Consider the following 461,373-nt stretch of genomic DNA (forward strand, 5'->3'; position numbering starts at 1 on the left):
CGATGACACCCCTCCAGGCCTCGTAGCGAAGAGCCGAGTGGGCCTGCAGCGTTGGCGTGCCCAAGATCAGCCTCATCCTAATGCGGTGCTGAGGCAGAGACTGCTCGTCGAAGCGATTAAAGGCCACCACGCAACGGTGCACTGCCTCTGCTATCGGGACCTCGGAAGGGACGCTGGCCAACTGCGCGGCAAAGTCACGAAGGCTTTGATCGAACTGGCCCCATGGAATGTCGTTCTTGGACGGGAAATACCGGAATAGTGTGCGGCGCCCCACTCCGACCGCTTTAGCAATCTGCTCCATTGTGGTCTCGTCAAAGCCCTGCTCCTCAAACAACTTGAAGGCAGCCCGCTCGATGGACGCATGGTCCGTTACGGCCTTACGGCCGGGAGAGCGGTTCGTGAATACGGTCATCGTGAGAACAATTTAGCAGTCTCTTCACCCACCTCTATCTTTTTGGCGCTGAGTGCCATTATTCTGATTCGTACATCTCCGGGAACTACCTGGAGACATTTCACCGAGGAGAAATGATGGAATTCGTGAACCCGAACCTTGACCGTGCCCAGACCGAAGAAGTGGAACTTGTGGTCGAAGACCTTGTCGAGGATGTGTCCATCGACGGCATGTGTGGCGTCTACTGAAGTCCAGAGGACCGACCGTGGAAACAACCAGCACAGAGCACATGCTCGGCGAGGCTTGGGCGGTGTCGCCGGCCGTCGCCCTTAGGCCAGAGCCGTTCGGTGCGATGGCCTATCACTTCGGAAACCGCAAGCTGACCTTCCTCAAGAAACCCGAACTGGTCAAAGTAGTTCAATCGCTGGAAGAGAGCGCAACGGTACGTGACGCACTGGTTCAGGCCGGCGTTCCCGAACGGCAATGGGGGACCTATCTCACGGCCCTGCGCAGTCTGGCAGCAACCGACATGATCCGCGTACGCGAAGGGAATTAGCAATGATTGACAGCATCAGCACTCCGCTGGCACGCCCTTCCGGCGGGTCCTTGGTGGACCAGTTCGAATTCGGGCTGGACGCCCCCATCTGCCTCACCTGGGAACTTACGTATGCCTGCAATCTGGCCTGTGTGCACTGCCTGTCCTCGTCGGGTAGAAGGGACCCTCGGGAGCTGACCACGCAGCAGTGCGAGGCCGTGATCGATGAGCTGCAACGGATGCAGGTCTTCTACGTGAACATCGGTGGTGGCGAACCGACAGTGCGGCCGGACTTTTGGCATCTGCTTCAGTACGCCGTCGATCATCAGGTCGGCGTGAAATTTTCCACCAACGGCATCCGCATCGACCAGGAGAAAGCCGCTTTCCTGGCCTCCACTCCCTATGTGGACGTACAGATATCGCTCGATGGCGCCACCGCCGAAGTTAACGACTACGTGCGAGGCCCGGGATCCTACGACACGGCAATCCGTGCCCTGAAGAACCTCAAGGAGGCTGGGTTCGAGGACGCCAAGGTCTCGGTCGTGGTTACCCGGCAAAACGTCGGACAGCTAGATGAATTCAAACGAATCGCGGATGAACACGGTGCGACGCTGCGCCTGACCCGTCTCCGCCCCTCCGGCCGGGGCGCGGACGTTTGGGACGAGCTCCATCCGCTGCCCGAGCAGCAACGGACCATCTACGATTGGCTGATTGCCAATGGTGAAAATGTCCTCACCGGCGATTCCTTCTTCCATTTGGCTCCATTCGGCGAGAGCCTGCCTGGCCTTAACCTTTGCGGCGCCGGACGAGTCGTGTGCCTCATTGACCCGGTAGGTGATGTCTACGCTTGCCCCTTCGCTATCCACGAGACCTTCCTTGCCGGAAACGTACTAGATGAGGGGGGATTCAAGCATGTCTGGCGCCATTCCTCACTATTCAGCGAGCTCCGCTCACCGCAGACCTCTGGGGCTTGCACCAAGTGTGCCTTCTTCGACAGCTGTCGGGGCGGATGCATGGCCGCTAAGTTCTTCACGGGGCTGCCGCTGGATGGTCCGGACCCGGAATGTGTCCAGGGCTACGGCGAACAGGCGCTGGCCGGGGACCGCAGCAGGCCGCAGCCCAGCCAGGACCATTCGCGCTCGTCGCTGCCGAAACGAGTACAGCCCGTCATGGTCCAGCTCAGCCTCACCAGACCCGACGTCTCGGCGCCGCCGGTATCCGCCTGCGCCGCCAGCCCGCTGGCAGGCTTTCAGCCCTAGCCACACGAAAAGAATTTTGAAAGGCAACCATGTTTAAGAATCCCTGGGCGCAGAACCCGTGGTTCGAATCCGTCGCCGAGGCGCAGCGCCGGGCAAAGAAGCGCCTGCCGGCATCTGTCTACAGCGCCCTGGTAGCAGGATCAGAACGCGGCACCACCCTCGATGACAACACCACCGCTTTTAGCGAATTGGGTTTCGCCCCGCACGTCGTTGGTCAACCAGAGCACCGTGATCTGGCGACAACGGTCATGGGCCAGCACATCTCTCTCCCGGTCATGATCTCTCCCACGGGCGTTCAGGCCGTGCACCCGCACGGCGAGGTGGCCGTTGCGCGGGCAGCAGCCGCGCGGGGCACCATTGTCGGTCTGAGCTCCTTTGCGTCCAAGCCAATCGAAGAGGTCACGGCCGCCAACGACAAAACGTTGTACCAGATGTACTGGACGGGCACCCGTGAGCAGATGATCAGCCGCATGGACCGTGCCCGTGCCGCCGGGGCCAAGGGACTCATCGTCACCACCGACTGGTCGTTCTCCATGGGGAGGGACTGGGGCAGCCCGGAAATACCCGAAAAGGTCAACCTCAAAGCCGCGATCAGGCTTGCGCCCGAGGTAGCTCTCAAACCCCGGTGGCTGGCTTCCTTCGCCCGGGAACTGCCTGACCTGACCGCCCCGAACCTCGCGTCGGTGGGGGAGAAAGGACCAACCTTTTTTGGTGCCTACTACGAATGGATGAAAACTCCCCCGCCCACTTGGGATGATATCGAATGGATGGTCACCGAATGGGGTGGCCCTGTCATGCTCAAGGGTATCTGCCGGGTTGATGATGCGATTCGAGCGGTCGACGCCGGCGTCACTGCAATCTCCGTGTCCAACCACGGAGGCAACAATCTTGACGGCACTCCGGCGCCTATCCGGGTCCTGCCATCCATCGCTGCGGCCGTGGGTGACCAGGTGGAGATCGTTCTCGATGGAGGCATCCGGCGCGGCAGCGACGTGGTCAAGGCCCTCGCCCTCGGTGCTCGGGCGGTTATGATCGGACGTGCATACCTTTGGGGGCTGTCCGCGAACGGCCAGGCCGGCGTGGAGAACGTCCTGGACATCCTGCGGGGAGGGATCGACTCCGCCCTACTTGGACTTTGTGTGCCCTCCGTACAGGATCTCCGGGCGGAGCACCTGGTTATTCCTCCGGGCTTTGTCCGGGAGTTGGGCGTGCCGATTACAGTCCACTCATGAATGTCAGCCAGCACGAGCTATCCGACCTGGCCTGGCCCGACGTCTCTCACAAACCCGTCGTCCTTGTCCCTGTTGGCTCCACGGAACAGCACGGTCCACACCTTCCACTGGATACCGACACCGTCGTGGCAACCGCCGTCGCAAACGCAGTCGCAGATGCCCTTGCCCGGAGAAGGCCGGAACAGGTACTCGTAGCTCCCGCCGTGAACTACGGCTCCAGCGGCGAGCATCAGTCGTTCGCCGGCACCGCGTCCATTGGCTCTGTTGCGCTCCGGTTCCTGATCGTTGAACTTGTCCGTTCCCTATCCACCTGGGCCGGCCGTATCGTCCTCATCAACGCCCACGGCGGAAATATCGCCGCGCTCTCGGCGGCCATCCGCCAACTGCGGACAGAGCGGCACGACGTTGCATGGCTGCCGTGCATTGCAGACGGCGGCGATCTTCACGCCGGCTGGGCAGAGACGTCGTTAATGCTTCACCTCCGGCCCAACGCTGTCCGTCTGGACAGGTCCGTGGCAGGGGATACCCGGGCACTCGCTGACATCCTCCCTGCCCTGAAGGCAGGGGGGGTCGGGGCCGTCTCGTCCTCCGGGGTGCTGGGGGACCCTGCAGATGCAAGCAGCGCGGACGGCCGGCGATTGCTGGAACTCATGGTGCAGGACGCCCTGCACCGCATCGCCGTCAGCAGCGTGGAGGACAACGGCATGCTCGCTGTCGAAAGCCAATACAAAATTCCGGCTCTGCGCAAGGCAGATAAGCAACTCGGCGCTGGCTGCATACCGAACGCTCTCAGGTGCCGAGTATGACAAAGAAAGGAAGGCCGATGTCCATCGCCATCGCCGACCAATCCAGAGAAGGGTCTCTGTGGCAGTATCGAGCTGGCGACATGGTCGAAACCCACCGATATGAACAGTTCTACCGGCGCGGTCGTGTGGATGATGCGATACCGGACGGAAGTGGCCTATGGATTTCCGCGCAGGGTCCCATAGCTAGAGAGCTCATCTGGCGCGATGAGGGCTTCTCGGTCCGGATGATGCACGCGCACACCACCGAAACCAGCCAAGGGCGGCCTGAAGAGGGGGAGGAATATCCAATTGGGTCTCCGGGCGGATATCCCCGTGATCTGAAGTGAATCCTCCCCAGTCGCGGCTCCCCAACGGTTTCACCGTCCGCCTGAACCGCCGGACGAGATTCGCCGGGGCCGGCAGGGAACTGATTGGTGGATCACCGACACGTGTTCTTTACCTCTCCGAAGCGGCCAGCAAGATGATTGAGGGCCGAACAGCCGTGGTAACCAGCACCGGCACCGGGTTGTTGGTTGACCGCCTTCTCCAGGCTGCCATGGCAGATCCCGTCCTAGAATCGCTGACAGAAGTCGATACGGACTCTGTCACTGTAGTGGTGCCGGTGTTTGGGCGCCCGCATGCCCTGGCCAGGCTGCTGAAGAGCATCGGCCAGGCATACAGGGTCATTGTCGTTGACGATTGTTCCCCCGACCCCGCGGCCATCAGCGCAGTCGTCCACGAGCATGCCGCGGAACTGGTGTGCCTGCCCAGGAATGCGGGTCCTGCGCAGGCCCGCAATGAGGGCCTCCGTCGCGTAACCACCCCATACGTGGCCTTTGCCGATTCCGACGTTGTCGTCGCCCCCAACACCATTTCGCTCCTCCTCAAACACTTCAATGATCAACGTGTTGCACTGGTCGGTCCACGTATATACGGACTGGACAACGGCATTGGCATGAACTGGATCGAACGGTATGAGGAGGCCAGGTCCTCGCTGGATCTGGGCAAACACCCCGCCCCGGTCCGTCCGCGATCGCCCGTATCCTGGCTTCCGGGGGCCTTCCTGGTGGGGCGCGTGGACGCGCTGGGCGACGGATTTCGCGATGGCAGCAGAGTGGGGGAAGACGTCGATCTCGTGTGGCGCCTGGCGCAGGAGGGCTGGAGGGTTAGATTCGAGCCCGAAGCCCGTGTTTGGCACGAGCATCGGCAATCTTTGGGGGAGTGGCTGTCCCGTAAGGCCTTCTACGGAACGTCGGCCCATCCCCTCTCCCTCCAGCACCCAGAAGCGGTTGCCCCAGCCGTCTTCGCGCCTTGGTCGGCCGCGGTCATGGCCGTTCTGCTGTGCCAGCGTTCCTGGTCCCTTCCGGTCGCCGGCGTAATATGTGCCGGTGCCGCATGGCGCATATCCAGGAAGCTCAGCAGGAGCTCACGTCCCAACCGGATTGCCATCAGTCTCACACTGCGGGCAGTGATGGGCTCCCTCACCCAGGTAATGGCTCTGCTTGTACGTCACTGGTGGCCAGTTGCCGTTGGCGGAAGCCTGGTCTCCGGCCGCTTGAGGCGGGCCCTCGTCCTGTCCTGCGTAGCCGACGCGGCCTGGGAGTATTGCCGCACCAGACCGCAACTGGATCCCCTGCGCTTCGCCCTGGCCCGCCGCATTGATGACCTTGCTTACGGCACCGGTGTCTGGTTGGGCGCCGTCAAGGGCCGGTCTGCCCGGTGTCTGCTGCCGGACATTCGGAGGAATCCCAATTAGAACGTACTCCGCAGGGATCCTGCCCAATGATTCGCTCGAGTAAGGAACCATGAAAGCCCAGTATGACGTTCTCATCGTCGGAGCCGGCGCCGCGGGTGCACCCCTGGCTTCGCGGTTGAGCGAGGACCCACAGCGTTCCGTGCTGCTGCTCGAAGCCGGCCCTACCCCTAACAACTCTAAGGAATACCCGCCGGAACTGCTCAACGCCGGCACTGTACAGGGCGCCGCGCCCGGACACCCCAACAACTGGTCATTCAGCGGTTACCTGACCGCCGACCGGCCATACTCCATAGCGCGCGGCCGCATCCTCGGCGGCTCCACAGCGATCAGCGGAACGTACTTTATCCGGGCGCCAAAGCAAGACTTCGACCAGTGGTCGTCGGCAGGAAACGACGAGTGGTCTTGGAACAGGGTGCTGCCGCTCTACAAGCGACTTGAAAACGACCTGCAGTTCGGCCACACCACCAACCACGGCCATCACGGCCCCGTCCCCGTTTCCCGGCTTCGGCAAAGCCACCCGGCCACAACCGCCTTCGCCCGCGCCGTCAAAGAACTGGGCTTCCCCGAGGAGGCGGACAAGAACAACGGAGGTCCCCCTGGATATGGACCGATGCCAACAAACAGCATCGGCGGCCAGCGGATAGACACCGGCAGCGCATACATCAATCCGGTAAGGGGCCGACCGAACCTCACTGTGCAGGGAAACTCTTATGTACGGAGGGTGCTGTTTAATGGCAGGCGCGCTATAGGCGTCGAAGTCCTCCACGCCGGAGTCCTGACAACGATCGAAGCAGACGAAGTTGTACTTTCCGCCGGTGCGGTCAAAACGCCCCACATTCTGCTCCTGTCCGGCCTCGGACCGGCGGCAGAGCTGAAACGGTTTGGAATCCCAGTTATCAACGATCTGGCAGGCGTGGGCAGAGACTTCAGCGACCACCCGAACCTGGCAATCACCTGGCGCCCCCGGATCCCCCTGATCGACTATTCATCGACGCAAGCCATGGCCGACGTCCTCAATTTCACCGCCACTGGTTCATCATGGGTAGGAGATCTGGAAATCATCCAGCTTCTGAAGCCCATGAGTTACATGCTGACCGGTGTAGCGACGTCAGCAGGTGGGCGCCCACCAACCGGCGCGGCCAAGGCCTCAGTGGGACTGTCCCCGCATCACAGCAGTCACGGAGTGCACCATGAAGGGGAACTGGCCTTTCTCGTGTCATTGCAGGCCGAAACCTCCCGCGGGCACCTGTCCCTGGCATCAGCTGATCCCGAAGTCCAACCGCAAATCCACTTCAACTACTTGTCGACCGAGAGCGACCGGAGCCGGATGCGTGAGGCCGTACGGACCAGCACCCGCCTGCTGCAGTCCAACGCGTACAGTGCGATATTCCAGGAGTTCACCCAACTCGATGAAAACGCCCTGCAAAGCGACGAATTACTCGATGCTTGGGTCCGCGCCCATCTGGGGACGGCCCTGCATCTTTGCGGCACGGCCAAATTCGGTTCCCCGGAGGACCCCGCCACTGTGGTGGACCCATACGGCAGAGTTCATGGAGTAAAAGGGCTGCGCATCGCAGACACCTCAATTTTACCCACGGCCCCCAGACGCGGGCCGGCCGCCACTGCCGTCCTGATAGGGGAGCGAATCGCAGACTTCATGCGACGTCAATTGTGAACCTCTGACGATGCCACCCACCCCGGCCTAGCCCATGGCCGCTGCCCCTGGCTAGGAGCGCTATTGGTGCGGCTAACGCTGGGGGGTTCTCTCACGGCCTCCCAGAGCCTGCATCGGCAAATGTCTAATAGAAGTATCAATCTTTCGAAACAAATGGTGCACGCTCGTCGCGCGCAGCAGCAAAGCTAGGAGACTCAAATGCGTGGAGTTGTCATGTACACAGCCGGGGACGTCCGGGTGGAGGAACGTGAGGATCCGAAGATCATCGACCCGACCGATGCGGTCATCCGGCTGACAGCCACCTGCATCTGCGGATCGGACCTGTGGCCCTACCGCGGCATTGAGCCCGCTGACCACCAGGTAATGGGGCACGAATACGTCGGTGTTGTCGAAGAGATCGGCGCCCAAGTGAAGAACGTGAAAGTGGGCGACTTCGTCGTCGGATCCTTCGTCATCTCGGACAACACCTGCGAGATCTGCCAGTCCGGCTTCCAGTCCAAGTGCGTTCATGCCGAGTTCGTCGCGCAGATCGGCACCCAGGCAGAGAAGGCCCGGATCCCTTACGCCGACGGAACCCTGGTGGCCACACCCGGCCAGCCCGACCCGGACCTGATTCCGTCGCTGCTGGCCACCTCCGATGTGCTGGGCACCGGCTGGTTCGCCGCCGTCGCCGCCCAGGCCGGACCCGGCAAGACGGTCGCCGTCGTCGGTGATGGCGCGGTGGGCCTCATGGCGATCCTGGCCGCCAAGGAACTCGGCGCGGAGCGGATCATTGCCATGAGCCGGCACAAGGACCGGCAGGAGCTCGCCAGGTTCTATGGCGCGACGGACATCGTCGAAGAGCGCGGCGAGGAAGGGATCGCGAAGATCAAGGAGCTGACCGGCGGGCTCGGTGCGCACTCGGTGATCGAGGCGGTCGGAACGCAGGAAGCGTTTATGCAGGCCATCGGCGCTACCCGCGGCGGCGGCCACCTCGGCTATGTCGGTGTGAACTACGACGTCCATGTCCCGGGCATCGAACTGTTCTTCGCGGGCATCCACACCCTCGGCGGCCCCGCACCGGTGCGCCGCTTTCTGCCGGACCTGATCCAGATGGTCTGGGACCGGAAGATCAATCCCGGCAAGGTCTTCGACCTCACGCTCCCGCTCGACCGTGCCCCCGAAGGATACAAGGCGATGGACGAGCGCACCGCCACCAAGGTCCTCCTCACCCTCTAAACCAACAGGGCGGGGCCACTGCACCCCCTCCCTTCCTACTTAGGCATAGCGTGAAGACATGAGTAAGAAAGACGACATCCGGAAGTTCCTCGTCTCCCGACGCGCGAACGTAACGCTCGCGCAGGCGGGGCTGCCGGACTTCGGGGACGAACGGCGCGTGCCCGGGCTCCGGCGCGAAGAGGCCGCTCAGCTCGCCGGCGTCAGCGTCGACTACTACACCCGGCTGGAGCGCGGCAACATCCACGGCGCGTCCGAAAGCGTGCTCAACGCGATCGCCCGGGCACTGCACCTGACCGACGTCGAACGCGAACACCTGCTGGACCTCGCCCGCATCACCCCACCTATAACGAACGCCATGGAAAGAACGACGGCGGCCGTCACCGTCCGCCCTTCGGTCCAGCGGGTGCTAGACAATTTGGCCGTGCCTGCCATCGTCTACAACGCCCGCCAGGACCTCATCGCTTCCAACGTTTTGGGGCGGGCGCTGTTCTCGCCGCACTTCGATACCGACCGGCCCAACATGGCTCGCTTCATCTTCCTCGACTCCCGCGCGAAGGACTACTACGCCGACTGGCCGCTCGCGTGCAGCCTGACGGCCGCGATGCTTCGCTACGAGGTGGGCCGGGATCCGCTCAATGCCGAGATCACGGAAATTATCGGCGAACTCGCCACCCGCAGTCCTCAGTTCCGGAAGGACTGGGCCGACCAGGACGTCCACGAGCACCGTACCGGCCGGAAAGTCTACGGCCACCCGGAGGTCGGCGACCTCGATCTCACCTACGACGTGTTCGAGATGCCGGGCGAACCGGGACTGTTCATCGGCACGTACACCGCGGACGAGGGCTCCGAATCAGCGGACAAGATCATCCTGCTCGCCAGCTGGGCAGCGACTCAAGAGTTCGACGCGAACCGATATCAGCCCGACGCCTAGACACAACCGTGAGGTCTGGAATAGCGGGGACCTCCATGACCCGCTGTGCCACCGGGCTGTAGGAATTCACCAGGCGGCCGCACCAAGGCTGGCGAAAGGGCGGCACAGCGAAGGTGCGTTTCGGCACCCGAGCCTTCACTGGAATTGTCATCGTTCCCAAAATGACTATCTTGCAGACGGCAGAAAGGTAACCTCCATGCATGTATTGATCATCGGCGCCGCCGGTGGCATCGGCGTCCGCCTAGCCAAGGCCCTGACACAGAACGGCGACACCTCCACGGGCATCTTCCGGAATCCTGACCATCATGACCGGGTGGAGGCCGCCGGTGCGACCCCGCTCATCGGCGACCTGATTCACGATTCTGTGGATGAGCTAGCTTCCAAGATGACCGGGCACGACGCAGTGGTGTTCTCCGCTGGAGCGCACGGCACCGGTCAGGACCAGACGACACTCATCGACGGCAAGGGCTTGGAGAAGGCGGCCCGGGCCGCCGCGCAGGCCGGCGCCCTCCGCTTCGTGCTGATCTCGGCTTATCCGGAGGCGGCGGCGAACCCCGCCGGGATCAGCGAGGGTTATGCCCACTATCTGCGGACGAAGAAAGGCGCCGAGGTGTATCTGACGGGCACCGACCTGGACTGGATCGTAGTTCGCCCCGGCCACCTCCTCGACGAGCCCGGCGACGGGCTCGTCTCGGCTGGCCCCGCCCTGATGGAGCAAGATGTGCGCCGCGACAACGTGGCAGCTTTCATCATTGCGGCACTGCACAATCCCGATCTGAGCCGCTCGATCGTCGAACTCACCGACGGCACGACGCCAGTAGCCGACGCTGTCGCAGCGGTGGCCGCGTCGGTCGGGCCCCGTCGATAGCCCAAGGACCACACCATCACCGCAGGCCACCACCGCCGTCCTAGATGGACTGCGGGTGGACAAACGGGCTCGGGTCGTGCAGGGAAGTGCACAACCCGAGCCAGTTCTCAATATCTGGAACTCTCGACCTATCCCCGGCTGTTGCGCAGTGCTTCGTTGGGAACGATGTCGTGCGGGCCGAGCCGGTCTGAAGCGGACTTGGCGTGGTGCCAGTAAGGGTAGATCAGCGGTGGTGCGGATACCTTATCCAGGCGGTCGCACTCCTCTTCGGTGAGTGTAACGTCGGCGGCGGCGAGGTTGTCCAAGAGCTGCTGTTCAGTCTTGGCACCCACAACCAGCGACGACATCCCCGGCCGGCGCAGCAGCCAGGCCAGCGAGACCTGAGCGGCCGAGATCCCGCGTGAGTCTCCGATCGAGACAAGCTCGTCCACAATGTCGTACAGCGCGCCCTCGTCACGCACCGGTGGCTCATTCCATTCGGCGAGCTTACGGGATCCTTCCGGTGCCGGTTGCCCACGCCGGTACTTACCCGAGAGCAGACCACCAGCCAGTGGGCTCCAGACCAGCACGCCGACGCCGGCGTCCTCGGCGATCGGAAGCAGTTCGTACTCGGCCTCGCGTGCCTGCAGCGTGTAGTGAATTTGCTGCGAGACGAATGGCTGATACCCCTTCCGCTCGGACACCCCGAGGGCTTTCATCAGCTGCCAACCGGCATAGTTCGAACTGCCGATGTACCTTACTTTGCCGGAGCGCACGAGCGAATCCAGTGCTTCGAGTGTCTCCTCAAGAGGAACCTGTCCATCCCACTCGTGCACTTGGTACAGGTCGATGTGGTCGGTGCCCAGGCGTCGCAGGCTGGCCTCGCATTGGGCGATGATGTGATGCCGCGACAGCCCGCCGTCGTTGGGACCGTCAGCCATACCCATGCGCACCTTCGTGGCGACGAGCGTCCGGTCGCGGCGACCTTTTAGCGCCTTGCCCAGCATCTCCTCAGACGCGCCGTAAGAGTACACGTTTGCGGTATCGACTAGGTTCACCCCGTGATCGAACGCGACATCCAGCAGCCTTTTCGCTTCATCCAGGCCGGTGCTGCCGGCGTAGGCGAAAAAGCCCTTGCCGCCAAACATCATCGCTCCGAGGGTGATGGTGGAGACCTTCAGCCCTGAACGTCCCAAGTAGCGGTATTCCATAATGATTTTCCTTTCTCTTGCAGTAACTATTCGTTTTCCGGCATGCCCGGAGGTTGGAGCCGGAGCGTCCCGGTGAGTACATGTGGCCGTCCATCGCGGATACCGAGTACCGGTTCGAGCCGCACGTTCGCCTCCGTGACGTCGATCCGCCCCGCGGAACTAAGATTCTCGTAACGGACGGCGCCAGCCACCTCGGCAAGGACCGTCACATCGGCCCGCGCGCCGGGCAGCAAGGTGCCGTACTCGGGGTACCTCCCAATAGCTTTCGCGGCCTGACTGGTGACCCCGGCGATGACGGACTCTAGCGGCACCCCGGCGGCCAGCGCCTTCGACATGGTCACCGTGAGGCCGAACACCGGGCCGTCTGTAGACTGCTCGGTTAGATCTGTGGAGATGGTGTCGGGCAGCAGCCCGCGCGCACCGGCGCGGCGAAGCACGTCGAAGCTCAGCCCGCTATGACCACACCCGATATCTAAGATGACACCGCGTTGCTGGGCGGCCACCGCGCTCTGGAAATTGTCCTCAGTGTCGAAGATCGTGCCCTGGCCGGCCCCGTGGAAGGCATGAGTAACGATGTCGCCAGGACGCAACGCTTCCAGCACTTCAGTCAGAGGCAGGATCGGAGCGACCACGTGGATCATCACTCGCGTGCCCGTGCGCTTAGTGATATCCAGCGCAGCCCGAAAGGCCGCTCGCGCCAATGCCACGTCACCGGCGAAAACCCCATGTGAGAGGCGGATCTTGATGCCGAGCAGCACGTCAGGCCGGGCGGTCAGGACCTGTTCGAGTGAATCAAGGTCAATGTACTGCCGGTCGCGCAGTTCGCCGAGGCCGTAGTGGATGATCCCAACCGAGGACAGATTCACGAACGCCAGCGCCCGACCCAAAGATGGGTCGATCACAGAATCGAGCAATCCACTGACCGTGTATGCGCCAGCGGAGCCACCGTCAACGACCAGACTCACTCCGTCACGGAGACTGTGTTCTGCGTAGTCCAACCCAATCGGGGAACCACCCCGGTATATGTGGGTATGGATGTCGATCAGGCCCGGCGTAACCAGATGCCCTGCCGCCTCGACGACGTGGGTTCCGTTCGGTACCGAGGCGCCGGACGGAATGATCCGGTCAATCTTGCCGTCCGCGATGACCACATCGCACACCTCGTCGATGCCGGCCCCAGGATCGATCACCCGCCCGCCGCGGATGACCAGAGACATCAGCTTCCCTCTAACCGGAGCCGGAGGATGTTGCGGTCTCCTGTCGGCTGACTTGGTACGTTCGAGCACCGCCGGTTCCTTTCACTGAGTCAGGCGGTGCAGGATCGCTGCACCGCCTGACCTCCGTCTTTGGTTACTTTAGGCCCCTCTGCCCGGTTGGGCGAGGAGGTTCGAGTGGTTACCCGATGCGGAAGTCGACGGCGCCCGCCTGGGCCGCCGTCGCCAGCAGGCGTTCCTGAGCTGCTTTGTGCTCGGATGAGTAGCCTTCGGCGGGGGATGCTGCCTCCGGCCGGCCTACGTAACCGAGGCGGAACCGGCCCAGGCCCATTTTGAGCAGCTTGGGCAGAACGTAGCTCCATGCACCCATGTTCTCGGGTTCTTCCTGAAGCCAGACGATCTCTTCCAATTCACCCGCGGCGGCCACTTCTCGCATGACCTCCTCGTGAGGGAACGGGTACAGCTGTTCGATGCGGAGCAGGCGAACGCCTTCGCCCAGACGCTCCTTGGCCTCCACGCCCACCTTGCCGGAGCACAGCACAAGCCGGCGGGTCTCCTCACTGGGCGCCCCCGTAGCCAGGACCGGGTGGAAGGTGCCCGCAGTGAAATCCTCCACGCCGGACTTGGCTGACTCCGCCCTCAGCAACGACTTAGGCGTAAAGATGATGTGCGGGCGGGGTTCATCCATCGCGGCGGCGTTGACCAGTGCGTGGAAGTACTGGGCCGCAGTAGTGGGAATCAGGATGCGGGCGTTGTCGCGGGCAGCCAACTGGAGGAAGCGCTCCAGCCGTGCCGAGGAGTGCTCGGGCCCGGCACCTTCCCAGCCGTGGGGGAGCAGCGCCACGAAGCGGCTTTCGCGGCCCCATTTGTCGCGCCCGGCCATGATGAACTGATCGAAGATGACTTGAGCCACGTTTACGAAGTCACCGAACTGCGCCTCCCACAGCTGGAGGGAACCGGTATTCGTCCGGCCGTAGCCGTACTCGAAGCCGACGGTGGCCACTTCGGTCAGGGGGGTGTTCGCCACAAGGAAGGGCGCGCCGCCAAACGTCAACCGCTCGGCCTTGTCTCCGGTTTGCACATCGTGGACCACGATGTGCCTGTGGCTGAACGTACCGCGCTCCACATCTTCACCCGTAAGCCGCAAGGGGACTCCGGCCTGGTTGATGAGCTTAAGGGCAAGCAGCTCCGCCTGGCCCCAGTCAACCACGAAGTTCTGGTCACGCAGGGAGCGCTTCTTGTCGAACTGTCTCATCAGCTTCGGGTGGATGACGACGTCATCGCGGGACTGCTCAGAAACCTCGAGGACCTCGGAGACCCACGATGCGGTGATGGATCCCAGCTTGTCCTGGACATCGGGGCGAGACACGAATTCCTGCGTGACCACAGAATCGAGATCAAAGACCCTGGCTTTGTCCAAGGCTCCAACCAGATGTTTTTTGGCAGTGGCCCGAGTGTCAGCGACGTAGGTGTCCGTCACCAGCCCGGCCGCCGTCAGGGTGGACGCATAGATCTCGTGCACAGGTGGGTGCTCGTCGATGTCGCTGTAGTAGACGGGCTGGGTGTAGCGGGGCTCGTCAGTTTCGTTGTGGCCATGGCGCCGGTAGCCCTGGACGTGGATCACGATGTCCGTGCCAAACCGCTCGCGGTACTCAAAGGCGATCGTGGCCGCCATGAGATTGGCGTCAACATCGTCCGCGTCGGTGTGGATGACGGGTACGTCGAAGCCTCGAATGACATCGGAGGGCCAGGTCGTTGACCGGAGTTGGAAGGGAGTGGCCGTGAAGCCCAGCCGGTTGTCCTGGACGATGTGGATCGTTCCGCCCACGTTGTACGGTTCGAGCCGCTGCAGGTTGAAGGTCTCGTATACCACGCCTTGACCTGTGAAAGCGGCGTCTCCGTGCAGCAGGACGGGGAGCACTTTACGGCGCGCCTCATGCGGGGTGAGGCCCTGCGCCACGAGATGGTCCTGCTTGGCCCTTGCGGCGCCGAGGGCCACTGGGGACACAAATTCGAGGTGGCTGGGGTTCTGCTCCAGCATGACGCCCAGGGACGAACCGTCTGTGTCGGTGAACGTGCCGCTACCGCCCAGATGCTGCCGGACGTCCCCGGAACGCGCGAGCGGTGTCGAATGCGCGGTGGGCAGGAACTCGGCCAGGATCCGTTCCATAGGCCAGTTGAGGATGTGGGCCATGATGCTGAGCCGGCCGCGGTGAGCCATGCCCAGCACAGTTTCTGTGTAGCCCTTGCCGGCGGCCTGTCCGGCCATTTCGGCCAACGCCAGCACCGAGGACTCAAGGCCTTGAACGGACAGTGTTTTCTGCCCGAGGAACTGGGTCTGCAAGTACGTTTCGAAGACGTCGATCTCGGTTGCAAGCCGCAGCGCCTGCAGGCGGCGGCCCGAGGCGGGCTGTGGAGTTCCGTGCCTGATCAGGTCGGCGAGCCAGCTGCGGGCTTCCGGATCGGACAGGTGGGCGAACTCGACTTCGACGCCGTCGGGCAGCCAGGACCCTTCGACACGGGCCCGTACGGGCTCCAGCCGGGCGAGGGCTGCACTGGCTGTGCCGTTGAACTCGGCCAACCGTACGGCGCCGGACTGCGATGACGCCGGGAGGTCAAGCAGGGGGTCAGGCTCATTCTGGAGTATTTCCTGTTCCAGCTGCGCAAGAAACTCCTCCGACCGCAGGAATTTTTCTACGGCTCCTAAGAAGCTGCCGGAGTCTGCTCCCTGAATGGCACGGTGGTCATAGGTTGAAGACAACGTCAAAACGGGGTCTACGGGATGGGTGGCGGCCAGCTTTTCGAGTCCCGCGGGGACGCCGATGGCCCCAGCGGCAACGATGATGCCCGGACCGGCGGGAAGCAGGGGCACACCTGTTGTGGAGCCAAAACGGCCCGTGCTGGTGAGGATGAGGGACGCCCCGCGCAGCTTGGCAACGGCGATAGTGCCTGTCCTGCACTCCTGCGAGAGCTGGCCAAGACGCTCAACCAGTTCCGGGAAGGTGAGATTGGCTGCGTCTTGGATGACCGGCACCATGATGGAGTGCCCAGCCGAAGTTTCGACGTCGACCGCAACTCCGAGGTTGACGCTGCCCTCCTCCACAAGCACGAGATCCGAACCGTCATTTTCTATGCGGCGACGCACCGCAGCAACCTGATGCTGTGCGGCCCGGGCCATAGCGGTCGCGAGCACCGCTGCGATAGGAACGTTGAACCCCTGGTCGCGGAGCCTTTCGCGCCACTCCATGAGACCGGAGACCTCGAACGTCCTCATGGTCGACGCGGTTGGGACGCTGAGACTGGCCTCCATATTGCGGGCCAGGGCAGCGCCCCTGCCCCGTAGAACCCTGCGGGAGTCGGCCTCCGGCGTGGATCCGGACTGTGGCGGGGTGGAGCCGGAAGTACTGGTGTTTTGAAGCATCTCTTTATCTTTCGCGCGGTGCTCGTGTCAGTGCCTTGGGGAGTGTGGCGTGAAGAAGGGGCCAGCTAGGCATCGAAGATGATGTATTCCATACTCTCTGTTATGGATCGGCCTCACCAATACCCATTTGTGATAGGTCCATATCTCGCTGCTATCCCGTAAATTCAGGGGTGCAATTTTTTCGCCGCACCAGATGCCCGCATGCGCGGTAGCGCTGGCGACGGGTGCCTTGTGACCCAGGCCGTGACGACAACGGCAGCGACCGGGGTGCCAACGCAACAACCAGGGACATAGCGGCACGACGCCAGGCGAGGTCTGTCCCCCCGGGCTGGAGGCCAGCGTCATTGCGCGTCAATACCTACCGTTCGTTTCATCCGTTGGCGCCGTTCGGCGGGATGAAACCGAGCGGATTCGGTAAAGAGAATGGTTTTGATTCCGTGGCTATGTATGCGCGGCAGAAGGCTGTTGTTGGGATCTCTCGACAGAATGCGTCCTGCCTTACAGCGACTAAATAGCCAGTGGGGCTAGGCCGCTCCTGTATCCACAGGCACCCACGCTCTCGGCCTGGGGGTAGGGAGGGCGGGGGCGCCTTCTGGTGTCCCGCGGCCATTGGGGGATTGCGGCAGGACTACGGAATCATGCGCTTGTGCGCTTGTGCGAGTCAAACGAAGCACGCCACACATGCGTTGTCGCGGCCCGGAAGACCATGAAGACGTCGCGGCAACTTTACCGCTGGACGCAAAGTGGCTGCCGCGCTTGCGTGCCTGCCACTGGCGCAAATCCGACGCACACTCGGCCGGCAGCCGGTGAACAAGCTGAGGCAAACCGCCCCCATTCGCTCGAGAGGACAGGGGCGGTTTTCGTGTGGTGGCGTCGGCCGGGCCCCAACTTACGGTGGCCCCGGGCCACTCCGCGACGGGTGAACTTGGCGTCAAGTTCGCCTTTGGTCAGCTGCTCGCGGATTTAGCGCACATTGTCATCGGCAAGCGTCACAGGCAACGCCTCGAGGAACTCTCGGGACGGCTGACGTGTCCCGGCGGGTGGTGACTTCAACGGATCCTGGGCTGGCCGGAACGGAATTGTTTTCAGGAAGCGGCCGGCTTGGCCGCCGCCTGTCGCGCGATTCGGGAGGTCGCAAGGGCCAAGATGGAGGCCAGCAGCAGCACCGCCCCACTCGCCGCGAAGGTGCCGCGGTAGCCGATGGAGTCGAACAGGAGGCCGCCCAGGGTGGAACCGACGGCGATGCACGTCTGGACCACGGCTACCATCAGACCGCCGCCCTGTTCGGCATTGCGGGGCATGGCCTTGGCGATCCAGCTCCACCAGCCGACAGGTGCTGAAGTCCCCAGCAGTCCCCACAGGCCCAGGAGTACTACGACGGCGGCGACTCCCGCCCCGAAGGGGATGAGGGCCCCCGCGATGAGCGCCAAGAGGGCAGGAATGGTGATCAGTGTCCGGTACAGGGACGGTCCGAGGAAGCGGCCGATCAGGACGGTGCCGGCGAAACCGCTCACTCCGAGTACGAGGAGAACGAGCGAAATCCCGGGCACGTCGATCTGGGTCACGGTTTCCAGGAACGGGCGGATATAGGTGAACAGGATGAACTGGCCCATGAAGAAGGCGCCGCAGGCCGCCATGCCCCAGGCGATGGACCGGTTCTTAAATGCCGAGAAGATCGTGAAGATATCGCGGACCGCCGTCGAACGCCGGGGAACCTTCAGGGAAGGCAGGCTGATCCATTGCCAGACCAGGACGATCATGGCCACCGGCACCAGGCAGAAGAAGGCGCCTCGCCATCCCATGATGGCGCCCAGATAGCTGCCCAGGGGTGCTGCCAGCACGGTGGCGAGGGCGTTGCCGCCGTTGAAGATCGCGAGGGCGCGCGATAGCCGGGTGGCCGGCACCAGCCGCATGGCGGTGGCTGCCGACATGGACCAGAAGCCGCCTATGACCACGCCGATGAGTGCCCGGCCGATCATGAATAGCAGATAGCCCGGTGAGAGGGCGACCAGGGCGCCGGAGACGGCCATCAGTGCCGTCAGGCCCAGGAGGAGCGTCTTGCGGTTCATGCTGCCGGCCAGTGCGGAGATCGACAGGCTCGTCAGTACGGCGAACACGCCGGAGATCGCAATGCCTTGCCCGACCATCCCTTCGGAGACCTGGAGATCGGCGGCCATGGGCGTGAGCAGGCTGACAGGCATGAACTCGGAAGCGACCAGCGCGAAGGCGCCAAACGACATGGCGAAGACGCCTCCCCAGTGCCCGCGGTGGCCGCTGGATGGTCCCTGTGTCTCGCGTCCACGGACGACGGAAGTGTCAGGCATGAAGTTCCCTCCCGTTGCGGTACTTCTCGATCATCCATCCGATCATGAGCCGGCTCCCGGAGGGAGACCCGCTTAAGAGGGGTACCAGTAGGGCCTCCCTTGGCGGCGCCGGGGTGGTCGTTACCGCCATCATTGTCATGGCGGCCTTACTCGGCCACGATTCCAATGCGAAAACCCCGGACCAGACGGGTGGCACATGGGGTCCCGGCGTCCGGTGCCGCGAGATCACGCTGCTGCCCTCCAGCAGCCCGTCCATTACTGCTCCGTTTCTGCCCGGTGCAGGATGCGTTTGGCCCGCTCGGTTACCGGGCGGTCGATCATCTGTCCGTCCACCTGCGCGGCACCCCCTTCGGCGCCGATCACGGAACGCGCCCACTGAACTTCTGATTTCGTCGGCGCGAACGCTCCGCGCACGGCGGCCACTTGGGCCGGATGGATGCACAGCTTCCCGCCGAAGCCGAAGTTTCGGGCGAGCATGGCGGAATCGGCGACCTTGCCGCTGTCAGCGATCTCGGTGGATGGCGAGTCCAGCGGGGCCGCGATGCCAGCGACCCGGGAGGCCAGGACCAGCTGCGCCCGGGCATGGTCCAGGAACCGGTCTCCGCCGTCGGCATTGATGTCCAGCGCGAAGTCGATGGCGCCGAAGGCCAGACGCGTCACCCCAGGCACCCTCGCGAGTTCCACCGCATTCACCACACCGGCGGCCGATTCGATCAGCGGAACCAAGGCCAAGCGCTGGGGCACTTGAGCGCGCAGCCGCCCCACGGCGCCGGCGTCTTCGGCCTTCGGCACCATGATGCCGAGTAGGCCGGCCCCAGGCGCCTCGGCGGCGGTGAGCAGCGCGGTGATCTCGCCGTCGTAGTGGTCCGAACCCATCGGGTTCACACGCACCAAGGCGCTCACACGCCCGCCGACTTCACCTGGGGCGAGTGCGGCGAGCACAGCGGCCAGCGCGCCGGCCTTGGCGTCGGGTGCCACGGCGTCTTCCAGATCAATTATCACGACGCCGGCGCCCGCGGCGGCCGCCTTCGCGAATCGCTCCGGACGGTCACCTGGAACGAACAGTGCCGTGACCGCCGCCGCTACCGCGTCCGTGCTGTCCAAGTTGGTGTCGGTTGTGATGTTGCCAGTCGGCCCCCTCATTGGGCGTCTCCGATTTGAGGCAGGCTGGACTCGTCGGGGCGAGCAGACTCAACACCGGGCAGATGGCCCTGCCTGTACACCATGAAGGTGCGGCGGTAGCTGATGATGATCTTGCCGTCCTGGTTAAAGCCTTCGGTGGCCACGGTCACCAGGCCGAGGTTCGGGCGGGACTTCGATTCCCGGGTGGCGAGGACCTTGGAGCGCGAATAGATCGTGTCGCCTTCATACACGGGGTTGGGCATGCGGACCTCGTCCCAGCCCATGTTGGCGAAGACGTTCATGGACAGATCGATGGTCGATTGGCCTGTGACCAGCGCGAGCGTGAAGGTGGAGTTGACCAGCGGCAGGCTGAACTCAGTGGCTTTGGCGAAATTTCGGTCCACGTGCGTTTTGGCCACGTTCTGCGTCATTAGCGTGAAGGACTGGTTGTCCGCCTCGGTGACGGTCTTCCCGAACGGGTGGTAGTAGATGTCACCGGGCGAGAAGTCTTCAAACAAGCGGCCTGTCCAGCCGCTTACTACACGGCCTTCCCCGGCTGGCGTCTGGGTTGCATGTTCGGTCATCGCTGCTCTCCTTGGTTTCGCTATATATGCTGCCCGCTTTTGCCGGCAAAGCAGAAAATATATTGGGACTCCCGTCAGTTTGGCCGGAAAATCGCCTGAATGTCAAGGATTTCTGGAGTGCCAGCCACATTCCGCGTCCCTTGTCAGATCTCAATATATTGCGTATCGTCGTGTTCCGGAGGTGACGGAAGGTCGCCAGCCACGATTAGAAGGAGCACCGATGCACACCCTCACCACCGGACTGGACCAGCTGCGCGAGCAGACCCGCCTTCTGTGCGCCAGCTTCCCGGACGAGTACTGGCGAGAGACGGACCTCAACCGCCGCTACCCGCAGGAGTTCGTGGACACCCTCACTGAGGCCGGCTTGCTCTCGGCGCTGATTCCCGTCGAGTACGGCGGCCTGGGCGTGGGGCTGACCGAGGCCAGCGTTATCATGGAGGAAATCAACAAATCTGGCGGCCACTCGGCGGCGTGCCACGCGCAGATGTACACCATGGGCGCCCTGCTCCGGCACGGCAACGCGGCCCAGAAGCAGGCGTACCTGCCCAAGATCGCTGCCGGCGCGCTAAGGCTGCAGGCCTTCTCCATTACCGAGGACAAGGCGGGCTCGGACACCACCAGCATTGAAACCGCGGCCGTACGCGACGGCGACGATTTCATCATCACCGGCCACAAGAGCTGGACCAGCCGGATCGAGGAATCCGACCTTCTCTTCGTCCTGGCCCGCACCTCCGAGAAGCCGGAAGGTAAGGGCACCGATAAGACCCATGGCCTGACGCTGTTCCTGGTGGATCTGCGCCAGGTCCGCGCAGAGCAGCCGGACACCCTCGAAGTTGTCAAGGTCCGTACGATGTTCAATTACGCCACCAACCAGATCTTCTACCGCGGCATGCGCGTCCCGGCGTCGGCCGTGATCGGCGAGGTGGGCAAGGGCTTCCGCTACGTCATCGACGGCTGGAACGCCGAACGCATCCTACTGGCTTCCGAAGCTATCGGGGACGGCTACTGGTTCACCCAGCGGGGCGTGGAGTATGCCAACAGCCGCGAGGTGTTCGGCCGGAAGATTGGCAGGAACCAGGGTGTGCAGTTCCCTATCACCGATGCATACATGAAGGTCCGTGCCGCGGACATGATGCGCTACGAAGCGGCACGGCTCTTCGACGCCGGCGAGGCGTGTGGCGCGGAGGCCAACATGGCTAAGCACCTGGCATCGGAGGCGAGCTGGGCGGCGGCGAATGCATGCCTTGACACCCACGGCGGCTACGGGTTCGTGGACGAGTACGACGTGGAACGGAAGTTCCGCGAGACACGCATGTTCCAAGTGGCGCCGGTCAACAACAACATGATCAAGAGCTTCGTTGCCACCAAGGTACTGGGGTTGCCCCGCTCTTACTAAGGCGTAGGCCCAGCCCTCCAACATCCTCTTGTGCGAGGCGCCCAATCGCTTACGGCGCCTCACCGCGCTGAATGGCCCGGTACAGCTTTCCAGATTCGACTACATCCATTAAGGAGCAAAACGATGGACCTTCAGCTGCAACCAAATTGGCAACGCACTCTCGGACAGCGTGTAGAGATTTGGAGAGACGGGAAATTTGTCCGGGAGGGAACAGTCGAGGCTGTCATGCCGGACAACTCTTTTCTTTGGATTTCAGCGGAGGTCAACTCTTCGAGGCAGATGATCTCTCACCATGACGGATACCGGGTTTTCACGCATTTCCTGCCCCCGCGTACGTCCCGGAACGACCACTAGAAAGTTTCGGGACAGACCTGCAAGGCGCCACCGTCATACAGGATGCGGAGTGGTGGCTTGGCTGCTACACAGGAGTACTTGGAGTTCACGATGAATCGAACAATCTTCAAGTCCAAAATAAGTCGGGCTACTGTCACGCACGCGGACATGCATTACGTTGCACCGTCGATCTGGACCTGCTCGATGCCGCTGACATCCTTCCGGGGGAGCTGGTGAGCATCGTGGATGTGACTAATGGCGCGCGTCTGGAGACATACACCATTGCCGGCGAGCGTGGCTCGGGCCTCATCGGCATCAACGGCGCGGCAGCACAACTGGGTGTATGAAAACGACATCGTCATTCTGATGGCGTATTCCCAGATGACGGCCGGAGAAATGAGGGTTCATGAACCACGGGTGGTCCATGTCGACGAAGACAACCGGGTTATCGAATCGGGCCATGATCACGTCAAGGACCCCGTACCGGGACTTTTACGCCCGCTGCCCGCCCTGAACAACGCCGCCATCTAATCCGGACCGTAGGTTCTAGTAACCGACCAGGATGCCGTTCCCCGGACGGATTCCGCTGGCTGCCCTCGCACATTTGCGACATCAGTCCTGCACAGCAGGTCAGCCGTGGCTGATGCCGTATGTTAGGTCGGGAAAATGATCAGAAAAGAGTGCGCAGACCATGACCAGCCGCAGTCAACGCAGCAACGCACGCCCGCAACTAAGCGAGAGAGCGACCGCCCATATCCGGGGGCTCATTATGTCCGGTGAACTGAGGCCAGGCACACTAGTTCGTCCCGAGACCATTGGCGAGGAGCTGGGCATCTCTACTACACCGGCACGCGAGGCCCTGCAAGCTTTGCGTGTCGAGGGGTTTCTCCAACTGGTGCCGCGGCGCGGATTCGTCGTGGGTCCGCTCACGGGCGAAGACATCCGGGACCTTTTCCAGGTCCAGGCCCTCATCGGCGGGGAGCTAGCCGCCCGCGCAGCCGCCAAGGCGACCGAGCGGGACGTGGCCGAGCTCGAGGCACTGCACCACGAGCTGATTGCGGCTGCCGCCCGGAACGACCATGAACGGCTGGAAGAGAAGAACCATGCCTTTCACCGCGAGATCAACCTGCTCGCCGATTCTCGCAAAATTATCTGGTTGCTGGGCCTGGTTACCCGGTACGTCCCGAGGCAGTTCTACTCATCCATCCCGGGCTGGCCGCGGGCCACCATGGACGACCACGCCGAACTGCTCAAGGGCATAAAGGCCAAAGACCCGGCGGCAACGCGGGTGGCGATGCACCAGCACATCGTCCATTCCGGTGAACTGCTGGCCGCCCACTTCGATGCGCGCGTCGCGGCAGCCGAAGCGGCGGACAACGAGCCGACGTATACCGCGCAGACGAACGCCGGCGGAGGGCTGGCTTCGGCCTAAACTCCGCCATGACCGACAAGGGGGATAGCCGGTTTCAGTGTCATTATCTTTCCCTTTCCGGTTGGAACCAGCGCCACCACGGGTCCCATGCGGCCACCGGGGCATTGAGGGTTCCAAGCGGCGGAAGAGGACTGGTGCCCCGAGGTAGCCTTCAAACTTGCAGCTGGGGTGTGGCCTGGTAAGCCACGAACTTCCAGGAACCCTCTTCGTTCACCCACACGGCGAGGGCACTGTTCTTCATTGTTGTGGGAGTCCCGTTGACGGTCAGGTCTGCGTTCATTCGGACAACGACCAGGGCTGTATTGCCAATGATTGTGATTTTTTCGCTCTCGTGGTCAATTCGGTGGTATCGGACAGCGCCTGTGCGCAGCTTGTCCGTATAGGCTTTCAAGGAATCCGTGTTGCCCCCTGAATGCGTGTATACGAGCTCTGGGTGGCATAGTCCTTCGAAGGTGTCCACATCGCCAGCGAGGACCGCGCTATACCGCTGGTCTTCGAGCCTCTGAACGACGGCCTTTGCATTGCTGCTTGAGTTAGCCATGAATTTTTTCCTTCATGAGTGTGGTGAGGAAAGTCCGTGGGCAGTTCCAGGGGAGCTACCTTCCTGTTAGGACTCGCGGTCGTTGTGAACTATTCGCGTCTGTGACAGAACGCTGTCGAAGCGGGTGGGTGTGCAAATGGACCTCGTCACAGTAGTGCACGGTTGTCCTGTCCATTGTGGGGGGCCGGAGCGCAAACGTTGCACCCCGCCTGAAGCACTTAGCCTCGGAGGCGCTCCTTCACGGCCGGCTTTCGACCGTGAAGGGCGCCCCTAGTCGAGAGCCGTTGGGCCGCAGCGTAGGGCGCGGCTCCGTTCTCTCGGGTATGCAAAGAGCTCCTGATGGGGAGCCGTTGCCTGATAATCAGAATGGAAGCGGGACCAATCCGAATATGATCGCTGCGATAAGCATGATGAAGCTCACGAAACAACCCCATCGCAAGTAGAAGCGTATATGGTCACCAATCTTGACCCCAGTCAGGGCAATGAGCACCCAGAATGATCCGGAGAATATGTGCAGAGGTGCCCCGACAGTGGAGTTGCCGATTAGAGAGGCCATTGCGACAGACTCAGTAGAGAGGCCCAGGTGCTGAGCGGTCTCCGCCAAGATTGGAAGCACGGCCAAGTAGTAGGAATTCACATCGATAAGCAAGGTCAGCGGAGTTGCCAGTAGCCCGACGATTATTGGCAGCCATGGTCCCCACGAATCAGGTACTGATGATGCCAGGGTGGTTGCCATCTCCTGCATCATTCCCGAACCCCTGAGAATACCAAGGAAAATCCCAGCGCTAAAGAGAATTGCCGCGACCATGAGCGGCTCCCTCGCGCGCATCTGGATAACTTCCAGCTGCATTTTGGCGCTTGGGTAATTTATCATCAGCATGATAATAGTTCCGAGCATGAAGACCATCGGGGCAGGAATTACATCGGCAATCAATACTCCGATCACGACCACGATCAGCGCGCAATTCAACCACACCAACCGGGGCCGTGTTAAATCTTCTTCGCCTTCCGTCTGCATCTGTGCTGAAGGCCGAGGAAGTATCGGATCGAGTGTGACCGTAGTGGCGGTGCTAGCACTCGGGGGTGACCCAGTGCCTGCAGCCCCAGACCCAGTGCCCGCAGCCGCAAGCGCGTCCGTGCCCTGCGTAGCGCCAAAGATCTGCCTGCCACCAGATGTAAGAACGGCAGATTCAGCAGCGCCTGCCAGACGCCTCGTCTCGCGCTTACCTAAGACGTAGCCAACCGCCCAGACCGCAGCCAGGCCAGCAGCCTGCACGGGCAGCAGCGGAATCCACAGGTCGTTTACTCCAACATTCAACGATGCTGCAGCCCGTGCCAGTGGCCCTCCCCACGGCACCATGTTCTGCACGCCGAAAGACAGACCCACAAGTGTTGCGAGCACCAGAGGGTTCATGCCTAGCCCTCGGTACAGAGGAAGCATCGCCGAGATAACAATCAGATAGGTTGCAGTGCCGTCACCGTCGAAAGCAATCAACTGAGATAGCAAGACAGTCGCAAGAGCGACTTTCAGGGGGCTTCTGCCGGCGATCCTCAGTATCCGTTCCACAAATGGGTCGAAAGCGCCAGCCTGCAACATGATGGTGAAGAACAGGATTCCGAATACCTGAAGAGCCGCGGTGTTTGCAATGTTTTGCACTCCCTCGGTCGCAAATTTTCCGATGTCCGCCATGCTGAAACCAGCAACGAGTGCGATCACCAAGGGAATGACTGTAAAAGCTGAGAAGGGAGTGGCCTTGTTGGATATCAGAAGAGCCACAATGATGACCAGCATGAGGATGCCGTATAGCGCTAGCATGCATGCCTTTCTTCAATCTGTATCGATTGGTTGACGAACAACTTGGCCGTCTTACGCGTGGATTTTGGTGGTGGGTGCGTTGAGCAGTTGGTTGTGGGCTCCTAGTTTTGGGCCGAGTGAGCGGACTTGGCCTGGTGTGCGTGAGAGGCGGGGTACGGGGGCGGGTACGGTGAATTTTCCGTATTCTTCGCTTTCGACGGGGACGAGGTTGTGTCGGGCGGCGATGTGGGGGTCTTTGGTGATGTCGCTGGGTTTGCTGACTTTTTCGGCGATCACGCCGACGGATTTCAGGCTCGCGACTGCTTCGTCGGAATTTTGCGTTCCGAGCCATGCGCCGAGGGCGTCCTTGATCACTGAGACGGGGATGTCGCCCTCGCCTTTGACCTCGAGGTGCCCGCCTTCCTGCAGGAAGTCCACGACGTTGCCGACGTGCTTTCCGGTGGCGGCGGATACGACCACGAACTTGCCGTCGATGGTCGGCAGAATTTCTGTGATGAACCCGCCGGCAAACGGGAATGATGCTCCTGCGCGGGTGGAATCTATGCCAAGAACGTCAAGGAAGGGCACCTGCCAATCGATCATCCTGAACAGGCCTTCATAGAGGGGCAGGTCGATCATCTGTCCCAGTCCGGAGGTGTTCCGCTCATGGAGGGCAAGCATCACGCCGAAGGCGCCAAAGACACCGGTGACCAGGTCTCCGTGGGAGTAGCCCGGGTGGACGGGCGGGCCGTCGGTGTAGCCGGTGAGGTTCGTGGCACCGCTGAAGGCTTCGCTGATTTTGCCGAAGCCTGGGCGGGCACTGTAGGGACCGGTCTGGCCGAATCCGGAGATCCGGAGCATCACGGCCCGGGGATTGATGGCGTGGACGTCGTCCCAGCCCAGCCCGAACTGTTCCATGACTCCGGGACGGTAGTTTTCAATGATTACGTCCGCGCTTTCGACCAGTTCGCGGGCGAAGGCCGCGCCTTCGGGGCTGCCGAGGTCGACTTCCACACTCTTTTTGTTCCGTGCGCTCACCTCGAACCAGAGCCCACGTGCGTTTTGCGGGCCCATCTTGCGGAGGCTGTCGCCCTGGTTTGGACGCTCAATCTTGATAACTTCGGCACCGTGGTCGCCGAGCAGGCTTGCTGCGAAGGGCCCTGCGATCACGTGGCCGAATTCAAGTACCCGGATTCCTTCTAGTGAGGACATTGCTTCTCTTCTCGTAGTCTTTAGTTAATGGGGCTGGCAGTGAGTCGGTACTCCGAGGCACGTTCAAGCGTGGCTCGGGCTGAAACGCCGTGTGCGGTATCGATCATCTGGCCGTCAAGTGCAACGGCCCCGCGGCGCTCTGCATGCGCGTGTTCGAGAGCCTCGAGGACCCGTTCGGCCCTCTCTATCTCTTCAGTGCTGGGGCCGAAAGTCGTGTTTGCGGCCAGCACATGCGACGGATGTATCAGCGTCGCCCCGGCGTATCCGATATTTCTTGCCTGCTGGAGCTTCTCGTGCATCTCGTCCTCGCCGTGTCCCACTGAGGCCGAGACCATGGCGTAGGTGGCGCAGCCGGCAGCCCGGCCTTCGAGCTGGACGTGGGAAAGCAGGAACAGAGTCTCCAGACCGGATCTCGTGGGCGTGAAGCCGACTGATCGTGCGACGTCTCCGTCCGGGATCGTGCCTGTCATAAGGCTCTTGACCCGCTCATCGCAGCTGCCGAGTTCGAAGGCATTGCGGATACCTGCAGCACTCTCCAGCATGACGTGCACATCAAGTGGCCGGGCCCGGTCCGAGTTTTGCTCGAAGAGCCTGACCGTGTTTATCAGCATTTTCAGGTCGTCAACGCTCTCCGCCTTCGGAACCACCACCCCGGCGCAGCGGGAGGCGACGATGGCCTGAACGTCCTCGAGAAGATGGCCGGAATGTATTTCATTCATCCGGGCCAGCAGCTGCACGTCACCGTGGTCGTCCGCCTCGATTGATTGCAGGGCCTCCCTCGCGGCAGGCTTATCTGCTTCAGCAACAGCATCTTCCAGGTCGAGGATAAGAGCGTCCGCCCCGGCCCGGACACCGCTGCTGATCCACCGCAGCTTGGTAGCCGGGATAAACAGCAGTGACCTGAAAAGCTGACGCGAATTGGTAACAGCAGCGTCGGTTGAGATCGTCATTGGGCTCCCGTGCAAATCGAGATGAACGCCGGCCATTCAACGTCCATCGAGTAGTGACTCCCGGCTTCACTCCGGTGATTCGAGTCACAGGTCATGTATGCCCATCCTCCGCGGTGATGAGACCCGAAGGCAAATGACCATTCCTGATACCTCTATCACCCCCCGACATCAACTCGGGCACCACCACTAAGGGGCTCACCCTCCCCGCACCCCCCGTCGGACAGCAGCCAGGAACGGGCGCCAAGTTCCAAAATGCTCTTCCAGCAACTTAGGACGATATCGGCGGAGAAGCAGCGGAGGGACGCCTCCCTGCGCCTAGCGGTACCGGATTCCCTCAGGCATGGAACCGCGGCCGGGCAAGCGAGGCCGCTCTGACTCGTCCGGTAATTCGAGGTCTCCGTATCAGGGAGCAAGTGCTGAAGAGCCGGCTGCTGCCTCTCAGGGTTCGTTACAAGGGTGCGTTCCACAACCCCAGGAGAGCGCCATGTCGAGCACCTCGCCTGGTCGATCAAGGCTGGGTTGGCGATCGTGGCAGCGGCTGATCACGTGATCCCTGAGCGTGCCGGCGCTGCCCTGGCCCGTGCTAGAGTTCGCACACCGGCGGAGCATCCTCCGCTGACGGGAGGGGCCGATGGGCGGGTCCGGTGGTCGGCGCAAGGGCCGACGGCTTCTGCCTCCAAGAACCCATCTATGGTGCAAGCCCCTGTTTAGATGAGGTGCCTGTGCGGCACTCGAGACTGTGTTGAGTACTTGCGCGTCAAGTCAACCACTGAGTGCTCGGAGGCTCGGGGAGGATCATTCCCCGGCAAAGAGTGCGTCCACGTTCGCTATTGAAAGGGAAGATCCATGGGTGTCAAAGTGCCTAATCCGGAGTTAGTGAAGGCTCTGGTTCCAAGTGGCGTGCTGCGTGCCGCCATTAATCTGGGAAACCCGGTCCTGGCCCAAGGGGATGCAGTTCGACCAACCGGCATAACGGTGATGCTTGCGCGCGAAATGGCGACGTGGCTGCATTCTCCGGTTCGGTTCCTGTGCGTCGAAGCAGCCCGTGACGCTTACAGTGCGATGGCTGAGCGGAGGGCAGACGTGTGCTTCCTCGCCAATGAGCCCAAGCGACGCGAACATGTTGCCTTTACTCCGCCATACGTGGTTCTGGAAGGCGTATACGCAACGCGGCTACATGCCCCATTCGAAGATGCGACGGAGGTTGATAGATCTGGAGTGCGTATCGCGGTACGGCGCGGGTCGGCATATGACCTCTACCTGTCACGCACGATAAATGAAGCGCAAATAGTTCGTGCTAAGTCGGAGACGGACGCCTACGCCCAGCAGGAGTTAGATGTTGTTGCCGGGGTTCGGCAGCCTCTGACGGCTTATGCTTCTTCCTCCGGTGATCGCATCCTTGAGCCGCCATTTATGCGGATACAACAATCGATCGGGCTACCGCAGGGCACGCCTGATGAGGTCGTCGGCGTAGTCGCCGACTGGCTTGACCACATCAAGTCGACGCTGCCGGTGCGCAGGGAGCTCGAGCGGATAAATGAAGGACCGTAGCCTCTTCTATTGGTGCACCTTCAGTCGAGAATTGCACGCATGTCGGAGTGTAATGGTCCCATCAGAAAATATGAATGGTGAGGGGCTTCCATCACGGGCTACTATGGCAATAGTCCGGCCCTAGTGCGGGCATGAATGAGTGTCCGAACACCAAGGGCTGGAAACTAAAAAGTCCGTTTCTACCACTCAAATATAAGAGGAGCTGCATCCCAATGAGGTCTCGGATTCATCACGTGAACATTCCTGCTCTCAAGTTTGAACAAACAATCGCCTTTTATCAGGACATTTTCGATTTGGTCAATTTGAACCCGAACTTCGCGACTGACTACAACCAGCGAGGTGGAACTCGTTTTGTCGGTCCGGAGACAGCGGAAACGTCAGAGGGAGCCGAGTGGCCCACCATTCACATCTCGGAATCTACACCTCAGTACGCGAAGGCCGTGAGCGAGTTGGGGATCAACCCTCGGCTCAATGGGCATATCGCAATTGCAGTGGATGATATTGAGGAAGTGAAGTCCCGTCTATCTACGGCGGGTATCTTCTACGTTGAGGCCGGGCGCTGGGCTGTTCAGGACTACCATCAGATCTACACCTATGACCCCTCCATGAATCTCATCGAGATCAACCAGGCATTCTGACTGTACGGGCGCAGCAGGCCACATTCGGATCGAGGTGTCGGATCGTTGTAGTCCCACTGGACATGCAGTCCGATCCTTCTCCATGCTGCGGAATTCTCGTAGGCTCCGCAGCAGGCCTGCGAAGCAATAACTCACTAAGTGTGGAGAAGTGAATTTATGGACTTGTTATTGGCCGGCAAAAGCGCCATCGTCACAGGAGCTAGTAAGGGGATCGGGCTTTCCGTAGCTACTACCCTTGCTCGTGAGGGCGCTAAAGTTACGATGGTCGCGCGCAGCGGTGATGACCTAGAGCGTGCATGCGCTCAGATTCGCTCAGATGGCGGTCAGGCGCTGACTGTATCAGCAGATACGACAAACGAGGCGGCCATCAGCGTGGTTGTTGCCACGACCTTGCAGGAGTTCGGGAGCGTTGACATACTCGTGAACGCGGCCGCACAGGCTGCCGATGCGACTAAGTCCGCTGCTATCAACGACCTGCGCGGAGCAGACCTGCTGCATGAGATGGACACCAAAGTGCTCGGCTATCTTCGCTGCGCTCAAGCGGTGGTGCCTCACATGGCTAGGTCCGGGTGGGGGAGAATAATCAATGTTGCGGGTCTGGGTGCACGGTCGACGGGGTCTGCGTTCAACTCGATCCGCAATGTCTCTGTCGCAGCCATGACCAAGAATCTTGCAGATGAGCTGGGTGAGTCGGGTATCAACGTGATCGCAGTTCATCCAGGCATGACTGTGACAGAACGGACTGAAGATCTGCTCGAGCGTATGGCCGTAGCGACTGGTGAGGACGTGCCTGCGGTGAAGGAGCGTCTGGATAACGCCATATCTATCGGCCGGATGGTCACATCTGCAGAAGTTGCAGACATCATCACCTTCCTCTGCTCCCCACGCAGCGTTGCTATCACAGGCGACTCGGTACCTGTGGGTGGCGGCCAGCGCGGTGTGATCCACTACTGACGAACCGCCGGTTCATGTCCCCCTGCATCGAGTTCTACCTGCCGCCCGTGAACGCCGAGATGTCGGGCGGCAGGCCGATTCCATGATGTTCCCTCAAAATGTAACGCCTATTGTGGCCACTGGGCCCGCAGACTTCGCCGGCGGACCGGCAGTCCGAACTATCACTAGAAACGCCGCGCCCGTGGCTGCAGGATAGGAGTTGACGTGGCGTCCCTGCCGTTAGAAGGACTCACTGTGGTCGCGCTCGAGCAGGCAGTTGCCGCCCCATTTGCGACGCGACAGCTCGCTGATCTGGGCGCCAGGGTGATCAAGGTCGAGCGCGACACTGGTGACTTCGCCCGCGGCTACGACGACAAGGTCGTCGGCATGGCCAGTTACTTTGTCTGGCTGAACCGCAGCAAGGAATCTATAGTGCTGGACCTTAAGTCAGACGGCGGTTTGCAGGTCCTGCGGCGGCTCGTCGAGGAAGCCGACATCCTCGTCCAGAACCTAGCCCCAGGTGCCGTCGAACGCATGGGGCTCGGCCCAGATGACGCGCTGCAACTGAACCCGCGCCTGATCCACACCTCCATTTCAGGCTATGGCCGAGGCGGCACCTACGGATCGAAGAAGGCCTATGACCTGCTGATCCAGTGTGAATCCGGACTGCTGTCCGTGACGGGCACGCCGGAGTCTCCGACCAAGGTTGGCGTCTCCATCGCCGATATCTGCGCCGGGATGTACGCCTACTCGGGAATCCTTACCGCCCTGATCCAGCGCGGTAAGACCGGACACGGCGACGTCATCGAAGTATCGATGCTCGAGGCACTGGCCGAATGGGTCACACAGCCGTACTTTTACTCCGAGTACGGTGGCCAACCCCCGCGCCGAAGCGGCGCCGAGCACGCTTCGATTGCGCCCTACGGCCCGTTCCCCGCCGCCGACGGAACGGTCTTCTTCGGTGTACAGAACGAACGTGAGTTCAAAGCATTCTGCTCCGATGTGCTTGGCACCCCCGAACTTTTCGCGGATCCCCGCTTCCAGGGCAACGCGGCTCGCGTAGCCAACCGGCTTGCCTTGCACGAGGTCATCATTGCCGTCTTCGCAGGACTACCCTCAGAGAAGGTTCTGCAGCGGCTCGACGATGCCGGGATCGCCAATGCGCGGCTGCGCACCATGGCGGAACTCTCCGCCCACCCGCAGCTGGCCGAGCGCGAACGCTGGCGAAACGTCGAGTCGCCGGTCGGCCTGTTGCGCAGCCTTGTCCCACCGGTGACTTCCCGCGAGTCGACGATCCGCATGGATCCGATACCCGGCATCGGCGATCATACGGCGACCATTCTGGCGGAGCTGGGCATGCCGGAGGCGAAGGCGAGAAGGTGTCCGCCGACCGGTGCGACTGGGGACTGATGATCGTCCGGCTGCAATTGAGCAACCAAGCCTCCGCCAGGATCCGGGGCCTCATCGGTCCAATGGACTTATCCAAGAACGCAAGCGTTCCCCACGACGAGTTGCATGCACCTGGGACTTCTCTAAAGTCGGGCCGCGGAGCTGTCCTCAATCCGCTGTGGGTTGAGACGTTCTGCAGCTGTTGTGACGGTATTGTTACTGCGAGTCCAGGAGCGTCGCGGAGGGCCACTCGCCTGTCACGACCAGCCGCCGAGATACTTGCAGTAGCTCGGTCGCCACAGCTTCGACCGCACGAGGTACCCGAGCCGCCCGCGGCAGACCGATTACCACAGAGCGCGACACACTCGGCTCTGAGAGAGGGGCACCGCTGAGCTTGCCTTGCTGGACGTCTCGGGCCACGCCCGCAGCTGGCAGGATAGCCCAACCTCGACCGGCCAACACCATCTGCTTCTGAACGCTCATCGAGTTGGTCTCGACAATGATTTTCGGCTCAAGAGGGATGTCCGCCCTCGCCTTATCGATGAGGGTGCGTAGACCGTGTCCGACGATTGGCAGGATGAGCGGTTCACGGAGTACCTGCTGCCAGGTGCTCGGTTCTGTTGGTAGTAGGCCCGCTTTGGGGGGTGCCACCGCCCAAAGGAGCTCATTGAGTAGTGGCTTCACACGCATCGACGTAGTATCTGCCACGTTATAGAGCAGGGCGACGTCGACGATACCGTCGTCCAACCATTGTTGGAGATCGCGAGAGACTCCTGACAACAAATGGAGCTCCACCCCCGGGAATTTCTCTGCTACCGAATCGATAAGCGTCGGGACCATGACATCTAACAGGCTCTCCAGCACCCCTACCGAAACTAGCCCCATTACCTCACCCGGCGCTGGTGTCAGTTCGGATCGGGCGCGCTCCAACTCTTGCAGCGCCCGGCGGGCATGCGAGAGGAAGACTTCGCCAGCTGGGGTGAGAACCATGCCATGACGTGTCCGCTCGAAGAGGACGACGCCCAGTTCGTCCTCAAGCGTCTTGATCTGCCGCGTCACCGCCGGCTGCACGAGGTGCAACAGCTGGGCAGCCCTGGTGACACTCTCGACTTCGGCCACGGTAACCATGGCAATGAGTTGCTTCATCTCCATAGGAACTCCTTGGCTTAGGATGCAATGACCCGAACCTATGGATCCAGGGAGCCGCACTCTCCCCAGATGACGGACTACGAAGTCGCAGATTTCTGATCACGTTAGCTGGTGGGAAGGCGCATGCCTACGGTAACACAGGGCCCAAGATATGCATGGGAGGGCTTTGGAACGGCCTCATCCTCCGAATTGTCGCTCCTGCGAAATTCGACTAGGTTCTTCACTAACTCCCGGCCGAAGGGAACTACCGCCGGCGCGGTGTCGTCCGAATCCTATTACGATACATTCCTCGGCAAGCAAGGGTCCGCATGCGCACCGGCAGCCGGGACCCTCTCCTGCGTTAGCTGACCACAATGTCAGGCCGTCCGTCCGATGTCCGGCGGGCACGGGTTTTTATGGCGTGGAAAAGCAGGGCGCCGAACACGACCGCGCAAAGGAGCGCTCCTATGGCGAAGGTCGTACTTATTCCGGACCCAGTTGGGTGCCTTGTCGGCGCCATGTTGGCCGCGAGCACTGCACCGGAGATGGCTGTACCGAAGGAGCTGCCCACCGTTCGCAGGACTTGGTTGAAGCTCACCGAACTGCCCAATTCTGCGGTCGCGACGCTGCGGGCGATGAGCGCCGGCATCGCGGCGTAGCTGGCCCCCATTCCTAAGCCGAATATCAGGGTTCCAACCAGGATTTCCCAGAGCTGGGTGTGGGCAAGCCATAGCAGCATTCCAGATGCCATCACGGTGCCTGCACCGATTGGCAGCAACATCGTAAGAGGAAGCCGGCGTGATAGGCGGCGAACGAGACGGTTCGCGGTGAAGCTTCCCACCGAAAGCGGAAACATCACAAATCCGGCCCAGAACACGGGCAGGGCTATGCCGTAGCCGGTAGAAGCCGGTGCTTGAGCGACGAGGCTCGAAATCGATAGGCCTATGTATAGGGCAGCACCTAGCCCTATTGCTGCACAGTTAGCCAGCAGTACCTCCCCGTTCCGGAGAACACGAAGATTGACCAAGGGATGCCGCTTCCGCAGCCCCGTCCCGACCCAGGCTGTCAATATAACCGCTGTGAAGATAAATACACCAATTGTCCACACTGAGCCCCACCCCCAGCTCGACCCTTCACTGACAGCAAGGAGCAGGCCAGCCAAACCCAAACCGAGAAGAGCCACACCCTGGTAGTCAAACGGCACCCGGGCTGCCTGCGCATCTGTCCCGGTAGGAATAGCCCTGAGCACCACAATGAACGCCGTAACCACGAACAGCGCGGCGAACCAGAACGCGAACCTAAAGTCGAAAAGCCCGGCAATGACTCCTGTCAGGGGATAGCCAACACCGAGGCCGGTAGCCACTGTCACTGACAGGCTGGATATGGAGACCTGTACTTTTTCGGGCGGGACGTATCGGCGGGCGAGGGCGATCGTCACCGGAACGATTGCATAAGTGAGACCCTGAAGTGCTCGTCCGATCAGAAATACCGTGAAATTCGGGGCGGAGGCGGCAAGCACGGACCCCACGAAGATAGCCGCCAGCGAGCAGAGGAGGAGTCGCTTCTTGTGCGGGCCGTCGCTGAGGCGCCCCAAAACAGGAGTCGCAACAGCACCAACTAGAAGGTTTATGGTCAGCATCCACTGCGCCGTGCTGACCGGAACATCCATCGCTGCGGCAATGGACGGTACCAGCAGCATGCCCAACGAGCTGACGACCGCTGTGGAAAGCGCCGCAAAAATCAGCGCTGGCACTAGTCTCAACGGTCACGCCCGCTTCCCTGCGGGAATCTTCCGATCTTAGCTTTCGAAGAATCTGCGGGGTCGCCGTTAGGCCGCCGGGAGGCCCCCGCTACCCCTTCCGGAGAAATGACATCGGAATCAGGCGTCAGCCAGTCGAAGTATTCAAAGTTGTCTGAAAATAACTGACTGACTACGCGCATAACTTCCCCTCGGAGCGTGCTCTGGTTCGTTCTAAAGAAATTTCCGCAAGAACTCGTGGCTCGGGGACGTCGTTGAATGTCGTCGGGGTTAGACTTTAGGGCCAACCCCTTTTTGCCGGGACACTGATGTCCGGAGAGCACTCCCAGTACGTACGGGTTCATCAGAGGCTACAGCCGGCGGGACTATCTCGGGCCCCTACTGCTTGGGCAAAAAGACGCCCTTGCCATCGCTTTGACGGTCGAACCACTGGTACGCCTCCGCCGCCTGGCTCAGCGTCCAGCGCTGGGTAAAGAGGGCGTCGAGATCAATACCGCGGTCCAGCACGAAGTCTGCAAGCTTGGACATCTGCACGGAAGAGAGCGTCCAGGAAGTCTTGGCCGTGATCTGTTTCGTCAGCTGCTCCGTCATGTCCACCTGCAGCCCCGCTCCTCGCCCGATCCAGCACACGGAGCCCCAGAGGCCGAGTACCTGCAACGCTTGCTGGGTGGCGATGGGCGCTGCTGAGGTCTCGAGGCTCTTTGTGGCGCCACGGCCGCCAGTAAGAGCGAGCACTGCATCCTCGACGGAGTCGACCTCGCGGGGGTTGATGGTTTCCGCGGCACCGAACTCTTGCGCCCGCTGCAGTCTCTTCGGTTCGATGTCGAGAGCGATCACCTTGGCGCCCATTGCAGTCGCCAGTTGAGTCGCGGAGAGGCCAACGGGACCCTGCCCGAAGATGGCGATAGTGTCGTCGCCCCGCACATTGATCATCTCGAGGGCACCCCAGGCGGTGCCCGTACCGCAACTTATGGCAGCCGCTGCCTGAAAGGACAAAGCCTCCGGCAGTGGCATGACGGTCGCGAAAGGCATCTTGATGAAGTCGGCATGGCCTCCATGAACATTCAGGGCCAGTGCGCGTAATTCCTGGCGGCAGAGGTGCGTCCATCCCGCGCGGCACTGGTCGCAGCGATTGCAACCGATGTAGTGGTGGATCATCACGGCACGGCCGACCCACGAAGTGGGTACTAACTCGCCGACGGCTACGATTACGCCGGCCGGCTCGTGACCAGCGATAACGTCCGCCGCTGATCCCCGGGGCTTGCGGTACTCGTGCAGATCGGATCCGCACATACCAGATGCGCGCACCTCGACGACTACCTCCTCCGGGCCGGGAGTGGGGTCGGGAAAGTGCTGTAGTTCTAGTTCGCGGTCTCCGCGGAAAACGACTCCTTGCATCGGAATCTCCTGATTCTTCTCAGATGAATGTGTGCGTCCCAACATTGGTTCGCCAAACGAATCGTCGGTTAGTGCTTGTGGTTTCAGGGGAGTGCGTCCTCTTGGGCGCGGGAAGCCGAAGGTCACCGGCGCCGCCGGGACCGAAGGCCGCAAATGGCGCGACCTTTGAGATCCCGCGCCGACTCCAGCGCGACGAGCGCGTGGAGACATTTCCATCCGAACTGGCGGTGCGCTCCTGCCGACCCACCGCGTCCCGTGAACTCTTCTACTCGAACGTGCATCGCCGGACGCTTACCATAGTAGGCGGTGATAGAAGGCTGCGATATTAGTATTTGCTGATGGGGGTATATCAAACCGACATAGCCTTATTTGCCAGGATGCCACGCCCCGCGCCCCGGCCAGGCAGCAGCATGTACCAAGGTGCAGTCACTACTTAGGTGCGTCCAGTAGTGTGGCGGAGGGCCACGCGCCTGAGACCACCAGGTGGCGTGAGACTTGCAGCAGTTCAGAGTTGACGGCTTGGACGGAGCGAGAAATGCGGGGCGTTCGCTGCAATCCCACTACAACGGAACGCGACAGACTGGGCTCCGCCAGGGGCGCACCGCTGAGCTTCCCCTCTTGGATGTCTCGAGCGACGCCCGCTCCGGGAAGGATGGTCCATCCGCGCCCGGCGAGGACCATTTGCTTCTGAACGCTCATTGAGTTTGTCTCGAGGGAGATGTCGGGCTCGATGGGAATATCACACCGAGCCTTGTCGATGAGCGTGCGCAGTCCGTGGCCGAGAATCGGCAAGATCAATGGGCCGCTGAGCACCCGGTGCCAAGTGACGTCCACTGTAGGCAAGAGCCCCGCGTCAGCGGGAGCAACCGCCCACAGACGCTCGGAGAGCAGCGGCTTCACGCGCATCGCCGGCGTATCCGCCAGGTTGTACAGCACCGCAATGTCGACAACGCCGTCGTCCAGCCAATTCTGCAGATAGCCGGAGAATCCTGACATCACCCGTAGCTCGACCCCGGGAAATCTCGCCGCAACTGACTTGGCAAGAGGGGGAACTATCACATCAAGCAGGCTCTCCAGCACACCCACAGACACCACCCCGGTAATTTCACCTGTCTGCGGTGTCAGTTCAGTGCGCGCACGTTCCAGCTCCTGGAGCGCACGGCGTGCGTGAGAGAGGAAGACTTCACCGGCCGAGGTGAGAACCATGCCATGACGTGTCCGATCGAAGAGCACGACGCCCAGCTCGTCCTCGAGCGTCTTGATCTGCCGCGTAACCGCCGGCTGCACAATATGCAGCATCTGAGCAGCGTATGTGACACTCCCAGCCTCGGCCACGGTCACCATAGCAACCAGCTGCTTGATCTCCATGTGACCTCCTTGCCTGATCAGCTGTGTACAGGACATGCGCCCGCCCCGAGCAGCCTCAGCCTCACGCGAACGACCCTGAGTCGCCGCGTCACCTTGCTAGGTCACGGCCGATTGTGAATCGGTACTGTTGCCATGCAACTGACCGGTTCTCGTGGAGAAACGGGAGCCTACGGCGCCAAGAGCACTTTTGAGGCTTGGCGCGTTGCAGTGAGATGGATGGCATGGTCCAGCTCGTCCAGGCCTACTGCTTTCACGTCTATTGCTGCAAGCCCAGTGGCTTTGGCCAGCATTTGCGGCACGTTCTTCCAGTCAGAGATGTCGTGGGCCCGTGCGCCGACGAGGCTTTTCTCAGTCATAGCGAGCCTGCCTGAGTTGATCTCGACAGGGTGCGCAGGGAGCCCCACACAGACGACTGTTCCGCCCGGTGCGACGAGCTCGACCGCTAGTGAAACCGCGGACGCATGGCCAGCTGTCTCGAAAACGACGTCGAAAGTGCCGGCGACTTTATCGGTATCGCGGCCGACGATCCTGATCTCATCCACGCCCATAGAAGACGCGAGTTCCAACTGATGAAGATCGGCTTCGGTGCCGATAGCTGTCGTTGACACGCGCTCAGCCCCCAGTGCTGCGATCGTCATCAGCCCTACAGATCCAGGACCGACAACCGCGACCTTCATACCGGGCCGCACAGACCCTCGCTTCAGGGCGTGCAGGCCGACTGCAAAAGGCTCCGCAAGGGCAGCCACGGTATCAGGGACCTCGTCCGGCACGATAGCAACGTTGCGCTGCGGCACAACGAACCGCTCAGCGAACACGCCATCAACGTCCAAGCCCAAAACTTTGAGACGCTGGCAAAGCATGGATCTTCCCCCCAGACAGGGAGGACACGCGCCGCAAACAACGTGCCCAGATCCTACGACCCTGGACCCGATTGGGAGGCCGCTTCCTGGCCCTGATGCGATGACTCGTCCCAGATACTCATGGCCGATGATCTGCGGGAAATTGGGCCGATATGTAGCCTGCGCTGCTGCGTTCCACTCGACGAAGGACACATCGGTACGACACAGGCCGCCGTAAATCAGTTCTAGAAGAACCTCGTCTTCACCGATCTGAGGCACCGGCATTTCGCGGAGCTCCACACCGCCCGGGGCGGCTTCTTTCTTCACAAGGGCTCGCATTGTTCCTCCTGAACTTAGGTCTCTACGAAGTTGGATGTGTGAGCCGGGAAGAGCAGGGACTGATTGCACGTCACGTAGGAACTGCGTCCCTGCAGCGGTCGATGGTCCTGGCTTCAGTGCCAGCGGCCATACGCCAATGGTCTCGCCTAGATTCACAGCACCCATACTGCCCAGCTATACCCGCCTTCCACAAATAGCGATTGTTGATGCCTTCATCAATTCAACACATGCATCTTGGGGCGCTCAGTGTCCGATGATTGGCGCGGAATGTAGGCGCAATATGGATCTAAGAGAGAAGTTCCGACGTCCGTAGGCACAAGCAGCTGAAGCGATGAGGGGAAATCATGGACCCATCACAAATGGTCATTTGCCGGTCGCTCAGTTCACGCTCCATGATGGGACTAGCGAACTGTGATTGGGGTCACGGACGTTGCAAGGGCATCAGCCCTCTCACCAGAATCGAGTACGCCGGCTTCTCCTCGACAGGGGCGGGCGGCGTTGGATGGAGAAGCAAACAGTATGGCTACCCAGGATTTTTCAGGCAAGGTTGCAATGGTGACCGGCGGCGGGAGCGGCATGGGCCGTTCCACCGCACTCGCCTTTGCAGCAGCTGGGGCGCGTACCGTGGTCGTTGACTTGTCGGAAGAGTCGGCCCGGGCGACCGTAGACCTAATCAAGGAACAGGGCGGTGAGGCAATTGCTCTGCGGTGCGACGTAACACGGAGCGAAGACCTAAAGGCCGCGCTGGAAGAAACGGTCGCGACTTACGGACGCCTTGATGTGGCCTTCAACAACGCTGGCCTCGAACATGGGCTCATCGCCACCGCTGAGATCTCGGACGCTGAGTTCGACCGCATAGTAAATGTGAGTCTGAAGGGGGTCTTCCTTAGCATGAAGCACCAGATCCCTCTCATGCTTGCCAATGGCGGTGGAGCCATCGTCAACAACTCTTCCGCCGCTGGACTGGTCGGGTTTAAAGGGCAGGCCGCCTATACTGCCGCAAAGCACGGCATGGTTGGTCTCACCAAGTCCGCTGCCCTCGATTATGCGCCGGAAAACGTGCGTATAAACGCCATTTGTCCCGGTATCGTCGACACCCCGATGATGGACCGAGTTACGGGCGGCACCTCAGACGGGCGTGCTGCAGTTATCACAATGGAGCCTATTGGGCGCATGGGCCGTCCCGAAGAGATCTCGGCCACCGTGCTGTGGTTGTGCTCCGATGCTGCGTCGTTCGTCGTCGGCCACGCATTGTCGGTCGACGGAGGAATGACCACAGGCCATTTTGGCGAACGCTAATCAATTCCTTGACCACTAGTCGGTACAAATCACCCGAAACTGCCGAGCATAATGAAGGAGAACCTGGTGCGTGCCAGCGAATCAACAATCGAATTCCTGACCAAGTACTACGCCGCCATGGAGGCGAAGGACTTGGTGCGTTGCAGAGCTTATTACACCGACGACATGACAGTGATTTTTGCTAACGCTCCAAAGCTCGAGGGCGCTGACGCCTTCGTTGCAACGCTTTCCGGCCTGCTCGAACAGATCGAAACGTTGCATCATGACGTCGTCGCGGCATGGGAGGAAGGCGATGGCGTCCTGATCTTCGAGTCTGTCGCGACCTGGACACTCCTCGATGGAAACTCCCTAACCATCCCAGCTTGCTCGGTGTGCAGGATTGTCGACGGGAAGTTCGTGGAGCAGCAGGTCTACGTGGACAATGCACCGCTGTTCACCGCCCTCAAGCAGGATGAGACGGTAAAGGCCTGAGAGCCTACCGCTCACGGCCGGGGGACGCCATGGGCCTTCCCACAGCCGTCCTCGGCCCAGGGTGAGGACCACATGGGCCGGCGCGTTCATCACATCTTCACAACCGAAAATTTCAGTCTAGGGACGCCGATGTCTCCTGCCGCTTCGCGAACTCGGCGCCACGGCCCGAGATCGACGGATTCGCCAAGCGTTTGACGCTGAAAAGAAAAGGTACATTGTGCAAAAATACGAACCGATCTCGGAAGTGACCGAGCAACGGGACTCGAAAAATCCGTTATCCGAGCCGGGCCGAGAGAGGGCGCCGTCCGGCCTAATCACCGATCTGAAGTACCGGTTTCCCGGGCGATACCTAGCAAGTTGGGGAGCGCTCGTGCTTGCCCTGTTGGTTATTTCCCTGGTTGTTCCGGTCGCACTTCGCCCAGACGGCCTTAGGGTCGCAACGGCGCTCGCTGGAGTGCTGGCACTTGCGTCGTTCGGGCAAATGCTCGTCGTGATGCTGGGTGCGATTGATCTTTCGCTTCCTGCCGTGATCACATGCTCGGCAGGAGTAGTGGTGCACTACGGAACGCCGGGGTCGAATCTCCTCGCGGTTGTCGGCGGAGCACTCGCGGTCGCCGTCGTGATCAGCCTTTTGAATTGGCTTTTCATCTCTGTCATCCGACTGAACGCCATCATCGTCACGTTGGCCACCTTTGGAATCGTTACCGGCGCAGTGGTGCTATGGACCGGCACGTCCTTCTCACTTACCGGTCTGGCGCCCACGGACTTGCAGAATTTCACCCACTGGTCCCTTTTGAGCCTCAACGCCTCCTTCCTCGTTGCGGTCGCGGTCGGCGTTACTATCGCCCTGGTTCTGTCCAAGACCCGCGGCGGGCGACAAGTTGGCGCCATTGGGGCAAATAGGCGCGCGGCGCGGTTTCACGGCATCAAGGTCCGCCGCGTCGAACTCTTTACTTTCTGCGGCGTCGGACTCCTCTACGGCCTCGCCGGCGTCTTGGTGGCGGGTATCGTCGTGACGCCGGACACCTCGGTGGGCACGCCTTACCAACTCGCTACCATCACCGCCGTCGCCATTGCAGGTACAGCCTTCAACGGTGGTCCCTCCAGCACGGCCAGTGTGCTGTGTGCTTGCTTGTTTTTGCAGCTGCTCGATCAAGCTCTTTCCATCTACGGGTTCGCCGCCGGCCCCCGGGTCGTGGCACAGGGTGTCGCTCTTGTCCTCGCGGTATCGGCGATCACCCTCGGCCAGTTCGCACTCTCTGGGTTGCGCTGGAGCAACCGCGGTATCCACAGGGGCAGCGGACCAAACCGTGAACAGGGCGTGGAGTCGAAGACGACCCCGCCACTCAATATCAAGGAGACAATATGAAAATTACTGGCGCGGGTTGGACTGAATTCCGGCGTACCCGCTTCTCGATGCCCATCGTGGCAGGCACTGTGCTTGCCACGATCCTCACCGGCTGCTCGAGCACCACGGGGGCCAACACTACCGACAAAGCCTCGCATGGTGTCCCCACGGATCTGATCACTGCGTCGTCTGTCGATTCCAAACAACTCGCAGCGACAGCGAAGAAGGCGCTCCTGGCAGATGTGCCGGTCTCTGAGCTTCCCCCGGTCGTGGCTGACGCCTTCGCAGTGGCGTCAAAGCCACTAACTGATGCCCAGCTACAGCTTCTTAAGACCTGCTTGAGGCAGCGCTCCTGTGACACTGGGCAGGGAACCCTGACCGTGGCGATCAACGCCGACTTCACGAACAACCCAGTGTGGAGCACCCGCCGGGCTGAGGCGACGGCACAAGCCCTTGCCTACCCTCAGGTCAAGCGAATTATCTTCACTAGCTCGTCTAGTGGGAACATTGCCGAGGTCCTAGCCAACCTTCGAAGCCTCATCGCTCAAAAGGTCGACATTATTGTCGAAGACCCGGTTTTCGGTGCCGCCATTCTGCCGGCGGCGAGGGAAGCGAAGGCCGCTGGCATCACCTTTGTCACCGCAAACTCGCCTCTTCCCCCGGAGGCGGCGCAAATGGTCTCGGTACAGCTTCCTTACGACCTGTGCGGTATCGGCACGGCTGCTGCGAAGAAGATTGTGGCCGGGGCAGGAACTACGTCAAAGTCATATGCGTTTTACACCGGCGTCCCGGGAAATGCCAACGCCGCTGAATGGCAGCCCTGTGCAGAGAAAGAACTGAAAGCGGCTGGCTGGAACCAGGCCGTATCCGGGTTCACTCAGTGGACCGGGCAGGGGGAGACACAGGCAGCCAATGAGCTTCTTGCCTCGGGTAAGGATGTCGCCGCGATGTTCTACGACTACAGCGCTGATGCCTTCCTACGGCCTTATATCAATGCCGGAAAGACTCCGCCTGCCTCATTTGTCGACACTGCCAACTATTCTGCCTTCGACGTCGCCAATGACGCGAAAAAAGCCGGCCTTAACTCAGCCAACTACGTCTCCAACGGGCACGTTTGGTACGCCCGCATGGGGGTGACCGCCGGCATCGAGATCAAGCTGGGCGTAAACGTCCCGAACAAAGTTCTCGCACCCGTGCCGGTAGTGGCGCTCGCTGACATTCGTGACCAAAACGTGTCGGGGATGCCGTCAAACGTGCCGCTACCAACCCTGCTCAGCCCTGAGCTGGCCAAACTGGCTCTCTCTGCCGGTTGAGTCGTTTGTCCCGAGCCGGTCGGGGTCCGATCGTAGGAAGCCCGACCGACAACCCAAATAACTATGTGGACCTACTCACGTAGGGGAGAACTGCTAATGATGAAAGAACAAATTATGGTGACGCCGGATGGCGGGGCACTGACTTCGTCAAACACTGACTCGGCTCTCGTTCTTACTAATGTGTCAAAATCGTTCCCTGGTGTTAAAGCTCTCACGGATGTCGACTTTGATTGCAGGCCCGGCGAGGTGCATGCCCTTGTCGGAGAGAACGGGTCAGGAAAGTCGACACTGATTAAGATTGCCGCTGGTGTCTTGACGCCGGATAGCGGATCGGTGCTTATCGAAGGAAAATCTCTGTCGCGGGGCGGTATCCGACAGGCCCGCCGCCTAGGCCTTGAGACTGCATACCAGGACACTTCGCTTGTGCCGGAGCTGACAGTCGCAGAAAATGTCGCACTTTCCTTTGACGCCGTTGGTAAAAAGCGTCCCGGCGACCTGAGGAACCTGTTGGCCGCCTACCAACTGCCATTCGATCTATCGGCCACTGTCTCCGCGCTCGGGCCGGGGGCGCGTCAACTCCTTGAGGTAGCTCGAGCGATGAGCCATCGCCCCCGCGTGCTGCTCCTTGACGAGCCCACTGCAGCGCTCGATATGAGGTTGGCCGCTCACCTAGAGGAACTGGTGCGAACCGCACGAGACGAGGGCACTGCCATCGTTTACGTTAGCCATCGTTTGGAGGAGGTTCGTCGCCTTGCCGATCGGCTGACCGTTCTTCGTGACGGAGTCATCCAGGGAACCCACAGGTCCCGCGACTGGCATGTCGATGACATAGTGGAGCTCATGGTCGGCGCACCAACCGAACTGGAGTTTCCTCAGCGTAGCAATCAGCCGTCGCCCAGACCGCGTCTCGAAGTCCGGGACCTTGCCGGGTCCGACTTCGGTCCTGTGTCCCTCGCGGTCAAGGGCGGAGAGATTGTCGGGGTCGCCGGTGCGGAAGGAAACGGTCAGCGCGCCTTGCTGCGGGGGCTCATCGGAATCGGTCGAAGCGACGGCGACATCGCTGTCGACGGCGAGGTGCTTACCAAGCCCAATCCAGCCAGTGCGTTGCATGCAGGCATCAACTTCCAGAGTGGTGATCGGGCCGCAGAGTCCGTCTACGGTCCACTTCCCGTAATGGATAACCTCACAATTCAGTCCGGCGCAGCCAACGGGCCGGGCGGCCTCGCCCTGCTCCGAAGGCTGAAGGGTGCCTGGAACCGCGCGGCGGCTCAGTTCGGTATTGTCGCCGCCTCGCCGTTCCAGCCGATCAGCGCCCTCTCCGGGGGTAATCAACAAAAGATCGTTCTTGCACGGACTACCCTTCGAACGCCGAAAGTCCTGGTTGTTGACGAGCCGACCCAAGGTGTTGACGCACGTGCCCGGATGGACATCTACAGGATGCTCTCGGAGGCCGCCGAAGACGGTACCGCCGTGCTCGTAAACTCGTCTGACTCAGCCGAATTGGCAGGCTTGTGCGACCGCGTCTACGTGATGTCGCGGGGAGAAATCAGCGCCGAACTAGTTGGACCTACAACGGAGGCCGAAATCGTTCGCAGCTTTGTGAGCGCCGGCGGAGTAGCGGAGCGGTCGGACTCAGGGGCCGCTGGGTCGGGGTGGCTCGCCCGGTCGCTGGGCCGGGTGACTCCATACGTCCCAATTATCGTGCTGCTTCTGCTCTCGGCGCTCCTAGCGTTATACACAGGCGCTCATTCGCCCGTATTTTGGACGGGACCGAACCTGGCCAACCTGATGCTCCTTAGCCTTCCCCTCGCGTTCGTCGCGCTGGGACAACAGTTCACCTTGCTATCGGGAGGCTTCGACATATCTGTGGGTGCCACGATGAGTCTCACCGTGGTTCTAGCGTCGATGACGCTTCCCAATCTTAGTGCCGGATCGATGCTTGTCACTGTGCCTCTGGTCCTTCTTGCAGCCGGACTCGTGGGTGCCTTGAACGCGCTACTTATCGGACCACTCAAGGTCAACCCAATCGTCGCGACAATCGCGACGCTTGGAATCATTCAGGGTATCGCCATCGTCCTCCGGCCCCAGCCAGGTGGCCTGATCGCGCCTGACCTGGGCACGGCCTTCAGCATGGGCGTGGGCTTTATCCCGGCGCCGTTCATAATTCTCGTGGTCCTCACCGTCGCTCTTGAGTTCTGGCTGTACCGCACACGCGGTGGCCTCGCGCTCCGTGCAGTCGGTTTCAACTCGCAGTCAAGCGACCGTGTCGGGCGGCGCTCGGTCCTGGTCCGCTCGGCGGGTCTGATCATCTGCGCAATCGGAGCAGTAGCAGGCGGCATCTGTCTCGCCTCGCTCACCGGTATCGGTACCAATGATGTGGGTTCCGGGTATTCACTCCCTTGCTTTGCCGCGGTTTTCCTCGGCGGTGCGGTGCTCACCGGGGGTCGCGGCTCCTTCATTGGCGCTGTTCTTGGCGCGCTCTTCCTTTCCCTAATCGACAACGCGACGCCGTTGCTCAGCATCCCCGACGGGGCTAAGCAGACCCTCTACGGAGCCATTCTGATCATCGCGGTGGCCGCCTATGTGGGAGTGGAGCGCCTGCGAAACGGCGCAGGTCGAACTGGCAAGCGTTCTATACGAAGCACGGAACAGAAGGCTCATGTCTAGTCAGCCAATCTGGATGCGAGTTCCCAACATTCTTGGGTCGAGAACGCGCACCGCACTGGCACTCGTACACCACACAACCGGCTCTCACCACTACCCCCAAGGCGCACGGCTAGCCGGTTTCTGAAACCGCACGCACCACAACCGAAAGGAATACATCATGGCAGGCGAATACCGCGACCTACGTGCACGACGGATCGTGACAGGATTGGATGACCAAGGCCGGTCAACGATCGTCAGTGATGAACTGACCGATACCCGGCTAGTGACCGAGGCCTTCATGCGCAACGACATCTGGCAGGCCAAGGAAGTCCCCGGCTCAGCCCTCGCGGAGAACTCCCTTGCTGAGGTCGCCGTCATTCCACCGCCGCCATTGGGTTACACCTACAACCTCACGGCGTTCCCGCCAGATAGCGAGTGGGACTACGAGGCTGGTTATGCGCAAGCTCTGGCGAACGCGGCCGCCTCCGAGTCGACGAGTCCGACGGATATTCCGGGCATGCACACCACGGAGACCGTCGATATCGTCACGCTCATCTCCGGTGAGCTTTGGGCGATTCTCGAGACCGGCGAGACACTGCTCAAGCCAGGTGACACGCTCGTCCAGCGAGGCACCAAACACGCTTGGCGAAACAAGGGCGACGTGCCGGCAGTCATCGCTGCCATCCAGGTCTCCGCGACCCGCCCTTGAAGCCCCACGATCTCTCTGGGAGCCGAATGGGTTTGTGGCGACGAGTCCCGGAGTCACAGAGCTGTTTAGTCCAGGCGAGATCGGGCAAGGAGCATCTTTATTTTGATTGACGGAATGTCAAAGGTCAGGTGAGAGGAAAACAATGACCACCACACCCCAGCAGAACTTCGCTCCGTCCGAGCAGGCCCGGGGCTTTTTGTCCCGCGATGTGCACCATCTCGTCATCGACGGCCAGAACGTACCGGCCGTGTCCGGGAAGACAATGACAACCATCAGTCCGTCGACGGGTGAGGTCTTGGCGCGGCTTGCTGCCGGCGATCAGGCCGACGTCGATCGTGCGGTCGTGGCTGCACGCAAGGCGTTCAAAGGTCAGTGGAGTACCTGGAGCCCGTACGAGCGCCAGGCGCTGCTGACACGGGTCGCCCAGGTCATGGACGAAAGATTCGAGGAACTGGTCCAGATCGAGGCCATGGACATGGGCGCCCCCGTCTCCCGGTTGTCCAACACCAAGGCCTCCTTGATGAAGATGCTGTCGTTCTTCGCATCGCAGGCGACCAGCATCAGCGGTGAGACGCTGATGAACGGCATCCCCGGCAACGTCACCACGATGACGCTAAAGGCCCCCGTTGGGGTGATTGGTGGAATCATTCCCTGGAACGGTCCGCTCAACAGCCAGTTCTGGATCATCGGTGCTGTTCTGGCCAGCGGATGCACTGCAGTACTGAAGCCGGCCTCCGAAGCTTCGCTGTCGGTGTTGCGGGTGGCCGAAATCCTGCTCGAAGCCGGAGTGCCGGCAGGGGTCATCAATGTCGTCACTGGTTCGGGCAGGGAAGCCGGTCATGCGCTGGCGGCCCACCCGGACGTTGATCGCATCGCTTTCACCGGATCGACGCAGACCGGCCGCAGCATCATTGAGGCGTCCACGGTAAACATCAAGAAGCTGCAGCTGGAACTTGGCGGCAAGTCCGCAGACATCATCTGCTCCGACGCGGACCTGGACAAGGCCGTGCCCGGAGCCGCCATGGGTGTTTTCGCCAATTCCGGCCAGATCTGTTTCGCCGGTACCCGGGTGCTGGTTCAACGGCCCATCGTCGAGGAGTTCACCGAACGGCTTCTGGCGTTCATGCAGACCCTGCGGGTCGGGCACAGCCTGGACACCACTGCCACGTTGGGCCCGGTCATCTCCCAGTCCCAGTTGGACACGGTGCTGTCCTACATCGACATCGGCCGAAACGAAGGGGCTGAACTGCTCTGCGGCGGCCAGCGGCTCGAGGGTGACCTCGGGAGCGGATACTTCATGCAGCCGAGCGTCTTCGGTGGCGTGACCAATCAGATGCGAATCGCCCGTGAGGAGATCTTCGGCCCGGTTCTGTCGATCATGCCGTTCGACGACGTCGACGAGGCCATCGCTATCGCAAATGACAGCGAGTACGGTCTCGGGGGAGCGGTGTGGTCAGAAAGCCTGTCCACCTCCCTTCGGATAGTCCAAGGCGTGCATACAGGTACCATGTGGGTCAACTGCTATGGCTACATCGATCCGCTAGTCGGATTCAGCGGAACGAAGCTCAGCGGCTATGGCTACAAAGGCACTGCAGCACACATGGACACTTACCTCTACACCAAGAGCGTCTACATGCAACTGTGACCTCGTGAGGGTTGGGCAAAAGACTGCCATGATCATGAAGGAGTCACTGAGGCTGATGCGAGCCAGTACGGGCCCGACCTATGAAGTGGTCGGTGCCGCAGTGGTATAGGTCCAACCGGAAAAGGAGACATCTCCGGAGCGCACGGCATGAGCGCCGAGCGTCTCGGCCTTCGCAGCTCCCAACGTCGCTTACCTGATCGAGGCCGCTGGTGAACCCGTAATGCACGCCCAGGCGAGCCAGGCGCCGGTGGACCACAAGACCGGCCGTACCCCGTGGGCCGGCAAGGAGTGGCGGATCTTCGTCAACTTCCTTAGTTCCGTCGGCAGAGAAAGCAGCATGGTCTGGCGGCACCCGGTTTGGGTGTCGTCAGACCATTTCACGTTTCTTGCGGGGGAGGGTGAGCCCCTTAGTGGTGGTGCCCGAGTTGATGTCGGGGGGTGATAGAGGTATCAGGAATGGTCATTTGCCTTCGGGTCTCATCACCGCGGAGGATGGGCATACATGACCTGTGACTCGAATCACCGGAGTGAAGCCGGGAGTCACTACTCGATGGACGTTGAATGGCCGGCGTTCATCTCGATTTGCACGGGAGCCCAATGACGATCTCAACCGACGCTGCTGTTACCAATTCGCGTCAGCTTTTCAGGTCACTGCTGTTTATCCCGGCTACCAAGCTGCGGTGGATCAGCAGCGGTGTCCGGGCCGGGGCGGACGCTCTTATCCTCGACCTGGAAGATGCTGTTGCTGAAGCAGATAAGCCTGCCGCGAGGGAGGCCCTGCAATCAATCGAGGCGGACGACCACGGTGACGTGCAGCTGCTGGCCCGGATGAATGAAATACATTCCGGCCATCTTCTCGAGGACGTTCAGGCCATCGTCGCCTCCCGCTGCGCCGGGGTGGTGGTTCCGAAGGCGGAGAGCGTTGACGACCTGAAAATGCTGATAAACACGGTCAGGCTCTTCGAGCAAAACTCGGACCGGGCCCGGCCACTTGATGTGCACGTCATGCTGGAGAGTGCTGCAGGTATCCGCAATGCCTTCGAACTCGGCAGCTGCGATGAGCGGGTCAAGAGCCTTATGACAGGCACGATCCCGGACGGAGACGTCGCACGATCAGTCGGCTTCACGCCCACGAGATCCGGTCTGGAGACTCTGTTCCTGCTTTCCCACGTCCAGCTCGAAGGCCGGGCTGCCGGCTGCGCCACCTACGCCATGGTCTCGGCCTCAGTGGGACACGGCGAGGACGAGATGCACGAGAAGCTCCAGCAGGCAAGAAATATCGGATACGCCGGGGCGACGCTGATACATCCGTCGCATGTGCTGGCCGCAAACACGACTTTCGGCCCCAGCACTGAAGAGATAGAGAGGGCCGAACGGGTCCTCGAGGCTCTCGAACACGCGCATGCAGAGCGCCGCGGGGCCGTTGCACTTGACGGCCAGATGATCGATACCGCACACGGCGTTTCAGCCCGAGCCACGCTTGAACGTGCCTCGGAGTACCGACTCACTGCCAGCCCCATTAACTAAAGACTACGAGAAGAGAAGCAATGTCCTCACTAGAAGGAATCCGGGTACTTGAATTCGGCCACGTGATCGCAGGGCCCTTCGCAGCAAGCCTGCTCGGCGACCACGGTGCCGAAGTTATCAAGATTGAGCGTCCAAACCAGGGCGACAGCCTCCGCAAGATGGGCCCGCAAAACGCACGTGGGCTCTGGTTCGAGGTGAGCGCACGGAACAAAAAGAGTGTGGAAGTCGACCTCGGCAGCCCCGAAGGCGCGGCCTTCGCCCGCGAACTGGTCGAAAGCGCGGACGTAATCATTGAAAACTACCGTCCCGGAGTCATGGAACAGTTCGGGCTGGGCTGGGACGACGTCCACGCCATCAATCCCCGGGCCGTGATGCTCCGGATCTCCGGATTCGGCCAGACCGGTCCCTACAGTGCCCGCCCAGGCTTCGGCAAAATCAGCGAAGCCTTCAGCGGTGCCACGAACCTCACCGGCTACACCGACGGCCCGCCCGTCCACCCGGGCTACTCCCACGGAGACCTGGTCACCGGTGTCTTTGGCGCCTTCGGCGTGATGCTTGCCCTCCATGAGCGGAACACCTCCGGACTGGGACAGATGATCGACCTGCCCCTCTATGAAGGCCTGTTCAGGATGATCGATTGGCAGGTGCCCTTCCTTGACGTTCTTGGCATAGATTCCACCCGCGCAGGAGCATCATTCCCGTTTGCCGGCGGGTTCATCACAGAAATTCTGCCGACCATCGACGGCAAGTTCGTGGTCGTATCCGCCGCCACCGGAAAGCACGTCGGCAACGTCGTGGACTTCCTGCAGGAAGGCGGGCACCTCGAGGTCAAAGGCGAGGGCGACATCCCCGTCTCAGTGATCAAGGACGCCCTCGGCGCATGGCTCGGAACGCAAAATTCCGACGAAGCAGTCGCGAGCCTGAAATCCGTCGGCGTGATCGCCGAAAAAGTCAGCAAACCCAGCGACATCACCAAAGACCCCCACATCGCCGCCCGACACAACCTCGTCCCCGTCGAAAGCGAAGAATACGGAAAATTCACCGTACCCGCCCCCGTACCCCGCCTCTCACGCACACCAGGCCAAGTCCGCTCACTCGGCCCAAAACTAGGAGCCCACAACCAACTGCTCAACGCACCTACCACCAAAATCGTTGGCCCGGACTCTTCATTGGCGTTGTCGGTAGGGGTCGTAGAGGCGGGCTGATGTCCTTGCGGGAAGCCGGGAAAAGTTTCGGGCATGTCGGGTGGCCAGATGCCAGATGGCAGATGCCAGAGCGGTGAGTTGAGCACGCAGCAGATGTTGGTCCCTGGCAGTGGTCCGTCAGGGATGATGTCGGTGGCGCTGGTGAACTTAGGCATCCGTGCGCTCGGGGCCGTGCTAGTCCACGGCCGGTTGCCAGTGCTTTTGGTCGTTGATCCAGTCGATCATGTGGGCTTTGGCAGCTTGAACGGGGCAGGAAACGGCGAGCTCGGCGCTGGCGGCATCCAGATACCGGAATAACTTCATGGAGGCCCTGGCGCTGTCAGTGCGAACCCGGGACAGCTCCAGCAGATTCTTCGGCCGTTTTACTTCTCAAATTCAGCAGGAATTACTTCTCAAAGGAGAGAGCTTATGACCGGCACCACAGACGAGAGCAGTCTCAGTAGGCTACGTCTCGCTGGAGAACAAGCCGACAGGGGCTTGCCGAAAAATGTCCTGGTAGCCGGGTCGATCGGAACGTTTGTCGAGTACTTCGACCTGGTGACGTTTGGGGCTTTGGCTTCAGTGATGGCCGGAGTCTTTTTCCCAAGCACCGATGAAGGTGTAGGCCTTCTCCAGACTTTCGCAGTTTTTGCGTTGGCATTCGTCGCGCGGCCTCTTGGTGGACTGTTGTGGGGTCCTGTTGGAGACCGAATTGGTCGCAAACGAACGTTGGCGGCGATCATCATCGTCATGACCGTAGCCACGGTGCTGACAGGCATCCTTCCGAGTTTTGCAACGGTCGGCATTTGGGCGCCTATCTTGTTGTGCCTTCTGCGACTCGTTCAAGGAATCTCAGCTGGCGGTGAAGTGCCGGGTGCCGCGATCTTCATCGGCGAGTACTCGCCAAACAACCGCCGGGCCTTCACGACCAGCTTTCTATCGGTCGCCGTTATGGGCTCGCAGTTGGTGGCTTTGCTAGTAGCGACCTTTCTGGTGTCCTCGCTATCCCCTGAGGCAATGCAGAGCTGGGGATGGAGGATCCCGTTCCTCATCGCTTTACCTTTGGGCGGGGTCGGGCTTTACATCCGGTCCCGGCTCGAAGAAACGCCAGTCTTCAATGATATCGAGCAGGAAGGCGCCAAGAGCCGGAGCCCGCTTAAGGCCGTTGTCAGCAATACCGCGGGTTGGAAGATGATGGGTCGCGCCACGCTGTTCAACCTGCCCGTTCAGGTCCCTGGTTTCCTGCTCCTGACGTTCATGCCGTCATATCTAACGAAGTCGGCCGGACTCTCCAGCGGAGGGGCACTGGTCTGCATCTCCATCGCGGTCGTCGTCATGATCGTGGTCCAACCGATTGCCGGCCTCCTCTCAGACCGTTTCGGGCGGCGTCCGATGCTGTTCGCCTGTGTGGCCGTAACCCTCGTGTCAGCGAATCCGGCTTTTGCCCTGATCCAGATGGGCGGGTACGTTCTTCCCACACTCGGACTCGTCCTCATTGCGATCGTGCACGGGATGGGCACAGGAACTCAGCTGGCCCCGCTCCTAGAGTCCTTCCCGACCCGGATCCGCTATACGGGCTTCGCACTTTCACTCGGTCTTATCGTTTCGGTGATCTCCGGGCCAACACCCTACATTGCACAGTGGCTCCTCAGTACCACTGGAAATGTCTATTCGCCTGCATGGCTCATGATGGCGGTCGTCGTCCCCTCGGCGATAGGAGTCTTCTTCATCCGTGAGACGAACAACCGCCCCCTACCCGAATGACAGCGCACCGACTTCATCTCGCCAGTCACGGAGAACCCTATTGCTTCGGTTCCGTAGGGCACACGGGCCAGACATCGAGCGCGCCTTCTTCGCCGCCCACAAAAGCAGCAGCGTACGCCAGTAACCTCAGAATGCCGCGGGGACTGGGTTTGCAACCTCAGGAGAATCACTTGAAGATCACATCTGTCGAGGCCGTTCCATTCACGGTCCCATACCGGAGGGCGTCGTCAAAGGCAGGGGCGAGCGTTTCTCTCTGACGCGTTTCCGGACCTTAGAGTCGGCAACGGTTGGGTGCTTCACTCTTTGTCAAGACCCGCCTCGATATCGGCTCGAATACCAGGTTATAGCTCCGGGCGGAACATATGGGGTTGAGTGGCTGCATCCTGGGCCCGATATTTCGGTCGGAATCCATGCTCACCGCTTGAGTAGCTCTGTTCGACTTCATCAGGGAGGCTAATCCATTGGTGTACGGGGCGACTGCAATGATGCATGGAGATCATGGGCCCATAACAAATGATCATTTGCGAGCCCGCCACTCCATGCCAGAACATGGAACCAATACGTTTGTGACTCGAATCACCGGACTGAAAGCCGTAAGTCATTACTCAGTGGAGGTTGAATGCCAGCTTCCGTCTCAATTTCCACGGGAGCCCAGTGCCGGTCTCAATCCACGCCGGTGACAGCAATTCGCGTGAGCTTTTCAAATCCACCTAGTTCGCGTTCCGAGGACCCCAAACCCCTTTCGCGAACACCGAACAAGTTCGCTCGGTACTTGCTTCGAAGTTGACGCAAACCATACTGTCCATTCCCGACCTGTAAACTCTTCACCGCAAAGTTTAGGACATCATTATGAAAGCAAATTCGATTTTGGAGGATCTGGACGTAAAACGACCGCCCCGCCTTCCCATGAGCAAAAATGCGCGGCGGGCGGCTGTCTCTGGTTTCATTGGCAGCACGCTGGAGTACTACGATTTCTTCATTTACGCATCCGCTTCCGCGCTGATCTTCGGAACCTTGTTCTTTCCCGCCGAGAACGCTTCAACACTCCTTTCGGTTAGCACCCTGGGTGTGGCGTACATTGCTCGTCCTCTCGGTGCTACACTCTGGGGGCATTTGGGCGACAAGATCGGCCGGCGCAACACCCTCGTGGCATGCCTTGGTCTCATGGGGACGGCAACATTCCTTATCGGCTGCCTGCCCACCTACGGCCAGATCGGCATCGCTGCACCGGTTATTCTCGTTGCGCTGCGTTTAATGCAGGGCCTTTCGGCCGGCGGTGAGTCGCCCGGCTCAGCCTCGATGTCGATGGAGCATGCTCCAGACAACCGCCGTGCGTTCACCGTCAGCTTCACGATCAGCGGAGTCATGTTCGGCGTCGTCCTGGCAACTGTGGTGTTCATCCCCGTGGCTATGCTTCCCGACGAGGCCCTGTTCAGCTGGGGCTGGCGCGTACCCTTCCTGATCAGCATACTGCTCACAGGCGTCGCCTTTTGGGTTCGCCGCCGGCTCCCCGAGCCGGAGGTCTTCGAGGAGGCAAAGGCATCGAGCCAGGTGGCGCCCATTCCGGCGGTGGACCTGTTCCGCTACCACTGGCACACTGTCGTTCGCCTCATCCTCAGCGCGACGTTCACCATCTTGAACACTATGCTCAATGTGTTCGGCCTCGCCTACGCGGTCGAGCATGGGATCGACCGCGGGACGGTACTTTTTGCAATTGCCGCTGCCAACATGGCTGCGGTGTTTACTCAACCACTGTTTGGCCTGCTTTCTGATCGGATCGGCCGCAAGCCGGTGTTTATTACTGGCGTGATTGGCGGCGGTGCAATGATGTTCGCCTTCTTCCACGCGATCGATGCCGGGAACATCGTTCTGATGTTCACCAGCAGCATCGTGCTCATTGGTATCTTCTACGCCATGCCGAACGCTGCCTTCATGGCGGCGTTCCCGGAACAGTTTCCCCCAAATGTCCGCTATAGCGGCATGGCAATCAGTCTTAGCGTTGGCCAACTTACGGCGGGGTTCGGCCCCGCGATCGCCGTCGCCATGATTGCCGGCGATACCGCGAACTGGCAGCCGGTCGCGTGGATGTGTCTCGGGTTCGGCATCCTGGCCGCAGTCGCTTTCATGACCTGTGCAGAGACCCACAAGGTTCCCACTCACAAGCTGGGACTACGGAAGGACTAGTTGCTCGCTGCCCTCTATTCCCCGGACTTCATTCTTCTGAACGGATGGTAAGTCCTCTGGCCGCCGCAGCAACGGAGTCGGCGGATTAGGGGACTCGTCCAGTGCGGGTGCACGGGATACCCGAGTATGCCGTGCATCCGCTTAGTGCTGAAGATATCGCCGCGGAGGGCTCCACCGAATATCCGGTTGCTATTAGGTGTGGCATCAAGTGGCCCGCGCGCGTAGCGTCTTTGGCAGGCGATGGGCTCAGATCCCTGTAGCGCGGAGCCGTTGAAGTCAATCCGTTGAAGGAGCCGGGATGGCTGGATGGAATGCTGACACTGCCGCCGGTCCCGTGGGGGTCGGCTCGGTCACCTTGGTTGAGGGCTCATCCTTTTGCATCTCATCAGCCAACGGTGACATCTCCCCGGAATACCCCCACGGGCTGTTCGTCCACGACGCCCGTGTTCTGTCCCGCTGGAACTTATCTGTCAATGGGGCGCCATTGGAACCGCTGGCGGCGAAGGCAATGGAGCCGTATCGCGGCCTGTTTGTCGGACGTGTGGCGCGCTCTGATGGGTATGCGGACAGTCCGCTAATCATTGAACGTCTACGGGAGGTAGGCGCGGGATTCCTGGAACTGATCACTGTTCGGAATTACTCGCGTGAGGCTGTCGAGTGCTTGGTTGCCCTTCAGGTCGAGGCAGACTTCGCGGATCTTTTCGAAGTGAAGGAAGCACGCATACAGCGGCGCTGGGAAGAGTCCCGTGAAACGAAAAGTGATTCACTCACCATTCGGGCGGGGTGGCAGGACATTCGGAAAGGCGTTCTGGTGTCGGCTGAGGGAGCCGACATTGACGCTGATGGTCTGATTTACCGGATCAGCGTCCCTCCGAACGGAGAGTGGAGCGCGACCGTGACCGCCGTACCCCTCGCCGACGGAGGCGGTCCCGCGGCGCCGTTTCTTCGCCCGAACGAAGGAGAAATGTCTCCTCGCGACCGGCGCCGCCAGGAGTGGGTGTCCAAAATTCCCGTACTGCACATCGGCAACCCTTCCATTGAGCGGACACTGCGGCGCAGCTATGACGACCTGGGTGCACTTCGCATTGAGGACCACGACCACCCGGAACGGGTGGTCGTGGCCGCCGGTGCCCCGTGGTTCATGACCCTTTTCGGACGCGACTCGCTTTGGGCGTCCCTCATGGCACTGCCGGTAGATCCTTCCTTGGCCTTCGGAACCATCCAGACTCTCGCCGACCGTCAAGGGGACGTTGTGGATGAGATGAGCGAAGAGGAACCGGGCAAGATCCTGCATGAAGTGAGGTTCGACGTCTCCAGCGGACTGGCGCTGGGAGGTAAATCTACTTACTTCGGCAGCGTCGATGCCACCCCGCTGTTTGTGGCTCTGTTCGGCGAGGTCAGCCGCTGGGGTTTCGCCGCAGAAACCATTTCTGCGTTGCTGCCGCACGTCGACCGGGCATTGGATTGGATCCTCAACTACGGGGACAAGGATGGCGACGGCTTCGTTGAGTACGCGAGGCTCAACGACCGCGGGCTTATTAACCAGGGCTGGAAGGACTCCTGGGATGGCATCAACTTTGCCGACGGCAGGATGGCCGAGCCACCAATTGCATTGTGCGAGGTGCAGGGCTATGTCTACAGCGCGTATTTGGCCCGCTCTTGGATAGCCTACGACGCCGGCGACATGGACCTGGCGGCCGAGTACCGGGACCTCGCGGCGCGGCTAAAGAGACAGTTCAACCAACAGTTTTGGCTGCCCGACAGGGGTTACTACGCCGTCGCCCTGGACGGCCACAAGCGGCCGGTCGATGCATGCGCTTCCAACATGGGCCAATGCCTGATGTTTGGCATTATCGACGAGGACAAAGCTCCTCTTGTTGTCGAACGGCTCATGTCCCCGGAAATGTTCAGTGGCTGGGGCGTACGAACGTTGGCGAGCGACATGGGGGCCTACAACCCTGCGAGCTACCACAACGGATCAGTTTGGCCTCATGACAATGCGATCATCGCTAACGGACTCGTGCGCTACGGGTTCGTGGAGCAGGCGCAGCGGGTTTCCACGGCCCTGTTTGAGGCGGCTGAGTACTCGGAAGGGCGGTTGCCCGAACTATTCTGCGGCTTTAGTCGGGAGCAATTCGACGAGCCCGTCCCCTATCCCACGGCATGTTCACCGCAGGCCTGGGCCGCGACCACGCCCATCCAGTTGGTGAAGAATTTGATGGGCTACTACGCCGACGTTGCCCGCGGCGGCCTCTGGTTGGATCCCGTGCTGCCTGCATCATACGGAGAGCTGCACATCACCAACGCCCCCATGGCAGACAGCCGGATCACCATTGACATCTCCGGTTCCACTGCCAAGGTGCAGGGGCTGCCCGAAGGCATGCTGTTCCACAAGGGAATCCGGCCGCGGGCTGCCGACCTGGCCCAAAGGGCCAAGATCCCTGACGAGGCCTAGAAAGCGTCAGGAACCTCCGGGAGGATCACTACGGGATCTCCTCCGAGGAACATCCGCGCGGAGACTGCCCATTGAGCCAGACCCACACGATCAAGCCATCAGGCGTCAGGTCATCTATGACACCTGCTCCGAGAGCCCGGCCTGGTTCCCGGACTTCCACTTCCTGCCCCGGTTGTAGGCTCTCCCACGCAGCCCACGGTTCAGCAGCATGATCGTTCGTATCCATGCACCAATACGACCAGAGAGGCATGGACGCCGCCGGTTCCTCGCGTGATGGCGGCGTATCCAGACCTGCGTCCGGAGACTGTACGGGCCCTTGTTGTTCATTCGGCAGAGTGGACTCCTGAGATGCTGGCTGAGATGGATGGCGCCAGAACGAAAACAGAAAACGTAAGCAGACTGCGCCGATATGGCATGGGCGTACCGAGTGGCGAAAGAGCCCTTCGCAGCGCTGCGACGCTCTTACTCTGATCTCCGAGGCGCAAATCCGGCCCTATGAACGGGGGGGGGGCTCCTCCAACTCCGGAAAGGCCCGAGAGATGAATCTTCATGCCCTTCCATGGCCCAAAGCCGAACTGGAGGACCTGGGAGAAGTAGAAGTGAAGCTGCGGGTCACCCTCTTATTACATCGAGCCAAATCCATCCAGCAGAGGATGTTCAGGACGATATGTTTACCCTTCTCACGGACTCCGATTCGCAGTTCGGCGGCCCACCGAGAGCATTCAAGACTTTCGAAAACGCATTAATACCCGAGCCCGAACCGAAGGTGAAGCGCGACTTCAAGTCAGCAGTGACTCGGAGCAACGGTGGCTGTTCGCAACGAATCAACAACAGGCGCCAGGGTCGCTGCATACGGACATCTGGACGCGCCCAGCAGTCGAACTCGCCAATAAGGAGGCAATCGCCGTCTATCCAGTCGCCGGATCGTGGAAGGACAGGGGCGCCTTCGATCAGAGTGAACGCGGAGTCGATACTCTCTGGTAGTGAGTATCGAATCACCAAATATTGAAATCGACCTCTGGACTCCTGTCGCCCAAAAGATTGCTCCCGAGATCGTCATAGGCACGTGATCACGAGCGGAAGCGACAATGCGTGCACTTTGGCGTGCGGTGCAGGCTTAGTCGGGTTCGACTAAAGCTGGGCGCTCTTGCTGTTGAGGGAGTCTGCCTACATCACGCGCTCTCGGACACGTCTCGCCGTGAAGGAGCACGTGGAGTTTCTCTGAATTCGACTCACCAGCGGAGGAGGCATCTTTGTTGGACGCGGTGGCGGACGCAGGGGGCAGGGGGAAGCCACAAGCAATTGCAACCAACTCACCCTTTACTCGCCCCAATCAGCAATAAAGGACAACTATTCATTGTTTACCGTTGCCCTCAAAACCGCTAGATTCGGCGTTTGAGAGCCCCAGTTCCGGGCGGCGATTAGCGCCGAAAAATAAAGCGGGGGTCGTCGGTTCGAATCCGACAGGGGGCTCCATTTTTCCTTTGACCTCAGATCGGCCCGGGCCTGCTCCGTTCTGCCGACAGCCATCCAAGCCGTCAATTGTCCCTACTTGCGCTGCCTTTCCGAGCATCAGCGGCTTGGGGGTCGAGGAGTTCGGCGAGGTGCAGGCTCTTGCGTTCCGGGTCCAGCTGCTTGATTTGCATGGCGCAGCTGAAGCCGTCGGCGAGGACCGGTGTGTCTGCCGCCGTTTTGGTAAGGGCGGGTGCGAGGGCCTGTTCGGCGACCTTCATGGAGATGTCGTAATGGTTGGCCTCGAACCCGAAGTTACCTGCGACGCCGCAGCAGCCGGTTGCTTCCTTGACATCGGCCACGCCCAGGGCCGCCAGTGCCTTGCGCTGCACGGTGGCGCCGAAGGTTGAGTATTCGTGGCAGTGCGTCTGGACAGTCACGGCCTGGGGGACGGCGGGCGGCTGCCACCCGCCGTCGACCCAGCCCTTGACGGCCTCGGCGAAGCTTTGGATGCGGTGCGAGACCCGCTTGGCGGCGTCGGTGCCAAGCAATTCGGGGGCGTCCTTTTTCAGCGCGGCGGCGCAGCTGGGTTCGATGACGACGATCGGCGCATCGGTGCCGTCGTCGAGCTTTGCCACGGCCTTGGCCATCATCTTCTTGGCGATGCCCAACTGGCCGGTGGAGATCCAGGTCAGGCCGCAGCAGGCATCGGCTTCGCAGCCGACCTGCCTTCCGGTGCCTTCGATGACGCGGGCGGCTGCCCCCGCCACCTCCGGCCGGAAGCCCTTGGTGAACGAGTCGACGAAGAGGACCGTGTCGGCCGTCCCGTTGTTCGTGCCGAACGGTTCGAGGGCGTCGCGGAGCATCTTGTGGGACGCGAACCGCGGCATGGAACGCTTGGTGGTGAGGCCTCCCGCGGAGGCAACAACCTTACCGAGCGGGCTACCCATGACGGCGTTCACGAGCGGGCTGATGAGCGTGGTGATTTTCAGCCAGCGCGGCAGCCAGCCGAGGGAGAAGTGCGACACGGGCCGCATCTTGCCCTTGTAGTAGTGCGAGAAGAACTCGGACTTGTAGGTGGCCATGTCCACCCCGGCGGGGCAGTCATTCGAGCACGCCTTGCAGGCCAGGCACAGGTCCAGGACCTCGCGGACGTCCTCGGATTTCCAGCCGTCGTCGATGCTGCGGGCACCCCGGACCATGTCCTGCAGGACGCGGGAGCGGCCGCGGGTGGAGTCCTTTTCGTCCCCTGTCGCCCGGTAGCTGGGGCACATGACGCCTCCGGCGTCGGAGCGGCACCGGCCGACGCCGATGCACGCCTGAACTGCGTGCACCCACTTGTCGGCTCCGGCGGCTGCTGCCTTGACGGGGCGGAGTTCGAAGTGGGTTCGCCACTCGCGCTCCGGGATGCCGTCCAGTGCAAGGTTGGAGTCGATCGGGTCCGCGTCGGTGATGGATCCGGGGTTGAGGATCCCGGCCGGGTCCCACAGGCTGCGATAGGTTTCGAACGCGGCGATCATCGCGGGGGAGTACATCACGGGAAGAAACTCTGACCGGGCACGGCCGTCGCCGTGTTCACCGGAAAGGGAGCCGCCGTGGCGTACCACGAGTTCGGCGGCAGCCTGGGTGAACTTTCGGAACACGCTGCGGCCTTGCTCGCTGCGCAGGTTGTAGGTGATCCGGATGTGCATGCACCCGGCGCCGAAGTGCCCGTACATGATCCCGGTCAGGCCGCAGTCCGCCAGGAGGTCCCGGAAGCCGGCCAGGTAGGCGGCCAGGTTCTGCGGGGCGACGGCGGAGTCCTCCCACCCTGGCTGGGATTCCCCGCCGCTGGCGGGCCGGGAGGACAGGCCGGCGCCGTCTTCGCGGACCCGCCAGAGAGTGGCGCGTTCGGTGGTGTCGGGGACGGCGCGGCCGTCGACGAGGCGGCCGTTGGCGGCCAGCCGCTCCAGCAGCCGGCTGGCTTCCTGTGCGACATCGTGGGGGTTGTCCCCGTCCAGGTCGACGTAGAGGTAGGCCTTGCCTTCGGGAAGGCCGAGGACGGAGTCGGAGCCGCGGCGCAGCCGCATGGTGTCGACGATGGCTTCATCGACGCCTTCGACGGCTGCCGGGGAGAATTCGAGGATCGTCTCGATGTCTTTGGCGGCATCCACGACGTCGGCGTAGCCCAGGCACACGAGGAGCGCGCTGGGGGCTTTGGGGACCAGTTTCATGCGGGCCCGGACCACTACGGCGCAGGTGCCTTCGGTGCCGACGAGTGCCCGGGCGACGTTGAATCCGTGTTCGGGCAGGAGGTTGGCCAGGGGGTAGCCCGAGACCTGGCGCTGGATGCGGCCAAGCTCGACGCGGAACGCCGCGAGGTTGTCCTGGGCCAGCTGCTTGAGGTCTTCAGCGAGCTGGAAGGCGACCGAGACGGAATAGGCATCGGCCGGATACGTTGCCCGCAGTCCCGTGGCAGTGGCGGTGAGCCGGGCGCCGCCGGACGTGACGACGTCGAGCTCCACCACATGGTCCGAGGTCCGGCCGTAGCGGACCGAGTGATTGCCGCACGCGTCGTTACCAATGGAACCGCCAACGGTGGCGCGGTTCTTCGACGACGGGTCAGGGGCGAACGTCAGACTCCCGCCCGTCGCCTTCTCAGCCTCCTGGGTAAGGGTGGCCAGTACGACGCCGGGTTCAACGTCCGCTGTTCCGGCTCGTTCGTCGATGCTGATGATCCGGTTCATGTGCCGCGAGAAGTCCAGCACGAGGCCCGGACCGATGGCGTTCCCGGCCATCGACGTCCCCCCGCCCCGGCTGACCAGCGGCGTTCCGGTTTCCCGGCACGCCGCCACGACGGCGACGACGTCTTCAACACTGCCCGGGAAAACGACAGCAAGCGGCGGCACACGGTAGTTGGACGCGTCGTAGGAGTACTCTGCCAACCGGCGGCCCGAGACGTCAACGGGCACGCCCGCGGCCTTGAGCCGAGCCAGGATCGGTGCACGTTCCGGGGCGGCGTGAATATCGTGGGTCATGACCTACCTTAACCTCCAGCGTGCAGCAGATGCCGCGGCCGGGCTATCGGTAAGTCAGGTAAAGCTATTGCATTAATCATACAATGATGTATTTTTAGTGTGCGACCCGGGGCACGTTCAGCTTCCCGGCCGTAGCGCCCCCCACGGCGACCCGGACGGCGCAACTGCCGCCATCAGACCAAAACCACTCTTTCCTCCCCAACCTGCAGGAGTGACGACGATGTCATCCATGAAGAATCCAACAGCCCAACGGGGCCCGGCCTCAGTAGCAAGCAAACGACGCTTCCTCATCAGGATGGTCACGGTCCTGATTGGCGGGATGTTCCTCGACGGCTACGTCCTGGGCATCATCGGACCGGTGAGCGGGACGATGGCCAAGGACCTGCAGCTCACGGTGGTGTGGCAGGGACTTATTGCCGCCGCCGCCCTGATCGGCATCCTTATCGGTTCGCCTTTGGGCGGCTGGGTGTCCGACAGGTGGGGCCGCAAGCCGATCTTCATGTTCGACATCGGCCTGTTCGCGGTTGCATCGGGGATGCAGTTCTTCATCGACTCGCCGGCTTGGCTGCTGGTGGTGCGGCTGCTGATGGGCATCGCGATCGGCACCGAGTACGCTGTCGGCTGGCCCCTGATGGCCGAGTTCTCGCCCACGCACCTGCGGGGCCGGCTGATGGGTGCCATGGGCATCGCCTGGTATGCCGGGTTCATGATCGCGTTCCTGATCGGCCATCTGTTGAACGAGTACACGGATCTCAGCTGGCACTTCATCCTGGGAACGAGCACCTTCATTGCGGTGGCCCTGTTCCTGGCCCGGCTCGGCATGCCGGAGTCGCCGCGCTGGCTCTGGAGCGTTGGCCGCAAGGATGAAGCCCGTGCGCTCGCCTACAAGTACATGCCGGAGGACGCGCTTGACGACGTCCAGCACGAGGACGTCCGCAAGGGCAGCTTTAGGATGCTGTTCTCCAGGGAATACTGGCGCTCGACGCTCTTCATCTCCGGGTTCTGGTTCTGTGCCGTAACTCCGTACTTTGCGATCGCCACCTTCGCCGACAGCGTCCTGGACCAGTATGGCCTCGCCGGGGGCCTCGCCGGCGGCGTCGGGCTCTCCGCCGTCGCCCTGGCCGGGGTGGTCATCACGTTCCTGCTGATCGACAAGGCCGGACGCCGGGTCCTGACCGTTCCAACCCAGTGGCTGTGCGCCGTCGTCCTCGCGGTCATCGGCCTGTGGGCCGGAGCGCCGGCACCCGTCGTGCTCGTCCTGTTCCTGGTCTTCTCGTTCTTCAATGCCGGCTACAACACGTTGACGAACGTCTACCCGGGAGAAGTTCTCCCGACCGAGATCAGGGGGATCGGGACGGGTTTCGCCGCCGCTGTCAGCCGGATCGGGGCCGGCATCGGAACGTTCCTGATGCCGCTGTCGATGGAGAACCTCGGGCCCGGTCCCACCATGCTGATCGCCGCCTTCGTGGCCCTGGCCGGAGCCGCGCTGTCCCAGTGGCTCGCCCCGGAGACCAAGGGCAAATCGCTCACCGAAGCAGCCGCCGGGTACGCACACTAACGACGGCGGTACCCCTGAGGCGCCACCCGCCGTCGTTCTGATGGGGTCAGCCGACATGCCGTGGGCGGGCATTCATCTACTTCGCCGTAGCACTTTTGCGCGCGCGCATAAACCGTTGACAAGGCCGGAAGGGGGCTGTTTAGCTTGCCGCCAGAAGACACCGACGTCGAAGGAGTGACACGTGACCTCCGCTTTGCAGGCCGGGCGCGACATCCGCCCCCTTTCCGAGTCCGACGCCGAAGTGTATGTGGCCTCCGTGTGCTTCAAGACCGGACCGCCGGGTGCTGCCGGGGTGGAGGTCGAACGGCTGGTCCACGACCTCGTTGATCCACAGGCCCCGGTTACGGTTGCGCGTGTGCGCCAGGCCATGGCGCCCTTGGCGGGGGCGCTGCCCGGCGGGGGAACGATCACCTTCGAACCCGGCGGCCAGCTGGAGGTGAGCTCCGGCTGCGCCCCCGGCCTTCCCGCCCTCATCGCCGCGACGCGGAAAGACCTTGCAGCCGTTGAGACCCGTCTTTCGGACGCTGGCCTGTTCTGCGGTCCGGTCGCTTTGGATGCTGGACGCCCGGCGGTGCGGTCACTGGAGCATCCGCGCTACGCCTCCATGGAGCGGCACTTCGACGGCTTCGGTCCCGCCGGACGAACGATGATGTGCTCCACCGCTTCACTTCAGATTTCACTGGAAGCCGGATTCGACAGCCCCGGATCCACCGGCGCGGCGCAACGTTGGGCACGTTTACATCATCTCCTCCCCGTCCTCATCGCCATGTTTGCCAACTCGCCCTTCCTGCACGGCGTCCCCAACGGATGGCACAGCAACCGTCAGCGCACCTGGCTGGGCATTGACCCGACCCGGACCGCCGCCGTCACCGCCGTCCCCGGTTCGGAGGATCCCCGATCCGCGTGGGCGCGCTACGCGCTCGACGCGCTGGTCCTCTGCATCCCGTCACAGGGGCGTTGCTGGGATCCGCCGCCGGGGCTGACGATGCGGGACTGGTTGCGCGGGAGCGGGCCCAGGCCCGCAAAACTGAGCGATCTGCAATACCACCTCACAACCCTTTTTCCGCCCGTCCGTCCACGTGGGTTCATGGAACTCCGGGTGATCGATGCACAGGCCGGCGATGACTGGGAGCCCGTCACGGCGATAGTCACCGCGCTCATGGACGACGAACACGCTGCCGACCTCGCCGCAGACGCCTGCACACCGCTTGCTTCGCTGCATGACCCGATGAGAACCGCCGCCCGCGAGGGGCTGTCGAATTCTGCTCTCGCCGTGGCCGCCCGGTTGTGCGCCGAGGCGGCGCTCAACGCGCTGCCGCGCCTGGGGGCGGACGCCACCACCCGGAGCCGGACCGAAGACTTCATCGAGCGCAATACGGCGCTGGGCCGGAGCCCAGCCCAGGAGCGGCTGGACCTGTGGCACAGAACCGGCAGCTGGTTTGCCGAAGCGGAACCGAGGGAGGCTTACGTTGATGCCAGATGACCTTCCCGGGGCCCCTGCCGACCCCGAAACCCTCAGGACGTTCATCGCCGAAGGGCTGGAACGTGCCCGGAACCGCACCCATGCCCTGACCGACTGCGACGACGAAGATCTGCTCAGGCAGCACTCGCCGCTGATGTCACCGCTGGTGTGGGACCTGGCGCATGTAGGAAGCCAGGAGGAGATCTGGCTGGTACGCGATGTGGGGAAGATGGAACCGCTGCGGTGCGATATCGACCAGATGTACGACGCGTTCCAGCACTCCCGCAGCAGCCGGCCCTCGCTGCCGCTGCTTTCACCGGCGGAGTCCCGCAGGTACATCGCCCAGGTCCGGGACAAGGCGCTCGACATCCTGGAGCGGACGCCGTTGGAGGGCGCACCTCTTGTGCACCGGGGCTTCGCATTCGGAATGATCATCCAGCACGAGCAGCAGCACGACGAAACGATGCTCGCCACGCACCAGCTCCGGACCGGCGCGCCGGTCCTCCACGGCCAGCCCTTGGAGGCCGGCATCCGGCCCTCGGACCTGCAGGTTTTGCCCAAGGAGGTGCTGGTCCCTGCGGGGGAGTACACCATGGGGACGTCGGTAGAACCGTGGGCGCTGGATAACGAACGTCCGGCCCATACCGTGAATGTGCCCGGCTACTGGATTGATACCGTCCCTGTGACCAATGGCGCTTACCGGCACTTCATTGCGGACGGTGGCTACCGGAACTCCTGCTGGTGGAGCCAGGACGGCTGGAAGCACTGCATTGAAGCCGGGTTGGTGGCTCCCAAGTACTGGGAACGCGACGGCGACGGGTGGTGCAGGACCAGGTTCGGCGTCGTGGAACGCGTTCCGGACGATGAGCCGGTGCAGCACGTGAGCTGGTTCGAAGCCGACGCGTACGCGCGCTGGGCCGGGCGCCGGCTCCCGACCGAAGCAGAATGGGAAAAAGCGGCGCGCTATGATCCCCGGTCAGGGCGGTCCCGGCGCTACCCCTGGGGTGACGACGATCCTGCACCCCATCACGCCAACCTTGGCGGGGCGGCGCTCCGGCCGGCCCCGGCCGGGTCCTTTCCCGCGGGAGCCTCGCCGCTGGGGGTGCGGCAGCTCATTGGTGACGTCTGGGAATGGGTGTCCAGCGACTTCCGCCCGTATCCGGGATTCACCGCGTTCCCGTATCCGGAATACAGCGAGGTGTTCTTCGGGTCCGACTATAAGGTGCTGCGGGGCGGGTCCTGGGCCGTGGATCCTGCCGCCTGCAGGGGCACCTTCCGGAACTGGGACTACCCGATCCGCCGGCAGATCTTTACCGGATTCCGCACGGCGCGCGACGCGTCACCGGCGGAGGACCAGTAGCCCATGTGCCGTCATCTCGCCTACATCGGGGAACCGATGCCGCTGGCCGAACTCCTGCTCGTCCCAAGCCATGGGCTCTTGGCGCAGTCGTGGGCACCGCGCCGCCAGCGGTACGGGACTATCAACGCCGACGGTTTTGGCGTCGGCTGGTACGCCCCGGGCGATCCCGTGCCCGCCCGCTACCGCCGTTCCGTCCCGATCTGGGCGGACAGGTCCTTTGCCGACGTCGCCCGGGTCACCTCCAGCGGGGCGGTACTGGCAGCCGTCAGGTCAGCAACACCGGGGATGACCCCGGATGAGTCAGCGGCTGCACCGTATGCGCACGGACCCTGGCTCTTCAGCCACAACGGCCGGGTGGAGGACTGGCCGCATGCGCTGGAAGAACTGGCCGCTTCGCTCCCGCCCTCACGGCTGCTGGCCCTTGAGGCGCAGGTCGATTCAGCGTTCCTGTGGGCCCTTGTTCTGGAGCGGCTCGCCGCGGGCGCCGCCGCGGGTGAGGCACTGATCCAGGTGGTGAACACTGTCTCCTCGGTCGCCGGCGGCAGGTTCAACTTTCTGCTCACCGACGGCACCGCCATCGCGGCTACAGCCGCCGGCGACAGTCTCTTTTGGCGGACCGGCCCCGGAGGCGTGGTCGTCGCCAGCGAGCCTTCCGATGAAGGCCCAGGGTGGCAGGAGGTCCCGGACAATTCCCTCCTGACCGCCGCCCGCGGCCACATCGACGTTCGTCCCATTCCGACTCTCACAAAGGAACACGCAGCCACATGAGCCTCGACGCCGACCGCAGCGACATCGTCCACCACCTGCCCCCGGACCACCTGGAGCGAACCCTGCGCGCCGATGTGTGTGCCGGGCTGGGCTCGTCTCCCAAGACGCTGCCGCCCAAGTGGTTCTATGACAAACTCGGCAGCGCATTGTTCGAGCGCATCACGGACCTGCCGGAGTACTATCCGACACGGGCTGAACGTGAAGTGCTGGAGCTCTTCGCCGCCGAGATGGCGGCCGCGAGCCCGGCGGAAACGCTGATCGAACTCGGCTCCGGATCGTCCAGGAAAACCCCGCTGCTGCTGGATGCCCTGCGGAAGGCGGGACCTCTTCGCCGCTACGTCGCGGTGGACGTCAGCGACAGTGCACTGCTGGATGCGCGCAACGAGCTGGCGCCCGCCTTCCCCGACCTTCGGCTGGAGGCAGTGGCAGCGGACTTCGAAACCCAGTTGCACGTGCTCCCGCAGGATGGGCGCCGGATGGTGGCGTTTCTGGGGGGCACCATCGGCAATTTTGAGCCGGCGGCCAGGGCGCGCTTTCTCGTGGGGATCCGCGAGCTGCTCGGCGAAGAGGGCGGTTCGCTGCTTCTTGGTACGGATCTGGTGAAGTCTCCGCACATCCTTGTTCCGGCATATGCCGACGCCGAGGGGGTCACCGCCGAGTTCAACCGGAACGTGCTCCGCGTCCTCAATGCCCAGCTGGGTGCCGATTTCGAGGTGATGGCGTTTGATCATGTCGCCGTCTGGATGCCCGAGGAAGAATGGATTGAAATGCGGCTGCGGGCGACGAAACCGATGCTCGTGCGTTTGCCGGGTGTGGGCCTGGATGTCAGGTTCGACGAAGGCGAGGAACTTCGCACCGAGATTTCCGCGAAGTTCCGGCTCGAAGGAGTCGCCACCGAGCTCGAAGCAGCCGGTTTTTGCATCGCAGGGCAATGGACCGACAGCCAGAACCGCTATGCCATGACGCTCGCGGAAGCCGTCTAGGCTGTCCTGCTGCGCCCACACAATGCGGCGGAACAGGCCCGCTCACCGAAGGACGTCAACCAGCCGCAGGACCTCGTCTTCGGTGTTGTAGTAGTGCACTGATGCGCGCACCACCGTTTCCGGCACGTACCGGCTCCTGGTAAGGATGGATTGGACCTCGCCTGAGGGCCGCGGAGCCACCGAGACATTGATCCGGTGGTCCGCCAACCGTGCCCTGATGTTTCCCGCCTCCCTTCGCTTCACGGAGAATGTCACGATGCCGCAGCGGGTGATGCCGTGGTCGTGGACAGTAACCGCCGGAACCGCCGCCAGCTTTGTCCGCAGTTGCTCCGCCAGCGAGCCCACGCGCTGCTGCACAGCGTCCAGGCCCAGGTCCAGGGCATAATCAACGGCCCGGCCCAGGCCCAGCCTTCCGGCGATGCTGGCCTCCCAGCTCTCAAAACGCCGGGCATCGCCGCGAACTTCAAGCCCCTCGGCCCCGGAGGAATAGGCAGACAGCCCGTCCAGGGCGAGCGGGTCAAACCTGCCCAGAACCGAGGCACGCACATAGAGGAAAGCCGTGCCACGCGGTCCCCGGAGGAACTTCCGCCCTGTTCCAGCCAATACATCACAGCCCAGAGACTCCACGTCCAGCGGCATCTGGCCCACCGACTGGCAGGCGTCGAGCACAAACAACACCCCGGCAGCACGGCAGCGCCTGCCCACCTCCGCTGCCGGATTGACCAGGCCGTCCGCCATGGGCACATGCGTCAAAGCGACCATGGCCACGTTTCCGCGCTCCAGCTCCCGCTGAAGATGTTCCACATCGACCTGCCCGTAAGGGTCGTCGTCGAGAACCACAATCTGCAGGTCACGTCGGCGCGCGAGTTGCCGCAACGCGATGACGTTCCCCGCATACTCCGAGCGGCCTATCAGGAGCCGTGAGGCGGCGACAAAGGGAAAGCTGTGCATCGCCACAGCCCACGCCCGGCTGCCGCTTTCGGCAAGGGCGATCTCGTCCGGCCGTGCCCCGATTAGCCGCGCTACAGAGGAATAGACATCTTGCAGCCGGCCGGCCACCTCCTCCGCCGCTTCATAGCCGCCGATTTCCTCCTCACGGCGCAAATGCGCCACCACGGTCTCCGCCACGGGGCGGGGGACGAGCGAGCTTCCCGCATTGTTCAGGTGGGCCACGTTCAGAACCCCACGGGTCTGCTCGCGCACCGCGCGCACATCAATTGCCATGAGTCACATCCTGCCGCAAACGGGTAAGGCGATCGAGGGGGCTCTTCCACGCCTCCGGGCCGAAACGTAAGGAGTTTTTGTCCGCGTATCGCGACTTACGAAGGGGTTAGGGGCCATTATCTGGACAAAAACTCGGGAGAGATGAGGAAAGTACGACGCCGGCCGGTCACCTTGTGAGGCGACCGGCCGGGGTCGTTGTGGTGAGGTCAGGCCGATCTGCCGCGGTGGCGCTGCCCCCGTCCGGTCCTCCGTAGCACTTTCGCGCATCAGCAAAAAGCTATTGCATTAATCATACAATGATGTATCTTTAAATTGTGACAAGGGGCACACCCCGCTCCTGGAACGCATTACCCCCATACTTTCCCCGCCGCCGGACGCCTTTCCGAAGTTGGCCCGCCCGGCACCCCGGATTTCCTGAGTAAGAAAGTTCAAAATCATGAAAGATGTAGTGATCGTCGGCGCTGGACTCGCCGGCCTGTCAGCAGCATGGCGGCTGCGGCACTGGGACACCGTTGTTCTGGAGTCCGAAAACCGCGTCGGCGGACGGATCCGCTCGGAGCGCCGGGGTGCCTACTGGCTGAACTGGGGCGGTCACGTCTTCGCCGGCCCAGGATCCTCCACCGATTCCCTGCTCAACGAGGTCGGCGTGACTTCGGTCAACATTCCGGGCTCCCTGCAGGCCCTGTCGATGAACGGAAAGTTCATCCGCAAGGGGCACATCGCCACGTACCCCTTCCGCATCCCGATGTCCCTGTCGTCCCGCATCGACACGCTGAAGGCCGGCATGAAGGTTGTCAGCGGCGTGGCCAAGTACACGGGCGTTGTCCGGAAGCGTGCGGGGGAGTCCGGTGCGATGCGGCAGCAGCGCATCTACGACTTCGAGAACAGCAGCTCGTTCCAGGACTTCATCGGAGACCTGTCAGAGGACGCGGCCGCGCTGTTCAAGACCACTGTCACCCGCTCGGCCGGTGACATGAACGACATCTCCGCCGGCGCCGGCATTGGATACTTCAGCCTGGTGCTGGGTATCGGCCAGGGCCTCAGCCAGGGCATCGTCGGTGGCCCGTCCACCCTGACCGAATCGGTAGCAGCCTCCCTCGGTGACCGCATCCAGCTCGGTGCCGCCGTTCAGGAGGTCGTGCACAAGAAGGAATCCGTCGTCGTCCGCTACACCCAGGGCGGTGTGGACCACGAAGTTGAGGCCCGCACCGTTGTTCTCGCGACCACCGCTGACGTGACCCACCGGGTGGGCGTGGACCTTCCGGAGGACCTGCGCGGTGCGCTCGGCCAGATCAAGTACGGCCCGCACGTCAGCACTGCGTTCCTGACCAACGAGACCTCGGCCCGGCCGTGGGACGACATCTACGCCATCGCGGCGCCGAAGCGCTCGTTCGCGATCGCGCTGAACCAGGCAAGCATCGTCCGCGGTACCGAGTCTGTGCGGAAGCCCGGCGGCAGCTTCATGACCTTCTCGCCGGCCAGCCTCGGGAAGGCCTTGCTGGACAAGAGCGACGAGGAAGTCATCAGGACCCACCTCACCGACCTCGACCAGGTCCTCGGCCACGGTTTCGCCGACAGCGTCGTCGAGGCCAAGACGGACCGCTGGAAGGTAGCGTCCCCCTACTGCTTCCCCGGCAGGGCCAAGCTCCAGTCCACGCTCATGCGGGGCACCGACCGCGTGTTCCTGGCGGGCGACTACCTCGGAACTCTTTACACCGAAAGCTCCATCACCACCGGGTTCTCGGCAGCGCAGGAGGCCGCAAGCCTGCTGGCCACCCACCGCCAGGCGCCACCGCATTCCGGCCTCTCGATCGTCGCCTGAACCTAAACATCGTTTTCCACCTGTACACAAACCACGTACTTAAGAAGAGGAATCATTCATGTCCAACGAACTCCGCGGTGTCCTGACCGCCCTGTCCACCCCCTTCAAGCAGGACGGCGCCCTCGACGTCGACACCCTGCGGCTCATCGTTGACCGCTCCATCGACGCCGGTGTCGACGGCGTCGTCGCCGCCGGATCGACCGGCGAGGTCGGTGCCCTGTCCTCCGAGGAGCGGCTGCTCCTCATCAACACCGTCATCGAACAGGCGAACGGCCGCGTGCCCGTCATCGCCAACACCGGCGCCACCTCCACCGCCGAGGCCGTCCGGCTGTCGCAGGCGGCCGAAAAGGCCGGTGCCGACGTGCTCATGCTCATCACGCCGTACTACGAGCCGCTGTCCCTGGAGGAGACGGTCACGTACATCAAGGACGTCGCCCGGTCCGTCAGCATTCCCGTGATGCTTTACAACATCCCGGCCGTCACCGGCGTCAACCTGGACCCGGCCACGGTCCGTGCGCTGGCCGAAGAAGTAGACAACATCAAGTACATCAAGGACTCCAGCGCGAACTGGGAACAGGCGCTGCAGCTGATCCACCACCACTCCGATGTCATTGGTACCTTCATCGGCTGGGACGTCTACCTCTACAGCGCACTTGCTGAGGGCGCAGCGGGCGTGATGGCCGGAACGGCCAACGTTGTCCCCAACGAAATCGTCGCCGTCAGCCGCCTCATCGCCGAAGGCGACCTCACCGGCGCCCTCGAACTGTGGAAGCAGCTGTACCCGGTCATCGACGCCCTCCTCTCCGTCCCGTTCATCCCGGCCGTCAAGGCCGGCCTCACCCTGCAGGGCCTTCCGGCCGGCTCGCCCCGGCGCCCCACTGCAGACCTCACCGCCGAGGACCTCGCCCGCGTCGAGCAGGCCCTCTCCGCCCTCAACGTAAAGGTGGGATAGTCCATGGCAACGACAGAAACAGCACTGTTCACCGTCCGCCGGACGGGGGACGCGCCCACGCCGTGCCTCCCGCCCTTCGGCCAGTTCATCGGCGGGAAGTTCGTCGCCCCGGTTTCGGATGCCACCGCCGATGTGGTGAATCCGGCCACCGAGGAAACCATCATGCAGGTCCCCTCCGGTTCGGTCGAGGACGTCGACGCCGCCGTCGCGGCTGCCGTAGCGGCCAAGGCCGACTGGGCGGCGAAGACCCCCAAGGATCGTTCCTCGGTCCTGCTGCGCATCGCGGACATCATCGAGGACAGCCGCGAGCTGCTCGAGACCCTGGAAGCTGTCAACACCGGCAAGCCCGCGGCCGTGGCCGAGGACGACATCTCGAGTGCGATCGACACCTTCCGGTTCTCCGCGGGCGCTGCCCGTGCCTTCACCACGCTCGGCGCTGACGACTATGCAGAGAACCACACCTCGGTGGTCTTCCGTGAGCCCGTGGGCGTGGTCGGCGTGATCACCCCGTGGAACTACCCGCTGCTGATGGCTGCCTGGAAGATCGCCCCGATCCTGGCCGCCGGCAACACCCTGGTACTCAAGCCGTCGGAGCAGACTCCGCTGACCACGCTCAAGCTGGCCGAACTCATCGCCGACGAGGTTCCTGCCGGCGTCCTCAACATCGTCACCGGCTCCGGCCGGGTGGTGGGTAACCGTATTTCGGAGCACCCGGACGTTGACCTCGTCGCCATCACCGGAAGCGTTGGCAGCGGCCAGAAGGTTGCCGAAAGCGCAGCCGCCACCGTCAAGCGCGTGCACCTGGAGCTGGGCGGCAAGGCACCCGTCGTCGTGTTCGAGGACGCCCACCTGGAAGCCGCCGCCAAGGGCGTACGGGAGGCAGGGTTCTGGAACGGCGGGCAGGAATGCGGTGCGGCGTGCCGTGTCCTGGTCCATGAGTCGGTCGCGGAGAAGTTCACCGAGCTGCTGATACGCGAAGTGAGCGAGATTTCGGTCGGCGCCCCCGGTGCGGGGGACGACGTCGAAATCGGTTCCATGATCTCCAAGGCCCACTATGAGCGGGTCCTGGCCGCACTGGAGGAGATCCGCAAGGACGGGCTAACGATCGCCGTCGGCGGCAACGCCCTGGAGGGTCCGGGCTACTTCATCGAACCCACCGTTGTCACTGATGTGCCTGCCGGTGCCGCGATTGCGAGCAACGAGATCTTCGGCCCGGTCGTGTCGGTGGAGACCTTCAGCACCGACGAGGAGGCCATCACCAGGGCGAACGAAACCGTCTACGGGCTGGCCGCCTCGGTGTGGACGACGAACTCCGCCCGCTCGCTTTCCGCTCCCCGCCGGCTCGATTTCGGCACTGTCTGGGTCAACTCGCACCTGGTCATTGCCAACGAAATGCCCTGGGGCGGCTTCAAGGGCTCCGGTTACGGCCGGGACCTTTCCATCTATGCCCTGGAGGACTTCTCCCGCACCAAACACGTCATGTACAACCGCGGCTGAGGCTAGCCCGGTCCTTTCGTCAGTACCGCCGAACCGGCCCCGGCCTCATGGTCGGGGCCGGTGGCCCCGGTAGTCCGCCCTCAGACAGGGCGGACCCCCGAGCCGCTTCCCACACCGCCACCCAGCCTTACGCACGCAGTGCCCCTCATTGACCGGGAGGTCAAATTGCGCGAATGCCAGCTTCTCAATGTCGCGAACACGGCAAAAGCCGCCTCGTCCATCCCAACCTGCCAGGAGTGACCATGTCATCCATGAAGAACCCAACCGCCCATCGGAGTACGGACTCATCGGCGAGCAAGCGACGCTTCCTGATCAGAATGGTCACAGTCCTGATCGGCGGCATGGTCCTGGACGGCTACGTCCTAGGCATCATCGGACCGGTGTCGGGAAGGATGGCCGAGGACCTGCAGCTGACCGCGTTCTGGCAGGGCCTGATCGCCGCGTCAGCTCTGATCGGCATCCTGATCGGCTCACCGATCGGTGGCTGGGCTTCCGACAAGTGGGGCCGCAAGCCAATTTTCATGTTCGACATCGGCCTGTTCGCCATCGCGTCGGGAATGCAGTTTTTCGTCGACTCGCCGACCTTGCTCATTATTGTGCGGTTGCTGATGGGCATCGCGATCGGTGCCGAGTACGCGGTCGGCTGGCCCCTGATGGCCGAGTTCTCGCCAACGCACCTGCGGGGGCGGCTCATGGCGGCAATGGGGATCGCCTGGTACGGCGGCTTCATGATCGCGTTCCTGATCGGCCATCTGTTGAACGAGTACACGGATCTCAGCTGGCACTTCATCCTGGGGACCAGCACGTTCATCGCAGTGGCCCTCTTCCTGGGCCGGCTCGGCATGCCGGAGTCACCGCGGTGGCTGTGGAGCGTGGGCCGCAAGGATGAAGCGCGCGCCCTCGCCTACAAGTACATGCCGGACGACGCGCTTGACGACCTCCAGCACGAGGACGTCCGCAAGGGCAGCTTCGGGATGCTGTTCTCCAGGGAGTACTGGCGCTCCACGCTCTTCATCTCCGGGTTCTGGTTCTGCGCCGTAACTCCGTACTTCGCGATCGCCACCTTCGCCGACAGCGTCCTGGAACAGTACGGCCTCGCCGGGGGACTCGCCGGCGGAGTGGGGCTCTCCGCCGTCGCCCTGGCCGGGGTCGTGATCACGTTCCTGCTGATCGAAAAGGCCGGCCGGCGCACCCTGACCGTTCCGCCGCAGTGGCTGTGCGCCGTCGTCCTCGGCATCATCGGACTGTGGGCCGGAGCGCCGGCACCCGTCGTGCTCGTCCTGTTCCTGGTCTTCTCGTTCTTCAACGCGGGGTACAACACATTGACGAACGTCTACCCGGGCGAAGTCCTCCCGACGGAGATCCGCGGGATCGGAACCGGCTTCGCGGCCGCCATCAGCCGGGTCGGGGCAGGCATCGGTACCTTCCTGTTGCCGATGTCCATGGAAGCCCTCGGGTCCGGCCCGACCATGCTGATTGCCGCCGGTGTCGCACTCGCCGGTGCCGCGCTGTCCCAGTGGCTGGCTCCGGAGACCAAGGGCAAAACGCTCACCGAAGCCGCCGCCGGGTACGCACACTAGCGACGGCGTTGCCCACCGCGCGGGGTCAGTTCGCCCACCGCGGCAACAGTCGGGCACCACAACACGAATACGACTTCGCAGTCACCGGCAACGTCTATTTCGTGCGGCATTTACGGGGCTAGTCCGCGTCAATCTCCTCGAGCAGGTCCTTTGCGGCCTTGCGGATGTCGTCGTGATCGTACTGCGCTGCCCTGCTCTCCAGCGAAATAATGGCGCAGCGGTGGACTTTCTTGAGGTCTCCAAAAGGAAAGCTCACACTGCCCTTGGTGCCCTCGGATTTTTCGCTATCTATGCCGAGGTGCCAATTCGAGAACTCGTCGAAGCCGTGCTTGTCGATAAAGGAGTTCTCGTCGTCCGTTGACGGCGCGTGGTCACTCCAGTCATCACGGACATCCCGCTCCACATTCCCCTTCTTCACGAGGCTGCGTGCGTGCTCCAGTGCCTTGCGGTTCAGTTTCGTCGCCATGTGGTGCCTCCGCCTGCCGGTAGTCAGATCCAGGAACAGGTCAAGGCTAAGACCGACGACGGCGCCCCGCCAGTCCGCCCTGCTGTCCGGCCCGGCTCCCAAATGACGCCTGCAAGGCCGCGGAACGGGCGGAAAAGACCGATTAGTGTCGCGTTGGCCACACTATTCTTGACGTGGCCGTTTTATGACCTAAACTGCTTCACTGAGGTGCCTGAATGGCGCTGTGCAGCAACGAAAGTGAACAACGCTATGGCTACCGATTACGACGCCCCACGCAAGACAGAAGAAGAGACTCCCTCCGAGTCTCTGGAGGCCCTCCAGGCGTCCCGCGGCGGCGGTGCCCAGACCGCCGTCATCGACCTCGACGAGAACGACACCGCCGAGGGCATCGACCTTCCGGGCGCCGATCTTTCCAACGAGGAACTGACGGTCATCGTCGTTCCCGAGCAGTCCGACGAGTTCACCTGCGGCTCCTGCTTCCTGGTCCGTCACCGGTCCCAGGTAGCCAAGGAAAAGAACGGCCTGAAGTACTGCCACGACTGCGAAGGCTAAATAGCCCTCCGCGCATTGCCCGCTTTGCGGCAAGGCAGCCTTCATAGCCAGGCAGCGTTCAGAGCAAAGCCACGCGAGGCGCCGGCTCCCGATGGGGAGGCCGGCGCCTCGCTTTTTCCCCACCAACGCCGTTATCCGCGGTAACGGAAACGTGGAGAAAGGGCCACGAACGTCTCTCGAAACCCTGAAAAGAACCCCGGGAATTACGGCCCCGTGACCCGGTTTTTGCGATATTAACGGTTGCGCCCCGAACCGGCCACATCCCTCGTTAAGTGCTTTTGGCGCTCCTATTCTGGAGCTATCCAAACACTCACTCGAAAGGGGTGGCCAAATGAAAAAAATTCCCGCCTGGCTCACAGTCATCCTTATGGCTGTTGGACTGGGCCTGCTGGCGCCGGGCTCCGCCTCGGCGGCCTCCTACTGCGGGCAGGTGTGGGGCTCGCTGGCGAAGGCAAACCAGACCATGAGCACCGCAGCTGTCACCAATGTCCGCACAGGGCAGCACTACTGCTTCGACCGCCTCGTGATCGATCTCAAGGGCAAAGCCAAAGGCTACAACGTCCGCTACGTATCCAAGGTGTCCCAGGAAGGCTCAGGCCAGCCGATCAAGCTCCGCGGCGGCGCATTCCTGCAGCTCACCATCAACTCGCCGGCCTATGACAATGCCACCGGCAAGGCCACCTTCATCCCGGCCAACCGGTCCGAGGTGACCAAGGTGTCCGGGTACCACACGTTCCGGCAGGTCGCGTGGGCCGGCAGCTTCGAGGGCTACACCACCCTTGGCCTCGGCGTCCGCGCCCGGCTGCCGTTCAAGGTGTACACGCTGGACGGTCCCGGCTCCGGCTCCCGTCTTGTCGTCGACGTCGCACACTACTGGTGAGGTGCCTGCGCAGGGGCCGAGCGGCTGGGGATAAAGGGGTCCTCATACGTTCCGTTTCCTGACTGTCAGTCATAAGCAGCGATGCCCCGCTTCCCGGACCAGTTCAGGCCGGGAGGCGGGGCGTCGCTGCTGGTGCAGGCGGAAACGCTATTCGGGAACCACCAGCGCGGGGGTGTCCCTGCGGATGGTGTCGCCGCGGAAGTAGCCGGGCCGCAGGCGCGCCATCACCAGCATGAAGACGATCCCCAGGGCCAGGATCCCCACGCCGAGCACGAACACGAGCCCCACGCCGAAGATCTCCGAACCGCTGCCGAACTCCGGGGCCCAGCTGTCGATGGCGGTCTGCAGGAAAACCACCGTCAGGCCGATTCCGCCCAGCAGCGGGCAAAGCAGCCGCAAAACGAAGTTGCGGGCACTGCTGAAGACGCTGCCGCGGAAGTACCAGGCGCACGCAAAGGCCGTCAGCCCGTAGTAGAAGCAGATCATCAGGCCCAGGGCCAGGATGGTGTCGTTGAGTACGTTCTCGCTCACTACGTGCATCACGGCGTAGAACCCGGCCGAGAGCAGGCCTGCCGCGACGGTGGCGAAGCCCGGCGTCGAGAACTTCTTGCTCATGTGGCTGAACTGCGTGGGCAGTGCGCCGTAGTGCGCCATCGCCAGCAGGCTGCGCGAGGGGGATGTGAACGTTGACTGCAGCGACGCCGCGGAACTGGACAGGACCGCCAGCGACATCAGGATGGCGAACGGGCCCATGACGGGGGAGGCCAGGGCAGTGAACACGTTCGCGTGGTTCTCCTCGTTGTTGAGGCCGATCCCCGTTTCCCCGACGCCGGCGAACATCATGGTGGCGATGGTCACCAGCAGGTAAATGCCAAGGACGACGACGGCCGTCAGGGTGCCGGCGAGGCCTGCGGTCTTCTTCCCGTTGGCCGTTTCCTCATTGACCGTCAGGCACACGTCCCAGCCCCAGTAGACGAAGATGGACAGCGAGATGCCGGCGGCAACCTGGCCGAACGTCTCGATCTTTGTCACGTCGAACCATTCCCAGCTGAACGGGATGGCGGTGCTGGACGTGGACCAGTTGGCGAACGCCAGGGCGACAAAGAGACCCAAAACCAGCAGCTGGAAACCCACCAGCCCGTATTGGACCACCTTGGTGGTGTGCAGGCCACGGTAGCTGACCCACACGGCCAGCGCCACGAAGACGAAGCACGTCAGCACGTTCAGCGGCTTGTTGGCGGCAAGGTCCGCCAGTTCCGGGGACCCGGTGACCTGCGCCAGGAAGAGGTAGAAGAAGTCCACCGCCACCCCGGCCAGGTTGGACAGCACGATGATGTTGGCGGCCAGCAGGCCCCAGCCGCCCATCCAGCCGACCCACGGGCCGAATGCCTTGGTGACCCAGGTGAACGTGGTGCCGCTGTCAGGGGAGTCCGCGTTCAGCTCCCGGTACGCGAGCGATACCAGGATCATCGGGATGAAGCCGATGAGGAAGATCACCGGCAGCTGGAGCCCTGCCTCATTCACGGTGGGGCCCAGGGCGCTGGTCAGCGTGTAAGCCGGGGCGATGGTCGAAATACCTAGGACGACGACGGCCAGGAGGCCCAGCTGCCCGCCCTTCAGGCCCTTCCCGGTGATGCCGTGCGTTGCCTCGCCAGCCGGTGAAGCGTTCTTCCCGCCGGGCTGGATGCTCTGGCGCGTGGTTTGGCTCATGACTGGCCCTTTCTAGATGGCAGCGGGCTGCTGCTGGGTGATGCAGTGAATGCCCCCGCCGCGGGCGAAGAGTTCGCGGGCATCGATCCCCACAACTGTGCGCCCGGGATATGCGTCCGCGAGGATGCGGAGCGCCTTCTCGTCGTTGGGGTCGGAGAACGTGCAGGCGATGACGCCGCCGTTGACCACCACATGGTTGATGTAGCTGTAGTCCACGAAGCCTTCCGGGTCCGTCAGGGCAACGGGCGCCGGCACCTCGATGATGGACCATTCCCGCCCGGCGGCATCCGTGGTGGAGGACAGGAAACCGATGATTTCGCGGCTCACCTCGTAGTCCGGGTGGGCGGGGTTCTGCTGGGAATGGACCAGCAGGGTGCCGGGGGACGGGATGGCGGCAACGATGTCCACGTGCCCGCGCGTTCCGAACCGCTGGGAGTCACGGGTGAGCCCCCGCGGCAGCCAGATTACCTTTTTGGCGCCGATGGTCCTGGCCAGTTCAGCTTCGACGTCAGCCTTGCTCAGTCCGGGATTGCGGCCCGGATCCAGCTGCACCGTGTCGGTGACCAGCACCGTTCCCTCGCCGTCCACCTGGATGCCGCCGCCCTCGTTGACCAGTTCGGACACGAGGTGCCGGGCGCGGGAGCGGCCGGCCACTTCGGCGGCGACCAGCGAGTCCTTGTCCCATCTCGCCCAGTCCTGGGCGCCCCAGCCGTTGAAGACCCAGTCCACCGCACCCAGGGCGCCGTTTCCGTCCAGGACAAACGTCGGGCCAACGTCGCGCATCCAGGCGTCGTTGAGTTCCGCCGTCAGCACCTCGACGGCGGGGGACAGGTAGCGGGCGGCGGTTCCGACGTCGGACGGGTCCACCACCATGGTGACCGGTTCAAACTCGACGGCGGCATTGGCGACGGCGGCCCAGACGGAGCGGGCGGCGTGCGCCTCCGCGGCGGTGTCCCCAAGGGTGTAGCCGCCGGTGGGGAAGGCCATCCAGAGCCGCTCCTGGCGCGCCGTTTCGGCCGGCATGCACCACGTGCTCATGCGTTCACCCACTCGCTGGCTGAGGTCGCGTCCTCGCTGGTTGAGCTTGCCGAAACCCCGCTGGTTGAGCCCGTCGAAACCTCGCTGCCGAACGGCTCCTCCGGGCGGACCGGCTCGGTGAGCCGGGCGTAGGTGTCCGGGCGGCGGGTGGTCAGGAACGGGAACAGCGTCAGCCAGTCCTTACGCTGGTCCAGGTCGAGGTCGGCCACGAGGACGGCCGACTCGTCGCGGGGCGCCTGAACCAGGATGCGGCCGTAGGGGTCTGAGATGAAGGAGGAGCCGTAGAAGTTCAGGCTGCCCTCCTGGCCCCAGCGGTTCGGGACCACCATGAACAGGCCGTTGGCGATGCCGTTGCCCACGATCACCTGCTGCCAGAGGGGCTGGGTGTTAAAGTCCGGGAACAACGGCTCGGAACCGATCGCCGTCGGGTACACCAGCAGTTCGGCGCCGCCGAGGGAGTACATGCGGGCCAGTTCGGGGAACCACTCGTCCCAGCAGGTGGGCATGCCCAGCCGGGCGCCGCTGAGTTCAGCCGGGGCGTGGACCTGATAGGCGTCCTCCGAGGACGGACCCTGGCGGAAGAACTTGTCCTCGTAGTATCCGGCGGTCACCGGGATGTGCAGCTTGTGGGTGCGGGCCAGGAGCTCGCCGGACGGGGACACGAGGATGGAGGTGTTCAGCCCCAGTCCGTCATCCGAGCCGTCCGGGTTGCCGGCGCGCTGGTAGAGCGACGCATGCACGGTGATGCCGTTCCGTCGGGCGGCCTCGGCAGCGAAGCGGAAGGTGGGGCCGGTCAGCAGGTCCTCGGCGGCGTCGGAAGGGCGCGGCCGGTCCTCGCAATGCCGCCCAAGGTCATTCTCCGGAACCTGGTCTGCGGGGTAGCGGGAGAGGGTGAGCTCGGGCAGGAACACCACGGTGGCGCCCAGCCGGGCGGCACGGTCGATGCCGTCGTTGAGTTCCGCGTGGAGTGCGGCGGCGCTGCTGTGCCAGCGGTGCTGCACCACGCCGACCCTCAAGGCTGGACGTCCGGACGGCTCTGTCCGGGCGAGCGAAGCAGGCGCGTTGAGGCAGGTTATTTCGATCATGATGATGATTTCTCCAGTGAGACGACCGTCACTAAATGAATGACGTTCATTTAGTATGCACGCGCTGCGGGGGCGTGGCAAGGGCATATTGAATGCCGCTCATTTATGACCCTTGTGCCTGGCCCGCAAATAGTAAGTAAGCTGATCGTGAAATTCCGGCTCCGGCGCTCCCTGTGCCCTAACGCCTGCGGTAGCGTCGGAACCACTGGACCATTCGAGGAGGATTCATGAAGGCTTCACCGACACTGACCAACAACATGCAGGCCGTCCTGGCGGACCTGATCGAACTGCACATCCAGGGCAAGCAGGCGCACTGGAACATCGTTGGAACCAACTTCAGGGATCTGCATCTTCAGCTGGACGAGATCGTCGACGCCGCCCGGGCCTTTGCCGACGACATGGCGGAGCGCATGCGCGCCCTGCATGCCCTGCCGGACGGTCGCAGCGCCACTGTGGCGAAGGCGACCCACCTTCCGCAGTTCCCCGACGGGCTCATCAGCACCAAGGATGCGATCGACCGCATAGTCGCCGCACTCGAAGCGGCCGTGGGTACCATGCGCAAGGTCCATGACGAGGTGGATGAGGAAGACCCCACCACCGCGGACCTGCTGCACACCTTCATCGAAAAGCTCGAGCAGTATGCGTGGATGGTAGGCGCCGAGAATATGAAGGCGTCGGCCAGCGTCACGCACCCTGACACCAAGTAGCCGGCGCGCCGCGCGCCGCCGGCTGGAGTACGGGCAGCCCCGGAGGAATTTCTCCGGGGCTGCCCGTTGCTGTGTCGGCTGCCGTGGGTGCGGCGCCGGTTACTGCGTCCCGGCTACTTCGCGCGCGGAACGCGGCGAAGTACGACGGCGGCGAGCACCGAGGCTCCCGCCATCAGTACCAGCGCAATCGCCGCTGTGATGTGGACACCCGAATCAAACGCTGCCCGGGCGGCCGTCGTGAGGCCCTCGGCCACCGGGGCCGGCAGCGACCCGACCAGCTCCATGGCGCCGGCCAGGGTTTCCCTGGCCTGGTCTGCGGAGGCCGCCGGGATGGTTTGGGCAACAGCGTCGGGCAGGGAGAGGTGCTGCTGGTATGACGCGGTCAGGATCGATCCCAGGATGGCTGTGCCCAGGAGTGAGCCCACTTCGTATCCGGTCTCCGAGATCGCTGCGGCCGCTCCGGACTTGTCCGCGGGCACCGCTCCGAGAATCAGGTCGTTCGAGATGGTCTCGGCAGATCCCACACCCAGCGCCAGAATAAGGAGGGCGGCCAGCAGTGCTGTGGGACCGGCGTCGTGATTCCCGAACGCCACGAGGGCGTAACCGGTGGCGCTCAGCGCCAGTCCCGCGGCCACCACGAAGCCGGGGCGGACCTTCCGGACCAGCGGAACCACCAGCAGTCCCGCCACCACCATGGCCGTAAGGGCAGGCAGCATCGCCGCGCCGGATTGCGAGGGCGACATGCCTTCAAGCAGCTGCAGGTGCTGGGCCAAAAACAGGATGAACCCGTTGTAGGAGAACAGCGCCAGGACGTTGGCCGTGATTGCAGTGCTGAACACCCGGTTCCTGAACAGCGATAAGTCCAGCAGCGGGGATGCGAGGGCCCGCTGCCGGCGGACGAACACGAAACCCATGCCCAGGCCAAACGCCAGAACTCCGAGGGACTGCACGCCGGGGCCGTGGGTGGCCAGTTCCTTGATGCCATAGACCACCGGCACCATGGTCAGCATGGACAGTGCAATGCTTGGCCCGTCCACCCGTCCCGGGCTGGGGTCCTTGGACTCAGGTATGAGGAAGCGGCCGAAGACCAGCGGCGGCAGCATGATCGGTACGGCCACGAGCAGGACGGCGCCCCACCAGAAGTGCTCCACCAGCCAGCCGCCGAAGATCGGCCCCAGCGCGGCGCCGCCGGAGAACCCGGCAGCCCAGATGGCCACCGCCAGCCTCCGCCTGCCGGGCTCCCGGAAGATGTTGCGGATCAGGGACAGCGTGGAGGGCATGAGCATGGCACCGAAGAATCCCATGGCCGCGCGGCCTGCAATGAGCCATTCGGCGCTCGGGGCGAAGGCTGATGCCGCTGAGACCGCCGCAAATCCCGAAATGCCGACCAGCAGCAGCCGGCGGCGCCCGATCCTGTCGCCAAGGCTACCCATGGCGACGAGAAGTCCGGCCAGGACAAGGGCGTAGGCGTCCACTATCCACAACAGCTGCACGCCCGAGGGGTCCAGGGTGCGGGCGACCGCGGGAAGGGCGAACGTCAGCGCGGTGTTGTCCACGGCCACCAGGAGGACAGGGAACATCAGCAGGGCAAGGGCAAGCCAGTCGCGCGCGCCGCCACCGCCGGACGCCTGGGCGGCAGGTGTGCGCTCCCGGGGAAGGGCTGGGTTCATGGTCATAAGTTAACTATACCGTCTGGACGGTATAGTTACAGATCTCCCGCTGCGAAGGGGCATGATGGAAGCCATGCCCAGAAAACCGGTCGCCCGCGGCGCAGTGCTCGATGCGTTTGAATCCCTGCTGATCGAGGTGGGGGAGCGTGCCGCCACACTTGACGCCGTGGCCGCCCGCGCTGGCGTGTCCAAGGGCGGGCTGCTGTATCACTTTCCGAACAAGGAAGCGCTGATCAGTGTCCTGCTGGACAGGCTGGACGAGTTCGCGGAGGCGGATGCCCAGGCCATGGCGGCGGCTCCAGAGGGTGCTGCCGCCTACTTCATCAAATCGTCCGTCTGGGCGGACACCCCGCTCGACCGTGCGATCGTGGCCGCCACCAGGCTCGCCGAGGTGGCGCACGAGGAGACCCGGCGCCGGTTCGCCCATATCCAGCAGCGGTGGCTCGACGAGATTGCCCGCGACGTCGGACCTGGCCTCGCGAAGGCCGTCCTCTATATGGGGGACGGGCTGTACTTCAACGCCATGCTGTCCATCGGCCCGGCCGCGACGCCGTCGGAGACCGCGGCCGACGTCGAAAGCCTTCTTGCGGCCCTCGACCGGCTGCGGGGGTAAGCCGGCTGCGCGGGTAGTTGCGCGCCGGGGGTGGGCCAGCCCACGCCGCCACAGTTTGCAGACGCGATCCCGGCGTAGGAGAATGGCCTCTGTGACAGCTGTCACCGCTCAACTGAATATGCCTTTGATCTGCGGCGGGAGAGTCCTGCAAGTAGGTACAAGCAGGCGCCGTAGGAGCAAAACCTCCCCAGGAATCTCTCAGGCCCATGTACCGCCGCGGCAAGGCAACTCTGGAAAGCAGCAGGCTGCCCGCATTGAATGTTCCGCCACCGCGCGGACGGTTCAGGGCATGCTGTGCTCACCGACGGTGCAAGCGACGCCATAGACAAGCGTCGCGGAAACTCTCAGGTCCAATACAGAGCGGGGAGGAACCCGAATCACTGTGGCGTACCCTGCGCCCTTAGTTATGGAGTTCCTTTTGACCGTAGATTCAGCCTCCGCCTCCTTCGTCGACCGGCATATCGGTGCCCGCCGGCAGGCCGACGTCGAAGCCATGCTCAAGGCCGTCGGCTACGAGACAGTCGATGCACTGGTTGACACGGCAGTGCCGAAAGACATCCGGCAGGACTCCCCGCTCGAGCTCTCCGCCGCGCTGAGCGAAGTCGAAACCCTCGCCGAACTCCGGAAGCTCGCGGCCAAGAACAAGACCGCCGTCCAGATGATCGGCCAGGGCTACTACGACACCGTCACGCCGCCGGTGATCCGCCGCAACATCCTCGAAGCGCCCGCCTGGTACACCGCGTACACGCCGTACCAGCCGGAGATTTCCCAGGGCCGCCTCGAGGCCCTGCTGAACTTCCAGACCATGGTCCAGGACCTGGTAGGCCTGCCGATCGCCAACGCGTCGCTGCTGGATGAAGCAACGGCGGTGGCCGAGGCCGTACTGCTGATGCGCCGGGCCAACAAAAACAAGGACGCCAAGGACGGCAAGACCGTCCTGGATGCCGACTCCCTGCCGCAGACCATCGCGATCGTCAAGGGCCGCGCCGAGGCGCTTGGCTTCGAGGTCGAGGTCGCCGACCTGTCCAAGGGACTTCCCGACGGCGACATCAACGGCGTCGTCCTCCAGCAGCCCGGCGTCTCCGGCCGCGTCTTCGACCACACCGGGGTCATCGCCGCCGCCAAGGAACGCGGCGCCCTGGTCACGGTGGCCGCCGACCTGCTGGCTCTGACGCTCATCACACCTCCTGGCGAGCAGGGTGCGGACATCGCCGTCGGCTCCGCCCAGCGCCTGGGCGTCCCGCTGTTCTACGGCGGACCGCACGCCGCGTACATGGCCGTGCAGAAGGGCCTTGAACGCTCCCTTCCCGGCCGCCTCGTGGGCGTCTCCAAGGACAACGCCGGCACTCCTGCCTACCGCCTCGCGCTGCAGACCCGCGAGCAGCACATCCGCCGCGAGAAGGCCACCTCCAACATCTGCACTGCGCAGGCGCTGCTGGCCATCGTGTCCTCCTTCTACGCCGTCTACCACGGACCGGAAGGCCTGAAGGCGATCGCCGAAACCGCACACGGCCATGCCAAGACCCTGGCCGCCTCGCTTAAGGCCGCCGGGCTGGACGTCCTGCACCCCAGCTTCTTCGACACCGTGACGGTTTCCGTCCCGGGCAAGGCCGCCGGCATCATCGCCGCCGCCGAAGAGAAGGGCATCAACCTCCGCAGCATCGACGCCGACAGCGTCGGCATCTCCACCGATGAAACCACGACGCCGGCCATCGTTGCTGACGTTCTTGCTGTCTTTGGTGCCACGTCAGTGGGGTCCACGGGCAGTTTCGCCCTGGATGCCGCGGTCGAGCGTTCCTCCGCGTACCTGCAGCACCCGGTGTTCAACACGCACCGCTCCGAGACCCAGCTGCTGCGCTACATCCGCAAGCTCTCCGACCGCGACCTGGCGCTGGACCGCACCATGATCCCGCTGGGCTCCTGCACCATGAAGCTGAATGCCACGGCCGAGATGGAAGCCATTTCCTGGCCGGAGTTCGCCTCGATCCACCCGTTCGCACCGGATTCCCAGACCGAGGGCTGGCGCGAACTGATCGATGGTCTGGAAGCCGACCTCGCCGAGATCACCGGCTATGACCAGGTGTCCATCCAGCCGAACGCCGGCTCGCAGGGCGAGCTCGCCGGGCTGCTGGCCATCCGCGGCTACCACCTGTCCCGCGGTGATGACCAGCGCAACATCTGCCTGATCCCGGCCTCGGCCCACGGCACCAACGCGGCCTCCGCGGTGCTGGCCGGCATGAAGGTCGTGGTGGTGGCCACCGCCGCCGACGGCACCATCGACCACGCCGATCTGTACGCCAAGATCGAGGCACACAAGGACGCCCTGTCCTGCATCATGATCACCTACCCGTCCACGCACGGGGTCTACGACGCCGACGTCCGCGAGGTCTGCGACGCCATCCACGCGGCAGGCGGCCAGGTCTACATCGACGGTGCCAACCTCAACGCGCTCGTCGGGCTCGCGCAGCCGGGGAAGTTCGGCGGCGACGTCTCGCACCTGAACCTGCACAAGACCTTCTGCATCCCGCATGGCGGCGGCGGTCCCGGCGTCGGTCCCGTTGCGGCCAAGGCGCACCTCGCTCCCTTCATGCCCGGCGATGCGGCCACCTGGACCGAAGGCAACGACGTTCCGATCTCGGCTTCGCGCTTCGGTTCCGCCGGCGTGCTGCCCATTTCCTGGGCGTATGTGAAACTCATGGGCGGCAGCGGCCTGACCGAGGCCACCAAGTCCGCGCTGCTCGCCGCGAACTACGTCGCTTCCCGGCTGAACGAGTTCTTCCCGGTCCTCTACACGGGCGAAGGCGGCCTGGTGGCGCACGAGTGCATCCTTGACCTGCGCGAACTCACCGCCAAGACCGGCGTCACCGCTGAGGACGTGGCCAAGCGCCTGATCGATTACGGCTTCCACGCGCCCACGCTGGCGTTCCCGGTGGCCGGCACCCTGATGGTGGAACCCACCGAGTCCGAGGACCTGGGCGAGATCGACCGGTTCATCACGGCAATGATCGCCATCCGCGCAGAGATCGACCAGGTGGCCAACGGCGACTTCACCGTCCAGGACTCACCGCTGCGCAACGCACCCCACACCGCGGCCGCTGCCATCAGTTCCGACTGGGACCGCGCCTACCCGCGCGAGCAGGCTGTCTTCCCCGTGCACACGCTCAAGCAGGACAAGTACTTCCCGCCGGTAGGCCGCATCGACGGCGCGGCAGGCGACCGGAACCTGGTCTGCTCCTGCCCTCCGATCGAAGCGTTCGAGAACTAGATTCGTCCGGTGGTTGAGCCTGTCGAAACCCCGGATTTCGGCAGGCTCAATCAGCAGCCCACGCGCAAAGGATTTCACTCAATGACTGAGAACTACACTGCCCTTTACGAGGAGCACAAGAAGCTGGGCGCCTCGTTCACCGACTTCGGCGGCTGGCAGATGCCGCTCAAGTACGGCTCCGAACTGGCCGAGCACCACGCCGTCCGCAACTCGGCCGGCATCTTCGACCTCTCCCACATGGGGGAAGTCTGGGTCACCGGCCCGGACGCCGGCGCGTTCCTGGACTACGCCCTGGCTGGCAAGATTTCCGCGATGGCCGTCGGCAAGGCCAAGTACTCCCTGATCTGCAACGAGGACGGCGGCATCATCGACGACCTCATCGTGTACCGCCGCCCCTCCGCGACCGAGGGTGCAGGAAACAGCACCGACAGGTTCCTGGTGGTCCCGAACGCCGGCAACGCCAAGGTGGTGGCCGAGGCCCTGGAGCAGCGGGCAGCGAACTTCGATGTCGCCGTCGTGGACGCCTCCGCCGAGACGTCGCTGGTCGCCGTGCAGGGCCCCAAGGCAGAGGAGATTCTCCTGCGCCTGGTCCCGGCAGCCCAGCACGAGCTGGTGACCGGGCTGAAGTACTACGCCGCCGTCGAGGTTTCCTTCCTGGTGGGCGGGGCCAGCCAGGACCTGCTGCTGGCCCGCACCGGGTACACCGGTGAGGACGGCTTCGAGATTTTCGTGGAGAACGACGACGCCGCCGCCCTCTGGCAGTCCATCGTCGCCATCGCGGACGAGGGGGAGCTGACGCCGTCCGGGCTCGCCTCCCGCGATTCGCTCCGCCTCGAGGCCGGCATGCCGCTGTACGGCAACGAGCTCTCGCTGGACGGTGACCCGTTCGCCGCCGGCCTGGGCCCCGTCGTCGCGCTGTCCAAGGAAGGTGACTTCGTGGGCAAGGCCGCTCTGGCTGCCAAGAAGGAAGCCGGAGCCGGCTCCACCACGGGCCGCAAGCTCGTGGGCCTCAAGGGCCTGGGCCGCCGTGCCGGCCGGGGGCACTACCCGGTCCTCAAGGACGGCAGCGTCGTCGGCGAAGTCACCTCGGGCCAGCCAAGCCCCACCCTCGGCCACCCGGTCGCGATGGCCTATGTCGACGTCGCCTACGCCGAACCCGGCACTGCACTGGACATCGACCTGCGCGGCAAGGCGGAGCCGTTCGAAGTCGTCGCACTGCCTTTCTACAAGCGCTCCAAGTAGCCCGGCGGTCCTGTCCTGCCCAACCTTGCCGTCGCCGTCGGCCCGTCGTCCCCGACTCCGGGGCTGGCAAGCCCCAGTTTTCACGCGTGCTGCTCCTTCGTCGCTTTGACGCACGCTTTCGAAAACCGCGGCCAGCCAGCCCCTCGAGAGCAACTCGCCTTGGGTGGCAATCGAGACAGAACCGCTACCAGGATCAAGGCCTTCGAAGCCAAAGGTGCTGGGGGAGGACCGCTGACTGCTGGTTGAGCCTGTCGAAACCAGGCCGGGGCCTCGCCCTCGCAAGCTCGATCATTGGGGGTCGAGCTTGCCGAACCCTCGAGGCCCAGAAGTAGCCAGGACCCCCGCTTTATCTTTCACTGCCGTTGGTTCCTTCCCGGAACTGACGGCCGGGAACGGCAGGTGAGTGGATTCCGGAAGCGTGCGTCAAAGCGAGGAACGAGCAGCACGCGGAGGAATTCAGTCACCTGCCTCCCAACCCGACCACAGAAGTAACGAGATTAAGGAACACAATGGCAAAAGTTGCCGCTGAACTGCAGTACTCCGACGAGCACGAGTGGGTTTCCCGCGAGGACGGGAACGTTGTGTCCATTGGCATTTCCGCCGTGGCCACTGACGCCCTCGGCGACATTGTTTACGTGGACCTGCCCGAGGTCGGCTCGGCCGTGACCGCGGGGGAGACCTGCGGCGAGGTGGAGTCCACCAAGTCCGTATCGGACCTGTACTCCCCGGTGACGGGCGAGGTCACGGAGATCAACCCGGTCGTCGTCGAGGACCCGGCGCTGATCAACAGCGATCCGTACGGTGCAGGCTGGCTGTTCAAGGTGGCCGCCGATTCCGAGGGCCCGCTGCTGTCGGCCGAAGAGTACGCTTCCAAGAACGGCGGCGAGCTGTGAGCGGCGCAGGTGCCGCAGGCACAGAAACAGTCGCTTTCGAGCAGGTAGTGTCCCCGAGCCTGAACGCGGACCTCGCGGACCTGGATCCGGAGATCGCGGCGAAGATCGACGACGAGCTCGGCCGCCAGCGCGAGGGCCTGGAGATGATTGCGTCGGAGAACCACACCGCCGCGGCAGTGATGCAGGCGCAGGGTTCGGTGCTGACCAACAAGTACGCCGAGGGCTACCCGGGCAAGCGCTACTACGGCGGCTGCGAGCACGTGGACGTGATCGAGCAGTTGGCGATCGACCGGGTCAAGGCCCTGTTCGGTGCCGAGTACGCGAACGTCCAGCCGCACTCCGGTGCCCAGGCCAACGCCTCGGTGATGCACGCCCTGATCAAGCCGGGCGACACCATCATGGGCCTGAACCTGGCCCACGGCGGGCACCTGACCCACGGCATGCGGATCAACTTCTCCGGCCGCCTCTACAACGTGATTCCGTACCAGGTCCGCGAAGAGGACCACCGGATCGACATGGCCGAGGTGGAGCGCCTGGCCCAGGAGCACAAGCCGCAGCTGATCGTGGCCGGCTGGTCCGCCTACGCCCGCCAGCTCGACTTCGCCGAGTTCCGCCGGATCGCCGATTCCGTGGGCGCCTACCTGATGGTGGACATGGCGCACTTCGCCGGCCTCGTGGCCGCGGGCCTGCACCCGTCCCCGGTCCCGCACGCGCACGTCACCACGTCCACGACGCACAAGACCCTCGCCGGTCCGCGCGGCGGCATCATCCTGACCAACGACGCCGACGTCGCCAAGAAGATCAACTCGGCAGTGTTCCCCGGCCAGCAGGGCGGCCCGCTGGAGCACGTGATCGCGGGCAAGGCCGTGGCCTTCAAAATCGCCGCGTCCGAGGAGTTCAAGGAACGCCAGGAGCGCGTGCTCGCCGGTGCCCGGATCCTGGCCGAGCGCCTGGTCCAGCCCGACGTCACGGCCGAGGGCATCTCCGTGGTCTCCGGCGGCACGGACGTGCACCTGGTCCTGGTGGACCTGCGCGACTGCGAGCTCGACGGCCAGCAGGCCGAAGACCGCCTCGCTGCGATCGACATCACCGTGAACCGCAACGCCGTGCCGTTCGATCCGCGTCCGCCGATGGTCACTTCCGGGCTGCGCATCGGCACCCCGGCGCTGGCCACCCGAGGCTTCGGCGAAGCAGCCTTCAGCGAGGTTGCGGACATCATCGCCGAGGCCCTGACCGCCGACGCCGGAGCCGACCTGTCCGGACTGCGCACCCGGGTAGAGGCCCTGGCCGCCGCCCACCCGCTCTACCCGTCCGTAACACCGCTCAGCTGACCCAGCGGCTTGTTGAGGCCCGTCGGGTGCGGACTCCTCTGCATGCTCGGTCGCGAAGACGCCCGCTGAGCGGACGTGTCGCTCCCTTAGACGCATGCTGCCGGAGTCCCCACCCGAATGGGCCACATCCCCGGCCATCTCTTGCGGTCCATCCGTCAGCCACTGCCGGTGTGGCGACGGGCGATGGTGGGCGGGTGGATTCCGGAAGCGTGCTCCCCACCGTCCCCCTAGCCTCGCAAGCTCGGCGAGGGAACCCGGACAGCGTGGGCCCAAGCACGCGGAGGAACCCGCCCGGGAGCCACCACCCCGACCACATGTCTAGTTAGGATTGATTATGGCCGTTGGAGTCTTTGATCTCTTTTCCATTGGGATCGGGCCCTCGAGTTCGCACACTGTAGGGCCGATGCGTGCCGCTGCCGTTTTTGCCGGGGAGCTCAAATCCTCCGGGAAGCTGGAGACCGTGGCGTCGCTGCGGGTGGACCTGTACGGCTCGCTCGCGGCAACCGGGCACGGGCACGGCACCATGACGGCCATCCTGCTGGGCCTGGAGGGCTTCCACCCCGAGCTGATCCTTCCCGATGAGGTCGAGGATCGGCTGGCAGCCATTGCCGAATCTGGCACTCTGCAGCTGGCCGGGTCCGTGCCGCTGCCGTACGGGGTCAAGGACATGGTGCTCCGGCCGCTGACGATCCTGCCGCGGCACACCAACGGCATGACCTTTACGGTTTCGGACGCCCAGGGCGACATCCTGCACAGCGCCACGTTCTTTTCCGTTGGTGGCGGCTTTATTGTCCGCGAGGGTGAGGAGGATGCGGCGCAGCAGGAACTGGACGAGTCCAAGAAGGAGCTGCCGCTGCCGTTCCGAACAGCGGCGGAGCTGCTGGAGCACTGCCGCGCACAGGGCCTGTCCATCGCGGACATCATGCTGGTCAACGAGCGCGCATCCCGGTCCGAGGAGGACATCCGGGCGGGCCTGCTCCACATCTACTCGGTGATGGAAGGCTGCGTGGAGGTCAGCCTGAAGCGCGAGGGGCTGCTGCCCGGCGGACTGAAGGTCCGCCGTCGTGCCCCCGACTGGCATGAACGCCTGCTGAAGGAAGGCCGTGACCACGGAGGGGACTACCGGGACCCCAAGTACTGGCAGGAGTGGGTGAACCTGATCGCGCTGGCGGTTAACGAGGAGAACGCTTCGGGCGGCCGGGTGGTGACCGCCCCGACGAACGGCGCCGCCGGCATCATCCCCGCCGTCCTGTACTACGCGCTGCACTTCGCTCCGGGTATGGACAAGGCCAGCCAGGAAGACCGCGACGACGTCGTGGTGAAGTTCCTGCTCGCCGCCGGTGCCGTCGGGGTGCTGTACAAGGAACAGGCGTCGATCTCGGGCGCGGAGGTGGGCTGCCAGGGTGAGGTGGGTTCGGCGTCGTCGATGGCTGCCGCTGGCCTGGCCGAGGTCATGGGAGGCACGCCCGCGCAGGTGGAGAACGCGGCCGAGATCGCGATGGAACACAACCTGGGTCTGACCTGCGACCCGATCGGCGGGCTGGTGCAGGTGCCCTGCATCGAACGGAACGCGATCGCCGCCGCGAAGGCGATCAATGCGGCCAAGATGGCGCTGTGGGGCGACGGCTCGCACCGGGTCTCGCTGGACGAGGTCATCGTGACCATGCGCGAGACCGGCAAGGACATGAGCTCGAAGTACAAGGAAACCGCGATGGGCGGACTGGCGGTCAACGTCGTCGAATGCTGAACCCGGCCCGGAGCTAGTTGTTGGCGGCCGCCCAGAGGTTCAGGCTCGACGCGAAGACGATCCATGACAGGTACGGCAGCATGAGCAGGCCGGCGGTGCGGCGGATCGGTCCGAACAGGAGCACGGTGGCGGCGACAGCCAGCGCCAGCGCAATGATGATGCCCAGCGCCAGCCAGAGCGCGGCTGAACCCCACGCCGGATACAGCCCGAAGAACACGGGCGTCCACGCCAGGTTCAGGGCAAGCTGCACGCCGTAGACGGTGAGCGCCGCCCTGCGCTTCGGGCTGCGGCTCCGCCACACGAGCCAGGCCGCCACTGCCATGGCCGTGTACAGCACCGTCCAGACCGGCCCGAACACCCAGTTGGGCGGGGACCACGGCGCCTTGTCCGCCGCGGCATACCAGCCCGTGACGTTGCTGATCGTTGCCTGGGAGCCCAGCCAAGCTACCAAGGCGGACGGCGCCAGGAAACCCAGGAGCGCAGCAAGTTCGACGGCGGTGCGCCGCGGCTCGGCCCCGTCACCGCTGGTGATGGCGTCGTTTCCGGATCCCGCGACCGGCATGGGGTCCCTGCTTCTCATTCCACTACAGTTGCCAAGGCCGCAGCCAGAGTCAAGGCAGTCACGGGGCCGGACAGATAGACTTGAGGCTGCTTCTCCGGCACCTGCACGAAACGTAAGCGAAGATTGGACACGGCACACTTGCGAGAATTCACTGCCCGCTTTGCCACCTCCGAAGAGGTCGCAAACTGGGACTCCCACGTCACCGCGAATCCGAACGGCGGAAACCTGCTGCAGTCGGAAGCCTTCGCCGAGGTCAAGCAGCACTTCGGCTGGAAGACCCTGCACCTCGTCTACGAAACGGCCGACTACACGAGCTACAACCTGGTGCTGGAAAAGAGCTTCCCGCTGCTCGGTAAGCTCTGGTACCTCATCAAGGGGCCGGACGTGGCCGGCGTCGAGGACATCCCCGGCATTGCCGCGGCAAACGCAGAGTTCGTAAAGCGCGCACGGCTGGGCGTGTTCGCCATAAAGATTGAGCCGGACATCGTCCTCAGCGACGATGCCCGCAGGGTCATCGAGGGTGCCGGGCTGGTCAAGACGCACAACCTGCAGCCCAACGACTCAACGGCCCTGCTGGATATCTCCCCCGAGGAGAACCAGCTGCTCCGCAACCTCCACTCGCGGGGACGGAATGCCGTCCGCCGCGCCATCCGCGAGGGCGTCGAGGTGCACAACGTGGAGCCCAGCGAGGAAAACTTCAAGGCCATGTACGCCCTGATGACGGACACGGTCCAGGCGAAGTCGCAGGTCCGCGTCCGCGAATACGATTACTACCGCCAGTTCTGGACGAACTTCATCAAGCGCGGCCAGGGCAGGCTCATGTTCGTTTACGAAAACGGCGTTCCCTCGGTTGGCGCCTTCGTGATCAACTACGGCCGCAAGGGCACGTACAAGGACGGCGGATCCCTGCAGAAGCGCAACCAGTACGGCGATTCGCACCTGGTGCAGTGGACCGCGATCAACCAGCTCAAGGAGCTGGGCTGCACGGAATACGACTTCTGCGGAACCCCGCCCAGCGACAAGCTCAAGGACACGTCGAACCCCTTCCACGGACTGGGGCTTTTCAAGACGAGCTTCAGTAAGACCGTCACGGACTTCGTGGGCTGCTATGACCAGGTCATCAGCCCGCTGAAGTACAAGGCGTGGATGGCGGCCGGCGAACGCGTCGCCCGGCAGCTGTATACCCGCCGCACCGGGAAGCAGTTCTACTGAGCCGTTGAGCTGAGCCACTAAAGAGAGGGGAGCCCTGATGACGAAACAACCCCGCGGCGCCAACCGGCCGCCCACGGACGGGCTGCCCAAGACGGAGCCGCTCACCGCCTCGCAGCTGCACCAGAACGCGGCGGCCAAGCGCATGCTGCGACGCCTGGTGCAGGGGGAAAATCCGCCGACGGCGCCACTGAGCATCGTGGACCGGCTCGCCGGGAGCCCCTACGCCAATCCCATGATCCAGGTGGGCGGGATCGATGAGTCCGCACGCAAGACGATGGACTTTGCGCTGCATCTTGCCGAGTCGATGTTCCGGTACGGCGCCGGCGCCCTCGAAGTCGAAACGAGCATCATTGCCGTGACGGCTGCGCTGGGGCTGAAAAACATCGAGGTGGACATCACCAACCAGTCCGTGGGCATCAACTACGCAGCCAAGGACCAGACGCCCATCACCCTCCTGCGGGTGGTCCGTTCCTGGACAAACAATTACGCGGGGCTTGCACAGGTCCACCAGCTGGTCACCGACATCGTAGCCGGCGGAGTCGGCCGGGACGAGGCCGTCCGCCGGCTCGACGAGATTGTCCGGCGCCCCAAGCCGTTCCCGCGTTGGATGGTGACGGTGGCGTTCGCGGTGTTCGCGGCCGTGTTCGTGGCCGTCATCGGCGGCGGTCCGGGCGCCTCGGCCGTCGCGTTCGCCTCCAACCTGCTCATCAGCCTGGTGGCCCGGAAGCTGGGCCGCTGGCGGACGCCTGACTTCTTCATCACGGCGGCCTGTTCGTTTGTGGTGACGGTCATCGCGCTGCTGCTGTGGAGGTACGGCAGTCCTGTGGGGATCCGGCTGGCGCCCGCCATTGTGGTGGTGGGCGGAATCCTGCTGCTGCTTCCCACCGGACGGCTCGTGTCCTCGGTCCAGGACGCCATCAACGGCTTCCCCGTCACGGCGGCGGGCCGCTTCCTGTCCACTCTGCTGACGTTCGGCGCGGTGGTGGCCGGGATCGCCGTCGCGTTCGTGGTGGGAGACAGGATCGGCATGGAGCCGATCAGCGTCACGGAGACCTTCCCGCCCGCGTACCCGCTCTGGGTTCAGGTGATCCTGGTGGCCATCGCAGTTGTGGCAATTGGCGTCACGGAACAGACGGACTGGAAGCTGCTGCTTCCGACGGCGGCCGTCGGTGTGGTGGGGCACCTGGTCCTGATCGGCGGCGAGGCGATGGGCATTGGCCCGCGGTTTTCGCCGGCGCTGGCCGCCGTCGTGATCGGCCTGCTGGCCCGCGTGGTGGCTCTGAAGATGGGCGCACCGCAGCTGGTGGTCGCCGTGCCGGCCGGCCTGATTCTCCTGCCCGGCTTGACCATTTTCCGCTCGATGTACGTCCTGACCATCGAGGAGTCCGAGATCCTGCTCGGGGCCGGCGGAATGCTCAGCGCAGGGGCGATTGTGTTCGGCGTTGCCGGCGGCATTGTGCTTGGTGACACGCTGGCCCGGCCGCTCACGCGCAGCCTGGCCAGCAACGAGCGGCGGCGGTCCCGCCGCCGCTAGGACCTGCTGGATCTTCCCGGCGTTAGATCTTGCCGATCGGCAGCTTCTTCTCGGCCTGGAAAACGTCCTCGACGCGGCCCTTGGCCCAGTAGCCGGACAGTGAAACCTGGCTGCGGTCCAGGCCGCGCTCGCGGAACAGCACCTCCCGCAGGCCCTTCATGTAGCCACGCTCGCCGTGGGCAAAAACATCCACCCGGCCATCGGGCCAGGAGGCACTGCGCACGGCGTCCACCAGCTGGCTGCTCTCGCCGGCCGGGATGCCGCCGCGCTGCAGCCAGACCAGTTCGAGACCGGACGGGGCGCTGATCGGCTGGACGTCAGCGTCGGAGTCCACCTCGAGAAAGGCCAGGCCCCTGGCATGCGCCGGCAGGGACTCGATGACGGCGGCCACGGCCGGCAACGCGGCCTCGTCCCCGGCCAGCAGGTACCAGTCCGCGGCCGGATCCGGGTTGTAGCCGCCTCCGGGGCCGGTAAAAATGAGGCTGTCGCCCGGCTGGGCCGTGGCAGCCCAGGGGCCCGCCAGGCCTTCGTCTCCGTGGACGACGAAATCGATGGCCAGTTCTCCGGCCGCGGTATCCACCCAGCGGACCGTGTAGGTCCGGGTGTGCGGCCACTGCTCCCGGGGCATCGTTTCCCGGATGGCCCAGAGGTCCAGGGGCTGGGGGTAGTCCACCGCAGGCTGCGGAAAGACGATCTTGACGTACCGGTCCACGAAGTCGTTGTTGACGTAATCAGCGAACCCCGCGCCGCCCGCGACGATCCGCACCATGTGCGCGGACAGCTGCTCCCGCCGAAGGACAGCCAAGGTGACCTGCGGGCGGGATTTCTTGGTGGCGCTGGTGGTGGCCGGAAGGGAAGTCATGCGGGTAAGCCTAGCCTAAGCTCCTTGAACGGAGCTGAGCGGTGGGATGGCCGGGAGCTCCCAGTCCACAGGCCCGCCGCCCTGCTCCGTCAGCAGGGCATTGGCGCGGCTGAACGGCCGCGAACCGAAGAATCCCCGCGAGGCGGACAGCGGGCTGGGGTGGGCGCTGGCCACGACGGGGGTGCTGCCCAGCAGGGGGCGGACACCCTCGGCGTCCTTGCCCCAAAGCACAGCCACGAGCGGCGCGGTGGTTCCCCCCGCTGTCCGGCGGCCCACGACAGCGGTCACCGCCGCCGTCGTGATCGTTTCCCAGCCCTTGCCGCGGTGTGACCCGGCGGCGCCCTCACGTACGCTCAGCACCCGGTTCAGCAGCAGTACTCCCTGGTCCGCCCAGGCTCCGAGGTCACCGTGGATCCGCGGTGGCAGGTTCAGGTCCGATTCAAGCTCCTTGTAGATGTTGGCCAGGCTGCGCGGGATGGGGCGGGTGCCGGCGTCCACGGAAAAGGCGAGCCCCACAGCGTGTCCGGGGGTGGGGTAGGGATCCTGGCCCACAATCAGGACCCGAACCCCGTTCAACGGCTGCCGGAATGCCCGGAGGACGTTCGACGCCGACGGCAGCACCCGCCGTCCGTCCGCCTCCTCGGCCGCGAGGAACGTCAGCACGGACCTCAACTCGGCCTCCACTCCCGCCAGGGCATCGGCCCAGTCGGGTGCCATGAGCTCGTCGAACGGCAGCCTGGCGAGCTCCGCAAAGTCCGGGCCGGCCGCCGGTGCAGGTTCGAGGTCGAAGAGCGGTTCAGGTTCCGTCACGGTGTCCATTCTCCCGCACCGCTGTCCGAAACCCGCCGCCCCTGTCCGCGGAGTACCGACACGGCGCAAATGACAATGCTGTTATTCCTCCGTAACATAGGGGAGGTACTTTGACCGGATTCAGCTAAGGAGAGCGCAGTGGCCGAGCCGTTGCAGGACCGTCTCACCGAGCGGGAATCACAGTGGGAATCAGGGCGGGAATCGGAGCGGGAATCAGGGCTGGAGCGCGGGCTGCGGAGCCGCTCGCTGCTGGAGGACTTCAAGCTCAGGGACTCGCCGCTGAGCGAACGGGAGCAGCAGATTCTCGCGCTCGAACGTCAGTGGTGGAAGTACGCCGGCGCCAAGGAACAGGCCATCCGGGAGCTCTTCGACCTGTCCGCGACGCACTACTACCAGATCCTCAACGCACTGATCGATACCGAGCACGCGCTGGCCCACGACCCAATGCTCGTGAAGAGATTGCGTAGACTACGTACGTCACGTCAGCGGGCCCGCACAGCACGCCGCCTTGGATCTGACGCGTAACTGCTAGTGCCGGACTGCCGGCGAAAACCAACAAGGACGCCTCTTCACCATGACTAATTTTGCTCGGGACGAATTCGACAGGGTGCCTGAGGTCTCCTCCCGGCAGGGCGTACACCGCGCTGCCTCCGCGCCGTCGCGCCCGAAGTTGTGGCCGATCCTTTCCGTGGGAATCGCGGCGCTCGCCGTCGGCCTGGTTGCTTTCCTTCTGCTGCCGCAGCTGGGGTTCCAGCCCGCCCTCACACCGCCGCCCGCCGCCGCGGCCGACACGTCGGCGGCGTCGGCCAGCCCCACGGCGACGCCCTCTGCAAGTCGGACGCCCAGCGCCACCCCCTCGGCCTCGGCGTCCGCCTCCGAACCGGCCTCCCCCTCCGCGTTGGAACCTGCCGCCTCGGAAACCATTGCCCCTGCAGCGGTGGACAAGTCGCAGCCGGTCGCCATTTTCAACGGAACGCTGACCTCCGGACTTGCCGGACGGGTCGGTGCCACGGTCAAGTCCGATGGCTGGGTGCTAGGTGAAGTGGCCAACTGGCAGGGCGCCCCGCAGCAGCAGTCGGTGATCTTCTACTCGGACGCTGCCCACCGCGCCAACGCCGAGGCGCTCAGCGAGTTGCTGAACATCCCCACACTCGTGGAGAGTGCGGACTTCCCCACGCCCGTTGCGGTGGTGCTCGGCCCCGGCTACCAGTAGCCGTCCCGGTTACGCGTGAATAACTATTGACTCCGCTCCGGGCCGCTGGCCTGCGCCTCCACGGGCACGACTCGATAGAGTGATGGCAGGCTGCAAGGCGTAATTCACGGCACACATCGACGTGGGCCTTACGGAAGCAACCTGAAAGTGTGGGGATCATGGCATTGGGAACCGTGAAGTGGTTCAACGCGGAAAAGGGCTACGGCTTCATCACCGTTGACGATTCAGGCGACGACGTTTTCGTGCACTGGTCCGCCATCCAGACTGACGGGTTCCGGGCGCTGGACGAGGGCCAGCGCGTGGAGCTGGAAGTCGGCGAAGGCGAAAAAGGTCCGCAGGCCGAAAAGGTCCGGCCCGTCTAGTGGCGCGCGCAGGTCTTCGGGTTGGTGCCGTCTGGGGTGCCGCCGGCTGGTGTGCCGCCGCTGCGCTGGCACTCGGTGCCTGCTCCGGGTCCGGCGACAACGCCCGCACGGCTCCGGTTGAAGCGAGCGGCGACGGGACCCTGCGGATCGGGCTGATCCTCGACAACACGGGACCGCAGTCCTTCCTGAACGCCGCCCAGCTGGCCGCCGCCAAGCTAGCCGTCCAGGAGATCAACGCGGCGGGCGGGCACAAGGGCCGGCCTGTGGAGCTGCTGCCCGTAACCACCGGAGCCGACGCCGCTGCCCAGGCCCGGAAACTCGCCGATGCCAGGGCGGACGTCGTGATTGGTCCCACCGATTCCAGCCGGGCGCCGGCCGCCATCGATGTGCTGTCCAAGGCCAGGACCACGCTCATCTCTCCCGCCAACACGGCTCCGGAACTCACCAGTTACAAGAGCGGGGGCTACTACTTCCGCACGGCGGCGGCTGACATCGCACAGGCTCCCGTCATGGTGAAACTGGCCAGGGACGCAGGAGCCAAGAGCCTCGCGGTGGTCTACGAGGACGGTACCTACGGCCAGGCGGTGTCTGCAGCCGTGTCCGCCTCCGCCAAGGCTGGCGGGCTGGACCCCGTCACCGTCTCCGGCTTCAAGGCGGGCGAGGCACAGAAGTCTGCTGCCGCCGCCCGCGACGCAGCGCCGGACGCCGTCGTCGTTCTGGCCCGGGACGGTGCGCAGGGCGCCATCGCCGAGCTCACCAACGCCGGACTCCCGGGCAACAAACTCATCCTGGGTGACGGCGCCTTCAGGCAGTACGGGTCCGCCCTTGGATCCAAGTCGCTGGACGGGGCGCGCGCCCTGGTGCCCGGAGTCTTCCCCTCGGCGCACTTCCAGGCTGAACTCGTGGCCATCGATGCGGGCCTCAAGGACACGACGTTCGCGGCCGAGACCTACGACGCCGTGAACCTCGCGGCCCTGGCCGCGGCTGCGGCGGAGGACGACGCCGGTGCCTCCATCGCCGGTACGCTCATCTCCGTCTCCGGCGGCACTTCGGGCAGCCGGGCGTCCGCCCCGCCGTCCGGCCAGCCGGCCGTCTGCTCGACATACAAGGACTGCCTCGCCGCCATCCGGGACGGGAAGGCCATTGACTACGACGGCGAGTCCGGCCCCGTCCGCTTCGATGCAAACGGGGACGTCACTGCCGCCAGGTACATGGTGTTCACCTACGGAGCCGACAACAAAGCCAAGCTCACGGGAAGCGAGGCCGCCGGCAGGTCTGCCGGCTGATGGCAGGCTGGCCGCTGGCTGATCGCTGGCAGCGAATACCCTCCCCGTTTACGGGATTAACAAGCTCATCTGCTTGCACTCTCCCCGGGGGAGTGCTAATTATTGATTAGCACTCCAGCGTGCCGACTGCTAAAGGGTCGACCGGTTCAGGCCGGCACCGTCCCGGCAGCGGCGCAAGGAGCGAAAGAAACACCTGGTTGGGGTGAGATCCGGACCGTTGGGCGTACATAGGCCTGCGGAAAGAATCGTCCGTCGCGGGCACCACAGCGAGGTTCCTTCTTAACGACTGTCCCGAAAGGACTACTGCCGTTATGGCCAAGATCATTGCATTTGATGAAGAGGCACGCCGCGGTCTTGAGCGGGGCCTGAACACCCTCGCCGACGCCGTCCGGGTCACCCTCGGCCCGCGTGGCCGCAACGTCGTCCTCGAAAAGAAGTGGGGCGCCCCCACGATCACCAACGATGGTGTTTCCATCGCCAAGGAGATCGAGCTGGACGATCCCTACGAGAAGATCGGCGCCGAGCTGGTCAAGGAAGTTGCCAAGAAGACGGATGACGTCGCTGGTGACGGCACCACCACGGCCACCGTCCTGGCCCAGGCACTGGTCAAGGAAGGCCTGCGCAACGTCGCGGCCGGCGCTGACCCGCTGTCCCTCAAGCGCGGCATCGAGAAGGCTGTTGAAGCCGTCACCGCCGAGCTGCTGAACTCCGCCAAGGAAATCGAAACCAAGGAAGAGATCGCCGCCACGGCTTCCATCTCCGCCGGTGACGACGAAATCGGCGCCCTGATCGCCGAGGCCCTGGACAAGGTGGGCAAGGAAGGCGTCATCACGGTCGAGGAGTCGAACACCTTCGGCCTCGAGCTGGAGCTCACCGAAGGCATGCGCTTCGACAAGGGCTACATCTCCGCTTACTTCGTCACGGACACCGAGCGCCAGGAAACGGTCCTCGAAGACCCGTACATCCTGATCGTCAACTCCAAGATCTCCAACGTCAAGGAACTGGTTGCTGTCCTCGAGAAGGTCATGCAGTCCAACAAGCCGCTGCTGATCATCGCCGAAGACATCGAGGGCGAGGCCCTGGCCACCCTGATCGTCAACAAGATCCGCGGCACCTTCAAGTCCGTCGCCGTCAAGGCTCCGGGCTTCGGTGACCGCCGCAAGGCGCAGCTGGCCGACATCGCCATCCTCACCGGCGGACAGGTCATCGCCGAGGAAGTCGGCCTCAAGCTTGAGACCGCCGGCCTCGAGCTCCTGGGCAAGGCACGCAAGGTTGTCGTGACCAAGGACGAGACCACCATCGTCGAAGGTGCAGGCGACGCCGACCAGATCGCCGGCCGCGTTTCCCAGATCCGCGCCGAGATCGAAAACTCCGACTCCGACTACGACCGCGAGAAGCTGCAGGAGCGCCTGGCCAAGCTGGCCGGCGGCGTTGCAGTCATCAAGGCCGGTGCCGCCACGGAGGTTGAGCTCAAGGAGCGCAAGCACCGCATTGAGGACGCTGTCCGCAACGCCAAGGCTGCCGTCGAAGAGGGCATCGTGGCCGGTGGTGGCGTGGCCCTGATCCAGGCCGGCGCCAAGGCATTCGCCAACCTGCAGCTCCAGGGCGACGAAGCAACCGGTGCGAATATCGTCCGCGTTGCCATCGACGCCCCGCTGAAGCAGATCGCCTTCAACGCCGGCCTCGAGCCCGGCGTTGTGGTGGACAAGGTCCGCGGCCTTCCCGCCGGCCATGGCCTGAACGCAGCAACCGGCGAATACGTCGACCTGCTGGCCGCCGGCGTCAACGACCCCGTCAAGGTGACCCGCTCTGCCCTGCAGAACGCGGCTTCCATTGCCGGCCTGTTCCTCACCACCGAGGCCGTCGTAGCCGACAAGCCGGAGAAGAACGCTCCCGCTATGGGCGGCGGCGACGAGATGGGCGGCATGGGCGGCTTCTAGCCTCCCGCTGCTCCCAGCTGGCTCATGAGTGCGGCCCCCTCTACGGAGGGGGCCGCGCTTTTTTGTCTGCTCATTTTTGTCCGTGCAGTCTGGCAGGATGGTTCGGTGACGATTACTGCAGCCGCCGACGGTTCGGCATTGGGAAACCCGGGTCCCGCGGGGTGGGCCTGGTACGTGAACGACGATTGCTGGCGGGCCGGCGGCTGGCCGCACGGCACCAACAACCAGGGTGAGCTGATGGCCGTTCTGGACCTCTTCCGCTCCACGGCACACCTCCCGGACGAGGACCTGCACATACTTTGCGACAGCCAGTACGTGATCAACTCCGTGACGAAGTGGATGCCGGGATGGAAGCGCAAAGGTTGGCGCAAGGCGGACGGCAAACCAGTGCTGAACGTGGACATCCTCAAGGACATCGACCGGGAGCTCGCCGGGCGGAAGTACAGGTTCGAATGGGTCAAGGGCCATGCCGGGCACGAGCTGAACGAAGCCGCCGACGAGCGCGCCAGGGCCGTGGCAAGCGCCTACCAGCTGGGCGTTGCCGCCCGCTCGGGTCCGGGGTTCCCCGACGCCGAACCGGCAACGGGCCGGCGGGCCGTTAAGGAGGGCCGCGGCGAGGGCGGCATCCCGCCGTTGTTTGAGTCCGAACCACCGGCCCGCCGCGTGGCCGGCACTCCCTCCCGTGCAGAGGCCGGCACCAGAGTTCGCCCCGAGCCCGAAGCCCCGGCGCTTTTTGGATCCGACGAGCCGGACCTCTTCAGCGAACTGGGCGTGGACGAACTTGGCGCCGATGCGTTCGCGGAAGCGCCGGAGGGCGCCACGCCGGAAGAAACGGTCGAGGCCCTGGAACGCGAGCTCCTCCGCCCGGATGTACGCCGCGACATCGGGCGGACGGGCCAGCTCCTGCACCCTGACTTCACGGAAATCGGGACAGCCGGGCGCCTCTGGACGCGCGACGCCATGATGATGTCCCTCGAGGAAAGCCCGGCCGGTCCTGTCGATCTGGACGTGCTCAGCGCTGACCGGATCGGCACGGATACGGTCCTGCTGACGTACCGCAGCTACTCCCGCGCCGGCTCAGCCCTGCGGAGCTCCCTGTGGGTCCTGGACGGCGGACAGTGGCGCCTGCGGTTCCACCAGGGCACGCCTGAAGCCTGAGCTGCCACTGAAGCCTGGGCCGGCGCCGAAGCCTGAGTTGCCGCCAAGCCAGAGTTGCCGCCAAGCCTGAGCCCGGCCGCGGGTGGCTGGCCGTAGACGTCAGCTGAAGCGCTGCGCGTTGCCCTGTTCCGCCTGCGCATAGGTGTCCGCAGCCGACGACAAGGCCAGGTTGATGGAGGCGAGTGAGGCCTCGACCTTGCCCTGGGTCAGCGTCCACTCGGCAACGAGCGCCTGGAAGTTGGTGGCAGCCGAGCCGCGCCACGTGGCCTGCAGTTCATCCAGCCCATGCTTCATCGCCTGGACGTCGGCGCTGATCCGGTCAACGGTTGCCTTGACGTTGGCTGATTTCACCTGCAGTAGGTCGGTATCGACGGAAATGATGCTCATGACGGGCCTCTCGACATCTTAAGGGACTGCCCCGGCAGGACAATCGCAATGGTGGGCGGACCGGCCACTCCGATCCGCTACGTCGAGCCTAGGAACCCGCCGGCAGGAGGGGCCAGAGTGCACTCCTCTATGTGGATAAACGGTTCCCGCCGGCAACCCGCTTCCCGATAGCAGCGTCGTCTCCGGATGTCCTGTCCGAGAACGTCCCGACGCTGTCCGCTTCGACGCTGTCCGCTTCGACGCTGTCCGCTTCGACGCTGTCCTCGTCGGGAGAGTCCTCCCGGAGAGGGAGGCTGACCACGAGCGTCGCGCCGCCGCCGTCGGTACCTTCCACCCGGACGGAGCCGCCGTGCGAGCCGATAATGGCGGCCACGATCGCCAGGCCAAGTCCGCTGCCGCCCGTATCACGGGTACGGGAGGTATCCGCCCTATAGAAGCGCTCGAAGACCTTGGTGGCTTCGGTGTCGGAGATTCCGGGCCCGTGGTCCCGGACCTCGAGGACAGCCCGGGCTGAACCGGCGTCGCCCTGCCGGACGCCCACCGCGATTTCGATGGGTGTTCCCTCCGGTGTGTAGCGCAGCGCATTGCCCACCAGATTGCCGATGACCTGGCGGAGCTTCGCTTCATCGCCCAGCACCGGTGCCGGCCCGGCGCTTCCGCCGTGGAGGCCGGTCAGGGTGACGGCCCGCGTCCTTGCACTGGCCTGCGTGTCCACCACGGCGTCGTGGGCGAGCAGCTGCAGGTCGATGGGCTTGCGCTGCAGCGGACGCTGCTCATCGAGGCGTGCCAGCAGCAGCAGGTCCTCCACCATGGACCCCATCCGTTTGGCCTCGCTCTCGATCCGGCCCATGGCGTTGGCCACGTCCTCGGAGGACTGCAAAGCGCCGTGCCGGTACAGCTCCGAGTAACCCCGGATCGTCACCAGCGGGGTGCGCAGCTCGTGCGAGGCGTCTGCGGCAAACCGGCGCATCCGGTCCTCGGAGGCCATCCGTGCCGCGAACGCTCCCTCGATGTGGGCGAGCATAGCGTTCAATGACTGGCCCAAGCGGCCGACTTCCGTCGTCGGATTCTCCACGTCGACGCGGCGGGACAGGTCACCGGCGGCGATGGCCGCGGCGGTCTTTTCCACCCTTGCCAGCGGCCGGAAGGACCGGGTCACTGTCCAGTTAGCGATGAAAAAAGCGAGGATAAGGGCCAACAACCCCGCGCCCACCACAACCAGGGTGGCATGGCGCAGTACCTCATCCACTGATGAAAGCGGCAGCCCGATGACCAGTACTGACCTCCGCTGGTTGCTGTCCACGATGCCGACGGCAACCACCCGCCAGTTCGCCCCGTCCTTGCCGCGGACCTGGTAGGGCTCCAGCCCGCGATCGCGGGCCTCCTCCAAGGAAATGGTGTCGATGGCGGGACGGTGGTTCTCCGTGCCGCCAAGCCGCCGGCCCTGGGCACCCGGGTAGTACACCACCACGGAGTAATCCGTGGGAACGACGGGGTTTGGCACGATGAGCTGGCTGAAGGACCGTTGTTCCTGGATGGAGTCGACGGCGGCCGCGAGCTTGTCGTCCACCTGGCCCTCAAGGTACGTGCGCAGCAGCGTCAGGGTGCCGGCTCCGGTCACCGCCAGGGCCACCAGCAGGAGGGCCATCATGATGGCCACCAGCTGGGACCGGAGGTTGGCTGACTTCCAGCGCTCCAGCGCCGACTTCCATCGCGCCAGCAAGGTCAGCGCTTTTCTGCTGTCCGCAGCACGTAGCCGACACCACGCTTGGTCTGGATAAGGGCCGGGGCGTCGGGATCGATGTCCACCTTGCGCCGCAGGTAGGAAATGTAGGACTCGACGATGGAGGCGTCACCGTTGAAGTCATATTCCCAGACGTGGTCCAGGATCTGCGCCTTGGACAGGACGCGGTTCGGGTTGAGCATCAGGTACCGGAGCAGCTTGAATTCGGTGGGGGACAGCTCGATCACCTTGCCGCCGCGGCGCACCTCGTGGGCGTCGTCGTCGAGCTCCAGGTCATCCACCCGGATGACGGCCTCGTCATCCTCCAGCATCGGCTGCGTCCTGCGGAGCACGGCACGGATGCGGGCCACCACCTCGTCAAGGCTGAAGGGCTTGGTGACGTAGTCGTCCCCGCCCACCGTCAGCCCGGTGACCTTGTCCTCGGTGTCGTCCTTGGCGGTCAGGAACAGGACAGGGAAATGCTTGCCTGCCGCACGCAGCCGGCGGGTGACGGTGAAGCCGTCCATGTCCGGAAGCATGACGTCCAGCACCGCGAGGTCTGGTGCGTGCGCCTCAACGGCAGCAAGCGCCTCCCGCCCGTTCCCCGCGGACACCACGTCAAAGCCGGCGAAGCGCAATGACGTGGAAAGCAGCTCGCGGATGTTCGGTTCGTCATCAACCACGAGGAGCTTCGCTTCGGCGCTGTTCTTTTTCATATTCCCATGATGCTCCCAGAATCTGGGAGTTTTCTGGATGAATGTTGTGTGTTGGTTGAGTCAGCAGGATTCGACGTCCTTGGCGTCCATGATGCGGTAGGCGTAGCCCTGCTCGGCCAGGAAGCGCTGGCGCTTGGCCGCGAAATCCTGGTCCAGGGTGTCCCGGGCAACGAGGGAGTAGAACCGTGCCGCGCGCCCGTCCTGCTTGGGCCGCAGCAGCCGCCCGAGCCGCTGGGCCTCCTCCTGGCGGGAACCGAAGGAGCCGGAGACCTGGATGGCCACCGAGGCCTCGGGCAGGTCGATCGAAAAGTTGGCCACCTTGGACACCACAAGGGTCTGGATGTCCCCGGCGCGGAAGGCGTCAAAGAGCTTCTGGCGGACCTTGACCGAGGTTTCGCCCTTGATGACCGGGGCGTCCAGCCGCTCGCCGAGCTCGTCGAGCTGGTCGATGTACTGCCCGATCACCAAGATCTGCTCGCCGCGGTGGTGGGCCACCAGCTGTTCGGCCACGACGGTCTTTGTCTCGGACGTGGCGCACAGCCGGTACTTGTCCGCATCCTCGGCCATGGCGTACGCCACGCGCTCATCCTTGGGAAGATCCACGCGGACCTCCACGCAGTCCGCGGGGGCGATGTAGCCCTGGGCTTCGATGTCCTTCCACGGAGCGTCGTAGCGCTTGGGGCCGATGAGGCTGAAGACCTCGCCTTCCCGCCCGTCCTCACGCACCAGCGTCGCCGTCAGGCCCAGCCGGCGCCGTGCCTGCAGGTCCGCCGTCATCCGGAAGATCGGCGCGGGAAGCAGATGTACCTCGTCGTAGATGATCAGGCCCCAGTCGTGGCCGTCGACGAGCTCAAGGTGCGGGTACACTCCGCCGCGTTTGGTGGTGAGGACCTGGTACGTGGCGATGGTCACAGGCCGGACTTCCTTGACGGCGCCGGAGTATTCGCCGACCTCGTCCTCGGTCAGCGAGGTCCGCCTGAGCAGCTCGTCCTTCCACTGCCGTGCCGCGACGGTGTTGGTGACAAGGATGAGCGTGGTGGTGGAGCCGGTGGCCATCGCCGCGGCGCCCACGAGCGTCTTGCCGGCACCGCAGGGGAGCACGACGACGCCGCTGCCGCCGGCCCAGAAGTTCTCCGTGGCCAGCCGCTGGTACGGCCTCAGCTTCCATCCCGACTCGTTCAGCATGATGAGGTGGGGCGTGCCGTCGACGTAGCCGGCCAGGTCCTCCGCCGGCCAGCCGATCTTGAGCAGCAGCTGCTTCAGCTGGCCGCGCTGGGAGGAATGGACCACCACGGTCTCGGCGTCGATGCGCGGGCCCAGCAGCGGCTGGATCTTCTTGGCCCTGCTGACCTCCTCCAGCACGGGGTAGTCGCTGGTGCGCATGACCAGCCCGTGCTGCGGGTCCTTCTCCAGCCGCAACCGGCCGTACCGGGACATGGTTTCCTCGATGTCGATCAGCAGCGAGTGCGGCACGGGGAAGCGGGAATAAGTGAGCAGCGTATCCAGCACCTTTTCGGCGTCGAGCCCTGCGGCCCGGGCGTTCCAAAGCCCCAGCGGCGTGAGCCGGTAGCTGTGCATGTGCTCGGGTGCGCGCTCCAGTTCGGCGAAGGCCGCGATGGCGTGCCGGGCCTCCGTCGCCTGCTCGTGGTCCACTTCGAGGAGGATGGTTTTGTCGCTCTGGACAATCAGCGGGCCGTCATTCACGCGGGTAGAACCTTCACTGCTGCATGTCCTCTGCTGCCTCGATATCGATGATCCGGTGGATGGAGAGCACCCGCTCCGTGTCCTTCCCGGGGTCAAACACACGGACGCGTCCGCCCGCCACGGATACCGGAACCACCGTTTCCAGTTTCGCATTCCCCAGGCTGTCCACGACGTTCATCACTACCTTTTGCCGGAGCCTGATGGCCTTATGCAGGGTCTCGAGTCCCAGCTGGGTTGCCTCCTCGCCGCCGGCGGCAGCCGGACGCGAGCCGTTGGGGCTGATGCCGTGCTCCGCATGGCTGCGGAGAATGGCGAGCTGGGCGGTGACGTCGGCGTCGGGAAGGGCGGTGCGCGGCGCGCTGTAGACGGGGCGACCAGTGCCAGGAAGCGGAGCAGTGCGGTTGAGGCGGACGACGGCGGATCCGGCCTCTTCGACGGCAGGTGACAGTCCCAGCCCGCGCAGCACGAGGGCCGTCTGCCGGGGTGAAGCCATGGAGACCAGGACGGTGGGGGCGATCCGGACCAGGCCCAGGGACGAAGCCGCGGCCTCCCGGCAGAGCTCACTGAGCGCAGCTTCGTCATCGCTCTGGATGAAGCTCGCGGCCGCTCCGATCCGAAGCTTGCCGTGCCTGGCGGCTGTATCCTCCACCAGGTACTGCAGCGGCTGCGGCACGGCGGTGGCGGAGTACCGGCGGAGGAAATCGAGGATGGCTGCAGCGTCGTGGCCCGAGTCCAGGGCGCGCCGGATGGACTCCGCGGAGAACCGGTACGTCGTGGCCGGGCCCTGCCCTTCGGCGTCGGCCATCCGCTGGAGCTGCTCGGCAAGGTCGGGGGCGAGGTAGCCGGGAGCCACCGCGGTCAGGTCGGCCTGCAGGAGCACATGGTTGAGGGCTGCCGGGAGGTGTTCACCGAGGAGATCCATGGCGTCGTCAGGCGCGTCCGCGGCGATGGCGGCGCCCAGCTGGCTGAGCGCGCCGGACCCGATCAGCCCCAGCAGCTCCGCCTCGGCAAGCACGCCACTGATCAAGGAACTGAACCGCCGCGCCATTCGGGGCTGCGACCACTCGGCACGCAGCAGCACGGCCTCCGCATTGAGCACCGGCGCCGCCCCGTCCGGCACGTTCGCCTCGAGCGTCAGCTCCCGCAAGATCTCCAGGATCCTCTTGCGGATGACAGGCGCGTCGGACCGCTGCGCCTCGGCAGAGAGGGCGTTGACGGTGGCCGCCGGGGCGGCCCGGTGGTTGGCGGGCCCGGCGGGCTGGCCATTCATGCGCTGCCCCACGAGTGACGGGGCGCGCTCGCTGGCCAGCCAGGCGTTCACGAGCCACAGCCACTGTTCCTGCCGCGGCAGCCCGAGCCATTCCAGCTGGGGTGGCTGCACCCAGCACGAGCTGTCCACGTCCAGCCGGAGCAGGCCCGCCAGGGCACAGAGCTCCAGCAGCACCGCAGTGGTGTGGTGGTCCACGCGGAGCGTTTCGGCGAGCCTGCGCATCTCGCGGATGCCCACCCCGCCGCTCCGCAGGGTGGCCAGGGGCTGGTCCCTGACCGCGTGCAGCAGTTCGCCGGTGAGGCGCAGAGTCTCGGCGATGGCCCCGAGCGCGGCGTTGTGGCGGAGTGCGGCGGTGGTGACACCGAGCATTGGGGCGGGCGGAGTCAGGGAGAAGTTGTTGATGATGGCGCCGCCGCGCAGGGAAATGCCCACGCTGTGCGGCAGTTCCACATGTGCGGCGTCCAGCGGCACCAGCAGGCCCCGGGCCAGCAGCCAGTCGACCGGCCCGACGTCGTGACCTTCAGTGGTGACGGAAGCCTTCCGCTGGGCCTGGGGTACGGCACCCATCGCCCAGTTGCTGAACCGGGCCAGCAGCGCCGTGGTCCTCTCCGGGGCGCCGGCGAGGAGCGCCTGCAGTCCCTCGGGGGATGAAGTCCAGTGCTGCAGCGCCAGTGCTGCGTCCATCGGCGTGGTGGCCGCCTGCACGGCGGCGCCGCTGCGGCGCAGCTCCGCCACAAGCTGGACGACGCGCTGGGCGAATGCCGGCTGCAGCCTGACCAGTTCTGTGTAGCTGCGCCCCAGCCCTGCCGGGTAGATCCCGATGACGTCTTTCAGGCTGCTCACCGGAAGATAGAACCGCTGCCTCTGGGCGCCGGGGCCCGCCCCATGCGGCGGCTCGGCCCGCTGCACCAGGGCGAGATCATGCAGTGACTGCAGGAGCTGGTCGACGGCCGCCACAGTTGAACCTGCGATGGCCTTCTTCAGCACCGCGGCCGATGCGCTGTGACCGGTGTCCGTGTTGGTGCACAGGTGCAGGGTCTCCAGCACCTGCATTTGCGGGCGGTTCAGGCGCTCCAAGGCCCGCTGCACGCTCACCCGCGCGCTGGCACGGGCGGCCAGGGCCGGGAAGTCGGGAACGCCGGGGGAGATCAGGTCCGGCCGCGCAGCGAACAAAGCCCGCAGCGACTCGTCGCTGCGTGCCTCCAGTTCCTTGCTGAGCGCTCGAATGAGGGACATCAGTCCAACGTTACCGCCCGGCGGAGCTTCCTGCCCGGCGGCGGGCGGCAACGCCGTCTGCCACCAGCACGAGCATCAGCAGGAAGGCCGCCGGAAGGCCATAGAGTGCCGTTGACGTGATCCACTGCGGGGCCGCCTGGCCCGCAGCGGCGAGGGCTATGACCGCCCCGACCGCAGCGAGGGACAAAACTGCAAGGAGCACTGCGGCGGCCATCAGTGGCCGCCGGATACGCGCGGATGTCATGAACGTAACGCTAACAGCAGTGCCGCGGCCGCGCCTCAAAGCGGGATTAGCCTGACAGTCAGGATAACCTTGAAGGAACAGACCAACATGGACCAGGCAGTCATACCCTGAACCCGCACATCAGTGCGGATGCGGTGACGGCCGGCCATGTCCCAGAACGTCAGAACGAAGAAGGTTGATTAGGTGCCTACCGGCAAGGTCAAGTGGTACGACAAGGATAAAGGTTTCGGATTCCTCGCAGGCGAGGACGGACAGGAAGTGTTCCTTCCCAAGTCGGCGCTGCCCGCCGGAGTTACGGAACTGAAGGCCGGCACCCGGGTTGAGTTCGGCGTCGCAGACGGACGCAAGGGCGCCCAGGCCCTCGGCCTGCGCGTCCTCGACAAGACTCCGTCCATCGCAAAGGCCAAGCGCCCCAACGCGAGGGATCTTGCCCCGCTGGTGCAGGACCTGGTGACAGTTCTGGACAACCTGTCCGGCACGCTGTCGTCCGGCAAGTACCCGGACGGCAACAAGGGCAAGGCCATTGCCGCTGCCCTGCGTAAGGTTGCCGACGAGCTGGACGCCTAGGCCTCCCGATGAACCCGGAACCTGAACAGGCCGAATCCAAGGTGGAACCCAAGGCACCCCAGCGCCGCACCGGTGTCCCGGTGTGGCGGATGGGGAAGCCCGACGCCGTGCTGGCCGCTGCCGTGGACGCGGCCCGGACCGCCATCGAAGGCATCGCGAAGGCATCCGAAATCGGGGACCACCTGGCCGCCCGGACCGAGGGCGACCGCGTGGTGACGCACCTTTTCGAATCACGGCTGCCGGGGTATCTCGGCTGGCAGTGGTATGCCGTCCTGACCCGCAACTCCCGCTCCAAGGTGATCACTGTCAACGAGCTTGGCCTGCTGCCGTCCGAAGACTCGATCCTCGCCCCGGAGTGGGTGCCGTGGGCCGAGCGCGTACGCCCGGAGGACGAGCAGGAGCAGGACGAGCAGGAAGCGCCGGGGGAGGCGTCCACGGGCTCTGCAACAGAGCCCGACGCCGGGCCGGGGACTGACGTCGAAGCAGAGTCTGACGTCGAAACAGCGACTGACGCTGAAGCAGCGCCTAGCGTCGAAGCAGAGCCCGACGCCCACGAACGCGACTAATCACAACGAGTAATGGTTTGCAACCACTGACGGCGCCGTCCGGCCACAAGCCTGGACGACGCCGTCGAACTTTAAGCAAAGAGTTTTTTGTCCAGATAATGGGGCCAAAAGGCCTTCGAACCCCGATTATCTGCACAAAAACTCCCCGCCGGTGGTTACTTCTTCAGTTCGCCCACCACGTAGTCGATGCACTCCAGCAGGGCGGAGACATCCGAAGGCTCGATGGCCACGAAGGTGGCGATGCGCAGCTGGTTGCGTCCCAGCTTCCGGTAGGGCTCGGTGTCCACGATGCCGTTGGCGCGAAGCACCTTGGCAATGGCGGCGGCATCGATCGAGTCGTCGAAGTCGATGGTGGCGATGACGTTGGAGCGCTCGGCCGCATTGGCAACGAATGGCGTCGCGTATTCGGAGGCTTCCGCCCACTTGTAGATGCGGCCAGCCGAGTCGGCCGTGCGGCCGGCGGCGAAGTCCAGGCCGCCGTTGGCGTTCAGCCACTGCACCTGGGCATCCAGCGTGACGAGCGTGGACAGGGACGGGGTGTTGTACGTCTGGTTCAGCTTGGAGTTGTCGATGGCGGTCTTCAGGTCCAGGAAGTCCGGGATCCAGCGCCCGCTGGCCTTGACGCGCTCAGCCCGCTCCAGCGCAGCCGGGGAGAAGAGGCCTAGCCACAGCCCGCCGTCGGAGGCGAAGTTCTTCTGCGGCGCGAAGTAGTAGACATCCGTCTGGGTCACGTCGACATCGAGGCCGCCGGCAGCCGAGGTTGCGTCCACCAGCACCAGTGCGCCCTCGTCGACGCCGTTCACCCGCTGGACGGGCGCAGCGACACCCGTTGAGGTCTCGTTCTGCGGCCAGGCGTACACATCCACGCCCGCCTCGGCCTTGGGGGCGGGACAGGTGCCGGGCTCGGACTTGATGATGGAGGACTCCGCGAGGAACGGCGCCTTGTTCGTTGCCGCGGCAAACTTGGACCCGAACTCGCCGAAGGACAGGTGCTGTGCCTTCTGTTCCACAAGGCCGAAGCTGGCGACGTCCCAGAACGCCGTGGAACCGCCGACGCCGAGGACAACCTCGTAGCCTTCGGGGGCACGGAAGAAGGTGCTCAGGCCTTCGCGGACGGATCCCACGAGGTTCTTCACGGGGGCCTGGCGGTGCGACGTGCCCAGGAGCGTCGTGGCGGCCGCGGAGAGGGCCTCGATCTGCTCGTGCCTGACCTTGGAGGGACCGGCGCCGAACCGTCCGTCCTTGGGCAGGAGGTTTGCGGGAATAGTGATGCTGGTGTCGCTCACAATGGCTCCAATTTTCGGCATGGAAGTGCGGTTCGGCTGGGTCGGGGCGATGGCCGGCAGGCAACCATGACCGCCACGAAGACCCTCCTTATTCTGCCCGAAGCGCGGATACGGCGGGAACACGCACCCGTCATAGTCCAGTCACTGAGACAGGCCCGCCACCCACCGCGCAGATTATCCGGAGTAATTCAAAATAGGCTAAGCTGGCACTGGACGTACGGGCACACAGCCGGTGCTGCGCCGCCGTCGGATACGCGACCGCCGCTGCAGCTTGCCGGATCCCGGTGCGGCGGACCCGCGGTACGGTGGGACGGACAAGAATACTGGGCTCGAGGAGCTGAGCTGAATGACGGATCTGATCGACACCACGGAGATGTACCTTCGCACCATTCTGGAGCTGGAGGAAGAGAACATCGTGGCGCTTCGGGCACGCATCGCCGAACGCCTCCGGCACTCAGGCCCCACCGTTTCGCAGACCATCGGCAGGATGGAACGCGACGGCCTCGTCGTCGTCTCCGGTGACCGCCACCTCGAACTGACCGAAGTGGGCCGGAAGCGCGCCACCGAGGTGATGCGCAAGCACCGGCTCGCCGAGCGCCTCCTCGCCGACGTCATCGGCCTTGACTGGGCCTACGTTCATGACGAGGCCTGCCGGTGGGAGCACGTCATGAGTGAACGGGTGGAGCGCAGGATCTACGAAATGCTCGACCATCCCACCGAGTCGCCGTACGGCAACCCCATCCCCGGCCTGGCGGCGCTCGGGGGCCAGCCCGCCCGCTCGTTCTCCGACGGCGTGGTGAACCTGCTCGATGCCATGGCCGGCTACGGTCCGGAATCCAAGGTCACCGTCAGCCGCCTGGCAGAACCCATCCAGGTGGAGCCGGAGCTGCTGGTCCAGCTGGATGAAGGCGGGATCCGGCCGGGCGCTGCCGTCTCGCTCGAACGTGTGGGGGAGTACATTTCTGTCCGCGTACCCGGGTTCGAGGGCGCCCTCGAGCTGCCGCCGGAAGTCGCGGCGCACGTGTTCGTGCGGGTCGGTTAGCGCCGAAAGCGCAGCTCCGCCTGACGCCGGCGTCCTGTCTGACATCTGCAGGCAGGATGACCTACCACTTTTGCACAGCGAATATAACGGAATTATTACTGCGCCTCTTAATCGCCTATAGTTAAACAGCAACGCCGATGCAAAAGCGTTACCTGATCTGGAGCCGAACCTTGCCAGCAGATCAGTAGCACGAGTCACCCACTGGCAGGGGCGGGGGAACCACAACCGGCTGTTTCTACAGCCTTGGGGTGAAGTCCGCAGCAGCAAGTCTCTTCCGCAGAAGGAATCCTCCCGGGATACCCCTGTGCCGGAATGGCTTGTTATGGCGGGCCGGGTCCGAACTCTCTGACCCGAATCCGACAGCTAACTTCGCAGGCTATCCAGAGAGGAAGCAGTACTTGTCCATGCAGAATGCCCGGGGCCGCCGCCGCGCGTCCGGTCCCGCTCCTGAGCCGCGCCCTGCGGAGGCCATTGCCGCGGACCGTCCCCGGGACGCTCAGCGCGAGGCGCGCCGCCGCCGGGGTCCGTTCCGGCAGGTTACGGATTTCGCTTCGGCCAGTGGTGTTGGGCAAAAGGCTGGAGTGGCCCTTGCTGCTACCGGCCTGCTGCTGACTGTTACCGTCCCCGCCACCAGCCCCGTCCTGGCTGCCGACGAGCATCAGGGAGGAGCGTCCGCGTCCGCCGCCTCACCGGCCCAGCCGAAGGTCTCGGCGGAAGCGGCAGCGAAGATCGACTTCAGCCGTACGTCCGTCTCCACCACCGGTGACCCGGACGGAAAGCTCAAGCAGCTCCTGAGTGCCCAGTCTGCCGGCAGCATCAGCCGTGCGGCCTCGGTGGGCACCTTGGGCGGGCCGCTGACCACGCTCGTGAAGTCTTCGCCGTTCGGCTACCGGGTTAGCCCGATCACCGGCGGCGCCGGTGAGTTCCACCGCGGCCAGGACTTCGCCGCCCAATGCGGCACGCAAGTGCTTGCTGCGGCCAGCGGCAAGGTCACGTTCGCCGGGTGGCACCCATACGGGGGAGGCAACCGCGTGGTCATCGACCACGGCAACGGCTTGGAGACCACGTACAACCACCTGTCGTCCTCCAGCGTCGAGGTTGGCCAGAAGGTCACCCGCGGTGAGGCGATTGCCCTGAGCGGGACCACCGGCGCCTCCACCGGCTGCCACCTCCACTTCGAGGTGATGGTCAACGGTGAAGTCGTTGATCCCACCGGCTGGCTCTAAGCCAAGCCGAGTGAGCACTCTCATTCCTGTGACATGCCGTGACCTGAATGTGACATTAGCTCCAAACTGCTGTACCGTCTAAACCGCGTCAACTTTTCCGAAGTTGACGCTCTTGAGTGGATTGCCTAGCTCTGCCACCGCTCAAGGTCCGTTCGCATTACATCGTCTGGCAGGGGCGGGGGAACCAATTTTGGTCTTCGCAAGAAGGCCTTGGGGTTAAGTCGCAAAAGCTTCCCAGGAAGCCGAGTGGCCGGGTGCACTCCCATCCGAATCCGACAGCTCACCTCGCAGGCATTGGGAGAGGCTACCTTCGTGTCTTCACGCCACAATGCCGCGCGCCACCGCGCGCAAACGGTTCGTATGAACCCATTGGACTCCGTGTCCAAGGCGGTTAGCGCCAATGCCGGCACAGTAGGTCGCCAGGCAGCTGTTATCGCAGCTGCTTCAGGTCTCATCCTGAGCGTTGGCATGCCTGCCAACGCAGCCGACGCCAACATTGGTGTTTCCGCCTCCTCGGAGACCGGATCCCAGGCCGCGCAGCTTGCTGTGACCGCCGCGCCCACCGCCACTGTCTCTTTCGAGCGTCCTGAAGTCACCACGGTGGCTGCCCCGGTCGCCGAAATCATTGCTCCGCAGTCGAGCGATGAGGGCCAGGCGGGCGATGCAGGCCAGGCCAGCGACGAGAGTGCCGGTGCGGCCCAGGCCGTCACCGCCAAGTCCACCGATGGTGCGGCCTCAGCCGCAGCGTCCGGACTGGCTGCAATCGCGTACACCGGCATCGGTAACCCCTACGTCTGGGGCGGCACCACCCCCAGCGGCTGGGACTGCTCCGGCTTCACCCAGTGGGTTTACGCTCAGGCAGGCATCAGCATTCCCCGCGTCAACGCGTGGACTGCCATGAAGCCCACCTCCACGCCTGCTCCCGGCGACCTGGTCATGCAGAACGGCGGCGCCCACGTGGGCATCTACGTCGGCAACGGCATGATGATCAGCGCGCTGAACCCCTCGGACGGAACGCTCCTGCACGCGGTGTCCGCCACGGGCACGTCCTCCTTCTTCACCCTTCGCTAAAAATCCGATTCGAGACGGGCCGGCTTACCCCCAAGATGCCGGCGCGTCGATAACCCACGTCCTGCTACCGCGGTCCGTGGAACACGAAAGAGAGAAATCTTAATGACTACACGTGCGACCATTGCACGCCACCGCGCCGAGGTCACCAAGACCAACTCGCTGGCTGTCATTGCCAAGGCCGTCGGCGACAACGCCGGTGGTGTGGGCCGCCAGGCCGCAGTTATCGCTGCTGCTTCCGGTCTCGTCCTGACCAGCGGCATCGCCGCCAACGCTGCTGAGACCAACGTTCAGCGCGAATCCGCTCCGGCCTCCACGCTGGAGGTCCAGTCCGCTGCGCCGGCCACGATTTCCGCTGCGTCCAGCATCGCGATCTCCTACGAGAAGCCCGCTGTCTCCACCGCCCCGGCTCCCGTCGTCGAGGCCCCCAAGCCCGTCGTCAAGGTCCAGGAAGCGGCCCCCGCTGTTGAGGCTGCTCCGGTTGCTGAAGCCGCACCCGCAGTCCAGGCCACGGCAGCCGTTGCAACTGCTGCCCCGGCAGCTCCGAAGACCACCGCCGCCAGCGGCAAGGGCGCTGCAATCGCCGCTGCCGCCTACGCACAGCTGGGCGTCTCCCAGGACTGCACCGCCCTGGCCACCAACGCACTCGCAGCTGTGGGCGTCCACTACCACGGCTGGCCGGCAGGCTACCTGTCCCTCGGCCGCACCGTGAGCGCTGCTGAGGCTCAGCCGGGCGACCTCGCCTACTACCAGAACGGCGGCATGGGCCTGGCCCACATCGCTGTGTACGTCGGCAACGGCCAGGCCGTCCACGGCGGCTGGAACGGCGGAACCACCGCACTGTTCAGCGTGAACGTCGGCTCCGGCCCGGTCTTCATCCGCGTCGGCGGCTAAGACCCCCAAGCGTTACGGAAGGACCCCCGCCAGCACGGCGGGGGTCCTTTTTTGCCTTGCACCCGCATGAATTTTCGGCGACACGCCATGGCGATGCTTGTGTTCGATTCGCTCATCTGCCTAGTGAGTGTTTACTCTTATGGTGTCGATCCATAGCCCGGACATGCAGAGGGCAGCCGGCCCTCGCGCCTCTGCCGGGTGCGGCCGTGAAGAGGTATGTGCATGCGCACTCTCGTTCTGAATGCTGGATATGAACCGCTGGCGGTAGTGACATTCCGCCGGGCGCTGGTCCTTGTGCTCACCGGAAAAGCAAGCGTGGTGGCCGAAGGCGACGATCCTGTCGTCGGGCCGCAGGACATCATGGGCCGTCCGTCCGTGATTCTCCTCAACCGCTACATCCGCCCCCGGTACAACATGATCACCGCGGTGAGCAGGCGCGGTGTGCTTCGCCGCGACGGCCACCGGTGCGCCTACTGCGGCAAGGCAGCCCACACCATAGACCATGTCCAGCCGAAATCGCGGGGCGGTGCAGACTCTTGGGAGAACCTCGTCGCAGCCTGCCTTCGCTGCAACAACGTCAAGGGTGACCACACGCCCAGCGAAATGGGCTGGAAGCTCCGGTTTGATCCGGCGCCGCCGGTGGGCACCATGTGGCAGATCAAGGAGCTGGAAAAGCCCACGCCGGCGTGGGATCCGTTCCTGCTTCCGGAAAGAGCAGCCTGACTCTGGTTTGAGCCTTCCAGGCTTACGCTGGGTGGGTGGACTTTGACGCAATAATCCTGGCCGGCGGCCGCTCCTCGCGACTGGGCGGCTCACCCAAGTCTGCCCTGATGTACGACGGCGCCACGCTCCTTGAGCGCTCCCTCGCGGCTGCCGGGGGTGCCCGGCACACTGTTGTGGTGGGACCTGCGGCGGCGGGCCTTCCCGCTGAGGTCCTCACTTCGCGCGAGGATCCGCCTTTTGCAGGTCCTGCGGCGGCAATCGCCGCCGGCCTGGCCGCCCTGCAGGGTGCAGACCCCGCGGGCATGGTCCTGGTTCTCGCGTGCGACATGCCACGCGTGGGCGATGCTGTCCGCGCCCTCCGGGACGCTCTCCCCGGCGCGGGCGCTGACGGCGTCATGGCCGCATCCCCCGACGGGCGGCTGCAGCCGCTCGCGGGTTTTTATGGCACAGCTGCGCTAGAACGCGCCGTGCAGGCTGCCGCGGCGCGCAATACCCTGGTGCACGGCTCAGTCTTCGCCCTCCTTGCTAGTCTTGACGTGCAGGCTGTGGTTGTCCCTGCCGGCTCCACCGACGATGTGGACACCTGGGACGATGCGGCCGCGTTGGGAGTAGCTGTCCGGGAGCAATGACCCGCATTCCGGACCGCCGTGAATTTGGAGGCAGGCATGAAAAGCCAGGACGAAACGCTGGAGGAGTGGTGCCGTCTGCTGCTGCGGGCCTTCGAGCTCGAGGATGTGGACGTGGACATCAACGAGGTGCTATCCGTTGCGGGAGTAGCTGCGCACTCCGTGGTGCGTCCCGCCGCCCCGCTGACCACCTTCATAGCAGGGCTGGCCACCGGCCTCAAATGCGCTGCGGGCCAGGCCCCGGACGTTGCCGCCATGCAGGGCGCGATGGACGTGGCCCGTTCCGTTGCCAAGGCGTACGCGGCCGATGAGGCGCAGGCTGCTGCGGGTACCCCGGCCGCAGGCACGGCCGCAACTTCGGCGCCCACCGGGACTTCGGGGGAATGACAGCCGCGCCCGGGCACCGCTCTACCGATGCATACTCCACGGAGGACGCAACCTCCACCGGGGATGCACCCGCTGACGACGACGCACCTGCCGCCGCCTCCGAAGCCGGGCCTGTGTCCGACACCGAAGCCGGCGCCGACGCCGAACCCGGTGCGGGGGACACGGACGCGCAGGGGGAGACGGGGGCTCAGGGGGAGCCGGACGCGCCGGCGAAGCACCTGGCGCACACCTGGGAGGAGGCCCGGCAGGCCGCCTTCGACTGTGCTGCTCCCATACCTGGGGCACCCGTGCCCTTGCGTGACGCCGTGGGCCGGACTCTGGCCGCGGACATCACCGCCCAGCACGACATGCCGCACTATGCATCGTCGGCCATGGACGGCTGGGCCGTTAACGGATCCGGTCCGTGGATCCTGGACGAGCCGGGGCAGCGTCTGGCACCGCACCAGGCGAGCGTGATTGTGACGGGCGGACTGATTCCCCCGGGCGCCAAGGCGGTGCTGCGCACCGAGAGCGGTGCGATGTCCACGGACGACGACGGCCTGCCTGTCCTGACGCTGGGGGGCGCCGCCCGGCCCGGCGAACCGAGGAACGGCCAGCACATCCGGAAGGCCGCAGAAGAGGCAACCGCCGGGGACGTGCTGGTCAGGGCCGGCGTCGTGCTGAATCCCGCCCATGTGGCCCTCGCCGCCCTGGCCGGGTACGACGAGGTGGAAGTGCTCGGCAAGCCTGTCGTCAAGCTGGTGCTGACGGGCTCCGAAGTGGTGGAACAGGGACTGCCCGAGCCCGGGCGGGTGCGCGACACGTTCGGGCCACAGCTGGCCACAGTGGTGGAGATGCTCGGCGGCCTGTGCCGTGAACAGGTCCGCATCGGGGACAGCTACACGGAATGGCTGGAGGGCCTGGAGGATTCAGGCCTCGCTGAGGCACTGAACCTGCCGGCCGACGTCGTCATCACCACCGGCGGGACGGGCCAGTCCGGCACCGACCACTTCAGGCGTGCCGTGGCTGAACTGGGCGGACGGCTGATCATTGACGGGGTGGCAATGCGGCCCGGACACCCCGCCGTCCTCGCAGAACTTCCGGACGGGCGCTTCGTGCTGGGGCTGCCGGGAAACCCGCTGGCGGCCATGATGGCGTTGTCCACGGTGGGCGCGCCGCTCCTGGCCGCCCTCGGACATGGCCAGCTGCCGCCGGTCCGGGAAGTCCCCTCCGGCACCATGCTCGAGCCCCACCCCGGCCGCACGCGGCTGATGCCCTTCCGCCTCCTCTACGGCATGGCCTCGCCCGCGCAGCACACCGGCCCGGGCATGATGCGCGGTCTGGCGTCCGCCGACGGCGTCCTGGTGGTGCCGCCGCACGGCGTGCAGCTCGGCGAGATGGTGCCGGCTTTCGCGCTGCCCTGGGGCCCGGCCATCCCTGAGCCGAAGACCGCGGAATCCAAACCCAAGAGCCCGGCACGGAAGTCCGGGTCCCGCGCCTCCGCCAAGCAAGGTGCCCAGAGCGGGCCGGTGGACTGGAGTGCCCTGTTCGATTGAAGTGCGTGCTCGACTGAGGTGCAATGATGGAGGCATGAACAGCCACTCAGCGCGGAGTTTCGCATGGGCCGTGTAACGCAACGACGCAAGGTGCACCGCTACGTCCTGGACGGCTCGGCCGCGGCACTGGAATTCCCTGTCCGGCACCGCGAGGACGTGCTGGCCGTGGAGGAACCACTCGAGATCCGGCTTGGGAACCTGTCCTTCTCTGTCACCATGCGTACGCCCGGGGACGACTTCGACCTGGTGGCAGGTTTCCTCGTCTCAGAGGGCGTCATCTGGGATGCGGACCAGCTGGTCTCGCTCAGGTTCTGCGCCGGCGAGGACGAAAACGGGGTCCAGACGTTCAACGTGGTCGAAGCCCAGCTGCGCCCCGATGTGCCCCTGCCGGACACCGGCCGGCACGTCTACACGTCCAGCTCGTGCGGAATCTGCGGCACGGACTCCATTGAATCGGTCACCAAGTCCTCGCACTTCAACCCCGCCGCCGACCGGCTCACCGTTCCGGTCGAGACGCTTGCCTCCCTGCCGGACCGGCTGCGGGAGGCGCAGGCCGTCTTCGACGTGACGGGGGGAGTGCACGCTGCCGGACTGTTCAGGATTGACGACGACGGCGGTGCGGAGCTGCTGTGCCTCCGGGAGGATGTGGGCAGGCACAACGCGGTGGACAAGGTGGTTGGCTGGGCCCTGCGCGAACGGCGGCTGCCGCTCACGAACACCGTGCTCCAGGTGTCGGGGCGGGCCTCCTTTGAGCTGGTCCAGAAGGCGGCGTTGGCAGGCATTCCGGTGCTCGCCGCGGTCAGCGCCCCGTCCAGCCTTGCCGTGGAGCTGGCCGAGTCCACCGGCGTCACGCTGGCAGGGTTCAGCCGGGGAACCAGCCTGAACGTCTATGCGGGTGCAGGCCGCATCTCCACGCCTTCGCCGGTGCCGCAGTAGGGGCATGGCCCCTTGGCGGCCGGACGCCCACGCAGTAGATTTTATCCATCGAATGGAACCGTTGATCCGCTCATAAGGCAGCTGAACTGCCCGGACCCAAGCTGACCGCGACGCCCATGCCCGCACGAAAGCCAGCACAGCCCGCTTCAGCTTTCACGTACTAAAGAGGTACACATTGCACGACGACCGCCGGATCACGGAAGTCCGTCTGGACCGCTTTGTCCGCGAAAGGATCACCCCCGCCGTTTATGGGCGCAGCGTGCCCCTGGAGCTGACCAGCTGGGACGTCCCGGATGAACCCGTCCCGGTCCTGGAGGCCCTGCGCCAGGACTTCATGCCGCAGGAGCACGGTGCCGCCTGGGGGCGCCCATGGAGCACAAAGTGGCTGCGGCTTCAGGGAGAGGTGCCGGATGCCTGGGGAACCGCCCCGGATACCGAGGTGGAGATTGTGGTGGACCTCGGGTTTACCACGGAGATTCCCGGCTTCCAGTGCGAGGGAATCGCCTGGCGGCCGGACGGCAGCATCATCAAGGCCATCTCGCCCCGCAACCAGCACATCCCGCTGAAGCTGCTGGGCAGCGGGCTCGCCGTGGACTTCTATGTGGAGGCAGCAGCAAACCCGGATGTTGCCCAGGGCTGGAGCTTCGCGCCGACTCCGTACGGGGACAAGGCTACCGCGGGGAACGAACCGCAGTACCGTTTGGGCAGCATCGCCATCGCGGAGCTGAACCGGGCAGTGTGGGAGCTCCAGCAGGACGTGCTGACACTCAGCGGCCTCATGCACGAGCTGCCCACCGAGCTGCCGCGGCGGCACGAGATCCTCCGCGCCCTGGAGCGCATGATGGACATCGTGGACCCGGACGACGTCGCCGGCACGGCGCCCGCCGGTCGTGCAGCGCTGGCGGAGGTGCTGGCCAGGCCCGCTTACGCGTCAGCCCACCAGCTGCTGGCCACCGGGCATGCGCACATCGATTCGGCTTGGCTGTGGCCTGTCCGGGAAACTATGCGCAAGTGTGCCCGGACCTTTTCCAACGTGGTTGCCCTCATGGACGAGGACCCGGACTTCGTCTTCTCCTGCTCGTCCGCACAGCAGCTGGCCTGGATCAAGGAATACTACCCGGAGCTGTTTGCCCGCATCCGGGAGAAGGTGAAGTCCGGCCAGTTCATTCCCGTGGGCGGCATGTGGGTGGAGTCCGACACCAACATGCCCGGCGGTGAAGCCATGGCCCGGCAGTTCGTCGAAGGCAAGAGCTTCTTCCTCAAGGAATTCGACGTCGAGTGCATGGAAGCCTGGCTACCGGATTCCTTCGGGTACTCCGCGGCCCTGCCTCAGATCGTTAAGGCCGCCGGGAGCCGCTGGTTCCTGACGCAGAAGATCTCCTGGAACCAGATCAACCGGATGCCGCACCACACCTTCAACTGGGAAGGCATTGACGGCACCCGCGTTTTCACGCACTTCCCGCCGGTGGACACGTACAACTCCGAGCTCAGCGGCCGGGATCTTGCGCACGCCGAGCGCAACTACCGGGACCACGGACACGGCACCATCTCGCTCGTCCCCTTCGGTTACGGCGACGGCGGTGGCGGACCGACGCGGGAGATGGTCGCCGCCGGGCATCGCGCGGCCGACCTGGAAGGCTCGCCGAAGGTCCGGATCGGATCGCCGCGCAGCTTCTTTGAGCAGGCCGAAGCAGAGTACAAAGCGCTGCCGGTCTGGGTGGGTGAGATGTACCTGGAGCTGCACCGCGGCACTTACACCAGCCAGGCCAGGACCAAGCAGGGCAACCGCCGGTCCGAGCACCTCCTGCGCGAGGCGGAACTCTGGTGCGCCACGGCCGCCGTCCGCTCCGGTGGGGAGTACACGTACCCCGCGGCCGAGCTGAAGCGGCTGTGGCAGTTGGTCCTGCTGCAGCAGTTCCACGACATCCTGCCCGGCAGCGCCATCGCCTGGGTGCACCAGGACGCCGAACGCAACTACGCGGCCGTCGCCAAGGGGCTCGAAGCCCTCATCAGCGAGGCCGCCGCGGCCCTCCTGGGGGAGGGGACGCAGGAGTTCCTGCTCAACGCGAGCCCGCACGCCCGCCTCGGAGTTCCGGCGCTCACGGCCGCTGTGCATGCGGTAACCGAGGATGAGGTGCAAGCCACACCGCTGGACGGCGGCTTCGTCCTGGACAACGGAATTATCCGTGCCGTACTGGATGACAACGGGCTCCTGACGTCGCTGCGGGACCACGGGACAGGCCGGGAAGCCATCGCGCCCGGCCAGTTCGGAAACCACCTGGAACTGCACCGGGACACCCCCAACGAATGGGACGCCTGGGACATCGACGAGTTCTACCGGCGGAACGTCACCAGCCTTACCGACGCCGCGGAGGTGAGGCTGGAGCGGAACGGCGGGGACGCCGTCGTCGTGGTGGAACGGCTCACCGGGTCCTCCCGCATCACCCAACGCGTCACCCTGCCGGCGGGCAGCCCGTCGCTGGGGATCTCCACCGAGGTTGACTGGCAGGAGCGCGAGAAGCTGCTCAAGCTGGGTTTCCCGCTCGACCTGAGGGCGGACCGGTCGGCGGCGGAAACCCAGTTCGGCCACGTCTTCCGGCCGACCCACGTGAACACGTCGTGGGAGGCCGCCAAGTTCGAGATCTGCGCGCACCGCTGGATCCACGTTTCGGAACCCGGGTACGGCGTGGCCATCGCCAATGCCTCCACGTACGGGCACGACGTCGCCCGGACTGTCCGGGACGACGGCGGGACCACCACTATCGTCCGGCTCTCGCTGCTGCGCGCTGCCAAGTTCCCCGACCCCGAGGCCGACCGCGGCAGGCACGTGCTGGACGTCTGGGTCCGGCCGGCAGCGGGAATCGCCGAGGCCGTGGAGGAGGGCTACCGCGCCAACCTCGCTCCAAGGACGGTGCTCGGCGCGCACCCGGCCGAGGCGCTGGTTACGGTGGACAACCCGGCCCTGGTGGTCGAAGCCGTGAAGCTGGCCGAAGACGGCTCGGGAGACGTCATCGTCCGGCTGTACGAATCCCTGGGCCAGCGCTCGGCCGGGCGCCTGACCGCCAACTTCCCGGCCACGGGCATCCAGGCGGTGGACCTGCTCGAGCGGCCGGTCGAGGCGACCGGCATGGTGGCCGGGGCGGACTCCGCGGAGCTCACGCTGCGGCCGTTCCAGCTCGTGACCCTGAGGCTCACGCGCCGCTGACGGCCTTCCGCGACAGCGCTTCCGGCGTACTAACAGCAGGCCTAGGCGGTTAGGAGTGGTCAGAATTCGTGCAGCAGCCGCCGGACGAACTGCCGGGTCCGCTCCTGCCGCGGCGCCCGGAGGACTTCTGCGGCCGGTCCGCGCTCCACCACCAGGCCGCCGTCCATGAAGATGACCTCGTCCGCCACCTGCCGGGCGAAGGCCAGCTCGTGGGTCACGATGACCATGGTCCACCCCTCGTCGGCAAGTTCCTGGATGACGCCCAGGACGTCGCCGACGAGTTCCGGGTCCAGCGCCGAGGTGGGCTCATCGAACAGCAGCAGCTGGGGTTTCAGGGCGAGGGCCCGCACAATGCCCACGCGCTGCTGCTGGCCGCCGGAGAGCTCGAACGGATAGGCGTCGCGCTTGTCCGCCAGCCCCACCCGGGCCAGGAGCTTTTCGGCGTCGGCCACCGCCTCGGCCCGTTTGCGCTTCTGGACCTGGACCGGTCCTTCAATGACGTTCTGCAGGACGGTCATGTGCGGGAACAGGTTGTAGTGCTGGAACACCATGGCGCTGCGGTCCCGCAGGTCCGAAATCTCCTTCTTGGAGACTTTGGCGGAGAAATCCAACGCGAGCTCGGTTCCCGCGGAGGCGCCGGAACCCGCAAAGGTGACCGTCCCGGCGTCGGGCGTTTCCAGCCCGTTCAGTGAGCGCAGGACGGTGGTCTTGCCCGAACCAGACGGCCCGATCAGGGCCACGACGTTGCCGCGGCGCACGTCGAGGTCGATGTCCCGCAGCACCACGTTGCTGCCGAACGCCTTCGCGAGGTTGCGGACCGACAGCACCGGTCTGCCCTGTGATGCGGCCCCGTGGGGTGCCGCCTGTGCTGCTCCGTCAGTGGGCGACATAGCGGTCCAGTCTCCTTTCAAGCACGGACTGCCCGGAGGAGAGCGCCAGGCAAATGATCCAGTAGACCAGGGCCGCCTCGAGATACAGCACCATGAACTCCTGGCTGAACGCCGCGATCTGCTGAGCGTTGCGGAACAGCTCCGTGACCAGGATGAGCGAGGCGAGCGACGTGTCCTTGACCAGCGAAATGAAAGTGTTGGACAGCGGCGGCACCGACACCCTCGCGGCCTGCGGCAGGATGATGCGGCGCAGCGACTGGCCCCGGGACATGCCGATGGTGTGGCCGGCTTCCCACTGGCCCTTCGGCACCGACAGGATGGCGGCCCTGATGACCTCGGCGGCATAGCCGCCGATGTTCAGCGAAAAGGCGATGATGGCACTGGGCCACGGATCAAGCTTCACCCCCAGGCTCGGCAGGCCGTAGAAGATGACGAAAAGCTGCACCAGCAGCGGGGTGCCGCGGATCACCGAAACGTAGAACCGCGCCACGCCGGACACCACGGCGTTGCGGCTTAGCCGCATCAGCGCCACCAGCAGTGCCAGCGCGAGGCCGATCGCGAATGAAGCGAGCGTCAGCGGGATGGTGCCAGTGATTGCGCCCGTGACAATAGGGCCGAAGGAGCTCCAGATGAGATCCCAGTTCAACGGCATCTACTTGGAGACGTCCGTGCCGAAGTACTTCTCCGAGATCTTGGCCAGCGTCCCGTCAGCGCGGAGGTCGTCCAGCGCCTTGTCTACGGCCTTAGTGAGCTCATTGGAGCCCTTGCGGAACACGAAGGCGCTCTCTGACTTCTCACTGGTTTCGGCGGCGATCTTCAGCCCGGCATCCGGATTGGTCTTCGCGTAGTCGAGGTAGGTGAGCTTGTCATTGACGATGGCGTCCACGCGGCCCTGCCGGACCAGCGTCACGCCCTGGGCCCAGCCCTCCACGGACTGCACATTGGCGCCTGCGTCCACGGCCAACTTGTAGAAGTTGCTGGTGAGCGACTGGGCGGCGGTCTTGCCCTTGAGGCTCTCAAAGCTCGTAATGCTGCTGTTGTCCGCCTTCGTCACGATCACGCCCGTAGAGATGGTGTACGGCTTGGAGAAGTCGTACTTGGCCTTGCGTTCCGCGTTGATGGAGATCTGGTTGGCGATGGTGTCGAACCGTTTGGCGTCGAGGCCGGCGAAGATCCCGTCGAACTGGGTTTCCTGGAAGTTGGCCTTCACGCCCAGCTTGTCGGCCACGGCCCGGGCGATCTCGACGTCGTAGCCGGTCAGGTCGCCCGCTCCCTCCGCGTGGAAGCTGAACGGCTTGTAGGTGCCCTCGGTGGCGATGACAATCTCACCCTTGGACTTCACGTCGCTGAGCGAGGTGTCCGAGCTGCTGGCAGCCGGAGCCTGGGAGCCTCCGCCGCCGCTGCCGCTGCCACCGCCGCAGGCCGTCAGAGCCAGTGCCAGTCCGGCGAGGGTGGCTGCAAGGGCGGAGCGGCGGGAATGGATACGGTTCATGGCGGGTACCTTCTTTTTCAGGCTGCGGCGGTAGGCATCGCGGCGGCCTGTCCGGCTCCCGCGGTGCCAGTGCCTGCAACGCATTGGCAAAGAGCTTTATTTCGCCATCATACGGGGGCTGAAACCGGCCCTTAAAAAGGCTGAGTGGGGGCGGTCCCCAACGGCCGCCACCACTCATCCCCCCAATGTGCGATCCGGCAGGCGCCACGGCTTGTGAGCCAGGCAGCAACTGCTTTCACACATTCATGATTCTCTCACGGTCTAATGATTTTGTGAATCCCGCTCCGCTACCTTTCGGTAGATGACGTCCCGTGACCTCCTCGGCTGGCGGCCTTGACGCGCGCCAGCCAGACCAGAACGAGGCCCGCGGTGAAGAAAACCACCGCACCATTGTTCACTGCCGGCGCGACCACGAGGATCTGGGGAGGCGCGAATTCCAGGCAGAGGCCGGCCACAGTGGCCACCGCTCCGGCCGCCATCAGGGCGGCCCCGGTCCTGACGAGCGGGGGCAGGCTTTCCTTGACGCTGCGCAGCAGGGCAGGCAGCAGTGCGAGGGAGACGTACGCCAGGTAGCCCCGAGCGGCAGCCCAGTAGTACGGCAGCAGGGCCTCATTCCAGGCGCTGGCCGCGCCGGCGTCCCTGAAGCGCACCGACGAGGCGGCCGGTTCCATCAGGAGGAAGACCGTCACGAGGGCCGCTGAGAAAATCGCGAGCATGGCCAGCCCCGGACGTCCGGCGATCATGCGGTGGGCATCAGGGGCGCCAAACCCCCTCGTGACGCGGACCGCGATGAGGTAGATCGTGGCGAAAACAATCAGGCGCAGCACAACGTGGGCAATGTTGATGCCGCCGAGGGCACCGTCGATGGCCACGTAGAACTGTTCGATGCTGAGGATCCCGGCGGCCGTCGCCAGCAGGAAGATGAAGAACAGGGTGGGGTTCACGCCGCGAACGGCGCTGGGAAGCCGGGCCACGGCGGCACCGGCGCAAACAATCAGCGTTATCCACGGGAGAATCTCGCTCATACCAGGTTCTCCCAGATTCTTTCGGTCTGTTCCTGGTCCTGCTCCTGCCGCCGCAGGGTCTTGCCCAGCGCCTGGAGGCGTTCGCCGGCCAGGGCGGCGAGGTCGCCGTCGCTGAGCCGGTCAAGGGCCGCCTGCCGTGCGGCCGGCGGCCAGCCTGCTTCCGCTTCGGTCACCAGCCCCGTAGCCACCAGTCCGCCGGCCAGTCCGACGCCGGCAGCCCGGGAGGTGGCGACGGCCAGTTCCGGGGCGAGCCGGTTGGCGGTCAGCTGTGCTGAGTAGTTCTGCGGGGCGACGCCGGTGGCGGCGGAGACGCGGTGCCGGAGCTCGCCGTCGTCGATTGCGTCCACCCAGTTCTTCACCGAGGTGCCATGCGGAGGCGGGCTGAGTTCCGGCTGGCACGGGCCCGTGGAGCCTGTGCCGGTGGATTCTGTGCCGGTGGAGCACTTGGGTGCGGTGCGGACGATGACGGCCCGCAGCAGGTCGACGGTGGCGATTTGGCTAACCAGTTCCTTGTCGGAAGGAGGGAGGGAGGAACTGGAGAGGTCGTTGTACGTGTCAAAGGTGGCCAGTGCGGCGACCGGATTGATGTTGTAGGCCCGGCTGATGCTCACGACTGTTGTCTCGGCAACCTTTCCCCGCACCAGCTGCTGGGCGAGGGTGGTGCGCTTGACCCCGGAGACCCTGCAGATGTCGGCCGTGCTGGTGTCCGGTGCCACGCCATTTAGCCAGCGCTGGAATGCTTTGGCGGGGAGGGGCATGAAACGCTCTCTGCTGAACGAGTGATTGGAACGATACTAGCGGCGTGCGGCGGACACCGGCCGGTGCTTCCGCCCGGCCCGGCTGCTGGCCACCCAGATGAGTGCCAGGCCCACGACGAAGCACAGGATGGCTGTGTAGTTGATGACGAACTTCAGGAACCCCACTGCCGGCGGCATGATCGGGAAGAGCAACGTGACGGCGATCGCAGCGCAGCCCACGGCCAGAAGGAGCGCGCTTGCCCGCAGCACCGCGGGCAGGGAACTCCTGAGCGCCCGCAGCATCCCCGGCAGCAGCACAAGGCACACGTACGCCGGATAAGCGCGCCCGGCCGCGGCGTAGTACTGGACAAGCACCGCGTTCCACGCGTTCCCGGTATTGACGGCGGTCATGCCTACTGAGGAACCCGAGGTGTCCATCAGGATGAAAGGCACCAGCAAGGCAATGGAGGTCAGGCCGAAGGCTAGCGTGCCGGCTTTGCCCCGGAGCAGCCGGAGACCCTGTTCATCGCCGAAGCCCGTTGCGATTCGGAGGCCGAGGAAGAAGATCGCCCCGAAGATGATGAAACGCAGCAGGAGGTTCGCGATGTTGGTGCCTCCGAGCAGGCCGTCGATCGCCAGGTATGGGCCTTTGATGCTCAGCAGGACGGCGAGGGTCATCAGCGCAAAAATGAAGAACATGGAGCGGTTCTTGCGGCGGACCAGGTTGGGGACCCGGCTCAGCGCGGCGGTACAGCACGCGATCAGTGTGGTCCACTGCAGGATTTCAATCATCCGAGGTTCTCCCAGATCGTTTCGGTTTGTCGTTGGTCGTGTTCTTGCCGCCGCAAGGTCTTGCCGAGCGACTGAAGCCGTTCGCCGGCCAGAACGGCCAGTTCGCCGTCGGTCATGCGATCCAGGGCAGCTTGCCGGGCACCGGGCGCCCAGCCGGCTTCGGCTTCGGTCACCAGCCCGGCGGCCACCAGCCCGCCGGCAAGTCCGACGCCGGCGGCCCGTGAGGTGGCGACGGCCAGTTCGGGGGCGAGCCGGTTGGCGGTCAGTTGCGCTGAATAGTTTTGCGGGGCGACGCCGGTGGCGGTGGAGACGCGGTGCCGGAGCTCGCCGTCGTCGATCGCGTCCACCCAGTTTTTCACCGAGGTGGGATGCGGCGGCGGGCTGAGTCCGGGCGGCTCTGTGCCTTTGCCTCTGCCGGCGTCCCGCTCGGTGCGGGCGATGATGGCGTGCAGCAGGTCCGTGGTGGCGATCTGGCTGACCAGTTCCTGCAGCGTGGGCGGGATCGGCGGTTTTTCCAGATCCCGGTAAGGCTCAAAGGAGCCCAGCGCTGCCACGGGATTGATGTTGAAGGCCCGGCTGATCCCCACCACAGTTGCCTCGGCCACCTTGCCGCGGACCAGCTGCTGGGCCAGGGTGGTGCGCTTGACCCCTGACGCCCTGGCCACATCAGCCACGCTGGCGTCCGGCGCGACGCCGTGCAGCCAGCGCTGGAAGGCCTTGGCGGGTAGGGGCATGGAACGCTTTCTGGTCACGGGCGGGTTGGTGCGAAGTGGCGGCCCGCCGGCCTGGATTTTACGTAGCGCGCCGCTTCAACTATGCTAAGTGGTCGAACCCGCTGGTCCGTACACCCCCCAAGTCCGGACCAGCGGGTTCTTTCATGCCCACCTGATTTTTCGGGTGAAAACGGGCAGCGGTGAGAGGATGGATTGATGACTGCAACCCTTGTTGCGAAGGACCTTTCGGGCGGTCATGATCACCGCACCCTCTTCTCCGGGCTGTCCCTCACAGTGGCCCCCGGGGACGTTGTTGGCGTGGTCGGCGCCAACGGTGCGGGCAAGTCCACACTGCTGCGGCTCCTTGCCGGCGTGGACCAGGCGCAGGACGGCACAGTCAGCCTCGCACCGGCCGACGCCTTTGTGGGCTGGCTGCCGCAGGAACACGAACGGCTCGCCGGCGAAACCGTCGCCGCCTACATCGCCCGCCGCACCGGCTGCGCGAAAGCCACCGCAGAGATGGAGTCCACGGCCGAGGCCCTCGGCTCGGGAGCGCCCGGAGCCGACGACGCCTATTCGATGGCCTTTGACCGGTGGATGGCCTCCGGGGCCGCGGACCTGGACGAACGGATTGCCCCCGTCCTGGCCGACCTGGGACTGGACGTCGGCCCCGACGCCGAGATGACCGGTCTGTCCGGTGGCCAGGCTGCGCGCGTGGCGCTCGCCGCCCTGCTGCTAAGCCGCTTCGACGTCGTGCTCCTGGACGAGCCCACCAATGACCTTGACCTGGATGGCCTGGCCAAGCTGGAAGCGTTCGTGCAGGGGCTTCGCGGCGGCGCGGTGCTGGTCTCCCACGACCGGGAGTTCCTGGCCCGCTGCGTGACCTCGATCGTGGAACTGGACCTGGCCCAGAACTCGGTGGCCGTGTACGACGGCGGCTACGAGGCCTTCCTGGAGGAACGCGCCGTGGCCCGCCGGCACGCCCGCGAACGGTACGAGGAATTCGCCGCGACCAAGGCGGACCTCGTCTCCCGGGCGCGCACCCAGCGGGAATGGAGCTCGCAGGGCGTCCGGAACGCAATGAAGAAAAACCCGGACAACGACAAGATCCGCCGTGCCGCCAGCACCGAGTCATCCGAAAAGCAGGCGCAGAAGGTCCGGCAGATGGAATCGCGCATTGCCCGCCTGGACGTGGTGGAAGAACCGCGCAAGGAGTGGCAGCTGCAGTTCAGCATCGGCCAGGCGCCCCGCTCCAGCTCTGTGGTGGCGACGCTGCGCGACGCCGTCGCGCGGCAGGGCAGCTTCACCCTGGGGCCGGTGAACCTGCAGCTCAACGCCGGTGAACGGATCGGCATCACCGGACCCAACGGCGCCGGCAAATCGACGTTGCTCCGGCTGCTTCTGGGAACGCAGGAACCGGACTCCGGCGACGCTTCCCGAGGTGTGTCCGTGGCCGTCGGCGAGATCGACCAGGCCCGGGGGCTGCTGGCCGGACACCTCAAACTGGCGGACGCCGTCGAAGCCGTCCTGACCGACTACACCTCCGCCGAGGTCCGGACCCTGCTGGCCAAGTTCGGCCTCAAGGCGGACCACACCGCGCGCACCGTGGACTCGCTGTCGCCGGGGGAGCGGACCCGCGCCGCCCTGGCCCTGCTGCAGGCCCGCGGCGTGAACCTGCTGGTCCTGGACGAGCCCACCAACCACCTGGACCTCCCGGCGATCGAGCAGCTAGAGGAAGCACTGGAAAGCTACGACGGCGCCCTGCTGCTGGTCACGCACGACCGGCGGCTGCTGGAAAACGTCCGCCTGGACATGCGCTGGAATGTGGACAACGGCGTCGTCACCGAACTGGCGGCAGGCAAGATGGAGCAGAACAAATGAGCATGGACGGCGTCGCCTGGCGCTCGCTATACAACATCACCCGGGCCAAGAGCGGCTCCCGGCCGTTCTCCAAGGAAACCCTGAAGCGCGTCATGGGCTTCGCCCGGCCGCACCGGGGACGGCTGATCGCGTTCGTGGTGGTCTCCGTTGCCATGGCCTTCCTGGCCGTGGCGACCCCGGTCCTCGCCGGCCAGGTGGTCAACACGATCGTTGCCCGCGCCGATGCCGGCGAGGTGGTCCGGCTGGCGGCCCTGATCGCCGGCGTGGCGGTGGCTGAGGCAGCCCTGGGCATGGTGAGCCGCTGGCTGTCCTCCACCATCGGCGAGGGCGTCATCGTGGACCTCCGCACCAAGGTGTTCGACCACGTCCAGAGAATGCCCATCGCGTTCTTCACCCGGACCCGCACCGGCGCGCTGGTCAGCCGCCTGAACAACGACGTCATCGGCGCGCAGTCCGCGTTCGCCGGAACCCTGTCCGGCGTGGTCAGCAACGTGGTGGCCCTCATCCTCACCCTCGTGGTGATGCTGAATACCTCCTGGCTGGTCACCGTGCTGGCCATGATCCTGCTGCCGATCTTCCTCATCCCCGCCCGGCGGATGGGCTCCCGGCTGGCGGACCTGCGGCGCGAGGCGGCCGAGCACAACGCCGCCATGGGCACCCAGATGACCGAGCGCTTCTCCGCCCCCGGCGCCACCCTGGTCAAGCTGTTTGGCCGGCCCGACGAGGAATCCCGCGAGTTCGCGCTTCGCGCCGGCCGGGTCCGCGATATCGGCGTGCGGACAGCCATGCTCCAGTTCACGTTCGTGACCGCGCTGACGCTCGTCTCCGCCCTGGCCCTCGCCCTGGTCTACGGCCTGGGCGGCTGGCTGGCGATCGGCGGCCAGCTCGCGCCCGGCGACGTCGTGGTGCTGGCGCTGCTGCTCACCCGCCTCTACGCGCCGCTCACCGCGCTGTCCAACGCCCGCGTGGAGATCATGAGCGCCCTGGTCAGCTTTGAACGGGTCTTCGAAATCCTGGACCTCGAGCCCCTCATCCAGGAAAAGCCGGGTGCGCTGGCCGTCCCGCCCGGTCCGGTGGCCGTGGAGTTCGACGACGTGCGCTTTTCCTACCCCTCGGCGGACAAAGTCTCTCTGGCCTCGCTGGAGGAGGTCTCCACGCTGGACACGCGCGGCGGCGAGGAAGTGCTGCACGGCATCAGCTTCCGGGTGGAACCCGGGCAGACCGTTGCCCTCGTGGGGTCCTCCGGCGCCGGCAAGTCCACAGTGGCCCAGCTGCTGTCCCGGCTGTACGACGTCGATTCCGGCGCCGTGCGCCTCGGCGGCACCGCCCCGGCCTCCGGCCTGGACGTGCGCGACCTGACCTTCGATTCCATCCGCGCCACCCTGGGCATGGTCACCCAGGACGGGCACCTGTTCCATGAAACCATCGCCTCCAACCTCAGGCTGGCCCGCCCCGAAGCCACCGACGAGGACATGTGGGCCGTGCTGCGCCAGGCCCGGCTCGAAGCCATGATCCGTTCCCTTCCCGACGGCCTGGAAACCGTGGTGGGGGAGCGCGGCTACCGGCTCTCCGGCGGCGAACGCCAGCGGCTCACCATCGCCCGGCTGCTGATAGCCCAGCCCCGGGTGGTCATCCTCGACGAGGCCACGGCCGCCCTGGACTCCACCAACGAGGCCGCCGTGCAGGCGGCGCTGGGCGCGGCGCTGGAAGGACGCACCGCCGTCGTCATTGCCCACCGGCTCTCGACGATCCGCGCGGCCGACGCCATCCTGGTGGTGGAGGACGGCCGGATTGTGGAGCGCGGAACCCACACCGAGCTGCTGGCCGCGGACGGCCGCTACGCGGAGCTGTACCGGACCCAGTTCGCCGAGGCCACGGCCGTGGCGGAGGAAGCGGTGCCGGAGTACTGACCGGCCACCGGCGCCTGGAGCCGTGACTACCGGAAGATGTTGTAACTGCCCCAGCCGGCGCTGATGATGGTTCGTGTACCCATGATTCCCTTGCTGAAGGGATAGTGGGCTAGCCGGCCGTCGGTCAGCCGGGTGATGAGTCCGTGGCCGCCGGGGCGGAACCCCGTCACCTCGGTAATGCTGTTGATGGTGTTCCAGCCGCCGCCAAGGCGCCGTCGGGTTTCTGGGATGAAGCTGCCTGCTCCATTCGAGCGGTACAGGATGAGGTTCCCGTCGCCGCGTTTGGCGATGACGTCCTGTTTCCCGTCCTGATCGTAGTCCGCCATGGTGAGGTACAGGCCGCGCCATCCCGCTCCGGTCCGGACACGGGGACTCAGGCCTTTTCCGGCACTGTTGCCGTAGTACCACAACGTCCCGGCAGCGTCATAGGCGAGGATGCCCGGGTACTTGTCGGTGCTCCGCCAGCGGCCGATCGTCACGTGGTAGGTGCTCCATCCTGCGCTGAGGACCTGGGGAGGGGCGAATCCTCCATTGGGCTTTCCGGGGTAAAAGATCATCCTTCCGTCTTTCCACTGCGCCATGATGTCGAACATGCCGTCGGTGTTCCAGTCGGTCACGAACCCCTTCGACAGCCCTGACCAGCCTGCACCGATCCTTTCCCGGGGCTGCAGGCCGCCCGTACCGTTTGGATGGTAGTTCCACAGGACCCCATCGGAGGCGACAGCCAGGGTGTCAGCGTCGCTGCCGATGGTTGGGCGGGAGGCAAGGACGGACGCCGGGGCGCCGATCGCGATGGTTGCCGCGACGCTGGGCACTCCGGCGGCGTCCAGCGCAAACAGCAGGTAGTTGCCTGGGACAAGCACGCCGGTATCCGCCGGCAGCTTCAGCGACGCGGTGTTGCCGGATATCCCAGTTGCATTCAGGGGGATGCGCCGCTGATCAGTGTTCACGGCGTGAGTCGCCGAACCCATCCGCATCAGGGAGAACTCAGTGACCGGTGCCGCGGTGGTCACGGAAATGGTGCTGCCGGTAGTGGCGGTGGTGGGGGCGGTGACAATTTTCGGGCGGGCGCGCGGGCTGCCGTCCGCGTTCAGCAGGTAGGGCGGCGTGAAAATCTCTCCGTCCAGGTGGTTGGTCGTGCAGCTGCCGCACAGTCCGCCACCGCCGACGAAGACCCTGCCATCCGGGAGTAACAGCGCGACGCTGTGATAGGTCCGGGGAATGGCCATCGGGGCCAGCGTTGTCCACTGCCCGGTGGCGGGGTTCCAGATTTCCGGGGCCATCCTGGCGTCAGTGTCGGTGAACGGAACAGGATTCCCCTGGCCTCCGACCACGAGCACCTGGCCGTCGGGAAGGGCTACACCGTTCGCGAACGACCGGGTGACGGCCATGTCGGCGGTCCGGGCCACGGTGACCCCGGCGTTGATGTCGATGGTGTACGCGCGGGCTGTGGCAATGCTGTTCTCCTGGACGGGCGCCCCGCCCACGGTGAGGATCTTGCCGATGTCGTACATGACGGCGTCGCCGCTCATCGCGTCAGCGCTGTCTGACCGCGGGCCTGCCGGGCTGATGCTTCCGGACCCCGCGGTGGTGATCCAGTTCATCCGGCGGCTCGGCCCGGCGTGGAACACCCGGCCACCGGGCGCGGCAAACAACCACGGATGGTTGTCCGCGCGGTAGCTGCCGAGAGGATCGGCGGTCAGGATGCTGTTCACCAGCACATTCGGCAGCGTCCGCCAGCCGCTGGCGGCCGACCACACCTCGCCGTGCTTGTTGCCGATGCCACCGGACCATGAACCTCCGATGGTGAACACCTCACCGGCCGATGTGGTCACGCTGGAGTGATAGCCACGGGCGATCTTCATGGCCGGCCCCGCGGTCCATGTGTCCGTCGCCGGGTTGTAAAGGCTGGTTTTTGTGCTGTTGGAACCGCCCGTGACCATGAGTTGCCCGTCGGGAAGCAGCGAGGTCCCGGGGCAGAACATGTCGTGTCCGGTGTTGGATACCTCGCTCTGGCTCACGGCACCGGTGGCGAGATCCAGGATGGAAGTCTGGGTGTAGCCCGGCGCGCCGCCGAACGTGGTGGCGGAGTAGGCGGACCATGTCAGCAACCGGTTCCCGGGCAAGAGTGCGGCCGCGGTGGGCACCAGCGGAAAGTTGATCGTCGGACCCCAGGACCCCAGTGACTCGTCCGACTGTACTGACTCGCTCGCCAGCGGCGCCTTGACCGCAGCCGGCATGCCCGCAACTGGCGGGGCCGCGGCCGGTGGGGCCGCTGCCGGCGGGGCCGCGGCGTTGCCGGCACTTTCGCCCAACAAATTGATCTCCGCGGCGCTGCTCCAAGGTCCACGTCCGCCCGTTTCGGTCATGGCTTGCAGCCGCACGTAGCGGGCCTGTACTGCTGCGAACGTCACGCTTTTCTCCGCACTGGTGTCCGCCCAGGTGCCGCGGGCCACCGGAGGGGCCCACAGGGCGCCGTCGGTACTAACCGTGATCTCGAAGCTGCCGATCCTTCCGTCCGGGCTGTCGGCACGCGGGAGATAGCGGAACCCAGAGATCGTTTGCACCGCGCCGGTGTCGATCGTGATGCTGTGCGGCAAGGCAGCGGCGGTCTCAGTCCCACCGCTTTGCCAGTACGTGGCGGCGTCGCCGTCCAGAACGTGGGCTGCCCGCCCGTTCCCGCCCGATGCCTGTTCGTCACTGGCCGTCACCGTCCACCCGCTCCGGGGCAGCGAAGGCGGGGCAGCCTCGAGCGCGGCGGCTGGCAGCGCGGCGATGTGGATGTGTGGGCCGGTGGCATGTGCTCCAATTGCGTGTGACCCTGTTGCGCTCGGAGAGCCGTGCGGAGCCACCGCCACGTACCCCGTGATCAGGAGCAGCGCGACCGTGACAGCTGACCCAAGCCGATGCATGCGCGCCTCCGTCCGGCTCCATTGACCGATGACAGGAGAAAGGCTAGAGGGGGTGGCTTGCAAAAACCTTGGCCCCCAACAAGGGCCGGGGGCGTCCGCATCGAAGGTAGCGGTCCCGCTGCGGTCCTCGAAACCAGGGCGGGGCCCTCGAAAGCAGGGCGGGGAACTCTAGGAGCGGGCTGCGCCCCGGGCGTCTGGCGGCGCCAGCGCCGGCAGTATGTGGTCCGTGAGCAGCGGTGCGAGGTCGCCGGGCCACTCCGCCGCGAGGTCCAGCCACCGGATCTCGGCGATCTCAGCGGAGGGGTGAGCCACCCAGGTGCCCGGCGCCGTGAAGACGGTGGCCTCGATCTCCGTAGCCGCCTCGTTGGCGGCGTCGGCCAGCCAGACGCCCATCAGGGTAAGTTCGCGGGGATCGACGATGATGCCGACTTCCTCCTGCAGCTCCCGGGCGGCGGCCTGCACCGCGGTCTCGCCGGGCTCGGGCTTGCCGCCGGGGTGCATGAACTTGTCCGTGCCGCGCTTGCGGACGGTCAGGAGCCGGCCCGCGGCGTCGTAGACACACACGGCGGAGACGATGATGCGCGGATTCACGGCTTCGCGCCTAGCCCGTCCGCTGCCACCGTTGCCGGCAGCCGGCGCAGCACGGACTCCAGCAGCAGGTCCTTGCGCGGGCCCGTGACATCCCAGACGTAACTGAACCCGTCCTCGCCATGACGGACGTACGTGACCCGGTAAGTGTCAGGATCGCACCAGTGCCGGTCCTGACTGGCCTCCGGGGAGAAGCTCATCCGGTGGAACGGCCGGGCATCGGGAAACAGCATGTCCAGAGCGTCCGGCGTGTCCGCGGGCCGGAGCAGGTAATCGCGGGTGGCCGGCCCGGTGAAGGTGCCGCCGTCGGCAGCAGGCCAGACCACGGTCCCCTCCTCGTGGAAGCGGAGCCCGCCGTCGCCGTCCGGGGAAAAGATCACGACGCCGGTGAAAGTCCCCCGGGTGCCCGCAGCCCGGTCCAGCATGGTCCGCTCCACGGCCCAGCGGCCTGCCAGCGGAAGGTCGGGGGAGGAGGGGGCCGCCGGCGTTGTACCCAGCAGATAGTCGCGGAGCCCGGAGGGGTGCTGCAGATTCAAGTGCCCTCGATTGGAATCGAACCAACGACACCGGCTTTAGGAGAGCCGTGCTCTATCCACTGAGCTACGAGGGCGGGTGCCCGCCGCGGCCGGTTTTTGACCGGCCCGTTCGGGCACGCTTACAAGCATACAAGGTGGCGGCGGGTACTACGCTCTTGGCATGGCCGCCGCAGCTGAAGTCCCCACCGCCCGGGCAACGTTCCTGCCAGACACCGCCTCCACACGGCAATACATCGGGGCATGGGCGGTGCTCAGCGTGGTCCAGTATTTCATGGCGGAGGCGGCGGTCATCGGCGCCTGGGCCGGACCAGAGCCCTACAGCCGGCGGACCGGCCTCATCAGCGACCTGGGTGCCGTCACCTGCGGGCTCTACGGCGGCCGAAGCATCTGTTCGCCGCTGCACGTGCTGATGAACGTCTCCTTCGTGGTTCAGGGACTCGGCATGCTGCTGGGCGCGCTGCTGCTCAGCTCGGCGCTGCTGCGGGTGGCCGCCCGGGCCCGGGTGCAGGTCATGGCCAGCCATTCCGGGGAAGTGCCGTGGTACTCGGCGGTGGCGGCGCGGATCCTGACCGGGACCGCAGGCGTCGGCACGATCGTCGTGGGGCTGGTCCCTGAGGACCTGGAGTCCGGCTGGCATTACGCGGGCGCCGTCATGTACTTCATCGCCGGCTCCCTGGCGCTGCTGCTGCTCGGCGCCCTGTGGCTCCGGCAAACGCCGCTGGGCTGGTTTATTCTGGCCGCCGGCGGAGTGTCCGCGGCCGCCCTCGTCACGGCGGCCGTCACCGGCCTGGACGTTCCCGAGCCCGGAACCCTGGAACGGCTGATGGGCTACCCCATCACGATTGGCCTCGCGGCCGCCGGCCTGGTCATCGCCCAGCGTGTCCGGCAGGAACGGCAGGTTCGCAGGGCCTTCGCCCGGGCCCAGGCGGCCCGGAACGCCTAGGCTCCCTGAGCCACCGGAAATGCCTAGGCTTCCTTCTGCAGACCCGCATTTTTCGGGGACCGGCGGCCCAGGAACACGGCGGCGCCGCCGGCGAGAAGACTGGCCACGAACAGTACCCAGCCGGCCACCGTGAGGCCCGACGCCAAGGCGACCTGGCCGGCGTCGAGGTTTACCGCAGCGATCATGGAATCAATGGTGACGTTGCCCCACAGCCGGACCACCACGAACACGAGCGGCAGCGCCCAGAGTGCCCAGCGCAGCGCCTTTTTTGCCACGTTGGTGCCGATCAGAAGCAGCCAGGTGAAGGCGAAGATCAGCGGAAACAGGGTGCCCGCCGTCTTATGCACGTAGTTGAGCTGGCCACGGGCGTCGGCGTCCAGGGCGCGGCGCAGCTGCTCGGCGTAGCCGGTGTCGAAGCCGCCGATCAGGGAATCGGGCATGGCCAGCCCGCCGGACAGCTGGGTGAGCTGGTTCAGCGTCAGCAGGTGGACGTACCAGAACAGGAACAGGCTGGCCACTACGCCGGCAATGACAATCAGGGTGGCGTTGTTCTGGGCCTTCGCAGGAGACCGGTCTGTTCGGGGGTTGATCACCGGCGGCAGGTGGTGCTGGGGTACTGCGGCCTTCGCGCCGTGCTTCTTGATCCGTTGTGCAGGTGTTTTGGCCATGCGTCCATTATCGCCCGCTGTGCTCCGGCTCTGCTGTGCTCCGGCTCTGCTGTGCAGGGCCTGCCCGGCGCCGATAGGGTGGGAACCGTGACGGAACTGGGCAGACACAAACTGGGTAAACACAGCGCCACCAACCTGAGCCCCGAGCTCGACGACTACGAGCTGGCGGCCGAACTGGTCCGCGAGGCCGGGCAGCTGGCGCTGCTGATGCGGCAGGGCGGCCTCGACGCCCAGCGCAAGACGTCCATCTCCGACGTCGTCACAGCCGCGGACCACGCGGCCGAAGCCTATGTGCTGGAGCAGCTTCAACGCTGCCGCCCGGACGACGGCGTCCTCGGCGAAGAAGGCGCCGCGGTGCGCGGCAGTAGCGGGCGGACCTGGGTCATCGACCCGGTCGACGGCACCTACAACTTCCTGCAGGGCTCCACCTACTGGTGCTCAGCCATCGCCCTCAAGGACGAATCGGATGTGCTGCTCGGCGCCATCTTCCAGCCCGAGGAGGACAAGCTCTGGATCGGCGGCAAGCAGCACGCCACCACCCTCAACGGCGAACCCGTCACCACCTACAAGGAGGACGGAACCAACCGCAACGCCGCCGACCTCTCCCACCTTGGCGCCGGCACGTACATCCACCCGCGGTGGCTCGCCGACCCGATGTGCGCCATGCCGTGGCACGCCGCCGCGACGTCGGCCGCAACGCTGCGTATGCTCGGGTCCGGCTCGTGCGACCTGGGGCGCGTCGCTGACGGGCAGCTTGGCTGCTGGTTCCAGCACAGCTGCCCCGAATGGGACTGGCTGCCCGGGAAGGCGATAGTGACGGCCGCCGGCGGCGTCGCCGGCACCGTTCACGTCAACGGCCTGGAATGGTTCATGGCGGGAGGAACGACGGCGGTGCACCAGTTGCGCGCCGCGCTTGAGTCAGGCTCTGTCGACTAGCCTTCTTGCCCTTCGGTTCTCCCGGCGCCGGGGCTATCTGCCGGGTTATCCACAGGGCGGAATCCGGTGTCAGTCCCACCGCCTAGACTTGTAGTCACCATGGATATGTTGTTTGACCCCTACGCTGACGGTCCCTTCAAGGCTGGTTCCCACGCCGGTGCCATCACCAAGTCGCGCCCCGAAGCAGGGCTGATGACGCCCGCGTTCGGCGGCGGCCCGGGCGAATCCGCCGGCCGCCCGGCAGCTGGCCCCGCTGCCGGCCAGGCAGAGGGAGGCCCGGCGGAGGATCACGCCCGGCACCATCTCCCGGACGCCGGCGCACTGCTGGCCGGCCTGAATCCGCAGCAGGAGGAAGCGGTCAAGCACTCCGGCAGCGCATTGCTGATCGTGGCCGGGGCCGGCTCCGGAAAGACCCGCGTCCTCAGTAACCGGATCGCCTATCTGATTGCCACCAAGCGTGCGCACCACGGCGAGATCTTGGCCATCACGTTCACCAACAAGGCCGCCGCGGAAATGCGTGAACGCATCGAGGCCCTCGTGGGCAACAGGGCCAAGGCCATGTGGATCTCCACGTTCCACTCGTCATGTGTCCGGATCCTGCGCCGCGAGGCCGCCAACGTCGGCCTGAACTCCAACTTCTCCATCTACGACTCCGCCGACTCCCTGCGGCTGATTACCCTGGTGGCCAAAAACCTGGACCTGGACCCCAAGAAGTTCGCGCCCAAGGCCATCCAACACAAGATCTCCGCGCTCAAGAACGAACTGATCGACGACGACTCGTTCGCGTCCGCCGCGAACCACAGTGACCCGTTCGAGAGCGCCGTGGCGGACGTCTTCAAGGGCTACACCCAGCGGCTGCGGCAGGCCAACGCCATGGACTTCGACGACCTCATCGCGCAGACGGTCTACATGTTCCGGGCCTTCCCGGCGCTCGCCGATTCCTACCGCCGGCGGTTCCGGCACGTCCTGGTGGACGAATACCAGGACACCAACCACGCACAGTATGCCCTGGTCCGGGAAATCGTCGGCGAGGGCCCGGGCGCGGCGGAGCTGACCGTCGTCGGCGACTCGGACCAGTCCATCTACGCGTTCCGCGGCGCGGACATCCGTAACATCGTGGAGTTCGAGAAGGACTATCCCGCCGCCCGTACCATCAAGCTGGAGCAGAACTACCGCTCCACCCAGAACATCCTGAGCGCGGCCAACTCCGTCATCTCCCGGAACCCCAACCGCCCCGAGAAGAGGCTCTGGACCGCGGAGGGCGAGGGCCACAAGATCATCGGCTACGTGGGCGAGAACGAGCACGATGAAGCCCAGTTCATCGCCAAGGAAATCGACCGGCTCCAGGACGAGGACAATCTCCGTCCCGGCGACGTGGCCATCTTCTACCGCACCAACGCCCAGTCCCGTTCCATCGAGGACGTCCTGGTGCGCGTGGGCCTGCCGTACAAAGTGGTGGGCGGCACCAGGTTCTACGAGCGCAAGGAAATCAAGGACGCGCTGGCGTACCTCCGGGTGCTGGTCAACCCGGACGACGACGTCAACCTCCGCCGTGTGCTCAATGAGCCCAAGCGCGGGATCGGGGACCGGGCCGAGGGGGCCGTGGCGGCCCTCGCCGAGCGGGAACGCACGTCCTTCATCTCCGCCGCCCGCCGCGCCGACCAGGCGCCCGGCATGGCCACCCGCTCGGTCAACGCGGTGCTTGGCTTCGTGAAGCTCCTGGACGACCTCGCCGAGGTCGCCGCGGGCTCTGGCGCCGCGGCCGCCCTCGAGGCGGTGCTGGAACAGACCGGCTACCTCGCCACGCTGCGCTCCAGCACGGATCCGCAGGACGAGTCCCGGGTGGAAAACCTCGCCGAGCTCGTCGCCGTCGTCCGTGAATACGAGCGCGACAACCCCGAAGGATCCCTGGGCGCCTTCCTCGAGCAGGTGTCACTGGTGGCCGACGCCGACCAGATCCCGGACGCCCCTGGCGCGGACATTGACGCCGCGGTGGCCGAGGCCAAGCGGCTTGGCGTTGTCACGCTCATGACGCTGCACACGGCCAAGGGCCTGGAGTTCCCCGTGGTGTTCCTGACCGGCATGGAGCACGGGCTCTTCCCGCACCAGCGCTCGGCCACCGACCCGAAGGAACTGGCGGAGGAACGCCGGCTCGCCTACGTGGGGCTGACGCGCGCCCGGAAGCGCCTCTACGTCACCCGTTCCGAGGTCCGAAGCATGTGGGGGCAAAGCCAGTACAACCCGGCCAGCCAGTTCCTGGAGGAAATCCCCTCCGAACTCGTGGAATGGAAGCGCGAGGGAACAAGCCGGCAATCCGGCGGGTGGGGGAGCGGCGCCGACATCGGGTCGAGCCGGTACGGCGGTTCCTTTTGGGGCGCCGGAACGGCCCGCGGCACCCGTGCCGATTCCTCCGCGGGCTTCAACGCGGACGTCCCGGCCGCCGTCGCAAAAAACCGCGTGCAGCCGCAGAAGGAAGTTATCGCGGTCAGCGTGGGGGACCAGGTCAACCACACGAGCTTTGGCAACGGCACCGTGCTCGCCGTCGAAGGTGCCGGGGACAAGACCGTGGCGAAGGTGAAATTCGACGTCGGCGAGAAGCGACTGCTTCTGCGGTACGCGCCGCTGACCAAGATCGACGCCTAAGCGTGCGGGTGCGGCGCCTGGATGGCGTGGCTGCAGCCCTGGCGCCGATGTTCTGGGTGGCACTGGTCGCAGTGACACTGGCGGGCTGTTCCGTAACCGTCGCGGATCCGGAGTACACCCCGTCGCCACCGCTGCAGGCCCTCGAACAGCTGAAACAAGCTCCGCTCACTGACCCCGCGGGGTTTGCGGCAGGGGAGGACGTGCTGGCGTTCGTCACTGCGGACCGGAACGTGGTGTGCGCGCTGACCTCAGCCCGCGGGCCGCACCTGAACCTGCCGTACGAAACCAATAATTTCAGCGATCCCGATAACCAGAAACTGGCAACCGTGCCCGTGGCACACTGCGAGCTCGCGGCGTATCCGGCGCCGGCAGCACCGGACGTTGCTGACGACTGCGCGGGGACCGGACTCGGCTATCTGGGCGGCGCGGCACTCCTGACTCCCAGCCGGGCACGCTACGGCGAATGCCGGGCCGGGGTCACGCAGATGGAGGCCGAGTACGGGCCCAAGGGCACCGCCAACGGACCCGTCTCCAAGCTTCGCGTCCTGCCCGACGGCGGCAACCTCGAACGGAACGGTTTGCGGTGCTCTGCCTACCGCTCTGGGGTGGCCTGCGGAAACGTCTCTGCCGGCGTCGGTTTCTTTATCAGCCGGGATCATTACGAACTCATCTCCGCGAAGGGCAAGAACGTCCAGACGGCGCCCGCCAAGGCCCAAAAAACCCCGTAATCACGGGGTTTTTCTACCGTCCATAGAATAGTGTCGTTACTCACAGAACAGGTAGTCTGGAACAGGCCGGTCCCTTCAAAGGACTAGAGTTCAAAAAAGGATCATTGCGCCGCGTGGCTCGTTTCCGGACCTGCCGCAGGGCGCGCTAATTCCGCAGCCCGGTCCGCACCTTGGGTGCAGTCCGGCTGTACAGAAACTACTTCGACGTAGAAGGACACTAAACCGTGGACCTGTTTGAATATCAGGCGCGCGATATGTTCGAAGCGCACGGTGTACCCGTGCTCGCCGGCATCGTGGCGCACACTCCTGAAGAAGCAAAGGCAGCTGCCGAGAAGATCGGCGGCGTAACTGTCGTCAAGGCACAGGTTAAGGTCGGTGGCCGCGGCAAGGCGGGCGGCGTCAAGGTTGCCAAGTCCGCCGACGAGGCACTTGAGCACTCCACCAACATCCTGGGCATGGACATCAAGGGCCACACCGTCAACAAGGTGATGATCGCCCAGGGTGCCGACATCGCCGAGGAATACTACTTCTCCGTCCTGCTGGACCGGGCCAACCGCAACTACCTGGCCATGTGCTCGGTTGAAGGCGGCATGGAGATCGAGCAGCTCGCCGTTGAGCGGCCCGAGGCCCTGGCCAAGGTAGCAATCGACCCCGCCGTGGGCATCGACCAGGCCAAGGCCGACGAAATCGTCGCTGCCGCCGGCTTCGCTGAAGAACTGCGCGGCAAAGTCGCCAGCGTCATTCTGAAGCTCTGGGACGTCTTCAAGAAGGAAGACGCCACCCTCGTGGAGGTCAACCCGCTGGTCAAGACCGGTGCGGGCGAGATCGTCGCCCTCGACGGCAAGGTCACGCTGGACGAGAACGCCGAATTCCGGCACCCTAAGCACGCACAGCTTGAGGACAAGGAATCCGCTGACCCGCTCGAGGCCAAGGCCAAGGCGCAGGACCTGAACTACGTCAAGCTGGACGGTGAAGTCGGCATCATCGGTAACGGTGCAGGCCTCGTCATGTCCACCCTGGACGTCGTCGCCTACGCCGGCGAGAACCACGGCAACGTCAAGCCCGCCAACTTCCTGGACATCGGCGGCGGAGCTTCCGCCGAGGTCATGGCCGCAGGCCTCGACGTCATCCTGGGCGATGAGCAGGTCAAGTCCGTATTCGTCAACGTCTTCGGCGGCATCACCGCCTGTGACGCTGTCGCCAAGGGCATCGTGGGCGCACTGGCCGAGCTGGGCCACTCCGCCAACAAGCCGCTGGTCGTCCGCCTCGACGGCAACAACGTCGAAGAAGGCCGCCGCATCCTCGAAGAGGCCAACCACCCGCTGGTTACCCTCGCCGCCACCATGGACGAGGGCGCCGACAAGGCCGCCGAGCTCGCCAACGCCCGCTGATCGAGCCTGTCGAGATCTAGGAAAGAAAACATGTCTATTTATCTGAACAAGGACTCCAAGGTCATCGTCCAGGGCATCACGGGCGGCGAAGGCACTAAGCACACCGCCCTCATGCTCAAGGCCGGCACCAACATCGTGGGCGGCGTCAACGCCCGCAAGGCCGGCACCACCGTCCTGCACGGCGAAAACGAGATCAACGTTTTCGGCACCGTCAAGGAAGCCATCGCCGAGACCGGCGCAGACGTCTCCATCGTCTTCGTTCCGCCGGCATTCACCAAGAACGCCGTTGTTGAAGCCATCGAGGCCGGCATCGGCCTGGTCGTCGTCATCACCGAAGGCGTGCCGGTTCAGGACTCCGCCGAGTTCTGGGCACTGGCGCAGTCCAAGGTCGACGCCGACGGCAACCAGGTCACCCGCATCATCGGACCGAACTGCCCCGGCATCATCACCCCGGGCGAGGCCCTCGTGGGCATCACCCCGGCCAACATCACCGGCAAGGGCCCCATCGGCCTGGTCTCCAAGTCCGGCACGCTGACCTACCAGATGATGTACGAACTGCGCGACCTCGGCTTCTCAACGGCCATCGGCATCGGCGGTGACCCCATCATCGGCACCACCCACATCGACGCCCTGGCTGCGTTCGAGGCTGACCCGGAGACCAAGGCCATCGTGATGATCGGCGAAATCGGCGGCGACGCCGAAGAGCGTGCGGCCGACTTCATCAAGGCCAACGTCACCAAGCCGGTCGTCGGCTATGTGGCCGGCTTCACCGCGCCGGAAGGCAAGACCATGGGCCACGCAGGCGCCATCGTCTCCGGTTCCGCCGGTACCGCCCAGGCCAAGAAGGAAGCCCTCGAAGCTGCAGGCGTGAAGGTCGGCAAGACGCCGTCCGAGACCGCCAAGCTGCTGCGCGAAGTCTTCGCAGCACTCTAAGGCCCACTTCAAGCAACGCGGGGTCACTCCCAGCCCAATCCACCCCCCGGATTGGGCGCGGAGTGACCCCGCGTTTCTTGTTTAAGCGCGGGCGGCCTGCCCCTTGCCCCGGCGCGGCAGTGCGGTCTATGTTGGCGGTCTCGAAGCACTGCAGCAGGGACAAGGACCGATCATGAGCAATGCACTTAAACTGACCGTCCCCGACGGCGTCCCGTTCATCGACTTTGAGCGGGAGTTCGACTTCCCGGTGGCGGACGTGTTCCGCGCGCACAAGGAGCCTGAGCTGATCGCCCAGTGGCTGGGCCCGCGCGGTACTAACATCGACATCGACCACTACGACTTCCGTTCCGGAGGCACCTACCTGTACAACCACACCGGCCCGGACGGGGTGACGTACGCCTTCAGCGGCATCTTCCACACCGTCCGTGAAAACGAGTTCGCCATCCAGACCTTCGAGTTCAGCGGCTACCCGGACATCGTCAGCATCGAATTCATGAGCTTCGAGGACCTGGGCGGCGGCAGGTGCCGGCTGCGGGCCCACTCTGTCTATCCCAGCATGGAGGCCCGCGAGGGGATGGCCCAATCAGGCATGGAAAGCGGCCTGTCCGACGGCTACGAGCGGCTCGAGGAGCTGCTCGCGAAATAGGGCGGCACCACAACTGAATTGTCCGACGGCGGCCGGTGACCTTTAGCTCGAAGGTCACCGGCCGCCGTCGGACGTTAACACCCAAGTAGGTAGCAGCAGATGGCGTTCCCAGAGCTGGGAACGCCATCTGCTGCTACCTACTTGGGCTCTTGCGCAACTGCAGCAGTTTGATAGTATGTCAGGACAAACTATCAAAGGAGAGCAAATGCCGCTCGTACGAATCGATGTCCACTACGGGCGCAGCCAGGACGAACTTGGCCGCCTTAGCCGGGGCATCCACGACGCAATCCTGGCCGAGTATGGAATCCCGGAACGCGACTACTTCCACATCGTCACTGAACATGCGCCGGGCCAAATCGTGGCGCAGGACGCGGGCCTGGGCTTCGAGCGCACACGCGACGTCGTTATGATCCAGATCTTCACGCAGGGCGGGCGCACCCAGGGGGCCAAGCAGAGTCTGTTTGCCGCAGTGGCGGACAAGCTGGGGGCTCTGGGAGTCGCCGGCGAGGACGTTTTCATTGGCTATGTCGAGAACACGGCGGGGGACTGGTCCTTCGGATTTGGCCGCGCGCAGTACGTTACCGGAGAGCTTGCCGTACCCAAGAAATAGGGCTCGAAGGATTGCCCCCTGCGACCCGATTTTGCACTTGTGGAATGCGCGGTAACGGGCAAGTTCTGCTTGTTGTAAGTATGTCATTACAAACTTTTGACAGGACATAAATTCTAGGGCACAGTAGTTCTTGTGGTCCCGCTCACGGGGCCGCGCGGAACGCCGGAGCCTTGGCCGTTCGGCTGCTTAGAGGTTGAGATCCAAAAGAAAGGTCCACGATCACCGTGACCCACGAACTGCTCACGATCGGGCGAATCAGCGTTGATATCTACCCGAACGACATCGGGGTGGGGCTGGAGGATGTGACGTCCTTCGGCAAGTACCTCGGTGGCTCACCGTCCAATGTTGCTGTTGCCGCCGCCCGCCATGGCCGCCGGACGGGCGTTATCACCCGCACCGGAGACGATCCCTTCGGTACGTACCTGCACCGCGAACTGGAAAAGTTCGGCGTCGATGATTCCTTCGTCAGCCCGGTCCAGGGGCTCCAGACACCGGCCACGTTCTGCGCCATCCAGCCGCCGCATGATTTCCCGCTGTACTTCTACGGCAGGTTCCCCACGGCACCGGACCTGCAGATCAAGGCCGACGAACTCGACACGGACGCCATCCGCGAGGCACAAATTTTCTGGTCCACGGTGACCGGTCTGTGCCAGGAGCCGAGCCGCGAGGCGCACATCAAGGCCCATGAGGCACGGCCCCGCACCGGCCTGACGCCGGGCCAGTACACCATCCTGGACCTCGACTACCGCCCTATGTTCTGGGCTTCGGAGGAGGAAGCCCGGGAGCAGGTGGCCCGGATCCTGCCGCACGTCACCGTGGCCATCGGCAACGACCAGGAATGCTCTGTGGCCGTGGGCCCGGGCACCCCGGATGAGCAGGCGGACCGCTTGCTGGCCGCCGGCGTCGAAATCGCGGTCGTGAAGCTCGGCCCGGAAGGTGTGATGGCCAAGACCCGCACCGAGCGCGTGGTCTCCGCTCCGGTTCCGGTTGAGACCGTCAACGGCCTCGGTGCCGGCGACTCCTTCGGCGGCGCGTTCGTGCATGGACTGCTCTCCGGCTGGCCGCTGGCACAGGTCCTGGACTACGCGAATGCTGCCGGCGCCATTGTTGCCTCCCGGCTGTCCTGTGCGGATGCCATGCCCACCCCCGCTGAGGTGACCTCCCTGCTCGCCGAGCGCGGACGCCTTGTTCCCGATGCTGCTGTTCCCGGCCAGGACTCAGCTCCCAGCCAACTCACCCCCGAAGGAGCGGCCCTGTGAGCCTCAACCCCGGTTCCGCTGCCCTGGCGGTGGATGACAACCCCCGCCGATACGAACACCTGAGCACCATCCGGCTCGAAGACCCCGACGCCGTGGCCCGGGCAGCCAAGGCCCGCCGCCGCCACCCCGGCCTGAAGCACGGCCGGCAGAACTTCATCGTCGCCGCCGACCACCCGGCCCGCGGCGCCCTCTCAGTTGGCAGCGACCCGGTGGCCATGGCCGACCGCCGCCAGCTCCTGGACCGGCTGCAGATCGCGCTGGCCAACCCGGCAGTCGACGGCATTCTGGCTTCCCCGGACATCATGGACGACCTGCTGCTGCTGGGCGCCCTCGACGGCAAGCTCGTGTTCGGTTCGATGAACCGCGGCGGCCTCGCCGGCCTCGTCAACGAGTTCGACGACCGCTTCACCGGCCACACCGCCGCGGCGCTGGAAGAACTGGGCGCGGACGGCGGAAAGATGCTGACCCGCATCTGCCTCGGCGACCCGGACACGGTTGCGCTGCTCGAGGCCACGGCGAGGGCCATCGACTCGCTCGCCGAGCGCAAGCTTATCGCCATGGTGGAGCCCTTCCTGTCCGTCCGGGAGAACGGCCGGGTCCGCAACGACCTGAGCCCGGACGCCGTGATCAAGTCCATCGCGATCGCCGAGGGCCTGGGCTCCACGAGCGCCTACACCTGGATGAAGCTGCCGGTCGTTGCCGAGATGGAACGCGTCATGGCCGCCACCACCATGCCCACCGTGCTGCTGGGCGGGGACCCGGCAGGCACCCAGGACGAGGTGTTCGCCACCTGGGGAGCCGCCCTCGCCCTGCCCGGCGTGCAGGGACTCACCGTCGGCCGGACCCTGCTGTACCCGCAGGACGGCGACGTTGCCGGAGCGGTCGCCGCGGCCGCATCACTCCTCCACCACACCACATCAGCCTTCACCGCAGAAGTATCGGAGTAGCTCCCATGGGGACGAAAACAGGAACAGGAACCCGCCGGATGACCGTGGCGCAGGCCGTGGTCGAATACCTTTCCAAGCAGTACACCGTTGATTCCGTGGGTGGGGTCGATTTCCGCGAACGCCTGATTCCGGGCACGTTCGGTATTTTCGGGCACGGCAATGTGGCCGGTGTGGGCCAGGCCCTGAAGCAGTACCAGCAGTTCGATCCGACGATCATGCCGTACTACCAGGGCCGCAACGAGCAGGCCCAGTCCCACCAGGCCGTGGGCTACGCCCGGCACACCCGCCGCCGCCAGACCTTCGCGATCAGCACCTCCATCGGTCCGGGTTCCTCGAACCTGCTCACCGGTGCCGCGCTGGCCACCACGAACCGGCTGCCGGTGCTGCTGCTGCCGTCCGACACGTTCGCCACGCGTGCTGCGGACCCGGTGCTGCAGCAGCTCGAGCAGCCCTACGCGTACGACCTCACGGTCAACGACGCGTTCCGGCCGCTGTCCAAGTTCTTCGACCGGGTCACCCGCCCGGAGCAGCTGTTCTCCGCGTTCCACCACGGCCTGCGCGTCCTCACCGACCCGGCCGAGACCGGCGCGGTGACCATCTCGCTGCCCCAGGACGTCCAGGCCGAAGCGTTCGACGTTCCCGAGGAGTTCCTCGCCGAGCGTGAGTGGCGGATCCGCCGCCCGGAAGCGGACGACGACGACATCGCCCGTGCCGCCGAAGCCATCCGGGCCGCGAAGCGGCCCCTGATCATCGCCGGCGGCGGCGTACTGTACGCGTACGCCAACGAGGAATTGGCGAAGTTCGCCGAGCTGACCGGCATCCCGGTGGGCAACACGCAGGCGGGCGTCGGCGTCCTGCCGTGGGACCACAAGTACTCCCTCGGCGCCATCGGCTCCACGGGCACGACGGCGGCCAACGCCCTGGCGGCCGAAGCGGACCTGATCATCGGCATCGGCACCCGCTACGAGGACTTCACCACAGCGTCCCGGACCGCATTCCAGAACCCGGACCTGAAGTTCATCAACATCAACGTCGCACCGATCGACGCGTACAAGCACGGCACCTCGCTGCCGATCGTCGCGGACGCCCGGAAGGCACTGGTCAAGCTCAACCAGGCACTGGGCGGCTACCGCGTGGGTGCCGACCTCGAGCAGCAGATCGCCGCCGAAAAGGAGCGCTGGAACACCACGGTGGATACGGCGTTCGACACGCGCTTCAGCCCCCTGCCGGCGCAGAACGAGATCATCGGTGCCACCAACCGAGCCATGGACGCCCAGGATGTTGTCATCTGCGCCGCCGGCTCCCTGCCCGGTGACCTGCACAAGATGTGGCGGGTCCGCGACCCGTTCGGCTACCACGTCGAATACGCCTACTCCTGCATGGGCTACGAGATCCCCGGCGGGCTGGGCGTCAAGCGCGCAGCGCTTGCCGAGGCCGCCAAGGGCGGCGCCCAGCGCGACGTCGTCGTGATGGTGGGGGACGGCTCCTACCTGATGATGCACACCGAACTGGTCACCGCCGTCGCCGAGCGGATCAAGCTGATCGTGGTCCTGATCCAGAACCACGGCTACGCCTCCATCGGCTCGCTGTCTGAATCGCTCGGCTCGCAGCGCTTCGGCACCCAGTACCGCGTCCTGGACGAGGAACAGCACAGCTTCGACGAGGGCGAGACCCTCCCGGTGGACCTGGCCCTGAACGCCGAGTCCCTCGGCGTGAAGGTGATCCGGATCGAGCCCGGGGAGAAGGCCATCGCCGAACTCGAACAGGCCATCCGTGATGCCAAAGCCGCCCCGGAGCGCGGCGGCCCGATCGTGATCCACGTCGAATCCGACCCGCTGCTGGACGCGCCGAGCTCCGAATCCTGGTGGGACGTGCCCGTCTCCGCAGTTTCGGAACTCGACTCCACCAAGCAGGCCTTCCAGACCTACATCGACCACAAGTCCCGCCAGCGCAAGCTGCTCGGCTAGCCTCCCCCACGCTTCACGACAAGCTACAGAGCAAGGAAGTCACCCTTATGTCAACGACGACCGTCACCACCACCATCAACCACTTCATCAACGGCGCGGAGTCTGCCGGCGAGGGCGGCCGCACCACCCCCGTCTACAACCCGGCCACCGGCCAGGTCACCGCCGAGCTGCGCCTGGCCAACCGCGCCGACCTGGACACCACGGTCGCCGCCGCCCGCGCCGCCGCCGACTCCTGGGGCGACATCTCCCTGGCCAAGCGCACGGCCGTGCTGTTCAAGTTCCGCGAACTCGTGGCCGAGCACGTCGATGAACTCGCCGAGCTGATCACGGCAGAGCACGGCAAGGTCATCTCCGACGCCAAGGGCGAGATCGGCCGCGGTCTGGAGGTCATCGAGTTCGCCTGCGGCATCCCGTCCCTGCTCAAGGGCGACTACTCGGACCAGGTCTCCACCGGCATCGACGTGTTCTCCTTCCGCGAACCCCTCGGTGTCGTCGCCGGCATCACGCCGTTCAACTTCCCGGTCATGGTGCCGCTGTGGATGGCGCCGATGGCGATCGCCACCGGCAACGCCTTCATCCTCAAGCCCTCCGAACGCGACCCCTCCGCCTCGCTGCTGCTGGCCAGGCTGTGGAAGGACGCCGGCCTGCCCGATGGCGTGTTCCAGGTCCTGCACGGTGACAAGGAAACGGTCGACGGGCTGCTGTCCCACCCGGATGTGGACGGCATCTCCTTCGTCGGCTCCACTCCGATCGCGAAGTACGTCCACGAGACCGCCACCGCGCACGGCAAGCGCGTCCAGGCACTGGGCGGGGCGAAGAACCACGCCATCATCCTGCCGGACGCCGACCTGGACAACGCCGCGGACCACCTCGCCGCCGCCGCGTTCGGCTCGGCCGGGGAGCGCTGCATGGCGATCTCCGTCGCCGTCGCGGTCGGGGACGCCGCGGACCTGCTGGTCAAGAAGGTCGAAGAGCGCGCTACCGCGGTCAAGGTCGACAACGGCACCGTACCCGGCGCCGAAATGGGCCCGGTCATCACCCCCGCCTCCAAGGAACGCATCGTCAAGATCGTCACCGAAGCCGAAGCAGCGGGCGCCGCGATGGTGGTGGACGGCCGCGACCTCGTCGTCCCCGGCCACGAAGAAGGGTTCTGGGTCGGGCCCACCGTGCTCGACCACGTCAAGACCGAAATGACCGCCTACACCGAGGAGATCTTCGGACCGGTCCTCGTCGTCGTCCGCGTCGATACCCTGGAGGACGGCATCAGGCTGATCAACTCCAACCCCTACGGCAACGGCACCGCAATCTTCACCTCCTCCGGCGCCGCCGCCCGCAAGTTCCAGCGCTCCGTGACCGTCGGCATGATCGGCATCAACGTGCCCCTGCCGGTCCCCGTGGCGTACCACTCCTTCGGCGGCTGGAAGGCCTCCCTCTTCGGCGACAAGCACATCTACGGCCCCGAAGGCGTCTCCTTCTACACCCGCGGCAAGGTCGTCACCTCCCGCTGGCCCGAAACCCACCACGCCTCCGGCGCCTCCTACAACTTCCCCTCCAACTAGCCCCCGTCCCACCCAACTAACTGGCATTAGTTGTCGTTATGAGCCCTCAAAACGACAACAACTGCGAGTCAGTTGGGAAATCTAAGGATTGAGCAATGACAGAGAACAAGCTGATCATCGGCACCGCGCCCGACTCCTGGGGCGTGTGGTTTGCGGATGACCCCAAGCAGACCCCGTGGGAGCGCTTCCTGGACGAGGTGGCCGAGTCCGGCTACAAGTGGATCGAGCTGGGCCCCTACGGCTACCTGCCCAATGACCCCACCCGGCTCGCAGAAGAGCTCAAGCAGCGCGACCTGAAGGTCTGCGCCGGAACCGTCTTTACAGCGTTCCACCGCGGCCTGGACCAGTGGGAGACGGCCTGGGAGCCGGCCCGCAAGGTCGCAGAACTGACCGCGGCCATGGGCGGCGAGCACATCGTGGTCATCCCCGCGATGTGGCGCGACGACGTCACGGGCGAGGCCGTGGAGAGCGGCACGCTCAGCGACAAAGCCTGGAGCGACCTGTTCGCCGGCCACAACCGGCTGGGAAAGACGCTGCTCGAGGACTTCGGCCTCAAGCAGCAGTTCCACTCCCACGCCGACTCGCACGTCGGAGCCCAGGAGGACATCGAAACGCTGCTGGGCGCTACCGATCCGCAGTACCTCAACCTGTGCCTGGACACCGGCCACGCGGAATACTGCGGTGCCTCCAGCCTGGAGCTCATCAAGAACTACCCGGACCGGATCGGGTACCTGCACCTGAAGCAGATCAACCCGGACGTCCTGAAGACGGTCAACGAGGAAAACATGACCTGGGCCGCGGCCAACCTGGCCGGCGTCATGACGGAACCGCCCAACGGCCTGCCGGACCTGCGCGCGGTCATCGAGGCCGTCGAGGCCCTGGACCGGCCGATCTTCGGCATCGTGGAGCAGGACATGTACCCCGTGGCCTTCGACGTTCCCATGCCCATCGCCAAGCGCACCCGCAACTACCTGCTGTCCTGCGGCTCCCGCACCGCGGTCAGCTAGCCTCCGCCCGGCATCCCAAACGTAAGGAAAGAACAATGACTGAAACCCTTCGCGTCGCCGTTATCGGCGCCGGCCGCATGGGCGCGGACCACATCCAGCGCCTCAGCAAGCGCATCCACGGCGCTGAGGTTGCCGCCGTCGTCGACGTTGACCTCGCCCGTGCGCAGGCAGCCATCGAAGGCATCCCCGGTGCCGTTGCCCTGGCCGACGCCGAAGAGGCGCTGAACAACGGCGACGTCAACGCCGTCCTCATCGCCACACCCGGCTTCCTGCACGAGGAGATCCTGCTCAAGGCCATCGCCAAGGACATTCCCATCCTCTGCGAAAAGCCGCTGACGCCGGATGCCGAGTCGTCCTGGAAGATTGTCCAGGCTGAGGAGAAGCTGGGCCACAAGCGGATCCAGGTGGGCTTCATGCGCCGCTTCGACGCTGAATACGCGGCCCTCGGCTCGGTCATCCGCGACCGCGAACTGGGCGAACTGCTCATGCTGCACCACCAGCACCGCAACCCCAGCACGCCCGCGGGCTTCACCAACGAGATGCTCATCAACGACTCCGTGGTCCATGAGTTCGACGCCATCCGCTTCTTCACGGGCGAAGAGATCACGTCCGTGCAGGTCCGGCTCGGCAAGGCCACGAAGAACGCCCCGGCCGGACAGCACGATCCGCAGCACGTCCTGATCGAAACCGAGTCCGGCGTCCTGGCCGACGTCGAAATCTACGTGAACGCGAAGTTCGGCTACGAAGTGGCCACACAGGCTTCCTTCGAGGACGGCATCGTGAGCATCGGCGGCGACAGCGGCCCGTACCTCCGCAGCAACGGCCGCTGGGGCGGCAAGGTCACGCCCGGCTTCGAAGAGCGCTTCGGTGCCGCGTACGACGTCGAAATCCAGGCTTGGGTTGACGCGGCGCTCCGCGGCGAAATCGGCGGACCCAGCGCCTGGGACGGCTACGCCACCGCCGCCTGCTGCGAAGCCGGTGTGGAGGCCCAGAAGAACGGCGAGAAGGTGGCTGTGAAGCTGAACGCCAAGCCTGCCCTCTACAGCTAAGCACCCGCCCTTGGAGTTTTTGTCCAGATAATGCGACGTAGAGGCCCTCAAGGTTGCATTATCTGGACAAAAACTCCGCTCGTTAACCGACTCTTTCCACAATGGAGTGTTCCTCGTGAAAATCGCCCTTGACCCCACCCCCTTCCACCACAGCCACAGCCTGCTGGAGTTCCCCAGGGTGGTGGCCGACCTCGGCTACAAGTACATGCAGATGACGCCGCACCCGGATTTCATCCCCTTCTATAACCACCCGAAGGCCGACGACGAACTGGTGGGCCAGTTGAAGAAGGCGTGCACCGACGCCGGAATCGAAATCGCGTCCATCCTGCCTGTGCTGCGCTGGTCCGGCCCGGACGAGGACGCCCGCGAGGCAGCAGTGCGCTACTGGAAGCGCGCCATCCAGATCGCCGTGGACCTGGGCGTGAGCACCATGAACACCGAGTTCAGCGGCCGGCCGGAGCTGGCCGAGGAATCCGAGCGCGCGTTCTACCGCTCCATGGAGGAACTGCTCCCCATCATCGAGCGCGAAGGCATCGACCTGCTCATCGACCCGCACCCGGACGACTTCGTGGAGGAAGGCCTTGCCGCGATCCGCGTCATCCGCGGCCTGAACTCCAAGAACGTCGGCATGGTCTACGTGGCCTCGCACAGCTTTCACATGAAGAACTCGCCGCTGGACATCATGCGCGCGGCAGGGGACAAGCTCCGCCTGGTCCACGTTGCCGACACCATGGACCACCACGCGTCGCATGGACTGCGTTACATCACCAACCCGCCGGGCAACGCCGTCCGGGTGCACCAGCACCTGAAGATCGGCGACGGCGACGTGAACTGGGACGAGTTCTTCGGCGGCTTGAAGGAAATCGGGTTCCTGGACCGGGACGACACCGTGATGGTGTCCAGCGTCTTCGCCGAAGACGACAATGCCGAGGAGGTGTCCCGCTTCCAGCTGGACACCATGAAGCAGTACGTGCAGAAGGTCAGCGTATGACGGCCGCGCCTTCCGGCAAGGCTGACTTGAAACACCAGCGGGCGCTCCGCACGGTCACCATCATTTCCACCTTCGGCGGCCTGCTCTTCGGCTACGACACAGGCGTCATCAACGGTGCCCTGCCTTACATGCAGGAGGACCTGGGCCTGACCCCGCTGGCCGAGGGAATGGTGACGTCGTCGCTCCTGTTCGGTGCTGCCTTCGGTGCGCTGTTCGGCGGCCGGCTGGCGGACCGGAACGGCCGCCGCAAGATGATCATGGTCCTTGCCGTCATCTTCCTGATCGGCACGCTGTCCTGCACCCTGGCCCCGAGCACTGAGTTCATGGTGGCGGCCCGGTTCATCCTGGGCCTGGCCGTGGGCGGAGCGTCCGTGACGGTGCCGGTGTACCTGGCGGAGGTGTCGCCGTCGGCCCGGCGCGGACGGATCGTGACGCAGAACGAGCTCATGATCGTCACCGGGCAGCTGCTCGCCTTCATCTTCAACGCCTACCTCGGCAACACCTTCGGCGAGGCCGGGGGCATCTGGCGCTGGATGCTGGTGATCGCCACGCTGCCGGCCGTCGCCCTGTGGATCGGCATGGCGTTCATGCCCGAAAGCCCCCGCTGGCTAGCCTCCATGGGCAGCTTCGGCGAGGCGCTCGGCGTGCTTCAGCGCATCCGCTCCAAGGCCGAGGCCACGGCGGAGTTCGACGAGGTCAAGGCCATGGCCGTCGAGGACTACAAGTCCAAGATGGGTTCCTGGAAGGACCTTCAAGTCCCTTGGCTGCGGCGGATCTTCTTCGTCGGCGTCGGCCTTGCCGTGATCCAGCAGATCACCGGCGTGAACTCCATCATGTACTACGGCACGCAGATCCTGGCGGATGCCGGCTTCGGCCGCGAAGCCGCGCTCAGCGCCAACATCGCCAACGGTGTCATCTCCGTCCTGGCCACCTTCGTGGGCATCTGGCTGCTCGGCAAGGTGGGGCGCCGCCGAATGCTGATCACTGGCCAGATCGGAACCACCTCGGCGCTACTGCTGATCGGCCTCTTCTCGCTGATCCTGCCGGAGGGGACCGGCCGAGGCTACGTGATCCTGGCGCTAACCGTCACGTTCCTCGCGTTCCAGCAGGGGGCCATTTCACCGGTCACCTGGCTCATGCTCTCGGAGATCTTCCCGCTGAAGCTGCGCGGCCTCGGCATGGGCGCATCGGCCTTCGTGCTCTGGATCGTGAACTTCCTGATTGGCTTCGGCTTCCCGCAGCTGCTCGCCGCCGTCGGGATCTCCAACACGTTCTTCGTGTTCGCCGTCCTGGGTGTCGGGGCGATTCTCTTTGCCGCCAAGTACGTTCCCGAGACCAAGGACAAGAGCCTCGAGGACGTGGAGCACTACTTCAAGCACCAGGCGGGCGTCCCCGCCGAAGCAAGGACCGCCGTCGGAACCAACACCCCGGTCCAATAAGACCGCTCCAGTGCCGGAGGCAGTTTTGCACTCAGGCGTACGACGGCGGCCGGAGGGCCGGGCGGGCAACGTTAGACGCCTGCGTGGAGGCGGGGGAGGGCATCCACCAGGGGTGCCAGCTCCGGCACCTGCTGTGCTTCGGCCAGGGTCCGCTCGAGGGTGGCGTCGTGGACGGGCCGCGCTTCTGCGAGCAGCTTGCTCCCGCTGTCGGTGAGTTCAGTGTAGATGCCTCGGCGGTCGTCCGCGCACAGGATGCGGGTCAGCAGGCCGCGGTCCTCCAGCCGGTTCACCAGGCGGGTGGTCGCGCTGGCGCTGAGGGCGGTGGCCCGGGCCAGCTGCTGCATGCGCATGTGCCACCCGTCCTGGCGGCTGAGCGCGTCCAGCACCGTGTATTCGACGACGGAGAGCTGGGCCTGCCCCTGCAGGGACCGTTCCAGCTCTGCCTCGATCAGCCCGTGCAGGGCCGCCAGGGTGCGCCACCCTTGGGCGCGCACCTCCACGGCGTCGTCCTTGATGCCCATGGGCTCTTTCCTCCTTCGGTCCGGCTCTCCGGAATCAGAGCACGGCACAGATAGTTGCTTGCGCGCTATATTTGCGTATGCAACAATTAGTTGCATCCCAAGAAATAGCGCGTGTGCAACTAACACCTTACGCCGCGCTCCTCTTTTCGTACAGTTCCGAAGGAGCACATCCATGCCTGTTGGCCTGATAGCCCTAGCCCTCGGCGGGTTCGGCATCGGACTCACCGAATTCGTCATCATGGGGCTGCTCCCCGAAGTGGCCGCAGACTTTCAGGTGAGCGAAGCCTCTGCCGGCTGGTTCATCTCCGGTTATGCCCTCGCCGTCGTGGTGGGAGCACTGGGACTTACTGCCGCGGTGTCCCGATTCCAGCGCAAGCCCGTGCTGGCCGTTCTGCTGGTGCTTTTCGTCGCCGGCAACCTGCTGTCCGCCATCGCGCCCGACTACTGGGCGATGATGGCGGGCCGGGTGGTTGCCGCCCTCGCGCACGGCGCCTTCTTCGGCATCGGGGCGGTGGTGGCTGCCGGCATGGTGGCGCCGACGAAGAAGGCCGCCGCCATTGCGATCATGTTCACCGGCCTAACGGCCGCCAACGTCCTGGGCGTTCCGCTCGGCACGTTGCTGGGCCAGGCGGCAGGGTGGCGTTCCACCTTCTGGGCCATCACCGGCATCGGAGTGCTGGCGCTGGTTGGCATCCTGACCTTGGTGCCCAAGGCCGGGAACGGTGACGCCGCAAGCGGCGGACTGCGCAGCGAGCTCCGGGCCTTCCGCTCCGGCCAGGTGTGGCTGTCCATCCTGGTGACCATCCTCGGCTACGGCGGCATGTTCGGCGCCTTCACCTACATCGCCTTCACGCTCACGGAGGTTTCCGGATTCGCGGCGTCCACGGTGCCGTGGCTGCTGATTGTCTTCGGCGCGGGCCTGTTCATCGGCAACACCCTCGGCGGAAGGGCGGCCGACCGCGACGTCGACCGCACCCTGCTCGCCGTACTCTCGGTCCTCGTCGTGGTGCTGGTGGTTTTCGCCCTGAGCGCGGGGAACCAGGTGCTCACCGTCGCCTCCCTGCTGCTCCTCGGCGGTTTCGGGTTCGCCACCGTGCCCGGCCTGCAGATGCGCGTCATGAAGTACGCGGCCAAGGCGCCCACGCTGGCGTCCGGCGCCAATATCGGTGCGTTCAATGTGGGCAATGCGCTCGGCGCCTGGCTCGGCGGCGTGACCATCACCGCCGGCCTGGGCTACACCTCGCCCATCTGGGCAGGGGCCGCGATTACCCTGCTGGGCCTCCTGGTGATGGCCGGCGCTGCCGCCCGGGCGCGGGCAACTGCCCGCCGGGTTGCCGTCTCATTCCCGACGGCGGAGCCGGCGGCTGACGCTTCGGGTCCAACCGGAGCTTCGGTCCAGACTGAAGCGGCCGACGTCGAACCTGCCGCCGCCCGCTGACCGCCTGCTACGCCCCGAACGGCAACCGGGGGTCCAGGTTCTGGCTGTCCCAGGTCTGGCGCACCCAGCCGTGGTGCGGGTCGTCGCTGATGAGCCAGTCGCGGACGCGGCCGGGCCCGGCCATGACGTTGAGGTAGTACATGTCGTAGCCGGGTGCGGCCATGGCGGGGCCGTGCCAGCCGTAGGGGACCAGTACCACGTCGCCGGTGCGCACCTCGGCCGAGACATCGATGGGCCGGTGGTCGGAGGCGTAGACGCGCTGGTAGCCGATGGCGTCCGCATCCTTGCCCGGACCGGCAGAAGCGGAACCCTGGAGGTCGGCCACCCGCGTCTCGAAGTAGTAGATCTCTTCGAGTTGGGTTTCGCCCTCCTTCTCCTCGTCATGCTTGTGGGGAGGGTAGGAGGACCAGTTGCCGGCCGGCGTGAGGACTTCGCACACGATGAAGCGGTCGGCTTCCAGCGCAGCGGGGGTACCGAAGTTGTGGACCTGGCGCGAGCAGTTCCCGGCGCCGCGCAACTCGACGGGCGTCTCGCCCGCGGTGATCAGGCGCGTCGGGTACTGGACCTTGGCGGGCGCCGTCGCGATAGCAACCCGGCCGCCGTCGGACGATGTAACCGTGACCGCCTTGTCTGTCCCTGAGTAGAGCACGTCGGTGGGGCCGCTGAAGACGCTGGCGCGCCCGGCCAGGGGGTGGTCCAGCCCGTCCACGGTGGCCGTGAACGCCCCGCTCAGCGGAATGACAATCCGTTCCTCGGCCGCGGGCGGGAGTTCGACGACGGCGCCCGGCGCCAGTGTGGCCACCTTCAGTCCCGTGTGTTCCCAGCCTTCCACGGCAAGTTTCGAGTCGGACGTTCCCAGCGAAACGTCCCAGCAGCCTTCGGCTGCGCTGCCCAGGGGGTATACCCATTCAGCCATAAGTTCGTGTCCCTTTCGGATGTGTGGTGGTCGGTTCGGCGTACGACGGCCCGGCGCATGACAGCCCGGCGCATGGGCGGGCATTTCGCCGCCCCGCGCTGAAGGAGTCTGCCTGTTCCTAGCGCTGAACCAGTGTCATTTCGAAGCTGTAGGAGTCGCCGCGGTAGACGTGGTGTCCGGTCTCCACGTTCCGGCCCGTGTCATCGACGGCGGTGCGTTCCATGGTGACCAGGGCTGAGCCCGGTTCCGTCTCAAGCAGGGGAGCCTGGTAGTCGTTGGCCACCATGGCGCCGATGCGCTGTGTGGCCAGCCGGAAGTTGACGCCGCCGCTGCGCAGGATGCCGTACAGGCCCTGCGCCTTCAGCAGGTCCTCGTCGATGTGCGTGATGTCGTCGCGCACCCAGTTCTCCATCAGGGCTAGCGGCTTGCCGCCCACTTTCCGGAGCCGGGTGAAATGGTAGACCTTGGCCCCGGCGGCGAGATGCAGAGCCTCCCGGGTGGCGGCGTCGGCCTCGATGTGCGCAAAGGTGAGCACCTCGGTGGTGGGCTTGCTGCCGTTGTTCGTCAGGTCGTCGTACAGGCTGGACAGCTCAAGCGGGCGGCGGACCTGGCTGGACACCACCTGCGTGCCGACACCCCGCTTGCGGACCAGGAGCCCGGAGCGGACCAGTTCATCCATCGCCTTGCGCATGGTGGGGCGCGAGAGGTTCAACTGGGCGGCGAGATCAATCTCGTTCTCCAGCCGGCTCCCGGGTTCCAACAGGCCGGTATGGATGGCAGCCTCAATGCCCTGGACGATCTGATGGTACAGCGGCACCGGCGACGAGCGGTCGATGCTGAGGTGTAGTTGATTCGCCATTGAGTGCTCCCTTTGCGCTGCAGGTTCCTGCGTCCAGAAGGCCTGTATGTCAGTGCATGTCCGTTTGTTAGGACATACTCTGATTTTGATCATAGCAGGGCGCCGCCGGCAGTCAAGGAACGCGGCAGATGGCGGCCGCGGGCAGGGCGTCGCTGGCAGTCAGGGGCCAGCGGGCAGTCAGCGCGTGCGGCATGCCTCCACGAACACGCGGAACGGGGCAAGCCTCTGCTCCTCGGTCAGTTCCATGGCCTCCGGGTGCCACTGCACCGAGGCGACCCACCGCTCGGGATCCTCCAGTGCCTCCACCGTGCCGTCATCCGCCACCGCGGTCACCAGCAGCCCCGGCGCCACCCGGTCCACAGCCTGATGATGGCCGGAAGCGATCTTGACCTCCATTGCGCGTACGTCGCCCGAGTCTGTGTCACCTGTGGGCGCCTCGCCCTCACCGGCAGGGGCAGTCCCGCCGGCCTCCGGAAATTCGGCGGCGGCGTACATCTTCGCCACCTTGGATCCCGGGGTGATGGTCACCTCGTGCCAGACCCACGGCCTGTTGGCCGCTGCCGGAATCTGGCGGTGCGGCACGGTACCCGGAGTCATGTCCTGGACCAGCGTTCCGCCGTAGAGGACATTGAGCAGCTGGTGCCCGCGGCAGATTCCCAGCACCGGCGTGCCGGCATCGAGTGCGCGCCGCGCCACCGCGATGTCCAGCCGGTCCTGCTCCGCATTGACGTCATAGAGCGTGGGCCCCGGTGCCTCGCCGTAGAGGCGCGGGTCCACGTCGCCGCCGCCGGGAAGTACGACGCCGTCAAGCGCCTCGGGCGCGTCCGGCGCCCTATCGCCGTCGGAAGTTCCGCCGTCGGCCGTTCCGCTGTTGGGTTCGCCGCTCGGTCCGGCTTCCAGCGACTCGGCGGTAAGCAGCACCGGCTCGCCGCCCACATCGCGGATGAGGCTGACAATGCAGCCGAAGAGGTTGTTGGCCTTTGCCACCCGCGGGTCCGGATCTGCCGAGCTGCTCAGCCGGACCGGGATGCCGATCCGCGGCCGGCGCTCATCGCGCGGCGCCGCACTCTGTACCTCGCCTGCATCCGGCGCTGCATCCGGCGCTGTGTCCGGGTTCTGCGCTGCGTCTGGGGTCTGCGCCGTTCCTGGGGTCTGCACTGTTCCTGAATTCCGCGGTGAATTCTGCATCCTCAAATTCTGCCCCATATCCGGCCGGTTAGGCTGGCCCGATGAATAACCGCTATCTGGTGTCCCGGGACCGCTTCATTGCCGCGGCGCCGGACGTGGTCTTCGAGGTCCTGGCCACTCCCGCGTTGCACAGCGAAATCGACGGATCAGGCACCGTTAAGGGCGCCCAGCCGCGGGGTCCGCTGCGTCTTGGCCCGGGAGCCAAATTCGGCATGGAAATGAGGACCAGGGTTGATTACCGGATCCTCAATACCGTCACTGAGTTCGAGGAGGGCCGGCGGATCGGCTGGCGCCACTTCTACGGGCATGTGTGGCGTTACCTGCTGGAGCCGGCCACGGACAGCAGCGGCGTGCCCGGAACGCTGGTGACAGAACAGTGGGATGCGTGCCTTGTCCGCGGCAAATTCCTGCTCCGCCTCGCCGGCTACCTGGGCCGCCATCCGGCGAATATCGACAGGACGCTTGCCAGGCTGGACACATACGTTACGGGCGCCCAAGCCGCGGGCTGACGCACATCGTGCCGTTTTTACTGGGACTGCGCGGGTTTCGGTAGTGTTGGGAGCAATAGGCAAGGCGAAAGTAGGGCAGTCGATGGGGCGCAGGACACTTGTTGACGACCTGGTTGACGGTCTGCTGGACGACATTCTTGACGGCAGGCTCAAGCCGCATGATGCGCTGCCGCCGGAAGCCGACATCGCCAAGGCCTACGACGTAAGCCGGCTGACTGCCCGCGAAGCGCTGAAGGCACTCCGGGCACAGAACATCCTTTACGTCAAAGCCGGCCGCGGAACGTTCGTGAACCCTCCAGACAGCTGGACCGGCCTAGACGCGATCATCAAGGCGGCGTCCCACGGCAACGCGGACGACCAGGTTTCCCGCGGCCTGATCGAGGTGCGGCGCATGGTGGAGACCGGCGCCGCCGCGCTCGCGGCCAGGCGCCACTCCGCGGAGCACGCCGAGGAGATGCGGGCATCCATCGCGGACATGAAGAGGTTCCACCAGGCCGGCGACCTTGACGGGTTCGTGGCGGCGGACATTGCCTTCCACGACACTGTCCTGAAGGCCTCCGGCAACCCGTTTGTCCGGGCACTCCTGGCCCAGTTGGGCCAGTCCCTCTACCGCGCCCGCCGCGAGACGTCGGCCATCGAGGAGATCCAGCGGCACGCCATCGCCTTCCATCAGCGCGTGCTGGAGAGCATCCTCACCGGCGACCCCGAATTGGCCCGCAAGGCCATGGACGAGCATATGGACCAGACCTTCGAGGACTACGAACGCTACGTCCACGGAAATCGTTCCTAGGCTCTGTAAACCCGGCGATTCTGCCGGGTCCGCCCTTTTCATCTTGACGTAACGCTCGTCACCCTCCTATGCTTTTGGTCATGTTCTTCCGTCAGATGTCTGACATCAGATCGAATGCAGACATTCCCCTCTGAAGCGGACAGAACCCCATCAGAAAGCATCGGATTCCCCGCGCGAAGCCGCCGGACCGGAACCGACAGACAGAAGGTCGATGATGACTTCATTCACCACAAAGTCCTCCGGACTTGGCGAGCTTGGAGACCGCACGCTCCGCAAGGTCCGCCGACGCGTAATGCCCCTGATTGTGCTCCTCTACTTCATCGCGTACCTCGACCGGAACAACGTCGGCTTCGCGAAGCTGACCATGAGCGAGGACATCGGCCTGAGCGCCGCAGCCTACGGCCTGGGCGCCGGCATCTTCTTCCTCGGCTACGCCGTACTCGAAATCCCGAGCAACGCCGGCATGTACAAGTTCGGTGCCCGCAAGTGGCTGGCCCGCATCCTCATCACCTGGGGCATCTTCGCAGCGGCCATGGCCCTGGTGAACGGCGAAACCACCTACTACATCATCCGCTTCCTGCTGGGCGCGGCCGAGGCCGGCTTCTTTCCCGCCATCCTCTTCTACCTGACCCTGTGGTTCCCGGCTGCACAGCGGGTCACGGTACTGGGCATCTTCATCCTGGCGCAGCCCATCTCCAACGCACTGGGTGCCCCGGTGTCCGGCCTGCTCCTCCAGATGGACGGCATCATGGGCCTGCAGGGCTGGCAGTGGCTCTACATCATTGAAGGCATCCCCGCCATCCTGCTGGGCGTGCTGACCCCCTTCCTGATGACGGACCGTCCGCGGGACGCCAAGTGGCTGGATGCCGACGAGCGCGAATGGCTCGCCACCACCATGGATGCCGAACTGGCCGCCAAGTCCAAGGGCAGCAGCCACAACTTCCTGGCAGGCCTGAAGGACAAGCGCACCATCGTCTACTCGGCCCTCTACTTCGGCCTGGTCTGCGGCATCTACGGCCTGGGCCTCTGGATGCCCACCATCGTCGCAGCCCTGGGCAAGTTCTCCACCGCCGAGGTCGGATTCATTGTCCTCATCCCGTACGCCATCGCCGCGGTCTTCGTCTACTTCTGGAGCAAGCGGGCTGACAAGACCGGCAAGCGTGCCTGGCACAGCGCCGTCAGCATGGTCCTCGCCGGCTTGGGCCTGCTCGCCGCCGGTTTCCTGCTTCCGGTCAACCCTGTCCTGGCACTCATTGCCCTGACCGCCTCGGCCATGGGCATCTACGGGGCCATTGCGCCGTTCCTGTCGATGCCGTCCGCAGCGCTCACCGGCGCAGCCGCGGCCTCCGGCCTGGCGATGGTCAACTCGCTGGGCAACCTGGGCGGATTCGTTGCCCCCTACGCAGTGGGGATCCTGAAGGACGCCACCGGCAACAACCAGAGCGGCCTGCTGTTCCTCTCCTTCTGCCTGTGCGTCACGGCCGGGGCCACCTACCTCTATGCCCGCAAGCGCCCCGAAGGCGATGCCGCGCTGGATCCGGCAGTCAAAGCCACCGCAGACGTTCCGGCCAGCCGCTAAAAACCCATCCGAGAACCACCCGAAGGAATACCCGCAATGAGCTCAATCACCCCTTTCCCCGCAGAGCGCACCGTTGTGCTGACCGGCGCGGCGTCTGCCCGCGGCATCGGCCGCGCGGCAGCTGACCGCATGGCCAGCGAAGGCTGGTCCATCGCGATCCTGGACATCAACGCCGAGGACGCTAAGGCCGCGGCCGCGGAGATCGGGTCCAACCGCGCAGTGAAGGCGATCGGCGTCGGGGCCGACGTCTCCGACGAGGCATCCGTGGACCGGGCCATCACGGAAGTCGAAGAGTCGTTGCCGCCGATCGTGGCCCTTGCCAACCTGGCCGGCATCAGCTCGCCGACGCCCTTCATGGAAACCACCGTTGCCGAGTGGGACAAGGTCTTCGCGATCAACATGCGCGGTACCTTCGTGGTGTCACAGCGGGTCCTCAAGGGAATGATCGAACGCAAGCTCGGCCGCATCGTCAGCATTTCCTCCATCTCGGCCCAGCGCGGCGGAGGGACCTACTCCAAGGTTGCCTACAGCGCCTCCAAGGCCGGCATCGTCGGCTTCACCCGCGCCCTGGCCCGCGAGGTCGGCGAGTTCGGCGTCACCGTGAACGCCATCGCCCCCGGCCCGATCGACACCGACATCATGGGCGGCACGTTGAGCGAGGAGCGCAAGGCACAGATGTCCGAGGGCATCATGATGGGCCGCGTGGGAACCCGCGAGGAAGTTGCTGCGCTGATCTCCTTCCTGCTGGGTGCGGACTCGGGCTACATCACGGCCGCGACCTACGACATCAACGGCGGCCTGCAGGTTTCCTGACCCGTCCGTTCCCGCCCCACTGGGTAGCAGTTGTGGGCGTTCCCAGCGCTGGGAACGCCCACAACTGCTACCCAGTTGGGTCGCTTTGGCTCCGGCGTCCGCCAAGACACCGCACTAGGCTGGGCACCATGAACCCCTCCGGCAGCCTGAACCCCAGCCCGCGGACCCTTGAGGTGAACAGCGTCGCCAGCTTCGACCGGCTGGTGAGTGCCGGGGCCCGGGCGATGCACGGCTGGCATGCGCAGTCGCTTGACCTCCGCGGACGCGGCAGCGCCCTGGCCGCCCTGGACGCCGAGGGTGCGATTTTCCTGGGCTGCACCTTCGACCCGGGCGTGGAGGCAACACTTCGCAGCCGCGGCGCACTGATTTTTCCGCGGCTGACCGGTGTTCCGTTCAATCCGTACCGGGCGGGGCTCTACACCCCGCAGGAGCTGTACGCGGGCATCGTCGACGAGCCCTACGAGAAAACCCCCGACGCCTTGGTCTACCAATGGAGCATGCGGCCGGGCCAGCGGAACCGCCTCGATTCCACGCTCGCGGCAGCCCTGCACGATCACGCCGTCGGCGATGCCCTGGAGGAGTTCGTCCGCGGCCTCAACAGCAGGGGCCGTTCCATCGTCGGGGTTATGGGCGGCCACGCGCTGCAGCGGGGGACCGCCGGCTTCGCCGCCGCTGCCACGCTGGGACGGCTCCTGGCCCGCCGCGGCCACCTGGTGGCCACCGGCGGCGGGCCCGGGGCCATGGAGGCGGCGAACCTGGGTGCCTACGTCAGCGCGGCCGACGACGACGATTTCCACAGTGTGCTTCGAGAGGTTGCGGCCGTCCCCGGCTTCCGCCCCTCGGTGTCCGCGTGGGCACGGGTTGCGGCTGCCGCCGTCGAACGCTTTCCGGGCGGAACGGCGTCCCTCGGCATTCCCACCTGGTTTTACGGCCACGAGCCGCCCAACTATTTCGCCACCCACATCGCCAAATACTTCGCCAATGCCGTCCGCGAGGCCATTCTCCTGGAGGTCTGCAACGGCGGGATCGTGTTCCTGCCCGGTGCAGCAGGCACCGTTCAGGAGATCTTCCAGGATGCCTGCGAGAACTACTACGGCGCCCAGGAGACCATGACGCCCATGGTGCTGGTGGGCCGGGAACACTGGGAGGAGCGGTTTCCGGCCTGGCCCATGCTGCAAAGCCTGGCCGCCGGCCGGGCCATGGAGCAGCGCATCTTCCTGGTGGACAGCGTGGACGAGGCGCTGGCGGTCCTCGGCGAGTGAAGGCGCCCCGCTGGAATGAGACCCCGCCGGAATAAGGAGGCGGCTTACAGGTCCTTGCGGCAGGGTGCTTTGCCCAGTTGATACAGGCCGTTCAGGTCCCCGGCCGCGAAGCCGTCGGGGGCGCCGATCTCCGGATACATGAGCTGTACGGGGTCGTCAACGTGCTCCAGCCCCATCACGTGGCCCAATTCATGCAGGATGACGGCGGTGGCATAGGCGGTGCCGTCGGGGCGTTCCAGTTCCGCGGCCATCTGCGGGGCATCGAGTTCCAGGCTGCCGGTGACGTAGCTCTTGGGCCCGTTTCCGTAGCTGTAGTAGGTGCTGCCGCCGGTGCCGATGACCTTGCCGCCCAGCTTGGGAGCCGCGTCCGGTGTGGTCCAGCTGATGAGCATGGGTGCCCAGCGGTCGCCGTAGGCCCCTGGCTGGTAGGGGGCGCGCTGGTCCGAGGGCTTCTCGTCGGTGGCTCCGTCGTCGACAAACTGGATGCCGGTGGCGCGCGAGATCTCCTGGACCGCCAGCGAAACCAGGCCCGCTGCGCCGTCCGGCGCAAGGCTGGCATTTACGACGTAATGCAGCGGACGGCAGGGTGAGTAGCCCACGGGGGAGCCGTCAGTGTTCACAGCCAGAAATTTGTACGAGCTGCTGGGCTCCGGAGGTGGCGCCGGCGTGCCCAGCGGAGCGGCTGCTTCCTCGAGGCCCGACGGCGGTGCGCCACCGGTACTGCCTGGGCCTCCGGGCGCGCCGTACTCCGCCCCACCAGACTCGCCGCCGTGCCCGGGTTGCCCAGTCTGGCCAACTGGATCCAGGCCTGCCACATCCTGGCCGGCCTGATCCTCGCCAGAAGCGTCCCGGCCGGAATCATCCTGCCGGGACGCGGGCAGGTCCCCGGACCCGATGCGGAAGTTCAGCACGCCCGCAAAGCGCGGATCCCCGTAAGCCATTCCGGCCGCAAGGAATGCTGCACAACCGAGGGCAGCGAGCACGATCAGACAGCGGACAAATCTCGCCGCCGCGGTGGCCGGCCCCGAATGCCGCGGCAGGTGCCGGTGCCGGCGTTGAATGCGACCGGGGTAGTGACCCTCCACTGCACCCCTTTCACGGCATTCCTCGGCGGCGTCGCCCCGACACGGGAAACAAGCATCAGGCAAACAGGCCCACTTTACAGTTCCGCCCGCCAGGCTAGGAAACCAGCTGGCCAGGAAACGAGTTGCGGGGCCCGGGAAAATCAGGCAATCCCCGACAATCAGGCGATGACGGCGCCAAACGCCATGCCCAGGAGGTAGGTGACGCCGGCCGCCCCCAGCCCGATGGCGAGCTGCCGCAGTCCGCGGGTGAGCGGCGAGGTGCCGGACAGCAGGCCGACGGTGCCGCCGGTGGCCAGCAGCGCGATGCCCACGAGGACTGCCGCCACGATCAGGGCGCCGATCCCGGTCATGCCAAAAAGGAAGGGAATGATGGGCACGATGGCACCCGAGGCGAAGAAGCAGAAGCTGGAGAGCGCGGCGCCCCAGGCAGTGCCCACGGCTTCGTGCTCGTCCTCGGTCTCGGGCAGTTCGGGATGGAGCGAGAGGCTCGGATCGCAGTCGCACGTGAAGAGGCCCATGCGTTCGGCCACCCGGTGTTCGGCGGCCTCGCGCGACATGCCGCGGGCAAGGTAGACCAGCAGGAGTTCATTGTGTTCGATGTCGAGCTGGGGTGCCGCCACCAAAGTTACCTGGGTGGGCCGGGTGGCGTCCAGGAGCTCGCGCTGGGAACGAACGGACACGAATTCGCCGGCGCCCATGGAGAACGCGCCGGCCAGGAGTCCCGAGATGCCGCTGAGCAGGACCACGCCGCTGCCAACACCCGTGGCGGCCATGCCCATGACCAGCGAGAGGTTGCTGACCAGGCCGTCGTTGGCGCCGAAGACGGCGGCGCGGAAGGTGCCCGCCAGGCGGTTGCGGCCGCGCGTGGCCAGGCCGCGGACCACTTCCTCGTGGATCTGCTCGTCGGCGGCCATGGCCGGGGTGGCGGACGGTTCCCTGGTGTAGGGGGAGCGGCCCTCGGCCCGTTGCGCCAGCGCGAGTACGAAAACGGACCCGAAGTGCCGGGCGAGGAAGCCCAGGAGGCGGCTGCGGAAGGAGGCGTGCCGGGGTTTGCCCGCATGCTCGCCGAGCAGTTTCAGCCAGTGCGCCTCGTGGCGGCCTTCGGCTTCGGCGAGGGCCAAAAGGATGGCGCGCTCTTCGCCGGAACGGTTCTGCGCGAGGTCACGGTAGACGGAAGCCTCGGCCCGCTCGTCGGCGAGGTACTGGCGCCAGCGCTTGATGTCCGCGGCGGTGGGCTCCGGCCGGGGTGCGGCGATCCCGTTGGGTGCGGCGCCGTTGCTGGAAGCAGGCGGTGCGGCCGCGTTGCCGGTGGTGTGAGGATCAGATTTTGCGTGCTGAGACACGGGAACTCCTGGGTAGATGGGACGTACTGCGGCCCCATTGCATCGCCCACTTTACCGCGTAATTTCGCGGTTTTTCGGCCGGTCACCCTTAGCCAAAAGTTTAGGGAACCCTCAATAACTCCGGCCGCCGGAGGCAAACCCGCCGGCCCGCGCGAACGCCCTTGACCGCCTGCACCCGCGGTGATCTGATGAAAATGTGCCCCGCTGACGCCGGGTACGGAAGTCCAACCACACGGAGGTCTGCCTGATGAACACCAACGGATCGCGCCCCGAACCGGACACCCGCCATACCATTGAGTCCGATCCCGCCTACGACTTTGCCGAGGACGCGCCGGTGGACGAGGACTGGGACACGGAAGACGAATTCCTCGACTCCGAGGAGAGGGTTGTCCCCGCCAGCTCCGGGGCAGTGGACGACGACGAACGGGTAGTTCCGCGCGATGCGGACGACGAGTTCCGTGCGGACGAAGGCTACGAAGCCTAAGGCTTCAACCGTTTCCTCCTGCTTTAGAGGGTGGGGACCACGACGGCGGTGCCTCCTTACGCTGGGAGGCACCGCCGTCGTCGTGCTTTCTAAACTGCCGGATCCCGGGACAATTACCGGGCGCTGGTCGTGACCGGCACTTCCTCGGTGTCCTTGCCGGCCACGCGGCGGTACCAGCGGCTCATGACCGCGGGGTCCGTGGGCTTGGTCAGCAGCGACACCACAACGTAGACGACTGCGGATGCGAGCAGGCCGTAGTAAATCGGCTCGTTGGCGAAGACGCCGTCCAGCGGTGCCTTGGCATTGATCTCCAGGACGATCATGGTCCCGAGCGTCACCACGGAGCCGACCGCCATGGACGCCGCGGCAGCGATTCCCGTGCCGCGCTTCCAGATGAGTCCGCCGAGGATGGCCACGAGGAGGCCGCCCACCAGGATGTCGTAGGCGATGGTGAGGGCCGCGACGACGTCCTTGGTGATGATGGCGATCAGGATGGCCACGATGCCCAGCCCGAGGACCCACATGCGGTTGGCCTTGACGTCGTGCTCGGGGTTGTCGGAGTCGTCGGTGTTGATGGTCTTGCCGAACCAGCCGGCGACGAAGGGGAGCACATCCGCACGCGCCACGGTGGCGGCCGCGATCAGGGCGCCGGACGCGGTGGACATCATGGCCGCCACGGCGGCGGCGAGTACCAGGCCGCCGATGCCGATGGGCAGCAGGTTCTGGGCGACCTCGGCGTAGACCACGTCCTTGCCTTCCGTGGCGACGTCGATGGCCGGCAGCGCCACCCGGGCGGCCAGGCCGATCATGGCGCCCGCAGCGCCGTACAGGATGCAGTAGATCCCGGCCGTGGCGCCGCCCCAGCGGGCCACCCGGGGCGTCTTGGCGGTGAACACGCGCTGCCAGATGTCTTGGCCGATCAGCAGGCCCAGGGTGTAAACGACGAAGTAGGTGATGATTGTCTGGACGCCGATGCCGTCGATCTGGAAGAAGCTGGCCTCCACGCGGCTGCGGATGCCGTCCAGGCCCCCGGCTGCGTTGAGCGTGAAGGGCAGCATGAGGAAGAAGATGCCCACGGTCTTGATGACGAACTGGACCTGGTCGGCCAGGGTGATGGACCACATGCCGCCGATGGTCGAGTACACGAGCACGATGGCGCCGCCGATGGCGATGGCGAGAGCCCGGTCCCAGCCGAACAGGACCACGAAGATGGTGGCGTAGGCGCTCGTGGAGGTGGCGCAGAGCATCAGGGTGTAGGCGAGCATGATGATGCCGGAGGTCCGGGTGGCCTGGCTGCCATAGCGCAGGGACAACATCTGGGAGACGGTGTAAATCTTGAGCTTCTGGATGGTGCCGGCGAAGAGCAGGCTCAGCAGCAGCACTCCGGCACCGATCGCCACCACGAGCCACATGCCCGAGATGCCGAACTTGTAGCCCAGGCCGACACCGCCAACGGTGGAGGCGCCGCCCAGGACGACGGCCGCCATGGTTCCGGTGTAGAGGAACGGCCCCAGGCGGCGGCCGGCCACGAGGAAGTCGCTGTTGTTCTTGGTGCGGGACTTGCCCCACCAGCCGAAGGCCAGCATGGCGGCCAGGTAGACCACCACGATGGCGATATTGACGAAACTTGCGTCCATGATTTGGGGATCCTTGGAGCTTTGGCAGCTTGCGGGCCTCGCCGGGGCGGGCTTGCCGGATGGTGCTGCACTGAACGGAAATCTGGGGGAACGCTGGGTTCCTTGCTGCGCGTCTCCTCGTGGGAGTTGTTTCACAAGCAACAGTTGTTGCGTAAGAGCGTAGGCTGTGATTCGAGTAACAGTCAAGACGCAAAGCCCCGCGGTGCGGTTTGCCCCGCGTCACGGAAGGGCCGGGCCGCTAATATGACTCCAATGATGGGGCCGGGCTGCCGGCCGTGAAAGGTTCGTAAATGAAGGCACTACCAGTTGAGCCGAGCAATGTTCCGGTTGCCATCGGTTCAAGAATCCGTGCCGCGCGCCAGTCCCAGCGGCTCACCATCGAGCAGGTGGCCGACGCCACCGGATTGACCAAAGGTTTCCTGAGCCGTGTGGAGCGGGACCTGACCTCCCCGTCCGTGGCATCCCTCGTTACTCTGTGCCAGGTTCTTTCGATTTCCATTGGCGACCTGTTCGCCGCGCCGGAAACCCACTTGACCAAGCGCGACGCCGGTCCGCGGATTTCCCTCGGCGGCGAGGGGATCGTCGAGCGGCTGCTGACCGCCCGGTCCGAGCGGCGCGTGCAGATCATCCAGGCCGTCATCGATCCGCGTGGACGCGGTGAATCGGAGCTGTACGCAGTTGACTGCGACGTCGACGTCCTGCACGTGATCAAGGGAACCATCAGGCTCATTCTCACGAACGAGGAGTATGAGCTGACCACCGGCGATACCGTCACGTTCCCGGGCAGGGAGCCGCACACCTGGGTCAACCCCACCGATGAGGCCGTGGAAGTTCTCTGGGTGCTGGTGCCCGCCGCCAGTCGGTAGCGCTCTTTGCTTTCGGACCCGGGCTGCCTGTTTCGGCGGCCCGGGTTTTCGCTGTAAACAGCCGGTGCGTAATGGGCAACTCCGTGTGTATGATGGCTGTCACAACCCACCCCAATTCATCCTCGAAGGAGAGGCGTTCCTTTGGAAGAGCTGCGCATCGAAGCCAACGGCAACCTTGGCCCCATCGATTCATCCCGTATTCCCCGCTACGCCGGGGCAGCAACCTATGCACGCCTGCCGCGCCTGGACCAGGTGGCCAAGTCGGACGTCACCGTGGTGGGCGTGCCCTTTGATTCCGGCGTCTCTTACCGCCCCGGTGCCCGCTTTGGCGCCAACCACGTCCGCGAGGCCAGCCGGCTGCTCCGCCCGTACAACCCGGCCTGGGATGTCAGCCCGTTCGAGAACTGCCAGGTGGCCGACGCCGGCGACATGGCCGTGAACCCGTTCAACATCAACGAGGCCATCGAGACCATCCAGCAGAACGCCCTCGACCTGACGGCGGCCGGCAGCAAGCTGCTCACCCTGGGCGGCGACCACACCATCGCGCTGCCGCTCCTGCGCGCCGCCGCCGAGCGCGCGGGCGGGCCCATCGCCATGCTGCACTTCGACGCCCACTTGGACACCTGGGACACCTACTTCGGCGCCGAGTACACCCACGGCACGCCGTTCCGCCGTGCCGTGGAGGAGGGCATCCTGGATACGGAGGCCATCAGCCACATCGGCACGCGCGGCCCGCTGTACGGGAAGAAGGACCTCGACGACGACCACCGCTTCGGGTTCGGCATCGTCACCTCCGCGGACGTCTACTACCAGGGCGTCCTCGAGACTGTTGCGAAGGTCCGGGACCGGATCGGGGACCGTCCCCTCTACATTTCCGTGGATATCGATGTCCTGGACCCCGCCCATGCGCCTGGAACTGGCACGCCGGAAGCCGGCGGCATCACCAGCCGCGAGCTGCTGGAGATCATCCGCGGCTTCCGCGGCATGAACCTCGTTGGCGCCGACGTCGTTGAAGTGGCCCCAGCCTACGACCACGCAGAGATCACCGGCGTGGCTGCCAGCCATGTTGCCTACGAGCTCGTCACCCTCATGGCGGACAACACCGTCGCCGGAGACCGCTTCGGTGCCGAGACCGGCTACGCCGCCCAGGCCCTGGGCCGGGAAGGCCGCCGTCCGGCAGGGTTCGCGGCAGCCTCGCCGGCGCCGGCCGACAATGGGGCCGTCCGTGCCGCTGTGGGGGAGTACTCCCAGTGACTGGTGTCCGCAACGGCGGGGACCTCGTCGTCGAAACCCTCGAGGCGCTGGGCGCGAAGACGGTGTTTGGCATCCCCGGCCAGCACGCGCTGGGCCTCTTCGACGCGATGGGCCGGGGCAACCTGAAGTTCGTGTCCTCCCGCGTGGAGAACAATTCCGCGTTTGCGGCGGACGGCTACTCACGCGCCACGGGGGAGGTGGGCGTGCTGTTCCTGTCCACTGGGCCGGGCGCCCTGACATCGCTCGCCGGGCTGCAGGAAGCCTACGCCACCGGTGTGCCCATGGTGGTGGTTGCCAGCCAGATCCCACTCGAGGGCCTCGGCGCCCGCCGGAAAGGCATGCTGCACCAGCTGGATGACCAGAAGGCGTCGGCCGCGAACGTCACCAAGAGCCAGCGCCTGATCCAGCACGCGTCCGGCATTCCGTCCGCCATTCAGGATGCCTGGACCGAGGCGATCTCGTCGCCGCAGGGCCCGGTGTGGCTGGAAGTCCCGCAGAATGTGCTGCTGGACCCCATCATGGTGCCGCCCGTGGAGGATGCGCTGGCCGAAGCGGCGGACAACCCGCCGCGCGTCGAGCTTGTCCGCGAAGCCGTGAAGTGGCTGTCGACGGCGAAGCGTCCGGCCATCATTGCCGGCGGCGGAACCCGCCGGGGCCGGGCGGAAAAGTCCCTGCTCTCGATCGCGGAAAAGCTCCGGGCTCCCGTCATCTGCACGCCCGGCGGCAACGGCGCCTTCCCGTGGAACCATGAGCTGTCGCTGCAGTCGTGGATTGAAGACCGGCACATGACGGACCTTTTGGAGGACGCGGACGTCCTGGTGGTCATCGGCTCCTCGCTCGGCGAAGTCACGTCCAACTACTTCACCTTTGAACCGCGTGGCAGGATCATCCAAATCGACGCTGAGCCGCGAGTCCTGGAATCCAACCGGCCCGGCCTGGGAATCCGCGCCGACGCCGGCCAGGCGCTCGCAGCCCTCGACGCGTCGCTGCTGGTGCCCGCCGACGCCCGGCCCGACTGGCACGGAACCGCGCCCGAGGACCTTGTGCGGGAGTCGCTGCGGAAGGTGAAGGAGCGGCTGGAATCGCAGGACCTGGCCAAGGAACTGCAGTTCATGGCCGACATCCGCGAGGCAGTTCCGGCGGACATGCAGACCTTCTGGGACATGACCATCTCGGCGTACTGGGGCTGGAGCTGCTGGGACGCCCGCGAAGGGCAGTTCCACTCGGCCCAGGGCGCCGGCGGCCTGGGCTACGGGTTCCCGGCGGCGATCGGCGGGGCCGTGGGCCTGGAAACCGTGGGCAGGTCAGCAGTTTCCGCGCGTGTGCTCGCTGTCTCCGGTGATGGCTCGGCCATGTACTCCATCGCCGAACTCGCCACCGCGAAGCAGCACAACGTGCCGGTTACCTGGCTGATCGTGGACGACGGCGGCTACGGCATCCTGCGCGAATACATGGTGGGTGCCTTCGGCAAGGCCACCGCCACCGAACTCGCCCGGCCTGACTTTGTGAAACTGGCCGAGTCTTTCGGCGTTCCCGCCACCCGGGTCGCCCCGGAGGAAGTGGGGGACGCGCTCAGGGCGGGCTTCGCCGCGGACGGCCCGAACGTCGTCGTCGTCGAAACACTGCTCAAGATGTTCGCCCCCACCCACCTGGACGACTGACCCCGTCCCACCCAGCGCGAACTGGCAGCTAATACCCCCAAAATCCCATTTTGAGGGCATCTGCTGCCAGTTCGCGCTTGGCGTTTAACCCCCACCTCACATTGCTTAGTTTCCTAAAGCAACCATTTATTGCTATAGTTGCCTAAGGCAAGCAATAAGGGGCAATCCATCATGGCAGTTGAGCCAAACACGGCGGCCGAACTCGTGCGGCAGATTTTCGACCTTCAGCGCGCCGTCCGGTGCGCGGCCGTCTCGAACTCGCGCGGCCTGGAGGCTGGAGTGGCGCTGCAGGGCGTCCTTCGCTTCGTGGGGGAGAAGGAATCCCGCGCCACGCACCTCGCCGCAAGGCTGGGAGTCAGCGCTCCCGTCCTCAGCCGTCACATCGCGGAGCTTGAGGAACTCGGGCTGGTCCACCGGCGGCCCGACCCCGACGACGGCCGCGCGCAACTGGTCGCCCTCACAGACGCCGGCCGCGCGAAGCTCGTCGAGATCGAGGAACACCGCGTGGCCACGCTGCAGGAATACCTCCAGGACTGGAGCCAGCAGGACGCCGCGGAGACGGCGAAAGTACTCTCCAAACTTGCGGAATCCCTGCGGGAATCCGCCCGGGCAACGACGGCCGGCCCCATCACAACCACTACCAAACGCAAGGAGCAGTTCATTGGCTAGCCACGCTGCCGCCTCCGGGACGGCCACGTCACGCCCTTCGGCCCACCCGCCCCAGGCCCCCATGACACACCGGCAGATCATGGAGGCCCTGACCGGGCTCCTGGCTGCCTTCTTCACCGCGATCCTCAGCAGCACCATCGTTGCCAACGCGCTGCCCACCATCATGTCCGAGCTCAAGGGCACACAGACGGACTTCGCGTGGGTCATCACCGCCGCGCTGCTGGCTAACGCAGCCACCACCCCGGTCTGGGGCAAACTCGCTGACCTGTTCGACAAGAAGGTCCTGGTCCAGCTCAGCATCGTGATCTTCGTGGCGGGATCGGTGATGGCCGGCCTGTCCCAGACCATCCCGCTGCTGCTGACGGCCCGCGTTGTCCAGGGCATCGCCATGGGCGGCCTGACAGCGCTGGCCCAGGCGATCATCGGCTCCATGATTCCGCCCCGCGACCGCGGAAAGTACTCCGGCTACATGGGTGCGGTCATGGCCGTCGGCACGGCCGGCGGACCGCTGCTGGGCGGCTTCATCGTTGACAGCCCGCTGGGCTGGCGCTGGACGTTCTTCGTCTGTGTGCCGCTCGCCGTCGTCGCCCTCATCCTGCTGCAGATCACGCTCAAGATCCAGCACGTCAAGCGGCCTGCCAAGATTGACTGGCTCGGTTCCATCCTCCTGACCAGCGGCGTCAGCCTGCTCCTCATCTGGGTGTCCTTCGCGGGCAACCCCGACTACTACGACTGGTGGTCCTGGCAGTCGGCGCTGATGGTGGGCGGCGGCGTGGTGCTGCTGGCCCTGCTCGTGCTGGTTGAATCCAAGGTCGAGCAGCCCATCATCCCGCTGAAGATCATCTCCGAGCGCACCACCGCCCTGGCGATCTGGGCCTCCGTGGCCGTGGGCGTGGCAATGTTCGGCTCCTCGACCTTCCTGGGCCAGTACTTCCAGGTGGCACGCGGCGCAACACCCACCGAGGCGGGCCTCCTGACCCTGCCCATGATCGCCGGCAACCTGGTCGGCTCAGTGGTTTCGGGGCAGATGATCAGCCGCACCGGCAAATGGAAGCGCTACCTGATCGCGGGTACGGTGCTGCTGATCGGCGGCCTGGGCCTGGCAGGCACCATGGACCACACCACGGAACTGTGGCAGGCCGGAGTGTTCACGGCGATCCTGGGACTGGGGCTCGGCATGCTCCTGCAGAACCTCGTCCTGGCCGTACAGAACACAGTCAGCGCCAGCAATATCGGCACAGCCAGCGCTTCCGTGGCTTTCTTCCGATCCGTAGGCGGTGCAATCGGCGTGTCGGTGCTGGGCGCGATCATGAGCAACAGGGTCAAGGAACTGGCCACCCAGGGCCTTGCCGACGCCGGCATCAAGGCAGGCTCCGGCGCTTCCGGCGCCAGCCTCGACCTGGCCGACATGCCCGCCCCGATCCGGGACATCATGCGGGCTGCCTATGGGGACGCGACTGCCGAGATTTTCCTCATCTCTGGCGTCATTGCCGTTGTTGCCCTCATTGCCGTGCTCCTGATCAAGGAACAGCCGCTGCGCCGGACCGTGGACATCCGCCCGGAGGCTGCTGCCGATCCTGAACCGGATGCCGGGCTGGCTTCCGGGCGGCCTGCCGCTGAGTATTCCGACGACGACCTCGAGCGTGAGTTCGCCGAAGTTCTGACCCGCCAACTGGCCAGCGACGCCAAGTCACCGTCCTACCCGAGCCGGCAGCCGGCAGCGGAACCCGTCCTGCCGATGAACGAACCGCCGGCGCGGGCCCGGACCATGCTGGCTGAGATGCACACCAAGCCTGCGGACCTGGTGCCGCTCATCCAGGAAACGCAGGGGCTCCTCGCCGAGCAGCAGCTTCAGCTGGCCGCGGCCCTGAACGCCGTGGCCCGGCAGGCTGAGCAGCAGCGAATCATCGCGCAGGAGCAGGCCCGGGTCAGCGCCGAACTGAAGGCGCTGAGCCGCCGGCTGGCCAAGGAGCGGAAGCTCCAGAGCGCCGCGGCGCACTACATCGCCTCGCACGGCAAGCACCGCGGCGAATAGCGCCCGCTCCGACGGAGTTTTTGTCCAGATAATGGCGGCTAAACCCCCTCCAGGGGCCAATATCTGGACAAAAACTCCCGTTCAAGGGCCGGGGTGTACGACGGCGGGGAGCCGGCTTGGGGGCTGAAGTGTACGTTCGCGCTCGGGTGCGGGAGCCGGCGTCGTCCGTTCGACTCTTGGGTGCGTGAGCCGGGCGTCGTCCGTTGGGATGATCTTCGCGCATTACGTTTCGCACGGGCAACAGATTTCGTAGAGTTGGAAGGCTTGGGCTGTCAGTCCCGTCTGCTATTACTTCTCTTAATTCATTCGCGCTCTCCCGAAGGATCCGTGAGCATGCTCGTCACCCTCATACGGCGCTATTCCAAACCGTATTTGCCGTACATCCTGGCTGTCATCGCCTTCCAGCTGGCATCCACCATTGCGGCGCTCTACCTGCCCAGCCTCAACGCCCAGATCATTGACGAGGGCGTCTCCCGCGGCGACACCGACTTCATCTGGCGCACCGGGGCCGTCATGCTCCTCGTGGCCTTCCTCCAGGTGGGCACCGCCATTGCCGGCGTCTACTTCGGGTCGAAGACCGCCATGGCGATGGGACGCGATCTTCGCCGCGGGGTTTTCCGCAAGGTGACCAGTTTCTCGGCCAAGGACGTGAACGCGTTTGGCGCTCCCACCCTGATCACCCGCGGCACGAACGACGTCCAGCAGGTCCAGATGCTGGTGCTGATGGGCCTGAACTTCATGGTATCCACCCCGATCATGTGCATCGGCGGCATCATCATGGCCCTGCGCGAGGACATCAACCTGTCCTGGCTGGTCTGGGTCTCGGTCCCCATCCTCATTGTGGTGGTCGGCTACATCGTGGTGCGCCTCATGCCGCTGTTCCGCTCCATGCAGACGAAGATCGACCGCATCAACGAGGTCCTGCGTGAACAGATCATCGGCATACGCGTGGTCCGTGCCTTCGTCCGGGAACCGTACGAGACGGAGCGCTTCGGCCAGGCCAACAAGGAACTGACGGACGTCTCGCTCAAGATCGGCGCACTGTTCGTCCTGATGTTCCCCGCCATCGGCATGATCCTGCACCTGTCCACCGCCGCCGTGCTCTGGTTTGGCGGCCAGCGGGTGGACGCCGGCGACATGCAGGTCGGCTCCCTGACAGCGTTCCTGCAGTACCTGCTCCAGATCCTCATGGCCGTCATGATGGGCACCTTCATGGCCATGATGATTCCGCGCGCGTCCGTCTGCGCAGACCGCATCGGCGAGGTGCTCGACGTCGAACCGTCAATCCACGACCCCCTGCAGCCGGTCACGCCCAAGCAGCTGGAGGGCGTTGTGGAGTACCGCAACGTCACGTTCGCCTACCCCGGAGCCGAAGCTCCTGTCCTGAGCAACATCAGCTTCACCGCCCGGCCGGGGGAGACGGTGGCCATCATCGGCTCCACCGGCGCCGGCAAGACCTCGCTGCTGTCGCTGCTGCCGCGCCTCTACGACGTGGCCGACGGCGAAGTGCTCCTCGACGGCGTCCCCGTCAGCCACTTGGACCGCGAGGAAATCACCAAACGGGTGGCCCTGGTTCCGCAGCGGCCCTACCTGTTCTCGGGAACCATCGAACACAACCTCCGCTTCGGCAAGCCGGAGGCTACCGACGACGAACTCTGGGATGCGCTGCATGTGGCCCAGGGCGACGGCTTCGTGAAGGAAAAGAAGAGCGGGCTCGCGTCCCGCATCGCCCAGGGCGGCACCAACGTGTCCGGCGGCCAGCGCCAGCGCCTCTGCATCGCGCGCGCCCTGGTCACCAAGCCCAAGGTGTACCTCTTCGACGACTCGTTCTCCGCACTCGACGTTGCCACCGACGCCCGGCTGCGTGCCGCCCTCAAGCGCACCACCACCGACGCCACGGTCATCATCGTCGCGCAGCGCATCTCCACCATCACCGAAGCGGACCAGATCCTGGTGCTGGACAACGGCAGGATCGTTGACCGGGGAACGCACGAGGAACTCCTCGAAACGTCGCCCACCTACCAGGAAATTGTTGAGTCCCAGCTGAGCGTGGAGGAAGTGGCATGAGCGCCGACAAGAAGGGCAGCAGCCAGGACCTCGACGCAGGCACCGGCCAGGACGCTGAGAAGCTGCAGAGCCAGACAGGCACGGAAGCTCCGGTCCTCGAAGACGACGACTTCGTCGAGGAGGAGTACAAGCCGGGCGAGGCCGACGGCGGCATGTTCGGTGCGATGCCGGCTAAAAAGGCCCAGCATTTCTGGCCGTCCGCCAAGCGCCTCATGGGCCTGCTGAAGCCGGAAGCCGCCGGCATCTACGTCGTGGTGGGCATGGTGATCATTTCCGTGATCCTCAATGTCATTGCGCCCAAGGTGCTGGGCCAGGCCATGGACGTGATCTTTGGCGGCGTCGTGGGCAAACAGCTGCCGGCCGGCGTCAGCAAGGACCAGTTCGTCGAGGGGCTGCGGGCACAGGGCCAGGACAACTTCGCGGACATGGTCTCCCGGATGGAGCTCGTGCCCGGAACCGGCATCGACTTCCAGAAGCTGACCGTCCTGATTTCGGCTGTGCTGCTGATGTACTTCGTGGCCAACATCTTCCTGTGGCTCCAGGGCTACGTCCTCAACAGGATCGTCATGAAGGTGATCCGGCAGCTCCGCGACGATACGGAAAAGAAGCTCAACCGGCTGCCGCTGAACTACTTCGACACCCGGCAGCGCGGTGACGTGCTCTCCCGGGTAACCAACGACGTCGACAACGTGCAGCAGGCGCTGCAGCAGGCCTTCGCCCAGCTCATCAGCTCAGTGCTGACGGTGGTCGGCATCGTCATCATGATGTTCATCGTCTCCTGGCAGCTGGCCCTGATCGCCCTGATTGCCCTGCCGCTGTCCGGTGCCGCGGCCGGTGTGATCGGAGCGCGCAGCCAGAAGCTGTTCGCCGCGCAGTGGAAGAACACCGGCGAGCTGAACGGCCAGATTGAGGAGTCCTTCTCGGGGCATGACCTGGTGCGCGTCTTTGGCCGCGACGCCGACATGCTGGACCGCTTCGAGGAGCGCAACCAGGCCCTGTACAAGGCCAGCTTCGGCGCGCAGTTCGTGTCCGGCATCATCTTCCCCGTGATGCAGTTCGTCTCCTACCTCAGCTACGTCGGCATCGCCGTCGTGGGCGGCCTGCGGGTGGCCTCGGGCAGCATGAGCCTGGGCGACGCCACGGCCTTCATCCAGTACTCGCGCGAGTTCACCCAGCCGCTGGGGCAGATGGCGGGCATGGCCAACATGCTGCAGTCCGGAGTGGCCTCCGCCGAGCGCGTGTTCGAGTTCCTGGACGCGGATGAGCAGGACGCCGAGACCGCCACGCGGCACCTGCCGGCCAAGACCGACGGCCACGTGGAGTTCCAGGACGTCACGTTCAGCTACACGCCGGACAAGCCCCTGATCGAGAACCTGTCCTTCACCGCCGAGCCGGGGCACACCGTGGCCATCGTCGGCCCCACCGGCGCGGGCAAGACCACCCTGGTGAACCTGGTCATGCGCTTCTATGAGCTCAACTCCGGTTCCATCACGCTCGACGGCGTGGACGTCACCCAGCTGAGCCGGGCCGAGCTGCGCTCCAAGGTGGGCATGGTGCTGCAGGACGCCTGGCTGTTCGGCGGCTCCATCTATGACAACATCCGGTACGGCAAGCTGGACGCCACCGAGGACCAGGTCATGGCAGCGGCGAAGGCCACCTTCGTGGACCGCTTTGTCCGGGCGCTGCCTGACGGGTACAGCACCGTCATCGACGAGGAGGGCAACAACGTCAGCGCCGGTGAAAAGCAGCTGATCACCATCGCCCGCGCCTTCGTGGCCAACCCGTCGCTGCTCATCCTGGACGAGGCCACCAGCTCGGTGGACACCCGCACCGAACTCCTGGTGCAGAAGGCCATGGCAGCCCTGCGCACGGACCGGACCAGTTTCGTCATCGCGCACCGCCTGTCAACGATCCGCGACGCCGACACCATCCTGGTCATGGAGAACGGCAAGATCGTGGAACAGGGCAACCACCAGACCCTCCTTGCCGCCGAGGGCGCCTACTACCGGCTGTACATGTCGCAGTTCGCCGGCGCGGATGCCGAGGAGATGCCCGTGGACGATTCGACGGCGGTGCACAGCTGACCCCCGCGAACGCCGGAGGCGGCCACCCGGACCCCCGGCGCATTGAGGTGCTCGTGCCCATGCGCTGGGGGGACATGGACGCCTACGGCCACATCAACAACGTCCAGATCGTCCGCATGCTGGAGGAGGCGCGCATTGCCGCCTTCGGCCCGCCCGCCGGTGCCGGGCTGCCCGGGATAGACCCGCACGTGTCGCTGTTCAACGAGGTTCCCAAGGGAACCATGGCGCTCGTGGTGGACCACCGGATCCGGTACGTGAAGACCCTCGAGTACCGGAACGTTCCGGCGCTGGTCCAGGTATGGGTCGGGGCCGTCAAGGGCGCGAGTTTCGACATCCACTACCTTGTGCAGGACCCGGTAACTGGCGACGATTGTGTGAAGGCCTCAAGCCACCTGGCCTTTGTCGATGAAGTCACCGGAAGGGTACTGCGGCTGACTCCGGAGCAGAGGCAGCTGCTGGAGCCCTTCATTGAGCGCAAGGAGCATTGACCGTGAAAACGAAGCGCTGGAACGTGGAACGTGGGAACGAAAAAAGCGGCAGCGAGGAAAAAGTCCTGGAAGGAACTTCCGCCTGCGGCGCGCACCGGCACCATCGTGATTGGAGCGGCGCAGCTCGCCTTCCTGGCCGCGGCCCAGCGCGACCTTTCGCGCCGGCCCGACGAGCAGATCCGCGGCTCCAAGATGTTCTGGCGGCTGGCCACCCTGGTCAACTTCATCGGCCCGGGCTGCTATTTCGCCTTCGGCCGGAAGCGGCTGCCAGCTGTTACCGGCAAGTAGCTTTCGGGCCGGCCATGGTGCTTGCGTTCAGGTTTACCCTGTAAATTTGAACGCATGACCCCCGCCCCAAAGCCTGCCATGCACCGCGCCCTCGGAGTCTCCAAAGAGATCGAGGACGCCGCGTGGTTTGTGCTCGGCGCCGGGCTGCAGGGCAAGCCGTCGGCGTTGGACGGCCGTACGCAGACGTGGACGGCGGAGGCCGCAGCGGAACTGCTGGAACGGCTTGAACGGGGAGTCGCGGACGCCAAGGCGCCCATGATGACCAACCTGCGGCACAACCTGGCGGACGCATCCGCCTCGGCGAAGCAGCTGGCCGTGGAGCTCCTCTTCTTGCAGTCCCTGCCGCTGGCGCACGAGGTCAAGTCGCTCAAGGTCAAGCGTGCCCGCGTCGCGGAGGCGGCGTCCTGGCTCGAACCGCCGCTGGAGCTCCCGGAGGAGCTGTACCAGGGCATGACCGACCACGGCGTTATCCGCGACCGGACTGCCGAGTTTAACTGGACCATCTGGGACCACCTGAAATGGCTTTGCCGGTTCGTCCGGCACGTCGACAGGCAATCCACCGCAGTCATCAATAAGGCACTGAAGGATCCGCTGGCATTCCACCTGCTGGCGGCCGGCACTCCCGAGGACCAGCCGGCCATCCGGCGCAGCATCGAATACCTCGCCTGGCCCAGCTACTTCGAGCCGGTGGTGGCCGACATCGAACGCCAGGAGATCAGGGACGCTTTTGCCTCCCTCGTCGGCGGGGCCAAGGGGGACAGTGAGGAGGAGATCACCGCCGACATCCGACGCATCCGCCTGCACCTGGATGAGCAGGCCGGCCAGCGCATCGACTGGTACGCCCGGCAGCTGGTGAGCCAGTGGCGGAAGGTCGGGGATCCGGGCCGCCGCGCCTGGCTGCTGCGCACCCACCACGACAACGCCGAGCTCCTGGCTGCCTGGCAGGCAGAGGAGAAGGTGACGCTCGACGTCGAACACCTCCGCCTGCTCGACGCCGGCGTTACCGCCGGGCTGGTCCAGCATGCCGTGGACGAGGACTACAAGCATCTCGGCTACGTGGAGCGGGAGGACACCAAAACCGCCGTCTTCGCCTTCCTGACCGTGATGAAGCCGGGCGACTTCGCGCTGTACCAGAACGCCGGAACCGTCCGGATCGGCGTCGTGCTCGGGGAGCCGGACCACAACGGGGACAACCGGCGGATGCGCCGCAAGGTGCGGTGGTTCGACGAGGCCCACGCCGTGACCGACCTGCCGCGGCACATCCAGCGCCAGCTGGCCACCCCCGGCATCGTCGTCGACGTCACCCGGGTGGTGCAGGCACTGCAGGCGCTGCTGCCCGCCGAGGCGGAAACCGAGCCCGACGCCGATGCCTCACCCGCCACCGTCGCCCTCCCACTGCTGGGCGGCTTCCGTCCGGTGACGCAGGAGTTCGCGGACTCCCTCCACATGGAGGCGGAGCCGCTGCAGGAGATCGCCGATCTGCTGGAGGAGAACCGGCAGCTGGTGCTGTACGGGCCGCCGGGAACCGGCAAGACCTATCTGGCCAAGCACCTCGCCGCCGAACTGGCGCAGGACAGCACCGACGAGCGGGTGAAGCTCGTCCAGTTCCACCCGTCCTACGCGTACGAGGACTTCTTCGAGGGATACCGGCCGGACAAGACCGACGAGGGCCAGGTTTCCTTCAAGCTTGTCGCCGGGCCGCTGCGCCGGCTCGCGGAGGAGGCGGCCAAGCCCGGCAACGAGTCGAAGCCGTACTTCCTGATCATCGACGAGATGAACCGCGCCAACCTGGCCAAGGTGTTCGGCGAGCTGTACTTCCTGCTGGAATACCGCGATGACCGGATCTACCTGCAGTACAGCCCCAACGAGCCGTTCACGCTCCCGGACAACCTGTACATCATCGGCACCATGAACACGGCGGACCGCTCCATCGCGATGATGGACGCCGCGATCCGCCGCCGCTTTGCGTTCATCGAACTGCACCCGCAGACCGAGCCGGTGAAGGGCTCGCTGCTGAGATTCTTGGAAGCCCGGCAGCTCGACACGACGCCGGCGCTGCTGCTGGACGCGCTCAACCAGGCCATTGACGAGTGGGACCGAGACCTCATGATCGGGCCGTCCTACTTCATGAAGAAGGCCGCGCAGACCCCTGCCGGCCTGCGCCGGATCTGGAAGTACGAGCTCATGCCGTTGCTGGAGGAGCACTACCACGGGCAGCTGAACCGGGCCCAGCTGGAAGAGCGCTTCGGGCTGGACCAGCTGCTGGGACGCCTTGCGGCTCGCTAGCCCCGCCGGCCAAGCCCAGGCGTTGCGGCACATCGTTCTGGACGAGCTCTCCCGCGGCACCGTGGAGAAGCTCGACGCCGAAAGCGCCGCCTTCCTGAACTCCAGCGGCCTGGCCAAGGCAACGCCGATGGGCTTGGGACTGTTCCGGATCGAACCCGTCGGCATGGTGGGGTCCGTGCGCACTCCGCGGGTGCAGCTCGACGTGCGGCCGAAGGACCGGCTCGGACTGAGCCGTCTGCTCTTTCTGCTGAGCTACGCCGGGGACCAGGGCTTCCGCGACGACACCGTGGCAGCTGACGAGGATGCGGAGCTGTGGAGCGCCCTGGCGGCGTCGCTGGTGCAGCTCGCCGAACGTGCGCTGCAGCGCGGCGTCCTGCAGGGGTACGTCACAGTCGACGAGTCGCTCCGGACGGTCAAGGGCCGCATCCGCATCTCGGACCAGATATCCCGCCGGCCGGGGATGCTCGTGCCGCTGGAAGTGTCCTACGACGAGTTCACCGAGGACATCCCGGAGAACCGTATCCTGCGTGCCGCGCTCGAGCGCATGTCCCGTGTCCCGGGCGTCCGCCCGGAGGTGCTGGGCCGGCTGCGGCAGCTGAAGGGAAAGCTCGACGGCGTTACCCGCCTCCACGCCGGGGCTCCGCTTCCGCCGTGGCGGGCCAGCCGGATGAACCTCCGCTATCACGCGGCGCTGAGGCTCTCCGAGGTGATCCTGCGCAATGCTTCCGCGGAGGCGGGGGAGGGCAAGCAGCAGACGGCGTCCTTCGTCGTCGACATGGGCAAGGTCTTCGAGGATTTCGTCGGCGCCGCGCTGCGCCGGGCCATGGCGGCCTTTCCCGGCGAGATGAGGCTGCAGTACAACGCGCTGCTGAACGAGGCGGTACGGGACTCGGACCGGCTGACAGTGCGCCCGGATGCCGTGCACCTGCTGGGCGGCCGGCCGGTGGTGGTTTACGACGCCCAGTACCGCGCGGGCACCGACCAAGGCGCCTCCCTGTCGGCGGACCATTTCCAGATGCTGGCCTACTGCACGGCCTTGCGGGTGCCCACGGCCTGGCTGGTCTACGCCGGGGCGGGCGAGGTCAAGCTGAGGCGGATCCTCAACACCGACATCGACATCGTCGAGTTTCCGCTGGATCTTTCCCGGCCGCCGTCGGAGATCCTCGCAGCAGTCGCTGACCTTGCCGAGCAGTCCTGGGGAGAAGTGGTGCGCCAGGCGAGCCTCGGCCGTTAGTCGCACCTGCATGAACAATAGCCCAAGACAGACAGGTCTGTCTTGGGTTTTGGGATAGACTGTTCCTAATGGCAGAGGTACCAAGCTCCGAGCCGTGGAGCGCCGGGAGAGAACCTTCCGGAGGGCTTCAAACTGGACCGCAGCCTACCGCCGCGCCGGGTGTCCCGCTCACATCGGGAGGCCGGACGTATGGCGAGGAGATTGCGGCGACCGGTGCTGCCAGGATGCACGAACGAATCGTCAGCGCGGCCTACGACCTCTTTGCCCGGCGTGGCGTCCGGGACGTCGGCATCAATGAACTCATCAGCAGTTCCGGCGTCGCGAAGGCCACCTTCTACCGCCACTTCGCTTCCAAGGACGAGCTCGTCCTGGCGTTCCTCGAGAAGCGCGACCAGGTGTGGACCCTTAACGCCATCGTGGGGGAGGCCAGGCGCAGGGCGGACACCCCCGAACAACAGCTGCTGGCCATTTTCGATGTCTTCTCCGACTGGTTCCATCGCACGGACTTCGAAGCCTGTTCCTTCATCAACGTGCTGCTGGAAATGGGCGCCTCGCATCCGCTGGGACGCGCCAGCATCGACTACCTCGCCAAGATCCGAGGTCATGTGAAGCAGCTCGCGGACGAGGCCGGGCTGCAGCGGACCGATGACTTCTCCCGGTCCTGGCACATTCTCATGAAGGGCTCGATCATCTCCGCGGCAGAGGGCGACCTTGACGCGGCCCGGCGCGCCCGCCGGCTGGCCGGCTGGCTTATCGAGGACCACCGTGCGTAACCCGCAGAGGACGCGGCCACCCGGCAAACGCCCCGCAAAACGCCGCGGGCAAGAGCTCAGTTCTGCACCGGCACCGCAAACGTAAACGTGGTGCCTTTCCCCACTTCGCTGCGGAGCGAGACCCGGCCGCCGTGTGCTTCCACGATGGCCTTGCTGATGGACAGCCCGAGTCCGACGCCGGGGATCGCCGAATTGCGGACGGCTGCGGACCGGAAGAACTTGGCGAAGACCTCCTCCTGGTCCTGCTGGCTCATCCCCATGCCCGTATCGCTCACGCTGCACATCATGTGGCCGTCCTCGGCGCGCAGCGACACCACCACGTCGCCGCCGTCGGGAGAGTATTTGATGGCGTTCGATACGAGGTTGTCCAGCACCTGCGAGATGCGTGCTGCGTCGATGTGGGCCTCCAGCGTCTCCGGGGCTTCGGCCCGCAGGTGGATGCCGGATTCCGCCGCCCGCGGCAGGGCGGCGGTGACGCTGGTGCGCACCAGTTCAGCCATGTTCACGGCCTTCGGGGAGACGAGCAGCTGGCCGTTGCGGCTGGACAGCAGGTCCGAGACCAGCGTGAGCAGCCGCTCCGAGTTCCGCCGGATGATTTCCAGGGTGCCGCGCTGGGAGTCGGCGAGGTCGTCGTCATCGTCGTCCAACATAAGCTCGACGTAGCCAAGAATCGAAGTGAGCGGCGTCCGGAATTCGTGGGAGACGTTGGAGACAAAATCGTCCTTGGCAGCCAGGGCGTTCACAAGCTCGGTGACGTCGCTGAACACAATGACGGAGCCCGCGAAGTTCCCGTCCTGGTCCTCCATAGGCCTCGCGCTGGTGGAAATGGCACGCTGGTCGGCCCCTGCCCCGAGCCACACGAGGTAGTCGGTGAACTCCTCGCCGAGAATCGCGCGCCGGACGGGCCGCTGGTCGACGGGGACCAGGGTTGTCCGGTCGGCGGAGAACACCAGCAGTTGGGACTCGTTGGGATCTTCGATGGTAGGCGGCGAAGCCAACTGGTGATGCTGGCGCTGCTTGCGGTTCATCAGGATGTCGTTGCCCTGCGCATCGACGGCGAGGACGCCCAGGTGCACCGTGTCCAGGACCGTATTCAATAGCCGTTCCTGGCGCTTGCTGTCGGTCAGCACGCCGCGGAGCTGGGAGTCCTTTTCCTCCAGGTCGCGCTGCTGCTCCTCCAGGTCCCGCTGCTGCCGGACCATGCTGAGCGTCATGACGGACACGGTTACGCCGATGCCCAGCATCATCACGGGCAGCAGGAAGGAGCGCGATAGGTCTTGCCCGGAGACGGCGCCCCGCAGAAACAGCGGCACCCAGATGATTGCCAGGGGGCCGAAGAACGATATTGCCACCGCCGCTTTGGGAAACAGCCCGGACGCACATAACCAGATGACCGGAAAGACCGCCATGAGGCTGAGTCCCGTCAGGCTGTCCTGGCCGCCTTCCCTGCCCAGGCAGATCGACACCAGGTCCAGGAGCGGTACTACCAGGAATGCCGGATACGGCAGTCGGTGCCAAGGCACGGCGTAGCAAAGGATCAGTATTACTGCCTGTGACAGCAGAAAGCTGATGAAAAGGGGATTGAGCAGCGTTTCAGGGAAGAACGCCAGAATGAGAAAAGCTGTGATTCCTGCCGTCACGGAAAGCGGCATTTGGCTCAGCATCACCCTGCCCCGCAGGGAGTACTCGTGGAAGGGCTTGCGGAAGAGCAGGATCCGGCCGGAGGAATGTTTCCAGGCGATACTGCTCATGGGCGCGGGTCCATCCGGACGGGGCGTGAGAAACGCATAGGAGCAGGATATCCGCCGGGAGCTATACTGCAGACGGGATGTAGCGGGCTGAGGGGGCTGCGATGGGTGATACACGCGTGGGACTGGTCATCGAGGATGACCACGACATTCGCGAATTGGTGCGCGTTGTTCTGACGCAGGCCGGTTTTGACGTGCGCGCCGCAAGCAGCGGAGCCGAGGGCGTACTTGCCGCCAAGGAACTGGACCCTGCGGTCATCACGCTCGACCTCGGGCTGCCGGACATCGACGGCTTTGAAGTCGCCCGGCAGATCCGCCAGTTCTCCGACGCCTACATCGTCATGCTCACAGCCCGTGCCGAAGAGCTGGACACCCTGATCGGGCTTGAGTCGGGCGCGGATGACTACCTCACCAAGCCGTTCCGTCCGCGCGAGCTGCGTGCCCGCGTTGCGGCCATGATGCGGCGTCCGCGTTCGACGCCGGATCTCGCCGAAGAGGCCGGCTCGCCGTCCGCCGCCGGGCATGAGGGGCGGAAGTACACCCACAACGGCCTGGACCTGAGCTACGAATCCCGGACTGTTGCTGTCGACGGCCAAGAGTTGAGCCTGACCCGCACCGAGTTCGACCTGCTGCATGCGCTGCTCGAGGCGGGCCGCATGGTCCGTACCAAAGCGGATCTGGTGCGACGCCTGCGGGACGAACCGTACGACGTCGGAAGTTACATCAGCGAGGCGGATGAGCGGTCCGTTGAGGTGCACATGGGCAACCTGCGGAAGAAGCTCGGCGATTCCGCACAGAATCCGCGCTGGCTGCAGACTGTTCGCGGCGTGGGCTACCGGCTGGCTCCGGCCGAGAGCTGAGCCCTGCTTAGTGTGGGTCAGCCCGCCGAGAGGAACAGCTCAAGCTTTTTCTCGACGGCGGACATGTCCCTGAGTTGGCACTCCCAGACGGTGAGTACTTCCCAACCATCGTTTTCGAGCTGCCGGCGCTGGCTGGCGTCGCGGTCCCGCGTGCGGGTGCGTTTGGTTTCCCAGAATTCGGCGTTGGCCTTGGGGGCGTGCTGGCCCACTTTGCAGTCGTGGAAGTGCCAGAAGCAGCCGTTGACGAAGATGACCTTGCGCCGGCCGGCGAAGACGAGATCCGGGTTGCCGGGCAGTTTGAGGCCGCGCGAGGCGCCGTGCAGGCGGTACCGGTATCCCTTGGCGTGGAGGAGGCTGCGCACCAGCAGTTCGGGTTTGGTGTTCTTGCCCCGGATCCGGGACATGTTCCAGCTGCGCTGCTCAGGGGTCAGCCGGTCCGCCATGTTTCCAGTCTAGGCCGGGAGCCCCGCTAGAAATCGCGCTCCGGCTGCTCGCCAAACTGGAAGTGCCGGCCGCTCACGGAGCCGGGATCGATCTCGACGTAGAAGTCCTTCAACGTGGGCACCCAGGATGCCAGCCCCAGCTCTTCGGCCTCGGCAATCTCGGCTGACTTGCTCAGGACACGGGCTGTGCCGCGGAGCACCACCGACCAGGCCTGGTCCGACATGATGCCGTCCGTCTCGAACAGGACCCTGTCATTGATGGTCACCTGCGCGAGCTTGTTGCCCGGGGCCGTCCGGAAGTACAGCTTCCTCCGGCTGGTCACATAGTTGACGGGGAAGATATCCGGCTCGCCCGCCACAGTCACCACCAGGCGGCCGTGCCTGGTGCCCTCCAGAAGCTGCCAGCACTGCTCTTCATCGAGGACCAGGATGGGATCGCCGTCGGTGTGGGTGAACATCATGCACTCCATTCTTCTACGACTTGTAGAAAAACGATAGGGGTATGGACGGATTTTCCCAGCAACCGCTGTGGTGCGCTACGGGGTAAGGCTGGATTTGAGGGGCGCTTACGACTCTTTACATCGCTGTAATACAGCCGGAACCGGGCTGTCGCACGGTGTGACTAGCGTCGGCAGGGACAAATTGGTGACGAAAGCGGATGCCTCATGACTAATGACCTGAAGGACAGCGAACTGACGGACAGCCCGGGCGGTGGTGGCGCCGTCGGACGTCCCGCCGTCGGGCTGAAGACCACGCGGCCACGGGTGGGTGGCAACGCAGCGGCCGCCTACACGGATGCTATGAGCGCCACGAAGGAAAGCCTGGAGGATTACACGCTCAGGTTCGCACCGCGCTCTTACCGCAAGTGGAGCGCGGGCGTGGTGGCGACGAGCGCGCTGGGAGGCATTGCCTACCTGGCTGATTTCTCGATTGGGGCCAATATCGGGATCGCCTACGGCACGGTGAACGCAATCCTCGGAATTGCTGTGGCCGCCGTGATTATTTTCGCCACGGGTTTTCCACTTGCCTATTATGCGGCCCGCTACAACATAGATCTTGACCTGATTACCCGCGGTTCCGGGTTCGGCTACTACGGCTCAGTGGTGACGAACGTGATTTTCGCAACTTTCACGTTTATCTTCTTTGCGCTCGAGGGGTCGATCATGGCGCAGGGCCTCGAACTGGGGCTGGGAATTCCGCAATGGTTGGGTTACGCCGCGTCCACGATCATCATCATTCCGCTCGTCATTTACGGGATGAACACCTTGGCCAAACTCCAGGTCTGGACCACACCCCTGTGGCTGCTCCTCATGGTGGTTCCGGTCGGCTACCTGCTGGTGTCCCACCCCGGCAGCATCGATGACTTCTTCGCGTACACCGGGAATTCGGGTGCTGCGGGCACCAACCTGGCCTCGGTCATGCTGGCCGCCGGCGTCTGCCTGTCGCTGATGGCGCAGATCGCGGAACAGATCGACTACCTGCGGTTCATGCCGCCCAAGACCGCCGAAAACAAGGGCGCGTGGTGGCGTGCCGTCGTCCTTGCCGGGCCGGGCTGGGTTCTGTTCGGCGCCCTCAAGCAAATCGTGGGCATGTTCATCGCCGTCTACCTGATCGCCAAGCTGGATCCGGCAGCCTCGGCCACGGCGAATGAGCCAGTGCACCAGTTCCTCGGCGTCTACGAGGAGATGATGCCGGCCTGGCTGGCGATGAGCCTCGCGGTGGTGCTGGTGGTCATTTCCCAGATCAAGATAAACGTCACCAACGCCTACTCCGGCTCGCTGGCATGGACCAACAGCTTCACCCGCGTGACCAAGACCTACCCCGGGCGCATGGTGTTCGTGGCGGTGAACCTGCTGATTGCGTTGGTCCTGATGGAAGCGAACATGTTCGACTTCCTCAACACAATTCTGGGCTTCTACGCCAACTGCGCCATGGCCTGGGTGGTGACGGTGGCCTCGGACATCGCCATCAACAAGTATCTGCTGAAGATCTCACCCAAGACGCCCGAGTTCCGGCGCGGCATGCTGCATGCGGTGAACCCGGTGGGATTTGTGTCCATGCTGGTTTCCGCCGGGGTGTCCATCGCAGTGTTCTTCGGTGCCTTTGGCTCCGGTATCCAGCCGTACTCACCGATCTTCGCGGTGGGGCTGGCCCTCGTCCTGCCGCCGGTTCTGGCCGTCCTGACCAAGGGCAGGTACTACCTGCGCCGCGCGGATGATGGCATTGACCTGCCGATGTTCGACGCCGACGGGAACCCCAGCGACGCCAAGCTGCTCTGCCATGTGACCGGGATTGATTTCGAACGCCCGGACATGATGCGCTCTGCCCAAGACGGGCCCGACGGTGAACCCCAGTATGTTTCGTCGCTCGCCTTGTCGACGGATAAGACGGGGGAGCTAGTTCTGCCGGCGCAGCGCGGGGGCGCAGCGGTGTAGTGCCGTGTAGAGGGTGAATGACGCCATGATCAGGAATGAAGCGGGTCCGGTGACGTTCTTACCGGGCCCGCTTTGTGTTGTGCCGCGGGGGCGCTTGGTTGCTGACAAGGCTGTGGATAACTTTGAGCTGGAAGGTGTGATCTCGGTTACCCTTTAACCATTGTTCGGACACAGATGTCTTGAAACCTATCCGGGGGGATTAGCGCATGACTTCTCGTACCTGCATTTCTGAACGCCTATGTCTGCCTCTAGTCTCCGCCGTCGCCGTGTCCGTCATTGCGCTTAGCGGCTGCAGCGGCGGCGGGGACCCGCAGGCTGGTCCTACCGCTACGGCCGTGGTGTCGCCAGCCCAGTCCGCTTCTGCCACACCTAGTGCCACTCCAACGCCCAAACCGACGCCGATATACAAGCCTGCCGACGCCACGGGAAGAGCGCAGAACGTCCCCGTGCCGGTTAAGCCAGCCTTGGCGGACAAGAATACGAAAGAGGGGCTGGAGGCGTTTACGAAGTATTGGTACCAGACGCTGTCTTACGCGTACGAGACAGGCAACACGTCGCTGCTCCTATCCCTCAGTGGTCCAAGCTGCCGCTTTTGCAGCGGACTAGCAGAGGGACTAAAAGCTGCATGGGAGGGGACTCAATGGGTGGCCGGGGGAAAAATAGATACTCCCTCGATCAAAGGAAAGTATGTCCCCAGGGCAAAGAGTCAGCAGGCTACCGTTCAGGTCATTCAGACAGAAATTGCCATCTACAAGGCTCCTGGAAAGCTTCTCCAAACGGTTACGAAGGAAACGAACACTGCGAGTCAGGCAGTAGTCACGTTCAACGCTAAGGGCTGGAGCATTACCGACCTCGGCTTAATCCGCTAGATCATGAAATCGCACACCCGCGCGCTTATCTTGACTCTCTGCGTGGTGGCTTTTGTGTTTCCCGCATTAGCAGTCGAGGCGAAGGATCGCATCGAAGTCGGATACGAGGATAAAGGAATTGAGCTTGGCGCTACCGACTGGATCCGCGACGAGGATACGGGGGAGATAGTTCCCGCCCCGCCAGGCCATGTCAATGAAGACCCGAACCAATACAACGCCTTTCCACAGTGCCAGGTGGATGACGGCAACCTAGCTATTGATTGCTTGGCAAGCCAGCGCGTATGTCCACCGAGAGCTGACGGAAAGCCCGGCGTTCCGGTGATCTGGAAGGTTGCCCCTAGGGCGGTGGCCAACCCCAATTGGACTGACTGGCAAGGAAATGGCGGGGGCCCCACGTGCCTTTATGACAGGAGTCCTGAAGACCTTCTGCCCCGAATCGCGGCCCGCATCCAAAGAGAATTCGATAGGCTGCCCGTCATCCCGGGAACATTGACGGCGCAGCCCAGCCCGCATACTCTCCGTGGCGCCGACACCAACTTCTACGCCAAAGCCACAGAGCAGCCGTTCGACATCACCATCCTTGCCCAGAAAATTCACATCATCGCCAAGCCTGTCCAGTACCGCTGGGACTATGGCGACGGGACATCGCTCGGCCCCACCACCACCATGGGCGGCCCGCTCCCGCAGGACCGCTGGGGTGAGAAGACCCGGACCAGCCACGCCTACGCAGCGACCGGCGACTTCAGTGTCGTCCTCACCACCTACTTCCAGGGAACCTACTCCGTAAACGGCGGGCCGGATCTTCCCATCCCCAATCAGGGCCAGTTCAGCTCACCAGCCCAGACGATGAGCGTTTGGCGCTCAATAACGCGCAATTACGCGGACGACTGCCTGACCAATCCGCGGGGTGAGGGCTGTCCGGGTTCGGCTGGATGAAAGGTCGGCGGGCGTCACGCCCGCCGAGTCGACTGAGTTCCAGAGCATCATCTCCAGAACTCGGTGAGCTGTTCGGCAAGGGCTTTGCCCTGGTCGTAACCAGCTCGAGCAGCGGGCGGACGCAGAGATAGATCCATCGCGTTAGCGCCAAGCATGTGCTCGGAGTTGCTGTCCGGGAAAATCGTCTCGACTCTGCTGCCGCTTGCGAGCAGCTCGTCGCACTGTGTCGCGAGGTGCATACCCCAGTCCACCGGCGTCCGCGATTTGCCTCCGAATGGCGAGAGCACCAATACCCGCCCGTAACCGGCTGCCAAGTCGGCATTATCCGCGTTGGTTCGGTAGCCGCCGTCGATGTATCGGCTGTCGCCGATCCTGTAGGCGAAGCCACTGGCACAGCTTGCGGCGATGGCGTCCACCAAGTCGACGCCGCTATGGCGGTCGAACACGGCGGGTTCACCGGTTTGGGCATCGACGGCAGTGATGAGCATCCGCCGTCGCGGCCACAGCTGACTGGGGAGCCGGGCGGCGACGGTAGCGCGCCACCGTGTTTGCCCGGAGCCGTCCGACGCCGCATCCATGTCGAGTGCCGCCGCGCCCATTCTGCGTCGCATGTCGGCCGCATCCTTGGCGGCGGCGATGATTGCGCTCGTTCTCTCCATGTGCTCGGTCACCGGCCTGATCGGAACGCGTCCACCGCCGGATCCGGCCGGACCGGTCTGTTGCTGGGGTGCCGCGGCGAGGATCGTGGCCAGCAGTTCCATCGGGGGCGCCCCAGCTATCTGTGCCGCGGCCGTCGATCCGGCCGACGTTCCGATGACCAGATCAGCGCCGGTTACGTCCAGCCCGGCCTCGAACAGGCCGGCGATGACGCCAAGCAACCACGCGTTGCCTGTGGATCCGCCGCCACCGAGGACCAAAGCTCGCTCGCCCGCGGCGCGCGCCGGCTTTGGGGCGTTGACTTGGGGCTGATTCTGGCCCGACTTCGGTTGCTCGGGCCGCGGCCGGTCGGAGGCCGTCATCGAGGTGGAGTGCGCAGTTGAAGAAGGTGTTGCGGTCATGGGAGTCGCCTTTCGCGAATTGCCTGTGAAGGCGCTCCCGGTGGCGACTAGCTCAGTCGCGCGATCGTGGACTGCAGGGGAGCACCCGTTGCGGATACTGCGTTCATGGGTCTCACCTCCTGCCGATAGATCACGATCACGGGAATAATCGCACACTTGTGTCGCGGTGCGCAATGGGCACAAGCCAGCTGCAGAAGCGCTGACGAGCGCGCCGGCCGGCCGCGTGGGCTGGTGAACTCCGCCACACCCGGAATAGTTGCACGCGCTAGGCAGTTACAGCTGATGAACCTGATGCATTCTGAAAGGAACTCCGCATGCTGTTTTCCCCGCTGACTCTCGGCGAGCTCGAACTTCCCAACCGCCTCGTCATGGCACCGCTGACCCGTGTCCGTACCGGCCAGGAAGGCGTCCCCGGCCCGCTCGTGGTGGAGCACTACCGCCAGCGTGCCTCGCTCGGCCTGATCGTCAGCGAGGGAATCTACCCCAGCCCGGCTGGCCGCTCCTACCCGGGTCAGCCCGGGCTGGCGACCCCCGAGCAGATCGCCGGCTGGAAGAAGGTCACCGACGCAGTCCACGCCGAGGGCGGCCGTATTTTCGCCCAGATCATGCACGGCGGACGCGTTTCGCACGAGGACATCAACGGCGGCCACCGCGTCGTGGCCCCCAGCGCGATCGCCGTCGAAGGTGAGACGCGGACCTACAAGGGCAAGCAGCCGCACCCGGTGCCGCGCGAGCTTTCAACCGACGAGCTGCCCATCGTCCGCGAGGAAATCGTCACCGCGTCCCGCAACGCGGTTGAGGCAGGGTTCGACGGCGTTGAGCTGCACTCCGCCAACGGTTACCTTCTCCACGAGTTCCTCGCGCCGAACACCAACGTCCGCACCGACAGCTACGGCGGCTCGCCAGAAAACCGCGCCCGCTTCGTCATTGAGACGGTGAACGCCGTCGTGGAGGCGCTCGGTGCCAACCGCGTCGGCATCCGGATCTCGCCCGAACACAACGTCCAGGGCATCGAGGAGACCGATGCCGCCGACGTCCGGGCAACTTACGATGTGCTGGTCAACTCCATCGCCCCGCTGGACCTGGCCTACCTGAGCATCCTGCACGCCGACCCGACCGGCGACCTGGTCCAGGACCTGCGGTCACGCTTCAACGGTACGTTCCTAGTCAACACCGGCTTCGGCGTCATCACCACCCGCGAGGAAGCACTGTCTCTGGTCGCAGACGGTCACGCGGACGCCGTCGTGGTGGGCCGGCCCGCCATCGCCAACCCGGACCTCGCCCGCCGCTGGCGCGAGGGCCTGCCGCTGAACGAGCCGGATCCGTCCACGTTCTACGGCGAGGGCGCCAAGGGCTACACCGACTACCCGGTGTACCAGCAGGCCTAGCCCTGGCACTGCTCCGTCCGAGCCGCTTTAGTAAGCACTGGAACCGCCCGTTCGCCGGGCGGTTCCAGCGGTTTAACCGCGCCCGAAGCGTCATCCGCGGGACTAGCTTGCGGTCTTCCCTGAGGCGTCCCTATAGGATCTGATCATGCAAAAAGCGTCCAACGGCACCCGCGCCGGGAACCGGCCCGAGGATCAGCCCGGGGGCAAGGGAGGCAGGACCGTGAGCCGCCAGGTCCTGGCAGATCACGTGTACGAGGAGCTGCTGGCCTCGCTCATGGACGGCAGGCTGGAACCCGGCGCCGCCGTCAGTATCGATGGAACCGCCCGGGAACTGGACGTGTCCCCGACCCCCGTCCGCGAGGCACTGGCCCGCCTGGAACACACCGGCATGGTCCGCAGGGTGGCGCTCAAGGGTTACCGCGTGGCCCCCGTGTTCACCCGCGAGGATTTTGCGGATCTGATGGAGGCCCGCCTCGCGATCGAGCCGGTCAACGCCCGCCTGGCCTGCACGCGCCTGAACCCGCACCGTCTCGCCGAGCTTGAGCAGACAGTCGCCGATCTGAAGTCGGCGCCGCGCGGCCCGTCCTTTGCCGAGTACAAGGACTACCTGGAGGCGGATGAGCGCTTCCACCAGCTGATCGCCCAGCAGACCGACAACCAGTTCCTCCTGGGTGCCTACGCCGCCCTCGGCGGACAGGTCCAGCGCTTCCGGCTTTTCGGGGGAGTGGGGATCACCGACGCCGAGAATGCGATCGCCGAGCACCAGTCCGTCCTGGACGCGTTGTCCAGCGGCGATCCCGAGAAGGCCGGAGCCGCCATGGCCGCCCACATTCAGAAGGTCCGCGAACGCGCCATGGCGGACGCCCCGGAGGAGTAGCCCGCGCACGCGAAGCAAAAGGCCAGCGCACCCTAAAATAAGTAGCAGCAGAGGGCGTTCCCAGAGTTGGGAACGCCCTCTGCTGCTACTTAGTGGGGGGAGGCGTAGCGTGGAACATGCACCGAACTTCACGTCCGAGGCGTGACCCCCTTCACACGCAGGACCCATCCCTATAGGATCTTCGATGGCTGGGAGTCAACCGCGCCGAGAGGTGTGACCTTGACAACTCCTACCGGATAGTAAATCCTATAGGAAACAGGATTCCACAAGGGAGTGAAGACATGGCTTACACCGCCGACAACTGGCCCATCACCGCGGCCCTGCTGCAGTTTCCGGGCGTCGACGCCCACGGCACCCACATCAACGACGCCGACGCCTCCGCCTGGGCCGAGGTGTTCACCGAGGTCAAGGAAGCCGGCTTTGCCAACGCCGACCTCACAGACAGCTGGGTCCGTCCGGGCGACCTGAGCAAGGACCGCCTGGCCGAATTCAAGCAGACGGCTGGCAGCGTCGGCATCGGCATCCCGGTCATCTCCGCCATCCGCCGGAGCATCATCGAGGAGGGCAAGTGGGAGGACAACCTGGCCTACAGCCACCGGACCATTGACGCCGCCGCTGAGCTCGGTTGCGAGGTCGTCTCCTTCGGCCTGCACCAGGCAATCACGCCGGAACAGCAGAAGCACCTCTGGTTCTGGACCGTCGAAGGCTACAAGGACCCGGCAGGGGACAAGGAAGCCTGGAACAACGCCGTCGCCCGTTTCCAGGAACTGGGCCGGCACGCCGCGGAGGTGGGCGTCCTGCTCTCGCTGGAGATGTACGAGGACACCTACATCGGCACCGCCGACTCCTCCGTGCAGTTCGTCCAGGACATCGGCCTGTCCAACGTCGGCCTCAACCCGGACCTCGGCAACCTGATCCGCCTGCACCGGCCCATCGAGGACTGGCGGGAAATGGTGGCGAAAACCCTGCCGTACTCCAACTACTGGCACATGAAGAACTACATCCGCGACGAGGACGTGGCCCGCGACATGTACGTCGCCATGCCCGCCCCCATGGAAAGCGGCCTCATCAACTACCGCGAGGCGTTCAAGGTCGCACTCTCCGTTGGCTTCCAGGGCATCCTGTGCACCGAGCACTACGGCGGTGACGGACTCTCCGTGACGGCCTCCAACCAGGACTACCTGCGCCGCCACGTGCTGCCCAAGAAGGCCGGCTACGCCCTCGGCCAGAGCCAGGTGGCGCAGGGGCGGCAGCAGCCCGCCGCGGTCGCACGCTAGGGGCGCCAGCCCCCAACAGACCAGCAGAACTGTTCAACCAACCCGGATTCAATGAGGAACCATGACTCAGATCTTCGACAATCCCGCTGATTTCGCAGATGAGGCGCTGGACGGCTTCGTCGCCGCCAACCGCGGCTATGTTGCCCGCGTGGACGGCGGCGTCGTCCGCTCCACCGAAATCCCTGCCGGCCAGGTGGCACTTGTGGTGGGCGGCGGCTCCGGCCACTACCCGGCCTTCGCGGGTCTGGTGGGCCCCGGCCTTGCCGCCGGCTCCGCGTGCGGCAACATGTTCGCCTCGCCGGCTGCCGGCCAGGTCTACCGCGTGGCTAAAGCGGCAAACGCGGGCGGCGGTGTGCTGCTGAGCTACGGCAACTATGCGGGCGACGTGCTGCACTTTGGCCAAGCACAGCTCCGGCTCAACGCCGAGGGCATCGAGACGCGCACAGTGCTGGTCACGGACGACATTGCCAGCGCTCCGCTGGACCAGATCGAGAAGCGCCGCGGCATCGCCGGTGACCTGACGGTCTTCAAGATCGCAGGCGCTGCAGCCGAGGCCGGCCTGAGCCTGGACGAGGTGGAGCGCCTCGCCATCAAGACGAACTACCGCACGCGTTCGCTGGGCGTCGCCTTCGACGGCTGCACCCTTCCCGGCGCGTCCGAACCGCTGTTCCATGTTCCGGCCGGGCAGATGTCGCTGGGCCTGGGCATCCACGGCGAACCGGGCATCTCCGAGCACCCCATGCCCACCGCCTCCGAACTCGCCGAGCTGCTGGTGTCGCGGCTGCTTGAGGACAAGCCGGACGACGCCGGCAGCCGCGTGGTCGCCATCGTCAATGGCTTGGGCACGGTCAAGTACGACGAACTGTTCCTCCTCTTCGGCAAGGTCGAAAAGCTCCTCAGCGCCGCCAACCTGACCGTCGTGGAACCGGAGTGCGGCGAACTCGTGACCAGCCTGGACATGTCCGGTCTCTCGCTCACCCTGCTGTGGCTCGACGACGAACTCGAGCAGCTCTGGGCCGCGCCGGCCGATACGCCGGCTTTCCGCAAGGGCAACCTCGCGCCGCGCGCCCGCCGGGAAGTCGTCGGTACAGAAGCCACAGCCGACGAGGACAACGAAAAGGCAACCGAGGCGTCCGCCAACCTGGGCCGGCTGGCAGCCGCCGTCCTCGCCCAAGTGCGGGACGTCGTCGTCGAACATGAGGCGGAACTTGGCGACCTGGACGCGATTGCCGGAGACGGCGACCACGGCATCGGCATGCGCCGCGGCGTTGATGCGGCCGCAGCGGCCGGTGAACAGAACGCGGCAGCCGGCGCCTCGGCTGAACGCGTGCTCACCGCGGCAGGCGAGGCCTGGAGCGAGCGAGCCGGCGGAACCTCGGGCGCGCTGTGGGGGACGGCCGTGATGGCCGCCGGACTCGCGCTGGGCAACCGCGATTCGTACGCCGCCGGGGACGCGGCTGCCGCCTTGACCGCCTTCAGCAACGCCATCACCGACCTCGGCAAGGCGGAGCCGGGGGACAAGACCATGGTGGACGCCCTCCTGCCGTTCCGGGACGCGTTCAAGGAAGCGTTCGACGGCGGGGCCTCCCTCAGCGGTGCCCTCACCGCCGCCGCTGCCGCGGCCACCGAAGCAGCCCGGCAGACCGCGGACCTGCGACCCCTCAAGGGCCGCGCCCGCCCGCTGGCTGAAAAGAGCCTCGGCCACCCGGACCCCGGTGCAGTCTCATTTGGACTGATTGCCGAGCGCGTGGCCACCTACCTCGCATCTGATGCAGCCGATTCCGCAGCGGCCGCGTCCCACATGGCCTCGACGGCCGGAAAAGGAGCAACGGAATGAGCAACACAGAAGGCTGGCGTATTGTCATCGGCAACGATGAGGCCGGCGTCGAATACAAGGAAGCACTGAAAGCCCTGCTGGAGGCGGACCCCCGCGTTGCCTCCGTCGAGGACATTGGCGTCGCGGCCAACGACTCCACCGCGTACCCGCACCTTGCCGTCGCAGCCGCCCGCAAGGTGGCCGAAGGCGAAGCAGACCGTGCACTCTTGATCTGCGGCACCGGCCTCGGCGTGGCCATTGCCGCCAACAAGGTCCCCGGCATCCGCGCCGTCACCGCGCACGACAGCTACTCCGTGGAACGCTCCGTCCTCAGCAACAATGCCCAGGTCCTCACGATGGGCCAGCGGGTCATCGGGCTGGAACTTGCCAAGAAGCTCGTGGGCGAATGGCTGGAGCACCGCTTCGACGAAAACTCCTCCTCCGCCGCCAAGGTGGACGCCATCTGCTCGTACGAACCCGACTACACGAAGGCCGACTGAACATGACCGAAACACCCACCAGCTCACGCAAGTTCGCCGTCGTCGGATCCGGCTACATGGGTGGCGGCATCGCCCAGGTCCTCGCCCTTGGAGGGGCACGCGTTGCCCTCGCTGACGTATCGGCCGAGGTGGCGCAGAAGAACTACGAGCGACTGCTCACCGAGTCCGACCAGTTCGTGGCCGACGGACTGTTTCCCGAAGGGTCCACCGAGATCCTGAAGCAGAACCTCTGGGCCGCGAAGGACATCGAGGAAGCCGTGGCGGACGCCGACTTCATCGAGGAGGCCGTGCCCGAGATCATCGCCATCAAGCACGAGACCCTGGCCCGCATCAGCGCCGCCGCCCGGCCGGACGCCATCATCGGCTCCAACACCTCCACGATCTCCATCGCCGAGCTCTCGCAGCCGGTCGCCAACCCGGAACGCTTCCTCGGCGTGCACTTCTCCAACCCGTCGCCGTTCATCCCCGGCGTGGAGATCATCCCGCACGAGGGCACGTCCACCGAGACGGTGTCCGCCGTCCGTGATCTGGTCCACTCCGCCAACAAGGAGACGGCCGTGGTCAAGGACGTCACCGGCTTCGTGCTGAACCGCCTGCAGTACGCGCTCTTCCACGAGGCAGCGCAGCTGGTGGAACAGGGCATCGCCACGGCGGAGGACGTGGACACCTTGGTCCGCACCACCTTCGGCTTCCGGCTGCCGTTCTTCGGCCCCTTCGCCATCGCCGACATGGCCGGCCTGGACGTCTACAACTTCTGCTACAAGTCGCTGCAGACCGACTTCCCGGAGCGCTTCGCCACCCCGAAGATCCTCACGGACCTCGTGGAGGCGGGCAAGCTGGGCACCAAGACCGGCGCAGGTTTCCTGAATGTGCCGGCCGAGCGCACCCCGGAGCTGATCGCCTACCGCAACAAGGCCTACGTCGCCATGCAGAAGCTCATCGAGGAACTCGGCCCGGCACCGATCAACTAAGGGCGCCGCCCAACTAAAGGCGCCGGTCAGCTAGCGCCATTCAACTAAGCACCACGGCAGGTGGGCGCTGCCCCCGGGCAGCTGCCCTCCTGTTGTGCTGCCCTTTTCGCCGGGCTGGGCGGGCCACACCCGTGCATGAACCCAGTCCAGCAAACGATTTAGGAGCATATCCATGAGCACTTTTCCGTCCGCGCGCACGGCCATCGTCACCGGAGCCGTCTCGGAACGCGGCATCGGCCGAGCCACCGCCAACTACCTTGCGGAGCAGGGCTGGAACATCGGCATCATCGACCTCGACGACGCCCTCTGCCAGGCCACGGCCAAGGACATCACCAGCCAGTACGGCGTGAAGGCCCACGGCGTGGGCGCGAACGTCGCAGACGAGGCATCGGTCCGGGCAGCCATCGACTCCATCGAGGCCGAACTGCCGCAGATCGTGGCCCTCGCGAATGTGGCCGGCGTCAGCTCGCCGGTCCCGTACCTGGAACTCGACGCCGCCGAGTGGGACCGCGTGCTCAACATCAACCTCAACGGCGTCCACTACGCCACCCGCCGCGTCGCCGAATCCATGGCGAAGAACCGGATCGGCCGCATCGTGAACATCTCCTCCGTCTCCGCCCAGCGCGGCGGCGGGACGTTCTCCAAGACCCCGTATTCCGTGGCGAAGGCCGGCGTGATCGGACTGACCCGCTCCACGGCCCGCGAACTGGGGGAGTACGACATCACGGTCAACGCCATCTCGCCTGGACCAATCGACACCGACATCATGGGCGGCACCCTGAGCCAGGAACGCAAGGACGAACTGGTCCGGGACCTCGTGGTCAACCGGGTCGGATCCACGCGGGACATCGCCGCAGCCATCGCCTTCCTCATCAGCGAGGACGCCGGATACATCTCCGGCCAGACGCTGAATGTGGATGGCGGCCTCTACATGCACTAGGAAGGACAGCCATGCTTCGCTCCTTGACCAGGGAACGCAAGATCTACCTCGCCATCGGCGTCCTCGCCAGCCTTGCCGGCGTACTGCTCATCGCCTTTTCGCTCTGAGAATTTCAAACCAACAACTGATTTGCTCACTTTTACTCAAAGAGGAGTTTGAATGACTGTCACCAAACCATCCACCACGAAGGAGTTGCTGGACTCGCCGGTCCTCAAATCGGCCATCTCCAAGGCATCCTTCCGGCTCATGCCGATGCTCGTCATCCTGTATGTCGTGGCCTTCCTGGACCGCACCAACGTGGGCTTCGCCGAGGCCGCCCTCGAAGCGGACAAGGGCATCAGCGCGGGCGCCTACGCGCTCGGTGCCGGCATTTTCTTCATTGGCTACGCCCTGTTCGAAATCCCCAGCAACCTGCTCCTGACCAAGTTCGGCGCCAAGGTGTGGCTGGCACGCATCGCCGTCACCTGGGGCATCGTCTCCGCCTGCTTCGCCTTCGTGCAGGACGAGACCTCCTTCGTGATCCTGCGCTTCCTGCTGGGCGTGACCGAGGCCGGGCTCTTCCCGGGCGTCATCATGTTCCTCGCCGCCTGGTTCCCGAACAAGGTCCGCGTCAAGATGTTCGCCATCTTCTATCTGGCACAGCCTTTCTCCCAGATGATGGGCGCCCCGCTGTCCGGCTGGCTGATCAACATCGGCGACCAGGTTCCCGGCGTCCAAGGCTGGCAGGTCATGTTCTTCGTCGAGGGCATGCTCGCCGTGCTGGCCGGCATCGCCGCCTTCTTCTTCCTGATTAACAGCCCGCAGGACGCCAAGTTCCTCAACAAGGACGAGAAGAAGGCGCTGCTGGACGTCATGGCCCTTGAGGACAACGTCAAGGAAGAGTCCGGCCCCCGCGGTGTCCTCGCAGCCATGAAGAACGGCCGCGTCTGGTACTTCACCGTCATCTACTTCTGCCTGCAGATCGCCGTGTACGGCGTGACCTTCTACCTGCCCCAGCAGGTGTCGCAGCTGACCGGGCAGAAGGTCGGCCTGGCCGTCGGACTCATGGCCGCCATCCCGTGGTTCTTCGGCATCTTCGCCTGCTACTTCATCGGCAAGGCCGCCAACACCGTGATCCGGCGCCGGGTCTGGGGCACCGGGCTGTTCATCTCCACAGGCCTGTGCATCTTCGGCTCCGCCTGGGCCGGCGCCAACCACCTCCCGGCGCTGGGCATCGTGTTCATCACCCTCGCGGTGTGCAGCTTCCTCTCCATCGGCCCCATCGCCTGGTCGTATCCGACGGCGTTCCTCACCGGAACTGCCGCCGCGGCGGGCATCGGTCTCATCAACTCGCTGGGCAACCTGGGCGGCTTCGTGGCCCCGATCCTGCGGACCACCGTGAACCAGGTGACCGCCTCGGACACCGGCACCATGGGCGTCTACGCCCTCGGTGTACTGCCGTTCCTCGCCGCGGTCATGATGATCGGTACCCGGAAGTTCAAGAACAAGGCCGACGACCTGCTTGAAACCAGCGCCACCGGAACGGCTGGCACTGCCAAAGATCAGGCACTGCTGGAAAAGTAGTCAGCAGCAAACACAGGCGCAGCACCCCAAGTAGCCCCAGCAAAGGCAGGAAGTTCCGTGACGCAGCTTAACCAGGCCATCAAAGACCCCGGCACGATTTTCGTCGGCGTCAGCACCAAGATGTACCTGGGCTACCGGGACAGCCTGCGCTGGCTGGATGAACTGCGCCAACAGGTGGATGCCCGCCCGGCCCTCGTGGCCGGGCGGGTGGTCCCGTTCGTGATTCCGTCCTTTCCGATGCTCCCGGCGGCAGGGGAGATCATTGCCGGGACGCCGCTGGTTTTGGGTGCCCAGAACTGCGGCTGGGCCGACGGCCCCTGGACGGGTGAGCTCTCGCCGTCGCTGCTCGCCGAACTAGGCGTGGGACTCGTGGAGATCGGGCACGCCGAGCGGCGGCGGCACTTCGGCGAGGATGACGCCATGATCGCGCTGAAGGTCAGGGCAGCAGACGACGCCGGTGTCACCCCGCTGCTGTGCGTGGGGGAGGAGTTGCTCGCACCGGAGGCCACCTCGAATACCGGAGCAGCCGACGCCGGCAGTACGGGCGGCGCGGAAGATGCCGCCCGGTTCGTCTACGGACAGATCGAGGCCGCGGTCGGCGGGGACTGGGACCTGGCCGCACGCCTGGTCTTCGCCTATGAACCCGTCTGGGCCATCGGCGCCGCCGAGCCTGCCAGCGCGGAGTACGTGTCCGCCGTCGTCCGTGGTTTGCGGGAGCTGCTCGGCGTCCACGGACTGCAGCACGTTCCCGTCATTTACGGAGGCTCGGCGAAACCCGGTCTGCTGCCCACACTGAACGGCGTGTCCGGGCTGTTCCTCGGCCGGTTCGCGCACGATGCCGCGAACTTCGGAAAGGTGCTTGATGAAGCCCTGTCGCTGGCTGACGGCACCACGGCCTAGCCGCATCCAGGAACTCAGGGAGAGGGTTGGCTCTCCACCACTTCCGGAGGAATTGCGGACGTCGGCACGTCGGCAGTAGTCGGCTGCGGCGACGGCGGATCGGTGGTCGGTTCCGTCGGGTCAGGGCTTGGGACGTCAGTGGTCGGCGTGGGGTCCGGCGTCGGGCCGGGATCGGTCGACGTCGTTGGCTCCGGACTCGGCGTGGCCTTTCCTGACGTGGTGGTCCCGTCGAGGTAGACGATTGCGACTGGTTTCTCCTGTTCCGAGCGCAGCACCACTTCCGCCTTCTTTCGGCCGATATCGCCCGGTTTGTAGGAGAATGTGATAGTGCAGGTTTGGCCGGAACTGAGGGCAACGCCGCTGCAGCTGTCGCTGATTATCGCGAAGGACTGCTCTCCTGTCAGCATCGAGAGGCTCACGGAAGAAATGGACAGGCCGTCCTTGCCTGCCTTCACCTCCAACGACTCGACTTCCTCGGTTTGCGCATCAGCCGGCGCGGTGAAGGCCAGGGTTTTCGGCGGCGGTGCGCCCTGGGGCACGGGCATGCCGGTGGGCTCGGGCTGGCCGGAGGGCCACGGCTGGACGACGCTCCCTGTGGGCTGACCGCCGGCGATGAGCGTCACCTGGCTTGAAGCTTGGCCGGGATCGCAGCCGCCGAGTCCCAATGCCACGGCCATGGCGCCGCAGAGGAAGAGCAGAGCTGGAGCAGGAGTCATCATCGCGGGACACCTCCGGGGGCAAATTCAAGGCGGATGTCCGGGCTGTCAGCCAGGACAACAGCTGTTCCCGCTTCCCGGGTCCAGCCCTCCGACAGCAGCAGATATTTCCCGCCGGCGGTCATGATGAGCCGCAGCCCCGTGTATTTGAAGCGGTAGGCTGCGTCACCGCTCGCCACCGTTTCCTCCACCACCGGCCGGGAGAGGGCGAGCGACTGCTTGCTGAAGACCGTCACGAGTGGACGCTTGCCCAGGTCGCGGACAATATCAAGGGCCCGGTTGCTGCCCAGCGCGGATGCGAACTGTGCCGAGGCCCAGAAGAGATTCAGGACCACGATGGTGACAACCAGCCAGTAGCAGCGGTACTCCCACCGCGGGATCCCGGTCCGGGGCGGCAGTTGCCGCGCACCGTAGAGCCGGCGAAGCAGGAAGAACCCGAAGGTTGCCACCGCAAGCCCTCCGCCCTGGAGAAATGAGGGCACCAGATAAGGGGACACGAACTGCACCTGGACGAACATTGCCCAGACTCCCAGTGCCGCAGCGGTAGTGCCGGCGGCAAGCGCTGTGATTGCCGCCCATCGGAGCAAGGGGAACGCGCGTCCACGCCTTCGCAGCCCGGAGACGCCGGCGTGCAACAGGAGGGCCGCGAGGACGAGGAACAGGATTGCCGCCGCGGGGATATAGATGGCGTCGATGCTTCGCAGCACGTAATCGCTGGTGGTCAGTCCGAGGATGGTGTGGTCGACGCCGAAGTGGGCGAGCCGGGAGCTCGTGTATGTCCAGCCGAACACGAACAGCAGCCCTGTGACCGCTGACAGCGCCGGAATGGCCACGCCCAGCCACTCCAGGAGGCTGTGGCCCGCACTTGCAGGTGGGAGGGGTTCCGTGGTGCCTGCTGCCTGGCGAAGTGCTGCGTCCGGAACAGGGCTGCGGCGGGGATCGCGGGCGGTTGGTCGCCTTCCTGCGCGTAAACGCTGGTTTCTCATGGGCAATCACCACACCCTGGGATCTGATGAGGTCCGTTCATGTTGTCCTTCCGGCGGCATCGGCGGAGGCGAACAGTCCTAGAGGAATGCCTCGCGGCCCGTCCCTTCGCTGAGCACGAGTTCGCCGTCTTCTATGGACACCAGGAGGCTTCGTGGCCTGCCGTGGAGTTTCATTTCCGCGCTGAGATTGCGGCTGGTGACTTCGACCCCCACCGTTGCGCCCTTTGCCGGCAATTCGACGGAAACTTCCTCGGCCATGCCCAACAATTCCCGTGTGGTGACATCGCGGTCGTACCGGGCCTCCTTGCCGTTGACCGTGATGGCAACCTCATCCTCGTTGAAGCCGTCCTGAAGAATGATGAGCAGTTCCTGCATGATGCGCCGCCTCAGTCGATGACCCCCAATGCATAAAGTCACTACACCACTTAAGGGCGGCGGTGGGTAGTGCGGTTTGCTCCGTGCGCCGACCCGTGGTCGCCCCGATTCCGGGTGCGTAGGGCAAAATGTTCTGGTGACCCAACAGCCGCAGCACCCCGCCACGCCCTCGCCCACCCCCGCCACCGACGCCGGGACAAAGCCGAAGGACACTCCTGCATCCGGGACGGTCGGCGTCCCCGGCCCGGACGGTGTTGCCGCCCGCATAGCGGAACAGATCGCCGCCGAGCTCGGCGTGAAGGCCTGGCAGGTGAAGGCAGCCGTGGACCTGCTCGACGGCGGATCAACCGTTCCGTTCATCGCCCGCTACCGCAAGGAAGCCACCGGGACGCTCGACGACGGCCAGCTCCGCGAGCTCGACGAGCGGCTGCGCTACCTCCGCGAACTTGAGGACCGCCGTCGTGCTGTCCTGGACGCGATCGCCGCACAGGGAAAGCTGACCCCGGAGCTCCAGGCCGCCGTCGTGGCCGCCGACACCAAGTCCCGGCTGGAGGACATATACCTGCCCTTCAAGTCCAAGCGGCGCACCAAGGCGCAGATCGCCCGTGAGGCCGGGCTGGAACCGCTCGCGGACGCGCTGCTCAGGCGCCCGGACCTTGACCCCGAGCGCGAGGCAGCGAAGTACCTGAACGCGGAGCACGCCGTCGACGACGCTGCTGCGGCGCTCGCCGGTGCCCGCGCCATCCTCGTGGAGCGCGTCGCCCAGGACGCCGACCTTGCAGAGAACCTGCGTGAGCGGCTGTGGACGCAGGGCCGGATGGTGTCCCGGGTGAAGAAGGGCAAGGAATCCGAGGGGCAGAAGTTCGCGGATTACTTCGAGTTCTCACAGGCGCCGTCAGGAATGCCGTCGCACCGCGTGCTGGCGCTGCTGCGCGGTGAGAAGGACGGGGTGCTCGAGCTGGACCTCGCCGAGGCGGAACCGTCCGACGACGACGCCCTCGCCGCCGCGCGCGCCCGTTACGAATCTGCCGTGGCCCGGTTCCTCGGGGTCGCCGACCGTGGCCGGCCCGCCGACTCGTGGCTGCTTCAAACCGCCCAGGTGGCATGGCGTTCCCGGGTTCTTGCGCGGCTGACGGCCGACCTGCGGGGACGGATGTTCGCTGCCGCGGAGGACGAGGCCGTGCGTGTTTTCGCCGCCAACCTGCGGGACGTTCTGCTGGCCGCGCCTGCCGGAAACCGCTCCACCTTGGGCCTGGACCCCGGCCTGCGGACCGGTGTGAAGGTTGCCGTGGTCGACGGAACCGGCAAGGTGGTGGCCACGGACACCGTCTATCCGCACGCGCCGGCGCGCAAGTGGGACGAAGCCCTGGCGACGTTGACCCGGCTGGCACGGCAGCACGCCGTCGAACTCGTGGCCATTGGCAACGGAACGGCGTCCCGCGAAACGGACAAGCTTGCGGCCGAACTGATCAAGCAGCTCTCCGCGGCTGCCGGCTCCGGGACTGGTGCTGGGTCCGGGACTGGTGCGGCGGCGCCGCAGAAGCTGGTGGTGTCCGAGGCCGGCGCGTCGGTGTACTCGGCGTCCGCCCTGGCCGCCGCTGAACTGCCCGGCATGGATGTGTCGCTGCGCGGTGCGGTGTCCATTGCCCGGCGGCTGCAGGATCCGCTGGCCGAGCTGGTGAAGATCGATCCGAAGTCGATCGGCGTGGGCCAGTACCAGCACGATGTCACGGCCGCGAAGCTGGACCGCAGCCTGGATGCCGTGGTGGAGGACTGCGTGAACGCCGTGGGCGTGGACGTGAACACGGCATCGCCGGCGCTGCTGAGCCGCGTGGCCGGCGTCGGGCCGCTGCTGAGCGAGAACATCGTGGCATACCGCAACGAAAACGGTCCGTTCGCCAAGCGCAGCGAGCTGAAGAAGGTGCCGCGGCTGGGCGCTAAGGCGTTCGAACAGTGCGCCGGGTTCCTGCGGATCACGGGGGGAACAGAGCCTCTGGATGCCTCCAGCGTGCACCCCGAGGCGTACTCGGTGGCGCGGAAGATCCTGACTGCGGCGGGTGTTAGCCGTGGTTCCGGCGCTTCCGGAGGCGCAGCCGGGCTCGCTCCGCTTGCTGATGCCGGGCAGCTGAATCCTGCTGACTTTGTGGACGGCTCGTTCGGACTGCCCACCGTCCAGGACATCATCGCCGAGCTCGAGAAGCCCGGACGCGACCCGCGTCCGGCGTTCAAGGCTGCAGCGTTCTCCGAGGGCATCGAGAAGATCTCCGATTTGAAGCCGGGCATGGTCCTGGAAGGAACCGTCACCAACGTCGCCGCGTTTGGCGCGTTCGTGGACGTGGGGGTTCACCAGGACGGGCTGGTTCACGTGTCCGCCCTCGCCAACAGGTTCGTCGCCGATCCGCGCGAGGTGGTCAAGTCCGGCCAGGTGGTGCGGGTCAAGGTGCTTGAGGCTGATCCGGAGCGGAAACGCATCTCCCTCACGCTGAGGCTCGACGACGAACCGGCCGCTTCCGGCGACCGGACCGCTGGGGGACGCTCGGCTGGGGGACGCCCGGGTGGCGGACGGGACCGCGCTGCAGGCGGCGACCGGGACGGCGGCCGGAACCGGTCGGCCACTCCCGGCCAATCTGGCGGCAAGCCCGGGGCACGCCAGGGGAGTCCTTCGGGGCAGGCTGCGGAAGCCCGCGACAGCGGAAAGCGGCAGACGCAGCAGTCCAACCTAAGGCCACCTCAAGCGGATACCGCCATGGCCGAAGCACTGCGGCGGGCCGGCCTGGGCAAGTAAGCAGCCCCACTGGCGGAGCGTGTCGCGGGCGCCGTATCCCGGAAGCGCCGGAAACCGGTGACTACAGTAGCCCCTATGAGTTTTACGAGGCCGGCGACTTTTACCACCCGTCCTACGCTGCGGGGCACGTTCGGCATGTCGGCGTCTACCCATTGGCTCGCCACCGGCACTGCGCAGGCAGTGCTGGAGCGGGGCGGCAACGCGTTCGACGCGGCCACCGCCGCCGCGTTCGTGCTGCATGTGGTGGAACCGCACCTCAACGGGCCCGGCGGCGACATGACCGGTGTCTTCAGCACGGCAGAGGAGCCAGGGAAACCGGTGGTCCTGATGGGCCAGGGCCCCGCTCCGGCGGGCGCGACGGTCCAACACTTCCGCGCGGAGGGCCTGGAACTGGTGCCCGGCTCAGGTGCGCTGGCCGCTGCAGTCCCGGGCGCCGTCGACGCCTGGCTCTTGCTGCTGAGGGACCACGGAACGTGGGAACTGGCCGAAGTCCTGGATTTCGCCATCCGGTATGCGCGCGACGGCCACCCGGTGCTGGCACGCGTCTGCAGCACGATTACAGCCGTCGCGGGGCTGTTCCGGGAGCATTGGCCCACGTCTGCCGACCTCTGGATGCCGGAGGGGCGGATCCCCGAGGAAGGCGAGCTGATCCGGAACCCGGCGCTTGCCCGCGCCCTCCAGAAACTGGTCCAAGCCGGTGCGGGGCTCGGCGAGGCGTTCGCCGCAGCGCCGGCGCACACGCGGGAGGAACGCATCGATGCCGCCCGCAGGGAATGGAGCGGGGGCTTCGTGGCCCGCGCTGTGGCCGAAAGCGTCCGAACACCGCACCGACACTCGTCCGGGACCGACCACAGCGGCGTCATGACGATGGGCGACATGGCCGGGTTCCGGGCGTCGTACGAGGACGCCGCAACGCTCGAGTTCCGCGGCCACACCATCGCCAAGACCGGCCCGTGGGGACAGGGGCCGGCACTACTGCAGACGCTCGCGATCCTGGCCGGCTTCGATGACGATCACCTCGACCCGTCCACCGAGCTCGGGGCGCACACCATCCTGGAGGCGCAGAAGCTCGCGCTGGCGGACCGTGAGGCTTACTACGGCGACGCTGATGTCCCACTCGATTACCTGCTGTCGGAGGAGTATGCGGCGTCACGGCGGAAGCTGATCACGGAAGATGCGTCGCACGACTTCCGTCCGGGCTCCGTCCCCGGCCGTGAGCCGTACATTCCCACGCTCCGGACCGAGTACGTCCCGGCCTCTGCAGGTGTTGGCGAACCGACGCTGGCCGAAGCGGCCGTGGCGGCCAACGGGGAAACCCGCGGCGACACATGCCACATCGATGTGGTGGACCGCTGGGGCAACATGGTGTCGGCCACGCCATCCGGCGGCTGGCTGCAGTCGTCCCCGGCGATTCCTGAGCTCGGATTTTGCCTGGGCACGCGGTTGCAGATGACGTGGCTTGAGCCCGGAACGCCGTCGACGTTGACGCCGGGCAAGCGACCGCGGACCACGCTGACGCCGACGCTGGTGTTCCGCGATGGCGTTGCTGTGTCTGCGCTCGGCTCGCCCGGCGGAGACCAACAGGACCAGTGGCAGTTGCTGTATCTGCTGCGGACCATCGTCGGCGGATACTCTCCACAGCAGGCCATCGACGCGCCGGCGTTCCACACGACGTCGATGCCCGGATCCTTCTGGCCGCGCACCTGGGAGCCTGGCGGCGCCGTCGTCGAGGACCGATTGGGCGATGACGTTATCGCCGGGCTCGAGCGGCGGGGACACCGGATCACCAGGGCAGGCGACTGGACGCTGGGACGGCTGTCCGCCGTCGTGCGTGATCCCGGGACCGACGTGCTGCAGGCTGCCGCCAACCCTCGGGGTGCGCAGGGATACGCGGCGGGGCGGTAGGGACGCAGCGTTCTTTCGCTAGCGTTCCCCTGGAGGGGCGGTGAATATTCGTGTCCGCCGGCGGCGGGGCGGGGTTTCTGGTGTGGCGATTATCTGCAAGGCTGGGGTGATGAACTACTTCCTGGAGTACACGATTCCCGCTGCCCCCGACGACGCTGAATTCGAGTTTCCACATGACGAGATTCGGCCTGGGACCACTATCCCGCTCTCGGAGACCAATGCCGAGGTAGTCCACACCCCCGAGCTTCCGGCCCGCACCGGAATCATCGGCGCCACCGTGCCTGAGGCGAAGCTCGAAGCCGAGCAGCTCATCACCCACAGCCGCGCGACGGAGGCGTCCCTGTACGAGGACCCCTCGAATTCGCTGCAGGCCGGGGTTGGAACTCTCGTGGCCACCTTCACGGAAGGCAGTGGCTGGCAGGACGCCTAGCCGCTGTAGGTTTTCGCTCCACCGGAAGCGCCTGGTCCCGATTTGAGGGGCCAGGCGCTTTCGTTTTTGGGTCCGAATAGTGCACCCAATCACTACCGGCGCTCACCGAATGCCACGTGGACACGGGCGCGCGTCTGCCGTCACTTCATGTTTTGTGGTGGTGGTGTTTTGTCGGGGTTGTTGGCGGGGGTCGATGTGTGGTGGCGGGATGAACCATGGGATTCCGTTTTTGACGTGGATTTTCCACAGTTCTTTGTGGATTAGATGGTGGTGGTGGGTGCAGAGGAGGACGCCGTTGTCGGTGCTGGTGGTTCCGCCTTGTGACCAGTAGGTGATGTGGTGGGCTTCGCACCAGGATGCGGGGATGGTGCAGTTGGGGAAGGCGCAGCCTTGGTCTCGGGCGTTGAGGGCTTTGCGGATGTGGGGCGGGAAGACGCGGGTGGTGCGGCCGATGTCGAGGATGCGTCCTTGCGAGCCGAGGAGGACTGGGATGATGTCGGCGTCGCAGGCGATTTTGCGGATGGTGGAGGCGGTGACGGGGCCGGTGTAGGTGAAGGTCCCGCTGCCGGTGGGGCCGACAGGCGCGGTGGCGGCCCAGTTGATGCCAGGGAGGGTGGTGACGGGAGGCCAGGTGCCGGTGCCCGCCAGCGGTTCTGGTTCGCTGGTCGGCCAGATGTCGGGGCTGGTGCCCGCCAGCGGTTCGGGATCGTTGCTCTGCCGGGTATCCGGCGCGGGCTGGGGTTTCTTGGTCTGCCAGGTGTCGTCTGTTGGCCGGGCGTTGTCCGTGGGCTGGGTGCCGGGGTGGTTTCCGTTCGGAGCGTAGCGCGGGCCGTGGGCGGCGGTGGTTTTGATGCTGTTGAGGAGGTCTTGGTAGCCGATGGTGACCATGACTTGGGGGCGGAGTCCTCCGGTGGTGGGCAGGGTGCCGGCGGCGAGGGCCGCCTTGGTCGCGCCGACGAGGCCGTCGAGGCGTTGTTGGGCGGGGGTGCGGCGGTCCAGGTCCGGTTCCGGGGCGGGGGCGTTGAAGGCCGTGTCGAGGTCGATGGCGGCGCTGTCAGTGTTGGTGGCGTCGCTGTTGGTGGTGTCGGGGGTGGTGGTGCGGGGGTTGGTGGCGGTGTTCATGACGGTGGTGAGGACTTCGTATTGGTCGGTGGTGGCTCGGATTTCGAGGTGGTGCAGGCCGCCGCGTTTGTGGTGGATGAAGACGCCTTGGCGGTGGCGGAGGTTTTCTTCGGACGGTTCGGTGCCGTCCTGGTCGAGGGCGTCGATGCAGCGGTGGGCGATGCGGGTGAGGAAGTCGTGGTCGTTTTCGATCGCGGTTTGGGTGAGGGTGTGTTCCATGTGGGCGATCGCGTCGGGGTCGGGGATGTGGCGGACTTTGTCCAGGGCGGTGGTGATGATGGTTGCGGCGCGGGAGGAGATGGTTCCGGCGGTGAGGGCGGCGGCGGTTTCTTCGCAGGCGGGCGGCATGGGCCGGCCGGCGAGTCCGGTGCGGGGGAGTGTGGCGTCGGCGAGGGCGAGTCGGCGGCGTGCTTCGGAGGAGCTGATCCGTAGCCGGGTGCGGAGGAACTCGGCGGTGTTCCGGGACCCGTCATCGGCCGGGGACCAGGTGGCCGCCGCGCGGACCGGAACCGACTGGGCCGTAATGGCAGCCGAAGCCGGGGTCTTGGCGGGGGCGTCGACGGCGGCAGTTGTGGTGCTGCCGGAGGCAGCAGCTGCGGTGGATACGGCCGTGACGGCGGAGGGCTGAGCTCCGGGCGCCGTGGCGGCTTCGGGTTCATTGCCCCAGCCCGTGGTCCAGCCGGCCGCTCGGCTGGCCTTCTCTGCGGCGTTGATCGCCTCCGTGCGCGTCCGCTCCACGGCCGCGGCAGCCTGGAGCTGAAGGTACTCGACGCGGCGGGAGAGTTCCTCGGTGAGCTCCGCGAAATCAGCGGCGTCCTGGAAGCTCCCCGCGGCGAGTTCCGCCGGCGCCGAACTCGTCGCCTTGTCCAGCAGCGCCAGGGACGCCTTCAAGTCAGGCGTTGCCAGCCGTGACGCCGGTACGGCGGCTGCGAAGCCGGCGGCAGCCACGTCGTCGGACGCGTCCTCAGTAGAGGCGTCAGAAACGGAACCGATGGCGGGAACGCAGCGAAGCCCGGGGCCGCGGATCAGAGCAGCGGCGCTGAAGCCGGAGACGTTCGCCCCGGCTGCGGTATCCGCTCGATCTTCCCCAATGGCTTCCATAGGAAAACTATCTCAACGGGGTCTGACATTTTTAGGGGTGATCCGGGTCACTGTGGCCCATTAGTGAAAAGTTTTTGAAAAACTTTTGGACCCCCTCCCAAGCCAGCCGCTTCCGCCGCATCTCATCTCGCCACGCACGCAATTAGGGGTGGCGCACGCCCACTCCGGCAAGAATGTCGCGGTAACCCTCACGGAAGGTTGCGTACTTGAACGACAACCCTGTTTCCCGAAGCAGCGCGTTGCTGCACCGCTTGTTCCCACCGCGCGCTTCACCCACGTCCCCCGTGGGCGGGACGTCCAACCCCAACTCGGCCGCCAGAAAACGCAGGACGTCGCCCAATTCGGCCGGGTCGTTATCCACGCCGAGATAGACCGGCGACGGCACAGCACTCATGGTGCACAACTGCACAATGGCACCGGCGGCGTCGTCCCGGTGGATGCGGTTAGTGAAGCGAGACTGGTTCGGGATGATGACCGAGCCTGTCCGCACCTGGTCGATGAGCCTGGTGCGGCCCGGACCGTAGATGCCGCCAAGCCTGAGCACGATGGCTGAGGTTCGGGTGCCATCGAGCCGCTTCAGCAGGAGCTCCTCTGCTTCGCGCATTATGCGGCCAGAAAATCCCCCGGGCTCCGGCGTCGTGTTTTCATCGATCCAGCCGCCTTCAGCGTCACCGTGGACGGCTGTGGAGGAGACGAAAAGGACGCGTTCGGGCGTCACGCGGTCGCGCTCAAGAGCGTCGAGCACATGCGTTACGCCGTTTAGGTACGCGCTTCGGTATGCCTCTTCCGTGGGCGCGTCAGCTGCCACAGCAATAACGACGGCGGCCGTGTCCGCCGGGACAGGCGGCAGTTCGGCGGTGCTCAGGTTCGCCGCGACGCCCTCGATCTCCGCCGGCAGCTTGCTCGGGGAACGGCGCCAGCCCACCACACGGTGCCCCGCTGCAGCGAACCGCAGGCCCGCCTCGGTGCCGAGGTCGCCGCAGCCGGCGAGAAGGATAGTCATCCGCGGACCTAGAGAGCCGGAACGGGGAAGAAGACGCGGGGGTCCTGCAGCAGCGCCGGGTAGTCGAACTCTGACCGGTCGATGATGTCGGTGACCTGGAAATTGCGGCCGAAGCGCCCGTCGTCGAGCGTGATCGGACGGCCTACGACCATTCCGACGGCGAACTTGCTGCCGCCGTCGAACGGGACGGCCACCGGCGATTTTCCGGGAAGCGTGGAGAAGGCTGCCTCCTGGCGCTGCCGCTTGCGAGACGGCTTCTTGACCAGCGGCTTGGCCGGAGCCTTCTTGGCCACCTTGGCCGGCCGGCGCGACGTTTCCTCCGCGTAGACGAACTGGTAGTCCTCGCCGGATTCCCCGGCGGCTCCGGAGCCACCCGAACCGCCGGAGGCATCGGAACCACCGGAACCGTCGCCGGCCGCCGAAGCGGCGCCAGCAGCCGCCCGCCCCACGGCCGGAAGCCCAACCTTGTCCAGTCGCTCGGGGTCGCCGTGGCCGACGTGCTCGCGAAGGATCCAAAGAACCTCGCCCTCGGGATCCTCCGGCAGGAACTCGTGCCTGGGTTCCGGCCAGACGTACTCCAGGCCGTGCTCGGTGCCGGGGAAGACCTCTTCGTAGAACCGCGGGTCCTTGCGGATCAGGTTGGACCGGTGACTCATGTGCAACTCGGGGTCGCCGAGCCACGGCGGAAGCAGGATCTTGGCCGCGTAGTCAGGGTGCGCAGCCTGCGGGGCAAACTCGCGGATGTTGTCCCGGGTGTTGTCGGCGAAACCGCGCTTGGTCCATTCGTCAACCATGGCCAGGCCGTACATGGTGAGCGCGGGAACGTGCCCCATCCACATACGGATGGCGGGGTGTGACTGCCATCCGTATTCCGGGATGACCAGCGCGCGGAGTGTCTGCAGCGCTTCTACGCGCTGTTTGCCCAGCCGGGGCGTGTCCAGCGCGGCCGCGCTTTGCCGGAAATCAGGATAGGGAAGGAAGGTTTGCATCCCTTCAGTCTGCCGTCCTTGGCGCCATGTGCCAATTGAAGTGCCGGGCAGCACAGTCAGCCGCCAAAATGGACAGTCGGGTGTTCACAATGTGGACCTGTGCATACGAAAGGTTGATTGAACCACTAAGATATCCGAAACCTCAACAGCGTCTGGAAGCCTACTCATGACTCTTACGTCCCCCGCGCCCCTGTCCTCCGCCCCCGCGGAAGCAAATTCACACGCGTCACAGGAGCCTCAGCTGTTCGTTCCGAAGTACGGCCAAATGCTGGGCGCCGACGCGAACGGGATCCTCGTTCTGGACGAGTTTACGCTTGATCCGGCCGCTGCGCGCAAGGACCAGCACCGTTTCCGCACTGCGCTTGCTTCCGTTGCGCTGACCCTGCGCCGTCTGGTGGCCCTGCGCGTCTTCATTGCGGTGGTGGCCGTCGCCAACCTGCCGCTCTTCCTGATGTCGACGGGCTGGTGGATCTATGCCGTCTCGCTGGCTCTGGTCATCGGCGTTCACGCTGCCGTGAACTGGCTGAACAAGCACGAGCCGCGCGTCAAGCAGCGCCACGAGCTCGAACTGCACCTGCACCGCGAACGCAGCGACAACTACCGCAAGGTGCGCGACGCTGTGAAGTTCGTCGTCGACAGCCCCTCCCGCGTCAACGAGCACCTCTACCTTGAGTTGCTGCACGCCAAGCGGGTAGCGCTGCACCTCGCGTCGGGTACTGTCGCCCTCCTCGACACCAGCGACGACGCCGCCTGGAAGGTGCGCATCGTCCGCGAACTCCCTGCTGCGGCCTAAGGCCGAAATAGTGACGCTTCCAGCCGTCACGCTATAGGCAATTAATCACGACGCCGGGCGTCCCCACTCAGGGGGCGCCCGGCGTCGCTGTTGGTGGAACCGTACGAAACGAAACCGGTCGTCCCCCCGAAACGGGGGCGCCCGGCGTCGAGCTTGGAGGAGGCCTACAAAAACGAAACCGGACGGCCCCCCGAAAGGGACCGCCCGGCGTCGAGCTTTGAGATGCAGTGCCCGCTAAGCGGGCCGACCAGCCAGATTAGGCGGGCAGCTGCAGGATCTGGCCCACAAACACCAGGTTCGGGTTGCTGATGGTGTCGGTGTTGGCGTCAGCGAGGTGCTGCCAGCCGCCTTGGATGCCGAGCTTCTGAGCGATCTTGCTCAGGGTGTCGCCTTCCTGGACCGTGTAGGTCTGGCCGCTCACGGCCACGGCGGCAGCATGGCGGGCCTCGGCTGGTGCCTGGACCGGAACCTCGGCGGCCACCGGGGCCTGTGCCACGGGAGCCGTCTGGACCGGAGCCTGGACCGGAACGGCCTGCACGGGTGCGGCCTGAACCGGCGCGCTCTGGGGCAGGATCTGCGGTGCAGGAGCGCCACCGCCGCCGTTCAGGCCCAGCTTGGCGGAGCAGGCGGGCCATGCGCCCCAGCCCTGGGTAGCCTGGACCTTTTCGGCCACGGCGATCTGCTGCGCGCGGGAGGCGCCCTGGGGGGAGCCGGTTCCGCCGAAGGCGGCCCAGGTCTGAGGGGTGAACTGCAGGCCGCCGGAGAAGCCATTGCCGGTGTTGGTGGACCAGTTGCCGCCACTCTCGCACTGGGCGAGGGCGTCCCAGGTGGACGCGCTGGCGGTGGGCGCGGCTGCGTTGGCGGCCGTGGCGGAGAGCGCCAGGGTTGCTGCGGAAACGGCGGCCAGGGTGACTCCACGGCGCGCGGCAGTACTGAGTGTCGACTTTTTCATTATTGGGATGCTCCTGAGGCCACCCGCGCTCGGTCCGTCCCCGGACGTTGTCGCGCTACTGCCCGCCCCTGACGAACTAGAGGTCATTTCGGTGTCCGCCGGCCGGGCAGTAACTGGTGGTGGCGGCACCGGGCATTCATGGGCCCGCGTCGCGCGGGCATGTGCCCCAGCCTAGAGGGGTTGCTCGCCGTTATCAAATCGAGACCTTTATTGACAGTCAAGCAGTTTCAGGGCACACCAATCCGGCAATGGGAGGGCCCAAGCCCATCGGAACCGGGGACGCGGACGCAGGGGGCTGTTACCTCGCGGACGGGGAGTTCAGGGCGGAAGCCAGGTACGGCGCCGTCCGGCTGTCCGGTGAAGCGGCGACGGTGGCGGGCGTTCCCGAGGCAACGATCTCTCCGCCGGCGTCCCCGCCGGCCGGTCCGAGATCGATTACCCAGTCTGCTTCCGCCACCACGTCCATTTCGTGCTCCACCACGACTACCGTGTTTCCCGTGTCCACAAGGCGCTGCAGCTGGGCCATGAGGAGCCGGACGTCCGCCGGATGCAGCCCGGTGGTGGGCTCGTCCAGCAGGTACAACGTGTGGCCGCGGCGTGCGCGCTGCAGCTCTGTGGCGAGTTTGATGCGCTGGGCCTCTCCGCCGGAGAGTTCGGTGGCAGGCTGTCCGAGCCGCAGGTAGCCCAGTCCGACTTCGCGGAGCGTCTGCAGGCTGCGGGCAGCCGCTGGAACGTCCTGCAGGAAGTCCGCGGCGGCGTCCACGGTCATGCCCAGGACGTCGGCCACAGTCTTGCCGCGGTAGGTGATTTCCAGGGTTTCAGGGTTGTAGCGCGAGCCGTCGCATTCCGGGCAGGGGCCGTAACTGCCGGGCAGGAAGAGCAGTTCGACGGCGACGAATCCTTCACCCTGGCAGGTCTCGCACCGCCCGCCCGCCACGTTGAAGGAGAACCGTCCGGCCCCGTATTTGCGCGCCCGAGCTTGGTCCGTGGCTGCGAACTCCTTGCGCACAGCGTCGAAGAGCCCGGTGTAGGCGGCCAGGTTGGACCGGGGCGTACGGCCGATCGGTTTCTGGTCCACCGTCACCAGCCGGTCCACGTGGTGCAGGCCGGTCACGGTACCTACGCTCAGCGGGGCGCCGGGGTCGCCGCCTAGGGGCTGGTCCTCGTCGGCGCCCGATAGCCCAACGCCAGCGGCGTCTGCGCCCTCGCCGTTGCCGTGCAGTTCGGATCCGACCACTTCGGCCAGGACATGGCTGATCAGCGTCGACTTGCCCGAGCCGGACACCCCGGTGACCGCCGTCAGGACCTGCAACGGGAACGCCGCGTCGAGGCCGCGCAGGTTGTGGCGGGAGATGTCCTTCAGTTCCAGCCAAGCACCAGGCTCCCGACGGCGGCCGGTACCGTCGCTGCTGTCAGGCGCGCCGCCGTCGTAAGCACCGCCGTCGTGAGCACTGCCGCTGGAACCGTCCGGAACGAGGAACGGGCGCGTAACGGAAGCCTCGACGGCTGCGAGGCCGGCCACCGGCCCGCTGTACAGGACTTCGCCGCCGCCCTCTCCTGCCCGCGGCCCCACGTCCACGAGCCAGTCGGCACGGCGCACAATATCCATGTTGTGCTCCACCACGAACACCGAGTTGCCCGAGGACTTGAGCTGCTCCAGTACCGCCAGGAGGGGCTCGGCGTCCGCCGGGTGCAGCCCGGCAGAGGGTTCGTCCAGCACATAGACCACACCGAACAGCCCCGAGCGGAGCTGGGTGGCGATCCGGAGGCGCTGCATTTCGCCGGGGGAGAGGGTGGGCGTGGAGCGGCCCAGGGCAAGGTAGCCGAGCCCCAGATCCAGCAGGACCGTGATCCGCTGGAGGAGGTCACGCGTGATGGCCACGGCCACCTCGTTGCCTTCGCCGGAGGACAGCTTGCGGGAGGCGGTTCCGGCATCCTTCAGCTCGGTCGTCGGGCGGATGATGTCCGCCAGTTCGGCCATCGGCACCGCGTTGAGGTCGGCGATGGTCCTGCCTGCGAACGTGACGGCCAGGGCCTCCGGCGTGAGTCCGCTGCCGCTGCACCGCCGGCAGGGGCCGGTTTCCATGAAGCGGAGCACCCGTTCGCGCATTGTGTTGCTCTTGGAATCGGCCAGGGTGTGCAGCACGTGGCTCTTGGCGCTCCAGAACTTGCCCTTGTACGGCTTGGCCACGCGGTCGCGCTGGGGCATGATTTCCACCACCGGCTGCTCCTCCGTGAAGAGGATCCAGTCGCGGTCCTTCCGGGGCAGCTCCCGCCACGGCGTATCGACGTCGTAGCCCAGATGGGTGAGGATATCGCGCAGGTTCTTGCCCTGCCATGCCGTCGGCCATGCGGCGATTGCACCCTCCCGGATGCTCAGCGACGGGTCCGGAACCAGGGACGCTTCGGTGACGGTGTGTGCCACGCCGAGGCCGTGGCACACGGGGCATGCCCCCGCGGCCGTGTTGGGCGAGAAGGCGTCCGAGTCCAGCGGGCTGGCACCGGCCGGATAACTGCCGGCACGCGAGAAAAGCATACGGAGCGAGTTGGACAGCGTGGTCACCGTTCCCGCGGTGGAACGGCTGCTGGGGGTGCCGCGGCGCTGTTGAAGCGCGACGGCGGGAGGCAGCCCCGTGATCATCTCCACCTTGGGATTGTGGCCCTGCTGGATGAGGCGGCGGGCGTACGGCGCCACGGACTCGAAGTACCGGCGCTGGGCTTCGGCGTAGATGGTCCCGAATGCCAGGGAGGACTTGCCAGACCCCGAGACGCCGGTGAAGGCGACGATCGCGTCGCGTGGGACGGCGACGTCAACGTTGCGAAGGTTGTTCTCGCGGGCGCCGCGCACCCGGACAAAGCCGTCAGCAGAATGGTGGGCACCGGTGCCGGCTTCCAGGCTCCAGTCCAGATCGGCCAAGGGGTCAGCATACTCTTCAGTCCGCATCTGTTCGACTCTACGGGCATAGCCCGTCCGGGGACTATTCTGCAGGGGTGAACACTTACGACACCGCCGCTGAACCTGTCGATCCCACTGCGTTTTCAGGTCAAGCTGCGCCTTCAGCCCAAACTGCACCTTCAGAGCAAACGGGGCCCTCAGCAGAAACTGCGCCTGCAGCTGAAGAGGAGCTGGTGGCACCCCCGTCGCCGATGCCTTTGGCGGAGCTCCACCTGCACATCGAGGGGACGCTGGAGCCGGAACTGATCTTTGCGCTTGCTGAACGGAACGGGCTCGAACTGCCGTACGCGGACCTGGATGAGCTGCGCAGCCGGTATGAGTTCACAGACCTACAGTCGTTCCTCGACCTGTACTACGCCAACATGGCCGTGCTGCGGACCGAGCAGGACTTCGCGGACATGACCCGGGCCTACCTGGAGCGCGCTGCGGCGGCCGGGGTGCGGCACGCGGAAATCATGATGGATCCGCAGGCGCACCTCTCGCGCGGCGTCGCCCTGGAGACGTGCGTGAACGGCGTGGCCTCGGTCCTCGCCACATCGGAGGAGGAGTTCGGCATCTCGACGCTGCTGATCGCCGCCTTCCTGCGGGACCTGTCCGAGGACTCGGCGCTGGAAGTCTTGGAGGGGCTGTTGGCGATGAACGCGCCCATCGCCGGCGTCGGCTTGGATTCCGCAGAGGTGGGCAACCCGCCGTCGAAATTCACGCGGCTATTTGCCCGGGCCGGCGAAGCAGGCCTGCGGAAGATTGCCCACGCGGGGGAGGAGGGCCCGCCGTCGTACATCGTGGAGGCGCTGGACGTCCTGGGCGTGGAGCGGATCGACCACGGGATCCGGTGTATGGAGGACCCGGACCTCGTGGAGCGGTTGGTCAATGACCGTGTGCCGCTGACGGTCTGCCCGCTGTCGAACGTCCGGCTCCGCGCGGTGGACATGCTGGCCGCGCACCCGCTGCCGGCGATGCTCGCTGCCGGGCTCAACGTCTGCGTGAACTCGGACGATCCGGCGTACTTCGGTGGTTATGTGGACAGCAACTTCGCCCAGCTCGAGTCGGTCCTGGGCTTGTCCGAATTCGACCGGGTCAGGCTCGCGGCGAACTCGATCAGGTCCTCGTTCGCAAGTGAGGAGCGGAAACACGAGCTGCTGGCCGAGCTGTCGGGCTAAGGTCCGCGCCGGGTTACGGCTCGGGCGTGACGTTCGACGTCTGGCCGCCGATTGCCGGGTCACGGGCAGCCGCTGCCCGGGCGCCCGTCCGGATGATCCACCAGCCCAGGGCCGCCATGACCAGCCCGATGGGGATCCCGTAAGGCGGCAGCCCTGCGTTGTAACCGAGGAACCCCGCGGCCACGAACGCGATGCCGATCCACGCGGGGAACATGCCTGAGCGCCAGCCGGCGATGCCAAAAAACATCCAGCCCAGGGCGAAGAGTATGTAGCTGGACAGCGCGCCGACGGCCAGCATTCCGGACCCTCCGGCGAGGATTGCGCCCGGGGCGACGTCGGTAATCCAGGGGCCGGCGAAGCCGTCGAACCACATGTTGCCGGCCATGTCCAGGGTGCCCGCAAGTGCGAAGCAGAAGCCGACGGCGCCCAGTCCGCCGGCCCGGTCGGCGACCCGGAAGTAGACGCACACCAGAGCGAGCGTGAGCGGGACGAACGCCACCCAGTACAGGGCGTTCGTGACCTGGAAAGGCGTCTGGCTCATCATCTCGATCCGGTCGAGGCTCCTGTCGGCGGCGAGCAGGCGGGCCACGTCCACGGCGGCGAAGACGAGGCCGGACACGAGGGCGATGGGCCCGGCGGCTCTGGCCAGCGGTGAGGACATTGTTTCCTCCTGGGGATGGGAATGGCGGGTTCTAATTCGGAGCACCGGCGCCGACCGCCCGGTGCCGGCCACCCGCCGTCGTTCACGTGGGACGCATTTCGAGCGGGAAACGCCCGACGGCGGTGGCCGAGCGGGGTGCCCTGCGCCAGGCTTGGCGGTCCAGCACCACGGTGGCCAGCACCGCGAGCACAACGATGAGGAAGTAGACCAGCTCGGCGCGGCCGGCGTCGGCGGCGGTGAAGCCGAAGGAACCCACGGTGAGGGTGCCCTGGCTGTTGTGGAACAGAAGTGTCAGGAGGACGCTGCCGCCGGTGCGGTTGAAAAGCCACACGTAGAGGAAGGTGATGGCGAACGTCGTCGGCAGGCCGATGGGGCTCAAACCGATGAAGAGGACCAGCGGCAGGTGCCACAGCGTCACGAGCACGCCGAGGATCGCCGCGGACAGCAGCGGTGGACGGGATGCCTGGAGCAGGGGGAGGGCGTAGCCACGGAAGCCGGGTTCCTCGCCGAGTGCCCCGTCCAGCGGATTCACCAGGCGCACGGCGAACACGGTAAGCAGGCCGGTCCACGTCAGCTGTGCGAGGCCCGGAGCAGCGGCGCCGAGTGCCATGGTGATGAAGCCCGTGACCAGGACGAAAACCACGGGGAGCAGAATCGCGACGGCATACCAGATCCACCCGATGCGCCACCGGATCAGCCGCCGTCCCCAGGCGCGGAAGCCGGGGCGTCCCTCGGCCAGGGCGATGACGATGAGCGCCGCGGCAAGCGGACCCACGGAGAGGAACTCCATGCGTGACATCAGCCCGGCCGCGTAGACAGGCCACGAGGCCCAGGAAATTGCGTAGGCCAGGACAAAGAATGCCAGAGCCTGTGGTGTTGTGGCCAGCCCATCCGACGGCGCATGTCGGCTCCAAAGAGTTTCTGCAGGTGCACCAATTGTGCGCTCCTTCTGCGCTGGCGCGCTAGCAGGCGTTGCATCGCTGCGTCGCGCTAGTCCGGAGCGGGCTGGGTGCTGGCAGGCACCTTCCATAGGGAATCAAGAAGGGCGCGACGGGGTCTTCGTCACCCCGGAGAAGCTGCGCGTCGTTTTTGTCCCAGGGCCAGCGGCTGCCCTCGGGCCGTGGCCAAGTGCCGGCCGGGATTCTAGGTGTCTATCGAGTTCATGTGCGGGTAACGCGCCCCTGCGGCAGCGCCCGCCGGAGCAAGCTCATCAAGGCGGGCAAGGTCCTCCGCTGAAAGCTCGACGTCGGCCGCGCCCAGGTTCTCGGCCAGGCGTTCGCGCTTCTTCGTGCCGGGAATGGGCACGATGTGCTCGCCCTGCGCGAGCAGCCAGGCCAGGGCGAGCTGCGCCGGACTGCACTGCTTCTCATCGGCGAGTTCCTTGACCCGGTCCACAAGTTGCAGGTTCCGGGTGAAGTTTTCGCCCTGGAAGCGGGGAGAGTGCCGCCGGAAGTCATCGGCAGCAAAATCGTCGGGGCTGCGCAGCTGGCCGGTGAGGAAGCCCCGGCCCAGGGGGCTGTAGGGCACAAAGCCGATTCCCAGTTCCGCCAGCACGGGGAAGACCTTCGTCTCCGGCTCCCGCTCCCAGAGGGAATACTCGGTCTGCAGCGCAGTGATCGGATGAACGGCGTGCGCCCTGCGGATGGTCTCAGCGCTCGCTTCGGACAGCCCCAGATGGCGGACTTTGCCGGCCTCGACGAGCTCGGCCATGGCTCCGACCGTGTCCTCGATCGGGACCGTCTTGTCCACCCGGTGCTGGTAGTAGAGGTCGATGTGGTCCACGCCGAGCCGCTGCAGGCTGGCGTCGCAGGCGGAGCGGACGTACTCGGGGCGGCCGTTGATGCCCACCCAGGAACCGTCCTCCCGCCGCTCGTTGCCGAACTTCGTGGCCAGGACCACGTCGGAGCGCCGGTCCGCGATGGCCCTGCCGACCAGCTGCTCGTTGGTGAACGGGCCGTACATGTCAGCGGTGTCCAGCAGGGTTCCACCGGCGTCCAGGAAGGCGTGGATGGTGGCGATGGACTCGCTGTCGTTGCCGGTCCCGTAGAACTCGCTCATGCCCATGCAGCCGAGGCCGAGGCTGGAGACGGAAAGTGAACCAAGCGTGCGGGATTCCATGGGGCTCTCCTCAGGTAGGTTGCGGGAGTGGCTCAGGGAGGTGTGGTGTAGTCGCCACTATAAGTCGACCTGCGGCATTTATGCTCCACTTTCGTGGCGCCGAAACGCCGCCGACCCCGGGTGTACCGCATGCTGACGCGGTTTCCCGGTGACCGGCGGCGATGTTGTTTCCGAAAGTGGTGCAGAAATGCGGGGTGCTGCGCGGATTTTCGGCGCCCCGGCAACAACAGCTACGGCGAGGGGGTGCCGCCGTTGACGTTCAGGGTCTCGCCGACCACGAAACTCGACTCCGCCGAGGCCAGGAACACGTAGGCGGGGGCGAGTTCGGCGGGCTGCCCGGCGCGTCCCAGGGGGGTGTCCTTGCCGAACTCGGGAAGGGCTTCCTTGGGCTGGCCGCTGCTGACCTGCAGGGGAGTCCAGATCGGCCCGGGAGCCACGGCGTTCACCCGGATTCCCTTCGGCGCCAGCTGCTGTGCCAGTCCCTTGGTGAAGTTGTTGATGCTCGCCTTCGTGGTGGCGTAGTCGAGGAGGGTGGGCGACGGGTTGTAGGCCTGGATCGACGTCGTGTTGATGATCGTCGAGCCCGCGGGAAGGTGCGGCACCGCGGCCCTGGTGAGCCAGAACATGGCGTACACGTTGGTCTTCTGCGTGTGGTCGAACTGTTCGTCGGTGATGTCGCCGATGTCCTCCTGCGCCACCTGCTTGCCGGCGTTGTTCACGAGGAGGTCCAGTCCGCCCAGTTCCTGCAGTGCGGTGTCCACCAGCTTCTGGCAGGTAGCGGGGTCCTTGAGGTCGCCCGGGACTTTCACGGCCTTGCGGCCGGCCTTCTCGATCAGGTTCGCGATTTTCGCGGCGTCTTCCTCCTCCTCGGGAAGGTAAGAGAGCACGACGTCGGCCCCTTCCCGGGCGAACGCGATCGCCGTCGCTGCGCCGATGCCGGAGTCCGCACCCGTGACGATTGCCTTCCTGCCGTCGAGGCGGCCCGTGCCGCGGTAGGTGTCCTCGCCCAGGTCGGCCTTGGGTTCTAGCTTGGCGTCCAGGCCGGGCTCGGGCTGGTGCTGCTTGGGCGGCTCGATGTGCTCGTAAGCGGTGACAGGGTTCTTGAAGGTGTACTGGTCGGTCATGGTTCTCCTCCGTGGTGGTGTTGAACGCGGACAGGATCATCTTGGTCCGGCGGTGCTGGCATCGTAGGAATGCTAAGCATGCTTACCGTCCACCCTAACGAGACTGCGGCGGTGCCGCCAGTGGCAGTTGGCGAACTGTTCGAGGCGACCTGTTCGAGGTGGGCCACTCGGGGCAGGCCGCTTGGTGGTTGCTCAGGGCGGGCTGTGGAGAAGGGTTGATGGCCGCCCCTTCCGCGTTCTGCATCGCCTGAATAGGCTGGCAGTCCCAGCCTTGGCGAACGGTCGCCGGTGGCGGTCCCCAGAAGTAGATCCGGTACGCAGTTACGAAGGAGTGTAGGCGATGGACAACCAGGATATTCTGCAGCGCATCCAGGCGCTGGTTGACGAAGAGCATCAGCTCCGCGATCCTGCGGCGTCGGGTCCCGCCAGCGGCTCCGGCGGGGGTGGCTCCGGGGAAGATGCTTCCGACGAGGGTGTGGCTGAGCGGGATGAGCGCCGGGCCCGGCTGCGCCAGGTGGAAGAGGCTCTGGACCAGTGCTGGGATTTGCTGCGCCAGCGGCGGGCTAAGTCGAAGGCGGGCGAGGACCCCAACGAGGCGGATGCTCGTCCCGTCAATGAGGTGGAAGGCTATGTGCAGTAGCAAGCGGCCGGCCCCGTAAAGGTCGGCCAGCGGCAGTCGGGGGCCGGCCGGTCCAGTAAGAGGCCTGCGGGCAGTAAGCTCCACCCGCACGGAAGGGCGGCCGCCGTTAGCAGCCGCCCTTCCGCGTTGCTGGAACGTGTTATTGCTGGTGCGTTATCGCCGAAACGTTATTGCCGGTGCGCTGTTACCGCACGGCAGCCCGTGCCGGCGCTTACTGTTCCTGCCCGCTGTGCAGTCCATCGTCGCTGCTGTCTGCGGAAGCCGAGTCGCCGGTGTCGTCGGAGAGGTCCATGTTGCCGCGGGCTTCCTCCATGGTCGGGCCGCCGGACGGGACGCTGTAGCGCTCCGGGCGAATGCCGTGCGACTGCTCCTCGATCAGCGCCTGCTCCTCGCTGAAGCGGATGACGTTGGCGTCATCACCGGCGTCGCCGGGAACGTCCTCGCGGAGCTTTGAAGGGTCCGGAACGATAAAGCCGTCTGCCTTGCTGCTGTGTTCACTCACTGAACTCATCCCTTCCGTTTGTTGCCTCGGCCTACATGGTAAGCCTACTTTCTATTGCCGACGCCGGGAAATGGCCCGGGAAGCGGCTCAGGAAGGTGGCCCCCCGCAGGCCGGCGAAAAGCGAGATTTCGGCCTCAGTTGCGGTGTAATCTCCGTCATAGTCGGTCACGACACACAATGTTTACCCACCAAAGTCGCCATAATTGCCCACCTCTTGGCAAACTACTGGGGGAACAATCGCTCTGTAAGGGGAACCATGCGCAAGACTGCCGCCGAAAACACCAACATCCGCCTCAAGGCCGTGCTGGACGTTCTGGCAGAGGGGGTGTTGTCCGGTGACTCGCAGAACGCCGGCGCCGTGCTGGCTGAAGCGCTCGTACGCGTGCCGCTGAACGCCTACGAAGCTGAACTGCTCAGCGGCGGCATTCCCCGCGGCCACAAGTCGCTGACCACCGCCACGTCCAAGCTGGTCAAGGCCGGCTGGCTCGTCAAGGGACGCTCCGGCTGGACTATCACCGAGGACGGGCAGCGCGCGACGGTCGCCTTCCCGGACGCAGCCAGCTTCTCGGCAGCGCTCGACGCCGGTACTCCGGTCCCTGTCGGCACGCCCCTTCCGGTGGCCGCACCTGCCAAGCCGGCAGCCGCGGAGGCAGCCCCGGCAGAGGCCGAGAAGGCCCCGTCCAAGGCAGCGAAGGTTGTCGACAAGGCCGCCAAGCTGATCGAGGACGCAGTCGCTCCCGTCGCCAAGGCTGTGCGCAAGAAGGCAGAGGCCGACGCCGAGGCGCAGGCTCCCGCCGTCGAAAACTCCACGGAAACCATCGAGCAGCCTGCAGCGGTGGCCGTGGCTGGCGACTTCAACACCCTGCTGGGAGCCCCGGAGAACTGGGCGCCGCAGTACGACGAAGCGCAGATGAAGCTGGACGAGCTGGACCAGCTGTGGAAGATTTCGGCTGAGATCCCGGCCGGCTACTACAACTTCAAGATCGCCCTCAACCGTTCCTGGGATGAGAACTACGGTGCGTTTGGCGCATTCGATGGTGCCAACCACGAACTGCACCACTCCGGCGGCCAGCTCACCATTCGCTACAACCACCGGACGCGGGACATCACCGTCAACTGATCCCGTCCGGCCGAAGCCCCGCTCCAGCGCATGCTGCGGCGGGGCTTCGTCGTTCCCGGCCCGCCGGTCGAGCTGGTCAAGACCAGGGTGACTCTGGTCCGCTGGTCGGGCTTGTCGAGACCAACGGGAGTCACTTCGTTCGCGGTGCCTTCGGAGCCGGTTCGTTATTGACGGCAACACTTTGGACGCGGTGCCCTCGAACGTCTTCCCCAGTCGATGGAGACACGCCCAGAATGGTGAGCACGTTCGCAACTCAAGGAGGAGCTTTGCGCTATTCAGGGACTTTGTCCGGGGCCGCGGTGTTGGCCGCCGTCGTCGCGCTGGCCGGCTGCGGGGCGCCTGCCTCGCCCGGCGGAGGGTCTGCGGCACCCACAACGTCAGCCTCTTCCTCTGCCACGGCCTCCGCAACGGGAAGCGGGACTGCGACGGCGAGCGACAGCCCCGCGTCTGCCACTGCCACGCCATCCGCAACGCTGCCTGAGGGCTGGAAGACCTTTACGACGTCGGACGGCAAGTTGAGCTTCGATCTTCCGTCCGAGTGGACCATCAAGGATCCGGCCGGACAGACGCCGCAGGGCGGCGGCGTGTTCGTGGAGGTCCGGAACCCGGCTGGCAAGTCGATGGCCACGCTGCGCACCAACATGGTGGTGGGGGCCGAGTGCACCAAGAAGCAGCCGTACGGCATGTACGACTCGGAACCGCTCCCGGCACTGAAGCAGTCCGGCAGCACGCCAAGGTTCACATTCGAGTCGCGGCACGACCATGCGGCGACCGACCCCGCCAAGATGACGATCCTGGCCTACGGCATCACCTCGGCGCCGGAGCCGACCGGGCCCACGGCCTGCCCGATAGCCCATTTCTTCACGTGGCCGCCCAGCGGGGCGATGTTCGGCGGGGTCTACGACCCGTTCGACACCACCCCGGGAAATCCGCCCAACGTGGACACGCCTGAGGCGTACATGGAAACGCCCGAATACAAGAACCTCCGCGCCATGATCACCTCGCTCCGCCCGGCGGGATAGCGCCGAGCCTGTTGAGACCAAGGCCGCCGGCGCTACATTGGTTCCATGACTGACTCGAACGCAGCCGACCCGGACAGCGTCCGCCTCACCGCGCGGGTCACCGGCATGGTCCAAGGCGTCGGCTTCCGGTACTGGACCGCGCGCAAGGCCGATGAGCTGGGGCTGACCGGCTCAGTCAGGAACGACGACGACGGTTCGGTTGCCGTCGTCGCCGAGGGCCCGCAGCCGGACATCGTCGAATTCAGGCGCTGGCTCGGATCGTCCCACGCACCGGGGAGGGTGGCGCATGTCGACGAAAAGGTTTCCCCGGCTGAAGGCGGATTCGGGAGCTTTCAGGTTGTCAGCTGAGTCTGCCCCGGGCTGAGACCCAGGAAGGCCCCGAGCTCCTCGAGCGCGAACGGCCGTGACGGCATATAATTCGTGAGCTCAGGGGAGCGGACGATCACCGCCCGCCATTGACCACGGGACACAGCCACGTTGATCCGGTTGCGGTTGAGCAGGAATTCGGCGCCGCGCGGTGCCTCGGCAATGGCCGAACATGCCATGGACACGAGCACCACTGGAGCCTCCTGGCCCTGGAACTTGTCCACCGTGCCCACCCGCACCTCGGACAGGCCCTCATGGTCCAGGGCCTGCCGGACGGCCTGCACCTGGGCGTTGTACGCAGCCACCACCAGGATGTCCCTGGCTTCCAGCCGCCGGATCGGCTCGTCCTTGCCGGGCGTCCACTTGAGCCCGATATGCTCGCGCGCCAGTCCGACGATCGCTGCCGCCTCTTCCGCAGAGCTTGTGGTGTTGCCGGCATGCGGCACCAGAACGGTTTCCACGCCCGGAGGTAGCCCGTCGAGGTGGCGCAGGGATGCCGCCGGTGCGGATTCCAGTTTGCCGTCGTAACTGAGCACCGACACCTTGCGGCAGAGCTCAGGATGCATCCGCCAGGAATCGGCGAGGAAGTAGCCCCGCTCGGCAGGCATCGTGGCGTGCCCGGCTGACAGCCACCCGAGCGCGGACTCGTCGACCGGCTCAGGATGCGATCCCTGGGTGACCTGGGGAAGCTGCTGTGGGTCGCCGAGCAGCAGGAGCCGCTTCGCGGACCGGGCCACGGCCAGCGTGTTGGCCAGCGAATACTGGCCGGCCTCGTCAATGACCAGCAGATCCAGGGATCGTGCCGGTACGCATTTGCTCGTCATGGTCCAGGCGGTTCCGCCAACCAGGCAACCGCCGTCCGCGTCCAGGAGCCGCGCGATGTCCTCGTCGGCGACGCAGGTCCATGGGACGTCGTGCGGTTGGGACAGTTTCTTGGCCACCACGGCGTGATCCACCCCGGCCTTCTCGATTGCCGTGCAGAGCATGTTCTCGACGACGGCGTGCGACTGGGCGACCACGCCCACCTTCCAGCCGGCCTGCACCAGTCGGGCGATGACGTGGGAGCCGACGAACGTCTTGCCCGTTCCCGGAGGACCCTGCACCGCGACGTAGGACCCGTCGAGGTGTTCCAGCGCCCGGGTAATCGCAGACACGTAATCCGCTTTGCCCTCCGCATCGTTGCCAACTGCAGGCAGATTCCGGATGCCGGCCAGCCTGGGTGCTGTCCGGCGCAGGATGTCCACGCCGGGATGCTTGGGAAGTTCCGGCAGCGAGGAGCCGACGAGCTGCGCGAGTTCCGCCAAAGCGGCTTCGATGCTGACGGTGGGAATGGGACGGTCGTCCGTCAGCGCCATGGGCAGCTGGAAGTACGGGGGCACCGCTTTCTTGGATTTCTCCGTGATGGTGATGACGGTCCGGCCGGGCTGATCGGGATGGTCCTCGACGGCTTCCACGAGCGTGCCGAAAATGCCGTCCCGGGAGGGCGGCATGGTGGCTTCCTGGCGTGCTTCAGCAGCACCTGCAGGCTGGCCTGCTGCCACCCGCCGCGGGGTCCGCCCGCCGTCGACCTCCCCGAGGCCGTCGGGCAGGGGGTCCTCGAACATCCTGAACCAGGTGGAACCCGGCTTGAACTCCGAACCCTCGCTCATGATGCCGGTGAGCCGCAGGGTGCGGGATTCAGTCCGGGCGCGAGCGGTGGGCGGCGCCCAGTCCGACACGACCTCAGCCGATTCGACGATGAACACGTTGCGCTGGTCCCGCCACCTGTCGACCTCGGATTCGAGCCGGTCGAAATGCCCCCACCAGAACTGTTTGCGCTCCCGCCGGTGGTACCCGGTAGCCGCCGCGACCAGTGCCACGGCCTGCTCGTCCGGCGTCAGCCCGCGGTGCTCCGGAATGGCGTCTAGGAAGGCACGCAGACCCGCTTCCTCCTGTGACGGTTCAGCGTCCGGGACTGCATCCGACGGCGTCTGGGAACCGGAGGCTTCCAGGGCGCCGGCTTCCGCAGGAGCACTGATCTCCGCCAAAGCACTGATCTCCGTCAAAGCACTGATGTCCGGCTGAGCAGCGGGTGCCCCACCGCCACGCAGTTGCAGCAGCCAGTCCCGCAGGCGCAGCGTGGAAAGGCAGTCGTACTGGTTGTAGTCAGAAATGGAGGCCAGGATGGCAGCCGCCTCCTCCTGCGTCTCGGGTCCGGCATCGCGCGCTTCGCAGTAGGCCGCGTATGCCACCACCGAAGCGCCGGCGTCCTTGACGTCCCCGGAGCGCAGGTTGTCTCCCATGTACAGGGGCTCGAGCTTCTTGATGGAGTACGAGGCCTCGGAGATGCGGAGTGAGTGCCGGACGGTCGCATACAGGTCCACGAGGAGCCCGCCGCGCAGCCACGAATCCACCACGTCCTCGCCGGCGACATGGTTCAGTGAAAGATTGCGCAGGGCTGTTTTTTCGTAGGGCGCATAGTGGTAGACGTGCATGTCCGGGTACCGGGCCCGGCGTTCCTCCACGTAGGCGAGGAAGTCCAGGAACGCCTGCCGTTCATCGGCGCGCGAGTGGGCCCAGAACGGCCGGAACAACGGCTCCTGGCCCGGCGGATCAGTGGGCCGCGGAGCCTCAATCACACCGAACAGGTACTCCAGGCCCCATCGGTCCGCGGGATCCTGCCAGAGGGGGTCGCCCTCGAAGTCGAAGAAGATGTCGCCGTCACTCGGGGCAGGAATCCCGGCCAACGCGTTGTCTGGCAGCACCTTGTAGGTAACGGTGTGCGGCCGGCCCTCCTTCACGAAGGTGCGTGAACCGTCCTCAACCTCACGGCCGGTCTGCATCCTGGCCTGGTCGCGCAGCCGCCGGCGCGGCCCGGTAGCCAGGTGCAGAGGCAGGTCGGCGAGGGCGTCGATGGTAGTGATGCCGTCCGCAACCAGCTTCTTCCGCTGGACGGAGGTCATGCCTGCCACCATCAGCAGGTCCCGGTGCTGGGTCACCTGCTCGGCGCAGTAGTCGCACCTGCCGCAGTAGGTGACCCCGGGCTGCTGCCACGCCACTTGAGCCTCGGCGTGGCGGTGCGCGGCCGTGAGGTCACGGAACCGCGCCCGGCGCTCGCGGTACACGGGCAGCAGGTCCGCCAGCGAGTGGGAACTGCGTTCCATGTTGCCCAGCACCAGGGTGACGCGCGGGGCGGGTTCGAGTCCAAGACTGATCAGTTGGTCGCCGTACGCAGCAAGCTGCAGCAGGGCACCGACCTTGGCATGCCGCGCGAGCTTGGTGTCCCAGACCGCATACCGCGGGGCACCACTGTCTCCGCCAGGCACGTCAGAACCAGGCGAGGCGGCCCCCTCCCGCACCAGGAAGTCCGCATAGCCGAGGAATTCGCCGTCGAAGAAGGTGGCCTGGAAGACGACGTCGGCGCCGGTGCGGAGGGCGGCGGCGGTTTCCCGGGCCTTGTTCGCCAGGTCGGCACGGTCCGTGGTTCCACGCTCGACGCAGTAAACGCCGGTGCCGCGCGCCGGATCCCACGGGCCATGCTCGTCGATGAGGGAGGCGAGCACCTTGTGCTCATGGAGATCGCCGAGTTTGCCCGCCCGGGCCTGCATCTCGTCCGGGGGGAAGTCAGCCTTGGGGGAGCGGCCCAGCTTCTCGTCCAGGATCCGCAGCGTGCGGTACTCGCACTCACTGGCGGCCACGAGGTCGCTGGCTGAGAACACCAGATCAGCTGGCGCTCCCGGCGTGGTCGGGTGGAGCAGGAACATGGGGCCTCCCCATTGGCAGCCTCGCTCCGGGACGGTTCCCGGTGCACTGATTTGAATCTAGCAAGAGGCTATGACAATCAAACCGCACCGGGAGCTTTGCTGAGCGAGGAGCAGCGCCAACGGGGGACCCCACGTGCTTGCGCAGGCCAGAGAATGCGCAGATTAGTGGGCGGCCTGCCGTCCATTGTGGGAGTAGGTGAGGCAGTCGGCGTTGTCCGGGCCCGGGCCGACGTGGACTTCCGGTGCCTTGCACATGAGGTGGTCGTTGTGGACGCATTCCGACCGCTGGCATGCCCCGACGCCGGCGAGGACCTTCGGCAGGCCGCCGTGAATGCCGGTGTCGATGAACGTGGCACACGAGGCGTGGTCTGTGGTGCCGCCAACCGTGATGGCCTCGGCGTTGCATTCAGAATGGTCGTTGAAGGAGCAGTTGGTAACGCTGCAATCGGCTACATGCGTGCTCATGGATTCCTCCAAGATTCCGGACGCCCCGGCTGGGCGGCTCGCTCTTCCCAACGTAGGCCGAATGGGTCCAATCAAAAAGACCCAATTGTGTTGCGTAATTGATGTAATTGCTAAAACCCAACCCCTGAGTGTCTGCTCTCAATTTCCCGCCCAACCCCCATGGACCCGGTACGGGCAGCGTTCTAGACTGGCAGGACCCTCCACCTGTCAGGCCCGACGGCGTCGTCCGGTCTTCCGGGGGAATGCCCTGGAGGGCGCATCACATCACTCAGGAATTCACCGCCGACCCTTCACAGGGAGGGGTCCGTGACGCCAGGAGGAAAGAGATGGAAGGGAACAAAGCCGTTGCCTACAAGGGACCCGGCAAGGTGGAAGTCATCGATATCGACTACCCCACATTTGAACTTAAGGACGGGCCGGGCGTAAACCCGGCCAACGTGGGGCGCAAGGTGCCCCACGGTGCGATTATCAAGACGGTGGCCACCAACATCTGCGGCTCGGACCAGCACATGGTTCGAGGACGGACGACGGCGCCGCCCGACCTGGTGCTGGGCCACGAAATCACCGGTGAAGTGGTGGAAGTGGGGCCCGGTGTCGAATTCATCAAGGTGGGCGACCTGTGCTCCGTGCCTTTCAATATCTCGTGTGGCCGTTGCCGGAACTGCAAGGAGCGCAAGACCGGTATCTGCCTTAACGTGAACCCGGACCGGCCGGGCAGCGCGTACGGCTACGTGGACATGGGCGGCTGGGTGGGCGGCCAGGCCAACTATGTGCTGGTGCCGTACGCGGACTGGAACCTGCTCAAGTTCCCGGACAAGGACAAGGCCATGGAGAAGATCCTGGACCTGGCCATGCTCTCGGACATCTTCCCCACGGGCTTCCACGGCGCGGTGACGGCGGGGGTCGGCGTCGGGTCCACCGTATACGTCGCGGGTGCCGGTCCTGTTGGACTGGCAGCGGCGACGAGCGCGCACCTGCTGGGTGCCGCCGTCGTGATTGTGGGCGACATGAACAGCGACCGGCTGGCGCAGGCGCGCAGCTTCGGCTGCGAGACCGTGGACCTGACCAAGGGCGGCCCGCAGGAGCAGATTGAACAGATCCTGGGCGTGCCCGAGGTGGACTGTGCCGTGGATGCCGTGGGCTTCGAGGCGAAGGGCCACGGCCAGGGCGCCAAGGAGGCGCCGGCCACCGTGCTGAATTCGCTGATGGAAATCACTGCGGCGGGCGGCGCGCTGGGCATTCCGGGGCTGTACGTGACGGGGGACCCGGGCGGCATCGACGAATCTGCGAAGAAGGGTGCGCTGAGCCTGAGCCTCGGCACCGGCTGGGCGAAGTCGCTGAGCTTCACCACGGGCCAGTGTCCGGTGATGAAGTACAACCGGCAGCTGATGATGGCCATCCTCAACGACCGCGTGAGCATAGCCAAGAACGTCAACGCCAAGCCGATTCCGCTGGACGAAGCACCGAAGGGGTACGCCGAATTCGACGCCGGCGCCGCCACCAAGTACGTGCTGAACCCGAACGGATACCTCAGCTGACGTAGGTGCGGCGGCGGGGACACGCGGGCGGCCCGGCCCCAGAGGATGGGCCGCACGCGGTCCCCATTGCCGTCGTCGGCGAGTAGGGCCAGACTCGTGGAAAGACGGGCCCAGCCACAGGAGGAGATCCATGAACAGCCAACAGGACGAAACACCGCTCGAAGTGCCGGACGTTGACGCGTTTGAGCAGCGCCAGTCGGCGGGCGGGGAGTCCGGGGACGAGGAACAGCGGCCATTGCCCGAGGACGTTCCCGAGGCGGATGCCCTGGAGCAGCGGACCCCGCTGAGGTCCAACGGACCGGCCGCCGCCCCCGATCTCTCAGCCGAGGAAGCGGCCGAGGCCGACGCCATTGAGCAGGCCGCGGGCACGCCCGGCAGCGACGAGGACGACTACCCGTTCGCGAGCGAGGTGCCGGAGGAGGGCTGAACCGGCCGTTTGGCGGGCTCCCGGCTACGGTGCCGCCGGTTCGGTGCGGCCGGTTACTTGCTGCCGGCCACCGTGCCTCCGCACTGGGCCAGGACGGAGGCCATCGCGGTTCGCTCGGCCTGGGTCACCCACAGCTTGTACTTCGCCTTGACCGAAATCTGCCGCGCGACGTACGGGCAGCGGTAGGCCTTGCTGCTCGGCAGCCAGGTGCCGGCGTCGCCGTCGGACTTTTGCTGGTTGGCGGGGCCGGACGCGGCCAGCAGGTTGAGGGGATCGTTGGCGAAGGCCGTCCGCTGTGCCTTGCTGAGGCGCTGGGCACCCTTCTGCCACGCGTCGCTCAGGGCGACGACGTGGTCGATCTGGACTGCGCTGCTGGTTTTGCTGCCGCGCGTAAAGGCGATGGTGGTGGCCGTGTACGGATCTGCCAGGGAGCCGGTCAGGACGATGCAGTTCTTCGTTCCGGACTTGAAGGTTGTGGCTTTGAGGTCCCGGGCGAGGATGTCGTTGCGGGTGTCGCAGCCGTTGTGGTCCGTGTCCGACCATGCCGGGCCAAACTCTTCCCGGTCGTAGCCCGTTTTCGGTGCGCGTCCCTTGACCGGCAGGGTGGCAAGGAGGTCGGCTGCTTTGACGGCGTAGCCGGGCGCGTTGCCGGCCGGCCCGCCGGGAACAGCGTCCGACGACGGCTGCCGGGTTACGCTGATTGCGCCGCCGCAGGCGGTGGTGGCAAGGATGACGGCGGCAAGGGCGCCGGCTGCAAACCAGTTCCTTCTGCGGGGCGGTGCGTGGTGCAAGGCGGTGTACTCCCGTGGCGCTGGTTGTCGATTCAACGATCGATCGTACTGGCCGGGCGGGGTGAGCTGGCGGTGCCACGCGGAGGACGTCCTGAAACGCAGAGAGCCCCGCACTGCCTGACGGCGTTGTGCGGGGCTTCTCCTAGCGGCAGGACCACCTCGGATGGGGGATACGCGGTGGGCCTGTTCATAGGCTAGAGAAGTTTCCTGAAAATTGGCTAGGAATGTGCCAGCTTTCCGCTGGGCGTCTTTGGGTCCCCCGCATGGGCTCCTGTGAAGCTACTCGTCCTTGACTTCACCGTCGGGCTAAACCAGTGTTGAAACCGCACTGACCAGCAGGTTTTTCCCTCAAAGGAGATGCGTCATGACTCTTCCCGCAGGCCTGACCCCCGGCATCTGGACACTCGACATGTCCCACAGTGAAATCGGCTTCAGCGTGCGGCATGCCGGGATCAGCAAGGTCCGCGGGCGGTTCCGGGAAGCAACCGGCGAGGCTCATGTGCGGGATACCCTGGCCGATTCGTCGCTGCATGCCACCGTCAGTACCGCCAGCTTCGATTCCGGTGACGCCAACCGAGACGCCCACGTGCAGGGGGCGGACTTCTTCGACGTCGCGGAATTCCCGGAGATGACCTTCAAGGGCACTCACATCGACGGCGACGGCGAGGATTACACCCTGACCGGCGACCTCACCATCAAGGGCATCACCAAGCCCGTCGAGCTGGAGGTCGAGTTTACCGGCGTAGCTGTAGACCCGTTCGGTGCCACCCGCGCAGGCTTCTCTGCGGAGGCCGACATCAGCCGCAAGGAGTTCGGCCTGACCTGGAACGCGGCCCTGGAAGCCGGCGGGCTCCTGGTCAGCGACAAGGTGAAGATCAACCTCGAGGCCGCGCTGGTTAAGCAGGGATAAGCGCACCTCGGGTCCTCATGTCTGCCACTCCGGCCCGTCTCCCTGACATCCTCCGCGTGCTCGGTCGCGTGGACGCCCGCTGGGCGGACGTGACGCTCCCTTAGACGCACGCTTCGGGATGCCACGGAGACGGCAGGAAGCAAGGCCATGTCGAACCCTGTGAGCACCTGTCCGACCCAGGCGCCTCGTTTGAATGGGAGTCAGGAAAGCCGGGCGATGCTTCGCCTTACGGGGCGGGATGCTGTGCCGTCCGAGAAAAGTTCGGGTGATGCCGCCTGGATGCGCTTGACGTCCTCGAAGACGCCGCGCAGGTGCACGCGCAGCGAGCTGTCTGCTTCGGTGCGGTTGTTGGCCTCGAGTGCGTCCACCACGGCGGTGTGCTGTTCGATCAGGGTGGACACGGGCCGGGTGTCGATCAGGCTGAGCCGGCGGGCACGGTCCAGGTGGGCCTTGGCCGAGTTGACCGCGGTCCAGGCCGACTCGTGCCCTGCCAGGCGAAGGAGCTCGCGGTGGAAGTCCTCGTCGAGCCGGAAGAACTCCTCGACGTCGCCGGCGGCCTCTGCGTTCCGCTGTGCGGCCAGGATCTCCCGCAATCCGGCGAGCCCTGAGGCGTCCACCACCGCATCCTTGAGGGAGGCGCATTCAATGGCCTCGCGGACGAACTGTGCCTCCGAGACGCGGCCCAAATCCACGAGCGAGACGAACGAACCGATCTGCGGGAAGACCTGCACCAGCCCCTCTTCGCGCAGCAGGATGAGGCTTTCGCGCACAGGCGTCCGGCTGACACCCAGCTCCTGGGCGAGCTCGTTTTCGGACAGCGGCTCGCCGGGAGGGAGCTGCAGGGAAATGATGCGACGCCGGAGCGTATCCAGTGTCTGGTCCCGCACGGAGAGCCGCGGAGACTGCCCTTTTTCGGGTTTGCCGGTTGCCATGCATCCAGTGTAGCCATCGTTGACAAACTAGAATGGTAGTGCTTGTATGGTAGTCGATAGAGTGCGAAGACGAAGCAGAATCTTCTGCGAGCGCTCCTCCATTCGAGGCGTTGATCGGGTTCCCCCAGCCACATAGAAGGCCCGCGCACAAATGCCTCCTCACAGCACAGAACCTCCAAGGAAGAAGGACTGGAAATGCACGAACCAACTGCGGCATCGGCAGGCGCCGCCGCTGCGCTTCCGAAGTACGATCTGAAGAAGGTCCGGCGCACAGCGGCCGCATCATTCATCGGAACAATGGCGGAGTACTACGACTTCTTCATCTACGGCACAGCGTCGGCGCTCGTCTTTAACAAGATCTTCTTCCCTGAGATTGACCCCCTGCTGGGAACGCTTGCAGCCTTTTCGACCTACGCCGTCGGATTCTTCGCCCGGCCCTTGGGTGGCATCGTCTGGGGCCTCATCGGAGACCGGATCGGCCGGAAGAAGGCCCTCGTCTACACGTTGCTCATCACGGGTCTCGGCACATTTGCAATCGGTCTCTTGCCCACTTACGAAACGATTGGCCTGTGGGCGGCAGTGATTCTTGTCCTCGTTCGCCTGATCCAGGGATTCGGAGTGGGCGGCGAGCAGGGCGGCGCAGTGCTGCTCACAGCTGAGGCTGCCCCGCCAAACCGCAGGGGCTTCTTCGCGAGCCTGGTCCAGTTGGGATCTCCGGCTGCCTACCTGGTTCCCTCAGCCCTATTCGCTTTCCTGACCACTCAGCTGTCCGAGGAGCAGTTCCTTCTGTGGGGCTGGCGCGTGCCGTTCCTGCTCAGCATCGTTGTTGTTGCCGTCGGCCTGTACATCCGGTTGCGGGTCGATGAGTCGGAGACTTTCAAAGCGGTCAAGGAAAATGCCGCCTCACAGCAGGCGCCGATCAAGGTCATCTTCAAGAAGAGCCGCCGTGAAGTCTTTTTGGGTATGGGCTCCAAGTTCGTCGAGGCCGCGGTGTTCCCCTTTTACACGGTGTTCCTGGTCGCGTACTCCAAACACCTTGGCAATGACTCGGCATTTGTCCTCCAAGCCATCATCATCGCCATCGTTGCCGAACTCATCATGATCCCGGTCTGGGGGCACCTGACCGACCGCTTCGGACGCAAGAAGATCTTCCTGGCTGTGGCCGTTCTCAACCTCTTCCTGATCTGGCCTGCCTTCAGCGCCATTGCCAGCGGAGACCCACTCCCGATCATCGCGATCCTCATCGCCGGTCTGGCTCTGGGGCACGCCGGAACTTACGCACCGCAGGCTTCCTACTACCCCGAGCTCTTCCCGGTCCGCGGCCGTTACACCGGTGTCTCCATCGTGTGGCAGTTCGGAGCCATGATCGCCAGCGGTCCCTTCACGGTCGTTGCCACGGCGCTGCTCGCCGCCGGTGGTGGCTCGGTGACAGGCGTGGCTATCTATGTCTCAGTACTGATCCTGATCAGCGTCGTCTGCCTGGCGTTCCTTCCCGAGACTGCCCCAGGCAGGCTCGGAGGCAAAGAATATGCGGATTGGGCTCTCGATTCTCAGCCCTCCAACGACGGCAGCATCGACGCCGCCCACCGGGCGCCTCTCTCCTGACCCAGCTGACTCGCAGTAGTTGTCGTTTTGACGGCTCAAAACGACAACTACTGCGAGCTACTTGCAAGACCCGACACACTAAAGGACCCCACCAGTGAAGATCACCGACGCACGAGTAGTGGTTTCGTCGCCAGGACGGAATTACGTCACGCTCGTTATCGAAACCGAGGACGGGATTACCGGCATCGGCGACGCCACCCTCAACGGACGTGAACTGGCCGTGGCGTCCTACCTGTCCGAGCACCTCTGCCCGCTGCTGATCGGCCGCGACGCCCGCCGCATCGAGGACGCCTGGCAGTACTTCTACAAGGGTGCCTACTGGCGCCGCGGGCCGGTGACAATGACCGCAATCGCCGCGATCGACGTCGCACTCTGGGACATCAAGGGCAAGGCCGCCGGCATGCCGGTGTACGAGCTGCTGGGCGGCGCGGCCCGCGAGGGCGTCATGGTCTACGGCCACGCCAGCGGCTCCTCGCTGGATGACCTCAGCGCCGACTTCCAGCACCACCTGGACCTCGGCTACAAGGCCATCCGCGCGCAGGCTGCCGTGCCGGGGCTGGAGAAGACCTACGGGATCGCGCCGGTGGACGGGAAGACCTACGAGCCTGCCAGCGGCAACATCCCGCAGGAGGATCTGTGGGAGACCACCGCGTACCTGGACTTCGCGCCGAAGATGATGGCGCACGTTCGCGAGCAGTTCGGCTACGGCGTGCACGTCCTGCACGACGTCCACCACCGCCTGACGCCTATCGAGGCCGGCAGGCTGGGCGCCTCGCTGGAGCAGTACCGCCCGTTCTGGATCGAGGACCCGACGCCGGCCGAGGACCAGTCGGCGTTCCGCCTGATCCGCCAGCACACCACGACGCCGATCGCCGTGGGTGAGGTTTTCAACTCGATCTGGGACTGCCAGCAGCTGATTACCGAACGCCTGATCGACTACATCCGCACCTCGGTCTCGCACGCCGGCGGCATCACGCACCTGCGCCGCATCTTCTCGCTGGCGGATCTGTACGGCGTCCGTTCCGGCTCGCACGGCGCGGGCGACCTCTCGCCGGTGTCGTTCGCCGCGGCGCTGCACGTGGACATGAGCATTCCCAACTTCGGCGTGCAGGAATACATGGGCCACCGCGACCCCGCCAACGAGGTGTTCAAGACCTCTTACACCTTCACCGACGGCTACATGCACCCCGGTGACGCTCCGGGTATCGGCGTGGAGTTCGACGAGGAGGCTGCCGCCAAGTTCACGTTCGACCCCAAGTATCTGCCCATCAACCGCCGCCTCGACGGGTCGGTGCATGACTGGTGAGTAATCCGACTGAAGCACAGGCGTTCGACGTGGTTGCCATGGGGGAGATCCTCCTCGAGGTGGCCACCGACGTCCCGTTCGGGCACGGTGTTCCGGCCCAGCTCGGCATCTCCGGTGACGCGCTGAACGTCGCGGCGGCTGCCGCTGCCGCCGGTGCCCGCACCGCGCTGCTGGCGGTACTGCCCGACGACGACCTCGGCCAGGCGGTCGCCGCCAGGATCGCTGAGCTTGGCATTTCCACGGACCTGCTGAAGTTTCGTCCGGGCCAGCAGGGCGTGTACCTGGTGCACTGCGACCCCGACGGGCAACGTGAGTTCTCGTACGCGCGCAGCGGCAGCGTCGGCTCCACGCTGCGGCCGGACGACGTGGACCCGGCCGTCTTTGCCGCGGCCGGGGCCGTGATTGCCGGCGGCATCGCCTGCGCCATCTCGGCCACGTCCCGCGCCGCCGTGTACCGGGCCGCCGAGGTGTCCCGCCGCTTTGTCTTTGACCCGAACTACCGGCCGCGGCTCACCTCCATGGAGGACGCGACGGCGGCCGTGCTTGACCTGGCGCCGAGGGCCTTCCTGGTGACGCCGTCCTTCCCGGGGGAAACGTCGGCGCTGCTGGGCACGTCCTCGCCGGCCGAAGCGGCCGCCAAACTGCGGGCGCTGGGCACGGCCAATGTGGCGGTGACGTGCGGGGCCGAGGGCATCCAGCTGGAGAGCGGCATCGATTCGGCCTGGATCGAAGCCATACCTGCGCCGGCAGTGGTGGACCAGACAGGAGCAGGTGACGCCTTTGTGGGCACGCTGACCGCGCGGCTGGTGCTCGGCGACGGCCTTCCCGAGGCTGCCCGCTACGGCGCAGCCGCGGCCTCGCTCGTGGTGGGCGGCAAGGGCGGCACGGGCTTCATTCCGAGCTTCGAGCAGACCCGCGCCCACGCCCTGGGGGCTGACACCCGTGGGGCGGACCCACTGGAGGCACCCGAAGGAGAGCTGTCATCGCACGCCTGAGCACATCCTCGCTCGCTGCCAGCGGCCATCAGCCCCTGCTGCAACGGGAAAAACTGAAGCCCGGCATCGTGCACCTGGGCCTGGGCGCCTTCGCCCGCGCCCACACCGCCGTCTTCACCGAGAACGCCATGCTGGCGTCCGGGGAATCCGGCTGGGGAATTACCGGAGTCACTCAGCGCTCGGACACCGTGGCCCGGCAGCTCGCCCCGCAGGATGGGCTATTCACCCTGGCCGAAAGGGGCGAGGGGGCGGCACCGCTTCGGGTTGTGTCCAGCATCGTGGAGGCCATCTCTGGACGGGACAACCCGGCCGCCGTGGTGGACCGGATCGCCGCGCCGGAGACCCTGGTGGTCACGCTGACCATCACGGAGAAGGGCTACCGGATTGACCCGCGCACCGGCTCCCTCAACCTGGAGGACGCGGAGATCCGGGCGGACCTCGATGGCCCCGCGCCGCTCACGGCCATCGGGCAGATCGCCCGCGGGCTGCAGCAGCGTTCCCGTACCGGGGCCGGCCCGCTCACCGTGGTCTCCTGCGACAACCTTTCCGGGAACGGCGAACTGACCGGGAGGTTGGTGCACGCCTTCGCCGCCGCCCTGCCGGCCGCTGAAGCCGAACCGCTCACCGCGTGGCTGGACGCCAACGTCACGTTCCCCAGCACCATGGTGGACCGGATGGTGCCGGCCACGACGGCGGGCGACCTGGACGCCGTCGAACGTGAACTTGGGCTGCGGGACGAGGCCGCCGTGGTGGCTGAGCCGTTCCTGCAGTGGGTCATCGAGGACAACTTCGCCGCGGGCCGCCCGCGGTGGGAGGACGCCGGAGCCCTGTTCAGCAGCGACGTCGCGGCCTGGGAAGCGGCGAAGCTGCGGCTGCTGAACGCGAGCCATTCACTGCTGGCCTATCTCGGCCTGGCCGCCGGCAAGGAGACCATCAGCGACGCCGTGGCAGAGGAAGCGTTCTTCACCGCCGCCCGCCGCATGATGGCAGAGGACGTCCTGCCCACCATCACCCTTCCGGAGGGACTCGACGCGGACGAGTACTGCGTCCAGGTGCTCACGCGCTTCGCCAACCCCGCCCTCGGCCACACCACGGCCAAGGTAGGCAGCGACGGTTCGCAGAAGATCGGCCTGCGCCTGCTCAGCACCGTCCGGGGAAACCTCGACGCCGGCCGCGAACCCCGGTGGGCTGCGCTCGCCGTCGCTGCGTGGATGCGGCACGTGGCCACCACGCCGGCGGAGAAGCTGGACGATCCGCTGGCCGCCGAACTCCAGGCCGCGTTGCCGGTTTCGCGGTCCGGGGCCGATGTGGTTGCCGCGCTGCTGGGCTGCCGCAGCGTCTTCGATGCCGAACTCGCGGTGCATCCCGGGTTCGCCGGCCTCATCATCCACTGGTACAGCATCATCGACACGCACGGGCTGGACGGCCTGAGAAAAGAGATCAACCATGGCTGACGCCACCAGCGTTCTGAACGTCTCCCCGGTCATCCCCGTGGTGACCATCGACGACCCGCAGCATGCGGTACCAGTTGCCCGGGCGCTGGCCGACGGCGGCGTCCGGATCATCGAGCTCACGCTGCGGACGGATACGGCGCTGACTTCGCTGAAGGCCATCGCCAACGAGGTGCCGGACATCCTCGTGGGAGCGGGGACCATCCTCACTCCCGCACAGGCGGACGCCGCTGTGGCGGCGGGCGCGCAGTTCCTGGTCAGCCCCGGCGTGACGCCGTCGCTGCTGGACCACATGCTCTCACTCGAGGTGCCGGTGCTTCCGGGCGTAGCCACGGTGGGCGAGGTGATGGCCGTGCTGGAGCGCGGGCTGGACACCATGAAGTTCTTCCCGGCAGGACCCGCCGGCGGCCCGCCGTACTTGGCGGCCATCGGAGCGCCCATCCCGCAGGTGACGTTCTGCCCGACCGGCGGCATCAGCCTGGCCACCGCGCCGGACTACCTCAAGCTGCCCAACGTCAACTGCGTCGGAGGCAGCTGGCTGACGCCCCGCGCCGCCGTCGAAAGCGGGGACTGGCAGCAGATTACCGAACTGGCACGGGAAGCGGCCGGGCTGCGCGCATAATACTCCGCCGTAGCCATGCCTTCGGTACGCGCGTAAAGTCGGGAAAGACCGGTCCTAAACCGGTCGCAGCCTGAACAGACGCACAACCTAAGGAGTTCATCATGAACTTGGGCAACATGATCAGGAATGCCGCAGGACGTATTTCCGGACGGACCACGCAGGGAACCACCGGCGGATACACGAGGGGCTACACGCGGGGCACCAGGCCCTACACCACGGGACGGACCTCTTCCATGGGCCGCGGCCGCACCGCCGGGGGGATCGGAGACAAGATTCGCCAGATGCTCCACAGGCACTGACGCTGGGGCACACCAGTCCGGCCCCGGAGGTCCATGGCGACCCCGGGCTGTCGCAACAAATACTGGAAGCGTTAGGCCGCAGCCACCCTGTGGTGGCTGCGGCCACTGTTTCTGCAGGGGAGGTTGCCGTGGCGAGCCGCGGCGCCTCTCTTGCTGCTGACTTCGAAATTGGCTCGGTCTCCAAGGGGATCACGGGGCTGCTGTATGCCGACGCCCTAAGCCGGGGCGAGCTCAGCCCGGACACAACGCTGGGGGAGCGGCTGCCGCTCGGCGACTGCCCCGCCGCCGGCGTGACCCTGATTTCGCTAAGCCGGCATTCTTCGGGCCTGCCGCGGCTGCCCCGGCAGGCGGGAACTCTGCGGCGCACCCTTGCCCTTCTATTGCACGGTACCAACCCCTACGGCGAAAGCCTGGCGGAGCTGCTGGAGCAGGCCCGCGACGCGCGTCTGTCCGCCGGACGTGGAGCCCCGCGGCCGCGCTACTCCAACTTCGGCTTCGAGCTGCTAGGCCACGCTGTCGCCGCCGGTGCAGGCTTGGGCTTCCAGGACCTGCTCCGCGAGCGGCTCGCCGTTCCGCTCGGGCTGGGCTCCGTTTACGCGCCAGCCACTGCCGCTGAGGTGCGTCCGACGGCGGTCACCGGCCGGAGCCGCTCGGGCCGGGTGATGCAGCCGTGGACGGGTGAAGCGGTTGCTCCGGCCGGCGGAATCCGTGCCTCGATCGGCGACATGGCCCGGCTGGTGCAGGCGCTGCTGGAGGGATCAGCCCCGGGCCTGGCCGCGCTGGATCCCGTGGCGAACTTCGCCGGCCCGGCGGCCCGCATCGGTGCCGGCTGGATGACCCTGGAGGTGAAGGGCCGCGCCGTCACGTGGCACAACGGCGGCACCGGCGGTTTCCGCTCCTGGGTGGGGCTGGACCGGAAGGCGGGGACCGGCGTCGTACTTCTGACGGCGACAGCGGCGCCCGTGGACCGCCACGGCTTCCGGCTCTTGGCCGGGCTGGTCCCGTAGGGGAACTGCGGGAGCCTCGGAGACCTAACGCAACAAAGCAACGCGGGGTCACTTATAGCCCGATAAACCCTCCGAATTGGGCGGTAAGTGACCTCGCGTTGCTCTTGGTGGGCTACTTCTCGCCGGCGCGCTCCAATGCCTGGTCGTGCTCGGCGTGGGCCTGGCGGATCAGGTTCATGAACTCGGTCTGGTTCCGGATGAGGCGCTTGTACTTCTCCGGGAGCTTCTTGAGTTCCTGCTCCTCGCGGACCAGCTTGTCGAAGATCCGCTCGCGTTCGGCGATGTCCGTCTCGTAGTTGAGGTCCACGTACGTGGTGGCGTGCCGCCTGGCACCGGAGACCATGGTCTTGGCCTTGCCCTTGGGGCTGAGGAGGGAGCCGACGATGGTGACGGCCAGTACACCGAGGATCACGCTGAGCGAGAGGCCGGTGCTGATCTCGACGACGTTCACGTGTTCGCCGTCGTTGATGAACGGCAGGTTGTTCTCGTGCAGGGCGTGCAGGATCAGCTTCACGCCGATGAAGCCGAGGATGGCGGCGAGGCCGTAGGAGAGGTAGATGAGCCGGTCGAGGAGCTCGTCGATCAGGAAGAACAGCTGCCGCAGACCCATGAGCGAGAAAGCGGTGGCCGTGAAGACGATGAACACGTTCTGCGTCAGGCCGAAGATGGCCGGGATGGAGTCCAGCGCGAAGAGAATGTCCGTGGCGCCGATGGCCACCATCACCAGGAGCATCGGCGTGAGGACCCTCTTGCCGTCCACCTCGGTGAAGAGCTTGTCGCCGTCAAAATGGTCCGAGGCCGGCAGGAACTTCTTGGCGAGCCGGACCACGAGGGTTTCGGTGTCGTCGTCGTGGTTGTCCGGCTTGAGCAGGTTCCCGGCGGTGACCAGCAGGATCAGCCCGAAGATATAGAACACCCAGGCGAAGCTGTTGATCAGCGCGGCGCCGAGGAAGATGAAGCCGGTCCGGGCGAGCAGCGAGAAAACGATGCCGAACAGGAGCACCTTCTGCTGGTCGGCGCGCGGCACCTTGAAGCTGGACATGATGATCAGGAAGACGAAGAGGTTGTCCACGGACAGGGCCTTCTCGGTCACGTAGCCGGCGAAGTACTCGGTGCCCATCTTGGAGCCACCGAAGAACCAGACGCCGAGGCCGAACACGAGTGCCATCCCCACGTAGATGGCCGACCACGTGGCGGATTCCTTCAGGGACGGGGTGTGGGCCTTGCGGACGTGGAAGAAGAAGTCGAAGACCAGGAGCGCAACGATCCCGGCAATCGTGAGGGTCCAGACGATAGGGGGAACTTCCATGCTGCCTCTTTCCTGAGCGTTTCGGGCGGGGCGTGCAAGACAACCCTACCCAGTGCGCTCAGGCGCCTGCCCCGAACTGACTCGCAGTTGTTGTCGTTTTTGGGCCCTCAAAACGACAACAACTGCGAGTCAGTTGGGTTGGAAGCGTGCCGCTCAGCCGTACATCAGCGAGCCCGGCGTGGTGAGCTTTTCCCCGGTCTCGAGCCAGGTCTTCAGGCCCGAGAGGATCATCGGCCAGCCGCCGTAGAGCTGCTCGTTGGCGCCTTCGCGGAGCTGGTCGTGCGTGACGGTGAGGTGGCACGAATCGTCGCCGACCGGCTCGATTTCCCAGGTGACGCGGGAAGTGCCCTCGGCCTTGACGTCCTCGCCCCAGAGCGCACGCATGGTCTGCACCAGCCGGCGCGGAGGATCGACTTCCAAGTTCTCACCCTCGCCCAGGAGCGCCCCGGCTTTGGGGTTGCCCATCTCGAAGCGGGAGCCCGGCGTCCAGTCCGACTTCAGCGTGTTCCCGAACTGGTACTTGCTGCGGATGTCGCTGTCCGTGATGGCTTCCCAGAGCCGTTCCGGAGTGGTCTTGATGTAGATTTCGAAGATCTTTTCCATGGGACTTTCCAATCGGGATTTGAGGTCGCTGAGCGCAGCGGCCCATGGTTCTGCGTATTTGCTCACCCAGCGGTCGTGGACGAGCCTGATGGGCACCGGATTGAGGAAGTGCAGTTTCTCGCGGCCGCGGCGCCTGGTCACCACGAGGCCCGCCTCTTCCAGGATCTTCAGGTGCTTCATGACGCCGAACCGGGTGATCTCGAACCGCGCCTCCAGCGCGCTCAGGGTCTGTCCGTCCTCGCTGAAGAGCGCGTCCAGCAGGTCCCTGCGGATGGGGTCGGCGAGGGCCTTGAATACGGCGTCCACATAGTCAGAATAGGTGACCATTTGGTCACATGTCAACGCTTCCAGTGGGTGCCGAGCCGCGTTCAATACACACCCGTGAAGGGGGGGTCTGTTGCGGCTGCGGGGCAAAATGCTAGATTCGCCCTACTTCAACACCTTGGCCGGAAGCGCGAGGCACATCATGACTGTGATCATGCGACAGCGGGACAACACCGTCGGCCTTTCGGCTTCGGCCTGCGGCGGGTGGTCCTGATGTTGGAACGGTTCCTGGCGCGGCTTGGCCAGAAATCCGCCAACGACGGCCAGGGACGCCCGGACATCACCGGACCCGTCTACAAGGAGATGGCGCTCCAGCTCACCTCCACTGCGGAGAATTCCACGCCGGACTGGACCACCGCGTATGGCTACATCGAGGACATCAATGACGGGCGTGGCTACACCGGCGGGCTCGTCGGGTGGTGCAGCGGCACTGGGGACATGCTGACGCTCGTCGAGTCTTATGCACAGGCAGCGCCCGGCAACGCACTGCACAAATATGTGCCGGTGCTGCAACCCATCATGGAGGCGAAATACAAGCGCAGGCCGGCGCTGAGCCACGAGCTGCTGGATCCACACTTCGTGTCCGACTGGGCGAGGGCAGCCAATGACCCCGCCTTCCAGAGGGTCCAGCAGCAGGAACGGGACCGCGTTTACTGGGGACCGGCGCTGGCAGCGGCAGTGCGGGACGGCGTTGGGCCGCTGGGGCTTGCGATCTACTACGACGTGTCCGTCAACCACGGCCCCGGGGATGACGACGAGTCGTTCGGCGGCATCCTGGCTTCGGCGCGTCGCGCCAATCGGCCGCCTGCGGAGGGCGGGGACGAAACCAAGTACCTGAGCGGCGTGGTCGATGCCCGGGTAAAAATTCTCAAGTCCTGGGGCGACTACCAGCATGACGGCCGCCAGAATATCCACTTCGGACTCCTGAAGTCAGGCAACCTGGAGCTTGTCCCGCCTTTCAGCTGGTCCATCTATGGCGACCGGTTCGAGCTTGGCTCCTATCCGCAGCCGCGCTAGCCGGGCTCGCTGACCCGCCTAAGTCGCCAGCGTCAGCAGCTTCCCCTCGGTCACGGCCTGGCGGGAGAGCGTCTTGTAGCCCTCCTGCTCGAAGAGCACGGTGATCACGTCCTCCTCGTGCCGCATGACGATGCCCGCGCCCCACTCCTTGTGAACCACTGCCGCCTGGAGCGGGAAGGATTCCCCGCCGGCGGCAGCCGCGGCGCCGTCGTCGTAATCCTCCTCATAAGCCGAGCCGTCCGCGCAGTTGTCGCAGTTGCCGCAGGGCTCGGGCAGGTCCTCGCCGAAGTAGCCCAGCAGGAACTGGCGCCGGCAGGCATCGGTCTCCGCGTAGCCCCGCGCCATCTCGATCCGGGACCGGTCCACACGCTGGCGTGCTTCGGCGAGTTCGACGGCGTGTTCCACCACCTTGGGCAGCTTGGCGTCGGTGTCCAGCCGGATGCCCCGCTTGAGGGCCTTCACGGAGCGGGTCTCCTGCAGTTCGTTGAGCAGGCCGGTCAGACGCCGCGACGGGATGCCGGTCTGCTCGGCGAGCGCCTTCTGGGTGACCGGGCCGTCGGCGGCGCGCAACGCGGTGAGGACGGCGAGCAGCGCGTCCTCGTCCGGCTTGTGCGTGCCGAAGAACTTGCGCAGGCCCAGATCCTCGGGCCGGTAGTGCAGGACGGCGGAGGCAGGGTCTCCGTCGCGGCCGGAGCGGCCGATCTCCTGGTAATAGGCGTCGAGGGACTCGGGGATGTCGGCGTGGATCACGAAGCGGACGTTGGGCTTGTCGATGCCCATGCCGAACGCGGTGGTGGCCACCACAACGTCGAGTTCGTCGTCGAGGAACTGCTCGTGGACCTGGTCGCGCTCGCTCTGCTTCCTGCCGGCGTGATACGCCGCGGCACGCAGCCCGCGCTCGGTAAGTTCCGCCGCATAGGTCTCGGTGTCCTTACGGGTGGCGGCGTACAGCAGGCCGGGACCCTTGAGGCCTGCCACCTGCTCGACGACGGCGCGCCACTTGTCCCGGGCCTCGAGGTGCCGGACGACGTCGAGCCGGATGTTGGGCCGGTCGAAGCCGCGGACCAGCACCAGCGGGTCCTTCATGCGCAGGCGCTGCTGGATCTCGTCACGCACCGGGGGAGAGGCGGTGGCGGTGAGCGCGGCGACGGGCGGGTTGCCGAGCTGCGCGCGGACCTCGCCCAGGCGCAGGTAGTCGGGGCGGAAGTCGTGCCCCCAGGAGGAGACGCAATGGGCCTCGTCCACCACGAACAGCGAGACGTCCATGGCGGCCAGCCGCTCCACGGTCTCGGTCTTGGCCAGTTGCTCGGGGGCCAGGAAGAGGAATGCCGCCTCGCCCCGCTCGGCGGCCTCCCACGCGTCGGCCACCTCCGAATCCTTCCGGCCGGAGTTGATGGCAGCGGCGGACGCCCCGCCCAGGTCCTCCAGCAGGCCGTCCAGCTGGTCCTCCTGGAGGGCAATCAACGGGGAAACGACGACGGCGGGACCGCGCCTTGCGCTGTTGGCAGCGGCGGCGTCGGGGTGCTTGGCTTCGTGGCCGCCGTGGATGAACAGGGCGGCAACCTGGTAGATGGCCGACTTGCCGTAACCAGTGGGCATGACGGCGAGGACATCGCGGCCCTTGACGAGGGCACGCATGCCCGCGAGCTGGCCGTCCCGAAGGTGGGGGAGCCCGTAGGCGTCGGCGGCGAGCTGGCGGAGGCCGGCGTCGGGATCGCTGTTGGTATCTGTGCTGTTGCCGGTTGTGTCAGGTGTGGCGGCGAGGGCTTCGGTCATGGTGGCAGCTCCGTACGGGCGTTCCAAGGCCGGGTGTCTTCAGCCGTGGAATCCACCCTAGTGCGAGGTCCGCCGCGAGTCATGTCCCGATGGTGCCGTCATGTCCCGATAGTGCCGTCATGTCCGCCACAGGGCAGGGGCATCTGCGGACCGGCCCGCCACACAGCCGGCGGGCCCGTCATTTTGTCGCCCGTCAGAGCGAACGGATCCTTCGGACCCCAGTTCCTCGTTCCCCGGCCCCTAAGTCCGCGGCCGGGAAGCGCGTATGGGAGTGGATTCTCACGGTAGCGTGGGCGGCCCTGGACTTCGGGATGATGACCTCGCCATGCCCGCCGCGGCTCATGTCGCGGATAAGTCCGGTCCCGGCGACTTCCCTGGTCCAGGCAATCCCCGCCACGGCAGCCTCTTTGGTGGGGTAGTTCACCGAGACGGCCACCAGGCCGCCCGTCCCGTCCAGAAGCCTGACGCGGAAGCCGCCGTCCGGGGCATCGATGATTTCAAAGTAGCCGGCCATGACAAACCCCTTCGTTCGTGCATCTTCTTGCCATGTCCCCTTAGCCTATTTTGGACCTTTCCTGCCCGGAAGGACCGCCCTTTTGAGCGCCGGAATCCGGAAAGCAATTAACCGTTGTTGCGCCGAGCGGCCGGTGGGAAGATCTAGCTGCCGAATACGGCCACAAGCTCAAAGGAGACGGAGATGGCTGGCGGACAAGGATTGATCAGGCGGTTTTACAACGAGGTGCTGACCGGCGGAAATCTGGCGCTCATCGACGAGATGGTGGCGGACGACGTCGTCGACCACGAGGAGGGCTTTCCGGGGCAGCCGCCGGGCAAGGAAGGTGTGAAGTTCTACGTCAACGCGGTCCGGACCGCGTTTCCGGACCTCGCCGTCAAGACCAGTGAGCCGGCGCTCGCGGACGGGGATCTCGAGGCCGTGCACGTAACCCTGACGGGAACGCACCAGGGCGACTTCGCGGGCGTGTCGGCCACCGGCAAGTCGGTGGAATTCTCGGGCATCGACATCATCCGGGTGCAGGACGGCAAAGTGGCAGAACACTGGGGATCGACGGACACCATGAGCCTGATGCAGCAGATTGGAGCCGTGCCAAAGTAGGGCCGGATTAGCGGGCCCAAAACAAACAAGAAGTGCGGCGACGGCGGGCGACGCGCGCCGTCGTCGTGCGTCTTTCCGGCGCGTCGGCCGGGACGCGCCGTGGCGTCCCCGCGCGCCCACCGGAAGCCCTGTATCATCCCTTCAGGGGGCGGTGACGCCGAAGCGTCGACCCGGGGGGACAGCAGCAGATGTGCAAGCCATGAGGCCTTAAGAAAATGGGCTTTTGAAGCCATGTGCCCGCCGTCCAGCCACGTGTTATCCACCACAAGGTCCCGCTCACGCGGTGTTCCTGCCCAGGTGGATTCCGGCTCGACCACCCACACTACTGCACCACCCCTTTCGCACTGCCACCCTTCTTTCCTCACTCCGCCACCTCGGCGAGCCCTGCCGTCGCCTGCCCTGAAAGGACCGCAATGAGCCACCCCGGCCCAGCCCTGCCGCCGCCCTCCGACTACACCACCTACGGGGCGCCGCAGTATGCGAACGGGCAGTTGTTGGACGGGCAGAACGCGGGGCAGGCGTATCCGGGGCCGTACGGGTCCTTCCCGGGGCAGTACGGGGCGGAACCGCAGAAGTCCTTCCTGGTCACCTGGCTTTTCTCGCTGCTCCTGGGTGTATTGGGCGTGGACCGGTTCTATCTCCGCAAGACCGGCACGGGCATCGCCAAGCTGCTGACGCTGGGCGGATTGGGCTGGTGGGCTCTGGCGGATCTGGTCATTACGCTGGCCGGAAAGCAGACGGACAAGAACGGCCGGCCGCTGGCGGGGTATGCGCAGCACAAGAAGGTGGCTGTTGTGGTCACGGTTGTCTTTTTGGTGGTCAACCTGGTGATCGGCGTGTTGAGCGGGATTGCTGCCGTCGCTATTGTCCGGCAGGCCTCCACTCCGCCGATCGTCACCGCCGCTCCTGTGACCGCGGAGAGCGCCGCCTCGGATCCCTCGGCGGATCCGGCGGCCACCGGGGAAGCAGCTGCAGGGGAAGACAGGCCGCGCCTGGCAGCGCAGACGCTGACGGGCACCGGCGACGCCGTCAAGACGGTGGACCTCAAGGGCGTCCCCGCCGTGGTGACGTTCACGTGCAAGGCCTGCAGCGGCAACACGGTCCTGGAAACCAACGGACATGAGATGCTCCTGGTCAACGCCGTTGGCGCGTACGCAGGCTCGCACCTCGTGGACACCAGCACGGCGGCCACCACCGAACTGGCCATTAGCGCCGACTCCGCGTGGACACTGAAGATCGAGGACATCGACAGCGTTCCCACCTCAACGGACAAGGTGAGCGGCCACGGCGACATGGTTCTCTACTGGGATGCGTTCAGTGACAAGGCTGCGATCACCAACAAGGGCGAAGGCAACTTCGTGGTGCAGGGCTTCGGCAGCGAGGTTCCCGAGCTGCCCGTCAACAAGATCGGCGACTACAGCGGCACCGTGAAGCTCACCCCCGGCTTCGTCCAGGTCAACTCCGACGGTGACTGGACCATCGCGGCGAAGTAGCGTTTTCCCTACCCACTGAAGGCCCCGCAGGACCCGGCACTTGTGCCAGGTTTGCGGGGCCTTTTGCGTCCGCCGGTTGAGCTTGCCGAAACCACGTTGAACGGTACACCCAACTGACCGGCAGTTGTTGTCGTTATGGGCGCTCAAAACGACAACAACTGCGAGCTACTTGGGCGCCTCGCGCATTCAGCCCAGATAAGAACTTCGGCTCAAATGAGAAATTATTCTTGTTTTAAACCCGGCGGGCACCTACGCTGGGAAGGAACTAATTCGCCGCTGCAGTGAAGCGCGGCGCCTCACCAGGCAGGGATGAAGGAAGCGCCGATGAAAACCCCCACACCCTTTGATCTAACGGGGCGCCGTGCCCTGGTAACCGGCTCCTCGCGGGGCATCGGAGAGGCCTTGGCCCACGGCTTGGCCACCGCCGGCGCGAGCGTGGTGCTGCACGGCTTTGACCCGGACCGCCTGGAGCGGACGCGCCAGGTGTTTGCCGAGCGCTTTGGCGGGGACCGGGTAGATGCTGTGGCCTTCGACATCACGGACGAGGATTCCGTCGCCCGGGGTATCGCGCACGTTGAGGAGAACCTGGGCGAGCTGGACATCCTGGTCAACAACGCCGGAATCCAGCACCGCGTCCCGCTGCTGGACCTGGCCGTCGACGACTGGAACCGCGTGATCTCAACCGACCTGACGAGTGCTTTCCTCGTGGGCAGGGAAGTGGCGCGAAGGATGCTGCCGAGGGCCCGGGGCAAGATCGTCAACATCGGCTCGGTCCAGTCTGACCTCGCGCGGCCCACGATTGGGGCGTACACAGCGGCCAAGGGCGGCCTGCGGAACCTGACGCGTGCAATGACCGCCGAATGGGCCGCAGCCGGGCTCCAGATCAACGCGGTCGCGCCGGGATACATCCATACCGAGATGACCCAGGCCCTGGTGGACGACCCCGAGTTCAACTCCTGGATCTGCAAACGGACTCCCGCCGCCCGCTGGGGGACAGTGCAGGATCTCATGGGTCCCGTGCAGTGGCTGGCCTCGGACGCCTCAGCCTATGTCAACGGACAGACCATCTTCATCGATGGCGGAATGACGGCGGTGGTGTGACATGGCGGATCTCAGCAGCACGGTGCCCGGAACAGTGCTCGAAGTCCCCGGCGCCCCGCTCGAAGTAACCGGCGCAGCCCTGGTGGTGCACGGCGTGGATGACCTGCGCCTGGATCCGGTGAAGCCGGCAGAACCGCGAAGCGATGAGGCCGTTGTGCAGATTGCTTACGGCGGCATTTGCGGTTCCGACCTCCACTACTGGCTTCACGGCGCCGCCGGTGAATCAGTCCTTCGCGAGCCGCTTGTCCTCGGGCATGAAGTGGTGGGCACAGTGACGCAGGCGGCAGTGGACGGTTCGGGACCGGCAGTGGGTACCAGCGTGGCAGTCCATCCGGCCACTCCAGGGGGCAACGATGCCCGCTACCCGCAGGACCGTCCCAATCTGTCTCCGGGGTGCACGTACCTCGGCAGCGCGGCCCGGTACCCGCATACGCAGGGCGCGTTCAGCCAGTATTCGGCACTGCCCACCAGAATGCTTCGTCCGCTGCCCGGTGGCCTGTCGCTGCGGGCGGCCGCGCTCGCCGAACCGGCCAGCGTTGCCTGGCATGCCGTCGCCCGCGCAGGTGACGTCCGCGGCAAACGCGCGCTGGTGATCGGCAGCGGCCCGATCGGATGCCTGGCTGTCGCGGTACTCAAGCGTGCCGGCGCCGCGGAAGTCATCGCCGTCGACGTGCACGAGGAGCCCCTGCAGCGCGCACGCCTGGTGGGTGCTACGGGCACCATCCTGGCGTCCGACGCCGATGCTATCGCTGCCGTTGAAGCCGACGTCACCGTGGAGTCCTCGGGGAACCACCGCGGCCTGGACTCGGCCATCCGGGGAACGATGCGCGGCGGCAAGGTGGTGATGGTGGGACTTCTTCCCAGCGGAGCGCAGCCGGTGACGATCTCGCTTGCCATCACGCGGGAACTGGACCTCCTCGGCTCCTTCCGCTTCAACGCCGAAATGGATGAGGTCCTCGCCGCGCTCGCCGACGGAAGCCTGTTCGTGGATCCGGTGATTACCCACGAGTACCCGTTCAGCGAGGCCCTAGAAGCCTTCAACACCGCCAAGGACGCACGCCGCTCGGGCAAGGTCCTGATCTCCTTCACCACGGATACAGGCACCCCCGATACAGCCACAGCCACAGCCGACACAGCCACAGCCGACACAGCCACAGCCAACACCGCCACAGGAGCGATCTGATGCTGCGCACACCAAGGCAAGCCACGAATACGCGCGTCCGCTCGGTCACCGCCACGACGGGCAGCCACTGTCCTGTCAGCGGCGAGTGGGCACCGGTCGGCGCGCAGGACACTGTCTGCCGGGTGCTGGAGGGAAGCATGATGCCGGCCTTCCGGAATCGGGCAGCGGAATGGGAACTGATCGAGGGCCTGCAGCGCCGTGACGTACATTCCTGATGCCCGGCCGCGGCGGCGCATCGCTCCGCCGCGCCCAGCGGGTGGAAACCCCGAGCTGGAGGGCCGGCTGGCCCAGGTAAAAGCGGCCAGGGCACACCGTCAAAGCCGCATCCGAGCACTCCTGAGCCGGCGGAACGAGGCCGTGGCGGCAGCGGTGGCGGCCGGCGTGTCGGCGGCGGCCGTCGCCGCCGCAACCGGCCTGAAGATCACCGAAGTGAAGAAAACAGGCAAGGCCTTTGCCGAGTCCTACGTCCCGGACCTCTCACGTGAGCAGCATGTTGCCGGGTTGGTGGCCCTGGCGGAGCAGCTGCAGGCGGTGATCGAGGAGAAGGAAAGCGCCGAGCGGCAGTTGCGGGGCGACGTCGTGGATGTCCTGCGCAGCGGGGAGATGGACGTCTTCCGGATCGCCGCGCTGACGGCCGTCACGGCCGACAGGCTGCGTGAACTCACGCGCGGAACGGGCCTGCGGGCAGAAGCGTTCCGGCTGGGATCCTAACGGACCGCTTTGCCTGGATCGGCCAGGCTAGGCGGTCTTGTTTGAGGCGTCTGAGATGGAGCTGTCGGCGTCTGCGTCAGCGCTGTCCTTCGAGCTGGCGGCGGGGCGGGAGCGGTCCTCGTTCCAGCCGGCCATGGCACCCTTCAGCGCGGCGATGAGCCGGACGGTGGCCTGGTCTTTGCTCAGCCCCACGGTCTGGATCAGGTCGAGGATCTCGCGGGGGTCGAAGAGGATGTTCCACAGGAACATCGCCTCGTCGCCCAGCGGTTCGAGGCCGAGTTCGTCGCACGCTTCCCGCAACGGCCGCTCCAATGCCTCCGCCTGGACGGTCAGGTAGTAGGCACCCTTGCGCAAGCGGGCGAGGTACCCCTCCCCGGAGCGGGTGTACAGCATCGCTCCGCCGTGCCGGGTGACAAGATCCACCCACTTGCGGCTGACATCCTCCAGAAGTTCAAGCCCTGTTGATTCCTGCTTCAGGCTGAAATCGCGCAGCTTTTCGCCCACGCCGAAGCGGTACTCGGCCAGGACGTCCTCCACCGAGGCAAAGTGCCGGTAGGCCGTCGCCGTGGAAATCTCGGCGTGCTTGGCGATGTCTGACATGTTGATCGGACCCCGCCGGGCTGCGAACAGATGGCCGGCAGCCCTGACCAGCTGTCGGCGGTTGCGCTGTGTGTCACTACGCATTGATCGGCACCCTTTCGTTACTACCCACCTAGCTTAGGTCCTGGGCCGGCATCCACCCGCGCAGTGCGGCCGTGAAGGTCCGCACCAGGCGGTCGGAGACTTGTTCGGGCGTGAGGTCCATGCTGTGGATGAGATCGAAAATCTCGCGGGGGTCGAAGAAGACGTTCCACAGGAACAAGGCTGTCTCGTCCTGCTGCATGGTGCCCAGCTCCCGGGTGACCTCCTCGAGCGGACGCCTCAGCGCCTCCGTCTGCACGGTCAGGTAATACGCACCCTGGCGCACGCGGGCCAAATAGCCCTCCGCCGAACGTGTGTGGATCATCGACCCGCCGTGCTGGACCACCAGCTGGACCCACTTCCGGCAGACCGCATCCAGCAGCTCCTGCCCGCGCGTTTCCTGCGCCAGGCTGAACTCCAGCAGCTCGCGGCCAACCTGGAAACGGTAGGCCGCGAGCACCTCATCCACTGAGGCGAAATGCCGGTACGCGGTGGCGGTCGAGATGCCCGCGCTGGCCGCAACTTCGGCCATCGAGGCCGCCGTTCCGGCCCCGAAAAGAGTTCCTGCGGCGCTGATCAGGAGGGACCTGCTGCGCTGCGTGTCCGTGCGCAGGCCGGATGCCGGGTCTGTCAGCTCCATGGTCGCTACCGAAGGGCTGCCAGGCCGGCGGCAATGCGCTCGACACCGGCGGTGATGGCCTCGGCGCTGGCCGCGTAGGAGAGGCGGAGGTGGAATTCGCCGTTCCGGCCGAATTCACTGCCGGGCCGGACCGCGACGCCGAAGTCGCGGAGGTGCGCCACCATCTGTGCTGCCGGCAGGTCGACGTCGTACTTGGGGAAGAGATAAAAGGCGCCTTCCGGGGAACTGACGGTGAGCCCGGGGATGCTGGCCAGCCCGCTGGCCATGAGTTCGCGGCGCTGGGCGTAGGAGGCGTGCATGCGCTCGATGTCGGGGCCGCACGTCTTGAGGGCGGTCAGCGCGGCGAGCTGGACGGCGGTGTTCATGGAGCCGTTGAAGGTGTTGTGGACCCGGGCCGCGGAGGCGATGACCGACGGCGGACCCCACAGGTAACCGACGCGCCAGCCCGTCATGGCGTAGCTCTTGGAGAAGGTCTGGCAGTAGATGGTCCGGCCTTTGAGGCCTTCGATTTCGAGGGCGGAGACGAAGGGCTCCGGGGTGTAGACGAGGTCGCTGTAGGCCTCGTCGGAAAGCACCAGGGTGTCGGTGCCGGCCGCCATGTCCGCCAGGGCTTCGAGCTCCCGGCGGCTGTGGACGATGCCGGTGGGGTTGGAGGGGTTGCAGAAGACGAACAGCTTGGCACCTTCGAGTGCCGTGGCCAGTGCCTCGAGGTCCCAGTGCAGGTCCTCCGCGAGCGGCACCGGGACGACCGTGCCGCCGGCCATGCTGACGAGGTCCGCGTACAGGGAGTAGGTGGGATCCGGGATGACCACTTTGTCCCCGGGGTTGACGATTCCGAGGATGGCTGCGGAGAGGCCGGCGGTGCCGCCCTGGGTGATCAGCACGTCGCTTGGGCTGGCCACTTCGCCGAGGAGCCGGCCGATACGGGCGGCCAGCTCCTCGCGAAGCACCTGCTCGCCAAGCAACGGCGAGTAGTGGGTGTGGCCCTCTTCCAGGGCTTTGGCCGCCGCGGCGCGGACCTGGGCGGGTGTATCGAAGTCAGGCTCGCCCATGGCCAGGGACACGAGGTCGCCCTTGGACTGGGGCTGCTGGACACGGAGGGAGGTGCGCTGCACGCGCAGCACGGCCTCCGAGGGCTGGAAGTTGGTGGCGAGGGTGGCTGGTTCAAGAGTCATGGTGGTCCTGTTTCGGATCGGATGGAGCGGGGGATGGCTGGCTGGGGCGACGGCGACAGTGGAGGCGCCGGCCGACGCAGCGTGCGGACGGCGGCGTTTCATTGCTGGGGAACTTCCTCTGCGGGAGCACCGGTCCACCGGCTGATTTCAATGTCGCCCGAGGTGTCCCGCTGTACGGTCGGCGCGATCACGAGCTCCTGGACCACCGTCCGCTGCGGCAGTGTGGCCACCAGGTGGATGGCCCGGGCGACGTCGTCGGGCTGGACCATCGCTTCGCGTTCCTCCTGCCGGGGCGGGCGGGCCCTGTTGTCCAGGATGGGCGTTGCGGTTTCGCCGGGCAGGATGGTGACTGCGCGCAGGCCCTCGTTGCGGAAGGTGTTGTGAAGGTACGTCATGAAGTTCCGGACCGCGGCTTTCGCGGCACCGTAGGCGGCGCCGCCGAGGAGGTTGGGGTTGACGGCGGCAAGGGAGGAGACCGTGATGATGGTGCCGGTCTTCCGGGCCAGCATGTCCGGCAGGACGGCCTGGGTGAGGAGGTAGACGGCGTTCAGGTTCACGTCCAGGACGTCGTTCCATTCGTCCTGGCTGATCCAGCGCACATTGAGGACCTTGCTGGCGCTGCCGGCGTTGTTCACCAGGATGTCCACCGGCCCCAGAGTCTCGCTGACCCACTCGACCAGGGCGTCGACGTCGTCCTTTGAGCAGATGTCCGCGGCCCGGGACACGGCCCGGCCGCCCTCGGCGGTGATGGCGGAGGCGACTTCATCCAGCACCTCGCCGCGGCGTCCCACCAGCACGACGCTGGCGCCCTCGGCGGCGAGCTGGGCAGCGGTGGAGCGGCCCATGCCGGTGCCTGCGCCGGTGATGATGGCAACCTTGCCTTCAAGAAGTCCCAATGTACCGCTCCTAATTGCAGTGAGATTTGCATTGCATATGAGAAAAGTTTCTCATCTTTAATCCGGCCGGGTCAAGCACCGGTTTGGTAATTCAGGCAGCTGCCGGACTCGGAGCCAGCGCGGAGGCATGCGGCAGACGCACGGCGGCGAACAGGCTGGCGACGCGCTCCTCGAGCACGCTGAGCAGCCGCTGTTCCTCGCGGTAGCGCTCCACGGCCTGGCCGCTCGTCACCCAGTTGAAGGTCATCTTCTGGCCCGGGCGTGCCTGGCCCAGCATGGGCAGGGAGGCCTTGGTGGCGAAGGCGACGATGGGGTAGCCGGCAGTCAGTGTCCGGTACCGGCCCAGGATGATGAGCTCGTCGCCGTGCGGGATCTCAAAAGCGCCGATCGGAACACCGTGGGACACGATCTCGCCGAGGCCCTCGGGGTGGACCACCGGGCCGTCCAGGCGGAGGCCCACGTGGTTCGACTTCGCGGTGACGGTGTAGGCGCGCGAGGACAGCAGCTCTTTGATGCCGGGCGCGGCGTGGGTCTCCGGGCCCTCCACGATGTCGATGCGCCAGGTGCCAGGGCTGAAGGACGGGACGGGCACCGGGAGCCGGAACAGGGGCTGGGAGAGGTAGGGGTGTTCGAAGCCCGCGTAGCTGGTGCTGAGCCGGAGGTCCTGCCCCGCGCCGATCTGCTGCGGGAAGCCCATGCGTGCTTCCGGTGCGGCGCTGCCCATGAAAAGGTCAGTCGCGAGCGTGCCGCTGAATGCGAGGTAGTTGCGCATGCCGCCCCGTGCGTTGGCGATCACCACGCGGGCGCCGGCCGGGATGCAGACGGGCTCCCACATCGCTGCGGTCTCGCCATTGACCGTCAGATCCGCAGGGGCGCCCGTGACGGCGATCAGCACCGGGGAATCGGGAGTGAAGCTGAACCGGCCGCCCATGATTTCGATGCACGTGGCGGAGCGGAGGTTGCCCACCAGGATATTGGCCACCGAGGCCGAATGCTGGTCGGCTGCGCCGCCGCACGGCACGCCCATGTACTCGGAGTGTTCCCGGCCCAGGTCCTGGAACGTGGAGAGCCAGCCGGCTTCGCGGATCTTCAGCCCGACGGTCAGTTCAGCGGTCCGCATCGGTGGTCCCTCCGGCAGTTGCTGCCGCCGGAGCGGCGGGCGCGGCTGGTGCTGAAGCCGGCCGGAGGAACTGGCCTTCCAGCGCTTCCCATTCGTTCTCCGGAATGACCCGGAATCGCACGCGGTCGCCGGGGGTGTAGGACGTGGCCGGGTCCTCCCGGATGTCGCACACGGTCAGCGGTGTGCGGCCGATGACTTTCCAGCCACTCGGGCCCGGGAAGGGCTGGATGATGGCGCTGGTACCGGCCACCATCACCGATCCGGGGTCCACATTGGTGCGGGGTTCCCGGCAGCGGCTGACCTGGCCGGGGAACGGGATGGTGCCCATCATGGGTGCCATCGCGGAGGCCAGCAGGTTGATGGACAGCTCCGAGTTCTGCAGGATGTCCAGCACAGCTTCCGGGCTGATGCCCAGCTCCGCCGCGACCTCGGGAAGGTCGGGGGAGAAGGCGTCGCTGACCACCACCGGGATCACGAACAGCTCGGCCGCGCGCCCGGCGTCGGCAGCAGCAAGACCGCCGGCCGGACCAGTGCCTGCCGCGGCCAGCCGGATGGTCTGGGCGATTTGGGCGTGGCTGACTGCAAGGCAGTCGAACTCCACCAGCACCGAATCCACGCCGGCCACCACGTCGAGGAGCCCGTGCGGCTGCAGGTTGAACACCAGCTCACGGAGCCTGCGGCTTCCGGCCTGGCGCTCTTCGGCGGTGCCCTCCGAAGCCTTCAGCATCAGGGCCGAGTCCCCGAAGGGCGTCGCCTCGATCTCCAAGGGCGTTTGCGTCGGCGGTCCTGGCGCTGGCTGGATGCTCATGGTTCCTAGGTTCTGGGAGGAGGGTTGTCAGGCAACAAAAATCAGGCCGCGGCCCGGCGGGCCTTCTCGGCCAGGACGTCCTGCAGGCCGGTGGCCTTGATGCCCGCCTTGTCCAGGGCGGCACGGAGTGAGGTGCCGTTCTCCAGGACCTGCGGGTGGTCGCCGTGGAGGAGGACCACGTCGGCGTCGTGCCCAAGCGGGACCACCTTGCCGGTGACGGCGCGGACGGTGCCTTCGGTGACCACCTGGACCACGCGGCGGCCGATCTCCTCGGGGTCGTGCAGGAGTGCGCCCTCGGTGTTGCGGGAGACGGGCATGCCGTCCTCGCCGTAGCCGCGGTCGGCCAGGAACACGTAGCCCACCTCAAGGCCGCGCTTGCGGGACTCATCAGCGAGCAGGCCGTTCTGGCAGATCACGATGTAGGAGGGGTCGTAGGCCTTGATGGCGTCGGTGATGGCGCGGGCGTGCTTGGCGTCCGTCTGGGCGATGCTGCCCATCCGGCCGTGCGGGGCCACATGGCTGATCTTGCCGCCGTGGATGCGGGCGAAGGCGTCCAGTGCGCCGATCTGGTAGAGCACGTCGGTGCGGATTTCCTCTTCGCTGGCCTCGATCAGGCGGCGGCCGAAGCCCACCAGGTCCGGGTAGCCAGGGTGCGCGCCGAGCTCAATGCCGCGCTCCACGCAGGACTTCACGGTGGCGTCCATGACGCGCGGGTCGCCGGCGTGGAAGCCGCAGGCGATGTTCGAGGCGGTAACCAGGCCCAGGAGGGCGTCGTCGTCGCCGATGGTGTAGTTGCCGTAGCTTTCGCCGAGGTCTGCGACGACGGCGACTGAATTGATGCTCAAGGTGACTCTCCCAGTGGTTCTGTTGTGGTGCCTAATGGTCCAACGACGGCGGGTGGCGGGCAATGGTGGCCGGCCACCCGCCGTCGTCGGGGTTTGGTTAGTGGGTCTGCAGCGGCTGTCCCTTGGTTTCCTTCAGGAAGTAGACGGAGACCAGGGTGATTATGGCGGTGCCGATGGAGGCGTAGGCGGGGACCATGCTGTTCCCGGTGGCCTTGATGATCTCGGTCATGACCAGCGGGGCGCTGCCGCCGAAGATGATGGTGCTGATGCTGAACCCGATGCTGTAGGCGCTATAGCGGACCGTGGTGGGGAACATTTCAGTCAGGACGGTGTGGACCACGGCGGCGTGTCCGGAGAAGGCGATGGCCATGACCACGGTGGCGACGCACGCCAGGACCATGTTGCCGGTGGTGATCATGGCGAACATCGGGTAGGACACCACGGCCATGAGGACGGCGGAGAGGGCGAGCACGGGCTTGCGGCCGATGCGGTCGGAGAGGCGGGCCATGAGCGGGATGGAGATGATGATGGCCACCAGGGAGAAGGCGGTGACGGTCAGGGCCTGGACCATGGTGAAGTTGTTGCCGGTGCCCAGCTGGGTCTTCAGGTAGGTGGGCATGTAGGCGAAGAGCAGGTAGTAGCCGGGGCCGTTCAGTGCCGGGAGGAAGATGGTCAGCGCGATGGCCTTCAGGTGGCGCTTTGAGGTCAGGGCTGCCCGCAGCGGGTTGCGCTCCACTTCGTTGCGCTCACGCAGTGCCGCGAAGTGCGGGGTGTCCTCCATCTTGGAGCGGATGTAGTAGCCCACGTATCCCAGCGGCAGGGCGAACAGGAACGGGACGCGCCAGGCCCAGGATTCCATGGTGGCGTCGCCGAGGGTGGTGATGAGTGTGGCGGACAGTGCGCTGCCGAAGAGGAGGGCGCAGAAGGATCCGACGGCGATGAAGCTCATGTTGTAGTTGCGGTGCCGGTTGTGGGCGTATTCGCCCACGAAGGCCATGGCGCCGGCCACTTCGCCGCCGGCGGAGAAGCCCTGCAGGATGCGGAAGAGGATCAGCAGGGCCGGCGCGGCCCAGCCAATGACGGACGACGACGGGATGAGGCCGATGCAGGCCGTGGCGCCGGAGATGAGCAGGAGGAGCACGGCGAGCAGGTTCTTGCGTCCCAGCCGGTCGCCCAGGTAGCCGCAGATCACGCTGCCGAAGGGGCGGGCCAGGAAGCTCACCAGGAAGCCGACGTTGGTCAGCAGCAGGGAGCCGAGATCCTTCGATCCCATGATGTTGATGGCCAGGTAGGTGGTCAGGAGGCCGTAGATGCCGTAGTCGTACCACTCCACGAAGGAGCCCATGGTGCCGGCGAAGGTCGCCTTGCGCACCATCTTGCCGTCGGCTGCGACGACCTGTACTTGAGCCGTATTAAGATCCACTGATTCCGTCGATGAATTAGTCATTGGAGTTCTCTCAGTCTATGAGGGTCCCTGTTGCGGGAGAAGCTTGGATTAGCTGTATTCGCGGGTGACTTCGGCCGTCATTTCGGCCTCGTGCGCGGCGACTTCCATAACGCGTTCCAGGATTTCCGCGGCGCGGGCCTGGGGGATGATGACGACGCCGTCGTCGTCGGCGGCGACGATGTCGCCGGGGGAGCAGACGATGCCGCCGATGGCCACCGGTTCGCCGATGACACCGGGGCCGTTCTTGAACGGACCTGCGGGGGTGGTGCCCCGGGCGAAGACCGGGAACTTGATTTCGGTGATGGTGGCGCGGTCCCGGATGTAGCCGTCGATGACGGCGCCGGTGGCGCCGGCCGCCTCGAAGCGCTGGGACAGCTGTTCGCCCACCAGTGCGCGGTGCTCGTGGCCGAAGCCGTTGATCACCACCACGTCGCCGGGCTCGATGTAGTTCAGTGCCTCGATGACGGCCGCGTTGTCGCCGGCCGCACCCAGGACGGTGAGTGCCGTGCCGACGCAGTGCGCGCCGGCCCAGACGGGGTTGATGTTGCCGTCCACCAGGCCCAGCCGCTCCATTGCGTCGCCGATGTTGGCCACCGGGAACTTCTCGAATGCATTGACCAGTTCCCGGGACGGGCGGGTCCACTGTGCGGTGCGGACAGTGAGTTCGAGCGTTGTTGCCATGGTGTTTCACCTTCAGTTGGGAGGGTTGGATGCTGCTGTCGATCCTGAGACCGCAATCACATATGAGAAAAGTTTCGCGTTTCTTTTCCGATCCGTCAACCTTTTTTTGTTTCGCGGATGTAAAAGCTTGCCGACTCTCGTATGCGGCGCGGTGTAGCGCTTGTCACGCTGAGTGGCCGGTGCGATGATGATCGCATATGAGAAAACTTTCGCAAGTTGGTTCGGTGGCTGAGCCTGTCGAAACCAGGAAGCCGTAACCCCACTCCCGCTGGTTGAGCCTGTCGAAACCCGGGAGGCCCGCCACTCTCCGCGACACACGAAAAGGACGCCCCCATGCCGTCAATCCGCACCGTCAGCTTCCCCGACCGCGACCTGCTCGAACGCCTGGAGCCGCTTCCCGGCGACCTCCGGGGCGCCGTCTGGGACCTGCGCTCCGATCCCGAGGGTGCCGCCCTGGAGGAGATCGAAGCCGTTGTCCTCCCGTATATCGACGCGTCTGCGGTGCTTGGCTCACTTGCCAAGGCAAGCAACCTTCAGCTGGTCCAGACTCAGTCGACAGGGTACGACGGCGTGCCGCAGGCGGCAGGTCCGTCGGCCGCAGTCGCTACCGCCGCAGGGGTGCACGCTGCCGCGACGGCCGAGCTCGCCGTCGGGCTGATCCTTGCCAAGCTCCGCGGCATCGACGCGGCGGTCAGGGACCAGCAGACGGGCAGTTGGCGTCCCCAGCGCCGCTCGTCCTTGGCGGACCGGCGGGTGCTGCTGATCGGCGTCGGCGGAATAGGTCAAGAGATCGCCAAGCGACTGGCGCCGTTCGAAGTGGAGCTTACTCGGGTGGGCAGCAGTGCCCGCACGGACGAGCACGGTGAGGTTCACGCTGCCTCCGGCCTCGTTTCGCTGGCGTCATCACATGACGTACTGGTGGCGGTGACCCCGCTGAACGAGGCCACGCACAAGCTGGTCAATGCCGAGGTGTTGGCCGCACTGCCGGATGGCGCCCTGGTGGTGAACGTGGGCCGCGGCCCGGTGGTCGATACGGAAGCCCTGACCGCGGAAGTGCTCTCCGGCCGGCTGCACTGCGCGCTCGATGTCGTGGATCCGGAACCGCTGCCCCGCGACCACCCGCTGTGGGCGTCCGAGAACGCGCTCATCACGCCGCACATTGGCGGCAACGCCTCGGCGTTCGAGCCGCGGATCGTGAAGCTCCTGGCCCAGCAGCTCGAAGCGCTGGCCACGGGGAACCGCCCGGCGAATCTGGTGCAGGACGGCCCTTTCGCCGCTGGATGAGCCTCGCCGCCCAACTGACTGGCAGTCATTGTCGTTATGAGCCTTCAAAACGACAACAACTGCGAGTCAGTTGAGGACGCGCCTGCCGACTGCGCCCACCAAAACCGCAGCCCAAGTTTTACGCTCTTTCCCTTTGCTGCGGGTGAGCGCAAAATAAGCCTGCGAGCCGCACAATGACCGTGCGGTTCCGAAGGCTGGCGAGAAACATGGGCAGGGAACTTTCAAAGGCGTCAGTTTCGACACCCGAGGCAAATTCAATATTTGAATCCTGGCGGCGCCGGTCAATGGGAGCCAAGGGGTTGGTTGTACATGCTCTGCTGGCATTGGCCGCGCTTTGCCTCGCGGCGGTGATCGGATTCCTTCCAGCCAGTGCCGCGGCGAGTCCGACGCCGACGAATGATCTCGGTCGTTTATGCGCTCAAGCGGCCGGTCTGACTCGGGACGGAAAGCCGGCTGACGCCCTTGCCCTGATCGAAAAAATTCGCGGGCAGGTACGCAGCCCTGCTCTGGCTGCCACTACTGCCTGCGAGGACGAACGGCTGGCAGCTGTCCTGAAGGCGCAGCAGCCGACGCCACCGGGACCGCAGCAGAATTTCGCAGAGAGGGCAGGCGCCGCATGGGACCAGTTCGTGAAAAGCTGGCTCACCCCGCTGGCGAATGCGGGCCTGGGACTTCTCGGACTGGTTGCTGCCTTCCTTGTGGTCGGGAGGCTGCTGGTCCTGTTGCCGAGAATAGCGGGGGTCAGAAAAAGGCCGTCAGACCGGGCCCTCTTGGCGCTGGCCGGTTTGGCCTTCATCCTGTTCGGTTGCAGTCTGATCGTGCTGGCGCCGGTCTGGAATTCCGGCCAAGCGGCCCAAATTTTCGTGCAGATGGCGGGTGGTGTGCTTCTTGCACTTGTCGGTTCGCTGGTTCTCGCAACCTACCTGAGCAGCCGGCTGCGCATTTCCCTGGATGTGCGCGACACGAAGGGCGAAACCAGCAAGGTCGATGTCTCGCAGATCGGTGCCCTTCTGCATGAACTTGGGGCCGACGCTCCCCGGGGATTGGAAATTCCGGCAGGGGCGGACGTGACGGCGCTGGCCGAAGATGCCATGCCCCTCTCCTTTACCAACAAGGTATTGGCCGCCGTTCAGAAAGTGTTGGTCTCAACGTTCGGCGTCACGCCCTGGCGGGTGGTGGTGTCCTCATCGAATGAGGACTCGATGACCGTTTCGATGGCGAGAAACGGAGCGAGTGTTGGCGCGGTCACGATTGACAGGAATGAGCTACACCTGGCGGATGGGCAGAGTGAAATATCCGGCCCGGACGGCAAGGCAGCGACGCCGACCAAGACAAATAGCGCTGCCGAGCTGGAGCTGCACAAGATGGCGGCCGCGTACATTCTCGTGATGCTGGCACGGAAGCATTACGGGTTCGACGGGCTATGCGGGGCCACAGATTGGCGGAGCCTCGGACTCCATTACATCGCCACGACCGACACCACCATGGCAGACGAGAGGCAAAAGAAGCTGCTGGGTGCCGCCGTCGACCGTGACGCGGGGAACATGCTGGCCGAGGTGACTCTGCAACACAAACTTTGCCGTGGCAGTACCGATGAGGAGACCACCAAGACATACGCAGAATGGCTGTCAGGAATGGCCACGAGAATCAGGAGCGACATCCAACGCGGAGCAATATCTGCAGTCGGCTACCGCCCGCTGCAGTACCGGCTTGAAGGGACGTTCCTCAGCATGGTGCTCAACCTCCCCGCTGCCGAACCGAAATACGCAAGGTTGCGAAGGCGTGCTCGGCAAGTCGCGGCGAGTATGGTGCAGGAACTCGAACCGGCCAAACGCCTTCTGGTTCCCGGGCTTATGGCGCACAAAATGCGGCTGGAGGCCGCGCTTGCTTACCACGATCTGTATGGCGCAGGGATCGGCTTGGCGCCTGAAGATCTGGCTGTAGCGGGAGCTGCATCGGAGGCGGAAGCGCGGGCCAAAGCCGAGATTGCGGCCGGGGCAAAAGCATGGGCAACGATATCGTCCTCGGAGCAAGGCAAGTCGGCCCCCATCTTTGTTGACCTGTACAACGAAGCGCTTGCCTCGGTTGCACCGACAACGGCGTATCAAGCGGCGTGTAGCATGGCCAGGAACCAGGGGGAGGCCGCCGTAGTTGAGGTGATGCGCCGGCTCGGGTACGCATTTACGGACCGGGACCTCAAGGCATGGGCTCGGAGTGATCCCGAACTGGCGGAACTCAGGAAGAGCGAGGACTTCCTGCACTTCCTGGGAGTGATGCCGCGGCAAGACTTCTGGAAGCTGGAGGCCTTTGAGCCCTACGAAAAGCAGCTTCGGGGAGCCGGCATAGCCAAGCCCGGAGACCTGTACCAGCAGGAAACGGGCCAGAGCGACGTTAGCGCCTACCTCCAAGTGAGTCCGTTGGTCCTCAAGCGGCTCTGCAAGCTGGCTGCCCTGGTGCGTCGGGCCGAGGATGTGCCGGGCAGCGGGGATGCCTGGCACATCTACCCGTTCCGGGTGGAAGTGGTGGGGTCGCTGGTGCAGGCAGGAGTTGAAGCGCCGGAGGACATTGAGGATGGATGGATAAATGACAGCGACGCGGGGTCGGGCGGCCCGGGCGACCCGAGCGGGTTCGTAAAGGGATTGAGGGACAGTATTCGCGAGCGCATCCTCCTGGAGCCGGACGCCGGCCAGCTGAAGGAGTGGCTGCGTCAGCTGAAGAAGACGCCCGCGAAACAACGAGTCTCTTAGCCTTCCACGTTCTCTGTCGAGGAGACATGCCGAAACAGGCAGCGGATATGCCTTTCATCCGTCAGAATGGTGACGGCACATGGATTTTCTTGGGGGATGCCGTCTTTCGACGTTGACCGTTGCCCTGAAGCCTTGGGCTGCATCATCACATCATCGAAAGGCCTTATCACCATGACCCAGTCCCACAACGAACAGCCGTGGGCGCCCTCCGAGGCAAACACTCCGGAGACAGAGCATACGCCAACCCCCGGTGAGGGCCAGCAAGCTTGGAACCTCCCGGCCGGGGCGCCGGTGCCCACAACGCCGCCAGTCCCTTCATTCGATCCGCCCCAGGCCCCGATGCCTGCTCAGCAACAAGGTTTTCCTGCCCCGGGCCAGTTCCAGCAGCAGCCCCCAGCGGCTCCGCAATATCAGAACTACCCGCCTGCGCCGCCGCAGTATCAGGCGCCGGCAGCACCGCAGCAGCTGCAGAGCCAGTACCAGCAAATGTCCCAGCAGCCGCCGATGCCGAATCCTGCCTACGCCTACCCTCAGCCCAAATCCAAGCTGGCTGCAGGACTCTTGGGTATATTTCTGGGCGGGTTGGGTATCCACCGCTTTTATCTCGGATACACCACAATTGGCATTGTGCAGCTTCTCCTCACGGTCTTCGTGGGTGTCTTCACGTTCGGGCTCGTCGCCCTGTGGGGCTTCGTTGAGGGAATCATGATTCTCGCTGGCGCCAACTACTTCCGGCAGGACGCAAAGGGCATGCCGCTCCGGGACTGACCGGCGCCCAAGACCGCCACGACCATACGAATCCTAGGGGAACACCTTGTCCCAGATCATCCATGACCGTCCGGACCAGCTCGAGCAGATCAACGCCGGACTGCTTCAGGGCGAAACCGTCTACGCCGTCTACGACTGCATCGGAGTCGGCACCGGCTTCGTCGGCATCACCAATATGCGAATCATCCTGCAGGACAAGAGCTTCGTGGGCAATAAGCTGGCCATCGTCTCTATCCCGTACAAGAACATCCGCTCCGTATCGATGCTGTCCAACAAATCGATGCTTGGACGCTTTGCTTCCTCATCAAGCATCGGCATCGACACCGGCGGCAGCGTCAAGGAAGCCGACTTCCGCGGTGACGACAAAGCCAAGCACGCGCACGACCTCATTCTGTGGAACATGTTGCAGTCAAGGTAGCCAGTTCAACTAGAGGGCGGCCGGGTTCCACCGGCCGCCCTTAGCGTGTCCAGAACCCATCGAGTGCTCCATAACGGCCCTTTTGGGACTCAAAACGGCAGTTATGGAGCGATCGATGGAAGAAACGGCCTAGACAGCCGCGTAAGCCTTCGGCAGCTTCAGTCCGCGCTCATCCATGAGGGTGCGCAGGCGGGTGGGGTAGTCGGTGATGATGCCGTCCACGCCGAGGTCCATCAGCCGGGCCATGTCGGCGGTCGTGTTCACGGTCCACGGGATGACGGGCAGGCCGTACTCGTGGGCTTCGGCGATCATCTGCGGGGTGACCGAGCGGAACGTGGGGGAGATGACGTCGTAGCCCAGGGCCTTGGCGGCCTTGGCGAGGGAGCCGTCGTAGTTGTCGATGTCAATGCCGCCCAGCTCGGGTGCGGCGCCGGGCTTGCCCACCTGCAGCCACGCGTCACCGCTGGAGAGCGCCACGACCGGCAGCTGCGGGGCGATCTTCCTGGTGTAGTTCAGCGTTGACCAGTCGAACGACTGCACGGTGGTGCGGCCGGACATCCCCGCCATGTAGATCTCGGTGACCACGGCCTTGGTGAGCGCCACTGAGCCTTCGCCGCCGGCCTGGCCGTCCTCCACCTTGGTCTCCACCTTGAAGCGGACCTTCTTGGCACCGTAGTCGCGGACCAGCTGGAACACATCCCTGAGCTCGGCGATGTGGTTGCCCTCGATCGCCTGCTGCTCCGGGTATCCGGCCAGCTGCGTGTAGCCGCAGTTGAGAGTCCTGATCTGGGCCAACGACAGCTCCGCCACCCGGTCACCCGCGTACGGGAACTCGGGGTCGTTCGGCGTGGCTGGCGCGGTGTCCGCGCACTTGTTGGCCTGCATCGTGTCGTCGTGCCAGACAATCACCTTGCCATCCTCGGTCAGGTGCGTGTCCAGTTCGAGCGTGCTTACGCCCAGCTTCAGCGAGTTCGCGAAAGCGGCCAGCGATTCCTCGGTCCACTCGCCGCGGCCGCCGCGGTGCGACTGCAGGTCGAAGGAGCCGTTGCGCTCGTTGGTCTTGACGGCGGACGTGGCGGTGCCGGAAGCGTTCGACGACGGCGTGCCGGCGTCCGCGGCCGGCGCGGCGACGGCGGGACCCGCCGACGAGCCAATGGCTGCGGTGAAAAGTGCGACGGCGGCCGCTGCGGTCACGAATTTGCGCATGGTTTTGGTTCCTCCCGGATGACGGTGGCCGGCGCTGAGCCGCCGGCCCGTTCACCCTAGGGATGCCAGGTGGCGTGCCGTCTGCGGGGAGGTGGCGGTGAGGTTAACAGCCGCAATGCCAAGGGAAGTACGGCGTGCCTGAATTCCGGCGATGGTGAATTTACCGTGCCAGCACGGAAGCGCCGGTTTAACCTGCGGGCGCAGAATAATTACACACCGGATTTCCGGAATCATAACCTCCATAGAAAGAAGTCAATCCGTATGTTTGCACCAGTAAAAAAGGCAAAAGGCTCCCTTCGGGCAAGGGTGGCAACGGTCGCGGCCCTGGCGTTGTCTGCCGCAGTTGTTCCCTCCGTGCTGGCCTCGCCCGCCCAAGCAAGTGAAATCAAGACCGCGCAAACTTCCACGGTCGCGGCCAGCCATTCGATCCAAAGTAACTCGACCTGCTCGTTGACCGCCCAAACCCCCTATTGGTATTGGGCATGGGAAAGCAACAGGTACGTCAAGAAGGTCAATTACAAAATTTCTGTGTATTGCTTTGAGGGGACCTATCTAAACATTAATCAGAACCGGTATGAGTATGACATGTACGGGACAGATTATCGTCTCGGAAGTAGCACCTGGGGGTCGGTCTGGATACCGGCAAATAAGCTAACCACATTTGATAGCGTTCATTATGCCTTGAATACAGAAGCGGGAGATGAAGAGGATTTCCATAGGGTCACGTTCCGCGAGTGGCACGGCGCTTGGTCGCCGTCGAAGACACTCACCAGCCATTATGCGTCCATCCCCGTTTAGCTGCTGGAAGCCGCGTCCAACCCGTAGCCCTGCAAGCTAGGACGCTTTAGTAACCTGCGAAGCTAGATATTCGAAAAAGCTAGGCTGGACAGTCTGCACTACGCGGACGTCCAGCCTAGCTGCGTGCTCTCTCACGGCACTGCTGCCTAGCCAGGTTGCGGTGAAGTGAACAAGCTCAGGACAGCCAGGCGGTGACGAAGCCGCCCCGGGACTGGTCCTGGCCTTGGTTTTGCGGTCCGGGCTGCTCTGCTGCGGTCCTGCCAACCGAGGGGTCAAGCGACAGTACGCGGCCGTAGCTCGAACACAGCTCCTCCACCGAGTGACTGCTGCAGTGCCAGCCTGCTGCCTCCAGCAGCTCGACGGGATCCGGCGGATCGGCCCGCGCCAGCAGCTCGCTCATGGGCAGACCCGTCTGTTCACTGAACTCGCGCAGCTTGGCTTCGATGTCGTCCGTCTTCGGCAGCGGCACGGCCCGCTCAATCACCGTCCGCGATCCCGGCGCAGACAATGCCGCGACTTCGCCCAGCACTGCATGCTGGGCGGCGGAATCGAGGTACGGCAGCAGGCCCTCGAGGACCCAGGTGGTTGGCTGGGCAGGCTCAAAACCGGCGGCCAGCAGTGCCTCCCGCCACGGCAGGGACAGGTCGGCGGGCAGACTGACCAGTTCGCACGCGGGCTCCGCCGAAAGCCGGCTCAGCACGTGGGCCTTGAAGTCCAGGACGTTGGCGCTGTCGATCTCAATGACCATGGCGCCGGCCGGCCAGGTCAGCCGGTAGGCCCGAGTATCGAGGCCCGCACCGAGAACCACCGTCTGCATGGTGGCATGATCGGACCGCAGGAAGTCGTCAATGAACCGGGTCCGCATGCCGATGTAAATGCAAGCAAGCAAGAGCGGCTGCTGCAGGGGAGGAGCCTCGGACGGTTCAGCGGGCCACACCGTCGGCAGGTCGAGGTGGGAGCGGGCGGCCACCACCAGGGCTGAGGCGTAGGGATCAGCCACGAGCGGATCGGCCCGCGACGTCTCGACGGCACGGCCCGCCGCCACGGCCAGGGCTGTCAGCGGCAACCCCTGGTCCTCGAGTTCGGTACTGCCCGTAGGTTCTGTCACGCCTTACCCTCCTCGCGCTGCTGCATCCCTTGCGGCGAGCGTACCAAAGCAATTGGCCAGCCCTAAGGAATCCCCCCGAGTAGTCCCCGCGACGCCCCCTGAATAACGGCCCGGGCCCGCCCAGGTCTTCACCGCGGCAAGTGGGCGCCGATGCGTGCGACGAGCGCTTGGGGATTGGCGCACGAGACGAGCACGGTGTTGCTGTCGCGCTGGATGCGCACCGATGGGCCGCCAACGAGGTAGCCGGTGCCGCCCCCGGAAAGGATGCGCAAACCCATGCCCTGCGCAAATCTTGTAGCAGGCCCAACGGAGACGGCAGATATCTCCCGGTAGTGGATGGTGGTTGAGAACAGACCGGCGACGCGGATGGACATGCTGACTTCACCCAGCCGAATCCGGGCGGTCATTGTCGTGACAGCTACGAAAACCGCGGCCACGGGCACTGCCAGCCAGGGCGAAGGTCCGCTGGCCAGCAGAATCAGGACTGCAGCAATGCCGGCAACACCCAGCACGGCGCGGTACCGCAGGGGCATATATGTCCGGAACTCCACGGGTCTCGAGTCTTCCCCCAGCATCATCCCTGCAGTCTTCTAGACGACCACCGTGCCAGCAACTCGGGTGACTTCACTGGTGCCCCGGTCCTCAGCCACCACAGGCTATGCCTGCGCGGCGCTGTCCCACCAGCCTTCCCAGGCTGCGGACGTGAGCTGGCCCTGGGGAAAATCGGTGTTCGCCCCGGCCTCGCCGAGTGCGGAGTTTCCGTCGGTGCGCGAGATGAAGAACAGGTTCAAGGTATTCCAAAGCATGGCTATTTCCTCTCAATCGACCTGCGGACGGACCGTCTCTCAGGTAGGAATTAGCGTAGCCACGGCATGTTTCACCGGGACGACTCAACGTTTCGCTTTTGTATCCGTCTGCTCACACCGCAGCGCAGGCCTCGGAGCCCGCCGGTCCGCCACCCGAGCCGCCCGCGGACTTTCCGGAGGACCGTTGTCACTGCACGGAAGTGGGCCTACGCTGTGCGCACGGCCCCATTCGGGGACCGCTCCAGGACCTGCCGGCGAGGGTGCCAGGCATGCCCGCGGGTGCCTGTGTCCTGGACATCGCGGAACAGGAAAAGACCATGACCAAGTATTTGTTTGAGGCCAATTACGTGGGTGAAGGGATCAAGGGGCTCATGCGCGAAGGCGGGACGGCGAGGCGTGCCGCGCTGACCGACGCCCTCAAGTCCGTTGGCGGTTCACTCGAGAGTTTCTACTACGCCTTCGGGGACACTGACGTCCTGGGCGTCTTCGATGTCCCCGATCCGGCCGGCGCGGCCGCCCTGTCGCTGATGATTAATTCGTCGGGCAACGTGAACGTGCGGCTGAAGCCGCTCCTGACGCCGGAGGAGATCGACGAGGCGGCAAAGAAGACCCCGTCCTACCGGGCGCCCGGTCAGTAGGGGCAAGTCAGCAGGGCAGGCCGCAGAGGGCGGTCACAAGGGAAGAGGTTCCGGATGACCGCCCCGCCGCTACGGGCCGCCGCCGCTACGGGCCGCCGTCGTTACGGTGCTGAGACGGCGTCGAACGCGTTCACCCGGCCGTGGGCCCAGTACGTGCCCGTGCCAGCAACATCGTCGTCGGCGCTGGACTCCACGTTGGCGCGGACTGACGTGTTCGTGGCGCCCGGGTGCGAGCTCCAGGCAAGGGCGGCCGTTGCGGCGACGATGGGTGCCGACATGGAGGTGCCGTTGCCGACGTCGTAACCGAACGAGCGGTTGTTCTGCGTCCCGATGACGGTCTTGTGGTTCGGGAACGTTGAGTAGACGTTGACTCCGGGGGCCGCGATATCCACCCAGCTGGCTCCGTAGGTTGAGAAGGACGCTTTGACGTCCTTGTTGTCAGTGGCGCCGACGGCAATGACGTTGGGGTAGGCGCCCGGGTAGATCTTGGTCTGGTTGCCGCCGTTGCCTGCTGCGGCAACCAGCACCACACCCTTGCTCCAGGCGTTGTTGACGGCGGTTTCGAGGGTGCGTGATGCCCGCACGCCGATACTCATGTTGATCACCTTCGCGCCGTTGCTGACCGCCCAGTTGATGCCGTTCGCCAGGCCCGAGCTGGATCCGACCCCGCTGTCGTTGAGAACCTTGCCGGCCAGAATGGTGCAGCCGGGGCACACGCCCGCCACGCCGGAGGTGTTGTGGGTGGCGGCGACAATGCCGGCCACGTGGGTACCGTGCCCATAAATGTCTTCATTGCTTGTTGCACCGCTGAAGTTGGCCCGCAGGACAACCTTCGGGTTGATGTCCGGGTTGTCGGTTGCGACTCCAGAATCGAGGACGGCCACTTTGATGCCGCTTCCGGTGGTGACCTTCCACGCTTCCACGGCGTCCACGTCGGCGTCGGGTTCGCCGGCGGGCACAGAGATGGTGCCGGCGGTGTTGTTAAACGACTGGCCGGTGTTCTGCAGGGCGTACTGGCGCGGGAAATACGTGTCGGCTGTAGTGGCAGTAACCACCTCGTCCGGCTCGGCGTACTCAACTGCGGGGTTGCGGTTCAGGGCGTCGATCAGCTGGGGTTCCTTGCCAGCGGGAACCCTGATGACGCGAGCTCCGGTGCTCCCGACGTCGGATCCCTCCCCGAGGCCCTGCCGGCGTAGGAGGCTGGCCGCGGCGCCGTTGTCGCGGAACTTGACGATGATTTGGCCGGTGGCCTGCGACGGCTCGGGGGCCGCCGCGGAGCCCGTGGCTGCCAGGCTGATGGTGCCTAACCCCAGAACTGCCGCGGTGACACTGGCCATGATGAGTTTTTTCATGGGGTTATATTGCGCCACCCTGCTCCGGCTGGATAGGCCTGTCCGCAATTAGGACGAGGGGCCGCACGCGTCTGTGAGCGCTGCCATTACGCCGCCACCCCGGCCCGGGCCGCCGCCTCTTCCTCCGGTACGTTTGGCCTGGCACGCCAAAAGGCAGGGCGGCTGAGCCGCCCTGCCTTTGGTGCGTACGGGTTCATTCCTGCGCCCGGCTTTCGGGCTACCTGTTGCGATGGAGTGCAGGGCCGTTCCGTCCGCTTGCCGGATGTGTATCCGGCAGTCCTGCCTGCCGGTGGTCACCGGCTGGCAGAAACCCTGGTGTGTTCCCTCCGGAAGGGGATCACATGATGCCGGTGGGTACCAGCAGGGCCCAGGCCAGGGCGGGTGCTGCGAGGACCACGCCTCCCGCGTACATCATGAGCTGCTTGTAGACGCGCTGGCGATCGTTGTCCCGGGCGTTGGCGACGACGAGGGCGCCGTCGGTGGAGAAGGGGGAGACATCGACGACGGTGGCCGCGATGGCGAGTGCCGCGACGGTTCCCGAGGCGCTCAGTGAGCTCGTTGCCAGCAGCGGGCCGGCCATGGGGATGAACGCGGTCAGCAGTGCCGTGGAGGAGGCGAAGGCGGAGCCGACCCCGATGACGTAGCAGAGGACCAGTGCGATCAGGAGCGGTGCTCCCAGGGCGAGGGCCATCTCCGCGAGGGTGTCGATGACGCCGACGTGCTGGAGCAGGGAGACGTAGGTGATCATGCCCGCCACCAGCAGGACGGTGGACCAGGAAACACCGCTAATGAACGATTTGTGTTCCTTGATGTTGACGAAGGCCAGCAGGAGCCCGGCGGAGAGGGCAACGAATCCGATGGGCATGTGGAAGCCCAGGGTGCACACGAGGATCGCAGCGATCAGTGCGAGCGTGAAGATCTGCTGGCCCTGGGGGCGTCCCACGCGGGGCGTGTCCAGGCCGGCGTACTCGTTGGCGTGCTGGTCGCGCAGCTTGCCGAGGAGGGCGAACAGGACGATGGTCAGGGCGGAAAGGATGAAATTGAGGGCGAAGCTTGCCGTGAACAGTGCGCCCTGCTCGATGGGGAATCCGTTTTTCACGGAGATGTCATGCACCAGCACGCCGGCGACGGACAGCGGGGAGAAGCCGCCGGCGTGGGCTCCATTGATGACAAACGCGCCCATGAGGACCGGGTGGATGCGTGATTCGTAGGCAAGTCCCAGTGCTGCCGGGGCCAGGAGTGCGACGGCGGCCGGGGAGAAGGTGCCCAGTGCCGTCAGTGCGGCAGCCATGAGGAAGAACACCCACGGCAGGAGCATTGTCTTGCCCCTGACAAGGCGCACGCAGGTCTGGACGATGATGTCGATGGACCCGTTCCGCTGGGCCATGCTGAAGAAGTAGGTGACGCCGATGATCGTCAGGACGATGCTGGCCGGGAAGTCCTCAAGGATCTGCTTGTCGGTCATTCCGAGCATGAAGTAGCCGACGCCGAAGGAGGCAACCAGCCCCATCACGCCGATGTTCAGCGGCCATTTGGTGGCGACGACGAACATCACCACGAGGATGACGAGCGGGATGATCTGGGTGGCGGTCATGGTCGGCTCCGATTCCGAGGCGGCCGCGGGGCTGAACATGACACCCCCGAACAGGAGGGCGGCCAGACCCAGAATAGCGGTGGCGGCCACCGTCATCAGCAGGATACGGCGGCGACGGTTCGGACCCTGGGACTGTTCGTCGCGGGTGTCTGTATCCAGGAGTGCCGTTTGTTCTTCAGTCTTAGTCATGATGCTGTCTCCTCGTTGAGTGGCGCAGGTCAGTTGGTGGCCCAGCTCAGTTGGTGGCGCTGGCGAAGGAGGCGTCGACGGCGCTGCCGAGGGCCTCGGGGAGGTGGATGGTGGTGGTTGCGATGGTGCGGGCGGTCCGGTCGACGCCGACCAGCAGCGATCCGTCCCGTTCCTCACTCCAGGTTTCGATCACGCCGGCCGGTGTCTGCAGCCGCAGGGTGGGGCGAAGGGTGCTGCCGGTGATGCTGTTAAGCACAGTGCCCGGGGTGCGGGCGGCGAGGGTCAGTGCGATGCTGCCGGTGATGGCGAGCGCCGGGTGGGGCTTGCCCATCGAGAGCATCATGACGCTGACGTCGCTTTCCGAGTCTGCCTGGGCCGGTGAAGCTGCGATCGCCACCTTGGGGATGGCACGCGCCGCGTCGGTGGTGGTGGCTGCGAGCCCCATCCGCACTGCTGCCTGGCGGCGGATGTGCTCCAGCGTCTCCAGTTGCAGCTCTACCCCGGCGGACCAGCTGTGGTAGCGCTCCGGGTCAAGGCCCAGGTCCTCAGCCCGGAGAATGACTACCGGTGCTCCGGCGTCGACCATGGAGACGGTCCAGCGGGTTCCGCCGGCGGTGATGGTGTCCGTGGCAGATCCTGTGGGAAGCAGCTGGCCGGTGGTTTTGCCGGCCGGATCCTGGAAGCCGAGCCCCACCCGGTACCCGGGGAACGGCACGCCGGGCATCTGGGCCTGCGGCACGATCGGCAGGGCACCGGACGGCGTGGACACCCGCTGGATGATGATCTGGCCGGTGTTGGTGTTGCGGGTGACGATCCGGGTGACGTCGCCGGTGGGCACCACCCAGCCCTTTTCGATGGCGTACAGGCCCACCACTGCCGAGCAGTTGCCGCAGTTGCTGCCCCAGTCCACCGCGGCCTCTTCGATGCCCACCTGGGCGAAGGTGAACTCGACATCAACGTCATCATCTGCCGGGCGGTGAAGGATCATCGCTTTGCTGGTGGTGGACGTTGCCCCGCCAACGCCGTCGATCTGCCGGTGGTCCGGGCTGCCGAACAGCCGGGGAAGCAGCACGTCCGGGCTGGTTCCCGTCCCGCCCAGCTGTCCGGTTTCGAAGACCCAGCACTTGCTGGTGCCTCCGCGCATCCACTCCGCTTCGATCTTCATGATCCCGTTCCTTGCTTCTCGACTGCCGCGATGTGTTCGGGGCCTGTATCGAGATTGAGTCAGATCACAAATGAAGACAATGTTGGATTTCTGAACTACTGTGTAGTCCTTCTTCATTCACTGCAACTGCAGGCTTGGAAGTCGCCCCGGATCTCCTCTCAGACCAGCTAGTAGGCCTAAAGAAGCCGCACGAAATGCGGAGTCTGCATAGAATGAACCAATGGCGGAGAAGGGTGAAGCAGTGGTTAACGATGAAGCCCAAGATTTATTTGATATCCGGCGGCTGGCCCTGCTGGTGGAGGTCGTCGAGCAGGGATCGATCACTGCTGCGGCCGAACTGATGCTGTACACGCCCTCGGCGGTCTCCCAGCAGCTGCGGAAGCTCGAACAGGAAGTCGGGCAGCCTCTCCTCAACCGCCGCTCGCGCGGAGTGGTCCCCACGGAGGCTGGGCAGGTGCTCGCCGGCCACGCCCGCAAGATCATCGGGCAGATGCGGGCCGCCCAGTCGGACCTGGACCAAATCGCGGGACTCAAGCGCGGTTCCCTGACGGTAGGGACGTTTCCGACTCTCGCCGGGTCATTCATGCCCGTTGTCATCCGGGCCTTCAAGAAGAGGTACCCGGCGATTGGGCTCTCGCTGCGAAGTGCACGCTTCGAGGAGCTTGTTGATGACCTGCAGTCGGGAGTCACCGGGCTCTGCCTGCTGTGGGACTACCCCTGGAACCGCTTTCATGATGATTCCATCCGGATCACGGAGGTCTTCCAGGAAAGCACGGTCATCCTGGTATCGCGCGGACACCCGCTCGCCGACCGTGAAGAGATAAGAATGGAAGAGCTCCGGAAAGAATCGTGGATCGTGCGGGCCGAGGCCCACCCCGTGGTGGAGGTGCTGCAGCGCTCTGCCCATGAGGCCGGGTTCGAACCAACGATTGGCTTCCTGGCCAACGACTACCAGGAAGCCCAGGCGATGGTGAGCGTCGGAATGGGCGTGGCCATGGTGCCCAAGACCGCTGTGGCCCTGCAGCACCCTGACGTCCGGGTCATCTGCCTCGGCTCCGCCGCACCCCTGCGGCGGGTGCTGCTGGCCCAGCGCCAGGACAAGGTCTACGCTCCGGCGGAGGTTGCTTTCCACTCCACCCTGCTGGAAATCGCCCGCGAACATGCCGAAGACTACCTGTAACGGCCGCGGGGATCTTTGAACATGACGAAAGCCGTCCCCCTAGAGCAGATTGCCCGCTCAGGGGACGGCCGCCGTCGTCGGTTAATTCAGGACCGTGGGTCCGCGCTACGGCGTGGCGCTTCCCCTCGTCCGGTCCATGGCATCCCTGCCGAGCCAGAGGCCCAGGCCGACCATGGCCAGGCCGAGGATGAGGTGCAGCCAGTTGTCGGCGGTGTTGAACGGGACGAAGTTGGCGCTCCCGTCCATGTCAATGACCAGGCCGTAGATCCACAGGACGATGTACACGATGCCGCCGCCAAGCAGGAACCAGCGGGCCGACGAGGCCGTCCGGGCCATGGCAATGCCGGCCGCGCCGAACAGCAGATGGACGATGTTGTGCAGAACGGACACCTGGAACACCCCCAGCAGCATGGCGCCGGAGTCATGTCCGGCAAGGGTCATGGCGCCGTAGTTGGTGGTGGTCCCGGGGATAAACCCGAGGACGCCGACCAGCAGGAAAACCGCACCAAGGCCCATGGCGGTGTTGTGAAGGGACAACCCCATCGCGTGGTGGTGGGTGGGGTGTGAAGCGGTAGTCATTAGTCTCCCTCTCACGCGGGTTACCGGTTCTTCAGGTGGAGAACCGGCCGCGCGGCAGGAGTCGCAGGAATCCTGCCGACGTCCACAGCCTACTCCTGAAAACCGCGTGTGTGCAGGGAAAAGTGGCTTCCGAGAGCGTGCAAATCGACCGGGCAGGCGATGAAACAACGGCGCCGCGCAACCCAATAGCATTGGTACCTGGAAGGGCCGGACGGCGGTGCCGTCATCGGCTGGGGCAATGACACGGTCAAGGCCGTATGGGGTTGGTGGATACGATGCGACCGGGAACGGCGGACAAGCGAAGCGCGCGGCCTGCAAAGAGGAAACGCGAGTCAGGGCTTGGCTACTTCATCCTTGGCAGCGCCGTCTTTCTTGGCTCGCTGGCGTTGGTCCTCTTTGGACGGATCGAGCCAACCTGGCCCGTCTTCACAGCGCTGGCTGCTGGAATCACGCTGGGGATCTGGCTCTTTCGGTTCGGCTCACGCCACGCGTGGGTGTCCATGCTGTGTCTCTTCGGTTCCCTGGCCATGTGTCTGATCCTGGGGATTAACGTCAATTCGGCAGCGGGCATCGCGTGGATGGGAGGTTTCGTTGCGGGAACGAACCTGGGAACGGGGTGGAGGCTGGCAATCGGAAGCTCCAAGCCAACGGCGGCGTGGACGGTGAACGGGCACGGGTTCAGCACCGCGGCGGAGGCCCGGAATGCGGCTGCCAGTGCATTGATTTCCCTGGACGGGCGTGCACGCGCGCACCTGGCAGTTGAGCATCGGGCGGCCCGTTTCGAGGTGGCCGGAAGTGCGGCATCGGGGCTAGTGTGCCATCGAAATCCGAAGGCCGGGCAGGTGGGGTCATGGGCGGTGTTGGTGCGGCCCGGGCAGGTGGCGGACGAATCGGTGGATGTGCCGATGGGCCCGGTGACGGGTTTCATTCCTTCGCGGTTCGTCAATGACCTTGGGCCCGTTGAGGCAGCGCTGGCGGATTTCCTTGGGAATCCGGGGTCCGCGCCTTCGGGTCAGGAATGGATGACGGGCGAGAACGCCATGGACATGCGCCTAGGTTCCTAGGCGATCTGCCGCCCCTGGCGTTCCCTCCGCCAGCCCCATGAACATGGTCCGGTGCAGGATGTCCACGTGCTTCCGTGAGATTTCGACGGCGGTGTCCCCGTCGTGGGCGCGCAGCGCCGTCACCAGCGCGACAGTTGGTGGAACTGCTCGTCAGCCTGGTGGTAGCCGCCCGCTAATCAGTTACGATTTAACCCATCAAGGGGAGTACTCCCGTCAGCGAGTGGCCCGTCAATACGGATGCAGCGATGCATCCCGGGCCGCCGGCTCCGGTTCATCCGGGCGGAGGAGACCTTGGCGCATGTCAACGCCTACCCCTTTGGAGCCCACCATGCAGGTAACCCCTCTGGTATGGATCATCACCATCGCCGTGACCATCCTGTTCTTCGTCTACGAGTTCTTCGCCCACGTCCGCAAACCCCACGAACCGTCGATCGGCGAATCGGCGCGCTGGTCGGCGTTTTACATCGGACTCGCGCTGCTGTTCGGCGTCGCGATTGGAATGGTGGCGGGCTGGACGTTTGGCGGCGAGTACTTCGCCGGTTACCTCACCGAAAAAGCCCTGTCCGTCGACAACCTGTTCGTCTTCCTCATCGTGATGACAGGGTTCGCCGTCCCCAGGAAGTACCAACAGAAGGTGCTGATGGTGGGCATCATCATCGCCCTCATCCTGCGCGGCGGCTTCATCGCCATCGGGGCCACGCTGATTGAAAACTTCTCCTGGGTGTTCTACATCTTCGGCGCCCTGCTGCTCTTCCTCGCGTACCGGCAGGCCTTCGGCGGCCATGACGGCAACCCGGCCGACGGCAGGTTCATGACATTCGTGCGCCGCGCCCTGCCGGTCACCCCGGACTACCACCGGGACAGGCTCACTGTGAACCTGGACGGCAAGCGGTTCGTGACGCCGATGCTGCTCACCATCATTGCCATCGGCTTCGTGGACCTGATCTTCGCGGTCGACTCGATTCCCGCAATCTACGGCCTGACGGGCGAGGCGTATATCGTCTTCACCGCCAACGCTTTCGCCCTGATGGGCCTGCGGCAGCTGTTCTTCCTCATCGGAGGACTGCTGGAACGCCTGGTGTACCTCGCGCAGGGCCTGGCCGTCATCCTGGCGTTTATCGGTGTGAAGCTGGTCTTCCACGCCCTGCACGTCAACGAGGTGTCCTTCATCAACGGTGGCCAGCCGCTCCTGTGGGTGCCTGAGATCCCCATCTGGTTCTCACTGCTCTTCATCGCTGCCGCCATTCTGGTGGCCACGGTGGCCAGCCTGGCCAAGACCCGCAGCGGCCAGGTTGGCGACGGCGGCGGGGGTGCCCTCGGTGACAGAGCGGTCCATGAAGACACCTCCACGGCGGCCGTGGCGTACCAGGATGCGGACGCTGGCGTGGGGGAGGACACGGACAGCACGGCCCGCAGCAGGCGGTAGCCTCCGGCCGGCTAGCCGCGCAGGATGTACGACGGCGGCACCAAGGCTTGGGTGCCGCCGTCGTCCGGATTAGGAACCCTGTTCCACGGCAACGATGATCTTGCCGCGGGTATGTCCCTCCATGTTGGACCGGAAGGCATCCGCGGCCTTTTCCAGCGGGAACACTTCGGCAACTTCAACACGGATTTTCCGGCTGTCCACCAAGTCGGCCAGTTCCTGCAGGTCGGCGCCTACGGGGCTGACCCACATCCAGGTGCCGCCATGCTTCTCCGCTTCGCTGTCGGCGATCGAAGCATGCCGGCCTCCTTCGGCCAGCACCGCCAGCGTTGCTTCGAGGTTTCCGCCCACGAAGTCGGCAACGACGTCCACGCCGTCAGGGCGCAGCGCGCGTACGCGCTCTGCGAGCCCGTCCCCGTAGGCAACCGGCTCGGCACCCAGGGAGCGGAGGAATTCGTGGTTCTTCTCCGAGGCGGTGGCAATGACACTGGCGCCCAGGGCTGCGGCGATCTGGATGCCAAGCGACCCCACGCCCCCGGAACCGCCGTGGATCAGAACAGTTTCGCCCGCCTTCAGGCCCAGCCGGTTGAGGACCTGGTAGGCGGTCAGCCCGGCCAGGGGCAGGCCCGCCGATTCGTTCCACCCCAGCGAGGCAGGCTTCCGCGCCAGGACCCGCTCCGGCAGCGCGATGTACTCGGCAAAACTTCCGCCGTGGACGTAGTCCTTGCGGCCATAGGCGATGACCTCGTCGCCAGGCTTGAACTGCCGGGCATCAATGCCTACCGACTCCACAACCCCCGTCACGTCCCAGCCGGGGATCACGGGAAACTCCAGGTCCATTGCCGCGTCCAGGTAGCCGGCCATGATCTTCCAGTCCACCGGGTTCACTGCGGCTGCCTTGACCCTGACCAGGACCATTCCGGGCCCGACTTTAGGCATCGGCCGATCGCCGTATTCGAGGACGTCGGGGTTTCCGTATGTGCTGTAAGTGACTGCCTTCATGCTTGCCACAACCGCGTGGCCGGACTTCGCTATTCCGGATCCGGACACGAAGTGTTGTATCGCACTGGGCGGCAAACCCGGTATCGGACTGGTTCAGGCGGGCGCAGGTTGGGATCCACCCTGTGCCAGACCCATGAACATGGTCCGGTGCAGGATGTCCACGTGCTTGCGTGAGATTTCGACGGCGGTGTCCGCGTCGTGGGCGCGCAGCGCCGTCACGAGCTCGATGTGGTCGCAGTTGGACTTGTGCAGCAGCTCAATGGGGTAGGGGATGAAGTAGGCATAAAGCTCGGCCAGCGTCTCGTGATAAATCCCGACGGGGGTCCCCAGACAGGACGCCGTGCCCACCAGTTGGTGGAACTGCTCGTCAGCCTGGTGGTACGCGGACCAGTCCGTGGACGATGCCATCTTCCTGGTCAGCTGTTCCAGCTCGTCCAGCTGTTCAGCCGTTGCGTTGGCAGCCGCGTAGTGCGTTACCGCGCATTCGAACAGCAGCCGCCGGTCCACCAGCCGGTTCACCGCCTGCGACTCGGCCGGTGAAGCCGTGAGTTCCGCCAGCACATCGGGCGGCGGCTCGTCCGCCACGAAGGTTCCGCCGGCCCGTCCTCGGCGGCGCACCACCACGCCCTGGTCCGCCAGGCTCGCCAGCGCGCGCCGGGCAGTGATCGGGCTGACGGACAGTCCCAGCGCCACGTCCTCCTGGTCGGGGAGGCGCTCGCCGGGCTTCAGCAGCCCCAGCGAGATGGCCATCCCGATCCGCAGCCGCACGGCGTCGATGGCACTCCGGCGGTCGATGCCGGCCAGCGCCCCGGAACCGATGCGGGAAGCATCAGTGCGGGAAGCGCCGGCGGGGCCGCCGGGAGATACGGGGGAGGCGCTGTCCTCCAACTGACGGGTCATATCCGCTACTTTACGGCCCATCCGCAGCCCCTTCCCATAATTGGATCATTCTGATCTAATATAGCTCAGATCACATCCCAGCTCGGAGAAAACCCATGCAACGAATCCTTCCCCTCATTGCTGCCCAGGCCAGGCCGCGGCTCATCGGCGAACCCGTCGCGGCCTTCGCGGACGAGGTCACCGCTGCCCTCAAGACCAAGCCGGACAGCAAACTGGTGGTCTTCCCGGAGCTCCATCTCTTCGGCGACGGCACCCCGGACCGGCAGCGCACCGAAGCACTGCAGGGCTCCGCCGAACCGCTCGATGGCCCAAGAATCAAGGAACTGCAGCAGCTCGCCGCAGACCTGGGCATCTGGCTGGTCCCCGGCAGCGTCTGCGAGCGCGGCCCGGAAGGCCAGCTGTTCAACACCCAGCTGGTCCTGTCGCCGGAGGGGGAGCTCGCCGGCTACTACCGGAAGATCTTCCCCTGGCGCCCGTTCGAGCCCTACGATCCCGGCGACCGGTTCACCACCGTGGACCTGGCCGGCATCGGCAGGGTGGGCCTGAACATCTGCTACGACGCCTGGTACCCGGAGGTGTCCCGCCAGCTCGCCTGGATGGGCGCAGAGGTGATCCTCAACGTCGTCAAGACCACCACGCCGGACCGGCGGCAGGAACTGGTGCTGGCCAAGGCGAACGCCATCGTGAACCAGGTGTTCGTGGTCAGCGTCAACTGCGCCGGCCCCACCGGCCAGGGCAAGAGCATCATCGTCGACCCTGAGGGCAACACCATCGCCGAAGCCGGGGACGACGCCCCGGTGCTGCTGGCGGCGGACCTGGACCTGGCCGCCGTCGGGCATGTCCGCACCCACGGGACGGAGAACCTCAACCGCCCCTGGTCCCAGTTCCGGGACGGGGAGGCCGCCGTCGAACTGCCCGTCTACCAGGGCCGGATCAATCCGCTGACCTGGACGCCCCCGTCCTTCAATGCCTAAGGAAAACCACGTGACAACTACCCTGACCCGCACGCTGAAGCTGCCGTCGCTGGTGCTGTTCGGCCTGGCGTACCTGACCCCGCTGATTGTCCTGGCCATCTTCGGCCTGATCGCCGAGACCACGGGCGGGGCGGCGCCGTCGGCGTACCTCGTGGCGATGGTGGCCATGCTGTTCACGGCCCACAGCTACGGCCGGATGGCGGTGGCCTACCCGGTGGCCGGCTCCGCGTACACGTACGTGCGCCGGTCCATCGATCCCCGCGTGGGCTTCCTGGTGGGCTGGGCGATCCTGCTGGACTACCTGTTCCTGCCCATGGTGATCTGGCTGATCGGCGCCTCCTACCTGAGCGCGCAGTTCCCGGGCGTGCCCATGTGGCTGTGGATTGTCGGCTTCATCCTCATCACCACGGTCCTGAACATCCTGGGCATCAAGGTGGCGGACAAGGCGAACTACGTGCTGATGGCGTTCCAGCTGCTGGTGATCGTGTTCTTCGTGGCGCTGGCCGTCGGCAACATCGTGTCCGTCTCCGGCCCTGGCGGCCTGGCCAGCACGGAGCCGTTCTTCAACGGCACGTCCAGCTTCGCCACCATTTCCGCGGGAGCGGCCATCGCGGCGTACTCGTTCCTGGGGTTCGACGCCGTCACCACCCTCACCGAGGAAACTGTGGACCCGCGGCGGAACGTGCCGCGCGCCATCATGCTCATCGCGCTGATCGGCGGCGGCATCTTCGTGGCCGTCTCCTACATCACGCAGCTGGTGCACCCGGGCGGGGTGTTTGAGGACTCGGCGTCCGCGGCCAGCGCCATCGCCCTGCAGATCGGCGGGCAGGTCTTCGGCGCGGTGTTCCTCGCCGGGCTGGTGGTGGCGCAGTTCGCCTCCGGCCTCGCCGCGCAGGCCAGCGCCTCCCGGCTGGTCTACGCCATGGGCCGCGACTCGGTCCTGCCCAAGGCCATCTTCGGCCGGCTTAGCGCGAAGTTCCACACGCCCGTGGTGAACCTGGTGATCACCGGCATCGTGGGCCTGATCGCGATCTTCCTGGACGTGGCGACGTCGACGTCGTTCATCAACTTCGGCGCCTTCACCGCCTTCACGCTGGTCAATGTCTCGGTGGTGTTCCACTATGTGCGCCGACGCCGGGCGGGGGAGCAGCTGAACGCCGTCGCCTACGTGGCGGTCCCGGCGGTGGGCGCCATCGTCTGCGCCTACCTGCTCTCCCAGCTGGACAGCAACGCCATTACGCTGGGACTGAGCTGGCTTGCTTTGGGGATCGTAGTGCTGGCACTGATCACCCGGGGCTTCCGCGCCGCGCCGCCGGAGATGACGACGACGGAGAAGGCCACCGTGGAGGCCGCCGCCTAGGTTTGTATTGGATTATGGGACGGAAGGGACTGGCGTGAGGATAGCCCTCGGGCAGCTTGAATCCGGCACCGACGTCGCGGCGAACCTGGCCGCCATCGACCGGTTCGCCGCTTCGGCGGCCGCCGACGGCGCCGCGCTGGTGGCCTTCCCGGAGTACGCCACGTACGAGAAGAAGATCGTGGATGCTTCGTTCCCGGCGGTGGCCGAGCCGCTGAACGGCCCCATCTGCCGGGAACTCGCCGCCACCGCGGCCCGCCACGGGATCGCGCTGGTGGCGGGCGTGGTGGAAACGTCCGACGAGGAGGGCCGGGCGTACAACACCCTCGTGGCGTTCGGGCCTTCCGGTGAGTGGCTGGCGGTGTACCGGAAGATCCACCTGTTCGACGCGCAGGGCTTCGGGGAGTCGACCTACATCAAGCCGGGACCGTCCACCGAGCCCGTGGTGTTCGAGGCCGGGGGAGCGCGGTTCGGGCTGATGACCTGCTACGACCTGCGGTTCCCGGAGCTGGCCCGGTCCCTGGCCGACGCCGGCGCGCAGGTTTTGCTGGTCTGCCCATCATGGGTGCCGGGCACGCACAAGACGGAGCAGTGGCTGGCGTTGAATGCGGCGCGGGCGATCGAGAACAGCGTGTACGTGGCAGGGGTGTGCCAGGCCCCGCCGGTCTCCGTCGGGCGCAGCTTGCTGGTTGACCCGATGGGGTACGTGGAGGCGGACCTCGGGCTGGAACCGGGCGTGCGGGCGGTGGAGGTTTCACTGTCTACTGTGGCACGGGTGAGGGAGCAGTTCCCCATGTTCCGGCAGCGGCGGCTGGGGTAGGGGTGGTAGGGCGGTGCCATGCCGAAAATCTCACGCACTTCGTCCTGCTGACGTCACGCCGTGAACGGTACGACGCCTGCGAGTCCCGAGCTTGGTCCCGTGTAGCAGGCCACCTAGCATCATCCGTAGGTCCTTTTGCCCGATGCTAAGGGTTCGTTCTCTGCTGATCAGGGACAACCTAAATGGGGAGAGGCCAGCCCGGCAGGGGCAGGCCTCTCCGACATTAACCGTGAGAAGACCACGAGTAGGTCGCAACGCCTCCCGTTTTAGCCGTCATCGCCCATTCTCTCGGCCTTGGAGTCGTGGCGGCGAGCATCCTGTTGGTAGCTGTCTGCGATGCCGCGGAGCACGCGCGCAGTGCGCGGCCACCGAGTGGAAATCTTTGTCGCCATCTCCCGATACTTCTTTTCGAGTTCGCGCTCTTGGTCTCCCCCGTCAAAGACACCTCGGGTGGTAACCCCACGTTGATTGATCTTGCCAATGTGCAGTCCCGTGTCTAGCCGTGCGTTGCCGATGTTTTCGATGATCTCTCGGACGGGTTCCGCGGGCCAGACGCCATCGGCGCCTACGGGACTTGATGCGAGGACTTGGCCGATCTGTTCATCGCCGATCGCAGCGCGCTTGCTGTCTGAGAAGGCGAGTCGGGCGCCTCGCACCCAAGCAGTCAGGTGAGGGCCGTCGATGGTGCCGTCTTCGGCGAGACCCGGAAGGGTATGCCAGTTGTGAAGAACGCTGAATGACAGATGAGCGAACGCGTTCTCTTGAGCAGTAAGCGACCGCTGGGGGTCGTCATCGCCACGGTAGAGGGCATTGATCATGCTTACGAAGTCGCTTGGTTCCGTTCCCAGCGCCCGGTAGAGCGCCGCCGAGGGTTGGTGATCATGTAGCAGTTCAAAGAACACGAACTCATACCCTGGAAGGTCCTCGTCGTCGTAGAAGTGCTGCTCCATGTACGTCAGGACATTGCCGAGGTAGTAGCTACTCATAGTCGTGTCTTGGATGGGGCCGGGCCCATTCCTGAGCGCATTAAGGACCATCTTGACGAGGCCAACGCCAGGTTGGCAGTTGTCGTGAAGCATGTCACTGAGGAGTTCTACTGCTTCCCATGGGCGATCGTGCTTGACGAGCAGATCGATTGCTTCTGCGCGCTCTTCCGTGGCGGCGTAGCGATGTTGCGTTCGTTTCCAATATGCTGCCTCGAGATCCTTGGCGAGGGTGGCAACCTCGGTCCAATATTGCTTTGCGAAAGGGACGGCTGCCATGAGTGTTTCCTGTGATGGCGCTTCCCTCAACGCAGGGCTGGTAAGCGCAGACTTGACCCAGGAGAAGCCTTCAAGATTGATTTTGTCGCTGGCGAAGGTCAAGGCGGCATGTCTCAGGTTTTCGTCCTGAGTGCTGAGCCAGGCGAGGATCGCCTCCTCGGGGGCGTCATCCCTTGCCGAGAGCATTCTGCCGATAATGTGAGGAGTTTTCACCTCAAGCGTCAACGCGGCCAACGCCCCCGCGCCAAGTGTGAGGACCTCTTCGAGGGCCTCGTTTCGTAACCGGGCGAGTTCAACGTCGTAGCCTTCTTCTCCCCACTTGTAGTTAGGGATACGAGGCCGCCAGTCAAAGAGATTCGAGAATCGGCGGGCGTCCCGATCAGGTGTCAGATCATCAGCAACAGCACGAAGAAGCGTCACGTCGTCGGCGGACATGGCCCACTCGGCCTCCGCATACTCTTCGTGTTTGTCTGCCTCGCCGGTCAGTGCTTCCCACATCGCATACCTTTCTTCCTCCTTCCAAGTGTCGGCGCCGACAGCCTCACGAAGCTTTTGGATAACCACACCCCGCCCATCAGTGGGCAACGTAGCGATTTTCGGAAGCAATTCCAGCCAGCGTTCCGTGCTTGTGCCCACCTCACCCATGGCGATGGCGGCAAGCCTGTGGACGAAGCGGCCCCAGTCTGCGTAGGTCACTGATTGCCTGACGGGACTCCAATCGCGATATGTGGGCGCGTGAGGAGGGAATGCGGTCGCGTGGTTCTGGGGCCACACTCCCATAAGGAGTTTCCAGCCAACGCCCGGCTCGCGCTGAAGGATCCGCTCGACCACCGCGAGTTTGTCGTCAACCGTAGCCCCGCTTTGAGGAAGCCAACCCGTTACGACCGTCTGAAGGCTCGCGATCGGACGGTTGCTAAGCCGACCTCCGGGATCGATCGAGGAGAGTTGACCGAGCAGCAGCGCCGCTCGGCCGAAATGAGAGGGCGACCAGCAAAGCGTCTCCATTGCCCATAGAAGGCTCGGGTGAGGGGATGACGGACCGAACACGTCCTGCGCTTGATCCCTAAACATAGTGCCGAGGACAGGGTTCGGTTGCTCAAGGTCAAGCTCGACGGCGTCAAGAAAGACTTCAGGAGACGCTTCGGCTAATGCGGGCAGGGAGCCAGCCAGCCGGGCCCAGATCTCGCCGGACGCGTCGGCGTTGGCGGTAGTAAGCAACCCCTGGACGATCTTTTCCACGCGGCTTTGCATTTGCAGGTCGGTTGGAAGTTCGCCTTGGCTCGCGGCCGAAAGCGCCAAGCCGTTCGAAAGTCCTTTCTTCAGGATATCCGAATAACGCGGCGTCGTGCCGTGCGCACTCGCTGTCATGCGGCTAAGGGCGTCCATGCCTTGGTAGGGATCTGGTTCCAGCAGAACATCCACAACCACCTCACCCCAACGGGCCAAGTCGTTGGTCGTCAACGTCGGCAGGAGGAGGAGGGCCGCCTCTGCTGGCGATGTCAGCCTCCACGTGCCTCCCGAGCGGACAAAAGGGGCATCGCTACGACCGGCCAGACTGGTAAGGAGTCGCTCTATTTCTTCCGGTGCTCGCCCAGTCAACTTCTCCAAGGCGAGGAGGTCATCTTCATATCCTGACCACGATCCGGCCAATACAAGGGGCGCAAGAATGCCAGCAGACTCGGGCTTAGCTGCCCACTCCGGTTTGCGGAATCGTGGCTCAATTGCGATAGAACGGATAAGAGCAGCCATACTGCGACGGGCGAGAGCCACCATTGCTTCCGCCTTGTCCGAGTCGGAAACTATCGCCTTCAAAGCCTCGCGAGCGGCAACTCGGTCGATCTTCCGAAGCTCGACTCCCTTACCGGGGCGAACAATGTCGTCGGCCCCGGCGATCAGGACGACACGATGTCCACCGTTTACCGTCGCTGCAAGGTCTGGCTCGCCCTCAAATAGCGGCACAAGGATCAGGGGAACCGGCGACTCGACCATCCGTTGCCACGCGGCTTTATCAGTAACCACGACGGTGCGGTAAAGAAGCTCGTCATGCGTTGCCAATGCTGAGAAAAGGAAGGCCAGAGCGTCGTCCTGCCACTGCGCTTTCAGCGTCACGATCGCATCGCCCTGCGCTGCACCCGTCAACACGGCACGCAGCTCTTCGGCCGGGACTGAACGCCCGGCCGCGAAGAATTCGGGAGGAAGCGCGATGTCGGTGCGCCCCTGGAACGACTTCCACCACCGTTCGATGGTCTGAGCGTCGCGGGGCCGGTACCCGAGGCGCTCGGAAATCCAATAGTGCACGGAAGGAGACGCTAGGAGCCACCCCTCAAGGCGGTGCCCGTCGACGGCCACAACACCGGCGAACTTTGATTCCGCCGCACGCTCCGTTGCCCATCCCTTCGCTCCTGCCCAGTTGCGGGGTGTCGCGAACACGAACACCGAGCTCGCGTCATTAGGGAGTGACTCTACGCGCTTGTCGTAGTCGCTCTGCGCCTTGCCCTTCGAGTTGGCTTCGGTACCGAACTCGAAACGCAGCTCACCGGACGGGAGATAGGTGCTTCCGGTGGATGTCGCTGTGCCGTCCCATCCGGGCGCGGCCCCACCTTCGTGCGCCCGCACGTCGACGTTGGTGATGCCCGGGGTCACGGCCAAAAGACGGCGGATCAGTTCCGGAAAGGCTCCCTTTGCGTCGTCCCGTGCCGCCCAACTGTGAAGTTCGTTAGCGCTGACCAGTTCGGGCCCATCAGCCCGAAGGGCGGGGGCTACTGATGATGTGCTTTCGCCACGATTCTTGAGAAGACGCTCGACCTCCGCGCGGGCGAAACGATGCTGCGATGAGCCCGGCAGACGTGCTGACGTGAGCGTGCCTCCTCTCACCCAGTTCCTGACGGTGTTCTCATGTACACCGAGCAATGCGGCCGTCTCCCGAACATTCAAAAATGGCCTACTCTTCTTTTCACTACTCATGACAACATCGTATTACGTTGTGGACTTTGTGTACATGTCGGTGGCCCGTGAGTGCGCGTGGCATTGGCGCCAAGCAAGATCGGCTGCCCGTCCTTCAACCCGCGCCGACACCCTCCGCCCAGTTGGGGAGTTAGCGCACCTGTAGGACAGACTGTTGCCGTGAGCAACTCTCCCCGCGCCAGTAGCCAGACCCGCCAGCGCACGGGCTTCGCCGTCGCCGGCCTCAGCTTGGGCACATCGCTGAACCCGCTGAACTCGTCGATGATCGCCGTTGCCCTGGTGGTGCTGCGCGAGGACTTCAGGCTCGACGTCGCAACGGTCACCTGGGTGATCACCGCCTTCTACATCACCTCGGCCGCGGGCCAGCCGCTGATGGGGCGGCTTGCCGACAGGTTCGGGCCGCGGAAGCTCTTCATGCTCGGCATGGGGCTCGTTATCGTGTCATGCGCGCTGGCGCCCTTCTCGCCGAACTTCGTGTTTGTCTGTATCGCCCGCGCGCTTATGGCGCTGGGGACGGCCACGGCGTATCCGAGCGCCGTCGTCATGGTCGGCGCCCTGGCCAAGTTGGCCGATACGACTTCAACAAGACCGCTCGGTCGGATCCAGATGGCCAACACGTCCGGGGCCGCGGTGGGTCCGGTAGTGGGCGGGCTGCTCGTAAGCCTGGTCGGCTGGCAGGCGCTGTTCCTAATCAACGTGCCGCTGGCGTTAGCGGCCCTGCTCATCGTGCGGAAGTACGCCCCCGCGGACCAGAGGCGGGAGCAGGGCAGCATCTCCACCCTCCTCCGCGACTCCGACATCCCCGGCATCCTCGCATTCGTGGGCAGCATGGTGCTGCTGCTCATGGGTCTGCTGAATGCCCTGCCCGGCCTCCGCTGGTGGCTGCTCGGCGGCGCCATGGTGTTCGCCGTGCTGTTCGCCTGGCGCGAGCTGAGCTTCAACCGCCCGTTCCTGGACCTGCGGCTGCTCGGCAGGAACAGGCCGCTGCTGTTGGTGTATCTCGGCTTCACGGTGTTCAGCGGCGTCTACTATTTCGCGTTCTTCGGGCTCCCCCAGTTGCTGCAGGAAGCCGCGGGCTACAACCCCGGACTGGTGGGCGTGCTGATGCTGCCGCTTGCGGCCATGTCGGTGGTCATCACCCCGCTCGCCGTGAAGGCGATCGACAGGTTCGGCGTCCGGCGGGTGCTGATTGCCGGCGTCGTACTCCTTGCGGTGGCGGCAGCGGCACTCTGGCTCCTGACCGCGTCGTTCTTCGTCCCGCTGGTGCTGGTGCTGACCGCCCTGATGGGGGTGCCGTACGGGTCGGTCAGCATCGCCTCCAACCAGGGGTTGTACATCTCCGCCGCGCCGGAGGACAGGGGAGTGGCGGCGGGGATCTTCCAGACCTGCCGGTACGTCGGTGCCATCAGCGCGACCGTGATGATCGGTATCTTCTACGGCACCGGGGTCAACCAGGAGAACTGGGGTCGGATCGTGCTGGTCATGCTGGCGCTGAGCGCCGTGACGTTCGTGGTGTCGCTGCTGTGGCGGGAGCGGAAGACGGCGTAATCGTCCCGGCGATGGTGTCGTCAGCGGCCTGCGCGGCCGCTTCGGCGTGGATTTCCTGCCGGCACGGTGCGAGCTGCAATGACCAACGTAAAGGCTGTTGCAAGGCCCAGTATCGTCCAGGCGTAAATTTCCCGGCCGGGGAGGTCGGTTGTTGCAAGCCAGCGCATGGAATAGTTCGCGGTTGCACCAACTGGAAAGGTGAATACCCAGAACATCGGCGTGAACGGAAGCTTGCGGTACTCGGGGAGGAGCATGACCTGCATCAGCGCCATGATCACCAGCACGCCTGAGAGGGCGAGCTGCACTGCCCCCACGGGTCCCGGATGTGACACCATCCAGGCGATATTGGCCGTTGCAGGCGCAGCCAGATAGGCGGACAGTCCGATCTTGGCGGCTGGCGGCAGCTCGCCGCCGGTCATCAGGCGCACGGTGACGACGGTTCCCATGAGCAGCCAGAAGAACGCGCCAATGCCAAACGCGGCCATGGCCGCATCGAGCGCGTGGATGCTTGAGAATCCGATGCTGGCAACGAAGAATCCGGGCACCACGGGCAGCAGGTAGCCGGGATGGATGGCCTGCAGGGATACCCCGCCGGTGACCCAGTGGGCGAGGAGTTGGGCAGCGACGATGGCAAGTGCGGCAATGAAAGCCGTACACAGCCAGGCGCCCCACGGCGGCAGATACTGGCTGTAGTGCGCCGAAAGCAGGACCCCCACTAGCGGTATGAAGGCCGCAAACGGCCCTGCCAGTTCATGTCTCAGGTCGGCCCTGAATGTTCCTTTTCGGCGAAGGCCGCGGAACACGTAGAGGGCGGTCAGAACCAGCCACAGAGAGCCGGCTGCTCCGAACAGGATTTCCTCCGGCCACATCGGGGATCCGAGTGTGCTCCTCGCGGCGGACCAGCCGCCGCCGAGACCGGCAAGCCCCAGAGGAATGCCGAAGCGGCTCAACGCCGGCATTCCCGAAGGGCCGGCCGGGGACAGGACGCGGTCCTGGGCGGCTGGCGCCGGCGAAGCAATGGTGCCGGTATCAGTCATCTCGTCTGTCCGCCCGGTTGGTGGGGGAAGATGAGCAGCGTGCTCGTGGCGGTTGCCAGGAGTTCTCCGCCGGCAGTACTGAGGCGGCCTTCGGTGAATACCACCCGCGGGCCGGATTTCACCACCGACCCCTCTGCGCGAAGTGCACCCTTCTGGAGCGTGATGGGCCGCAGGTATTTAACTGCCAGATCGATGGAGGTGTATCCGATCCCGGCTTCCAACGTACTGTGTGCGGCGCAGCCGAGTACCGTGTCGAGGAGCGTGCATGCAAGCCCGCCGTGCACCATCCCGAGGGGGTTGTAGTGCGCTTCTCCCGGCCAGCACTGGAACTCGACGTGTCCGTACGTCGCATTGACCAAGTCAAAGTTCATCAGGGAAGCGATCGGCGGGGGCGCAATGCTGCCGTCGCGGAGGCCGGCAAAGTAGTCCAGGCCCGACAGCCGTGGCAGCTGTTCGAGCGCAACGGCCGGATCCGTCCAGGTGAAGGTTTCCGAGCGCTCCGCTGAGGCGTTGGCTGACACGGTGGTTTCCTCCTAGGTTCTCTGCAGGTCTTCAGGGTTTGTCGCGGTCATGCCGGGGCGTTGGCTGCCAGGGCCGGGTACAGATCCGCGATCGGACCGGACAGGCCGAGCTTCACGCCAGCGCTGATGTCGTCCACGATGACCTCGTAATCACCCTGCTCGAGCCCGTCGTACGACTTGCGCGCGACTTCCTCGGGGGAGGTCTTCGGGGCATCGACGCCCTTGGCCATGGCTGTGTCGATGTAGCCGACGTGCACACCAGTGACCTGTGTGCCTTGCGGGGCCAGTTCTACGCGGAAGGAGTTGGTGGCCGACCACAGCGCGGCCTTGGATGCGCTGTAGGCACCGGTCAGGGCGATCCAGCTCAGCACCGAGTGGATGTTGAGTACCGCTGATGCCCCGCTGGCGGCGAGCACCGGCGCGAATGCCTTGGTCAGGGCGACCGGTCCGAAGAAGTTGGTCTCCATGACTTCACGGAGCTCCGCGTCGGATAGGGCCAACAAAGTGTCCGATTCGACGCTCATGCCGGCGTTGTTGATCAGGACCGTCACGTCCTGGGCCTGGGTAACGGCGGCCCGGATCGAGTCCGCGTTGGTGATGTCGAGGGCGAGAGGGACGATTCGGGCGTCGCGCCACTCTTGCGGACGTCGGGCTGTGGCATACACCTTCGCGGCGCCCCGGGCGAGGGCCTGTTCCACGAGCTCGCGGCCCAATCCTCCATTCGCACCGGTGACAAGAACGACGGCGCCAGATAGCAGTGGCATGGTTTCTCCTGGTATTGGATCAGGCGGCGACGCGGGGTGCCGCGGCCTCAGAATCTCAGGTTAGCCGAGTTAGTTGGGTTTTCCAACTGACTGTATGATTGGAGAAAGTACCGAAAGCAGGTGAACGATGAATCGGCCGACCGAAAAGCCAGTGGATGCTCCGAGGGCGTGCTTCATCGCGGCGGGTCTCGACGTGCTCGGGGAACGGTGGGCGCTGCTGGCGCTTCGTGAAATGTCCCTGGGCGTTCACCGGTTCGACCAGATCGCCCGAAATACCGGCGCGTCCCGCGACATCCTGACGGGCCGGCTGCGCACACTCGAAAGCCGTGGCGTGATTGAGCGCGTCCAGTACTCCGAGCGCCCCGCGCGCTATGAGTACCACCTCACAACCTCCGGGGCCGAAGTCGCGCCCATTCTCATCTCACTTGCGGCTTGGAGCAGCACCTGGATGCGGGACGAGACGCCCCGTGCCTCGTACAAGCACAGTTGCGGGGCCGACCTGAAACCGTTGGTGTTGTGCGCGGAATGCGGTGAGGAGTTCACCCCAGGAAGCTTGATGCTGGGACCGCTTGTGTCAACGGCCGGTACGGACCCGGCGTCCGACCAGTAAGAACAAAAACCGAACAGAGGACGACGGCGGTACCTCCCGCCGTCGTCCTCTAATTACCGCTACTGGGCTGCGCGCCGGTTGTGTGCCTGGCGCGCCAGCCGGCTGAAGGCGAAGATGAAGACGGCCTCGATGAGCACCATCAGTCCGAGCAGCAGCCACCGGCCCTGGCTGATGAACACCACCGCGCCGGTGAGGACCAGCATGGTTCCCAGCGCCAGGGCGTAGACGGCGAACCCGAGAGCCACCTTGGCGCTGCGCACACCTGTGCGGAAACCAAAGCCCTGCGGCTCTCCGCCGGGCAGTCCCCGGACCCGGTCGGGCCCTGCGGGAGGGAGCCGGTCGAACTCCTGCCACAGATCCTCGTCGTGATCCCGATCCGTCATGCTTCCATTATCCCGCGCAGCGGGGCGCCTGCTCCCTGTCGGCCGACCCTGCGTGGAGCGGCGTGCCTATGGAATTCCCTGACGAGATCTGCCGCTTCACCTGCTCAAGCTCTAGTTTGAGCTGGTCAACGGTGGCGCGGTACTTATCGAAGTCCGCTTTTCGGCGCCTTTCCATGAAGTAGCTGACGACGGCGGCGAGAATGCCAAGCGGGAACGACACCAGCAGGGCCCAGCCGGACGTGCCAAGGAAGCCCAGCGCTACGGGCAGTGCCTGCTTGAACGCCAGGAACTCATTCATCCCGTCGAACACTGCGGTCAGGGCGGAGTCCAGGGGGCCCAGAAACTGCCCAACCATGGGCGTCCCCGAAAGCGACGGAGCAGTCAGCGGTTCCCTTGGCGACCAGCGCGGGTCACCGACATGGTTCAGGACGTAGATCCCGGCACCAGCGTTGAGTGCCGCGAAGAGTAGGACGGCACCAACCACCGTCCAATGAAGCCTGCGGGGACGCCAAACACCGGCCGCAAGCGCGAACACGGCGGCCGCAACCCACGAAAAGATGCTGAGTTCGTCACGGCCCAGGCCGCTCAATGGATCCAAGGAATTCCCGCCCTAACAGTTGGTGTCGAGGCCTGTTCGGCCGCAAGCGAGCCTATCCCAGTCGCCGCTGGACGCACGACGGCGGAGGCCAGGGTCGTGTGAGTAAGCTTCGGTTTTTCATTGTTGTGCCAGAACGCTGGTGGGAAGATGGACGGAGAGTTGGGCTTCCACCGAAACGGGGTTGCCGGCGATCTGGCGGCACGTGCCCAGCCTGATAACAGGCGGTGACCGAGCCATGACAGAGCGCCATCTGCAGCAGCGACGATTGCGTGTTTCCGACGTCAACGTCGTCAACCACCGCACGCTGAGGAAAGCGCTCGGCGGGACCATCGTGGGCAACACCATGGAGTGGTACGACGTCGGCGTCTTCGGCTACCTGATCACCACGATGGGTCCGGTGTTCCTGCCCGAGGCGGACAGGGCCGTGCAGAACCTGTTCCTGCTGGGAACCTTCGGCGCCACGTTCATCGCCCGTCCGTTGGGCGGCATCTTCTTCGGCTGGCTGGGCGACAAGATCGGCCGGCAGAAGGTCCTGGCAATGACCCTGATGATGATGGCCGCGGCGACGTTCGCCGTCGGCCTGCTTCCCGGGTATGCGGTGCTGGGCATCTGGGCCGCCGTGCTGCTGGTGGTCACCAAGCTGGTCCAGGGCTTTTCCACCGGCGGCGAGTACTCGGGGGCCACCACCTTCGTATGCGAGCACTCACCGGACCACCGCCGTGGCTTCTTTGTCAGCTTCCTGGACATGGGCAGCTACCTCGGCTTCGCCCTGGGCGCCGCACTGGTGTCAGCGCTCCAGCTGATCCTCGGCCAGGGGCAGATGGAGGCGTGGGGCTGGCGCATCCCGTTCCTGATCGCAGGCCCGCTGGGCATCGTGGCCATCTACTTCCGCATGAAGATCGAGGAGTCGCCCGCCTTCAAGGCCACGCAGGAGGCCGAAGCCGTGGCCGCCCAGCATCACGAGACCGACGACGAGCTCCGCCCCGTCGGCCCGGTGGGGATCTTCAAGGACCACTGGCGCCGCATCGTGCTGGCCATGATCCTGGTGGCCGCCGGCAACACCGTGGGCTACGCCCTCACGTCCTACATGCCCACGTACCTGACCACCAACAAGGGCTACGACGAGATCCACGGGACGCTGCTGACCGTGCCGGTGCTGGTGGTCATGTCCCTGTGCATCCCGCTGACGGGCCGCCTCTCAGACAGGATCGGGCGGCGGCCGGTGCTCTGGATCGGGGCCATCAGCACGGTGGTGTTTTCACTTCCCGCGTTTCTTCTGATCTCGATCGGAACCGTGCCGGCCACGCTCGCCGGGCTGGCCCTGGTCGCGTTTCCCGTGGCGTTTTTCGTGGCCATTCTCGCATCGGCGCTGCCTGCGCTGTTTCCCACGGCCCACCGCTACTCTGCCATGGGCATCGCCTACAACTTTGCCGTGGCGATCTTCGGCGGCACCGCCCCGTTCATCATCGCCGCGCTCATTCAGGCGACAGGCAACGACCTGATGCCGGCGTTTTACCTCATGGCGACGTCGGCCATCGCGGCGGTCGCCATCTACTTCCTGCCGGAATCCGCACAGCGGCACCTGCCCGGGTCCATGCCCAGCGTGGATTCGGACGACGCCGCCCGCGAGCTGGTGGCGACCCAGGACAGGAACCCGCTGCTTGAGATGGACACCCTGCCGTTCGACAGCAGCTACGAGGCTGCACGGGCGGCGCATACGGGAGGCCCCGAGAGGCCGACGGTGATGTGAATAGAACTTCCGGCGCGATTCTAGGCACCGTGTTCATGGAGGAACGCTCGGACGGTTGCATCGAACTCGTCGGCGGAGTTGAGCGCGTTCGCGACGGCCAATGGGGCACCGATGTCTTGGTCGCCGTAGACCAGCAAGGTCGGGGCAGAGGGGAGGGGCAGGGCCTGGCGGAGGTTTTCAGCAGGCCGGGCCATTGCCTGAAAAGTCGACTGGGTGGAACAGGCGGGGAAAGCTCGGACGGCGTTAGGGCATGCTGCAGGCGCTGCTCGCCTAGTCTGGCCGCCTCCAGTAGCGGCAACCCTTGCCCTTCTAGAGGGCATTTCCTACTGATTCTTTAACCAGGTTGCCCCACTGCCGCCGCAGGCATGAGCAAAGCAGCCGTTGTCCTGGCCCTAAACCGTGTCTTTGTCATTGCACAGTCCCTTCGAAGATTTTCGGACCGCCGATGGCATCAAGGGCCCGACGCATTCGGGTTTGGCTCTCTATCAGCCAATCGATCATTTCGGGCCAGCGTGCTGTGTCGGTGACGTCGTAATCCGCAGGCCCATCGACGATCTTGGCTGCTTTCCGACCGTCCCTCCGGTCCCATTCCACGGCGCGGCCGAGGGCGGCTTCAAAGATGTCCCGTTGTGCCAGGGCTGCTTCAAAGCGCTGGGAGTTGACGGTTGCATCTGGGTCTTCGAAGTAGAACTGGGTAATCATGCCTGCACGAGTAAATGCCATCGAAAGCACCACACCGCGTGCTCCGGTGGAAGTGTTGGCCCAGCTTTGCGTGCTCCGGCGCCCGCGGGTCCATGTCGGGTGCAGGGTACGGATTTGCTCGAGCGCGAGCGCCCAGAACTCTGCGTAGATGGCTGCTTTGCCGCCAGCCTCAGACGACGCCGATGTCGCACGGCGCACCTGCTTCTCCCAGTCGTTCGGCTGGGCGACCAACTCAAAGTTCGGTGCTGGCTCCGAATCACCGATCCGAACCACTTTGATGACCACGCCGAAGAATCGAGTTTTTTCATCGGTCCGCTCATTCAGCCAGTCGATTGCCGCTCGATGCTCCGGGCGGAATCCGGTTGTGAGCCAAATGATCGTTGTAGGGTCGGTTCCGGCGGCATAGGTGAGGATTTGTCCCAAGTGGGTATGGTCCGAGAATTCCAACTGGTTCTCGATGATGACGATGTCGCCGGATGCTTCGTCATACCCCTTCAGATCGAGACTGAAGTCGCCGACTGGATGTTCGGCCGCTTCCAGGATGAGCTCCATCCCCAGCAGTTCACTCAGAACGTCAACATTCTGAAGCAGCCATGGTGTGAAGTGACGAGCTTCGTGCGGCCACACGTCACGCGGCTGGACCTGAACAATGCGACTAAGCTGCGCCAATGGTTTCACTACGGCGCAACCTCTTCCATAAATGCGATGGATTTCTTCATGGACCCCCCGTTGGAAAAATTGAATGATGCATCGAAAATCATATGCCGGTGCCAGGGCACGCAAGGCGCACGACGTTCCGCCGCACCCGAATACTTGAAGGCCGGCACGATCCGCAGCTGTGGGTGCCGGGAGCATTAGATTCTGGTAGGTGCCGAAGTGTCGGCTCGGCGCCACGCGGGCGACCACCGGGGTCCTCGTCGGTGGCCCTCGGCCGGTCGGAGAGTGCCGCCCCTAGCGGCCAGCTTGGGGAGCTCAACCGCACGAATACCTGCCTCGACTGCGTCCTTCGTGCTGACATACTCACAGGGATCAAGCGCTAACTCGCGATGACCTCCCGGACGACCGATTTACTCCTCACTACGGTATCCTTTCGTGCGGGAGTTTCGATTGGAGGCAGCGTGGGGGTTTTTGACAAGGTACTCATAACTGGCGTCGCGGCTCTCATTGGCAATGGCATCGTTCAGACCTACAGATCCGTTCAAGAAACGAAGCGCCGCAAGAACACTCCGCTTCGGTTCGACGGTAATCTAACCCAGCAGGACTTCACCGATGCCGCAGGCCGGATCGCGAAGAAGACACCCCGAGTCGCAGGGATCGAAGTCACGGGAATGACAGTCCTGGTCGAGGTGCGATCCAACAGCGGTCTCTCGACATGGACAGCAGAGATCGACTTCAACGACTACGGGCGATTGACGGGAAACCACTGGCTGACTTCAGAAAACACCCAGTCCCCGATCCCCGAGTTCTTCGGAAGGGCGCTTCAGGAAGAAATCTGGAAAATAGCCAGCTAAGGGTTGCTTCTTCTCAAGCTAAACCGTAACCACCACTAACGTTGGACTGGGCACCAGCGTGGCCCGGTGACCTCTGCTCGACGCCAGGTACGGATTGAGACTTCAGCCGGCATAACGCGCTCCGGGGCATGATCGTGATGCAGCTTGCTGTGCCAACTTAGACGAGGAGCCTCGGCCAGACCAGGCGGCCAAGGATGCGTAGTGGCCAAGGAAGCCTCGCTCCAGTCCAGGTACATCGCCCAACGCTACCTTGAGTCACAATACGTCTGGTCACGAAGCAGGGAAGATTTTGCGATAGGAGCTCGCACCCACTTCTCAACTTTCTCTGGCCGGAAGGTGACGGACGGGGTCGAAGACGTCAAAGGATGACGTTCCGATCAGGAAGATGCCCCGCTGGGGGATCCAGAAATCGCCCAGCTTGGTCTGGCCGCGCAAGGGCTGCAGGCTGCCCAGGTCCTCACCGGTCAAGGTGGCAGAGCTTCGGAAGACAAACCACATCCGGCGCGGTTTTGCACGGAAGCCCTGCCTGTTGGGGACGCTGCCTGTCAGTCCGAGCCGGTCCGCCCGCAACACCGGTCCCGCGGCGGTGCCCATGGCTTTCAGGAATGTCCTGCTCTCCAGGAGGGGAGCGGGCAGGGCGCCGACTACTGCCGACATCGCCCGGGTGATGGCGGTTGTTTCCAACTCGAGCTCCCAGGTCAGGTCCACATCACCGGCGACGGCCACCCTAAGGGTGGTGTCGCCCGTCCATGCAACGGTGACGGGGCACTGCACAGCGTTCTGCAGGGCGGCGCCAAAGTACCGGGCGCAGGAAAGTTCGGCCGGGGCATCGGCGTAGATGGTCCAGGAACCTGAGGGCCGGCGCAACCACACCGACGTGTAGCCAGGGCCAACACTGGTCACGGGAAAACGCCGCATGGCCAGCACGTGGCCGGAACTGAAGGACAGCCCCATGACGCCGTACCCGGAGAACTGCTCGTCTTGTCCGGGCCCGAGTTTGGCGTTTTGTTCGGCTTCGAGGACCTGCTCCCGGATGCTCTACACGCCTGCTGCCTCCACCTTCCGCGGTGGCGCTGAGTCTACGCTCGGCCGGTCGGAGCAACAACGGACCCTCCTCCGAGAGGCCCTCCACCGGCCGGGGCCTGGGGGAACTGATACCGGTTCGTTAGCGGCACCCTGTTAGTGCTGGGACACCGGCTCCTTGAGTTCCTGCTTTTCCCAGCCGCGCTCTTTCCGGCCCGCGGGATAGGCATGTCGTTTGCCGGCCAGCGTGATGGCAAGGGCGACGGCGACCGGCAGGGCAGCGGCGACCGGAACCATGAGCGGGCCGGCGAGGACCAGGGCGGCGGAGCCGTAGAGCGCGCCGATGGTGATGCCGAGCTGGATGGTCAGGACGGTGAGGCCGTTAGCCGCGTCCCGGTCCTCGCGCCCGGCGCGGAGGATGGCTGCCTGGTTGTAGATGCCGATCGCGCCGAGGCCGGCGCCCCATACCGTCATGAGGACCATGGCGCCCGGAATCGTTCCGCCGCCGAGCGGGAGGAGGAGCATCGCGGCGGCGATGGCCGCCGTCGTGATCAGCAGCGAACGGCGGGGCCGGGAGTCCACGGTGATGCCCGCGATCCAGATGCCGATGAGGCCGGAGGCGCCCAGGACGGTGAGGGAGAGGCTGGTGGCGTAGTCGGGCAGGCCGGCTTCGCGGATGAACGGCGCGATGTACGTGAAGAGCGCGAAGTGGGCGAGGACCAGCAGGGGCCAGGCGATGGCCACGGACTTCACGCCGGGCTGTGCGATGGCCTTGCGCATTGAAGGGCGGACGGCGTCGGGGACCCGGCGGACCTGCGGAAGCAGCCAGACGGCCAGACCGGTGAGGAGCATGCTAAAGCCGGCCAGGAAGAGGAAGGAGGCGCGCCAGCCAAGGAGCGCACCGAGCGCGGTGCCCACGGGGGCGCCGATGGCCATGCCCAGGCTGTTGCCGCTGAAGACGATGGCCAGGGCCTTGCCCACCTTGTCGGCCGGGACCACCCGCGAAACGAACGGCGCCACGGTGGTCCAGAGCAGGCCGTGCGCCAGGCCTCCGACAAGCCGCGCGCCCATAGCCGCAGTGAAGTTGGGTGCGAGCCCGACGAGGACGTTGCTGAGCGCGAAGGTGAGGACGAGTGAGATGAGCAGGGTCTTCCGCGGAATCCTGGCCAGCAGCCGGGCAGCCGGAATCACGGTGACCACGATGACGGCGGCGTAGGCTGCAGCGAGGTAGCCGGCAACTGGCTCGGAGACGTTCAAGCCGTCGCTGATCTGAGGCAGCAGGCCAGACGGCATGAGTTCGGTGGTGATGGCCGTGAACGTGATTGTGGCCAGAACCAGCATCGCGGCAAGCGGGAACCGTCGAGGTTCCGCCGAGAGAGTCGCGGAAGACATGGGGGAGGGATCCATTCAAGGGGAGGGAAGGACGTCGGGACGCTGCTGGCCCGGAAGTTCCAACCACAAATTTACCTGATTTATTCGTGGCTGGGGCGTGTTCGTAGTCTCACCGTCGACCGTTTCGGAAACGGCGCTAAGATCGGGCGTCGCCGGTGGAATCGATCGCCAGTGAGCGCTCCAGCTTGGGGCTCCGTCATTCATGTACTGGTCGCTGGGTTACCCTGTTGAGATGTCGGCAGGGTTGTCCAATAATCTCGGCAACGTCGCTAGACACTGAACCCACCTGAGAGGACCTGCCATGCCCGAAGCTCCGATGGACGCTGTCAACGCCGTCGACGCCGACGACGCTGTTAACGTCGACGACGTCAATGATGCCGACCTGAAGGTTGTCGAGGATGAGCGAGCCGAGCTGAGGGAGTTCGTCAAGGGGCTGAGCCCGGACGACATCAAGTCGGGGGGATGGTTCACTAAGCTCATCGCTCAAGCGCTGGGTTCTTACACCGAAAAGGTCACCTGGCAGTACTTCCAGGAGCGGTACGAGGGCGTGCCCGCGGACGCCATCGTCGATCAGCGGATCAAGATGGCAGCTCGCTACGCCGCGCTCGAAGGGGGCCTCTCCGCGGGTGCTTACACGGCGGCCATCATCGCCACCCTGGGGAGCCTTGGTGGTTCCTCACCCGCGACTGTCCCGGCCGCCATCGTGACCGTCATGGTCGATGTCGCGTTCATTACGCGGCTCCAGCTGCGCTTGGCCTACGACGTCGCGGTCCTCTATCGGGTCCCACTCGACCTATCCGACCCCGATGACATGTGGAAGCTTATTCGGGTGGCATTCACGATCAAGGGCGGGGAAGTCGTGCGTGGGGGCGTGTCCAGGGTCGTCCCGGCCATCATGCGGCCGGTGATCAAGAGGTTCTATTCCGGAGCGGTTCTGACCGCTGCGAGGGGGCTGCCGTTCGTCGGAAAGTTCCTCCTGCAGCGCACCGTCATCAAAATCGGCATCCCGCTCGTCGGCGTTCCGCTCGCGGTCGTTCTGAACCGATACACGACGCTGGTCGCTGGACAGCACGCGCGAGACGTCTTCCGGAACGAGGCCCGGGTGATTGAACTCGCCCGGAATTTGAGCGAGCGGAGTCAGCACCCGCAGCTGATGCTGTGGGTCGCGTGGCTCGTCATCATGGCGGACGGCAAGATCGCCGACGATGAGGCCGTGTTATTCCGGCACTTGGTGAGGTTGGTCCGGGATCAGCATCAGGTGGTCGATGAGCAGCTCGCTCGCCTCGTCGATATCGACCCCGCTGACGTTTGGCGACGCCTGGACGCCGAGCCAGGGGATCTGAGCGACATCCTCGACGTCGCCAACCGGGTGGCCGCTGTGGATGGTGCCGTCAACGGGCGTGAGAAAGCAGTCATCTCCGAGCTTCGAGACCGGTGCGGCCGAGTCTAACGCCGTCATACGGTGCCGCTAGAGTCTGCGGCGGCGCCGCGGTCGTGAGTGCCTATCGGCCTGCGGCAGTTACAAAAATTGCTTAGGCGCTAAGAGTTTTTGTAACTGCCGCAGATGTCGCCACCCCGGGATACATTGCATCCATGACTAACGACGTGAAGCCCGCAAAGAAGCGGGAGACTGTTCGCAGATGCCCTGTGTGCGGCCAGGAAGCGTGGCGGATTGCCTACGGCATGATGGGGCCCGATGCCATGGCTGAGAGCCCGAAGGCCGAGTTTGCCGGTTGCTGCCTGACCGAGGAAGTACGGATTTACCCCGCCACCGGCAAGGTTGAATCTGGGGTACCGAGGTGGGCGTGCCAGAACCCGGAGTGCCGGCACCGCTGGTGGTGACGGCAGGGAGCGCGTCTCGATCAGGCGGCCGGGACCATCCAGAATCCGGCGATGGTAGTGCGGCCCGGGGCGGTGGCGGTGGAAGGAGTGATGCGGACGGAAACCGGTCCTGCTGCAAGGTCCAGTTTCGCGCGCGCCGTAGTTCTGCAGTTGAGGGTCACTTCATGAGTGGTTCCTCCCCGCAGGCCGGGCTGCGAGACGGTGAGCGATGCTTTGAGCATTCCCACGCATTCAGCGGTAACCATGTAGCTTCCCCTTGGTATTTCAGTTGCTGACGCCCGAAGTCCGCCACTGCCCAGTCCGCCTGATCCGCCCAAGACAAGACCGTCAGGCGGGAGACCCAATCGCTTTTCCAGTTGCGCCTGATTTGTTGCGCGGGCTCGGGCTAGAGCGGGGGTGTCGTTAGGCACGGGAGGGCGCGCTGGCGGGGAGAATGCGGCCGGAGTGTCGATAGGAGCCTGGCTTGCCATCGGCACGGGTGGGGGAGATGACGGGGAGCCTGCAGCTGACGCATCAGAGTGAGCCGGGCTGTCGTCCTCGTACTCGCAGGCACTTAGTGCGATTCCGCAACTGGCCAGAACCAGCAAAAGCGTTAGAGCCCGAGACCATCGATTTCCCCCATGTGCTGCCATGCGCCAACACTACCGGCACCGACGGCGGATTCCCGTGCTGGAGTGGGCCGGACGTTGACCGGCGCGCCCGCATGGAACAACACCGGTAAAGCTATTTCTGGCCGAGCAGCTTCCTCGCGTTTTCATACTTAGCTGCAAGCCGCTGTCGGACTTCGGGTTCCAGACGCGCCGTCCGCTCTGGATCGGTATTGTCGGCGATGTCCGCCAGTTTCACGGCCAAGGCAATGGGATTCTCGCGAATAGCCTCGTAGTATCCGTTACTCGTGTTGGCCTCGGTGCGGGTAAGCAGGACGACGGCGTCAATCACCTCGTCGCTGATTCCCGCGGTCCTCAGGTTCTCAGCTGTGATGCCGCAGTCTTCGATGACGTCGTGCAGCCAGGCCGCCGCAACGTGCTTCGGGTCGTCCAGCTGGCCGCCACGCGGCGGGGGTGCTCGATATACGGCGCGCCGATCTTATCGGTTTGGAACCTGTGCGCGATGGTCGCAATTGCTTTCGCCGCAGCCAACTCAGGATTGTTGTCGTGATTCTCCACCGGAACCCTTTCCTTTCCGAGCCCACCCGGCCCTTCTCCATCAACACGGGCAGGCTATCAACCGGGGCCGACATTTTCCGAAGGCCTATCACGGCCGGAAGAAATGTCAGTGGGGCCTCTGACAATGAAGGCATCGGTTAGAAATGAAAGGCACCGCCATGCTGGAAACAATCGCACGTCCTGAAGCCTCACTGGAGCTAATGCTGGATCTTCAGCCAGAAGAAGCGCTGGAGTGGAAAGCGCAGGTGAATCAGCAGTACAAAGATTGGGAGGACGTAGAGTCAGCCACCCATCTGGTCGCACTCATTCAGGGCACGCGCCGCGACGGCGAGTGGCTGGTCGTGCAGACGAAGGGCTCGAACTCACAACCGATCGGGCGCTATGCCCAGGCCATGAACACCGGCAGCGGATTCCAGGTGGAGGTTGCCCAGATCTGCCGTGGTGTCGCCCGCAACTGGCGCATAGGGCTGGGCGCGGCCGCAGACGAGGCCGGGAACAGGCCCTTCCGGGGTGTCTCTGCTTCGCAGAACCTGACACTTGCCGGAACCTCGGAGGTGATGGTGTCGTGGCTGAACGGCCACGGACTGCCGCTGGGCTACGGTGCAGCACTGCACGTTTACGGCTAGGCCGGCGAACGAGGATGTGGAGCCATGACGCAACCGTAGGAGACCTGCGGAGAGTCCACGAGGAGTCGAGGGGCAAACCGTACGTGTCCAGCCTCGACTGGATTGCCACCGGAGCGTTCGTGGACCGGGGACAGCCTGACGACACGCCGCTGTTTCCCCGGTCTGTCAACGGCCATTAGGAATTGCCCGTAGGCGGCCAGCATTTCTGCCCGCTGGTGGCCAGTAGAACTGCCCAGTGGTGGCCAGCTGGTTTGCCCGCTTGGGGATGGGGTTTGCTGGCCACCAGTTTGGGGTTTAGTTCAGTGGCATGACGCCCTTTCCGGCCAGGGCCTGGGTGAGGCGGATGGAGTCGCCGGTGGTTTGGCAGACGTGGGCGTGGTGCAGGAGCCGGTCCACAGTCGCGGTGGCCAGGGTTTTGGGCATGAGCTCGTCGAAGCCTGCGGGGTGAAGGTTCGAGGAGACCGCGACGGCCCGTTTTTCATAGGCTGCGTCGACGACCCGGTAGAGGCCTTCGGCGGCGTCGGTGGCCACGGCGAGGAGGCCGATGTCATCCACGACCACGAGATCTGCGCGCAGGATCCTAGCCACGGCCCGGGTGACGGTGTCGTCGGCCCGGTGCGAACGGATCAGGGCGCCGAGGTCCTCAAGGGTGAACCAGGCGACGCGCATCCCTTCTTCGACGGCCTGCTGGCCGAGGGCTTCGAGGAAGAATGTCTTTCCGGTCCCGGAGGGGCCGCAGACGACGAGGTTTTCTTTCCGGTGGATCCATTCCAGGGTGCGCAGGGCCTGTTGGGTCGGTGCCGGGATCGAGGACGCGGCTTCGTCCCAGAGGGCGAACGTCTTGCCGGTCGGGAACCCTGCAGCCTTGCGGCGGGTGGCGAGCATCGACCGGGCCCGGCCCTTGGTCTCCTCCGCGAGCAGTGCTTTGATGACCTCGGCCGGTTCCCAGCGCTGAGCGCGGGCGGTGGCCAACACGTCCGGGGCGATGGCGCGGGCGTGGGGCATTTTCAGTTGCCGCATGAGTGCCTCGAGGTCGGCGGGCAGAGCCGGTGCGGTGCTGTTCGCGGTCGTGATGCTCATCGGGCGCCCTCCCCGGCGCCGGTGGTGCCGAGGCCGGCCCACCCGGCGGTGCCCTGGGTGAGGGACTTGTCCTCCGCGGCGGTGCGCAGCCCGGTGTGGTTTCCGCCCGCGTTCAACAGCGACGCGAGGTCGCCGTGCGCGAAGCGGTGGTGGATCGCGGCAACGCCCAGGGCCTTATCGACCTCGGCAGTCCCCGCGATCTTGGCCAGCGCGACAGCCTCGGCCATCTTCACGTTGATCCGCTGCGCTCCGGCCGCGGCGGCCTCCAGCAGCCAGGTCCTCGCGCCGGCGCCAATGCCCAGGAATTCTGCTTCCGCCGTGGACCGCGGCACGGGTTTGTAGTCGCCGGGCACCTTCTGCTGATGGTCCGGGAAATGTGCGTCCAGGATCGCCGGGGACCCGGGCCGGGCAAGTCGGTGCCGGGCGACCTCGACCGGCCCGCCGGCACCAACATGCACGATCACGACCTGAGCATCCGGGCCGGTCCCGTGGAAGCGGGCGAACACCTCGGCGCCGAGCAGATGGGCAGGCACGGAGTATTGGGCGTTTTCGACCGAGACCATCGGCGTGTTTTCCGGCACCCGGCGCCCGACCCCGTAGGCGAGGGTATGCGCTGTGTCCGGGACGCGGTGCAGGGACGCGGCCTCCTCGGCGAGCATGTCGACCGGGCGGCGGCGGGTGGTCCGGTGCTCGCGCGTGTTGATCTGGTCCATGAACGCGGTGCAGGCCGTCTCGAGCGCGGCGAACGAGGCGTATTCGTCTCGCAGGTTGGTGTCCTTGGGCACCAGGTCTGCCTTGGCGATCTTCACAGACGATTCGACCCCGCCCTTGGATGCCGGGTCCGCCGGCTGGCAGGTGAGCACCTCGACGGAGTAGTGCCTGGCGAACGCCAGCGTCTGCTGGTTACGGACCGGCACGCCGGCCACATGCATGGTGGTGACGGTCTTCTCGTTATCGGTCAGCACATACGTTGGCGCGCCGCCGAGCAGCCGGAATGACCGGTCCAGGGCGGAGAACACGCTCGGCGCCGTCCGGTCACGCAGCGGGATCACGATGCGGAACCGGGACCAGGCCAGCCAGGCGACGAACAGTACGGTCTTGACCCCGTCGATGACGGGCCCGTCGCCGAAATCGTACTGAAGCCAGGCGCCTGGCTCGGTGATCCAGGGACGGTGGACCCTTTTGTTCCCGCGCCGGTAGGCCTCTTTGACCTGGGAAACGGCGCGGCGGGTGGAGCGGTCCGAACCTCGGTAGCCCATCGCGGCGAGCTTGTCATGGATGACATCGGCGCGGATCCGGCCCTTGGACTTTTCGACCCATTCCTCGATCTTTGGAAGCCACTCGTCGGTGACCCGGGGCCGGTCCGTCACACCGCCCGGTGCACGCCCGGCATCACGGGCCTGGACCAGCCGGTCAACAGTGTGGTGGGAACAACCCGACAGCTCCGCTGCACCGCGCAGCGACTTGGTCAGATCATAGGCAGCAAGAATTTTCACGGTTTCTAGGGCATCCTTCATTCAGGGCCTCTTCCTGTCAGCGGATTCGATTCGACACCGACATCCAAACGGGAAGAGGCCCCCGCCGTCTTACGACACGGCGGGACAAGCGAACAATGCGGGCAAACCAAGCGGCCATGGCTGGGCAGAACTCATGGCCACAGGCGGGCAGTCCCGGTGGCCATCAGCGGGCAATTCCGTGGCCATCTACGGGCAGTTTTTCATGGCCGCTAACACCGGTCCACGACCGTCAAACCGACAAAGGACGATGATTCAGTCTGAACCTGCTCCCGAAGACACCGTTCCGGCAGCGACAGGCTGAATCTCGTAGACCTGTCCAAGAGCTGGGAAGCCCAGACCACCACGTAGGGGTCCACATAGCCATCGGTCTCGAGCAGATGCCGTGCTGCGCGATGCCGCACGGGTGAGCCGGGCAGGGTGAGGAGCTCTGCGAGGAGCTGTACGTTCGGCAGTGGGCGCCGGGGTAGCAACGGCGGCCGACACGGTAACGCGCGCGTTCCGGAGCGTGGACCTTGACGGAGACGGGATCCCGGATGAGCCGCAGGCCCTTACCGCGGTCAAGGGAGTCGGCGGCGCCATTGCCGGTACGGCGGGCTCGGTCGGCGGAAGCGTAGCGGGGTTGTTCAAACGGAAAAGGCGCGACGAACAGAGGGCGGGCGGGTCTGAGACCGGCAGCGAGGAAGCGGTCGAGGCTTAACCGGAAGTTAGCGGTTCGGGCTCACCCCGGGCCTTGCGAGCCAAGGCCTAAACCCAGACGGGGCGGGCACTGAGTGCCCGTCCCCGTCGTCGTGCTGCTACGGCTGGCGGCTAAGTCCTGGAAAGCTTCGTGCGCCCGCAGACGAGTTGCTGGCAGCCTTGGTGGAACCCTGGCTGTCAGGCCTTCCAGTAGTGGTTGGGACTCAACGAGTAGTAGGCGACCCAGATGAGCCCGATGCCGCCGGTGAAAAGCGAGATGAGGGTCCACGCTGTCGCACTGTGCGGGGTTTGTTGGCGATTGTAGATAACCTCGCGGACCACATTAAGATTCGACGAGGTCATAGGCCCCATGGTGTGGTGAGGTTGCTGCCACTGCTGCGCGGAATAGACGGGCGGGGCAGTCATTGCAGGAGCATTCTGGAAATGGTCGGTCCACTGCGTTCCGTCAAACCAGCGTTGGCGACCAGGAGTCGCTTGATCGTCGTACCAGCCAGCTGGTGGAGTAGTCATTGAGTTTCCGGCCTTTCCCGTATTAAGGGCCCCCTTGGCCGCAATTGCTCTGATTTTACGGCATTCCGCGGTCCCGCCGGTTTAGACGACACGCCATAGCGCTCAGTCGACGTCTTGGAATGACTTCATTGTTCTTCCGTCCGCTGGGTTACAAAAATTACTAGCCATAGGAGTTTGGTTGTAACCCCTGAAATGCCATTAATTGTCAGAGCGGCGGCCTAGATTGCTTCCATGACTCCGGATAAACCCGCCCCCGGCATGGAACCGGAACCGAAGAAGAAGCGCGCCGTTTCGCGGAAATGTCCGGTATGCGGCCACGAGGCATGGCGAATTGCCTACGGGATGGTCATGCCGTCGGCGCGCGAATCTATGCCCAAGACCGAGTTCGCTGGCCGCGTCGTCATGGACGAAATGCGCGTTTACCCCGTCACCGGAAAAAGTCGAATTTGGACTACCCAAATGGGCGTGCCAGAACCCGGAGTGCCGCCACCGCTGGTGGTGAAGCTACGTGATCCGGAAAATCTTCCCAAGCGCCGGCATGTGGATCAGCGTTTCGACGACGGGCCGCCCTGTGATGGACTCAATCGCCTCGGCATACCCGCGCATCTGGCCGATGTACTTGTCCTTGATGTGACCGATAGGATCCGTGCCCGGATAGGACTTGTGATCCACCAGGACATACCCGGCAGGCGTTTCCAGCAGGAGGTCAATCCACCCTTCCATGAGCTGGTTGTCGGCGTTCCGCCAGGCAACCGACTGTTCGGTGGTGAAGATGGCGCCAGGGTAGTGCTGGTCGAAGAAGGCGAGCATCCGTTCACCGGCGTCCACTACGACGCTTGGCTCGACGGCGGAGGCAACGCCCCATCGGTCCAGGAGCCGGCGCGCCCCACTGAGCCGGACGGAGGCGTCCATCTCGGCCAGGGGCAGGGCGAGATAACCATGGATCGCGGAACCCACCTTGTCCCAGTTGGCGCCGCCGTGTGAAATCAGCTGGGGTCCAAGGGCGGCGGCCTCGGCGACTTCTGCTGCAAAGCCGAAGCTCGCCAGCGAACTGGCAGTCACCCGGGCGGATTTGTGCGGAACCGGCGAACCGACCACAAGGCTGTCCTCGAACTCTTCTTGAGCGGTGGTACCCGTATCTGTGGGTTCGCCCGCAGGCTCGTAAGTGAACGCATCCACGGAGAGCGTGTGTTCGCCGTCGCGCCCCTGGACGACCAGGGTTCCCACGTTGCCAGCGCCCGTTGTCCACTCCACAATCGATCCTGTTCCCAGAGTGTTGAACGAGGCCGGGGCTGGTTTGGCGGCCGCCAGACAGGTCACACCGACTGAGCGGGTCAGGCCTACGTAGAGCACGCGTGCCGAGTCAGCCTGGCGCCGGGCCAGGACCCGTTGCGCCACCGTGGAGGAGTCTGCCACTGCCGACAGCGGCTTGAATCCCTTGCCGCCGAACGGCCACGGCCAGAAGCGGATCCAACGCCCGGCGAGCGGGTTGCCGACGTCGATGTCGTCGACTCCTTCGACAGCTACACCCCACGGTTTCGCAGTAACATCCGTGTCCAGGCTCGCCAGTACGACGGCCGGCCATTCCAGTCCCTTGGCCTTGTGGTACGTCAGCACGTTGACGACGTCGTCCCCGAAATTCTCGCTGCCGGTGCTGGCGGCGTCGGAGAGGAACTTGAGCGAGCCGCCCAGCGTCGCGGGCTTGCTGAGCGCGGCACACGATTCGTAGTACTGCTCCAGCAGGGAACGCAGTGCGTCCAGATTCTTGAGCCGGGTCCCCGGGTTGCTCCACGATTTGATCAGCCGGGCAACCCCCAGCCGCGATGTCACCTCTTCCATGATCTCGGTGGGCGTGCACACTCTGGCTAAGTCGCGGAGATCGACCAACCCGGATACCAGAGGGTCGCTGGCCCAGCGCCGGAGCTCTTCTTTCGGCTCCTCGGCGTCGAACAGGGCGGGGACCCAGCGGCCGAATTGGGGATGATCAGGATGTAGATGCACCAGCTCCGCCAGGGCCACGGTGTCGTCATCGGACGCTACGAAGGCCATTCCTGCGCGGACCAGTTGGATCTCCCGTGCGGCGAACAACGAGGACGTGTTCGTCGTCGCCTTGATGCCGAGCGACGCGAGTTCGGCGGCGATAGACGCCACGGCGTCGTTTGACCTGGCGAGAACCGCGACGTCGGACCCTTGGAATCCGCGCCGCTGGATTAGATCCATGACGCCGGCGGCGACGGCGCGACGCTGCTCCGGTACCGTTTTCGCAGTCAAGGTCCACACCTCCCGGGCACCGCCAAGTGCGTTCTTGGGGTGGGACGGATCTCTACGGGCTTCCGGGATCGTCAGCCGAACTTCTTTTTCGCTCAGCTCCGGGAACATGGCGAGGCTGATCTCGTTGGAGAGGTCGATGACAGCTTCCTTGGACCGCCAGGAATCGTGAAGCTGTTTCTTTTTCTCCTTATCGACATGTGCGGCGACAGCCTTCATCAGCTCCGGGTCAGTGCCTCTGAATTCGTAGATGGCCTGCTTCGAGTCGCCTACCCAGACCACCCGGTCCACGAGCTCGGCGAACTTGGTGAACAGCTGGAGCTGCAGCGGGCTCGTGTCCTGGAACTCGTCTACCACCATGAACTTGATGCGTCCGGCAATGGAGACCTGAAACTGCGGGTTGTTTTCCAGCAGGTCCAGCACAAGCGTTTCCTGGTCGACAAAGTCGATGAGCCCGTACTGCTGCTTGAATTCTGCGAACCGGTCCAGGCAGGAAGCGGCGCAGGCAAACACCAGTTCCGTGAATTCCCGCAGCTCGGTCTGGAAAACCGGGTTGGAGATCAGATCGACGTCGACCGATGAAATGTAGCTCTCAAGCTGCCGTTTCGCGTCTGCATTGGCCACCCCGGCGGCCTCGATCCAGAAACGCCACGGGAGGTCCTCGGCGGACCCCTGGGCCAGGACGGGCTCCAGCAGGGAGACCGAGGCCAAAAGGTTTTTGGGCGGAACCTTCCCTTGATCCAGTTTGTCCGAGACCAGCCCGCGCAGCGACATGAGTCCTTGGAGCAGTTGGTTGGACCAGGTGGCGCGTTCGTCGAGGCCCGCCGGACCGAGGACCTGCTGCAGCCCCTGCAGGGACAGTGAAGCGGATTGTCTCAGTGCCGTGGGGTCGATCCTGTTTCCGCGGGCAGCGTCGGCGATGTCGCGCACGATCGTACGCCAGTCAGGGTCGCTGCCGCGGACGTCCGACTCGCCGTCGTAGCCTAGGCGCTTCGCCAGCGGCTGGATTAGGGGAGTGAACTTTGCGAACACGGCGTCCGTGGCGAGCTGGAAGATCCGGAGCTGTTCGTCTTCGGCGATGACCTGGAGGGCCGGCGACAGCCCGGCGTCGACCGCGTATTCCTGAAGCAGTCGGCCGCACACGCTGTTGACGGTGCCCACCATGCTGACGGACATCTGGCGGGCAGCGTCGGGGCGCTCATTGCCGAAGAGCTCGGCTTGGACACGGTCGATCAGTTCGGCGGCGGCCTTCTTGGTGAAGGTTGTGGCCAGGATCTGGCTGGGCTTCGTGCCGTTGTTGATTTCGCGGGCGATTTCGCCCATCAGGCTATAGGTCTTGCCGGTGCCGGCGCTGGCCGTGATCATCGCGACATTGTGCAGGGCGCGGTTCATGACAAGTCCCCCTTGAGGCCGCACAGGACGGAGAAGTCGCAAAAATTACAGGAAGGCTTCTGATAGAGCCGGTCAGCCGCTGTCGCCGTTTTCCGTTGCTCATCGGAGGACCCCAGCTCCTGACGCCCGGCGGCCATAACTCGTCCTCCCACCACCTCCGAGATGGAGAACTCGGCGGCGCGGACCGATCGTTGCCAAGTGCTCCGGCTGGACGCGGGGCTGCTCAGCGCCTGCCCGAAGAGTTTGCTGGTCGAGGCGAACTCGCCCTGCTTCAGCATGTAGTAGGACATTGCAGCGTCCTCGGCGACCGTGGACATGGGATCCGGGCCCTCGTCCAGTGCCCAGTGGTACAGGGCGAGCTGCATCGCGTCGCCCTTGGTGATCTCTTCGCGCCGGTACTTCGGCCGGTTGGTCCATTTGAGGTCGATGACGACGGGTTCTGCCTCCTGGTCCGCGGCAAGGACGTCGATGTAACCGGAGACCCGTACTTCAATCTGGGCCCCGTTGACGTTGAACATGGCCGGCTTGCTGAACTCGTGCTCGGTGGCGCGAATGTAGACGCCCTGGCTTTGCAGGGTCTGGAAAAACGTGATGACGGAGTTCTGGATGACGGGACGGAGGCCGGCGAGTCTGCCGCCTCTGCCCGGAAGGAGCAGCTCCGAGGCATAGTGCGGCACGAGTTGGTCCAGTTTGACCTGGACTTCCGCTGGCTCGGGCACGGCCCGGTTTGCAGCGCGGAGCTCCGCGAACAGTTCTTCGACCAGCTTGTGGACCAGAGTGCCGATCATGGTGTTCCCGGTGGGGACGGACTGCCCGTCACCCATCTTTAGCCGGCCTTTCTTCTCCAAGACCCACTTCATGGAGCAGCCGATCAAGGTGCTGAGCTGCGTGAAGGAGAGCTTGTCGGGCAGGAACGCCGGGCGGGGACCCAACTCGTGGGCGGCCGGAACGGGCTCGGGTTGGGAGCGCTGCACCGGCGCCAACGCGGCAGTCCGGCCGGCGATGCGCCAGACGCCGTCGTGCACCAGCTCGGCGGGGGTGGTGGTGGAGGCTGAAATGGCGTGTTCCACCGCCTTCTTGTTTTCTTCCGGGGTTCCCGGCAGGGGAGTCGGAAGGGTGGTGAAAGCCAGTGAGGACAGCACCGGGTGGGCCTTTGTGGGCTCTCCGCTGATCTCGGCGGCGCGGACAAGCAGCACCCGCCGGCAGCGTCTCGCGGCGTTCACTGCCACCGAGAGTTCCAGCTCGGCTAGGACGGCCGGATCAGGCAGTTGGACGCCGACGCCGAGTAGGGATTGTCGTTCGGCGTCGTCCCAGTGGCGGGACCGGGGCCGGCCGTCATCCTGGCAGCCCCACCAGACGAGCCCGTCGACGTCGTCGCAGAGTTCACTGAGGCTGTGCAGCGTGACCCATGGCGCTGCCTCACCGCCAGCCAGGGGACTGGCACTGGCGGGAATGACGGATTCCAGGATCCGCACGAGCGTCTTGCGTGTTACCGGCTCCGGCCCGTCGATTAGGGCCGTAAATTCATTGAGCTGGCTAAGCACCCCTTCAAGCCGGGGGTGCAGCTGCACGCGGCGGCTGAGCTGGGTGCGCAGCCACTGCGCGCGTTCGACGACGGTGGTGCCGCTGACAGTTCCGTCATCGATCAAGAGCTCGGTGCTTAGAAGCTGGTCGAGCTCCGCCGCAACGTCCGGGCCGAGCGTCTCCTCGGCGCTGATCTTCTGCAGCGCGCCGAGCCATTCATCCCCGCCGGTCCCTGGCTGGGCGGCAAGGGCGTGCAGGAGATGCCGGGCGGCTGCGCGCCGAACGGGGCTCACGGGAAGGTTCAGGAATTCGCCCAGCAACTGGACGTCCACCGGCCCCCAGATCACGTTGAAGAAGAGGGGAATGATCTGGTCAATTGCCCGCCAACGTGAGCGGTTGCTGACGCCGATCCGCGGCAGTCCCCGACGCTGCAGTTCCTGATCCAGCAGCGCAGTGCTTGTGGAGGCGACGACGGCCGAGAGATCTGCATCCGGGTTGGCCGCGGACGCCAGCCAGCGGGCCGTGTGCTCAGCCGCCTCCCATTCGGTCTTGGCGACGAGGACGGTTACCTCCCCCACCGGCTCCGTCGGCAGTGAAGGCTCCGCGATTCTCACTCCGCGGCGTTCCAGCGCGTCGATGAGACGGCTCCAGATTGCGGGGAACGAGCTGCGGGGGTGCTGGAGTTCAAGCTGCACGATCCCGAGCGGCCAATGCGAGGTTGGCTCGCCCTCAAGCTCACGGATGAGTTCCAAAGGGTAGTCGGCGAACGCCAGGTCGAGGGGGAGCAGGCTCTGCTCCAAGGCTGCGAGGGCTTGCAACTTGGCGGTGGACCCGTCCGGAGCGAGGCCCGTCCATCCATTGACGACGAGCTCGTCGCGGATATCCAATAGGTCGATAGCTGTGGACCACGGATCGACGGAGAAGGACCCATGGAACCACGCCTGCGGGGTGTCCTGCTCCGCGAGCCGGGCCATGTACTGCCGGATCCGCGTGGAGTGCCGTGCGTCGGGTCCGGTAAGCCCCAGCCGGGTCTGCAGAAGCTGGACCAACCCCAAGGGGCCGAGCCTGACCGTGCCGAGCGCGGAATCACGGTAAGTCCACGGAGCGCGGTCCAGATACAGGCCAAACAAAACGTTCACATCATCCCCCGGGACGTGTTGGAGCGACAGTTCCTAGATCATATGTTCAGGGTCGGACAATAACTGTGCCGACGCGTTGGCGCCCCCGTGGGTGTGGCGGCCGGCCAGTCTGCGTCGCGGGTGGCCTGGAGCAACCGGTCAAAGATGGCAGTGCCGTAGTCGGGCGGTGTAGCAAAGACGGTGACCTGACTTGTGCGGACCGTTTCGTCCACCCGCGCTATCGCTGCTATGCGTTCCTCGGGTGGCCTGTCGCTGACGACACCGAGCTCGAGTCCCGGCACCCCGTTCACCGGCAGAGGGATGCGCCCACCGGACGAGCAAAACGATTCAAAGGTCTTCCGGGACAACTCAGCGGTGGCGTCCCCGGTGAGGCCGACGATGGTTTCGTTGACATCGGCGATGAGCTCATTCGCAAATTTCTGTCTGACCTTGTCTTCCGACAGAATCCACAAGAGTAAAGCGACCACACCGAGCGCTATAGCCACCGCACCGAAAGCTCCCGGCCTGGTCAGGACTGCGAAAATCGCAAGACCAACCAAGAACCGCTTAGCGGTGAACTTGGCAAGAGGGCTCCTCGCCTTGAAGCCACGTTTGCCGTCCCATTGCAAAGACGTGAACGTTCTGATCACGCGCTTCTCCGTAGGCCATTCGGGCAAGGTCATCTCCCTTTCACACTTCCATGAGGGCCGCCGCAAGGACGATCGCCCTTCGAGCCTCGCTAAGGTCGTCGCGAAGGCCACGATCTGCCGAGGCAGTGGTTACGCCCTCGGGCGTGCCCGCTAGGTCGGCGACGGCTCGGTTCAGATTCTCGCGTTCGCGGGACAGCGTTCTGGACGACGTCAGCTTGAGCCTGCTGCGGTCCAGCTCGAGAAGGGATTTGCTGATTTCTTCCCGGCGGGCCTGAAACGACGCTTGCTTTTCTCTGATGCGCTGAGTGCGGTTCTGGAACATCGATTCCATCCGGAGTGAAACCTCGTGGAGCTCACTCAGCGCTTGTAGTTTCTCCGCTGAGCTAACTTCCTTGTCCAGCAGTTTGCCGACATCGGCGCGCCGCTCCTCCCACAGCTGGAGTCCGAGAGCGTTTTGCCTTAACAGCACGTCCAAAATCTCAAGCGTTCGCGTGAGCGGTTCCCGGCGAGCGGTCAGATTCCTCGACGCGGCATCCAGCTGCTCTATGAACTGCGCATAGTTGTCCTTGGGCGCCGATACGGCGTTACTGCCTTTCACGGACGGGGTTTCCTTCCCGTGCAGCCAGCGGCCTTTATCCGCGGCGCGAATGTCGGTCAGCGGGTCGGCGCCGAATGCCCGGAACCGTCATCTTTCCCCCAAATTTGTTGTGCTCGGGACCGAGCTGGTCATGCGGATCAAACTCCTCAGTGAGTCCAAAGACTCCCGGCAGTCTATCCCCAGGAAGACGTAATTCTTCGAACTGCTAGAAGAAGCATGAACTGCCGCACCGACAATAACGCCGGACCTCTCTTGCGGCTGACGTTCGTCGCTCGGCCAGGAGCCGATTTTCACCCTTCTACGGCACAGGGCTCCACGCCTGAGACCGTGACAACGCCGCCTTCAGTTCCCGCCCGCCCGCTTCCTCCAGCAACTCGGAATCACCGACTACCACCAGCAGGCTCCGAGCCCGGGACAACCCCACGTAGAGCTGTTCTCTGGCCCGCGACATGTCCTTGAACCCGTTGACGCAAAGAACAACAACGGACCGTTCCAGACCCTTGAAGCCCAGCACATGGCCATAGAACTCACCCTCGTTGGCATGGAAGTCCCGCCAGTACTCCTCGGTGGCTCCGCGCTCGAAATAGTCCAAGTGGATGGGGTGGCGATCTTTGGTGGTGAGGAGCGCGAGCTGATTGTTTGCCCAGCCCTCCTCGATCAGCGCCTCCACGCAGTCTCCGGCGACCTCGAGCGCATCCCCGGTCGGGCAGTCCACGAACCGTACGGGCAGTCCCGTGCTGCCCCGGGGCGTGAAATATTCGCCGGCAAAGGGTTTGAACGTTTCGGCGATCTTGCGGGTATTGCGGAGGTTGTCGTCGATGTGGATGGGCACGAAAGCAGCCATCGGACCATTGGTGAGGTCCGCCGTCGCGCCTCCCCAGCGTTGGTAGACGTCCTGCCGGTCATCCATGAACGCGTACACCTCGCCCGCGGCGGGATCGGTGGTGCACGCGAGAAGCGCGTCCCACCATAGGGGCGCGAAGTCCTGCGCTTCGTCGACGACGACGGCGTCCAGCCGCTCGTGCGGCTCCAGTCCGACTGCCAGCTCCTTCAGGAGGCGGGGCATTTCGACGTCGAAATAATCCTGCCCGGAACCGTCCGGGACTCCCAGCCCGCGCACGTATTCGTGGAACTCGCCCGTGAACACCGGTTTGGCCTGGCGCCAGGGTGCGACGCGGTCCTGGAGGTATTGCCCCAGGCCTTTGTTGTAGCAGAAGAGGCCTACGCGCTTGCCCTGCTTGCTCAGCAGCTTGGTCTTCTCGACGGCGAGCCACGTCTTTCCGCTGCCCGCGCCGCCGGTGAAACGGACCCTGTTGAGTGAGCGGGTTGCCTGGATCAACACGGACTGGCGTTCCGTGAGGTGGTCCTGCGCTGCCTCGTCCTCCTGTGAGGTGGTGGAAGGCACGACGGCGGTGTCCAGGTTTCCGCCCAGCTTGCGGACGATGCGTTCCAGGAAGGCCGGCGCCAGTGGCGAGGCTCCGCCGCCTTCGTTTTCCATGGCTTGGCGGACGAGGCCGGCGGGGGATTTGCTGTCGGTCTGGTCGAGGATGAGCGACCGGGGGCAGCCTGCCATGGTCCAGTCACGCGGCACGTCGGTGTAGGGGAGGCTGACCATGTAGACGCAGCGGCTGCTCAGGCGCGTACCGAGCTGGTTCTCCAGCCAGTTCTTGAGGGCGTGGAGTGAGCTTTGGGACTGCGCCACGGGGCTTTGGATCTTGCGCTTCTGTGTACGGTCCGACTGGCACCATTGCCCGTCCGTAATGCTGACTTGGCCGCCCTTGATCTCGATGGCGGCCATGCCAACGTTGGGCCAGAGGACCAGCAGGTCAATCTCGTATTCGTTCCGGCCATCGCGGACGTGGACGGAGTGGGCGAGGACGCAGTCGTCGGGGAGGCTGTTCCGCAGGGCGGTCCAGACGGCCTTTTCTGCGTGGTGTCCTTCGCCGAACTCCGGTTCTTCCGGAATGCACCTCATTGCCGCCCCCATGTTGATAAACCGGCTTCCCGGTTTTGCGCTGTTCCAACGTTAGCTGGGCGGGGCTGATTCACCATGGCGACACGGACAGATCAAACTTCCCGAGTCAGGAGCGCGACTTGGCGGTGTCTTTGAAAGCGGCAAGTCCAAATTGGGCGCGGATATCAGCCAGATCGCGCGTATTCCGGTCAATCTGCCGAACCTGCTCTTTTTCGATGAACCCAGCAATGATTCGAACCACGATAACCAGCGGCAACAGCAACAGGAAAGCCCAGCCAGCTGCAATGATAAAGTCCGGCATGGTCAGGAATGCATTCTTTAATGCGATGGCATTGTCCAGGCTTCCCGTCAGGCTGCCCAGGATGTCATTCAAACTATCGGTGATTGGCTGGAAGAACGGCCGGGCAGACAGCTGGGGACTGTCCAGTTTTGGATCTTTTCCGACAGACCAGCGCTGATCCGTGAGGTGCGCAAGGATATAGAACACCACTGCCAGGTTGGCGGCGGCGAATGACACCGTTGCCGCAAGCAGGGCACTAACGGCCCTCGCGGTTATCTTCAGTGGAGAAGACACGGGGCTGCCGATGACAAACAAACCGCCGACAATAAAGGCAGCCAACCATACGAGATTCTTGAATGTATCGACGCTGACACCACTCAGCATTTCCATGGCACGTTCCATCTTCCTAATGCAGCGCAAGGACTGCGGCCGTTGGCCGCAGAGTTTGGTCCTCCCCGAAAGGGCCGATTCAATATGACTAAGTTGGGCGGACAGAACTGTCCGGGAGACGTCCGGATGGTCCAGCTCAAGTCTGGGGCTTCCACGGGGAAGCGGCCAAACCATATGGCGTACTTTGGCTTTTCGCCGTGGTGCCCCGGCCTCATGCAGACGTCGAGGAGTGAGGGCCAATTGTCGCCCACTGCAGAACATGGACGGAGTGGGCCAGGACGACTTCATCCTGGAGGCTGTTCACGCAGCCAAGCCCAAATTTCGCTGTTCGACAACGCCTGCGGCCATTCGCAAGGTCTCGTGTGCCGGAAGCTCAGCTTCCTTGTGCCTTCGGGACATCACCGCCAGCCGGTCAGCGAGAACGTTCAGTTCATGATCGGCGTGGCCTTTGACCCACTGGAAATGAACGTCGGCAAAAGCGGCCAGGGCCTGGATCCGTTGTAGCTCCTCGCGGCAGGCTGCAGTTGATTGTCCGGGTTGGAAGCCGCTGTCGCTGAGCATCCTCACGGCTGTGAGGTTGTCGGAGGAAACGGTGACGGCGCAGCGTCCGTCCAATACGCCGGTGTAGGCGTTCTTGGCAGCACCGAGAGCCAGCCGGATCGCCCGAAGCTCGCTTTCCAGGATGCTTCCGCCGCCCACGGCCTTCAGGCCGGGGCGAAGCGGCAGGCCTTTTCCGAAATCCAATACCCAGCCGTGCCCTGCCCAAGGAGTGCGGTGGCCGATGGAGGCGTCTGTGGCAATCTCCAACCGGCAGAACAGTGCATCAAGCCTCTCGGCCACGGCTTTTTCTGTCACCACGACACCTGCAGCGGGCGGGTAGGAAAGATCAACAGGAAGCCCAAGCCCCAGCAACTGTTCGCGGGCAGTATCCACAACGGAAAAGACGGGCTCGTTCCCGCCCGCAGCCAGTTCCGTGACGGCGCGAGCGGCCTCCGCGTAGGCTTTGCCCCAATGCGCCCCTGCGGCGGCCTCGGTGATCCAGCCCGACTGCACCCCGAGAACGGTAGATTCGACCGTTCGTGCCACGGCCCACAGGATGAGGCCCCGTCGGGGCACGATCAGCACTGTGAGTCCGGAACGCATTGCAACAGTTTCAGCGGCCGAAAGGACTCGGCGTGACGGTGGAGTAGGGACTGGCATGTGGGCCTCCTAGTAGCAGCAACGGTTGCTGGGAAGGCTATAGGCGGCCACTGACATTTCGTAGCGGGTGTACTTCCCCGGCGATGCCGAATGTCAGCTTGCGCGCCGCAGGTTCCGGACTATTCCGCCAGGCTCGAAGTCAAGGATGACGCCACCATCTGGCCCCGGGCCTCCGGGGAAATCTCCGCTGCGCCAGCGGACTTTCTGTGGATCACGGCAGCTCCGGCCAGATACCAGGCCCTCCAGTATCTGGTGCCCAGCCTCCAGTGGAGGTATGCCGTGCTTGTGCCAGTTAGGGACTTCGTCGTCCGGCGCGGACCAGCCATTCCGCAGGAGGTAAACCTCATTAATTGGCCATTCCTCGGCGGACAGGAACGCCTCCGAGACGATTTCGCACCAGACACCGTCCGCGCTGGGGCTGGCTTGCGCATAGGGTCGACGGGGTCCGTCGGTCTCATCACCGTATTCAATGCTCAGGAATGAATTCCAAGGCATGTCCGCTAAAGCGTCACCGACGAGTTCGCCCGCACGCGCCCACCCATGCTCCAAGATGGTCTCTTTCTTGAGCGATTCCACCATCCCGTGAACTCGTCCTCGACTTCTGAGGGCATGACCGCGCCGATCACTGACTCCCAGGCACCGAAGTACCGCCGAATTGCAATCAGCGATGGACGGTCACGTCCGGCTGCGGCTTCTGCTGTCACCCAACTGTCGTAGTTGGCCACGTCCTTCGGCGATCCGAAATCGCGGTAAGCAGTAAAGAACGCATCGGACGCCCCCTCATAATCCGCGCAGGTGAAACGGGCTGCTGTGGAGGGGAGCTTCAGCCCGGCGGCCTCCAGCGCCTTTGACCAGAATCCTCCTCCCAGACCGTTCCGAAGACTCGACGCCGAAACCAGCCAGCTCCTCAATTCGGCGTCGCCCGAGTCTTGTGCCAAGACCGTAACGGTGTCCGCGTAGTCGGAGTAGGAAATTCCGGACACGTCCCCTGTCCTGATCGCTTGGGCTGTGGTTTCCACCATGGCAACAATTTCGGCTACTTGAGCTTCAGACGAGCGCCGGACCAGAACCCGCCGGAGTTCGTCGATGCCGGGCATTGGGACCTTGCCCAGTGCAAGCTTGTAGTCGGGCTCAAGACCTCGGCCGTGACCAACGACGTATAGCAAGCTGAAGATGTCAGTGGGGAGAGGTAGTACCACCACTTCGACGGCGGCATGGATGTCCATGAATATGTCCGGACTGCGTAGCAGGTCGGTTGCAATTTCGACGTCAAGGGAGACTCCGAGGGCGGCCAAGACCTTGGGAATATCCTTGCCCTCTATGCCCGCGTCCAAGAGTTGCCAGATGCGCTCCTCGTTTTGGTACAGGACTTCGGCAGCCACCGAGCACCGGTGCTGGAGCGCCTTGGACCGCTCTTCCTCTCCCCGTTCTGCTATTCGCCTACTGAGGAGATTCATCGTCTCCCAGCTGCTCATCTTCGCCGCCTTGGCAATGGACCAGACGGCATCCCCGGCCAGAAAGCCATTGATAACCTGGGCGCTTACTGTCTGTCGATCTCTCTCCGGTAATGGGTCGAATCGTTGAGTCGTCATGATGTGGTTCCCAACTCGGCATTTTGAAGGGTCTGGATCTCTCCGTGAAGCGCATGGCTCCCGGTGACTCCGCGGAAACGGTCTGGACTATTAGGGACGCGTCCCGACATTCCACCTCAACTCCGTCGCCTCGACCGGATGGCGGCCTCGTTGGATGGCCAGGAGAATTTGGGCAGCGGCTTCCGTTCGTGGTACCCCTTCCTTGAGCCAATTGGTGTTTTCCGGGCTGGGAGCCGACCAACCGTTGTCGGAGAGCCAATGCGTGCTCATGCGCCACTCGTGAGAAGGAATACCCAGATTGGAGACGATTTCGCACATAACTCCATTGGTGCCAGGCGTCGCCCGAGCATAGGGCGCGGCGGTATGACTGTACTGGATGTGCAAAAAGGAACCGGATGGCAGTGCTTCGATTGCTTCGCCAACGAGGTTCTCGATGACCCGCCATTCTTCAAATTCCCTAGCTTCCCATTCATTAAGCTCCTCCAGCGTTCCCCAGCCGGAGTCGTAGTCAATGTAATTGGGCTCGCCGGCGACGGGCTGCATATCCTCCCGTTGGTCCGACGGGAGAATGGCTTCCACGGCCGCTTCCCAGCTTCCGTAGTAGCGGATCATTTCCACCGCCGACGGCCGGTCGGCGCCCATGGCAGAGTCGGCAACCACCCAGCGATCGTAGGTCCCGATGTCCATCGGATAGTCAACGCCCAGACATTCCTCGGTGAAGTCGTCCAGGGCCTGGAAATAGTCGTCCCGGCCGAAGCGTGTTACGTGGGAGGGTAGCGCCAGACCGACTGTCGTTAGGGCGTCTTCCCAAAAACCCCGGCCGTACCGGCGCCGCAGCATACGCGCTGGAACAGGCCATGGATCGGCCTGGTTCTTGGTGATCATGCCCACTTCAGAAGTAATCCTCCGGGCCGTGCTCTCATAGTCTTCATAGCTAAGGGTCCGGATCTTTCTCATTCGGAGGGCACGGGCCGTGGGCTCGATCACGGCCAAGATCTCCGCAAGGTGCCGGTAGGGAACGTCCGGGTGGAGCAGACTCCTCAACTCTGCCACAGCATCAAGCGACATCTTTCCAAGCGCAAGCTCATAGTCAGGTTCCACCCCGTGATGCCTTCCCGCCACATAAAGAAGGCTCAGTTTGTCCCCGAGGCATCGCGGTTCGTCGGGGACGTCCAGTGGCCCGCTGGGAATGCCCAGCAGTTCGATTGCCATCTCAGTGTCAAGCTGAGTGCCCAGGGCTGTCAGGATCGTCGGGATGTCGTTCCGGGCGATGCCTGAGGCAGTCAACCGATCCACCAGTTCTTCGTTGGACCGGAGCGCGATGGCCGTGGCTGCGCTTCGCCGCCGGACGGACCGGAAACGTTCGAGTTCGTCGGACGGGTCCAGGATGGAGACCATCGACTCAGCCAAGTCGCATATTTCTACGCCAAGGGCGGCGGCAATGGTCCGCAAGGGATCACCGCTTCGGTAGGCTGCCCGCTTTGCTCCTGCCGAGTCATCAGGCATGCCCAGAAACGCCCATAAATCAGAAGCGGACCCATCCACTGTTTCCCCCAAGTTCGGCACCTACTCCTGCGCCGAGCGGACTGCGTCCGCCCAAGTTCCGTAGATGTTGCGGACCGACGCCCCGGACGGCCGTTCGTGACCGGCAGCGATCTCCTGCTTGACCCAGACGTCGTACCCGGAATAGGTGGCCTTCGCTGCCACTGCCGACGCGTAGACGCAATAGTCCCGCACGGCGTCGTCGTAGTCTTCGCGGGTGAACTTCAGCAGTCCTTTTGACCGGCCCTGCTTCGTGGTTCCGATTCCCATCGCTTCCAATGCCTCGTTCCATCCGCCAAAGCGTTTCATCACGGTCTGCCGGGTGGGCGGCCACGGGAAGGCTCCCTGCCGGGACACAAGTCCCAGAGCCACCACCAGCTCTTCACGGAGCTCCTGGTAGCGTGCGCCGGTGATACTCGCCGTCGGATTTTCCGTAACGAGCTTCTGGGCGGCACCAATCACGCCCAGGATGGTCGCCACGTCATCCGCCGACGCTTGGGCGGATTCCAGGGCTGCCCGCAGCTCGCTCATGAGGGAGAGGTCCAGGTTGACTGCGGCCCATTCACGGTCAGGGGAAAGGTTGCGGTCCGAGCCGAGCAGGAACCAGATGCCGGCAGCCAGCGCCTCTTTGGAGAAGATGTCATCGATCTGCGCTTTCGAGAAGAGAATCGCCGACCCCCTCAATGCATCTTCGGCCAGATCGACGTCGATCGCCGGGTACAGAGCCTGCAGCTTCAGTACAGCGTCCGGCCGGGTCACACCCCGCTTCGCCATCTGCCGGGCGAGATCCCCGTACTCAGCCAGAAAGGCCTCATGCGATGCCCCCGTCGCCGCTTCCCGTGCTGCAGTCCGGTTTTTGCGCGATTCCTCGGCGTTGGTTCCGCCCACCTTGGCAATGATCTGCCGGACCCGCTCGCGGGTGATGCCGAAGCTCTGTCCGATGGCGTCCAGCGTCTCGCCGTCGGCATAGCGCTCAACCATCGCAGCATCGCGCTGTTCCCGGCTGAGTTCAGGAGTTGTTGTCATGGTCATATTCCTATCAGCAGGCTCGGACATTACTTGGCAGCTGAGGGCGTGGCTATGCTCCGAAGCGGTCATCGCCGGTCTCCGCATCTCTCAGCACCGCCAAAAACAGCGAGTTCGGCCGTGCCCCGGGCAGCACGCGGCGCAGGTCGGCCAGCGCTTCCAACGGAGAGATTCCGGCAACGCGGGCACCATACAGAGCAGCGACGGTGGGCGTACGGGACTCCGCCCGAACGCAGTGCAGCAGGACCGTCTTGCCCTCGGCCCGGTAGCGTTCGACGGCGGCCGCCGCCTCCCGGAGCACGAAGTCCGGATGGGCGTTGTCCCCGGCATCGAAGGAATCGACCACCCAGAACGTGGCGTGGTCGTGGACGGCAACCGACGGAACGTCCTCCATTCCGAGCCGGCACAGTGACACCACGGCGTCGATCCCCAGCTCAGCCACCTGGGCGATGGAAGCAACACCGCCCAGCCACAGGCCGTCGTCATGGGGGTGCCGGACCAGCCCATCGGTGCGGCCCCACATGCTGTAGTCGTGGGTCACCGCCCGTGGCCAGGACTCCAGACGGCGGCCTTCGCCGCGGCCCAGCTCCATCCCGAGTGCCATCAGGTCGCGGGCGCGCAGCCCTGGCCAGCCGTGCAGGTGCTGCCGCCACTCGAACGGGACGGCCGAGTAACCGTAAGCGCCTCCGAGCAGGCCGCCGGCGATAGCCGCAACGGTATCCGTGTCGCGGCCGCCGCGGACGGCTTCCTCCAAGGCCACCCGGAGGTGCGGGGGACCGGACGTGGGGGCCGATGTGTAGTGGATGGCGCTCCACGCTCCCTGGAATGCTTCCACCACCCAGCCGTTGCGGGCGAAGTCCCGCGGCCGGGACCGCTCCGCGACCTCAATCCGCTCCAGCCAGACGGCCGCCCGCGCCGCGGGCAGCAAGCCGAGGCCCGCCCGGACGTCCAGCACGCCGGTGAGGACCGCCTTCCGGATGGCGACGCACCACAGGCCGCACGCCTCCTGTGCGTCGGCATCGGCGTGGGTCAGGGTACTGACCACCCCGGCCTGAGCCATGAGTTCCTCGGGGCTGCGGTCCAGATAGGCCAGAGCCAGGGGAGCGGTGCGCATCAGCGAGCCGTTGCCGGCGCTCCGGCCGGTGCGGGCATGGAACTCAGCCGCAGCGGTCGTGAAGTCACCGGCGTCGGCGTAGCTCCGGCCGGCGGCCACGGCCAGCCGCCGAGCGGCAGCGATGACTGAGCTGGTCTGCGCGCCCACGTCCTTGGCTTCGGTGGCCCATCCCGTCCAGGCCCGCACAACAGCGGTCAGCACTGAAGGGGAGCCAGGATCGGACGGGGCGTCCACCAGCGCGTCGGCGAGGGCGACGGCCATGGACGCGTCGTCGGTCCACTCTGCGGGGGCGAAGCCGAACGGGCCGCCGCCCTTCATGCTCACCGGGGTGCCGTCGGGCAGCGGTGCGCCGAATTCGTAGCCGGCACCGAGGGCGTCACCGGCGGCCAGGGTGACTAGGACACCGGCGGCGCGGTCGTTCTGCAGTGGGTTCAGATTCATGCGATCTCCATCAGGGGGTGGTTGTTGTTCCAGCCGGTCAGGTGGGCCAGCTCGGGTTCGCGGTGGGGGAGTGCGACGGCGATCCCCGCCACCGCGAGCTGCCCCGTGGTCCGGGTGACGTTGCGGCTGCGCAGGGCGCCGTGGTTCCGGACCTCCAGAGCCGGCAGGCCGCCGTCGAACGCTCCAAGTTCCAAGGCTTGGAAGGCGGCGGCGAAGTCGCGGGCCCGCTGGCCGGGCATCGGGCCGGACGCCATCACCTGCGGCGGCAGGAGCTCCAAGTCCAGCAGCGCGGATTCGACCAGCTGGCGGTAGTGCCGCCGGAACAGCGTGTGGGTGCCGAAGACCTCCAGCAGGAGCGGCTGCGTGCCGAGCCCGATCACCACGCCGCGCTGGCCCTCGAGCGGAGCCGGGGCGTCGCCGGCACCGAACCGGCGGTCCTTCCGGGGCTCTGCGGTGAACCGGTCCAGGTGCTCGAGTAGGGAGCTGGTGGCGGACCGGCCCCGGGCGGCGTCGAAGCGGGCAACCCGGTTCCAGATGCGGCCCTGGCGGCCCACGCCGCCCGGGTCCGCGACCGCGGTCACGAGTTCGGACCGGACATTCAGCGGTGCGCGGCGGGCCTGGCGGCGGTGGCTGTGGGTGCCTTCCCAGCGGCCGGCCTCCACGCAGTAAGTGTCGATGTCGCGGGTCTCGCCCGGACCCAGGACGACATCCCGCGCACAGGTCCGGTGCTGCTGGCCGCCCTCGAGCAGCTCGCCTTCGAGCAGGAGGGCCGGGCGCGGGCCATTGTTGGTGACGGTGAGCCGGGCGACCTGCGGGCCGCTGGCCAGCTCGGTGGCGGCGACGTCGGCGTGGGTGCCGGTGCTGATGCCGAGCTCGCCTGCACCGCTGGTCCACACCGGAAAGATGGTGAGCGGGCCGAGGGCAGTGCCGGCCCCGACGTGGAGCTGTTGAACCTTCATGACGGTCTCCGATCTTTAGCTCAGATCTGAGCTAATTAGCCTCAAGTATGCACGGCTTGAATCTTTTGCGCAATACTGAAATAAATAGTTCTGTGAAGACCTCGAAGGATGCTCCCGCCACGTCCCTGCTCGACTACCCGCGGCCGTCGGTGGCGGTGGATACCGCTGTGCTGACCGTCGCCGACGGCAGCCTCCAAGTACTGCTGGTGCGCCGCGGCGGGGAGCACCATCACGGCGAGCGGGCGCTGCCGGGCACCTTCCTGCGGGAGCGGGAGCGGCTGTCGGACGCGGTATTGCGGTCCCTGCGGGAGAAGGCGGGGATCTCGGGCCGGGTCCCCCGGCAGCTGCACGTCTTCGATGAGCCGGAACGGGATGACCGTGGCTGGGTGCTGTCCGTTGCGCACGTGGATGTGGTTCCGTTGGCGGAGCTGGAGGGCGCGTTGAAGTCCGACGGCGTCCGGCTGGCTTTCGTGGGCGGCGAACCGGAGGTGGTCGCGGGGCTGCCGTACGGGCATGCGGAGATTGTCGGCAAAGCCGTGGAGTGGCTGCGGGCAGCCTACGCGGAGGCGCCGGACCCTGGCGCGTTGTTGGAGGAACCGTTCACGCTCAAGGATCTGCGGGAGCTGCACGAGGTGGTGGCGGGTCACTCGCTGATGCGGGACACATTCCGCCGGTTCATGGAGCCGCAGCTGACGGGGACGGGGCAGATGTCCGACGGGACGCGGGGGAGGCCGTCAAGGTTATGGGTGAGAGCCTCAGTGTCATGACAGGCGGGCGTCCGACGAACGGAAACGAGGGTGGCCCCGGTTACACTGTCTACAGTTGCTGGAATACCAGCATCTGGAAGTTGTATATATCGAGAACTAGTGGGGGTACCCCGCACTGTGGGGGAAGTTTAATTGGCAAAATCACGGATCGTAGTACCGGATGCGCATCTAATGGAATCGATGAGGGCAGTCGGGTACTCCTTGGAGACTGCCATAGCCGACGTAGTCGACAACTCCATAGCTGCAAACGCAGGTTTAGTGGAGATCTTGTATCAATCGCATCCTGATACTGCCCACATTTCCATATTGGATGATGGACGCGGCATGGATGATGAAGAGATCGTATCAGCTATGCAGCTGGCGTCTACAAGCGCAGTCGACGAGCGCCATGCGACGGACCTTGGGCGATTCGGCCTAGGGCTGAAAACGGCTTCTTTGTCACAGTGTCGATGCTTGACGGTCATCTCAAAAAAGGATGGCGTTGTTAGTGGCGCCCGGTGGGACATGGACCACTTGGCAAACGTCAGAAAATGGGAGCTGCTCATACTGAGCACCCGAGAAATATCGGCGGTGCCGGGCGTTGAACTTCTTAGCCAGCTCGACTCCGGCACCTTGGTTGTCTGGACGAAGCTGAACGATGCAGACCTCGAGAGCGCCGTGTTTGGGGAGATCTGGGACCAGCGAATGATGGACGCCAAGGACCACCTTGCGTTGGTCTTCCATCGATTTCTCGCCGGGGAGCACGGCAAGAAGTTCCGTATGCGTCTGAACGGCACGGGAATAAAGCCCGCCGATCCCTTTTTGGCACGTAACAGCGCGACGCAAGCCGGCACGGAAGAAAAGCTTCCCATCGGCGATACGCATATTACGATCAAGCCTTTCACGCTGCCCTACCTTAATAAAATGACTGCGGCCGACAAGAAAGCGGCGCAGGTGAACGGGACTCTGCGTGACAGCCAAGGGTTCTACGTATACCGCAGTATGCGCCTAGTCATAGGGGGCAGCTGGTTTCGAGTCGCGCCCCGCACAGAACTCGGAAAGCTAGCACGGGTACGTGTGGACATTCCCAACACCCTAGATCATTTGTGGGCGCTAGATATTAAGAAGTCAACGGCTGTGCCACCACCTGCTGTTAAGAACATCCTCCGCAAAGTTATCGATCGATTAGTGCAACCGAGCCAAAGGGCCTTCAAGCATAAGGGAACCAAGGAAGCCGGCAGCAAAGCTGTCCTGCATACTTGGGAAGCAAACTCAGGGCGCGATTCTTTCTTTTATAAGATAAACCGTGATCACCCAATTCTTCGCGCGCTTTCCGGAACTTTATCTGTCGACCAGACTCGTACACTTGAGAACTTTATCCGCAATGTGGAATCGTCCTTTCCCCTTGAGGATGCATATATTCGCATGGCTGGTGACCAGGTAGCAGGAGCCCCAAGCCCCACGGAATCAGAGATCGTGGAGGAGCTCCGGGACTATTGGAAAAAGTATGAGCAGAATGGCTTCGATTCAGAAGAGTTCCGTACCTCTTTTAAGGCCGTCGCCCGCTATGCTGCAATTGAGAATATTCACAGCCTGCTTGACGAGGTAGTTGGAGGAAACTAGCACCATGAGTATTATGACGGAAGTTGAGGAAGCCGCAGCTGCAGAACTTGAAAGCGCTGTTTTGGCTGTGCTTGTGGGCAAGTCAAAGCTGACTGAATTGGCAGTAGACGACAAGATAGGCAAGTATGCCGCCATCCATGCTGAGGACCTCACACCCGAGCAAGTGAACCTGGTACGCGATCGCATACATGCCAAGCTCGGAATCACAATGGACGACGGAACTGTACTCCGGGATGATCAGTATGAGCTGTGGCTCGAAGACGCCCGTAAGACGACGAATTTCAAACGCGCAGCGACCTATCGTCAGTATCTCGTCGGGGATGAGGGGTTTTCCCCAACCGTTGTCACCGCGATGGATGAGCTGACTGACGACCTCCTTGAACTAGTTGGCAACCCGAAAAAGCCCGGGGCTTGGGCTCGTAGGGGCCTTGTCCTGGGTGACGTGCAGTCAGGAAAGACGGCCACCTATCTAGGGCTCTTCAACAAGGCGATCGATGCGGGCTACAGGCTAATTATCGTCCTTGCCGGCCACACCGAGCACCTTCGGAAGCAGACCCAGAAGAGGGTGGATGAAGGCGTAATTGGGCGCAGAACCCCGACCAAGCCTAAGAAAGGCAGCGGGGCAAAGCTACCTGGTGAAATATACGTCGGCATAGGGAAACATGATGTAGATCTTGCGAAGAAGGTTCAACGTCTGACCAGCGAATGGGCGGACTTCAATGCTGCTTCCCAGCAAGGGTTTTCGCTGCATTTGGAAGGGATGGATAACATCCCGTTCATTTTCGTTGTGAAAAAGAATAAGTCGATTTTGGAAAATCTGCATGGATGGCTTGCTGATCAGGCGAAGGATACTGGAAAGCTGGACTTCCCACTTTTGTTGCTTGATGATGAGTCAGATTATGCCTCAGTGAATACGCGCGATGAAGATAACCCGACTGTCATTAATGAGCTGATCAGGCGTCTGCTTGATGTCTTTCAGCGGAGTTCATACTTGGGATTCTCGGCCACGCCGTTTGCAAATATTTTCATTGATTCTGACGTTGAAAATGACATCTACCCGCGTGATTACATTTACAGTCTGGAAGCACCCTCGAACTACGTGGGGGCGGAGCGCGTTTTCTCACCATCTGAGGAGATTGGAATCAGTCCGACTGTTCACCTGTTCGACAGTGAGGATTACTTCCCTGCAGGCCATAAGGTCGGTCACCAAGTTGTGGGCTTGCCGCCGAGCCTAAATGAAGCTCTTAGGGTCTACCTTGTCGCTAATGCCATTAGAGATCTCCGGGGACAGGTTGATAAGAAACGCTCGATGCTTATTAATGTCTCTCGGTACGTAGCTGTACAGGAACAAGTCCACCAGTTGGTTGCAGGCGAACTGCTTAAACTGAAGAACGCTGTTGCCCTGCATGCAAGCTCCTATGCAGCAGGGCATCCCAACGAAGAAGTGGAATCGATTAGGGCAGCGTTTGAGAAGTTCTATAGTGACTGCGAGTACTCGTGGAGCGAGGTTCTCGATCAGCTTCCCGCGGCTGTGGGCGGAATAGTGGACCGCGTTATCAATTCTAAAGTGGATAAGAAACTTGAAGCGTCCGAATCAAAGCTAGCGAATCCCGACCGTCAGGTGGTTGTGGGAGGGGACGTTCTCAGCCGAGGTTTGACGCTCGAAGGACTTACGGTCAGTTACTTCTACAGACACACGGCCGCCTCCGACACCCTTCTGCAGATGGCCCGTTGGTTCGGCTACCGGCCAGGGTACGAGGATCTTTGCCGCGTTTGGATCACCCCCGAGGCGGCCGATAATTTTGCATTCATTGATCGTTCTATTAAGGAACTGCGCATGGATCTCATAGCCATGCGCGATCAAGGCCTGACCCCCAGAGACTTTGGCCTGGCTGTACGTAAGCACCCTGGTTCAATGCTCATAACTGCGCGAAGCAAGATGAAGTCAGCTACATCTGTTTCTAGCTTCAGCATCTCGTACAAAGGGCGGGCTCCTGAGACGACGAAGCTCGCGCCCGTGGCTGCCAAGGGCAATTTCAAAGCTCTGACAAAGCTGTTGAAAGTGCTGACCGCAGACCATGGCCATCCGAAGCTAGGAAACAAGGGTGGCGGATCTTCGCTTGTATGGCGACAGGTCGATAGGGCAGTCGTGGCTGCCATGTTGACCGACTATAAGGCGCACCCTATGGACTTCTCCTTTGGTCCAGCACTTGCTGAACACGTTCGATACAAGTCACAGTACGATGCGTGGGACGTGTGTGTGAGACAGGGCAGCGGCGGAACTTTGACCGTATCCGACGTGAACATGAAATTGATCGAGACAAACTTGGAGCACCAACCAGGGCTCATTGCGGTTAGCGGTTCCAAAAGGCGTTTGGCAGGATCACAAGATCTGAAGGCCCTGATCGATGGAGCTGCAGCCCAATCGGCCGAGGAAAGCTATCTTGCCCTAAATCCAAAGAAAAAAACGGCTCCCGAAGTCGTCTATTTGGATCATTTGGAACGGCCGGCACTCATTATCTATCCGCTAGGCCTTTCAAAGTTTGGGTCGTCAGAAGATGCAAATGTTGAGCCTCCTGAATGTCCCTTGGTCGGACTGAAGATCGCTTATCCCGGCGGCATCATTGATCCCGATGACACTTCAGAAGATGTTGAGTACATGATTACGAAGGTGAAGCTGAAGGAGCTGCTGGGCGACGACGGCTGGGAGGATACGGAAAGTGAGTGAATCGGTCGTCCCACAATCGGTGGAGTCACTCTGGCTAGAGTTGATCGCGGAAACAGAACCAAAGCATAAACTTATGTTGCCGGAGAGCGCCTTGAGGCTTTACTACGGGCGGTCTGCCCGTGGTTTTCCTCAATTCTTCATCCGCTGTAAGAAGCGACCATCAGTCCCCGAGGTTTCTTCGAGTATTGAAGCTACAGTCGCCAAGCGCCAAGACGGTGAATGGGCCCTTAGGTTCGAACTCGTGGATCTCGATTTCACTCACGCGTTTATGAGCCTTGCTTGGAATCTGGCGCAGGCCAGCAGCGCGCCTGCGACGGAGGATGAAGGGCTTTCGATTTTTTTGTCTGAACTGGCTGCTTGGAAGCGTCTGTTGACCTTCAGACCCTCAGATCGACGAGGCCTCGGAGAGATCAGGGGACTTTACGCCGAACTTTGGTTCGGATTGGAAGTTCTGGCACATTCTGTGCCGCTGGGCATTGTTTTGGATTCGTGGGGCGGGCCCATGGGAGCACCCCGAGACTATGCTGCACCGCTCCCGGTCGCCTATGAAGTGAAATCCGTGTATCCGGAGACAGGCAGCATAAGGATCTCGTCGGCGGAACAGCTTGACTGCGATGGGCCGTTGGAACTGATCGTTGTGCGGCTGATAGAGGTGCCGATTGAACTCGCAAATGGTGAATCGCTTCCAAAAATTATCGGAAGGTATATTGACGCGTTGGGACCTGATGCTAAACGTCGAGAACGCTTTGTTGAAATATTTGAGAAGAAACTACGTGTCGACGTTGAGGATGACTACTACAATCAATTTCGATTCTTCGTGCAAGGTTTTAAGCGCTTCAATGTTAATGACGATTTTCCCGTTATACGCCGTTCGGAGCTTGCATCACAGATCGGTGCGGTGGACTACTCGCTGACTTTGGCAGGACTGAACCAGTTCGAAGTGGAAGGCGCTTCTTTCCAACTGCACATTGAAAAGGATATATCCGTTGACAGTTAACGACTTCCACCAGAGGATGATGTCCGACGTTCAGGCCCGCGCTGATTCTGACGCGGACTTTCCTTCCCGATCATTCATGTCAATCATGGCCGAGAAGTTGGCCGACGTGGACGAAGTGGAGAACCTTCAAGTCCTCCACTATGAGGGAACAGGATCCAGGAATAGATCACTTCTTATAGATGGGTATGACCTCTACGATACAGATGATCCTGGTGCTGATCGGCAAATCGCTCTCGCAGTAATGGACTGGCATCCGGGAAGTGAGCTGGCCACGCTTACCACTACCGAGGCCCGAAAAAAACTGAATGCGCTTCAGTCGTTCCTTTCCGACGCTGTGCAGCAGCAGCTGGAGACTCGCTTGGAGGACAGCTCGGACGAGTATCAACTTGCTCGTGAGCTGCGCCAACGTGGTGCCAGTGTTAGCCGGTATCGCTTGTATCTGATTTCCAATGCACAGGTAAGCGCGTCAATGAAGGTGCCTCCTGCTGAGACCATTAACGGTATCCCGGTGGATTTCCATGTTTGGGACCTTTCGCGACTTCTTCAAGTCGAAGAGTCCGCATCCGGACGATCCGAAGTGGAGATCGATCTTTCAGGATGGCTGGAGGATGGGCTGCCCGCCCTTAGCATTCAATCTGAAGAAGCCGAGTTTGAGACCTATCTAGCTGCAGTCCCAGGCGATCTCCTAGCTGACTTGTACGGGCAATACGGCAGCCGACTCCTCGAGGGGAACGTCCGAAGCTTCCTGTCCAACAAGGTGCTGGTCAACAGAGGTATCCGGGCCACGATACAGTCCGAACCCGACATGTTCTTGGCCTACAACAACGGGCTGACAGCTACAGCCACGAGTGTCGCCGCGTCTCGCTCCGGCTCTCACGCGTTGATTAAGACGATCAAAAATCTCCAGATTGTCAACGGGGGCCAGACAACTGCTTCCCTCTATAACGCCCGGAGAGACCTGTCTCCGAAACCGAATCTCAAGGACATATCAGTTCAGCTGAAGCTTATCGTCGTCCATCCGGAGGAGTCGGAGACGCTTGTACCGAAGATTTCCAAGTATGCGAACACCCAGAACAGGGTCAACCCGGCAGATTTCTTCTCAAACTCACCGTTCCATAGACGGCTCGAGTCCATATCTCGACGTTTGCTCGCTCCGTCCGTTGCGGGGAAAGCCTTCCAAACGCATTGGTTCTATGAACGCACCCGCGGTCAGTACCTCAATGAGAGGAATAGGGGCTCGGCCAGCCACTCCAAGACTTTCGAAGTCCGCAATCCCCGAAATCAAGTAATAAACAAGACGGACCTCGCGAAGTACGAGCTCTCATGGGCGCAAGAACCGCATATGGTCAGCAGGGGATCTCAGAAGAACTTTTCTGCCTTTGCCGCGAATGTAGCGAATAAGTGGGACAAAGACGAGGCTCAATTCAATGATGAGTATTTCAAGCATGCCGTAGCAAAAGCTATACTATTCAACAGTGTGCGTGCCGCAGTGCTCAAAGCTGAATGGTACACGACGGGCTATCTGGCAAATATTGTGTCTTATGCCGTAGCGAAGTTGGCGTATGAGGTGCAGGTCCAGGGCAAAGGTAAAGTTCTAGATCTTGATCGTATTTGGTTAAGCCAGGCCGTTCCAGTGGAAGTATTAAGCTATGCGACGGAATTGGCCAAGGCCGCACGCGGCGTTTTGACCCATGATGACAAGCCCGTTGTCAACGTGACGGAATGGGCCAAGAAGGAGCAGTGCTGGACGGATGTAAAGTCCGAGAGCGTTCCCGCTCCCGCCGAGTTCCTCGCCACACTGCTCGATCCATTCAAGGTAGTCGAGAAAGCCAAGACTGCTCGAATGAACCAAAAAATCGATTCGTCGATAAGTGCTCAGATCGAAGCGCTAAATGTTGGTGGCGAGACTTGGCTGCGCGTCGCCGACTTTGGCAAAGAACACCGAATACTGTCTCCGAATGAACTCAGCCTAGTTAGCAAGTTTTCGAATGGAGCCTACGCTGTGCCCACCGAGTCGCAAGCAGCCAAGTTGATGACCTTCCTCCAACGCGTTGAGGAGAACGGTTTCAAGCGTTAGTGGTCCCCGCTTGGTCGCCAAGAGTACAGAGGAGCGTGTCAAAATCCGGCCCCCAAACGTCGGGGGCCGGCCCCATGCTGGCCGGTCCAGGGCGGAGCGTGGCAACCCTCACCGAGGGCGTTTTAGTCAGCAGTGTTCTTAGTGCAACTTGGTCTGGGTAGGTTTCAGTCAAGAGCCAGCTGAGCCCCGAAGGCACTAGATCAATAGAATTGTGAAGTACTCGTGGTCCCGCGACTAGTACAACAGTCTCAGGGGATCCGGCGGGCTTCTTTATTCGAGCGACAGCGGCGGAGGGCATGAGCTCGGATACATTTAGACAATCGGGCCCTAGGGCCTGTGCAAGAACGTCGAGGATGTGCGATACGAAGGCTTCGTCTAGGAGTAGCTCGGAGGCACGCAGGTGCGTGGCAGATACTTGAACCGCTGAGCGTAACTCTTGAAGGCGGAGCGATGTCCCGGTGGAGTGCAGTTGAAGGCGCACGACCTCCGTCTCTTGGTAAATGCAACGGCTAAGAATCAAGCGCCTCGAAACCGCCTCGTCCCCTGAAATCGCTGGCCATTCGGCCGTTTGAATCGATTTTGCCGCATACATGATCTGGCTTGGAGTGGGCCGTTGGCCGTCGCTGAGCAGCTTGTGACATATGGCCGTTATGCTGGCGGACTTGGCAATTTGTTGCTCAAAGTAGTTGTTCCCGGCGACGTTGAGTAAACCTTGAAGGACTCCCCGAAGGTTTTCTGTTTCCTCCAGGTTTCGAGGCTGAAAGACGCAAAGCACATTTGCCGTTTGATCATCGATCTGTGAAAGGCGCGTGGCAAGCGAGCTGCACCGAGGAGATCCGTTCTGAACTATATGAACATTTACCGTCCTGTCTGGTCCAAACTCGATAAGAAAGAAATCTCCAGCACTCGCTAAATTTGTGACGATGTTTGATGGATAGTAGAGTCGCAACTCCGTGCGTAACGGGTTGTTCTCCCTGGCATCGTAGTATGTGAGTGACGAAGAGACAGCAACGGGTTTCGGATGCTCTGGACGCCAATAATGGTATTTTGCTGGATAAGTGTCTTTTCCTTCTGGCTTTCCAAGGATTGCCCGAAGTCCTCCGGCATGGAACTCATGTTGTCGCGACCGTGACGGGTCCACCTCTACCGACGATATTCTCTTCCACGCTAAGGCGTGCATTAGGCGGTTGCCGCGCGGGCAAGTGTTCGAGTCTCTAGGACCTTGGCGATATGCGGTTTCATGGCCCGAGCGGCTTCGGCGAAGACGGGAACGACAACGGAATTTCCAAACTGCTTATAGGCCTGCATGTCGCTCACAGGGATCACAAATGAATCCGGGAAACCCATAAGCCGTGCGCACTCGCGCGGGGTGAGGCGTCGCGGGCGCGCTGCCTCTTGTGCCACAAGAATTTCAGAACCGTCCTTGTAGTACCTGGCAGAAAGAGTGCGCGCAGTGCTTTCACCGTCCACGAGGCCGTAGCCAAATCCGTTTCCGGCGAGCTTATGCTTGGCTGAATATTGCTGAAGGTACTCCCATAGTCCCGGTGTAAGTGTGTACTTACTGGGGACCTGTGACCGTTCATGATCGAAGTATCTGTATCCATCGGAGGGGATGAAGGGCTCGCTACCATCTGATTTGTGGAGAATATCTCGCATGCGGTGAGATTTTTCAGGGAGGTGAAATTCGTCCCAAGAGAAGCTTGTGGCTTCAGCAAACCCCACGATCACTATTCGTTCACGGTGCTGCGGAGTGAAATGTGCGCCGTCTATGACGCGCGAATGTACCTCATACCCGAGCTCATGCTGAAGGGTGTTCATGATTATTCGAAAAGTGTTACCACCATCGTGCGATCGGAGATTCTTGACGTTCTCCAACAAGAAGGCTGAAGGTCGTTGTTCCTTCAAAATGCGCTTGATCTCGAAAAACAATGTTCCTTGGGTCGGATCAGAGAATCCATGAGGACGATTTAGTGAATTCTTCTTACTAACACCGGCTATGGAGAAGGGCTGGCACGGGAAGCCGGCCAACAGAACATCGTGATACGGAATGTCATGTGACGGGTCGGTGATGTCTCCGATGAACGCGTGATCTACTCCATGGTTGGCTGCGTAGGTCTTTTGTGAGAACTTATTCCATTCCGATGTAAGAATACAGCGCCCTCCGGCGGCCTCAAAGGCTGTACGGATTCCGCCGATGCCGGCGAAAAGATCGATGAAGGTAAAGTCACTCGAGTCATTCCTACCCGTGCTTCCACCGTGAAACCCGGAGATCAGGGCGTCCAGGGCTGGAGCCTCAGCTGCATCGGACGGGACGCCTTCGGCGGTCCAGCGAACTATAGTTTCGATGTCTACGCGCAGGTAGTCCGCCAATTCTTTCCGAGACAGGAAGGAGAGCGCGGTATCGAGGTGGCTCCGTGATGCTGGAGTTTGGCATTGCATATGAGTATTTTGCCTATGGTCCGGGGGCGCGGCCGGACGCCGCGCCGTCTGATGTGTACGTGCTCGCTGCGAGAGCCGCTGAGTGACGGGCTGTGCTAGTAGATTGCTTGCCGCGCTGGGATTGAACGAGGAACTGGCGGCAGTGGCCCGCGCCAGTTTACCAAGTCGAGGTGCGCCGGAGTATTCTTTGTCTCTTGCATTTTCCGCCCGGCCTGAGTCGCCCGCCTCAACTCGCAGTGAGGTGCTGCTCCAAGTTGCAAGTGGAGGTCACCAAGCTCGGGCTTGCGGGCTTTTCCTTAGATACGCACGAAAACACGACGTACAGAGCACTGTCTGCTGGTCGGCAGCAAAGACACCTAAGCCGCCTCCGCCTCCCGGGACGGCGCGTAGCAGCTCTCCCTTCCCTATGTCCTGTGCGGCCGAGCATTGCTCACAATGCCAGAGAGCACGCTCTAGGCTTACGAGCCGTTCATTTGTCACCTGGGTCGCTCTGTCATAAGTAAGCATGGGTAGCGTCCCGCTGTTGCGAGGATTCACGGGAAAAGGATGCCCTTTGTGGTCCAAATCCGGCTCAAAAACGTAACCGAGGTCAGAATCCACTGCATCCAGCTGGTACATGCAGACATCGAACTTTCCTGTCTGATCCAGCCAATACCTAGATACTCGAAAAAGTCCATCGTAACGGTAGACTTTTGCTCCTTTTTTGGGTCCCCAGCCCCGGATAAGCCGAATGGCCATGCCGCTAACGGATGAGGCCGCCAAACCCGCGTTGGCTCCCTCAAAGCGCTGATGATCTACTTGCACCCCTGTGTCCCTGTCGAACCCGCCTTGTCCGGAGTACGACAGAGTGATTCCATGGTCTCTATCTCCGCTGTACACGCCAGCTGCAACGATGGCGCGAGTTAAGTGCTCATCCCCGTCTATTCCGTTAACCGTATGTCGATGAAGTCCGGCGTCCTTCACTTCCTTCCTGCTGTGAAAGACGCTTCCTACCGGGACGCTTGCGACATGCCCCAAACCGTAATCCGTCATACGGGAATCGTTTCACGTAACCGCTAACAATCGCCCGGATCGGGGAGTAAGCCGATGCCGTGTCGATGCTGGGCTTACGCTCTGTTGATGCTGTTGATGCTGTTGATGCTGTTGATGCTGTTGGCAGCTGAATCTGCTGCAGAAAGGTATTTTTGTTGGAGCCAAGTCAGCTAATTTCACCCGCGTGTAACGGCGATAGATAGTACGGGCGGGACCGGTACTGCCAGGACGCGGTTCCTGCGCCCGGCTTCTACCAGGGAGCTACTCGGAAAGCACTATTCGCTGGCCGGCATCCGCCGCATTCGTTGTCAACGCTACGTAGTCCTGCAGCAGAGCAAGCGCCGGCTGCGACGAAGGATCGCCCACGGCATCCGCCCCCACGGCATTGGCCACGGCAAGGGCTCGCGTGTAGTCAAGCCCGCTCCGAAGTGCCAACACCAGCGCAGCACAGAACGCGTCACCCGCGCCAATCGTGTTCGCCACCTTCACCGCAGCAGCAGGTGCCTCGGCCACTTTCCGGCCGCGCTCGAACATCGCCGAGCCGTCCTTCCCATATGTCACCGCGATGAGCTTCGCGTTGACGAGGGCCGGGATCAGCTCGTACTCCGTCTCGTTGACGATCACTAGGTCGCACCGCTCCAGCAGCTCGGCAGGCAGGTCCATCGCCGGCGCGGCGTTCAGCACGAAGAACCTAGACGACTTCCGGGCCGCCTCCAGCACCACGTCCAGGCCGACCTCGAGCTGGCACAGCACCGTCTCGTCGGGCTGGAATTCCACACCCTCAAGGGAAAACGCCGAGTTTGCCCCCGGGCACACCACGATCTGGTTCTCGCCGTCGCGGTCCACCACGATCAGCGCCGTGCCTGTCGCGTCGCCGTCGAGCACCGCCACGTCGGCAGTGTCCACGCCGGCGGACGACAGGGCCTCCAGCATGAGCCGGCCCTGGGCATCGTTGCCCACCGCGCCGATCATCCGGGCACTTCCGCCGAGGCGTGCTGCGGCCACGGCCTGGTTGGCGCCCTTGCCGCCGGGCTGCTGCTGCAGGACGCCGCCCCCGATGGTCTCCCCGGCAGTGGGAAGCCGGTCCGTGGTGGCGATGATGTCCAGGTTGATGCTGCCGACAACGGTGACGGCAGGAAGTCCAGTGCTCATAAAGAAGTCCTATCAGGTCGGGCCAAGAGTGGCCGGAGTTGGAAACAGTGTACGGCAGGTTGAACTTGTTCGTCATACATGGTTGTATAACAACTCACATCCCAATGGCAGGAGCAGCCTGCAGAACAAAGGAGTTTGATGTGAACACACCAGCCGCCGGCACCGCATCGCCGCCTCCCGCCGTCGACAATGAAGCAGTGGACCAGACCAAACTCGGCGGCCGCCGCGCCGCCCTGCTCATTGTCACCCTCCTCCTCGGCGTGCTGTCCTTCCAGCTCAACGCCAGCATGGTCACCCCGGCGCTGCCGCAGATCGCCGCCAGCTTCGGCCTGGGCGCCGACGCGGCCGCCCCCGTGCAGTCCATGTTCTTCCTCGCCGGCGCCATCGCCGGCCCGGTGATCGGCAGGTGGAGTGACTTCATCGGCCGCCGCACGGCCCTCTTGCTGGTGCTGGCCATCATGGGCGCCGGCACCGTCCTCTGCATCGCCGCGCCCACGCTGCCGCTGCTCATCGCCGGCCGCTTCCTGCAGGGCGTGTCCAGCGCCGTCTTCGCGCTCTCCTACATCGTGCTCAGCGAAAACCTGCAGCCGCGCGTCTTCGGCACCTCGGTGGGCATCATCGCCGCCATCAACGGCGGCGTCGGGGGAGTGGACGGCTACGTCGGCGGCCTGATGTCCGAGACCCTCGGCTTCCGGTCCATCTTCATCGTCGTGCTGGTGCTCACCGCCGTCGCCGCCGGCTGCATCCTCAGGACCCTCCCGAAGGGGCGTCCGCACGGCGTCCGCGGCGCCATGGACTGGTGGGGAGCGGGCTCGCTCTCGGTGTTCCTGGTGTTCATCACCTACTTCGTCTCCGGCGGGTCGTCCGCCGGCTGGACCGCCCCCGGCACCCTGGCCCTGCTGGCCGGCACCGTCGCGTCCTTCGCCTCCTTCTGGATGATCGAAAAACGGCGCAGCCACCCGCTCATCGCCGTCCGCCACCTGCGCTCCCGCCAGGTGTGGCCCGTCATCGCCACCACCGTGCTGACACTCGCTGGCATCTTCGCCGTCATGAACTTCACCGTGGTGCTGCTCAGCCAGGATCACGACGCCGGGTTCGGGCTCAGTGCCTCCCTCTCGGCCCTGCTGTTTCTCACGCCGGCCGCTTTGATTGGCGTTTTCGCCGCACCTTTGGCCGGGTGGCTCGCCGGCCGCCGCGGCTGGATCAGGACGCTCCGTGTTGGGACCGGCCTAAGCCTGGCCTGCGCTATTGCTGCCGCTCTGTTCGCCGACAACCAGGTGGCGGTGATGGTCGCCGTCGCCGCCCTGGGCATCTTCTACAACGGCCTCTTCCTCACGGCGATCAACGGGCTGTCCGTCCTGCTTTCGCCCAAGGAGGCGCCGGCTGCCCTGCCCGGCATCAACGGCGCCTCGTTCGGCATCGGGGCGAGCCTCGGCGTCGTGATTGTTGCCCCGTTCGCCGCCCAGGCGACGCCCGCCGGCTACGCCACCGCCCTGTGGATCTCGGTGGCCATCACCGCTGCCGCGTTCATCGTCAGCCTCTTCGCCGCCGCCCCCAAGGGCGAGACCCTCTGACCCTTCCGCACCTGACCGAAAGAAGAACCATTTCCATGACCAGCCACCCGTTCTACCTCGACTGCGACACCGGCATCGACGACGCCCTCGCCGTGGCCTACCTGCTCGCCTCCCCGGAGGCGGACGTGCGGGGGATCGGCGCCGTCAGCGGCAACGTCAGTGCCGCCGTCGGCGCCCGCAACACCCTGGACCTGCTCGAGCTTGCCGGGCACGCGCACATCCCTGTTGCGCTCGGCGCGCATGACCCTCTCGCCGGTTCCTTCGGCGGGGGAGCGCCGTGGGTGCACGGTGCCAACGGCATCGGCGAGGTTTCGCTTGCTGAGTCCTCGGTTTCTCTTGCGCCGGAGACGGCGGCGGAGATGCTGGTGCGGCTCGCGCACGAGTATCCCGGCACGCTGCGGGTCCTGGCCATCGGCCCGCTCACCAACATTGCCCAGGCCCTGCGGCTGGAGCCTTCTTTGCCGTCGCTGGTCGCGGAGATCACGATCATGGGCGGCGCGGCCCTGGCCCCGGGGAACCTCACGCCCGTGGCGGAGGCGAACATCGCCAACGACCCCGAGGCCGCCGCCCTGGTGCTGTCCGCCGACTGGGACGTGACCCTGGTGCCGCTGGACGTGACCATGACCAACGTGCTGGAGGAGAACCACCGGCAGGAGCTGCTCGCTTCTTCCGGTCCGGTGCCGCGGGCGCTGGGGGAGATGCTGGGCTACTACTTCCGGTTCTACGAGGGCATCTTCGGCCGCGCCTGCTCGGCGATGCACGACCCGCTTGCCGCGGCGCTCGCGGTTGGAGCTGTTAGCGCGGCCGTGGCGCCCGTGGTTCATGTGTACGTCGACACGACTTCCGGGCCCAGCCGCGGGCAGACCGTCTGCGACCTGCGCGGGCTGTACATGGACTACCCGGAGCAGCCCGGCGCGCGCTGCCGCGTGGTGCTGTCGCTCGAGGGGGACTTTGCGCCGCATTTGGTGGAGAGGCTGGTGGCGTCTGATTTGGTCGCTCCTATGGCTGCAACCGTCGTAGGTGCAGCCGTAGCCTAACCGCCGGGCGGTCGAAGCCGCCATGGAGACCTTGATAGGTACTTATCCGACTGGTACCTGAACGGCGGGGAAGGACATCAAAAGTCAGGTGTGCAGCACTTAACCTTCTTCGCCTTCGGGCAGAGAAACGCGCCGACGCTGTACGCGTGTAAGGACGGCACCGTGGCTGGTCCTGCATACGCGGGTTGATGCTACAACCTTCGTGTAATCTATCGAAGTCATTCGCACTTTCAAGGGGTTATTTTGCAGTTCAAGCGTTCAGCCGGAATCTTTGCTTCTGGCGTTCTTATGTCGATTTCCGGCTACATTTTTGGTGCGATCTTCGCTGGCGCCGCTGCTGCCTCAGCGTCTTCCTACTACAGCCGTGGCAGCAACGGATTTCTCATCGTGCTGGCCGTGCTCGGTTTTGGCGCGGCACTAGCTGGCACCATCATGATGATCGTTGGTGCTTACCGTGCACTTGTGAAAATCGATGCTTTGCCGGTCCCGGCTGGCACAGCGCCGCAGCCCGCCACGGAACCCGCGGCGGTCGTCGAACAGCCGGCGCAGGCGAGCGTCAGTTCGTAAGCTCCGGTCACCGGGTTAGCGAGAAACCCCGCAGCAGATTCATGTTGCGGGGTTCCTCCGTTTCGCGACCCAAGCACGTCTTTCCGCGGCGGCACGGTACGTGGTGCCTCACATGGACGATCTGGACTGGAGTGGCTGCATCACTGAGAAGTGGCCCGCGCGGTCGGCGATGAGGCACTTGACCAGGTGAAAGGGCCGGTTGGCGTGCCGGACGTACTGCGTCAGCACGCGCACCGGGTCCGACGCGCAGGTCCAGCAGCTTGGCACGGCTCGGGCCCACCTGGCACAGACCGATCTGGCACTCATCGGGCCCCCGCCCGCTGCACTGATCGTGTGGGCGGAGATGGTTTCCTGCGAGCGACGGGCTCGCCGTTGCGGATCAAAGCGGACTCCGCAGCCAGGCCTAATTGCCCGAGGGGCTGGCTGACGCCGAGGAGGGCGCGGATGAGGCCCCTGCTAAACGAAGGCTACGGCCCCTGGGAGGAAGTGCTCGGCCAGCGTTGGTTCTCCCGGCCAAAGCTGCCGCAGGAAGGCGCGGCCCCAGAGTTCATCCTTTCACGACAATTCCCGCCATGATTCGACAGGGGATCTAACGGACACCGCTCCTTTGCATAATCCTGCGCAGAATCTTGCGTTCAGTGTGGCCAAACCCAAGCAAACGTTGAGCTTGTGGCAGAAGAGTGGGGCAGAGCACACGGCTTGTGGGGAAGCCGGCTTTCGATGGAAAACCGGGTGCCCTCGCGACGAGATGTTTCGCACGACACCATCGAAGGGAACAGTATGTCCCAGTCCAATCAGGACCAACCTCAGACACCTAGGGCGGCTCCCGCCCCCGGTCAGCCCGAGTGGCAGCCGGCCACGGCGCCGCAGTCGCAGGCCTCGTACCCTGGGCAGCCCGCCCAGCCGCCGTATCCGGGGCAAGTCCAGAACCAGCACCCCCACCCTCAGATGCCTCAGCAGCCGCCGATGCCGGGCGCCGCTTATGGCTACTCGCAGTGGGGACAGGCACAGCAGAGTAACAAGTCTTTCCTCGTGACTTGGCTGCTCTCCCTCCTCCTCGGCGTCTTAGGCGTGGACCGGTTTTATCTGGGCAAAGTCGGAACCGGCATCCTCAAACTGATCACCTTCGGTGGTCTGGGCATTTGGGCCCTGATCGATCTCATCCTTGTACTGACCAACAAGACCCGCGATAGGCGGGGCCTTTCGCTTGAGGGTTACGACAAGCACAAGAAAGTGGCCTTGATCGTCACGGGCGTTTTCGTCCTCCTGAGCATTATCTTCAACGCCAGCCGCGGCGCAGCTGCGCCAACCTCCAGCACGGCCGTTTCCAGTGTGAATGACTCCGCCGCCGCTTCCGCGACTGCAACTCCGCTGGAGACCGCAACCCAGGATCCCGCCGTCGCCAAGGCTGAGGCCGCCGCGAAGGCTAAGGCTGACGCGGACGCTAAGGTCCAGGCTGACGCTGCTGCCAAGGAGGCCAAGGCTAAGGCTGACGCGGACGCTAAGGCCAAGGCTGACGCTGCTGCCAAGGAGGCCAAGGCTAAGGCTGACGCAGAGGCCAAGGCCAAGGCAGACGCTGCGGCCAAGGCTAAAGCGGAAGCTGCCGCTGCTGCTAAGGCTGCCGCTGAAGCCGGAACGATCAGTCAGCAGAACGCCCTGCAGAAGGCTGCTGATTATCTCAATTACACTGCATTCTCGCGTTCCGGTCTTATCAAGCAGCTGGTCTTTGAAAAGTATTCGACACCGGATGCGACCTGGGCCGTGGACCGCGTGAGCGTCAACTGGAACGAGCAGGCAGCCAAAAAAGCCAAGGACTACCTCGAATACACATCCTTCTCGCGTGCCGGGCTGGTTGACCAACTGCTCTTTGAGGGCTTCACCCCGGCGCAGGCCGAGTACGGCGTGAGCAAGACCGGTCTCTAGCGACTAGGACGAACACGTGGCCCTGATTGGAAGGCACAGCTTCAGGGCATGAAGGATGCCCCGGCCGTATTCGGCCGGGGCATTTCTCTTGGGAATAATTTTCTAGGGTTTCCGGCAGACGACCGCGGCGGGGGATTCGATTCAGGTTGCAGCAGGCCAGATTGTCCGGCCGCTAGCTGCGCAAGTGGCTGTTCGAGAACCGCGACTCCTGACCGTCTTTCAGCAGCATGGCGCGGCCGGGGCCCACCCGGCTCGGCTGACTTGGAACTCGCCCGACCCCAACAAACCGCCCTACTGTTGAGTGCCGCCAGAAGGGTAGTGCCGCCGTCGTCCTTTACTCCAAGAGTGCGCAGGCACGCCCGCCGAAGCTGACCGGCCCGGTGGAGACGTTCTCCTGAAAATGAGCGACGGGTTCGCTCATTTACGTGCCGAGCTCGGTCTCGGTGGGGCGGCGCCTGGAGCCGGGCCGCAGCAGGCTGTTGCGGACGGGCTACCTGGAGCAGCCCAACCTGCCGGGTGATCCTAGAGTCCGACTGGGTCAGGAGAGCCAGTCGGTGTAGTGGGTGGGGGCGAGGTGAGCGTTCTTGTCGGTGAGAACGTCCCCCTTGACGACCGCGAACATGCCGGCGCTAGGGTCGGGAACGACAGTACGGCTGTCGCCCCTGCGGGACAACGTGATCCCGCCCAGCTCGTCCAGGGAGAAGACCTCGGGGCCGGCGATGTTGCGGATGCCATTCAGCGGGGCGCCCGCGGCAACTTCCGCTACCGCGTCGGCAACGTCCTTGGCGGCGATCGGCTGGATCGGCGTGGCGGGCAACCGGACGGTGTCGCCGTCGGCGGTCCAGGACAGGACCGCGTCCACGAACTCCATGAACTGCGTCGCCCGGACGATGGAGTAGGGGATCGGCCCGGCCGCGAGGATGTCCTCTTGGAGCACCTTTGCCCGGTAGTAGTCCAGCTCCGGCACCTGCTCGGCGCCGACAATGGAGAGGATGACGAAATGGCCGACGCCGCCATTCTGGGCCGCGGCCAGAAGATTGTCCATCGAGGTCTGGAAGAAGGCCGGGGAGGCTTCGTCGAAGGTCGGGGAATTCGTCAGGTTGACGACGACGTCGGCCCCCGCCAGCGCCTCGTCCAGTCCCTGGCCGCTGATGACGTCGACCCCGGTGGACTGCGAGTGCGGTACCGCCTCATGCCCGGCGGCATTCAGATTCTTGACGACCTGGGACCCGATCAGCCCGGTACCGCCGATGACTGCGAACTTCATGACATGCCTTTCGTCGGGAGTGTGTGCACTGTATGGCGCATGAACCACGTGTGGGTGGCCTGCACCAACCCCGGATAGATTCTGTCCGGGTAAATCGGCCGAGGGCCGCCCGTGCTAGTAAGCATCGATGAACGTGGCCGTCTCGTCCAGAGGCGCCCGGCCCGTACGGGCGTCCGCCGCTGTGCAGCCCTTCGGCAGGGAGAAGCAGGATGAGCTGGGTAACTGGATCGGGAAGCTACTTGGCGCGTCTCTAGTGACTCTGACGAGCAAGTGGCGTTGATTCAAGGTGCTTCAGGGCGCAAAGGGAGGCCCCGGCCGATTACGGCTGGGCATCCCTCGTTGAAATACCTCCGGCAAAAATTCGGGGTAATTTTCCGGCAGACACTAGGTAGCCGGTCTGCATTGGAGCAAGATGCTCGGTATGAAAAATGTAGTTATAGCCAGCCTCGCCGCCGTAGTCGTAGGTTTAGGCGCGATCACCGTGGCTGTCCCGAGCAACGCGGCAACGGAGCCGCAGCAGATCCCTGGCCAGATCATCGTCAAGTTCCGAGACAGCGGCGCTGCGCCTGGGCTGCTGCGCCAGAACGGCGTCAGCGACGGCGTCGGCATCGGCAGCACTGGAGCGCACCTCGTCAAGGTGCCGGCTGGCAAGGAATCTCAGCTGATCGAATCCCTGAACCGGAACCCGGCCGTTCAATACGCCGAGCCGGACCAGCTCGTTACCGCCGCCGTCGATGAACCCGACCCGGACTACTTCCCTCGCCAGTACGCTCTGCACAACGAGGGGCAGTCATTTACCAGCACCAACAACACGGTGACCGTGGCAGGGGGCACGGACGACGCCGATGTGGACGCCGTGGAAGCCTGGGACGTCACCACCGGCGAAGGCATCAAGGTTGCCGTGCTCGACACCGGCGTCGCCACCGACAACAACGACATTGCAGCGAATGTTGTTCTGCGCGCCAACTTCAGCAGCGCCGCAACAGGCGAAGACAATTACGGCCACGGCACGCACGTGGCAGGCATTATTGCCGCCACCAAGGACGCGGCGGGTGTCTCCGGTGTATGCCCGGACTGCTCCATTTTGGACGGCAAAGTCATCGACGACAGCGGCTCCGGCTCCACCTCCTCCATTGTCAACGGCATCAACTGGGCGGTTGAAAACGGCGCCAAGGTCATCAACATGAGCCTCGGCCAGCGCGTTCCATCACTGGCCCTCGAGGATGCCGTCAACAATGCATGGAATAACGGCGTGGTGATTGTAGCCGCAGCGGGCAATGCCGGTACCCAGGCCCCGATGTACCCGGCCGCATACCCCAACGTCATCGCCGTCGCCGCGACCGACAACAACGATGCCAAAGCCTCCTTCTCAACCTACGGCGGGTGGGTGGATGTGGCAGCGCCCGGGGTGGACGTCTACTCGACCTTCCCGAAGCACCCCTTCACCATCGGTACCCAGAGCGGCCGCGAGATGGGTTACGACATCGCCAGTGGCACCTCCATGGCCTCACCTATGGTGGCCGGCGTTGCCGCGCTTGTCTGGAGCACACCTGCCGGCACCGCAAACACGTCAGTCCGCGCCACCGTCGAATCAACCGCCGACGCCGCGGTTACCGGCACGGGCACCTACTGGGCGCACGGCCGCGTAAACGCGTGCAAGGCTGTGGCTGGTGTCTGCGACCAGCCATGACAGCTGCAGTGCTAGGACTGGAGTGACTGCATCACTGAGAGGTGACCTGCGCGGTCGGCGATGAGGCATTTGGCAAGGTAGAAGGGCCGGTTGGCGTGCCGGACATACTGCGTCAGCACGAGGACCGGGTCCGAGGCGCGCAGGTCCAGCAGCTTGGCGCGGCTCGGCCCGACCTGGCTCAGGCCTATCTGGCACTCGCCGGGGCCTAGTCCCCGGCCAGCCGCCTTGTTGAGCGCCGTGAGCAAGGTGGTGCCGCCGTCGTCCTTGATCTCCAGGGGCGCGGCGGCGCCGCCGGCGAAACTGACCGGCTGGGCGGAGATGTTTTCCTGCAGGTGTGCGATGGGTTCGCCGTCGCGGATCAGGACGGACTCCCAGAGCCAGACCTCGGCGCCGGGTTCGACGCTTACGCCCGGGGCGACGAACTCGGAGGCGGGCTGCCGCTCCACCTGGATGCGCTTGATCTGGATCTGGTGTCCGGGGCCGCCGAGGACTTCCTCGAAGGGGCGGATGCGTTCGATGCCGATGCGGGGGAGGGTGTCGGAGACGAACCGGCCGACGCCGCGGCGGGCCCGGATGAGGCCGTCCTCCTCGAGCAGCATCAGGGCCTCGCGGACCACGGTTCGGCTGACTTTCATGTCGGTTCCGAGCTCGGTCTCGGTGGGGAGCATGGAGCCGGGCTGGAGCAGGTTGTTGCGGATGGCTTCGGCGATCCGTGAGTAGACGGCGACGCGGAGCGGTGAGCCGGGCTGGGCCTCCACCGGCTGGGACAGGAACCGGACGACGTCCTCGTGCACGTTTGCCTCGCTTGCGTTTGTTCGGGGAGTCCAGCGTAGCAAGTGGTACGTGCTTGTTGGACAAGCTCCTCAGGACGGGAACCTTCGGGCTGGAGGTTCTGCTTCCCGTAGTTCCGTTCCGTCCATTGTGCGCGGATAGCGGTCTTGAAGGACGCGCTGTAGCACTGTTGGGCTTGGCGCGGCGTCCGCCCAGCCTCATGCATTGCCTTGATGTGCCTACCGAGAGAGCCCGCGCTCCGGCTATGGGAGCGGCTGCCGTTCGCCGACGGCGACTGCACGTCCGAGAGGGACGTAGGTCCGTCGGCGTCGTTCCAGCCTTGCCTGTTGTCCTGGCGACGGGACCTGCGCCCCTTTCGCCCGGTTGCACCTGCTGCAGGCGGCGACGAAGCTCAGCAGGCTGGTGGAGCCGCCCTTGGACCACGGGTAAAAATGGTCGCCGTGCTCGGCGGGGCGCGGACAGCGCCGACTGAAGCCCACTTCCATTTCACATTGGCCGCCTGCGCGGGCCATCCCTTCGCGGCGCTGCTGCCGTGTGAAGCGGCGGACCGGATCCTGGCGTCTGACGTCGCGGCTCTGGATGACGCGTACGGTCACGATCAGGACGACGACGAGCACTCCCGGGAGCGCGACGGCGGGCAGGACGCCGTCGAACATCTGGCTGAATATCCCGGTCACAGGAGTGGCCGGCTGGCTAACCGAGGGTTTCAGGGTATTCGCCCTGACCGCGAGGAAAGCGGCGGCGAAGATCCAGATAGTCAAGGCAACCGTGGCCATCTGGAGCAATTGACGGGTCCAATAGATGCGCTTCAGTTCCAGCATTTGGTCTCTCCCCAAGAAGACTTCGCAAGAGTGCAGCAGGCGGTGGCCTGTTCACTGAGGGAGATCGTACATTGAACATCGGTTGCGACAGGCTTAACGTGCGGGCCCTGGTTTCGACAGGCTCAACCAGCAGACCTCACACCCCGTAAAAGCTCTTGCGCACCTCGGCATAGCGCTCCCGGACGCCCAAGCCCCAGTCCCCGTCGGGTTCGTAGGCAGCCTCGATGCTGCGCTTCCAGTCGGGAAGCTCTCCGGTGGCTGCCCATGCGGCCTGTTTCGCTGCGCCGAGCGCGACGTATTCCCTGCTTGCCGGCACCTCGACGGGCAGGTTGAAGATGCTCGCTGCGGCTTGGCGCAGGGCCTGTGATTTGGAGCCTCCGCCGATCAGGAGAATCTTGTCCGGGGTGCCGCCGGACTGCCGCAGGACGTCGATGGCATCCGCGAGAGAGTTCAGCACCCCCAGTACGGAGGCGCGGGCGAGATTCTCCGGGGTCATGTTGCTTCTGGTGAGGCCGGCCAGGCTGCCGCTGGCGTGCGGCAGGTTGGGGCTGCGCTCGCCGTCGAGATAGGGAAGGAAGGTGAGCCCGCCGGCGTCGCTGCCGGCGGCCAGCGCCAGGGCGTCCAGTTTCGCCAGGTCGACGTCGAGCATGGCCGCCGTCGCGGCCATGACCCGGGCGGAATTCAGCATGGCCAGCAGGGGCAGGTGGCCGCCCGCCGCGTCCGCGAATCCCGCGATTGCCCCGGTGGGATCCGGCATGGGGGAGGGTGAGCTGGTGAAGACGGTTCCTGAGGTGCCGATCGAGACCACCACCTCGCCCGGGCGCAGCCCCAGTCCCAGCGCCGCTGCGGCGTTGTCCCCGGCGCCGGCCGCGAGGACGGCCCCGTCGATGCCCCAGCCGTTCTTTACGGTTCCGGCCTGCTCGTTCGACGCCACGACGCGCGGCAGGCGCGGTACGCGTCCGAAGAAGCGTTCCAGCAGGTCTGTCCGGTAGCTGTTGGTGACCGGGGAGAAGTAGCCGGTGCCGGAGGCGTCGCTCCGGTCCGTGGTGAACTCCCCGCCCAGGGCGCCGTTGAGCCAGTCGTGGGGGAGGACCACCTGGTCGACGCGGTTCGCGGCGTCCGGTTCGTTCTGCGCCAGCCACGCCAGCTTGGAGATGGTGAACGAAGCGACCGGGACGAGGTTGACGGCGTCCACCCACTCTTCGGGCCCAAGTTCGTCCCGCAGCCTCGCCGCGTCCGGTGCGCTGCGGGTGTCGTTCCACAGCAGGGCATCGTGTACGGGCGTCCCGGAACTGTCGAGGGCCACCATGCCGTGCTGCTGGGCGGCGATGCCGGCAGCGGAGACGGAACCGCCCAGCCGGTCGGCGCCGGCGGAATGCCATGCTTCCCGCAGCGCGGAGGTCCACACGGACGGGTCCACGGCGGTGAGATCAGGGTGGGCCGCCGCACCAGACGTCATCACGTCACCGGTTTCGGCGTCCACGGCAAGGACCTTGCAGGACTGGGTGGAGGAATCCACCCCGATGACTGTGCTCATTAACTCTTCTCCTCGTCGATCAGGTCAGTCAGGGCCTGGGCCAGCGGCGTATCAATGATCAGCGTGGTGACGAAGCCGGCCTTGGCCACGGCCAGCACGGCTTCAGCCCGTGCCTCCCCCTGGGCCACGGCAACCACCTTCGGGGTCCGCTGCAGCTGCTTGATGGTGACGGCGATGATCTGTTCGTCCAGCCCGGATTCGACCGCAACGCCTTTTGCGTCCAGCAGGCGTCCCGAGCATTCCCCGACGGCGCCGGCCTCCACGGCCGCCTGCCTCACCTGGGCGTCGGCCCGGTCCCAGACGGTGGAGGTGGCGGGCTTCCAGGCGCCGATTGCCACGACGGCCAGGTCGAGTGAATCCGCCTTGGCCAGGGCCTCGGCGATCTCCGGCTGGCGGCGCAAGCCGGCCGCCGTCGTCGGATCTTCAACCACCAAAGGTGCCCACAGCGGCCAGGTGAGACCCCCGCTCACGTGTCCCAGCCGCTGGATCAGCTCAAGGGGATTGCTCTCGCCTTCTGTGGGGAGGGCGCCGGCAAGCTGGACGATGTCGCACCGGGGAAGCTCCCGGACCAGCCGCGAGGCCACGTCCAGGGTGCGGGACCAGGAGATGCCGATGGTCCCGCCGGCGGGTGCCTGCCGGGAAATTTCGACGGCGGCCGACTTGGCCAGGATGCCGCGCGCCTGGATCACGTCCCCGGTGGTCTCCGCAACGATGACCTCGCCAATCCCCAGCGCGGACTCGATGCGCCGGATGTCGGCAGCGGAGACGCGGGACGGGAAATGCACCTTGATTTCCACGATGCCCTTCTCGAACGCCTCCGTGAGCAGGCGGGCCACCTGGAACCGTGAGATCTCATAGGTGGCGCCAATCTCCACCTTGGAACGGTTCTCCAGGTAGTACTCGCTGCTGATGCGCGCCAGAAGCTCTTCATGGGAGTGCTCCGTCATGCTGGTCACCTCTCGCACGTCTGATCATTTGAGTATTGCCTCTTGCTCAAACGAGTATATATGACTAGAGTCGCATGACAGATGAGCAGTTAGCGAAGCTCATATGAGCATACTCAACCGAGAACCGACCGGGGCCAAGCGGCCCCTAGAGTCCGGGCCCACTACTTCGGCCCGGCCTCGTGTCCCGACTCTTGAGCACAAAGGAGTTCTTATGCGTCCCAACATGCGCGCCGCCTCGCTGGCCGCAGGTGCCCTGTGCATCGCCCTGTCCGCCTCGGCCTGCGCCGGAGCCGGTGGCGGATCAGCCGCAGGCGACCCCAACAGCATCAATGTCCTGATGGTGAACAACCCGCAGATGGAGGACCTGCAGCGGCTCACCGCGGACAACTTCACCAAGGAAACGGGCATCAAGGTCAACTACACCGTGCTGCCGGAGAACGATGTCCGGGCGAAGATCAGCCAGGAGTTCTCCAGCCAGGCCGGCCAGTACGACGTCGCGTCCCTGTCCAACTACGAGATCCCGTTCTTCTCGGCCAACGGCTGGCTGGCCCCGCTGGACAGCGTGGCGAAGGATGCCGCGTTCAACCAGGACGACATTCTGCCGGCCTACACGGCGTCCCTCACCGGCAAGGACGGCAAGCTGTACGGTGAGCCGTTCTACGGTGAATCCTCGTTCCTGATGTACCGCAAGGACATCCTGGAGGCCAAGGGCCTGGACATGCCGGAGAAGCCCACTTGGGACGAGGTGGCCGATATCGCGGCGAAGGTTGACGGGGCGGCTACGGGGATGAAGGGCATCTGCCTGCGCGGCCAGCCCGGCTGGGGCCAGGTCTTCGCGCCGCTGACCACCGTGGTGAACACCTTCGGCGGGACCTGGTTCGACAAGGACTGGAACGCCCAGGTCAACAGCCCGGAATTCACCGCCGCCACCGAGTTTTACACGAAGCTGGTCCGCGAGCACGGTGAAGCCGGGGCCGCGCAGGCCGGATTCACCGAGTGCCTGAACAACATGAGCCAGGGCAAGGTGGCCATGTGGTACGACGCCACCTCCGCGGCCGGCGCCCTGGAAGCCGATGCGTCACCGGTGAAGGGGAAGATCGGCTACGCCCAGGCCCCTGTCAAGGAAACCAAGTCCTCCGGCTGGCTCTGGACCTGGTCCTGGGCCATGCAGGCGGCCTCAAAAAAGCAGGACGCCGCCTCAAGGTTCATCGCCTGGGCCAGCTCAAAAGATTACGAGGAACTCGTCGCCGCCAAGCTCGGCTGGGCCAAGGTCCCCTCCGGCAAGCGCATCTCCACCTACGAGAACGCCGAGTTCCAGCAGGCGGCGCCGTTCTTCAAGGCTGAACGCTTCGCTATTGAGAACGCCGACCCGAAGAACCCCGGCGCCCAGGCTCGCCCCGCCGTCGGGATCCAGTTTGTCGGCATTCCCGAGTTCGCTGCCCTGGGCACCAACGTCTCCCAGGGCGTCAGCTCCGCCATCGCGGGCCAGGGCACCGTTGCCGATGCGCTGGCCAAAGGCCAGGAAGCAGCGCAAAAAATCGGCAACAAGTACAAGTGACCACCACTGAACCGCAGGAGAATCCCATGACTACCGCAACGGCGCGCATCTCCCGCCCGGGACACCACGCAGCCACTCCTTCACGAAACGCCCGGTCGCGTGAACGCGCCCTGGCCTGGGCACGGCGCGCACCACTGCTCCCGGCCCTGATCTTCCTCATTATCGTCACCCAGCTTCCGTTCGTGGTGACGCTGATCATCTCGTTCCTGAACTGGAACAGCCTCAGTCCGGACAAGACCGCCTTCGCCGGACTGGAGAACTACGTCACGGTCCTCACCGACCCGGACCTGCGCCAGGCCATCTTCACCACCATCCTGCTCACGGTCTCCGTGGTCCTGCTCAGCCTGCTCATCGGCCTGGGCCTGGCCCTGCTGCTGGACAAGAAGTTCATCGGCCGCGGGCTGGCGCGGACCCTGCTGATCGCACCGTTCCTGGTGGTCCCCGTGGCCGCGGCCCTGATCTGGAAGCACGCCCTGCTTAACCCGACCTACGGGCTGATCAACGGAATCCTGACCTGGGCCTGGTCCCTGTTCGGCAGCGCCACACCGCCGCAGCTGGACCTGCTGTCCCAGGCGCCCCTGATGGCGGTCATCGTGTCCCTGGTCTGGCAGTGGACCCCCTTCATGATGCTGATCCTGCTCGCAGGCCTGCAGTCCCGCCCGATGGACACGGTCGAGGCGGCGCAGATGGACGGCGCCACGCCGTGGGGCATCTTCCGCCACCTCACGCTGCCGCACCTGCGCCAGTACCTGGAACTCGGCGGCCTGCTCGGAGCCATCTACATCGTGCAGAACTTCGACTCCGTCTTCACCCTCACCGCCGGGGGACTGGGCACCGCCAACCTGCCCTACGCGATCTACCAGACGTTCTACTTCGCCAACGAGTACGGCCTGGCATCCGCCGCCGGCGTCGTGGTGGTCATCGGCACCATCATCGTGGCGACCTTCGCCCTCCGCACCGTTTTCTCGCTCTTCAAGAAGGAGGCAGCACGATGAGCACCCTCACTCCTGCCGCAGCCCAAGGCACACCCTCCGGCCCCACCGCCCTGAACAGCGGCAGTCCCCGCCGCAGTTCCGGAAAGCTAAAGTCCAAGTCCCGGATGGACCCCACCCGGAACAACACCGCGGCCGGCATCGCCGCCTGGCTGCTGGCCCTGCTCTTCGCCACCCCGGTTCTGTGGATGATTCTGACCTCCTTCCACTCCGAAACCGACGCCGCCACCAACCCGCCCTCCATCGCGGCCAACCTCACCCTGGACGCCTACAAGGAGTTCTTCGGCGCCAGCTCCGGAGTGAGCCCGTGGCCGCCCATGATCAACTCCGCCACGGCCTCGATTCTCTCCACAGTCCTCGTCCTGGTCCTCGCCATCCCCGCGGCCTACGCCCTGTCGATCCGGCCGGTGAAGAAGTGGACGGACGTGATGTTCTTCTTCCTCTCCACCAAGATGATGCCGGTGGTGGCCGCGATCCTGCCGCTCTACCTCTTCGCCCGCACCGTCGGCGCCCTGGACAACATCTGGTTCCTGATCCTGATGTACACGTCCATGAACCTGCCCATCGCGGTGTGGATGATGCGCTCGTTCCTCGCTGAGGTGCCGGAGGAAATGCTGGAAGCCGCTCAGATTGACGGCGCGAACCTCCTGCTCATCCTGCGCAAGATTATCGCCCCCGTGGCCATGCCGGGCATCGCCGCCACAGCCCTGATCTGCTTCATCTTCAGCTGGAACGAACTGCTCCTGGCCCGGGTCCTCACCGGCGTCGTCGCCGGCACCGCCCCGGTGTTCCTGACCGGCTTCGTCTCAGGCCAGGGCCTGTTCCTCGCCAAAGTCTGCGCGGCTGCCGTCGTCATCTCGCTCCCGGTGCTGTTCGCCGGCTTCGCCGCGCAGGACAAACTCGTCCAGGGCCTCTCGCTCGGCGCGGTGAAATAACCAGCGCGGTCAACTAGCCCCGCACTCTTATCCCGACTTTCAGAGGAATACTTTGATGACCACATCAACCGCACAGTCCCCGGCCCCGGGCCAGCGTGAACAGCAAGCACAGCCGGACGTGCCCGCCACCATGCGTGCCGCTGTCCTGAGAAGCCAAGGCGACATGGCAATGGAGACGCTGCCCGTCCCGGACCTCGAGCCCGACCAGGTCCTGGTGCAGGTGGCCGCCGTCGGCGTCTGCGGCAGCGACGTCCACTACTACGAACACGGCCGGATCGGCGACTACGTGGTGGACCACCCGCTGATCCTCGGCCACGAGCTCTCCGGCCGGATCGCAGCCGTCGGAAGCTCCGTCAGCCCTGACCGCATCGGCAAGCGCGTCGCCGTCGAACCCCAACGCCCCTGCCGCACGTGCAAGCAGTGCAAGGCGGGCCGTTACAACCTCTGCCCGGACATCGAGTTTTACGCGACGCCGCCGGTCGACGGCGCCTTCGCCGAATACGTGACCATCCAGAGCGACTTCGCCTACGACATCCCGGACAGCGTCAGCGACGAGGCCGCCGCCCTCATCGAACCGCTCTCCGTGGGGCTCTGGGCCTGCGAACGCGCCGGGATCCGCCCCGGCAGCCGGGTACTGATCGCCGGTGCCGGACCCATCGGCATCATCGCGGCCCAGGCAGCCCGCGCCTTCGGCGCCACCGAAATCTACATCAGCGACATCGCCGAGGACCGCCTGGCCTTCGCCCTGGAACACGGCGCAACCCATGCGATCAACGCGAAGACGGACACCGTGGAAGGGCTCGACGTCGATGCCTTCATCGACGCTTCCGGCGCACCGCAGGCGGTCCGTTCCGGAATTAAGGCCGTAGGCCCCGCCGGGAAGGTCATCCTCGTGGGGTTGGGGGCGGACGACGTCGAACTCCCCGTCTCGTTCATCCAGAACCGTGAGATCTGGCTCTCCGGAGTCTTCCGCTACACCAACACCTGGCCGCTGGCCATCCAACTGATCGCCGACGGCAAGGTGGACCTGGACATCCTGGTCACCGGAAAATTCGCCCTCGCCGAATCCGAAGAGGCACTCATCGCGGGCAAACAGCCCGGGCAGCTCAAAGCCGTCGTCTACCCGGGCCGCTGACAGCCCGCTCTGAAAGGAACACCACATGCTCACAGATTCCGCACTGGCAGAACTTCCGGCCAGCCTGGCCAAACCGTCCTACGACCGCTCGGCTTTGACGGCGGGGATCGTCCACTTCGGCGTCGGCGGCTTCCACCGCGCCCACCAGGCCATGTACCTGGACCAGCTGATGAACGCCGGCCTGGGACACGACTGGGCCATCTGCGGAGTGGGCGTCCTGCCCGGCGACGCCCGCATGAAGCAGGTCATGGACGAGCAGGACTGCCTGTACACGCTGGTGGTGAAGAACCCCGACGGCACACGCGAAGGCCGGGTTATCGGCTCGATCATCGAGTACCTTTTCGCCCCCGAGGACCCGGAAGCAGTCATCGAAAAAATGGCCTCCGACGCCGTCCGGATCGTTTCGCTGACCGTCACGGAGGGCGGGTACAACTTCCACCACGTCACGGGCGACTTCGACGCCGAAAACCCGGACGTGGTCCACGATCTCCAGGCGGGAGCCGCGCCGCGGACCACCTTTGGACTGGTCACCGAAGCCCTGCGCCGCCGTCGGGAACGCGGCCTGGAACCTTTCACCGTGATGTCCTGCGACAACATCCAGGGCAACGGCGATGTGGCCCGGAAGATGTTCACCGCCTTTGCTTCGCTCAAGGACCCGGCACTTGGCGCCTGGGTCGCCGAGAACGTGCCCTTCCCCAACAGCATGGTGGACCGGATCACCCCCGTCACCACAGACGAGGACCGCCAGGCCATCGCCGAGGAATTCGGTGTGGAGGACGGCTGGCCGGTGGTCTGCGAACCCTTTGAACAGTGGGTTCTGGAAGACCACTTCAGCCGGGGCCGCCCGCCGTTCGAAAAGGCCGGCGTGCAGCTGGTGGAGGACGTGGAGCCGTACGAACTGATGAAGCTGCGCCTGCTCAACGCGAGCCACCAGGGCATGTGTTACTTCGGCTACCTCGCCGGCTACCGCTACGCGCACGAGGTGGCGCAGGACCCGCTGTTCGCCCGGTTCCTGCTGGATTACATGGACAGGGAAGCCACCCCGACGCTGCAGCCGGTGCCCGGCATTGACCTCGAAACCTACAAGCGCACGCTGATCGAGCGCTTCTCCAACGAATACGTGCGCGACACCCTGGCCCGGCTCTGTGCCGAGAGCTCCGACCGGATCCCGAAGTGGCTCCTGCCGGTGGTCCGCATCAACCTAGAGAACGGGGGAGAGATCAAGCGGTCGGCTGCCATCGTGGCGAGCTGGGCCCGGTATGACGAAGGAACGGACGAGCAGGGCAACCGGATTGAGGTGGTGGACCGGCTCAAGGACACCCTGATGGCCGCTGCCGCACGCCAGCACCAGGAGCCGCTGTCCTTCATCTCAAACCGTGAAGTCTTCGGCGACCTGATCGATAACGAGCGCTTTGTCACTGAGTACTCCGAAGCCTTGGCCAGTCTGCATGACCGGGGCGCCAAGGAGACGCTTCGCCGGCTGGAGTCCTGACTTCCCGGTATCAGGACAACCCATCCCACTCCGAGTTTTGTCCAGATAATGGCCGCTCCGAGGGTTTTAGGAGCCATTATCTGGACAAAAACTCACCTCGCAGTGCCGGTGGCGGAGGCTCACGGAGCCTGCCGGCGCCAGCGACAAACGGACGCGTTACATGTAACGTTGAATTATGAGCGTTAGGGATCGGGTGGCAAGGCACCGGCTTGCCATGCGCGAGCGAGGGTTCCGACAGATTCAACTGTGGGTGCCAGACACAAGGACGGAAAAGTTCAGGTACGAGGCTGAGCGCCAAGCACTGGCGGTTGCCGACTCTGACCGCGCAGGCGACGACCAGGATTTCATAGAACAGATCTCGGAAGACTGGCCGGAGTGAATCGCGGTGAGCTGTGGACGGTGTCCGGCGGGACATACGCGCAAAAGCCCAGGCCCGCGCTCATCATTCAGGATGACCTATTTGCAGCATCCGAGTCGGTCACCCTACTGCCACTGACGTCCCACCTCACGGACGCCCCATTGCTGAGACTGACGGTTGAACCGGGACAGCTCACCGGCTTGGAGCGCGTAAGCCAGATCATGGTAGACAAGCTCACAACAGTCCGCCGCTCCAACCTGGGGCAGCGGGTAGGCCGGATAGATTCCAAGACGATGGTTGCAGTTGAACAATCGCTTGCTGTCTTTCTCGGGCTGGGGCGCTGACTAGCATAATTTCCGGGTTTCGACAGGATCAACCACCGGGGCGGAGCCGTTCGAGTGCCCAGTCCCAATTGATGAGCTCCTGTTCGAGGCGGACGGATGGGCCGTACTTGTCGCTGCCCAGTGCATCGTAAAGCGCCGACTCTTCCGCGGACAGCCTCGTCAGCGTAGCGCGCGACGGTGACGGCTCCGTTCCCCAGGCGTCGCGGTGGGCGAGTAGCGTTTCCTCATCCATCAGGACGCTCTCTACATGCAGGTGTACGGCGCGGAGTTGGTCAAGGATCCGGAAGCCGTGTGTGTCGATGTCGCCCCAGTAGAGGACCTCGCACTCGCGGAGCCAGCGGGCCTCCCGCAAAGATGAGAATCCGTAGCCTGCCCCATACAGCGCCAGCGTTCCGGGCCTTTCCGGCAGCGCGAGGAAATTGACCTGGTTCTCGGTCGCGATCAGAGTGTGCACCGGCAGTTGCAGAGTACTGAATGCCTCTGCGGTGACGGTGATATCCCGAGCGCCGCCGAGTGCAGGAATCGCTGGGTCGAGGATACGGAAACGGACGAGCTCAGGCGGGTGCAGAAACCCATGACGGCGGGCGAAGCGGGCTGCCGGGGTACGGCCGGCGCCGTCGTCCAGGGCAACCTCGGGCTCGGCCGCTGCTAGGGCCTCGTCTAGGGGCGCCTCGGAGTCGGTGTCCGCCCCGTCAACCTCTGAGCCGGGTGCAGTGACAGCGGCCAGCAATTGATCGATGACCTGCCGGTGCCGCTCAATGAACTTCGTGTGCACGCCGGGAAGTCCCAGCTGCCGGACGTAGATTCCGGGCATCGAGGGTGTTTCATTGAGTGTGTAAGGGTCCGGTCTCTAACTAGGGTGTGACCTGCGGTTTCACCCCTGAAAGGACGGGCCCTCTTGGCCGAAATCAGTATGACCACCAACCCCCTTGAAGGCGTTTTGAGCGCCGACCAGATTGACGCGCTCGTCACGGCCGCCGAGGACCTCGGAGAGGGCCGCAACGGCGTGGAGGAACTGCTCTCCCGGATGACCCGCGCGGTACTGGAACGGGCCTTGGAAACCGAGATGAGTGACCACCTTGGCTATGAGTCCGGGGACCCCGCCGGGCAGGGCACGGGCAACTCCCGCAATGGCAAGACCACCAAGAGTGTTCAGACTCTCCAAGGCCCGGTGCAGGTCACCGTGCCGCGGGACAGGAACAGTTCTTTCGAGCCCGTGATTGTGCCAAAGCGGGCCCGCCGGCTGGGCAAGGTCGAAGACATGATCCTGTCCCTCTACGCCCGGGGAATGAGCACCAGGGACATCGGCTCCCACCTCGATGAGATCTACGGGACCAAGGTCTCCGCCGCGACGATTTCCAGGGTCACGGACGTGATCGCCGACGAGGTCGCCCAATGGCAAAACCGGCCCCTGGAGTCCGTGTATCCGATCGTCTACATTGACGCGATCTGGCTGAAAATCAGGGACGGTGGGGTCGTGGTGAACAAGGCCTGCCACGTGGCCGTCGGCGTGGACGTGGAGGGCCGCAAGCAGGTCCTGGGCCTGTGGCTGGGCACCTCGGAAGGGGCGAAGTTCTGGGCCAACGTCCTCACCGAGATTCGCAACCGCGGAGCCGCCGACATCCTCATCCTGTGCTGCGACGGGCTCACCGGGCTGCCGGCAGCGGTGAACAGCATCTACCCGCAGACCGTCGTGCAGACCTGCGTCGTGCACCTGCTGCGCTCGGCCATGAAATACGCCTCCTACGGAGCACGCAAAGCCATGGCCCGGGACATGCGCCCGATCTACACCGCACCGACCGTGCAGGCCGCCGAACTGGCCATGGAGGCATTCGCGCAGGCCTGGCAGAGCACGGCGCCCGGGGCGGTGCTGGCGTGGCGGAACGCATGGGAGGACTTCACCCCGTTCCTGGCCTTCACCCCGGAAATTCGGAAGGTCATCTACACCACGAACCAGATCGAATCGATCAACTACCAGCTCCGGAAAATCACAAAGACCAGAGGCTCATTTCCCTCCGATGAGGCCGCGATCAAGCTGGTCTACCTCGGGATCCGGAACATCGAAACCACCCGCGGCGGCGAGCTCGGAACCGGCACCCAAGGATGGCACCAGGCACTAAACGCTTTCGCCGTCCAGTTCCCCAACCGACTTCCGATCTGACCAACCGGCAGAACGGATAACCGACCGGTCCCTTACACAGAAAACTTGACACCCCCCGGGCATCGGGTTGTCCCGAAGCCACAGCGCCACCCGCGCGGCGGAAAGCACATCGTTGCCCAGCTCCAGCAGCTTCAGCGGCCGACGCGCGGCCCAGCCGCACAGCAGCGGATCCAGCGCACCGAGTCCCGCAACCAGTTCCCGGAACCGCGCCGCCTCCCGGGACTTCCCGACAAACCCGATCTCGTCGTCCACCGTCGCGAACACTGCCGCCGCGGGGATCCGGTTGGAGCCCACGGTGCGGCGCCCCACCTCCACTGTTTCCAGCTCGTACGGACCAACCCCGGCGAACAGCTCAGCCGCCCACCGCTGGGCCGCAGCGTATTCACTCAACAGTGTTGCCGCCGTCGGACGCTTCAGTGAACGGCGTCGCGGATACGCGCCCGACGGTTCAAGCAGCTCCCGTAGCAGCGCCCCACTGTTCCACGCCTTCAGCGACTGCGCCCGCAGCCCCGCCGCCGTCGTCCAGGAGTCACCCGCCACGCCGGTCCCGTTCGTCGCGGTATTCCTGGATGGTCATGTTGCGCAGCTGCGAGTCGTCGCCGTTGGTGTTCGCCACGAACCCCACGTGCGAGACGAACGGCTCGATCACATGGATCTTCTGCAGTGGCGTGACGATCAGCAGCTGCAGCTTCATCCGCTGGAACAGCTGGAGCCCGTACCGCGCAGACTCGTCCGACCCGCGGCCGAACGCCTCGTCGATCACCACGAACCGGAAACTCCGGCCGCTGTTCTTGGTTTTGGATGCGCCTGCACCGGACCCCAGCCCGAACTGGAACGCCAGTGCCGCCGCGAGGATGGTGTACGCCAGCTTCTCCTTCTGGCCGCCCGACTTGCCGCCGGAGTCCGTGAAGTGCTCGAACTCCTCGCCGGTCTCGGTCCACTTCTCCGACGCCGAGAACGTGAACCAGTTCCGCACATCCGTCACCTTGGCCGTCCACCGCTCATCCAGCGTGCTCAGGCCCTCGCGGCCGCGGAAGCGCTCGATCAGCCGCTCCACCTGCAGGTACTTCTGCTCCGAGTACTGGTCCTCGTCGCCGATGGTTCCCTCCGAGCAGGCCCGCAGGTCGACGCCGAACTCCCGCACGTCCTGGTCCGACGTGTTCTGGTGCTCCAGCTGGATGTGCCGGCCCGGGTTGTATTCGATCCCGGCCAGCGACTGGTTGATCTCGCCGATCCGGTTCACGATGTCCTGCCGCCGGCTGTCCAGGAACGCGTTGAACGCCACCACCTCGTGGATGGTGTTCTGGTTCAGCGACTCCTTGAAGTGCGCCTCGAACCGCGGCAGATCGTTGCTGACCAGCTGCTCCAGCAGCCGGTTGTAGTCCGCCGCGGCCTCGAGCGCGGCGTCGATGTCCGTGGTCTCGTTCGGGTACTTGTTGCGGAAGTCCGCCATCAGCCGGACGGTGCTCTCCGCCGCCCGGGCGATGCGCTTGGACAGCGCATCAATCATGTCCGTCAGCCCCGCGCGGACGGTGCTTTCCGCCGCGCCGGTGTTCTTGTACGTCAGCGTTTTGTCCCCGAGCGCCGCTTGGGTGAGATGTTCGACGGCGGCCAGCACGCCGCCGTCGTCCGTCAAGGGTGTCTCGGCGAGAATGCCGCGGCATTCCTCAATCGCCTCCGCGATGTCCCTCGCGTCCTTCTCGTTGGCGCCCAGCCGCTCACGCAGCTTGCCGGCCCGTTCCTCCAGCCGCTCCAGCTCGTTCGTGACGGCGGATTCCTTGACCGTCAGCTGCTTCAGCACATCACTGGCCGTCTCAAGCTCGAGCTTCTCCGCCTTGAGCTCCTCGATCCGCCGGGCCGTGAACTGCCAGCTGATCTCGCCGAAGTCGGCCACCGAGCGGACGGTGCCGAGTTGCTGGTTCTGCCGGCGCAGCGCGCCGAGGCTCTCGTTCACCTTGGCCAGTTGGGCCTCCGTGACCGTCAGCTGGCCCCTGACCTCGTCCTGCTCGGCGAGGAAACGGCTGATCTTGTCGTGGTTGTCCCAGCCGAGCACATAGTTGCGCCGGTCCGTGAGCTCCCGCCGGTCGTCCTTTTCGTGCCGGCCGCGGCCGCCCTTGAGCTGCCCGTTGACGGTCAGCGCCTTGGGGTAGCGGCGGAAGTCCTCGAGGGTGTCGCAGCAGACATGGTCGAACCGGGTGGTGAGCTCGTCCAGCAGGAAGTTGCGGAAGGGCGTGTTCGGCTTGATGGCGATCTTCGCGGCCAGCGTGCCCGGCTCGGCCGTCCTGGCCGCCGGCGATTCGCCGATCCGCAGGTAGACCAGCCGGCCGCGCAGGTTGTTGGCATCCACCCAGCTGCTCACCGCGGGGTAGTGCTCGGCCGGTACCAGCAGGGACAGCGCGAAGCCGTGCAGCGTGCGCTCGGCCGCGCCCTCCCAGGCGCCCTCGCCGTCGCGGACCCGCAGCAGCTCGCCGGCATACGGCAGCGCCGTTTCCGCGATGCCCGTTCCGTCGCACAGCCGACGGCGGAGCTCCAGTTGGGGGAGCGGCAGCAGGTTGGGGCGGGACTGCAGGCTGCGCAGTTCGGCGCCGATGTCCGACGCCCGGCCGGTCAGGACGGTATGCGTCATGGTTAGCTCGGTGCGTCGGTCCTGCAGCTCATCGGAGCTCTTGCCGAGTGCTGCCTCCACCTCGGCCAGCCGGGCGCGGTTGCCGTCAAAGAGCACTTTGTCCTCGGGCGGCCGGAGCCCCAGGTCCTTCGCTGCCGCGGCGTACGTGTCGAAGCGTTGCCGCTGGGTCCGTGATTCGACGGCGAGCCGGGCCATGTCGGCGTCGATGGCGGCGAGCCGGCCGCCGCCGTTGGTGCGTATGTCCTCCTGCACGGCGGACAGCTCGTGCCGCTTCTCCGTAATGTCGGTGCGGAGCTTGGTGCTGTCCTCCTGCAGCCGTTCGCCGGTGCGTTCCAGCTCCGCCTGGTGCTCGAGGCTCAGCTGCAGCTTCCGGTCCGTGAACCAGGGGTGCAGCTGGTCGCGCTGCCGGCGGGCCAGTTCGTCGTCGTGGCTCAGCTTCGCGTGCTGGGCGGCGCCGTCCGTGATCGGCGTGAGCAGGGCGATCTGGTCCTTGGCCCGGAGCACCGCGTCGTGCGCCTTCTTCAGGTCGTCGAAGTGGTGGATGAGGTTGCCGATGCGCTCTCCGACGTTGTCCTCCTCCAGCATGTTGGTGCGCACGAAAGAGGTGATGTTCTCCACCTGCTTCATGGACACCGTGCGGTGGAACAGCTCCATGGCCTGGTTGCCGCTGATGCCGAACTGCCGCTTGAAGGCCGCGGCGTAGGGCTCGAAGGTGTCGTGGACGGCAGCGCCAGCCGCGCGGAGTTTCTTCTTCAGCTTGGCAGGATCCTGGCCGAAGTTCGAGAAGTCCGCCGCGATGGACTGGTCAACCTCGGCGAGCGAGTAAAACCGGCTCGGCTGCCCCGCCTCCTGGGTAGCCCAGAGCGTGATGGCCAGCGTGACCGACTTGCCCAGCACGGCGTTGTGGAAGACGGCGAGCACCACGGTCAGGGCCCCGGTGCTTCGCAGCGCCACGGGCTTGGAGTACTCGCCGCCGGTGCTGCGCGTGCTCTTGTGGAACCCGCGCACGTACGACATCAGCGAGCGTTCCTTCTTCTGCGCGCCGGCCGCCTTGTTGTACTCAATCTTGTTGGCCGGCAGCAGCAGCGTGGTTATCGCGTCCACCACCGTCGACTTGCCCGAGCCGATGTCGCCGGTGAGCAGGCTGTTGGCGCCGTCCAGCCGGAACGTCCGCACGCCCTGGTGGAACGTGCCCCAGTTGAGCAGCTCCAGACGGTGCAGCCGGAAGCCCGGGGGAGTCCCGCCGTCGTCCGTCTTTTCCTCCAGGCTGAAAAGCGTGTCCTGAACGTCCGTGGTCACTTGCCGTCCTCCTCTTTGGTGACCGGCGCTCCGGTGGGTCCAGCTCCGGTGAGGGTGGCGCGGTAGTCCGCCAGCCGCGCGTCGAACTCCTCCAGCCACTGGGCGTCCACGAACGCTTTCAGGATGCGCGCCACCTCGTACGTGCCGGGCTGGCCGCGGAGTTTGCGCAGGAAGCCGAGGTCCACCACCTTCCTGATGTCGGTGGCGAGCCGGTCCATGATCCGGGCCTCGTTGCTGGATTCGGGCAGGAAGACGGCCACCATGTCCGCGATGTCCTGCTCGGTCATGATGAGCCGGAGCTCGCTGCTGTTGGTGTCGAACTCCAGCATCCGGCCGCGCAGGAGGGCCAGCAGCAGGCTGACGTGGAAGGTCAGTTGCCGCCGCGGGATCAGCCGGGGGAGCGTGCCGTCCGCGTCCTCGCGCGACTTCAGGAACGCGTAGCCCTCCGACTCGTCCAGGATCAGGTCCAGCCCCAGCACGGACACGTAGTCGCGGACCTGGGAGGTCAGGCCCAGCAGCGACTGCCAGAGCTTCTCGTCCCCTTCGGCGTACAGCACGCCTTTGAAGAGCCGGGTGACGACGCCGGGAAGTTCCTCGGGTGTCCGGGTTTCCGTTTCCGCTGTGCTTGAGGAATTGGCTGCCGGGTTCATGCGGGCCTTCCGAAGATGATCTGTTCGAGGGTGGCTTCGCGGATGCTGCCGTCTTCCAGCTGCCAGGCTATGTGCTGCTCGGCGTCGGGGTTGATGGTGGCCCAGTCGGACTCCGTGGCCAGCTGGTAGTAGGCCACGATCTCCGCGAGGCCCTGTTCGACGGGGTGTTTCTTGGTGACGTCCGCGAGGGTGGCCTGCTCCGCCCCTTCTGCCAGCACGGCGTCGATGTTGGCCTTGAGACGTTCCTTGTCCACATGGAACTGGCTGAACAGGGCGCCGGCGTCCACGTCGGCGTCGTCGGCGGTTTCGACGGCATCGTCCACCATCACCCGCCGGCTCGGCTCGTACAGCGGGCGTTCGAAGGGGAGGGTGATGTCCACGTGTGGGGCGCTTATTTCTGTGAACTCCCCTGGCGGGGGCTGCTCCCTGGTGGCGAGGGCGCCGGATTCGACGCTGCGGATGAGCTGCATGATGCGCTTGTTCTCCAGGAACACCTTGTCATCAAGCAGCCGGCGCATCTGCTGGGACAGCTGTCGGACGGTGCCCTGGGTCTGCTCGACGGCGGGCAGCCAGTCCTGGTGGAGATTGGTGACGGTATGCAGGCTGTCTGACTGTGCGAGTGCCTCGATTTGGGTGGCGCGCTGGAGGAGCTCCTGCAGTTTCCGCCGCGACTCCGGCGACATGAGGTAGTCCCAGAAGCCCTGGAACGTCCGGCCTTGGAGGGAGCTGCTGATGTCCTGCTGGTTGGCGAAGATCGATTCCAGGAGCTCGCCCTGGGTGCCGTCCCAGGTGGCGATCTGCTCGCGGACCTGGCGGTCCAGCTTGCGGAAGTTCTGCTCGACCTCGCGGAAATCCGAGAGGAGGTCCTTGGCAAGTGCGGTCAGCTGCTGGAAGTGGTCCAGCGCCTCCGGGGCGGTCATGACGCGGATGTTGCCGTCGCGGATGCGCTGCATCTCGGCGTCGATGTTGTCTCTTTGTTTTTGGAGTTCTTCGAGCCGTTTTTCGGGGTCTGTTTCGGACTGCTGGACCAGCCGCTCAAGAACCGCGAAGATGCTGGTGAGCCGGGACTGGGTGGCGACGAAGTCCCGTCCGCGCAGGCTTTCGACCCAGCGGACCACGTCCTCCGCCGCGGCGGTGAGGTCGTAGCGGGGCTCGTCCTGGCCCTGGATGTAGTACTTCCGCAGCCAAGCCCTTTCGGGGGCGGCCCAGTCGTCCAGGTACTCGGCAGCCTGGCGGGGGAACTTATCCTCACCGTAGGCATCGCGCAGGCCGAAGAGCACGTCGTCGAGGCTGTCGATGAGCTGCTGGCGGCCGAGGTTTCGCTGGTTGGGGCTGGTGAACGCGGCCATGAAGAACGAGACCGCGAGCGGGGCGTTCTGGGCGCGCAAAAGCGACCAGCCTGCATGGTTCTCACGCAGCGCGTTGATTGCGTAGTAGTCCATCGTGTCCTCGGTGTTCTGCGGCCCACTTGCCGTCAGTTCACTCTAAAGGGCACCGCGGACATTTCTTTCGAGTTTTTGGACAGATAATGGCCGTTCCGAGGCCTTCAGGACCCATTACCTGTACAAAAACTCTCCGCATTTTCCGGGCGGGCAGGTCTCCTGGCGTCAGCGCTATTCCGCGCCACGCCTAGGCCTCCTCGCTGCCCCAGCGTCCTAGCGCGATGATCGCCTCACGCAAGGCAAGCCCGCGATCGGTCAGAGCATAGGCCCGGGTGTTGTGGCGGAGGGGCAGACGGGACAGTACCCCGGCCGCTTCGAGCTCGCGCAGGCGGGCCGCGAGAATGTTCGTCGGCACTCCGAGGTCACGCTGCAGATCACCGTAGCGCTGCGGCCCGTCGAGCAGCCGCTCCACGATGAGCAAGGCCCACCGTGCTCCAACGATATCGAGGGCAGCGGCGAGGTCGCTCACTCGGTCGGATCGGCGTCCGGTTTCATCCAAAACGGCGAGTAGTGGTAGCCGTCGGGGTCGTCGAACTGGCGCTGGTACATGAAGGGGTAGTCGTCGATATCACCGATCCGCCCGCCGGCGGCACCGGCGCGCTCGACGAGCTCATCGACCGCCTGTCGGCTGCCGAGGTCGAACGAGACCGTGACCTTCGAGGGCGTATCTGGTCCGCCGACCAGCTCCTCGGCGCCGCCGACGCTCGCATACATCTCGCGGCTCCCGAGCATGACGTACTGCTCGGGCGCGATCGCGAAACATGACACGTTGTGATCGGACATTTCAGGGTTGAGGGTCCAGCCCAGGGCGGTATAGAAGGCGGTCGCGCGCTGGACGCTTTCGACCGGGCAGGTGATGAAAAGGCTCATGCGGCTCATACTTGCAAAATGCAAGTGTGACGTCAAGACCTCGGCCGCACGGTCCGCAACTTGCAGGCGTGTAGGAGCACCTTCAGAGGTAGGGGTGATAAATAGGGGCCAGACCCTGCGTGGACTTTCAACGGTAAATGGCGGCACTATTTGTCGCGCTCCCGTGGGCCAGCCAAAAATGTCTCCAACCCTAGTGATTTGAGGCATCTGGGTTATGAGACATGTCGCCTTGGTACGGCGATGGGTTCAGCTGCTCGTAGGGGAGCCTTGAAGGGGTGCTCGACACCCTCTGGCGGACCTTGACCGGCTGACAGATCGTCGGAAAGACAGTGCCGTTAGGCACGTCAGTTCTTGGCTGGGCCACGCCGACTCACGGACTTTTCCAGCTCCGCAAGCTTCGCCAGCAGCCAAAACAACGGGGGAGAGGGGACGCTGGCCGGTCACCTAAGCCGCCCCGCCCACCGGCAAACCATCTTGGTTCGCCGTGCCAGCACCCCCTTCCATCCGCTTGACAGACATAGAAGCGTCCACAGAACCCATACCGGCATCGGAGGCAAGACCCCCATCAGCCGCGTTCACAACCTCAGTGAGAATTACACCCAGTGCAGACGACTCTGCACATTCAGTGCAAGGAACTTCGAAGAAACCTGACAATGCCTCCACTAACGCAGGGTTGTCTCATAACTCCGTGCAGTCCGATTGCAAGCAGCAAGATGTCGCCGATCGGGCGGCTGCACGGCTAGGCGCGTTCTACGGGGAGCCACAATTCACAGCTGGCCGTGCTGAAGTCGGCGGCGCGGTCCAGGACTGCCACGATCGAGGGCCCGGGTCGGAGCCGCCACGGGCTTGACGGGAACCAGTCGGTGGCGGTGGCCGCCCACGTGGACTGCAGGACCGCCGGGTACTCGCCTTCGGCTTTGAACACCGCCCAGGTGCCGGCAGGAACTTCGATTGCGTCGAGCTCCTCGGGCACCGGCGTCTTTTCGGCGACGGCGACGCCGTGGAGGTAGGTCAGTTCGCTGCCCTCCGTGTAGTCCGGGTCGACATCCGCGCTCACCTGGAGCAGGCCCGCGGGCTCGGTGTTGCTCAACGCTTTGAGCCGAATGTGCTCGGCTGCCGGCAACGAGGCGATGTGCGCTTGGATGTGCGGATTGGCGCCGTGGTGGATGAGCGGCACCCGGGCCGAATGGCCGATGCGCCCGAATGCCGGTCGGTCTGCGATGCGAGCGTCCATGGTGGTGTTCCCTTCTACGGTCAGGCGGAACCTGAGCTGCGGTTGCGTACGAAGGGGGCCGCCGTCCCGGCGCACGTCACCGGGGCCGACGCCATGCACCGACCGGAACGCCCGGCCGAACGCCTCGGTGGAACCATAGCCGTACTTCACTGCGATGCCCAACAGCTCGCCCTCGTCGAGAATGTCTGCTGCGGCGACCGCCATGCGGCGCCTCCGGACATACTCGGACAGCGGCATACCGGCCAGCGATGAGAACATCCGGCGGAGGTGGTACTCCGTCGTGCCGAAACTCATCGCCAAGCCGGCGACGTCGATCTCGTCCGTTAGGTGGCCCTCGACGAATTCGACGAGCCGGTTGAGCACTGCAATCACGGTGCCCCCTTTCGACTCCAAGCCTGCCCGTCTGCTTCGCCCCGCACCCTACTATCGCGGCCGGATCCGATCATTATCCATCTCGCAGGCCTGCCCGTAAGCTGGTCCGTCTAGCCCGGAGAAACTTAAGGAACACTCATTGCCGATCAATAAACAGACGCTGAAAGACGACGGGTTCGCCGGATTCAGATCGTTTGATCAGCTGGATATCAACCGGGTTCCACGGGCCCCCGGAATCTATGTAGTGCTCAAACCCGAGGGCTTCGAGCGGGTGTTCCTTGCGAGGAGCTTGGGAGCCCGCTTCAAGAAGCGGGATCCATCCCTGCCCAAACCTGCCTTGGAGGCGGAATGGATCGACAACGCGGATGTCCTCTACATCGGAAAAGCCGGCCCGGGAAGCACTGGCAACCGCGGACTGCGAAAGCATGTTCAAGAGTTCACTGACTTCGGCCGCGGGAAGCCTGTCGGCCATTGGGACGGGCGGCTCATTTGGCAACTCGCCGGCTCCCAATCGCTGGTCCTCGCGTGGAAGGAACTGGCAGCGGAGGAGCTGAACCATGCCGAAGCCGCGTACCACGCGGAGTTCGTCAGGACTTACGGCAAGCTGCCCTTCGCCAACTTGGTCCAGGCCAGGACGAAGGGAGCCTAAGCCTTGAAGGCGATCGGCTCGAAGGCGATCACCGGCGCAATTTGCGGATGGTCGCCCTCCAGCACGCGCGTGGGCACGACTGCCATCGCCCCGACCACTGGAGCTAATCCCTCCGCCTTGGTAGCTTTCAACGCATGGCCATCAAACTTGAGAATGTTGGTATCGCTGTTCGCGACATGGAAGCAGCAATCGCCTTTTTCACCGATCTCGGTCTTACCGTCGTCGGCCGGGACACGGTCAGCGGCGAGTGGACCGATACTGCCGTTGGACTTGATGGAAACCACGCCAAAATCGCGATGCTCCAGACCCCGGACGGTCACGGCCAACTTGAGCTCTTCGAATACATCCATCCCGAGGCGATCGAGTCGGAGCCGACGCGTCCCAACGACATCGGCATGCACCGCGTGGCCTTCTCGGTGGACGACATCGACAAGGCCCTTGAGATCGCTGCCAAGCACGGATGCTATCCGCTGCGCGGCGTGGGGACCTACGAAGACCTCTACAAGCTCACGTACCTCCGCGGTCCCAGCGGGATCATCGTGATGCTCGCCGAGGAACTGAAGAAATGCAGCTGACGCCCGAATCGACCCGATAGCACCTAGCTGGCGACCGTCTCCTTTGCAGCGGTCTCCTTCGCCTGCATCCATTCGCTCAGCCACGGGGCCCGGACGTTCGTGGTGATGCGGCAGTCGGCCACGAAGGTGCCCTTGGCGCCGGCGTCGATCCAGTCCTGGAGTGCGGAGAGGTCCGCCAGGGTGCGGATGATCGCCGATTCCGCCCCGATCGCGCGGGCGATGCCGCTGAAGTCCACCTCGGGGATCAGCATGGGCTTTTCGGTCAGGCCCTGCGAGCCGTACTGATGGATCTCGGCCCCGTAGGCGGCGTCGTTATAAATCACGACGACGGCGCTGCTCGCCGCGCCCACGAGCGACTCCAGGTCGGACAGGCCCATCAGGAATCCGCCGTCGCCCGCGGCCAGCACCAGGGTGCTGCCGTCGTCCACGGCCCGGGCGGCCCCGACGGCGCTGGCAAGGCCGAGCCCGATCGACTGGAAGGCGGTTCCCACCATGACCAGGTCCTGGGGACGCGGGATGTGCCAGTACATGGGTGCCCAGCCGAGAAAGTGCCCGCCGTCCTGGACCACGGTGCGGCGTTCCGGCAGGACCGCATCCAGTGCCGTGGCCAGCGCCCGGGGATCAAGGCGGCCGTCCGAGGTCTCCGCGGTGCCGGGGTGGTGGCAGGGTCCTTCGGCCAGCCGCTTGAGTGCCTCCGCGCGCCAGACCTTGGAGGCCTCGGCCCCCGAAAGGGCGGCGTCATCCAGCAGCCGGAGGAGCCCGGCGGCGGCGGCCTTCGCATCCCCGGTGACGAACAGGTCCACCCGCGGGTTCGTCGGCTCCATGCCTGCGTCAATCTGGATCACGGTGGCGTCCGGGCCGATCAGGTGCCCGAAGCGCATGGTGAACGGGCTCAGGCTTGCTCCCGCCACGAGCACCACGTCCGCCTCGCCCATCAGCCCGGCGGCGGTATCCGTGCCGAAGCCGCCCGCAACGCCGAGGTAACCCTCGCCCTGCAGCAGGTTCAGCGCCAGTGCTGTCCCGGCGGTGAGCGCGCCGAGGCGGTCGGCGAGTTCCCGGAGTTCGGGGCCGGCTAAGGCGAGGTGCGCACCGCGGCCGGCAAGGATGAGCGGCCGCTTGGCGCCGGCCAGAAGTTCGGCCGCCCGGCCAAGTCCGCCGTCGGCGTCGTCCCTCACGGCAGCCGCCACCGGCGGCGCGGGAAGCTCTTCGTCCGCCGCCTCAACGGCCGCCAGATCGTACGGAATGGCGATGACGACGGCGGTCCGCCGGGCAAGTGCGTACTCCACCGCTTCCTGGGTGATGGAGCCCGCGCTTTCACGGGTGACCGTGAAGGTGACCGCACCCAGCCCGGCGGCGATGGCCGCCTGGTCCACGTCCCAGGGACGGGTGCCACTGCTCGGGGCGTCCCCGGTGACGAGCACGGTGGGGATCTGCGCCTTGACCGCTTCCGCGAGGGCCGTCAGGGCGTTGGTGTAGCCGGGGCCGTACGTGGTGGTCCCGGCCGCGAGGCGTCCCGATGCCCGGTAGTAGGCGTCCGCCGCCGCGATGGCGGCGCCTTCATGGCGCACGGCGGTGAAGCGGAGGCCCTCCTTCTCGGCGGCGTCCAGGAAGTAGACGTTTCCGTTGCCCATCACGCCGAACACATCGCTGAGGTAGCTGCTGAGAACCTGCGCCACCCGGCCGGACACTGTAAGTGAAGTCATGCAGGAATCTTCAGATCCAGACTCCAGATAAGCAAGAGAGTTGATATCGGTTGGGATATTTGTCAGTGGATATCGCTGTATAGTGAAAATATGCACACTGTGGCGCCGGTCACGGCCTCCTTAGCCCGGCGGGCGGCTCTCTTGCTGAGACAGCCGGTTCAGCAGGCCGTCGAAGCGCGGTGGCATGAGTTCCAGGACCGAAATGGCGGTACTGGTCCGCTGGATTCCCTCGATTTCCAGGATCTGGTTGGTGATGCGGTAAAGATCGGCCGTGTCCCGGGCCACCACCTTGGCCATGAGATCCGCGTCCCCTGTGGTGGCATGGACCTCGATGACCTCCGGAATGGCTTCGAGTCCGTTTTCCACCGACCCGGCGCGGGTCTGGCTGATGGCCAGGGAAAGGAAGGCCAGCAGGCCGTAGCCGAAGGCCGCCGGGTCCAGCCTCCGGCTGAAGGACCGGAGGGCGCCGCCGCGCTCCAGCTTGGCGAGGCGCGCGTGCACCGTGTTCCGTGCGACGCCGAGGGTCCGGGAAAGTGCGAGGGCGCTGGCCTCGGGGTCCTCATCGAGGGCGAGGATGATCCTGGCGTCCAGGGAATCGAAGGTGCGGGGATTGGGGATGGTCATATATTCATCGCAGACGTTAGAAGTTGAGCAGAAATCCCAAGGGACCAAGAGTATCTTGCAATGTGGCCGGGGTCACTTCCATGATCAAGCCTCATGACCACTGATCAGATCCTGGCGGCAACCGGCAGGTCGCACCCCATCCTGCGTGCGGCCGTGTCCGGACTCCCGTCCTACGTCCCGGGCCGGCGCAGCGCCGGCGCGGACATTGCGGCACTCGCCAGCAACGAAAGCCACTACGAACCCCTGCCCTCGGCCGCCGCTGCGGTGGCCGAAGCGGCCGGCAGGATGAACCGCTACCCGGACATGGCCGCCGTCGAACTCCGCGAACGGATCGCCGGGCACCTCGGCGTCAGCGCCAGGGAAATCGCGGTGGGACCCGGCAGCGTCGGCGTCCTCCAGCAGATCATCACCGGGATCTGCGACGCCGGTGATGAAGTGATCTTCGCGTGGCGGAGCTTCGAGGCCTACCCCATTCTGGTGGAGCTGGCAGGTGCCAGGCCCGTCCGCATACCGCTGGACGATGCCGAAGGCCACGACCTCGACGCCATGGCCGCCGCCGTCACCGAACGGACCAAGGTGGTCCTGCTCTGCACTCCCAACAACCCGACCGGCGTCCCGATCAGCCACGAACGCCTTGAGGCGTTCCTCCGCTCCGTCCGTTCCGACATCCTCGTGGTGATCGACGAGGCCTACGTGGAATACGCCGACGCCGGCAGCGGCCCCGACTCCCTGGCGCTCTACCGCGAGTACCCGAACGTCTGCATCCTGCGCACGTTCTCCAAGGCCTACGGACTCGCCGGCCTGCGTGTGGGGTACGCCGTGGCAGCGCCGGACATCGCGGAGGGACTGCGCCGGACCGCCATTCCGTTCTCCGTGACCGCCCTGGCCCAGAAGGCCGCCGTCGCTTCGCTGGACGCGGCCGGCGAGATGCAGGCGAGGGTCGCCGTCGTCAAGGAAGAGCGCTCGCGGCTGGCCGCACGGCTGGAAGCCCAGGGCTGGAAACTGCAGCCAAGCCAGGGCAACTTCCTGTGGATCCGGGCAGACGACGGCCTCACGGCCAGGCTCGTGGCCGCCTTCGACCAGGCGGACATCATGGTCCGCGCCTACCAGGGCGACGGCATCCGGATCACCGTTGCCGACCCTGCCTCCAACGACCGCGTGCTCCAGGTTCTGGAAGCCGTCTCGGCAGCCCACGCGGCCTGAAACCTCTACCTGTTCCACCTTTACCCGTTCGATCTTCACCTGTTCGACAGACAACCCAGAGGACTCCCCATGGAACAACAGACAATGACGTCTGCCCCGGCGCTTGGCGCCGCCCTGAAACCCCGCCAGCTCACAATGATGGGACTGGGAAGCGCCATTGGCGCCGGTCTCTTCATCGGTTCGGGCGCCGGCATCCAGGCCGCCGGCCCGGCGGTGCTGATCTCCTACCTGGTGGCCGGCACCCTGATCATCCTCGTGATGTGGGCGCTGGGTGAGCTGGCTGCCGCCACCCCGGACAGCGGCGCCTTCTCCGTCTACACCGCCCGGGCCTTCGGGCCGGTGGCCGGCGCCACCGTGGGCTGGCTCTGGTGGCTGCAGCTGGTGGTTGTCATCGCGGCTGAAGCGCTCGGCGCGGCAGGCCTGCTTTCCACGATCTTCCCCGCCCTGCCGGTATGGCTGATGGCCTTCGTGTTCATCGCGGTGCTGACCGCCGTGAACCTCACCCGGGTGAAGAACTTCGGCGAATTCGAGTTCTGGTTCGCGCTGCTCAAGGTGGCGGCCATCGTCGGGTTCCTCCTCATCAGCGTCGCCCTCCTGTTTGGCTGGCTGCCGGGCGTCCAGTCACCGGGCCTGGCCAACTTCGACTTCACCGGGGACGGTTTCGCCCCGCACGGTTTCGCAGGGATCGCCACGGCGCTCTTCGTGGTGGCTTTCGCCTTCGGCGGCACCGAGATTGTCTCCGTAGCCGCAGCCGAAACCCAGGATCCTGCCCGCAGCGTCGGACTGGCCGTCCGCACCGTCCTCTGGCGCATCCTCATCTTCTACATCGGCGCGATCTTCATCATCGCGGCCGTGGTTCCTGTGGGATCGGCCGGCCTGAAGAGCCCGTTCGCTGCCGTACTGGAGGCCGCAGGCATGCACGGCGCAGCCACCGCCATCACCTTCGTTGCCGTCGCGGCCCTGCTCTCCGCCCTCAACGCCAACCTCTACGGCGCCTCCCGGATGGCGTTCTCCCTCGCCGAGCGCGGTGAAGCGCCGCGCGTCCTCGCCTCGCTGTCCAGGTCCCGGGTCCCGGTGGTGGCAGTCTTGGCCAGCGTCTCCTTCGGCGTCGTGACGGCGGTGCTCGAGGTGGCCTTCCCGGAGAAGGTCCTTCCCCTCCTGCTGAACATCGTGGGCTCGACGTCCCTGCTGGTGTGGGCCTCCGCCCTGCTCGCCCAACTTGCCCTGCGTCTTCGCGCGGACCGTGAGGGTACTTTCCTTCCGTTGCGGATGGCGGGCTTCCCCTGGTTCACGGGCCTTGGCCTGGTTATTCTCGCCGCCATCTTCACGGTGGGCTTCATCGGCGAGGATTCCCGTCCCCAGCTCCTGAGCACGTTCGCCCTCGTGGCCGCCCTGGCGGCGGGGAACTGGCTGCACCACCGTTCCATGAAGCGTTCCGCCAGCGTCCCCGAGCGCGCAGAGTCCCGGGAGCGCGTCGAGCCTCCGGTACTCATCGACTAGCTTGGGGGTTCTGCGCAAATTGGAGGGCGCGTCCGGCATGGTCGGGCGCGCCCTTCTATTCCCCGTCATCCCCACCCCGAGTTTTTCTTCAGATAATCCACGTTTGGCACGATTTAAGTCGCGATATCTGTTCCAAAACTCGGGGTCTGCCGGGTGGTGTGCTTGGCTACGAGGCGGCTGAGTTGAAGCCGGGATCGGTGGTGGCGGTCTCCAGGAGCCGGTCGAAGCTGCGGATGCCGTAATCAGGCGGCGTGGCGGCGATGACGATCCGCGTCGCGGTGACGGCGTCAGCTTTTGGCTTGGCATTCTGTTTTGCCTTCGGTGGGGGCTGCTGGACGACCTTCAGGTGCAGGCCGGACACCCCGTTCACAGACAGAGGCAGGCTCCCACCATCGAGGAGCAGTAAGCGGAGCCCGTCAGCCGAGAGCTGCTGGCTCCGGTCCGCCGTCAGTTCAAGAATCACGTCATTGACGGTCCCGGTCAGCCGGTGCAGGAACGCCCGCTCGCTCGAACTTTTGGCCCGGATGCCCAGCGTGGTGAAGGCGGTAGCGAAGAGCGCCACAAACAGCAGGGTGGCGCCGACGTCCCGAAGGCCGGGCGCAAAGAGCATCAGGATCAGGCACACGACGAACCCGACGACTGTAAACCGGCCGAACATGGCGCCCGCTTCCTCGCCCGGCCTGCCCGTCCACTGCTTGGAGGTGAAGCTGCACACTTCCCGGGAGTGGGTCCGTGGAGTTGGCATGATCAGTTCCCTTTCACTTCGAGCAGGGCTTCGGCCAGAATGATTGCTTCCCGCGCTTCGCGAAGGCTTTCCCGAAGGCCGGGATCCGGGAAGCCGAGGCTGGTGCCGCCCGGGGAGACGGCAAGATCGTCGGCGACCTTCCGCAGGTTGTCCCGCTCCAGCGCGAGCATCCGCGACGACGTCAGCTTGACTCTGCTTTTCTCTAACTCAAACAGCGACGTGTTGATCTGGTCCCGCCGCGCACGGATCGCGCGGCACACCCCCTGGATGCGCAGAGTGCGGCTGGTGAACATCCGCTCCATCTTGGCTGCAACGTCTTGGAGTTCCTTCAGGGTGCTGTATCTCCGCGCCTCATGGGTTCCGCTGTGCCGGGCCAGGAGCTGGCTGATGAGCGAGAGGCGTTGGCCCCACAGCTCGAGGCCTGCCTGGTTCTGGGTGAGGAGCAGTTCCGCAGCGCCGAGGGCCGTGGCCAGGGCATCCCTCCGCGGTGTGAGCTTGCTGGCCGCTGCGTCCAGCCGCGCGATGAACTGTCCGTAGTTGTCGAGCGCCGGACTTTCCTCCCGGCTGGCCACCGCCGTGGTGGGCGGGGCAGGCGGCCCGTTGGCCGCCGTCGAGCTTTCCTTTGGCGTACCGATACGCGGGGGAGCCGGGGGCTTTCGCGGCGGGAAGGCGCGGGGTTCCGATCCGGAGTCAGGTGCGCAGTCACTCATGATCAATCGTCCCCGTTCATGATCCGTCCAGGGCAGCCTCACACCGCCACGGACCAAGCAGGAGCGCCCGCGCGCCTGCCTGTGAATGCCCATTGTAAAGCGGAGGACGGGCGTTGTCTGCGGGTCCGGCGCCGGCAGGATTGCTGAAGGCCATGAACCAACCTTGCGTGTTGATACCGAGCGTCTTAACTTTTAGAAGCGAGCGTCTTAACTTTTAGAAGTGCGGACGGCGCGCGGAGTGACGCCGTCCCGCGAACCCCGTGGAAGCGGCTGCCCGGGAAATGAGGTGGGAAGCAGGTCAAGCGTGAAGTCCCTGCGAGAAGTCATACGAAGCGAGTTTTTCCCGTCCGCGGCGGCGCTGACGCTCGTTGTCCTTTTCTGGTTGGTCGGGTTGCTGGGCGGTCTCTCGCTGCTCAGCAGAAGCCGCCCGCCGCTGGACACGCTGAGTTGGTTGCTGTTCGTCTACGCCTCGGTGGTCCTGTCCAGTGCTGTTGGCCTGTGGGCGGCAATCGATCTGCTCCGCCGGCTGTCCCGACGGCGGCATGGGCTGTCCCGACGGCGGCAGGAACAGTCCCGGCGGCGGAAGGGCCGGGACAGTGGCAGCGGCGACGAATAGTTGCACGGGCAGGCCGGCACGATCCGGCGCTAACTTGCCTCAGTACTCCACCCTTACGGCCGTGGGCGTGATCCGCAGTCTTCCCTCCGTCTCGGCGGTCTTCTCGATGGCTTGCCCTACCTGCTTGGCCAGCATTGCTATGGAGGCTTCCTCCCTGGACATGTGGGGCCACTTCGACCGCCACAGCGCAACATCAACCGCGATGACGGCGCGGATTTCCTCGAGGGATTCACTGAACACGAAAATCCTGTCCTCGTCGACGCGGGACGGAACTACGACGGCCACGGAGGTGTCGTGTATCCGGACGACCCCCAGATGGCCGAGCCCGAGCTGAAGGGCAGAGGCAAACGACTGAAGTTCAATGGAGGACATCTGCGCCTCCCTGCTCGAGGCGTCCTCGAGCATCCTGGAAAATGCCGACAAGCTGACCATAGTGTTTCCCCTCCCAGTCTTGGGCGGACGCCGTTCGGCAGCCCCGCCCCCTAAGAGGTCCGGCCCCCCGGCCTACGGACCATCCGTTGCATTGACGTGCCAACCAAATGGCTGCCAACACGGTTAAGAGCTTGACGGGGGCGACAAACGAGTGCAAGTGACACGCGGCACCATGGCGAAGAAAGTCGCGCCACTCCCCGGGGCCCGCCCCCAGCCTGTGCCCGAAATGAGGATGGACATAAGGAAGGGGCCGACGACGGTCTGGGGAGCGCCTCCCTGGGAGGTACAACGTCGCCGGCCCCGTCCTTCACCGGAGGGCCCGCCGCATCATGGGGTAATGCGTCTGGGCCACCCTCCCGCCCGAAGCGAAGCTGCTTCGCAAATCTGGCGCAGTGAGCGGAGATGGGAATATCTGGGCTTTTCTCAGGTGGGTTGGCGCCGGCTCAATGGACCACCTCCTGTGGCTGCTGGCTGGAGTCCACTTCCTCTTCTGCTGTGTCAGCGGTGCTTGCCGGGGCGTTGACGGTGTTGGTTCGTTCCGGTTTGTACCAGCCCACGGCGCGTCCACGGAGGGCCTGGAGTAGGGATCCGACGAGCACGTAGGCGCGGAGGGGTTCGTAGATGAGCCGGTAGATCGGGACGATAAACAGGTGGCGGGGGTCTTCGCGGACCATGATGACGGCGACCAGGGAGATGATCATGTGGGTTGCGGCCACGAAAACTGCGAAGACAGCAATGGCCTGCCATTCACCCTTGGACAGGCTGACCGCGGCGACGATGAGGGTCATGGGCATGAAGACCAGTGGCACCAGGACCGACAGGAGTGCGTAGGGCATGGTGAGCAGGCCCAGAGCGCCGTAGCGGGGGTTCAGGAGCATGCCGCGGTGCTTGTACAGCGTCTGGATGTTGCCGTACGTCCACCGGAGACGCTGTTTGAAGAGCCCCCTGACGGTCATTGGCGCTTCCGTCCACGCGACAGCCTCGTTTTCCTGGACGATGCTGTAGCCGAGCCGTTGCAGGGAGAGGGTCAGGTCGGCGTCCTCGGCGAGGGTGTCGTGGGAGTACCCGCCGGCCTGGACGAGTGCTTCGCGGCGCCAAGCGGCGCAGGCGCCGGGGCAGATGGAGATCGCTCCCATCAGGCCTTCGGCCATGCGCGTGACGCAGATCCCGGAGAGGTATTCCAGGCTTTGCCAGGCGGTGAGGATGTTGCGCCGGTTGCCGACTTTCACGTGTCCGGCGACGGCGCCAACGGGCTTGCCCTTGGACTGCGCAACGAAGTGCCGAGCGAAGGCCTTGATGGTCTGTTTCTCGAACAGGGTGTCGCCGTCCAGGGTGACCACCACCTCTCCAAGGGAGTTGGTGATGCCGTTGTTGCTGGCAGCGGATTTCCCGGCGTTGGGCTGGTGGATGACCCTCAACTGGGTCCAGTTCTTTGCGTACCCGTTGAGGACTTCGGCGGTGCCGTCGGTGGAGCCGTCGTTGACGGCGACGACTTCGAAGTTGACGTAGTCGCTGGCCCTGAGGGCATCGAGGGTCTTGGCGACCACCGGTTCCTCGTTGTAGACGGGCAGGACCACGCTCACGGACGGCCAGTCCGACTCCGGGACGGTGTCCCAGGACCGTTTTTTCATGCGGCGGTTACTGATGAGGGCCAGGACCACGTACAGGAAAGTCAGCAGGGTCAGGGAACCGACGCCGAACCAGAACAGCCAGCCGATCAGGACGTTGGGGGTGACCAGGGTTGAGGTGAAGGTGGCCAGGGTCAGGTGATCGTCAACGGTGGCGCCGACGCTGCGCTCAGGGACGTATTCCTGGGGCAGCAGCGGCTGGACGGTGGTGAACTTGTAGCCCTGCGCCTTGGCCTGTGGAATGAAGGCCTTGAGCATCTCGATGGTGGAGGAGCGGTCGCCGCCGCCGTCGTGGACCAGGACGATGTGGCCCTTGCCGTCGAGGCTGGGAGTTGCGATGGCCTCGCCGGGTGGGTGGTCCCAGTCCCTCGTGTCGAGGTCCATGTTGATGTGCATATAGCCCAGTTGCTGGGCCTGCAGCAGGGCCAGGGCGTTGTTTTCCGGGTCGCCGGTGGGAATGCGGAAGAGGCGGGAACCGTAACCGTCGGTTGCGCGCATGACCCGGTCCGTGCCGATGATCTGCTCCCGGTTAAACGCATCGTCGTGGTCCCAGAAGTTGATGTGCGACATGGTGTGGTTGCCCACCATGTGCCCTTCCCGGATCAGCCTCTTGAAGACATCGGGGTTTTTGACGATGTTGTCGCCCAGCGTGAAGAACGTTGCCGGGACGTGTTCACGGGAGAGCAGGTCCAAAACCTGGGGTGTGAACGTGGGGTCCGGTCCGTCGTCGAAGGTCAGCATCAGCGTGTGGTCCGCGGGTTCCCCGTAGGAGTCAAGGACGTAGGGGCGGTTCCCGATCAGGTCCAGTTCGTCCTGGCTGGTTACTTGCCTGAATATTGTGGTGCTGAACGGGTCCTTCAGGAAAACCTTCCCGCCCGTCCGCTGGACCAGTGCAATCCGGTCAATGGCAAAGCCCACGTCCTGGCCGAGCCAGGGGATATCCTCCAGGTCACCGGAGTTCAGGAGCTGCCGCGGATAATCTTGTGACTGGTTCGTCTCCGCTTTCCACAGCGGAGCCGTGGCGCCGGGCAGGATCCACACCAACGACAAAGCCCCCACCACCATCAGGGCTAAAAAGCTGTTCAGAATGCGGCGCCACCGCCGGCCGCTCGGATCATAGAATATTGGTCCGGCGGACAAAGGAAGCCTCGGTGTCCGGTGCTTCACTGGGTCTCCTCGTGCTGAAACGGAAACGGTTAGTGCGGATGGCACTGTCACCGGCCACCCATGGCGCGGGAGGCCGACTGTGCGAAACGCCTGAGACCGGGGCGCTTCGGACCGAAGGTATTCGCCGGGGAGTGACTGGACGGGGCCCTCTCATGGGGCGTACCCCGTGCCGGCAACCTGTCCCGCGAACGTTGGTCCTTATCAACTTGCGGACAGTAATGAATTTTCCGCTCAGACCTTGCAAAAAGCATGCGAAGGCACCCGGGTGGCCCCGCTTTTGGCACCCAAATAGGGGGGATTCTCTACCCGTGGCAGGCTAACCGCCAGCTTTACCCCACCCGTTTGCAGGGTGTGTCCTGTATCGCCTGCCGTCAGGGGGTGCCGAGCCGCCAGCGCGGCGGGAACCAGGCGTGCGTTAGGAAGAAGGACATCATCAACCAGCCTGCCAGCAGCAAGGGGTAGTCGGGTACCCACGCTGAATAGTGGCGTCCTTCAGCCCACCCCTCTTGGGGATGCCCGTGGAGGTAGGAGGCAACCACGGCAAGGCATCCCAGGATGATCCCGGCTATAGATATTTCCCCGTTGGCGATCCACCACCGCCGCACTTTCGGGACCCTCCTGATCGGAAGTCCAAGGAGCACCATGGCCGCCATGGAGACCAAGGGGACGACGACGACGATCGTCACCCCGAGCGTGATGGCCCGGGTAGGGTCAGGGCTGATGACCAGGGTGGACGCGATCCGCGCGCAGGTGATGGCCAGCACCACGAAGGCGACTGCCATCTGGGTCCGGAATGGGTAAGGCCTGCCCGGGCGAAACGGATGGCCGCCCTCGTGCGGCCGGGCTGCCGGCCGGCTATGCGGGGATGCCTGAAACCCGCCCGTTGCCGGCCTCATCGGACCATGGGGCTGACTCTCGGGATCGGGCTTACTGGGCACACTTTCATGATGCCTTAGAATGCCCTCGGGGGAGAAACGATTTCGCCGGAGATCCGGGAAGTTTCTCCTTTGCAGCCTCCCGCAGAGCCAGCGCTGCCTGGACCAGCGCGGCGTGCGTCAGCGCCTGCGGATAGTTGCCGAGCAGGGCCCCTGAGGCGGGTTCGATCTCCTCGCTGAACAGGCCCAGCGGGCTGGCGTGCGCAAGGAGGGCCTCGAACATTTCCGTGGCCTCGGCTGCCCGTCCCGTGAGGGCGAGGGCCTGGGCGAGCCAGAACGAGCAGGGCAGGAAAGCCCCCTCATTACCCGGCAGGCCGTCCTGGCCCGGCGGGTAGCGGTACAGGAAGGGGTAGCCGGCGGACAGCTCCGACCCCACCGCATCCACGGTGCCGCGCAGGCGGTCCGAGTCCGGTGCCTCGAAGCCGGTCACCGGCAGGATCAGCAGGGCGGAATCGAGATCACCGGAGCCGTACGAGCGGGTGTACGTGTTCTTCGCGGCGTCGAAGCCTTGGGTCCTGATGTCGGCGGCAATAGCTTCCCGCGCACTTTCCCAGCGGCGCCGTCGGCGGGTGCTGATGCGGTGGCTCCGGGCAACACGCAGCGCCCGGTCCAGGGCCAGCCAGCCCATGATCTTGGAATGCACATGGTGCGCCGCGTCGGCCCTGATTTCCCAGATACCGGCATCGGGCTCCGGCCAGCGCCGAGCCACGAGATCGGTAAAGCTGCGCATGGCCCGCCACGTCTCCGAGTTGAGCCGGCGCCCCTGCCGGACGAGGTTCCACGCGGCGTCAAGGACCCAGCCGTAGCCGTCGAGCTGGTGCTGGTGCGCGGCGCCGTTGCCCACCCGCACCGGAGCGCTGCCCGCGTAGCCTGGCCAGCCCTCCAGCGTGCGCTCGCGGGGGACATGCCCTCCCGTAAGCGTCAGCAGCGCCGGCAGCCGGGGGCGCTGCAGCCTGCTCGCGTGCAGGAGCCAGTTCAGGAAGTTCACCGCCTCGCCGTCTTTGCCCAGGCCGAGGAAGGCGGCGATGCCAATGCTGGCGTCCCGCGGCCAGGCGTACCGGTAATCCCAGTTCCGGATGCCGCCCGGGTCCTCCGGCAGGGACGTGGTGGGGGCCGCGACCGGCGCGCCCGAGGGGGAGTAGGTCAGCAGCTTCAGTGTCAGCAGGCTCCGCAGGACTGCTTCGCGGAACGGGACGTCCTCGCTGATGCCTGACGCCCACTCCCGCCAGCGGGCTTCGTCGGCCTCCACCAGGTCCCACGCGGTTTCGGGATCGACCCACACCAGCGGTTCCGTGTAGGCCAGGGCGAGCACCATCACCACGGGACGGCCGGGCTCAACGGTGATTGTCGTCGTCGTGCCCGGCAGTACGCGCACCCCGCCGCTGACGCCGAGCGACATGGCCAGGGCGCCCCATTCGCAGACCACGTGCCGGTCCTGCCGGACGCGGGGCCTCAGGTGGCGCTCGCCGAAGCGGGGGTTAAGTTCGACGGCGGCTTCCGCGGGAGCGCCGTCGGCCTCCAGCCGGCGGATGAGGAGGGTAGTGGGCAGCAGGCGGCCGGATACTTCCGCCACCATGGCTTCGGTGAGTGTCAGCGTGCCGCCGTCGGTGGCCCAGACTGTTTCGAGCGTGGCGGTGTGCGGCCGGTAGCGGCGGACGATTTGCTTGGACGCCCGGGCCGGACCGGCGCGGAAGGTGCCCGCGTCCGGGCCGCCGAGCAAAGCTCCGAAGACGGGATCGCCGTCGAAGGTGGGCGCGCAGAGCCAGTCGATGCCTCCGTCGGCCGAGACCAGGGCGGCCGTGCGGGTGTCCCCCAGCAGGCCGTAGTCCGCAAGGGCGGGGGAGTGCATGGCGTCCATGGTGCGTCCACCTTCTCTCGCTGGGGTCAGCCGGCCGTGAGCAGCAGCCCGAGCAGTGAGCCGTAGACCAGATGGGCCGCGACGGCCACTGCCGGAGTCTGGATTCCGTAGTTCAGGCCCAGCAGGCCCGGAGGTTCGAGCGCTGCCCGGCTGGCCGGACCCGCCCTGGTGCTGGCCATCCTGGGATGGATGCCCGGCAGCAGGGGCAGGATGACGGTCAGTGCGACGGCGACATGCAGGAGTCCCAGCAGGGCGCCGATCCACCACGTTGCCCGGCCCAGCAGCGCAAACACTGCCGCGTAGCCCAGAGCGAAGACCTGCCCTGCCGCGAGGTGGATGAAGAAGCCGGCGATCCGCGCCTTGTCCGGATCGGGAGTGACCAGGCTGCCCAGGACCAGGGGCAGGTCGAGTCGGGTCCAGCCGGCCATCTGGAAGGCGATCATCACCGCGGTCAGGGCCGTGGTGGCCAGCAGCCCGAACAGCGCCCAGCCTTGCCAGTCCATCTCAACCGCCGCCACGCTGCGTGGGCGTTGTTTGCGGGTGTACCGCTGTCATGACGCACCTTCTAAAACTAAGTTGTCTAATTTTAGAGCCGGGGTTGGGTGGTGGGCAAGGGCCGACGGCGGATGCTCAGGCGAGCGTCCGGCGCTCGCCCACGCTTACGGCATCCTGGGCAGTCGCGTGGTGGGGTTAGCTTGTGCCCGCCGGCTCCTCGGCAGCTGATCCCTGATGGAGTCTGTGGCCAATAAACCAACGCGGGGTCACTTAGCGCCCAATGAAGGCTCGACATTGGGCGCTAAGTGACCCCGCGTTGCAGTTAACGCCCCGCGAGGTGGCCCGCCACGTACTCCGCGTCCATGCCCACCGCCGCCACCGTGGACGACGCATGCTTCGTAAGCCACGGCAGCCCGACCGCATAAAGCCCCGGCACCTCGGTGACACCACGGAAATGGCGCGGGTAATTCCATTCATCCAAAACCGGGATATCGAGGAAGCCGAAGTCCAGGCCGTAACCGGTGCTCCAAATGACTGACGTGACGCCCTCGGCGCCGAGGTCCAGGCGCGCCCCGGACCCGGAGGGCTGCCAGTCGACCGGCGGCACAGATTCAGCAACCGGCGCCTCGATCCCCGCCGACAGAATGTACGAGTCCAGCATCACCTGCATCCGCTGCCCGAACGCCGATTCCGTCAGCGCGATGCGGGCGGCGAGGTCGTCACTGAAGGTGATGGCGCCGTCGTCCGTTCCCTCATAATGGCCGTGCAGCCGGACGCCCCGGCGGCCGAGGTCCCGCAGGCGGATGCTGTGCCCGCCGGCGTTCCCGGAAATCAGAGGATTGCACATGAAGCGCGCCGCGGGCGAGGCAAGCGCCGCCGCCTGCAGGCCGTTGATGCCGTACTCGGGCCCGTGCAGGTTGACCTCGAGGAGCCAGTAGAACATGTCCTGCCCGCGGTAGCGCCGCGGCGCCTCGGGGCAGGCCGAGACGGACAGGTGCACCTCACGGCCGGCGTCGAGCAGGTCCTCGCTGATCTGCCCGCCCGATTGCCCGGTCCCCACCACCAGCACCGCCCCTTCCGGCAGTTGCGCGGGGTTGCGGTAGTCATGGCTGTGCTGCTGGGTTATGTGCCGGGGGAGTTTGGCGGCCGACGGCGGAATCCGCGGCCGCTGATAGGCTCCGTTCGCGAGGACGACGTTCCGTGCCAGCCAGTTCCCCTGGCTAGTGTCGACGGCGAACCCGCTACCCGCCGTCGTCCCGCCGTCCGCCCGCGCAACACGGCTGACCTCCGTCCCCACCCGCACCGGCGCCGCGATCCTCCGGGCGTACTCACGGAACAGCTCGATCACCCCGTCCCGGGGGAGGAAGGCATCAGGCTCGGGACCGTCGTACGTCATGCCCGGCAGCAGGAAGGCGAAGTTCGGCGTATTCAAATAGAACGAGTCCCAGCGGTCCTGCCATGCGCCGCCCAGTTCCGGGCGCTGCTCCAGCAGCAGATGTTCGACGCCGGCCCGGCTCAGCCAGTAGCTCGTGGCCAGGCCCGCCTGTCCCGCCCCGATGACCAGAGTGTCGATTTCCCGTGCGGCGGCCGATGACCGGGACATGGCTACTTCTTGGCGGCCTTCGGCTTGGGCTCCTTCGCGGCCTTCGGCGGCAGGCTGGCGACGTACTCGAACGCCTTCTCCGTCCATGCCCTGGCCCGCGCGTCGTCGCCGTCGCCCTCTTCGTTCCAGATCTCCGGCAGGCCTGTGTATCCACCCATGGGGCGCTCGGGTGGACCGAAGGGGACGGTCCGCTCCCCGGACTCGAGCACCTCCCGGTCCTCGTCGGAGAGCTTGATGCCGATGGTGGGCCCGAACAGACCGGCGAACATGTTGCCGTTGACGAACGCTCCGAGGTTCCCGAACATCGGCTTGATGACCACCTCCGGGCGGTCAGGCACCACGGCCCGGAAGTGCTCTTTGTCAGCCTCGGTCGCTTTGGGCATTTCCATCGTGCGCCTCCGGGTAGCAGGGCTTGGGCAGAAGATGTGGGAAGGGCCGTGCGCCATCCCATGCCCCGGATCATACGCCCGGCCGCCGGCCCCGGCCACCACGTCACGGGCCGGCCCAACGGCCGGACAGCCTGGCCAACTTCACCACCCGGCGCTCTGCTGTTTGCCGGCCCGCAGTGCTATACCTAGCTCAAGGCAACTAAATGTGCGGCTGTCTGCAGTGCGGCGATTCGGACGATCCGGGCCTGCCCGGAGGCTGGAGGAAAGGTGCTCACCAGGCCAGCCGGAGCGCGGACAGGCCGCCGGGCACTCCTCGCCGTCGCCTGCCTCGGCGCGCTCGCCGTCCTCACCTCCTGCTCAAGCGCCGTCACGGACACCGTGTCCACAGCCGTCGAGGACAGCGCCTCCGCCATCGCCACCGCCCGGCTCGCCATCCGGCAGGACGCAGACGGCAAGCTCACCCGCGCCGCCACTTCCACTGCGCTTGAGGACGCACTCAAAGAAGTGCAGACCAGCCGCGACACTGTCCTGCGGCTCTCACCCGCCTCCGCGGAGGACCGTCAGGTGCGGGAGGACGCGCTGAGGGTTCTGGACAGTTCCGCCGCCGGCCTCACCACCGCGCGGGACGCCGTGTCGTCCGACGACGGCGGGCCGTCCCTTTCTGACGGGAACCGGGCGCTCGCTGGGGCAGAGGAAGCACTGACCGGGCTGAAGTCTAAAGTGGGCGGGAAATGAAGCGCCTGCTCGGCGTCGCACTCGGCATCCTGACGGCCATCGGCGGCTTCGTGGACATCGGCGACCTGGTGACCAACGCCGTCGTCGGATCCCGGTTCGGACTGTCCCTCATCTGGGTGGTGGCGGTTGGCGTCGTCGGCATCTGCGTTTTCGCCAACATGTCCGGGCGGGTGGCGGCCGCCTCCGGCCGGGCCACGTTCGAGGTGATCCGTGAGCGGCTGGGGCCGCGCGCCGGGCTGGCGAACCTGTCCGCGTCCTTCCTCATCAACCTGATGACGGTGACCGCGGAGATCGGCGGCATCGCCCTGGCCCTGCAGCTCGCCAGCAGCGTCAATTACCTGCTCTGGATTCCGCTGGCTGCGGTGGCGGTGTGGCTGGTGATCTGGCGGGTCAAGTTCTCCATCATGGAAAACGTCACCGGGCTCCTGGGCCTGACCCTGATCGTGTTCGCCGTGGCGCTGTTCCTGCTCAAACCGGACTGGGGCAACCTGGCCAGCCAGGCCATCCCCGCCGTCCCGGACGAGGAAACCGGCGCCACCTACTGGTACTTCGCCATCGCCCTGTTCGGCGCCGCCATGACCCCGTATGAGGTGTTCTTCTTTTCCTCCGGCGCTGTGGAGGAAGGGTGGAAAATCAAGGACCTGATCCAGTCGCGCATCAACGTCCTGGTGGGGTTCCCGCTCGGCGGGCTGCTGTCCGTAGCGATCGCCGCGTGTGCCGCCGTCGTGCTTCTCCCGGCCGGGATCTCCGTCACCTCCCTCTCCCAGGTGATCCTCCCGGTGGCGGAGGGCGCCGGGAAACTGGGGCTCGCCGTCGTCCTCCTGGGCATTGTGGCCGCGACGTTCGGCGCCGCGCTGGAGACGACGCTGTCCAGCGGTTACACACTGGCGCAGTTCTTTGGCTGGTCCTGGGGCAAGTTCCGGGCACCGGCGCAGGCGGCACGGTTCCATCTGGCCATGATCATCTGCCTGCTGGTGGGCATCGGGGTGCTGGCCACCGGCGTGGACCCCGTACTGGTCACCGAATACTCCGTGGTGTTCTCCGCCGTGGCGCTGCCGCTGACGTACCTGCCCATCCTGATCGTCGCCAACGATCCGCAGTACATGGGCAGACACGTCAACGGCCGGGGCGTGAATGTGGTGGCGATGATCTACCTCGTGGTGATCCTCGTGGCCTCGCTGGCGGCCGTACCCCTGATGATTGTGACAGGAGCCGGCGCATGAAAACGCCCCGCCCGCTGGCCTCTGGTCCCTTGGCCCCGGTTCCTCCGGTTGCCGGGCAGACACTGGACGCCCAGCTCCACCTGCTGGACCGCCAGGTCCTGGACAGCGACGGCGTCCCCGTCACCACCGTTGACGACCTCGAACTCGGCGCCCCCGAGGGCGGACCTGAGACTCCTACGGGGACGGTGATCCCGCCAGGGACACCTGCCCCGGTTCTCACCGCACTGCTGACCGGCCCCGTCCTGGGAACGCGCATCTTCGGCGGCAGGCCGCCGTCGTCCCGGCTGATCCGGATCCAGTGGACGGACGTGGCCAGCGTCGGCGTGGTGGTCCGGCTCGGCGTCAGCGGCCAGGGCCTGGACGCCGACTGGGTGGAGCGCTGGATCCGCGACAAGATCATCACCCGGATTCCGGGATCGGGAGGCCGCCGTGATCCTCGGTGACCTTTTGGGCACTCCGGTGCATGACGACGACGGCGTGCGGCTGGGGCGCGTGGCCGACGCCCGGTTTGTGGTGGACGGCGCCCCGCACCGGCTGCTGGCCGACGCCCGCCTGCTGGGGCTGGTGGTCAGCCCGCACAGTTGGTCGTCGTTCATGGGCTACGAGCGGAATAGCCTCACGCAGCCGTGGCCGCTGCCTAAGCTGCTGCGGTGGCGGCACCGCGGATCCTTTTTTGTGATGTGGGAGGACATTGCGGTGCTTGGCGACCGGACCGTCCGGCTGCGTCCCGGGTACACGCCGTACAGCCCGGCGCTGGACGGGAACGGGCAGGAGTAGTTCGGCAGCTGCGCCTCCCGTGATGAGGGTCTCAATTGGTTGTTGCTGCAAGTTTGTCGCGGGGCCGGGTAAATGTCCTGTAGAGTTGATTCCGTTGTTGTGTTTGCATTGTGTAGTTCAGGCAGTACGCGCGGTCGAAAGTCCGCGTTCTTCTGAAGTAGCGGTTTTGAACACCCCACACCGGAGGACCCGAAAGTCGGGACAGTTCCTCCACCTTCACGAAGGACAAAAATAATGGCTACTGGTACCGTCAAATGGTTTAACGCTGAAAAGGGCTTCGGCTTCATTTCCCCGGACGACTCCTCGCAGGACGTTTTCGCGCACTACTCCGCGATCAACTCCTCCGGCTTCCGCTCCCTCGAAGAGAACCAGAAGGTTTCCTTCGAAACCGAGCAGGGCCCCAAGGGTCCCCAGGCCGTCAACATCCAGGCTCTCTAATTTCCTAGAGAACCGGGACCGTTAGGTTTCGAGCAGGGCCCGTCTTCGGACGGGCCCTGCTTTTGTTTACCCGGTGTGGAGCGCGCCGAGATGGCAGTTCGCACCAATGTTCTGTTGTGACACTGCCGCGAACTGTCATCTCGGTGGAAGCCGCCGCGCTCTGGAACAATGGCCATCATGCAATCAACCGACGCCGTCCCCTGCCTTTGACCTGCGCATCAGCATCACAGGCACTGAGCCAGAGGTCTGGCGGTGGCTGCAGGTGCCGGAAACCATCACCGTCCCGGAATTCCACCGCGTCCTTCAGGCCGCCTTCGGGTGGGAAAACCGGCACCTCTACGGGATCCGCTGTACTGACGTCCGCGGAGAAGGGCGCGTCATCGTTGGCCCGGACGAGGCTGCCGAGGACAGCTACGCCGAGCCGGCGTCCGGCGTCGCGCTCGTTGAACTTCTGGATGCAAAGAGGACCGGACCTGCCGACTTCGAATACGAATACGACTTCGGCGACGCCTGGACTCACACCCTCGAGTTGATGGTGCCCGCAGAGCTTCCCGAGAAGACTCTGCGGTGCACGGACGGCGCCAACCGCGGCCCGGTGGAAGATTCAGGCGGTTCGCACGGCTTCCGGCGAATCATTGAAGTCCTGGGCGATCCCGGGCACCGGAATACGAGGACACCGCGGGCTGGTACAAGTTCGCCACCGGCGAGGACGCCACAACGTTCGCGCCGGCCGGGTTCGACGCCGGCGCACTCAACGCCCGGCTGGACGAGTTTGCCCTCCAGCTGTGGCCCGAGCCGCCCACGGAAGGTGAGATCGACGCCGTCGTCCATTCCGTCCACTGGTTCCTGTCCCAGGTTCCCGCCGACGGGCTGCCGCTAACCCAGGATGGCTACCTCAAACCGGCCTTCGTCAGGGAGACCTTTCAAGCCCTCAGCCTCGGCGACACATGGCCCGGCAAGGCCAACCGCGAGGTCCAGACTCTGCCAGTCCTGCAGCTCCGGGAGCAGCTGCAGGACTGGAAACTGCTCCGGAAGTTCAAAGGGCGGCTGCTGCTCTCGCCCGCTGGTCGCAAGATGTCCGACGGCGGTCGTCCGTTGTGGGATTATCTCGCCAAAGCCGTCGCCAACCCTCCGGAGGAAGCGGCAGCCATAGTGAACGGCCTCCTGGTGCAATGGTTGCTCGATGGGACCACGCCGCGTTGGGAGGAGCGGGCGCGGATCATCGCCGACACTCTCACTGTCGAAGGGTTTCGCACTAAGGCCGAGGCGCGCATCCCGCTGGACCTTGGCCGAGACATGTACCTCCGCAGCCGCTCGACCCTGAAATGCCTGCAGCTGACGGTTTCCGGCGGCCACTACACCGACCATCCTGTGCTGACCGACGGCGGCCGGAAGTTTCTGCTCCAGGTGCAGGGCTGCTCAACAGAGGATAGGCCCACTACAGCTGGCCGCGCGCCGCAAGGAACGCGGTCAGCGCTAGGCTGTCGATCTCCTTCGCCAGCCACGGAACTGCCTGGGCCGCGGCGTCGTCGCCAAGTACGGCGCGGTGGGACTGTGCCCGGACCACGAACTCGCGCATCCCGCTCCGGCTCGCAAGCGCGCCGAGGCGCTCCACCACTTCTCCCGCGTGCTCAGACCTGGCCGCGATGGCCACCTCCGCGGCAACGTCCAGCAGCCGGGCCGAGTACCAGAGGTACCAGGGCTTGGGCTCCATGCCTCTTTCCACCCAATGCTGTGCCGCGGCGAGGTCGCCGTGCGCCAGGAACAGCCGGGCCTCCGCCCCCGCGGCGAGGGCCATGTAGCAGTGGTCCCCGGCCAGATCCGCCATCACCCAGGACCGGTCGATCATCTCCGCGGCAGCCTCCAGGTCTCCCGCCGCCAAGTACGTTTCGCCGCGCACTCCAGCCACGAAAGGTTCGAATGCTGTCCAGTGCTCGGCCAGAATCCACTGCAGTGCGCGGTCCAGGGCCTCCGCCGCCGGCTCAAGCTCCCCGCGCAGCAGCCACACGCGGCCCAGGAGCGCGCTGCTGAACGCCAGCTGCCGCCGGTTCCGCGCCTCCCTGGCCAGCCTGGCGGACGCGGTCAGCGCCTCCACCGCGTCACCATAACGTGCGGTGTCCGACGCAAGCATGCCTTGGATTGCCAGGACCCGCGCCTGCTCCTCAGGAAACCCGGCGGCGGCAGCACCGGCCCGCGCCAGCCAGCCCGCCGCGCGGTCCGGAACGCCCCGCTGAACCGACAGGTACCCCAGCTCGCGGTACGCGGCCGCGGTAGTGGGGGAGACGCCGTCGTGCTTTTCCGCCTGGGCCCTGTCCTTCGGTGCCTCGGCCGGAGATGCCTCAGCCGGAGATGCCTCCGCTGACAGCGCCCGGAGCAGGAAATCCGCCACCTCCGCGCCGCGGCCGCCCGCCTGGTGGATCATCGCCCCGGCGAGCGTGACCAGCGACTCGGCGAGGAGGTGCCGGTCAGGGGTGCGCTGGGCGAGGACGACGGCCAGCCGCAGCTGATCCAGGCCCCGGTCCACGGCTCCGGCCGAGAGCGAGGCGCCGCCAGCGTCGAGATAGGACCGGACGGTGGCTACGGTGGCGGGAATCCCCGGGTCCGCCTCTGGCTCCGCACCCGACAGTGCCCGGCGGATTTCCGGCGGCAACGGCAGGGCCAGTTCGTCGCGGTACAGGTTGGCGCACTTGGCCACGTGCTCGCGGGCATGCCGGTGCTCACCGATGGCCACCAGCGCCCGGACCAGCACCGCGTTGCAGTCGGTATGGAACGGGTCCCGCTGCAGTGCCCGTGAGGCCAGCTCCGCAGCCTCGCGCGGATCACCGGAAGCCAGCGCGGACACCGAGGACTCGTACAGCAGGGACTGCGCGCAGTTCTCCAACCGGTAGCGCTGGTCGGCCAGCCATGAATCGAACACCGGGCAATCGGCGAAGGACAGCCCCTCCAGCAGCTGGCCGTTCAGGCTGTGCGGGTCGGGGCGGGGGATGGCACCCGCCCCGACCAGTTCGGTGGCGTCGCAGCGCCACGGCGGCAGCAGCGCCAGCCGGAGCGGGTCGCCGTCGAGCGTTACACCGGTGAGCGTCTGCCGCAGCTCGGAGAGGTTCCAGCGCAGGGCGCCGAGGGGATCGGCGGCGTCCGGAAACAGCAGCGCTGCCAGCCGCGACCGCCCGTTGCCGTCCGGCTGAAGCGCAAGGTAGGCCAGCACAGCCCATGCCTTGCGGCCCCTGGGCTGCGCGGGAGAGATGCCGGTGGACTCGATCGCCGGTGGACCGAGGAGCCGGATCCACGTCTCGGCCATAGGGCTCATGGTACCGCCGCGGCTTTTCACTGTCTGCGGTGGCTCACACGCTTGCTCACACGCATGCCGCACAGACTGAGGCCATCCAATCAGCACCGCCACTCATCCGAGGGAAACACCATGGAACTGCTCATCATCATCCTCCTCGCTGGACTCTGGGTTATCGGCGCCACCGTCCGTGCCGTCCTCAGGGACGGCCGGGGCCACACTCCCGGTGTGCGTTCCAGAGAGGGATGGCACGCAGGCCACCTACCCAGCGTTCCCTTCTCGGAGGCGCGGCTTTAGGGCTGAGGCTTTCGTTTCGTCCGGCTCAACCCGATGGGCCCCGGGGTTTTCGGGTCCGGCCGGGCATCGCCTCGAGGGGGAACGGCCCGCCTGAGGACCAGCCGGGGGCCGTTCGTGTCAGGGCGGCCTCGGCCCTTAGACTGGAGGCAGGTGAGCCGGGAAGTCTGGTCGGCACGGTATTTGTCGACCCAATGATCAGGACGCCTAATGGACCAGAACCCACCCTCAACTCCGCCCCGCCGCGGATCCACCGTCTTCGGACGCGGCAGCTACGCCGAGGCGTTGCGCATTGCGGCGATACTGCGGAAAGAAACCGTCGGCGGCGCCCTGCTGGTCGCCGCAGCCGTTATCGCGCTCATCTGGGCCAATTCCCCCCTGGCCGAGAGCTATTTCGGCCTCCGGGACTTCAGGATCGGCTACGAGCCCTGGCACCTTAACCTCAGCCTCGGAGCCTGGGCCGCCGATGGCCTGCTGGCAATCTTCTTCTTCCTCGTCGGACTCGAACTCAAACGGGAGTTCGTCGCCGGAGACCTGCGACAGATCAGCAAATCCATCGTCCCCATTGCCGCCGCCGTCGGCGGCGTCGCCGTGCCTGCAGTAATCTACGCCCTGATCAACCTCTCAAGTCCGGAGACGTTGCGGGGGTGGGCCATTCCCACCGCCACCGACATCGCCTTCGCCGTGGCCGTCCTGGCGATCATCGGCTCCCACCTGCCCAGCGCCCTGCGGATCTTCCTGCTCACCCTCGCCGTGGTCGATGACCTGATCGCGATCAGCATCATCGCCATCTTCTACTCGCACGACATCCAGCCCGGGCCGCTGCTGCTGGCACTGATCCCTCTGGGCCTCTACACCTTCCTAGCGCAGAAATATCGCAGGTTCTTCGGCACCAGGCTGGCAGCAGCCTGGCTCATCTTGCTGCCCCTGGGCATTGCCACCTGGACGCTCGTGCACGCCTCAGGCATCCACGCCACCGTCGCCGGCGTGCTGCTGGGATTCGCCGTACCCGTGATCCGGTCCCAGGCAAGCGGTGGCCCCAAAGCCGGCCCCGGCCTCGCGGAAACGTTCGAACACCGCTTCCGCCCCATCTCCGCCGGCATCGCCGTACCGATCTTCGCGTTCTTCTCCGCCGGCGTCGCCGTCGGAGGATGGGAAGGACTGGTCTCGGCCCTGACCGACCCGGTCGCCGTGGGCGTCATCCTCGCCCTCGTACTGGGTAAGCCTGCGGGGATTCTGGGCACCACCTGGGTTCTCACAAAGGCAACCAGGGCAAGGCTGGATGATTCCTTCAAATGGATCGACATCTTCGGGGTCTCCGTCCTGGCCGGAATAGGTTTCACCGTCTCCCTGCTCGTGGCTGAACTGAGTTTCGGTCACGGAAGCATCCACGACGACCACGCTAAAGTCGGCATTTTGACCGCGTCCCTCATTGCTGCACTGCTCGCAGCCGCCGTCCTCAGCACCAGAAACCGCCAATACCGGCTGGCAGAAGCTGAAGAGGAAATCGACTCAGACCACGACGGCATCCCCGACGTCTATGAACAGGACCACCGCTCCTGAACCAGTGCGGCAATGAGGGAGCGGGCGGAAGGCAACCCGTACCTGGTTGCCTTCCGCCCGCGGTGGCCCGGTTTTGGCGGGCGCAACCGGCGGGCTAGTGCAGCCCCATCGCTTCGCGCACTTCGTCCAGGATGTGGTGCATGGCGCTCTCCGCAGCCGTGGCGTCCCCGCCGGCGATGGCGGCGGCTACTTCCTCGTGGGCGTCGAGCGCCTCGGGCCGCGGCTTGAACGGCATGAGGCCCTGATGCGTGCGGCTGGTGAGGACCTCGGCCACCATGCCTTCAAGGGACGAGAACATCTCGTTGCCGCAGCTCTTCAGCAGCAGGCGGTGGTAGGCGATGTCCGCCTCGAGGAATCGCTCGAGCTCACCCGCCTCACCCAGCCGGCGCAGGTCCGCGGCCAGTGCCACGAGCTGGCTGCGTTCCGCGGCGCTGGCCCGGCGTGCGGCGCCGGCAGCGGCAATAGGTTCGACGGCGATGCGCAGTTCGGTGAGGCTGGCGTACTGCTGCGCCCGGCGATCGGATGCGAGGCGCCACCGCACCAGCTTGGGGTCGTAGACGTTCCAGAGCTCGGGGCTCTGCACGACGATGCCCACCCGCCGGCGTGAGTAGACCAGGTTCATGGACTCGAGGACCTTCATGGTGTCCCGCGCCACCGTCCGCGACACTCCGTATTCCTGCTGCAGGCCTTCAAGGGTCAGGCGGCTTCCCGGCGCCAGCGCACCGGACGCAATGGCCACGCCCACAGCGTCCAGGACGCGTTCATGCATGGCGGGTGACAACCCGCCGTCGTGCGCGTTGTCCGCACGGTCTTCTGTCGCCGTCGACATGGTCCTGCCTTTCCTCTGCGCTGAGGCGCTCCTCCAGAGTACCGGAAGAAGACGGCAAAGGTATGACCTGTGACACGAAAAGATAGTATCTTTTGGATGAATTGGTGATACCTTATCTCCAGCGCAGTTCGAGTCGGGCTGCAGATTGAGCTTCTTCCACAAGCCAAAGACGTCTTCTTCGGAGGTAAACATGCAGTATCCAGCCACGCATCTAGTGGTGATGGGCGTTGCCGGTTCGGGCAAGTCCACGATCGCCGCGGCCCTGTCCAAGCACCTCGGCTGGGCATCCGCGGAGGCGGACGAGTTCCACCCACAGTCCAATATCGACAAGATGAGTCAGGGCATCCCGCTCCAGGATGAGGACCGCTGGCCCTGGCTGCAGCAGATCCAGAACTGGATGACCGGGCAGGCGCGTGCCGGCCGCAGCACCGTGCTCACCTGCTCCGCGCTCAAGCAGAGCTACCGCAAGCTGCTGGCCGAAGCCGAAGGCCGCGTGCTCTTCATCCACCTGCACGGTGACGCCGCCCTGATCAGCCAGCGGATGCAGGGACGCGAAGGCCACTTCATGCCGCCCACGCTCCTGCCCAGTCAGCTGGCCACCCTGGAACCGCTGACCGCCGAAGAACTGGAAGGTGGCAGCCTCCGCCTGGACATCACACGCTCCCCGGAGGAACTCATCGAGGCCATCCTCGCAGCGCTGAAGCTCCCGTCGGGCAAAGCACCGTGCACTAACTAAGCGCCCGCTTCACTCTTTCACCTCCCCAACTGCAAGTCCCTGTTTCAAAGGAGAACCATGACCATCGAAGGATGGACCCAAACACTGGGCGCAGGACCACTGCTGCTCATCGCGGCAGCGGCGATCGCCGTCCTGCTCTTCCTGATCATCCGGCTGCGCATGCACGCGCTGCTTGCCCTGATCCTGGTAAGCCTCGCCACGGCCTTCGCCACCGGAATCCCTGCAAACCAGGTGGTCCCGGTGCTGGTCAACGGCTTCGGAACAACCCTCGGCACCGTCGCGCTGCTGGTCGGCCTGGGTGCCATGCTCGGCCGCATCGTGGAGACCAGCGGCGGCGCCAAGGTGCTGGCCGACTACCTGATCGGCATCTTCGGTGAGAAGCGGGCCCCGTTCGCTTTGGGCCTCGCGTCCCTGATCTTCGGCTTCCCGATCTTCTTCGACGCCGGACTCGTGGTGATGCTGCCCGTCGTGTTCGCCGTCGCCCACCGCCTGGGCGGGGGAGTGCTGCGCTACGGCCTGCCGGCTGCCGGTGCGTTCTCCGTGATGCACATCTTCCTGCCGCCGCACCCGGGCCCGGTCTCGGCGTCGGCCTTCTTCGAAGCGAACGTCGGCCTGGTGACCATCGTCGGCCTGCTCACCGCGATCCCCACTTGGTACGTCACGGCTTACCTGTACGGCCTGTGGACGGGCAAGAAGCTGGAACTTCCCGTGCCGGAGCTGCTGGGCCACGCCACCGCTGACGCCGAGTCCCACCCGCCGCGGTTCCGCACCGTGATCGGCCTGCTGCTCCTGCCGCTGGTCCTGATCTTCATCAACACTGGCCTGAACACCTTCGCCGCCTCGGGCGTCCTCCCCGAATCGGTCAAGAGTGAACAATGGTTCCAGGTGCTGCGCACACTCGGTGAAACGCCGGTGGCACTGCTCATCTCCGTTCTGGTTGCGATGTTCGTCCTGGGTGCCCGCCGCGGAGTCCACAACTCCGCGCTGGAGAAGCTGCTTGAGTCCTCGCTGGGACCGGTCTGCTCGGTCATCCTCATCACCGGCGCCGGCGGCATGTTCGGCGGCGTGCTGCGCACCTCCGGCATCGGCGACGCCCTTGCCGACGTACTCGGCAACATGGGCATCCCGCTGATTCTGGCCGGCTTCCTGGTCTCCGCAATCCTGCGGATCGCCCAGGGCTCCGCGACAGTGGCGCTGACCACCACTGCGGGTCTCATCGCCCCGGCCGTTGCCGCGGGCGGACTGAACGGCATGCAAGTCGCTGCCATGGTCATCGCCGTGGCCGCCGGCTCCGTGGTGGTCTCCCACGTCAACGACTCCGGCTTCTGGCTGGTGGGCCGCTTCTTCGGCATGGACGTCAAGACCACGCTGAAGACGTGGACCATCATGGAAACCCTCATCGGTGTCATGGGCTTCGCCATCGCGGCGGTAATCTTCCTGGTCGCTGGACTGGCGGGATAGCTGCTGTTACTTGAGTGCGACGGCGGGATGCCGGCAGATCTGCCGGCCTCCCGTCGTCGTACTTGTGTCAGCTGATCCTGCAAAATGCGGGAGACTGGAACTTCTCGACACGAAGGCGGAACACAATGATCAATCTGCAGCAGGATGCCGAAGGCTTCATCCGGATGAACCGGCACTTCCCGGAGGGCATCCTCGTCTCCGTCACGTTTTCCGATGGCGCAGTGGAGGAGGTCTCTGGCAAGCGGCTTAACCAGGCGTACGACGAAGCCCTCGCCGAGTTCCGCGCGCAGAATCACATGGACGCCAAAGGTTTCTCGCGTTACCAGAAGAGCCGGACCAACCCCGGAAACAAGGTCGACTTCGTGCGCGTCCAGCACGGCATGGGAACTGCCAACGGCTGACGACCTACTCGGCGAGGGCTTTGATGACCTCCTTGGCCACGTCCTCGCTCGACTGCGGGTTCTGGCCGCTGATGAGGTTGCCCTCGCGCACCACATGGCTCGCCCAGTCCGGGCCGGTTTCCACATTGGCGCCCTTCTCCCGCAGCGCCGTCTCCACGAACCACGGGGTGTTCTCCCCGGTGCCGGCGCCCAGTTCCTCCGAATTGGTGAACACCGTCACTTTGCGGCCCGTGAAGGCGAACGCGCCGTCGTCGGCCGTGGCGCTGAGCAGGCCCGCCGGGCCGTGGCAGAAGGGGGCGATGATCTTGCCGACGCCGTCGGCCTCCACGAGGATCCGGCCGAGGTCCTTGTCCTGGAAGAGGTCCGCCATGGGGCCGTGGCCGCCGGGCAGGACGACGGCGTCGTAGGCGGACATGTCGACGTCGGCCAACACCAGCGGCGCGAAGAGGTCGACGTCAATCATGTCCAGATACGTGCGGAAGTCTTCCGCCCGCTCCTCGCTGCCGACCGTCTCCGCCTGCAGGCTGAGCTTGTCCACGGTGGGCTTGACGCCGCCGGGGGTGGCGAAGTCCACGTTGTGTCCGGCCTGCTGCAGGGTACGGTGGGCCACCACCAGCTCCTCGGCCCAGAAGCCGGTGGGGTGCTGGCTGCCATCCTTCATGGTCAGCGAATCGGCCGCCGAGACGACCATCAGAATGTTAGCCATTGTCCTTGCTCCTTATGTGGGTTTCTTGGTTTCGACAGGCTTAGCCGGCAGTCCATTCCCTCAGTCGCAGCGGCGGTTCCTGGCCGCCCGGCTTCTGCACCAGCACCTGGTTCACGCCTGTAAGGCCGTCTTCGAATCCGAGCGCGCTGGCCGCCATGTACAGCCGCCAGATTCGGGCGCGGCCGTCCGTTGTGAGCCGCACGGCTTCGTCCCAGTTCTCCTCGAGGTTCTTGACCCATGCGCGGAGCGTCAGGGCGTAATGCCGGCGGAGGGCCTCGACGTCGAGCACTTCGAAGCCGCCGCCCTCCAGCGCCGTCATGACCTCGGAAAGGCTGAGCATCTGGCCGTCGGGGAAGACGTAGCGGGGGATGAAGGAATCGGGATCGTCCTCGGTGGGCCCGGCGTTCCAGGAGATGGCGTGATTGAGCATGCGGCCGCCCGGGCGGAGCAGGCTGTGGAGCTGCGAGACGTAGCGGTCCAGGTGCTCGCGGCCCACGTGCTCGGACATGCCGATGGAGCTGATCGCATCGAACGGGCCGTCGTCCATGTCGCGGTAGTCCTGGACGCGGATCTCCACTCGGTCCGTCAGTCCGGCTTCGGCCACCCGCTTGCGGACCAGCTCGGCCTGTTCCGTGGAGATGGTGATTCCAACAACGGTGACGCCGTACCGCGCAGCGGCGTGCAGGGCGAAGCTGCCCCAGCCGCAGCCGACGTCCAGCAGGCGCTGGCCCGGCTGCAGGCCGAGCTTGCGGCAGACCAGATCGAGCTTCTCCTCCTGGGCTTCTTCCAGGCTTTTGCTTTCATCGGACCAGACTGCGCAGGAATACACCATCGACGGGCCGAGGACCAGCCGGTAGAAGTCGTTGCCGACGTCGTAGTGGTGTGAGATCGCCGCGGCGTCGCGCTTCTTGGAGTGCCTGTGGCCGTGCTTTTCCACCTTCGCTTCCTCCGGCGGGGGAGCGGGGTTGGGGCCCAGCGCGCCGAGCCGGATGCCGGTTTTCAGCAGCGTCCAGAGTTCCCGGGGCGCCGGCGGGCTGAACGGGCCTGGTTCGGCGAACTTGCCGGCGGAACTCAGCGCGGCGAAGGCCTCGAAGATGTCGCCGTGTGCGGTGATTTCACCGGCGACGTACGCCCGGCTCAGGCCCAGCTGCCCAGGGGACCAGAGGATCCGGCGCAATGCCCGGCGGGACGTGAACTCGATCAGCGGCGCATCAGGGGGGCCTGCTTCTGAGCCATCCCAAGCCCGCAGACGGACCGGTATCCGGTCGGCGCCGGCTTCTCCAGTGCCGAACTCCCCGGTGCCGAGGACGATGGCCAATGCATTGGCCAGCTTTGGTGCCGCTCCGGTCGTCTTTGCCATAGTCGTCGCCTCTCATCCCGTGCCCCAGCTCGGGCTGCGCCATTGCAGTCCCGTGGGATTAAGCTACACAAGCCTGCCTGCGCCGGACAGGGAGACAGACCTGTCTCCCTGAGTCCGGCAGGTTGTGGGGCGCCCGTTTTCTTCGCCCGCTTCACGAATCGCGGATCATCGTGCCAAGCAAAGCGGAGCTGCCCCAACTTCCCGGCTCTGGACCGCCGCCCCCGCCGGTGGGATCCTGATCCAAAACGTCGACGGGGGGAGAAAGGCTCTAGCAGACCATGGACGAATCCGCGGATACGCGTCAACGGCTGTCCGACCGCATAGACCAGAAGCAGCAGGCCATCCGCTCCTACCTCGGACGGGAACGGCCGCGGCGGAACAGACTCTCCAACATCAGCATTGTGGGCAGTGCCCTGGCAGCCACGCTCACGGCCGGCCCCGCGGTGGGTGGAACGGGATTTACCGAGGCGATCCGGGGCATCTTTTCCCTGGGCGACGACTCCATTGTTTGGCGGTTCCTCTGTTTGGCGGCAGTGATTCTCTCGGTCGCCGCCGCGCTGGCCACGAACTTCGCCAATTCCCGGGCCCTGGGCGAAAAGGTCAGTGCGGCCGAGAGCGCCAACGCCCAGCTCGACGGACTGCAGCTGTCCCTGAACTTCGGCAACCTCGCCGTGGCCGACGCTCTCAAGCTCTACCAGCAAGCCGTTGCGCCTGTGGCGTTCGTGGACGAGGTGCCCTCGCGCTGAGCTCCTGTTCACTAACGCACGACGGCGGGTGGCGGGCTTAGTCCTGCGCACTCCGTTACCGGCGTGCTTCGTTGAGTTCACCCCGCCGTCGCTAGCCCGTAACCCGGCCCGTCAAGCATGGGCCTCATGACTGCTCTTTCCCGCCGCAACGTCCTCAAAGGTGCCATCGCCGCTGCCGGTGCCGCCGCCGTCGCCCCTTCCCTGGTGGTCCCGGCGCACGCCGCCCGCCCTGCCGCGGTTCCCCTGGTCCGCAACCGCCTGACCCTGCCGTCCGGCATTTCAACCGGGGACGTCACCACCAACTCGGGCCTCCTCTGGTCCCGGGCGTCAGGCGCGGGCCGGCTGGTGGCCAACCTGCTGGCCGTGGACGAGGACGGATCCGCGCTCCGCGGCAGCCGCGCCTTCAGCCGGGTGCTGCGCGGCACCACTGCCAGCGGTGCCACCGACTTCACCTCTAAGATCCACGCCCGCGACCTGCCACAGGGCACCCGCTTTGCCCTCACCATGCACTTCGAGGACCCGGACGGCAACGCGGGCGAGACCGCCCAGGGCTCATTCAGCACCGCACCTGGCTCGAAGGCCAGCAGCCTCTGGTCCCGCAGCGCCGGCACCAAGCGCGGGCAGAGCTTCGTCTGGACCGGCGACACCGCGGGCCAGGGTTGGGGCATCAACGAGGACATCGGCGGGATGCGCGGATACGCAGCCATGCTCGGCACCAAGCCGGACTTCTTCATCCACTCGGGCGACACCATTTACGCTGACGGCCCCATCGCCGCCCAGGTCACCGAGCCCGACGGGCAGATCTGGCGCAACCTCGTGACGGAACAGGTCTCGAAGGTGGCTGAAACCCTGGAGGAATACCGCGGCCGGCACCGCTACAACCTCATGGACAGGAACATCCGCGCCCTCTACGCCGAGGTTCCTGTCATCGCCCAGTGGGACGACCACGAAACCACCAACAACTGGTACCCCGGCGAAATCCTCAACGATTCCCGCTACACCGAGCGCCGCGTGGACGTCCTCGCCGCCCGCGGCCGCCAGGCCTGGCAGGAATACCAGCCCATCGCGGGGTTGAATGAGCGGTCCAGCGACGGCAGCAGCGGATTCGAACCGGCCCGCATCTACCGCAAGATCTCCCGAGGGCCGCAGCTGGACGTCTTCTGCCTGGACATGCGCACCTTCAAAGACCCCAACACGGATGGCAAGGAAACGCGCCTCACGCACATCCTCGGGCAAGAACAGGCCGACTGGCTCATCCGGGAAGTCAGCAAGTCCAAGGCCACCTGGAAGGTGATCTCCGCGGACCTCCCGCTCGGCATCATCGTCCCGGACGGGTCCGCAGCGCAGGAATCCCTCGCCAACCGCGACGCCGATGCCCCCTTGGGCAAGGAGCTCGAAATCGCGCGCGTGCTGTCCGCATTCAAGCGCAACCGGGTCAAGAACGTGGTCTGGCTCACCGCGGACGTACACTACTGCGCCGCCCACCACTACTCGCCCGAGCGCGCCGCGTTCCAGGACTTCGACCCCTTCTGGGAGTTCGTCGGCGGCCCCATCAACGCCGGAAGCTTCGGTCCCAACCAGATGGACGGCACCTTCGGCCCCGAGGTGGTCTTCTCCCGGGCCGGCGCCTACGCCGGCGAGTCCCCGCGCAGCGGAGAAAGCCAGTACTTCGGCCATGTGGACCTCGGCGAGGACGACGTTTTCACCGTCACCCTCCGCAACGCGAACGGCACGGTGATCTTTCGCAAGGACCTGGACCCGCAGCGCTGAGCCCGCCACACCGGCGGGCAGGCTCGGCCAGGGCGTGGCTCAGTCGACGGTAACCTCGGGCTGCTCCGGGGTGCCCGGAGGCTGGTACCTGATCTGCGCTGCCTGCCGCATTGCGTCCATCGTTTCCTCGACCGTCAGGAGCACTGTTGTTTCAAAGGAGCCCAGCGCTCCGCCTCCGCTGATCGCCAGTGCTACCGCAGCCATCGACACGTTGTTGGGGGCCTCCCACAGGTTGTAGCCGTCGTGCGTGCCGAAGGCGTACCAGAATCCGTGGAGCTTCCCGCCGACCGATTCGATGTAGGCCTGTGCGGCCTTTCGTCGGTCTTCCGGGTTGCTAATCAGCCTTGCCCACGTTTCCGGTGTGTAGCTGAACCTGGATAGATAGAGGGGCATGGTCTTGTCCTTTCGTTCGCCGTCGGCAGCGGGATTTACCCAGAATGGCAGGCCCCTCCGCGGCCAGCAACGGGAATGCTCCACCGTCCGAAGAGCACCCCGTCCAGATGGGTAGCCACCCGGTGAGTCCGGTGGGACGATTCAGATATGAGCGAGAACTTTCTGGAACACGGACCTCATCTCCACGCCCATTCGGCGCCCACCACGCAGCAGATGCGGACCGTGGGCCAACGCCGCCGGGACGCGGAAGAGAAGCTGGAGCAGCATCTTCAGGAAGCCCGCCACAAGGACCCTCTGCACACCGGCCAGCTGCCCGTGCAGGACGCTGGTGATGCCGCTGATCCGAATCCGGCGGGCTAGTCCCCACCGGTGCCCTAACCTCGCAAGCTCGGCCAGGGAACCCTGCCGGCGTAGGCCCAGGCTCAACCAGTACGACGGCGGGTGGCCGGCTAACATTGCCGGCCACCCGCCGTCGGGCTTCCCGATTTCACGGAATCTGCGCTGCCCGATCAACTGGATGCGGTTGCATGGAAAACGCCCGTGAAAAACCATGTCATAGTTCTCTAGTTGAACATTGAAGTTTTTCCAAAGTGGGGGGATCCATGTCCGAGTATTGTCGTGCCACCAGTGTCTCAATTTGGGCTCGACGCCTATCAGCAACCCTTGCGGTCGCGGTTGCTGCTACGGCAGCCGGCGTCATGCCGGCTAACGCTACCGTCGAGAAGAATGAGCCGGCTCCAATCACGCTGACGGCGCCGACTGACGCTTTCGTAACCAGCTCGCCGACTGTGTCCGGCGAGGCCGTGGTGGGCCGCACGCTTACTGTCGAAGCCGGGGAATGGTCGCCGGAATACACGCTTGCGTACCAATGGCTCGCGGACGGACTTCCACTGGAAGGCGCTGCGGGCTCCACGCTTGTGCTTGGCCCGGACCTTGCCGGCAAAGCGATCAGCGTGCAGGTGACTGGGTCGCAGCCCGGATACGCACCGGAGACCCGCACGAGCGAGCCCAGCGTTGCGGTCCTTAATGTGGCAACCCCGGCGGAAGTTGCTTTCGCGGACGCAGACGGCACGGCAAACGACACCTTTACCGTGCCGTCGTCGGCGGGAGTCGACTACAGGCTCAATGGGGAGACCGTGCCGGCGGGTACGTATCCCGGAACCGGTACTGTCACCGTGACCGCGGCAGCAAAGGAAGGGTTTGTCCTGGCTCCCGACGCTGCGGCGTCCTGGACAGCCACGTTCAAGACATCGCCGTACTCCGTCTCGCCCGCAGAAGTAGTGTTCAGTGATCAGCTCGGCACGAAGGACGACACCTACACTGTTCCGGCGACGCCAGGCGTTGATTACCTCGTGGCCGGAAAGGTTGTGGCGGCGGGAACCTACCCGGGGGTTGGCACGGTCACGGTCACGGCGGCAGCACAAACGGACTTCGTCGTTCCGTCCACGGATGCCGCGTCGTGGACCTTTACCTTCAAGGGCGACTTGATCGGGGCCGCCCCGAAGATTACAGGCACGCCGAAGGTTGGCTATCTCCTGACCGCAGTCCCGGGAACCTGGTCACCCACTCCGGACACACTCAGCTACCAGTGGTACCGCGCCGGCGTGGCTGTTGCCGGAGCAACTGCAGCCACGTACAGGCTTCCTGCCAGTGCCGCCGGAGCCACGTATTCCGTCCGTGTCACAGCATCTAAGGCCGGCTACGCATCCCTGGTCAAAGCTTCCGCCGCAACCGCCGTCGTAGCCTATGGTTCGCTCGTGGGAGCCGCTCCGAGGATCATCGGAACCTCGAAAGTGGGTTACGCGCTGACTGCGGTTCCCGGCACATGGTCACCCGCTCCGGTCACGCTCCGCTATCAGTGGTACCGGTCCGGGGTTGCCGTCGTTGGCGCAACCGCTGCTACCTACAGGTTGCCTGCCAGTGCCGCGGGCGCGAGGTACTCGGTCCGAATCACGGGGTCAAAGTCCGGCTATACCACGCTGGCTAAAGTCTCCGGGTCCACTATTGCCGTGGCCAAAGGGACCCTTGCGGGCCCTGCTCCGCGGATTGCCGGCACCGCAAAGGTCGGTTATGTGCTGACCGCTATCGCAGGTGCGTGGTCACCGGCTCCGGTCACGCTCCGCTACCAGTGGTACCGGTCCGGGGTGGCAATCGTTGGAGCAACTGCTGCTACCTACAGGTTGCCTGCCAGTGCCGCGGGGGCGAGGTACTCTGTCCGAATCACCGGGTCAAAGTCCGGCTACACCACGTCGGCTAAAGTCTCCGGGTCCACTGCTGCCGTGGCCAAGGGGAGCCTTGCGGGCCCTGCTCCGCGGATTACCGGCACTGCCAAGGTCGGATATGTGCTGACCGCTATCGCAGGTGCGTGGTCACCGGCGCCGGTTGCGGTGCGCTATCAGTGGTACCGGTCCGGGGTTGCCGTCGTTGGGGCGACTGCAGCTTCCTACAGGCTTCCGGCGCGTGCCGCGGGCGCGACTTACACGGTCCGAGTCACGGGGTCGAAGACCGGCTACAACACGCTGGCCAAGACATCTGCCGCGACCGCACGGATTGCTACGGCTTACGTGCCGCCGGCTCCGGCGGCGTACTACGCCAACTGCACTGCAGTGAGGAATGCAGGCAAGGCCCCGCTGTACAGTTGGCAGCCTGGCTACAGGAGTGCACTCGACCGTGACAGCGACGGCATCGCCTGCGAATAGGCGGTTTTAGAAACATTGACCGTTAAGTCAGTGTTGCTCAACGAACGACGGCGGGTTGCCGGCCACATTGCCGGCCACCCGCCGTCGGGCTTTCTCCAAGGAGGCGCCCCGTGGCAACACCCGTTTCACGGATGGAATGATACATGTCACATTTTCAGCAGAGAACGTAATCCTGCATGGCTTCTGCAAGAATGGCGAAGTCATGTGCGGGAGGTCACAAGCAACGGCGCTTGGGACCTCCCGTGCAATGCCCTGGGGAGGCAAGATGTCAGGAATCAGTTTTACGGCCATCGACTTCGACACGGCCAACAGCCACCGCGGCTCGGCATGCGCCGTCGGCCTGGTAAAGGTCCGGGACGGGCACATCGTGGACACGGCGTCGTGGCTCATCAAGCCGCCGCCCGGCATCGACGCCTTTGATCCCATCAACGTGGAGTTCCACGGCATCGCCGAACCGGACGTTCAGAACGCCGCAAACTGGGAGATGTCCCTCGAAGGCATTCTGCTGTTCGTCTCCGAGGATCCGATCGTGGCTTTCGATGCCGACTACGACGCCTCCGTGATGCGCACAGCCACCGAACACCAACATCTGGACCTGCCGGCCAAGGACTTCTACTGCGCGCTGCGCCTCGCGGAAGACCACCTGACCTTGCCGCGCCACCGCCTCAGCGACGTGCTGGCCGCGCTGGAACTTCCGCCTATAGAGCGGCACGAGCCGCGGGCGCACGCACTGGCCTGCGCCCGGATCGTGCTCGCCATCGCTGCCCGCCGCGGCTTCGCCACGCTGGCCGAGGTCTGGGAAGGGCCGACGACGGCGGTCGGCAAGCGCCGCCGTGGCCGTCGCGTCCGCACCGACTCCGGCTCCGAAGCTGAAACGCCCGCCGGCGGTCCGCACCTGATTGCCGACGGCGGCGGGGCCGGCAGGGTTGAGGCCGGCAGGGTTGAGCCCGGGACGGCTGAGGCCCGGACAGCTGAAACCGGCAGGGCTGACCTGCCGCAGCTGCCCCGGACCGAGGTTGAGCTCACCGACTTTGGGCTTCCCGACTTTGAGCGCCCTGATATTGAGCGCTCAGACATTGACCGCATTGAACCGGCCGCCGCTGCCAAACCGAGAGCCGCGAAGGGCGCACTCCGCACCGCAGCGGGGCTGGTCCTGTTCGCACTGGGCGTGGCGGCCGCCGTCGGGCTCGCCTACCTCACCGGACTCACCATCCGGTACGTCGCCGCTGGCCAGACCGTCACAGCTGCCCTGACGCTCGGGGCCGCCGCGGCCACGATGTGGGCGATCTGGGCAAGCATCACCCATGGCTGGCACCGGCCCCGCACCCCGGCAACTGACGGCGGCAACTAACGGCCGGTAAGTGTCCCTCCCCGTCTCCGGCCTGCCGCCGCGGGTTCATACTTCGCGTCTGCAAGAATGCTCGTGGACCGGGGGGCGTAGCTGAACAAGGCCGTCCCCTCTGCTCAATGAGGCCATATGGCCGGAGAAGGTGGACATCCATGCCCATGTGGGCCCAGGCGCTGTTTTGGGGAACTCTGGCCGGCGGAGCGCTGGTTCTCGGCTCGGGACTGTCCTGGAAATGGAACATCCCCGCCAAGCTTGTCTCCTCGATCATGGCGTTCGGCGCCGGTGTGCTCATCTCCGCGCTGGCGTTCGAACTCGTGGACGAGGCTGTGCAGGGCGGGGGACTCTGGCCCACGGTCCTCGGCTTCCTCGCCGGCGCGGTGGTTTATGTCAGCGCCAACGCGCTGCTGGCCCGCTCCGGGGCCAAGCACCGGAAGCGGTCCAAGGACCAGCAGCCCTCCGAAAAGGACGATCCGGGCAGCGGCACGGCCATTGCCGTCGGGGCACTCCTGGACGGCATTCCGGAATCGGTGGTTCTCGGGCTGGGCCTCATCACGGCAGGCACCGTGAGCCCTGCCATGCTCGCCGCCGTCTTCATCTCGAACGTCCCGGAAGGGCTGTCCAGCACGGCAGGCATGAAGAAGGCCGGCCGCAGCGCCAAGTACGTCTTCGGTGTATGGGGCGGCATCGCGCTGCTGTGCGGGCTCGCCTCGCTGATCGGCTACACGGCGCTCGAGACCGCTCCCGACAGCATGGTCGCCTTCATCACCGCCGTCGCTGCGGGAGGAATCCTCGCCATGCTCGCGGACACGATGATCCCCGAAGCCTTCGAGGAGCACCACAACCTCACCGGCCTGGTGGCCGCCGTGGGCTTCCTCTCCGCCTTCACCATCCACCACGTTGGCGGCTAACTGGTGACCCCGACGACGGGTGGGCGGCGACGCTGGCGTCCACCCGCCGTCGAGCTTTAACGACCGGCCCGACCGGACCGGTCAGGCAGCCGTGACCGTGACAGTCTTGGTGGCGAGCACCTTCGATGTGATCCAGTGCAGGAAATCGATCCTGATGGTGTACTTTCCGGCAGCCGGCGGGCGCAGCAGGAAGTCGAACTTCTCCGCGGCGCCGGACTTGATGATGTTGGTCAGGAGCGGCTGGCCGGCTACGGAAGGTTGCACGGCCGGGCCGGTGGTGCTGGGGGTGGTCCAGAAGGGCCGGCCGTCGTGGGCGATCAGTTCGGCGATTTTGGCCGGCTTGCCGGCTGCGTCTGTGATGGTTGTGCGCGTGGGGAAGTAGTCCACGTTCACCATGCGTATCAGGGTGGGGTACCTGCCGGCCCGGACCACGTTGGCCCGCATCTGGGAGACCGTCCAGACTATGTCGTCCCCTTTCGGCCGGTTGGGGATGGTGCCGCCCAGCAGGAAGAAGTGCCGCGGCTCGAAGCGGTTCAGCCCGGCATCTTCACCGTTAAGCCCCGCGGCATGGTTCAGTTCGTGCCACCGCGGATCGATGGAGTAGGGCGCGATCAGGGTTTCCGTGGCGATGTCGTACAGCGGACCCTCAAATGAATGACGGCGGGTACCGGCGGGCGCCGGCCTGGCGGGATTGGGCGGTGGGTCGACGACGATTGCCCCGAACATGCCCATCTGGACGTGCAGCGGGGTGTTGACATGGCAGTGGTAAAAGTAGGTACCCGCGGAGCCGCGGTTGGGATTGCCCCGTTCGGCGACGTCCGGCCGCCACTGGTACGTGTAGTGCCCTGTGACCTCGAAGGAGGTGTGGCCCACGCCGTCGTTGCGCGGGTCTGGCTCAATGCCGTGCCAGTGGATGGTGTGGACCCGCTTGCTGGGCTTGATGGTGGACTGGAATAGCTGGCCCTCCTGCATCCGCACGGTTGTTCCGGGAAATTGGCGGCCGAAGTCGTTGCCTTCAAAGCTCCACATCTCGTGCTCGGACCCGTCAGGGAACTCGAACTTTCTGTTGAAGAAGTCCATCTCGAGGAACACGTCAGGCTTCAGCTGGAACTCCGTTTCCGGGCTCCCCTCATGCGGCTGGTCCGATGCGAAGTCCACCTGGCTTCGGAACGTGTGGTGCGGCTCCTCAGCCGTCGGGGGCGTCCCCTGATCCGGCGCAGGCTGAGCCGCAAGCACCCAGTCGGCCAGGAGGCCACCGGGGTAAAGTCCGCCGCGTGCCGTTTGGGACGGTTCCGCATGGCAGTGCATTGGGTACGTCCAGTCTTCGGTCCGCGCGTTCCACACCTGGTCGATCACCTCCGGCGGCCTCCGGACCGGAAGCATTGCCTCCTTCCGTTCAAGTGGCTGCAGCTGGACGGTGTCCTCCCACTGCTGGAGAACCACGTCGCCCTGGGGCGACACCCGCCCGTGTGAGCGTGGGAAATCGATGCCGTTGGCGCGAACGGTCCATACATGGTTGCCGTGGTAGTGAAGCTGGTGGTCCACGATGCCGGCGTTGAGCATCCGCATGAGGTGCCCGGTGCGGATGGCCCCGGCCGAGGGGGTGGCGCTGAAGTTGCGCACGTCGGTCTCCCGGGGGTGGCCGGAGGGCAGCGTGTCCTCTTTCCGCCTCTTGTTGAATTCCGTGTCCGTGGTCACGGCCAGCGACTGGAAGCCTGAGTAGCCGTTGATGGTGAAGTAGTCGGGCACCGCCGGGGTGGCCACCGGGTCGACCGTCTGGCCCCTCGAGGCAGTGCGGGCCCAGTTGGAGTCCACGTCGTGGCACAGCCACAGCCACTGGCGCTCGAACTCCGCCGCGCCCGGGGCGAGCCGCCACGCGTTGCGCGGATCGATCACCACCAGTGCCCCGTAGAGGCCCAGGGTCCGTTCCACCGGCTGGTTGCCCGGATCGGTGTACAGGTAGGTCCCGGGCAGGGGCGCAGGGAACCGCAGCAGCTTCGATTTCCCCGGCGCGACCGGACCGGATCCGACGTCGGCCCCGCCCCGCCCCGCGCGGTGGAACCGCATTTCGTGCGGCTGCGCGAGGTTGTTGTGCACCATGACCTCGATGGTGCTGCCCGTTTCGGCGATCAGCGTGCGCGGCGGAAAGAAGCTGGCCCAGTATCCGCGCCGGGCAAGGTACTGCCGGGGGAGCGCCGGGTCTGGCCGCAGCGGCGAGGGCCTGCCATGCGGCGGCACCGGGGCGCCCAGCGGATAGGTCCGGCTGGCTACCACCCGTCCGTTGGCGGTGATGACCCTCGGGCTTACTACCAGCGCCGGGTTCGGCTCGTTCAGTACCGTGCGGCGATCCCCGAAGCCACGGTGGTAGACCAGCGATCCGTCCACCATCGGAACGAATCCGTCGTTGATATGGATGTCCAGAATAGCCACGCCCGACCTCCCACTGTGCTGGGGACCGAGGTTAAGCTGAAGTGCAAGTCCATGGTCGCCCCCAATTGCGCTTTCAGACTGCCCCCATGGTTGGGCCTGGAGCCTAGGGAAAGCTTGGAACCGCCGTCGAAGAGTCGCATGTCCTTACATAGACCGCCGCTCCGGCTGCGCTATTGGTGCCCCTAGTGGACGACGCCGCTAGCCTGCGGTGCGGGCAGCCCGGCGGCTGCCTCAAGCCGCAGCTCAAGATCAGTCATGACCACCGCGGCCAGATCCCGCAGGTTTGCGCAGTCCTCGTCGGTCATGGTGCGGGGCTCGAAGTCCAGAATGCAGAGGGTGCCTAGGTTGTAGCCGTTCCGGGTCTTGAGGGGAGCGCCGGCGTAGAACTTCAGGCCGAACTCGCCAGCGACCAGCGGATTGAGCAGCGTCCGCGGGTCCTCCGGCGCGTTTTCCACCACCCAGAGATCGTCCTGCAGGATCGCCGACGCGCACAGGCCCGGTTCCCTGCTGATCTGCTCCACGTCCAGGCCGTGGTGGGACTTGAACCAGATCCGGTCATGGTCCACGATCGACACGATGGCCACCGGCACCGAGAACATCCTGGCAGCCAGGGCGGTGACTGTGTCGAAGGCGCCGTCCGGGGGAGTGTCGAGGATGCCGTAGCTGTGCACGGCCTCCATCCGCGCCTCCTCGTCGGCGGGAATGACGGTGGCGTCCACCTTGTGCTTTCCGCGGCTGCTTAGGGAAAGCTCATACAGGGCCTGGCTCACCTCGGTAGTCGACGGCCTGTCCTCCGGGTTCCTGGCCGTCATGGCCGCCAGGAGGAGGCGCCACTCAGGCTCCACATCCTCAGGGATGTGGGGGTCGTCCATCAGGCGGGCAAGGGCGCTCTGCAACGGGTCGCCGGGAAATGCCTGCTGCCCGGTCAGGCTCTCCAACAGCACCAGGCCCAGGGAGTAAACATCGCTGGGCGGGCCAATGGGTTCGGCCTTCGCCTGCTCCGGGCTGAGGTAGCCAGCGGTGCCGAGGAATCCGCCGTCGTTCAGGTCCGGCGCGTCTGCCATCAGGGCGATGCCGAAATCCGTCAGCTTTGCGTGCATGCGGGCGGTGTCGTGCTGGTAGTCGAAGACCAGGATGTTCCCGGGCTTGACGTCCCGGTGGACCACGCCGCTTTCGTGGATGTAGGCGAGGGCGTCCGCCACGTCGTAGCCAATTTCGGCCGTGTGCCGGGAAGAGAGCGGGCCTTCGGCGAGGCGGCGCTTGAGATCCGGGCCTTCCACCAGCTCCATGACCAGGTAGATGCGGGTGCGGCCGGGCTCTTCCCGGTCCACGCCGGCGTCAAGGAGCGTGATAAGACTGTGGTGGTTCAGGGTCGCCAGGACTTTGACCTCGGCGTCATCATCACGGGCTGTTTCATGGGCGGCGTTGCTTCTATTGATGATCTTGAGGGCGACTTCGCGCTCGAGGGACAGGTCGACGGCCCGGTACACGTTGGCCATGGCTCCGGAACCGATCTGTTCCACCACCCGGTACCGTTCGCCAATGACTGCGCCTTCTGCAATGCCGGGTTGTACGGCCATGAGGAACCTTGATCTTCCCGCCTGGCCCCGGGGCCGGCGATATTCGTGCGTTGAAGCGCTGTGACAGCAGTGTGCGCCAGATACATACTTTTGGATACACAGAAAGAGCCGATTTGCATCGGCTCTTTCTGTGGTCCGGCCTAGATAAGGCTGGGGGCGCTTGCCAGTATGTAGTCAGCGGCTGCGGGACCCGTCATGGCCAGTTCGCAGTTCTCCGGATCGATGCCGCGCTCCCTAAGCGCTGTGAACAGGGAGCCGGGGGCGGCTGGCTGCAACTGGTGGATCAGGCACCAGCTGGTGTATAGGCCATAAAGTTCGTCGGGACCGAAGACTGTGTCGGTTTCCCGCTCAGTGGTGAGCGCCTCGGCGATAAATTGGTCAAACTTGGTGGCATCCATTTTTTGGCTCCTCTAGGACATGCACATTGATCCGCCGTTTCTGCTTCAGCGATAAACGGATCTCCGCCCATGGGGCCAGCGATCTACCTGAAACCTATGCGAGACAGACTGTTCTGTCTAGTTGAGCGGGTAACGCGCAGACCAATCTCCGGGGCAACACCTACTGCCGGGTACGAATGGTGTCCCGGGCGCTCGGTCCGAGTCGCTGAGAGCGGGCGGGCGCGGTGCAGCTCTCCGCTTGCAGGCGCCTGATGCACGCCGGCGTGGCGTCGATTTGCACGCTCCCCGGCGTCCGTGTAGAGTCTTTCGAGTCGCCGCCGCTGAAGCGGAAAAATAGCGACCGACCCCCTTTCGAACAGCCTGAAAAATGGTGCACTAACAGTGCGCCGGGGACGGGCCGGGGACCTCCCTGCAAGCGAAAATCGCGGAAACGCCGATTTGCAAAGCTTCGACAGGCCGGGTAAGTTTGAAAAGTTGCTCCGGAGCGATCCTGAACGTTGGTTTGGGTGGTGCCGGGTGTGTCTGTTGTTTGAGAACTCAATAGTGTGCCAAGTTTGTTGATACCGATTTTTTATGAATTGGTTGATTGTGCCGGACTGCCCACCTCCGTGGTGTGGTCTGGTGTTTTTAGCTGGTTTCAAATTTTGTGCAGCCTGGTTTCCGCGTTATTTCCGTGGTTCCTGGTTGTGTCTGTTTTTCTTCAACGGAGAGTTTGATCCTGGCTCAGGATGAACGCTGGCGGCGTGCTTAACACATGCAAGTCGAACGATGATCCGGTGCTTGCACCGGGGATTAGTGGCGAACGGGTGAGTAACACGTGAGTAACCTGCCCTTGACTCTGGGATAAGCCTGGGAAACTGGGTCTAATACCGGATATGACTCCTCATCGCATGGTGGGGGGTGGAAAGCTTTTGCGGTTTTGGATGGACTCGCGGCCTATCAGCTTGTTGGTGAGGTAATGGCTCACCAAGGCGACGACGGGTAGCCGGCCTGAGAGGGTGACCGGCCACACTGGGACTGAGACACGGCCCAGACTCCTACGGGAGGCAGCAGTGGGGAATATTGCACAATGGGCGAAAGCCTGATGCAGCGACGCCGCGTGAGGGATGACGGCCTTCGGGTTGTAAACCTCTTTCAGTAGGGAAGAAGCGAAAGTGACGGTACCTGCAGAAGAAGCGCCGGCTAACTACGTGCCAGCAGCCGCGGTAATACGTAGGGCGCAAGCGTTATCCGGAATTATTGGGCGTAAAGAGCTCGTAGGCGGTTTGTCGCGTCTGCCGTGAAAGTCCGGGGCTCAACTCCGGATCTGCGGTGGGTACGGGCAGACTAGAGTGATGTAGGGGAGACTGGAATTCCTGGTGTAGCGGTGAAATGCGCAGATATCAGGAGGAACACCGATGGCGAAGGCAGGTCTCTGGGCATTAACTGACGCTGAGGAGCGAAAGCATGGGGAGCGAACAGGATTAGATACCCTGGTAGTCCATGCCGTAAACGTTGGGCACTAGGTGTGGGGGACATTCCACGTTTTCCGCGCCGTAGCTAACGCATTAAGTGCCCCGCCTGGGGAGTACGGCCGCAAGGCTAAAACTCAAAGGAATTGACGGGGGCCCGCACAAGCGGCGGAGCATGCGGATTAATTCGATGCAACGCGAAGAACCTTACCAAGGCTTGACATGGACCGGATCGCCGCAGAAATGTGGTTTCTCCTTTGGGGCCGGTTCACAGGTGGTGCATGGTTGTCGTCAGCTCGTGTCGTGAGATGTTGGGTTAAGTCCCGCAACGAGCGCAACCCTCGTTCCATGTTGCCAGCACGTAGTGGTGGGGACTCATGGGAGACTGCCGGGGTCAACTCGGAGGAAGGTGGGGACGACGTCAAATCATCATGCCCCTTATGTCTTGGGCTTCACGCATGCTACAATGGCCGGTACAAAGGGTTGCGATACTGTGAGGTGGAGCTAATCCCAAAAAGCCGGTCTCAGTTCGGATTGGGGTCTGCAACTCGACCCCATGAAGTCGGAGTCGCTAGTAATCGCAGATCAGCAACGCTGCGGTGAATACGTTCCCGGGCCTTGTACACACCGCCCGTCAAGTCACGAAAGTTGGTAACACCCGAAGCCGGTGGCCTAACCCCTTGTGGGAGGGAGCCGTCGAAGGTGGGACTGGCGATTGGGACTAAGTCGTAACAAGGTAGCCGTACCGGAAGGTGCGGCTGGATCACCTCCTTTCTAAGGAGCACCTACAGGCCCACGGCCGCGTGTATGCGGGGTGTGTGTGGTTTGTCAGGAGTAAAGGCCCGCTGCGCAGGCGATCGTTCTGCGGCGGGTGCTCATGGGTGGAATATCAACAAATAGCGGCCGCGTGGTTTTGTCCTGTGTCTAGTACGGACGGGTTCCCTTTCGGGGGTGGCTGTCCTGGAACGGTGCGGGGCGGGGTTCATGCGGTTTAGTGTTTGGCACACTGTTGGGTCCTGAGGCAACAGGACCGGGGAGGGTGCGGCTTTTGGCCGTGGCTTTGTCCGGGTTGTTTGTTTCTGGTTTCCTGGCTGCACCGATCACACGGTTGCTGCGTCTGTTGGCGCGGGTGTGTGTGGGGTGTGTGGTACGGGGTTGTTGTTTGAGAACTACATAGTGGACGCGAGCATCTTTTATAAGAAGCAATTTCCAAGAATATGAACCTGGATCTGGCTGCGCGTGATGATGGCACCCTTACGGGGTGTGGTTGTTGGGTGTGGTTGGTTTTCATGGTTCTCTCGTAAATTACTCCTTGATCTTTTGTGGTCAAGTTTTTAAGAGCACACGGTGGATGCCTTGGCATTAGGAGCCGAAGAAGGACGTAGGAATCTGCGATAAGCCTGGGGGAGTCGATAACCGGACTGTGATCCCAGGGTGTCCGAATGGGGAAACCCCGCCAGACGCGCGAGTGATCTGGTGACCCGCATCTGAACACATAGGGTGCGTGGAGGGAACGCGGGGAAGTGAAACATCTCAGTACCCGCAGGAAGAGAAAACAACAGTGATTCCGTTAGTAGTGGCGAGCGAACGCGGATCAGGCTAAACCGACCCATGTGTGATAGCCGGCGGGCGTTGCATGGGCGGGGTTGTGGGACTTGTTGTCCTGGTTCTGCCGGACCGGGGAGGTGTGAGTGCTGGTATAGGTGAACGGTCTTGAAAGGCCGGCCGTAGAGGGTGTGAGCCCCGTAACCGTAATGCTGAGCGCCGCCTTTGATGAGTATCCCAAGTAGCACGGGGCCCGAGAAATCCCGTGTGAATCTGTCAGGACCACCTGATAAGCCTAAATACTCCCTAATGACCGATAGCGGACCAGTACCGTGAGGGAAAGGTGAAAAGTACCCCGGGAGGGGAGTGAAACAGTACCTGAAACCGTGTGCTTACAATCCGTCGGAGCAGCCTTGTAGCTGTGACGGCGTGCCTTTTGAAGAATGAGCCTGCGAGTTAGTGTTACGTCGCGAGGTTAACCCGTGTGGGGAAGCCGTAGCGAAAGCGAGTCTGAACAGGGCGTTGCAGTGGCGTGATCTAGACCCGAAGCGAAGTGATCTACCCATGGCCAGGTTGAAGCGACGGTAAGACGTCGTGGAGGACCGAACCCACTTCAGTTGAAAATGGAGGGGATGAGCTGTGGGTAGGGGTGAAAGGCCAATCAAACTTCGTGATAGCTGGTTCTCCCCGAAATGCATTTAGGTGCAGCGTTGCGTGTTTCTTACCGGAGGTAGAGCTACTGGATGGCTAATGGGCCCTACAAGGTTACTGACGTCAGCCAAACTCCGAATGCCGGTAAGTGAGAGCGCAGCAGTGAGACTGTGGGGGATAAGCTTCATAGTCGAGAGGGAAACAGCCCAGACCACCAACTAAGGCCCCTAAGCGTGTGCTAAGTGGGAAAGGATGTGGAGTTGCGAAGACAACCAGGAGGTTGGCTTAGAAGCAGCCATCCTTAAAAGAGTGCGTAATAGCTCACTGGTCAAGTGATTCCGCGCCGACAATGTAGCGGGGCTCAAGTACACCGCCGAAGTTGTGGCATTCACATATTTTCCAAGCCTTCGTGGTTCAGGAGTGTGGATGGGTAGGGGAGCGTCGTGTGGGCGGTGAAGTCGCGGTGTAAACCAGCGGTGGAGCCTACACGAGTGAGAATGCAGGCATGAGTAGCGAAAGACGGGTGAGAAACCCGTCCGCCGGATGATCAAGGGTTCCAGGGTCAAGCTAATCTGCCCTGGGTAAGTCGGGACCTAAGGCGAGGCCGACAGGCGTAGTCGATGGACAACGGGTTGATATTCCCGTACCGGCGAAAAACCGCCCATGTTGAACAGGGGATACTAACCGCCCGAGACCTGCCCGACACCCCTTGTGGGTGAAGGGTTTTGGTGGAGCGCGGGACCTGATCCTGGGAGGCAAGCGTATTAACAGGTGTGACGCAGGAAGGTAGCCGAGCCGGGCGATGGTTGTCCCGGTCCAAGGATGTAGGGCGAACGGTAGGCAAATCCGCTGTTCATGTGCCTGAGATCTGACGGGACTCCCGTAAAGGGGGGATTCGGTGATCCTATGCTGCCTAGAAAAGCATCGGCGCGAGGTTTTAGCCGCCCGTACCCCAAACCGACACAGGTGATCAGGTAGAGAATACTAAGGCGATCGAGAGAATTATGGTTAAGGAACTCGGCAAAATGCCCCCGTAACTTCGGGAGAAGGGGGGCCCCAACCTTGAACGGTACTAGCGACCGGGAGGGGATCGGGGCCGCAGAGACCAGGGGGAAGCGACTGTTTACTAAAAACACAGGTCCGTGCGAAGTCGCAAGACGATGTATACGGACTGACTCCTGCCCGGTGCTGGAAGGTTAAGAGGACCGGTTAGCCGCAAGGCGAAGCTGAGAATTTAAGCCCCAGTAAACGGCGGTGGTAACTATAACCATCCTAAGGTAGCGAAATTCCTTGTCGGGTAAGTTCCGACCTGCACGAATGGAGTAACGACTTCCCCGCTGTCTCAACCATAAACTCGGCGAAATTGCAGTACGAGTAAAGATGCTCGTTACGCGCAGCAGGACGGAAAGACCCCGAGACCTTTACTATAGTTTGGTATTGGTGTTCGGAGTGGCTTGTGTAGGATAGGTGGGAGACGTTGAAGCCCGGACGCCAGTTCGGGTGGAGTCATCGTTGAAATACCACTCTGGTCACTTTGGACATCTAACTTCGGCCCGTAATCCGGGTCAGGGACAGTGCCTGATGGGTAGTTTAACTGGGGCGGTTGCCTCCTAAAAAGTAACGGAGGCGCCCAAAGGTTCCCTCAGCCTGGTTGGCAATCAGGTGTCGAGTGTAAGTGCACAAGGGAGCTTGACTGTGAGAGAGACATCTCGAGCAGGGACGAAAGTCGGGACTAGTGATCCGGCGGTACATTGTGGAATGGCCGTCGCTCAACGGATAAAAGGTACCTCGGGGATAACAGGCTGATCTTGCCCAAGAGTCCATATCGACGGCATGGTTTGGCACCTCGATGTCGGCTCGTCGCATCCTGGGGCTGGAGTAGGTCCCAAGGGTTGGGCTGTTCGCCCATTAAAGCGGTACGCGAGCTGGGTTTAGAACGTCGTGAGACAGTTCGGTCCCTATCCGCTGCGCGCGCAGGAAATTTGAGAAGGGCTGTCCTTAGTACGAGAGGACCGGGACGGACGAACCTCTGGTGTGTCAGTTGTACTGCCAAGTGCACCGCTGATTAGCTACGTTCGGATGGGATAACCGCTGAAAGCATCTAAGCGGGAAGCTCGCTTCGAGATGAGATTTCCATACACCTTGTGTGTGAGAGGCCCCCAGCCAGACCACTGGGTTGATAGGCCGGATGTGGAAGCGAGGACTAACGACTCGTGAAGCTGACCGGTACTAATAGGCCGATAACTTACACCACACACCACCCCCGCAAACGGATTCAAAAGCGTTTGCACCCATGGGGGCGGTACAAAGAAACAAGACTGCTTGCGTCCACTATGTGGTTCCCAACCAACAAACCCGCCACCGGGCTTTGGTTCAGGAACCAACCAATAACTGAATACAACACCACAGTTGTAACACCACAAGATTTCCCACCCCCAAGAACACCGGGGGGACGGGACACAGGGTTACGGCGGTCATAGCGTGGGGGAAACGCCCGGTCCCATTCCGAACCCGGAAGCTAAGACCCACAGCGCCGATGGTACTGCACCCGGGAGGGTGTGGGAGAGTAGGTCACCGCCGGACAACCATTAAAACGGTCGAGAGCCCCAACCAGACACCCTGGTCGGGGCTCTCCCGCATTTAACGCAGCAGGTGATCCCTGACAGGGTCCTGGTTTCGACAGGCCCAACCAACGAACCTCCCCAAACCCTCCCTCACCTCCCGCAGCCCTTTCCCGGGCCTTCGCAGATGAGCGTGGTTAGAGCGGTCTGAAAGCGCCGCCGCGGCGTTGGGCGTTTTTCGGTGCGGCGTGGTGCGGCAGGAAAGAGGTCAGGGCCTCTTTGAATTGGTAGCGACCAAGCAACCAAAACCAAAAAGAGACCCTGACATGAATACCTCTATGTCTTGTTCCCATGACCGGTGGTGCACGCGCGCGGATGCTCTGCTCGGTGTCGAGGGCATCCACGTCAGCTCCGTCACGACAACCCGGGCCAGCCTGGTTCTGGGCGTTGAGACCGGGGAAGATATCACCGGCTGCCCGGACTGCGGGGTCGTTGCCGTAGGCCACGGGCGCCGGCGGATTCGGCTCCATGACATTCCGTGCTTCGGCCGACCGGTGCGGCTACTGTGGGCCAAGCGAGTCTGGCGATGCCCGGACACGGGCTGCCCCAGAACGACATTCACCGAAGAGCACCCGCTGGCACGATCCAGGGCGAAACTTACGACCAGGGCCATCAAGTGGGCAACCGATGCGTTGCAGCGTTTCGACACCTCGGTCTCGGCCCTGGCCCACCAGCTCGGCGTTTCCTGGCACACCGTCTGGGACGCGGTGCGGGTTGAAGCATCCCAGCGGATCGCAGCATCGGACCGGCTTGCAGGGGTGGACGCGCTCGGCGTTGATGAGCATGTGTGGTCCCACACCGGCCCGCCCGGATCCGGCATGGTCACCGGGATCGTGGACCACACCCGGGACGCCCACGGCATGGTGCACGCCCGGTTGCTGGACCTCGTTCCAGGACGGTCCGGGAAGGCCTACGCTGACTGGCTCAAAGAGCGCGGTGCCGGCTTCACCGCCGGGATCAAGACAGCGGCCCTGGATCCGTTCCGTGGCTACGCGAACGCGATCCGCGATGAATTGCCAGAAGCCATCACCGTCCTGGACGCGTTCCACGTAGTAAAACTCGGATCAGCCATGGTCGACGAGGTCCGTCGCCGCGTCCAGCAGGACACCCTCGGGCACCGCGGCCGCAAGGGCGACCCGCTCTACGGCATTCGCCGGACGTTGCAGGTCGGCGCCGAGCACCTCACCGATAAACAAGCCGCCCGGCTCAACGTGAAGCTCCCCCTCGGGGACCCAGACCACGAGGTCACCCTGGCCTGGCAGTGCTACCAGAAGCTCCGCAACATCTACCACGCCAAGCCCGACCGGGGCAGGGAACTAGTCAACGAGGTGATCGCCTCGTTCCCGTCCTGCCCGATCCCTGAAGTCTCACGACTGGGCCGGACGCTCAAACAATGGAAGGCAGCCATCCTGGCCTACTTCGACACCAACGGCGCCTCCAACGGCCCCACCGAAGCGATCAACGGCGTCATCGAAACCACCCGCAGAATCGCCCGCGGCTTCCGCAACTTCACCAACTACAGAATCAGATGCCTACTCGCCGCCGGCGGTCACCGCCCCTACCGGATCAAACAAACGAACCATGCCTAATACGAAAGTAAGGTTGGTCCGTCTGCGGTGGCCGGTGTGATGGTGACGTCGAAGCCCAGGCTGTTGAGCTTTTTGATGGCGTTGTTTTTGGCTCTGATCGGGTCGAGGCGGGTGAAATGGTCCGCGCCGGGGTCGGCGTAGCATTCGCCGTCGGCAAGCAGGTGCCAGACCGCGTTCAGGATCGAGTGCGCGACGGCGACCATGGCTTTCATGGGCCCGCGGCGGGCGGCGATGCGCCGGTATTTGGCAGCCAGGTAGGTGTTCCTGCTCCGGGATGCTGACAGGGCCGCGGTGCCCAGGACGGCCTTGAGGTATTTGTTGCCGGGCAGAATGTGCGCGGATTTGATACGTCCCGCGGATTCGTTGGAACCGGGACAGACACCGGCCCAGGACGCTAGTCGGCCCGGGGTTTCGAAGCGTGACATGTCCGCCCCGGTCTCGGCGATGATCACGTCAGCGATTTTGAGGGAGACTCCGGGGATGGTGGCCAGGAATTCCCTGACGGCACGAAAGGGTTCCATCGCCGTCTCGAGCCGTGTGGTGAGCTGGTCGATGATGCGGGAATGGGCATCAATCTGGTCCAGGTGCAGCCGGGCCATGAACGCGTGGTGCTCCTTGAAGCGGCCTGTGAGTGCGTCGATGAGCTCGGGGATCCTGGACTTGAGGGTGGCGAGGCCGGCGAGGACCTCGGGGTTGCGTTCCCCTTGGATAAGGGCTTCGAGCATCGCCCGGGACGAGACGCCGGTCAGGTCCGAGACCACGGAGGATAGCTTGATCCCGGAGCCTTCCAGGAACTTCTCCAGCCGCTGGATCTCCCTGGTTCGGTCATGGGTCGCGATGGACCGGGCCCGGGTCAGGTCCCGCAGTTCACGGATCGGCTCCGGCGGGACGAACGAGGCCCTGAGCAGCCCGTGCGCGCCCAACTGGGCCAGCCAAGCCGCGTCGGAGACATCGGTTTTACGACCAGGGATATTCCGGGCAGCTTTCGCGTTGACCAGCATCACCGGCAGCGTCTCTTCCAGCAGGTAGAAGAAGGGTTTCCAGTAATCGCTCGTCGCTTCCATCACCACCGTGGTGACGTGCTCGCCTTCCAGGAAATCCCGCAGGTCAAGGATCTGGCCCGTGGTCGCACCCCACGTAGTGACCGACGATTTGAAGGTCCCGGCCCGGGCGCCGGGGACACGTAGACAGACCTTCGCATCGCGCTTGGAAATATCCAAACCGGCGGCCCGTTCGTGCACGATATCCATGACTGTTCCTCCCGACACCTATGAACTGATGAAATGGCGTCTGCCGCGGGGAGGACAGGGAAAATTCAGGAATCTAACACTCGTGCTCCAAGGCAACAATCCACGGTTCCCGTGGAAGTCCTCCGCGCCACGCTAAATGACAGGCTCACCATCAGCACCAAGGCAAAATCGGCGTCCGCCGCGGCAGACACCTCAATGATCCGCCCCCAGCCATGGACTGCCCAGAGCCCGGCGCGTGGCAACAGCGTACTTTCTCCCATCACGGCGCGACGGCGGCGCTAGACCGCTAAATGCGAAGGGCCCCTTTCCCCGGGCGGGGAACATGTCCGGGCCGGGCGCCGTTGTATGGGGGAACCGTCTCATCGATCGGCGGGTATACCCCAGCAAAGGACTCCTTATGCCGCAACGCACCATTGTCATCACCGGCGCCAGCGACGGCATCGGGGCAGCAGCCGCGCGGAACCTGGCGCGGGCAGGCGAGCGGATCGTCGTCGTCGGGCGTTCCCCGGAGAAGACCGCAGCGGTGGGTGCGGAACTGGGGGTTGACTATTTCGTCTGTGACTTCGCCGAGATGGCGCAGGTGCGCCTCCTGGCCGCGGCGCTGCGGGAAAGGTACCCGCGGATCGATGTCCTGGTAAACAATGCCGGCGGGATCATGCGCGGCCACGAGCTGACAGTGGACGGCCATGAGAAGACGTTCCAGATCAACCACCTGGCGCCGTTCTTGCTCACGACCGAGTTGCTGGACGTTCTCACCGCCAGGCGTGCCACCATCATCAACACCTCAAGTGCTGCCAACGCATTCGGGCGCCTGGATCTGACGGATCTCAACTCCGAGCGGAGCTACTCGACAAACCGCGCCTACGGCACCGCGAAACTGGCGAATATCCTGTTTACCGCGGAACTGCAGAACCGATACGGGGAGGACGGCATCGCGGTGGCCGCATTCCATCCTGGCGTCGTGGCCACCAACTTCGCAGCGGAGTCCACAAGCTGGTTTCGCCATGCCTACAAGACTGTCCTCAACCGGTTCCTGCTCTCGGCCGAGCAGGGCGCTGACACGCTCGTCTGGCTCGCTACTTCGACGCCCGGACGAGACTGGGTGCCCGGCGGCTTCTACGTCAAGCGTGCGCTGGCGAAGGCCAACAAGCAGGCCTACGACGCCAGGCTGGCGAGGGACTTCTGGGACCGCAGCCTGGAGCTGGTCAGGGCAGGCGAGCCAGTGGAAGCGTCCGAAGCTTGAGGGCACAGCAAAAGGTCCCCTCAGGTTGGGCCTGCGGGAGGGTGCGGATTTAGGCGGCGAGAGGTGAGGAGGCGTTGAGATCAGCGGCGCAGGTGGAGTCCCTCAAGTGCCTGAAGCGCCTCGGCTGAGCGGCTGATGGCCTGATCGAGGCAGGCCTCGGATTCGGGAACCGAGAACAGGTAGCCCTGCAGCGCGTCGCACTGCAGGTCCATCAGGTAGGCGGCCTGCTCGGAGGTTTCGATGCCCTCCGCGGTGACGCTGAGGCCGAGGCTGTGGGCCATGTTGATCATGGAGCTGAGGATTGGCAGCTTCTCCGCCCCGGTACGGACCATGGAGACAAAGGACTGGTCGATCTTCACCGCGTCTACCGGCAGGTCCTGAAGCCGGCCCAGCGACGAGTAGCCGGTGCCAAAATCATCGAGTGCAACCCGCACGCCGGCGCTTCGCAAACTCGCGAGCTGGCTGATCACGTGGTCGTCGGCGTCGAAAAACACGCTCTCCGTCACCTCCAGCACCAGCTGCCGGGGGACCATGCCGTGGGATTTGGCCATGTCCAGCACGTTGCCGGCGAAACCGCGGTCCCGCAGCTGAACGCCGGACACGTTGACGGCCAATGAACGCTCAGCGCCGCGGGAAAGCCAGGCGCCCAGCTGGATAAAACTTTCCCGCATCATCTGCAGGCCGATAACCGAGATCAGTCCGCTGCGCTCCGCCGTCGGAATGAACTGCGACGGCGGGACATTCCTGCCGTCGCGCTCCCACCGGGCCAGGGCCTCGAACTGGATCACCTCTCCTACCTGAGGCGAAACAACGGGCTGGTAGCTCACCCGGATCTCGTCGTTGTCGACGGCGAGCCGCAGCCCGGCCTCCATGTCCGTCCGCTGCACCAGGGCCGTCATCATCTCCGGTTTGAACCGCATGTACCGGTTTTTCCCGGCGGCTTTGGCCGCGTACATCGCCACATCCGCGCGGCGCAGCAACTCCGACGCAGCCACCGCGTCGGCGCATAGCGACGCGATCCCGAGGCTCAGGCTGGGCCGTCGCATGGACCCTTCGATCCACACCGGGACATTGAGCGACTGCACGATGCGCTCCGCGACGGACTCGGCATCCGCAGATCCGGTCAGGAGCACGACGAACTCGTCACCGCCCAGCCGGGCCACAGTGTCCTCCGGCCGGACGCAGGCCCTCAGCCGGCGGGCCACCTCCACAAGCATCTGGTCTCCGGCGGCGTGGCCCAGGATGTCGTTGACCTCCTTGAAGTCGTCAAGGTCCAGGAGGAGAACGTCGACGGCGGTACTGCTGCGGCCGTGCAGCGCTTCGGACAGTTGGTCATGGAACAGCTTGCGGTTGGCGAGCCCGGTAAGCGGATCCTGGAACGCCATGGCTTTCAGCTGTTCTGCCTGTTCGGCCAGATCCGCCATCGCTTGCCGGGCCTGTTCCTGGGCCCGGCGCCGCGGCGTGACATCCCGGAAGCTCCAGACCCTGCCCACCACCAGGTTGCCCACCCGCTGGGGCCGCGAGTAGCGTTCGAACGTGCGGCCGTCGAGGAACTCCAACGTGTCGTGGCTTTCGGCGGTGGGGTGCGCGTACAGTTCGTTGATCTTGGCCAGGAAGCTCTCCGGGTGCGCGAGGAGGCCAAGAACGAAATCAATCACTGCCGCGTCGTCGCCCCCGGCCATGAGCTCAGGGGGGATGCCCCACATCTTGGTGAACTGCTCGTTGATGCCGGCGATCTTTCCGTCGACCCCGACCACCAGGATCCCGTCAGCGGTGGACTCCAGGGTGGCGCTGAGCAGCGACATCGCCTCCCGCAGCTCGGCGTCGGTCTCCTGCCGGTGAAACGTGGCCCGGACCGATGCCACCAGGGATGGGCCGCCGTCGGAATTCAGCAGCGAGCATGCCACCTCACCGTGGAACTCCGTGCCGTCACTGTGCAGCCCATAGGACTCGAAGGGGGTCTTCGCGGCGGCGATGTCTCCGGACTCGCTGTGCAGGCTGGCAAGGAGCCGGTCGAAGCCGCTGCGGTAGCCTTCGGCGAGGAGCATGCGGTGGTCCTGGCCCACGAGCTGAAGCCTGCCGTAGCCGAAGAGACGCTCCGCGGCGGCATTTACCTGCGTGATGAGGCCGTCGCTGCCGACCACGAGGACCGCGTCCGGCAGCGAATCGAACAGGGCGGCGTAACCGGCTGGCGTCCCCCCAGGGCGTGGGGAAACAGCCGTCATGCGACCGTTGCGTGAGACCGCGAGAAACTCATTGGGCGTCCACCCCCTCAGCAAGATCGTACCGCTGATCGGGGGCCGATGACCGGCAGGCTTAGCCGGTGATGACTGGCGTAACCACCGGTGCCGCCTGGGTGCCGAGACCGCGCACCGTCCAGCCTTCGGCCTGCCAGGCCGCAGCGTCCAGCACGTTCCGTGCGTCCAGCACTGTCCGTCGTCGGACCAGCTGCCCGACGGCGGCCGGGGACAGTTCGCGGTACTCGGCCCATTCGGTCAGCAGCAGCACCAGCTCGGCACCCTCAAGCGCCCTCGCGGCAGAGGCCTCGAACCGCAGCTGCGGGTAGCGGATCCATGAGTTGTTGATGGCCTTCGGGTCCGTCACCGTGACGTGCGCTCCGGCGGAGGCGAGCCGGAGCGCGACGTCGAGGGCAGGGGAGTCGCGGATGTCGTCCGTGTCCGGCTTGAACGCCGCGCCCAGCACGGTGACCGTCCGGCCGGCGAGCATGCCGCCGCAGAGTTCCCGGGCAACCTCCGCGGTCCGGATGCGCTGGCCGAGGTTGATGGAGTCCACCACGCCCATCCAGTCGTCCACGGACCGGACCTCCAGCGCCTGCGCCTGGGCGCGGAAACTGCGGATGTCCTTGGGCAGGCAGCCCCCGCCGAACCCCAGCCCGGCGTGCAGGTAGCGGTTGCCGATGCGCGGATCCATGCCCATCGCCTCGCTCAGTTCGGTGACGTCGGCCCCGGCGGCGTCGCACAGTTCCGACATCGCGTTGATGAAGCTGACCTTCGTGGCCAGGTAGGCGTTCGACGCCGACTTGATCAGTTCCGCCGTCGCGAAATTGCATACGAGCCGCGGGATGCCGGCACGCAGCAACGGCTCGTACACCGCGTCCAGCACGGCGGTCACACCGCGGGCAGCTCCCTGCGTGCCGTCACTGCGGCGCCCGAACGCGCCCTCCTTGCCGCCGGGCACCCCGTACACCAGCCGGTCCGGCACCAGCGTGTCCTTCACCGCGGTGCCCTGCCGCAGGAACTCCGGATTCCAGCCCAGCAGCACGTCCGGCCGCGCTGCGAGCATGCGCCCCAGCCGGTCGACGGTGCCCACGGGCACAGTGGACTTACCGACGACGGCGGCTCCCCGGCTCAGGTGCGGAAGGAGACTTTTGGTCGCGGAGACCAGATAGCTGAGGTCGGCGCCGTCGGACGTCTTGGCCTGCGGCGTGCCCACGCAGAGGAAGTGCAGCTGCGCGCCGGCGGCGTCGGCAAAGTCCGTGGAGAAGCTGAGGCGGCCGGTGGCGCAGCCGTCGCGCAGGAGCTCATCCAGCCCCGGCTCGAAGAAGGAGGCCCGGCCGCCGGCGAGCTGCTCGGCCCGTGCGGGGTCGACGTCGATCCCCACCACGGTGTGGCCCATCGAGGCAAGGGTGGCAGCATGGACGGCACCGAGGTAGCCGCAGCCGATCACGGAAATTTTCACTGTGTGGCTCCTTCGGTCTGGATGGTCTTGGTTTCGACGTGATCTGGACAAGCTCGATCAAGGGTGGAGGCCCCGGCAATCGCCTCCTTGTAGTGCCGCACCAGCTCCGCGCACAGGGCCGGCCACGTCCGGCCCTGGACCGAGGCGTAAGCTGCCGCCGCGAATGCACGGCGCTTGGCGTCGTCGCCCGTCAGGTCCATCACATGCCGGCGCAGGCCGGCCAGATCGCCGGGCTCATAGAGCCAGCCGGTACGGGAATTCTCGACCAGATCCAGCGGGCCCCCGCGGCCGGTGGCCACCACCGGCACGCCGGATGCCATGGCCTCCTGGATGCTCTGGCAGAAGGTCTCGAACTCGCCAGGGTGAACGAACAGATCGAACGACGCCATGGCCCGGGCCAGCTCCTCGCCGCCGAGGAAACCGGTGAACACCGCAGCGGGAAGGACCTCCTCCAGCGCCGCCCGCTGCGGACCGTCGCCCACAATCACCAGGCGGGTGCCCGGAACATCTGCCAGCACGGCGAGGTCTTCCACCTGTTTCTCCACCGCCAGCCGGCCAACGTAGCCGATGATCCGCTCACCGCCAGGCGCCACGGACGCCCGCCACCCGTCGTCGCGCTTTCCCGGCGTGAACCGCGCGATATCCACACCGCGCCGCCACATGCCCACGCGCAGAATTCCGCGGCCGCGCAACTGGTTCAGCGCGAAAGTGGACGGCACCAGCGTCCGGGACGCCAGGAGATGAATGTTTTCCACACGGTTCCAGGCCCAGTTCTCCAGGAACGGCACCCCGTACCGGGCGGCGTAGCTGGGAACCTCGGTCTGGTAGATGGCCACGGTGGGGATCCCCAGCTGGTGCGCGGCCTGCGCCGCCCGCCAGCCGAGCACGAACGGCGACGCCAGGTGGACCACGTCCGGTGCGTAGTCGGCAAGGATTCTCTTGACCCGGTACACACCTCCCAGCGCCACGCGCACGTTCGTGTAACCGGCCAGCGGAACAGAGGGCAGCCGGTGGACAAACGCGCCGTTCACAACGTCCAGAACATCAGCGTCCGACGTCGACGGCGCAATCACCAGCACCTCATCGCCCCGCTCCTGCAGATGTTCAAGCACCCGCAGGATGGAGTGCGTAACTCCGTTCATCAGCGGCAGGAATGATTCGGCAACGATAGCGATCCTCACACCTCAACGGTGTTCCTGCAGTCTAACCGTGCGGGGGAGCCGGCGTGACAAGGAAGGGAAGGTTGGGTTAACAGGCGGGGCTACTGTCCCTCGTGGCGGAGAACGTCCGGTAGTTCATCCACGAAGACGGTCTGCGGCGGTTCGAAGTAGATGACCAGCACCTCGTCACCCACCGTGAAAACGCTGACCTTGTCGAACGGGTAGGCGTGGAAGGCGCTGGTGCCGCCGCGGTAGGCGAGCATCACCTCGCCCACGGTTCCGGGGCCAATCTGACCGCTCACCCGGCCGATCTTCCCGGTCAGGGTCCGGTCAACGTTCCTGTGCACTGTGCCGCCCCCTTCCCTGGGCTTCCTGCGGCGCCGGTCCTAGGCGCCTGGCTGCTTCGGCGGCTGCTTGGCATGGTTCTGCCCGTTCTTCAGCGCACCTGAAAGCCGCGGCAGGAACGAGCCAGCCTGGGTGATGATCCCGCCCACCATGCTGTTGAGGCCGTCCGCGCCGTTCAGGACGGTGAGCTGGTCCACGTGTCCAAACGGCTCGGCCGCCGCCGCCACAATCGACGGCATGTTCTCCGCCAACTGCTGGGCAATGACGGCATCCTGGTTGCTCTCCAACGCCTCGCCGCGGGCCTTGATGCCCTCCGCCTCAGCCAGGGCCTTCGCCTTGATGGCGGACGCCGAGGCATCGCCGCGCGCCTTGGTGGCCGCCGCCTCGGCCTCGCCCGTCACCCGGGTGGCTCCGGCGATGGCCGCGGCCGCGCTCGCGCTGGCCTGTGCCTCCACTTCCACACGGCGGGCATTGGCCTGCGCCTCGAGCTCCGTCCGCTTGGCACGGGCTTCGGCTGCGCTGATGTCCGCCGCCTTCTGCGCCTCCGCCTCGGTGCGCTGTGCGTAGGCCTTCGCATCGGCGGGCTTGCGGATGGTGGTCTGCAGCTTCTGTTCCTCGCGGTCCGCCTCGAGCTTGGCCACTTCGGTTTCCTGGACCACCACCTGCTGGCGGGCGGTGGCGTCTGCCAGCGGGCCGGCCTGCGCGGCATTGGCCCGTGCCCGTTCGGCGTTGGCCTGCGCCGCCGACTGTTTGATGGCGGACAGGCTCTGCGCATCGGCGACCTGTGCGGCGGCCTCGGCTTCCCGCTCCGCGGCCTCGCGGTTGCGGGTGGCCTCCGCAATGCGGGCCTCCATCTTGACCTGGGCGATGTGCGGCTTGGCGATGTTCTGGATGTAGCCGGTGGGGTCCTGGAGGTCCTTGATCTGCAGGGAATCAACCACGAGTCCCAGCTTTTCCATTTCCACCCCGCTAGCGCCGCGGACCTGGGAGGCCAACTTGTCGCGCTCGCGGATAATTTCCTCCACAGTCATGCTGCCGATAATGGAACGCAGGTGGCCCTCGAAGACGTTGTACACCTGGCTTTCCATCTTCGGCTGCTGGCCAAGAAACCTTCGGGCGGCGTTGGCAATAAACGCCGGGGCGTCCCCGATTTTGTAAATGACGACGCCTTCAACGATCACCTGGATACCCTGGGACGTCACGCAGGAGACCTTCAGCTCCGTCTCGTTCAGCGTGAGCGACAGCGTGCGGACGGTCTGCAGGCCCGGAACCACCAGTGCGCCCTTGCCGGTGACGATCTTGAAGTCCATCCCGTCGGTGCTTTCCAGGGTGCCGCGCGTCAGCCCGGAAATTATGAGGGCCTCGTTTGGTTCGGCCACTTTCCACATGAGTTTGACCGCCAGCCAGATCACCAGAATGCCCAGCAGCACCGAGACAACAATGATGATCAGCGGCAGGATGGCTGCCAGGTTCTCCATGGCGGTGTCCTCTCAGTGCAAAGGAATGAAGTTGGGCACTACCCCGCAAGTGCGGCATGACCAGCTGTAATAGACAGTCTGGTGGTGCGCCGGGGCATAGTCCAGCGATTTGGGCGGCCTAGGAGAGCGAGCTCCCAGGCACACCAGATCGGCACCGGCTCTGGCCGGTCACTGCCACCGGCTGTAGTGTCTCTCCTGATGGCCGACGGCGGTCCCTACCTGCCAGATCCAGCCCGCCGGACCCTGATCCACCAGATCTCGAACCCCATCCCGACCCGAGGAGCATGCGTGGCACTGACCAAGGGCACCGAAGTGGAGTGGAACACTCCGCAGGGAAAGACCCACGGCAAGATCGTGGAAAAGAAAACGAGCGACTTCGAGCTCGACGGACACACCCACCGGGCCAGCGACGACGAACCCCAGTACGTTGTGGAGTCCGCAAAGACGGGGGCAAGAGCCGCGCACAAGGCGGGCGCCCTGACGGAAAAGAAGGGCTAGTCCCATGGAACCTGAATCAGGTCCTCCGCGTTCCAGCACACCTCCCGTTCCGCCGTCGCTCGGGAACCGGACCGGTGCCGCCGGCGCTTCGGGCCCGGCGAGCAACGGACGACGGCGGTACAACGTGCTGGTGGTCGGCGGCGGGAACGCCGGGATATCGCTGGCCGCGCGGCTGCGGCGCTACGGCGTCCGTGACGTTGCGGTGGTGGAACCCAGCGGCAGGCACCTCTTTCAGCCGCTGTTCTCGCACATCGGCGGCGGCACCGCCGAGGCCGCCGAAGCCGTGCGCCCGCAGGAATCCGTCATGCCGAAGGGCGTGACCTGGATTCCGGACAGCGCCGTGGACATCAAACCGGAAACGAACACCGTGGAACTGGCCTCCGGGATCCGGCTCAGCTACGGCCACGTGGTGGTGTGCCCTGGCCTGCAGCTTGACTGGCACAAGGTGCCTGGCCTGGCCGAGGCCATGGAATCGCCCCATGCCTCCTCGAATTATGTGTATGAGTTGGCTCCCAAGACCTGGGCCCTGCTGAGCGGGCTGAGGAGCGGAACAGCCGTGTTCACCATGCCCTCGGGACCGGTCAAATGCGGCGGTGCCTCGCAGAAACCCATGTACCTAGCCTGCGACTACTGGCGCCAGCAGGGAGTGCTGTCCAACATCCGCGTGGTGATGGTGGTGCCGACCCCCACGGTCTACGGCGTGCCGGGGGTGGACGAGGAACTGAACCGCAAGATCGCCGAGTACGGCATTGAGCTGCGGTGCAACAGCGAGGTGACCGCCGTAGACGCGGCTGCCCGCGCCGTGCAAATCCACGACGCCGCCAGCGGCTCGAGCGAGAGCCTCACTTACGACGTCCTGCACGCCGTACCGCCGCAGTCGGCGCCCGACTGGCTCAAGTCCACTGCATTGCCGGCATCCGGTGACGACGGCGGCTTCGTGGAAGTGGACCCGGAGACGCTGCGTCACCCCAGGTACCCGAACGTCTGGTCCCTAGGCGACGCCGCCGGCACCAAAAACTCCAAGGCCGGCGCCGCCCTCCGGAAACAGACCACCGTGCTGGCGAAGAACCTTAAAGCAATCATCAAAGGCGAGGAGCCCAAGACCAAGTACAACGGCTACTCGGCTTGCCCCTTCACCGTGTCCCGGTCAACGGTGGTGTTCGCCGAGTTCGACGACGAGTACAAGCCCATGCCCACGATCCCCAAAGTGGCGAAGGAGCGGCATTCCACCTGGATCCTCGAACGCGACCTTTTCCCTGGCATCTATTGGAACCTGATCCTGAAGGGCCGGGCCTGAGCCCGCGCAACTGCCTGGCCCCAGTCGCCTGATCCCCGACACCAGACAGGCGCCTGACCGTTGGCGCCTGACCACAGGCAACCGGCCGAGCACAGACAAGCGGCCGGCCCGCGTGAGGCGGGCCGGCCGGCGTCGTATTTGGACTCTTTGGGGCGTTGTTGGCGTTACGGGTTTTGGACGTGGTCCTTGGCGTCCGTGGCGGTGGCTTTGACGTCTGAGGCGGCGGTTTGGCCTTCGTCCTTGACGTGCTGGGCGGCGTCGGTGGCGGTGGACTTGACGTTTTCCATGGCCTCCTGGGCGGGTTCTTTCCAGCCCTGGGCCATGTCCTTGGCGGCCTCGGTGACCTGGCTGGTCAGGGGTTCGGCCGCGGTCTTGAGGGCGTCGGCGGCTTCGCGTTCCTTCTCGCTTGGCGGGATGAGGGAGGAGACGAGCAGCCCGGCGCCGAAGGCGATCAGGCCGGCGGCGAGGGGGTTGCCCTGGGTTTTGGCGGCGACTTTCTGGGGTGCGTCGGCGATCGCTTCGCCGGCGCCGTGGAGGGCGTTCCCGGCGGCGTCGGTGGCCTGGTGGACCCCGCCGCTGGTGTTGTGGGCGGCGTGGTGGAGGCTGCCGGAGGTGTTGTGGGTGGCGTGTTCTGCGGTGCCCATGACTTTGTCCTTTACTCCGAAGACGGCGTCCTTCACCTTGTTGGTTTGGCGGTGGACGATGTTGGAGGGGGTGACTTTGTCGGCGACGGCGTCCACGTTGGTGCCGAGGCGGGCGCGGGTTGCTTCGATGTCGGCGCGGATGGCGTCCGGGTTCTCACTCATCGGTGGTCTCCGTTCGGTTTGAGGGTGGGCGGGATTTCCTTGGCTGTCTCCATGGTCTGGGGCATGCCCTTGATGTGTTTGAGTTCCTTGCGTCCGACGCTGGCGAGGATCGCGGCGATGATGCCCCAGATCACGGCGACGACGACGGCGGACCAGCCCAGGCCCATGAGTTCGCCGAGGGCGTACCAGAGGGCGATGGAGAGGAACAGGAGCACGAAGTGCCCGGCGACGCCGGCGCCGGCGAGCATGCCGCCGCCCTTGCCGGCGCGGGTGCCGGACTGTTTCAGTTCGGCTTTGGCGAGTTCGATTTCCTGCCGCATCAGGGTGGACAGGTCACGGGTGACATCGCCCAGGAGGTCACCAAGGGAGGTGGTATCGGCCTTCGCGTGCGCAGCCGTCTGCGGGGTATCAGGTATCTGGCTGCTCACAGGGGACGCCCCCCACCCTCGGTATCATCAGTATCCCGGCGCCTCGGCTCCCCGTAGCCCGGTTCGCCATAACCCGGCTCACCGATGGCCGGCTCTCCGACGCCCGGTTCGCCGTAGGCAGGCTCACCGTACGCGGGCTGACCGGTCGTCTGTTCCCCGTAAGTCTGCTCGCCGTACGCCGGCTGGGTGTAGGCGGGCTCTCCCAGTCCGGCCTGGTCGTAGAGCGGTGTGCCGATCCCGGTGTCAAGGCTGCTATCGGTGACCGGCGGCTGGACGGGGTAGGGCGGAACTGTGCTCGCGTAGCCCGCGCCGGTTGCCGTCTCGGGGGCGCCGGCCTGCAGGCTGCGGCCCAGGCGGCCGGCAAGCAGGCCCGCGCCTGCCGCGAGGAGCAGGAAGGTGCCGGGGCGCTGGCGGGCGAAGGACTTGACCTCGTCCAGCAGTGAGCCCGGGTCGCGGTTGTCCAGCCAGGACGCGACCGACTCGGAGCGGTCCGCGGCTTGCCGGATCAGGTCCGAGGCTACGCCCTGCTGGTCAGGTGCGTCGGCCATGGTGCGCAGCTGCGAGGAGATGGTGCGGATGCCTTCGGCGGCCTTCGTCTGCTGGGTGCCGGCCTGGCTGGTCAGGTCCGACTTCGCCTGGTGCAGCAGGTCCTTGGCGCTGTTCTTGGCCTCGTACGCGACGTTCTTCGCCTCGGCCTTGGCCGTCTCGGCAACGTTCTGGGCGGCAACTTTAGTCTCGCCGGCGACGTTCGCGGCCTCTTCCTTCGCCACGTCCTTCTTCGAGGACGCATCGTCCTGGTAGCCCGGGCTGCCGGTGTAGCCAGTGGTGCCCGCGCCAGTTGCGCCGTAGCCGGTGGTGCCGGCGCCGTAACCCGAATTCTGTGTGGCCGGGGGAGTGCTGAGGTCTTCATCCTGCGGCCATTGGTTCTCAGTCATCTTCGCTCTCTCTTTCCGAAAGGGTCAGTTGCTGTACAGGAACCAGCGTTGCTGGCATGCAATGGTAAGCATGTTTACTAATAAATAGTAAGCACCCTTGGCATTTTTTCCCACCTTTACTTCGGCTGTCCTGGAATGAAGCGGGCAGTTCCCTGTATTGGCGCGAATTGGGGCGCGTAGCGAATCGCAGCGGTAAGAAAAAAGCTAAGTAGGCTTGCCAATCCGATAGTAAGCATGCTTAGGGTATAGGTGCGAGGCCGGAGTAATCGCCTCGGCCCGACGGCGGATGCCCGCCCCGCACGGCAGTTGCCGCTCTTTGGCGGATAGCACGCCGTGTGGCGTCGCACCGCCGTCGCCGGTTCAACGTGAACAGCCAAAAGTGGACAAGAAGTCAACATTCAAGGAGACAGAATGCTCGCCAAGGAACACATCGACGACCTGCTGAACCAGAACGGAAACGTCCTCTCGACGGACGGAGGCAAGATCGGTTCCGTGGGACAGGTGTATGCGGACGATGAGAACGGGCAGCCTACCTGGGTAACCGCACGGACAGGCCTCTTCGGCACCTCCGAATCCTTCATCCCCCTCGAAGGCGCCCGGGTTGATGGAGCCGACATCGTCGTCCCGTACACCAAGGACCAGGTGAAGGACGCCCCGCGCGTGGAAGCGGAAGGACACCTTGACCCGGCCGAAGAGGACCGGCTCTACGAGCACTACCAGCTGAACGGAACGGTAGCTTACAGCGAGGCTGCGAACGGGCACACCGCCGACTCAGGCCGGCCGGCCGACCGGTCGGCGGCCGGCCTTACCGCCACTGAGCGGGATGCAGGATTCGCTGCCGGAGGTGGTGGCGGAACGTACAGCGCGGCGGATGAGAGGGCTGGTCGTGACACGTCCGGAGTGGACGACGGTGACGCCATGACCCGCTCGGAGGAACGCGTGAATGTCGGCACGGAAAGGCAGGCTGCCGGCCGGGCGCGCCTGCGCAAGTACGTGGTGACCGAAAACGTTACCCAGACCGTTCCCGTGCAGCGCGAGGAAGTGCGGCTGGAGCGCGAACCAATCACCGAAGGAAACAGGGGCGAGGCGCTGGGCGGTCCGGCCATCAGCGAGGCAGAACACGAGGTGGTGCTGCACGAGGAACGTCCGGTGGTGGACAAGGAAACCGTACCCGTTGAGCGGGTCAGGCTGGACACCGAAACCGTCACGGACGAGGTGACCGTGGATGAACAGGTCCGCAAGGAGCGCATTGAGGCCGACGGCGTAGAGGACACCCGCCGCTAACTTGCCCCACGCCGGGGCCGGCTTACGGGCCCCGGCATTGCAGGCATTGTGGGCTGGCCACGTCGCCAGCACGGGCTCAAAGGGGAAAGAAGGTTAAAAACCGATGGTCCCGAATCCTGACGCGGAGCAGTGGGGGCCTCACCAGCTGCTGTCCATGGCTGCCAGGCTCGTCCAGCGCAGGCAGGACCAGGCGCTGGCTGAACTCGGTCTCACCCACGCCGCTGTCATCGCGCTGCAGGGCCTCCTTGCCGGGCCGCTGAACCAGGAACAGCTGGCCTCTGAGATCAAGGTCCGCAGCCAGTCTGTTGGCAGGGTCCTGTCGCGGCTCGAGGAGGCAGGCCTGGTGGCTCGCGCATCCAGTTCCCTGGACAGGCGCCACAACGAGGTTTCCATAACGGAAGCAGGCCGCCAGGCGCTGGAAGCGGCCAGGAAGGCTGAGCAGGATGCGCTGCCCCCCGACGTCGTCGAGGGTACCGTCCTGGGCCGGGAGCTGGCGCGGGTCATCAGCTACTTTCCCGGCCGCGCCAAGCCCGGCTCCGCCAAGAACCAGAATCCGGCCGCTGCCGTCAGCGATCCAGCCGCGGACAGTACTGCGGAAGACGAGACGGCGGAAACTGGCTCTCCCGTAGCCGGTGCACCCGCAGAAGGCACGGAGGTAGAAGGCGTGATGCCCGCAACCAGTGCGGTGACAGAAGGTGTGGCCGCAGCCGGGCAGCATGCTTCGAGCGCGGATACTGCTGCGGAACCTGCCTTACAGAGGCCCGCTTCCGGAGATGAGGTTGCCGCGGAGCAAGCGGCACCGGCACCGAAGGACCGCGCCGGAACAAAGCAGAAGCCAGACAGCGAGGGCTACTCCGCCCCTGAATAGGCGGACTGATCATCAAGGAAGGGAAGTGTCGCCGCGCCGCGCGCGGCGACACTTTCCTGGCTGGCACACGCCGGTCCGGGTTCAACGCCGGACCGTGCTCCAGCTTCGTTAGGACGGCGTTAGCGTCCCTGTTGCATCGGGTCCGGCCAGTTTCCGATGAGGCCGGACATGGGGTCGGGCCAGTTCCCAATCCGGCCGCGCATGGGGTCGGGCCAGTTGCCGATCCGGCCGCTAGCGGGTCCGAACTGCGGACGGGACGGGCGGGGGGCAGCAGACAGCGGGGCGTGCGTAGACATGACATGTTCTCCTGACTGAACAGATGGTCCTTGCGCAGGGTTGCGCAGGTGGTCTTTTCTGCCCTGGATGCGGGCAGAGCTGACCTGTTCAGTCGGGGGAAGACCCCGGATCGACGGCTGGACTTGAGGGAAAGTGCTGGGCAGCATCAAACACGCGGACGCCGGCAAACAGGGGCGTCCGGTTCCAATCTCCCGCCACTTCGGCGGCCTGGGCGCCAGAGCCTTCGGAGCCCGTGGAGGAGTTCCCCGGCGTTCCCTCGCTTACGGCAAACGATTGAAGATAGCCGTGGCCGGGCCGTGCGCCGAGGTGCAGTCTGTCGGCAGCGGGCTTGGCGCCGGCCAGTTCGCGTACCTGCGGCGTAGTCATCTGAAGCTCGGCCAGCGAGAGGCCCGTGCCAGCGAGCGGCAGACCGGCGACGGTAGCGGGCAGGGCCTGGACTGCTGTTTCCACCGATGTTGCCGGCCCTGCATTGTCCCCTGCCCTCAGAGCGGTGGTCTTCGGCCCGACTGCCGATGGCGAAGCTGCCTGTGGCGGCGCGGCAAGATCTGGCGCGTTCCCTCCGGAATGGGGAACCGGCGTGGTCGGCGTGACTCCCGGTACCGGGGCCACGGGTAGCTGCGGCGCCGGCAGTGAGGGAACTGGCACTGAAGGAACCGGCACTGAGGGAACTGGCACTGAGGGAACTGGCACTGAGGGAACCGGCAGCGAAGGGACCTGCACTGACGGGACTGTCACCGGAGGGAGCGGCAGCGAAGGAATGCCGGGCAAGGCAGGCGTTGCAGGCAGCCGTGGCACGGACGAAATGAAGTCTTCAGCGGCCGTTATCAGGCTGTCCGCCTTGCCGAGCACGGGGGCCGTCGCGCTGGTTACTGAGGTGACCGTCGTCGATGCCCCGTTGACCGCGGCGCGCGCAGTGTCCGCTACGGTGCCGACGACACTCGATACGGGCTTGGTGACTGCAGCCGGGAGGCGGGGTGCCGCCGGCAGAGAAGGAACCACCGGCACTAGCTTGCGGGCCGGGGCAATCTGGGAGACGGGGGAAGCCAGCGGAGCAGACACTGCCGACTGCGCAATGGAAGCGACGGGAGCTGTGGCGAGGGAAGCGGGTCCCAACGAGTCGCTGTCCCCGGAGGCCGCGCCGGCGGATGCCGCGCCCCAGATGATCCAGGCCAAGGCGAGGAGAACGGGCAGCAGGAGGGCACGCGCGACCGCAGCCTTGTGAAGGCGCAAGCTGTTGCCCATTCGAATCACCCCCCAGCGCAATGGGAGACCAGAATATGCCCGCCGGCCGGTTCCGTCCAGAGGAAAAAGTATCTTTTGCACGAGCGGGAGTGCTGAGCCGCAATAAAATTGAAGCGGAAGGTGCATGCGGGATGTCTGGATCCATCGTCGTCGTCCTTGTGCTGCTGGCCGCAATTGCCGCAGTGGCCATTGCGGCAACAGTGCTGGCCGTGCTGCGCGACGGGCGCGGCGAAGTGCGAAGCGAACCGGCTGAGGAGCCGTGGACTGCCGGATACCTGCCCAGCGAGCCCTACGCCCGGATTCGCTTTAAATAGCCGTCACCGCTGGGTCGTTCCTGGCAAGTGACCCCGATCCTATACTGACGGTGTGGGAACCTCCCTGCTGTTCGGCGTGGTGGCTTCAAGTGCCCTTGTTATGGGTGCCCTTATTGGTGTCCGCTTTGAGCTGCCGAAACGGCTGCTGGCGATTTTGCTCTCGTTCGCCGCCGGCGCACTCATCACGGCCCTGACCTTCGAGCTGTTTGAGGACGCTTACCAGCGAGGCGGCATTGTGCGGGCAGGGCTCGGCCTGCTGGTTGGCGCAGTGGTTTTCACCGCCCTGAGCGCTCTGCTTGACCGGTGGGCGCAGCCGGGGTCCAAATCAGTGCCTGCGGGTGAATTCCGCGGCAGCGCGAAGTTGGACACCGATGCGGCCGCCGAAGAGAAGGCCCCCGCCTCCACATTCACCCGAGGTGCAGCGGGCATGGCCCTGCTGGCCGCCGTGACCCTGGATGGTGTGCCGGAGAATATCGCCCTGGGCGTCTCGCTGGGGGAGGGGACAGGGGGGTTGGCGCTCCTGGCCGCGATCTTCGTGTCCAATTTGCCGGAGGCGCTAGTGGGCGCCGCGTCCATGCGCAGCCAAGGCCGTACCGGTGGGGCGATCATGGCACTGTGGACCATCTGCGCCGTGCTGCTCGTGGCAGCCGTAGTCCTTGGTGCAGGCCCGCTGTCCGGGGCGGACCCGGAAACCATCTCGCTGCCCTTGGCCTTTGCAGCCGGCGCCGTTATTGCTTCCCTCGCGGACACCCTGATGCCGGAAGCCTTCGAACACGGCGGCCCAGCGGTGGCACTCAGCACAGCGGCCGGGTTTGTGCTCTCCTTCGTGCTGTCCCTTGCTTGACTCCAGGATGCCTGACGCCCCAAACCGGCATGACCCTCGGTTGTGAGGCATGCGTCCTGCCGGACACAAAGTTGGTGCAGCCGCCCACGACTCTGCGTGGCCGCCTGCACCAACCGGTAGTACGAATACTCAGATTAGATATCTACTCATTCGCGGCTCCTAGTTCCCGGCGTTCGCGGTCCGGGCTATCTCCTGTCCTCGACCGAATGCCGTGAAAACATCCAGCCGCAGGCAATCATCAGCACGCCAAGCACCATGTGCGTCCAGTTGTCCGGCGTATTCAGCGACAGGAAGTTGGCCGCCGAGTCTACTCCGACACTGAGCCCGTAAATGCTGAGGACGATGTACAGCGCACCGGCGCCCATGAGGAACCTGCGCGCGCCCATTTCGCTCCGGGACATGGCCCAGCCGGTTGCGCCGATAACCAGCTGCACGATGTTGAGCAGCATGGATACCTGGAACAAGCCGAGGAACATGGCGTGCGAATCAGGCCCAAGGAACATCAGTTCGCCATAACGTGCGGTGATGCCCGGGATGAACCCCAGCACACCGACCACCATCAAGACAATACCTACACCCATGCCAGCGTTCTGGACGTCAGTCCTGCCAAAGTGAACGCCGTGTGCATGTGGGGATGCGGTAGTCATTTCTGCCTCCAACCACTGAATGCGGACAAGCTAATTTTACGTCCGGCCTTCTGAAAAAGCGCTCACAGTTGAGCTTGCCCGTACTGGCGCCAGCGCAGCCCCGTCCGACTTCTCGCGCTGCCCCGCCTGTCGAAAACCGGCGGGCCGGGCCACGCATGGCACGATGGAGGCGATGAAACTGCGTGCTGACCAGACCGGAGACCGTGGCCTTCCCATGCCCCTGTGGCTGCAGGGCGGGCTCGAGTCCGCGCAGGCGGCGATGATTTCCGCACTGCTGGTCATCGCACCCATCGTTGCGGTGTGGGCCACCTCGGGTTTCGGAAGCAGCGGCCTCGATGCGTTGGCGCGGCTCGCCGGCCAGGCTTGGCTGGTCATCCACGGGGTGCCCCTCTACCTCACCGCGGTGGGCGAGGGCGCTGCCGCCAGGGCCGAGACCGGCACACTGTCGCTGCTTCCGCTGGGCCTGACCCTCATCCCGTTCCTGCTGGCCTGGCGGGCAGGCAGGCGCCTTGCCCGGGCGTCGTACACGGACCAGCTGTGGCAGGCGCTGCTTGGCTCGTGGCTGGTCTATGCGGGTTTTGGCATCGCCACCGGGTTCATCTGCCGGACCGAGGACGTTGAGGTCTTCCTGTGGTGGGCCGGGCTGCTGCCGCTGGTTCCGTTCGGCCTCGGCATGGTCATCGGCGCCCGGCGGGAGGCCGGTTCGTGGAGCCGCCTGATCGGCGTCGACGCCGTGGACTGGATCGCCCGCACCAGCCAGCATTCGCGGTGGGCGGGTTCGTATCTGGCTTCGGCCGCCAAGGCCGGCTTCGTGGCTGTTATCGCCGCGCTCGCCATTTCCTCGTCGCTGCTGGCCGTGGATCTTTTCATCCACTGGAACCTTGTGGTGGCGGTTTATGAAGGGCTCGACGCCGGGCCCGTCGGAGGCGCGGCCCTCACGATTGCGCAGCTCGGTTTCCTGCCGAACCTGGCAGTGTTCGCACTCGCGTGGCTGAGCGGCTCTGGTTTCGCGCTGGGAGCCGGCTCGCAGGTGGGTCCGCTGGGGACCGCCGTCGGACCGCTGCCCACCATCCCCGTTTTTGCTGCCATCCCTTCGGGCCCACTCGACTTCGGACCGGTGGCGCTGGTGGTTCCGGTGCTCGCCGGGGTCCTGGCCGGCTGGTGGTTCCTTCGCGAAGGGGAAAATCACTTCGACGAGTGGCTGTCCATCAAGCTGCACGTCCGCTGGCTGACCGCCGCGGCGTCCACGCTGTTCCTGGCCCTCATCGTCGGGGCTGCTGCCGGCGTTCTGGCAGCGGCCCTTGCCTGGCTTGCGCGCGGCTCGGCCGGCATCGGCCGCCTCACGGACATCGGTCCGGACCCACTGCAGACGGCAGTCTGGCTGGCGGCGGAAGTCGGCATCGGCGTCGTAATTGGGTACGCGGCGGGACCGTGGCTGGAACGCCGGCAACTGCGGGACGCCGAGCAGGGGACTGCACCCAACAGCAAATAGCCCGCCGGGCGGACCGGTGGCTCGCGGAGTTAGCGGACGGGCTGCTGAAGCGGTCCGGGCAATGAGTTCTCCAGCTGGACCCGGCACTCGGTGCTTGCCTTGCTGGTCAGCGCCTGACGGGAGCACTGCTGGAAGTCGCGGACCTGGTTGAAGAACAGTGCCGAGGTCAGGACCAGGAGCACCAGCACAGCCGAAACCACCAGGCCGGAGATCGTGCCGAACAGCACCAGTTTGGATTCCCTGAGGCGGATGGCCCGGATGAGCACGATGATCCCCAGCGCGATGCCCGCCGCCGTCAGAAGGGCCGTGAGCCAGAGGTAGGCGATGTCCAACTGAAACACGAAGAAGGCGCCCAGCACGGCCACAATGAACATGCGGAACAGCGTGTGCGTCTTCTGGAGCGAGGCCTTGGCGTCCTCGCTGAGCGGACGCGCGGTCCGCTGCGGCCCCTGGGGGCCCGGAGTGGGGTTCATGTTTTCCAGCCTACGCGAGCAGCCGCCTAAGCTTGAGCAATGCGCATAGTAGTCCTCGTCTCCGGAACCGGTTCCAACCTCCAGGCCGTCATCGACGCCGTTCAGGCCGGAGACCTGGATATTGAGATCGCCGCGGTGGGCGCGGACCGCGCGGGAACCTACGGCGTGGAGCGCTCTGTTGCTGCCGGGATCGAAACGTTCGTAGTGGATTTCAAGGCCTACACGGACCGCTCGGAGTGGAATGCTGCACTGACGGAAGCCGTGGCCGCGTACCAGCCGGACGTGGTGGTGTCGTCAGGCTTCATGCGGATCGTGAGCCCCGAGTTCATCGACGCCTTCGACGGAAAATACCTCAACACGCACCCCGCCCTGCTGCCGTCCTTCCCCGGCGCCCACGGTGTCCGCGACGCCATGGCCTACGGCGTGAAGGTCACCGGCTGTACCGTGCACTGGGCCGACGCCGGCGTGGACACCGGGCCCATCATCGCGCAGGAGGCGGTGGCCATCGAGGACTACGACACCGAGGACACCCTGCACGAGCGGATCAAGGTGGTGGAGCGCCGGCTCTTGGTCTCTACCCTCGCGTCCCTTGCGGCAAAGCACGCCGCCGCGCGCACCATCTAAGTAGCAGCAGAGGGCGTTCCCAAGGCTGGGAGCGCCCTCTGCTGCTACTCAGTTGGGCGGAAGGGGAGGCACCTACTCGAGGCGGCGCTGCCTGGTTTCGGGGGAGAAGAACGCCATCCACAGCACCGACAGGACCACTAGGCCGCCGGCGAGGGCAAACGATGTGGCCAGACCCAGCTGCGGCCAGAAGTAGTTCGCAAAAATGAGCGGGCCGAAGCCTGCGCCCAGCCGCGAGAACGTGGACGCCCAGCCGAAGCCGCTGCCGCGCAGCTCCGTGGGGTACAGCTCGGACACGTAGGCATAAAGCACCGGGATGGCCACCTGCACCACGAACCCGAACACCAGCAGCCAGAACACGGCAGCCGTGGGCACATCCACCACGAACGCCACCACCACCAGGACCAGCGCGGACAGCGGTCCGGTAACAGCCAGCAGCCACTTGCGGCCCACCCGTTCCACGAGCAGCGCTGCCGCAATCACGCCCAGGAGCCCGACGGCGGCCATCCCCGCCGTCGTCAGGAACGCCTTGTACTCGGCGAACCCGGCGCCGATCAGGATCCGCGGCATCCAGGTCAGGGACAGGTAGTAGACCAGCAGGATGCTCATGAACAGCGCCCAGGCGGCGGTGGTGATCTTCCAGTTGAACTGCCAGACCCCGCGCAGTTGCTGCCACGCGCTGCCGGCGGAAAACCGCGGGACGGCCTGCGGCTCGGGCAGGCTGTACGCCCGGGCCTCGGCGCCGGTGGCCTCGACCAGGCCGTCAATCACCCGGGCGGCTTCCTCGCGGCGTCCCTTGCGGATCAGGAACAGCGGCGACTCGGGAACGCTGCGCCGCACCCAGAACACCAGCAGGGCAGGCAGCACCATGACGAGCATGGTCAGGCGCCAGTCGGCAAAAGCGGCGACGAGCCAGGCGGACACGAAGCCGCAGAGCGCGGCACCCACGGGCCACCAGCCGTCCATCGCGGTGAGCACCCGGCCGCGCTGCCTGCGGGGCGTGAACTCGCCCACCAGCGCGTAGTCCACGGGAATGCAGCCGCCCAGGCCGAACCCGGCCATGAAGCGGAACACGCAGAACCAGAGGAAGTCAGGGGAGAAGGCGCCGAGGACCGTGAAGAGCGAGAAGATCAGCAGCGTGGCCGTGAAGGCCTTCCTGCGCCCGATGGTGTCGGCGATGGTGCCCCAGATGAAGGCACCCAGGGCCATCCCGATCAGGTTGGCCGTGCCGATCCAGCCGGCCTCGCCCGGGGTGAGACTCCAATGGGTGGACAGCAGCGGGATGAGAATGCCGTTCAGGGTGACGTCCCAGGCATCGAACATGAACCCCAGGCCGCCGATCACAAAGATCCGGCCCTGCACTTTCCAGCGCCACGGCAGTTCCTGGACTACCTGCTCGCCACTGGGCACAGCGGTGTAAATATTCATCTCGGCCTCCTGCTTAAACCTTACGTTGCGGAACGCCCCGAGGCGGCGGACCGGGAACGCCCGGAAGGACCGGACACCCACGCGGGGAGCGGCCCGGCCTTCACACTGCGTCCGCCAGCAGGAGGGGGTCCGCCGACACGATAAACTGGGCCGTATCCCCACCAACCGCGGCACATCCACCGCGAGATAAAGACGGAGACTTTTGTGAGCTTGACGCAGCTTGACCGTGTTCCCATCCGCCGGGCCCTGATCTCGGTATACGACAAGACCGGTCTGGAGGAGCTCGCCAAGGGCCTGCACGCAGCAGGCGTCAAAATTGTTTCCACTGGCTCGACCGCCAAGAAGATCGCCGCGGCCGGCATCCCGGTTCAGGAAGTCGAGGAAGTCACCGGGTCCCCCGAGATGCTCGACGGCCGGGTCAAGACCCTGCACCCGCGCGTCCACGGCGGCATCCTCGCCGACCGTCGCGTCCCCGCCCACATGGAGACCCTCGCCACGATGGAGATCGAGGCCTTCGACCTCGTCGTGGTGAACCTCTACCCGTTCGTGGAGACGGTCAGGTCCGGCGCCGCGCAGGACGACGTCGTGGAGCAGATCGACATCGGAGGCCCCGCCATGGTGCGCTCCGCAGCAAAGAACCACGCCGCCGTCACCATCGTGGTGGACCCGACGTTCTACGGCGACGTGGTCCGCGCCGCCGCCGAGGGCGGCTTCGACCTCAAGACCCGCCGCCGGCTCGCCGCGAAGGCGTTCGCGCACACCGCCACGTACGACACCGCTGTGGCCACCTGGACCGCCAGCCAGTTCCTGGACGAGGACGGCGACGGCGTCATCGACTGGCCCGCCTACGCCGGCCTCGCCCTGGAACGCTCCGAGGTGCTGCGCTACGGCGAGAACCCCCACCAGCAGGCCGCGCTCTACGTGGACAAGGCAGCCCCCGCGGGCATCGCCCAGGCTGACCAGATCCACGGCAAGGCCATGAGCTACAACAACTTCGTGGACGCCGATGCAGCACTGCGCGCCGCCTACGACTTCGCCGAGCCCGCCGTGGCCATCATCAAGCACGCCAACCCCTGCGGTGTGGCCGTGGCATCCGCCGGCGCCGTCGACCCGATCGCCGATGCCCATGCCAAGGCCCACGCCTGCGACCCCGTCTCCGCGTTCGGCGGTGTCATCGCGGCCAACCGCACGGTCACTGCCGGCATGGCCCAGACCGTGGCCGGCATCTTCACCGAGGTGGTCATCGCCCCCGGCTTCGAGCCCGAGGCCGTGGAGATCCTCTCCAAGAAAAAGAACATCCGCCTGCTGTCCCTCCCCGAGGGCTACGGCCGCTACCCGGCGGAAATCCGCCAGGTCTCCGGCGGCGTCCTGGTGCAGATCACCGATAAGGTGGACGCCGACGGCGACAACCCCGCCAACTGGACGCTTGCCGCCGGGGAAGCAGCCGACGACGCCACGCTGGCCGACCTCGCCTTCGCCTGGACCGCCTGCCGCGCCGCCAAGTCCAACGCGATCCTGCTCGCCTCCAACGGCGCCGCAGTGGGCATCGGCATGGGCCAGGTCAACCGCCTGGACTCCTGCAAGCTCGCCGTCGAGCGGGCCAACACGCTGGGCGTGCAGGTTGAGTCCAACGTGGACGGTGCCGGCGGCGCCTCCAACGCCGATGCGAGTGGGGCTCCCGCCCGTGCCCGCGGCGCGGTGGCTGCCTCCGACGCGTTCTTCCCGTTCGCCGACGGCCTGCAGATCCTGATCGACGCCGGCGTGCGGGCTGTGGTGCAGCCCGGCGGCTCGGTCCGTGACGAGGAAGTCATCGCCGCGGCCAACGCTGCGGGCATCACCATGTACTTCACCGGCGCCCGCCACTTCTTCCACTAACCTCGCTGCGCTCGGCCAGGGAACCCGGGCGGAGTGGGCTTAAAGCCCGACGGCGGCTGCCCCCTTAAGGGGACGGCCGCCGTCGGGTATTAACTTGCTTTAGCTTTCTTCCGTTTCCTCCTGAGCCGGCAGCCGGATGTCCCTGGGGACGGCTTCGGCCATGCGTTCCGGTGTCCAGTAGGCCAGGATCTCCTCGGGCGCCTGGCTGATGCTGTGGCTTACCTCAGCGTCGTCAGTGCTGCCCGCGTCGTCCTCATTTGCTCTGTGCATTGTCATAGACCTTCATGATGGTCGAGCCCCAGAACGGCCCGAACATCGTGGTGGAACGCGTTCCATACCCGTAGCTGTTGATCGAGTTCTGGAAGCCGTCGGCCCCACTTTCAGCGTCTTCGTTGCCCTGGGCAAACCAGGGGCCCCCCGAGGAGCCGCCCGTCATGTCGCAGGGAATGCCCTGGGAGTTGAACTGGGGGTTGATCGTGTCATCCTTGGCCGTGCCTGTGCAGCTGATCAGGGTCTTGCCGGTGAACGGGGCCGCGGCCGGGTAGCCGTAGGACTTGTATGTCAGCCCCCGGGGCTGGTTGAACTCCACACCGGAAGCACCCACGCTGTCGGCGAGGCTCTCGCCCGACACCCGGGCCACCACGGCGAAGCCGGTGTCGTACCGGATATCGCCGCCGGAGGTCCAGTTCCGTGGCGCGTGCAACGACCGGGCGGGCCATTGACCATACGGGGCCAAGCCATTGTCGTAGCCGGGAACAAACACCCAGTTGGTGGCGAAGGCGCCCGGTCCCTCATTAACGCAGTGGCCGGCGGTGGCCACGAGGCTCTTGTTCTGGGCGGCGACTGAGTTGCCGGAGCAGACGTAGTTGATGCCGGCGAGGGTGAAGAAGACCTTGCCGATGTGGGGCACCGGTTCTTCGTCTTCGTGCAGGGCTGTGGTTACCGTGGTCTGCGCGGCCGTACCGGCGATTCTCCTGGGCGCTCCCGTTGCAACGGCAGCCGAAGGCGAGGAGCCTTTATTTTCGTGCCTTGCCACGGCCTTGACGGCCAGCACATCGCCGGGAAGGGCGGCGCGCATGCGCTCGGGCGTCCAGTAGCCCTGCGGGCTGGACACGGGGGTGCTGGCAACCTGCAGCTGGGTTGCATCCTGCGACGTTGCAGAAGAGGCTGCAGCGCCGCCGATGGCGCTCACTACCAGCAGCAAGCCCGTGGAGAGGCTCACGAGGCTGCCAGCCAGAGTCTTTTTGCTCGTCATTTGCGGTCCTACCTATCAGGTGGGGCGGGCCCGGGAGGCACGCCGGGTGACTGATTGACCTACCCGGGGATGACAAGCTCGGTTAGTACGATTCAAGTTTTCTTGCCAGGTAGGGGTGGTACTGATCTGCCCCTGCCGCAAGGGGTTCCAACTCAGTTCAGCCGCCGAAGCGGTATTCCTTTATGAGAGAAAGATTAGAGCCCCACCGCGCCGGGGACAATGGATAGTGTGGCGAAAGACACAGGAACGGGGGTAATTCAAGGGCATCCGGCCCTCCGGTTGAGGTTCAACCGGTTCACCTCGGGTAAGTTAAAGGTTGGTGAAATAGACCGGAATACCAGATACAAGCCGACCTTCAGGGAGACGCCCGAGCATGGCCAAAATTATCTATACCCACACCGACGAAGCGCCAATGCTGGCAACCTATTCGTTCCTGCCGATCATTGAGGCGTTCGCGTCCACGGCAGGTGTGCAGGTGGAGACCCGCGACATTTCGCTGGCCGGCCGCATCATCGCCGTCTTCGGCGATTACCTCACTGCAGAGCAGCAGATCGGCGACGCCCTGGCTGAACTTGGTGAACTGGCGAAGAAGCCGGAAGCCAACATCATCAAGCTGCCCAACATCAGCGCTTCCGTGCCGCAGCTGAAGGCCGCCATTGCCGAGCTTCAGTCCCAGGGCTACAAGCTGCCGGATTACCCGGACAACCCGACGTCCGACGAAGAGACCGCCATCCGGTCCCGCTACGACAAGATCAAGGGCTCCGCCGTGAACCCGGTCCTGCGTGAAGGCAACTCGGACCGCCGCGCACCGCTGTCGGTCAAGAACTACGCCCGCCAGAACCCGCACTCCATGGGTGCCTGGACCCCGGAGTCCAAGACCAACGTGGCACACATGGACGCCAACGACTTCCGCGCCAACGAGAAGTCCGTGGTGGTCCCCGCCGACGGCACCATCGAAATCCAGCTGGTCCGCGAGGACGGCACGGTCAAGGTCCTGAAGAAGGCCTTCCCGGTCCTTGCCGGCGAGGTCATCGACGGCACCGTGATGCGCGCCGCCGCCCTGGACGAATTCCTGGCAGCACAGGTAGCCCGCGCCAAGGAAGAGGGCGTGCTCTTCTCCGCACACCTGAAGGCCACCATGATGAAGGTCTCCGACCCGATCATCTTCGGCCACGTGGTCAAGGCTTACTTCTCCGAGCTGTTCGACACCTACGGCAAGCAGCTCGCCGCGGCCGGGCTCAGCCCCAACAACGGCCTTGCTTCCATCCTCAGCGGACTGGACGAGCTGCCCGAGGACGTCCGTGAAGGTGTCCAGGCCGCCATCAAGAAGGGCCTCGAAGAAGGCCCCGCGATCGCCATGGTCGACTCTGACAAGGGCATCACCAACCTGCACGTCCCCAGCGACGTTATCGTGGACGCCTCCATGCCCGCCATGATCCGCAGCTCCGGCCACATGTGGGGCCCGGACGGTCAGGAAGCCGACACCCTGGCTGTCCTCCCGGATAGCTCCTACGCCGGCATCTACCAGGTTGTCCTCGACGACTGCCGTGCCAACGGCGCCTTCGACCCCACCACCATGGGCACTGTCCCGAACGTCGGCCTCATGGCCCAGGCAGCAGAAGAGTATGGCAGCCACGACAAGACCTTCGAGGCCCAGGTCCCCGGCAAGATCCAGGTGGTCGACGGCGCCGGCACTGTCCTGATCGAACACGAAGTTGCCCCGGGCGACATCTGGCGTGCCTGCCAGACCAAGGACCTGCCCATCCGCGATTGGGTGAAGCTGGCCGTAAACCGCGCCCGCGCGTCCCAGACCCCGGCTGTCTTCTGGCTCGACGAGACCCGTGCGCACGACGCCAAGCTCATCGAGAAGGTCCGCGAATACCTGCAGGAGCACGACACCGAGGGCCTGCAGATCGAGATCCTGTCCCCGGTGAAGGCCACCGCTTTCACCCTCGAGCGCATCCGCAAGGGCGAGGACACCATCTCCGTCACCGGCAACGTGCTCCGCGACTACCTCACGGACCTCTTCCCGATCCTGGAGTTGGGCACCAGCGCCAAGATGCTGTCCATCGTTCCGCTGATCAACGGCGGCGGGCTCTTCGAGACCGGTGCCGGCGGCTCCGCTCCGAAGCACGTCCAGCAGCTGCTGAAGGAGAACCACCTGCGCTGGGACAGCCTGGGTGAATTCCTGGCCCTGGCCGTCAGCTTCGAACACCTGGCCAACACCACGGACAACGCCCGCGCGCAGGTCCTGGCCGACACCCTGGACCGCGCCACCGGCACGTTCCTGCTCGAGAACAAGTCCCCGAGTCGCAAGGCCGGCGAGATCGACAACCGGGGCAGCCACTACTACCTGGCGCAGTACTGGGCACAGGAGCTCGCCAAGCAGACCGAGGACGCCGAGCTGGCAGCCTCCTTCGCATCGGTTGCCGACGCGCTGACCTCCAACGAGGAGGCCATCGTTTCCGAACTCCTGGGCGCACAGGGCCAGCCGGTGGACATCGGCGGTTACTACCGCCCGGACGCCGAGAAGGCCGCGGCCGTCATGCGGCCGTCCGCGACGCTCAACAAGATCGTTGCCAGCCTGAGCTGAGTCTGTGGCCTTGGCTGAGTCTCCAAGCTGAACAGTGGAAGCGCCCCGCCACTCATTTGGGTGGCGGGGCGCTTCTTTGTTGCCGGGGTTGCCGGGGCTGCCGGCGGGGGAGTGTGACCTACCGGTCGGGAATGTCGTCGCGGCGCGTGTCCGTGTGCCGGGTTTCATTCCGCGGCTCGCCGGTTTCCTCGTCACCGTACGGTGCGTCGACCGCCATGTCAGGGTCGGTGCTAACGGGCCGCTCCGTTGCCGAGGCGTCGTAGGCGTCGCCTGATTCGTAGCTGCGGCCCGGGACCGCGTCCATGCCGGCACCCTCGGAGTAGCCGGTGCTGGCACCCGGGTCGCCGTTGCCGCCTGCCGCTGTGGCACCCCACGTTCCTGTCTCCCTGTCTGCTCCGACGGCTCCCGCTCCGACGCCGGCTCCCGTCGCTCCCGCTGCTCCGGCTCCTACACCGGCTCCCGCCGCCGTCGTACCCGGCGCTCCTGTTCCGACGCCGCCGGTTCCGGTTCCGGTTCCGGCTCCCGCGCCGGCCGCCGTCGAACCCGCATCACCTTCTACCTCGCCACCGCTGACGCTTTCACGCCAGGCGCCGGTTTCCGTGTCGCGTTCCTCGATGAACTTCTTGAACTTCCTCAGGTCCGAGGCGACCTGCCGGGAATCGAGTCCGGTGGCTGCACCGAGCTTCTCCATCGCCGATTCGGGCTCCCACGTCAGCTCGACGTTCACCTTGGTTTCGTTGGCGCCCAGGGACTCGAACCATACAGTGCCGGCGTTGCGGGGCTCGTTGAGGCTCTCCCACGTGACGCGCTGGTCTGGCTCCTGGACGGTGATCTGGGCGTCGTACTCGCGCTTCACACCGGCGATGCTGGTTTCGAAATGAACGGTGGTGTCGTCGAGCTGGCGGACGGCGTCGACGCCGCTCATAAAGTTGGGGAAATCCTCAAACTGGGTCCATTGGTTATAGGCCTGGCGTACGGGGACATCGACGGTGATCGATTCCTGGACAGTTGCCATGCGTGGTTCACTCCTTCGGCGTACGGGCGGCTGGCCCGTGGTTCTGATTGCCCTTGTTCGGATGGAACACCTCCAACGTAGCGGGAAGCAGTCGGCATTTGAAGAGCGAAAGTAAGGCTGCTGACTATGAAGCGCAGAAGAGCAAAATGACGGACCGCAGTTGTGGGAGGCTACTCGTTTTCATAGGGTGCTAAGCAGGCTTATCTTTCGGTCGGGTGCCCAGCGCCCAGGCCGAGCCCCGCTAGGCCACCGCTTCGGAAAGGATCGTCTCTGTGCCTGAAGAACCAGTTATCAACATCCCGGGAGCTCCGGCCGGCGAGCAACCCGCCGTCGTCGAACCCACCACCCCGCGGGAACCGCTGCCGCCCAAACCGGACCAGCAGGGGCCGGAAGCGGTGTCTCCGACCGGCAGCCCCACGGGTGCGCCGGAACACTCCCGTGCGCAGTCCGGCCAGTACCTGACCACCGCACAGGGGCTCCGGCTCACGGACACGGACCATTCGCTGAAAGCGGGGTCCCGGGGACCGATCCTGCTCCAGGACCACCACCTGCGGGAGAAGATCACCCACTTCGACCACGAGAGGATTCCCGAGCGCGTGGTGCACGCCCGGGGCGCCGGTGCCCACGGCGTCTTCCGTTCGTACGGCACCGCCGCCAACATCACCCGCGCAGGCTTCCTTGCCAAGGATGTGGAGACGCCGGTGTTCGTCAGGTTCTCTACAGTCCTGGGCTCGCGCGGGTCCGCCGACACCGTGCGCGACACTCGGGGTTTCTCCACCAAGTTCTACACCGACGAGGGAACCTACGACCTCGTGGGCAACAACATTCCCGTGTTCTTCATTCAGGACGGAATCAAGTTCCCGGACATCGTGCACGCCGCAAAGCCGCATCCGGACCGCGAGATCCCGCAGGCCCAGAGCGCCCATGACACCTTCTGGGACTTCGTGTCCCTGCACACCGAGGCGCAGGCGCACACCATGTGGAACATGTCCGACCGCGGGATTCCCCGTTCCTACCGGACCATGGAGGGCTTCGGCGTCCACACCTTCCGCCTGGTTGACGCCGCGGGCGCCACGACGCTCGTCAAGTTCCACTGGAAACCCAAGCAGGGCGTGCACTCCCTGGTCTGGGAGGAGGCCCAGATCATCAACGGCATGGATCCGGACTTCCACCGGCGGGACCTGGCCGATGCGATCGAGGCCGGCGCCTACCCGGAGTGGGAGCTGGGCATCCAGACCTTCCCCGACACCGAGGACCAGATGTTCGAGGGGATCGACCTGCTGGATCCAACAAAGTTTGTGCCCGAGGAGCTGGCTCCCGTCCAGCCGATCGGGCTGATGACGCTCAACGCCAACCCGGTCAACTACTTCGCGGAAACGGAGCAGGTGGCCTTCCACCCGGGGCACCTCGTTCCGGGCATCGACGTCACCAACGACCCGCTGCTGCAGGTCCGGCTGTTCTCCTACCTCGACACCCAGATTTCGCGGCTGGGCGGGCCGAACTTCGCGCAGATCCCCATCAACCGTCCGCAGGCTCCGGTGAACGACATGCTGCGCGACGGCATGCACCAGACCGCCGTCCACGCCGGAGTGGCGCCCTACCGGCCCAACTCCCTCGACGGCGGCTGCCCGTTCAAGGCCGGGGCTGACCTCGGGGCGTTCGTCGATGTCCCGGAAGCGGTGGCCGAGGCCATCAAGCAGCGGAAGAATCCGGCATCCTTCGACGACCACTACAGCCAGCCGCGGCTGTTCTTCCGGAGCCTCACGCCGGTGGAGCAGGACCACGTGATCCAGGCCTACACGTTCGAGCTCGGCAAGTGCTACGAGAAGCCGGTCCGTGAGCGCCAGCTGCTCGCACTGGCAAACATCGACGCCTCACTGTGCGCCGCCGTGGCCCGCGGGCTGGGCATGCCCGCCCCTGACGCCACCGAGGACGTGCCTGACGCCCAGCCCAGCCCTGCCGTATCCCAGCTGGGAAAGACCTGGCCGGTGGCCGGCCGCGTGGTGGGAATCGTGGCGGACGAGTCCAGTGATCTGGAGGCTGTCCGGGACGCCCGCAAGGCGCTCGACGCCGCGGGGATCGTGCCGCTGGTGATCGCACCGTCCGGCGGGACGCTCGGGGGAGAGGCCGACGGCGGGATCCCGGTTCAGCGGACCTACCTCACCGCCCGCTCCACCGAGTTCGACGCGGTCATCGTGGCAGGATCGGCGGCACCGGCGGACGACGCCGAACAGGGGCTGGACGCGAAGGCCGGCGAGCCCGGCGCCTCGCTTGATCCCCGCGTCGTGCTGCTGCTGTCGGAGGCGTTCCGCCACGCCAAGGCCATCGGGGCCTGGGGATCCGGCTCCGCAGGGGTGGATGCGGCCAGCATCCCGGATGACGCGGCCGGCGTGGTGCTCGGCGATGATGCCGGGCAGGTGGTTCCGCAGATCCAGGAGCTGCTGGCTGCCCACAGGGTGTGGGAGCGTTTCCCGGCAGCTGCTTCCTGACTGGGGTAAGAAGCTTCCTGATCGGCGGAGAAGCTTCCTGATCGAGTAAGAACAAGGGCTGGTCCCCGGCGGGGACTAGTCCTTGTTCTTGCCCCGCCCCTTGTCCTTGTTCCCCCCCGAGCTGCCCTTGCCTGAGTTGTCCTGCCGTCCGCTGTTCGCAGGAGCCGGGACCATGACCGCTGGTGCGGGAGCCGGGAGCACGACCGCCGGTGCGGTCGTCAGCGAGGGTTTCGGGGCTGCGGTGGGCTTCGCGGCCGCAGCCGCCTTCGCAGCAGCATCCGTAGCGCCCTTCTTGGCTGCCTGCACTGCCGTGATGAGGTCGGCCCGGACGGAGTTGATCGCGGCCGTTATGCTCCGGTGGCGTTTGAAGGAGACCTGCCCGGCAGCCGCCGCAGCATCCAGCTCAGAGGTCAGCCGGTCCAGGGACTTCAGTGCGGCGGCGGGGTTGCTACCTGCCGCGGACTTGGTGACCTCCAGGACCTGCTGCTGCAACTTTGCCGCCGCGTTTGTCTCGAGTTCCGGGGCGGCACCGGCGCAGCCGGCCAGCCCGGCTGCCAACATGCACCCGGTGAGGACGGTGATCGCCCGGCGCCACACGGCCGGTACCCGGCTCGGGCTCATGGTTCAACGCTCCGTTGCAGCTCCACGAGATGGTCACCCAAGGTGCCGCTCACGCTGGGGTAGGGAACGACGTCGGGCATCTCAGCTGAGTTGGCGGCCACGGTCACGGCAGCTGCGCCGCCCAGCAGGGCTGCCGCCGCAAGGGCCGAGCCAATCCGAAAGCGCCGGCTCCGGGGTTTCGTGCCGGCCGAGCGGCTGTTGCGGCCGGGAGCAGCTGACTTGGCCTGTGTCTTGGCTGTCGTTCTGGCAGTGGGTTCCGTTTGAGCAGCCCCGACCGGAAGAATCGACGGCGGCCGCGACGGGAGTTCGGGGAGAACGCGGGTGTGCTCCTCGGTCAGGTCTCCGGGAGCGGACTCCGGTGAAACGAGGGCGTGCCGGAGAGCCACTTCCAAGTCCGCGGCGGAGGGCCGCTCCAGCGGTTCGAGGGCGGTCATGGCCGCCAGCAGGTGCTGCCATTGTGCGGGCAGTTCGGCAGGGATTTCAGGGGCACGATGCAGCCGGGCAACTGCCGATTCCACCGCGCTGCCCGGATACTCAACAGTGCCCTTGATGCATTCAAGCAGCACGAGGCCGAGCGAATAGATGTCCGACGCGGGCGAAAGGGGGGAGCCCGTCGCCTGCTCAGGGCTCAGGTACGCTGCCGTGCCCACCATGGTGCCGGTGGCCGTGAGACGGGTCCCGTCTACGATCCGGGCAATACCAAAGTCCGTCAGTTTCGGCCGCACCGGCTCGCCGGGACGAACCTGGACCAGGAGAATGTTGGCGGGTTTGATGTCGCGGTGGATGATGCCCAGCCCGTGAACATAGGCGAGGGCGTCGGCGACTCCGGCGCCAATCACGGACAGTTCGTCGAGCGGAACGCGGCTGTGCCGGATGCGGCTGCGCAGGTCCTCCCCATCCACGAGTTCCATGGTGAGAAAGGGCCTCGGCTGGTCCGGGACGCGGGTATCCACGCCGGCGTCGAAGAGCGTGACAAGGCTGGGATGGTTCAGTGTCGCCAGAAGCCGGATCTCGGCTTCCTGCCGCTTGAGTTCATCGGCATCTGCGGCCTGGGGGGCGAAGAGCTTCAGGGCCACGTCCCGGCCCAGGTTCTGGTCCCTGGCCGCATAGACCGACGACATGCCGCCGCGTCCGATCACCCCACCCAGCAGGTAGCGCCCGCCCAATACATCCGTTGCCACCCCGCTGGGCGATTGTTCTGACACGTTGCCGTCCTTATTAGCTCTGGCTCGGTGTTAAGGATAATACGTGTACTTAGTATTTTGCGGCCCGTGGCTGTCAGGGTGGGGGAGCGGCCCGTCCAGAGGCTCGGGCGGGGCACGGCATCGCCGGCGGCCCGGCATCTGAAAGTCTCGAGGACTCCCGTGACGCGGACCGCCGACGAAGGTCGGCTATCCCTGTTCGGACAGGTTCCGGACTGTTAGGCCTTCTTCCTGCGGATCACCAGCAGCGCACCGATGGCGAGCAGGACCAGGGCGAGAGGCAGCAGCCCAGCGTCGGCTCCGGTGTTGGCAAGCGTCTGCTGTTTGGTGGCCATGTTTCCGTTGGCCATGATTGCCGTGCTCTCCGACGCGTTGACGCCTGTGGTCACCGAGCCGGCGGGCAGGATAGCGGCGCCCGTCGTGGTGGACACTGTGCCGGCGCCCGTTGCGGCTCCACCGGCTGTGTCGGTTACGGATCCGTTTCCGTCGGTGCCGGTAGTGCCGGTGCCGGTGGTGCCGGTGCCGTCAGTGCCGGTTCCGTCGGTGCCCGTTGCGGTGCCGTCAGTGCCGGTGCCGGCTCCATCGGTTCCCGTTGCGGTTCCGTCAGTTCCCGTTCCATCGGTACCAGTTCCGGTTCCATCGGTTCCCGTTCCATCGCCCGGATCGGTTCCGTTGCCGGTTCCGGCATCCGGATCAGTGGCAGGGGGCGTGGTCACAGTTCCTGCGCCAAGGCCGATGCCCAGATCGACACCCAGGTCCACGGATGCATCATTTCCCGAGCCCAGCCCGAGGTCGACGGCGCCCTCAGCACCAGTTCCCAAGGAATCCGTGTTGCCGAGGTTGATGTCGACGACGGCGGCCAGGTCGGGGAGGGTGGTTCCGGTGCCGCTGTTGTTGCCGAGGTTGACGTCGACCAGGGCGGTGGCGTCGGCGGCGGGAACAACGGCGTCCGTTCCCGACACGGTGGTGTTGCCGAGGTTCACGTCGACCAGGGCGGTGGCGTCGGCGGCGGGAACGACGGCGTCCGTTCCCGACAGTGCGGCATTGCCGAGGTTCACGTCGACCAGGGCGGTGGCGTCGGCGGCGGGAACGACGGCGTCCGTTCCCGACAGTGCGGCATTGCCGAGGTTCACGTCGACCAGGGCGGTGGCGTCGGCGGCGGGAACAACGGCGTCCGTTCCCGACAGTGCGGCATTGCCGAGGTTCACGTCGACCAGGGCGGTGGCGTCGGCGGCGGGAACAGCGGTGCCCGTTCCGGGTGCCGCGTTGCCGAGGTTGACGTCGACCGCGGCTGCTACGTCAGCGGCGGGAACAGCGGTGCCCGTTCCGGGTGCCGCGTTGCCGAGGTTGACGTCGACCGCGGCTGCTACGTCAGCGGCAGGAACAGCGGTGCCCGTTCCGGGTGCCGCGTTGCCGAGGTTGACGTCGACCGCGGCTACTACGTCAGCGGCAGGAACAGCGGTGTCCGTTCCTGTCACTGCGGTATTACCGAGGTTGACGTCTGCGGCAGCTGCCACAGTGGCTGCGGGAGCAGTCGGGGCGGCATCCGCCGTCGTGTTGCCGAGGCTAATGTCTACAACCGCGGTGGCGTCAGCCACCGGAGCAACCGTCCCCGTTCCGGTGCCACCGAGATTGACGTCGACCAGGGCGGTGGCGGCCGGTGCCACGGCGGCAGTGCTGCCGTTCGGGGTACCGGTGTTGAGATCGAGGTCGGCATTGACGCTGACCGCGGAAGAATTCGACGGCGCTGGGCCACCCAGCAGACCCAGCGACGTCGAAGCATTGAGGTCCGCCGAGGCGGTTTCAGACGCGATATTGACCGCGCCTGTGGCAGTGGTATCCGCGCTCGCCGCGGTTGCGCCGAGAGCCAATAGCCCTCCGGCAAAAAGGGTGCCTAATAGGCCCCTGCGAACTGTCTGGTGCATTGTAATGTCTCCTGAAAAGTTGTTGTCAGGTGCTCAGGGCAACCTGATTGGCCGTGTGTCTGCCGCAGGGAGGCAGAAGGGGCCCAACTAGTCAGGAGAGGAGCCGGGGCTGATGGCCACCGGCGAAGGAACATGCTGAAGGGGGCCGCTGACAGGGACAAAGCCCATGAGCGGCAGGTATTCAAAGGGGCTGTTCAGCCAGGCGGCCGAAGCGGAAGGGCCGCCGGATGACGTGCCGCTTCCCGAGCCTGAGGCCGGAGCCGGAAGCAGCGCGTCCGGTGAGGGGGTGCGGCCTTCACCGGATGGCGAGTTTCCGCCGGCAGGAACCTTCGGAGCCGCCCCCGGGTCTGCGGCCTTCGGCGCAAGCGTGTGGCTGAAATGAGCCGGTGATCCGACGGCCGGATGGACAGGCAGCGCGGACACCAGAGAAGGCCCGGCGGCGAGGCCAAGCGGGGCCTCTGCACTTTCGGGAATTGGCCTGATTTCGGCGAGCTCAACTCCGGGGAGCCGCTCTGGAACCGCTACAAGGCCCGTCACGACGTCCGTGACAGGTGCCGTCAGAGGGGGCGCCTGAGTGAGCACGTCAGTGACCGTCTCGACGGGCAGCTCGACAGGGAGGGCATCAGTCACCGGGCTCACGGCGTCGGTTACTGGTTTCACGACCTCGGCTA

The 461,373-nt window shown here is 65.0% G+C and carries 398 protein-coding genes, 2 tRNA genes, 3 rRNA genes, 3 pseudogenes and 3 riboswitches (2 of these 409 only partly in view); of the genes and pseudogenes, 222 read left to right on the forward strand and 184 right to left on the reverse strand.

Annotated elements, in window-relative coordinates; translation table 11 throughout:
• Positions 1-412 carry the 5' portion of a mycofactocin system transcriptional regulator gene (gene mftR / locus LFT45_RS04630; RefSeq protein WP_236807033.1) on the reverse strand. Its footprint begins 179 nt before the window's first position, so 412 of the gene's 591 nt are visible here — the first part of the coding sequence; it begins with the start codon at positions 410-412; the stop codon falls past the left edge of the window.
• Positions 413-525: 113 nt separating this feature from the next.
• On the opposite strand from mftR, the gene mftA reads away from it, so the two are divergent.
• The 11 genes from mftA to LFT45_RS04685 all read left to right on the forward strand — a co-directional run bounded on the left by mftA (position 526) and on the right by LFT45_RS04685 (position 10,650).
• The gene (gene mftA / locus LFT45_RS04635) at positions 526-639 is read left to right on the forward strand and encodes a mycofactocin precursor MftA (RefSeq protein ID WP_236807034.1); all 114 of its coding nucleotides are present in this window, start codon (positions 526-528) and stop codon (positions 637-639) included.
• A gap of 17 nt (positions 640-656) precedes the next feature.
• Positions 657-947 carry a mycofactocin biosynthesis chaperone MftB gene (gene mftB / locus LFT45_RS04640; protein WP_236807035.1) on the forward strand — a complete coding sequence of 97 codons (291 nt, stop codon included), beginning with the start codon at positions 657-659 and terminating at the stop codon, positions 945-947.
• Between the two features lie 2 nt (positions 948-949).
• A complete protein-coding gene (gene mftC / locus LFT45_RS04645) occupies positions 950-2,185 on the forward strand; it encodes a mycofactocin radical SAM maturase (RefSeq protein WP_236807036.1) in 1,236 nt (411 codons plus the stop codon).
• 29 nt (positions 2,186-2,214) lie between these two features.
• A complete protein-coding gene (gene mftD / locus LFT45_RS04650) occupies positions 2,215-3,417 on the forward strand; it encodes a pre-mycofactocin synthase MftD (protein WP_236807038.1) in 1,203 nt (400 codons plus the stop codon).
• Positions 3,414-4,223, forward strand: coding sequence for a mycofactocin biosynthesis peptidyl-dipeptidase MftE (gene mftE, locus LFT45_RS04655; protein ID WP_236807040.1), 810 nt, complete (start codon positions 3,414-3,416; stop codon positions 4,221-4,223). Before mftD ends, mftE begins: the two co-directional genes overlap by 4 nt.
• A gap of 17 nt (positions 4,224-4,240) precedes the next feature.
• A complete protein-coding gene (locus LFT45_RS04660) occupies positions 4,241-4,549 on the forward strand; it encodes a hypothetical protein (protein ID WP_236807042.1) in 309 nt (102 codons plus the stop codon).
• Positions 4,546-5,958: a mycofactocin biosynthesis glycosyltransferase MftF gene (mftF, locus tag LFT45_RS04665; RefSeq protein WP_236807044.1), complete on the forward strand. Its 1,413-nt coding sequence runs from the start codon at positions 4,546-4,548 to the stop codon at positions 5,956-5,958. Before LFT45_RS04660 ends, mftF begins: the two co-directional genes overlap by 4 nt.
• Positions 5,959-6,007: 49 nt before the next feature.
• Positions 6,008-7,633: a GMC family oxidoreductase gene (locus tag LFT45_RS04670; RefSeq protein WP_236807046.1), complete on the forward strand. Its 1,626-nt coding sequence runs from the start codon at positions 6,008-6,010 to the stop codon at positions 7,631-7,633.
• Positions 7,634-7,831: 198 nt separating this feature from the next.
• On the forward strand, positions 7,832-8,851 hold the full coding sequence (locus tag LFT45_RS04675; RefSeq protein WP_236807047.1) for a zinc-dependent alcohol dehydrogenase family protein: 1,020 nt from the start codon (positions 7,832-7,834) through the stop codon (positions 8,849-8,851).
• 58 nt (positions 8,852-8,909) lie between these two features.
• Positions 8,910-9,782 carry a helix-turn-helix transcriptional regulator gene (locus LFT45_RS04680; protein WP_236807050.1) on the forward strand — a complete coding sequence of 291 codons (873 nt, stop codon included), beginning with the start codon at positions 8,910-8,912 and terminating at the stop codon, positions 9,780-9,782.
• A gap of 196 nt (positions 9,783-9,978) precedes the next feature.
• Positions 9,979-10,650 (forward strand): NAD(P)-binding oxidoreductase, encoded by a 672-nt coding sequence (locus tag LFT45_RS04685; protein WP_236807052.1) that lies wholly within the window; start codon positions 9,979-9,981, stop codon positions 10,648-10,650.
• A gap of 128 nt (positions 10,651-10,778) precedes the next feature.
• Here LFT45_RS04685 and LFT45_RS04690 read toward each other — a convergent pair whose 3' ends face one another.
• The 3 genes from LFT45_RS04690 to LFT45_RS04700 form a co-directional block, all read right to left on the reverse strand.
• Entirely contained in the window at positions 10,779-11,840 is a 1,062-nt protein-coding gene (locus tag LFT45_RS04690) for an aldo/keto reductase (RefSeq protein ID WP_236807054.1), read from the reverse strand.
• Between the two features lie 26 nt (positions 11,841-11,866).
• A complete protein-coding gene (locus tag LFT45_RS04695) occupies positions 11,867-13,057 on the reverse strand; it encodes an amidohydrolase family protein (RefSeq protein ID WP_236807056.1) in 1,191 nt (396 codons plus the stop codon).
• Between the two features lie 178 nt (positions 13,058-13,235).
• A complete protein-coding gene (locus LFT45_RS04700) occupies positions 13,236-16,475 on the reverse strand; it encodes a 2-oxoglutarate dehydrogenase E1 component (protein ID WP_236807058.1) in 3,240 nt (1,079 codons plus the stop codon).
• A gap of 224 nt (positions 16,476-16,699) precedes the next feature.
• On the opposite strand from LFT45_RS04700, the gene LFT45_RS04705 reads away from it, so the two are divergent.
• Positions 16,700-16,990: an aldehyde dehydrogenase family protein gene (locus tag LFT45_RS04705; protein WP_236807059.1), complete on the forward strand. Its 291-nt coding sequence runs from the start codon at positions 16,700-16,702 to the stop codon at positions 16,988-16,990.
• Positions 16,991-17,560: 570 nt separating this feature from the next.
• Here LFT45_RS04705 and LFT45_RS04710 read toward each other — a convergent pair.
• The 3 genes from LFT45_RS04710 to LFT45_RS04720 all read right to left on the reverse strand — a co-directional run bounded on the left by LFT45_RS04710 (position 17,561) and on the right by LFT45_RS04720 (position 20,505).
• Complete coding sequence (locus tag LFT45_RS04710; protein WP_236807060.1) at positions 17,561-18,799, reverse strand: MFS transporter; 1,239 nt, start codon at positions 18,797-18,799, stop codon at positions 17,561-17,563.
• A 255-nt stretch (positions 18,800-19,054) separates the two neighbouring features.
• Positions 19,055-19,942, reverse strand: a complete 888-nt coding sequence (locus LFT45_RS04715; RefSeq protein ID WP_236807061.1) for an HpcH/HpaI aldolase/citrate lyase family protein — start codon at positions 19,940-19,942, stop codon at positions 19,055-19,057.
• Positions 19,939-20,505: a MaoC family dehydratase gene (locus LFT45_RS04720; RefSeq protein ID WP_236807062.1), complete on the reverse strand. Its 567-nt coding sequence runs from the start codon at positions 20,503-20,505 to the stop codon at positions 19,939-19,941. Before LFT45_RS04720 ends, LFT45_RS04715 begins: the two co-directional genes overlap by 4 nt.
• Positions 20,506-20,725: 220 nt before the next feature.
• Here LFT45_RS04720 and LFT45_RS04725 point away from each other — a divergent pair, with 220 nt between their 5' ends.
• From LFT45_RS04725 to LFT45_RS04735, 3 genes and pseudogenes are all read left to right on the forward strand, one after another.
• Complete coding sequence (locus LFT45_RS04725) at positions 20,726-21,901, forward strand: acyl-CoA dehydrogenase family protein (RefSeq protein ID WP_236807063.1); 1,176 nt, start codon at positions 20,726-20,728, stop codon at positions 21,899-21,901.
• Positions 21,902-22,345: 444 nt separating this feature from the next.
• Positions 22,346-22,765, forward strand: a pseudogene (panD, locus tag LFT45_RS04730) (aspartate 1-decarboxylase).
• Positions 22,766-23,003: 238 nt separating this feature from the next.
• Positions 23,004-23,666, forward strand: coding sequence for a GntR family transcriptional regulator (locus tag LFT45_RS04735; protein WP_236807064.1), 663 nt, complete (start codon positions 23,004-23,006; stop codon positions 23,664-23,666).
• A 151-nt stretch (positions 23,667-23,817) separates the two neighbouring features.
• Here the strand turns inward: LFT45_RS04735 and LFT45_RS04740 are convergent, their stop codons facing one another.
• The 4 genes from LFT45_RS04740 to LFT45_RS04755 all read right to left on the reverse strand — a co-directional run bounded on the left by LFT45_RS04740 (position 23,818) and on the right by LFT45_RS04755 (position 28,164).
• The gene (locus LFT45_RS04740; protein ID WP_236807066.1) at positions 23,818-24,207 is read right to left on the reverse strand and encodes a nuclear transport factor 2 family protein; all 390 of its coding nucleotides are present in this window, start codon (positions 24,205-24,207) and stop codon (positions 23,818-23,820) included.
• A 361-nt stretch (positions 24,208-24,568) separates the two neighbouring features.
• On the reverse strand, positions 24,569-25,999 hold the full coding sequence (locus LFT45_RS04745; RefSeq protein WP_236807068.1) for a CitMHS family transporter: 1,431 nt from the start codon (positions 25,997-25,999) through the stop codon (positions 24,569-24,571).
• Between the two features lie 75 nt (positions 26,000-26,074).
• A complete protein-coding gene (locus LFT45_RS04750) occupies positions 26,075-27,214 on the reverse strand; it encodes a CaiB/BaiF CoA transferase family protein (protein WP_236807070.1) in 1,140 nt (379 codons plus the stop codon).
• Between the two features lie 20 nt (positions 27,215-27,234).
• On the reverse strand, positions 27,235-28,164 hold the full coding sequence (locus LFT45_RS04755) for an HpcH/HpaI aldolase/citrate lyase family protein (protein ID WP_236807072.1): 930 nt from the start codon (positions 28,162-28,164) through the stop codon (positions 27,235-27,237).
• Positions 28,165-29,010: 846 nt separating this feature from the next.
• Between LFT45_RS04755 and LFT45_RS04760 the strand changes: the two genes are divergently transcribed.
• The 4 genes from LFT45_RS04760 (at position 29,011) to LFT45_RS04775 (ending at position 32,696) form a co-directional block, all read left to right on the forward strand.
• Positions 29,011-29,715, forward strand: coding sequence for a transporter substrate-binding domain-containing protein (locus LFT45_RS04760; RefSeq protein ID WP_236807074.1), 705 nt, complete (start codon positions 29,011-29,013; stop codon positions 29,713-29,715).
• Between the two features lie 233 nt (positions 29,716-29,948).
• Complete coding sequence (locus tag LFT45_RS04765) at positions 29,949-30,353, forward strand: VOC family protein (protein WP_236807076.1); 405 nt, start codon at positions 29,949-29,951, stop codon at positions 30,351-30,353.
• A 156-nt stretch (positions 30,354-30,509) separates the two neighbouring features.
• Entirely contained in the window at positions 30,510-31,307 is a 798-nt protein-coding gene (locus tag LFT45_RS04770) for an SDR family NAD(P)-dependent oxidoreductase (RefSeq protein ID WP_236807078.1), read from the forward strand.
• Between the two features lie 234 nt (positions 31,308-31,541).
• Complete coding sequence (locus tag LFT45_RS04775; protein WP_236807079.1) at positions 31,542-32,696, forward strand: CaiB/BaiF CoA transferase family protein; 1,155 nt, start codon at positions 31,542-31,544, stop codon at positions 32,694-32,696.
• Between the two features lie 195 nt (positions 32,697-32,891).
• Here the strand turns inward: LFT45_RS04775 and LFT45_RS04780 are convergent, their stop codons facing one another.
• The 5 genes from LFT45_RS04780 to LFT45_RS23455 form a co-directional block, all read right to left on the reverse strand.
• Positions 32,892-33,827: a LysR family transcriptional regulator gene (locus LFT45_RS04780; protein ID WP_236807080.1), complete on the reverse strand. Its 936-nt coding sequence runs from the start codon at positions 33,825-33,827 to the stop codon at positions 32,892-32,894.
• 337 nt (positions 33,828-34,164) lie between these two features.
• The gene (locus LFT45_RS04785) at positions 34,165-35,556 is read right to left on the reverse strand and encodes an MFS transporter (protein ID WP_236807081.1); all 1,392 of its coding nucleotides are present in this window, start codon (positions 35,554-35,556) and stop codon (positions 34,165-34,167) included.
• 384 nt (positions 35,557-35,940) lie between these two features.
• Positions 35,941-36,960, reverse strand: a complete 1,020-nt coding sequence (locus tag LFT45_RS04790) for a zinc-dependent alcohol dehydrogenase family protein (RefSeq protein ID WP_236807086.1) — start codon at positions 36,958-36,960, stop codon at positions 35,941-35,943.
• Between the two features lie 429 nt (positions 36,961-37,389).
• Positions 37,390-38,328, reverse strand: a complete 939-nt coding sequence (locus tag LFT45_RS04795) for a LysR family transcriptional regulator (RefSeq protein ID WP_236807091.1) — start codon at positions 38,326-38,328, stop codon at positions 37,390-37,392.
• 167 nt (positions 38,329-38,495) lie between these two features.
• On the reverse strand, positions 38,496-39,671 hold the full coding sequence (locus LFT45_RS23455) for a zinc-dependent alcohol dehydrogenase (RefSeq protein ID WP_442863596.1): 1,176 nt from the start codon (positions 39,669-39,671) through the stop codon (positions 38,496-38,498).
• 354 nt (positions 39,672-40,025) lie between these two features.
• Between LFT45_RS23455 and LFT45_RS04805 the strand changes: the two genes are divergently transcribed.
• The 9 genes from LFT45_RS04805 (at position 40,026) to LFT45_RS04845 (ending at position 51,669) form a co-directional block, all read left to right on the forward strand.
• Positions 40,026-40,805 carry an SDR family oxidoreductase gene (locus LFT45_RS04805; RefSeq protein ID WP_236807093.1) on the forward strand — a complete coding sequence of 260 codons (780 nt, stop codon included), beginning with the start codon at positions 40,026-40,028 and terminating at the stop codon, positions 40,803-40,805.
• A 51-nt stretch (positions 40,806-40,856) separates the two neighbouring features.
• Positions 40,857-41,276, forward strand: a complete 420-nt coding sequence (locus LFT45_RS04810) for a nuclear transport factor 2 family protein (protein ID WP_236807094.1) — start codon at positions 40,857-40,859, stop codon at positions 41,274-41,276.
• A gap of 217 nt (positions 41,277-41,493) precedes the next feature.
• Positions 41,494-42,645 carry an ABC transporter permease gene (locus tag LFT45_RS04815; protein WP_236807095.1) on the forward strand — a complete coding sequence of 384 codons (1,152 nt, stop codon included), beginning with the start codon at positions 41,494-41,496 and terminating at the stop codon, positions 42,643-42,645.
• Positions 42,642-43,937, forward strand: coding sequence for a sugar ABC transporter substrate-binding protein (locus LFT45_RS04820; protein ID WP_236807096.1), 1,296 nt, complete (start codon positions 42,642-42,644; stop codon positions 43,935-43,937). Before LFT45_RS04815 ends, LFT45_RS04820 begins: the two co-directional genes overlap by 4 nt.
• Positions 43,938-44,117: 180 nt before the next feature.
• Positions 44,118-46,604, forward strand: coding sequence for an ATP-binding cassette domain-containing protein (locus LFT45_RS04825; RefSeq protein ID WP_236807097.1), 2,487 nt, complete (start codon positions 44,118-44,120; stop codon positions 46,602-46,604).
• A gap of 157 nt (positions 46,605-46,761) precedes the next feature.
• Positions 46,762-47,292, forward strand: coding sequence for a cupin domain-containing protein (locus LFT45_RS04830; protein ID WP_236807098.1), 531 nt, complete (start codon positions 46,762-46,764; stop codon positions 47,290-47,292).
• Positions 47,293-47,434: 142 nt separating this feature from the next.
• Positions 47,435-48,937, forward strand: a complete 1,503-nt coding sequence (locus LFT45_RS04835; protein ID WP_236807099.1) for an aldehyde dehydrogenase family protein — start codon at positions 47,435-47,437, stop codon at positions 48,935-48,937.
• A 597-nt stretch (positions 48,938-49,534) separates the two neighbouring features.
• Positions 49,535-50,464, forward strand: a complete 930-nt coding sequence (locus LFT45_RS04840; protein ID WP_236807072.1) for an HpcH/HpaI aldolase/citrate lyase family protein — start codon at positions 49,535-49,537, stop codon at positions 50,462-50,464.
• Between the two features lie 20 nt (positions 50,465-50,484).
• Positions 50,485-51,669, forward strand: a complete 1,185-nt coding sequence (locus LFT45_RS04845) for a CaiB/BaiF CoA transferase family protein (protein ID WP_236807100.1) — start codon at positions 50,485-50,487, stop codon at positions 51,667-51,669.
• Between the two features lie 174 nt (positions 51,670-51,843).
• Here the strand turns inward: LFT45_RS04845 and LFT45_RS23265 are convergent, their stop codons facing one another.
• On the reverse strand, positions 51,844-51,972 hold the full coding sequence (locus LFT45_RS23265) for a hypothetical protein (RefSeq protein ID WP_272912750.1): 129 nt from the start codon (positions 51,970-51,972) through the stop codon (positions 51,844-51,846).
• Positions 51,973-52,077: 105 nt separating this feature from the next.
• Between LFT45_RS23265 and LFT45_RS04850 the strand changes: the two genes are divergently transcribed.
• The 4 genes from LFT45_RS04850 (at position 52,078) to LFT45_RS04865 (ending at position 59,527) form a co-directional block, all read left to right on the forward strand.
• Positions 52,078-53,412: an MFS transporter gene (locus tag LFT45_RS04850; protein ID WP_236807101.1), complete on the forward strand. Its 1,335-nt coding sequence runs from the start codon at positions 52,078-52,080 to the stop codon at positions 53,410-53,412.
• Positions 53,413-54,261: 849 nt separating this feature from the next.
• A complete protein-coding gene (locus LFT45_RS04855) occupies positions 54,262-55,596 on the forward strand; it encodes an MFS transporter (protein ID WP_236807102.1) in 1,335 nt (444 codons plus the stop codon).
• Positions 55,597-55,894: 298 nt separating this feature from the next.
• On the forward strand, positions 55,895-58,051 hold the full coding sequence (locus LFT45_RS04860; RefSeq protein WP_236807103.1) for an amylo-alpha-1,6-glucosidase: 2,157 nt from the start codon (positions 55,895-55,897) through the stop codon (positions 58,049-58,051).
• A gap of 1,401 nt (positions 58,052-59,452) precedes the next feature.
• Positions 59,453-59,527 (forward strand) — tRNA-OTHER (locus LFT45_RS04865).
• Positions 59,528-59,589: 62 nt separating this feature from the next.
• Here the strand turns inward: LFT45_RS04865 and LFT45_RS04870 are convergent.
• The gene (locus LFT45_RS04870; protein WP_236807105.1) at positions 59,590-62,520 is read right to left on the reverse strand and encodes an FAD-binding and (Fe-S)-binding domain-containing protein; all 2,931 of its coding nucleotides are present in this window, start codon (positions 62,518-62,520) and stop codon (positions 59,590-59,592) included.
• Between the two features lie 229 nt (positions 62,521-62,749).
• Between LFT45_RS04870 and LFT45_RS04875 the strand changes: the two genes are divergently transcribed.
• The 5 genes from LFT45_RS04875 to egtD all read left to right on the forward strand — a co-directional run bounded on the left by LFT45_RS04875 (position 62,750) and on the right by egtD (position 68,651).
• On the forward strand, positions 62,750-64,078 hold the full coding sequence (locus tag LFT45_RS04875) for an MFS transporter (RefSeq protein ID WP_236807107.1): 1,329 nt from the start codon (positions 62,750-62,752) through the stop codon (positions 64,076-64,078).
• Positions 64,079-64,259: 181 nt separating this feature from the next.
• Positions 64,260-65,561 carry a glutamate-cysteine ligase family protein gene (locus tag LFT45_RS04880; RefSeq protein WP_236807109.1) on the forward strand — a complete coding sequence of 434 codons (1,302 nt, stop codon included), beginning with the start codon at positions 64,260-64,262 and terminating at the stop codon, positions 65,559-65,561.
• Positions 65,551-66,900, forward strand: coding sequence for an ergothioneine biosynthesis protein EgtB (egtB, locus tag LFT45_RS04885; RefSeq protein ID WP_236807111.1), 1,350 nt, complete (start codon positions 65,551-65,553; stop codon positions 66,898-66,900). Before LFT45_RS04880 ends, egtB begins: the two co-directional genes overlap by 11 nt.
• Before the next feature lie 3 nt (positions 66,901-66,903).
• Entirely contained in the window at positions 66,904-67,668 is a 765-nt protein-coding gene (egtC, locus tag LFT45_RS04890; RefSeq protein WP_236807113.1) for an ergothioneine biosynthesis protein EgtC, read from the forward strand.
• Complete coding sequence (egtD, locus tag LFT45_RS04895) at positions 67,665-68,651, forward strand: L-histidine N(alpha)-methyltransferase (protein WP_236807114.1); 987 nt, start codon at positions 67,665-67,667, stop codon at positions 68,649-68,651. The genes egtC and egtD overlap by 4 nt, the downstream gene beginning before the upstream one ends.
• A 42-nt stretch (positions 68,652-68,693) precedes the next feature.
• On the opposite strand, the gene LFT45_RS04900 is transcribed toward egtD, so the two are convergent.
• On the reverse strand, positions 68,694-69,875 hold the full coding sequence (locus LFT45_RS04900) for an aminotransferase class V-fold PLP-dependent enzyme (RefSeq protein WP_236807116.1): 1,182 nt from the start codon (positions 69,873-69,875) through the stop codon (positions 68,694-68,696).
• Positions 69,876-70,311: 436 nt separating this feature from the next.
• Between LFT45_RS04900 and LFT45_RS04905 the strand changes: the two genes are divergently transcribed.
• The 4 genes from LFT45_RS04905 to LFT45_RS04920 all read left to right on the forward strand — a co-directional run bounded on the left by LFT45_RS04905 (position 70,312) and on the right by LFT45_RS04920 (position 75,726).
• Complete coding sequence (locus tag LFT45_RS04905) at positions 70,312-71,697, forward strand: protoporphyrinogen/coproporphyrinogen oxidase (RefSeq protein ID WP_236807118.1); 1,386 nt, start codon at positions 70,312-70,314, stop codon at positions 71,695-71,697.
• 58 nt (positions 71,698-71,755) lie between these two features.
• Positions 71,756-72,649 carry a 4-hydroxy-tetrahydrodipicolinate synthase gene (gene dapA, locus LFT45_RS04910; RefSeq protein WP_236807120.1) on the forward strand — a complete coding sequence of 298 codons (894 nt, stop codon included), beginning with the start codon at positions 71,756-71,758 and terminating at the stop codon, positions 72,647-72,649.
• Positions 72,650-72,652: 3 nt separating this feature from the next.
• Positions 72,653-74,146: an aldehyde dehydrogenase family protein gene (locus tag LFT45_RS04915; RefSeq protein WP_236807122.1), complete on the forward strand. Its 1,494-nt coding sequence runs from the start codon at positions 72,653-72,655 to the stop codon at positions 74,144-74,146.
• A gap of 251 nt (positions 74,147-74,397) precedes the next feature.
• Positions 74,398-75,726, forward strand: coding sequence for an MFS transporter (locus tag LFT45_RS04920; RefSeq protein ID WP_236807124.1), 1,329 nt, complete (start codon positions 74,398-74,400; stop codon positions 75,724-75,726).
• A 118-nt stretch (positions 75,727-75,844) separates the two neighbouring features.
• On the opposite strand, the gene LFT45_RS04925 is transcribed toward LFT45_RS04920, so the two are convergent.
• Positions 75,845-76,192 (reverse strand): hypothetical protein, encoded by a 348-nt coding sequence (locus LFT45_RS04925; protein ID WP_236807126.1) that lies wholly within the window; start codon positions 76,190-76,192, stop codon positions 75,845-75,847.
• 249 nt (positions 76,193-76,441) lie between these two features.
• Between LFT45_RS04925 and LFT45_RS04930 the strand changes: the two genes are divergently transcribed.
• The gene (locus LFT45_RS04930; protein ID WP_102973153.1) at positions 76,442-76,744 is read left to right on the forward strand and encodes a DUF4193 domain-containing protein; all 303 of its coding nucleotides are present in this window, start codon (positions 76,442-76,444) and stop codon (positions 76,742-76,744) included.
• Positions 76,745-77,075: 331 nt separating this feature from the next.
• Positions 77,076-77,624, forward strand: coding sequence for an AMIN-like domain-containing (lipo)protein (locus LFT45_RS04935; RefSeq protein WP_236807128.1), 549 nt, complete (start codon positions 77,076-77,078; stop codon positions 77,622-77,624).
• A 147-nt stretch (positions 77,625-77,771) separates the two neighbouring features.
• On the opposite strand, the gene LFT45_RS04940 is transcribed toward LFT45_RS04935, so the two are convergent.
• The 3 genes from LFT45_RS04940 to LFT45_RS04950 are packed head-to-tail and all read right to left on the reverse strand — an operon-like array spanning position 77,772 to position 81,457.
• Positions 77,772-79,334: an APC family permease gene (locus LFT45_RS04940; RefSeq protein ID WP_236807131.1), complete on the reverse strand. Its 1,563-nt coding sequence runs from the start codon at positions 79,332-79,334 to the stop codon at positions 77,772-77,774.
• Positions 79,335-79,346: 12 nt separating this feature from the next.
• Positions 79,347-80,372 carry an agmatine deiminase family protein gene (locus LFT45_RS04945; protein ID WP_236807133.1) on the reverse strand — a complete coding sequence of 342 codons (1,026 nt, stop codon included), beginning with the start codon at positions 80,370-80,372 and terminating at the stop codon, positions 79,347-79,349.
• Positions 80,369-81,457, reverse strand: a complete 1,089-nt coding sequence (locus LFT45_RS04950; RefSeq protein WP_236807135.1) for a nitrilase-related carbon-nitrogen hydrolase — start codon at positions 81,455-81,457, stop codon at positions 80,369-80,371. The genes LFT45_RS04945 and LFT45_RS04950 overlap by 4 nt, the downstream gene beginning before the upstream one ends.
• 227 nt (positions 81,458-81,684) lie before the next feature.
• Here LFT45_RS04950 and LFT45_RS04955 point away from each other — a divergent pair, with 227 nt between their 5' ends.
• Positions 81,685-82,164, forward strand: a complete 480-nt coding sequence (locus LFT45_RS04955; protein ID WP_111904265.1) for a Dps family protein — start codon at positions 81,685-81,687, stop codon at positions 82,162-82,164.
• Positions 82,165-82,277: 113 nt separating this feature from the next.
• Here the strand turns inward: LFT45_RS04955 and LFT45_RS04960 are convergent, their stop codons facing one another.
• On the reverse strand, positions 82,278-83,834 hold the full coding sequence (locus LFT45_RS04960; RefSeq protein ID WP_442863615.1) for an MFS transporter: 1,557 nt from the start codon (positions 83,832-83,834) through the stop codon (positions 82,278-82,280).
• A gap of 73 nt (positions 83,835-83,907) precedes the next feature.
• Between LFT45_RS04960 and LFT45_RS04965 the strand changes: the two genes are divergently transcribed.
• The 6 genes from LFT45_RS04965 to LFT45_RS04990 all read left to right on the forward strand — a co-directional run bounded on the left by LFT45_RS04965 (position 83,908) and on the right by LFT45_RS04990 (position 92,925).
• Positions 83,908-84,447, forward strand: a complete 540-nt coding sequence (locus tag LFT45_RS04965) for a TetR/AcrR family transcriptional regulator (protein WP_236807137.1) — start codon at positions 83,908-83,910, stop codon at positions 84,445-84,447.
• Positions 84,448-84,572: 125 nt separating this feature from the next.
• Positions 84,573-84,671: riboswitch (glycine riboswitch) on the forward strand.
• Positions 84,672-84,853: 182 nt separating this feature from the next.
• Positions 84,854-87,712: an aminomethyl-transferring glycine dehydrogenase gene (gene gcvP / locus LFT45_RS04970; RefSeq protein ID WP_442863597.1), complete on the forward strand. Its 2,859-nt coding sequence runs from the start codon at positions 84,854-84,856 to the stop codon at positions 87,710-87,712.
• An 81-nt stretch (positions 87,713-87,793) separates the two neighbouring features.
• The gene (gene gcvT / locus LFT45_RS04975; RefSeq protein WP_236807139.1) at positions 87,794-88,954 is read left to right on the forward strand and encodes a glycine cleavage system aminomethyltransferase GcvT; all 1,161 of its coding nucleotides are present in this window, start codon (positions 87,794-87,796) and stop codon (positions 88,952-88,954) included.
• A 509-nt stretch (positions 88,955-89,463) separates the two neighbouring features.
• On the forward strand, positions 89,464-89,847 hold the full coding sequence (gcvH, locus tag LFT45_RS04980) for a glycine cleavage system protein GcvH (protein ID WP_102973162.1): 384 nt from the start codon (positions 89,464-89,466) through the stop codon (positions 89,845-89,847).
• A complete protein-coding gene (gene glyA, locus LFT45_RS04985; protein ID WP_272912752.1) occupies positions 89,844-91,178 on the forward strand; it encodes a serine hydroxymethyltransferase in 1,335 nt (444 codons plus the stop codon). The genes gcvH and glyA overlap by 4 nt, the downstream gene beginning before the upstream one ends.
• Before the next feature lie 334 nt (positions 91,179-91,512).
• Entirely contained in the window at positions 91,513-92,925 is a 1,413-nt protein-coding gene (locus LFT45_RS04990) for an L-serine ammonia-lyase (protein WP_236807140.1), read from the forward strand.
• Between the two features lie 13 nt (positions 92,926-92,938).
• Here LFT45_RS04990 and LFT45_RS04995 read toward each other — a convergent pair whose 3' ends face one another.
• A complete protein-coding gene (locus LFT45_RS04995) occupies positions 92,939-93,505 on the reverse strand; it encodes a TspO/MBR family protein (protein WP_236807141.1) in 567 nt (188 codons plus the stop codon).
• A 120-nt stretch (positions 93,506-93,625) separates the two neighbouring features.
• Between LFT45_RS04995 and LFT45_RS05000 the strand changes: the two genes are divergently transcribed.
• Positions 93,626-94,699 (forward strand): lipid II:glycine glycyltransferase FemX, encoded by a 1,074-nt coding sequence (locus LFT45_RS05000; RefSeq protein WP_236807144.1) that lies wholly within the window; start codon positions 93,626-93,628, stop codon positions 94,697-94,699.
• A 37-nt stretch (positions 94,700-94,736) separates the two neighbouring features.
• Positions 94,737-96,233, forward strand: coding sequence for a threonine/serine ThrE exporter family protein (locus LFT45_RS05005; RefSeq protein WP_236807145.1), 1,497 nt, complete (start codon positions 94,737-94,739; stop codon positions 96,231-96,233).
• 22 nt (positions 96,234-96,255) lie between these two features.
• On the opposite strand, the gene LFT45_RS05010 is transcribed toward LFT45_RS05005, so the two are convergent.
• Together LFT45_RS05010 and LFT45_RS05015 are read right to left on the reverse strand one after the other, a co-directional pair.
• On the reverse strand, positions 96,256-97,095 hold the full coding sequence (locus LFT45_RS05010; protein WP_236807147.1) for a siderophore-interacting protein: 840 nt from the start codon (positions 97,093-97,095) through the stop codon (positions 96,256-96,258).
• Between the two features lie 15 nt (positions 97,096-97,110).
• Complete coding sequence (locus LFT45_RS05015; RefSeq protein WP_442863598.1) at positions 97,111-97,914, reverse strand: uracil-DNA glycosylase; 804 nt, start codon at positions 97,912-97,914, stop codon at positions 97,111-97,113.
• A gap of 129 nt (positions 97,915-98,043) precedes the next feature.
• On the opposite strand from LFT45_RS05015, the gene LFT45_RS05020 reads away from it, so the two are divergent.
• The 6 genes from LFT45_RS05020 to LFT45_RS05045 all read left to right on the forward strand — a co-directional run bounded on the left by LFT45_RS05020 (position 98,044) and on the right by LFT45_RS05045 (position 103,864).
• Positions 98,044-98,430, forward strand: coding sequence for a DUF3263 domain-containing protein (locus LFT45_RS05020; protein WP_236807150.1), 387 nt, complete (start codon positions 98,044-98,046; stop codon positions 98,428-98,430).
• A gap of 49 nt (positions 98,431-98,479) precedes the next feature.
• Positions 98,480-99,118 carry a LytR C-terminal domain-containing protein gene (locus tag LFT45_RS05025; RefSeq protein WP_236807152.1) on the forward strand — a complete coding sequence of 213 codons (639 nt, stop codon included), beginning with the start codon at positions 98,480-98,482 and terminating at the stop codon, positions 99,116-99,118.
• Positions 99,119-99,276: 158 nt separating this feature from the next.
• Positions 99,277-99,480, forward strand: a complete 204-nt coding sequence (locus LFT45_RS05030) for a cold-shock protein (RefSeq protein WP_146033096.1) — start codon at positions 99,277-99,279, stop codon at positions 99,478-99,480.
• Positions 99,480-100,766: an ABC transporter substrate-binding protein gene (locus tag LFT45_RS05035; protein WP_236807154.1), complete on the forward strand. Its 1,287-nt coding sequence runs from the start codon at positions 99,480-99,482 to the stop codon at positions 100,764-100,766. The genes LFT45_RS05030 and LFT45_RS05035 overlap by 1 nt, the downstream gene beginning before the upstream one ends.
• Before the next feature lie 311 nt (positions 100,767-101,077).
• Positions 101,078-102,706: a chaperonin GroEL gene (gene groL / locus LFT45_RS05040; protein WP_111902973.1), complete on the forward strand. Its 1,629-nt coding sequence runs from the start codon at positions 101,078-101,080 to the stop codon at positions 102,704-102,706.
• A gap of 105 nt (positions 102,707-102,811) precedes the next feature.
• A complete protein-coding gene (locus LFT45_RS05045; RefSeq protein WP_236807156.1) occupies positions 102,812-103,864 on the forward strand; it encodes a ribonuclease HI family protein in 1,053 nt (350 codons plus the stop codon).
• Between the two features lie 99 nt (positions 103,865-103,963).
• Here the strand turns inward: LFT45_RS05045 and LFT45_RS05050 are convergent, their stop codons facing one another.
• The 6 genes from LFT45_RS05050 to LFT45_RS05075 all read right to left on the reverse strand — a co-directional run bounded on the left by LFT45_RS05050 (position 103,964) and on the right by LFT45_RS05075 (position 111,144).
• Complete coding sequence (locus LFT45_RS05050; protein ID WP_111902971.1) at positions 103,964-104,251, reverse strand: WXG100 family type VII secretion target; 288 nt, start codon at positions 104,249-104,251, stop codon at positions 103,964-103,966.
• A 127-nt stretch (positions 104,252-104,378) separates the two neighbouring features.
• Positions 104,379-105,902 (reverse strand): sensor histidine kinase, encoded by a 1,524-nt coding sequence (locus tag LFT45_RS05055; protein ID WP_236808972.1) that lies wholly within the window; start codon positions 105,900-105,902, stop codon positions 104,379-104,381.
• Positions 105,903-105,976: 74 nt separating this feature from the next.
• Positions 105,977-106,690, reverse strand: a complete 714-nt coding sequence (locus tag LFT45_RS05060; RefSeq protein ID WP_236807157.1) for a response regulator transcription factor — start codon at positions 106,688-106,690, stop codon at positions 105,977-105,979.
• Positions 106,691-106,750: 60 nt separating this feature from the next.
• Positions 106,751-108,394 (reverse strand): DNA repair helicase XPB, encoded by a 1,644-nt coding sequence (locus LFT45_RS05065; protein WP_236807158.1) that lies wholly within the window; start codon positions 108,392-108,394, stop codon positions 106,751-106,753.
• A 13-nt stretch (positions 108,395-108,407) separates the two neighbouring features.
• On the reverse strand, positions 108,408-110,900 hold the full coding sequence (locus LFT45_RS05070; protein WP_236807159.1) for a helicase-associated domain-containing protein: 2,493 nt from the start codon (positions 110,898-110,900) through the stop codon (positions 108,408-108,410).
• Positions 110,901-110,910: 10 nt separating this feature from the next.
• Positions 110,911-111,144, reverse strand: a complete 234-nt coding sequence (locus LFT45_RS05075; RefSeq protein ID WP_236807160.1) for a hypothetical protein — start codon at positions 111,142-111,144, stop codon at positions 110,911-110,913.
• Positions 111,145-111,327: 183 nt separating this feature from the next.
• Between LFT45_RS05075 and LFT45_RS05080 the strand changes: the two genes are divergently transcribed.
• Positions 111,328-111,711: a cold-shock protein gene (locus tag LFT45_RS05080; protein WP_190607674.1), complete on the forward strand. Its 384-nt coding sequence runs from the start codon at positions 111,328-111,330 to the stop codon at positions 111,709-111,711.
• 8 nt (positions 111,712-111,719) lie between these two features.
• Positions 111,720-112,277, forward strand: a complete 558-nt coding sequence (locus LFT45_RS05085) for a DUF3027 domain-containing protein (RefSeq protein WP_236807161.1) — start codon at positions 111,720-111,722, stop codon at positions 112,275-112,277.
• Positions 112,278-112,432: 155 nt separating this feature from the next.
• Here the strand turns inward: LFT45_RS05085 and serC are convergent, their stop codons facing one another.
• The gene (gene serC, locus LFT45_RS05090) at positions 112,433-113,563 is read right to left on the reverse strand and encodes a phosphoserine transaminase (protein ID WP_236807162.1); all 1,131 of its coding nucleotides are present in this window, start codon (positions 113,561-113,563) and stop codon (positions 112,433-112,435) included.
• A 346-nt stretch (positions 113,564-113,909) separates the two neighbouring features.
• Here serC and LFT45_RS05095 point away from each other — a divergent pair, with 346 nt between their 5' ends.
• The 10 genes from LFT45_RS05095 to LFT45_RS05140 all read left to right on the forward strand — a co-directional run bounded on the left by LFT45_RS05095 (position 113,910) and on the right by LFT45_RS05140 (position 125,205).
• Positions 113,910-114,605 carry a metal-dependent transcriptional regulator gene (locus LFT45_RS05095; RefSeq protein ID WP_236807164.1) on the forward strand — a complete coding sequence of 232 codons (696 nt, stop codon included), beginning with the start codon at positions 113,910-113,912 and terminating at the stop codon, positions 114,603-114,605.
• Positions 114,606-114,756: 151 nt separating this feature from the next.
• Positions 114,757-114,998, forward strand: a riboswitch (cyclic di-AMP (ydaO/yuaA leader).
• Between the two features lie 11 nt (positions 114,999-115,009).
• Positions 115,010-115,831 (forward strand): M23 family metallopeptidase, encoded by an 822-nt coding sequence (locus LFT45_RS05100; RefSeq protein WP_236808974.1) that lies wholly within the window; start codon positions 115,010-115,012, stop codon positions 115,829-115,831.
• Between the two features lie 136 nt (positions 115,832-115,967).
• Positions 115,968-116,139, forward strand: a riboswitch (cyclic di-AMP (ydaO/yuaA leader).
• A 70-nt stretch (positions 116,140-116,209) separates the two neighbouring features.
• Entirely contained in the window at positions 116,210-116,902 is a 693-nt protein-coding gene (locus LFT45_RS05105; protein ID WP_440158988.1) for a C40 family peptidase, read from the forward strand.
• A gap of 102 nt (positions 116,903-117,004) precedes the next feature.
• On the forward strand, positions 117,005-117,793 hold the full coding sequence (locus LFT45_RS05110; RefSeq protein WP_236807168.1) for an NlpC/P60 family protein: 789 nt from the start codon (positions 117,005-117,007) through the stop codon (positions 117,791-117,793).
• A 222-nt stretch (positions 117,794-118,015) separates the two neighbouring features.
• Positions 118,016-118,516: an HNH endonuclease gene (locus LFT45_RS05115; RefSeq protein WP_003804664.1), complete on the forward strand. Its 501-nt coding sequence runs from the start codon at positions 118,016-118,018 to the stop codon at positions 118,514-118,516.
• Between the two features lie 35 nt (positions 118,517-118,551).
• A complete protein-coding gene (gene mobA, locus LFT45_RS05120) occupies positions 118,552-119,145 on the forward strand; it encodes a molybdenum cofactor guanylyltransferase (RefSeq protein ID WP_236807170.1) in 594 nt (197 codons plus the stop codon).
• 36 nt (positions 119,146-119,181) lie between these two features.
• Positions 119,182-119,529 carry a DUF6457 domain-containing protein gene (locus LFT45_RS05125; protein WP_236807172.1) on the forward strand — a complete coding sequence of 116 codons (348 nt, stop codon included), beginning with the start codon at positions 119,182-119,184 and terminating at the stop codon, positions 119,527-119,529.
• The gene (locus tag LFT45_RS05130; protein WP_236807174.1) at positions 119,526-121,064 is read left to right on the forward strand and encodes a molybdopterin molybdotransferase MoeA; all 1,539 of its coding nucleotides are present in this window, start codon (positions 119,526-119,528) and stop codon (positions 121,062-121,064) included. The genes LFT45_RS05125 and LFT45_RS05130 overlap by 4 nt, the downstream gene beginning before the upstream one ends.
• A gap of 63 nt (positions 121,065-121,127) precedes the next feature.
• Complete coding sequence (fdhD, locus tag LFT45_RS05135) at positions 121,128-122,000, forward strand: formate dehydrogenase accessory sulfurtransferase FdhD (RefSeq protein ID WP_236807181.1); 873 nt, start codon at positions 121,128-121,130, stop codon at positions 121,998-122,000.
• Positions 122,001-122,175: 175 nt separating this feature from the next.
• Complete coding sequence (locus tag LFT45_RS05140; protein ID WP_236807183.1) at positions 122,176-125,205, forward strand: alpha-mannosidase; 3,030 nt, start codon at positions 122,176-122,178, stop codon at positions 125,203-125,205.
• A gap of 59 nt (positions 125,206-125,264) precedes the next feature.
• Here LFT45_RS05140 and LFT45_RS05145 read toward each other — a convergent pair whose 3' ends face one another.
• The 7 genes from LFT45_RS05145 to LFT45_RS05175 form a co-directional block, all read right to left on the reverse strand.
• The gene (locus LFT45_RS05145; protein WP_272912753.1) at positions 125,265-126,095 is read right to left on the reverse strand and encodes an amino acid ABC transporter ATP-binding protein; all 831 of its coding nucleotides are present in this window, start codon (positions 126,093-126,095) and stop codon (positions 125,265-125,267) included.
• On the reverse strand, positions 126,082-126,747 hold the full coding sequence (locus tag LFT45_RS05150; protein ID WP_236807184.1) for an amino acid ABC transporter permease: 666 nt from the start codon (positions 126,745-126,747) through the stop codon (positions 126,082-126,084). Before LFT45_RS05150 ends, LFT45_RS05145 begins: the two co-directional genes overlap by 14 nt.
• Complete coding sequence (locus LFT45_RS05155; protein WP_236807185.1) at positions 126,748-127,587, reverse strand: amino acid ABC transporter substrate-binding protein; 840 nt, start codon at positions 127,585-127,587, stop codon at positions 126,748-126,750.
• Between the two features lie 287 nt (positions 127,588-127,874).
• Complete coding sequence (locus LFT45_RS05160; RefSeq protein WP_236807186.1) at positions 127,875-128,612, reverse strand: hypothetical protein; 738 nt, start codon at positions 128,610-128,612, stop codon at positions 127,875-127,877.
• Positions 128,609-129,370: a hypothetical protein gene (locus LFT45_RS05165; protein ID WP_236807187.1), complete on the reverse strand. Its 762-nt coding sequence runs from the start codon at positions 129,368-129,370 to the stop codon at positions 128,609-128,611. The genes LFT45_RS05160 and LFT45_RS05165 overlap by 4 nt, the downstream gene beginning before the upstream one ends.
• Positions 129,371-129,406: 36 nt before the next feature.
• The gene (locus tag LFT45_RS05170; protein ID WP_236807188.1) at positions 129,407-130,141 is read right to left on the reverse strand and encodes a hypothetical protein; all 735 of its coding nucleotides are present in this window, start codon (positions 130,139-130,141) and stop codon (positions 129,407-129,409) included.
• Positions 130,138-130,875, reverse strand: coding sequence for a hypothetical protein (locus LFT45_RS05175; protein ID WP_236807189.1), 738 nt, complete (start codon positions 130,873-130,875; stop codon positions 130,138-130,140). Before LFT45_RS05175 ends, LFT45_RS05170 begins: the two co-directional genes overlap by 4 nt.
• Positions 130,876-131,070: 195 nt before the next feature.
• On the opposite strand from LFT45_RS05175, the gene LFT45_RS05180 reads away from it, so the two are divergent.
• Positions 131,071-132,735: an ABC-F family ATP-binding cassette domain-containing protein gene (locus LFT45_RS05180; RefSeq protein WP_236807190.1), complete on the forward strand. Its 1,665-nt coding sequence runs from the start codon at positions 131,071-131,073 to the stop codon at positions 132,733-132,735.
• Positions 132,732-134,645, forward strand: a complete 1,914-nt coding sequence (locus tag LFT45_RS05185; protein WP_236807191.1) for an ABC transporter ATP-binding protein — start codon at positions 132,732-132,734, stop codon at positions 134,643-134,645. The genes LFT45_RS05180 and LFT45_RS05185 overlap by 4 nt, the downstream gene beginning before the upstream one ends.
• 26 nt (positions 134,646-134,671) lie before the next feature.
• Here LFT45_RS05185 and LFT45_RS05190 read toward each other — a convergent pair whose 3' ends face one another.
• The 4 genes from LFT45_RS05190 to LFT45_RS05205 all read right to left on the reverse strand — a co-directional run bounded on the left by LFT45_RS05190 (position 134,672) and on the right by LFT45_RS05205 (position 138,755).
• Positions 134,672-137,557: a discoidin domain-containing protein gene (locus tag LFT45_RS05190; protein ID WP_236807192.1), complete on the reverse strand. Its 2,886-nt coding sequence runs from the start codon at positions 137,555-137,557 to the stop codon at positions 134,672-134,674.
• 168 nt (positions 137,558-137,725) lie between these two features.
• Positions 137,726-138,148, reverse strand: a complete 423-nt coding sequence (locus tag LFT45_RS05195; RefSeq protein ID WP_236807193.1) for an NUDIX hydrolase — start codon at positions 138,146-138,148, stop codon at positions 137,726-137,728.
• Positions 138,145-138,681, reverse strand: coding sequence for a DUF6314 family protein (locus LFT45_RS05200; protein WP_236807194.1), 537 nt, complete (start codon positions 138,679-138,681; stop codon positions 138,145-138,147). Before LFT45_RS05200 ends, LFT45_RS05195 begins: the two co-directional genes overlap by 4 nt.
• Before the next feature lies 1 nt (position 138,682).
• Positions 138,683-138,755: transfer RNA gene (locus tag LFT45_RS05205), tRNA-Arg, on the reverse strand.
• 86 nt (positions 138,756-138,841) lie between these two features.
• Here LFT45_RS05205 and LFT45_RS05210 point away from each other — a divergent pair.
• Entirely contained in the window at positions 138,842-139,624 is a 783-nt protein-coding gene (locus tag LFT45_RS05210; protein WP_236807196.1) for a DUF998 domain-containing protein, read from the forward strand.
• A gap of 23 nt (positions 139,625-139,647) precedes the next feature.
• Here the strand turns inward: LFT45_RS05210 and LFT45_RS05215 are convergent, their stop codons facing one another.
• The gene (locus tag LFT45_RS05215; RefSeq protein ID WP_236807198.1) at positions 139,648-140,292 is read right to left on the reverse strand and encodes a hypothetical protein; all 645 of its coding nucleotides are present in this window, start codon (positions 140,290-140,292) and stop codon (positions 139,648-139,650) included.
• A gap of 87 nt (positions 140,293-140,379) precedes the next feature.
• Here LFT45_RS05215 and LFT45_RS05220 point away from each other — a divergent pair, with 87 nt between their 5' ends.
• The 15 genes from LFT45_RS05220 (at position 140,380) to LFT45_RS05290 (ending at position 158,397) form a co-directional block, all read left to right on the forward strand.
• Complete coding sequence (locus LFT45_RS05220) at positions 140,380-141,228, forward strand: inositol monophosphatase family protein (protein WP_236807200.1); 849 nt, start codon at positions 140,380-140,382, stop codon at positions 141,226-141,228.
• 99 nt (positions 141,229-141,327) lie between these two features.
• Entirely contained in the window at positions 141,328-143,871 is a 2,544-nt protein-coding gene (gene pcrA, locus LFT45_RS05225) for a DNA helicase PcrA (RefSeq protein WP_236807202.1), read from the forward strand.
• 47 nt (positions 143,872-143,918) lie between these two features.
• Positions 143,919-144,599: a hypothetical protein gene (locus LFT45_RS05230; protein ID WP_236808982.1), complete on the forward strand. Its 681-nt coding sequence runs from the start codon at positions 143,919-143,921 to the stop codon at positions 144,597-144,599.
• Between the two features lie 224 nt (positions 144,600-144,823).
• Positions 144,824-145,990, forward strand: coding sequence for an ADP-forming succinate--CoA ligase subunit beta (sucC, locus tag LFT45_RS05235; protein ID WP_236807204.1), 1,167 nt, complete (start codon positions 144,824-144,826; stop codon positions 145,988-145,990).
• A gap of 30 nt (positions 145,991-146,020) precedes the next feature.
• Positions 146,021-146,923, forward strand: coding sequence for a succinate--CoA ligase subunit alpha (gene sucD, locus LFT45_RS05240; RefSeq protein ID WP_102973203.1), 903 nt, complete (start codon positions 146,021-146,023; stop codon positions 146,921-146,923).
• 172 nt (positions 146,924-147,095) lie between these two features.
• On the forward strand, positions 147,096-147,569 hold the full coding sequence (locus LFT45_RS05245; protein WP_236807206.1) for an SRPBCC family protein: 474 nt from the start codon (positions 147,096-147,098) through the stop codon (positions 147,567-147,569).
• Between the two features lie 205 nt (positions 147,570-147,774).
• On the forward strand, positions 147,775-148,179 hold the full coding sequence (locus LFT45_RS05250; RefSeq protein WP_236807208.1) for a tautomerase family protein: 405 nt from the start codon (positions 147,775-147,777) through the stop codon (positions 148,177-148,179).
• A gap of 224 nt (positions 148,180-148,403) precedes the next feature.
• A complete protein-coding gene (iolC, locus tag LFT45_RS05255) occupies positions 148,404-149,438 on the forward strand; it encodes a 5-dehydro-2-deoxygluconokinase (RefSeq protein ID WP_236807209.1) in 1,035 nt (344 codons plus the stop codon).
• Positions 149,435-150,385, forward strand: a complete 951-nt coding sequence (locus LFT45_RS05260; RefSeq protein WP_236807211.1) for a Cgl0159 family (beta/alpha)8-fold protein — start codon at positions 149,435-149,437, stop codon at positions 150,383-150,385. The genes iolC and LFT45_RS05260 overlap by 4 nt, the downstream gene beginning before the upstream one ends.
• 38 nt (positions 150,386-150,423) lie before the next feature.
• Positions 150,424-152,352, forward strand: coding sequence for a 3D-(3,5/4)-trihydroxycyclohexane-1,2-dione acylhydrolase (decyclizing) (gene iolD, locus LFT45_RS05265; protein WP_236808984.1), 1,929 nt, complete (start codon positions 150,424-150,426; stop codon positions 152,350-152,352).
• Positions 152,353-152,399: 47 nt separating this feature from the next.
• Positions 152,400-153,911 carry a CoA-acylating methylmalonate-semialdehyde dehydrogenase gene (locus LFT45_RS05270; RefSeq protein ID WP_236807213.1) on the forward strand — a complete coding sequence of 504 codons (1,512 nt, stop codon included), beginning with the start codon at positions 152,400-152,402 and terminating at the stop codon, positions 153,909-153,911.
• 95 nt (positions 153,912-154,006) lie between these two features.
• On the forward strand, positions 154,007-154,918 hold the full coding sequence (locus LFT45_RS05275; protein WP_236807215.1) for a sugar phosphate isomerase/epimerase family protein: 912 nt from the start codon (positions 154,007-154,009) through the stop codon (positions 154,916-154,918).
• A 35-nt stretch (positions 154,919-154,953) separates the two neighbouring features.
• Positions 154,954-155,967 (forward strand): Gfo/Idh/MocA family protein, encoded by a 1,014-nt coding sequence (locus LFT45_RS05280; RefSeq protein ID WP_236807216.1) that lies wholly within the window; start codon positions 154,954-154,956, stop codon positions 155,965-155,967.
• 115 nt (positions 155,968-156,082) lie between these two features.
• The gene (locus LFT45_RS05285) at positions 156,083-156,958 is read left to right on the forward strand and encodes a sugar phosphate isomerase/epimerase family protein (protein ID WP_236807218.1); all 876 of its coding nucleotides are present in this window, start codon (positions 156,083-156,085) and stop codon (positions 156,956-156,958) included.
• The gene (locus LFT45_RS05290; protein WP_236807219.1) at positions 156,955-158,397 is read left to right on the forward strand and encodes a sugar porter family MFS transporter; all 1,443 of its coding nucleotides are present in this window, start codon (positions 156,955-156,957) and stop codon (positions 158,395-158,397) included. Before LFT45_RS05285 ends, LFT45_RS05290 begins: the two co-directional genes overlap by 4 nt.
• Before the next feature lie 71 nt (positions 158,398-158,468).
• On the opposite strand, the gene LFT45_RS05295 is transcribed toward LFT45_RS05290, so the two are convergent.
• A complete protein-coding gene (locus tag LFT45_RS05295; RefSeq protein ID WP_236807221.1) occupies positions 158,469-158,918 on the reverse strand; it encodes a MarR family winged helix-turn-helix transcriptional regulator in 450 nt (149 codons plus the stop codon).
• Positions 158,919-159,090: 172 nt separating this feature from the next.
• On the opposite strand from LFT45_RS05295, the gene LFT45_RS05300 reads away from it, so the two are divergent.
• Positions 159,091-160,356, forward strand: a complete 1,266-nt coding sequence (locus LFT45_RS05300; RefSeq protein ID WP_236807223.1) for an MFS transporter — start codon at positions 159,091-159,093, stop codon at positions 160,354-160,356.
• Positions 160,357-160,363: 7 nt separating this feature from the next.
• On the opposite strand, the gene iolB is transcribed toward LFT45_RS05300, so the two are convergent.
• The 3 genes from iolB to LFT45_RS05315 all read right to left on the reverse strand — a co-directional run bounded on the left by iolB (position 160,364) and on the right by LFT45_RS05315 (position 163,319).
• A complete protein-coding gene (gene iolB / locus LFT45_RS05305) occupies positions 160,364-161,272 on the reverse strand; it encodes a 5-deoxy-glucuronate isomerase (protein WP_236807232.1) in 909 nt (302 codons plus the stop codon).
• A 118-nt stretch (positions 161,273-161,390) separates the two neighbouring features.
• A complete protein-coding gene (locus tag LFT45_RS05310) occupies positions 161,391-162,131 on the reverse strand; it encodes a GntR family transcriptional regulator (protein ID WP_236807233.1) in 741 nt (246 codons plus the stop codon).
• A gap of 177 nt (positions 162,132-162,308) precedes the next feature.
• Entirely contained in the window at positions 162,309-163,319 is a 1,011-nt protein-coding gene (locus tag LFT45_RS05315) for a gamma-glutamyl-gamma-aminobutyrate hydrolase family protein (protein ID WP_236807234.1), read from the reverse strand.
• Between the two features lie 41 nt (positions 163,320-163,360).
• On the opposite strand from LFT45_RS05315, the gene LFT45_RS05320 reads away from it, so the two are divergent.
• From LFT45_RS05320 to LFT45_RS05340, 5 genes are all read left to right on the forward strand, one after another.
• Positions 163,361-163,828 carry a polyketide cyclase / dehydrase and lipid transport gene (locus LFT45_RS05320; protein WP_236807235.1) on the forward strand — a complete coding sequence of 156 codons (468 nt, stop codon included), beginning with the start codon at positions 163,361-163,363 and terminating at the stop codon, positions 163,826-163,828.
• Positions 163,829-163,910: 82 nt separating this feature from the next.
• Complete coding sequence (locus tag LFT45_RS05325) at positions 163,911-164,618, forward strand: FadR/GntR family transcriptional regulator (protein WP_236807236.1); 708 nt, start codon at positions 163,911-163,913, stop codon at positions 164,616-164,618.
• Between the two features lie 211 nt (positions 164,619-164,829).
• Entirely contained in the window at positions 164,830-166,197 is a 1,368-nt protein-coding gene (locus LFT45_RS05330; RefSeq protein WP_236807238.1) for an MFS transporter, read from the forward strand.
• Positions 166,198-166,233: 36 nt separating this feature from the next.
• Positions 166,234-167,010, forward strand: coding sequence for an SDR family NAD(P)-dependent oxidoreductase (locus LFT45_RS05335; protein ID WP_236807240.1), 777 nt, complete (start codon positions 166,234-166,236; stop codon positions 167,008-167,010).
• 128 nt (positions 167,011-167,138) lie between these two features.
• Positions 167,139-168,272, forward strand: a complete 1,134-nt coding sequence (locus tag LFT45_RS05340) for an LOG family protein (protein WP_236807242.1) — start codon at positions 167,139-167,141, stop codon at positions 168,270-168,272.
• Positions 168,273-168,316: 44 nt separating this feature from the next.
• Here LFT45_RS05340 and LFT45_RS05345 read toward each other — a convergent pair whose 3' ends face one another.
• Positions 168,317-169,357 (reverse strand): matrixin family metalloprotease, encoded by a 1,041-nt coding sequence (locus tag LFT45_RS05345; protein WP_236807248.1) that lies wholly within the window; start codon positions 169,355-169,357, stop codon positions 168,317-168,319.
• A 158-nt stretch (positions 169,358-169,515) separates the two neighbouring features.
• Positions 169,516-170,700, reverse strand: a complete 1,185-nt coding sequence (locus LFT45_RS05350) for a VIT1/CCC1 transporter family protein (protein ID WP_236807250.1) — start codon at positions 170,698-170,700, stop codon at positions 169,516-169,518.
• A gap of 247 nt (positions 170,701-170,947) precedes the next feature.
• Between LFT45_RS05350 and LFT45_RS05355 the strand changes: the two genes are divergently transcribed.
• On the forward strand, positions 170,948-171,184 hold the full coding sequence (locus LFT45_RS05355; protein ID WP_111902925.1) for a hypothetical protein: 237 nt from the start codon (positions 170,948-170,950) through the stop codon (positions 171,182-171,184).
• A 113-nt stretch (positions 171,185-171,297) separates the two neighbouring features.
• Here the strand turns inward: LFT45_RS05355 and LFT45_RS05360 are convergent, their stop codons facing one another.
• Positions 171,298-172,821 (reverse strand): sodium:solute symporter, encoded by a 1,524-nt coding sequence (locus LFT45_RS05360; RefSeq protein ID WP_236807252.1) that lies wholly within the window; start codon positions 172,819-172,821, stop codon positions 171,298-171,300.
• 290 nt (positions 172,822-173,111) lie between these two features.
• Between LFT45_RS05360 and LFT45_RS05365 the strand changes: the two genes are divergently transcribed.
• The 12 genes from LFT45_RS05365 (at position 173,112) to LFT45_RS05420 (ending at position 188,526) form a co-directional block, all read left to right on the forward strand.
• Entirely contained in the window at positions 173,112-173,687 is a 576-nt protein-coding gene (locus LFT45_RS05365; RefSeq protein ID WP_236807254.1) for a helix-turn-helix domain-containing protein, read from the forward strand.
• A gap of 141 nt (positions 173,688-173,828) precedes the next feature.
• Positions 173,829-174,941, forward strand: a complete 1,113-nt coding sequence (speB, locus tag LFT45_RS05370) for an agmatinase (RefSeq protein WP_236807262.1) — start codon at positions 173,829-173,831, stop codon at positions 174,939-174,941.
• The gene (locus LFT45_RS05375) at positions 174,938-176,602 is read left to right on the forward strand and encodes a thiamine pyrophosphate-binding protein (protein WP_236807264.1); all 1,665 of its coding nucleotides are present in this window, start codon (positions 174,938-174,940) and stop codon (positions 176,600-176,602) included. Before speB ends, LFT45_RS05375 begins: the two co-directional genes overlap by 4 nt.
• A 171-nt stretch (positions 176,603-176,773) precedes the next feature.
• On the forward strand, positions 176,774-177,271 hold the full coding sequence (locus LFT45_RS05380) for a MarR family winged helix-turn-helix transcriptional regulator (protein WP_102973229.1): 498 nt from the start codon (positions 176,774-176,776) through the stop codon (positions 177,269-177,271).
• A 61-nt stretch (positions 177,272-177,332) separates the two neighbouring features.
• Entirely contained in the window at positions 177,333-179,306 is a 1,974-nt protein-coding gene (locus LFT45_RS05385; RefSeq protein WP_236808991.1) for an MFS transporter, read from the forward strand.
• A gap of 333 nt (positions 179,307-179,639) precedes the next feature.
• The gene (locus tag LFT45_RS05390) at positions 179,640-181,373 is read left to right on the forward strand and encodes an ABC transporter ATP-binding protein (protein WP_236807265.1); all 1,734 of its coding nucleotides are present in this window, start codon (positions 179,640-179,642) and stop codon (positions 181,371-181,373) included.
• A 152-nt stretch (positions 181,374-181,525) separates the two neighbouring features.
• Positions 181,526-183,457, forward strand: coding sequence for an ABC transporter ATP-binding protein (locus LFT45_RS05395; RefSeq protein ID WP_236808993.1), 1,932 nt, complete (start codon positions 181,526-181,528; stop codon positions 183,455-183,457).
• A gap of 59 nt (positions 183,458-183,516) precedes the next feature.
• Positions 183,517-183,945 (forward strand): acyl-CoA thioesterase, encoded by a 429-nt coding sequence (locus LFT45_RS05400; protein ID WP_236807268.1) that lies wholly within the window; start codon positions 183,517-183,519, stop codon positions 183,943-183,945.
• Between the two features lie 30 nt (positions 183,946-183,975).
• Entirely contained in the window at positions 183,976-184,233 is a 258-nt protein-coding gene (locus tag LFT45_RS05405; RefSeq protein ID WP_236807270.1) for a hypothetical protein, read from the forward strand.
• A gap of 54 nt (positions 184,234-184,287) precedes the next feature.
• Positions 184,288-186,519, forward strand: coding sequence for an McrB family protein (locus LFT45_RS05410; RefSeq protein WP_236807271.1), 2,232 nt, complete (start codon positions 184,288-184,290; stop codon positions 186,517-186,519).
• A 37-nt stretch (positions 186,520-186,556) separates the two neighbouring features.
• Complete coding sequence (locus LFT45_RS05415; RefSeq protein ID WP_442863616.1) at positions 186,557-187,753, forward strand: 5-methylcytosine restriction system specificity protein McrC; 1,197 nt, start codon at positions 186,557-186,559, stop codon at positions 187,751-187,753.
• 224 nt (positions 187,754-187,977) lie between these two features.
• Positions 187,978-188,526 carry a TetR/AcrR family transcriptional regulator gene (locus LFT45_RS05420; RefSeq protein WP_111902914.1) on the forward strand — a complete coding sequence of 183 codons (549 nt, stop codon included), beginning with the start codon at positions 187,978-187,980 and terminating at the stop codon, positions 188,524-188,526.
• A 56-nt stretch (positions 188,527-188,582) separates the two neighbouring features.
• Here the strand turns inward: LFT45_RS05420 and LFT45_RS05425 are convergent, their stop codons facing one another.
• Entirely contained in the window at positions 188,583-190,277 is a 1,695-nt protein-coding gene (locus tag LFT45_RS05425; protein ID WP_236807275.1) for a sensor histidine kinase, read from the reverse strand.
• Positions 190,278-190,378: 101 nt separating this feature from the next.
• Between LFT45_RS05425 and LFT45_RS05430 the strand changes: the two genes are divergently transcribed.
• A complete protein-coding gene (locus tag LFT45_RS05430) occupies positions 190,379-191,134 on the forward strand; it encodes a response regulator transcription factor (RefSeq protein ID WP_236807277.1) in 756 nt (251 codons plus the stop codon).
• A 17-nt stretch (positions 191,135-191,151) separates the two neighbouring features.
• Here the strand turns inward: LFT45_RS05430 and LFT45_RS05435 are convergent, their stop codons facing one another.
• Both LFT45_RS05435 and LFT45_RS05440 read right to left on the reverse strand, forming a co-directional pair.
• Positions 191,152-191,577, reverse strand: coding sequence for a very short patch repair endonuclease (locus LFT45_RS05435; protein WP_236807279.1), 426 nt, complete (start codon positions 191,575-191,577; stop codon positions 191,152-191,154).
• Positions 191,578-191,603: 26 nt separating this feature from the next.
• Positions 191,604-192,038 carry a pyridoxamine 5'-phosphate oxidase family protein gene (locus tag LFT45_RS05440; RefSeq protein ID WP_236807281.1) on the reverse strand — a complete coding sequence of 145 codons (435 nt, stop codon included), beginning with the start codon at positions 192,036-192,038 and terminating at the stop codon, positions 191,604-191,606.
• Between the two features lie 204 nt (positions 192,039-192,242).
• Here LFT45_RS05440 and LFT45_RS05445 point away from each other — a divergent pair, with 204 nt between their 5' ends.
• The 3 genes from LFT45_RS05445 to LFT45_RS05455 all read left to right on the forward strand — a co-directional run bounded on the left by LFT45_RS05445 (position 192,243) and on the right by LFT45_RS05455 (position 195,817).
• Entirely contained in the window at positions 192,243-194,012 is a 1,770-nt protein-coding gene (locus LFT45_RS05445; protein ID WP_236807283.1) for a purine-cytosine permease family protein, read from the forward strand.
• A 446-nt stretch (positions 194,013-194,458) separates the two neighbouring features.
• On the forward strand, positions 194,459-194,881 hold the full coding sequence (locus tag LFT45_RS05450; RefSeq protein WP_236807285.1) for a DUF6318 family protein: 423 nt from the start codon (positions 194,459-194,461) through the stop codon (positions 194,879-194,881).
• Between the two features lie 489 nt (positions 194,882-195,370).
• Positions 195,371-195,817: a PKD domain-containing protein gene (locus LFT45_RS05455; protein ID WP_236807287.1), complete on the forward strand. Its 447-nt coding sequence runs from the start codon at positions 195,371-195,373 to the stop codon at positions 195,815-195,817.
• A gap of 47 nt (positions 195,818-195,864) precedes the next feature.
• On the opposite strand, the gene LFT45_RS05460 is transcribed toward LFT45_RS05455, so the two are convergent.
• Entirely contained in the window at positions 195,865-196,875 is a 1,011-nt protein-coding gene (locus tag LFT45_RS05460; RefSeq protein ID WP_236807289.1) for a patatin-like phospholipase family protein, read from the reverse strand.
• A gap of 314 nt (positions 196,876-197,189) precedes the next feature.
• Between LFT45_RS05460 and LFT45_RS05465 the strand changes: the two genes are divergently transcribed.
• From LFT45_RS05465 to LFT45_RS05505, 9 genes are all read left to right on the forward strand, one after another.
• Complete coding sequence (locus tag LFT45_RS05465) at positions 197,190-198,263, forward strand: alkene reductase (protein WP_236807291.1); 1,074 nt, start codon at positions 197,190-197,192, stop codon at positions 198,261-198,263.
• A 145-nt stretch (positions 198,264-198,408) separates the two neighbouring features.
• Complete coding sequence (locus LFT45_RS05470) at positions 198,409-199,140, forward strand: GntR family transcriptional regulator (protein ID WP_236807293.1); 732 nt, start codon at positions 198,409-198,411, stop codon at positions 199,138-199,140.
• A 281-nt stretch (positions 199,141-199,421) separates the two neighbouring features.
• A complete protein-coding gene (locus LFT45_RS05475; protein ID WP_236807294.1) occupies positions 199,422-200,417 on the forward strand; it encodes a sugar phosphate isomerase/epimerase family protein in 996 nt (331 codons plus the stop codon).
• Positions 200,418-200,478: 61 nt separating this feature from the next.
• On the forward strand, positions 200,479-202,254 hold the full coding sequence (gene dhaL, locus LFT45_RS05480; RefSeq protein ID WP_236807296.1) for a dihydroxyacetone kinase subunit DhaL: 1,776 nt from the start codon (positions 200,479-200,481) through the stop codon (positions 202,252-202,254).
• The gene (locus LFT45_RS05485; RefSeq protein WP_003804524.1) at positions 202,251-202,733 is read left to right on the forward strand and encodes a ribose-5-phosphate isomerase; all 483 of its coding nucleotides are present in this window, start codon (positions 202,251-202,253) and stop codon (positions 202,731-202,733) included. The genes dhaL and LFT45_RS05485 overlap by 4 nt, the downstream gene beginning before the upstream one ends.
• 2 nt (positions 202,734-202,735) lie before the next feature.
• Positions 202,736-203,704: a 3-hydroxyacyl-CoA dehydrogenase family protein gene (locus LFT45_RS05490; RefSeq protein WP_236807298.1), complete on the forward strand. Its 969-nt coding sequence runs from the start codon at positions 202,736-202,738 to the stop codon at positions 203,702-203,704.
• A gap of 172 nt (positions 203,705-203,876) precedes the next feature.
• Complete coding sequence (locus LFT45_RS05495) at positions 203,877-204,644, forward strand: SDR family NAD(P)-dependent oxidoreductase (RefSeq protein ID WP_236807300.1); 768 nt, start codon at positions 203,877-203,879, stop codon at positions 204,642-204,644.
• A 159-nt stretch (positions 204,645-204,803) separates the two neighbouring features.
• Positions 204,804-206,207: an MFS transporter gene (locus LFT45_RS05500; protein ID WP_236807301.1), complete on the forward strand. Its 1,404-nt coding sequence runs from the start codon at positions 204,804-204,806 to the stop codon at positions 206,205-206,207.
• A gap of 120 nt (positions 206,208-206,327) precedes the next feature.
• Entirely contained in the window at positions 206,328-207,107 is a 780-nt protein-coding gene (locus LFT45_RS05505; protein ID WP_236808995.1) for a triose-phosphate isomerase family protein, read from the forward strand.
• A 14-nt stretch (positions 207,108-207,121) separates the two neighbouring features.
• On the opposite strand, the gene LFT45_RS05510 is transcribed toward LFT45_RS05505, so the two are convergent.
• The 3 genes from LFT45_RS05510 to LFT45_RS05520 form a co-directional block, all read right to left on the reverse strand.
• The gene (locus LFT45_RS05510; protein ID WP_236807304.1) at positions 207,122-207,826 is read right to left on the reverse strand and encodes a hypothetical protein; all 705 of its coding nucleotides are present in this window, start codon (positions 207,824-207,826) and stop codon (positions 207,122-207,124) included.
• Positions 207,823-208,809 (reverse strand): hypothetical protein, encoded by a 987-nt coding sequence (locus tag LFT45_RS05515; RefSeq protein WP_236807306.1) that lies wholly within the window; start codon positions 208,807-208,809, stop codon positions 207,823-207,825. The genes LFT45_RS05510 and LFT45_RS05515 overlap by 4 nt, the downstream gene beginning before the upstream one ends.
• Before the next feature lie 78 nt (positions 208,810-208,887).
• Positions 208,888-209,184 (reverse strand): hypothetical protein, encoded by a 297-nt coding sequence (locus LFT45_RS05520; protein WP_102973246.1) that lies wholly within the window; start codon positions 209,182-209,184, stop codon positions 208,888-208,890.
• Positions 209,185-209,320: 136 nt separating this feature from the next.
• On the opposite strand from LFT45_RS05520, the gene LFT45_RS05525 reads away from it, so the two are divergent.
• From LFT45_RS05525 to LFT45_RS05535, 3 genes are all read left to right on the forward strand, one after another.
• On the forward strand, positions 209,321-211,969 hold the full coding sequence (locus LFT45_RS05525; protein WP_442863599.1) for a Tex family protein: 2,649 nt from the start codon (positions 209,321-209,323) through the stop codon (positions 211,967-211,969).
• A 75-nt stretch (positions 211,970-212,044) separates the two neighbouring features.
• Positions 212,045-213,874, forward strand: coding sequence for a gamma-glutamyltransferase family protein (locus LFT45_RS05530; protein WP_236807308.1), 1,830 nt, complete (start codon positions 212,045-212,047; stop codon positions 213,872-213,874).
• 109 nt (positions 213,875-213,983) lie between these two features.
• Complete coding sequence (locus LFT45_RS05535) at positions 213,984-214,304, forward strand: hypothetical protein (RefSeq protein WP_236807310.1); 321 nt, start codon at positions 213,984-213,986, stop codon at positions 214,302-214,304.
• A gap of 102 nt (positions 214,305-214,406) precedes the next feature.
• On the opposite strand, the gene LFT45_RS05540 is transcribed toward LFT45_RS05535, so the two are convergent.
• The 3 genes from LFT45_RS05540 to LFT45_RS05550 all read right to left on the reverse strand — a co-directional run bounded on the left by LFT45_RS05540 (position 214,407) and on the right by LFT45_RS05550 (position 218,519).
• Positions 214,407-216,527: a DUF222 domain-containing protein gene (locus tag LFT45_RS05540; protein WP_236807312.1), complete on the reverse strand. Its 2,121-nt coding sequence runs from the start codon at positions 216,525-216,527 to the stop codon at positions 214,407-214,409.
• Positions 216,528-216,669: 142 nt separating this feature from the next.
• Positions 216,670-217,530: an SDR family oxidoreductase gene (locus LFT45_RS05545; RefSeq protein ID WP_236807319.1), complete on the reverse strand. Its 861-nt coding sequence runs from the start codon at positions 217,528-217,530 to the stop codon at positions 216,670-216,672.
• Between the two features lie 8 nt (positions 217,531-217,538).
• The gene (locus LFT45_RS05550; protein ID WP_236807320.1) at positions 217,539-218,519 is read right to left on the reverse strand and encodes an MSMEG_6728 family protein; all 981 of its coding nucleotides are present in this window, start codon (positions 218,517-218,519) and stop codon (positions 217,539-217,541) included.
• 166 nt (positions 218,520-218,685) lie between these two features.
• Here LFT45_RS05550 and LFT45_RS05555 point away from each other — a divergent pair, with 166 nt between their 5' ends.
• Complete coding sequence (locus tag LFT45_RS05555) at positions 218,686-219,312, forward strand: hypothetical protein (protein ID WP_236807322.1); 627 nt, start codon at positions 218,686-218,688, stop codon at positions 219,310-219,312.
• Positions 219,313-219,568: 256 nt separating this feature from the next.
• Here the strand turns inward: LFT45_RS05555 and LFT45_RS05560 are convergent, their stop codons facing one another.
• Complete coding sequence (locus LFT45_RS05560; RefSeq protein ID WP_236807324.1) at positions 219,569-220,264, reverse strand: LysM peptidoglycan-binding domain-containing protein; 696 nt, start codon at positions 220,262-220,264, stop codon at positions 219,569-219,571.
• Positions 220,265-220,562: 298 nt separating this feature from the next.
• Positions 220,563-223,208: an excinuclease ABC subunit UvrA gene (locus tag LFT45_RS05565; protein ID WP_236807326.1), complete on the reverse strand. Its 2,646-nt coding sequence runs from the start codon at positions 223,206-223,208 to the stop codon at positions 220,563-220,565.
• A 203-nt stretch (positions 223,209-223,411) separates the two neighbouring features.
• On the opposite strand from LFT45_RS05565, the gene LFT45_RS05570 reads away from it, so the two are divergent.
• On the forward strand, positions 223,412-224,380 hold the full coding sequence (locus LFT45_RS05570; RefSeq protein ID WP_236809004.1) for an adenosine deaminase: 969 nt from the start codon (positions 223,412-223,414) through the stop codon (positions 224,378-224,380).
• Positions 224,381-224,393: 13 nt separating this feature from the next.
• Here LFT45_RS05570 and LFT45_RS05575 read toward each other — a convergent pair whose 3' ends face one another.
• The 4 genes from LFT45_RS05575 to LFT45_RS05590 form a co-directional block, all read right to left on the reverse strand.
• Positions 224,394-225,041, reverse strand: coding sequence for a hypothetical protein (locus LFT45_RS05575; protein WP_236807328.1), 648 nt, complete (start codon positions 225,039-225,041; stop codon positions 224,394-224,396).
• 82 nt (positions 225,042-225,123) lie between these two features.
• Positions 225,124-225,840 (reverse strand): CPBP family intramembrane glutamic endopeptidase, encoded by a 717-nt coding sequence (locus LFT45_RS05580; protein ID WP_236807330.1) that lies wholly within the window; start codon positions 225,838-225,840, stop codon positions 225,124-225,126.
• Positions 225,841-226,184: 344 nt separating this feature from the next.
• On the reverse strand, positions 226,185-227,159 hold the full coding sequence (locus LFT45_RS05585; RefSeq protein WP_236807332.1) for an aldo/keto reductase: 975 nt from the start codon (positions 227,157-227,159) through the stop codon (positions 226,185-226,187).
• A 230-nt stretch (positions 227,160-227,389) separates the two neighbouring features.
• Positions 227,390-228,283, reverse strand: a complete 894-nt coding sequence (locus LFT45_RS05590; protein WP_236807333.1) for a glucose 1-dehydrogenase — start codon at positions 228,281-228,283, stop codon at positions 227,390-227,392.
• 340 nt (positions 228,284-228,623) lie between these two features.
• On the opposite strand from LFT45_RS05590, the gene LFT45_RS05595 reads away from it, so the two are divergent.
• On the forward strand, positions 228,624-228,923 hold the full coding sequence (locus tag LFT45_RS05595) for a DUF2630 family protein (RefSeq protein WP_236807334.1): 300 nt from the start codon (positions 228,624-228,626) through the stop codon (positions 228,921-228,923).
• 211 nt (positions 228,924-229,134) lie between these two features.
• On the opposite strand, the gene LFT45_RS05600 is transcribed toward LFT45_RS05595, so the two are convergent.
• Complete coding sequence (locus LFT45_RS05600; protein WP_236807335.1) at positions 229,135-229,434, reverse strand: hypothetical protein; 300 nt, start codon at positions 229,432-229,434, stop codon at positions 229,135-229,137.
• Between the two features lie 247 nt (positions 229,435-229,681).
• Between LFT45_RS05600 and LFT45_RS05605 the strand changes: the two genes are divergently transcribed.
• Positions 229,682-230,545 (forward strand): pullulanase X25 domain-containing protein, encoded by an 864-nt coding sequence (locus LFT45_RS05605; protein WP_236807336.1) that lies wholly within the window; start codon positions 229,682-229,684, stop codon positions 230,543-230,545.
• A gap of 271 nt (positions 230,546-230,816) precedes the next feature.
• Here the strand turns inward: LFT45_RS05605 and LFT45_RS05610 are convergent, their stop codons facing one another.
• Positions 230,817-231,005, reverse strand: coding sequence for a hypothetical protein (locus LFT45_RS05610; RefSeq protein WP_236807337.1), 189 nt, complete (start codon positions 231,003-231,005; stop codon positions 230,817-230,819).
• Between the two features lie 55 nt (positions 231,006-231,060).
• Here LFT45_RS05610 and LFT45_RS05615 point away from each other — a divergent pair, with 55 nt between their 5' ends.
• Both LFT45_RS05615 and LFT45_RS05620 read left to right on the forward strand, forming a co-directional pair.
• On the forward strand, positions 231,061-231,567 hold the full coding sequence (locus LFT45_RS05615) for a hypothetical protein (protein ID WP_236807338.1): 507 nt from the start codon (positions 231,061-231,063) through the stop codon (positions 231,565-231,567).
• A gap of 45 nt (positions 231,568-231,612) precedes the next feature.
• On the forward strand, positions 231,613-231,915 hold the full coding sequence (locus tag LFT45_RS05620; protein ID WP_111902885.1) for an acylphosphatase: 303 nt from the start codon (positions 231,613-231,615) through the stop codon (positions 231,913-231,915).
• On the opposite strand, the gene LFT45_RS05625 is transcribed toward LFT45_RS05620, so the two are convergent.
• Together LFT45_RS05625 and LFT45_RS05630 are read right to left on the reverse strand one after the other, a co-directional pair.
• Complete coding sequence (locus LFT45_RS05625) at positions 231,900-235,676, reverse strand: TM0106 family RecB-like putative nuclease (RefSeq protein ID WP_236807339.1); 3,777 nt, start codon at positions 235,674-235,676, stop codon at positions 231,900-231,902. The two genes, LFT45_RS05620 and LFT45_RS05625, sit on opposite strands and share 16 nt — an antisense overlap.
• A 162-nt stretch (positions 235,677-235,838) precedes the next feature.
• Positions 235,839-236,141 (reverse strand): DUF1540 domain-containing protein, encoded by a 303-nt coding sequence (locus tag LFT45_RS05630; RefSeq protein ID WP_236807341.1) that lies wholly within the window; start codon positions 236,139-236,141, stop codon positions 235,839-235,841.
• Positions 236,142-236,467: 326 nt separating this feature from the next.
• On the opposite strand from LFT45_RS05630, the gene fdhA reads away from it, so the two are divergent.
• Entirely contained in the window at positions 236,468-237,679 is a 1,212-nt protein-coding gene (gene fdhA, locus LFT45_RS05635) for a formaldehyde dehydrogenase, glutathione-independent (protein WP_236807343.1), read from the forward strand.
• 130 nt (positions 237,680-237,809) lie between these two features.
• Positions 237,810-238,106 carry a hypothetical protein gene (locus LFT45_RS05640; RefSeq protein ID WP_236807351.1) on the forward strand — a complete coding sequence of 99 codons (297 nt, stop codon included), beginning with the start codon at positions 237,810-237,812 and terminating at the stop codon, positions 238,104-238,106.
• A 53-nt stretch (positions 238,107-238,159) separates the two neighbouring features.
• Here the strand turns inward: LFT45_RS05640 and LFT45_RS05645 are convergent, their stop codons facing one another.
• On the reverse strand, positions 238,160-238,933 hold the full coding sequence (locus LFT45_RS05645; RefSeq protein ID WP_236807352.1) for an HNH endonuclease family protein: 774 nt from the start codon (positions 238,931-238,933) through the stop codon (positions 238,160-238,162).
• Between the two features lie 328 nt (positions 238,934-239,261).
• Between LFT45_RS05645 and LFT45_RS05650 the strand changes: the two genes are divergently transcribed.
• Complete coding sequence (locus tag LFT45_RS05650; protein WP_190607970.1) at positions 239,262-239,807, forward strand: YceI family protein; 546 nt, start codon at positions 239,262-239,264, stop codon at positions 239,805-239,807.
• A 200-nt stretch (positions 239,808-240,007) separates the two neighbouring features.
• Here LFT45_RS05650 and LFT45_RS05655 read toward each other — a convergent pair whose 3' ends face one another.
• Positions 240,008-240,739 (reverse strand): GntR family transcriptional regulator, encoded by a 732-nt coding sequence (locus LFT45_RS05655; RefSeq protein ID WP_236807359.1) that lies wholly within the window; start codon positions 240,737-240,739, stop codon positions 240,008-240,010.
• Between the two features lie 195 nt (positions 240,740-240,934).
• Here LFT45_RS05655 and LFT45_RS05660 point away from each other — a divergent pair, with 195 nt between their 5' ends.
• The 7 genes from LFT45_RS05660 to LFT45_RS05690 all read left to right on the forward strand — a co-directional run bounded on the left by LFT45_RS05660 (position 240,935) and on the right by LFT45_RS05690 (position 248,024).
• Positions 240,935-242,344 carry an MFS transporter gene (locus tag LFT45_RS05660; RefSeq protein WP_236807361.1) on the forward strand — a complete coding sequence of 470 codons (1,410 nt, stop codon included), beginning with the start codon at positions 240,935-240,937 and terminating at the stop codon, positions 242,342-242,344.
• Between the two features lie 94 nt (positions 242,345-242,438).
• Positions 242,439-243,650 carry a D-mannonate dehydratase ManD gene (gene manD, locus LFT45_RS05665; protein ID WP_236807362.1) on the forward strand — a complete coding sequence of 404 codons (1,212 nt, stop codon included), beginning with the start codon at positions 242,439-242,441 and terminating at the stop codon, positions 243,648-243,650.
• Positions 243,651-243,688: 38 nt separating this feature from the next.
• Positions 243,689-244,645, forward strand: coding sequence for a PfkB family carbohydrate kinase (locus LFT45_RS05670; protein ID WP_236809010.1), 957 nt, complete (start codon positions 243,689-243,691; stop codon positions 244,643-244,645).
• Positions 244,646-244,713: 68 nt separating this feature from the next.
• Positions 244,714-246,099, forward strand: coding sequence for a mannitol dehydrogenase family protein (locus tag LFT45_RS05675; protein WP_236807364.1), 1,386 nt, complete (start codon positions 244,714-244,716; stop codon positions 246,097-246,099).
• On the forward strand, positions 246,092-246,718 hold the full coding sequence (gene eda / locus LFT45_RS05680; protein ID WP_236807366.1) for a bifunctional 4-hydroxy-2-oxoglutarate aldolase/2-dehydro-3-deoxy-phosphogluconate aldolase: 627 nt from the start codon (positions 246,092-246,094) through the stop codon (positions 246,716-246,718). The genes LFT45_RS05675 and eda overlap by 8 nt, the downstream gene beginning before the upstream one ends.
• Positions 246,719-246,819: 101 nt before the next feature.
• Positions 246,820-247,017 (forward strand): hypothetical protein, encoded by a 198-nt coding sequence (locus LFT45_RS05685; RefSeq protein WP_236807368.1) that lies wholly within the window; start codon positions 246,820-246,822, stop codon positions 247,015-247,017.
• A gap of 92 nt (positions 247,018-247,109) precedes the next feature.
• On the forward strand, positions 247,110-248,024 hold the full coding sequence (locus LFT45_RS05690; RefSeq protein WP_236807370.1) for a serine hydrolase domain-containing protein: 915 nt from the start codon (positions 247,110-247,112) through the stop codon (positions 248,022-248,024).
• A 112-nt stretch (positions 248,025-248,136) separates the two neighbouring features.
• Here LFT45_RS05690 and LFT45_RS05695 read toward each other — a convergent pair whose 3' ends face one another.
• Positions 248,137-249,333: a TerC family protein gene (locus LFT45_RS05695; RefSeq protein ID WP_236807372.1), complete on the reverse strand. Its 1,197-nt coding sequence runs from the start codon at positions 249,331-249,333 to the stop codon at positions 248,137-248,139.
• A gap of 153 nt (positions 249,334-249,486) precedes the next feature.
• A complete protein-coding gene (locus LFT45_RS05700) occupies positions 249,487-250,242 on the reverse strand; it encodes an ArsR/SmtB family transcription factor (protein WP_236809022.1) in 756 nt (251 codons plus the stop codon).
• 231 nt (positions 250,243-250,473) lie between these two features.
• On the opposite strand from LFT45_RS05700, the gene LFT45_RS05705 reads away from it, so the two are divergent.
• The gene (locus LFT45_RS05705) at positions 250,474-251,277 is read left to right on the forward strand and encodes a chitosanase (protein ID WP_236807373.1); all 804 of its coding nucleotides are present in this window, start codon (positions 250,474-250,476) and stop codon (positions 251,275-251,277) included.
• 18 nt (positions 251,278-251,295) lie between these two features.
• Here the strand turns inward: LFT45_RS05705 and LFT45_RS05710 are convergent, their stop codons facing one another.
• Together LFT45_RS05710 and LFT45_RS05715 are read right to left on the reverse strand one after the other, a co-directional pair.
• Entirely contained in the window at positions 251,296-253,053 is a 1,758-nt protein-coding gene (locus LFT45_RS05710) for a RecQ family ATP-dependent DNA helicase (RefSeq protein WP_236807375.1), read from the reverse strand.
• A 193-nt stretch (positions 253,054-253,246) separates the two neighbouring features.
• A complete protein-coding gene (locus LFT45_RS05715) occupies positions 253,247-253,567 on the reverse strand; it encodes a YegP family protein (protein ID WP_236807377.1) in 321 nt (106 codons plus the stop codon).
• A gap of 183 nt (positions 253,568-253,750) precedes the next feature.
• Here LFT45_RS05715 and LFT45_RS05720 point away from each other — a divergent pair, with 183 nt between their 5' ends.
• The 6 genes from LFT45_RS05720 to LFT45_RS05745 all read left to right on the forward strand — a co-directional run bounded on the left by LFT45_RS05720 (position 253,751) and on the right by LFT45_RS05745 (position 258,655).
• A complete protein-coding gene (locus tag LFT45_RS05720) occupies positions 253,751-254,167 on the forward strand; it encodes an ester cyclase (protein ID WP_236807378.1) in 417 nt (138 codons plus the stop codon).
• Between the two features lie 413 nt (positions 254,168-254,580).
• A complete protein-coding gene (locus LFT45_RS05725; RefSeq protein ID WP_236807379.1) occupies positions 254,581-255,660 on the forward strand; it encodes a TM2 domain-containing protein in 1,080 nt (359 codons plus the stop codon).
• Positions 255,661-255,984: 324 nt separating this feature from the next.
• Positions 255,985-256,761 carry an SDR family oxidoreductase gene (locus tag LFT45_RS05730; RefSeq protein WP_236807381.1) on the forward strand — a complete coding sequence of 259 codons (777 nt, stop codon included), beginning with the start codon at positions 255,985-255,987 and terminating at the stop codon, positions 256,759-256,761.
• A 1-nt stretch (position 256,762) separates the two neighbouring features.
• Complete coding sequence (locus tag LFT45_RS05735) at positions 256,763-257,944, forward strand: L-idonate 5-dehydrogenase (protein WP_236807382.1); 1,182 nt, start codon at positions 256,763-256,765, stop codon at positions 257,942-257,944.
• The gene (locus tag LFT45_RS05740) at positions 257,944-258,159 is read left to right on the forward strand and encodes a hypothetical protein (protein ID WP_236807383.1); all 216 of its coding nucleotides are present in this window, start codon (positions 257,944-257,946) and stop codon (positions 258,157-258,159) included. Before LFT45_RS05735 ends, LFT45_RS05740 begins: the two co-directional genes overlap by 1 nt.
• Complete coding sequence (locus LFT45_RS05745) at positions 258,143-258,655, forward strand: hypothetical protein (protein WP_236807384.1); 513 nt, start codon at positions 258,143-258,145, stop codon at positions 258,653-258,655. The genes LFT45_RS05740 and LFT45_RS05745 overlap by 17 nt, the downstream gene beginning before the upstream one ends.
• 27 nt (positions 258,656-258,682) lie before the next feature.
• On the opposite strand, the gene LFT45_RS05750 is transcribed toward LFT45_RS05745, so the two are convergent.
• The 9 genes from LFT45_RS05750 to LFT45_RS05790 form a co-directional block, all read right to left on the reverse strand.
• Positions 258,683-259,339: a TetR/AcrR family transcriptional regulator gene (locus LFT45_RS05750; RefSeq protein ID WP_236807385.1), complete on the reverse strand. Its 657-nt coding sequence runs from the start codon at positions 259,337-259,339 to the stop codon at positions 258,683-258,685.
• 28 nt (positions 259,340-259,367) lie between these two features.
• The gene (locus tag LFT45_RS05755) at positions 259,368-259,976 is read right to left on the reverse strand and encodes a TetR/AcrR family transcriptional regulator (protein WP_236807386.1); all 609 of its coding nucleotides are present in this window, start codon (positions 259,974-259,976) and stop codon (positions 259,368-259,370) included.
• 5 nt (positions 259,977-259,981) lie between these two features.
• Complete coding sequence (locus LFT45_RS05760; RefSeq protein ID WP_236807388.1) at positions 259,982-261,151, reverse strand: pyridoxal phosphate-dependent aminotransferase; 1,170 nt, start codon at positions 261,149-261,151, stop codon at positions 259,982-259,984.
• Positions 261,152-261,249: 98 nt separating this feature from the next.
• Complete coding sequence (locus LFT45_RS05765) at positions 261,250-262,047, reverse strand: SDR family oxidoreductase (protein ID WP_236807391.1); 798 nt, start codon at positions 262,045-262,047, stop codon at positions 261,250-261,252.
• 91 nt (positions 262,048-262,138) lie between these two features.
• Entirely contained in the window at positions 262,139-263,167 is a 1,029-nt protein-coding gene (locus LFT45_RS05770) for a biotin-dependent carboxyltransferase family protein (RefSeq protein ID WP_236807393.1), read from the reverse strand.
• The gene (locus LFT45_RS05775) at positions 263,154-263,975 is read right to left on the reverse strand and encodes a 5-oxoprolinase subunit B family protein (RefSeq protein WP_236807395.1); all 822 of its coding nucleotides are present in this window, start codon (positions 263,973-263,975) and stop codon (positions 263,154-263,156) included. The genes LFT45_RS05770 and LFT45_RS05775 overlap by 14 nt, the downstream gene beginning before the upstream one ends.
• A 41-nt stretch (positions 263,976-264,016) precedes the next feature.
• Positions 264,017-264,820 (reverse strand): LamB/YcsF family protein, encoded by an 804-nt coding sequence (locus LFT45_RS05780; protein ID WP_236807397.1) that lies wholly within the window; start codon positions 264,818-264,820, stop codon positions 264,017-264,019.
• A 97-nt stretch (positions 264,821-264,917) separates the two neighbouring features.
• Entirely contained in the window at positions 264,918-266,267 is a 1,350-nt protein-coding gene (locus tag LFT45_RS05785; RefSeq protein WP_236807399.1) for an MFS transporter, read from the reverse strand.
• Positions 266,268-266,315: 48 nt separating this feature from the next.
• Entirely contained in the window at positions 266,316-266,948 is a 633-nt protein-coding gene (locus LFT45_RS05790) for an RraA family protein (protein WP_236807401.1), read from the reverse strand.
• A gap of 333 nt (positions 266,949-267,281) precedes the next feature.
• On the opposite strand from LFT45_RS05790, the gene LFT45_RS05795 reads away from it, so the two are divergent.
• The 5 genes and pseudogenes from LFT45_RS05795 (at position 267,282) to LFT45_RS05810 (ending at position 272,165) form a co-directional block, all read left to right on the forward strand.
• Positions 267,282-268,232: a 2-hydroxyacid dehydrogenase gene (locus LFT45_RS05795; RefSeq protein ID WP_236807403.1), complete on the forward strand. Its 951-nt coding sequence runs from the start codon at positions 267,282-267,284 to the stop codon at positions 268,230-268,232.
• A 284-nt stretch (positions 268,233-268,516) separates the two neighbouring features.
• On the forward strand, positions 268,517-270,979 hold the full coding sequence (locus tag LFT45_RS05800; protein ID WP_236807405.1) for a hypothetical protein: 2,463 nt from the start codon (positions 268,517-268,519) through the stop codon (positions 270,977-270,979).
• A gap of 504 nt (positions 270,980-271,483) precedes the next feature.
• Positions 271,484-271,594 (forward strand): annotated as a pseudogene (locus tag LFT45_RS23340) (NINE protein); the annotation flags it as partial.
• 12 nt (positions 271,595-271,606) lie between these two features.
• Complete coding sequence (locus LFT45_RS23345; RefSeq protein ID WP_336885618.1) at positions 271,607-271,747, forward strand: hypothetical protein; 141 nt, start codon at positions 271,607-271,609, stop codon at positions 271,745-271,747.
• Between the two features lie 46 nt (positions 271,748-271,793).
• Entirely contained in the window at positions 271,794-272,165 is a 372-nt protein-coding gene (locus LFT45_RS05810) for a PH domain-containing protein (protein WP_236807407.1), read from the forward strand.
• A gap of 129 nt (positions 272,166-272,294) precedes the next feature.
• Here LFT45_RS05810 and LFT45_RS05815 read toward each other — a convergent pair whose 3' ends face one another.
• Complete coding sequence (locus LFT45_RS05815) at positions 272,295-273,371, reverse strand: glycerophosphodiester phosphodiesterase family protein (protein ID WP_236807412.1); 1,077 nt, start codon at positions 273,369-273,371, stop codon at positions 272,295-272,297.
• A 69-nt stretch (positions 273,372-273,440) separates the two neighbouring features.
• Here LFT45_RS05815 and LFT45_RS05820 point away from each other — a divergent pair, with 69 nt between their 5' ends.
• A complete protein-coding gene (locus LFT45_RS05820) occupies positions 273,441-274,169 on the forward strand; it encodes a hypothetical protein (protein ID WP_236807414.1) in 729 nt (242 codons plus the stop codon).
• Between the two features lie 175 nt (positions 274,170-274,344).
• On the opposite strand, the gene LFT45_RS05825 is transcribed toward LFT45_RS05820, so the two are convergent.
• The 3 genes from LFT45_RS05825 to LFT45_RS05835 form a co-directional block, all read right to left on the reverse strand.
• Positions 274,345-275,277 carry an SAM-dependent methyltransferase gene (locus LFT45_RS05825; RefSeq protein ID WP_236807421.1) on the reverse strand — a complete coding sequence of 311 codons (933 nt, stop codon included), beginning with the start codon at positions 275,275-275,277 and terminating at the stop codon, positions 274,345-274,347.
• A 128-nt stretch (positions 275,278-275,405) separates the two neighbouring features.
• Positions 275,406-275,855, reverse strand: a complete 450-nt coding sequence (locus tag LFT45_RS05830; RefSeq protein ID WP_236807423.1) for a hypothetical protein — start codon at positions 275,853-275,855, stop codon at positions 275,406-275,408.
• 78 nt (positions 275,856-275,933) lie between these two features.
• Positions 275,934-276,083 (reverse strand): hypothetical protein, encoded by a 150-nt coding sequence (locus LFT45_RS05835; protein ID WP_236807425.1) that lies wholly within the window; start codon positions 276,081-276,083, stop codon positions 275,934-275,936.
• 317 nt (positions 276,084-276,400) lie between these two features.
• Here LFT45_RS05835 and LFT45_RS05840 point away from each other — a divergent pair, with 317 nt between their 5' ends.
• A complete protein-coding gene (locus LFT45_RS05840) occupies positions 276,401-276,721 on the forward strand; it encodes a GYD domain-containing protein (protein WP_111902841.1) in 321 nt (106 codons plus the stop codon).
• A gap of 101 nt (positions 276,722-276,822) precedes the next feature.
• On the opposite strand, the gene LFT45_RS05845 is transcribed toward LFT45_RS05840, so the two are convergent.
• From LFT45_RS05845 to LFT45_RS05855, 3 genes are all read right to left on the reverse strand, one after another.
• On the reverse strand, positions 276,823-278,073 hold the full coding sequence (locus LFT45_RS05845) for a S8 family serine peptidase (RefSeq protein ID WP_236807426.1): 1,251 nt from the start codon (positions 278,071-278,073) through the stop codon (positions 276,823-276,825).
• 337 nt (positions 278,074-278,410) lie between these two features.
• The gene (locus tag LFT45_RS05850; RefSeq protein WP_236807427.1) at positions 278,411-279,856 is read right to left on the reverse strand and encodes an SLC13 family permease; all 1,446 of its coding nucleotides are present in this window, start codon (positions 279,854-279,856) and stop codon (positions 278,411-278,413) included.
• Between the two features lie 46 nt (positions 279,857-279,902).
• Positions 279,903-281,021 (reverse strand): PrpF domain-containing protein, encoded by a 1,119-nt coding sequence (locus LFT45_RS05855; RefSeq protein WP_236807428.1) that lies wholly within the window; start codon positions 281,019-281,021, stop codon positions 279,903-279,905.
• 220 nt (positions 281,022-281,241) lie between these two features.
• On the opposite strand from LFT45_RS05855, the gene LFT45_RS05860 reads away from it, so the two are divergent.
• Positions 281,242-282,201: a LysR family transcriptional regulator gene (locus tag LFT45_RS05860; protein WP_236807429.1), complete on the forward strand. Its 960-nt coding sequence runs from the start codon at positions 281,242-281,244 to the stop codon at positions 282,199-282,201.
• Between the two features lie 105 nt (positions 282,202-282,306).
• Here the strand turns inward: LFT45_RS05860 and LFT45_RS05865 are convergent, their stop codons facing one another.
• On the reverse strand, positions 282,307-282,780 hold the full coding sequence (locus LFT45_RS05865; RefSeq protein ID WP_236807430.1) for a DUF4383 domain-containing protein: 474 nt from the start codon (positions 282,778-282,780) through the stop codon (positions 282,307-282,309).
• A 275-nt stretch (positions 282,781-283,055) separates the two neighbouring features.
• Here LFT45_RS05865 and LFT45_RS05870 point away from each other — a divergent pair, with 275 nt between their 5' ends.
• A complete protein-coding gene (locus LFT45_RS05870; protein ID WP_442863617.1) occupies positions 283,056-283,844 on the forward strand; it encodes a hypothetical protein in 789 nt (262 codons plus the stop codon).
• Here LFT45_RS05870 and LFT45_RS23270 read toward each other — a convergent pair.
• Positions 283,833-283,967 carry a hypothetical protein gene (locus LFT45_RS23270; protein WP_272912760.1) on the reverse strand — a complete coding sequence of 45 codons (135 nt, stop codon included), beginning with the start codon at positions 283,965-283,967 and terminating at the stop codon, positions 283,833-283,835. The genes LFT45_RS05870 and LFT45_RS23270 overlap by 12 nt on opposite strands.
• A gap of 205 nt (positions 283,968-284,172) precedes the next feature.
• On the opposite strand from LFT45_RS23270, the gene LFT45_RS05875 reads away from it, so the two are divergent.
• Positions 284,173-285,270 (forward strand): TerC family protein, encoded by a 1,098-nt coding sequence (locus LFT45_RS05875; RefSeq protein ID WP_236807432.1) that lies wholly within the window; start codon positions 284,173-284,175, stop codon positions 285,268-285,270.
• 69 nt (positions 285,271-285,339) lie between these two features.
• Here the strand turns inward: LFT45_RS05875 and LFT45_RS05880 are convergent, their stop codons facing one another.
• Positions 285,340-286,269, reverse strand: a complete 930-nt coding sequence (locus tag LFT45_RS05880) for an NADP-dependent oxidoreductase (protein ID WP_236807434.1) — start codon at positions 286,267-286,269, stop codon at positions 285,340-285,342.
• Positions 286,270-286,362: 93 nt separating this feature from the next.
• Positions 286,363-287,169, reverse strand: coding sequence for a FadR/GntR family transcriptional regulator (locus tag LFT45_RS05885; RefSeq protein ID WP_236807436.1), 807 nt, complete (start codon positions 287,167-287,169; stop codon positions 286,363-286,365).
• Between the two features lie 95 nt (positions 287,170-287,264).
• Between LFT45_RS05885 and LFT45_RS05890 the strand changes: the two genes are divergently transcribed.
• The 3 genes from LFT45_RS05890 to LFT45_RS05900 are packed head-to-tail and all read left to right on the forward strand — an operon-like array spanning position 287,265 to position 290,320.
• Positions 287,265-288,143 (forward strand): carbon-nitrogen hydrolase family protein, encoded by an 879-nt coding sequence (locus LFT45_RS05890; RefSeq protein WP_236807438.1) that lies wholly within the window; start codon positions 287,265-287,267, stop codon positions 288,141-288,143.
• A 10-nt stretch (positions 288,144-288,153) separates the two neighbouring features.
• Positions 288,154-289,503: an APC family permease gene (locus LFT45_RS05895; protein ID WP_236807440.1), complete on the forward strand. Its 1,350-nt coding sequence runs from the start codon at positions 288,154-288,156 to the stop codon at positions 289,501-289,503.
• 34 nt (positions 289,504-289,537) lie between these two features.
• A complete protein-coding gene (locus LFT45_RS05900; RefSeq protein ID WP_236807442.1) occupies positions 289,538-290,320 on the forward strand; it encodes a carbon-nitrogen hydrolase family protein in 783 nt (260 codons plus the stop codon).
• Positions 290,321-290,586: 266 nt separating this feature from the next.
• Here the strand turns inward: LFT45_RS05900 and LFT45_RS05905 are convergent, their stop codons facing one another.
• A complete protein-coding gene (locus LFT45_RS05905; RefSeq protein ID WP_236807444.1) occupies positions 290,587-294,546 on the reverse strand; it encodes a helix-turn-helix domain-containing protein in 3,960 nt (1,319 codons plus the stop codon).
• 159 nt (positions 294,547-294,705) lie between these two features.
• Between LFT45_RS05905 and LFT45_RS05910 the strand changes: the two genes are divergently transcribed.
• Positions 294,706-296,094 (forward strand): MFS transporter, encoded by a 1,389-nt coding sequence (locus LFT45_RS05910; RefSeq protein WP_442863600.1) that lies wholly within the window; start codon positions 294,706-294,708, stop codon positions 296,092-296,094.
• A 20-nt stretch (positions 296,095-296,114) separates the two neighbouring features.
• On the opposite strand, the gene LFT45_RS05915 is transcribed toward LFT45_RS05910, so the two are convergent.
• From LFT45_RS05915 to LFT45_RS05925, 3 genes are read right to left on the reverse strand one after another with little or no spacing between them, the layout of a single operon-like run.
• The gene (locus tag LFT45_RS05915; RefSeq protein WP_236807446.1) at positions 296,115-297,131 is read right to left on the reverse strand and encodes a TDT family transporter; all 1,017 of its coding nucleotides are present in this window, start codon (positions 297,129-297,131) and stop codon (positions 296,115-296,117) included.
• On the reverse strand, positions 297,128-297,652 hold the full coding sequence (locus tag LFT45_RS05920) for a PaaI family thioesterase (RefSeq protein WP_236807449.1): 525 nt from the start codon (positions 297,650-297,652) through the stop codon (positions 297,128-297,130). The genes LFT45_RS05915 and LFT45_RS05920 overlap by 4 nt, the downstream gene beginning before the upstream one ends.
• 47 nt (positions 297,653-297,699) lie before the next feature.
• On the reverse strand, positions 297,700-298,416 hold the full coding sequence (locus LFT45_RS05925) for an SDR family oxidoreductase (RefSeq protein ID WP_236807451.1): 717 nt from the start codon (positions 298,414-298,416) through the stop codon (positions 297,700-297,702).
• Positions 298,417-298,543: 127 nt separating this feature from the next.
• Between LFT45_RS05925 and LFT45_RS05930 the strand changes: the two genes are divergently transcribed.
• Entirely contained in the window at positions 298,544-299,026 is a 483-nt protein-coding gene (locus LFT45_RS05930) for a winged helix-turn-helix transcriptional regulator (RefSeq protein WP_236807453.1), read from the forward strand.
• A 59-nt stretch (positions 299,027-299,085) separates the two neighbouring features.
• Here LFT45_RS05930 and LFT45_RS05935 read toward each other — a convergent pair whose 3' ends face one another.
• Together LFT45_RS05935 and LFT45_RS05940 are read right to left on the reverse strand one after the other, a co-directional pair.
• Positions 299,086-299,409, reverse strand: a complete 324-nt coding sequence (locus LFT45_RS05935) for a hypothetical protein (protein WP_236807455.1) — start codon at positions 299,407-299,409, stop codon at positions 299,086-299,088.
• A gap of 7 nt (positions 299,410-299,416) precedes the next feature.
• Positions 299,417-300,007, reverse strand: coding sequence for a hypothetical protein (locus tag LFT45_RS05940; RefSeq protein ID WP_236807457.1), 591 nt, complete (start codon positions 300,005-300,007; stop codon positions 299,417-299,419).
• A 235-nt stretch (positions 300,008-300,242) separates the two neighbouring features.
• On the opposite strand from LFT45_RS05940, the gene LFT45_RS05945 reads away from it, so the two are divergent.
• On the forward strand, positions 300,243-301,757 hold the full coding sequence (locus LFT45_RS05945; protein WP_236807459.1) for an MFS transporter: 1,515 nt from the start codon (positions 300,243-300,245) through the stop codon (positions 301,755-301,757).
• Positions 301,758-301,777: 20 nt separating this feature from the next.
• On the opposite strand, the gene LFT45_RS05950 is transcribed toward LFT45_RS05945, so the two are convergent.
• Together LFT45_RS05950 and LFT45_RS05955 are read right to left on the reverse strand one after the other, a co-directional pair.
• Positions 301,778-301,951, reverse strand: coding sequence for a hypothetical protein (locus LFT45_RS05950; protein ID WP_236807460.1), 174 nt, complete (start codon positions 301,949-301,951; stop codon positions 301,778-301,780).
• Between the two features lie 214 nt (positions 301,952-302,165).
• The gene (locus LFT45_RS05955) at positions 302,166-303,137 is read right to left on the reverse strand and encodes a DUF4268 domain-containing protein (protein WP_236807462.1); all 972 of its coding nucleotides are present in this window, start codon (positions 303,135-303,137) and stop codon (positions 302,166-302,168) included.
• Positions 303,138-303,577: 440 nt separating this feature from the next.
• Between LFT45_RS05955 and LFT45_RS05960 the strand changes: the two genes are divergently transcribed.
• A complete protein-coding gene (locus tag LFT45_RS05960) occupies positions 303,578-303,970 on the forward strand; it encodes a hypothetical protein (RefSeq protein ID WP_236807463.1) in 393 nt (130 codons plus the stop codon).
• Between the two features lie 315 nt (positions 303,971-304,285).
• Here the strand turns inward: LFT45_RS05960 and LFT45_RS05965 are convergent, their stop codons facing one another.
• Both LFT45_RS05965 and LFT45_RS05970 read right to left on the reverse strand, forming a co-directional pair.
• Positions 304,286-304,873 (reverse strand): hypothetical protein, encoded by a 588-nt coding sequence (locus tag LFT45_RS05965; protein ID WP_236807465.1) that lies wholly within the window; start codon positions 304,871-304,873, stop codon positions 304,286-304,288.
• A 276-nt stretch (positions 304,874-305,149) separates the two neighbouring features.
• Entirely contained in the window at positions 305,150-306,385 is a 1,236-nt protein-coding gene (locus LFT45_RS05970) for an MFS transporter (protein ID WP_236807467.1), read from the reverse strand.
• A gap of 301 nt (positions 306,386-306,686) precedes the next feature.
• On the opposite strand from LFT45_RS05970, the gene LFT45_RS05975 reads away from it, so the two are divergent.
• The gene (locus tag LFT45_RS05975; protein WP_236807469.1) at positions 306,687-307,835 is read left to right on the forward strand and encodes a hypothetical protein; all 1,149 of its coding nucleotides are present in this window, start codon (positions 306,687-306,689) and stop codon (positions 307,833-307,835) included.
• 143 nt (positions 307,836-307,978) lie between these two features.
• Positions 307,979-308,227: a hypothetical protein gene (locus LFT45_RS05980; RefSeq protein ID WP_236807471.1), complete on the forward strand. Its 249-nt coding sequence runs from the start codon at positions 307,979-307,981 to the stop codon at positions 308,225-308,227.
• Between the two features lie 20 nt (positions 308,228-308,247).
• On the opposite strand, the gene LFT45_RS05985 is transcribed toward LFT45_RS05980, so the two are convergent.
• Together LFT45_RS05985 and LFT45_RS05990 are read right to left on the reverse strand one after the other, a co-directional pair.
• Entirely contained in the window at positions 308,248-308,472 is a 225-nt protein-coding gene (locus tag LFT45_RS05985; protein WP_236807472.1) for a hypothetical protein, read from the reverse strand.
• A gap of 478 nt (positions 308,473-308,950) precedes the next feature.
• Complete coding sequence (locus tag LFT45_RS05990) at positions 308,951-309,166, reverse strand: hypothetical protein (protein ID WP_236807473.1); 216 nt, start codon at positions 309,164-309,166, stop codon at positions 308,951-308,953.
• A 370-nt stretch (positions 309,167-309,536) separates the two neighbouring features.
• Here LFT45_RS05990 and LFT45_RS05995 point away from each other — a divergent pair, with 370 nt between their 5' ends.
• Positions 309,537-310,019, forward strand: coding sequence for a hypothetical protein (locus LFT45_RS05995; protein WP_236807474.1), 483 nt, complete (start codon positions 309,537-309,539; stop codon positions 310,017-310,019).
• A gap of 294 nt (positions 310,020-310,313) precedes the next feature.
• On the opposite strand, the gene istB is transcribed toward LFT45_RS05995, so the two are convergent.
• The 17 genes and pseudogenes from istB to LFT45_RS06075 form a co-directional block, all read right to left on the reverse strand.
• Complete coding sequence (gene istB / locus LFT45_RS06000) at positions 310,314-311,099, reverse strand: IS21-like element helper ATPase IstB (protein ID WP_236804791.1); 786 nt, start codon at positions 311,097-311,099, stop codon at positions 310,314-310,316.
• Positions 311,096-312,616, reverse strand: coding sequence for an IS21 family transposase (istA, locus tag LFT45_RS06005; protein ID WP_336885583.1), 1,521 nt, complete (start codon positions 312,614-312,616; stop codon positions 311,096-311,098). Before istA ends, istB begins: the two co-directional genes overlap by 4 nt.
• An 873-nt stretch (positions 312,617-313,489) precedes the next feature.
• Positions 313,490-313,654, reverse strand: a complete 165-nt coding sequence (locus tag LFT45_RS06010) for a hypothetical protein (RefSeq protein ID WP_236809493.1) — start codon at positions 313,652-313,654, stop codon at positions 313,490-313,492.
• A gap of 102 nt (positions 313,655-313,756) precedes the next feature.
• Positions 313,757-313,822, reverse strand: a pseudogene (locus LFT45_RS06015) (hypothetical protein); the annotation flags it as partial.
• A gap of 504 nt (positions 313,823-314,326) precedes the next feature.
• Positions 314,327-317,482 (reverse strand): UvrD-helicase domain-containing protein, encoded by a 3,156-nt coding sequence (locus tag LFT45_RS06020; RefSeq protein WP_236807475.1) that lies wholly within the window; start codon positions 317,480-317,482, stop codon positions 314,327-314,329.
• Complete coding sequence (locus tag LFT45_RS06025; protein ID WP_236807480.1) at positions 317,479-320,145, reverse strand: PD-(D/E)XK nuclease family protein; 2,667 nt, start codon at positions 320,143-320,145, stop codon at positions 317,479-317,481. Before LFT45_RS06025 ends, LFT45_RS06020 begins: the two co-directional genes overlap by 4 nt.
• Positions 320,146-320,183: 38 nt before the next feature.
• Complete coding sequence (locus LFT45_RS06030) at positions 320,184-320,807, reverse strand: hypothetical protein (protein WP_236807481.1); 624 nt, start codon at positions 320,805-320,807, stop codon at positions 320,184-320,186.
• 7 nt (positions 320,808-320,814) lie between these two features.
• The gene (locus tag LFT45_RS06035; protein ID WP_236807482.1) at positions 320,815-321,372 is read right to left on the reverse strand and encodes a hypothetical protein; all 558 of its coding nucleotides are present in this window, start codon (positions 321,370-321,372) and stop codon (positions 320,815-320,817) included.
• A gap of 298 nt (positions 321,373-321,670) precedes the next feature.
• On the reverse strand, positions 321,671-323,347 hold the full coding sequence (locus LFT45_RS06040; protein WP_236807483.1) for an NERD domain-containing protein: 1,677 nt from the start codon (positions 323,345-323,347) through the stop codon (positions 321,671-321,673).
• Positions 323,348-323,453: 106 nt separating this feature from the next.
• Positions 323,454-324,017, reverse strand: a complete 564-nt coding sequence (locus LFT45_RS06045; RefSeq protein WP_236807484.1) for a hypothetical protein — start codon at positions 324,015-324,017, stop codon at positions 323,454-323,456.
• A 300-nt stretch (positions 324,018-324,317) separates the two neighbouring features.
• Positions 324,318-325,160, reverse strand: coding sequence for a ribonuclease HI (locus LFT45_RS06050; protein ID WP_236807485.1), 843 nt, complete (start codon positions 325,158-325,160; stop codon positions 324,318-324,320).
• Positions 325,161-325,310: 150 nt separating this feature from the next.
• Positions 325,311-325,796, reverse strand: coding sequence for a TY-Chap domain-containing protein (locus LFT45_RS23460; RefSeq protein ID WP_442863601.1), 486 nt, complete (start codon positions 325,794-325,796; stop codon positions 325,311-325,313).
• Positions 325,718-326,809, reverse strand: a complete 1,092-nt coding sequence (locus tag LFT45_RS06055) for a hypothetical protein (protein WP_236807486.1) — start codon at positions 326,807-326,809, stop codon at positions 325,718-325,720. The genes LFT45_RS23460 and LFT45_RS06055 overlap by 79 nt, the downstream gene beginning before the upstream one ends.
• A 90-nt stretch (positions 326,810-326,899) precedes the next feature.
• Complete coding sequence (locus LFT45_RS06060; protein ID WP_236807487.1) at positions 326,900-328,366, reverse strand: TY-Chap domain-containing protein; 1,467 nt, start codon at positions 328,364-328,366, stop codon at positions 326,900-326,902.
• A gap of 9 nt (positions 328,367-328,375) precedes the next feature.
• Positions 328,376-329,377: a sigma factor-like helix-turn-helix DNA-binding protein gene (locus LFT45_RS06065; protein WP_236807488.1), complete on the reverse strand. Its 1,002-nt coding sequence runs from the start codon at positions 329,375-329,377 to the stop codon at positions 328,376-328,378.
• A gap of 52 nt (positions 329,378-329,429) precedes the next feature.
• Positions 329,430-330,932, reverse strand: a complete 1,503-nt coding sequence (locus LFT45_RS06070) for an ADP-ribosylglycohydrolase family protein (RefSeq protein WP_236807489.1) — start codon at positions 330,930-330,932, stop codon at positions 329,430-329,432.
• Positions 330,929-331,891, reverse strand: a complete 963-nt coding sequence (locus LFT45_RS06075; RefSeq protein ID WP_236807490.1) for an ARPP-1 family domain-containing protein — start codon at positions 331,889-331,891, stop codon at positions 330,929-330,931. Before LFT45_RS06075 ends, LFT45_RS06070 begins: the two co-directional genes overlap by 4 nt.
• A 92-nt stretch (positions 331,892-331,983) precedes the next feature.
• On the opposite strand from LFT45_RS06075, the gene LFT45_RS06080 reads away from it, so the two are divergent.
• The 5 genes from LFT45_RS06080 (at position 331,984) to LFT45_RS06100 (ending at position 340,062) form a co-directional block, all read left to right on the forward strand.
• The gene (locus LFT45_RS06080; protein WP_236807491.1) at positions 331,984-332,658 is read left to right on the forward strand and encodes an NUDIX hydrolase; all 675 of its coding nucleotides are present in this window, start codon (positions 331,984-331,986) and stop codon (positions 332,656-332,658) included.
• A gap of 180 nt (positions 332,659-332,838) precedes the next feature.
• A complete protein-coding gene (locus tag LFT45_RS06085) occupies positions 332,839-334,260 on the forward strand; it encodes an ATP-binding protein (RefSeq protein ID WP_236809037.1) in 1,422 nt (473 codons plus the stop codon).
• Between the two features lie 4 nt (positions 334,261-334,264).
• Entirely contained in the window at positions 334,265-336,988 is a 2,724-nt protein-coding gene (locus tag LFT45_RS06090; RefSeq protein ID WP_236807492.1) for a Z1 domain-containing protein, read from the forward strand.
• Positions 336,981-337,985 (forward strand): PD-(D/E)XK motif protein, encoded by a 1,005-nt coding sequence (locus tag LFT45_RS06095; RefSeq protein WP_236807493.1) that lies wholly within the window; start codon positions 336,981-336,983, stop codon positions 337,983-337,985. Before LFT45_RS06090 ends, LFT45_RS06095 begins: the two co-directional genes overlap by 8 nt.
• Positions 337,975-340,062 (forward strand): AIPR family protein, encoded by a 2,088-nt coding sequence (locus tag LFT45_RS06100; protein ID WP_236807494.1) that lies wholly within the window; start codon positions 337,975-337,977, stop codon positions 340,060-340,062. Before LFT45_RS06095 ends, LFT45_RS06100 begins: the two co-directional genes overlap by 11 nt.
• Positions 340,063-341,241: 1,179 nt before the next feature.
• Here LFT45_RS06100 and dcm read toward each other — a convergent pair.
• The 3 genes from dcm to LFT45_RS06110 all read right to left on the reverse strand — a co-directional run bounded on the left by dcm (position 341,242) and on the right by LFT45_RS06110 (position 344,685).
• Complete coding sequence (gene dcm / locus LFT45_RS06105) at positions 341,242-342,501, reverse strand: DNA (cytosine-5-)-methyltransferase (protein WP_272912772.1); 1,260 nt, start codon at positions 342,499-342,501, stop codon at positions 341,242-341,244.
• 267 nt (positions 342,502-342,768) lie between these two features.
• Positions 342,769-343,533 (reverse strand): YDG/SRA domain-containing protein, encoded by a 765-nt coding sequence (locus LFT45_RS23465; protein ID WP_442863602.1) that lies wholly within the window; start codon positions 343,531-343,533, stop codon positions 342,769-342,771.
• 261 nt (positions 343,534-343,794) lie between these two features.
• Entirely contained in the window at positions 343,795-344,685 is an 891-nt protein-coding gene (locus tag LFT45_RS06110; protein WP_236807495.1) for a ribokinase, read from the reverse strand.
• 140 nt (positions 344,686-344,825) lie between these two features.
• On the opposite strand from LFT45_RS06110, the gene LFT45_RS06115 reads away from it, so the two are divergent.
• The 4 genes from LFT45_RS06115 to LFT45_RS06130 all read left to right on the forward strand — a co-directional run bounded on the left by LFT45_RS06115 (position 344,826) and on the right by LFT45_RS06130 (position 349,786).
• Complete coding sequence (locus tag LFT45_RS06115) at positions 344,826-346,259, forward strand: MFS transporter (RefSeq protein WP_236807496.1); 1,434 nt, start codon at positions 344,826-344,828, stop codon at positions 346,257-346,259.
• 35 nt (positions 346,260-346,294) lie between these two features.
• Positions 346,295-347,296, forward strand: a complete 1,002-nt coding sequence (locus tag LFT45_RS06120; RefSeq protein ID WP_236807497.1) for a nucleoside hydrolase — start codon at positions 346,295-346,297, stop codon at positions 347,294-347,296.
• 243 nt (positions 347,297-347,539) lie between these two features.
• Positions 347,540-347,863, forward strand: coding sequence for a hypothetical protein (locus LFT45_RS06125; protein WP_236807498.1), 324 nt, complete (start codon positions 347,540-347,542; stop codon positions 347,861-347,863).
• Positions 347,864-348,895: 1,032 nt separating this feature from the next.
• On the forward strand, positions 348,896-349,786 hold the full coding sequence (locus tag LFT45_RS06130) for an Ltp family lipoprotein (protein WP_236807499.1): 891 nt from the start codon (positions 348,896-348,898) through the stop codon (positions 349,784-349,786).
• A gap of 538 nt (positions 349,787-350,324) precedes the next feature.
• On the opposite strand, the gene LFT45_RS06135 is transcribed toward LFT45_RS06130, so the two are convergent.
• Positions 350,325-351,053, reverse strand: coding sequence for an SDR family oxidoreductase (locus LFT45_RS06135; protein WP_236807500.1), 729 nt, complete (start codon positions 351,051-351,053; stop codon positions 350,325-350,327).
• A 421-nt stretch (positions 351,054-351,474) separates the two neighbouring features.
• On the opposite strand from LFT45_RS06135, the gene LFT45_RS06140 reads away from it, so the two are divergent.
• Positions 351,475-352,743, forward strand: coding sequence for a S8 family serine peptidase (locus LFT45_RS06140; protein ID WP_236807501.1), 1,269 nt, complete (start codon positions 351,475-351,477; stop codon positions 352,741-352,743).
• Positions 352,744-352,754: 11 nt separating this feature from the next.
• Here the strand turns inward: LFT45_RS06140 and LFT45_RS06145 are convergent, their stop codons facing one another.
• The 4 genes from LFT45_RS06145 to LFT45_RS06160 form a co-directional block, all read right to left on the reverse strand.
• Positions 352,755-353,537 carry a GntR family transcriptional regulator gene (locus tag LFT45_RS06145; RefSeq protein WP_236807502.1) on the reverse strand — a complete coding sequence of 261 codons (783 nt, stop codon included), beginning with the start codon at positions 353,535-353,537 and terminating at the stop codon, positions 352,755-352,757.
• 240 nt (positions 353,538-353,777) lie between these two features.
• A complete protein-coding gene (locus tag LFT45_RS06150; protein ID WP_236807503.1) occupies positions 353,778-354,356 on the reverse strand; it encodes an HNH endonuclease in 579 nt (192 codons plus the stop codon).
• 136 nt (positions 354,357-354,492) lie between these two features.
• Positions 354,493-355,893 (reverse strand): xylulokinase, encoded by a 1,401-nt coding sequence (gene xylB / locus LFT45_RS06155; RefSeq protein ID WP_236807504.1) that lies wholly within the window; start codon positions 355,891-355,893, stop codon positions 354,493-354,495.
• The gene (locus tag LFT45_RS06160) at positions 355,893-356,840 is read right to left on the reverse strand and encodes a sugar-binding transcriptional regulator (RefSeq protein WP_236807505.1); all 948 of its coding nucleotides are present in this window, start codon (positions 356,838-356,840) and stop codon (positions 355,893-355,895) included. The genes xylB and LFT45_RS06160 overlap by 1 nt, the downstream gene beginning before the upstream one ends.
• Before the next feature lie 211 nt (positions 356,841-357,051).
• Here LFT45_RS06160 and LFT45_RS06165 point away from each other — a divergent pair, with 211 nt between their 5' ends.
• The 7 genes from LFT45_RS06165 (at position 357,052) to LFT45_RS06195 (ending at position 363,654) form a co-directional block, all read left to right on the forward strand.
• Entirely contained in the window at positions 357,052-358,398 is a 1,347-nt protein-coding gene (locus LFT45_RS06165; protein WP_236807507.1) for an ABC transporter substrate-binding protein, read from the forward strand.
• A gap of 26 nt (positions 358,399-358,424) precedes the next feature.
• Positions 358,425-359,393, forward strand: coding sequence for a carbohydrate ABC transporter permease (locus tag LFT45_RS06170; protein WP_236807509.1), 969 nt, complete (start codon positions 358,425-358,427; stop codon positions 359,391-359,393).
• Positions 359,390-360,325 (forward strand): carbohydrate ABC transporter permease, encoded by a 936-nt coding sequence (locus LFT45_RS06175; protein WP_236807514.1) that lies wholly within the window; start codon positions 359,390-359,392, stop codon positions 360,323-360,325. Before LFT45_RS06170 ends, LFT45_RS06175 begins: the two co-directional genes overlap by 4 nt.
• Before the next feature lie 55 nt (positions 360,326-360,380).
• Positions 360,381-361,460 (forward strand): NAD(P)-dependent alcohol dehydrogenase, encoded by a 1,080-nt coding sequence (locus tag LFT45_RS06180; RefSeq protein ID WP_272912773.1) that lies wholly within the window; start codon positions 360,381-360,383, stop codon positions 361,458-361,460.
• Between the two features lie 25 nt (positions 361,461-361,485).
• Entirely contained in the window at positions 361,486-362,952 is a 1,467-nt protein-coding gene (locus LFT45_RS06185) for a mannitol dehydrogenase family protein (RefSeq protein ID WP_236807516.1), read from the forward strand.
• Between the two features lie 214 nt (positions 362,953-363,166).
• On the forward strand, positions 363,167-363,331 hold the full coding sequence (locus tag LFT45_RS06190; RefSeq protein ID WP_236809042.1) for an antitoxin MazE-like protein: 165 nt from the start codon (positions 363,167-363,169) through the stop codon (positions 363,329-363,331).
• A 20-nt stretch (positions 363,332-363,351) separates the two neighbouring features.
• Complete coding sequence (locus LFT45_RS06195; RefSeq protein ID WP_236809045.1) at positions 363,352-363,654, forward strand: type II toxin-antitoxin system PemK/MazF family toxin; 303 nt, start codon at positions 363,352-363,354, stop codon at positions 363,652-363,654.
• Between the two features lie 28 nt (positions 363,655-363,682).
• Here the strand turns inward: LFT45_RS06195 and LFT45_RS06200 are convergent, their stop codons facing one another.
• A complete protein-coding gene (locus LFT45_RS06200) occupies positions 363,683-364,468 on the reverse strand; it encodes a Wadjet anti-phage system protein JetD domain-containing protein (RefSeq protein WP_236807518.1) in 786 nt (261 codons plus the stop codon).
• 99 nt (positions 364,469-364,567) lie between these two features.
• Between LFT45_RS06200 and LFT45_RS06205 the strand changes: the two genes are divergently transcribed.
• Entirely contained in the window at positions 364,568-365,815 is a 1,248-nt protein-coding gene (locus LFT45_RS06205; RefSeq protein ID WP_236809048.1) for an IS256 family transposase, read from the forward strand.
• Here LFT45_RS06205 and LFT45_RS06210 read toward each other — a convergent pair.
• From LFT45_RS06210 to LFT45_RS06240, 7 genes are all read right to left on the reverse strand, one after another.
• Positions 365,771-366,355 carry a DUF3322 domain-containing protein gene (locus tag LFT45_RS06210; protein ID WP_236807519.1) on the reverse strand — a complete coding sequence of 195 codons (585 nt, stop codon included), beginning with the start codon at positions 366,353-366,355 and terminating at the stop codon, positions 365,771-365,773. The two genes, LFT45_RS06205 and LFT45_RS06210, sit on opposite strands and share 45 nt — an antisense overlap.
• Positions 366,345-369,740 (reverse strand): ATP-binding protein, encoded by a 3,396-nt coding sequence (locus LFT45_RS06215; RefSeq protein ID WP_236807521.1) that lies wholly within the window; start codon positions 369,738-369,740, stop codon positions 366,345-366,347. Before LFT45_RS06215 ends, LFT45_RS06210 begins: the two co-directional genes overlap by 11 nt.
• Complete coding sequence (locus LFT45_RS06220; RefSeq protein WP_236807523.1) at positions 369,737-370,390, reverse strand: DUF4194 domain-containing protein; 654 nt, start codon at positions 370,388-370,390, stop codon at positions 369,737-369,739. Before LFT45_RS06220 ends, LFT45_RS06215 begins: the two co-directional genes overlap by 4 nt.
• Entirely contained in the window at positions 370,387-371,832 is a 1,446-nt protein-coding gene (locus LFT45_RS06225; RefSeq protein WP_236807524.1) for a DUF3375 domain-containing protein, read from the reverse strand. The genes LFT45_RS06220 and LFT45_RS06225 overlap by 4 nt, the downstream gene beginning before the upstream one ends.
• Positions 371,833-372,019: 187 nt before the next feature.
• Positions 372,020-372,301 (reverse strand): winged helix-turn-helix transcriptional regulator, encoded by a 282-nt coding sequence (locus tag LFT45_RS06230; protein ID WP_236807525.1) that lies wholly within the window; start codon positions 372,299-372,301, stop codon positions 372,020-372,022.
• Entirely contained in the window at positions 372,298-372,702 is a 405-nt protein-coding gene (locus tag LFT45_RS06235) for a VOC family protein (RefSeq protein WP_236807526.1), read from the reverse strand. Before LFT45_RS06235 ends, LFT45_RS06230 begins: the two co-directional genes overlap by 4 nt.
• Before the next feature lie 739 nt (positions 372,703-373,441).
• The gene (locus LFT45_RS06240; RefSeq protein ID WP_236807527.1) at positions 373,442-374,308 is read right to left on the reverse strand and encodes an AraC family transcriptional regulator; all 867 of its coding nucleotides are present in this window, start codon (positions 374,306-374,308) and stop codon (positions 373,442-373,444) included.
• Between the two features lie 139 nt (positions 374,309-374,447).
• On the opposite strand from LFT45_RS06240, the gene LFT45_RS06245 reads away from it, so the two are divergent.
• Positions 374,448-374,957, forward strand: a complete 510-nt coding sequence (locus LFT45_RS06245) for a hypothetical protein (RefSeq protein ID WP_236807528.1) — start codon at positions 374,448-374,450, stop codon at positions 374,955-374,957.
• Here LFT45_RS06245 and LFT45_RS06250 read toward each other — a convergent pair.
• Positions 374,954-375,241 carry a hypothetical protein gene (locus LFT45_RS06250; protein ID WP_236809494.1) on the reverse strand — a complete coding sequence of 96 codons (288 nt, stop codon included), beginning with the start codon at positions 375,239-375,241 and terminating at the stop codon, positions 374,954-374,956. The two genes, LFT45_RS06245 and LFT45_RS06250, sit on opposite strands and share 4 nt — an antisense overlap.
• On the opposite strand from LFT45_RS06250, the gene LFT45_RS06255 reads away from it, so the two are divergent.
• Positions 375,134-375,532: a VOC family protein gene (locus LFT45_RS06255; RefSeq protein WP_236809051.1), complete on the forward strand. Its 399-nt coding sequence runs from the start codon at positions 375,134-375,136 to the stop codon at positions 375,530-375,532. The genes LFT45_RS06250 and LFT45_RS06255 overlap by 108 nt on opposite strands.
• A gap of 23 nt (positions 375,533-375,555) precedes the next feature.
• Here LFT45_RS06255 and LFT45_RS06260 read toward each other — a convergent pair whose 3' ends face one another.
• Positions 375,556-377,235 carry a thiamine pyrophosphate-binding protein gene (locus LFT45_RS06260; RefSeq protein ID WP_236807529.1) on the reverse strand — a complete coding sequence of 560 codons (1,680 nt, stop codon included), beginning with the start codon at positions 377,233-377,235 and terminating at the stop codon, positions 375,556-375,558.
• Between the two features lie 120 nt (positions 377,236-377,355).
• Positions 377,356-377,859 (reverse strand): Lrp/AsnC family transcriptional regulator, encoded by a 504-nt coding sequence (locus LFT45_RS06265; protein WP_236807531.1) that lies wholly within the window; start codon positions 377,857-377,859, stop codon positions 377,356-377,358.
• Between the two features lie 93 nt (positions 377,860-377,952).
• Here LFT45_RS06265 and hisC point away from each other — a divergent pair, with 93 nt between their 5' ends.
• Both hisC and LFT45_RS06275 read left to right on the forward strand, forming a co-directional pair.
• Positions 377,953-379,062, forward strand: coding sequence for a histidinol-phosphate transaminase (gene hisC, locus LFT45_RS06270; RefSeq protein ID WP_236807537.1), 1,110 nt, complete (start codon positions 377,953-377,955; stop codon positions 379,060-379,062).
• A 69-nt stretch (positions 379,063-379,131) separates the two neighbouring features.
• Positions 379,132-380,562: an amino acid permease gene (locus tag LFT45_RS06275; protein WP_236807538.1), complete on the forward strand. Its 1,431-nt coding sequence runs from the start codon at positions 379,132-379,134 to the stop codon at positions 380,560-380,562.
• A 166-nt stretch (positions 380,563-380,728) separates the two neighbouring features.
• Here LFT45_RS06275 and LFT45_RS06280 read toward each other — a convergent pair whose 3' ends face one another.
• On the reverse strand, positions 380,729-381,307 hold the full coding sequence (locus LFT45_RS06280) for a hypothetical protein (protein WP_236807539.1): 579 nt from the start codon (positions 381,305-381,307) through the stop codon (positions 380,729-380,731).
• 2 nt (positions 381,308-381,309) lie between these two features.
• Positions 381,310-382,017 (reverse strand): hypothetical protein, encoded by a 708-nt coding sequence (locus LFT45_RS06285; protein ID WP_236807540.1) that lies wholly within the window; start codon positions 382,015-382,017, stop codon positions 381,310-381,312.
• A 304-nt stretch (positions 382,018-382,321) separates the two neighbouring features.
• Here LFT45_RS06285 and LFT45_RS06290 point away from each other — a divergent pair, with 304 nt between their 5' ends.
• Positions 382,322-382,633, forward strand: a complete 312-nt coding sequence (locus LFT45_RS06290) for a hypothetical protein (protein ID WP_236807541.1) — start codon at positions 382,322-382,324, stop codon at positions 382,631-382,633.
• 39 nt (positions 382,634-382,672) lie between these two features.
• Here the strand turns inward: LFT45_RS06290 and LFT45_RS06295 are convergent, their stop codons facing one another.
• The 7 genes from LFT45_RS06295 to LFT45_RS06325 form a co-directional block, all read right to left on the reverse strand.
• Positions 382,673-383,065 (reverse strand): hypothetical protein, encoded by a 393-nt coding sequence (locus LFT45_RS06295; protein WP_236807542.1) that lies wholly within the window; start codon positions 383,063-383,065, stop codon positions 382,673-382,675.
• A 443-nt stretch (positions 383,066-383,508) separates the two neighbouring features.
• The gene (locus tag LFT45_RS06300) at positions 383,509-385,758 is read right to left on the reverse strand and encodes a bifunctional polysaccharide deacetylase/glycosyltransferase family 2 protein (RefSeq protein WP_442863603.1); all 2,250 of its coding nucleotides are present in this window, start codon (positions 385,756-385,758) and stop codon (positions 383,509-383,511) included.
• Positions 385,759-386,231: 473 nt separating this feature from the next.
• Positions 386,232-386,642 (reverse strand): hypothetical protein, encoded by a 411-nt coding sequence (locus LFT45_RS06305; protein ID WP_236807550.1) that lies wholly within the window; start codon positions 386,640-386,642, stop codon positions 386,232-386,234.
• A 160-nt stretch (positions 386,643-386,802) separates the two neighbouring features.
• Entirely contained in the window at positions 386,803-388,653 is a 1,851-nt protein-coding gene (locus LFT45_RS06310; RefSeq protein ID WP_236807552.1) for a glycoside hydrolase family 15 protein, read from the reverse strand.
• A gap of 26 nt (positions 388,654-388,679) precedes the next feature.
• Complete coding sequence (locus LFT45_RS06315; protein ID WP_236807554.1) at positions 388,680-389,156, reverse strand: hypothetical protein; 477 nt, start codon at positions 389,154-389,156, stop codon at positions 388,680-388,682.
• A gap of 314 nt (positions 389,157-389,470) precedes the next feature.
• Positions 389,471-390,751 carry a flavin-containing monooxygenase gene (locus tag LFT45_RS06320; protein ID WP_236807555.1) on the reverse strand — a complete coding sequence of 427 codons (1,281 nt, stop codon included), beginning with the start codon at positions 390,749-390,751 and terminating at the stop codon, positions 389,471-389,473.
• Between the two features lie 2 nt (positions 390,752-390,753).
• Complete coding sequence (locus LFT45_RS06325) at positions 390,754-391,140, reverse strand: TfoX/Sxy family protein (RefSeq protein ID WP_236807556.1); 387 nt, start codon at positions 391,138-391,140, stop codon at positions 390,754-390,756.
• Positions 391,141-391,407: 267 nt separating this feature from the next.
• Between LFT45_RS06325 and LFT45_RS06330 the strand changes: the two genes are divergently transcribed.
• The 6 genes from LFT45_RS06330 to LFT45_RS23470 all read left to right on the forward strand — a co-directional run bounded on the left by LFT45_RS06330 (position 391,408) and on the right by LFT45_RS23470 (position 395,193).
• Entirely contained in the window at positions 391,408-391,875 is a 468-nt protein-coding gene (locus LFT45_RS06330; RefSeq protein WP_236809496.1) for a hypothetical protein, read from the forward strand.
• Positions 391,872-393,098, forward strand: a complete 1,227-nt coding sequence (locus LFT45_RS06335; protein WP_236807557.1) for an Nramp family divalent metal transporter — start codon at positions 391,872-391,874, stop codon at positions 393,096-393,098. The genes LFT45_RS06330 and LFT45_RS06335 overlap by 4 nt, the downstream gene beginning before the upstream one ends.
• Positions 393,095-393,541 (forward strand): hypothetical protein, encoded by a 447-nt coding sequence (locus LFT45_RS06340; protein WP_236807558.1) that lies wholly within the window; start codon positions 393,095-393,097, stop codon positions 393,539-393,541. Before LFT45_RS06335 ends, LFT45_RS06340 begins: the two co-directional genes overlap by 4 nt.
• Positions 393,528-393,875: a PRC-barrel domain-containing protein gene (locus LFT45_RS06345; protein WP_236807559.1), complete on the forward strand. Its 348-nt coding sequence runs from the start codon at positions 393,528-393,530 to the stop codon at positions 393,873-393,875. Before LFT45_RS06340 ends, LFT45_RS06345 begins: the two co-directional genes overlap by 14 nt.
• A gap of 234 nt (positions 393,876-394,109) precedes the next feature.
• Complete coding sequence (locus tag LFT45_RS06350; RefSeq protein ID WP_076798513.1) at positions 394,110-394,313, forward strand: cold-shock protein; 204 nt, start codon at positions 394,110-394,112, stop codon at positions 394,311-394,313.
• A gap of 106 nt (positions 394,314-394,419) precedes the next feature.
• Positions 394,420-395,193 (forward strand): plasmid pRiA4b ORF-3 family protein, encoded by a 774-nt coding sequence (locus LFT45_RS23470; protein ID WP_442863604.1) that lies wholly within the window; start codon positions 394,420-394,422, stop codon positions 395,191-395,193.
• Between the two features lie 558 nt (positions 395,194-395,751).
• Here the strand turns inward: LFT45_RS23470 and LFT45_RS06360 are convergent.
• Positions 395,752-397,611: a tetratricopeptide repeat protein gene (locus LFT45_RS06360; protein WP_236807561.1), complete on the reverse strand. Its 1,860-nt coding sequence runs from the start codon at positions 397,609-397,611 to the stop codon at positions 395,752-395,754.
• A 120-nt stretch (positions 397,612-397,731) separates the two neighbouring features.
• On the opposite strand from LFT45_RS06360, the gene LFT45_RS06365 reads away from it, so the two are divergent.
• Positions 397,732-397,896 carry a hypothetical protein gene (locus LFT45_RS06365; protein ID WP_236807562.1) on the forward strand — a complete coding sequence of 55 codons (165 nt, stop codon included), beginning with the start codon at positions 397,732-397,734 and terminating at the stop codon, positions 397,894-397,896.
• Between the two features lie 207 nt (positions 397,897-398,103).
• Complete coding sequence (gene nhaA, locus LFT45_RS06370) at positions 398,104-399,456, forward strand: Na+/H+ antiporter NhaA (RefSeq protein ID WP_236807563.1); 1,353 nt, start codon at positions 398,104-398,106, stop codon at positions 399,454-399,456.
• 94 nt (positions 399,457-399,550) lie between these two features.
• Here nhaA and LFT45_RS06375 read toward each other — a convergent pair whose 3' ends face one another.
• Positions 399,551-400,285: a FadR/GntR family transcriptional regulator gene (locus tag LFT45_RS06375; RefSeq protein WP_236807564.1), complete on the reverse strand. Its 735-nt coding sequence runs from the start codon at positions 400,283-400,285 to the stop codon at positions 399,551-399,553.
• Between the two features lie 190 nt (positions 400,286-400,475).
• Between LFT45_RS06375 and LFT45_RS06380 the strand changes: the two genes are divergently transcribed.
• From LFT45_RS06380 to LFT45_RS06390, 3 genes are all read left to right on the forward strand, one after another.
• Positions 400,476-401,021, forward strand: coding sequence for a gluconokinase (locus tag LFT45_RS06380; RefSeq protein WP_236807565.1), 546 nt, complete (start codon positions 400,476-400,478; stop codon positions 401,019-401,021).
• 57 nt (positions 401,022-401,078) lie between these two features.
• Positions 401,079-402,482: a GntP family permease gene (locus LFT45_RS06385; protein ID WP_236807566.1), complete on the forward strand. Its 1,404-nt coding sequence runs from the start codon at positions 401,079-401,081 to the stop codon at positions 402,480-402,482.
• 125 nt (positions 402,483-402,607) lie between these two features.
• On the forward strand, positions 402,608-402,883 hold the full coding sequence (locus LFT45_RS06390; protein ID WP_236807567.1) for a hypothetical protein: 276 nt from the start codon (positions 402,608-402,610) through the stop codon (positions 402,881-402,883).
• Between the two features lie 4 nt (positions 402,884-402,887).
• On the opposite strand, the gene LFT45_RS06395 is transcribed toward LFT45_RS06390, so the two are convergent.
• On the reverse strand, positions 402,888-403,589 hold the full coding sequence (locus LFT45_RS06395; protein WP_236807568.1) for a type 1 glutamine amidotransferase domain-containing protein: 702 nt from the start codon (positions 403,587-403,589) through the stop codon (positions 402,888-402,890).
• Between the two features lie 40 nt (positions 403,590-403,629).
• Positions 403,630-404,949 carry an SAM-dependent methyltransferase gene (locus LFT45_RS06400; protein WP_236807569.1) on the reverse strand — a complete coding sequence of 440 codons (1,320 nt, stop codon included), beginning with the start codon at positions 404,947-404,949 and terminating at the stop codon, positions 403,630-403,632.
• Between the two features lie 278 nt (positions 404,950-405,227).
• On the opposite strand from LFT45_RS06400, the gene LFT45_RS06405 reads away from it, so the two are divergent.
• Positions 405,228-405,695 (forward strand): hypothetical protein, encoded by a 468-nt coding sequence (locus tag LFT45_RS06405; RefSeq protein ID WP_236807570.1) that lies wholly within the window; start codon positions 405,228-405,230, stop codon positions 405,693-405,695.
• Between the two features lie 117 nt (positions 405,696-405,812).
• Entirely contained in the window at positions 405,813-407,465 is a 1,653-nt protein-coding gene (locus tag LFT45_RS06410) for an alkaline phosphatase D family protein (protein WP_236807571.1), read from the forward strand.
• A gap of 39 nt (positions 407,466-407,504) precedes the next feature.
• Here LFT45_RS06410 and LFT45_RS06415 read toward each other — a convergent pair whose 3' ends face one another.
• Positions 407,505-407,858, reverse strand: coding sequence for a GYD domain-containing protein (locus LFT45_RS06415; protein WP_236807572.1), 354 nt, complete (start codon positions 407,856-407,858; stop codon positions 407,505-407,507).
• 147 nt (positions 407,859-408,005) lie between these two features.
• Between LFT45_RS06415 and LFT45_RS06420 the strand changes: the two genes are divergently transcribed.
• From LFT45_RS06420 to LFT45_RS06435, 4 genes are all read left to right on the forward strand, one after another.
• Complete coding sequence (locus LFT45_RS06420) at positions 408,006-408,218, forward strand: hypothetical protein (protein ID WP_236807573.1); 213 nt, start codon at positions 408,006-408,008, stop codon at positions 408,216-408,218.
• 338 nt (positions 408,219-408,556) lie between these two features.
• Positions 408,557-410,557 (forward strand): excalibur calcium-binding domain-containing protein, encoded by a 2,001-nt coding sequence (locus tag LFT45_RS06425; protein WP_236807574.1) that lies wholly within the window; start codon positions 408,557-408,559, stop codon positions 410,555-410,557.
• Positions 410,558-410,822: 265 nt separating this feature from the next.
• Positions 410,823-411,908 carry a hypothetical protein gene (locus LFT45_RS06430; protein ID WP_236807575.1) on the forward strand — a complete coding sequence of 362 codons (1,086 nt, stop codon included), beginning with the start codon at positions 410,823-410,825 and terminating at the stop codon, positions 411,906-411,908.
• Positions 411,909-412,057: 149 nt separating this feature from the next.
• The gene (locus LFT45_RS06435; protein ID WP_236807576.1) at positions 412,058-412,813 is read left to right on the forward strand and encodes a ZIP family metal transporter; all 756 of its coding nucleotides are present in this window, start codon (positions 412,058-412,060) and stop codon (positions 412,811-412,813) included.
• Between the two features lie 81 nt (positions 412,814-412,894).
• On the opposite strand, the gene LFT45_RS06440 is transcribed toward LFT45_RS06435, so the two are convergent.
• The 3 genes from LFT45_RS06440 to LFT45_RS06450 form a co-directional block, all read right to left on the reverse strand.
• A complete protein-coding gene (locus LFT45_RS06440; RefSeq protein ID WP_236807577.1) occupies positions 412,895-415,243 on the reverse strand; it encodes a multicopper oxidase domain-containing protein in 2,349 nt (782 codons plus the stop codon).
• 182 nt (positions 415,244-415,425) lie between these two features.
• Positions 415,426-416,823, reverse strand: a complete 1,398-nt coding sequence (locus LFT45_RS06445) for a protein kinase domain-containing protein (RefSeq protein ID WP_236807578.1) — start codon at positions 416,821-416,823, stop codon at positions 415,426-415,428.
• Between the two features lie 140 nt (positions 416,824-416,963).
• The gene (locus LFT45_RS06450) at positions 416,964-417,221 is read right to left on the reverse strand and encodes a hypothetical protein (RefSeq protein ID WP_236807579.1); all 258 of its coding nucleotides are present in this window, start codon (positions 417,219-417,221) and stop codon (positions 416,964-416,966) included.
• 700 nt (positions 417,222-417,921) lie between these two features.
• Between LFT45_RS06450 and LFT45_RS06455 the strand changes: the two genes are divergently transcribed.
• The 4 genes from LFT45_RS06455 to LFT45_RS06470 all read left to right on the forward strand — a co-directional run bounded on the left by LFT45_RS06455 (position 417,922) and on the right by LFT45_RS06470 (position 425,078).
• Positions 417,922-419,446: ribosomal RNA gene (locus LFT45_RS06455) — 16S ribosomal RNA — on the forward strand.
• 550 nt (positions 419,447-419,996) lie between these two features.
• Positions 419,997-423,122: ribosomal RNA gene (locus tag LFT45_RS06460) — 23S ribosomal RNA — on the forward strand.
• Between the two features lie 212 nt (positions 423,123-423,334).
• A 5S ribosomal RNA gene (gene rrf, locus LFT45_RS06465) occupies positions 423,335-423,451 on the forward strand.
• Together the 16S, 23S and 5S rRNA genes form the textbook arrangement of a ribosomal RNA operon.
• 304 nt (positions 423,452-423,755) lie before the next feature.
• On the forward strand, positions 423,756-425,078 hold the full coding sequence (locus LFT45_RS06470) for an ISL3 family transposase (RefSeq protein ID WP_442863605.1): 1,323 nt from the start codon (positions 423,756-423,758) through the stop codon (positions 425,076-425,078).
• Here LFT45_RS06470 and LFT45_RS06475 read toward each other — a convergent pair.
• Positions 425,075-426,328: an IS110 family transposase gene (locus tag LFT45_RS06475; protein WP_236807581.1), complete on the reverse strand. Its 1,254-nt coding sequence runs from the start codon at positions 426,326-426,328 to the stop codon at positions 425,075-425,077. The two genes, LFT45_RS06470 and LFT45_RS06475, sit on opposite strands and share 4 nt — an antisense overlap.
• Before the next feature lie 397 nt (positions 426,329-426,725).
• Here LFT45_RS06475 and LFT45_RS06480 point away from each other — a divergent pair, with 397 nt between their 5' ends.
• Positions 426,726-427,571: an SDR family NAD(P)-dependent oxidoreductase gene (locus tag LFT45_RS06480; protein ID WP_236807582.1), complete on the forward strand. Its 846-nt coding sequence runs from the start codon at positions 426,726-426,728 to the stop codon at positions 427,569-427,571.
• An 80-nt stretch (positions 427,572-427,651) separates the two neighbouring features.
• On the opposite strand, the gene LFT45_RS06485 is transcribed toward LFT45_RS06480, so the two are convergent.
• The 5 genes from LFT45_RS06485 to LFT45_RS06505 all read right to left on the reverse strand — a co-directional run bounded on the left by LFT45_RS06485 (position 427,652) and on the right by LFT45_RS06505 (position 434,253).
• Entirely contained in the window at positions 427,652-429,796 is a 2,145-nt protein-coding gene (locus LFT45_RS06485) for a putative bifunctional diguanylate cyclase/phosphodiesterase (RefSeq protein ID WP_236807583.1), read from the reverse strand.
• A 91-nt stretch (positions 429,797-429,887) separates the two neighbouring features.
• Positions 429,888-431,270: a UDP-glucose dehydrogenase family protein gene (locus LFT45_RS06490; RefSeq protein ID WP_236807584.1), complete on the reverse strand. Its 1,383-nt coding sequence runs from the start codon at positions 431,268-431,270 to the stop codon at positions 429,888-429,890.
• Complete coding sequence (locus tag LFT45_RS06495; RefSeq protein ID WP_236807585.1) at positions 431,267-432,451, reverse strand: glycosyltransferase family 4 protein; 1,185 nt, start codon at positions 432,449-432,451, stop codon at positions 431,267-431,269. The genes LFT45_RS06490 and LFT45_RS06495 overlap by 4 nt, the downstream gene beginning before the upstream one ends.
• Before the next feature lie 80 nt (positions 432,452-432,531).
• A complete protein-coding gene (locus LFT45_RS06500) occupies positions 432,532-432,777 on the reverse strand; it encodes a hypothetical protein (RefSeq protein ID WP_236807586.1) in 246 nt (81 codons plus the stop codon).
• 39 nt (positions 432,778-432,816) lie between these two features.
• Complete coding sequence (locus LFT45_RS06505; RefSeq protein WP_236807587.1) at positions 432,817-434,253, reverse strand: flotillin family protein; 1,437 nt, start codon at positions 434,251-434,253, stop codon at positions 432,817-432,819.
• A gap of 288 nt (positions 434,254-434,541) precedes the next feature.
• Here LFT45_RS06505 and LFT45_RS06510 point away from each other — a divergent pair, with 288 nt between their 5' ends.
• Together LFT45_RS06510 and LFT45_RS06515 are read left to right on the forward strand one after the other, a co-directional pair.
• The gene (locus tag LFT45_RS06510; protein WP_236807588.1) at positions 434,542-434,751 is read left to right on the forward strand and encodes a DUF2945 domain-containing protein; all 210 of its coding nucleotides are present in this window, start codon (positions 434,542-434,544) and stop codon (positions 434,749-434,751) included.
• Between the two features lie 4 nt (positions 434,752-434,755).
• On the forward strand, positions 434,756-436,048 hold the full coding sequence (locus tag LFT45_RS06515; protein ID WP_236807589.1) for an NAD(P)/FAD-dependent oxidoreductase: 1,293 nt from the start codon (positions 434,756-434,758) through the stop codon (positions 436,046-436,048).
• 164 nt (positions 436,049-436,212) lie between these two features.
• On the opposite strand, the gene LFT45_RS06520 is transcribed toward LFT45_RS06515, so the two are convergent.
• The 3 genes from LFT45_RS06520 to LFT45_RS06530 are packed head-to-tail and all read right to left on the reverse strand — an operon-like array spanning position 436,213 to position 438,217.
• Entirely contained in the window at positions 436,213-436,854 is a 642-nt protein-coding gene (locus LFT45_RS06520) for a DUF3618 domain-containing protein (protein ID WP_236807590.1), read from the reverse strand.
• The gene (locus tag LFT45_RS06525; RefSeq protein ID WP_236807591.1) at positions 436,851-437,282 is read right to left on the reverse strand and encodes a phage holin family protein; all 432 of its coding nucleotides are present in this window, start codon (positions 437,280-437,282) and stop codon (positions 436,851-436,853) included. Before LFT45_RS06525 ends, LFT45_RS06520 begins: the two co-directional genes overlap by 4 nt.
• Complete coding sequence (locus tag LFT45_RS06530; protein ID WP_236807592.1) at positions 437,279-438,217, reverse strand: hypothetical protein; 939 nt, start codon at positions 438,215-438,217, stop codon at positions 437,279-437,281. The genes LFT45_RS06525 and LFT45_RS06530 overlap by 4 nt, the downstream gene beginning before the upstream one ends.
• 411 nt (positions 438,218-438,628) lie before the next feature.
• Between LFT45_RS06530 and LFT45_RS06535 the strand changes: the two genes are divergently transcribed.
• Positions 438,629-439,501, forward strand: a complete 873-nt coding sequence (locus tag LFT45_RS06535; protein WP_236807593.1) for a PRC and DUF2382 domain-containing protein — start codon at positions 438,629-438,631, stop codon at positions 439,499-439,501.
• 103 nt (positions 439,502-439,604) lie between these two features.
• Positions 439,605-440,369 (forward strand): MarR family winged helix-turn-helix transcriptional regulator, encoded by a 765-nt coding sequence (locus LFT45_RS06540; protein WP_236807594.1) that lies wholly within the window; start codon positions 439,605-439,607, stop codon positions 440,367-440,369.
• A 384-nt stretch (positions 440,370-440,753) separates the two neighbouring features.
• Here the strand turns inward: LFT45_RS06540 and LFT45_RS06545 are convergent, their stop codons facing one another.
• Complete coding sequence (locus LFT45_RS06545) at positions 440,754-441,908, reverse strand: hypothetical protein (protein WP_236807595.1); 1,155 nt, start codon at positions 441,906-441,908, stop codon at positions 440,754-440,756.
• Between the two features lie 131 nt (positions 441,909-442,039).
• Between LFT45_RS06545 and LFT45_RS06550 the strand changes: the two genes are divergently transcribed.
• Both LFT45_RS06550 and LFT45_RS06555 read left to right on the forward strand, forming a co-directional pair.
• On the forward strand, positions 442,040-442,222 hold the full coding sequence (locus LFT45_RS06550) for a hypothetical protein (RefSeq protein ID WP_236807596.1): 183 nt from the start codon (positions 442,040-442,042) through the stop codon (positions 442,220-442,222).
• A 52-nt stretch (positions 442,223-442,274) separates the two neighbouring features.
• Entirely contained in the window at positions 442,275-443,066 is a 792-nt protein-coding gene (locus LFT45_RS06555; RefSeq protein WP_236807597.1) for a ZIP family metal transporter, read from the forward strand.
• Between the two features lie 185 nt (positions 443,067-443,251).
• Here LFT45_RS06555 and LFT45_RS06560 read toward each other — a convergent pair whose 3' ends face one another.
• Positions 443,252-443,713, reverse strand: coding sequence for a DUF4383 domain-containing protein (locus tag LFT45_RS06560; RefSeq protein ID WP_440155806.1), 462 nt, complete (start codon positions 443,711-443,713; stop codon positions 443,252-443,254).
• Between the two features lie 172 nt (positions 443,714-443,885).
• Between LFT45_RS06560 and LFT45_RS06565 the strand changes: the two genes are divergently transcribed.
• Complete coding sequence (locus LFT45_RS06565) at positions 443,886-445,205, forward strand: cell division protein PerM (protein ID WP_236807599.1); 1,320 nt, start codon at positions 443,886-443,888, stop codon at positions 445,203-445,205.
• 29 nt (positions 445,206-445,234) lie between these two features.
• Here LFT45_RS06565 and LFT45_RS06570 read toward each other — a convergent pair whose 3' ends face one another.
• Positions 445,235-445,678, reverse strand: coding sequence for a hypothetical protein (locus LFT45_RS06570; RefSeq protein ID WP_236807600.1), 444 nt, complete (start codon positions 445,676-445,678; stop codon positions 445,235-445,237).
• A gap of 39 nt (positions 445,679-445,717) precedes the next feature.
• Here LFT45_RS06570 and purN point away from each other — a divergent pair, with 39 nt between their 5' ends.
• On the forward strand, positions 445,718-446,302 hold the full coding sequence (gene purN, locus LFT45_RS06575) for a phosphoribosylglycinamide formyltransferase (protein ID WP_236807601.1): 585 nt from the start codon (positions 445,718-445,720) through the stop codon (positions 446,300-446,302).
• A gap of 72 nt (positions 446,303-446,374) precedes the next feature.
• On the opposite strand, the gene LFT45_RS06580 is transcribed toward purN, so the two are convergent.
• Positions 446,375-447,727 (reverse strand): MFS transporter, encoded by a 1,353-nt coding sequence (locus LFT45_RS06580; protein ID WP_236807602.1) that lies wholly within the window; start codon positions 447,725-447,727, stop codon positions 446,375-446,377.
• 204 nt (positions 447,728-447,931) lie between these two features.
• Between LFT45_RS06580 and purH the strand changes: the two genes are divergently transcribed.
• Positions 447,932-449,602 (forward strand): bifunctional phosphoribosylaminoimidazolecarboxamide formyltransferase/IMP cyclohydrolase, encoded by a 1,671-nt coding sequence (gene purH / locus LFT45_RS06585; RefSeq protein ID WP_236807603.1) that lies wholly within the window; start codon positions 447,932-447,934, stop codon positions 449,600-449,602.
• 99 nt (positions 449,603-449,701) lie between these two features.
• Here the strand turns inward: purH and LFT45_RS06590 are convergent, their stop codons facing one another.
• Both LFT45_RS06590 and LFT45_RS06595 read right to left on the reverse strand, forming a co-directional pair.
• Positions 449,702-449,872: a hypothetical protein gene (locus LFT45_RS06590; protein WP_236807604.1), complete on the reverse strand. Its 171-nt coding sequence runs from the start codon at positions 449,870-449,872 to the stop codon at positions 449,702-449,704.
• A complete protein-coding gene (locus LFT45_RS06595; protein ID WP_236807605.1) occupies positions 449,856-450,857 on the reverse strand; it encodes a trypsin-like serine peptidase in 1,002 nt (333 codons plus the stop codon). Before LFT45_RS06595 ends, LFT45_RS06590 begins: the two co-directional genes overlap by 17 nt.
• Before the next feature lie 373 nt (positions 450,858-451,230).
• On the opposite strand from LFT45_RS06595, the gene LFT45_RS06600 reads away from it, so the two are divergent.
• Complete coding sequence (locus LFT45_RS06600) at positions 451,231-453,450, forward strand: NADP-dependent isocitrate dehydrogenase (RefSeq protein ID WP_236807606.1); 2,220 nt, start codon at positions 451,231-451,233, stop codon at positions 453,448-453,450.
• 118 nt (positions 453,451-453,568) lie between these two features.
• Here LFT45_RS06600 and LFT45_RS06605 read toward each other — a convergent pair whose 3' ends face one another.
• A complete protein-coding gene (locus tag LFT45_RS06605; RefSeq protein ID WP_236807607.1) occupies positions 453,569-454,465 on the reverse strand; it encodes an SRPBCC family protein in 897 nt (298 codons plus the stop codon).
• Between the two features lie 272 nt (positions 454,466-454,737).
• Here LFT45_RS06605 and LFT45_RS06610 point away from each other — a divergent pair, with 272 nt between their 5' ends.
• Positions 454,738-456,954 (forward strand): catalase, encoded by a 2,217-nt coding sequence (locus LFT45_RS06610; protein WP_236807608.1) that lies wholly within the window; start codon positions 454,738-454,740, stop codon positions 456,952-456,954.
• Between the two features lie 75 nt (positions 456,955-457,029).
• Here the strand turns inward: LFT45_RS06610 and LFT45_RS06615 are convergent, their stop codons facing one another.
• From LFT45_RS06615 to LFT45_RS06630, 4 genes are all read right to left on the reverse strand, one after another.
• A complete protein-coding gene (locus tag LFT45_RS06615; protein ID WP_236807609.1) occupies positions 457,030-457,575 on the reverse strand; it encodes a mucin-associated surface protein in 546 nt (181 codons plus the stop codon).
• Positions 457,572-458,780 (reverse strand): serine/threonine-protein kinase, encoded by a 1,209-nt coding sequence (locus LFT45_RS06620; protein WP_236807610.1) that lies wholly within the window; start codon positions 458,778-458,780, stop codon positions 457,572-457,574. Before LFT45_RS06620 ends, LFT45_RS06615 begins: the two co-directional genes overlap by 4 nt.
• A gap of 215 nt (positions 458,781-458,995) precedes the next feature.
• Positions 458,996-460,648, reverse strand: coding sequence for a beta strand repeat-containing protein (locus tag LFT45_RS06625; protein WP_236807611.1), 1,653 nt, complete (start codon positions 460,646-460,648; stop codon positions 458,996-458,998).
• A gap of 141 nt (positions 460,649-460,789) precedes the next feature.
• A protein-coding gene (locus LFT45_RS06630) for a hypothetical protein (RefSeq protein WP_236807612.1) crosses the window boundary here: on the reverse strand, positions 460,790-461,373 show its final stretch. 604 nt of this gene lie beyond the right edge of the window; 584 of the gene's 1,188 nt are visible here — the last part of the coding sequence; the start codon falls outside the window, past its right edge — the gene reads right to left on this strand; its stop codon occupies positions 460,790-460,792.

Origin of the sequence: Arthrobacter sp. FW305-BF8, from assembly GCF_021789315.1 — a bacterium.
Lineage (GTDB): Bacteria > Actinomycetota > Actinomycetes > Actinomycetales > Micrococcaceae > Arthrobacter.

Excerpts from the sequence above, each read along its gene's own strand:
- LFT45_RS04690 (WP_236807054.1), bottom strand. The coding sequence starts at position 11,840 with ATGGAATACCGCTACTTGGGACGTTCAGGGCTGAAGGTCTCCACCATC.
- LFT45_RS04735 (WP_236807064.1), top strand. The coding sequence starts at position 23,004 with ATGTCCGGTGAACTGAGGCCAGGCACACTAGTTCGTCCCGAGACCATT.
- LFT45_RS04830 (WP_236807098.1), top strand. The coding sequence starts at position 46,762 with ATGGCAGGCGAATACCGCGACCTACGTGCACGACGGATCGTGACAGGA.
- LFT45_RS06385 (WP_236807566.1), top strand. The coding sequence starts at position 401,079 with ATGACCATCGAAGGATGGACCCAAACACTGGGCGCAGGACCACTGCTG.
- LFT45_RS06165 (WP_236807507.1), top strand. The coding sequence starts at position 357,052 with ATGCGTCCCAACATGCGCGCCGCCTCGCTGGCCGCAGGTGCCCTGTGC.
- sucD (WP_102973203.1), top strand. The coding sequence starts at position 146,021 with ATGTCTATTTATCTGAACAAGGACTCCAAGGTCATCGTCCAGGGCATC.
- LFT45_RS06600 (WP_236807606.1), top strand. The coding sequence starts at position 451,231 with ATGGCCAAAATTATCTATACCCACACCGACGAAGCGCCAATGCTGGCA.
- LFT45_RS04965 (WP_236807137.1), top strand. The coding sequence starts at position 83,908 with ATGCCCAGAAAACCGGTCGCCCGCGGCGCAGTGCTCGATGCGTTTGAA.
- LFT45_RS05485 (WP_003804524.1), top strand. The coding sequence starts at position 202,251 with ATGAGCAACACAGAAGGCTGGCGTATTGTCATCGGCAACGATGAGGCC.
- LFT45_RS04745 (WP_236807068.1), bottom strand. The coding sequence starts at position 25,999 with ATGCTGGTCATCATTGTGGCTCTTCTGATATCCAACAAGGCCACTCCC.
- LFT45_RS05515 (WP_236807306.1), bottom strand. The coding sequence starts at position 208,809 with ATGAGAAACCAGCGTTTACGCGCAGGAAGGCGACCAACCGCCCGCGAT.
- LFT45_RS06340 (WP_236807558.1), top strand. The coding sequence starts at position 393,095 with ATGAAAACGCCCCGCCCGCTGGCCTCTGGTCCCTTGGCCCCGGTTCCT.
- LFT45_RS05365 (WP_236807254.1), top strand. The coding sequence starts at position 173,112 with ATGAAGGCACTACCAGTTGAGCCGAGCAATGTTCCGGTTGCCATCGGT.
- LFT45_RS06615 (WP_236807609.1), bottom strand. The coding sequence starts at position 457,575 with ATGAGCCCGAGCCGGGTACCGGCCGTGTGGCGCCGGGCGATCACCGTC.
- LFT45_RS04840 (WP_236807072.1), top strand. The coding sequence starts at position 49,535 with ATGACGATCTCAACCGACGCTGCTGTTACCAATTCGCGTCAGCTTTTC.
- LFT45_RS05620 (WP_111902885.1), top strand. The coding sequence starts at position 231,613 with ATGACTGACTCGAACGCAGCCGACCCGGACAGCGTCCGCCTCACCGCG.
- LFT45_RS06360 (WP_236807561.1), bottom strand. The coding sequence starts at position 397,611 with ATGGCCGAGACGTGGATCCGGCTCCTCGGTCCACCGGCGATCGAGTCC.
- LFT45_RS05170 (WP_236807188.1), bottom strand. The coding sequence starts at position 130,141 with ATGATTGAAATCCTGCAGTGGACCACACTGATCGCGTGCTGTACCGCC.
- LFT45_RS04805 (WP_236807093.1), top strand. The coding sequence starts at position 40,026 with ATGGCTACCCAGGATTTTTCAGGCAAGGTTGCAATGGTGACCGGCGGC.
- LFT45_RS06565 (WP_236807599.1), top strand. The coding sequence starts at position 443,886 with ATGAAACTGCGTGCTGACCAGACCGGAGACCGTGGCCTTCCCATGCCC.
- LFT45_RS05865 (WP_236807430.1), bottom strand. The coding sequence starts at position 282,780 with ATGACTACCGCTTCACACCCCACCCACCACCACGCGATGGGGTTGTCC.
- LFT45_RS06400 (WP_236807569.1), bottom strand. The coding sequence starts at position 404,949 with ATGGCAAAGACGACCGGAGCGGCACCAAAGCTGGCCAATGCATTGGCC.
- LFT45_RS06535 (WP_236807593.1), top strand. The coding sequence starts at position 438,629 with ATGCTCGCCAAGGAACACATCGACGACCTGCTGAACCAGAACGGAAAC.
- LFT45_RS04905 (WP_236807118.1), top strand. The coding sequence starts at position 70,312 with ATGAAAGATGTAGTGATCGTCGGCGCTGGACTCGCCGGCCTGTCAGCA.
- LFT45_RS06120 (WP_236807497.1), top strand. The coding sequence starts at position 346,295 with ATGACCAGCCACCCGTTCTACCTCGACTGCGACACCGGCATCGACGAC.
- LFT45_RS05395 (WP_236808993.1), top strand. The coding sequence starts at position 181,526 with ATGTTCGGTGCGATGCCGGCTAAAAAGGCCCAGCATTTCTGGCCGTCC.
- LFT45_RS06265 (WP_236807531.1), bottom strand. The coding sequence starts at position 377,859 with ATGACCATCCCCAATCCCCGCACCTTCGATTCCCTGGACGCCAGGATC.
- istB (WP_236804791.1), bottom strand. The coding sequence starts at position 311,099 with ATGAGCATCACGACCGCGAACAGCACCGCACCGGCTCTGCCCGCCGAC.
- LFT45_RS05110 (WP_236807168.1), top strand. The coding sequence starts at position 117,005 with ATGACTACACGTGCGACCATTGCACGCCACCGCGCCGAGGTCACCAAG.
- LFT45_RS05385 (WP_236808991.1), top strand. The coding sequence starts at position 177,333 with ATGACACACCGGCAGATCATGGAGGCCCTGACCGGGCTCCTGGCTGCC.
- LFT45_RS04855 (WP_236807102.1), top strand. The coding sequence starts at position 54,262 with ATGAAAGCAAATTCGATTTTGGAGGATCTGGACGTAAAACGACCGCCC.
- LFT45_RS05490 (WP_236807298.1), top strand. The coding sequence starts at position 202,736 with ATGACCGAAACACCCACCAGCTCACGCAAGTTCGCCGTCGTCGGATCC.
- LFT45_RS05025 (WP_236807152.1), top strand. The coding sequence starts at position 98,480 with ATGACTAATTTTGCTCGGGACGAATTCGACAGGGTGCCTGAGGTCTCC.
- LFT45_RS05500 (WP_236807301.1), top strand. The coding sequence starts at position 204,804 with ATGACTGTCACCAAACCATCCACCACGAAGGAGTTGCTGGACTCGCCG.
- LFT45_RS04950 (WP_236807135.1), bottom strand. The coding sequence starts at position 81,457 with ATGATCGAAATAACCTGCCTCAACGCGCCTGCTTCGCTCGCCCGGACA.
- dapA (WP_236807120.1), top strand. The coding sequence starts at position 71,756 with ATGTCCAACGAACTCCGCGGTGTCCTGACCGCCCTGTCCACCCCCTTC.
- LFT45_RS05535 (WP_236807310.1), top strand. The coding sequence starts at position 213,984 with ATGAACTACTTCCTGGAGTACACGATTCCCGCTGCCCCCGACGACGCT.
- LFT45_RS06570 (WP_236807600.1), bottom strand. The coding sequence starts at position 445,678 with ATGAACCCCACTCCGGGCCCCCAGGGGCCGCAGCGGACCGCGCGTCCG.
- LFT45_RS06235 (WP_236807526.1), bottom strand. The coding sequence starts at position 372,702 with ATGAGCCTTTTCATCACCTGCCCGGTCGAAAGCGTCCAGCGCGCGACC.
- LFT45_RS04795 (WP_236807091.1), bottom strand. The coding sequence starts at position 38,328 with ATGGAGATCAAGCAGCTGGTTGCTATGGTGACCGTGGCCGAGGCTGGG.
- LFT45_RS04715 (WP_236807061.1), bottom strand. The coding sequence starts at position 19,942 with ATGAGGGGGCCGACTGGCAACATCACAACCGACACCAACTTGGACAGC.
- LFT45_RS04845 (WP_236807100.1), top strand. The coding sequence starts at position 50,485 with ATGTCCTCACTAGAAGGAATCCGGGTACTTGAATTCGGCCACGTGATC.
- LFT45_RS06380 (WP_236807565.1), top strand. The coding sequence starts at position 400,476 with ATGCAGTATCCAGCCACGCATCTAGTGGTGATGGGCGTTGCCGGTTCG.
- LFT45_RS06395 (WP_236807568.1), bottom strand. The coding sequence starts at position 403,589 with ATGGCTAACATTCTGATGGTCGTCTCGGCGGCCGATTCGCTGACCATG.
- LFT45_RS05175 (WP_236807189.1), bottom strand. The coding sequence starts at position 130,875 with ATGCCCCTACCCGCCAAGGCCTTCCAGCGCTGGCTGCACGGCGTCGCG.
- LFT45_RS23470 (WP_442863604.1), top strand. The coding sequence starts at position 394,420 with ATGTTCTGTTGTGACACTGCCGCGAACTGTCATCTCGGTGGAAGCCGC.
- LFT45_RS05885 (WP_236807436.1), bottom strand. The coding sequence starts at position 287,169 with ATGACCCGTCAGTTGGAGGACAGCGCCTCCCCCGTATCTCCCGGCGGC.
- LFT45_RS05840 (WP_111902841.1), top strand. The coding sequence starts at position 276,401 with ATGACCAAGTATTTGTTTGAGGCCAATTACGTGGGTGAAGGGATCAAG.
- LFT45_RS05335 (WP_236807240.1), top strand. The coding sequence starts at position 166,234 with ATGAGCTCAATCACCCCTTTCCCCGCAGAGCGCACCGTTGTGCTGACC.
- LFT45_RS04685 (WP_236807052.1), top strand. The coding sequence starts at position 9,979 with ATGCATGTATTGATCATCGGCGCCGCCGGTGGCATCGGCGTCCGCCTA.
- LFT45_RS05310 (WP_236807233.1), bottom strand. The coding sequence starts at position 162,131 with ATGGCGAATCAACTACACCTCAGCATCGACCGCTCGTCGCCGGTGCCG.
- LFT45_RS04740 (WP_236807066.1), bottom strand. The coding sequence starts at position 24,207 with ATGGCTAACTCAAGCAGCAATGCAAAGGCCGTCGTTCAGAGGCTCGAA.
- LFT45_RS05165 (WP_236807187.1), bottom strand. The coding sequence starts at position 129,370 with ATGCCCCTCCCCGCCAAAGCATTCCAGCGCTGGCTAAATGGCGTGGCA.
- LFT45_RS05325 (WP_236807236.1), top strand. The coding sequence starts at position 163,911 with ATGGGGCGCAGGACACTTGTTGACGACCTGGTTGACGGTCTGCTGGAC.
- LFT45_RS06430 (WP_236807575.1), top strand. The coding sequence starts at position 410,823 with ATGTCAGGAATCAGTTTTACGGCCATCGACTTCGACACGGCCAACAGC.
- LFT45_RS05380 (WP_102973229.1), top strand. The coding sequence starts at position 176,774 with ATGGCAGTTGAGCCAAACACGGCGGCCGAACTCGTGCGGCAGATTTTC.
- LFT45_RS05555 (WP_236807322.1), top strand. The coding sequence starts at position 218,686 with ATGACTCTTACGTCCCCCGCGCCCCTGTCCTCCGCCCCCGCGGAAGCA.
- LFT45_RS05640 (WP_236807351.1), top strand. The coding sequence starts at position 237,810 with ATGAACAGCCAACAGGACGAAACACCGCTCGAAGTGCCGGACGTTGAC.
- LFT45_RS06280 (WP_236807539.1), bottom strand. The coding sequence starts at position 381,307 with ATGCCAACTCCACGGACCCACTCCCGGGAAGTGTGCAGCTTCACCTCC.
- LFT45_RS06220 (WP_236807523.1), bottom strand. The coding sequence starts at position 370,390 with ATGAACCCGGCAGCCAATTCCTCAAGCACAGCGGAAACGGAAACCCGG.
- LFT45_RS05095 (WP_236807164.1), top strand. The coding sequence starts at position 113,910 with ATGACGGATCTGATCGACACCACGGAGATGTACCTTCGCACCATTCTG.
- dcm (WP_272912772.1), bottom strand. The coding sequence starts at position 342,501 with ATGCAATGCCAAACTCCAGCATCACGGAGCCACCTCGATACCGCGCTC.
- LFT45_RS04995 (WP_236807141.1), bottom strand. The coding sequence starts at position 93,505 with ATGAGAAGCAGGGACCCCATGCCGGTCGCGGGATCCGGAAACGACGCC.
- LFT45_RS05860 (WP_236807429.1), top strand. The coding sequence starts at position 281,242 with ATGGCGGAGAAGGGTGAAGCAGTGGTTAACGATGAAGCCCAAGATTTA.
- LFT45_RS06480 (WP_236807582.1), top strand. The coding sequence starts at position 426,726 with ATGCCGCAACGCACCATTGTCATCACCGGCGCCAGCGACGGCATCGGG.
- LFT45_RS04850 (WP_236807101.1), top strand. The coding sequence starts at position 52,078 with ATGACCGGCACCACAGACGAGAGCAGTCTCAGTAGGCTACGTCTCGCT.
- LFT45_RS05425 (WP_236807275.1), bottom strand. The coding sequence starts at position 190,277 with ATGAGCAGTATCGCCTGGAAACATTCCTCCGGCCGGATCCTGCTCTTC.
- LFT45_RS05155 (WP_236807185.1), bottom strand. The coding sequence starts at position 127,587 with ATGAACCGTATCCATTCCCGCCGCTCCGCCCTTGCAGCCACCCTCGCC.
- LFT45_RS04900 (WP_236807116.1), bottom strand. The coding sequence starts at position 69,875 with ATGGCAATTGATGTGCGCGCGGTGCGCGAGCAGACCCGTGGGGTTCTG.
- LFT45_RS04935 (WP_236807128.1), top strand. The coding sequence starts at position 77,076 with ATGAAAAAAATTCCCGCCTGGCTCACAGTCATCCTTATGGCTGTTGGA.
- LFT45_RS04790 (WP_236807086.1), bottom strand. The coding sequence starts at position 36,960 with ATGCAAGGAGTCGTTTTCCGCGGAGACCGCGAACTAGAACTACAGCAC.
- LFT45_RS05275 (WP_236807215.1), top strand. The coding sequence starts at position 154,007 with ATGACAGAGAACAAGCTGATCATCGGCACCGCGCCCGACTCCTGGGGC.
- LFT45_RS05085 (WP_236807161.1), top strand. The coding sequence starts at position 111,720 with ATGAACCCGGAACCTGAACAGGCCGAATCCAAGGTGGAACCCAAGGCA.
- LFT45_RS06065 (WP_236807488.1), bottom strand. The coding sequence starts at position 329,377 with ATGACAACAACTCCTGAACTCAGCCGGGAACAGCGCGATGCTGCGATG.
- LFT45_RS04945 (WP_236807133.1), bottom strand. The coding sequence starts at position 80,372 with ATGAGCACGTGGTGCATGCCGGCCGAAACGGCGCGCCAGGAGCGGCTC.
- LFT45_RS05735 (WP_236807382.1), top strand. The coding sequence starts at position 256,763 with ATGGCGGATCTCAGCAGCACGGTGCCCGGAACAGTGCTCGAAGTCCCC.
- LFT45_RS05950 (WP_236807460.1), bottom strand. The coding sequence starts at position 301,951 with ATGGCCCGGCCTGCTGAAAACCTCCGCCAGGCCCTGCCCCTCCCCTCT.
- LFT45_RS05625 (WP_236807339.1), bottom strand. The coding sequence starts at position 235,676 with ATGTTCCTGCTCCACCCGACCACGCCGGGAGCGCCAGCTGATCTGGTG.
- LFT45_RS06175 (WP_236807514.1), top strand. The coding sequence starts at position 359,390 with ATGAGCACCCTCACTCCTGCCGCAGCCCAAGGCACACCCTCCGGCCCC.
- LFT45_RS04755 (WP_236807072.1), bottom strand. The coding sequence starts at position 28,164 with ATGACGATCTCAACCGACGCTGCTGTTACCAATTCGCGTCAGCTTTTC.
- LFT45_RS05970 (WP_236807467.1), bottom strand. The coding sequence starts at position 306,385 with ATGTCTTCCGCGACTCTCTCGGCGGAACCTCGACGGTTCCCGCTTGCC.
- LFT45_RS06405 (WP_236807570.1), top strand. The coding sequence starts at position 405,228 with ATGGACGAATCCGCGGATACGCGTCAACGGCTGTCCGACCGCATAGAC.
- LFT45_RS05210 (WP_236807196.1), top strand. The coding sequence starts at position 138,842 with ATGGCCGCCGCAGCTGAAGTCCCCACCGCCCGGGCAACGTTCCTGCCA.
- pcrA (WP_236807202.1), top strand. The coding sequence starts at position 141,328 with ATGGATATGTTGTTTGACCCCTACGCTGACGGTCCCTTCAAGGCTGGT.
- egtD (WP_236807114.1), top strand. The coding sequence starts at position 67,665 with ATGAGCCTCGACGCCGACCGCAGCGACATCGTCCACCACCTGCCCCCG.
- LFT45_RS05995 (WP_236807474.1), top strand. The coding sequence starts at position 309,537 with ATGAAAGGCACCGCCATGCTGGAAACAATCGCACGTCCTGAAGCCTCA.
- LFT45_RS05580 (WP_236807330.1), bottom strand. The coding sequence starts at position 225,840 with ATGTCACGCATGGAGTTCCTCTCCGTGGGTCCGCTTGCCGCGGCGCTC.
- LFT45_RS05190 (WP_236807192.1), bottom strand. The coding sequence starts at position 137,557 with ATGCATCGGCTTGGGTCAGCTGTCACGGTCGCGCTGCTCCTGATCACG.
- LFT45_RS05340 (WP_236807242.1), top strand. The coding sequence starts at position 167,139 with ATGAACCCCTCCGGCAGCCTGAACCCCAGCCCGCGGACCCTTGAGGTG.
- LFT45_RS05115 (WP_003804664.1), top strand. The coding sequence starts at position 118,016 with ATGCGCACTCTCGTTCTGAATGCTGGATATGAACCGCTGGCGGTAGTG.
- LFT45_RS05660 (WP_236807361.1), top strand. The coding sequence starts at position 240,935 with ATGCACGAACCAACTGCGGCATCGGCAGGCGCCGCCGCTGCGCTTCCG.
- LFT45_RS05685 (WP_236807368.1), top strand. The coding sequence starts at position 246,820 with ATGAACTTGGGCAACATGATCAGGAATGCCGCAGGACGTATTTCCGGA.
- gcvT (WP_236807139.1), top strand. The coding sequence starts at position 87,794 with ATGACTGAGAACTACACTGCCCTTTACGAGGAGCACAAGAAGCTGGGC.
- LFT45_RS05560 (WP_236807324.1), bottom strand. The coding sequence starts at position 220,264 with ATGAAAAAGTCGACACTCAGTACTGCCGCGCGCCGTGGAGTCACCCTG.
- LFT45_RS06375 (WP_236807564.1), bottom strand. The coding sequence starts at position 400,285 with ATGTCGACGGCGACAGAAGACCGTGCGGACAACGCGCACGACGGCGGG.
- LFT45_RS05975 (WP_236807469.1), top strand. The coding sequence starts at position 306,687 with ATGCCCGAAGCTCCGATGGACGCTGTCAACGCCGTCGACGCCGACGAC.
- LFT45_RS05650 (WP_190607970.1), top strand. The coding sequence starts at position 239,262 with ATGACTCTTCCCGCAGGCCTGACCCCCGGCATCTGGACACTCGACATG.
- LFT45_RS06560 (WP_440155806.1), bottom strand. The coding sequence starts at position 443,713 with ATGACTACCGCATCCCCACATGCACACGGCGTTCACTTTGGCAGGACT.
- LFT45_RS06485 (WP_236807583.1), bottom strand. The coding sequence starts at position 429,796 with ATGACGGCTGTTTCCCCACGCCCTGGGGGGACGCCAGCCGGTTACGCC.
- LFT45_RS05125 (WP_236807172.1), top strand. The coding sequence starts at position 119,182 with ATGAAAAGCCAGGACGAAACGCTGGAGGAGTGGTGCCGTCTGCTGCTG.
- LFT45_RS05565 (WP_236807326.1), bottom strand. The coding sequence starts at position 223,208 with ATGCGGACTGAAGAGTATGCTGACCCCTTGGCCGATCTGGACTGGAGC.
- groL (WP_111902973.1), top strand. The coding sequence starts at position 101,078 with ATGGCCAAGATCATTGCATTTGATGAAGAGGCACGCCGCGGTCTTGAG.
- LFT45_RS05785 (WP_236807399.1), bottom strand. The coding sequence starts at position 266,267 with ATGACTAATTCATCGACGGAATCAGTGGATCTTAATACGGCTCAAGTA.
- LFT45_RS05655 (WP_236807359.1), bottom strand. The coding sequence starts at position 240,739 with ATGGCAACCGGCAAACCCGAAAAAGGGCAGTCTCCGCGGCTCTCCGTG.
- LFT45_RS05980 (WP_236807471.1), top strand. The coding sequence starts at position 307,979 with ATGACTAACGACGTGAAGCCCGCAAAGAAGCGGGAGACTGTTCGCAGA.
- LFT45_RS05945 (WP_236807459.1), top strand. The coding sequence starts at position 300,243 with ATGACAGAGCGCCATCTGCAGCAGCGACGATTGCGTGTTTCCGACGTC.
- LFT45_RS05475 (WP_236807294.1), top strand. The coding sequence starts at position 199,422 with ATGGCTTACACCGCCGACAACTGGCCCATCACCGCGGCCCTGCTGCAG.
- LFT45_RS23455 (WP_442863596.1), bottom strand. The coding sequence starts at position 39,671 with ATGGGTGCTGTGAATCTAGGCGAGACCATTGGCGTATGGCCGCTGGCA.
- LFT45_RS06010 (WP_236809493.1), bottom strand. The coding sequence starts at position 313,654 with ATGACCTCGTCGAATCTTAATGTGGTCCGCGAGGTTATCTACAATCGC.
- LFT45_RS05060 (WP_236807157.1), bottom strand. The coding sequence starts at position 106,690 with ATGAAAAAGAACAGCGCCGAAGCGAAGCTCCTCGTGGTTGATGACGAA.
- LFT45_RS06180 (WP_272912773.1), top strand. The coding sequence starts at position 360,381 with ATGACCACATCAACCGCACAGTCCCCGGCCCCGGGCCAGCGTGAACAG.
- LFT45_RS05695 (WP_236807372.1), bottom strand. The coding sequence starts at position 249,333 with ATGGAAGTTCCCCCTATCGTCTGGACCCTCACGATTGCCGGGATCGTT.
- LFT45_RS06595 (WP_236807605.1), bottom strand. The coding sequence starts at position 450,857 with ATGACGAGCAAAAAGACTCTGGCTGGCAGCCTCGTGAGCCTCTCCACG.
- dhaL (WP_236807296.1), top strand. The coding sequence starts at position 200,479 with ATGACTCAGATCTTCGACAATCCCGCTGATTTCGCAGATGAGGCGCTG.
- LFT45_RS05070 (WP_236807159.1), bottom strand. The coding sequence starts at position 110,900 with ATGTCCCTCATTCGAGCGCTCAGCAAGGAACTGGAGGCACGCAGCGAC.
- LFT45_RS05715 (WP_236807377.1), bottom strand. The coding sequence starts at position 253,567 with ATGGCCGGCTACTTTGAAATCATCGATGCCCCGGACGGCGGCTTCCGC.
- LFT45_RS06110 (WP_236807495.1), bottom strand. The coding sequence starts at position 344,685 with ATGAGCACTGGACTTCCTGCCGTCACCGTTGTCGGCAGCATCAACCTG.
- gcvP (WP_442863597.1), top strand. The coding sequence starts at position 84,854 with ATGGAGTTCCTTTTGACCGTAGATTCAGCCTCCGCCTCCTTCGTCGAC.
- LFT45_RS06410 (WP_236807571.1), top strand. The coding sequence starts at position 405,813 with ATGGGCCTCATGACTGCTCTTTCCCGCCGCAACGTCCTCAAAGGTGCC.
- fdhD (WP_236807181.1), top strand. The coding sequence starts at position 121,128 with ATGGGCCGTGTAACGCAACGACGCAAGGTGCACCGCTACGTCCTGGAC.
- LFT45_RS05150 (WP_236807184.1), bottom strand. The coding sequence starts at position 126,747 with ATGCCGTTGAACTGGGATCTCATCTGGAGCTCCTTCGGCCCTATTGTC.
- LFT45_RS05390 (WP_236807265.1), top strand. The coding sequence starts at position 179,640 with ATGCTCGTCACCCTCATACGGCGCTATTCCAAACCGTATTTGCCGTAC.
- LFT45_RS05270 (WP_236807213.1), top strand. The coding sequence starts at position 152,400 with ATGTCAACGACGACCGTCACCACCACCATCAACCACTTCATCAACGGC.
- LFT45_RS23460 (WP_442863601.1), bottom strand. The coding sequence starts at position 325,796 with ATGGTGGAATCGCTCAAGAAAGAGACCATCTTGGAGCATGGGTGGGCG.
- LFT45_RS04700 (WP_236807058.1), bottom strand. The coding sequence starts at position 16,475 with ATGCTTCAAAACACCAGTACTTCCGGCTCCACCCCGCCACAGTCCGGA.
- LFT45_RS06605 (WP_236807607.1), bottom strand. The coding sequence starts at position 454,465 with ATGGCAACTGTCCAGGAATCGATCACCGTCGATGTCCCCGTACGCCAG.
- LFT45_RS05710 (WP_236807375.1), bottom strand. The coding sequence starts at position 253,053 with ATGACCGAAGCCCTCGCCGCCACACCTGACACAACCGGCAACAGCACA.
- LFT45_RS05360 (WP_236807252.1), bottom strand. The coding sequence starts at position 172,821 with ATGGACGCAAGTTTCGTCAATATCGCCATCGTGGTGGTCTACCTGGCC.
- LFT45_RS05145 (WP_272912753.1), bottom strand. The coding sequence starts at position 126,095 with ATGTCGCCCACTGACGGAGCAGCACAGGCGGCACCCCACGGGGCCGCA.
- LFT45_RS05595 (WP_236807334.1), top strand. The coding sequence starts at position 228,624 with ATGGACAACCAGGATATTCTGCAGCGCATCCAGGCGCTGGTTGACGAA.
- LFT45_RS05530 (WP_236807308.1), top strand. The coding sequence starts at position 212,045 with ATGAGTTTTACGAGGCCGGCGACTTTTACCACCCGTCCTACGCTGCGG.
- LFT45_RS06260 (WP_236807529.1), bottom strand. The coding sequence starts at position 377,235 with ATGACTTCACTTACAGTGTCCGGCCGGGTGGCGCAGGTTCTCAGCAGC.
- LFT45_RS05030 (WP_146033096.1), top strand. The coding sequence starts at position 99,277 with ATGGCATTGGGAACCGTGAAGTGGTTCAACGCGGAAAAGGGCTACGGC.
- LFT45_RS06085 (WP_236809037.1), top strand. The coding sequence starts at position 332,839 with ATGAGGGCAGTCGGGTACTCCTTGGAGACTGCCATAGCCGACGTAGTC.
- LFT45_RS05570 (WP_236809004.1), top strand. The coding sequence starts at position 223,412 with ATGCCTTTGGCGGAGCTCCACCTGCACATCGAGGGGACGCTGGAGCCG.
- LFT45_RS06420 (WP_236807573.1), top strand. The coding sequence starts at position 408,006 with ATGAGCGAGAACTTTCTGGAACACGGACCTCATCTCCACGCCCATTCG.
- LFT45_RS05280 (WP_236807216.1), top strand. The coding sequence starts at position 154,954 with ATGACTGAAACCCTTCGCGTCGCCGTTATCGGCGCCGGCCGCATGGGC.
- LFT45_RS06310 (WP_236807552.1), bottom strand. The coding sequence starts at position 388,653 with ATGGACGCCATGCACTCCCCCGCCCTTGCGGACTACGGCCTGCTGGGG.
- LFT45_RS05930 (WP_236807453.1), top strand. The coding sequence starts at position 298,544 with ATGAATCGGCCGACCGAAAAGCCAGTGGATGCTCCGAGGGCGTGCTTC.
- LFT45_RS05050 (WP_111902971.1), bottom strand. The coding sequence starts at position 104,251 with ATGAGCATCATTTCCGTCGATACCGACCTACTGCAGGTGAAATCAGCC.
- LFT45_RS23465 (WP_442863602.1), bottom strand. The coding sequence starts at position 343,533 with ATGACGGATTACGGTTTGGGGCATGTCGCAAGCGTCCCGGTAGGAAGC.
- LFT45_RS05355 (WP_111902925.1), top strand. The coding sequence starts at position 170,948 with ATGAACACCAACGGATCGCGCCCCGAACCGGACACCCGCCATACCATT.
- LFT45_RS04990 (WP_236807140.1), top strand. The coding sequence starts at position 91,513 with ATGGCCGTTGGAGTCTTTGATCTCTTTTCCATTGGGATCGGGCCCTCG.
- LFT45_RS06135 (WP_236807500.1), bottom strand. The coding sequence starts at position 351,053 with ATGAAGTTCGCAGTCATCGGCGGTACCGGGCTGATCGGGTCCCAGGTC.
- LFT45_RS05410 (WP_236807271.1), top strand. The coding sequence starts at position 184,288 with ATGACCCCCGCCCCAAAGCCTGCCATGCACCGCGCCCTCGGAGTCTCC.
- LFT45_RS06020 (WP_236807475.1), bottom strand. The coding sequence starts at position 317,482 with ATGAACCGCGCCCTGCACAATGTCGCGATGATCACGGCCAGCGCCGGC.
- LFT45_RS06300 (WP_442863603.1), bottom strand. The coding sequence starts at position 385,758 with ATGGTGGTGGGGGCTTTGTCGTTGGTGTGGATCCTGCCCGGCGCCACG.
- LFT45_RS06515 (WP_236807589.1), top strand. The coding sequence starts at position 434,756 with ATGGAACCTGAATCAGGTCCTCCGCGTTCCAGCACACCTCCCGTTCCG.
- LFT45_RS04925 (WP_236807126.1), bottom strand. The coding sequence starts at position 76,192 with ATGGCGACGAAACTGAACCGCAAGGCACTGGAGCACGCACGCAGCCTC.
- LFT45_RS06320 (WP_236807555.1), bottom strand. The coding sequence starts at position 390,751 with ATGTCCCGGTCATCGGCCGCCGCACGGGAAATCGACACTCTGGTCATC.
- LFT45_RS06475 (WP_236807581.1), bottom strand. The coding sequence starts at position 426,328 with ATGGATATCGTGCACGAACGGGCCGCCGGTTTGGATATTTCCAAGCGC.
- LFT45_RS05870 (WP_442863617.1), top strand. The coding sequence starts at position 283,056 with ATGCGACCGGGAACGGCGGACAAGCGAAGCGCGCGGCCTGCAAAGAGG.
- LFT45_RS06435 (WP_236807576.1), top strand. The coding sequence starts at position 412,058 with ATGCCCATGTGGGCCCAGGCGCTGTTTTGGGGAACTCTGGCCGGCGGA.
- LFT45_RS05755 (WP_236807386.1), bottom strand. The coding sequence starts at position 259,976 with ATGGAGCTGACAGACCCGGCATCCGGCCTGCGCACGGACACGCAGCGC.
- LFT45_RS06190 (WP_236809042.1), top strand. The coding sequence starts at position 363,167 with ATGCGCGAGCGAGGGTTCCGACAGATTCAACTGTGGGTGCCAGACACA.
- LFT45_RS04770 (WP_236807078.1), top strand. The coding sequence starts at position 30,510 with ATGGACTTGTTATTGGCCGGCAAAAGCGCCATCGTCACAGGAGCTAGT.
- LFT45_RS04820 (WP_236807096.1), top strand. The coding sequence starts at position 42,642 with ATGAAAATTACTGGCGCGGGTTGGACTGAATTCCGGCGTACCCGCTTC.
- LFT45_RS06445 (WP_236807578.1), bottom strand. The coding sequence starts at position 416,823 with ATGGCCGTACAACCCGGCATTGCAGAAGGCGCAGTCATTGGCGAACGG.
- LFT45_RS04955 (WP_111904265.1), top strand. The coding sequence starts at position 81,685 with ATGAAGGCTTCACCGACACTGACCAACAACATGCAGGCCGTCCTGGCG.
- LFT45_RS06325 (WP_236807556.1), bottom strand. The coding sequence starts at position 391,140 with ATGGAAATGCCCAAAGCGACCGAGGCTGACAAAGAGCACTTCCGGGCC.
- LFT45_RS05250 (WP_236807208.1), top strand. The coding sequence starts at position 147,775 with ATGCCGCTCGTACGAATCGATGTCCACTACGGGCGCAGCCAGGACGAA.
- LFT45_RS05790 (WP_236807401.1), bottom strand. The coding sequence starts at position 266,948 with ATGGCAACAACGCTCGAACTCACTGTCCGCACCGCACAGTGGACCCGC.
- LFT45_RS06285 (WP_236807540.1), bottom strand. The coding sequence starts at position 382,017 with ATGAGTGACTGCGCACCTGACTCCGGATCGGAACCCCGCGCCTTCCCG.
- LFT45_RS04710 (WP_236807060.1), bottom strand. The coding sequence starts at position 18,799 with ATGCCTGACACTTCCGTCGTCCGTGGACGCGAGACACAGGGACCATCC.
- LFT45_RS06450 (WP_236807579.1), bottom strand. The coding sequence starts at position 417,221 with ATGGATGCCACCAAGTTTGACCAATTTATCGCCGAGGCGCTCACCACT.
- LFT45_RS05100 (WP_236808974.1), top strand. The coding sequence starts at position 115,010 with ATGCAGAATGCCCGGGGCCGCCGCCGCGCGTCCGGTCCCGCTCCTGAG.
- LFT45_RS06050 (WP_236807485.1), bottom strand. The coding sequence starts at position 325,160 with ATGCGTTCCGGACTCACAGTGCTGATCGTGCCCCGACGGGGCCTCATC.
- LFT45_RS06170 (WP_236807509.1), top strand. The coding sequence starts at position 358,425 with ATGACTACCGCAACGGCGCGCATCTCCCGCCCGGGACACCACGCAGCC.
- LFT45_RS05835 (WP_236807425.1), bottom strand. The coding sequence starts at position 276,083 with ATGCTTTGGAATACCTTGAACCTGTTCTTCATCTCGCGCACCGACGGA.
- LFT45_RS04870 (WP_236807105.1), bottom strand. The coding sequence starts at position 62,520 with ATGACCCACGATATTCACGCCGCCCCGGAACGTGCACCGATCCTGGCT.
- iolB (WP_236807232.1), bottom strand. The coding sequence starts at position 161,272 with ATGGCTGAATGGGTATACCCCCTGGGCAGCGCAGCCGAAGGCTGCTGG.
- LFT45_RS05730 (WP_236807381.1), top strand. The coding sequence starts at position 255,985 with ATGAAAACCCCCACACCCTTTGATCTAACGGGGCGCCGTGCCCTGGTA.
- LFT45_RS06335 (WP_236807557.1), top strand. The coding sequence starts at position 391,872 with ATGAAGCGCCTGCTCGGCGTCGCACTCGGCATCCTGACGGCCATCGGC.
- LFT45_RS05800 (WP_236807405.1), top strand. The coding sequence starts at position 268,517 with ATGGGAGCCAAGGGGTTGGTTGTACATGCTCTGCTGGCATTGGCCGCG.
- LFT45_RS04760 (WP_236807074.1), top strand. The coding sequence starts at position 29,011 with ATGGGTGTCAAAGTGCCTAATCCGGAGTTAGTGAAGGCTCTGGTTCCA.
- LFT45_RS05300 (WP_236807223.1), top strand. The coding sequence starts at position 159,091 with ATGCCTGTTGGCCTGATAGCCCTAGCCCTCGGCGGGTTCGGCATCGGA.
- LFT45_RS05590 (WP_236807333.1), bottom strand. The coding sequence starts at position 228,283 with ATGACCGACCAGTACACCTTCAAGAACCCTGTCACCGCTTACGAGCAC.
- LFT45_RS06200 (WP_236807518.1), bottom strand. The coding sequence starts at position 364,468 with ATGCCCGGAATCTACGTCCGGCAGCTGGGACTTCCCGGCGTGCACACG.
- LFT45_RS06090 (WP_236807492.1), top strand. The coding sequence starts at position 334,265 with ATGAGTATTATGACGGAAGTTGAGGAAGCCGCAGCTGCAGAACTTGAA.
- LFT45_RS05575 (WP_236807328.1), bottom strand. The coding sequence starts at position 225,041 with ATGTCCTCACCGCTGGCCAGAGCCGCCGGGCCCATCGCCCTCGTGTCC.
- LFT45_RS06185 (WP_236807516.1), top strand. The coding sequence starts at position 361,486 with ATGCTCACAGATTCCGCACTGGCAGAACTTCCGGCCAGCCTGGCCAAA.
- purN (WP_236807601.1), top strand. The coding sequence starts at position 445,718 with ATGCGCATAGTAGTCCTCGTCTCCGGAACCGGTTCCAACCTCCAGGCC.
- LFT45_RS05585 (WP_236807332.1), bottom strand. The coding sequence starts at position 227,159 with ATGGAATCCCGCACGCTTGGTTCACTTTCCGTCTCCAGCCTCGGCCTC.
- LFT45_RS06470 (WP_442863605.1), top strand. The coding sequence starts at position 423,756 with ATGAATACCTCTATGTCTTGTTCCCATGACCGGTGGTGCACGCGCGCG.
- LFT45_RS05430 (WP_236807277.1), top strand. The coding sequence starts at position 190,379 with ATGGGTGATACACGCGTGGGACTGGTCATCGAGGATGACCACGACATT.
- LFT45_RS06545 (WP_236807595.1), bottom strand. The coding sequence starts at position 441,908 with ATGGGCAACAGCTTGCGCCTTCACAAGGCTGCGGTCGCGCGTGCCCTC.
- LFT45_RS05245 (WP_236807206.1), top strand. The coding sequence starts at position 147,096 with ATGAGCAATGCACTTAAACTGACCGTCCCCGACGGCGTCCCGTTCATC.
- LFT45_RS06305 (WP_236807550.1), bottom strand. The coding sequence starts at position 386,642 with ATGGCAGTCGCCTTCGTGGTGCTGGCCATCACCTGCGCGCGGATCGCG.
- LFT45_RS05420 (WP_111902914.1), top strand. The coding sequence starts at position 187,978 with ATGCACGAACGAATCGTCAGCGCGGCCTACGACCTCTTTGCCCGGCGT.
- LFT45_RS05545 (WP_236807319.1), bottom strand. The coding sequence starts at position 217,530 with ATGACTATCCTTCTCGCCGGCTGCGGCGACCTCGGCACCGAGGCGGGC.
- LFT45_RS04680 (WP_236807050.1), top strand. The coding sequence starts at position 8,910 with ATGAGTAAGAAAGACGACATCCGGAAGTTCCTCGTCTCCCGACGCGCG.
- LFT45_RS05180 (WP_236807190.1), top strand. The coding sequence starts at position 131,071 with ATGACTGCAACCCTTGTTGCGAAGGACCTTTCGGGCGGTCATGATCAC.
- fdhA (WP_236807343.1), top strand. The coding sequence starts at position 236,468 with ATGGAAGGGAACAAAGCCGTTGCCTACAAGGGACCCGGCAAGGTGGAA.
- LFT45_RS06540 (WP_236807594.1), top strand. The coding sequence starts at position 439,605 with ATGGTCCCGAATCCTGACGCGGAGCAGTGGGGGCCTCACCAGCTGCTG.
- LFT45_RS05740 (WP_236807383.1), top strand. The coding sequence starts at position 257,944 with ATGCTGCGCACACCAAGGCAAGCCACGAATACGCGCGTCCGCTCGGTC.
- LFT45_RS04695 (WP_236807056.1), bottom strand. The coding sequence starts at position 13,057 with ATGTCTCTGGTCATCCGCGGCGGGCGGGTGATCGATCCTGGGGCCGGC.
- LFT45_RS05230 (WP_236808982.1), top strand. The coding sequence starts at position 143,919 with ATGTTCTGGGTGGCACTGGTCGCAGTGACACTGGCGGGCTGTTCCGTA.
- LFT45_RS06160 (WP_236807505.1), bottom strand. The coding sequence starts at position 356,840 with ATGACGGAGCACTCCCATGAAGAGCTTCTGGCGCGCATCAGCAGCGAG.
- LFT45_RS05985 (WP_236807472.1), bottom strand. The coding sequence starts at position 308,472 with ATGGTTACCGCTGAATGCGTGGGAATGCTCAAAGCATCGCTCACCGTC.
- mftC (WP_236807036.1), top strand. The coding sequence starts at position 950 with ATGATTGACAGCATCAGCACTCCGCTGGCACGCCCTTCCGGCGGGTCC.
- xylB (WP_236807504.1), bottom strand. The coding sequence starts at position 355,893 with ATGAGCACAGTCATCGGGGTGGATTCCTCCACCCAGTCCTGCAAGGTC.
- LFT45_RS05075 (WP_236807160.1), bottom strand. The coding sequence starts at position 111,144 with ATGACATCCGCGCGTATCCGGCGGCCACTGATGGCCGCCGCAGTGCTC.
- hisC (WP_236807537.1), top strand. The coding sequence starts at position 377,953 with ATGACCACTGATCAGATCCTGGCGGCAACCGGCAGGTCGCACCCCATC.
- LFT45_RS06520 (WP_236807590.1), bottom strand. The coding sequence starts at position 436,854 with ATGAGTGAGAACCCGGACGCCATCCGCGCCGACATCGAAGCAACCCGC.
- mftA (WP_236807034.1), top strand. The coding sequence starts at position 526 with ATGATGGAATTCGTGAACCCGAACCTTGACCGTGCCCAGACCGAAGAA.
- LFT45_RS05850 (WP_236807427.1), bottom strand. The coding sequence starts at position 279,856 with ATGACTAAGACTGAAGAACAAACGGCACTCCTGGATACAGACACCCGC.
- LFT45_RS05550 (WP_236807320.1), bottom strand. The coding sequence starts at position 218,519 with ATGCAAACCTTCCTTCCCTATCCTGATTTCCGGCAAAGCGCGGCCGCG.
- LFT45_RS05460 (WP_236807289.1), bottom strand. The coding sequence starts at position 196,875 with ATGACCGCAACACCTTCTTCAACTGCGCACTCCACCTCGATGACGGCC.
- LFT45_RS04670 (WP_236807046.1), top strand. The coding sequence starts at position 6,008 with ATGAAAGCCCAGTATGACGTTCTCATCGTCGGAGCCGGCGCCGCGGGT.
- LFT45_RS05705 (WP_236807373.1), top strand. The coding sequence starts at position 250,474 with ATGTTGGAACGGTTCCTGGCGCGGCTTGGCCAGAAATCCGCCAACGAC.
- LFT45_RS06150 (WP_236807503.1), bottom strand. The coding sequence starts at position 354,356 with ATGCTGGAACTGAAGCGCATCTATTGGACCCGTCAATTGCTCCAGATG.
- LFT45_RS05830 (WP_236807423.1), bottom strand. The coding sequence starts at position 275,855 with ATGATGCTGGGGGAAGACTCGAGACCCGTGGAGTTCCGGACATATATG.
- LFT45_RS05010 (WP_236807147.1), bottom strand. The coding sequence starts at position 97,095 with ATGACTTCCCTTCCGGCCACCACCAGCGCCACCAAGAAATCCCGCCCG.
- LFT45_RS06505 (WP_236807587.1), bottom strand. The coding sequence starts at position 434,253 with ATGGAGAACCTGGCAGCCATCCTGCCGCTGATCATCATTGTTGTCTCG.
- LFT45_RS05330 (WP_236807238.1), top strand. The coding sequence starts at position 164,830 with ATGATGACTTCATTCACCACAAAGTCCTCCGGACTTGGCGAGCTTGGA.
- LFT45_RS05670 (WP_236809010.1), top strand. The coding sequence starts at position 243,689 with ATGGGGGAGATCCTCCTCGAGGTGGCCACCGACGTCCCGTTCGGGCAC.
- LFT45_RS05600 (WP_236807335.1), bottom strand. The coding sequence starts at position 229,434 with ATGAGTTCAGTGAGTGAACACAGCAGCAAGGCAGACGGCTTTATCGTT.
- LFT45_RS04915 (WP_236807122.1), top strand. The coding sequence starts at position 72,653 with ATGGCAACGACAGAAACAGCACTGTTCACCGTCCGCCGGACGGGGGAC.
- LFT45_RS06045 (WP_236807484.1), bottom strand. The coding sequence starts at position 324,017 with ATGGAAATGCTGAGTGGTGTCAGCGTCGATACATTCAAGAATCTCGTA.
- LFT45_RS05855 (WP_236807428.1), bottom strand. The coding sequence starts at position 281,021 with ATGAAGATCGAAGCGGAGTGGATGCGCGGAGGCACCAGCAAGTGCTGG.
- LFT45_RS05440 (WP_236807281.1), bottom strand. The coding sequence starts at position 192,038 with ATGATGTTCACCCACACCGACGGCGATCCCATCCTGGTCCTCGATGAA.
- LFT45_RS06205 (WP_236809048.1), top strand. The coding sequence starts at position 364,568 with ATGACCACCAACCCCCTTGAAGGCGTTTTGAGCGCCGACCAGATTGAC.
- LFT45_RS06055 (WP_236807486.1), bottom strand. The coding sequence starts at position 326,809 with ATGACGACTCAACGATTCGACCCATTACCGGAGAGAGATCGACAGACA.
- LFT45_RS04675 (WP_236807047.1), top strand. The coding sequence starts at position 7,832 with ATGCGTGGAGTTGTCATGTACACAGCCGGGGACGTCCGGGTGGAGGAA.
- LFT45_RS05320 (WP_236807235.1), top strand. The coding sequence starts at position 163,361 with ATGAATAACCGCTATCTGGTGTCCCGGGACCGCTTCATTGCCGCGGCG.
- LFT45_RS05160 (WP_236807186.1), bottom strand. The coding sequence starts at position 128,612 with ATGAGCGAGATTCTCCCGTGGATAACGCTGATTGTTTGCGCCGGTGCC.
- eda (WP_236807366.1), top strand. The coding sequence starts at position 246,092 with ATGGCTGACGCCACCAGCGTTCTGAACGTCTCCCCGGTCATCCCCGTG.
- LFT45_RS05470 (WP_236807293.1), top strand. The coding sequence starts at position 198,409 with ATGCAAAAAGCGTCCAACGGCACCCGCGCCGGGAACCGGCCCGAGGAT.
- LFT45_RS05725 (WP_236807379.1), top strand. The coding sequence starts at position 254,581 with ATGAGCCACCCCGGCCCAGCCCTGCCGCCGCCCTCCGACTACACCACC.
- LFT45_RS06075 (WP_236807490.1), bottom strand. The coding sequence starts at position 331,891 with ATGAAGGTTCAACAGCTCCACGTCGGGGCCGGCACTGCCCTCGGCCCG.
- LFT45_RS06550 (WP_236807596.1), top strand. The coding sequence starts at position 442,040 with ATGTCTGGATCCATCGTCGTCGTCCTTGTGCTGCTGGCCGCAATTGCC.
- LFT45_RS05510 (WP_236807304.1), bottom strand. The coding sequence starts at position 207,826 with ATGATGACTCCTGCTCCAGCTCTGCTCTTCCTCTGCGGCGCCATGGCC.
- LFT45_RS04860 (WP_236807103.1), top strand. The coding sequence starts at position 55,895 with ATGGCTGGATGGAATGCTGACACTGCCGCCGGTCCCGTGGGGGTCGGC.
- LFT45_RS05400 (WP_236807268.1), top strand. The coding sequence starts at position 183,517 with ATGCGCTGGGGGGACATGGACGCCTACGGCCACATCAACAACGTCCAG.
- LFT45_RS06425 (WP_236807574.1), top strand. The coding sequence starts at position 408,557 with ATGCCGGCTAACGCTACCGTCGAGAAGAATGAGCCGGCTCCAATCACG.
- LFT45_RS04835 (WP_236807099.1), top strand. The coding sequence starts at position 47,435 with ATGACCACCACACCCCAGCAGAACTTCGCTCCGTCCGAGCAGGCCCGG.
- LFT45_RS05495 (WP_236807300.1), top strand. The coding sequence starts at position 203,877 with ATGAGCACTTTTCCGTCCGCGCGCACGGCCATCGTCACCGGAGCCGTC.
- LFT45_RS06295 (WP_236807542.1), bottom strand. The coding sequence starts at position 383,065 with ATGGTCAGCTTGTCGGCATTTTCCAGGATGCTCGAGGACGCCTCGAGC.
- LFT45_RS05775 (WP_236807395.1), bottom strand. The coding sequence starts at position 263,975 with ATGAGCATCCAGCCAGCGCCAGGACCGCCGACGCAAACGCCCTTGGAG.
- LFT45_RS05465 (WP_236807291.1), top strand. The coding sequence starts at position 197,190 with ATGCTGTTTTCCCCGCTGACTCTCGGCGAGCTCGAACTTCCCAACCGC.
- LFT45_RS04940 (WP_236807131.1), bottom strand. The coding sequence starts at position 79,334 with ATGAGCCAAACCACGCGCCAGAGCATCCAGCCCGGCGGGAAGAACGCT.
- istA (WP_336885583.1), bottom strand. The coding sequence starts at position 312,616 with ATGAAGGATGCCCTAGAAACCGTGAAAATTCTTGCTGCCTATGATCTG.
- LFT45_RS04920 (WP_236807124.1), top strand. The coding sequence starts at position 74,398 with ATGAAGAACCCAACCGCCCATCGGAGTACGGACTCATCGGCGAGCAAG.
- LFT45_RS05925 (WP_236807451.1), bottom strand. The coding sequence starts at position 298,416 with ATGCCACTGCTATCTGGCGCCGTCGTTCTTGTCACCGGTGCGAATGGA.
- LFT45_RS06225 (WP_236807524.1), bottom strand. The coding sequence starts at position 371,832 with ATGGACTACTACGCAATCAACGCGCTGCGTGAGAACCATGCAGGCTGG.
- LFT45_RS05520 (WP_102973246.1), bottom strand. The coding sequence starts at position 209,184 with ATGCAGGAACTGCTCATCATTCTTCAGGACGGCTTCAACGAGGATGAG.
- LFT45_RS06275 (WP_236807538.1), top strand. The coding sequence starts at position 379,132 with ATGGAACAACAGACAATGACGTCTGCCCCGGCGCTTGGCGCCGCCCTG.
- LFT45_RS04780 (WP_236807080.1), bottom strand. The coding sequence starts at position 33,827 with ATGGAGATGAAGCAACTCATTGCCATGGTTACCGTGGCCGAAGTCGAG.
- gcvH (WP_102973162.1), top strand. The coding sequence starts at position 89,464 with ATGGCAAAAGTTGCCGCTGAACTGCAGTACTCCGACGAGCACGAGTGG.
- mftE (WP_236807040.1), top strand. The coding sequence starts at position 3,414 with ATGAATGTCAGCCAGCACGAGCTATCCGACCTGGCCTGGCCCGACGTC.
- LFT45_RS05770 (WP_236807393.1), bottom strand. The coding sequence starts at position 263,167 with ATGCGGACCGCTGAACTGACCGTCGGGCTGAAGATCCGCGAAGCCGGC.
- LFT45_RS06040 (WP_236807483.1), bottom strand. The coding sequence starts at position 323,347 with ATGAGGTGCATTCCGGAAGAACCGGAGTTCGGCGAAGGACACCACGCA.
- LFT45_RS05875 (WP_236807432.1), top strand. The coding sequence starts at position 284,173 with ATGCAGGTAACCCCTCTGGTATGGATCATCACCATCGCCGTGACCATC.
- LFT45_RS06350 (WP_076798513.1), top strand. The coding sequence starts at position 394,110 with ATGGCTACTGGTACCGTCAAATGGTTTAACGCTGAAAAGGGCTTCGGC.
- LFT45_RS05720 (WP_236807378.1), top strand. The coding sequence starts at position 253,751 with ATGGCTGGCGGACAAGGATTGATCAGGCGGTTTTACAACGAGGTGCTG.
- LFT45_RS04725 (WP_236807063.1), top strand. The coding sequence starts at position 20,726 with ATGCACACCCTCACCACCGGACTGGACCAGCTGCGCGAGCAGACCCGC.
- LFT45_RS06140 (WP_236807501.1), top strand. The coding sequence starts at position 351,475 with ATGAAAAATGTAGTTATAGCCAGCCTCGCCGCCGTAGTCGTAGGTTTA.
- LFT45_RS05795 (WP_236807403.1), top strand. The coding sequence starts at position 267,282 with ATGCCGTCAATCCGCACCGTCAGCTTCCCCGACCGCGACCTGCTCGAA.
- LFT45_RS04810 (WP_236807094.1), top strand. The coding sequence starts at position 40,857 with ATGAAGGAGAACCTGGTGCGTGCCAGCGAATCAACAATCGAATTCCTG.
- LFT45_RS05015 (WP_442863598.1), bottom strand. The coding sequence starts at position 97,914 with ATGGACACCGTGACGGAACCTGAACCGCTCTTCGACCTCGAACCTGCA.
- LFT45_RS05290 (WP_236807219.1), top strand. The coding sequence starts at position 156,955 with ATGACGGCCGCGCCTTCCGGCAAGGCTGACTTGAAACACCAGCGGGCG.
- LFT45_RS05540 (WP_236807312.1), bottom strand. The coding sequence starts at position 216,527 with ATGGAAGCCATTGGGGAAGATCGAGCGGATACCGCAGCCGGGGCGAAC.
- LFT45_RS06255 (WP_236809051.1), top strand. The coding sequence starts at position 375,134 with ATGGAAGCAGCAATCGCCTTTTTCACCGATCTCGGTCTTACCGTCGTC.
- LFT45_RS04720 (WP_236807062.1), bottom strand. The coding sequence starts at position 20,505 with ATGACCGAACATGCAACCCAGACGCCAGCCGGGGAAGGCCGTGTAGTA.
- LFT45_RS05005 (WP_236807145.1), top strand. The coding sequence starts at position 94,737 with ATGACGAAACAACCCCGCGGCGCCAACCGGCCGCCCACGGACGGGCTG.
- LFT45_RS06030 (WP_236807481.1), bottom strand. The coding sequence starts at position 320,807 with ATGACCTTGCCCGAATGGCCTACGGAGAAGCGCGTGATCAGAACGTTC.
- LFT45_RS04930 (WP_102973153.1), top strand. The coding sequence starts at position 76,442 with ATGGCTACCGATTACGACGCCCCACGCAAGACAGAAGAAGAGACTCCC.
- LFT45_RS05750 (WP_236807385.1), bottom strand. The coding sequence starts at position 259,339 with ATGCGTAGTGACACACAGCGCAACCGCCGACAGCTGGTCAGGGCTGCC.
- LFT45_RS05630 (WP_236807341.1), bottom strand. The coding sequence starts at position 236,141 with ATGAGCACGCATGTAGCCGATTGCAGCGTTACCAACTGCTCCTTCAAC.
- LFT45_RS06580 (WP_236807602.1), bottom strand. The coding sequence starts at position 447,727 with ATGAATATTTACACCGCTGTGCCCAGTGGCGAGCAGGTAGTCCAGGAA.
- LFT45_RS05130 (WP_236807174.1), top strand. The coding sequence starts at position 119,526 with ATGACAGCCGCGCCCGGGCACCGCTCTACCGATGCATACTCCACGGAG.
- LFT45_RS05760 (WP_236807388.1), bottom strand. The coding sequence starts at position 261,151 with ATGACTCTTGAACCAGCCACCCTCGCCACCAACTTCCAGCCCTCGGAG.
- LFT45_RS05185 (WP_236807191.1), top strand. The coding sequence starts at position 132,732 with ATGAGCATGGACGGCGTCGCCTGGCGCTCGCTATACAACATCACCCGG.
- egtC (WP_236807113.1), top strand. The coding sequence starts at position 66,904 with ATGTGCCGTCATCTCGCCTACATCGGGGAACCGATGCCGCTGGCCGAA.
- LFT45_RS05055 (WP_236808972.1), bottom strand. The coding sequence starts at position 105,902 with ATGATGGCCCTCCTGCTGGTGGCCCTGGCGGTGACCGGAGCCGGCACC.
- LFT45_RS05915 (WP_236807446.1), bottom strand. The coding sequence starts at position 297,131 with ATGACTGATACCGGCACCATTGCTTCGCCGGCGCCAGCCGCCCAGGAC.
- LFT45_RS05880 (WP_236807434.1), bottom strand. The coding sequence starts at position 286,269 with ATGAAGGCAGTCACTTACAGCACATACGGAAACCCCGACGTCCTCGAA.
- LFT45_RS05890 (WP_236807438.1), top strand. The coding sequence starts at position 287,265 with ATGCAACGAATCCTTCCCCTCATTGCTGCCCAGGCCAGGCCGCGGCTC.
- LFT45_RS06590 (WP_236807604.1), bottom strand. The coding sequence starts at position 449,872 with ATGCACAGAGCAAATGAGGACGACGCGGGCAGCACTGACGACGCTGAG.
- LFT45_RS05935 (WP_236807455.1), bottom strand. The coding sequence starts at position 299,409 with ATGACGGATCGGGATCACGACGAGGATCTGTGGCAGGAGTTCGACCGG.
- LFT45_RS06390 (WP_236807567.1), top strand. The coding sequence starts at position 402,608 with ATGATCAATCTGCAGCAGGATGCCGAAGGCTTCATCCGGATGAACCGG.
- LFT45_RS05905 (WP_236807444.1), bottom strand. The coding sequence starts at position 294,546 with ATGAGTAGTGAAAAGAAGAGTAGGCCATTTTTGAATGTTCGGGAGACG.
- LFT45_RS04660 (WP_236807042.1), top strand. The coding sequence starts at position 4,241 with ATGTCCATCGCCATCGCCGACCAATCCAGAGAAGGGTCTCTGTGGCAG.
- iolD (WP_236808984.1), top strand. The coding sequence starts at position 150,424 with ATGACCGTGGCGCAGGCCGTGGTCGAATACCTTTCCAAGCAGTACACC.
- LFT45_RS05605 (WP_236807336.1), top strand. The coding sequence starts at position 229,682 with ATGCGCAAGACTGCCGCCGAAAACACCAACATCCGCCTCAAGGCCGTG.
- LFT45_RS05215 (WP_236807198.1), bottom strand. The coding sequence starts at position 140,292 with ATGGCCAAAACACCTGCACAACGGATCAAGAAGCACGGCGCGAAGGCC.
- LFT45_RS06530 (WP_236807592.1), bottom strand. The coding sequence starts at position 438,217 with ATGACTGAGAACCAATGGCCGCAGGATGAAGACCTCAGCACTCCCCCG.
- LFT45_RS05845 (WP_236807426.1), bottom strand. The coding sequence starts at position 278,073 with ATGAAAAAACTCATCATGGCCAGTGTCACCGCGGCAGTTCTGGGGTTA.
- LFT45_RS05295 (WP_236807221.1), bottom strand. The coding sequence starts at position 158,918 with ATGGGCATCAAGGACGACGCCGTGGAGGTGCGCGCCCAAGGGTGGCGC.
- LFT45_RS06415 (WP_236807572.1), bottom strand. The coding sequence starts at position 407,858 with ATGCCCCTCTATCTATCCAGGTTCAGCTACACACCGGAAACGTGGGCA.
- LFT45_RS06365 (WP_236807562.1), top strand. The coding sequence starts at position 397,732 with ATGGAACTGCTCATCATCATCCTCCTCGCTGGACTCTGGGTTATCGGC.
- LFT45_RS05435 (WP_236807279.1), bottom strand. The coding sequence starts at position 191,577 with ATGGCGGACCGGCTGACCCCTGAGCAGCGCAGCTGGAACATGTCCCGG.
- mftD (WP_236807038.1), top strand. The coding sequence starts at position 2,215 with ATGTTTAAGAATCCCTGGGCGCAGAACCCGTGGTTCGAATCCGTCGCC.
- LFT45_RS06315 (WP_236807554.1), bottom strand. The coding sequence starts at position 389,156 with ATGGACTGGCAAGGCTGGGCGCTGTTCGGGCTGCTGGCCACCACGGCC.
- egtB (WP_236807111.1), top strand. The coding sequence starts at position 65,551 with ATGCCAGATGACCTTCCCGGGGCCCCTGCCGACCCCGAAACCCTCAGG.
- nhaA (WP_236807563.1), top strand. The coding sequence starts at position 398,104 with ATGGACCAGAACCCACCCTCAACTCCGCCCCGCCGCGGATCCACCGTC.
- LFT45_RS05815 (WP_236807412.1), bottom strand. The coding sequence starts at position 273,371 with ATGCGCAAATTCGTGACCGCAGCGGCCGCCGTCGCACTTTTCACCGCA.
- LFT45_RS05315 (WP_236807234.1), bottom strand. The coding sequence starts at position 163,319 with ATGCAGAATTCACCGCGGAATTCAGGAACAGTGCAGACCCCAGGAACG.
- LFT45_RS04960 (WP_442863615.1), bottom strand. The coding sequence starts at position 83,834 with ATGAACCCAGCCCTTCCCCGGGAGCGCACACCTGCCGCCCAGGCGTCC.
- LFT45_RS04750 (WP_236807070.1), bottom strand. The coding sequence starts at position 27,214 with ATGTCCTCACTAGAAGGAATCCGGGTACTTGAATTCGGCCACGTGATC.
- LFT45_RS06070 (WP_236807489.1), bottom strand. The coding sequence starts at position 330,932 with ATGAATCTGAACCCACTGCAGAACGACCGCGCCGCCGGTGTCCTAGTC.
- LFT45_RS05445 (WP_236807283.1), top strand. The coding sequence starts at position 192,243 with ATGACTAATGACCTGAAGGACAGCGAACTGACGGACAGCCCGGGCGGT.
- LFT45_RS04875 (WP_236807107.1), top strand. The coding sequence starts at position 62,750 with ATGAAGAATCCAACAGCCCAACGGGGCCCGGCCTCAGTAGCAAGCAAA.
- LFT45_RS05505 (WP_236808995.1), top strand. The coding sequence starts at position 206,328 with ATGTACCTGGGCTACCGGGACAGCCTGCGCTGGCTGGATGAACTGCGC.
- LFT45_RS23265 (WP_272912750.1), bottom strand. The coding sequence starts at position 51,972 with ATGAAGTTATTCCGGTATCTGGATGCCGCCAGCGCCGAGCTCGCCGTT.